General features: G+C 62.0%; 414 protein-coding genes, 2 tRNA genes, 10 pseudogenes and 2 riboswitches (2 of these 428 cut by a window edge). Of the genes and pseudogenes, 173 read left to right on the forward strand and 253 right to left on the reverse strand.

Annotated elements, in window-relative coordinates:
• The 11 genes from tatC to ACP146_RS12170 form a co-directional block, all read right to left on the reverse strand.
• Positions 1-591, reverse strand: partial view of a twin-arginine translocase subunit TatC gene (gene tatC / locus ACP146_RS12120; protein WP_422367014.1) — the 5' portion only. It extends 258 nt beyond the left edge of the window; only the first 591 of its 849 coding nucleotides appear in the window; it begins with the start codon at positions 589-591; the stop codon falls past the left edge of the window.
• Entirely contained in the window at positions 588-1,109 is a 522-nt protein-coding gene (gene tatB / locus ACP146_RS12125; protein WP_422367015.1) for a Sec-independent protein translocase protein TatB, read from the reverse strand. The genes tatC and tatB overlap by 4 nt, the downstream gene beginning before the upstream one ends.
• Before the next feature lie 51 nt (positions 1,110-1,160).
• On the reverse strand, positions 1,161-1,412 hold the full coding sequence (locus ACP146_RS12130; protein ID WP_422367016.1) for a twin-arginine translocase TatA/TatE family subunit: 252 nt from the start codon (positions 1,410-1,412) through the stop codon (positions 1,161-1,163).
• Between the two features lie 90 nt (positions 1,413-1,502).
• The gene (locus ACP146_RS12135; RefSeq protein ID WP_422367017.1) at positions 1,503-2,570 is read right to left on the reverse strand and encodes an ABC transporter ATP-binding protein; all 1,068 of its coding nucleotides are present in this window, start codon (positions 2,568-2,570) and stop codon (positions 1,503-1,505) included.
• A 146-nt stretch (positions 2,571-2,716) separates the two neighbouring features.
• Positions 2,717-3,622: an SMC-Scp complex subunit ScpB gene (gene scpB, locus ACP146_RS12140; RefSeq protein ID WP_422367018.1), complete on the reverse strand. Its 906-nt coding sequence runs from the start codon at positions 3,620-3,622 to the stop codon at positions 2,717-2,719.
• Positions 3,619-4,425, reverse strand: coding sequence for a segregation and condensation protein A (locus tag ACP146_RS12145; protein WP_422367019.1), 807 nt, complete (start codon positions 4,423-4,425; stop codon positions 3,619-3,621). The genes scpB and ACP146_RS12145 overlap by 4 nt, the downstream gene beginning before the upstream one ends.
• Positions 4,422-5,129: a site-2 protease family protein gene (locus ACP146_RS12150; protein WP_422367020.1), complete on the reverse strand. Its 708-nt coding sequence runs from the start codon at positions 5,127-5,129 to the stop codon at positions 4,422-4,424. Before ACP146_RS12150 ends, ACP146_RS12145 begins: the two co-directional genes overlap by 4 nt.
• Positions 5,130-5,137: 8 nt before the next feature.
• Positions 5,138-6,163, reverse strand: a complete 1,026-nt coding sequence (gene nagZ / locus ACP146_RS12155) for a beta-N-acetylhexosaminidase (RefSeq protein WP_422367021.1) — start codon at positions 6,161-6,163, stop codon at positions 5,138-5,140.
• Between the two features lie 45 nt (positions 6,164-6,208).
• Positions 6,209-7,291 (reverse strand): SPOR domain-containing protein, encoded by a 1,083-nt coding sequence (locus ACP146_RS12160; protein ID WP_422367022.1) that lies wholly within the window; start codon positions 7,289-7,291, stop codon positions 6,209-6,211.
• Positions 7,292-9,049 carry an arginine--tRNA ligase gene (argS, locus tag ACP146_RS12165; protein WP_422367023.1) on the reverse strand — a complete coding sequence of 586 codons (1,758 nt, stop codon included), beginning with the start codon at positions 9,047-9,049 and terminating at the stop codon, positions 7,292-7,294.
• The gene (locus tag ACP146_RS12170) at positions 9,049-10,233 is read right to left on the reverse strand and encodes a deoxyguanosinetriphosphate triphosphohydrolase (protein WP_422367024.1); all 1,185 of its coding nucleotides are present in this window, start codon (positions 10,231-10,233) and stop codon (positions 9,049-9,051) included. Before ACP146_RS12170 ends, argS begins: the two co-directional genes overlap by 1 nt.
• 186 nt (positions 10,234-10,419) lie before the next feature.
• On the opposite strand from ACP146_RS12170, the gene erpA reads away from it, so the two are divergent.
• From erpA to ACP146_RS12185, 3 genes are read left to right on the forward strand one after another with little or no spacing between them, the layout of a single operon-like run.
• On the forward strand, positions 10,420-10,770 hold the full coding sequence (gene erpA / locus ACP146_RS12175) for an iron-sulfur cluster insertion protein ErpA (RefSeq protein WP_422367025.1): 351 nt from the start codon (positions 10,420-10,422) through the stop codon (positions 10,768-10,770).
• Between the two features lie 33 nt (positions 10,771-10,803).
• Positions 10,804-11,583 carry an exodeoxyribonuclease III gene (gene xth, locus ACP146_RS12180; protein WP_422367026.1) on the forward strand — a complete coding sequence of 260 codons (780 nt, stop codon included), beginning with the start codon at positions 10,804-10,806 and terminating at the stop codon, positions 11,581-11,583.
• A 25-nt stretch (positions 11,584-11,608) separates the two neighbouring features.
• A complete protein-coding gene (locus ACP146_RS12185; protein WP_422367027.1) occupies positions 11,609-12,370 on the forward strand; it encodes a rhomboid family intramembrane serine protease in 762 nt (253 codons plus the stop codon).
• Between the two features lie 27 nt (positions 12,371-12,397).
• On the opposite strand, the gene ACP146_RS12190 is transcribed toward ACP146_RS12185, so the two are convergent.
• The 9 genes from ACP146_RS12190 to ACP146_RS12230 all read right to left on the reverse strand — a co-directional run bounded on the left by ACP146_RS12190 (position 12,398) and on the right by ACP146_RS12230 (position 23,942).
• Complete coding sequence (locus ACP146_RS12190) at positions 12,398-12,994, reverse strand: PilZ domain-containing protein (protein ID WP_422367028.1); 597 nt, start codon at positions 12,992-12,994, stop codon at positions 12,398-12,400.
• Between the two features lie 148 nt (positions 12,995-13,142).
• On the reverse strand, positions 13,143-14,666 hold the full coding sequence (locus ACP146_RS12195) for a M81 family metallopeptidase (protein WP_422367029.1): 1,524 nt from the start codon (positions 14,664-14,666) through the stop codon (positions 13,143-13,145).
• Between the two features lie 5 nt (positions 14,667-14,671).
• Positions 14,672-16,411: a dihydroxy-acid dehydratase gene (ilvD, locus tag ACP146_RS12200; protein ID WP_422367030.1), complete on the reverse strand. Its 1,740-nt coding sequence runs from the start codon at positions 16,409-16,411 to the stop codon at positions 14,672-14,674.
• Positions 16,412-16,570: 159 nt separating this feature from the next.
• The gene (locus ACP146_RS12205; protein WP_422367031.1) at positions 16,571-17,182 is read right to left on the reverse strand and encodes a biotin transporter BioY; all 612 of its coding nucleotides are present in this window, start codon (positions 17,180-17,182) and stop codon (positions 16,571-16,573) included.
• Between the two features lie 94 nt (positions 17,183-17,276).
• Positions 17,277-17,747: a DUF6314 family protein gene (locus ACP146_RS12210; protein ID WP_422367032.1), complete on the reverse strand. Its 471-nt coding sequence runs from the start codon at positions 17,745-17,747 to the stop codon at positions 17,277-17,279.
• The gene (locus ACP146_RS12215; protein ID WP_422367033.1) at positions 17,740-20,424 is read right to left on the reverse strand and encodes a valine--tRNA ligase; all 2,685 of its coding nucleotides are present in this window, start codon (positions 20,422-20,424) and stop codon (positions 17,740-17,742) included. Before ACP146_RS12215 ends, ACP146_RS12210 begins: the two co-directional genes overlap by 8 nt.
• A gap of 139 nt (positions 20,425-20,563) precedes the next feature.
• Complete coding sequence (locus ACP146_RS12220; protein WP_422367034.1) at positions 20,564-21,550, reverse strand: DUF2497 domain-containing protein; 987 nt, start codon at positions 21,548-21,550, stop codon at positions 20,564-20,566.
• Between the two features lie 106 nt (positions 21,551-21,656).
• Entirely contained in the window at positions 21,657-23,120 is a 1,464-nt protein-coding gene (locus ACP146_RS12225; RefSeq protein ID WP_422367035.1) for a TolC family outer membrane protein, read from the reverse strand.
• 165 nt (positions 23,121-23,285) lie between these two features.
• Positions 23,286-23,942: a protein-L-isoaspartate O-methyltransferase family protein gene (locus tag ACP146_RS12230; RefSeq protein ID WP_422367036.1), complete on the reverse strand. Its 657-nt coding sequence runs from the start codon at positions 23,940-23,942 to the stop codon at positions 23,286-23,288.
• Positions 23,943-24,203: 261 nt separating this feature from the next.
• On the opposite strand from ACP146_RS12230, the gene ACP146_RS12235 reads away from it, so the two are divergent.
• A tRNA-Cys gene (locus ACP146_RS12235) sits at positions 24,204-24,277 on the forward strand.
• A gap of 67 nt (positions 24,278-24,344) precedes the next feature.
• Here ACP146_RS12235 and ACP146_RS12240 read toward each other — a convergent pair.
• Positions 24,345-24,488 (reverse strand): hypothetical protein, encoded by a 144-nt coding sequence (locus ACP146_RS12240; protein WP_422367037.1) that lies wholly within the window; start codon positions 24,486-24,488, stop codon positions 24,345-24,347.
• Positions 24,489-24,687: 199 nt separating this feature from the next.
• Between ACP146_RS12240 and ACP146_RS12245 the strand changes: the two genes are divergently transcribed.
• The 3 genes from ACP146_RS12245 to ACP146_RS12255 all read left to right on the forward strand — a co-directional run bounded on the left by ACP146_RS12245 (position 24,688) and on the right by ACP146_RS12255 (position 25,913).
• On the forward strand, positions 24,688-24,921 hold the full coding sequence (locus ACP146_RS12245) for a hypothetical protein (protein ID WP_425032643.1): 234 nt from the start codon (positions 24,688-24,690) through the stop codon (positions 24,919-24,921).
• Positions 24,922-25,025: 104 nt separating this feature from the next.
• Positions 25,026-25,101, forward strand: a tRNA-Asn gene (locus ACP146_RS12250).
• Positions 25,102-25,421: 320 nt separating this feature from the next.
• On the forward strand, positions 25,422-25,913 hold the full coding sequence (locus ACP146_RS12255) for a PAS domain-containing protein (RefSeq protein WP_422367039.1): 492 nt from the start codon (positions 25,422-25,424) through the stop codon (positions 25,911-25,913).
• Positions 25,914-25,929: 16 nt separating this feature from the next.
• Here ACP146_RS12255 and ACP146_RS12260 read toward each other — a convergent pair whose 3' ends face one another.
• From ACP146_RS12260 to ACP146_RS12320, 13 genes are all read right to left on the reverse strand, one after another.
• Positions 25,930-27,114 (reverse strand): aminotransferase class V-fold PLP-dependent enzyme, encoded by a 1,185-nt coding sequence (locus tag ACP146_RS12260; RefSeq protein ID WP_422367040.1) that lies wholly within the window; start codon positions 27,112-27,114, stop codon positions 25,930-25,932.
• Positions 27,115-27,120: 6 nt separating this feature from the next.
• Positions 27,121-28,221, reverse strand: a complete 1,101-nt coding sequence (locus tag ACP146_RS12265; RefSeq protein ID WP_422367041.1) for a tryptophan 2,3-dioxygenase family protein — start codon at positions 28,219-28,221, stop codon at positions 27,121-27,123.
• 87 nt (positions 28,222-28,308) lie between these two features.
• Positions 28,309-29,385: a WD40/YVTN/BNR-like repeat-containing protein gene (locus ACP146_RS12270; protein ID WP_422367042.1), complete on the reverse strand. Its 1,077-nt coding sequence runs from the start codon at positions 29,383-29,385 to the stop codon at positions 28,309-28,311.
• A gap of 5 nt (positions 29,386-29,390) precedes the next feature.
• Positions 29,391-29,660, reverse strand: a complete 270-nt coding sequence (locus tag ACP146_RS12275; RefSeq protein WP_422367043.1) for a hypothetical protein — start codon at positions 29,658-29,660, stop codon at positions 29,391-29,393.
• Positions 29,661-29,734: 74 nt separating this feature from the next.
• Positions 29,735-30,607, reverse strand: a complete 873-nt coding sequence (gene rfbA, locus ACP146_RS12280; RefSeq protein WP_422367044.1) for a glucose-1-phosphate thymidylyltransferase RfbA — start codon at positions 30,605-30,607, stop codon at positions 29,735-29,737.
• 12 nt (positions 30,608-30,619) lie between these two features.
• Positions 30,620-31,534: a dTDP-4-dehydrorhamnose reductase gene (rfbD, locus tag ACP146_RS12285; protein ID WP_422367045.1), complete on the reverse strand. Its 915-nt coding sequence runs from the start codon at positions 31,532-31,534 to the stop codon at positions 30,620-30,622.
• A 2-nt stretch (positions 31,535-31,536) separates the two neighbouring features.
• Positions 31,537-32,607 (reverse strand): dTDP-glucose 4,6-dehydratase, encoded by a 1,071-nt coding sequence (gene rfbB / locus ACP146_RS12290; RefSeq protein WP_422367046.1) that lies wholly within the window; start codon positions 32,605-32,607, stop codon positions 31,537-31,539.
• Between the two features lie 77 nt (positions 32,608-32,684).
• Positions 32,685-33,254: a dTDP-4-dehydrorhamnose 3,5-epimerase gene (rfbC, locus tag ACP146_RS12295; protein ID WP_422367047.1), complete on the reverse strand. Its 570-nt coding sequence runs from the start codon at positions 33,252-33,254 to the stop codon at positions 32,685-32,687.
• 128 nt (positions 33,255-33,382) lie between these two features.
• Entirely contained in the window at positions 33,383-34,756 is a 1,374-nt protein-coding gene (locus ACP146_RS12300) for a TRAP transporter large permease (RefSeq protein ID WP_422367048.1), read from the reverse strand.
• Between the two features lie 58 nt (positions 34,757-34,814).
• Entirely contained in the window at positions 34,815-35,354 is a 540-nt protein-coding gene (locus ACP146_RS12305; RefSeq protein WP_422367049.1) for a TRAP transporter small permease subunit, read from the reverse strand.
• 142 nt (positions 35,355-35,496) lie between these two features.
• Entirely contained in the window at positions 35,497-36,513 is a 1,017-nt protein-coding gene (locus ACP146_RS12310; protein WP_422367050.1) for a TRAP transporter substrate-binding protein, read from the reverse strand.
• A gap of 160 nt (positions 36,514-36,673) precedes the next feature.
• A complete protein-coding gene (locus tag ACP146_RS12315; RefSeq protein ID WP_422367051.1) occupies positions 36,674-36,919 on the reverse strand; it encodes a hypothetical protein in 246 nt (81 codons plus the stop codon).
• A gap of 112 nt (positions 36,920-37,031) precedes the next feature.
• A complete protein-coding gene (locus ACP146_RS12320) occupies positions 37,032-39,218 on the reverse strand; it encodes a copper-transporting P-type ATPase (RefSeq protein WP_422367052.1) in 2,187 nt (728 codons plus the stop codon).
• A 269-nt stretch (positions 39,219-39,487) separates the two neighbouring features.
• Here ACP146_RS12320 and ggt (ACP146_RS12325) point away from each other — a divergent pair, with 269 nt between their 5' ends.
• The 4 genes from ggt (ACP146_RS12325) to ACP146_RS12340 all read left to right on the forward strand — a co-directional run bounded on the left by ggt (ACP146_RS12325) (position 39,488) and on the right by ACP146_RS12340 (position 43,654).
• Entirely contained in the window at positions 39,488-41,089 is a 1,602-nt protein-coding gene (gene ggt / locus ACP146_RS12325; RefSeq protein WP_422367053.1) for a gamma-glutamyltransferase, read from the forward strand.
• A gap of 49 nt (positions 41,090-41,138) precedes the next feature.
• Positions 41,139-41,849 carry a ribonuclease activity regulator RraA gene (locus ACP146_RS12330; protein ID WP_422367054.1) on the forward strand — a complete coding sequence of 237 codons (711 nt, stop codon included), beginning with the start codon at positions 41,139-41,141 and terminating at the stop codon, positions 41,847-41,849.
• Positions 41,850-41,905: 56 nt separating this feature from the next.
• Positions 41,906-42,433: a GNAT family N-acetyltransferase gene (locus ACP146_RS12335; protein ID WP_422367055.1), complete on the forward strand. Its 528-nt coding sequence runs from the start codon at positions 41,906-41,908 to the stop codon at positions 42,431-42,433.
• Positions 42,434-42,568: 135 nt separating this feature from the next.
• The gene (locus ACP146_RS12340) at positions 42,569-43,654 is read left to right on the forward strand and encodes an MFS transporter (RefSeq protein WP_422369647.1); all 1,086 of its coding nucleotides are present in this window, start codon (positions 42,569-42,571) and stop codon (positions 43,652-43,654) included.
• On the opposite strand, the gene ACP146_RS12345 is transcribed toward ACP146_RS12340, so the two are convergent.
• Genes ACP146_RS12345 through ACP146_RS12360 form a run of 4 tightly spaced genes read right to left on the reverse strand, consistent with a single transcriptional unit; the run spans position 43,651 to position 49,507 of the window.
• Positions 43,651-44,019: a hypothetical protein gene (locus ACP146_RS12345; RefSeq protein ID WP_425032649.1), complete on the reverse strand. Its 369-nt coding sequence runs from the start codon at positions 44,017-44,019 to the stop codon at positions 43,651-43,653. The genes ACP146_RS12340 and ACP146_RS12345 overlap by 4 nt on opposite strands.
• A gap of 26 nt (positions 44,020-44,045) precedes the next feature.
• On the reverse strand, positions 44,046-47,567 hold the full coding sequence (gene metH / locus ACP146_RS12350) for a methionine synthase (protein WP_422367057.1): 3,522 nt from the start codon (positions 47,565-47,567) through the stop codon (positions 44,046-44,048).
• Positions 47,564-48,520, reverse strand: a complete 957-nt coding sequence (gene metF, locus ACP146_RS12355; RefSeq protein ID WP_422367058.1) for a methylenetetrahydrofolate reductase [NAD(P)H] — start codon at positions 48,518-48,520, stop codon at positions 47,564-47,566. Before metF ends, metH begins: the two co-directional genes overlap by 4 nt.
• A gap of 33 nt (positions 48,521-48,553) precedes the next feature.
• Positions 48,554-49,507 carry an ArsR/SmtB family transcription factor gene (locus ACP146_RS12360; RefSeq protein ID WP_422367059.1) on the reverse strand — a complete coding sequence of 318 codons (954 nt, stop codon included), beginning with the start codon at positions 49,505-49,507 and terminating at the stop codon, positions 48,554-48,556.
• 214 nt (positions 49,508-49,721) lie between these two features.
• On the opposite strand from ACP146_RS12360, the gene ACP146_RS12365 reads away from it, so the two are divergent.
• Positions 49,722-50,687 (forward strand): patatin-like phospholipase family protein, encoded by a 966-nt coding sequence (locus tag ACP146_RS12365; RefSeq protein ID WP_422367060.1) that lies wholly within the window; start codon positions 49,722-49,724, stop codon positions 50,685-50,687.
• Positions 50,688-50,908: 221 nt separating this feature from the next.
• On the opposite strand, the gene ACP146_RS12370 is transcribed toward ACP146_RS12365, so the two are convergent.
• On the reverse strand, positions 50,909-51,277 hold the full coding sequence (locus tag ACP146_RS12370) for a hypothetical protein (protein WP_422367061.1): 369 nt from the start codon (positions 51,275-51,277) through the stop codon (positions 50,909-50,911).
• Positions 51,278-52,069: 792 nt separating this feature from the next.
• Between ACP146_RS12370 and ACP146_RS12375 the strand changes: the two genes are divergently transcribed.
• From ACP146_RS12375 to mdoH, 5 genes are all read left to right on the forward strand, one after another.
• Complete coding sequence (locus ACP146_RS12375) at positions 52,070-52,900, forward strand: DUF481 domain-containing protein (RefSeq protein WP_422367062.1); 831 nt, start codon at positions 52,070-52,072, stop codon at positions 52,898-52,900.
• A gap of 123 nt (positions 52,901-53,023) precedes the next feature.
• Positions 53,024-53,467, forward strand: a complete 444-nt coding sequence (locus ACP146_RS12380) for a PRC-barrel domain-containing protein (RefSeq protein WP_422367063.1) — start codon at positions 53,024-53,026, stop codon at positions 53,465-53,467.
• 339 nt (positions 53,468-53,806) lie between these two features.
• Positions 53,807-55,366 (forward strand): glucan biosynthesis protein, encoded by a 1,560-nt coding sequence (locus ACP146_RS12385; protein WP_425032653.1) that lies wholly within the window; start codon positions 53,807-53,809, stop codon positions 55,364-55,366.
• Positions 55,351-55,872 carry a hypothetical protein gene (locus ACP146_RS12390; protein WP_422367065.1) on the forward strand — a complete coding sequence of 174 codons (522 nt, stop codon included), beginning with the start codon at positions 55,351-55,353 and terminating at the stop codon, positions 55,870-55,872. Before ACP146_RS12385 ends, ACP146_RS12390 begins: the two co-directional genes overlap by 16 nt.
• Positions 55,873-55,884: 12 nt before the next feature.
• Positions 55,885-57,993, forward strand: a complete 2,109-nt coding sequence (gene mdoH / locus ACP146_RS12395) for a glucans biosynthesis glucosyltransferase MdoH (protein WP_422367066.1) — start codon at positions 55,885-55,887, stop codon at positions 57,991-57,993.
• A gap of 12 nt (positions 57,994-58,005) precedes the next feature.
• Here the strand turns inward: mdoH and ACP146_RS12400 are convergent, their stop codons facing one another.
• The 5 genes from ACP146_RS12400 to ACP146_RS12420 all read right to left on the reverse strand — a co-directional run bounded on the left by ACP146_RS12400 (position 58,006) and on the right by ACP146_RS12420 (position 64,570).
• Positions 58,006-58,749 carry a TIGR02186 family protein gene (locus ACP146_RS12400; protein ID WP_422367067.1) on the reverse strand — a complete coding sequence of 248 codons (744 nt, stop codon included), beginning with the start codon at positions 58,747-58,749 and terminating at the stop codon, positions 58,006-58,008.
• Position 58,750: 1 nt separating this feature from the next.
• A complete protein-coding gene (locus tag ACP146_RS12405; protein ID WP_422367068.1) occupies positions 58,751-59,674 on the reverse strand; it encodes a sulfite exporter TauE/SafE family protein in 924 nt (307 codons plus the stop codon).
• A gap of 131 nt (positions 59,675-59,805) precedes the next feature.
• The gene (locus ACP146_RS12410) at positions 59,806-60,756 is read right to left on the reverse strand and encodes a dimethyl sulfoxide reductase anchor subunit family protein (protein WP_422367069.1); all 951 of its coding nucleotides are present in this window, start codon (positions 60,754-60,756) and stop codon (positions 59,806-59,808) included.
• Between the two features lie 11 nt (positions 60,757-60,767).
• Complete coding sequence (locus tag ACP146_RS12415; protein WP_422367070.1) at positions 60,768-61,523, reverse strand: 4Fe-4S dicluster domain-containing protein; 756 nt, start codon at positions 61,521-61,523, stop codon at positions 60,768-60,770.
• Positions 61,520-64,570, reverse strand: a complete 3,051-nt coding sequence (locus ACP146_RS12420) for a molybdopterin oxidoreductase family protein (protein ID WP_422367071.1) — start codon at positions 64,568-64,570, stop codon at positions 61,520-61,522. The genes ACP146_RS12415 and ACP146_RS12420 overlap by 4 nt, the downstream gene beginning before the upstream one ends.
• A gap of 372 nt (positions 64,571-64,942) precedes the next feature.
• Here ACP146_RS12420 and ACP146_RS12425 point away from each other — a divergent pair, with 372 nt between their 5' ends.
• The gene (locus tag ACP146_RS12425) at positions 64,943-65,485 is read left to right on the forward strand and encodes a tetratricopeptide repeat protein (RefSeq protein ID WP_422367072.1); all 543 of its coding nucleotides are present in this window, start codon (positions 64,943-64,945) and stop codon (positions 65,483-65,485) included.
• Positions 65,486-65,618: 133 nt separating this feature from the next.
• Here ACP146_RS12425 and ACP146_RS12430 read toward each other — a convergent pair whose 3' ends face one another.
• The 15 genes from ACP146_RS12430 to ACP146_RS12500 all read right to left on the reverse strand — a co-directional run bounded on the left by ACP146_RS12430 (position 65,619) and on the right by ACP146_RS12500 (position 81,813).
• Positions 65,619-66,386, reverse strand: a complete 768-nt coding sequence (locus ACP146_RS12430; RefSeq protein WP_422367073.1) for an SDR family NAD(P)-dependent oxidoreductase — start codon at positions 66,384-66,386, stop codon at positions 65,619-65,621.
• Between the two features lie 62 nt (positions 66,387-66,448).
• Positions 66,449-67,222 carry an ATP-binding cassette domain-containing protein gene (locus tag ACP146_RS12435; RefSeq protein ID WP_422367074.1) on the reverse strand — a complete coding sequence of 258 codons (774 nt, stop codon included), beginning with the start codon at positions 67,220-67,222 and terminating at the stop codon, positions 66,449-66,451.
• A gap of 12 nt (positions 67,223-67,234) precedes the next feature.
• Positions 67,235-68,497 carry a sugar ABC transporter permease gene (locus ACP146_RS12440; RefSeq protein WP_422367075.1) on the reverse strand — a complete coding sequence of 421 codons (1,263 nt, stop codon included), beginning with the start codon at positions 68,495-68,497 and terminating at the stop codon, positions 67,235-67,237.
• 113 nt (positions 68,498-68,610) lie between these two features.
• A complete protein-coding gene (gene xylF, locus ACP146_RS12445; RefSeq protein ID WP_422367076.1) occupies positions 68,611-69,660 on the reverse strand; it encodes a D-xylose ABC transporter substrate-binding protein in 1,050 nt (349 codons plus the stop codon).
• Between the two features lie 195 nt (positions 69,661-69,855).
• Positions 69,856-71,481 carry a CRTAC1 family protein gene (locus ACP146_RS12450; RefSeq protein WP_422367077.1) on the reverse strand — a complete coding sequence of 542 codons (1,626 nt, stop codon included), beginning with the start codon at positions 71,479-71,481 and terminating at the stop codon, positions 69,856-69,858.
• A complete protein-coding gene (locus ACP146_RS12455; protein ID WP_422367078.1) occupies positions 71,481-72,185 on the reverse strand; it encodes a pentapeptide repeat-containing protein in 705 nt (234 codons plus the stop codon). The genes ACP146_RS12450 and ACP146_RS12455 overlap by 1 nt, the downstream gene beginning before the upstream one ends.
• Before the next feature lie 91 nt (positions 72,186-72,276).
• Positions 72,277-73,116 (reverse strand): amidohydrolase family protein, encoded by an 840-nt coding sequence (locus ACP146_RS12460; protein WP_422367079.1) that lies wholly within the window; start codon positions 73,114-73,116, stop codon positions 72,277-72,279.
• Positions 73,117-73,162: 46 nt separating this feature from the next.
• Positions 73,163-74,197 carry an aldo/keto reductase gene (locus tag ACP146_RS12465; protein ID WP_422367080.1) on the reverse strand — a complete coding sequence of 345 codons (1,035 nt, stop codon included), beginning with the start codon at positions 74,195-74,197 and terminating at the stop codon, positions 73,163-73,165.
• Positions 74,198-74,199: 2 nt separating this feature from the next.
• Positions 74,200-75,285 (reverse strand): ABC transporter ATP-binding protein, encoded by a 1,086-nt coding sequence (locus tag ACP146_RS12470; RefSeq protein WP_422367081.1) that lies wholly within the window; start codon positions 75,283-75,285, stop codon positions 74,200-74,202.
• Between the two features lie 90 nt (positions 75,286-75,375).
• Positions 75,376-76,830, reverse strand: coding sequence for an extracellular solute-binding protein (locus ACP146_RS12475; protein WP_422367082.1), 1,455 nt, complete (start codon positions 76,828-76,830; stop codon positions 75,376-75,378).
• Positions 76,831-76,942: 112 nt separating this feature from the next.
• The gene (locus ACP146_RS12480; RefSeq protein ID WP_422367083.1) at positions 76,943-77,950 is read right to left on the reverse strand and encodes a carbohydrate ABC transporter permease; all 1,008 of its coding nucleotides are present in this window, start codon (positions 77,948-77,950) and stop codon (positions 76,943-76,945) included.
• Entirely contained in the window at positions 77,947-78,816 is an 870-nt protein-coding gene (locus ACP146_RS12485) for a carbohydrate ABC transporter permease (protein ID WP_422367084.1), read from the reverse strand. Before ACP146_RS12485 ends, ACP146_RS12480 begins: the two co-directional genes overlap by 4 nt.
• A gap of 195 nt (positions 78,817-79,011) precedes the next feature.
• Positions 79,012-79,920 (reverse strand): SMP-30/gluconolactonase/LRE family protein, encoded by a 909-nt coding sequence (locus ACP146_RS12490; protein ID WP_422367085.1) that lies wholly within the window; start codon positions 79,918-79,920, stop codon positions 79,012-79,014.
• Positions 79,921-80,008: 88 nt separating this feature from the next.
• Positions 80,009-81,007, reverse strand: a complete 999-nt coding sequence (locus ACP146_RS12495; RefSeq protein ID WP_422367086.1) for a glycosyltransferase family 4 protein — start codon at positions 81,005-81,007, stop codon at positions 80,009-80,011.
• Positions 81,008-81,012: 5 nt separating this feature from the next.
• On the reverse strand, positions 81,013-81,813 hold the full coding sequence (locus tag ACP146_RS12500) for a UDP-2,3-diacylglucosamine diphosphatase (protein ID WP_422367087.1): 801 nt from the start codon (positions 81,811-81,813) through the stop codon (positions 81,013-81,015).
• A 309-nt stretch (positions 81,814-82,122) separates the two neighbouring features.
• Between ACP146_RS12500 and ACP146_RS12505 the strand changes: the two genes are divergently transcribed.
• The 6 genes from ACP146_RS12505 to ACP146_RS12530 all read left to right on the forward strand — a co-directional run bounded on the left by ACP146_RS12505 (position 82,123) and on the right by ACP146_RS12530 (position 86,762).
• Positions 82,123-82,887: a DUF1045 domain-containing protein gene (locus ACP146_RS12505; protein ID WP_422367088.1), complete on the forward strand. Its 765-nt coding sequence runs from the start codon at positions 82,123-82,125 to the stop codon at positions 82,885-82,887.
• Positions 82,884-83,453 (forward strand): phosphonate degradation HD-domain oxygenase, encoded by a 570-nt coding sequence (locus tag ACP146_RS12510; RefSeq protein WP_422367089.1) that lies wholly within the window; start codon positions 82,884-82,886, stop codon positions 83,451-83,453. Before ACP146_RS12505 ends, ACP146_RS12510 begins: the two co-directional genes overlap by 4 nt.
• Before the next feature lie 25 nt (positions 83,454-83,478).
• A complete protein-coding gene (gene phnN / locus ACP146_RS12515; RefSeq protein ID WP_422367090.1) occupies positions 83,479-84,033 on the forward strand; it encodes a phosphonate metabolism protein/1,5-bisphosphokinase (PRPP-forming) PhnN in 555 nt (184 codons plus the stop codon).
• A 132-nt stretch (positions 84,034-84,165) separates the two neighbouring features.
• A complete protein-coding gene (locus ACP146_RS12520) occupies positions 84,166-84,495 on the forward strand; it encodes a hypothetical protein (RefSeq protein ID WP_422367091.1) in 330 nt (109 codons plus the stop codon).
• 456 nt (positions 84,496-84,951) lie between these two features.
• Positions 84,952-85,650, forward strand: a complete 699-nt coding sequence (locus tag ACP146_RS12525) for a DUF1194 domain-containing protein (RefSeq protein WP_422367092.1) — start codon at positions 84,952-84,954, stop codon at positions 85,648-85,650.
• A 101-nt stretch (positions 85,651-85,751) separates the two neighbouring features.
• On the forward strand, positions 85,752-86,762 hold the full coding sequence (locus ACP146_RS12530) for a DUF808 domain-containing protein (protein WP_422367093.1): 1,011 nt from the start codon (positions 85,752-85,754) through the stop codon (positions 86,760-86,762).
• A gap of 10 nt (positions 86,763-86,772) precedes the next feature.
• Here ACP146_RS12530 and ACP146_RS12535 read toward each other — a convergent pair whose 3' ends face one another.
• From ACP146_RS12535 to ACP146_RS12545, 3 genes are all read right to left on the reverse strand, one after another.
• The gene (locus ACP146_RS12535; RefSeq protein WP_422367094.1) at positions 86,773-87,423 is read right to left on the reverse strand and encodes an SOUL family heme-binding protein; all 651 of its coding nucleotides are present in this window, start codon (positions 87,421-87,423) and stop codon (positions 86,773-86,775) included.
• Positions 87,424-87,526: 103 nt separating this feature from the next.
• Positions 87,527-88,876 (reverse strand): tetratricopeptide repeat protein, encoded by a 1,350-nt coding sequence (locus tag ACP146_RS12540; protein ID WP_422367095.1) that lies wholly within the window; start codon positions 88,874-88,876, stop codon positions 87,527-87,529.
• A gap of 178 nt (positions 88,877-89,054) precedes the next feature.
• The gene (locus ACP146_RS12545; protein WP_422367096.1) at positions 89,055-89,927 is read right to left on the reverse strand and encodes a DUF547 domain-containing protein; all 873 of its coding nucleotides are present in this window, start codon (positions 89,925-89,927) and stop codon (positions 89,055-89,057) included.
• 104 nt (positions 89,928-90,031) lie between these two features.
• Here ACP146_RS12545 and ACP146_RS12550 point away from each other — a divergent pair, with 104 nt between their 5' ends.
• Positions 90,032-91,597, forward strand: a complete 1,566-nt coding sequence (locus ACP146_RS12550) for a hypothetical protein (protein ID WP_422367097.1) — start codon at positions 90,032-90,034, stop codon at positions 91,595-91,597.
• Between the two features lie 17 nt (positions 91,598-91,614).
• On the opposite strand, the gene ACP146_RS12555 is transcribed toward ACP146_RS12550, so the two are convergent.
• The 13 genes from ACP146_RS12555 to otnK all read right to left on the reverse strand — a co-directional run bounded on the left by ACP146_RS12555 (position 91,615) and on the right by otnK (position 105,721).
• The gene (locus ACP146_RS12555) at positions 91,615-91,806 is read right to left on the reverse strand and encodes a hypothetical protein (protein ID WP_422367098.1); all 192 of its coding nucleotides are present in this window, start codon (positions 91,804-91,806) and stop codon (positions 91,615-91,617) included.
• A 47-nt stretch (positions 91,807-91,853) separates the two neighbouring features.
• Positions 91,854-93,191 carry an amidase gene (locus ACP146_RS12560; RefSeq protein ID WP_422369648.1) on the reverse strand — a complete coding sequence of 446 codons (1,338 nt, stop codon included), beginning with the start codon at positions 93,189-93,191 and terminating at the stop codon, positions 91,854-91,856.
• Between the two features lie 27 nt (positions 93,192-93,218).
• Positions 93,219-94,571: a TRAP transporter large permease gene (locus ACP146_RS12565; RefSeq protein WP_422367099.1), complete on the reverse strand. Its 1,353-nt coding sequence runs from the start codon at positions 94,569-94,571 to the stop codon at positions 93,219-93,221.
• On the reverse strand, positions 94,564-95,193 hold the full coding sequence (locus ACP146_RS12570; protein ID WP_422367100.1) for a TRAP transporter small permease subunit: 630 nt from the start codon (positions 95,191-95,193) through the stop codon (positions 94,564-94,566). Before ACP146_RS12570 ends, ACP146_RS12565 begins: the two co-directional genes overlap by 8 nt.
• Positions 95,194-95,305: 112 nt before the next feature.
• Positions 95,306-96,442: a TRAP transporter substrate-binding protein gene (locus ACP146_RS12575; protein WP_422367101.1), complete on the reverse strand. Its 1,137-nt coding sequence runs from the start codon at positions 96,440-96,442 to the stop codon at positions 95,306-95,308.
• A gap of 631 nt (positions 96,443-97,073) precedes the next feature.
• Positions 97,074-99,500: a GcvT family protein gene (locus tag ACP146_RS12580; protein WP_422367102.1), complete on the reverse strand. Its 2,427-nt coding sequence runs from the start codon at positions 99,498-99,500 to the stop codon at positions 97,074-97,076.
• Between the two features lie 159 nt (positions 99,501-99,659).
• A complete protein-coding gene (locus ACP146_RS12585; RefSeq protein WP_422367103.1) occupies positions 99,660-100,844 on the reverse strand; it encodes a sulfotransferase family protein in 1,185 nt (394 codons plus the stop codon).
• Between the two features lie 4 nt (positions 100,845-100,848).
• Positions 100,849-101,595 (reverse strand): hypothetical protein, encoded by a 747-nt coding sequence (locus ACP146_RS12590; protein ID WP_422367104.1) that lies wholly within the window; start codon positions 101,593-101,595, stop codon positions 100,849-100,851.
• A gap of 51 nt (positions 101,596-101,646) precedes the next feature.
• The gene (locus ACP146_RS12595) at positions 101,647-101,922 is read right to left on the reverse strand and encodes a hypothetical protein (RefSeq protein WP_422367105.1); all 276 of its coding nucleotides are present in this window, start codon (positions 101,920-101,922) and stop codon (positions 101,647-101,649) included.
• Positions 101,919-103,349 carry an arylsulfotransferase family protein gene (locus ACP146_RS12600; protein ID WP_422367106.1) on the reverse strand — a complete coding sequence of 477 codons (1,431 nt, stop codon included), beginning with the start codon at positions 103,347-103,349 and terminating at the stop codon, positions 101,919-101,921. Before ACP146_RS12600 ends, ACP146_RS12595 begins: the two co-directional genes overlap by 4 nt.
• 183 nt (positions 103,350-103,532) lie before the next feature.
• Positions 103,533-103,817, reverse strand: coding sequence for a putative quinol monooxygenase (locus tag ACP146_RS12605; protein WP_422367107.1), 285 nt, complete (start codon positions 103,815-103,817; stop codon positions 103,533-103,535).
• Between the two features lie 9 nt (positions 103,818-103,826).
• On the reverse strand, positions 103,827-104,462 hold the full coding sequence (otnC, locus tag ACP146_RS12610; protein WP_422367108.1) for a 3-oxo-tetronate 4-phosphate decarboxylase: 636 nt from the start codon (positions 104,460-104,462) through the stop codon (positions 103,827-103,829).
• Positions 104,459-105,721: a 3-oxo-tetronate kinase gene (gene otnK / locus ACP146_RS12615; protein ID WP_422367109.1), complete on the reverse strand. Its 1,263-nt coding sequence runs from the start codon at positions 105,719-105,721 to the stop codon at positions 104,459-104,461. Before otnK ends, otnC begins: the two co-directional genes overlap by 4 nt.
• Positions 105,722-105,999: 278 nt before the next feature.
• On the opposite strand from otnK, the gene ACP146_RS12620 reads away from it, so the two are divergent.
• From ACP146_RS12620 to ACP146_RS12630, 3 genes are read left to right on the forward strand one after another with little or no spacing between them, the layout of a single operon-like run.
• Positions 106,000-107,121, forward strand: a complete 1,122-nt coding sequence (locus ACP146_RS12620) for an isocitrate/isopropylmalate dehydrogenase family protein (RefSeq protein ID WP_422367110.1) — start codon at positions 106,000-106,002, stop codon at positions 107,119-107,121.
• A gap of 29 nt (positions 107,122-107,150) precedes the next feature.
• Positions 107,151-108,167: a Gfo/Idh/MocA family protein gene (locus tag ACP146_RS12625; protein ID WP_422367111.1), complete on the forward strand. Its 1,017-nt coding sequence runs from the start codon at positions 107,151-107,153 to the stop codon at positions 108,165-108,167.
• Between the two features lie 50 nt (positions 108,168-108,217).
• The gene (locus tag ACP146_RS12630; RefSeq protein ID WP_425032667.1) at positions 108,218-108,955 is read left to right on the forward strand and encodes a GntR family transcriptional regulator; all 738 of its coding nucleotides are present in this window, start codon (positions 108,218-108,220) and stop codon (positions 108,953-108,955) included.
• A gap of 21 nt (positions 108,956-108,976) precedes the next feature.
• On the opposite strand, the gene tdh is transcribed toward ACP146_RS12630, so the two are convergent.
• The 7 genes from tdh to ACP146_RS12665 all read right to left on the reverse strand — a co-directional run bounded on the left by tdh (position 108,977) and on the right by ACP146_RS12665 (position 116,241).
• Positions 108,977-110,011 (reverse strand): L-threonine 3-dehydrogenase, encoded by a 1,035-nt coding sequence (gene tdh, locus ACP146_RS12635; RefSeq protein ID WP_422367113.1) that lies wholly within the window; start codon positions 110,009-110,011, stop codon positions 108,977-108,979.
• A 28-nt stretch (positions 110,012-110,039) separates the two neighbouring features.
• On the reverse strand, positions 110,040-111,227 hold the full coding sequence (locus tag ACP146_RS12640) for a glycine C-acetyltransferase (RefSeq protein ID WP_422367114.1): 1,188 nt from the start codon (positions 111,225-111,227) through the stop codon (positions 110,040-110,042).
• A gap of 127 nt (positions 111,228-111,354) precedes the next feature.
• Entirely contained in the window at positions 111,355-111,948 is a 594-nt protein-coding gene (locus ACP146_RS12645; protein ID WP_422367115.1) for a helix-turn-helix domain-containing protein, read from the reverse strand.
• 27 nt (positions 111,949-111,975) lie between these two features.
• Entirely contained in the window at positions 111,976-113,091 is a 1,116-nt protein-coding gene (locus ACP146_RS12650; RefSeq protein ID WP_422369649.1) for a Gfo/Idh/MocA family protein, read from the reverse strand.
• Positions 113,092-113,174: 83 nt separating this feature from the next.
• Complete coding sequence (locus tag ACP146_RS12655) at positions 113,175-113,978, reverse strand: ATP-binding cassette domain-containing protein (RefSeq protein WP_422367116.1); 804 nt, start codon at positions 113,976-113,978, stop codon at positions 113,175-113,177.
• A 1-nt stretch (position 113,979) separates the two neighbouring features.
• A complete protein-coding gene (locus tag ACP146_RS12660) occupies positions 113,980-115,134 on the reverse strand; it encodes an ABC transporter permease (protein WP_422367117.1) in 1,155 nt (384 codons plus the stop codon).
• Positions 115,135-115,308: 174 nt separating this feature from the next.
• Positions 115,309-116,241, reverse strand: a complete 933-nt coding sequence (locus ACP146_RS12665) for a sugar ABC transporter substrate-binding protein (protein ID WP_422367118.1) — start codon at positions 116,239-116,241, stop codon at positions 115,309-115,311.
• 446 nt (positions 116,242-116,687) lie between these two features.
• Here ACP146_RS12665 and ACP146_RS12670 point away from each other — a divergent pair, with 446 nt between their 5' ends.
• Complete coding sequence (locus ACP146_RS12670; RefSeq protein ID WP_422367119.1) at positions 116,688-117,539, forward strand: MurR/RpiR family transcriptional regulator; 852 nt, start codon at positions 116,688-116,690, stop codon at positions 117,537-117,539.
• Here ACP146_RS12670 and iolG read toward each other — a convergent pair.
• Positions 117,536-118,528 (reverse strand): inositol 2-dehydrogenase, encoded by a 993-nt coding sequence (gene iolG / locus ACP146_RS12675; protein ID WP_422367120.1) that lies wholly within the window; start codon positions 118,526-118,528, stop codon positions 117,536-117,538. The genes ACP146_RS12670 and iolG overlap by 4 nt on opposite strands.
• 151 nt (positions 118,529-118,679) lie before the next feature.
• On the opposite strand from iolG, the gene ACP146_RS12680 reads away from it, so the two are divergent.
• The 5 genes from ACP146_RS12680 to iolB are packed head-to-tail and all read left to right on the forward strand — an operon-like array spanning position 118,680 to position 124,453.
• On the forward strand, positions 118,680-120,596 hold the full coding sequence (locus ACP146_RS12680; RefSeq protein WP_422367121.1) for a bifunctional 5-dehydro-2-deoxygluconokinase/5-dehydro-2-deoxyphosphogluconate aldolase: 1,917 nt from the start codon (positions 118,680-118,682) through the stop codon (positions 120,594-120,596).
• A gap of 56 nt (positions 120,597-120,652) precedes the next feature.
• The gene (gene iolD, locus ACP146_RS12685; protein WP_422367122.1) at positions 120,653-122,500 is read left to right on the forward strand and encodes a 3D-(3,5/4)-trihydroxycyclohexane-1,2-dione acylhydrolase (decyclizing); all 1,848 of its coding nucleotides are present in this window, start codon (positions 120,653-120,655) and stop codon (positions 122,498-122,500) included.
• A gap of 20 nt (positions 122,501-122,520) precedes the next feature.
• Positions 122,521-123,408, forward strand: coding sequence for a myo-inosose-2 dehydratase (gene iolE / locus ACP146_RS12690; RefSeq protein ID WP_422367123.1), 888 nt, complete (start codon positions 122,521-122,523; stop codon positions 123,406-123,408).
• A complete protein-coding gene (locus ACP146_RS12695; protein ID WP_422367124.1) occupies positions 123,408-123,611 on the forward strand; it encodes a hypothetical protein in 204 nt (67 codons plus the stop codon). The genes iolE and ACP146_RS12695 overlap by 1 nt, the downstream gene beginning before the upstream one ends.
• A gap of 38 nt (positions 123,612-123,649) precedes the next feature.
• Positions 123,650-124,453 (forward strand): 5-deoxy-glucuronate isomerase, encoded by an 804-nt coding sequence (gene iolB, locus ACP146_RS12700; protein WP_422367125.1) that lies wholly within the window; start codon positions 123,650-123,652, stop codon positions 124,451-124,453.
• Here the strand turns inward: iolB and ACP146_RS12705 are convergent.
• From ACP146_RS12705 to ACP146_RS12715, 3 genes are all read right to left on the reverse strand, one after another.
• Positions 124,413-126,131 carry a cation:proton antiporter gene (locus ACP146_RS12705; RefSeq protein ID WP_422367126.1) on the reverse strand — a complete coding sequence of 573 codons (1,719 nt, stop codon included), beginning with the start codon at positions 126,129-126,131 and terminating at the stop codon, positions 124,413-124,415. The two genes, iolB and ACP146_RS12705, sit on opposite strands and share 41 nt — an antisense overlap.
• The gene (locus tag ACP146_RS12710) at positions 126,131-128,935 is read right to left on the reverse strand and encodes a cation-transporting P-type ATPase (protein ID WP_422367127.1); all 2,805 of its coding nucleotides are present in this window, start codon (positions 128,933-128,935) and stop codon (positions 126,131-126,133) included. Before ACP146_RS12710 ends, ACP146_RS12705 begins: the two co-directional genes overlap by 1 nt.
• A gap of 72 nt (positions 128,936-129,007) precedes the next feature.
• Positions 129,008-129,205, reverse strand: a complete 198-nt coding sequence (locus ACP146_RS12715; RefSeq protein WP_422367128.1) for a helix-turn-helix domain-containing protein — start codon at positions 129,203-129,205, stop codon at positions 129,008-129,010.
• Between the two features lie 223 nt (positions 129,206-129,428).
• Here ACP146_RS12715 and ACP146_RS12720 point away from each other — a divergent pair, with 223 nt between their 5' ends.
• The 7 genes from ACP146_RS12720 to ACP146_RS12750 all read left to right on the forward strand — a co-directional run bounded on the left by ACP146_RS12720 (position 129,429) and on the right by ACP146_RS12750 (position 136,914).
• Positions 129,429-130,397 (forward strand): universal stress protein, encoded by a 969-nt coding sequence (locus ACP146_RS12720; RefSeq protein WP_422367129.1) that lies wholly within the window; start codon positions 129,429-129,431, stop codon positions 130,395-130,397.
• A gap of 163 nt (positions 130,398-130,560) precedes the next feature.
• Entirely contained in the window at positions 130,561-131,820 is a 1,260-nt protein-coding gene (locus ACP146_RS12725; protein WP_422367130.1) for a sarcosine oxidase subunit beta family protein, read from the forward strand.
• Between the two features lie 19 nt (positions 131,821-131,839).
• Entirely contained in the window at positions 131,840-132,148 is a 309-nt protein-coding gene (locus ACP146_RS12730; protein WP_422367131.1) for a sarcosine oxidase subunit delta, read from the forward strand.
• The gene (locus ACP146_RS12735; protein ID WP_422367132.1) at positions 132,145-135,153 is read left to right on the forward strand and encodes a sarcosine oxidase subunit alpha family protein; all 3,009 of its coding nucleotides are present in this window, start codon (positions 132,145-132,147) and stop codon (positions 135,151-135,153) included. The genes ACP146_RS12730 and ACP146_RS12735 overlap by 4 nt, the downstream gene beginning before the upstream one ends.
• Entirely contained in the window at positions 135,146-135,745 is a 600-nt protein-coding gene (locus ACP146_RS12740) for a sarcosine oxidase subunit gamma (RefSeq protein ID WP_422367133.1), read from the forward strand. The genes ACP146_RS12735 and ACP146_RS12740 overlap by 8 nt, the downstream gene beginning before the upstream one ends.
• Before the next feature lie 20 nt (positions 135,746-135,765).
• Positions 135,766-136,518: an SDR family NAD(P)-dependent oxidoreductase gene (locus ACP146_RS12745; RefSeq protein ID WP_422367134.1), complete on the forward strand. Its 753-nt coding sequence runs from the start codon at positions 135,766-135,768 to the stop codon at positions 136,516-136,518.
• A 24-nt stretch (positions 136,519-136,542) separates the two neighbouring features.
• On the forward strand, positions 136,543-136,914 hold the full coding sequence (locus ACP146_RS12750; RefSeq protein ID WP_422367135.1) for a glyoxalase superfamily protein: 372 nt from the start codon (positions 136,543-136,545) through the stop codon (positions 136,912-136,914).
• A 57-nt stretch (positions 136,915-136,971) separates the two neighbouring features.
• Here ACP146_RS12750 and pgi read toward each other — a convergent pair whose 3' ends face one another.
• Genes pgi through zwf form a run of 5 tightly spaced genes read right to left on the reverse strand, consistent with a single transcriptional unit; the run spans position 136,972 to position 143,310 of the window.
• Complete coding sequence (pgi, locus tag ACP146_RS12755) at positions 136,972-138,612, reverse strand: glucose-6-phosphate isomerase (RefSeq protein WP_422367136.1); 1,641 nt, start codon at positions 138,610-138,612, stop codon at positions 136,972-136,974.
• A 13-nt stretch (positions 138,613-138,625) separates the two neighbouring features.
• On the reverse strand, positions 138,626-139,264 hold the full coding sequence (gene eda, locus ACP146_RS12760) for a bifunctional 4-hydroxy-2-oxoglutarate aldolase/2-dehydro-3-deoxy-phosphogluconate aldolase (RefSeq protein WP_422367137.1): 639 nt from the start codon (positions 139,262-139,264) through the stop codon (positions 138,626-138,628).
• A complete protein-coding gene (gene edd, locus ACP146_RS12765; protein WP_422367138.1) occupies positions 139,261-141,090 on the reverse strand; it encodes a phosphogluconate dehydratase in 1,830 nt (609 codons plus the stop codon). Before edd ends, eda begins: the two co-directional genes overlap by 4 nt.
• Positions 141,091-141,127: 37 nt before the next feature.
• Positions 141,128-141,835, reverse strand: coding sequence for a 6-phosphogluconolactonase (gene pgl / locus ACP146_RS12770; RefSeq protein ID WP_422367139.1), 708 nt, complete (start codon positions 141,833-141,835; stop codon positions 141,128-141,130).
• Positions 141,832-143,310, reverse strand: coding sequence for a glucose-6-phosphate dehydrogenase (gene zwf, locus ACP146_RS12775; protein ID WP_422367140.1), 1,479 nt, complete (start codon positions 143,308-143,310; stop codon positions 141,832-141,834). Before zwf ends, pgl begins: the two co-directional genes overlap by 4 nt.
• A 256-nt stretch (positions 143,311-143,566) precedes the next feature.
• Here zwf and ACP146_RS12780 point away from each other — a divergent pair, with 256 nt between their 5' ends.
• From ACP146_RS12780 to ACP146_RS12790, 3 genes are all read left to right on the forward strand, one after another.
• Positions 143,567-144,727, forward strand: coding sequence for a PQQ-dependent sugar dehydrogenase (locus ACP146_RS12780; protein WP_422367141.1), 1,161 nt, complete (start codon positions 143,567-143,569; stop codon positions 144,725-144,727).
• Between the two features lie 192 nt (positions 144,728-144,919).
• Positions 144,920-146,185, forward strand: coding sequence for a hypothetical protein (locus tag ACP146_RS12785; protein WP_422367142.1), 1,266 nt, complete (start codon positions 144,920-144,922; stop codon positions 146,183-146,185).
• A gap of 140 nt (positions 146,186-146,325) precedes the next feature.
• Entirely contained in the window at positions 146,326-147,531 is a 1,206-nt protein-coding gene (locus ACP146_RS12790; RefSeq protein ID WP_422367143.1) for a multidrug effflux MFS transporter, read from the forward strand.
• Between the two features lie 6 nt (positions 147,532-147,537).
• Here ACP146_RS12790 and ACP146_RS12795 read toward each other — a convergent pair whose 3' ends face one another.
• Entirely contained in the window at positions 147,538-148,557 is a 1,020-nt protein-coding gene (locus tag ACP146_RS12795) for a histone deacetylase family protein (RefSeq protein WP_422367144.1), read from the reverse strand.
• Positions 148,558-148,698: 141 nt separating this feature from the next.
• On the opposite strand from ACP146_RS12795, the gene ACP146_RS12800 reads away from it, so the two are divergent.
• The 3 genes from ACP146_RS12800 (at position 148,699) to ACP146_RS12810 (ending at position 152,011) form a co-directional block, all read left to right on the forward strand.
• Positions 148,699-149,547, forward strand: a complete 849-nt coding sequence (locus ACP146_RS12800) for a GNAT family N-acetyltransferase (RefSeq protein WP_422367145.1) — start codon at positions 148,699-148,701, stop codon at positions 149,545-149,547.
• Between the two features lie 121 nt (positions 149,548-149,668).
• Complete coding sequence (locus ACP146_RS12805) at positions 149,669-150,862, forward strand: iron-containing alcohol dehydrogenase (RefSeq protein ID WP_422367146.1); 1,194 nt, start codon at positions 149,669-149,671, stop codon at positions 150,860-150,862.
• 39 nt (positions 150,863-150,901) lie between these two features.
• A complete protein-coding gene (locus tag ACP146_RS12810; protein ID WP_422367147.1) occupies positions 150,902-152,011 on the forward strand; it encodes a mandelate racemase/muconate lactonizing enzyme family protein in 1,110 nt (369 codons plus the stop codon).
• On the opposite strand, the gene ACP146_RS12815 is transcribed toward ACP146_RS12810, so the two are convergent.
• Positions 152,003-152,836, reverse strand: a complete 834-nt coding sequence (locus tag ACP146_RS12815) for an AraC family transcriptional regulator (protein WP_422367148.1) — start codon at positions 152,834-152,836, stop codon at positions 152,003-152,005. The genes ACP146_RS12810 and ACP146_RS12815 overlap by 9 nt on opposite strands.
• Before the next feature lie 70 nt (positions 152,837-152,906).
• Here ACP146_RS12815 and ACP146_RS12820 point away from each other — a divergent pair, with 70 nt between their 5' ends.
• The gene (locus ACP146_RS12820; RefSeq protein ID WP_422367149.1) at positions 152,907-153,215 is read left to right on the forward strand and encodes a DUF3349 domain-containing protein; all 309 of its coding nucleotides are present in this window, start codon (positions 152,907-152,909) and stop codon (positions 153,213-153,215) included.
• On the opposite strand, the gene ACP146_RS12825 is transcribed toward ACP146_RS12820, so the two are convergent.
• The 34 genes from ACP146_RS12825 to ACP146_RS12990 form a co-directional block, all read right to left on the reverse strand.
• Complete coding sequence (locus tag ACP146_RS12825; protein ID WP_422367150.1) at positions 153,212-153,970, reverse strand: SDR family NAD(P)-dependent oxidoreductase; 759 nt, start codon at positions 153,968-153,970, stop codon at positions 153,212-153,214. The genes ACP146_RS12820 and ACP146_RS12825 overlap by 4 nt on opposite strands.
• A gap of 13 nt (positions 153,971-153,983) precedes the next feature.
• Entirely contained in the window at positions 153,984-154,703 is a 720-nt protein-coding gene (locus ACP146_RS12830; RefSeq protein ID WP_422367151.1) for an alanyl-tRNA editing protein, read from the reverse strand.
• Between the two features lie 259 nt (positions 154,704-154,962).
• A complete protein-coding gene (gene fdhF / locus ACP146_RS12835; protein ID WP_422367152.1) occupies positions 154,963-157,746 on the reverse strand; it encodes a formate dehydrogenase subunit alpha in 2,784 nt (927 codons plus the stop codon).
• On the reverse strand, positions 157,743-159,446 hold the full coding sequence (locus ACP146_RS12840) for an NADH-ubiquinone oxidoreductase-F iron-sulfur binding region domain-containing protein (RefSeq protein ID WP_422367153.1): 1,704 nt from the start codon (positions 159,444-159,446) through the stop codon (positions 157,743-157,745). Before ACP146_RS12840 ends, fdhF begins: the two co-directional genes overlap by 4 nt.
• A gap of 241 nt (positions 159,447-159,687) precedes the next feature.
• Complete coding sequence (gene sucD, locus ACP146_RS12845) at positions 159,688-160,566, reverse strand: succinate--CoA ligase subunit alpha (RefSeq protein ID WP_422367154.1); 879 nt, start codon at positions 160,564-160,566, stop codon at positions 159,688-159,690.
• The gene (gene sucC / locus ACP146_RS12850; protein WP_422367155.1) at positions 160,566-161,741 is read right to left on the reverse strand and encodes an ADP-forming succinate--CoA ligase subunit beta; all 1,176 of its coding nucleotides are present in this window, start codon (positions 161,739-161,741) and stop codon (positions 160,566-160,568) included. Before sucC ends, sucD begins: the two co-directional genes overlap by 1 nt.
• A 175-nt stretch (positions 161,742-161,916) precedes the next feature.
• Complete coding sequence (locus ACP146_RS12855; protein ID WP_422367156.1) at positions 161,917-163,434, reverse strand: tripartite tricarboxylate transporter permease; 1,518 nt, start codon at positions 163,432-163,434, stop codon at positions 161,917-161,919.
• Positions 163,435-163,525: 91 nt separating this feature from the next.
• The gene (locus tag ACP146_RS12860; RefSeq protein ID WP_422367157.1) at positions 163,526-164,023 is read right to left on the reverse strand and encodes a tripartite tricarboxylate transporter TctB family protein; all 498 of its coding nucleotides are present in this window, start codon (positions 164,021-164,023) and stop codon (positions 163,526-163,528) included.
• A gap of 53 nt (positions 164,024-164,076) precedes the next feature.
• On the reverse strand, positions 164,077-165,042 hold the full coding sequence (locus ACP146_RS12865; protein WP_422367158.1) for a Bug family tripartite tricarboxylate transporter substrate binding protein: 966 nt from the start codon (positions 165,040-165,042) through the stop codon (positions 164,077-164,079).
• A 540-nt stretch (positions 165,043-165,582) separates the two neighbouring features.
• A protein-coding gene (locus tag ACP146_RS12870) for an IS5 family transposase (RefSeq protein ID WP_422365355.1) occupies positions 165,583-166,352 on the reverse strand; the annotation gives its coding sequence in 2 pieces (ribosomal slippage) (positions 165,583-166,031 and positions 166,031-166,352; 771 coding nt in all).
• Positions 166,353-166,431: 79 nt separating this feature from the next.
• Positions 166,432-167,292 carry a universal stress protein gene (locus tag ACP146_RS12875; protein WP_422367159.1) on the reverse strand — a complete coding sequence of 287 codons (861 nt, stop codon included), beginning with the start codon at positions 167,290-167,292 and terminating at the stop codon, positions 166,432-166,434.
• Positions 167,293-167,329: 37 nt separating this feature from the next.
• Positions 167,330-169,003: a formate--tetrahydrofolate ligase gene (locus ACP146_RS12880; protein ID WP_422367160.1), complete on the reverse strand. Its 1,674-nt coding sequence runs from the start codon at positions 169,001-169,003 to the stop codon at positions 167,330-167,332.
• A gap of 90 nt (positions 169,004-169,093) precedes the next feature.
• Positions 169,094-170,008, reverse strand: coding sequence for a methionyl-tRNA formyltransferase (locus tag ACP146_RS12885; protein ID WP_422367161.1), 915 nt, complete (start codon positions 170,006-170,008; stop codon positions 169,094-169,096).
• A 97-nt stretch (positions 170,009-170,105) separates the two neighbouring features.
• A complete protein-coding gene (frc, locus tag ACP146_RS12890; RefSeq protein WP_422367162.1) occupies positions 170,106-171,383 on the reverse strand; it encodes a formyl-CoA transferase in 1,278 nt (425 codons plus the stop codon).
• Between the two features lie 42 nt (positions 171,384-171,425).
• On the reverse strand, positions 171,426-173,180 hold the full coding sequence (gene oxc / locus ACP146_RS12895) for an oxalyl-CoA decarboxylase (protein WP_422367163.1): 1,755 nt from the start codon (positions 173,178-173,180) through the stop codon (positions 171,426-171,428).
• Positions 173,181-173,249: 69 nt separating this feature from the next.
• Positions 173,250-173,939, reverse strand: coding sequence for a GntR family transcriptional regulator (locus tag ACP146_RS12900; protein ID WP_422367164.1), 690 nt, complete (start codon positions 173,937-173,939; stop codon positions 173,250-173,252).
• Between the two features lie 191 nt (positions 173,940-174,130).
• Positions 174,131-175,120: a dihydroxyacetone kinase subunit DhaK gene (gene dhaK, locus ACP146_RS12905; protein ID WP_422367165.1), complete on the reverse strand. Its 990-nt coding sequence runs from the start codon at positions 175,118-175,120 to the stop codon at positions 174,131-174,133.
• Between the two features lie 34 nt (positions 175,121-175,154).
• A complete protein-coding gene (locus tag ACP146_RS12910) occupies positions 175,155-175,589 on the reverse strand; it encodes a hypothetical protein (RefSeq protein ID WP_422367166.1) in 435 nt (144 codons plus the stop codon).
• A complete protein-coding gene (gene ptsP, locus ACP146_RS12915) occupies positions 175,582-177,240 on the reverse strand; it encodes a phosphoenolpyruvate--protein phosphotransferase (protein ID WP_422367167.1) in 1,659 nt (552 codons plus the stop codon). The genes ACP146_RS12910 and ptsP overlap by 8 nt, the downstream gene beginning before the upstream one ends.
• Positions 177,224-177,520 (reverse strand): HPr family phosphocarrier protein, encoded by a 297-nt coding sequence (locus ACP146_RS12920; RefSeq protein ID WP_425032684.1) that lies wholly within the window; start codon positions 177,518-177,520, stop codon positions 177,224-177,226. The genes ptsP and ACP146_RS12920 overlap by 17 nt, the downstream gene beginning before the upstream one ends.
• A gap of 57 nt (positions 177,521-177,577) precedes the next feature.
• Positions 177,578-177,973, reverse strand: a complete 396-nt coding sequence (dhaM, locus tag ACP146_RS12925; protein ID WP_422367169.1) for a dihydroxyacetone kinase phosphoryl donor subunit DhaM — start codon at positions 177,971-177,973, stop codon at positions 177,578-177,580.
• Positions 177,974-177,978: 5 nt separating this feature from the next.
• Entirely contained in the window at positions 177,979-178,584 is a 606-nt protein-coding gene (dhaL, locus tag ACP146_RS12930) for a dihydroxyacetone kinase subunit DhaL (protein WP_422367170.1), read from the reverse strand.
• Positions 178,585-178,591: 7 nt separating this feature from the next.
• A complete protein-coding gene (locus ACP146_RS12935; RefSeq protein WP_422367171.1) occupies positions 178,592-179,614 on the reverse strand; it encodes an ABC transporter ATP-binding protein in 1,023 nt (340 codons plus the stop codon).
• Positions 179,607-180,704 carry an ABC transporter ATP-binding protein gene (locus tag ACP146_RS12940; protein ID WP_422367172.1) on the reverse strand — a complete coding sequence of 366 codons (1,098 nt, stop codon included), beginning with the start codon at positions 180,702-180,704 and terminating at the stop codon, positions 179,607-179,609. The genes ACP146_RS12935 and ACP146_RS12940 overlap by 8 nt, the downstream gene beginning before the upstream one ends.
• A gap of 9 nt (positions 180,705-180,713) precedes the next feature.
• Complete coding sequence (locus tag ACP146_RS12945; protein WP_422367173.1) at positions 180,714-180,926, reverse strand: hypothetical protein; 213 nt, start codon at positions 180,924-180,926, stop codon at positions 180,714-180,716.
• The gene (locus tag ACP146_RS12950; RefSeq protein ID WP_422367174.1) at positions 180,923-181,873 is read right to left on the reverse strand and encodes a carbohydrate ABC transporter permease; all 951 of its coding nucleotides are present in this window, start codon (positions 181,871-181,873) and stop codon (positions 180,923-180,925) included. The genes ACP146_RS12945 and ACP146_RS12950 overlap by 4 nt, the downstream gene beginning before the upstream one ends.
• Positions 181,870-182,838 (reverse strand): carbohydrate ABC transporter permease, encoded by a 969-nt coding sequence (locus ACP146_RS12955; RefSeq protein ID WP_422367175.1) that lies wholly within the window; start codon positions 182,836-182,838, stop codon positions 181,870-181,872. Before ACP146_RS12955 ends, ACP146_RS12950 begins: the two co-directional genes overlap by 4 nt.
• Before the next feature lie 125 nt (positions 182,839-182,963).
• Positions 182,964-184,289, reverse strand: a complete 1,326-nt coding sequence (locus ACP146_RS12960) for an ABC transporter substrate-binding protein (RefSeq protein WP_422367176.1) — start codon at positions 184,287-184,289, stop codon at positions 182,964-182,966.
• A gap of 246 nt (positions 184,290-184,535) precedes the next feature.
• Positions 184,536-185,708: a Gfo/Idh/MocA family protein gene (locus ACP146_RS12965; RefSeq protein ID WP_422367177.1), complete on the reverse strand. Its 1,173-nt coding sequence runs from the start codon at positions 185,706-185,708 to the stop codon at positions 184,536-184,538.
• Positions 185,709-185,722: 14 nt separating this feature from the next.
• Positions 185,723-186,778 (reverse strand): sugar phosphate isomerase/epimerase family protein, encoded by a 1,056-nt coding sequence (locus ACP146_RS12970; RefSeq protein ID WP_422367178.1) that lies wholly within the window; start codon positions 186,776-186,778, stop codon positions 185,723-185,725.
• Positions 186,779-186,854: 76 nt separating this feature from the next.
• The gene (locus tag ACP146_RS12975; RefSeq protein ID WP_422367179.1) at positions 186,855-187,880 is read right to left on the reverse strand and encodes a LacI family DNA-binding transcriptional regulator; all 1,026 of its coding nucleotides are present in this window, start codon (positions 187,878-187,880) and stop codon (positions 186,855-186,857) included.
• Positions 187,881-187,980: 100 nt separating this feature from the next.
• Positions 187,981-189,351: a glutamine synthetase family protein gene (locus tag ACP146_RS12980; RefSeq protein WP_422367180.1), complete on the reverse strand. Its 1,371-nt coding sequence runs from the start codon at positions 189,349-189,351 to the stop codon at positions 187,981-187,983.
• Between the two features lie 147 nt (positions 189,352-189,498).
• Complete coding sequence (xylB, locus tag ACP146_RS12985; RefSeq protein WP_422367181.1) at positions 189,499-191,028, reverse strand: xylulokinase; 1,530 nt, start codon at positions 191,026-191,028, stop codon at positions 189,499-189,501.
• A complete protein-coding gene (locus tag ACP146_RS12990; RefSeq protein ID WP_422367182.1) occupies positions 191,025-191,816 on the reverse strand; it encodes an SDR family oxidoreductase in 792 nt (263 codons plus the stop codon). The genes xylB and ACP146_RS12990 overlap by 4 nt, the downstream gene beginning before the upstream one ends.
• Before the next feature lie 170 nt (positions 191,817-191,986).
• Here ACP146_RS12990 and ACP146_RS12995 point away from each other — a divergent pair, with 170 nt between their 5' ends.
• On the forward strand, positions 191,987-193,315 hold the full coding sequence (locus ACP146_RS12995) for a glutamine synthetase family protein (protein ID WP_422367183.1): 1,329 nt from the start codon (positions 191,987-191,989) through the stop codon (positions 193,313-193,315).
• 35 nt (positions 193,316-193,350) lie between these two features.
• Here ACP146_RS12995 and ACP146_RS13000 read toward each other — a convergent pair whose 3' ends face one another.
• A complete protein-coding gene (locus ACP146_RS13000) occupies positions 193,351-193,992 on the reverse strand; it encodes a LysE family translocator (protein WP_422367184.1) in 642 nt (213 codons plus the stop codon).
• A 22-nt stretch (positions 193,993-194,014) separates the two neighbouring features.
• Positions 194,015-194,114, reverse strand: a riboswitch (ZMP/ZTP riboswitch).
• 156 nt (positions 194,115-194,270) lie between these two features.
• Here ACP146_RS13000 and ACP146_RS13005 point away from each other — a divergent pair.
• Positions 194,271-194,696, forward strand: a complete 426-nt coding sequence (locus tag ACP146_RS13005) for a response regulator (protein WP_425032691.1) — start codon at positions 194,271-194,273, stop codon at positions 194,694-194,696.
• A gap of 33 nt (positions 194,697-194,729) precedes the next feature.
• Here ACP146_RS13005 and ACP146_RS13010 read toward each other — a convergent pair whose 3' ends face one another.
• Positions 194,730-195,434 carry an SDR family oxidoreductase gene (locus ACP146_RS13010; RefSeq protein WP_422367186.1) on the reverse strand — a complete coding sequence of 235 codons (705 nt, stop codon included), beginning with the start codon at positions 195,432-195,434 and terminating at the stop codon, positions 194,730-194,732.
• Between the two features lie 128 nt (positions 195,435-195,562).
• Here ACP146_RS13010 and ACP146_RS13015 point away from each other — a divergent pair, with 128 nt between their 5' ends.
• Positions 195,563-196,441, forward strand: a complete 879-nt coding sequence (locus ACP146_RS13015) for a LysR substrate-binding domain-containing protein (protein WP_422367187.1) — start codon at positions 195,563-195,565, stop codon at positions 196,439-196,441.
• Here ACP146_RS13015 and ACP146_RS13020 read toward each other — a convergent pair whose 3' ends face one another.
• Both ACP146_RS13020 and ACP146_RS13025 read right to left on the reverse strand, forming a co-directional pair.
• Positions 196,442-196,912, reverse strand: coding sequence for an SRPBCC family protein (locus ACP146_RS13020; RefSeq protein ID WP_422367188.1), 471 nt, complete (start codon positions 196,910-196,912; stop codon positions 196,442-196,444).
• A 2-nt stretch (positions 196,913-196,914) separates the two neighbouring features.
• Positions 196,915-197,232 (reverse strand): ArsR/SmtB family transcription factor, encoded by a 318-nt coding sequence (locus ACP146_RS13025; protein WP_422367189.1) that lies wholly within the window; start codon positions 197,230-197,232, stop codon positions 196,915-196,917.
• Between the two features lie 140 nt (positions 197,233-197,372).
• Between ACP146_RS13025 and ACP146_RS13030 the strand changes: the two genes are divergently transcribed.
• Together ACP146_RS13030 and ACP146_RS13035 are read left to right on the forward strand one after the other, a co-directional pair.
• The gene (locus ACP146_RS13030; RefSeq protein ID WP_422367190.1) at positions 197,373-197,681 is read left to right on the forward strand and encodes a YciI family protein; all 309 of its coding nucleotides are present in this window, start codon (positions 197,373-197,375) and stop codon (positions 197,679-197,681) included.
• Between the two features lie 48 nt (positions 197,682-197,729).
• Complete coding sequence (locus tag ACP146_RS13035; RefSeq protein WP_422367191.1) at positions 197,730-198,356, forward strand: glutathione S-transferase family protein; 627 nt, start codon at positions 197,730-197,732, stop codon at positions 198,354-198,356.
• Positions 198,357-198,377: 21 nt separating this feature from the next.
• Here ACP146_RS13035 and ACP146_RS13040 read toward each other — a convergent pair whose 3' ends face one another.
• Both ACP146_RS13040 and ACP146_RS13045 read right to left on the reverse strand, forming a co-directional pair.
• On the reverse strand, positions 198,378-199,223 hold the full coding sequence (locus ACP146_RS13040) for a DeoR/GlpR family DNA-binding transcription regulator (RefSeq protein WP_422367192.1): 846 nt from the start codon (positions 199,221-199,223) through the stop codon (positions 198,378-198,380).
• Positions 199,220-199,912 (reverse strand): hypothetical protein, encoded by a 693-nt coding sequence (locus ACP146_RS13045; protein WP_422367193.1) that lies wholly within the window; start codon positions 199,910-199,912, stop codon positions 199,220-199,222. The genes ACP146_RS13040 and ACP146_RS13045 overlap by 4 nt, the downstream gene beginning before the upstream one ends.
• 261 nt (positions 199,913-200,173) lie before the next feature.
• Between ACP146_RS13045 and ACP146_RS13050 the strand changes: the two genes are divergently transcribed.
• From ACP146_RS13050 to ACP146_RS13075, 6 genes are all read left to right on the forward strand, one after another.
• Positions 200,174-201,316 carry an ABC transporter substrate-binding protein gene (locus ACP146_RS13050; RefSeq protein WP_422367194.1) on the forward strand — a complete coding sequence of 381 codons (1,143 nt, stop codon included), beginning with the start codon at positions 200,174-200,176 and terminating at the stop codon, positions 201,314-201,316.
• A gap of 103 nt (positions 201,317-201,419) precedes the next feature.
• Positions 201,420-202,478, forward strand: a complete 1,059-nt coding sequence (locus ACP146_RS13055) for an ABC transporter ATP-binding protein (RefSeq protein ID WP_422367195.1) — start codon at positions 201,420-201,422, stop codon at positions 202,476-202,478.
• Complete coding sequence (locus ACP146_RS13060; protein ID WP_422367196.1) at positions 202,475-203,392, forward strand: ABC transporter permease; 918 nt, start codon at positions 202,475-202,477, stop codon at positions 203,390-203,392. Before ACP146_RS13055 ends, ACP146_RS13060 begins: the two co-directional genes overlap by 4 nt.
• Positions 203,385-204,191, forward strand: a complete 807-nt coding sequence (locus ACP146_RS13065; RefSeq protein WP_422367197.1) for an ABC transporter permease — start codon at positions 203,385-203,387, stop codon at positions 204,189-204,191. The genes ACP146_RS13060 and ACP146_RS13065 overlap by 8 nt, the downstream gene beginning before the upstream one ends.
• Positions 204,192-204,194: 3 nt before the next feature.
• Complete coding sequence (locus tag ACP146_RS13070) at positions 204,195-205,226, forward strand: isopenicillin N synthase family dioxygenase (RefSeq protein WP_422367198.1); 1,032 nt, start codon at positions 204,195-204,197, stop codon at positions 205,224-205,226.
• 22 nt (positions 205,227-205,248) lie between these two features.
• On the forward strand, positions 205,249-205,983 hold the full coding sequence (locus ACP146_RS13075) for a gamma-glutamyl-gamma-aminobutyrate hydrolase family protein (RefSeq protein WP_422367199.1): 735 nt from the start codon (positions 205,249-205,251) through the stop codon (positions 205,981-205,983).
• Here ACP146_RS13075 and ACP146_RS13080 read toward each other — a convergent pair.
• The 6 genes from ACP146_RS13080 to ACP146_RS13105 form a co-directional block, all read right to left on the reverse strand.
• Positions 205,980-206,861, reverse strand: coding sequence for a polysaccharide deacetylase family protein (locus tag ACP146_RS13080; protein WP_422367200.1), 882 nt, complete (start codon positions 206,859-206,861; stop codon positions 205,980-205,982). The two genes, ACP146_RS13075 and ACP146_RS13080, sit on opposite strands and share 4 nt — an antisense overlap.
• A gap of 76 nt (positions 206,862-206,937) precedes the next feature.
• A complete protein-coding gene (locus ACP146_RS13085; protein ID WP_422367201.1) occupies positions 206,938-208,263 on the reverse strand; it encodes a TRAP transporter large permease in 1,326 nt (441 codons plus the stop codon).
• Entirely contained in the window at positions 208,260-208,787 is a 528-nt protein-coding gene (locus ACP146_RS13090; protein WP_422367202.1) for a TRAP transporter small permease subunit, read from the reverse strand. Before ACP146_RS13090 ends, ACP146_RS13085 begins: the two co-directional genes overlap by 4 nt.
• A 31-nt stretch (positions 208,788-208,818) precedes the next feature.
• A complete protein-coding gene (locus ACP146_RS13095) occupies positions 208,819-209,913 on the reverse strand; it encodes a TRAP transporter substrate-binding protein (RefSeq protein ID WP_422367203.1) in 1,095 nt (364 codons plus the stop codon).
• Between the two features lie 412 nt (positions 209,914-210,325).
• On the reverse strand, positions 210,326-211,321 hold the full coding sequence (locus tag ACP146_RS13100) for an HAD family hydrolase (protein WP_422367204.1): 996 nt from the start codon (positions 211,319-211,321) through the stop codon (positions 210,326-210,328).
• A 31-nt stretch (positions 211,322-211,352) separates the two neighbouring features.
• Positions 211,353-212,915 carry an arylsulfatase gene (locus ACP146_RS13105; protein WP_422367205.1) on the reverse strand — a complete coding sequence of 521 codons (1,563 nt, stop codon included), beginning with the start codon at positions 212,913-212,915 and terminating at the stop codon, positions 211,353-211,355.
• Between the two features lie 113 nt (positions 212,916-213,028).
• Between ACP146_RS13105 and ACP146_RS13110 the strand changes: the two genes are divergently transcribed.
• Positions 213,029-215,320, forward strand: coding sequence for a tetratricopeptide repeat protein (locus ACP146_RS13110; RefSeq protein WP_422367206.1), 2,292 nt, complete (start codon positions 213,029-213,031; stop codon positions 215,318-215,320).
• Between the two features lie 15 nt (positions 215,321-215,335).
• Here ACP146_RS13110 and ACP146_RS13115 read toward each other — a convergent pair whose 3' ends face one another.
• A complete protein-coding gene (locus ACP146_RS13115) occupies positions 215,336-216,349 on the reverse strand; it encodes a fumarylacetoacetate hydrolase family protein (RefSeq protein WP_422367207.1) in 1,014 nt (337 codons plus the stop codon).
• Between the two features lie 30 nt (positions 216,350-216,379).
• The gene (hmgA, locus tag ACP146_RS13120) at positions 216,380-217,675 is read right to left on the reverse strand and encodes a homogentisate 1,2-dioxygenase (protein ID WP_422367208.1); all 1,296 of its coding nucleotides are present in this window, start codon (positions 217,673-217,675) and stop codon (positions 216,380-216,382) included.
• A 150-nt stretch (positions 217,676-217,825) separates the two neighbouring features.
• Between hmgA and ACP146_RS13125 the strand changes: the two genes are divergently transcribed.
• From ACP146_RS13125 to ACP146_RS13140, 4 genes are all read left to right on the forward strand, one after another.
• Positions 217,826-218,335: a MarR family winged helix-turn-helix transcriptional regulator gene (locus tag ACP146_RS13125; protein WP_422367209.1), complete on the forward strand. Its 510-nt coding sequence runs from the start codon at positions 217,826-217,828 to the stop codon at positions 218,333-218,335.
• 123 nt (positions 218,336-218,458) lie between these two features.
• Positions 218,459-219,499: a TRAP transporter substrate-binding protein gene (locus ACP146_RS13130; RefSeq protein ID WP_422367210.1), complete on the forward strand. Its 1,041-nt coding sequence runs from the start codon at positions 218,459-218,461 to the stop codon at positions 219,497-219,499.
• 13 nt (positions 219,500-219,512) lie between these two features.
• Positions 219,513-220,013, forward strand: coding sequence for a TRAP transporter small permease (locus ACP146_RS13135; RefSeq protein ID WP_422367211.1), 501 nt, complete (start codon positions 219,513-219,515; stop codon positions 220,011-220,013).
• 3 nt (positions 220,014-220,016) lie between these two features.
• A complete protein-coding gene (locus ACP146_RS13140) occupies positions 220,017-221,333 on the forward strand; it encodes a TRAP transporter large permease (protein ID WP_422367212.1) in 1,317 nt (438 codons plus the stop codon).
• A gap of 2 nt (positions 221,334-221,335) precedes the next feature.
• Here ACP146_RS13140 and ACP146_RS13145 read toward each other — a convergent pair whose 3' ends face one another.
• The 7 genes from ACP146_RS13145 to ACP146_RS13175 form a co-directional block, all read right to left on the reverse strand.
• Positions 221,336-222,022, reverse strand: a complete 687-nt coding sequence (locus tag ACP146_RS13145) for an ABC transporter ATP-binding protein (RefSeq protein WP_422367213.1) — start codon at positions 222,020-222,022, stop codon at positions 221,336-221,338.
• Positions 222,016-222,768, reverse strand: a complete 753-nt coding sequence (locus tag ACP146_RS13150; RefSeq protein WP_422367214.1) for an ABC transporter ATP-binding protein — start codon at positions 222,766-222,768, stop codon at positions 222,016-222,018. The genes ACP146_RS13145 and ACP146_RS13150 overlap by 7 nt, the downstream gene beginning before the upstream one ends.
• Positions 222,761-223,726, reverse strand: a complete 966-nt coding sequence (locus tag ACP146_RS13155) for a branched-chain amino acid ABC transporter permease (RefSeq protein ID WP_422367215.1) — start codon at positions 223,724-223,726, stop codon at positions 222,761-222,763. Before ACP146_RS13155 ends, ACP146_RS13150 begins: the two co-directional genes overlap by 8 nt.
• Before the next feature lie 38 nt (positions 223,727-223,764).
• Entirely contained in the window at positions 223,765-224,685 is a 921-nt protein-coding gene (locus tag ACP146_RS13160; protein WP_422367216.1) for a branched-chain amino acid ABC transporter permease, read from the reverse strand.
• A gap of 83 nt (positions 224,686-224,768) precedes the next feature.
• Complete coding sequence (locus ACP146_RS13165; RefSeq protein ID WP_422367217.1) at positions 224,769-225,926, reverse strand: ABC transporter substrate-binding protein; 1,158 nt, start codon at positions 225,924-225,926, stop codon at positions 224,769-224,771.
• A 228-nt stretch (positions 225,927-226,154) separates the two neighbouring features.
• Positions 226,155-227,120: a 2-hydroxyacid dehydrogenase gene (locus ACP146_RS13170; RefSeq protein ID WP_422367218.1), complete on the reverse strand. Its 966-nt coding sequence runs from the start codon at positions 227,118-227,120 to the stop codon at positions 226,155-226,157.
• Between the two features lie 85 nt (positions 227,121-227,205).
• Positions 227,206-228,483, reverse strand: coding sequence for an NAD(P)/FAD-dependent oxidoreductase (locus ACP146_RS13175; RefSeq protein ID WP_422367219.1), 1,278 nt, complete (start codon positions 228,481-228,483; stop codon positions 227,206-227,208).
• Positions 228,484-228,629: 146 nt separating this feature from the next.
• On the opposite strand from ACP146_RS13175, the gene ACP146_RS13180 reads away from it, so the two are divergent.
• Positions 228,630-229,469, forward strand: coding sequence for a nitroreductase family protein (locus tag ACP146_RS13180; RefSeq protein WP_422367220.1), 840 nt, complete (start codon positions 228,630-228,632; stop codon positions 229,467-229,469).
• A 3-nt stretch (positions 229,470-229,472) separates the two neighbouring features.
• Here the strand turns inward: ACP146_RS13180 and ACP146_RS13185 are convergent, their stop codons facing one another.
• From ACP146_RS13185 to ACP146_RS13220, 8 genes are read right to left on the reverse strand one after another with little or no spacing between them, the layout of a single operon-like run.
• Complete coding sequence (locus ACP146_RS13185; protein WP_422367221.1) at positions 229,473-230,228, reverse strand: sulfite exporter TauE/SafE family protein; 756 nt, start codon at positions 230,226-230,228, stop codon at positions 229,473-229,475.
• 33 nt (positions 230,229-230,261) lie between these two features.
• A complete protein-coding gene (locus ACP146_RS13190) occupies positions 230,262-230,942 on the reverse strand; it encodes a fumarate hydratase C-terminal domain-containing protein (RefSeq protein WP_422367222.1) in 681 nt (226 codons plus the stop codon).
• Complete coding sequence (locus tag ACP146_RS13195; protein WP_422367223.1) at positions 230,903-231,868, reverse strand: fumarate hydratase; 966 nt, start codon at positions 231,866-231,868, stop codon at positions 230,903-230,905. Before ACP146_RS13195 ends, ACP146_RS13190 begins: the two co-directional genes overlap by 40 nt.
• 28 nt (positions 231,869-231,896) lie before the next feature.
• The gene (locus tag ACP146_RS13200; protein WP_422367224.1) at positions 231,897-233,645 is read right to left on the reverse strand and encodes an L-aspartate oxidase; all 1,749 of its coding nucleotides are present in this window, start codon (positions 233,643-233,645) and stop codon (positions 231,897-231,899) included.
• Positions 233,646-233,648: 3 nt separating this feature from the next.
• Positions 233,649-233,996 (reverse strand): succinate dehydrogenase, cytochrome b556 subunit, encoded by a 348-nt coding sequence (gene sdhC, locus ACP146_RS13205; protein WP_422367225.1) that lies wholly within the window; start codon positions 233,994-233,996, stop codon positions 233,649-233,651.
• A 3-nt stretch (positions 233,997-233,999) separates the two neighbouring features.
• On the reverse strand, positions 234,000-234,332 hold the full coding sequence (locus tag ACP146_RS13210; RefSeq protein WP_422367226.1) for a hypothetical protein: 333 nt from the start codon (positions 234,330-234,332) through the stop codon (positions 234,000-234,002).
• Positions 234,329-235,054, reverse strand: coding sequence for a succinate dehydrogenase/fumarate reductase iron-sulfur subunit (locus ACP146_RS13215; protein WP_422367227.1), 726 nt, complete (start codon positions 235,052-235,054; stop codon positions 234,329-234,331). The genes ACP146_RS13210 and ACP146_RS13215 overlap by 4 nt, the downstream gene beginning before the upstream one ends.
• Positions 235,051-236,667 (reverse strand): thiamine pyrophosphate-binding protein, encoded by a 1,617-nt coding sequence (locus ACP146_RS13220; protein ID WP_422367228.1) that lies wholly within the window; start codon positions 236,665-236,667, stop codon positions 235,051-235,053. The genes ACP146_RS13215 and ACP146_RS13220 overlap by 4 nt, the downstream gene beginning before the upstream one ends.
• A 126-nt stretch (positions 236,668-236,793) precedes the next feature.
• Here ACP146_RS13220 and ACP146_RS13225 point away from each other — a divergent pair, with 126 nt between their 5' ends.
• The 6 genes from ACP146_RS13225 (at position 236,794) to recQ (ending at position 244,235) form a co-directional block, all read left to right on the forward strand.
• Positions 236,794-237,675 carry a LysR family transcriptional regulator gene (locus ACP146_RS13225; protein WP_422367229.1) on the forward strand — a complete coding sequence of 294 codons (882 nt, stop codon included), beginning with the start codon at positions 236,794-236,796 and terminating at the stop codon, positions 237,673-237,675.
• A 266-nt stretch (positions 237,676-237,941) separates the two neighbouring features.
• Complete coding sequence (locus ACP146_RS13230) at positions 237,942-238,487, forward strand: heme NO-binding domain-containing protein (RefSeq protein WP_422367230.1); 546 nt, start codon at positions 237,942-237,944, stop codon at positions 238,485-238,487.
• 46 nt (positions 238,488-238,533) lie between these two features.
• Positions 238,534-239,865: a sensor histidine kinase gene (locus ACP146_RS13235; RefSeq protein ID WP_422367231.1), complete on the forward strand. Its 1,332-nt coding sequence runs from the start codon at positions 238,534-238,536 to the stop codon at positions 239,863-239,865.
• The gene (locus ACP146_RS13240; protein WP_422367232.1) at positions 239,866-241,074 is read left to right on the forward strand and encodes an HDOD domain-containing protein; all 1,209 of its coding nucleotides are present in this window, start codon (positions 239,866-239,868) and stop codon (positions 241,072-241,074) included.
• Positions 241,071-242,276 carry an HD domain-containing phosphohydrolase gene (locus ACP146_RS13245; RefSeq protein WP_422367233.1) on the forward strand — a complete coding sequence of 402 codons (1,206 nt, stop codon included), beginning with the start codon at positions 241,071-241,073 and terminating at the stop codon, positions 242,274-242,276. Before ACP146_RS13240 ends, ACP146_RS13245 begins: the two co-directional genes overlap by 4 nt.
• A 153-nt stretch (positions 242,277-242,429) precedes the next feature.
• Complete coding sequence (gene recQ / locus ACP146_RS13250) at positions 242,430-244,235, forward strand: DNA helicase RecQ (protein WP_422367234.1); 1,806 nt, start codon at positions 242,430-242,432, stop codon at positions 244,233-244,235.
• Here recQ and ureG read toward each other — a convergent pair.
• The 17 genes from ureG to ACP146_RS13335 all read right to left on the reverse strand — a co-directional run bounded on the left by ureG (position 244,232) and on the right by ACP146_RS13335 (position 259,579).
• Entirely contained in the window at positions 244,232-244,873 is a 642-nt protein-coding gene (gene ureG / locus ACP146_RS13255; RefSeq protein WP_422367235.1) for an urease accessory protein UreG, read from the reverse strand. The genes recQ and ureG overlap by 4 nt on opposite strands.
• Entirely contained in the window at positions 244,870-245,556 is a 687-nt protein-coding gene (locus ACP146_RS13260) for an urease accessory protein UreF (RefSeq protein WP_422367236.1), read from the reverse strand. Before ACP146_RS13260 ends, ureG begins: the two co-directional genes overlap by 4 nt.
• Positions 245,549-246,013 (reverse strand): urease accessory protein UreE, encoded by a 465-nt coding sequence (locus ACP146_RS13265; protein WP_422367237.1) that lies wholly within the window; start codon positions 246,011-246,013, stop codon positions 245,549-245,551. Before ACP146_RS13265 ends, ACP146_RS13260 begins: the two co-directional genes overlap by 8 nt.
• A gap of 9 nt (positions 246,014-246,022) precedes the next feature.
• Positions 246,023-247,732 carry an urease subunit alpha gene (gene ureC / locus ACP146_RS13270; protein ID WP_422367238.1) on the reverse strand — a complete coding sequence of 570 codons (1,710 nt, stop codon included), beginning with the start codon at positions 247,730-247,732 and terminating at the stop codon, positions 246,023-246,025.
• Positions 247,733-247,736: 4 nt separating this feature from the next.
• Positions 247,737-248,060, reverse strand: a complete 324-nt coding sequence (locus tag ACP146_RS13275; protein WP_422367239.1) for an urease subunit beta — start codon at positions 248,058-248,060, stop codon at positions 247,737-247,739.
• A gap of 14 nt (positions 248,061-248,074) precedes the next feature.
• Complete coding sequence (locus ACP146_RS13280; RefSeq protein ID WP_422367240.1) at positions 248,075-248,377, reverse strand: urease subunit gamma; 303 nt, start codon at positions 248,375-248,377, stop codon at positions 248,075-248,077.
• A 33-nt stretch (positions 248,378-248,410) separates the two neighbouring features.
• Positions 248,411-249,304: an urease accessory protein UreD gene (locus tag ACP146_RS13285; RefSeq protein WP_422367241.1), complete on the reverse strand. Its 894-nt coding sequence runs from the start codon at positions 249,302-249,304 to the stop codon at positions 248,411-248,413.
• The gene (urtE, locus tag ACP146_RS13290) at positions 249,279-249,974 is read right to left on the reverse strand and encodes an urea ABC transporter ATP-binding subunit UrtE (protein ID WP_422367242.1); all 696 of its coding nucleotides are present in this window, start codon (positions 249,972-249,974) and stop codon (positions 249,279-249,281) included. Before urtE ends, ACP146_RS13285 begins: the two co-directional genes overlap by 26 nt.
• Before the next feature lie 7 nt (positions 249,975-249,981).
• Entirely contained in the window at positions 249,982-250,803 is an 822-nt protein-coding gene (urtD, locus tag ACP146_RS13295) for an urea ABC transporter ATP-binding protein UrtD (RefSeq protein ID WP_422367243.1), read from the reverse strand.
• A complete protein-coding gene (gene urtC, locus ACP146_RS13300) occupies positions 250,800-251,936 on the reverse strand; it encodes an urea ABC transporter permease subunit UrtC (RefSeq protein WP_422369650.1) in 1,137 nt (378 codons plus the stop codon). The genes urtD and urtC overlap by 4 nt, the downstream gene beginning before the upstream one ends.
• A 9-nt stretch (positions 251,937-251,945) precedes the next feature.
• Positions 251,946-253,589, reverse strand: a complete 1,644-nt coding sequence (gene urtB, locus ACP146_RS13305; RefSeq protein ID WP_422367244.1) for an urea ABC transporter permease subunit UrtB — start codon at positions 253,587-253,589, stop codon at positions 251,946-251,948.
• Positions 253,590-253,662: 73 nt separating this feature from the next.
• The gene (gene urtA / locus ACP146_RS13310) at positions 253,663-254,946 is read right to left on the reverse strand and encodes an urea ABC transporter substrate-binding protein (protein ID WP_422367245.1); all 1,284 of its coding nucleotides are present in this window, start codon (positions 254,944-254,946) and stop codon (positions 253,663-253,665) included.
• A 215-nt stretch (positions 254,947-255,161) separates the two neighbouring features.
• Positions 255,162-255,620, reverse strand: a complete 459-nt coding sequence (locus tag ACP146_RS13315) for a hypothetical protein (RefSeq protein WP_425032707.1) — start codon at positions 255,618-255,620, stop codon at positions 255,162-255,164.
• A complete protein-coding gene (locus ACP146_RS13320; RefSeq protein WP_422367247.1) occupies positions 255,617-256,846 on the reverse strand; it encodes an agmatinase family protein in 1,230 nt (409 codons plus the stop codon). Before ACP146_RS13320 ends, ACP146_RS13315 begins: the two co-directional genes overlap by 4 nt.
• Positions 256,833-257,651, reverse strand: coding sequence for an ATP-binding cassette domain-containing protein (locus tag ACP146_RS13325; protein WP_422367248.1), 819 nt, complete (start codon positions 257,649-257,651; stop codon positions 256,833-256,835). Before ACP146_RS13325 ends, ACP146_RS13320 begins: the two co-directional genes overlap by 14 nt.
• The gene (locus tag ACP146_RS13330; protein ID WP_422367249.1) at positions 257,648-258,469 is read right to left on the reverse strand and encodes an ABC transporter permease; all 822 of its coding nucleotides are present in this window, start codon (positions 258,467-258,469) and stop codon (positions 257,648-257,650) included. The genes ACP146_RS13325 and ACP146_RS13330 overlap by 4 nt, the downstream gene beginning before the upstream one ends.
• Positions 258,470-258,499: 30 nt before the next feature.
• Positions 258,500-259,579 (reverse strand): putative urea ABC transporter substrate-binding protein, encoded by a 1,080-nt coding sequence (locus ACP146_RS13335; protein WP_422367250.1) that lies wholly within the window; start codon positions 259,577-259,579, stop codon positions 258,500-258,502.
• Between the two features lie 94 nt (positions 259,580-259,673).
• Positions 259,674-259,781, reverse strand: a riboswitch (guanidine-I (ykkC/yxkD leader).
• 273 nt (positions 259,782-260,054) lie between these two features.
• Between ACP146_RS13335 and ACP146_RS13340 the strand changes: the two genes are divergently transcribed.
• Both ACP146_RS13340 and ACP146_RS13345 read left to right on the forward strand, forming a co-directional pair.
• On the forward strand, positions 260,055-260,642 hold the full coding sequence (locus tag ACP146_RS13340; protein ID WP_422367251.1) for a peroxidase-related enzyme: 588 nt from the start codon (positions 260,055-260,057) through the stop codon (positions 260,640-260,642).
• Positions 260,635-261,747 (forward strand): hypothetical protein, encoded by a 1,113-nt coding sequence (locus ACP146_RS13345; protein ID WP_422367252.1) that lies wholly within the window; start codon positions 260,635-260,637, stop codon positions 261,745-261,747. The genes ACP146_RS13340 and ACP146_RS13345 overlap by 8 nt, the downstream gene beginning before the upstream one ends.
• Before the next feature lie 21 nt (positions 261,748-261,768).
• Here ACP146_RS13345 and ACP146_RS13350 read toward each other — a convergent pair whose 3' ends face one another.
• Positions 261,769-262,734, reverse strand: a complete 966-nt coding sequence (locus ACP146_RS13350; protein WP_422367253.1) for an isopenicillin N synthase family dioxygenase — start codon at positions 262,732-262,734, stop codon at positions 261,769-261,771.
• A 118-nt stretch (positions 262,735-262,852) separates the two neighbouring features.
• Between ACP146_RS13350 and ACP146_RS13355 the strand changes: the two genes are divergently transcribed.
• A complete protein-coding gene (locus ACP146_RS13355) occupies positions 262,853-263,782 on the forward strand; it encodes a substrate-binding domain-containing protein (protein ID WP_422367254.1) in 930 nt (309 codons plus the stop codon).
• Positions 263,783-263,798: 16 nt separating this feature from the next.
• Here the strand turns inward: ACP146_RS13355 and ACP146_RS13360 are convergent, their stop codons facing one another.
• The 9 genes from ACP146_RS13360 to hisD (ACP146_RS13400) form a co-directional block, all read right to left on the reverse strand.
• Complete coding sequence (locus ACP146_RS13360; RefSeq protein ID WP_422367255.1) at positions 263,799-264,569, reverse strand: molybdate ABC transporter substrate-binding protein; 771 nt, start codon at positions 264,567-264,569, stop codon at positions 263,799-263,801.
• Positions 264,570-264,738: 169 nt separating this feature from the next.
• Positions 264,739-265,569: a substrate-binding domain-containing protein gene (locus ACP146_RS13365; protein WP_422367256.1), complete on the reverse strand. Its 831-nt coding sequence runs from the start codon at positions 265,567-265,569 to the stop codon at positions 264,739-264,741.
• Between the two features lie 34 nt (positions 265,570-265,603).
• Entirely contained in the window at positions 265,604-266,350 is a 747-nt protein-coding gene (locus ACP146_RS13370) for an ATP-binding cassette domain-containing protein (RefSeq protein ID WP_422367257.1), read from the reverse strand.
• A complete protein-coding gene (locus tag ACP146_RS13375; RefSeq protein WP_422367258.1) occupies positions 266,343-267,050 on the reverse strand; it encodes an ABC transporter permease in 708 nt (235 codons plus the stop codon). Before ACP146_RS13375 ends, ACP146_RS13370 begins: the two co-directional genes overlap by 8 nt.
• A 218-nt stretch (positions 267,051-267,268) precedes the next feature.
• Positions 267,269-268,846, reverse strand: coding sequence for an ABC transporter permease (locus ACP146_RS13380; protein WP_422367259.1), 1,578 nt, complete (start codon positions 268,844-268,846; stop codon positions 267,269-267,271).
• Positions 268,843-269,883, reverse strand: a complete 1,041-nt coding sequence (locus ACP146_RS13385; RefSeq protein WP_422367260.1) for a quaternary amine ABC transporter ATP-binding protein — start codon at positions 269,881-269,883, stop codon at positions 268,843-268,845. Before ACP146_RS13385 ends, ACP146_RS13380 begins: the two co-directional genes overlap by 4 nt.
• A 67-nt stretch (positions 269,884-269,950) precedes the next feature.
• Positions 269,951-270,907, reverse strand: a complete 957-nt coding sequence (locus tag ACP146_RS13390) for a glycine betaine ABC transporter substrate-binding protein (RefSeq protein ID WP_422367261.1) — start codon at positions 270,905-270,907, stop codon at positions 269,951-269,953.
• Positions 270,908-271,064: 157 nt separating this feature from the next.
• On the reverse strand, positions 271,065-272,321 hold the full coding sequence (locus tag ACP146_RS13395) for a DegT/DnrJ/EryC1/StrS family aminotransferase (RefSeq protein WP_422367262.1): 1,257 nt from the start codon (positions 272,319-272,321) through the stop codon (positions 271,065-271,067).
• A complete protein-coding gene (gene hisD / locus ACP146_RS13400) occupies positions 272,318-273,634 on the reverse strand; it encodes a histidinol dehydrogenase (RefSeq protein WP_422367263.1) in 1,317 nt (438 codons plus the stop codon). Before hisD (ACP146_RS13400) ends, ACP146_RS13395 begins: the two co-directional genes overlap by 4 nt.
• Positions 273,635-273,902: 268 nt before the next feature.
• Between hisD (ACP146_RS13400) and ACP146_RS13405 the strand changes: the two genes are divergently transcribed.
• Positions 273,903-274,949, forward strand: coding sequence for a LacI family DNA-binding transcriptional regulator (locus ACP146_RS13405; RefSeq protein ID WP_422367264.1), 1,047 nt, complete (start codon positions 273,903-273,905; stop codon positions 274,947-274,949).
• Here the strand turns inward: ACP146_RS13405 and ACP146_RS13410 are convergent.
• Positions 274,930-277,350, reverse strand: coding sequence for a GcvT family protein (locus tag ACP146_RS13410; protein ID WP_422367265.1), 2,421 nt, complete (start codon positions 277,348-277,350; stop codon positions 274,930-274,932). The genes ACP146_RS13405 and ACP146_RS13410 overlap by 20 nt on opposite strands.
• Positions 277,351-277,577: 227 nt before the next feature.
• Here ACP146_RS13410 and ACP146_RS13415 point away from each other — a divergent pair, with 227 nt between their 5' ends.
• A complete protein-coding gene (locus ACP146_RS13415; RefSeq protein WP_422367266.1) occupies positions 277,578-279,137 on the forward strand; it encodes a trimethylamine methyltransferase family protein in 1,560 nt (519 codons plus the stop codon).
• Here the strand turns inward: ACP146_RS13415 and ACP146_RS13420 are convergent.
• Positions 279,097-280,134, reverse strand: coding sequence for a LysR family transcriptional regulator (locus ACP146_RS13420; protein ID WP_422367267.1), 1,038 nt, complete (start codon positions 280,132-280,134; stop codon positions 279,097-279,099). The two genes, ACP146_RS13415 and ACP146_RS13420, sit on opposite strands and share 41 nt — an antisense overlap.
• Positions 280,135-280,328: 194 nt before the next feature.
• Here ACP146_RS13420 and betC point away from each other — a divergent pair, with 194 nt between their 5' ends.
• Positions 280,329-281,843, forward strand: a complete 1,515-nt coding sequence (betC, locus tag ACP146_RS13425; RefSeq protein WP_422367268.1) for a choline-sulfatase — start codon at positions 280,329-280,331, stop codon at positions 281,841-281,843.
• A gap of 14 nt (positions 281,844-281,857) precedes the next feature.
• Here betC and ACP146_RS13430 read toward each other — a convergent pair whose 3' ends face one another.
• Positions 281,858-283,474: a Na/Pi cotransporter family protein gene (locus tag ACP146_RS13430; RefSeq protein ID WP_422367269.1), complete on the reverse strand. Its 1,617-nt coding sequence runs from the start codon at positions 283,472-283,474 to the stop codon at positions 281,858-281,860.
• Positions 283,475-283,689: 215 nt separating this feature from the next.
• Positions 283,690-284,655: a LysR family transcriptional regulator gene (locus ACP146_RS13435; RefSeq protein WP_422367270.1), complete on the reverse strand. Its 966-nt coding sequence runs from the start codon at positions 284,653-284,655 to the stop codon at positions 283,690-283,692.
• A 193-nt stretch (positions 284,656-284,848) separates the two neighbouring features.
• Between ACP146_RS13435 and ACP146_RS13440 the strand changes: the two genes are divergently transcribed.
• From ACP146_RS13440 to ACP146_RS13510, 15 genes are all read left to right on the forward strand, one after another.
• A complete protein-coding gene (locus ACP146_RS13440; protein WP_422367271.1) occupies positions 284,849-285,613 on the forward strand; it encodes an SDR family oxidoreductase in 765 nt (254 codons plus the stop codon).
• 226 nt (positions 285,614-285,839) lie between these two features.
• Positions 285,840-286,949, forward strand: a complete 1,110-nt coding sequence (locus tag ACP146_RS13445; RefSeq protein ID WP_422367272.1) for an ABC transporter ATP-binding protein — start codon at positions 285,840-285,842, stop codon at positions 286,947-286,949.
• A gap of 28 nt (positions 286,950-286,977) precedes the next feature.
• Positions 286,978-288,081: an ABC transporter substrate-binding protein gene (locus tag ACP146_RS13450; RefSeq protein WP_422367273.1), complete on the forward strand. Its 1,104-nt coding sequence runs from the start codon at positions 286,978-286,980 to the stop codon at positions 288,079-288,081.
• A gap of 71 nt (positions 288,082-288,152) precedes the next feature.
• Complete coding sequence (locus tag ACP146_RS13455) at positions 288,153-289,070, forward strand: ABC transporter permease (RefSeq protein WP_422367274.1); 918 nt, start codon at positions 288,153-288,155, stop codon at positions 289,068-289,070.
• The gene (locus ACP146_RS13460) at positions 289,067-289,867 is read left to right on the forward strand and encodes an ABC transporter permease (RefSeq protein WP_422367275.1); all 801 of its coding nucleotides are present in this window, start codon (positions 289,067-289,069) and stop codon (positions 289,865-289,867) included. Before ACP146_RS13455 ends, ACP146_RS13460 begins: the two co-directional genes overlap by 4 nt.
• Positions 289,868-289,883: 16 nt before the next feature.
• Positions 289,884-291,215, forward strand: a complete 1,332-nt coding sequence (gene hisD / locus ACP146_RS13465; protein WP_422367276.1) for a histidinol dehydrogenase — start codon at positions 289,884-289,886, stop codon at positions 291,213-291,215.
• Positions 291,216-291,350: 135 nt separating this feature from the next.
• Positions 291,351-292,415, forward strand: a complete 1,065-nt coding sequence (locus ACP146_RS13470; RefSeq protein WP_422367277.1) for a P1 family peptidase — start codon at positions 291,351-291,353, stop codon at positions 292,413-292,415.
• A 92-nt stretch (positions 292,416-292,507) separates the two neighbouring features.
• Positions 292,508-293,626 carry an ABC transporter ATP-binding protein gene (locus ACP146_RS13475; RefSeq protein WP_422367278.1) on the forward strand — a complete coding sequence of 373 codons (1,119 nt, stop codon included), beginning with the start codon at positions 292,508-292,510 and terminating at the stop codon, positions 293,624-293,626.
• Positions 293,623-294,519 (forward strand): ABC transporter permease, encoded by an 897-nt coding sequence (locus ACP146_RS13480; RefSeq protein ID WP_422367279.1) that lies wholly within the window; start codon positions 293,623-293,625, stop codon positions 294,517-294,519. The genes ACP146_RS13475 and ACP146_RS13480 overlap by 4 nt, the downstream gene beginning before the upstream one ends.
• Positions 294,516-295,373, forward strand: coding sequence for an ABC transporter permease (locus tag ACP146_RS13485; RefSeq protein ID WP_422367280.1), 858 nt, complete (start codon positions 294,516-294,518; stop codon positions 295,371-295,373). Before ACP146_RS13480 ends, ACP146_RS13485 begins: the two co-directional genes overlap by 4 nt.
• A gap of 50 nt (positions 295,374-295,423) precedes the next feature.
• Positions 295,424-296,455, forward strand: coding sequence for an extracellular solute-binding protein (locus tag ACP146_RS13490; protein WP_422367281.1), 1,032 nt, complete (start codon positions 295,424-295,426; stop codon positions 296,453-296,455).
• 74 nt (positions 296,456-296,529) lie between these two features.
• On the forward strand, positions 296,530-297,471 hold the full coding sequence (locus ACP146_RS13495) for a 3-keto-5-aminohexanoate cleavage protein (protein ID WP_422367282.1): 942 nt from the start codon (positions 296,530-296,532) through the stop codon (positions 297,469-297,471).
• Entirely contained in the window at positions 297,461-297,973 is a 513-nt protein-coding gene (locus ACP146_RS13500) for a GNAT family N-acetyltransferase (RefSeq protein WP_422367283.1), read from the forward strand. The genes ACP146_RS13495 and ACP146_RS13500 overlap by 11 nt, the downstream gene beginning before the upstream one ends.
• Positions 297,970-299,370: an aspartate aminotransferase family protein gene (locus ACP146_RS13505; RefSeq protein WP_422367284.1), complete on the forward strand. Its 1,401-nt coding sequence runs from the start codon at positions 297,970-297,972 to the stop codon at positions 299,368-299,370. Before ACP146_RS13500 ends, ACP146_RS13505 begins: the two co-directional genes overlap by 4 nt.
• On the forward strand, positions 299,367-300,407 hold the full coding sequence (locus ACP146_RS13510) for a histone deacetylase family protein (protein WP_422367285.1): 1,041 nt from the start codon (positions 299,367-299,369) through the stop codon (positions 300,405-300,407). Before ACP146_RS13505 ends, ACP146_RS13510 begins: the two co-directional genes overlap by 4 nt.
• A 148-nt stretch (positions 300,408-300,555) precedes the next feature.
• Here ACP146_RS13510 and ACP146_RS13515 read toward each other — a convergent pair whose 3' ends face one another.
• From ACP146_RS13515 to ACP146_RS13540, 6 genes are all read right to left on the reverse strand, one after another.
• Entirely contained in the window at positions 300,556-301,710 is a 1,155-nt protein-coding gene (locus ACP146_RS13515; protein ID WP_422367286.1) for a helix-turn-helix transcriptional regulator, read from the reverse strand.
• A gap of 446 nt (positions 301,711-302,156) precedes the next feature.
• The gene (locus ACP146_RS13520; protein WP_422367287.1) at positions 302,157-304,352 is read right to left on the reverse strand and encodes a HEAT repeat domain-containing protein; all 2,196 of its coding nucleotides are present in this window, start codon (positions 304,350-304,352) and stop codon (positions 302,157-302,159) included.
• Positions 304,353-304,378: 26 nt separating this feature from the next.
• A complete protein-coding gene (locus ACP146_RS13525; RefSeq protein WP_422367288.1) occupies positions 304,379-307,054 on the reverse strand; it encodes an arsenate reductase (azurin) large subunit in 2,676 nt (891 codons plus the stop codon).
• A 13-nt stretch (positions 307,055-307,067) separates the two neighbouring features.
• Entirely contained in the window at positions 307,068-307,652 is a 585-nt protein-coding gene (locus ACP146_RS13530) for an arsenate reductase (azurin) small subunit (protein WP_422367289.1), read from the reverse strand.
• Between the two features lie 15 nt (positions 307,653-307,667).
• Entirely contained in the window at positions 307,668-308,798 is a 1,131-nt protein-coding gene (locus ACP146_RS13535) for a cytochrome-c peroxidase (protein WP_422367290.1), read from the reverse strand.
• Positions 308,799-308,809: 11 nt separating this feature from the next.
• Positions 308,810-309,883: a cytochrome-c peroxidase gene (locus ACP146_RS13540; protein ID WP_422367291.1), complete on the reverse strand. Its 1,074-nt coding sequence runs from the start codon at positions 309,881-309,883 to the stop codon at positions 308,810-308,812.
• Between the two features lie 234 nt (positions 309,884-310,117).
• On the opposite strand from ACP146_RS13540, the gene ACP146_RS13545 reads away from it, so the two are divergent.
• On the forward strand, positions 310,118-310,852 hold the full coding sequence (locus tag ACP146_RS13545; protein ID WP_422367292.1) for a Crp/Fnr family transcriptional regulator: 735 nt from the start codon (positions 310,118-310,120) through the stop codon (positions 310,850-310,852).
• A 27-nt stretch (positions 310,853-310,879) separates the two neighbouring features.
• Here ACP146_RS13545 and mmsB read toward each other — a convergent pair whose 3' ends face one another.
• The 3 genes from mmsB to chvE form a co-directional block, all read right to left on the reverse strand.
• On the reverse strand, positions 310,880-312,076 hold the full coding sequence (gene mmsB / locus ACP146_RS13550; RefSeq protein ID WP_422367293.1) for a multiple monosaccharide ABC transporter permease: 1,197 nt from the start codon (positions 312,074-312,076) through the stop codon (positions 310,880-310,882).
• Between the two features lie 39 nt (positions 312,077-312,115).
• Positions 312,116-313,636, reverse strand: coding sequence for a multiple monosaccharide ABC transporter ATP-binding protein (mmsA, locus tag ACP146_RS13555; RefSeq protein ID WP_422367294.1), 1,521 nt, complete (start codon positions 313,634-313,636; stop codon positions 312,116-312,118).
• A gap of 87 nt (positions 313,637-313,723) precedes the next feature.
• Positions 313,724-314,797 carry a multiple monosaccharide ABC transporter substrate-binding protein gene (chvE, locus tag ACP146_RS13560; RefSeq protein ID WP_422367295.1) on the reverse strand — a complete coding sequence of 358 codons (1,074 nt, stop codon included), beginning with the start codon at positions 314,795-314,797 and terminating at the stop codon, positions 313,724-313,726.
• 179 nt (positions 314,798-314,976) lie between these two features.
• Between chvE and ACP146_RS13565 the strand changes: the two genes are divergently transcribed.
• Together ACP146_RS13565 and ACP146_RS13570 are read left to right on the forward strand one after the other, a co-directional pair.
• Positions 314,977-315,906, forward strand: coding sequence for a LysR family transcriptional regulator (locus tag ACP146_RS13565; RefSeq protein WP_422367296.1), 930 nt, complete (start codon positions 314,977-314,979; stop codon positions 315,904-315,906).
• Positions 315,907-316,146: 240 nt separating this feature from the next.
• A complete protein-coding gene (locus ACP146_RS13570; protein WP_422367297.1) occupies positions 316,147-316,938 on the forward strand; it encodes an Fpg/Nei family DNA glycosylase in 792 nt (263 codons plus the stop codon).
• Positions 316,939-317,049: 111 nt separating this feature from the next.
• Here the strand turns inward: ACP146_RS13570 and ACP146_RS13575 are convergent, their stop codons facing one another.
• Entirely contained in the window at positions 317,050-317,358 is a 309-nt protein-coding gene (locus tag ACP146_RS13575; protein ID WP_422367298.1) for a carboxymuconolactone decarboxylase family protein, read from the reverse strand.
• 10 nt (positions 317,359-317,368) lie between these two features.
• Positions 317,369-318,067 carry a helix-turn-helix domain-containing protein gene (locus ACP146_RS13580; protein ID WP_422367299.1) on the reverse strand — a complete coding sequence of 233 codons (699 nt, stop codon included), beginning with the start codon at positions 318,065-318,067 and terminating at the stop codon, positions 317,369-317,371.
• A 254-nt stretch (positions 318,068-318,321) separates the two neighbouring features.
• Here ACP146_RS13580 and ACP146_RS13585 point away from each other — a divergent pair, with 254 nt between their 5' ends.
• The 9 genes from ACP146_RS13585 (at position 318,322) to ACP146_RS13625 (ending at position 330,159) form a co-directional block, all read left to right on the forward strand.
• The gene (locus tag ACP146_RS13585) at positions 318,322-318,786 is read left to right on the forward strand and encodes a universal stress protein (RefSeq protein WP_167222755.1); all 465 of its coding nucleotides are present in this window, start codon (positions 318,322-318,324) and stop codon (positions 318,784-318,786) included.
• Positions 318,787-318,848: 62 nt separating this feature from the next.
• Entirely contained in the window at positions 318,849-320,501 is a 1,653-nt protein-coding gene (locus ACP146_RS13590) for an MFS transporter (RefSeq protein WP_422367300.1), read from the forward strand.
• A gap of 66 nt (positions 320,502-320,567) precedes the next feature.
• Positions 320,568-321,962, forward strand: a complete 1,395-nt coding sequence (locus ACP146_RS13595) for a NarK family nitrate/nitrite MFS transporter (RefSeq protein WP_422367301.1) — start codon at positions 320,568-320,570, stop codon at positions 321,960-321,962.
• Between the two features lie 64 nt (positions 321,963-322,026).
• Positions 322,027-325,767, forward strand: coding sequence for a nitrate reductase subunit alpha (locus ACP146_RS13600; protein WP_422367302.1), 3,741 nt, complete (start codon positions 322,027-322,029; stop codon positions 325,765-325,767).
• Positions 325,764-327,287, forward strand: coding sequence for a nitrate reductase subunit beta (gene narH / locus ACP146_RS13605; RefSeq protein ID WP_422367303.1), 1,524 nt, complete (start codon positions 325,764-325,766; stop codon positions 327,285-327,287). Before ACP146_RS13600 ends, narH begins: the two co-directional genes overlap by 4 nt.
• Positions 327,287-327,997, forward strand: coding sequence for a nitrate reductase molybdenum cofactor assembly chaperone (gene narJ / locus ACP146_RS13610; protein WP_422367304.1), 711 nt, complete (start codon positions 327,287-327,289; stop codon positions 327,995-327,997). Before narH ends, narJ begins: the two co-directional genes overlap by 1 nt.
• 14 nt (positions 327,998-328,011) lie before the next feature.
• Positions 328,012-328,785: a respiratory nitrate reductase subunit gamma gene (narI, locus tag ACP146_RS13615; RefSeq protein WP_422367305.1), complete on the forward strand. Its 774-nt coding sequence runs from the start codon at positions 328,012-328,014 to the stop codon at positions 328,783-328,785.
• A 5-nt stretch (positions 328,786-328,790) separates the two neighbouring features.
• A complete protein-coding gene (locus ACP146_RS13620) occupies positions 328,791-329,594 on the forward strand; it encodes a peptidylprolyl isomerase (protein WP_422367306.1) in 804 nt (267 codons plus the stop codon).
• A 10-nt stretch (positions 329,595-329,604) separates the two neighbouring features.
• Positions 329,605-330,159: a hemerythrin domain-containing protein gene (locus ACP146_RS13625; protein ID WP_422367307.1), complete on the forward strand. Its 555-nt coding sequence runs from the start codon at positions 329,605-329,607 to the stop codon at positions 330,157-330,159.
• An 18-nt stretch (positions 330,160-330,177) separates the two neighbouring features.
• On the opposite strand, the gene ACP146_RS13630 is transcribed toward ACP146_RS13625, so the two are convergent.
• Both ACP146_RS13630 and ACP146_RS13635 read right to left on the reverse strand, forming a co-directional pair.
• Positions 330,178-331,314 carry an NADH:flavin oxidoreductase/NADH oxidase gene (locus ACP146_RS13630; protein ID WP_422367308.1) on the reverse strand — a complete coding sequence of 379 codons (1,137 nt, stop codon included), beginning with the start codon at positions 331,312-331,314 and terminating at the stop codon, positions 330,178-330,180.
• A gap of 137 nt (positions 331,315-331,451) precedes the next feature.
• Positions 331,452-332,318, reverse strand: coding sequence for a LysR family transcriptional regulator (locus ACP146_RS13635; protein WP_422367309.1), 867 nt, complete (start codon positions 332,316-332,318; stop codon positions 331,452-331,454).
• Between the two features lie 162 nt (positions 332,319-332,480).
• Between ACP146_RS13635 and ACP146_RS13640 the strand changes: the two genes are divergently transcribed.
• Positions 332,481-333,035 (forward strand): putative quinol monooxygenase, encoded by a 555-nt coding sequence (locus ACP146_RS13640; protein WP_422367310.1) that lies wholly within the window; start codon positions 332,481-332,483, stop codon positions 333,033-333,035.
• Positions 333,036-333,080: 45 nt separating this feature from the next.
• Here the strand turns inward: ACP146_RS13640 and ACP146_RS13645 are convergent, their stop codons facing one another.
• A complete protein-coding gene (locus ACP146_RS13645; RefSeq protein WP_422367311.1) occupies positions 333,081-333,365 on the reverse strand; it encodes a hypothetical protein in 285 nt (94 codons plus the stop codon).
• A gap of 398 nt (positions 333,366-333,763) precedes the next feature.
• On the opposite strand from ACP146_RS13645, the gene ACP146_RS13650 reads away from it, so the two are divergent.
• A complete protein-coding gene (locus ACP146_RS13650) occupies positions 333,764-335,164 on the forward strand; it encodes a sigma-54 interaction domain-containing protein (protein WP_422367312.1) in 1,401 nt (466 codons plus the stop codon).
• A 146-nt stretch (positions 335,165-335,310) separates the two neighbouring features.
• The gene (locus tag ACP146_RS13655) at positions 335,311-336,621 is read left to right on the forward strand and encodes a transporter (RefSeq protein WP_422367313.1); all 1,311 of its coding nucleotides are present in this window, start codon (positions 335,311-335,313) and stop codon (positions 336,619-336,621) included.
• Between the two features lie 119 nt (positions 336,622-336,740).
• Here the strand turns inward: ACP146_RS13655 and ACP146_RS13660 are convergent, their stop codons facing one another.
• The 8 genes from ACP146_RS13660 to ACP146_RS13695 form a co-directional block, all read right to left on the reverse strand.
• Positions 336,741-337,412: a hypothetical protein gene (locus tag ACP146_RS13660; protein WP_422367314.1), complete on the reverse strand. Its 672-nt coding sequence runs from the start codon at positions 337,410-337,412 to the stop codon at positions 336,741-336,743.
• A 12-nt stretch (positions 337,413-337,424) separates the two neighbouring features.
• Positions 337,425-338,117: a C39 family peptidase gene (locus ACP146_RS13665; protein ID WP_422367315.1), complete on the reverse strand. Its 693-nt coding sequence runs from the start codon at positions 338,115-338,117 to the stop codon at positions 337,425-337,427.
• A 47-nt stretch (positions 338,118-338,164) separates the two neighbouring features.
• Complete coding sequence (locus tag ACP146_RS13670; protein WP_422367316.1) at positions 338,165-338,551, reverse strand: hypothetical protein; 387 nt, start codon at positions 338,549-338,551, stop codon at positions 338,165-338,167.
• Between the two features lie 110 nt (positions 338,552-338,661).
• Entirely contained in the window at positions 338,662-340,983 is a 2,322-nt protein-coding gene (locus ACP146_RS13675) for a hypothetical protein (RefSeq protein WP_422367317.1), read from the reverse strand.
• 529 nt (positions 340,984-341,512) lie between these two features.
• Positions 341,513-341,827 (reverse strand): hypothetical protein, encoded by a 315-nt coding sequence (locus tag ACP146_RS13680; protein WP_422367318.1) that lies wholly within the window; start codon positions 341,825-341,827, stop codon positions 341,513-341,515.
• Between the two features lie 286 nt (positions 341,828-342,113).
• Positions 342,114-342,854, reverse strand: a complete 741-nt coding sequence (locus ACP146_RS13685; RefSeq protein ID WP_422367319.1) for a response regulator — start codon at positions 342,852-342,854, stop codon at positions 342,114-342,116.
• 478 nt (positions 342,855-343,332) lie between these two features.
• Complete coding sequence (locus ACP146_RS13690; protein WP_422367320.1) at positions 343,333-343,611, reverse strand: Hpt domain-containing protein; 279 nt, start codon at positions 343,609-343,611, stop codon at positions 343,333-343,335.
• 26 nt (positions 343,612-343,637) lie between these two features.
• Positions 343,638-343,892: a hypothetical protein gene (locus ACP146_RS13695; RefSeq protein WP_422367321.1), complete on the reverse strand. Its 255-nt coding sequence runs from the start codon at positions 343,890-343,892 to the stop codon at positions 343,638-343,640.
• 674 nt (positions 343,893-344,566) lie between these two features.
• Between ACP146_RS13695 and ACP146_RS13700 the strand changes: the two genes are divergently transcribed.
• The 3 genes from ACP146_RS13700 to ACP146_RS13710 are packed head-to-tail and all read left to right on the forward strand — an operon-like array spanning position 344,567 to position 348,280.
• Positions 344,567-345,289 (forward strand): ABC transporter ATP-binding protein, encoded by a 723-nt coding sequence (locus ACP146_RS13700; RefSeq protein ID WP_422367322.1) that lies wholly within the window; start codon positions 344,567-344,569, stop codon positions 345,287-345,289.
• Positions 345,286-347,673: an ABC transporter permease gene (locus tag ACP146_RS13705; protein WP_422367323.1), complete on the forward strand. Its 2,388-nt coding sequence runs from the start codon at positions 345,286-345,288 to the stop codon at positions 347,671-347,673. Before ACP146_RS13700 ends, ACP146_RS13705 begins: the two co-directional genes overlap by 4 nt.
• Before the next feature lie 13 nt (positions 347,674-347,686).
• The gene (locus ACP146_RS13710) at positions 347,687-348,280 is read left to right on the forward strand and encodes a TetR/AcrR family transcriptional regulator (RefSeq protein ID WP_422367324.1); all 594 of its coding nucleotides are present in this window, start codon (positions 347,687-347,689) and stop codon (positions 348,278-348,280) included.
• Between the two features lie 7 nt (positions 348,281-348,287).
• On the opposite strand, the gene ACP146_RS13715 is transcribed toward ACP146_RS13710, so the two are convergent.
• Together ACP146_RS13715 and ACP146_RS13720 are read right to left on the reverse strand one after the other, a co-directional pair.
• Positions 348,288-348,578, reverse strand: coding sequence for a hypothetical protein (locus tag ACP146_RS13715; RefSeq protein WP_422367325.1), 291 nt, complete (start codon positions 348,576-348,578; stop codon positions 348,288-348,290).
• Between the two features lie 10 nt (positions 348,579-348,588).
• A complete protein-coding gene (locus tag ACP146_RS13720; RefSeq protein WP_422367326.1) occupies positions 348,589-348,846 on the reverse strand; it encodes a metal-sensing transcriptional repressor in 258 nt (85 codons plus the stop codon).
• Between the two features lie 71 nt (positions 348,847-348,917).
• Here ACP146_RS13720 and ACP146_RS13725 point away from each other — a divergent pair, with 71 nt between their 5' ends.
• From ACP146_RS13725 to ACP146_RS13740, 4 genes are all read left to right on the forward strand, one after another.
• Positions 348,918-349,388 (forward strand): hypothetical protein, encoded by a 471-nt coding sequence (locus tag ACP146_RS13725; RefSeq protein WP_422367327.1) that lies wholly within the window; start codon positions 348,918-348,920, stop codon positions 349,386-349,388.
• Positions 349,389-349,486: 98 nt separating this feature from the next.
• Positions 349,487-350,377, forward strand: a complete 891-nt coding sequence (locus ACP146_RS13730) for a methyltransferase domain-containing protein (RefSeq protein WP_422367328.1) — start codon at positions 349,487-349,489, stop codon at positions 350,375-350,377.
• A 91-nt stretch (positions 350,378-350,468) separates the two neighbouring features.
• Entirely contained in the window at positions 350,469-351,182 is a 714-nt protein-coding gene (locus tag ACP146_RS13735) for a hypothetical protein (protein ID WP_422367329.1), read from the forward strand.
• Between the two features lie 164 nt (positions 351,183-351,346).
• The gene (locus ACP146_RS13740; RefSeq protein ID WP_422367330.1) at positions 351,347-352,465 is read left to right on the forward strand and encodes an acyltransferase family protein; all 1,119 of its coding nucleotides are present in this window, start codon (positions 351,347-351,349) and stop codon (positions 352,463-352,465) included.
• Between the two features lie 55 nt (positions 352,466-352,520).
• Here the strand turns inward: ACP146_RS13740 and ACP146_RS13745 are convergent, their stop codons facing one another.
• On the reverse strand, positions 352,521-352,661 hold the full coding sequence (locus ACP146_RS13745) for a cytochrome b/b6 domain-containing protein (protein WP_422367331.1): 141 nt from the start codon (positions 352,659-352,661) through the stop codon (positions 352,521-352,523).
• Between the two features lie 9 nt (positions 352,662-352,670).
• Positions 352,671-352,955 carry a hypothetical protein gene (locus tag ACP146_RS13750; RefSeq protein WP_422367332.1) on the reverse strand — a complete coding sequence of 95 codons (285 nt, stop codon included), beginning with the start codon at positions 352,953-352,955 and terminating at the stop codon, positions 352,671-352,673.
• Positions 352,956-353,060: 105 nt separating this feature from the next.
• Between ACP146_RS13750 and ACP146_RS13755 the strand changes: the two genes are divergently transcribed.
• Complete coding sequence (locus ACP146_RS13755; RefSeq protein ID WP_422365542.1) at positions 353,061-354,008, forward strand: IS630 family transposase; 948 nt, start codon at positions 353,061-353,063, stop codon at positions 354,006-354,008.
• Positions 354,009-354,037: 29 nt separating this feature from the next.
• Here ACP146_RS13755 and ACP146_RS13760 read toward each other — a convergent pair whose 3' ends face one another.
• The 5 genes from ACP146_RS13760 to ACP146_RS13780 all read right to left on the reverse strand — a co-directional run bounded on the left by ACP146_RS13760 (position 354,038) and on the right by ACP146_RS13780 (position 359,048).
• Positions 354,038-354,811, reverse strand: a complete 774-nt coding sequence (locus ACP146_RS13760) for an alpha/beta fold hydrolase (RefSeq protein WP_422367333.1) — start codon at positions 354,809-354,811, stop codon at positions 354,038-354,040.
• Positions 354,812-354,838: 27 nt separating this feature from the next.
• Positions 354,839-356,212: a ribosome biogenesis GTPase Der gene (gene der, locus ACP146_RS13765; protein ID WP_422367334.1), complete on the reverse strand. Its 1,374-nt coding sequence runs from the start codon at positions 356,210-356,212 to the stop codon at positions 354,839-354,841.
• A 67-nt stretch (positions 356,213-356,279) separates the two neighbouring features.
• On the reverse strand, positions 356,280-357,611 hold the full coding sequence (locus tag ACP146_RS13770; protein WP_422367335.1) for a PQQ-binding-like beta-propeller repeat protein: 1,332 nt from the start codon (positions 357,609-357,611) through the stop codon (positions 356,280-356,282).
• A 7-nt stretch (positions 357,612-357,618) separates the two neighbouring features.
• Positions 357,619-358,263, reverse strand: coding sequence for a tetratricopeptide repeat protein (locus ACP146_RS13775; RefSeq protein WP_422367336.1), 645 nt, complete (start codon positions 358,261-358,263; stop codon positions 357,619-357,621).
• Positions 358,264-358,496: 233 nt separating this feature from the next.
• Entirely contained in the window at positions 358,497-359,048 is a 552-nt protein-coding gene (locus ACP146_RS13780) for a thioredoxin family protein (RefSeq protein ID WP_422367337.1), read from the reverse strand.
• A gap of 236 nt (positions 359,049-359,284) precedes the next feature.
• On the opposite strand from ACP146_RS13780, the gene ACP146_RS13785 reads away from it, so the two are divergent.
• The 3 genes from ACP146_RS13785 (at position 359,285) to ACP146_RS13795 (ending at position 360,831) form a co-directional block, all read left to right on the forward strand.
• Complete coding sequence (locus ACP146_RS13785; RefSeq protein ID WP_422367338.1) at positions 359,285-359,638, forward strand: hypothetical protein; 354 nt, start codon at positions 359,285-359,287, stop codon at positions 359,636-359,638.
• A 123-nt stretch (positions 359,639-359,761) separates the two neighbouring features.
• A complete protein-coding gene (locus tag ACP146_RS13790; RefSeq protein ID WP_422367339.1) occupies positions 359,762-360,091 on the forward strand; it encodes a DUF2794 domain-containing protein in 330 nt (109 codons plus the stop codon).
• Between the two features lie 371 nt (positions 360,092-360,462).
• Positions 360,463-360,831 carry a PilZ domain-containing protein gene (locus tag ACP146_RS13795; protein WP_422367340.1) on the forward strand — a complete coding sequence of 123 codons (369 nt, stop codon included), beginning with the start codon at positions 360,463-360,465 and terminating at the stop codon, positions 360,829-360,831.
• A gap of 26 nt (positions 360,832-360,857) precedes the next feature.
• On the opposite strand, the gene ACP146_RS13800 is transcribed toward ACP146_RS13795, so the two are convergent.
• The 5 genes from ACP146_RS13800 to ACP146_RS13820 are packed head-to-tail and all read right to left on the reverse strand — an operon-like array spanning position 360,858 to position 365,700.
• A complete protein-coding gene (locus ACP146_RS13800) occupies positions 360,858-362,300 on the reverse strand; it encodes an aldehyde dehydrogenase family protein (RefSeq protein WP_422367341.1) in 1,443 nt (480 codons plus the stop codon).
• Positions 362,301-362,310: 10 nt separating this feature from the next.
• A complete protein-coding gene (locus ACP146_RS13805) occupies positions 362,311-363,015 on the reverse strand; it encodes a glutathione S-transferase family protein (RefSeq protein WP_422367342.1) in 705 nt (234 codons plus the stop codon).
• Positions 363,016-363,028: 13 nt separating this feature from the next.
• Positions 363,029-363,769, reverse strand: coding sequence for an iIsoprene-epoxide--glutathione S-transferase (gene isoI / locus ACP146_RS13810; RefSeq protein ID WP_422367343.1), 741 nt, complete (start codon positions 363,767-363,769; stop codon positions 363,029-363,031).
• Positions 363,770-363,790: 21 nt separating this feature from the next.
• Positions 363,791-364,465, reverse strand: a complete 675-nt coding sequence (locus ACP146_RS13815) for an SDR family oxidoreductase (protein ID WP_422367344.1) — start codon at positions 364,463-364,465, stop codon at positions 363,791-363,793.
• Between the two features lie 11 nt (positions 364,466-364,476).
• A complete protein-coding gene (locus ACP146_RS13820; RefSeq protein ID WP_422367345.1) occupies positions 364,477-365,700 on the reverse strand; it encodes a CaiB/BaiF CoA transferase family protein in 1,224 nt (407 codons plus the stop codon).
• A gap of 103 nt (positions 365,701-365,803) precedes the next feature.
• Between ACP146_RS13820 and ACP146_RS13825 the strand changes: the two genes are divergently transcribed.
• Both ACP146_RS13825 and ACP146_RS13830 read left to right on the forward strand, forming a co-directional pair.
• Positions 365,804-366,709 carry a LysR substrate-binding domain-containing protein gene (locus ACP146_RS13825; RefSeq protein WP_422367346.1) on the forward strand — a complete coding sequence of 302 codons (906 nt, stop codon included), beginning with the start codon at positions 365,804-365,806 and terminating at the stop codon, positions 366,707-366,709.
• Positions 366,710-367,235: 526 nt separating this feature from the next.
• Positions 367,236-368,598: pseudogene (locus ACP146_RS13830) on the forward strand (IS1182 family transposase).
• Positions 368,599-369,285: 687 nt separating this feature from the next.
• Here ACP146_RS13830 and ACP146_RS13835 read toward each other — a convergent pair.
• Positions 369,286-370,203, reverse strand: a complete 918-nt coding sequence (locus ACP146_RS13835; RefSeq protein ID WP_422367347.1) for a LysR family transcriptional regulator — start codon at positions 370,201-370,203, stop codon at positions 369,286-369,288.
• Positions 370,204-370,315: 112 nt separating this feature from the next.
• Here ACP146_RS13835 and ACP146_RS13840 point away from each other — a divergent pair, with 112 nt between their 5' ends.
• From ACP146_RS13840 to ACP146_RS13875, 8 genes are all read left to right on the forward strand, one after another.
• Positions 370,316-372,367, forward strand: coding sequence for a hydantoinase/oxoprolinase family protein (locus tag ACP146_RS13840; protein WP_422367348.1), 2,052 nt, complete (start codon positions 370,316-370,318; stop codon positions 372,365-372,367).
• A complete protein-coding gene (locus ACP146_RS13845; protein ID WP_422367349.1) occupies positions 372,367-374,046 on the forward strand; it encodes a hydantoinase B/oxoprolinase family protein in 1,680 nt (559 codons plus the stop codon). Before ACP146_RS13840 ends, ACP146_RS13845 begins: the two co-directional genes overlap by 1 nt.
• An 80-nt stretch (positions 374,047-374,126) precedes the next feature.
• On the forward strand, positions 374,127-375,692 hold the full coding sequence (locus ACP146_RS13850) for an ABC transporter substrate-binding protein (RefSeq protein WP_422367350.1): 1,566 nt from the start codon (positions 374,127-374,129) through the stop codon (positions 375,690-375,692).
• 82 nt (positions 375,693-375,774) lie between these two features.
• Entirely contained in the window at positions 375,775-376,794 is a 1,020-nt protein-coding gene (locus ACP146_RS13855) for an ABC transporter permease (RefSeq protein ID WP_422367351.1), read from the forward strand.
• Positions 376,794-377,669, forward strand: coding sequence for an ABC transporter permease (locus tag ACP146_RS13860; RefSeq protein ID WP_422367352.1), 876 nt, complete (start codon positions 376,794-376,796; stop codon positions 377,667-377,669). The genes ACP146_RS13855 and ACP146_RS13860 overlap by 1 nt, the downstream gene beginning before the upstream one ends.
• On the forward strand, positions 377,666-378,655 hold the full coding sequence (locus ACP146_RS13865; RefSeq protein ID WP_422367353.1) for an ABC transporter ATP-binding protein: 990 nt from the start codon (positions 377,666-377,668) through the stop codon (positions 378,653-378,655). The genes ACP146_RS13860 and ACP146_RS13865 overlap by 4 nt, the downstream gene beginning before the upstream one ends.
• Positions 378,656-378,663: 8 nt before the next feature.
• Positions 378,664-379,509, forward strand: coding sequence for an ABC transporter ATP-binding protein (locus ACP146_RS13870; RefSeq protein ID WP_422369651.1), 846 nt, complete (start codon positions 378,664-378,666; stop codon positions 379,507-379,509).
• A 428-nt stretch (positions 379,510-379,937) separates the two neighbouring features.
• Positions 379,938-381,290 carry a transposase gene (locus tag ACP146_RS13875; RefSeq protein WP_422367354.1) on the forward strand — a complete coding sequence of 451 codons (1,353 nt, stop codon included), beginning with the start codon at positions 379,938-379,940 and terminating at the stop codon, positions 381,288-381,290.
• Between the two features lie 126 nt (positions 381,291-381,416).
• Here the strand turns inward: ACP146_RS13875 and ACP146_RS13880 are convergent, their stop codons facing one another.
• The 4 genes from ACP146_RS13880 to ACP146_RS13895 form a co-directional block, all read right to left on the reverse strand.
• The gene (locus ACP146_RS13880; protein WP_422367355.1) at positions 381,417-382,907 is read right to left on the reverse strand and encodes a tripartite tricarboxylate transporter permease; all 1,491 of its coding nucleotides are present in this window, start codon (positions 382,905-382,907) and stop codon (positions 381,417-381,419) included.
• A complete protein-coding gene (locus ACP146_RS13885) occupies positions 382,895-383,377 on the reverse strand; it encodes a tripartite tricarboxylate transporter TctB family protein (protein WP_422367356.1) in 483 nt (160 codons plus the stop codon). Before ACP146_RS13885 ends, ACP146_RS13880 begins: the two co-directional genes overlap by 13 nt.
• 148 nt (positions 383,378-383,525) lie before the next feature.
• Positions 383,526-384,752 (reverse strand): aminotransferase class I/II-fold pyridoxal phosphate-dependent enzyme, encoded by a 1,227-nt coding sequence (locus tag ACP146_RS13890; RefSeq protein WP_422367357.1) that lies wholly within the window; start codon positions 384,750-384,752, stop codon positions 383,526-383,528.
• Positions 384,749-385,489, reverse strand: coding sequence for a GntR family transcriptional regulator (locus ACP146_RS13895; RefSeq protein WP_422367358.1), 741 nt, complete (start codon positions 385,487-385,489; stop codon positions 384,749-384,751). The genes ACP146_RS13890 and ACP146_RS13895 overlap by 4 nt, the downstream gene beginning before the upstream one ends.
• A 282-nt stretch (positions 385,490-385,771) precedes the next feature.
• On the opposite strand from ACP146_RS13895, the gene ACP146_RS13900 reads away from it, so the two are divergent.
• The 5 genes from ACP146_RS13900 to ACP146_RS13920 all read left to right on the forward strand — a co-directional run bounded on the left by ACP146_RS13900 (position 385,772) and on the right by ACP146_RS13920 (position 391,977).
• Positions 385,772-386,905, forward strand: a complete 1,134-nt coding sequence (locus tag ACP146_RS13900) for a M24 family metallopeptidase (RefSeq protein WP_422367359.1) — start codon at positions 385,772-385,774, stop codon at positions 386,903-386,905.
• A 20-nt stretch (positions 386,906-386,925) separates the two neighbouring features.
• Positions 386,926-387,723 carry a D-glutamate cyclase family protein gene (locus ACP146_RS13905; protein ID WP_422367360.1) on the forward strand — a complete coding sequence of 266 codons (798 nt, stop codon included), beginning with the start codon at positions 386,926-386,928 and terminating at the stop codon, positions 387,721-387,723.
• Between the two features lie 31 nt (positions 387,724-387,754).
• Entirely contained in the window at positions 387,755-388,726 is a 972-nt protein-coding gene (locus tag ACP146_RS13910; RefSeq protein ID WP_422367361.1) for a Bug family tripartite tricarboxylate transporter substrate binding protein, read from the forward strand.
• Between the two features lie 209 nt (positions 388,727-388,935).
• Positions 388,936-390,525 (forward strand): gamma-glutamyltransferase, encoded by a 1,590-nt coding sequence (gene ggt, locus ACP146_RS13915; RefSeq protein WP_422367362.1) that lies wholly within the window; start codon positions 388,936-388,938, stop codon positions 390,523-390,525.
• 503 nt (positions 390,526-391,028) lie between these two features.
• Positions 391,029-391,977, forward strand: a protein-coding gene (locus ACP146_RS13920; protein WP_422365542.1) for an IS630 family transposase whose coding sequence is annotated in 2 segments (ribosomal slippage) — positions 391,029-391,364 and positions 391,366-391,977 — 948 coding nt in all. Because the reading frame shifts where the segments join, the coding sequence is not laid out codon by codon here.
• 296 nt (positions 391,978-392,273) lie between these two features.
• Here the strand turns inward: ACP146_RS13920 and ACP146_RS13925 are convergent.
• On the reverse strand, positions 392,274-393,122 hold the full coding sequence (locus ACP146_RS13925; RefSeq protein WP_422367363.1) for a fumarylacetoacetate hydrolase family protein: 849 nt from the start codon (positions 393,120-393,122) through the stop codon (positions 392,274-392,276).
• Positions 393,123-393,370: 248 nt separating this feature from the next.
• Positions 393,371-393,859, reverse strand: a complete 489-nt coding sequence (locus ACP146_RS13930; protein ID WP_422367365.1) for a GntR family transcriptional regulator — start codon at positions 393,857-393,859, stop codon at positions 393,371-393,373.
• A 146-nt stretch (positions 393,860-394,005) separates the two neighbouring features.
• On the opposite strand from ACP146_RS13930, the pseudogene ACP146_RS13935 reads away from it, so the two are divergent.
• From ACP146_RS13935 to ACP146_RS13985, 11 genes and pseudogenes are all read left to right on the forward strand, one after another.
• A pseudogene (locus ACP146_RS13935) lies at positions 394,006-394,646 on the forward strand (transposase); the annotation flags it as partial.
• 67 nt (positions 394,647-394,713) lie between these two features.
• Positions 394,714-395,722, forward strand: a pseudogene (locus ACP146_RS13940) (IS110 family transposase).
• A gap of 233 nt (positions 395,723-395,955) precedes the next feature.
• Positions 395,956-396,414: pseudogene (locus ACP146_RS13945) on the forward strand (integrase core domain-containing protein); the annotation flags it as partial.
• Between the two features lie 469 nt (positions 396,415-396,883).
• Positions 396,884-397,021, forward strand: a pseudogene (locus ACP146_RS13950) (LacI family DNA-binding transcriptional regulator); the annotation flags it as partial.
• A 45-nt stretch (positions 397,022-397,066) separates the two neighbouring features.
• Positions 397,067-397,936, forward strand: a complete 870-nt coding sequence (locus ACP146_RS13955) for a LacI family DNA-binding transcriptional regulator (protein ID WP_422369652.1) — start codon at positions 397,067-397,069, stop codon at positions 397,934-397,936.
• A gap of 394 nt (positions 397,937-398,330) precedes the next feature.
• The gene (locus ACP146_RS13960; protein ID WP_425032737.1) at positions 398,331-399,221 is read left to right on the forward strand and encodes an ABC transporter ATP-binding protein; all 891 of its coding nucleotides are present in this window, start codon (positions 398,331-398,333) and stop codon (positions 399,219-399,221) included.
• Entirely contained in the window at positions 399,218-400,252 is a 1,035-nt protein-coding gene (locus ACP146_RS13965) for an ABC transporter ATP-binding protein (protein ID WP_422367366.1), read from the forward strand. Before ACP146_RS13960 ends, ACP146_RS13965 begins: the two co-directional genes overlap by 4 nt.
• Before the next feature lie 2 nt (positions 400,253-400,254).
• Positions 400,255-401,151, forward strand: a complete 897-nt coding sequence (locus tag ACP146_RS13970; protein ID WP_422367367.1) for an ABC transporter permease — start codon at positions 400,255-400,257, stop codon at positions 401,149-401,151.
• A 106-nt stretch (positions 401,152-401,257) separates the two neighbouring features.
• Entirely contained in the window at positions 401,258-403,117 is a 1,860-nt protein-coding gene (locus ACP146_RS13975; RefSeq protein ID WP_422367368.1) for a CocE/NonD family hydrolase, read from the forward strand.
• A 23-nt stretch (positions 403,118-403,140) separates the two neighbouring features.
• Positions 403,141-404,802, forward strand: a complete 1,662-nt coding sequence (locus ACP146_RS13980; protein WP_422367369.1) for an ABC transporter substrate-binding protein — start codon at positions 403,141-403,143, stop codon at positions 404,800-404,802.
• 79 nt (positions 404,803-404,881) lie between these two features.
• Entirely contained in the window at positions 404,882-405,826 is a 945-nt protein-coding gene (locus tag ACP146_RS13985) for an ABC transporter permease (RefSeq protein WP_422367370.1), read from the forward strand.
• Positions 405,827-406,126: 300 nt separating this feature from the next.
• Here the strand turns inward: ACP146_RS13985 and ACP146_RS13990 are convergent.
• The 10 genes and pseudogenes from ACP146_RS13990 to ACP146_RS14035 form a co-directional block, all read right to left on the reverse strand.
• Positions 406,127-407,481 (reverse strand): annotated as a pseudogene (locus ACP146_RS13990) (transposase).
• 162 nt (positions 407,482-407,643) lie between these two features.
• Positions 407,644-408,480, reverse strand: a complete 837-nt coding sequence (locus ACP146_RS13995) for an alpha/beta hydrolase family protein (RefSeq protein ID WP_422367371.1) — start codon at positions 408,478-408,480, stop codon at positions 407,644-407,646.
• A 290-nt stretch (positions 408,481-408,770) separates the two neighbouring features.
• Positions 408,771-409,130, reverse strand: a complete 360-nt coding sequence (locus tag ACP146_RS14000; RefSeq protein ID WP_422367372.1) for a DUF4440 domain-containing protein — start codon at positions 409,128-409,130, stop codon at positions 408,771-408,773.
• Positions 409,131-409,364: 234 nt separating this feature from the next.
• Positions 409,365-410,717 carry a transposase gene (locus tag ACP146_RS14005; RefSeq protein WP_422367354.1) on the reverse strand — a complete coding sequence of 451 codons (1,353 nt, stop codon included), beginning with the start codon at positions 410,715-410,717 and terminating at the stop codon, positions 409,365-409,367.
• A 642-nt stretch (positions 410,718-411,359) separates the two neighbouring features.
• Positions 411,360-412,145: an IS110 family transposase gene (locus tag ACP146_RS14010; protein ID WP_422367373.1), complete on the reverse strand. Its 786-nt coding sequence runs from the start codon at positions 412,143-412,145 to the stop codon at positions 411,360-411,362.
• A gap of 709 nt (positions 412,146-412,854) precedes the next feature.
• On the reverse strand, positions 412,855-413,892 hold the full coding sequence (locus ACP146_RS14015; protein WP_422367374.1) for an alanine dehydrogenase: 1,038 nt from the start codon (positions 413,890-413,892) through the stop codon (positions 412,855-412,857).
• A 221-nt stretch (positions 413,893-414,113) separates the two neighbouring features.
• Positions 414,114-414,878 (reverse strand): enoyl-CoA hydratase/isomerase family protein, encoded by a 765-nt coding sequence (locus tag ACP146_RS14020; RefSeq protein WP_422367375.1) that lies wholly within the window; start codon positions 414,876-414,878, stop codon positions 414,114-414,116.
• Positions 414,879-414,890: 12 nt separating this feature from the next.
• Positions 414,891-416,075, reverse strand: coding sequence for a CaiB/BaiF CoA transferase family protein (locus ACP146_RS14025; RefSeq protein ID WP_422367376.1), 1,185 nt, complete (start codon positions 416,073-416,075; stop codon positions 414,891-414,893).
• Between the two features lie 9 nt (positions 416,076-416,084).
• Positions 416,085-416,810 (reverse strand): enoyl-CoA hydratase/isomerase family protein, encoded by a 726-nt coding sequence (locus ACP146_RS14030; RefSeq protein ID WP_422367377.1) that lies wholly within the window; start codon positions 416,808-416,810, stop codon positions 416,085-416,087.
• Positions 416,807-417,745 (reverse strand): hydroxymethylglutaryl-CoA lyase, encoded by a 939-nt coding sequence (locus tag ACP146_RS14035; protein ID WP_422367378.1) that lies wholly within the window; start codon positions 417,743-417,745, stop codon positions 416,807-416,809. Before ACP146_RS14035 ends, ACP146_RS14030 begins: the two co-directional genes overlap by 4 nt.
• Positions 417,746-418,095: 350 nt before the next feature.
• Here ACP146_RS14035 and ACP146_RS14040 point away from each other — a divergent pair, with 350 nt between their 5' ends.
• The 8 genes from ACP146_RS14040 to ACP146_RS14075 all read left to right on the forward strand — a co-directional run bounded on the left by ACP146_RS14040 (position 418,096) and on the right by ACP146_RS14075 (position 426,409).
• On the forward strand, positions 418,096-419,565 hold the full coding sequence (locus ACP146_RS14040; RefSeq protein ID WP_422367379.1) for an APC family permease: 1,470 nt from the start codon (positions 418,096-418,098) through the stop codon (positions 419,563-419,565).
• 84 nt (positions 419,566-419,649) lie between these two features.
• Positions 419,650-420,156 (forward strand): DUF3156 family protein, encoded by a 507-nt coding sequence (locus tag ACP146_RS14045; RefSeq protein WP_422367380.1) that lies wholly within the window; start codon positions 419,650-419,652, stop codon positions 420,154-420,156.
• A 25-nt stretch (positions 420,157-420,181) separates the two neighbouring features.
• Positions 420,182-421,033, forward strand: a complete 852-nt coding sequence (locus ACP146_RS14050; RefSeq protein ID WP_422367381.1) for a CoA transferase subunit A — start codon at positions 420,182-420,184, stop codon at positions 421,031-421,033.
• The gene (locus ACP146_RS14055) at positions 421,030-421,833 is read left to right on the forward strand and encodes a CoA-transferase subunit beta (protein WP_422367382.1); all 804 of its coding nucleotides are present in this window, start codon (positions 421,030-421,032) and stop codon (positions 421,831-421,833) included. The genes ACP146_RS14050 and ACP146_RS14055 overlap by 4 nt, the downstream gene beginning before the upstream one ends.
• Positions 421,826-423,031 carry a 3-oxoadipyl-CoA thiolase gene (pcaF, locus tag ACP146_RS14060; RefSeq protein ID WP_422367383.1) on the forward strand — a complete coding sequence of 402 codons (1,206 nt, stop codon included), beginning with the start codon at positions 421,826-421,828 and terminating at the stop codon, positions 423,029-423,031. The genes ACP146_RS14055 and pcaF overlap by 8 nt, the downstream gene beginning before the upstream one ends.
• A gap of 193 nt (positions 423,032-423,224) precedes the next feature.
• Positions 423,225-423,533 carry an NIPSNAP family protein gene (locus ACP146_RS14065; RefSeq protein ID WP_422367384.1) on the forward strand — a complete coding sequence of 103 codons (309 nt, stop codon included), beginning with the start codon at positions 423,225-423,227 and terminating at the stop codon, positions 423,531-423,533.
• Between the two features lie 249 nt (positions 423,534-423,782).
• Positions 423,783-425,429 carry an AMP-binding protein gene (locus ACP146_RS14070; RefSeq protein ID WP_422367385.1) on the forward strand — a complete coding sequence of 549 codons (1,647 nt, stop codon included), beginning with the start codon at positions 423,783-423,785 and terminating at the stop codon, positions 425,427-425,429.
• Positions 425,430-425,437: 8 nt separating this feature from the next.
• Complete coding sequence (locus ACP146_RS14075) at positions 425,438-426,409, forward strand: NAD(P)H-dependent flavin oxidoreductase (RefSeq protein WP_422367386.1); 972 nt, start codon at positions 425,438-425,440, stop codon at positions 426,407-426,409.
• Here the strand turns inward: ACP146_RS14075 and ACP146_RS14080 are convergent.
• Positions 426,356-426,682, reverse strand: a complete 327-nt coding sequence (locus tag ACP146_RS14080; protein ID WP_422367387.1) for a DUF3870 domain-containing protein — start codon at positions 426,680-426,682, stop codon at positions 426,356-426,358. The two genes, ACP146_RS14075 and ACP146_RS14080, sit on opposite strands and share 54 nt — an antisense overlap.
• A 114-nt stretch (positions 426,683-426,796) precedes the next feature.
• On the opposite strand from ACP146_RS14080, the gene ACP146_RS14085 reads away from it, so the two are divergent.
• From ACP146_RS14085 to ACP146_RS14150, 14 genes are all read left to right on the forward strand, one after another.
• Complete coding sequence (locus ACP146_RS14085) at positions 426,797-428,296, forward strand: aldehyde dehydrogenase family protein (RefSeq protein ID WP_422367388.1); 1,500 nt, start codon at positions 426,797-426,799, stop codon at positions 428,294-428,296.
• A 21-nt stretch (positions 428,297-428,317) separates the two neighbouring features.
• Positions 428,318-429,700 carry an aminotransferase gene (locus tag ACP146_RS14090; protein ID WP_422367389.1) on the forward strand — a complete coding sequence of 461 codons (1,383 nt, stop codon included), beginning with the start codon at positions 428,318-428,320 and terminating at the stop codon, positions 429,698-429,700.
• Positions 429,701-429,724: 24 nt separating this feature from the next.
• A complete protein-coding gene (locus tag ACP146_RS14095) occupies positions 429,725-430,408 on the forward strand; it encodes a dimethylsulfonioproprionate lyase family protein (protein WP_422367390.1) in 684 nt (227 codons plus the stop codon).
• Between the two features lie 7 nt (positions 430,409-430,415).
• The gene (locus tag ACP146_RS14100; protein ID WP_422367391.1) at positions 430,416-431,549 is read left to right on the forward strand and encodes an ABC transporter ATP-binding protein; all 1,134 of its coding nucleotides are present in this window, start codon (positions 430,416-430,418) and stop codon (positions 431,547-431,549) included.
• On the forward strand, positions 431,546-432,754 hold the full coding sequence (locus tag ACP146_RS14105; RefSeq protein WP_422367392.1) for an ABC transporter permease: 1,209 nt from the start codon (positions 431,546-431,548) through the stop codon (positions 432,752-432,754). The genes ACP146_RS14100 and ACP146_RS14105 overlap by 4 nt, the downstream gene beginning before the upstream one ends.
• A gap of 15 nt (positions 432,755-432,769) precedes the next feature.
• On the forward strand, positions 432,770-433,597 hold the full coding sequence (locus tag ACP146_RS14110) for an ABC transporter permease (protein ID WP_422367393.1): 828 nt from the start codon (positions 432,770-432,772) through the stop codon (positions 433,595-433,597).
• A 123-nt stretch (positions 433,598-433,720) separates the two neighbouring features.
• Positions 433,721-434,212 carry a phosphotransferase gene (locus ACP146_RS14115; protein WP_422367394.1) on the forward strand — a complete coding sequence of 164 codons (492 nt, stop codon included), beginning with the start codon at positions 433,721-433,723 and terminating at the stop codon, positions 434,210-434,212.
• 63 nt (positions 434,213-434,275) lie between these two features.
• Positions 434,276-435,033 (forward strand): IS5 family transposase gene (locus ACP146_RS14120; protein ID WP_422367395.1). Its coding sequence is split into 2 segments (ribosomal slippage): positions 434,276-434,599 and positions 434,602-435,033, totalling 756 coding nucleotides; the frame shifts between segments, so codons are not numbered across the junction.
• 48 nt (positions 435,034-435,081) lie between these two features.
• On the forward strand, positions 435,082-436,821 hold the full coding sequence (locus tag ACP146_RS14125) for an aminotransferase class III-fold pyridoxal phosphate-dependent enzyme (RefSeq protein WP_422369654.1): 1,740 nt from the start codon (positions 435,082-435,084) through the stop codon (positions 436,819-436,821).
• Positions 436,822-437,283: 462 nt separating this feature from the next.
• Positions 437,284-438,336, forward strand: coding sequence for an ABC transporter substrate-binding protein (locus tag ACP146_RS14130; protein ID WP_422367396.1), 1,053 nt, complete (start codon positions 437,284-437,286; stop codon positions 438,334-438,336).
• A gap of 101 nt (positions 438,337-438,437) precedes the next feature.
• A complete protein-coding gene (pcaG, locus tag ACP146_RS14135; RefSeq protein ID WP_422367397.1) occupies positions 438,438-439,040 on the forward strand; it encodes a protocatechuate 3,4-dioxygenase subunit alpha in 603 nt (200 codons plus the stop codon).
• 34 nt (positions 439,041-439,074) lie between these two features.
• On the forward strand, positions 439,075-439,776 hold the full coding sequence (locus ACP146_RS14140; RefSeq protein ID WP_422367398.1) for a protocatechuate 3,4-dioxygenase subunit beta: 702 nt from the start codon (positions 439,075-439,077) through the stop codon (positions 439,774-439,776).
• 186 nt (positions 439,777-439,962) lie between these two features.
• Entirely contained in the window at positions 439,963-440,550 is a 588-nt protein-coding gene (locus ACP146_RS14145) for a YceI family protein (protein ID WP_422367399.1), read from the forward strand.
• Positions 440,551-440,665: 115 nt separating this feature from the next.
• Positions 440,666-441,103, forward strand: coding sequence for a cytochrome b (locus ACP146_RS14150; protein WP_422367400.1), 438 nt, complete (start codon positions 440,666-440,668; stop codon positions 441,101-441,103).
• On the opposite strand, the gene ACP146_RS14155 is transcribed toward ACP146_RS14150, so the two are convergent.
• Positions 441,100-441,869, reverse strand: a protein-coding gene (locus ACP146_RS14155; RefSeq protein ID WP_422365355.1) for an IS5 family transposase whose coding sequence is annotated in 2 segments (ribosomal slippage) — positions 441,100-441,548 and positions 441,548-441,869 — 771 coding nt in all. Because the reading frame shifts where the segments join, the coding sequence is not laid out codon by codon here. The two genes, ACP146_RS14150 and ACP146_RS14155, sit on opposite strands and share 4 nt — an antisense overlap.
• A 360-nt stretch (positions 441,870-442,229) precedes the next feature.
• On the opposite strand from ACP146_RS14155, the pseudogene ACP146_RS14160 reads away from it, so the two are divergent.
• From ACP146_RS14160 to ACP146_RS14170, 3 pseudogenes are all read left to right on the forward strand, one after another.
• Positions 442,230-442,352 (forward strand): annotated as a pseudogene (locus ACP146_RS14160) (IS110 family transposase); the annotation flags it as partial.
• A 68-nt stretch (positions 442,353-442,420) separates the two neighbouring features.
• Positions 442,421-443,379: pseudogene (locus ACP146_RS14165) on the forward strand (IS630 family transposase).
• A pseudogene (locus ACP146_RS14170) lies at positions 443,380-443,847 on the forward strand (IS110 family transposase); the annotation flags it as partial.
• Positions 443,848-444,418: 571 nt separating this feature from the next.
• Here ACP146_RS14170 and ACP146_RS14175 read toward each other — a convergent pair.
• The 11 genes and pseudogenes from ACP146_RS14175 to ACP146_RS14225 all read right to left on the reverse strand — a co-directional run bounded on the left by ACP146_RS14175 (position 444,419) and on the right by ACP146_RS14225 (position 456,107).
• A complete protein-coding gene (locus tag ACP146_RS14175; protein ID WP_422367401.1) occupies positions 444,419-444,745 on the reverse strand; it encodes a hypothetical protein in 327 nt (108 codons plus the stop codon).
• Positions 444,742-446,328 carry a PepSY-associated TM helix domain-containing protein gene (locus ACP146_RS14180; RefSeq protein WP_422367402.1) on the reverse strand — a complete coding sequence of 529 codons (1,587 nt, stop codon included), beginning with the start codon at positions 446,326-446,328 and terminating at the stop codon, positions 444,742-444,744. Before ACP146_RS14180 ends, ACP146_RS14175 begins: the two co-directional genes overlap by 4 nt.
• A 63-nt stretch (positions 446,329-446,391) precedes the next feature.
• Positions 446,392-446,685 carry a hypothetical protein gene (locus ACP146_RS14185; RefSeq protein WP_422367403.1) on the reverse strand — a complete coding sequence of 98 codons (294 nt, stop codon included), beginning with the start codon at positions 446,683-446,685 and terminating at the stop codon, positions 446,392-446,394.
• Positions 446,686-446,721: 36 nt separating this feature from the next.
• Positions 446,722-449,193 (reverse strand): TonB-dependent receptor domain-containing protein, encoded by a 2,472-nt coding sequence (locus tag ACP146_RS14190; protein WP_422367404.1) that lies wholly within the window; start codon positions 449,191-449,193, stop codon positions 446,722-446,724.
• Positions 449,194-449,278: 85 nt separating this feature from the next.
• On the reverse strand, positions 449,279-450,328 hold the full coding sequence (locus ACP146_RS14195) for a FecR family protein (protein ID WP_422367405.1): 1,050 nt from the start codon (positions 450,326-450,328) through the stop codon (positions 449,279-449,281).
• A 91-nt stretch (positions 450,329-450,419) separates the two neighbouring features.
• Positions 450,420-450,938, reverse strand: coding sequence for an RNA polymerase sigma factor (locus ACP146_RS14200; protein WP_422367406.1), 519 nt, complete (start codon positions 450,936-450,938; stop codon positions 450,420-450,422).
• A gap of 220 nt (positions 450,939-451,158) precedes the next feature.
• The gene (locus ACP146_RS14205; protein WP_422367407.1) at positions 451,159-452,730 is read right to left on the reverse strand and encodes a TonB-dependent receptor; all 1,572 of its coding nucleotides are present in this window, start codon (positions 452,728-452,730) and stop codon (positions 451,159-451,161) included.
• 491 nt (positions 452,731-453,221) lie between these two features.
• A pseudogene (locus ACP146_RS14210) lies at positions 453,222-453,542 on the reverse strand (TonB-dependent siderophore receptor); the annotation flags it as partial.
• 146 nt (positions 453,543-453,688) lie between these two features.
• Positions 453,689-454,729: a FecR family protein gene (locus ACP146_RS14215; RefSeq protein ID WP_422367408.1), complete on the reverse strand. Its 1,041-nt coding sequence runs from the start codon at positions 454,727-454,729 to the stop codon at positions 453,689-453,691.
• Positions 454,730-454,880: 151 nt separating this feature from the next.
• Positions 454,881-455,411, reverse strand: coding sequence for a sigma-70 family RNA polymerase sigma factor (locus tag ACP146_RS14220; RefSeq protein ID WP_422367409.1), 531 nt, complete (start codon positions 455,409-455,411; stop codon positions 454,881-454,883).
• 393 nt (positions 455,412-455,804) lie between these two features.
• The gene (locus ACP146_RS14225; RefSeq protein WP_422367410.1) at positions 455,805-456,107 is read right to left on the reverse strand and encodes a hypothetical protein; all 303 of its coding nucleotides are present in this window, start codon (positions 456,105-456,107) and stop codon (positions 455,805-455,807) included.
• Positions 456,108-456,633: 526 nt separating this feature from the next.
• Between ACP146_RS14225 and ACP146_RS14230 the strand changes: the two genes are divergently transcribed.
• From ACP146_RS14230 to ACP146_RS14245, 4 genes are all read left to right on the forward strand, one after another.
• Positions 456,634-457,539, forward strand: coding sequence for an alpha/beta hydrolase (locus ACP146_RS14230; protein ID WP_422367411.1), 906 nt, complete (start codon positions 456,634-456,636; stop codon positions 457,537-457,539).
• A gap of 99 nt (positions 457,540-457,638) precedes the next feature.
• The gene (locus ACP146_RS14235; protein ID WP_422367412.1) at positions 457,639-458,502 is read left to right on the forward strand and encodes an IclR family transcriptional regulator; all 864 of its coding nucleotides are present in this window, start codon (positions 457,639-457,641) and stop codon (positions 458,500-458,502) included.
• Between the two features lie 182 nt (positions 458,503-458,684).
• Complete coding sequence (locus ACP146_RS14240) at positions 458,685-460,625, forward strand: ABC transporter substrate-binding protein (RefSeq protein ID WP_422367413.1); 1,941 nt, start codon at positions 458,685-458,687, stop codon at positions 460,623-460,625.
• A 106-nt stretch (positions 460,626-460,731) separates the two neighbouring features.
• Positions 460,732-461,373: the 5' portion of an ABC transporter permease gene (locus ACP146_RS14245; RefSeq protein ID WP_422367414.1), read on the forward strand. It continues 348 nt past the right edge of the window; only the first 642 of its 990 coding nucleotides appear in the window; the start codon lies at positions 460,732-460,734; the stop codon falls past the right edge of the window.

Below are 461,373 nucleotides of genomic sequence, written 5' to 3' on the forward strand. Positions count from 1 at the left end.
CCCCACCCGGGCCAGCAAGGTCATGATCACCGGCAACTGGAAACAGAGGCCGAAGGCGAAGATCAGCTTCATCATCAGCGAGAAGTATTCGGAGACCCGCTGCTCCAGCTCGATCGGGAGGTTGCCCCCACCGCCGGGTGTCTCAAAGGCGATGAAGAACTCCACGACGAAGGGAAAGATGATGAAGTAAACCAGCGAGCCGCCGACGAAGAACAGCACCGGCGTCGCCGCCAGGAAGGGCGCGAAGGCCGACTTCTCATGCTTGTAGAGGCCAGGCGCGACGAACAGCCAAAGCTGCATCAGAAAGATCGGACAGCAGATGAAGGCGGCAGCGAAGAACGCAACCTTCACGTAAGTGAAAAAGACCTCGGTGAGGTTGGTGAAGATCAGGCGCGGCGGCCGGTCGTCCTCACGGCCCTCCAGCAGGACATCAGCCAACGGCTGGGCAAGAAAGTCGAAGACCTGCTCGGCGAAGAAAAAACAAACCAGGAAGACCACAAGCAGCGAACCGACGCTCCAGAGCATTCGTTGCCGCAGCTCGATCAGGTGATCGAGCAAAGGCATCTTCTTTTCGTCGGTCACGGTGGTCATGCCGATTGCTTGCTGCCTTCTTTGGAACCCGGTGCAGTATCGGCGGAGGTATCAGCGGCAGACGATGCATCGGAAGATGTTTCAGCGTCGCTCGCCGCGGACGGCTGGCTGAGGGAATGCGGTGGCGCGATGTTGGCCGCCGGCTTGGTCATCACGGCAGCGGCCTTGTCGGCGCTGCTGCTCTCCACCGCATCATCACTGCCTGCGGAGGCTTGCTTGCGGGCTTCGCTTTCGATCTCCCGCACCTCGTCGGCAACATCACCTGTCGGGTCGATTGCGTTGCTGATGGTCTGTTCCAGATTCCCGCGTCGCGTTTCCTCCAGCATCTTCCTGGCGTCATCGAGTTCGGCTTCGCGGACCATATCGTCGATGCCGGACTGAAACTCGCGCGTCAGGGAGCGCGCCTTGCGCACCCACTGCGAGACGGTCTTCAAGGTTCCGGGAAGATCTTTCGGGCCGATGACGACAAGAGCGATCAAAGCGATCACCATCATCTCGGTCCAGCCGATATCAAACATGGCCGCCCGTCATTTCAGGGGCAAGACTTAGAACACCTTAAGGAGAACTCCTCAGCCGTTTGCAGCCTTGTCCTTTTCCTCGGAAGCCATGGCGGGGGCATCTTGATCGATAACCTTGGGATCGTCTCCCTCCGCGGCTTTGTCCTTGTCCTTGCCCTTTTGGTCTTCCTTCAGACCCTTCTTAAAAGCGTTGATGCCCTGTCCCATGTCGCGCATCAGCTTGGGGATCTTGCCGCCACCGCCGAAAAGGACAAGTACAACGACCAGCACGATGAGCCAGTGCCAGATACTAAAGGTTCCCATTCCGGGATCTCCTTGTTTTTTGTCATGAGGCCTCTTGAGGCGGACTATGGCAAAAAGGCCGCGACGCCGCAACGATCCTAGACAACAGGGTTAATCCGTCTCCCGCGGAAAAACAAAGGCTTGGGAGCGGTCCAGTTCCACCCGCAGGCGCTGGTTCTCCAATGGCAAAAACCGCCCGGGAACACGTGCATGGAAGTGTGTTTCCTGTTCGGGTACGTCAAGGGCGCGCAGATGGATGAGGCTGCTGCGCCCCATCAGCCGCGCGGCCATCACCTCAACGGCCTTTTCAGCACCGTTGGCGGCCTGTTCCGACGGGCTCAGATGCAGGGCTTCCGGGCGAATCAGGATCTCAACGGGTTCACCGTCGGGAAATCCCTTGGCATCGACCGGGCCAAAGGGTGTGGATACCTGTTCTGTGGCAACAACACCCTCCAAGCGATTGATTTCACCGAAAAAAGAAGCCACAAAAGAATCCACAGGCTCGTAGTAAAGTGCCGCCGGTGTGCCTTCCTGGACGATGCGCCCCGCCCGCATCAGGGCGATCCGGTCAGCCATGAACATGGCTTCCTCCGGGTCGTGGGTCACCATGAGGGTGGTGGTGTCGCTCTCCTTCAGTACATGCAGGGTCTCGTCCCGCACCTTTTGGCGCAGGCGCGCATCGAGGTTGGAAAAGGGCTCGTCGAGCAGCATCACCCGCGGCCGCGGCGCCAGGGCGCGGGCCAGGGCCACCCGCTGCTGCTGGCCGCCGGACAGCATGTGAGGATAGGAAGACGCCGCATCGCTCATGCCGACGCGGGCGAGCGCTTCCTCGGCGCGCGCCTGCTTTTCGCCCGACGAAAGGCCCCTGAGCCCGAACGCAACATTGCTGGCCACGGTCAGATGAGGAAACAGAGCGTAATCCTGGAAAACCAGCCCAACGGAGCGGTCTTCCGGAGGAACCTCGCGCCCTGCGCCGGCAACCGTTTCACCGGCAATCATCACCTTGCCGCGTTGCAGGGCCTCCAGCCCGGCGGCGACCCGCAGCGCCGTGGTCTTGCCACAACCGGAGGGACCCAACAGGCAAACGACCTCGCCCTTGGCCAGGGAGAGGCTGAGATCATCAACGGCGAGAATGCCGTCGAAAGCATGACTGACGTGATCCAGGACGAGGGCTTGCATTTTGATTCCGGCCAAACCTAAAGGGCTGACGCTTCAGGCTCTCTCCGCACCGCAGTTAGAGGCGGCAGGCCGATCCCGAATCGATCCCACGTCTGCCTTAAAGGCTCAGGCACGCTTCTGCAAGCGGTGACGGACGCCCACTGATCTCAGCCGTGGCCGCGTTGCGGCTCGTCTTCGGCGCGCTCGGGCGCCGCCGCATCCTCACCATCATGACCCTCGGCCTCGACTTCCTCTTCGTCGGCCGCTTCGGCCTCACCTTCGGAGTCCGTTTCCATGTTGTCGTCTTTTAGGCTGGTGTCGGCCTCAGCTTCAGGCGCTTCCTCCAGCGCGGGCGCTGCGGAGAGATCAACTTCATGGGGCAGCAGGTTTTCTCCGAAAGCCGGGTCCAGGGTTTCCTCTCCCTCATCGCCCAGCGCCGCCTCGCCGCCGTCATCCTCGTCGTCGTCTTCTTCGCCGACTTCCTCGGGCGCAACCTCGCCAACCGCCGGCAGCAGACCGCGGTCGCCCAAAGCCGTGATGGCCGGACGGTTATCGAGAAGACCGGCGGCCTTCAGTTCTTCGACTCCCGGCAGCGCTTCCAGGGATTCCAGACCGAAGTGATCGAGGAAGGACTCGCTGGTGCCCCAGGTCACCGGACGTCCCGGCGTCTTGCGCCGGCCTTTCGGCCTGATCCAACCAATCTCAAGAAGCGCATCCAGTGTGCCTTTGGAGAGTGCCACACCGCGGATCTCCTCGATCTCGCCGCGGGTCACCGGCTGATGGTAGGCGATCACCGCCAGGGTCTCTAAAGCGACACGGGAGAGCTTGCGCACCACCTTGTTTTCAAGCTCCATACGCGGCGCAAGATCTTCGGCCGTACGAAAGGCCCAGCGCCCGCCGCGTTTCACCAGGTTGACGCCCCGGTTTGCATAAAGCGCCTCCAGATCGGCGAGGATCGGGTCCAGCTCGGTTTCCTCCGGCAGGAAGCGCGCGAGCTGGGCCGGCGCCAGCGGCTCGGAAGATGCGAAAAGCAGGGCCTCGATCAGACGCAGGTTGTCGAAATCAGCGGTCATGAGGGCTCCTGTTGCTCTTCAGTCGCATTGCGCAGGTAAATCGGACCGAACATACCGTCCTGGCGGATCCGCAGCTTGCCGGCCTTGCACAGCTCCAGACTCGCCGCAAAGGTCGCCGCCAGGGCCGAACGGGTCATGAGAGAGTCGCGAAGGTCGGTCGGCAAAAAGGACGAAAGGGAACGCCAGCCCGGCACGCTGGTCCCGAACAGCGTTGAAAGCCGGGAAATCGCATCATCGACCGAATAGAGCTCGGTGGCACGGATTTGCAGGTTGGTGACCGTCGTTGCCCGGTCCTTGTTCCGGCCATAGGCCTTCAGCAGGTCGAAGAGGCTGGCCTCATACTGCGTCGTGGTTTTCGTCTTCAAACGCTCCGGCGTCCCGCGGGCAAAGATGTCGTTTCCGAGTTGCGGTAAAGTCATCAGCTTCTCGCCGGCATCGCGCATGGCCTGCAGACGCTGCATCTGAAACTTCAGCGCCGCCGCCATCTCAGCGCCGCTGGGCTCCTCGTCGCCGCCGGTTTCGGGCAGCAGAAGGCGCGATTTCAGGTAGGCGAGCCAGGCGGCCATGACCAGATAGTCGGCGGCCAGCTCCAACCGCAGCGCGCGCGCTTCACGCACGAACTCCAGATACTGCTCGGCAAGATCGAGGATGCGGATCTGGGTCAGATCCACCTTCTGATCGCGGGCCAGTTCCAGCAGCACGTCGATCGGCCCGGCATAACCGTCCAGTTCCAGCAGCAGGCGGTCGCGGGTGACGCTCCTGGCGCCCTCCACACCTTCGTCAAAGGGAATAACGTCGCTCATATCCGTATCGCCTCCGACAGGCCGGCCAAGCTGGAGAAGTAAGGAAGCAGCCAATTCGCGGGGGTCCGAATCAGCCAATCGAACAAGTCGATGTTGATGCCCAGCCGATGCCCAAGATAGGGCAGAAGGAAGAAGCCGCCCAGCAGGATAAAAATCCCGTAGCGCTCCAGCTTGGCGAGCGGCACAGCCAGCGAGATCGGCAGGATTCCGACCGCGATGCGTCCCCCATCCAGGGGCGGCAGCGGCAGCAGGTTGAGCACCGCAAGCACGACGTTGACGACGATGGATATCCGCAAGGTATGGGCCAGCCAGCCCGCCGCGGCATCCGGCAGCAAAGGCACGATGTTGAACAGCAGGGCCGAAAGTGCCGCCAGGATGAAATTCGCCATCGGCCCGGCGGCGGCCACGTAGACCATATCCCGCCTGGGCCGGCGCAAGCGGTGGGTCGCAACCGGCACCGGCTTGGCATAGCCGAACAGAAAGGGCGCCTTCATGATGATCAGCGCCAGCGGCAGCAGGACGGTCCCGATGGGATGGACATGCTTCAGAGGGTTCAGGGTGACCCGGCCAAGCTTGTAGGCGGTGTCGTCGCCGTAGGACCAGGCAATGAAACCATGCGCCGCCTCATGCAGCGTGATCGCCAGCAAGACCGGCAGCACCCAGACCGAGGCCGTATAGGCCAGAGCGGAGAGATCAAAATCCATGGATCTGACTAGCCGACATTCACGAGCTGCTCAAGCCGTCGCTGCAGCAGGTCGAAATCAGCCCCGGCGGGTTGCTGCAAGCGGGTCCTGGCCAAAGCAAAGCGCCGCATCGCCAGGGGTGTCATGGCCGGCGCCACCTCGGCAATCGCTATCATCTCCTCCGCCTTGCCGTTGCAGTGCAGCGCGATGTCACAACCGGCCTGCAGCGCCCGGGCGGCGCGCTGGGCGAGGCTGCCCTGCAGGGCCTCCATCGAAAGATCATCGGAAAGCAGCAAGCCCTGAAAGCCGATGCTGCCCCGGATCACCTCGGTGATCACCTTTGACGAGGTGGTGGCGGGCTGGTCCGGATCGAGATCGGTGAAAACCACATGGGCGGTCATTCCCCAGGGAGCATCCGCAAGGCTCTCGAAGGGCACAAAGTCGGAGGCGCAGAGTTCCGGCAAGGCCGTACCCACGACCGGCAGTTCCTTGTGGCTGTCGACCCGGGCCCGGCCATGGCCGGGCATGTGCTTGATCACCGGCATCACCCCTCGCGCCAGCAGGGTATCGCAAACGATCTTGCCAAGTCCGGCAACCAGCTTGGGGTCGCCCCCGAAGGAGCGGTTGCCGATGACATCGCTGGCGCCGGGAAACTGCAGGTCGAGCATGGGGATACAGTCGACATCGATCCCCACGTCGGACAACTCCATGGCCAGCAGTTCGGTGTTGATCCGCAGCGCCTCCGCCGCCCTTTCCCAATCGTGCGAAGCCAGGCGTCCGAACAGGCCCGGCGGCGGCGCCGCGCGCCACTGCGGCGGCTTCAGCCGCGCCACGCGACCGCCCTCCTGATCGATCAGGATCGGGGCATCCTCACGGCCGATGCTGGCACGCAGCGCAGAGGTCAGGGCGCGCAGCTGGTCCGGAGATTCACAGTTGCGGGCAAAAAGGATGAAGCCGAGCGGGTCGGCGCTGCGAAAAAACGACTCTTCAGCGGCCGACAGAACCGGGCCTTCACAGCCGAAAATCGCTGCCTTGGGATTTACGGAATCAGTCATTCTCACCCCGGCAATCGCCACACCCGACGCGGCTCCACCAAGCGCCTAGCGTTGTTTAACAAGACAGTCCTGATTCCTGCTTTTCAGACGGCCGCAAACCTCGGAAGCCGCCTCGCGGCTGGGGAACGGACCGGTCTGCACCCGATAGTAGGTGCTGCCTTGAACCTCGGCGGTATCGAGCGCCAAGGCGAGCGGACCGAGCAAGCTTGGATGGGCCGCCTGCAGGCGCGCCCACTCCCTGGTTGCCGCAGCTTCCGACCTGACCGAGGAAAGCTGCAGCACGATATCGCCCGGGCCGGCGCCCTGCCCCGACGATGGCTGCACCGCCGCCGTTTGAGAGGCGGCCGGCGCTGAGGCGCCGCCATCAGCGGTTTCCAGAGGGGCTTGCTCCAGAAGTCTGGCTATTTGGTCTTCCTGTGGCGCAGCCCCCGCCGCAGGCGGCGCGGGCTTCCGCTGCGGCAGAGCGATCCCGCTTTCCCCCGCCACCGGTTCGGCCTTGGCAGCCTCGGGATCTGCTGGAATCTCAGGAATGGCCGGAATTTCGGAGCTGTCAGGCAGCGCGGCCACGGCCTCCGGCGCCTCAGATGCGGATTGACCTTCCTGTGGAAGCGTTTCCGCCAGGGCTGGCTCAGGCGCGGTGGCGGGATCGGGCAACGGCTCCAGGGCCTGCGGTGTCTCCGGCGGCGGCAAAAGGCTTTCGACGCGCGGCGTCCCACCGGCCGGCTCGCCGTCGTTCAATACCAGCTTGTCCTGATGCGGCACTTCCATCCCGCCGGACTGCTCGGGCCGCGTCTTCTCCGGTTCGATCTCGGCGTGCACCACGGGCAGTTGGTCTTCGGCCATTTGTCCGGTTCCCCAGGAATAGGCGTACCAGACGATCGCTCCGAAGCTGACGAGTGCGGCCAGGGCAATGACCACCGGCACCACCTTGCGGCGGGCCTGCAGGTCGGCTTCCAGCTCGGCCGTATCCTCGCCAAAAGCACTGCGTTCGCGGTCCTGGGCGTAGACAATGCGACGCATGCCTTCCTCGCTGAACGCCGGGGCGCTTCCTGCACCGAGGGAATCAGCCGGCTCGTCGGGCCCCGCGCCCTCCCGGCCAACGCCATCCCGGCCTGCATTCATCGCCATTCAGCGCAACTCCTCCACAGGTTCGACACCAAACACCTCAAGCCCGGATGCAATCACGAACACCACCGCCTGCAGCAGGGCCAGCCGGGCTTTTGTGACCTCCGGTTCGTCGGGAAGCAGGAAGCGCAACAGGGCTGTGCTCTGCCCTCTGTTCCACTGCGCATGAAGCGCTGCGGCCACATCGTAAAGATAAAAGGCCACACGGTGCGGTTCATGCGCCTCCGCTGCCGCTTCCAACAGGCGAGGCCACTCCGCCAACTGTTTTATCAGCCCCAGCTCACCCGAGTCGGTCAAGAGATTGAGGTCGGCGCCCGCGAGAGACACAGGATCTAGATCGATGTCCGGAATCTCCTGCGCCGCCAGCCGCATCACAGAGCGACAGCGGGCGTGGGCCATTTGTACGTAAAACACAGGGTTTTCGAGCGATTTCTCAACTACTTTCTCAAGATCGAAATCGAGTGTCGCGTCGTTTTTGCGGGTCAGCATGATGAAGCGGACGACATCCTTGCCGACCTCGTCAATGACTTCACGCAGGGTGACGAAGGTGCCGGCCCGTTTCGACATCTTCACGACCTGCCCGGCGCGTTTCAGGGTGACCAACTGACAGAGCTTGATATCGAGATCGCCCTTTCCGTCGGTCAGCGCCTTCACACCGGCCTTCATGCGTTTCACGTAGCCGCCGTGATCGGCGCCGAAAACGTCGATCATGATCGGAAAGCCGCGACGGAACTTGTCCAGATGGTAGGCCATGTCGCCGGCGAAGTAGGTCCAGCTGCCGTCGGATTTCTTCAGCGCCCTGTCAACGTCGTCGCCGAACTGGGTCGCCTTGAAAAGCAGTTGGGGCCGTGGTTCCCAGTCCTCCGGCGGCGGCTTGCCCTTGGGCGGCTCCAGCACGCCGGTGTAGACAAGGCCGCGCTCCTCCAGGGTGGTGAGGACAGCCTCCACGCCGCCGGCCTGAACCAGCGCGTCCTCTGACGAAAAGACATCCTGATGCACACCGAGGGCCCCCAGGTCGCGGCGGATCAGATCCATCATCGACCCAATGGCAAAGTTCCGCAGCGCCGGCAGCCAGTCTGCTTCAGCAGCGTCGCGCCACTTGTCGCCATCGCGCTCGGCGAGGGCGCGGCCGGTTTCTTTCAGATAATCGCCGGGATAGAGACCCTCCGGTATCTCACCGATATCCTCACCCAGGGCCTCGCGGTACCGCAGATAGGCCGAGCGCGCCAGAACGTCCACCTGCCCCCCGGCATCGTTGATGTAGTACTCCCGCGTCACCTCAAAACCGACCTTGGCGAGCAGCGATGCCAGGGCATCGCCGACCACGGCGCCGCGCGCGTGGCCAACGGTGAGCGGGCCGGTCGGGTTGGTGGATACGTACTCCACGTTGACCGATTGCCCCTGGCCGAGCCGGCTTTCGCCGTAAGCGGTTCCGGCCTTCAGAATCTCGCGCAAGCGCGCGTACCAGAACTGATCTTGAAGGCGCAGGTTGATGAAGCCGGGGCCGGCCACCGAGGCCTCGATCACGTTGTCCAGGCCCGCCAGCCGCGCGACGAGAGTCTCGGCCAGATCGCGGGGCTTCATGCCGGCCGGCTTGGCCAACACCATCGCCGCATTGGTCGCCAGATCGCCATGCTCCGGGTCACGCGGCGGCTCCACGGTCACCCGGGCGAAATCAAGCCCCTCCGGCAGTTCGGCAGAGGCCGCCAAACCCTCAAGTTCACCGACAACAGAGTCGCGAAATTCTTTGAAAAGATTCATTATTTTCTTACTCGAAGATCGAAGTTCTTGGCATGCTCGTCAAGCGCATAGCGGTCCGTCATGCCGGCGATGTAGTCGGCCACGAGCCGTGCCCTGTCCTTGCCCTCGATGGCCTCGCCCGTTTCGCGCCATTCATCGGGCAGGCAGTCGGGGCGCTCCATGTACTGCGCGAAAAGGTCACGAACCACCCGCTTGGCCTTGGTGGTCATGCGGTTGACCTTGTAATGACGATACATGCGTTGGAACAGAAAGGCCCGCAGGGCGCGGTCGTTCTGCCGCATCTCCTCCGAAAAGGCAACCAGGGGACCGTCCAGACCGCGGACCTCCGCTACGCTGGTCGGCTTGTGCAGCGCGATGCGGCGGCGCGTCTCCTCCAGCAGATCCGTCACCATGACGTCGATCATCCGCCGGATCGTCTCGTGGATCAGGCGCGCCTCGTCCAGTTTGGGATAGCGGGCCGAGACATCGGCCAGCAAAGGACCGACCAGCGGCAATTCGCGAAGCTCCTCCAAGGGAAAGAGCCCAGCCCGCAGGCCGTCGTCGATGTCGTGGTTGTTGTAGGCAATGTCGTCCGAAAGGGCCGCCACCTGCGCCTCCGGCCCCGCGAAGCTGTCGACCTCCAGATCGCGAACTTCCCGGCAGTAGGCGGCGATGGTTTCCGGCACCTTGTCGTCGCGCGAGGCCGGGCCGATCAGCGGGCCGTTGTGTTTGACGATCCCCTCGAGGGTCTCCCAGGTCAGGTTCAAGCCGTCGAACTCGGCGTAGCGGCGCTCCAGCCGGGTCAGAATACGGAAGGTCTGCTCGTTGTGATCAAAACCGCCAAAAGGCTCCATGGCCTTGTTCAGGGCGTCCTCCCCGGCATGGCCGAAGCAGGTGTGGCCCAGGTCATGGGCCAAGGCCATGGCCTCCGCCAGATCCTCGTTCAGACCCAGCGACCGGCTGATCGAGCGGGCGATCTGGGCGACCTCGATGGAATGGGTCAGCCGGGTACGATAGTAGTCACCTTCATGATAAACAAAGACTTGCGTCTTATACTTCAGACGTCGAAAGGCGGCGGCGTGAACGATTCTGTCCCGGTCGCGCTGAAAACAGGAGCGGGTCGGGCTTTCCGGCTCGCCAAAGTCCCGGCCCCGGCTCTCGGCGGGCCTGGAGGCGATGAGGGCGGAAGGAATCGGCGCTGACATGGCGCGAACCTACGGCCTTGTGTTGCCCGTGGCAACGGCGGTTTTCCGCCACTTTCCGAGGCGCAGAGCGAGATGGCTGCGGCGCCGTTTGACAACGGGGCGAGAGTCCTTACATCTTGAGTAGAACTGGGCCCCCGGGCCCTTGGTTAACAGGCCTTAAGGTCCGAGAGGTTAGCGATGGGTTCGATGCCTTCAGGAGATGCCCCGGTACAGGAACTGGCCTTGTCGGCAAACGCCGCTAAGCGGGTCGCTTGGCTGATCGAGCAGGAAGGCGATGGCGATCTGATGCTGCGGGTGTCGGTATCCGGCGGCGGTTGCTCAGGTTTTCAGTACGGCTTTTCCTTCGACAAGGCGGTGAATGACGACGACCGCACCTTCGAGCGCGATGGTGTGACCGCTGTCATCGACGAGACTTCTCTGGAACTTCTGGCCGGCGCCGAGATCGACTTCGTCGAGGACCTTGGCGGCTCGTCGTTCCAGATTCGTAATCCCAACGCCACATCATCCTGTGGCTGCGGATCCTCCTTTGCCATCTAGATCCGGCCCCGACCTCTTCATGGGGCTTCGGCTGTGACCAGCATCGCCAGTTGGAACGTCAACTCTATCAAGGCGCGTCTGCCCAATGTGCTTGCCTGGCTGGAATCCGCCAGCCCCGACATTGCCCTGTTCCAGGAACTGAAAACCGTCGAAGACAACTTTCCGAGGCTGGAAATCGAAGCCTTGGGCTATCACTGCGCCGTGCTGGGCCAGAAGAGTTATAACGGCGTCGCCATCCTTTCGAAGCAGCCGCTGGAAGATGTCATGATGGGCCTGCCGGGCGATGCGGCAGACGAGCAGGCCCGTTATGTCGAGGCGACGACTTTCGGTCTGCGCGTGGCCACCATCTATCTGCCCAACGGCAACCCGGTCAAAACCGAAAAGTTCAGCTACAAGCTGGCCTGGATGGACAGGCTGAACGACCACGCCTATGACCTGCTGCAGAGCGAGCAGCCGGTCGTCCTCGGCGGCGATTACAACATCATCCCCCAGGATGAAGACGTCTACGACCCGCGCGCCTTCGCCGGCGACGCACTGGCGCAACCGGAAAGCCGGCAACGCTTCCGCGCCTTGCTGAACCAGGGTTATACGGAGGCCTTCCGGGCCCTGAACGATGCCCCGCATCTCTACAGCTTCTGGGACTATCAGGGCGGTGCCTGGCAGAACGATTACGGCCTGCGCATCGATCACTTCCTGCTCTCACCGCAAGCCGCGGACCGCCTGGAAAGCTGTGAGATCGATCGCGAGCCGCGCGGGAAGACCAAGGCCTCGGACCACACACCCGTCGTCTGCCGCCTACGCGACGCCGCCTGAGCCGGCTCGCCGAGGCCACCGCCCCGTGCCCTTCATTCCCCTGCATGACGACACCCCGCGCTATCTGATTGCCCGCCCCTGGACCGTCTGGTGCCTGATCCCCATCACAGCCCTCTGTTTCCTGATCCAGATGGTCAGCGGCAGCGAGGGCGGGCTGCGGCTCATCTACGGTTTGGGCGTCATCCCCGCGACGCTATCGGGTGAAGCGCAACTCGCTGACGAGCTTGTCCTCGTCGACCCGGTGGTCACCCTGCTGAGCCATCAGTTTCTGCACGGCGATTTCATGCATCTCTTCGGCAACATGCTTTTCCTCTGGGTCTTCGGCGACAATGTCGAAGACGCCATGGGGCATGTCCGCTTCCTGATCTTTTACCTGCTTTGCGGCGCCCTGGCCGGCCTTGCCCAACTGCTGGTCGACCCGGCCTCGACCACGCCGCTGATCGGCGCCAGCGGCGCCATCTCCGGCATCCTCGGCGCCTATCTCATCCTGCATCCCAAGGCAAAGGTGCTGGTGCCGGTGATTATCATTCCGCTCTACCTGCCAGCCTGGCTGTTGCTGATCTTCTGGTTCGGCTTTCAGTTCTTCGCCCTGGCGAACGGCGGCGACAGTAACGTGGCCTGGTGGGCGCACATCGGCGGTTTCATCGCCGGCGCGGCATTGATTCCCCTGTTTCGCTACAGGGCAGTGCCGCTCTTTGGTCTGGGTGATCCGCCAGGCGGCGTCACCCTGCGCCGCGGCGTCGGCTGGCAGCCCCGCAACGGCGGCCGACGCGGCCCCTGGGGGTGATCGTTTTGGAAATGGTCTGAGAGAAGGTTAGGCCGAAGCCTTGATCGCCGGCAGCAGTTCGCCGAGCACCTCGGCAACCTGATAAGGATCATCCTTGAACTGAAGCCCGAGCATCCGTCCGCTTGTCCAGACAATGGTCGCCAGCAGGCCATCGAAACGGTCGGCGCTCAGGACGACGCTGCCACTGAGACCAAGGTCTTCATTGATCGCAATCTTGGCGCCGCCGAGCGACATGTTCAGAATGGTGCAGTCGTGCTGCTTGCCGCCGGCCTCGAGCGCGCCCGGCCAGAGCACCGAACGCCGCAGGAAGCGCCGCCGCCCTTCCTCGTCGCCGAAGCGGTCCAGGAAGTCCTGAAAGATGGCATCCTGAACCTGCGGGTCGCCGGAGAACGTGACTTCCAGAATGTCACCCTCGCCAGCCGCGATGCTGCAGGCAAGCTGCCCGAAGTCGCGGATCGAGAGAAAAACCTGTTGGGAAACCGGCAAGCCGCCCTGCAGGCGAAGTTTCGCGCCGGTGCGGGACAACTGAATCAGCTCGCAGTCCAGAATGCCCTCGGCCGTGTGAATCCGCGCCGGTTGCATCAGGGTGATCTGCTGCTGCTCCAGTGACTGTTGACCTGTCATCGCATCGCTCGCTTGGACCGCTTGGGCCTTTTGCCCGCCGAGGCCTTTCCAAGCCTCATCCAGCGAACACTATGGCCGCCCTTCCGTTAACAACTGACAAAAGCCGGAATTCTCCGAAAAAGCCGGATTTTCCGGCGTTTCCTGCGCGTCAGCCCGCGGCGGGCGCCGCATCGGGGCTGAAGACCGGGCCATGGGGCATGATTCGCAGGCCCGGGCGCAGATTCCGGAAGGGCAGTTCCCTGTTGTCGAGGATGACCGGGCCGGGAGAAACCACCACCAGCACGGCCTCGGCAAGGGGCTGAAAGTCGGCGCGAAAGTGAACCGAAGACTTGAGGCCCAGGATCTTCTGTTCGGCCGGCTCGACGCCCAGATGGCGCAGCATGGCCTGATCGGCGAGCTGGATCTTGCTGGAGGCCACAGCCACCTTCACCCCCTCCAGTTCGAGCAACGCCGTGCGGCCGAGCTGCATGTGAGCGCCCATGTAAAAGGGCCCAGTGCCGGTGACCCGACCGTCGCCGAGACGCAGCACTTTGAACTTCGCCTGAAGGGAGTCGTCGCCCGGCACGCCGGAATGGCCGCCGAGATTGACGGTTACTTCAGCCCCCTCTCCCGCCTTATGGGCAGCCTCCGCTGCAGCCGGATCATAGAGGTTTGCCACCACCGCACCCTCGGCCCGCTCGGCAATCAGCGCACGCAGCAGGCCCGTCGTGTCGGAGTTGGCGCCGCCGCCGGCATTGTCCTGGGCATCCGCCAGCACCACCGGTTTGTCGGAAGCGGCAGCAATGCGCTTGGCTTCGCGCACGGCCTCCGTTGGTGACAGGGCTTCCAGCGCAAAGGCGGACTCGCGCTCAACCGCCACGCGGTAGAGGTTGTCAGCGGCCTCCTCGGCAGCTTCCTGCGAGGTGCCGTAAGCAACCAGCGACGCCCCGGCGCCGGGAAAGTCCGCCGGGCAGAATCCGCAGGCAAAGGAAACGCCGGTAACCCCGTCGCCCTGCGCCAGCAGCTTTACCTCACGGTAGATCTCCTTGGCCGGGCCATCGAAAGTGCAGCCGCTGGTCAGCGGAATCATGAACGGCAGTTGGCGAAAGGCTTTGAAGGCACCGCCCCGTCCCGCCATCAAGGCATCGAGATGAGCGGCCGATCGCTTGCCGGTCGCCGCCATGTCGACGTGCGGATAGGTGCGATAGATCTCCAGGCAATCGGCAAAAGCGACCATCTCCGGCGTCACGTTGGCATGAAGATCGAGACTCACCACAATCCGCAGATCAGGGCCGACCACCTCGCGGATGCGCCGCAGCATCTCGCCTTCGCCGTCGTCGACATGCTCGGCCACCATGGCGCCGTGCAGGTCGAGATAGAGACCGTCGAGATCCTTAAGGGCCGCGAGGTCCTCAATGATCTGCGCGACCACCTTCTCATAGGCGTCTTCGGTGACATGAGCGGAGGGCGTGGCCTGGGTCCAGACCAGCGGCAGCAACTCGTGCCCCTGGGCCTGTGCCGCTTCGACGAAGCCGGCAATGCCGATGTTGATCCCAGCCACCGCCTCGAAAAGGCCCGTACCACGGGTCAGCCCCGGCCAGGCCCCGGGCCGCAGGAAGTCCTCATAGGTCGCCTTCGAAGGGGCGAAGGTGTTGGTCTCGTGCTGAAACCCGCCGACCGCGATGCGCGCCATGACTGCTAGATATCCGCGAAGACGTGCTTCTCGGCCTTGGCGCCGGGGTGGGTGACGGCGCCACGATAGGCCGGGCCGACGGTGGCCGCATAGCGCCAGATCGCACCAGACTGGTAGTCGTGTTCGCGGGGCTGCCACTTGGTTTTGCGCGCCGCAAGCTCATCCTCGGAAAGATCGACGTCCAGCGTTCCGGCTTCGGCATCGATGGTGATGACATCGCCGTTCTGAAGCAGACCGATGGGTCCGCCGACAGCCGCTTCCGGCCCGACATGCCCGATACAGAAGCCGCGCGTCGCGCCGGAGAACCGCCCGTCGGTGATGAGCGCCACCTTGTCGCCCATGCCCTGACCATAGAGCGCGGCGGTGGTGGAGAGCATTTCCCGCATGCCGGGGCCGCCCTTGGGGCCTTCGTAGCGGATCACCAGCACCTCGCCTTCTTCGTACTCGCGGTTCTCGACCGCCTTGAAGCAATCCTCCTCGCAGTCGAAGACCCGGGCCGGGCCGGTGAATTTCTGATTGGTCATGCCGGCGACCTTCACGATGGCCCCTTCCGGCGCCAGATTGCCGCGCAGGCCGACCACGCCGCCGGTCGGCGTGATGGGGTCGCTGCAGGACCGCACGATATCCTGATCGGCAGGCACGGTTATATGCTCAAGCTGTTCGGCGATGGTCTTGCCGGTCACCGTGATGCAGTCGCCATGCAGGAAGCCGCCGTCCAGCAGCGCCCGCATGATCACTTCCACGCCGCCGATCTCGTAGAGGTCCTTGGCGACATAACGGCCGCCGGGCTTCAGGTCGGCGATATAGGGGGTCGAGCGGAAGATCTCCGCCACCTCGTGGAGGTCGAAATCGATACCGGCCTCATGGGCGATGGCCGGCAGGTGCAGGCCGGCGTTGGTCGAACCGCCGGAGCAGGCCACCACCCGTGCCGCATTCTCCAGCGACTTGCGGGTGACGAGGTCGCGCGGGCGGATACCCTGGGCCAGGGCATGCATTACCGCCCGGCCGGAGGCTTCCGCATAGGCATCACGGGATTCGTAAGGCGCCGGCGCCCCGGCGGAGCCAGGTACCGCAAGGCCGAGTGCCTCGGAAACGCAGGCCATGGTGTTGGCCGTGAACTGGCCGCCGCAGGACCCGGCCGATGGGCAGGCCACGCATTCGATCTGATGCAGTTCCTCATCAGACATATTGCCGCTCGAATGAGCGCCCACCGCTTCGAAGACATCCTGAACCGTTATGTCCTTGCCCTTGTGGCGGCCCGGCAGAATCGAACCGCCGTACATGAAGACCGAGGGCACGTTCAGGCGCACCATGGCCATCATCATGCCGGGCAGCGACTTGTCGCAACCGGCGAGACCGACCAAGGCATCGTAGCAGTGGCCGCGCATGGTCAATTCGACGGAATCGGCAATCAGATCGCGGCTGACCAGAGAGGACTTCATGCCCTGGTGGCCCATGGCGATGCCGTCGGTGACGGTGATCGTGCAGAATTCGCGCGGCGTGCCGGCAGCGGCCTTGACGCCGAGCTTCACCGCCTGGGCCTGACGCGACAGAGAAATGTTGCAAGGCGCGGCCTCGTTCCAGCAGGTCGCGACGCCGATGAAGGGCTGGGCGATTTCCTCTTCGGTCATGCCCATGGCGTAATAGTAAGAGCGGTGGGGGGCACTCTCCGGCCCGACGGAAACATAGCGGCTGGGCAGCTTTGCCTTGTCGAAGGTCGGATTGGCTTTGGAATCGAGCGGCATGGCCTTGGGCTCCCTCACTGATCGTGTTCTGTAATTGTCTGTTTCGGCGGAGAATAACGGCAGGCGCGCATCGCCACCATCGCGAATTGCGCATATCCCCATGCGTGAAGGGGCCGGCGAATGCCGACCCCTTCAGCAGCAGGTAATCCGAAGCTTCCGTTAGCGGAATTTGGCCAGCAGCTTCCAGGCCAGCGGCAGGCTGAGCGCGACCAACGCGATCTTCAGCAGATCGCCGGGGACAAACGGAATAAGGCCCCACTCCAGGATCGGCTTATCCCAGCCGAACAGGACACCCAGCCAGAACAGCCCCGGCAGATACATGAGGACGCTGCCGATCAGCATGGCAAGGCCGGCCGTGAAAACGTGGCGGTCCCAGCCGCGTTGGGCAAGGCCGCCGCAAGCCGCTGCCATCAGAACGTAGCCCAGCAGATAACCGCCGGTCGGGCCGGCCATGTAAAGCAGACCGATACCCTTTTCCGGCGTTCCGGCGAAGACGGGCAGACCTGCGGCCCCCTGGGCCAGGTAGAGCAGAACGGTCACCGCACCAAGGCGCCAGCCATAAGCCAAGCCGATGGCCATCACAGCAAAGGTCGTCATGGTGACGGGCACGGGGTAGAACGGCACCTGGATCTTGGCGCAAGCCCAAAGCAGCAAAGAGCCGACGACGGCCAGCAACGTAGACCGCAGAAGGCCGTTCATCTCGCCCAGCTTTCCGTGACGCGGCCAAAGCGTCGTTGCCAGGGTTCCCTGTTCCAATTGCAAAGCCGTCATCTTTACCTTTCCCCTTTCCTATCCTCATCATCCGGCCCGAAGGCCTTGTCACCCAGAGCTATACGCCTTCCACCCACTGCGCGCCAAGCTTCTCTTACCCCACCCGGCGATAGAGACCGTCGAGCAGCGTGTCCTTTCGCGGGCCTTTGACACGCCAAAGGACACGCAAAAGGTCGGCATTCAGAGCGCGAAACTCTCCCGCATAATCATCATCACCACAACGATGCCGACAGGTCCATATTCCCGCGGTCAGGTCCAGATCGTGGAAAAAGCGTCCGTCGGTGAAGGACACCGCCGCGCGGCCAGGTGTCGGAAAATCGTAGCGATAGGCTTGGTGCGCCGCGCCGCGATGATCGCCGAGCGAAAGCATGCCTTCTTCACGGTAGTCGAGGCCGCCATCCGCAGTCACGAAGCGGGCTTCGCCGATCAGCGCACCGGTCTCGTCGCGAATGCCGTCTTCCAGGCTTCGTTCAAGCTTCCACATTCCTTCAAGAAATGCCTTTAGATCACTGACCAAAAACAATTCTTCTGGACGATTCGCCTGACTTCGGGCCGCCTTAGGCACCGCCGAGGCGCTCCAGCGCCGACTGCAGCTTGTCCATGGCCTGCTGACCGTCCGCCAGCCGCGCACGTTGCTCCTCGACCACCTCCGCAGGGGCCTTGGCGAGGAACTGCTCGTTGGAGAGCTTTTTGTCGAGCTTGCCGATCTCGCCTTTCAGCTTGTCCATCTCCTTCTTCAGACGGGCCTGTTCCTGGGCCAGATCGATGACGTCAGCCAGGGGCAGAACCAGGGTCGATTCCTCCAGCACGTCCTGCACCGAGCCTTCGGGCACCGGTTGGTCGTAAGCGATGGTCTCCACCCGTGCCAGGGTCTTGATCAGGGTCTCGTGATCGCCGACCCGGGCCTTCGAGATCTCAGAAGCCTCGTTCACGATCAAGGCGATGCGCGCGCCCGGCGGCACGTTCATCTCCGAGCGCACGGCACGTATCTGGCCGATCATACGGACCACCCAGTTGAGAGCCGCATCGGCCTCTGCGTCGATCAGTCCTTGGTCGAAGTCAGGCCAGGATGCGGTGGTCATCAGATCCGCCCCGCCCTCCCCGGTCTGCTGCCAGAGTTCCTCGGTCAGGAAGGGCATGATCGGATGCAGCAGGAACAATGCCTTGTGCAGCACCCAGAGCGCCGTCGCCCGGGTTTCCGCCTTGGCCGCCTCGTCATCGCCCTGGAACAGCGGCTTGGCGAACTCCAGATACCAGTCGCAGTAGGTATGCCAGATGAATTGGTAGAGCGCCTGGGCCGCCTCGTTGAAACGATAGGCCTCGATTGCCCCGCTCACCTTGGGTTCGACCTGCGCAAGCTGACTGACGATCCAGCGGTTCACGCGCTGGCCGTTGGCGGCGGGATCGAAGTCCGGCCCATAGGCACAGTCGTTAATCTCGCAGAAGCGGGCCGCGTTCCAGATCTTGGTGCAGAAGTTGCGATAGCCCTCGATCCGGCTCTCGGCCAGCTTGATGTCCCGGCCCTGCGCCGCGAGCGCGGTCAGGGTGAAGCGCACGGCATCGGCGCCGAACTTTTCGATGAGGTCCAGGGGGTCCATGACATTGCCCTTGGACTTCGACATCTTCTGGCCCTTTTCATCCCGCACCAGGGCGTGGATGTAGACCGTATGAAAGGGCACCTCACCGTCCATGAATTCAAGGCCGCTCATCATCATCCGAGCCACCCAGAAGAAGATGATGTCGAAGCCGGTCACGAGCACATCGCCGGGGTAATAGCGCTTCAATGCCGCCGTTTCCTCGGGCCAGCCGAGCGTGGAAAACGGCCAGAGCGCCGAGGAGAACCAGGTGTCCAGAACATCCGTGTCCCGGGTCAGTTCCACCGACTTTCCGTAGTGCGCCGCAGCGGCCTCGGCGGCTTCGCCCTCGTCATGGGCAACGAAGACTTCGCCGTCGGGCCCGTACCAGGCAGGCACCTGGTGCCCCCACCAGAGCTGGCGGGAGATGCACCAGGGCTGAATGTTGCGCATCCATTCGTAGTAGGTCTTCTCCCACTGCTTGGGCACGAAGACCGTCCGCCCGGATTCCACAGCGGCGATCGCCGGCTTGGCGAGCGTCTCCGCATCGACGTACCACTGGTCGGTCAGGTAGGGCTCGATCGGCACGCCGGAGCGGTCGCCGTGCGGGACCATGTGCCGGTGATCGTCGATCTTCTCCAACAGACCGGCGGCTTCGATATCGGCAACGATCCGCTTGCGCGCCTCGAAACGGTCCAGGCCGCGGTAAGCCTCCGGCACAGAGTCGTTCATCCTGGCGTCGCGGTCGAAGACGTTGATCATCTCCAGGTCGTGGCGCTTGCCCACCTCGAAGTCGTTGAAGTCGTGCGCCGGGGTGATCTTCACCGCGCCCGAGCCCTGTTCCGGATCGGCATAGTCATCGGCCACGATGACGATCCGGCGGCCCACCAGCGGCAGGATCGCATGCTTGCCAACCAGATCCTGGTAGCGCTCGTCGTCCGGGTGCACAGCCACTGCTGTATCACCCAGCATGGTCTCCGGCCGGGTGGTCGCTACGGTGATGAAGCGGCCTTCCTCACCCTCGATCGGGTATTTGAAGTGCCAGAGGTGGCCGTTGATTTCCCGCTGCTCCACCTCGAGGTCGGAAATCGCCGTGTGAAAGCGCGGGTCCCAGTTCACCAGGCGCTTGTCGCGATAGATCAAACCCTTTTTGTGGAGGGTCACGAAGACCTTCAGCACCGCTTCGGACAGGCCTTCGTCCATGGTGAAGCGCTCGCGCGACCAGTCGCAGGAGGCACCCAGGCGGCGCAGTTGTTTCAGGATGGTGCCACCGGACTCCTCGCGCCAGGCCCAGACCCGCTCGATAAAGTCGTCACGGCCGATCTTGCTGGTATTGCCCGGGGCCAGGGGCATGCCGCGGTCAAGCTCGATCCCCTGTTCACCCAATTGGCGTTCGACCACCATCTGGGTGGCAATGCCGGCATGGTCGGTGCCCGGCTGCCAAAGGACGTCGCGCCCGCGCATCCGCTGAAAACGGACCAGGATGTCCTGCAGCGTGTTGTTCAGCGCATGTCCCATGTGAAGGCTGCCCGTCACGTTGGGCGGCGGAATCATGATGGTGAAAGGCTTTTTGCTCTCGTCGAACTGCGCGGCGAAGGCATCGGCCTCCTCCCAGCGCGCATATTGACGATCCTCGACCTCCTGCGGCCGATATGTCTTTTCCAGCATAGCTGGCGATCCTCTTGAAGTGTCGCCGGGCGCGCGCAATTCAGCGCCCGGGATGAATTTTCGGAATGTGGATATCAGATGGTAGGGGATTGCGCCATACGGCAGGCCCCATCAAAAACCGCCTGTTAGGCGGCCCGGCCTACTGATCCTCGGCGCGTCGTACCATCTTCTTGATCTCCTCACGGACGATCCGTTCTACCAGATCGGGGAGATTTTCGTCCAGCCAGCCTTTGAGTTCGGGCACCAGGGAGGCCCGCACAAGCTCCTCCAAGGTCCGGCCGCCGCCGATGGCGATACCGTCCGGCTGCTGGTTGGCCATGGCCGCCTTGGTGACAGCCGTCAATGAGGCGGTGGCGGCCGCGGCTGTGGCGGCGGAGACAACCTCGCTCTCGATACCGGGCGCCGCCAAGTCGGTTCCCGCTTCGCTGGGCTCGGCGGCTTCGGCCACAAGCTCCGCCTCTGGCTCTGCTTCAGCGGCGGGTTCGGGCTCCGGTTCCGGCTCGGCCGCGGCTGCCGCTTCTTCTTCGGCTTCAGGCGCGGGCTCGGCTTCCGCCTCCGGCTCTTGTTCCGGTTCGGCTTCGGGCTCAGGAACCGGTTCGGCCTCGGCTGCCGGCTCTTCTTCCGGTTCAGGCTGTGCTTCGGCTTCGGGTTCGGCATCCGCTTCCGGGGCCGCCTCTTCGGCAGCCGGCTCCGGCGCTTCGTCCTGCTCGGGCGCAGGCTCCGGATCGGGCTCCGCCTCGGCTTCCGGAGGCGTCTCCGCCCCCGATTCCGCGGCTTCTTTCTCTAGATCGACGATGCTGCCGTCCTCCGAAACCATCTTGGTCAGGTCAAGGATGTTGTCAGCACCCGACGGCGGTGGCCCCGACGGTGCAGCGGGTTCTACCGGCGGTTCGGGTTCAGCCGGCGCGGGTGCGGGCTCCGCCTCGGGCGCCGGATCGGGTTCCGATCCGGATTCGCTCTGCTGATCGGGGGTATCAGCCTCCGGCTTTTCCTCGGCAACGGCTTCCGCTTCGCCCTCGGCCTTCTTCTTCGCCGCGGCCTCTTCGTCCGGCTCGTCCTCAGAGATAATCCGCCGAATGGAGGCAAGAATTTCCTCCATTGTCGGTTCGTTTTGGTCTTCCGACATTCCTAAACCACTAAGTCCCCTGAGGCCCGGAAAGCCACGTTAACAGAACGGTCTTGTAACACTGCTTAAGGGGAAAGCGGAAATTTTCTGTTAACCATAAGACGGATTATTCGGGAGCGCCCGGCGCCGACAAGCCGAACCAGGAGTCCCGGACTTCACGATAATCGGTCTCCGGGTCGTAGATTTCAGCCGGAAGGCCCAAATCCCCGGCGGTCATACGGCCGACGGCCGTCAAAACCTCATAGCTTGCAACAACTTCGTCACGCTGAGCGCCGACCAGGTTTACCTGGGCATCGAGCAATTCCTGCTCCGCGTCCAGGACATCCAGGACCGTACGCGCCCCGACCGCATTTTCCTGGCGTACGCCCTCCAAGGCGATCTCGTTGGCCCGCACGGCCTCCTGGAAAGCCTGGATCTGCGCCTGCGCCGTCTGCAGGTTCTCCCAAGCAGAAATCGCATCCTCACGGGCCTGCCGCAGCGCCTCGCGGACCTGCAAGCGGCGCTGGCTGGCGATCTGCTTGGCCTCACGGACCCGACTCGATACCGAGCCCTGCTGGTAAAGCGGTATCCGTACCTGGGCAAGTACTTCGGCGCCACGGCTTTCGCTGTTGCGGGACGCGCTCTCGTGCTGATAGCTCAATTGCCCCTGCAAGTTCACCTCGGGCAGCAATTCGCCCTCGACCTCACGCACGTTTCGCAAGGCCGCCAGCTCGGTGAACTCAGACGCCAGAACCAGAGGATTCGCCTCCTCTGCCGCAGAAACGACCGAGGCCTGGTCCGGCGGCAGCGCGCCGGGTCCCGGTGGTTGTTCAAGGAGTTGCGGGAAAACGCCGATCACGTTCTCGAAGGCCGCCCGGCTGGTGGAAAGACTGCCTTGGGCCTGGATCCGGTCAGCGGTGGCGGAAGACAGGCGGCTTTCCGACTGCGCCACGTCGGTCCGGGTCACCTCGCCGACCTCGAAGCGGTCCTGGGTGGCCTCCAACTGACGGGCCAGGACCTGTTCGTTGTTCAGGTTTAATTCCAGAACCGACTGATCGCGCCAGACATCGGCGTAGACCGTGACGCCGTCAAGCAACACTGTCTGCTCGCTGTCGGCCAGAAACGCGCGCTGGGCCAGAACCTCGTTTTCCGCTCGCTCGGTGCCGGCGACGGTACGCCCGCCCCGATACAACGGCTGCGTAAGGGTCAGGTCGCCGGTCACCGGGCTGCGCCCGACGTTATCGCGCTCGGTCGGCTGCTCAAAACTGTCGGTACCTTGGCCGGCCGATCCCGTAGCCTCCACCAGCGGACGCCAGTTGGCCAAGGCCTGGGGCACCGCCTCGTTGATCGACCGCAACTCGGCACGGGCGGCCGCCAAGGTCGGATTTGACTGATAAGCCTGGATGAGCGCTTCTTCCAGGGTCTGCGCCTGCAGCCCGACGGGTGCCCAAATCAGCCCGGCCATCATGACCGCCGCAGCGGAGAACTCGGTCCTGCAGTTACGCTGCTGGGTGCGCTCAATGGTTTGCTTTCCAAGGATAAGCTTTCCTAGCGACAAACCATGCCGCCGGCCAACAGTCGGTGACCTCATGCGAGATTCTCTCCCTGCCTTGTTGCCGGGTGCCGGATCTGGCCGCCCGGTAGGATTGCATCGAAGGTGAGTCGTTTTGGGAATCGCAAAGCGTCCCAACCCACTAAGCCCACAAACATCAAGAACACTGTGCCGCAGCCCCCAGCAGGCAACAGGCTCCAGATGTCAGAATACGAAACCGACTTCTCTTTCAAAGCCCGGCAAAAGAGGTGTCGCGGCATCGAAGAGAATCCGTGCCGCGAAGATGTTACCGGAACGCTGGATCAGCGTCGCCCGCCCGATCCCCGCCTCGTCGATAACAACCGCTGCCAGGCGTCCGCCCTCGGCCAACTGCTCTTTGATGGCCGCCGGCACCTCGCTCACGGCGCCTTGCAGCAGAATGACGTTGTAAGGCGCCTGCTTGGCATAGCCGCCTTCCAAAGGGGCCTCGACAACAACGGCATTATCGAGATCCAGTGCGTTGAGCGTGCGGTTCGCTTGCTCCACCATGCCGCGGTCTTTGTCCAGCCCGACCACCGTCTCGGCCAATCCAGCCAGCACCGCTGTCGAATAACCTGTCGCACAACCGATATCCAGAACCATGTCGGACGGGCCCGGCGCAACGGCCTGAAGCAGCCGCGCCAACACCATCGGTTCCATGAGATAACGGCCCGGCGAGACTTCCAGGTCCTCGTCGACGTAGGCAATCCCCTGCAAGGCGTCTTCGACAAACTGTTCGCGCGGCATCGCTTCAAATGCCTCGATCACCCGCAAATCCGTAACCTTGTTGGTGCGGATCTGGCTCTCGACCATGTTCAGGCGTGCTGCTGCAAAATCAACCATGTCACCTTCCGCGCCCTGGCTGGGGCCGGCACCCGCGCAATCAGCATTCCTAAGCCCGAACGCTCTGCGAGAAGTGCAAACCCTCTGTGCTTCCTATCAGATGGACTTATAGGCGCGAAGGTCAAAGAAAACAACGAAACTGAACGCCAAAACGCTCCCCAGCAGCCGGACAAAAACCCTGGCCGAAACACCGGTCAAGACCGCCAGTTGCCAGCTTGACCCAGCCAGGGCCGGGCAGTATAGCTTCTGCCCGCCTGCCGCGGCCCGGTGGGAGAGTGGTTATCCAGAGGATTGCAAATCCTTGCACGCCGGTTCGATTCCGGCCCGGGCCTCCAGGCTGCGGCCAGCGCCGAAGCCCTCCGCAACCAGCTCTCCAATCTTCCGATACATCTGCCCTGGGGCTTACTGCGCCATAGCCAGAAGCAGGCTGTACCAGCCATAGCCGACAGCGCTGAAGAAGAAAGCGAAGGTTCCGAAAGCTGCCAGGCCGCTCGCCAGACGCTCCCAAAGCGGCGGCTCGATCTCGTTCATCCCGAAGTTGCTCATGCGCGGCTTCTCCCTGTCGCTTGATTGATTTCGGCGGCTGTCGCGGGTTTCCGCACCGGCCGCTCGCCAGACAGGGAATTTACTCAAGCGGCTGCAATCAATCAAGAACAAAACATGAACTTTTGCAGTTCTTTACCAAAAAGACAGGGATCGCCCTACACTCTTGGGACAGCGTTTGGGGGCAACAGCCGAAGATCATTTGCTTCTCGTCCGATGTCACAGCCATGTGGCGGAACCAAGGGGAGACTGGAAAATCAGGGAAGACATCCTCATCTGCCTGCCCGACAGGCTGCATCCGGTGAGTAAGATGTTTCTGGAGCGCTGGCTTTCGGGCGAGATGACGACAGCGGAATTCCTGCGCTGGTTCCATATGCCGAACTCTTCCTACCTGTCCGTCGCCGAATGCCTTCTTGCGGTGGTCGCCGGGGCGTGACAAAGCCCTGGAAATTGTGCTGTAAATTCTTTGCAGCCCAGACAGGGGTTTGATATAACCGCGCTTCGCTGATTCGGGGTGACTTGGTCAGCGGCCATTCCTGATCCGCGGTAGCTCAGTTGGTAGAGCAGGTGGCTGTTAACCACCTTGTCGCAGGTTCGAGTCCTGCCCGCGGAGCCAACATGACAGAGAGGGGCGCAGTGGCGACACTGCGCCCCTCTTTTCTGTCCTAGTTTCCGGAATTACCGGTCCCCGGAAACCCCACGACGGCGCTCCGGAAGAAATTCTTTGTGCAAAAACAATTCGCTCGCTGCGCCGAGAATTCCAGGCGCAAGGCATCGGCCCAAATACGATCCGTGCTATAGAAGCGGCTTGGGACGATTCTCTCTGACATGCCGTTTCACCAAGGAAGAGTGCCTTTACCGATGCTGTCTTTCCCGCGGTGGCAGGAAGCCGCTGTCAGAGCCAAAAACTATCTGGCCTCGGCTGAAGCCGCTCAGATGGCGGACACCTGGATCGCCGCCGGCAGCGGCAGCCGGCCCCCGCGACGCGAGAGCCTGAAGCCGGAAAACTTTCCCGCCCTGCTGCCCGACATCTGGTTGATGGATTACGAGAGGGAAAGCCGGCAACTCCGTTATCGGCTGGAGGGCGAGAACATCCGCGCCCGCTACGACGCCTCGCTGGTCGGCAGAACACTCGAGGAAACCGTGGCACCGGACGCCCTGGAGCGGGTTCGGCGCTACTTTCTGGCCTGTGTGGAAAGGCCCGCTATCTGCCTGGTGATCGGCAGGCTCTATCATGAATGGCGTCAGCCGGGTTATGGGGAGCGCATGCTGTTGCCCCTGATGGGGACAGACGGCACCCCTGACGGACTGATCGGTATCACGATCTGCAAGGAGACTTTCTCCGATCAGGCTCTCGCCGAAGAGCGCGCCAAGCGCCTCACCTGCATCCTGCCTTTGGACGGCGAAGAACCCTACGAGCAGAAGTGACGGTCGTCTCGGGCCGCTAGAGCCGGGTCAACCGATCAAGCAGCTTCTCAACATCATCGGCGTCCTGATAGATGCCAAAACCGAAGCGCAGCCGTCCGCCGCGCTGGTCGGTTATGACCTCTTCGGCCAATAGCCGGCTTTGCAAGGATGCCGCAACCGCCTCTCCAAGATCAAAGGTCAGAAACTGTCCGCAGGGCATAGCCCGCGGGTCGAGCAACAGCGTCTCCGCCGGCAGATGCGTCAGGCCGGCCCGCGTCACGCCCTCGATGAAGAGATGTTGGAGGGCGACTGAATGATCGCGGATCTCGGACGCCCCGAGATCCAGATCGTCCAGCATCGTCAGGACGGCCCGCAGGCGATAGATGCCCACCGGATCGAAGGTTGCACCCAGAAAGCGCCCGGCATCCCCGGCATAAGCCACGCCCGACCCTGCCGTCTGCTCCAGGGCGCCAAAAGCCGCATACCATCCGGTGTCGCGCGGCCGCGGCCCGTAGCCCTCGGGCGCATGGAGAAAACAGACCCCCTCGCCCGCCATGGCGTATTTGTAACCGCCGGAGAGATAGAACACGCGCGCCTCGACAGCCGAGAGATCGGTGGGCCGTGCCAGGAAACCGTGATAGCCGTCGATGACCACAAAGGAACCGCCCACCGGCAACCCGTGCACCAAGTCGTCGAGGGTTTCGATCGCAAAGCCGGAGTTGAAGAAGACCTGGCTGACGTAGATCAGATCGAAGTCCGTCACCCCCTGCGCCGCCTCTGCGGCTGCAAGGAAGCGCTCGGCGAAACTGCCGAAGGGTTCTACCGGCACCCGTGTCACGGCAACCAGCCCCTCCTCTTCCAGGCGGGCAATCTGGCGTGTGAAGCTGTGAAACTCGCCGTCGCTGGTGAGAATCCTCGGCGCGCGATCCGCCGGCAGGCAGGACAGAAGACGGCGCAGGAATTCGTGGGTGTTCGGCGCAAAAGCGATCGCCGCCGGCTGTGACAGGTTCAGCACCTTGGCGATCCGACGCTGAGCATCCGGCACCACCTCGCCGAAAACGTGATCCCATTTGCGGTCAGCCAGCCGTGCTGCATCCTCCCAGCAGGCGACCTGGGCATCAAAACTGACATCCGGCCAGAGGTGATGACTGTGGGCCGCGAAATGCAGACGGCCCGGCGCAGCCTGCAGCGCGCGGCTGAAGTATTCTTTGTAGCTCTTCATTCTCGGTCAGTCTTGCGATGTGGCATAGCCGTATCCCATGGCGCGACGCAGTTCATCCGGCAGGGGCGGAAGTTCCGAGCGTGGGATGAGAAAAGTCGAGAGCGCGAAGAGATCGCCGAAGACCCGATAACGACGCGCCGCCTCGCTCAGGTAGTCGTGGCCGGAGGAACCGCCGGTTCCCAGCTTCATGCCGATCATGCGCTGGGCCATCAGCGCATGGCGGTAACGCCAGGCCGTCATGGTTTCATCGATATCCATAAGCAGGCTCAAAAGGCGGAAGGGAAGCTGCAGCACCGGTTCATCGCGATAGAGGGTGACGAAAAGTGCCGCCTGCAGGGCGCCCAATGAAAAGCGCCAGGCCCCCTGCTCGACCAGCGCGGCGTGGCGCTGCTGGTCATAGATCGCCTCGAAACGGTCCTGTGCCGCCTCAAGACCGGCGAGGCCGGCCTCGCGCTCCTTCACACCGATGGCCGGGTTATCGCGCAGGATCGCCGCATCCCGCGCCAGCATCTGGCTGACCGCGCTGCGGTAGCTCTCCTGAAAACGATAACCGCCGATCTCGACAAAGGGGGTGCGCTCCAGCCAGGCCTCTATCCTGTCGCTCAGACTGGGCACCGCTTCCGCAGCCTGGACCTTCGCCCTGTCAGCTTCATTCAACCGGCTGTCATAGGGTTTTTCATCCGGTGTCACCCGATCGTCGCGCCGCAGGCCAAGACCAATCTCGATCAGGCGGAACTGCAAAGACTGGAACCCCGAAGACGGAAACAACAGGTCCCGGAACTCCAGGAAGTCCTGTGGCGTCATGGTCTCCAGCACGTCAAGCTGGCCAATGACCAGTTTCAGAATGCGCTCGATCCGCTGCAGGGCGGAGACCGCCTTGCCGATGTCCCGGTCGTCGACCGCGGCGCTGGCGAAAATGCGGTCGAGCAAAGCCATTTCGTGCAGGATCTGCTTGAACCAGAGCTCGTAGGCCTGGTGGACGATGATGAACAGCAACTCGTCATGGGCCGGACGGCCCTGCCGCTCGCTTTCCGGCATCTGGGCCGACAGCAGCCGGTCAAGCTGAAGATAGTCGGCGTAGTAGATCGGCTTCTTCTCTTCGCTCACGGCCCGCTCCCTGGGTAGTGCTGCGGCCCGGCCAGCGAAGCGCGATTCGCCGCCTTGATCAAGAGGGCTGCGATCAAGGGAGCTGCATCAGGGGCTGTCGGCAAAACAGACCTGAGCCACCGGCGGCAAGTGCGCCGACAACAGCGACCAGCTTTCCCCGGCGTCCTCACTGAGCCAGAGAGCGCCTGTGGTCGAGCCCATGACAAGTGACCTTCCGTGCGCGCCGACAGCCAGGGCGTGCCGATAGACCAGGTCATAGGCCTCTGCCTGCGGCAGGCCCCGCGACAGGGTCTCAAAGCTGGCCCCGCCGTCGCGGGTGCGGGTCACGACAAAGCGGCCGTCCACCGGCACCCGGCATTCGTCCTTCACCGCGGGTACGAACCAGGCGGTCTTGGGATCACTGGGATGAGCGGCGACCGCGAAGCCGAATCCTGAAGGCTTAACGTCATTGATTTGCACGAAGGAATGGCCGCCGTCCTCCGAGCGGAAGATGCCGCAGTGATGCTGGCACCAGACGGTGTCGGGTGCGTCCCGGCAGATCTCAAGGCGGTGCGGGTCCTGGATGCTGGGGTCGTCCTGGCGGTCCGGCGGCATGTAGTCCGCGGCCAGGCCCCTGCCACCCAAAGCCCAGGTGGCGCCGTCGTCTTCGCTGATCCAGACGCCGCCGCAAGAAATCCCGACGAGGACTCTGCCCCGATCGTCGACGATGACCGTGTGAATGCCCGGCTGATCGTAGCCGCCACCGAACCATTCGCTGCGCGAGGGCTGGTTCCAAAGAGATTCAACCAGCTCCCAGCTTTCCCCGCGATCATCGGAACGAAAGAGACCGCCGGGCAGCGTACCGGCCCAGAGGCGCTTCGGCTGATCCAGGCCACCGCGCGCCAAGGTCCAGATAAAGTTGAGGCTCGGCGCATCCTCCCCTTCCCCGGGCGGATAGGCCGGAACCGGCAGTTCCTGCCAGGTCTGGCCGAAGTCGTCGGAGCGGTGAAGCTTCGCGCCGAAGTGACCGAGATTCAGCGCTGCATAGATCGCACCGTCATGTTCGTCCTGCAGGATCGCAGACACCGGATCGCCAAGGAAGCCGATACAACGCGGCTGTGGATCACCGTCCATCCCAAGACGAAAAAGACCCTTGCGGGTTGCCGCCAGAATGAAATCGGCCATTGGCTCTACCCTCCCGAAAGTGCCTGAAACACAAAAACTTCCTCATCAGCGCCGACAGGATCGGTCAACCCTTTGCGGTCCTTGATCATGGCGTTGTCGACAAAGATGTTCACATGGCGGCGCAGCTGGCCCTGGTCGTCGACGATGTAGGAGCGCATCTGTGGACGCTGTTCAAAAACATCCGCCATAACCGCGGCAATACTGTCGCCCACCGCGTCCAAAGAAGAACAGTCGAGATGGCGCTGCAAGTTGGCGGTGAAAGTCACGCGCGGCATTGTTGGGCTCCCAGCAGCATAGCCTGCCCCGCCTGTTGGCGAATTTCAATCCTGACGCAAGATCAGCCCAAAGGTCAGCCCCTGCCCTCGGCGATGCGCAGCAGGTACTCACCGTAGTCGTTCTTGCGCAGCGGTTGGGCCAGATCCGCCAGGGCCTGGGCGGAGATGAAGCCCTTGCGGAAGGCGATTTCCTCGATACAGGCGATCTTCAGGCCTTGGCGATGCTCAATGGTCTGTACGAACTGCGCGGCGTCGATCAGGCTGTCGTGAGTGCCGGTGTCGAGCCAGGCGTAGCCACGCCCGAAAAGCTCGACCTGCAGCTCACCCGCTTCCAGATAGCGGCGGTTGAGGTCGGTGATCTCGAGTTCCCCACGCGCGGAAGGCTTCAAATCCGCGGCGATATCCACGACCTTCTGGTCATAAAAATAAAGGCCCGTCACCGCGAAGCGCGACTTCGGTTCCGCGGGTTTTTCCTCCAGGCTGACGGCCCGGCCGGTATCATCGAATTCGACCACGCCATAGCGTTCCGGGTCGGATACCTGATAGCCGAAGACGGTGGCGCCGCTGCGCTGCGCCGCGGCCCGCATCAGAATTTCCTGCAGGCCCTGACCATAGAAGATGTTGTCCCCCAGAATCAGGCAGCAGTTGTCGCCGCCGATGAAGTCCTTGCCGATCAGAAAGGCCTGCGCCAGCCCTTCCGGCTTCGGCTGCACGGCATAACCGATAGAAAGGCCCCACTGGCTGCCGTCGCCCAGAAGGCTCCGGAATAAGGTTTCGTCGTGGGGTGTCGTGATAATCAGAATCTCGGTGATGCCGGCCATCATCAGTACCGAAAGCGGATAGTAGATCATCGGCTTGTCATAGACCGGAAGAAGCTGCTTGCTGACCGCCAAAGTGACCGGATGCAGACGCGTCCCCGCACCGCCTGCCAGAATGAGTCCCTTCATCGTATCTTCCCCCTATGCCCGTCCGGCTGAAGCGACCTGTCTGCCGCCCTGCAGCTCCCGCAACACGTCCCTCAGCCCCTGGCGCCAATCGATGGGCTGTTGGCGGAAGCGGGCCTGAAAAGCCAGGCAATCGAGCGTCGAATCAGGCGGCCGCTTGGCGGCGGTCGGATAGTCCTCCGTCGCAATGGGATGGACTTTCGGCGCCGTCTCGCCGGTAAGTGCAGACTGCTCCGCAAAGATTGCCTGGGCAAAGTCGAACCATGTGGTTCTTTCGTTGCCGCAGCAGTGATAGGTGCCCCAGTCGTCATCAGATGAAGAGACCGCCACCGCCAAGACGGCCGTAGCCAGACCGAGAGCCGGTGTCGGACAGCCGAGTTGATCGGCGACGACCGAGACTTCACCGCGCTCGCGCCCCAGCCGCAGCATCGTCTTCACGAAGTTGGAGCCCTGGGCGCCGAACACCCAGGAAGTTCGTAAGATAACGTGGCGAGGACAGGCCTGTCGCACCGAGTCCTCGCCTGCAGCCTTGCTGCGCCCGTAGACCCCCAAAGGCGAAACCGGGTCTGTTTCCACGTAGGCCGACCCCTTGGTGCCGTCAAAAACATAGTCGGTCGACAGGTGCACCAGTGCGGCGCCGGTATCGCGGCAGGCCTCCGCGACGAAACCGGCACCGTCGCGGTTGACGGCAAGCGCCCGGCCCTCCTCCATCTCTGCACGGTCGACCGCCGTGAAGGCGGCCGTGTTAATCACCAGGGAATACCCTTGGTCGATGACGCTGCGCACCGCAAGGCGATGGGTGATGTCCACGGTCTCGCGGGTTGCCACGGTCATCGACAATCCCCGTGCCCGCGCCAGTTGCTCGACCTCGCGGCCCAACTGGCCGCCGCCGCCCAGCAGAAGAATCTTATCCTGCCTGCCCGCCGACACCCTCAGCCCGCCTTCTTGGGTGTGGCCAGGCCCAGGCGCTCACCCTGATAGCGGCGCTCCAGAATTCCCTGCCACCAGGCTTCGTGTTCGAGGTACCAGTCGACGGTCTTCGCGAGCCCGATCTCGAAGCTCTCCATTGGACGCCAGGCGAGCTCCGAGCGGATCTTGGAGGAGTCCACGGCATAGCGCAGGTCGTGCCCCGGCCGGTCGGTCACAAAGGTGATCAGATCGCGCCGTGAAGAGCCGTCGCCGCGGGGTTGGCGCGCATCGACCATATCGCAGATCCGCCCGACGACATCGATGTTGCGCTCCTCGCTGTCGCCGCCGACGTTGTAGGTCTCCCCCACCCGGCCCTGGGTCAACACGGCGATCAGAGCCCGCGCGTGATCTTCGACGTGCAGCCAGTCGCGCACGTTCTCTCCCTTGCCGTAGACCGGCAAGGCCTTGCCTTTCAAGGCGTTGATGATCATCAAAGGAATCAGCTTCTCGGGAAACTGATAGAGCCCGTAATTGTTGGAGCAGTTGCTGGTGACCGTCGGCAGGCCATAGGTTTTGTTCCAGGCGCGCACCAGATGATCGGATGACGCCTTGCTCGCCGAATAGGGCGAGTTGGGCTGATAAGGCGTTTCCTCGGTGAAATGGCCTTCTGCGCCCAGTGCTCCGAAGACTTCATCGGTGGAGATGTGGTGAAAGCGAAAGGCTGCCTTTTCCGCGCTTTCCAGTTCGCGCCAGTAGGCTGTCGCCGTCTCCAGCAGCCGGTAGCTGCCGACGACGTTGGTCTGGATAAAATCCCCGGCATTATCGATGGAACGGTCGACGTGGGATTCGGCCGCCAGATGCATAACAGCCGTCGGGCGGTGCCGCGCAAAAACGGCGTGCAGCGCCGCTGCATCGCAGATATCGACCTGCTCGAAAGCGTAATCCTCGGCTTCCGCCCAGTGCTCCAGCGCTTCGGGGGTCGCGGCATAGGTGAGCTTGTCGACGTTCACCACCTGAGCGGTTTTGGACGACAGAAGCTGGCGGATGACTGCAGAACCGATAAAACCGGCACCGCCGGTGACCAGGATTTTCATTTTACGCTCCCCAAGCCGAGACCGGAAGCCGGCACGGCTGGCTCAAAACACTTCGAACGACCTCTTAGAAAGGCCACCTAAGCCTTTCCTCCATAAACAAAATTCTTTGACAAATCACTTAGAGGCGGAAAGCGGCGGTCGCGGTCGGAAAGAACCGCCTTGGCAGGGTCCAGCGGCCAGTCGATGCCCAGGTCCGGATCATTCCAAAGCACCCCCTGCTCCGCCGCCGGCGCATAGTAGTCGGTCACCTTGTAAATCACCTCTGTATCCGGCTCCAAGGTGCAGAACCCGTGGGCAAAACCAATCGGAACGTAAATCTGATTCCAGTCGGCGGCGGAGATGACGGCGCTGACATGCTTGCCGTAATCGGGCGAGCCCGAACGCAGATCGACAGCCACGTCGAAAACCGCACCGCGGACGACCCGTAACAGCTTTGCCTGGGCATGGGGCGGCACCTGGAAATGAAGACCCCGCACCGTACCGGCCTCGGCCGAAAACGACTGATTGTCCTGGACAAAGTCGCCCTCGATACCAGCCTCGGCAAGCGCCTGCTTGTTGTAAGTCTCCGAGAAGAACCCCCGGTGATCGCCATGCTTGGCAGGCTTCAAAAGGCGTACCCCGGCAATGGCCAGGCTCGTTACATCCATGCGGTCGGGTTCCCTGGGCAGACACGCGGGCTAGGCCTCAGCCGAGGCGCCGCCCGATTCTTGCCGGGATGATAGCGCAATTGGCAAGCCCCTGCCTTATCGAGGCTAATCCGGCTCCGAAGGCCTCTTTAGCTGCGGAAAATCATGGTGATTTCCGGGAACAGCAAGACCAGGGCCAGCACAAAGAGCTGCAGGACGATAAAGGGCAGGAAACCGCGGAAAATCTCCGGCAGGGTGATGTGCGGCGGGGCCACGGATTTCAAGTAAAAGGCCGCCGGCCCGAAGGGCGGGCTGAGGAAACTGACCTGCATGTTCACGCAGAACAGGATGCCGAACCAGACCGCGACGAAGCTGGGCGCCGCAACCAGAGCGCCGGTGAGCCCCAGTTCATCGATCGGCAGCTTCAAGACGATGGGCAGGAAGACCGGCATGACCAAGAGCACAATGCCGACCCAATCCATCACCGCCCCCAACAGCAGGAAGATCAGCATCATCAGCAGCAGGATACCAAAAGTCGGGAACTCGGTCCCGATGATCAGGTTGGCGACATAGGTTGGCCCGCCGGCGATGGTGTAAGCACCCGCCAGGGCCGTTGCCCCGAAGGTGATCCAGAGAATGGTCCCGGTCGACTTCCAGGTCCGCATCAACGCTTCCTTGACCAGCGACCAGGAAAGCTCGCCGCGCAGCGTGATCAGAATCAGCACTGCAACCACCCCCATTCCGGCCGCCTCGGTAATGGCCGTAATCCCGCCATAGATCGAACCAAGAACCACAAAGACGATCAGCAAGGGCGCAATGAGGCCAGGCAAAGCGCGCAGCTTGTCGGCCATGGTGACATCGTCGCCGCCTTCCGGCAGGGGCGCCTGATCCGGGTATCTGCGGGTCCGGTAGATGATGTAGAGGATGTAACAGCCGCCGAGGATGAAGCCCGGCACAAAAGCCGCCTTGAAAAGGGCGTGAATTGAGGTTTCCGTCACCAGACCATAGATGATCAACACAATGGACGGCGGGATCATGGTCCCAAGACTGCCCGACGCACAGATGGTGCCGATGGCAAGATCCTGGTTATAGCCAAGCCGGAGCATATTCGGCAGCGCAATAAGACCCAGCAGCACGACTTCACCGCCGATGATGCCCGACATGGCGGCCATGATAATGGCCATAATCGCGGTGACGATGGCGATACCGCCGCGGGTTCGGCTCAGCCATATGTTAAGACTGTCGAACATCGCTTTGGCGATGCCCGATCTTTCCATCAGACAGGCCATAAAGATAAACAGAGGCACCGATATCAGCACATAGTCCGTCATCAGACCGTACATGCGCTGGGCCAGGATATTCAGCGGGCCCGTGCCGAAGGAGCGGAATAGAAGGTCCGGCCCGAATTTCATCAACAAGACGGCAACGGCCAGAAAACCCGACGCAAAGCCGAGCGGCATGCCAATCGCCAGCAGAACGAACAGTCCTATAAGCAGGATCAGTGAAATCGTTCCGATATCCATAAGACCTAGCCCCCTGCCGGCGCGCCCCGGCGCCGCACCCCACGATTGTTCTGCGTGTTCAATCTATGTGTTCTTCTTTCACTTCCTCTGCGAGGTCGTGAGCTTCTTTCTTCTTGTTCCAGTCGGCGATCAGGTTGGTCACCGACTGCATCGCGATTAACACCACTGCGATCAGGATCAGAGGTTTCATCGTCGCCGGAATGGGCGGATCCCAGGCGGTGCCGAAAGTTTCCCAGCGCAGCATCTTGACCCAAGCTTCGTTGAAACCGCCCCAAACGACCGCTCCGGCAAAGACGCAGATCAGCAGCACGGAGGTCACGTCAAAGACGCGCTGCCATCCGCGTGGGACCATGTCGTAGATGATGAAGATACGGATGTGGCCGCGCTGCTGCATAACATAGAGGCCGGCCAGCAGATAGACGCAACCAGCCAGCCACATCGACATCTCGTTGACCCAGAGGGTCGGCGCTTCGAAGACGTAGCGCATCACCACTTCGAAGAGCATGATGGCGACGATAATCGCGACGAGAAACATTGAAACCCGGCTGATCGCAATACTGATGCGATCCATCCAGTTTTCAACCTCATGCTCGACCATCACCCTGCTCCCCTTTTCCGCCTCGTACGTCCTGCCAGGCACCAACTACGTACGGAAAAATAACGACAAGCCCCTAAGAAAAGCCGGGCCCCCGACCGCTGGCTGCAGTCAGGGGCCCGATATCGAACGAGAACGCAGGCGGTTACTGCACCAAGCCCAGCGTCTTCAGGAAAGCAGTATGGCTGTCGACCAAAGCCCGCGCTTCGGGGGTTTTTTCAGCCCAACCCTGCCAGGCGTCCTGCGCTGCCTGGCGGAATGTGGCGCGATCCTCCGCCGACCAGTCGTGTAAAGTCACGCCCTTCTCGCGCAGCATTGCCGCGGCCTCGTTGTTTTTCACCTCGAAGGTCAGGGCCGTCTGGAAGGCTAGCTTCTGCATGGCAACATCAATAATGCGCTTGAGATCTTCGGGCAGAGCATCCCAGGCATCCTTGCGAATCGCCAGATGGTCCGAAGGCATGGAGTGGAAACCGGGATAGGTCGCGTGGCTCACGAGATCATAAAGGCCGAGGCCGACATTGTTGGCGAGGCCCGAAGCGTCCGCGCCATCAATGATTTTGGTCTCCAACGCGGTAAAGATCTCGGTGAAATCCATCACCACCGGCTTGGCGCCCAAGTTGGCGAAGATCTCGGTTTCCAGACCCGGCGGCGAGCGGAACTTCCAATCCTTCAAGTCTTCCGGCCCGGCGATCGGGCGGGATGAGGACATGGACTCCTGACCGTATACCCACCAGCCGATGAGCTGCATGTTGTATTCGTTGTAGAGTTCGTTGGCCGCATCTTCGCCACCACCGTGATAGAACCACGCGTACTGCTGCCAGGGCGTATCGTAGCCGCCCATGATGTCTCCAACGAACTGAAAGGCAGGATTCTTACCGGTCTGGTAGGCTCCACCCGTCATATCGCCATCAAGGATGCCACTCGCCGCCGCATCGAAGGTCTCTGTCGGCTTCACAACAGAAGCGGAAAAGAACATCTCGATATCCAGGCGACCGCCGGACATGGTTTCCACGTCATCGACGAACTCTTGGGCCAGCTTGCCCGAGACTGTCTCCGGCGCGTAGTGGGTTTGAATGCGCAGGGTGTAATCGGCGGCCATAGCCGTCGAAAGACCAAGCACGGAAGTGGCCGCCGTCACGGCGGCGAATTTCAGGAACTTCATTGAGTCCTCCCTTGTATTTATGGGCCTCGTTTTTGCTGCGCGTTTCGTCGCCGCGCCGTTTCCGGCACAAGTCTCCGCGCCTTCGCGAAGCAGCCTAAGCTATTCACAAGAGGGCGACAACGGTTCTGTTATCGATATCAGGATACGCGGACCGCGGCGGCTAGTCGGCAGAAAGCGGAAGGCGTGGCCGGTTGAGGGACATGATCTCTATGCCCTGCCCGACCAGATAGGCCTCCGCCGCCGCGCGAGCCGCGGCATGGGTGTCTTCGAAACCCTCGGCATAGAACTCGCCCTTGAGCGTCCAGGTGACGCGCCAGCGATACCCGCGCCTGCCGCGCGGCCCCTGAGGCCCCGGGTTTCCGAGCCAGGGTTCGACAACGAGGTTGTAGTTTTTGAGACCTTGCATCTCGACCACCCCGCCTTGAAACAACGCGGACAGCCACAATCAGGCGCTCCGTTCCGGCAGTATAGGCGATCCGCTTCGATCCGCTGAACGAAATCTGCGGATCATGGCCAACTCAGAGATGTTGGCGATACAATCTTAGCGCGTTGCCAATGACCGAGACCGACGAAAGGCTCATGGCCGCGGCGGCAACCATCGGGCTCAGCAACCAACCGGTAAGCGGATAAAAAAGGCCCGCAGCCAGGGGGACGCCAAGCCCATTGTAGAGAAAGGCGAAAACCAGGTTCTGGCGAATGTTGCCCAGGGTCGCCCGGCTCAGCCCGCGCGCCAGCAACAAGCGTTTCAAGTCACCCTTCAACAGGGTGATGCCGGCTGCCTCCATAGCGACGTCGGTGCCGCTGCCCATGGCGATGCCGATGTCCGCCTGGGCCAGCGCCGGGCCGTCGTTCACGCCGTCGCCAGCCATGGCGACCACCCGGCCCTGCCCCTGCAGTGACTTTACGATGTCCGCTTTGCCGGCCGGCAAAACGCCGGCAAAGACCTTTTCGATGTCCAGTGCGCCGGCCACAGCCTCTGCAACAGGCGCGGTATCTCCCGTCACCAGCACGATCTCCAGGCCGTCTTTGCGCAATCCCGCCACGGCTTCCGCCGTCGTCTGCTTCAAGGCATCGGCAACGACGATGAAGCCCGCAAGATGCCTGTCCTGAGCCACCCAAATTACAGTCTGTCCCTTGGCCTCAAAGGCGTCCGCTTCCTTCTTCAGGGCCGTCGCCTCGCAGCCCAGCTCGGCGAGCCAGGCGGCGGACCCGACATGCAGATCCAGCGCACCGAAGGTACCCTCTATGCCTTTGCCAGGCACCGCCTTGAAGTCGGTCACCGGCAGCAGGGACAGACCGTGCTCTTCCGCCGCCTCGACCACGGCAATCCCCAAAGGATGCTCGCTGTGATGCTCCAGGCTGGCGGCCAACTGAAGCAGATGGTTCTCGTTGCCGGACTGCAGCGGCTCTACCGCCACCACCGAGGGACGTCCTTGGGTCAGGGTCCCGGTCTTGTCGAGCAGCAGCGTATCGGCCTGGGCCAGACGTTCCAACGCCTCCGCCTCCTTCACCAGGACACCCAGCCCGGCCCCGCGCCCCACCGCCACCATGATCGACATCGGCGTAGCAAGCCCCAGGGCGCAGGGACAGGCGATGATCAGCACAGAGACGGCAGCCGCGACGGCGTAGCCGAAAGCCGGGGACGGCCCGAGAAGCATCCAGAGTGCAAAGCTCACCACGGCGGTGAAGACCACCAGAGGCACCAGGACGGCCGCCACCCGGTCGGCCTGGCGCTGAGCCGGCGCACGGCTGCGCTGCGCCTCGCCGACCAGATTGACGATCTGCGCCAACAGCGTATCCCGGCCGACCTTCTCGGTGCGGAAAACGAGACTGCCGCTGATGTTAACGGTGCCGCCGGTCACGCGGTCGCCGAAAGTCTTGTGCTGAGGCTGGGATTCGCCGGTCAGCATCGATTCATCGACGGCGCTTTCACCTTTCACGACGATGCCGTCGCTGGCGAGCTTCTCGCCCGGCCTTACTCTTACCAAATCTCCGGGCTGCAGATCCTCGACGGGAAGGTCCCGCTCCTTACCGGCCTCATCGAGAACCTTGGCGGTTTTCGGCGCAAGGTTCAGCAGAGCGCGCAAGGCGCTGCCGGTACGCTCCCGCGCCCGCAATTCCAGCACCTGCCCAAGCAGCACCAAGGTAATGATGACAGCGGCCGCTTCGTAGTAGACGGGCAGGCTGCCATCAGCACTCTTGAAAGCCGGTGGGAAAATGCCCGGCAGTACCGTCGCCGCAAGACTGAACAGGAAGGCCGCGCCGGTACCCAGCGCAATCAGGGTGAACATGTTCAGGTTACGCGTTCTCACCGACGACCAGCCGCGCGCAAAAAACGGCGCCCCCGCCCAAAGCACCACCGGTGCAGAGAGGGCGAGCTGAACCCAGCTCGACCAGAATGCCGGCAAAACAGTCCAGCCAAAGAGATGTTCGCCCATCACCAAAACAACGAGCGGCAGGCTGAAGACGGCGCCGACCCAGAACCGCCGGGTCATATCGATCAGCTCCACATTGGGGCCGTCGTCGAGACTGATTTCCTTGGGCTCCAGTGCCATGCCGCAGAGAGGGCAAGTTCCCGGGCCCCGCTGCTCCACTTCCAGATGCATCGGGCAGGTATGGATGGCGTCAGGTTGCGCCGCGCCGGATCTCTTCGACACCGCGGCGGCGGCATGACCGCAACAACCCGATTTGGTTTCCGCATTCATTCCAAGGCATCTTCCTGATGATTCGCTGCGGGCAGAGATGGGGCTTCCAGTCGCTGGAAGGTCAAGGATTCTGTTGGCTGCCCGCGGCATGCCCGTGCGAATTCCCCAGACAAGGCTTCCCAAGGGGCCCCCTGTCGGGCTAAATCAAAGCAATCGTCCCTTTATTGGTCTGAAACTGGTCTTTTGGCTATGCCATCTGCCGATAGTTCGGCAGCCCTGGATCGCCGGGCCGGCCCGGCCAGCCATGATTTAAGGAGTCTCGTAAGGTCATGCGCAATCTGGAACTTCCGGGCCGGTCGGTCGCCCGCTCAATGAACGGCATGGCCGCGACCTCTCATGCGCTGGCGACTCTGACCGCGATCAATGTGCTGCAGGACGGCGGCAATGCGATGGACGCAGCCGTTGCAGCCTGTGCCGTACAAGGTGTCGTGGAGCCCGAATCGACCGGTATCGGCGGTGACTGTTTCGTTCTCTACGCCCCGCGCGGCTCCGCCGATATCGTCGCCTTCAACGGCTCAGGACGGGCGCCCAAGGCCGCCACGGCCCAATGGTATGCCGAACAGGGCATCGACAAGCTTGAACGTTTTACCCCGCATTCCGTAACTGTGCCGGGCTCCATCGACGCCTGGGCTCAGCTTCTGCGCGACCACGGTACCCGGAGCCTCGGCGACATGCTGCAGCCCGCCATCCGTTTCGCCCGGGACGGCTATGTCATTACCGAGCGTGTGGCCACGGATTGGGAAGGTGAAATCGAAGCCTTGACCCACGACCCGGTTACCAGCGATATCTTCCTCCCGAACGGCAAGCCGCCGGCGCTGGGCAGCGTTCATCGGCAACCGCTTCTGGCTGCAAGCATGGAGACCATCGCCGAGCAAGGCCGCGACGCCTTCTATAAAGGTGCCATCGCCGAAGACCTGGTTGCCCACCTGCGCGAACTCGGCGGCCTTCACAGCCTGGAGGACTTCGCCGAAGCCGCCGGCGAGTACGTCGATCCGATCAAGTCAGCCTACAAAGGATACGACATCTACCAGTGTCCGCCCAACGGCCAGGGTGTGATTGCGCTGCTGCTGCTGAATATACTTTCCGGCTTCGATTTCTCGACGATGGAGGCGATGAGTGCCGAACGCCTGCATATAGAGATCGAAGCGATGCGCATCGCCTATCAGGAGCGCGATGCCCGCCTTGCCGACCCGGCCCAGGCCGAAGTTCCGGTGGAGCAGCTGCTCTCCGCCGACTACGCCGTGGAACTGCGTAGCCGCATTCAAATGGACCGCGCCTCCGTGCCGCCTGCGCCGGCCCCCATCGCCGCCCATGCGGACACGGTCTACCTCTCCGTGGTGGATAAGGACCGCAATGCGGTCAGCTTCATCAATTCCACCTTCAACTCCTTCGGCAGCGGCATCACCGGTCCGAAGAGCGGCATCGTGTTGCAGAACCGTGGCGGCGCCTTTTCGGTGGACCCGGACCATCCGAACTGCATCGCGCCCGGCAAGCGCCCGATGCACACCATCATCCCGGGAATGGTGGTCAAGGATGGTCGCGCCGTGATGCCCTTCGGCGTCATGGGTGGCCACTACCAGGCGGCCGGGCATGCGCGCTTCCTGACCAACCTTTTCGACTACGGCCTGGATGTTCAGCAGTCGATGGATATGCCGCGCCTCTTCGCGCTGCCGGGCGACGATGAAACCGAGGTCGAGGCCGAAAGCGGCATACCGCAGGATGTGATCGCGAAGCTGGAAGAGATGGGACACCGCTTCTGCGAGCCCTCGAAGCCCATTGGCGGCAGCCAGGCCATCTATATCGACTGGGAAGCCGGTGCCCTGGCCGGTGGCTCCGACCCGCGCAAGGACGGCTGCGCTCTCGGGTACTGATCCCAGAGTTATTGATTGTCGGCATTACTTGACCCGCAAGGAGCTGAACTTGGTTGCTTTGGACCCCGCCCTGCATGAGGCCTACAGCCAGATCACCACAGCGACGATCACCACGGTCCTGCTGAAAAAAGGCCTGCGGAACGTATGGATACGCGGTGCCAAGCCTTTTGCCGGCGAAACCAAGCGCCGGGTCGGCCGTGCCTTTACGCTGCGTTTCGTGCCCGCCCGTGAAGACCTGGCGACCCCCGCCTCCTGGTCGTCGCCCACCTCCACCCGGGCCGCCATTGAGGACATGCCCGAGGGCGTGATCACCGTGGTCGACTCCATGGGGGTCACCGATGCCGGGATCTTCGGAGACATTCTCTGCGCGCGGATGCACAAGCGCGGCGTCGAAGCGCTGATCACCGACGGCGTGCTCCGCGACCTGGAGGGGGTCGAGGCCAGCGGCCTGCCGGTCTGGTGTAACGGTGTTGCGGCACCCGCCTCCGTCGCCGGCCTTACCTTTGTCGGCTGGCAGCAGCCGATCGGCTGCGGCGGCGTTGCGGTCTTCCCGGACGATCTGATCGTCGCCGACAGGGACGGTGCGGTGGTGATACCGAAGGACCTGGTCAACGAAGTTGCGGAACTTGGCCTGGAACAGGAACGCCTCGAGGGTTGGATCATGCGGGAAGTCGGCAAGGGTGTTCCCCTGCCCGGCCTCTATCCGCCCAACGAGGAAACCCGCGCCCGCTATGCGGCGGAAACCGCTGAAAAGACCTGATCCAGGGGCTGCAAAAGGCACTTGCCAGGAAATTCGCGTTTTTCTAGCCTTTCCCGATGCTTGTGCTCGAACGATTCTTTCCGCCCTTTAAGTTGCGGCTCGGAAACCCCGGGGATGCGGAAGCGCTGCTGCAGGTCCATCAGCGGGCGATCCTTGTGCTCGGCCGGCGGATCTACAGCGATGCCCAGGTAGAAAGCTGGGCTTCCGGCAACACGGCTGAGCGCTATGTCAGCGCCATGCGCGAAGACGGCGAGATCTTCGAGGTCGCCGTGGCGCGGAAGGGACGTATTGTCGCCTTCTGCTCGCGTAAGGAGGCAGAGATTCGCAGCCTCTACGTCGATCCCGATTGGGCCCGCCACGGCATCGGCCGCCTGCTGCTGAAGCGCGCCGAAATGGCCATCACGGAAGCCGGCCATGGTTCCATCTCCATCGGCGCCAGTCTGGTCGGTCTGCCTTTTTACGAATCCCAGGGTTACCGGGTGCTGCGTCACCGGCATTGGAAAACGCGCGGCGGCCTGTTCATTCCGGCCGCGGAGATGGAAAAGAACGTTCACGCCTCCGCACACCGGCAGTCCGAAAACTAAGTCAGAACCCTTCATCGGCCTGCATCGAAGCAACGCTTCAGTCCTATCCGCCATTCTGGGAACAGGAGCCGAGGGATCTTTCACGCGACGCCCGCGATCGGCAGAGCCAGAGGCTCGATCACCGCGATCTTCTTCATCAACGGCACCCTGGTCGGCTGCTGGGCGTCCGGTATTCCTCAGATCAAGGAACGCCTCGGCCTCGACGAAGGTACCCTGGGGCTTGCGCTGCTGGCATTCGCCTTCGGGTCCATCGTCGCCATGCTGTTCGGCGGCCCGCGCATCGACCATTTCGGCAGCCGTCTGGTGTTGCTGATCAGCACCCTGGGTTTCAGTTTCAGTCTTCCCCTGGTGCTCCTTGCCCAATCGCTACCACAGCTTCTCGCCGCCGTGGTCGTCATCGGCTTTGCGAACGGCTTGATGGATGTCTCCATGAATGCCCAGGGCATCACCGTCGAGCGCCGCCGCGACCGGCCGATCATGTCTTCCCTGCACGCCTTCTTCAGCATCGGTGGCATGACCGGCGCGGCGGCAGCGGCACTGTCCTACGGCCTGGGCGGCGGGATTGAACACTACCTGCTCACAGTCTGTGTGCTGGTGATCCCCCCGGCCGTCTTCGCGCTTCACGGGCTGTTCCCCGACGCCCAGGCAGCCGGCCTGAAGGGCCGGATTTTGGCGCTGCCGCCCCGGTCTCTCTGGCTGATCGCCGCCTTTACCTGCATCGCCTTTGTCTGCGAGGGCGCAATGTTCGATTGGGGTGCCGTCTACCTGCGCGACGCTCTGGGCAGCGATGCCTCGACGGCGGCCTTGGGTTTCGGCACCTTCTCCGCCGCCATGGCCGCCGGCCGCCTGCTGGGCGACCGGGTGGTCGCGCGTACCAGCCGCGTCACCATTCTGCGCGGCAGCGCCGTAATCGCCTGCTTGGGCTACGTTCTGGCACTTGCCGGAGAAAGCATAGTGCTCACCTTTTTCGGCTATGCCCTGATCGGCCTCGGCGTCGCCAATATCGTGCCGGTGCTTTTTTCTCTTGCCGGGACGCGAAAGGAAATCGGCCATGGCAGCGGGATCGCCGCGGTGGCCACGGCCGGCTACAGCGGGTCCCTGCTCGGCCCCGCCTGGGTGGGGTTCCTGGCGGATCTCTTCAGCCTGCGTTGGGCGCTGGCGGTGACGGCGGTCTTCCTGGTACTTTTAGTCTGCTTCGGTCGGCTCGTACGAAAAGACTAGCCCTCCTGGACCGGGGTGCAGAGGCAGTCTTCCAGCCCTGTCAGGAAACCCTGGGCAATGGTGGTTTCCGGGTCCATTTCCCGCAGGATACGGCGTAGCACCGTGCTGCCCTCGGGGAAACGGCGCATCTGGGCGATGGTTTCCTTGGCCAGGCGCTCGCCGAGCGGCCAGTCGTCCTGATAGACGCCACTGTCTTCAGGCACATCCCAATAGTGCCAGGTCTCGGTCTCATCCAGGCTGACAGTCGGAAACTTCAGCCACTCCTCCTGCCACCAGTCGGCGGCCTTGGCGGCCTCAGCCACCGCGGTTTCGCTTTCCTGGCGGAAGTCATCGAGGTCCAGGACCTTCTTCGATGCAGCCATCATGTTTTTCCTCCCATTTGGGCGGTCGCTCAGACCGAAAAATACTTTGCCTGCGGATGGTGCAGGACGATTGCCGATGTGGATTGCTCCGGGTGCAGCTGGTGCTCGTCGGACATGACGATGCCGATCTCTTCCGCATTCAGCAGGGCCAAGAGCTGCTCCTGATCCTCCAGGTTGGGACAGGCCGGATAGCCGAAGGAATAGCGTGAGCCGCGATACCCCTGGCTCAGCATGGCGTCCATGTCCCTCGCGTCTTCATGACCGAAACCCAACTCGGCGCGGATGCGCTTGTGCAGGTATTCCGCTAGCGCCTCCGCCATTTCCACGCCAAAGCCGTGCAGATAGAGGTAATCCTGGTAGCGGTCATCCTGGAACCAGTCGCGCGCCACGTCCGAGGCGTTCTGTCCGACCGTCACCACCTGCAGGCCCAGAACATCACGCTCGCCGCTGGAGAGGTCGCGCAGGAAATCGGCGATGCAGAGTCCGCCACCACGAGCCTGGCGCGGCAGAGAGAAGCGAGCCACCTCACGCTCCAGATCATCAGGATCGAAGAGAATAACGTCATTCCCCTCGGCATTGGCCGGCCAATAGCCATAGACCGCCTGCGGCACCAGAATGTCCTGCTGTTTGGAAACATCGAGCATGCGCTTGAGGGTGGGCTTCAGTTCCTTGCGCGCCCAGATCATGTAATCCTCCAGGGAGCGTCCGTTCTTGCGAAAGCCCCATTGGAACTGAAACAGCATGCGGTCGTTCAAGAAGGGCACCAAGGCATCCAGAGGCACCCGGGCCAGGACGCGGGGCCCCCAGAACGGCGGCTCCGGAATCTCGACGCCTTCGGCCAATTCTTCCCGGCGCAGGCGGGTTTCCGCGAAGTCGACCGGGCGCTGGTCGGCCCGCGTCGCCTCGCCCAGCACGCGCTTGCTTTTACCGGGGCGGGCCGCGCCCTTGCTCTTGCGCTCGTCGACATGGGCGGCGAAGTTGCCGTTCACCACCTTGTCCATCAGCGACAGCCCATCGAAGGCATCACGCGCATAGGCGACCTGCCCGCTGGCATAAGCCGCCGCACAGTCCTGTTCCACATAGTTGCGGGTCAGGGCCGCGCCGCCCAGCATTACCGGTACGGCCACGTTGTCGCGGGTCATACGCTCCAGGTTTTCGCGCATCACCACCGTGGACTTCACCAACAAGCCCGACATGCCGACCGCATCGGCCCCGTGCTCGATCACCGCCGCCAGGATGTTGTCGATGGGCTGCTTGATGCCGAGATTGACGACCTTGTAGCCGTTGTTGGTGAGGATGATATCGACCAGGTTCTTGCCGATGTCATGCACATCACCCTTCACCGTAGCCAGAACGATGGTGCCCTTTTCCTGTCCCTCCACCTTTTCCATGTGAGGTTCCAGGAAGCGAACCGCGGCCTTCATGGTCTCCGCCGACTGCAGCACGAAAGGAAGCTGCATCTTGCCGGCGCCAAAGAGTTCGCCGACGACCTTCATGCCGGCGAGAAGGTGCGTATTGATGATATCCAGAGGCGGGTGCTTCTCCATCGCCTCGTTGAGGTCATCTTCGAGGCCCTGGCGGTCACCATCGACGATGCGGTCGCTGAGACGTGTCTCCACGTCCTCCGCACGGACCTTTTTCACGCTGGCGGCGGCTGTACGGCCCTCAAACAGGCTCATGAAAGCGTGCAGCGGATCATATCCGCCATCACCGGTATCGGGGCGGCGGCGGTCGAAGATCAGGTCTTCCGCCACCTGTACCTCTTCCTGGGGGATCTTGTGCAGCGGTACAATCTTGCTGACGTGGACGATGGCCGACGTCAGGCCGCGCTTGATGGCATGGTCCAGATATACCGAATTCAGCACGTGGCGCGCCGCCGCATTCAACCCGAAGGAAATATTGGACAGGCCGAGCAGGATCTGACAATCCGGCAGCTCCCGTGCGATCTCCTCAATGGCCTCCAGCGTCCAGAGACCGAGTTTTCGGTCATCTTCGTTGCCGGTGCAGATCGTGAAGGTCAGTGGATCGATGATCAGGTCGCTGGCCGGCAACCCATGCTTGACGCAGGCGAAGTCGTACAGCCGCTTGGCCACGGCCACTTTGTGATCGGCTTCCTTGGCCATCCCGCTTTCCTCGATGGTCAGCGCGATCACCGCGGCACCGAAGCGGCGGGCCATTTTCACCCGCTGCTCCGCCGGCTCCTCGCCATCCTCGAAGTTGATGGAATTGAGGATCGGTTTGCCGCCATAGAGCTTCATCGCCGTTTCGAGCACCGGCAATTCGGTGGAATCGAAAACCAGCGGCGCCGATACCGAGCCGCGCATGCGGCTCACCACCTCGGTCATCTCGGCGCCTTCGTCGCGGCCGACGAAGGCGGTGCAGACATCGACGGCGTGGGAGCCTTCCTTGGCCTGCTCCACGCCCATGGCGACACAGCCGTCCCAGTCACCGCTCTCCTGCAGTTCCCGGAACCGCTTGCTGCCGTTGGCATTGCAACGCTCGCCGATGGAGAGATAGGCGTTTTCCTGACGCAGCGGCATCTGGGCATAGAGGGAAGCAACCGAGGGCACCCAGAAGCTCTGGCGTTGCTTGGGCGCCGGCCGGCTGCCGACCCTGGAATCCTCGCCCGCCCGCTTGCTGAGCATGGCATCCAGCGCCGCAACGTGTTCCGTCGTGGTACCGCAGCAACCGCCGATGATGTTGAGGCCGTCTTCTTCCAGAAAGCGGTCAAGCCATCCGGCCAGCTCCTGCGGCTGCAGGGGATAGCGCGTTTGACCGTCGACCAACTCCGGCAGACCCGCATTGGGCTGGACGGAGATGAAGCCGGGCCAGTTTTCCGCCAGCCACTCCAGGTGGGGCGCCATCTCCTGCGGACCGGTCGCGCAATTGAGGCCGATGACCGGAACATCCAGAGCATGCAACACGGTCGCCGCTGCAGCCACATCGGCACCAACCAGCAGGGTCCCGGTGGTCTCTACCGTGACCTGCACCATGATCGGCAGATCCGCTGCGGCTGCAGCCCGGGCCAACTTGGCACCGTTTACCGCCGCCTTCACCTGCAGGGTGTCCTGGCAGGTTTCGATCAGAATTGCATCGACGCCGCCGGCAATGAGGCCGTCGCACTGGATCTTCAGCGCTTCTTCCAGTGAGTCGTAGTCAATGTGGCCTAATGTCGGCAATCTGGTCCCCGGTCCGACGGAACCGACCACGAAACGCTCCCGGCCATCGCCTGCAAAGAGCTCCGCAGCTTCCCGGGCGATCTCTGCGGCGCGCCAGTTGATCTCCTCGGCGCGGTCGGTCAGGCCGAACTCGCCCAAGGTAATAGGTGATCCTCCAAAGGTATTGGTCTCCACCATGTCCGCCCCGGCCTCGAAATAGCCGCGGTGTATCTCCCGCACCATGTCCGGGCGCGAAAGGTTCAGTACCTCGGTGCAGTTTTCCTGTCCCCAATAGTCATCGTCTATGGAGAGATCCATGGCCTGAACACGGCTGCCCATGGCGCCATCACAGAGCAGCACCTGCTGCGACAAAAGATCGAGAAACTTGCTCACTGGGCAGCCGCCATCGCAAAGGTTCGCCGGCTTTCCGCCCCTCGCGCCGCAAAGGCATCGCATAACAGCAACCGGCAAACGGCGGCGGTCAGATCAGCTCTGTTCAAGGTATAGAAATGGAATTCCTCAACGCCGCGCACCGCCAGGAAGCGGCAGAGGTCGGCAGCGACGGTTACGGCAACCGGGTCCCGCACCTCCCCCTGCTTTTCCAGGCCGTCAAAGAGTGGCGGCAGCCAGGCCGGAAGAGCCGACTTGCAGCTTGCGGCAATTTCCTGGGTTCGCTTGAAGTTCGCGATGGGGAGCACGCCGGGGATGATGGGTGCCGTAATCCCGGCCGCACGGGCGCGATCGACAAAGCGCAGGAAGTCTTCCGGATTGAAAAAGAACTGGGTGATTGCGCGGCTGGCGCCGGCATCCAGTTTCCGCTTCAGATTATCCAGATCGCTGTCGGCGCTCTGCGCTTCCGGGTGCACCTCCGGATAGGCGGCGACCGATATGTCAAAATCCGCCACCCGGCGCAGCCCGGCCACCAGGTCCGCGGCGAAGGCGTAGCCATTAGGGTGCGGCCGAAAGCCTGTACTGTCCTTCGGCGGATCGCCGCGCAAGGCGACGATGCGGCGAATGCCCGCGGCCCAGTACCGCTCCGCCAGGGCGTCGATCTCTGCCCGATCGGCACCGACGCAGGTCAGATGCGCAGCCGGGGCAAGGTCGGTCTCGTTCTGAATGCGCTCCACCGTCCGGATGGTCCGCTCCTGAGTCGTCCCGCCAGCCCCATAGGTGATAGAGACGAAAGTCGGATTCAGCCCTTCGAGCTCGCGCAGGGCCCGCCATAGCCGTTCTTCCGCCAGAGGCGACGCCGGCGGGAAGAACTCAAACGAGAAACGCGGTTGAACGGTGGTTCGCGGCATGAAGTTCACCTTGGGGTTCAGCGTAGGGGCAAAAGCCTCAGTCATGATTTCGCTTTCGAATTGCAGACCGGAGAAATCTCAAGCCGCGTTCTGTCGGCCTGCTTCGCCTTGCCGGCGGGCAGACCAAATCGAGATGGTCAGGGGGTCACCTTGCAGGTGTTGGCTCTCGTCCTGCTCCAAGCCGGCCTCGCTCAGCCAGCTCGCAATGCTGCTCTCTTCAAAGCCCAACCAGCGGTGCTCGTGCTCGTCGCGAAGCACGTCCTGTGCGTGGGCCTGAAAATCGACGATGAACAGGCGGCCGCCCGGCCTCAGTACCCGGGCTGCTTCTTCAATCGCCTGGGCAGGCCGCTCCGCATAGTGCAAAACCTGGTGAATGGTCACCGCATCGAAACTGCCGGCCGGCGCAGGAAGGTGATACATATCGCCCTTGCGGACCACGCAGTTGCGCAGACGGGCGCGTTCCAGCTTCGAACGCGCAATCATCAGCATGTCGGGGGAAAGGTCGATACCGATGGCCCGATCGACCTGTTCGGCCAGCACCTCCAGAATCCTGCCGGTGCCCGTGCCGACATCCAGCAGATCGCTCACCTTCTCCTGTGCGATCAGCCGACGGAGCTGCGCTTCCACTTCGTCGTCTTGGACGTAGAGCGCGCGCACCTCGTCCCAGCGGGCCGCAACACGATGAAAGTAATCTTCGGCGCGCTTCGCGCGCTCCGACATCACGCTTTCCAAGCGGCTGAGATCACGCACGACCGTCGGGTCGTCACTGGGCAGCGAGTCGACAAGGGTTTGAGCGAGGCCAGCCGTCGCACCGCGTTGGGAAAGCCGGTAGTAGACCCAGGTGCCTTCCCGGTTGCGGTCCAACAGACCCGCCTCCGTCAGCAGGCGCAGATGGCGCGAGATGCGGGGCTGGCTCTGGCCGAGGATCTGGACCAGGTCGCTTACCGTCAAATCGCCGTGGGCGCAGAGCACCAACAAGCGCAACCGGGTCGGTTCGGCGGCTGCCTTCATGGCGGCTAGTAGGTTTTCCACACGGCACCTCCGGTGCTGTCTGCTCTCCGAGGAAGATAGCACCATAAAGATATAAAGATATCGTTATGTCAAGGTTAAGTGCTTGATGTGAGGTGAGTACTAGCCATGAATTTCGTGGTAACGCCCCTGTCCTGCGATCTGCCGCCTCTGCGCCGGCGCTGTTTGACACGCTCGAATTATGATTCGCTTAAGTGGACTCCTTATATGATTAACCATGGCCCAGGTATCCGAACCCCAGTGGCGACCCAAGATCGGCCTTGCTCTCGGCAGCGGGGTTGCGCGCGGCTGGGCGCATCTCGGGGTGCTGCGGGCGCTCGCCCGCTATGGCATCGAACCGGACGTCATCGTCGGAACCTCCATCGGCGCGGTGGTCGGCGGCATCCATCTGGCCGGCAAGGCCGAAGCTCTGGAAGCATGGGCGAGGTCCCTCACCAAGGTTCGGATGATCTCCTACATCGACTTTCGCATGCGCAATGGCGGCATGCTCGGCGGCCGACATCTCATCGACGCCATGCGGCATGAACTGGGCGAGATGAAGATCGAGGATCTCGACCGGCCCTTCGTCGCTGTCGCAACCGACCTTGTGACCGGCCACGAAGTCTGGTTGAGAAGCGGTGATATGGTCGACGCCATGCGTACCTCCTTTTCGCTGCCCGGCATCTTCGAACCGATGCAACACGAACACCGTTGGCTCGTTGACGGTGCTCTGGTGAATCCGGTGCCGGTTTCCGTCTGCCGCGCCCTGGGGGCCCAGATGGTCATCGCCGTAAACCTTAACGCCGATATCATCGGCAAGGAGCGGCGCGCCGGTGCCGCCGTCCCTACGGTCGCCGGTTTCGATCTGTTGAGTGAAATTCAAAGTAGCGACGAGGTCCCGATTAAGTCGCGCATTGGTGCTCTGGCCAGCCGCATCTTTCGGCGTGAACCGAGTCAGCCAAGCATGTTCGGGGTGATGATTTCGGCTTTGGGTATCGTTCAGGACCGAATCTCCCGCTCGCGTCTCGCCGGCGAACCGCCGGACGTTCACATCACACCGCGGCTTGGAAACATCGGCCTCTTCGAATTCGATCGTGCGGATGAGATCATCGCCGAGGGGGAAGACTCGGTGGAGCGGGTGCTTCCGGATTTGCATGACGCCATCTCGATCTTCGGTCGGGAAAGACAAGACTCCGACGGTTAACGATTGAACGTCCAACCGAGCTGGGCAGGGTCATTTCAAACACCCCCTCCTCACGCCACTGCGGTGAGGTTTTCGGACGATGATTGGATCCGAAGACAACCGTCCGAAGGCGCAAAATAGAAAACGGCGACCGCCTCACTGAGCGATCGCCGTTCTCCACATAACGCTTACCGGCTAGGATTGCGAGGCGGCAGTCTACCGACTCGGCGCGAGGTGTAAGGTTATGATCTAGCTGATTTTTTCTTCGCTACTTTTCTCTTTGCAGCCTTCTTCTTAGCTGCCGGCCGCTTGGCGACTCTCTTTTTCGCGACCTTCTTTTTCGCTACCTTTTTCTTAGCGACTTTTCTCTTCGCTGGCCGCTTGGCGACCTTCTTTTTCGCTACCTTTTTCTTGGCGACTTTTCTCTTCGCCGCTGGCCGCTTGGCGGCCTTCTTTTTCGCTACTTTTTTCTTGGCTACTTTCTTCTTAGCCGTCTTGCGCGCAGTGGTCTTGCGCGCGGTTTTCTTTGCGCCTGCCTTCTTGGCAGTAGCACGCTTCGCCGGCGATTTCTTTTTCGCCGACTTCTTCTTTGCAGTCTTGGTAGTTGCCAATTGTCTAATCCCCTAACGTCAGAACGAATCCGGTGATGCCACCCCGCGCGCTGAATTGTGCCTGTTTGATCAATCAGTGACAAGAAAAGAGAAGCAGCACTAAAGCAATTGAATGCAAAAACTTTAACTCAGCACCATGACGTCATTCATTTGATCGAGCCGTTGCACTTGTCAAGGACCGTCGAAAAGCTCAAAGAGCGATCATCGAAGTAGCTTAATACAAGACGAATCGGATCACGCTGTCATAACAGTTTGTGTCTTAAGTCAGGGTAAGACGGATCGACTTAAGTCAGCTTGAGAAGCCTCTCCACGGCCTTCGATTCGCATCAGCAAACGGACATGGCGCTTCCTCGATATCCCGCAACAAGCTGATAGGCAGATCGAAGAAAGGGCACGCAGGTGCCCGCGCTGTGGATGCAGGGTTAACGCTTTTTCCTGTCTCAAGACTTGTGCATTCGACTCTTGGTGCAACCACAAAGATGGACGGCTGCCGATGATCCTGGCGCCGCCGGAGTCGCGCCACCACAGAGCAAACACAGCAACGCCGAGGCCGACGATACTATAGTCGCCTCCGTTATGCCCTTGTCTCCCAGGACCTTTTGCGCGTTCGTGGTGGCGTTCTCCTGTTCTACGTCTGGACCGACGTGGGCGTCTCAGGGGTGCCTGCCAACGGATCAACGAGCCGAAATCTCCGCGGCTGCAAACCAAGCCGAGAGCAGCACCTTTCACAGAGCACTCCGGCGTGCTGTTGCCGCCGACCCATCGTGTCGGCAGGAAGTCCTTCGCCACGCAATGCTGCAACAGCCGGCCTGGACGGCGGATCTTCTGATGACGGCGCTCTTTGACCCACCGCTGGATTCGCGGGACGCCAGCCCCCCGTCCCTCGCCCAATCGGCGGCGGCCGGCCCGGAGCGGCCCAATGCCGGTCAAGTTGAGGTTGGTCAGGGCGACGTTGGCCAGACCGACCCGCGCGAACCGAAAAGCCCCTGGTCCGGAACCCTGGACATCGGCGGCGTGGCCCGTAGCGGCAATACGACCAATCTGGGGGTCTCGGCAGGCATCGAGGTGATCTACGAAGCGGCCCCTTGGCGCCATGCCGGCGAGCTGTCGTTCGACTACCTTGAGGCCAGCGGCACGACCGAGGCCCAGGTCCTGGATGCCGAATACCAACTGCATTATGACCTGACCGAGAAGACCTTTGTTTACGGCCTTACACACTACGAAGACGACCGCTTCAGCGGCTTCGAGTATGAAATCACAGCCTCGGGCGGACTGGGAACCCGGCTGATTGAAAACGAGATACTCGAATGGACGGTGGCCGCGGGCCCGAGCCTTCGGGCCTTCCGCGAAGAAGACAGTGACCAGGTCGAAACGGCGCCGGGATTCAGGCTTAACAACGATGTCGCCTGGCAGATCTCCGAGACGGCAAAGCTGGCCAACGAAACGGAGGTCCGACTCGACAGCGAACGCAGCGAGGTTGAAAACGAGACCAGCCTCACTTTGCAGATTATTGAGAGTCTGGCCGGCAAGTTCTCATTCACAGCCAACTACCGCAGTCCTGTTCCCGAGGACACCGACGAACTGGACACGACAACCAAGGCGTCGCTGATTTACGGCTTCTGACCGGCTGCGGTCGCCATGGATCGCGGATGCAAACTGGTCCAAAAAACAGGGAATAATCTGCGGCCAGGGCTGTCTTGAGGAAAAGGCCCAGAGTCATGCGTCACCGATTTCGCGGGAGGTCCTGTGACCCAGCGCTGCCCATTTCTTCGCCAAGGCCTGCAGGCCGGCTTCGTCGTCGCCATGCTGGCCTTCGTTCAGCCCTCTGCGGGCTTCTCCCAGGAAGCACCGGCCGCACCGGTCTCCTCGGCGCAAGGCGCAGAGTCGTCCGATCTGCAAACCGCGCGCACGATCCAGGGCATGAGCCTCTGGGACCGCAAGAACGAGCTGCTGGGCGAGGTGAATGACGTTGTGCTGGATCGAAACACCTCAAAGCTGCGCCTCGTTGTTGTAACGCAGGGCGGTTTCCTCGGCATCGGGCAGAAGGATGTCGCCATCGAATGGCGGGAAATCGATTACGATCCGAGGGCTCGTCTGCTGCGAACGCGAAAACTCACGGCGGACGATCTTGAACAGCGAGAACCCTATGAAGCCGACCGCGGTGACATCTCAATCGACGATTGGCAGTAAACGGTCGATTTCACCACGTCAAAAACGGCCGCAATGCCACTTCCTTGACTCTTCCGAGTCGCTGTTGCCGCCGTTTATACCCGGTCTATCGATGCAGTCTGACCGCTAAGGTCGATATTTCAAAATCATAGCGAAGTAACTTTGAGTGGTGTCTTTCAACCCGTGGAATAAAACCAGGGGCTCCCGGTCTATATGCGGTAGAGCCTGGCGGTGTCCGGGATGGAAGGAGAAACCGCAGACAGAAAAGCCGGTAACAAGAGCGATCACGGTCTCCGCACCGCGCGACTTGGCATCGGCTGCAATGCGGACTTGCGGCATCATTCAGACCTGAGAGGAAGCGTGTCAACAGAACGGGTCGATCGACGGACTTTCCTTGGCGCCCTGGGAATGGGTGGCCTTGGCGTGACGCAACTTGGCTTGCCGCAGGCCTTGGCCGCCGGCCAGTGGGACCGGGCGATGCCGGACAGTCCCTTCAGCTTTACGGAACTCCGCACCAGGGCGGCTCAACTCGCCTCCCAACCCTACGAACCCGTGCCGGCTGTCGCCTTGCCGCAGAACCTTGGCGAGCTCTCACCAGCGGACTATCACGCCATACGCTTTCGTCCGGAGGCCACGATCTGGCGCGACGAGGGGCTGCCCTTTCAGATGCAGCTTTTTCATCGCGGATCGTATTTCCGCCAAGCGGTGCGCATCAACATTGTCGATACCCAGGGAATCGCAACGATCCCCTACTCGCCCACGCTGTTCGACTATTCGGGCAGCAGCGTGAGCGCCGCACCGGAAGATCTCGGCTTTGCCGGATTTCGCCTGCTGCATCCGCTGAACCGAAGCGACCGCTTTGATGAAACCGCCGTGTTCCTGGGCGCCAGCTATTTTCGTGTCCTGGGCGCCGGTCAGCATTTCGGTCTTTCCGCCCGCGGCCTGGCGATCGATACCGGTCTCCCGAAGAAAGAAGAGTTCCCCTATTTCAAAGAGTTCTGGATCGAGAAGCCTACACCGGATGCGCAGACCATTGAGATCTTCGCCCTGCTCGACAGTGTCAGTGTGACCGGCGCCTATCACTTCAGCCTCACCCCGGGCACCGAGTCGCAGATGCAGGTGCGCGCCAGCGTCTTCACCCGCCAGGCGGTCGAGAAGCTGGGCATCGCCCCCCTGACCTCCATGTTCCTCTACGGCGAAAACTCCATGCGCCCGATAGATGATCTGCGCCCGGAAATTCATGATTCCGATGGTCTCTTGATGGCTTCCAAAAGCGGTGAGTGGATCTGGCGGCCGTTGACCAACAGAAGCGAACTGCAGATCAGTTCCTTCCAGAATGAAAGCCCTCGCGGCTTCGGGCTGCTGCAGCGTGACCGTGATTCACGGCATTATCAGGATCTGGATTTCCGCTATGAACGGCGGCCCAGTGCCTGGATCGAACCCCAGGGCGACTGGGGCAAAGGCATTGTCCAGCTCATAGAAATTCCAAGCGATGCAGAGCGTTATGACAACATCGCGCTGCTCTGGGTACCGGAACGGGCTGTCGAGGCCGGCCAGGAGTGGCCCTTCGCCTATCGTTTGCGGTTCGCGAAGGGGTATCGCGACTTCCCCAGTAGCGGACGGGCCCTTGCAACACGCGAAGGCGCAGGCAGCGAGGCAGGCCGGCGCCGCTTTGCCTTGGAGTTCGGTGGCGGCCCACTGGCTGAACTGGAGGACGAGGGCGCAGTTGAGCTTGTTGTCAGTGCCTCCGACGGCCGAATCCTTGACGCGCAAATCCGACGAAACGAGGCGACAGGGACTTGGCTGGCTCTCTTTGAGCTGGATCCCGAAGAGCGGGAAGCCATCGAATTGCGGGCCTTCCTGAAAGACCACGACCACGCTCTGACCGAGACATGGAGTTATCTTTGGAAACGCAGCTGAAGCCAGCACACCCGAACGCACCGCAGACTGACGGTATCGAGATCCTGCGGGCGCGCCTCCTTGCCGGGCTCGATCGCTATCTGCGCGCTGCGGGCGTTCACGAAGATGCGCTTCGCCACCGGCTCGCCACCCGCATCAGCTCTCAATTGCAGGACCGGGGTCTGGATCTGGTGCGGATCGACTGGCGCGTGGTGATCGAGGCCGTCGATAGAGCCCTCTGCAGCGAATATCAAATCGCCGATCCCGGTGGCGAAGGTTTGAACTGCAAAGGCCGCCTTGCCCAGGCCTATTGTCAGCAGGAAACGGCAAGCCCAACGACCCTTGGAGCCCTTCTGGATCCGGCGGATGGCTGGGGCACACCGCTGCGCAATCCGAAAGCGATGCCGGACCAGGAACTGGCGCCCTGGCGCCCGAAACTCTCCTGGCTCGGGCAGTCGGCGGCCTGGCGGCCGACGCAGAGCGTCGTCGTGAGCCTGTGTTGCCTGGCCGTGGTCCTGGTGCCGTAAGAGCTGCTGCTCATGCCGCAAACTGCCCGTGAACCGAAACTGCCCCGTGAACCGACACTGCCCCGTGAACCGACACTGCGCAGAACCTTGCTGTTCTGCCTCGTGACCGCTTCAACCTTTGGCGCCGTCATGGTGTTGGGAACGATTCTGGCGGCCCAGGGGCTCTCTCTCCTCGAGCTTGGCATACTCGGTCTCTTCGGACTCCTCTTCGCCTGGATCACCACCTCGTTCTGGACCTCCTGCGCCGGCTTCGTATTGCACCTGTTTGGTCATCGCGGACAGCGCCTGCATGACCGCAGCAGGGCGGCAGGCATCGATCCAAAGCCATCCGGCGATGGGTCAAGAACGGCGCTTATCATGCCGATCTACAACGAAGATCCCACACGGGTGCGGGCCGGGCTCGAAGCGACGCTCCAGTCATTGCTGGAGTACAGCACCGCAGAGCACTTCGACCTCTTTATCCTGAGTGACAGCACCGATCCCGAAGTCTGGCTGGCGGAGGAACAGGCCTGGAGCCGCCTGAACCGGGAGTTCGCCGGGAAACTCTCCGTCTACTATCGCCACCGCCCGAAAAACCTGGCGCGGAAGAGCGGCAACATCGCGGAGTTTTGCGAGAGCTGGGGCTACCTTTACGACTACATGGTGGTTCTCGACGCCGACAGCATCATGTCCGGCCGCTGTCTGATGAAGCTGGTCCGTCGCATGGATCTGAACCCCCAGGTCGGCCTGATCCAGGTGCCTCCGGTTCCGGTGCTTCGAGAGTCCTTCTTCGCCCGCAGCCAGCAGTTCGCGGCCAGCGTCTTCGGGCCGATCTTCGCCAGCGGACTGAGCTTCTGGTTCGGCGGTGGATCGAACTACTGGGGCCATAACGCCATCATCCGGGTCGCCCCCTTTATGGCGCATTGCGGCCTGCCCAACCTGCCCGGCCGGGAGCCCTTCGGCGGCGAGATCCTGAGTCACGACTTCGTCGAGGCAGCCTTGCTGAGGCGTGCCGGATGGGAGGTCTGGCTGGCCGATGACCTCTCCGGCAGCTACGAAGAACCGCCGCCGACCCTGATCGACCATGCCAAACGCGACCGCCGCTGGTGCCAGGGCAACCTCCAACACCTGCGCGTCGTTTTCGCCGAGGGGCTACGGCCGCTCAGCCGTCTGCATCTCGGCATGGGCATCATGTCGTACCTCTCCTCGGTGTTCTGGTTCTTGCTGCTGGCGCTTTCGGGGCTGGAAGCACTGCGCCAGGCGGGGACCGAGCACAGCTACTTCATTGAAGGGGACCTTTTCCCGAACTGGCCGGTTTCCTATGCCTTCGAGGCAACCACCCTGCTGGCGATCACGCTGTCCATTCTCTATCTGCCGAAAATTCTCGGCTATTTGGCCCTGTTCCTCGACCGCCGACGCCTGCAGGCCCACGGCGGCCCCGTTAAGGCCGGGCTCAGCCTGCTGCTCGAAAGCCTGACGTCAATTCTGCTGGCGCCGATTCTGATGCTGTTTCAGGCAAGTTTCGTGGTCTCGATCCTCGCCGGGCGCTCTGTGCGCTGGGCGGCCCAGCAGCGCGACGACGGCGAAACCTCCTGGGCCGAGGCTGCGGCCGCTCATCTCGGCCACACCCTGATCGCCCTCCTGGCCGGCTGTTTGAGCTACATCTACGTGCCGGACTTCTTTTTCTGGCTCACACCGGTCCTGCTGGGCCCCATCCTGTCGATCCCGCTGTCACGCTTCACAAGCCGCGTGGATGTCGGACGACGTCTGCTGGATTGGGGTATCTTCCTCACCCCTTGTGAAAGCGATCCACCGCGGGTTCTTCGCGACCTCGCGAGACGCATCGCCGAAGCGAAGCCGGAGAGCGCCAGAACGTCGCTCTTTGAGCAGGCAATTGCCGATCCCTTTGTGAACGCCCTTCACCTGACGCTGCTGACGCGCGAGAGCAGGAGCCGAAGCGAAAGGCTTCATCTCGACGCGCTGATTGCCCGGTTCCAGGAAAAAGGCGCCGCCGGCCTCACCAGCGGCGAAAAGCGTGATCTGCTCTCCGACCCCGAGAGCATGAGCAGCCTTCATGCCCTCGCCTGGCGGGCAATCGACTCCGGCCCCTCGGTCCCCGACCCCCTTACGCAACGGGCCTAACCGAAGCTTCCTCTAGTTCTTGCGGAACACGAAGGCGGCGAGAGCACCGGCCGCAGCGGCCAGGAGAATCGCCAGAATCCCGTAAAGAGCCGAGTACTCGTGCGCGAAGTAGAACACATCGGCCCCGAGCCCGGCCTTGCTGACGATCAAGGGCGTGGTCTGGGCATGCTCGACCCGGCCCTCACGCATCATGAAGACCTCGATGTCATAGAATCCGGTGGGCACGTTCGCCGGAAAGAACAGCCGGGTCCGGAACAACTCGCCGCCGAGAAAGCTGATCCCCTCGCCCTCGGGCGTGAAGAGCCCCTGGCGCCGCTTGTTGCGGATCAGCCCGGCTCTGAATGTCTCCAGTTCCGCTGGCGACATAGAGCTTTCCTTGGCGCGCAGGCGCAGGTAATTGGCCCCCATGCTGTGCCGCGCGCGCACGGTCTCGCTGGCAATCTGCCTCAGTTCCGCACTGCTGCGAACGGCATAGAAGCTCGGAACCGAATCAAAGACCACCCGCTGATCGTTCACCCAGATCCCCGCATAGCGGCCCTTGCGCCAGACCGTCGTGTCCTCGGCCGGCCCCCGAACCACGACGACCACGTCGCTGTTGGATGCGACCGTCCCGAAAAGCAGCACATCCGTACCGGTAAAACCCGTCGTAATCTGGATCTGATGCTCGGAAAGGTCTGCGACCAAAGGATTCTGCGCCGAAGTCGGCATCGCCAAGGCCATGATGCCCAGGGAAAGCAGAACGGGACCGAGCCTCATCTCAGTGGCCCCCGACGTTGTCTGCGATGATGAAGAGGTCGTTCGGCGTCGCCACCAGATCAAAGAACAGTTTGCCGCAGACCCCGAGCACCAGGAGAGCCAGCAATCCCCGCAGTTGCTCGCCGCGCAGCCGGGTGCCGACCCGGGTGCCGATCTGCGCGCCGATGACCCCGCCGGTGAGCAGGATCAGCGCCAGCAGCGCATCGACCGTCTGGTTCTCCGTCGCCTGGAGAAACGTCACCGTGGCGGTCACGAAGATGATCTGGAACAGCGAGGTTCCCACCACCACCGAGGTCGGCATGCCCAGCAGATAGATCATCGCCGGCACCATGATGAAACCGCCGCCGACACCCATAATGGCCGCCAGAATGCCGACGACGAAACCGATCAGGATCGGCAGCAGGGCCGAGATATAGAGCTTGGACTTGCGGAACCGCATTTTGAACGGCAGGCCGTGCATCCAGTGGTGCTGATGCAGTTTGCGGCGAACGTCGGTTTGGCGGCGGCGGCGGAACAGCGCGCGGGTGCTTTCAACGAACATCAGGGTCCCGACGGCCCCCAGAAGCACCACGTAGCAAAGGGAAATGACCAGGTCGAGCTGACCAAGGCCACGCAACAAGGTAAACAACCAGACGCCGGAGACCGAACCCAAGGTACCGCCGAGCAGCAATACCCCGCCCATGCGGAAGTCGACGTTGCCGCGCCGCCAGTGGGCCAGCACGCCGGAGACCGAGGCCGCCATGATCTGATTCGCTTCCGTCGCCACCGCAACCGCCGGGGCGACGCCGATGAAGATCAGCAGCGGGGTCATCAGGAAGCCGCCGCCGACCCCGAAAAGGCCCGACAGGAACCCAACCCCGCCGCCCATGCCCAATAGCAGAAAGACATTCACAGAGATCTCTGCGATGGGCAGGTAGATGTTCATCAGAAAAAGTCGGCTTTCCAGAGGCCCCAACCCGGGGGCCGATCCAAGATGGTGCAGCTTATCGTCTGCTTATGGTGCATCGCAATGAAATCGTTCCAACAGGGCGCCGGGCCTGGGCCTCGAATCCCCGGCTACGCGCGGCTCTCCCCATAGTATAGAGAGACCACGTGCTTTGCCTCAGCGAAGAACAGCCAGCGCTCGACGGCCACCCCCAGAGCGAAGAAAGCCGCGCCGATCACAGCGGCTGCAGCGGCCAGGGAGCCCGGTAAAGCAAGGCCCACAAGGGTCGCAAGGAAAGGCAGGCCGAAACCGATCAGCACCACGAAGCGCCTGAGCTTTTCCGCGTGCTTTCTGGCGATGCGAAAGCCCATCTCCTGCATCAGATAGTTGCTTTCGCTGTGGGGGGCCTCCAGGAGCCTTACCTTGCCCAGATGCCCCAGGCCGGTGGCCGACTCGGCGGTCGATCCCCCCTCTTCCGTGCCCAGCTCACGCCAGTAAAGCACCTTGGCCGCCAAGGTCAGGACAAAGAGCAGCAGCACGACCCAGGGAAAGGTCTCGGCCAGCGGCAGCCGCCAGATCGACAGGAAGACCTGCAGCAACAATCCGCCGGAAAGGGCGGCCATGAGCAGATAGATCGGCAGGGTCCAGTTGTTGCGCCAGGCCCGGATGGTCTTCAGCGAGGTGTAGATCATCGCCGTACAGGCCACTGTGGCGATGCAGCTCAGTGCCGCAATGAGGCCGATCAGGCCGGCAAGCCCCTGATTGCTGCCGAGGAAGATCCAGGCCAAGGCGAAGAGACCTGCCGGCAGAAAGGTGAAGACGGCAGCCACGCCTTCCCGCGACAGCCAGGAAGAGCGCCACTGGCTGAGGGCCCGCCAGGCGCGCTCCGGATGACCCAAATGGAAGGTCGAAGACAGCAGGCCGAGGATCACCAGTCCGAAGGCGATACCGAAACCCAGAAGGCCGAGCCAGAACTCCGCCGGCAGCAGACCGAAGGCCCCGAGCAGGCCCATCCAGGCGAGCAGTCCGTAACCGGCACCCGATGCGGTGGTGAAGAGAATAACGGATTTTGCCGGATGCATGTCTCAGCCCCCTACCGCGTCAGCATGCGATCGACCCAGCGGGCCAGAAGGCCCGCCGATCCATCAGCGGTTTCCGCGGTGGCAACCAGAGGGGCGGCGCGTTCCACTTCGGCCGGGTTCGCTTTGGGACGCGGCGGCAGATAGCGGTTCACCGGCGCGCAGCCCTGTTCGGGCATCAATTCAAATCCCTCCCGGGCCGCTACCAGCAGGGAGACCTCGGATTCCGGATCGCCGAGATCGCCGAAATGCCGGGCCCCGGCGGGACAGGTCGAGACGCAGGCCGGCACGCGGCTGCGCTCCGGCAGGTTCTCGTTATAGATCTTGTCGACGCAGAGCGTGCATTTCTTCATCACTCCTGCGTCTTCGTCATACTCGCGGGCGCCATAGGGGCAGGCCCAGGAGCAGAGCTTGCAGCCGATGCAGGCCTCGGCATTGACCAGGACGATGCCGTCATCTTCCCGTTTGTAGGATGCGCCGGTCGGGCAGACCGTCACGCAGGGCGCGTCTTCGCAGTGCAGACAGGATTTCGGGAAATGGACGGTCCGGCTGCCGCCGTCGTCGCTCACCACCTCGAAGGTGTGGATGCGGTTGAACCAGACGCCGGTGGGATCGGCGCCGTAGGGATCCGTATCCGTCAGGGGCGCGGAATGGCCACTGGTGTTCCATTCCTTACAGTTCACCGCACAGGCATGACAGCCGACACAGATGTCGAGATCGATCACGAGCCCAAGTTTGACGGGCCCGCTCTGGGAGGGGAGAGAGGTCATACGCCACCCTCCGCCGGCGGCTCGACCTTCGGAGGCGTCTCCGCCAGGGTGGCCACCTTACCCTTTTGATTGCCGCGCCCGTCGGCCACGCCTGGAACGGTTCGGGCCACTTCGTGGCGGTTGCCGATCCATTCCTGCGCCGGCGCCTGCCGGTCTGCGCCCGGCGCGCCCTGGCCTTTCAGATCGGCGCCGTAGCGCAAGACCGCGGGCTGCTTCGGCCGCGCGGAAGGCGGCGTCTTTACCGGATCGAAGAAAGGCTCCGTTGCACCGTTCTCCGCCGGTTCACAGCGCTCAAGGCGCACCCGCAGGTCATACCAGGCCGCCTGACCGGTCACCGGATCGGAATTCGAGTAGCGCGTTCCGCCTTCCCGGGCCGGCAACAGTTCGGAGATAATATGGTTCAGCAGGAAGCCCTTATTGCTTTCAGGGGCGTCCTTATCCAGGGCCCAGGCACCGCGCCTTTTGCCAATAGCATTCCAGGTCCAGACCGTTTCCGGGTTCACACCGTACATGACGCGGACCTGACCCTTGACCCGGCCATGGTGGCTGATCACCCAGACCCAGTCGTCATCTTCAATACCGTGCTTCGCTGCGGTCTCCGGATGCACGAAGAGCCGGTTGCGGGCGGTAATCTGGCGCAGCCAGGCGTTTTGCGAACCCCAGGAGTGATACATGTGCATCGGGCGCTGGGTGATGGCGTGAAGGTCGTATCCTTCGTCGGCAACCGCCGCCTCTTCAAAGGGCGCATACCAGATCGGCAAGGGATCGAAGTAGGCCTCGATGCGCGCGCGCTGCGCTTCGGGCGGCTGGTTTTTACCGTGGCCGCGGGCCGCCAAGCGGAACTTCTGCAGGATCTCGCTATAGAGCTGCATGGTGATGGGCTCCTCGCTCGGAATCCATCCCATCTGCTTGGCGAAGGCCAGATAATCGCGGTTGGAGTGTTTGAAATAGAGCTGTGAAGGCTCCAGCTTGTGGGTCCAGAAGCAGCCGTTCTCGATGTAACGCTGCAGCTGATCCGGGTTGGGCGCACCTGTACCCTGTTGATCACCCTCAGCGCCGCGCCAACCCGCCAGGGGACCGATGCCCGGGCTGCGTTCGTGGTTGACGATATAGTCGGCGTAGCCGCCGGGATACTTAGCGCCGCCACCCTCTGCTGTCAGGCCCGGCAAGCCCAGCCGTGCGCCCAGATCGATGAGCACATCCTGAAAGGGGCGCACATCGCGATCCGGTTTACAGACCGGCTGACGGATGGCGTCGCCCGGTCCATGGGCCGAACTGATCGGCCGGTCCAGCAGCGAAATGCAATCCCAGCGCTCCAGATAGGTGGTGTCCGGAAGGATCAGATCGGCGTAGGGCACCATCTCTGAATAGTAGGCGTCGGAATAGATGATTTTGGGAATCTTGTAGTCGCCGGTCTCCGGATCCTTATCGGTCAGGTAACCCAGCGTCCCCTGAACGTTCATGGAGGAGTTCCACCCCATGTTCGCCATATACATCATCAGGACGTCGACGGGATAGGGGTCGCCCGCCCAGGCGTTGTGGATCACCATGTGCATCAGGCCATGGGCAGCCAGCGGGAAATCCCAGCTATAGGCCTTATCGAGGCGCAGCGGCTGGCCTTCGCCGTCCACCAGAAGGTCATCGGGGCCAAGCGGAAAACCGAGGGGCATACCGGCGATCGCGGTATTGGGTGCCACCGACTTGCCGGCGGGCAGCGGGCTTGGCGGAATCAGCTTCGGGAAAGGCGCCTTGTAACCGAAGCCGCCGGGGCAATCGATGGAGCCCAGCAACACCTGCAACAGGTGAATGGCGCGACAGGTATGAAAGCCGTTGGAGTGAGCGGAAATTCCCCGCATGGCATGCATGGAAACCGGGCGGCCCACCATGCGCTCATGACGCCGGCCGGCCCAGTCGGTCCAGGGTATATCCAGGACGATTTCTTTTTCAAAGGCCGCCTCCGCCAACTCGGCAGCGATACGTTTGATCGTCTCGACCGGCAGGCCGATCTGTTCGGCCACCGCCTCGGGTGCGTAGCCCGGTTCAAGATAGCGCTTGGCCAGCAGCTCAAAGGAAGGCACCGCCTGACGTCCGTCCGGCAAGGTGAAGCGGCCGACAACGGCGGCGCCGACGCCGATATCCTTTGCAGGCACCGCGGCCTGTTTCTGCGCATCCCAGCAAAGCGCCGCGCCCTCACTGTCACGGGCGAAGAGACCGTCGTCTTCCGCACCGGGATCGTCGATCACCAGCCAGGTCGCGTTGGTGTAGCGGCCGAGAAAATCCCAATCGATCTTCTCCGCTTTCAGCAACTCGTGAATGAGGGCCATGACAAACAGGCCGTCGGTGCCGGGCCGCAGGCCGATCCACTCATCGGCAATGGCTGAATAGCCGGTTTTCACCGGGTTCACCGAGACGAATTTCGCCTGGCCCAGCGTCTTCAGCTTGCCGAGCCCCGCTTTGATCGGGTTGGAATCATGATCTTCGGCAACACCAAAGAGCATGAAGTAACGGGTGTAGTCCCAGTCCGGTTCGCCGAACTCCCAGAACGATCCGCCGATGGTATAGAGGCCGGCCGCCGCCATGTTCACCGAGCAGAAGCCGCCGTGGGCGGCAAAGTTGGGGGTGCCGTACTGCGCCGCCCACCAGCCGGTCAGTGACTGGCTCTGATCGCGGCCGGTAAAGAAGGCGAACTTGCGCGGATCCCTGGCGCGGACTTCGCCCAGCCATTCCGTGGCCAGCCCAAGCGCCTCTTCCCACTCAATTTCCTTGAACTCGCCGGCGCCGCGCTCGCCCACCCGCAACAGCGGCTTGGACAGCCTGGCCGGCGAGTTGTGCTGCATGATACCGGCCGAGCCCTTGGCACAGAGAATACCCTTATTGACCGGATGGTCGGGATTGCCCTCGATGTAGCGGACCTTGTCGTCCTTCAGGTAGACATTGATGCCGCAGCGGCAGGCGCACATGTAGCAGGTGGTCTGTTTGACATCATCTGCAACTTCGGGAGAGGTATCGACATGCTCCTGCGGGGTTTCGAATGGGCTGGTGACCATTGATCTTGTTTGTCCCCTGATTGCATCGACACGGGCGCTGACCTGCGCCATCCGAAGGGGCCTTTTTCGTAGACGGCCACTGGCCCCATTCCATGGTGCCAATTTGCCGCGAGGCCGTGCTTTTTATGAAGCTGAGCCTCGCTTTTAACGCAGAACCCCCCTCAAGATAATAAGATTCCAGAGGTTTCAGGGCTCTGGCCCCATTGATTCTTCATCTCTGGACTGAAGTCTCAATTTCCGCCGCCGGCGCAGATTTCCCAGCGCTCTGCCTGAAACCCATTCGGCAACACCTGCGTAAGTAGGAACAAGCAGCACGGGGCGCCGTCGCAAAGCGGCATCAGGGCGCAGGACAAAGCCAGAAGAGGTAAAACCATGCAAGAAACCATTAAAGGCATCCGGGTATTCCGGATCGGCGGACTGATGCTCGCAGCCATCGTTGCCACCGGCCTCGCCGTTTCCAGCGCGCCGGTCTCGGCTGCCGGCAGTTGGGGCAGCAGCAGCAAGGAAAGCACGACGGCAGCGGACAAAGACTATGTCCTTGCCGAGAAGCGGATCCAGGACGGCGACTACCAGGGCGCCATTGACCTGCTTTCCAAGGTCGCCGAGCGCGAGCCCAAGAACGCGGATGTCTTCAACTACCTCGGCTACACCAACCGCAAGCTGGGCAACTACGAGGTGGCCCTGACCCATTATAAGCGGGCCCTAACGTTGGACCCCAAACACCGCGGCGCCCACGAGTATCTCGGCGAGCTTTACCTGACGACCGGAGAACTTGAAAAAGCGCAGCGCCAACTCGACGAACTCGACTCTCTCTGCTTCTTTGGTTGCGACGAATACCGCACGCTCAAGGCCAAGATTGCCGAGTACAAGAAGCAGCAAGCGGCTGCACCTGCAGCACGCAGCACATCAGACTAACCGCTTTCGAACAAGCTGAGGCGAGGGCCATCCCCCTCGCCTACAGGCGGGGTGGTTGGCGCTCGCAGTCGAGCGGCGCCTGCGGCGGCAACCACCCCATTCCCCAATTTAAAATCGCAGCAGTGGCAATCCGCTAAACCCAGCCGCCGTCTGCAACGTAACTCTGATTGGTGAAAGCCCCGGCATCATCGGAAGCGAAGAAAAGCACCGCCTTTGCGATGTCTTCCGGATACAGCTTTCGCTTCAAGCACTGGCTTTTCATCAGGTCTTCCTCCGCCTCCGGCGTCAGCCAGAGATCGATCTGGCGCTGGGTCATGATCCAGCCCGGCACCACACAGTTCACCCGGATGTTCTTCGGCCCGAGATCGCGCGCAAGGGCACGGGTGAGCCCGGCCACCGCCGACTTGGCCGTCGTGTAGCAGGGCATCCCCCCCTGCCCGATCATCCAAGACACCGAACCCACATTGACGATGGCCCCGCCGCCTGCCGCCTCCATGTCCGGATAGGTCGCCTGGGCGGCAAAGAACTGGTGCTTCAGGTTCACCGCGAAACGGTCGTCCCAGAATTCCGGTGTCACCTCGTCAATATCGTGGCGCTGGTCATTGGCTGCGTTGTTGATGAGAACCGTGATCGGGCCCAGCGCCGAGCGCACTTCGGCAATAGCGCCGCGCAGCGCCTCGATATCGCGAAGATCACAGGGCAGGAAGTGGGGCTTGTGATAGCCAGCATCGGTCATCGCAGCAACCAGCTCCCGGGAACTCTTCTCATCGACATCGACAAAACCCACCTTGGCATCCTGGCGACAGAAGTGCTCGACAATCGAAGCACCGATGCCGCTGCCCCCGCCGGAAACGAAAACGACGCGGTCTTTCAGACTGGGATAGGTCGCAGAGTCAGTCATCGGGTAACCCTATGAGATTGGCAGGATGCCGCCAGATGGCGATCGCCTGGTCTTTGAACGTGTCAGTGAAGAGAAGCCAGATCGTCGGCCGTCTCGTCTTCGGGCAACTTGCCGAGGATGATCATGCCGAGGACTTCATCCTTGGTAACCTTCGATGTCTGGCGTGTGCCCACCAGGCGGCCGTTCTTCATCACCGATACGCGGTCGGAGAGATCGAAAACGTCGTGGAGATCATGGCTAATGAGAAAAATACCGATCCCCTCCTTCTTCAACTGCTGAATAAGCTCGGCCACCATCGCCGTTTCCTGAGGCCCAAGAGCCGCCGTCGGCTCGTCCATAATCAGGATCTTGGCATTGAACAGAATGGCCCGGGCAATAGCGACCGACTGGCGTTGGCCGCCGGACATGTTCTTCACCGGATCCTTGATGTTCTTGAAGTTGGGGTTCAAGCGGTGCAGCACCGCACGAGCCTCATGCTCCATGGCATCGTCATCCAAGGTGCCAAAGGCCGTCATCAACTCGCGCCCAAGAAAGAGATTTGCCGGGGCGTCCAAATTGTCCGCCAGAGCCAGGGTCTGATAAATCGTTTCGATACCGAAGCTGCGGGCGTCGCGCGGAGTCTCAATAATCGCCCGTTCACCGTTCACATAGATCTCTCCGCCGTCACAAGGATAAGCGCCGGCCAGAGTTTTGATCAGGGTCGACTTTCCGGCACCGTTGTGACCGAGCAAACCGACAACTTCGCCGGGATAGAGGTCGACAGAAACATCATCCACGGCCTGGACGCCGCCGAAACGCTTGGAGATGTTCCGCATTTCCACCAGGGGTGTGGCCATGATCCCGCCCTCCTATCGACGGTTTCGGTTATAGACGACGTCGAACCAAACAGCGGCCACAAGGACCAGGCCGATGACAATCTGGCGCATGGCGCTGGATACCCCCAGCAGCACCATACCGTTGTCCAGGCTCTGCATAATGACGGCGCCCAAAATGGCACCGGGAATGGTACCGAGACCGCCGGCCAGCGACGTACCGCCGATGACCGCGGCGGCGATGACATTCAGCTCTGCCAGGGTACCCATGGAATTGGTGCCGGCATTCAGCCGCGCCGTCGTGATCACCGCGGCGATAGCACAGAGCATGCCCATCACAACGAAGATCATGATGGTCGTGCGCTTCACATTGATACCTGAAAGCGCCGCTGCCTCCGGGTTGCCGCCCATGGCAAAGACGTAGCGGCCAAACTTGGTGAAACGCGCCAGGAAGGTCATCACGATGACCACGGCGAGCATGATCAGCACCGGCACCGGAATGCCGCGGGGGATGTCGCTGCGCGGCTTGTTATAGGCATTCATGACGAGCACAAAACCGATGATGAGGGCGGCCCAGACCGCGATCATCGCCAGTTCCGCCCAGAGCGGCTTCATCGGAAACCCGAAGCGCGCCCGTTTCGCCCGGGCCTTCAGGAAGAAGAAGGCGACGGCCGCCACCGCCAACAGGCCCAGCGTCCAACTGGCCGTCGCCCCGATGGAACCGTCGATGCCCCCGCCCAGCAGCTGATAGGTTGGATCGAGAGGCGCCACGGTACGTCCGTCGGTAACGAGAAATGCCCCGCCACGGAACATCAGCAGGCCGCCGAGCGTCACGACAAAAGCCGGCACCCCGCCGAGAGCGATCCAGGCGCCCTGCCAGACCCCAACAACGGCACCAAGCAGAATGCCCAGCAGGATCGTCAAAGGCCAGTTCCAGGCGGCACCCAGCGGAAACACCTCAACCTGCAGGAAGGCGATGCACATGCCGAGAAAACCCAGCACCGAGCCGACGGAGAGATCGATATGACGGGCCACGATGACCAGAACCATACCGGTCGCCATGACCCCGACGACCGACGACTGAACCGCCAGATTGTACAGGTTCCGGGGAGTCAGGAAGATCCCGTTGGTCATGATGTTCAACACGATCCAGATGACCAGCAAGGCCCCCAGCATCGCCAGCAGGCGGCTGTCCAGGCCGGTGAGCCTGGAAAACTGATCCATCATGCTCAGACGAAGCGGGCTTTGCCCGGCTTCCGTATCGGCATCGCTTGCCATGGTCTTATCAAGGTCCGGCATCCCACCGCACTGCGCGCTGCAAGCGGTCCCGGAGCCGGCCTTCCTCCCCTTCCCGGCAAAGCGGCCGCGCCCCGCGTGGAGCCCGGCCGCTCGCCCAGTTTATCCAGACCTGATTACTTGCAGGCCGCCGGCGCCTTGGCTGCATCCACGCCCTGGCAGACCACGTCCTTGCCGACCCAGCCGGCATCGATGACCAGATTGAGATTGCCGGAGGTGATCGGGATCGGGTTCAGGAAGATGGCATCCATCGTCACGCCCTTCGGCCCGCCGCTCCACTTGGTCGCACCCTCAACCTTGTCGGCCATGGTGCCTGTGCTCAATTGCACGGCGATGGCGGCCGCGGCCTTGCCCAGTTCCCGCGCGTCCTTCCAGACGGAGACGGTCTGAAGTCCCTTGGCAACCCGGTTCAGGGCCGCATGGTCGCCATCCTGGCCGGAGACCGGCAGGCCCTCCATGCCCTGGGCGGTCAGCGCCGCAACCACACCGCCGGCGGTGCCGTCATTAGAGGCCACGACCGCATCGACCTTGTTGTCGTTGGCGGTGAGGATCTGCTCCATGTTCTTTTGCGCGTTCTCCGGCAGCCAGCCATCGGTGTACTGCTCGCCGACGATCTTGATATCGCCGGCCTTGATGGCCGCATCGAGAACCTCAAGCTGGCCGGAATGCAAGAAGTCCGCATTGGGGTCCGCGGAGGAGCCCTTGATGAAAACGTAGTTGCCCTTGGGCTGCGCCTTGAAGACCTCGCGCGCCTGAATGCGGCCAACCTCCTTGTTATCGAAGGTCAGGTAGAAGACATCCGGCACCTCAATGAGGCGGTCATAACCGACCACGGGAATGCCCTCTGCCGTCGCCTTGGCAATACCCGGCACGATGGCCGAGGCGTCCTGCGCCAGCACGATAAGCGCCGTGGCGCCGCGGGCGATCAGGCCCTCGATATCGGCAATCTGTTTCTCGTTGGAGGACTGCGCATCGGCGGAAATGTAGGTCGCGCCAAGGCGTTCCAACTCGGCCTTCATTGCCGCCTCGTCGGTTTTCCAACGTTCCTCCTGAAAGTTCGACCAGCTCACGCCGACAACCGTCTGCGCCATCGCCGCTGTTGCCGCAGAGGCAACGAGGCCCGCCGTCAGGATGCCGGCAGCCAAACCACGTACCACCCGTTTCATGTTTTCCTCCCTTGGAAACCGCCACGGACATTCCGCAGCCGTCGTTCGATTCAACGATTGTTCTTGCTTGAGATCATTTTTGACGTACGCACCCGGCCTGTCAATACGCTGTTTACCTCATAAAGCGATAAAATCATCAAGCAAAAATGATGGAATTACATCATTCCTCTGAGCGCCTTGGGGATGAGAAGGCGATCACTCGGAGACGGCGACGCGGTCCCCGCCCGAATCATCGCGGCTGACCTCAACGGAGGTCCCTGCTGACATCGCCAACCAGGGACCCCAGGTACCGCCGGGCCAACGCACCCGCAGTTCGGCTTCCTGAGCACCGCCGAGGCCGAAGTGCTGCCAGTCCATGCCGCCGCTGGCGTGGCCGCCGCCGACAAAAACCTCCCGGCGCTGCAGACCCTCGGGTGTGCGCAATTCAATCCAGGCGCCCACCGCGTCCCGATTGCCGCCGGGCTGCCGCGGTTTCACGCGCAGCCAGGACCCACTGTCACCGGACCGGTCGATGCCGAGATTGCGCCAGACCTGTACCGGTTGGTTGCGGTTGACCACGACCACGTCCAAGAGCCCGTCAGCATTGAGGTCCGCCACCGCGGCCCCGCGCCCCCGGGCACCGCTGTCCAGGCCGGACAAGCCCCCGGCCTCCACGAAACTGCCGTCCGGCAGGCCCAGCAGCAGATTGTTGGGATCCTCCATGGCAAAGTCGGCCATGGCATCGACGTTGCCTTTGGCAACGAAGAGGTCGGCTAGGCCGTCGTTGTTCACATCCTGGAATTCTGCATGCCAGGCGGTGGAGGGCTTGCTCTGATCACCCTGATAGGGCCGGTGCGCCGTCACTCCCCGGCCGAAAGCGATATCACTGTAGGCCGGTCCCGCGGCATCGGGGTCCAGGGTCCGCAGCTTGTTGTCGGCCATTGAGGTGAGGAAATAGTCCGGCAAACCGTCCCCGGTGACGTCGTGGCTTGCAATGCCCATCCCCCAGACCTGAAGTTGGGCCCAACCCTCTTCCCGGGTATAAGCGCGCGGCGAAGTACCGGGCGGCACATGCCAGAGCTGTTCCTCGCCGCCACGGTAGTATTGCCTGTCGTTGCTGACCCGCAGATCGGCCCGGCCGTCACCGTTCCAGTCGGTGAAAAGAATGGAAAGCGCACAGTTACCGGGCGCCAAGGCCAGGGGAGCGGCAAAGCCGCCGCCTGTTGCCGGCCTGTGGAGCTGGTTGTCGAAGCAGGTTCCCCAGGGCGCTCCCGGCTGATCAAGATCGATGTAGTTGCCGATGGCCAGGGTCGGCCAGTCCGCCCCCTCCTCCCAGATTGCAGCAAAGGCTGTGGTCCAGGCCGCACCGCCGTCGAAGCCCCAGGCCTCGTTGGCCCTTTCAAAACGGCAGTCGCCGAGCCCGCGAAACAGGACGTTCTCACCGAACCGCAGGACCGCCAGGTCCTGCAGGCCGTCACCGTCGATATCCAGGGCGTAGGCGCCCGTTACTGCGTCGAGCGCCAGGGCCGCGTCGTCTTGCGCCACAAACGCAAGTGGACCGCCGGCAGTCCCGGTGTTGCGATACAGCTTTGCCGGGGCCGCCCCGCCCGCGAGGTAAAGATCGGTCATTCCATCTGCGTCACAATCCAGGTGGGCCAGACCGCCGCCCACGACATAGCGGCGTTCGCCGCTGTAGGTCTGGATCAGACCGCTGCCGGCTGTTTCATCAGCGAACTTCGGCAAAGGGACCGACAGGCCCTGCCGGTCAAAGGGTTCACTTGGGACGGCAGCACAACTGCCGAGTATCAGGCCCAGCCCAAGGAACGCGATGGCCTTGCGCATCATTCCTCGGCGCAGGGCCAATGGGCCGGGCGCTCCATACCCTCCGGCAAGACGGTATCGTCGTCTCCGCAGGCGACGTCGAGTTGAAACTGCTCCAGACCTTTGGCTTGAGAGAGATCGGCGCCCTCGAAGCGGGTGAGATAGGTATAGGCGTCCTCGAAATTGCTGTCGATGAGGCTGGCACCCTTGAAGATCGCCCGCGCGATTTCGGCCCGCGATAAGTCAACCCTGTCGAGTTTGGCATCGACCAAAGAAGCGCGGCCCAGTTCGGCCTTGATCATGACCGCATCCGTGAAGTCGGCGCCGCTGAAGTCCGTGCGCGACATTTCCGCCTTGGTCATGTCGACACCGACCAGCTTGGCTTTGGTGAAATCCGCCCGGTCGCCCTGGGTCTTCACCATCTTGGCGCCGCTCAGGTCCGCACCCGCCAACCGGGCCTTGGCGAAGTCCGCCATACTGAGATCCGCATTGACGAACCTGGCGTCTTTGAGGTCGGTGCGTCCGAAGTCGGTGTTGAGAAAGACGCCTCGACTAAGGTCCTGACCGCTGAGGTTCAACCGGCGTTTCTCGCACTTGGTCCAATCTACCCCAACGCCCGGCGAGGTGTTGCAGGCGGCTTCCGCTGCCTGGGAACCAAGGAAACTGACGAGTGTGAACGCGGCGGCGTAGAACGAGACTTTGGAAAGCACAGCCAATCGGGTCATCCTGACAGCAAGTTCCTGTATTCGTTGCGATACGGCGATGGTAGCGAAGCGGCGGCGGCTTGAACAGCCAATGCAGTGCACAATACCGCGATCAGGTCAGCCGATAGGCGCTCACGGCATTGCCGCCGAGGACCTGCGCTCTTTCAGCGGGCGCCAGGTCCGTCAACAAGCGCCCGATCGCCGCCCACCATTCGCCGTAGTCCGCCGTCAAGGTCAGAACCGGCCAATCGCTGCCCCAGATCAGCCGACGGGCGCCAAAGACCGCCAGCAAATGATCGACATAGGGCCTCAATCCCTCCACGGACCAGCCCGGTCCCGCCTCCGTAATCAAGCCGGAGAGCTTGCAAAAGGCGTTGGTTTCCTGCGCCAGCAAAGCCATGTCTTCCGCCCAGCGCGCAAAGCCGCCGGCCGCGATTTCCGGCTTGGCGCCATGGCAGATAACGGCACGCATATCCGGATGGCGCTGCAACAAGGCCAGCAGATTGGGCAGATGAACCGGGCGCACCAGGCAATCGAAGGTCAGATCGAGCCTGGCAAGCGCTGCAAAGGCATCGTCCAGTGCCCGACCCAGCATCCAGTCAACATCCGCAATGTCATGGATCATGGGGCGCACGCCCTTGAAGGCCTGATGTGCAGCTAGTTTTTCCATGCTGCTGACGCCATCGGGCGCGTCCATGGCGACCCAGCCGACAACCCCGGCCACTTCGGGACAGGCATCGGCCTGACGCAGCAGGAACTCGCTTTCAACGACCGTAGCCGCCGCCTGCACCAACAAGACCTTGTCTATCCCTGCGGCACGGATGTGCGGACGCAGATCCTCCACGCCGAAATCGCGTTTGATCGGCGCCAGGCCTTCGGTGCCCGGGCCCATCATCCAGTCATAGTCGCCCCGTGCGAGTTGCCAGAAGTGAACGTGACTGTCGACGATCATGGGTCTACTGCCATGGGTCTACTGCCATGGATCTACTGCCATCGATCTACAGGGGCAGCGGCGCCTCTTGGCGCAGCAGCCCCTCGCCCTTCAGGTCGGTCCATAGCGCCGCGGGGATCGGATGATCGAAGGTCGCGAGGTTTCGCGCGATCTCATCGCCGTTGCGCGCGCCGGGAATAATGGCCGCAACCGAAGGGTGGCCAAGGGGAAACCGCAGGGCGGCGGAGGCCAGCGGCACATCGTGGGCGCGGCAGACCGCCTCTATCTGCCGAACCCTTTGCAGAATGTCTTCCGAGGCCGGCTCGTAGTTGTACATCGCGCCGGGGATCGGTCCGGTGGCGAGGATTCCACTGTTGTAGGGGCCGCCGAGGAAGATCCCGATGTCCTTTTCGGCGCAGAGCGGCAGGAAGCTGTTCAGTGCCTCCTGTTCCAGCAGGGTATAGCGCCCGGCGAGCAGGAAGCAGTCGAAATCACCCTCGTGGATCAGGCTCTCGGCCACCTCCCAGAGGTTCAGGCCCGCGCCGATCCCGGCAACGTCGCCGCTGCGCCGCAACTCATCGAGGGCCGCATAGCCGCCGCCTTTGGCACCGCCGAAGAGCGCTTTTCGATGCGCCGCCGTTTCCTCTGCAGATCCGATGGACTCTTCATCGATATCGTGGATCAGCAGCACGTCTATGCGGTGAAGGCCCATGCGTTGAAGCGAGTCTTCGAAGGAGCGCATCACGCCGTCGTAGCTGTAGTCGAAGACCGGTTTGAAGGGCAGAGCGCCTTTGAAAACGCCGGGCCATTCCTCGCCCGGATCATGGGGCTTGATCAGACGGCCGATCTTTGTCGAGAGCACGAAGGAGTCTCGAGGCTGGTTGCGGAAAAACTCGCCGACCCGCTGTTCGGCCAGGCCGTAGCCGTAAAAAGGCGCCGTATCGACGAACCGCAGCCCCGCATCCCAGGCCGCTTCAATGGTCTTTGCCGCCACCGCGTCGTCGATTTTCTCATAGAGATTGCCGAGCGGCGCCGTACCGAAGCCGATTTCGGTCACCTGCAGGCCGGTTTTTCCAAGACGCCGTTGCGGAAGGGCAGCCATGTCTACAGCGCCCGGCCGTCATCAGGATCGAAAACGTGCATCTTGGTCATGTCCAGGGAGATGGGAACCTGTTGGTCCGGGGCCGCCGGAAAGTGGGAGTCGACCTGGGCTGTATAACCCTGGCCCGCCGCCTCGCCGATCAACAGGGTGTGCGGCCCCAGCGGTTCGATGGCCCGGGCCGTCATGGTGATCACCGCCTCTCCCTCCGCGCCGCCGGCATTGTGCTCCGGCCGCAGACCAAAGGTCACCGGGCGGTCTTTATGGGCGCCGTAGCGATCCCAGCGCTCGCGGGGAATCCCCAGTTCGCTGCCGTCGTCCAGGCGCAGCGCCAGGCCCTCACCCTTCGCGATCACGGTCGCCGGTACGAAATTCATGGAGGGTGCGCCGATGAAAGCGGCCACAAAGGTATTCGCAGGACGCTCATAAAGCGTGATCGGGTCCGCCGCCTGTTCGATCCGGCCTTCGTTCATCACCACCACCCGGTCGGCCATGGTCATCGCCTCCACCTGGTCGTGGGTGACGTAGACCATGGTGCTGTTCAGGCGCCGGTGGAGGTTCTTGATCTCGGTGCGCATTTCGATGCGCAGTTTGGCGTCGAGGTTCGAGAGCGGCTCGTCGAAAAGAAACACATCGGGCTGGCGCACGATGGCGCGGCCGATGGCCACGCGCTGGCGCTGACCGCCCGAGAGCTGTTTCGGCCGCCGGTCCAGATAGGGCTCCAGGCCCAGGATGCGCGCCGCCTCGGCAATGCGGCCGGCAATTTCCTCCTTCGGCATGCGGCGCACCTTCATGCCGTAGCCGATGTTGTCGGCGACGGTCATGTGGGGATAGAGCGCGTAGTTCTGAAACACCATAGCGCAGTTGCGCAGGCCCGGGCGCAGGTCTGTCACCGCGCGCTCGCCGATCTTGATGACGCCGCCGGACGCCGCCTCCAGCCCCGCGATCATCCGCAGGGTCGTGGTCTTGCCGCAGCCGGAGGGACCGACCAGGACAACAAACTCGGTATCGGCGATCTCCAGGTCCAGAGCCGGAATCACCGTGACGTCGTCAAAGGCCTTGCTGACGCCCTGCAACTGCACATAGGCCATGTATTCAACTGTCCTCTTGAAACACTGAAATCAGACGGACCGAAAGGGCCCCCGCCCCGCAGGACAGGGGCCCTTCGTCATCTCAGCCGATTAAAGCGGAGGCAGACCCATCGAAGAACGATAGGCGGCCAACTGGTCCTCACGGCCGAACTCGTCGGTCAGCTTGTTCCATTCCTCAGCAATGGTATCCAACGCCTCTTTGGGCGAAACCTGGCCTGCCAAGGCTTTGGAGAGCTCGATCTCCAGCACCTCGGTGTAGCTGAAGTAGCCCGGCAGACGCATGTCGAGCGCGATGTTCGGCGCCTCCAGACTGCCGCGCTGGGCCGCCAGATACATCTTGGCCTCCTCCTCCGAGAAGGTCTTCAGCCAGCGATCCAGATTGGTGAAATGCGAGAAGCGATAGGGGTTGACGCCTGACCCACCAGTCACCGCCGCCTGACCCGAATTGTCGGGGTTCGAGGCCCATTCAACGTAGTGCCAGGAGGCATCGACGTTGTTCGCTGCTTGCGGCACCGCCGCCTGCCAGCCGCCATAGGCCATGAAGGGCGAGTAAACCGGCTCGTCGAAGCTGTCCCAGGCGTTCGTCTTATGGTTCCAGAGCTGTGTCGAGCCCGGCGTCAGTGCCGAGCCGACGGAACCGGCCACCTGGCTCTGGGCCTTGTCCGAGGCGATCGTACCAGTGTCGCCCCAGTCGAAGTTCATCGCCACCTGGCCGCCCGAAAAAGCGGTGCGGATGTCGCCGGAAGAGAAATTCAAAGCCCCCGGCGGCGCAAAGCCCACAGAGCGGATGTAATCCTCCAGAGCCTTCTGCCAACCTTCGTTGTTCACCTGCGCGTCCATGGTCTCAGGATCGAAGAACATGCTGCCCGGGTTGTTCGGGTTGTTGGTGTAGCTGGCCGCGTGGGTAAAGAAGAACCAGAACTGCTGGCCGCCGCGGCGGAAGGCCTCCGCCGTGCCCCAGAGATTCTCATCCGGCCGGGTGAAGAACTCGGCGATATCGTAGTACTGATCCCAGGTCGCCGGCGCCGCCAGATCGTAGCCGTACTTCGCCTTGAAGGCGGCCTGCTCCTCTGGATCGTTGAACAGGTCCAGGCGATAGGACAGGGTGTGAAGATCGCCGTCGATGGTCTGCGACAGATGCTTGCCGTTCCAGACCATCAGGCGGTCGCGGTAAACCGGTGCGATGTCGTCCCAGTCCGCCGTGCCGCGGATCTTCTCCGGCATTTCCGACAGATAAGGCGCAAAATCCGGCGTCCAGGCCGGCGCGAAAGTGATGACATCGAAAGAGGCTTCCCCGGCGACCATGGCGGTCAGGTACTTTGGATAGAGCTCACCGAAGGGAAACTCCACCACCTCAACCTTGCCGCAGGTCTGTTGTTCCCAGCTCTCACCCGCCGCCTGCATCGCCGAAGCAATGAAGGGGCCTGTCTGCGAGCCGACCTTCAGGGTAACCCCGGTAAAGTCCGGCGAGCAGGCAAGCGCCGCCCCGGACAGGCCAAGGGCCACCGTCAACCCGCTTGCCGTTGCACAAAGATATTTTCTCATTGGCGTTTCTCCCTCTTTTCTTGCTTGTTGTCTTTGATCGCGCCGCATCGGCGGCTTTGATCCTCTCTACCTTCCCTTTGTCTTATCCTTTTTTGTACTCCTGTCGCACCGCTCAACGGATCCCGCCGAGGGTCAAGCCCGAGCGCATCAGCTTAGCAAGCAGCATCGCCACGACAATCATCGGCGCGATTCCAAACATCGCGGCCACAGAAATCGCCCACCATTCGTCACCACGATACGAGTTTTGCCCCGCCAGCAAAATCGGCAAGGTCTGCCAGTTGGAGGTGGTGAGCAGCAGGGAGAACAGAAATTCGTTCCAAATGAAGGCCAGCGTGATCAGCGAGGTCGCGATCAGACCGGGCCGCGCCATGGGCACCACGATTTCAAAGAAAATCCGCATGCGCGGCACGTCGTCGACCAGGGCCGCCTCCTCGATCTCCACCGGCAGGGTCGCCAGGAAGTCGCGCATCAGCCAAACCACGATGGGGATCGAAAAGGCCGTGTAGCAGAGTACCATGCCCAGATAACTGTCGAGCAGCTTGAAACCTTCCTTGCCGATCTCCGAATACAGCAGGAACAGGGCAAAGGCCGTGACGATGGGCGGGAACATGCGCTGGGAGACAAACCAGAAGAGCACGTCCTTGTTGCCCAGAACCGGTCCGGGCAGTGGCAGGCGGTTAGCGATCAGACAAGCGGGCAAGGCCGCCAGGAAGGCCAAGCCCATGGCCTGCGCCCTGGAAAATCCGAAGGTTTCGTTGAACAGCAGGAAACCGCCGATTGCCACCGCCGCGAAGATCAGCCCGGACCCCAGCCTGATCCGGAATTCGAACCGCACCAGCGCATAGGCAGCCATGGTGCCGAAGGTGACCGACAGCGCCGTTGCCGAGACGGCAATCAGGGCTGAGTTAATGAAGGGATTGATGAAATCGCCCCGGATTCCCGAAAAGGCGTCGATGTAGGCCTGCAGGGTCGGCATGAAGTCGACGTAGGGAATATAGGTCGGCCCACCGTTCACCGCCGTCGGCGGCTTAAGCGAGGTGACAAAGGTCCAGTACAGCGGAAACAAAGTCACCAGGGCCCAGAACAGGCAGAGGCCGAACACCAGGGGACGCTTCATCATGCCCGCTTCTCCAGATGCGGGCGCAGCACCGCCAGATAGACAACACCGATGACGATAACGACGATCAGGAACAGGAACGACAGCGCCGAGGTGTAGCCGAGGTTGAACTTCTTGAAACCCTCCTGATAGGCGTAGAGCGTCAGGGTTTCGGTCGAAATGCCGGGACCGCCGCCGGTCAGCACGAAGACGGTATCGATGATCTTGAAACTCTCGATGATACGGATGAAGACCACCGCCGCCGAAATCGGCAACAACATGGGAAAGGTGATCCCCCAGAACTGCTGCCAGGGCGTCGCGTTTTCCAGCGAGGCAGCCTCATAGACATCCCGCGGCAGGCTCTGCAACCCCGCCAGCATCAGCAGGATAACAAAGGGCGTCCACTGCCAGACCTCCACCGTCACAATGGTGCCCAGCGCCCAGTTGGCATCCGTCAGAAACGGGAGATTCGGCAAGCCGAGCACGGTGAAGAAGTGATTCACCGGCCCGACCGTAGAGTGAAACAGCATGCGCCCGACCAAGGCCACGGCGATCGGCGCCATCAGCATCGGGAACAGGAAGACGACTCGAAACAGGCGCTCTCCAGGGACCCTGCTGAACAGCGCCAGGGCAACGGCAAAGCCGATCACGTATTGCACCAAGACCGAGGAGAAGACGATTCCGGAGGTCGTGGTGATCACCTGCCAGAAACGTTCTTCGCCCAAGAGCGCGGCATAGTTGTCGAAGCCGATGAAACGCGGCGGGCGCGGCGGCACCAGCCGCGCACTCTGAAAACTGACCGTCAGCGAGTAAATCAGCGGAAACAGCCCGATCAGGAGCACCACCAGAAATGCAGGCCAAATGAAAAGGTACTTGATCGGCTCGCGCAAACCCGGGCTCCCCTCCCGCTCGGGGGGCCTCGAAAAAGCACCCGCCCTCTGCCGTTCTTCAATCTTTGTTGCGGATCAGCCTATTGCAGGCCGCATCTCATCTCAACCTCCGAGCTATGCTGCAGGTGCAAACAAGGCTCATGCGCCAGGGAAATGCTGACTAACCGAGGGCCCGCGGGTGCTGAGATGGCCGCATTAGGGCCACTGAACCCCTTTGCGGTTCAAGGTGACGGCGTAAAGCGAGGTCGTGGCCGTGATGAAGAGGGTGTTCTTCTTGCGGGTCCCAAAAGTGACGTTGGAGACCTTCTCCGGCACGCGGATCTTGCCCAGCAGTTCGCCCTGGGGTGAGAAGCAATGGACGCCGTCCCCAGCGCTGGACCAGATGTTGCCGTCCTCGTCCAGACGGAAGCCGTCGAACAGGCCGTTGTCGCAGACGGCAAAGACCTCACCGCCGGAAAGGCTGTTGTCGGCGCCGACCTGCATGGCGCGGATATGACGCGGCCCGTCGGGATCGTGGGAAGCCCCGGTGTCGGCGATATAGAGGATCTTCTCGTCCGGTGAGAAAGCCAGGCCGTTGGGCTTGTCGAAATCGTCGGAGGCGATCCGTAATTCGCCGGACTTGGGATCGAGACAGTAGACATGATTGGCCCCGATCTCGCTGTCGGCCTTGTAGCCCTCGTAGTCCGAAAGGATGCCGTAGGGCGGATCTGTGAACCAGACCGTGCCGTCGGATTTCACCACCACGTCGTTGGGAGAATTCAGACGCTTGCCCTGATAGTTGTCGGCCAGCACCGTGACGCTGCCGTCCCATTCGGTCCGGGTAACCCGCCGCGCACCGTGTTCGCAACTCACCAGCCGCCCTTCCCGGTCGCGGGTATGGCCGTTGGAATAGTCGGAGGGCCGGCGGAATTCGGTTACGCCGCCGCCCAGGGTCCACTTCAGGATGCGGTTGTTGGGAATGTCGCTCCAAAGCAGGAAATCGCCGTCGCAGAAGTAAACCGGCCCCTCCGCCCAGAGCGTTCCGGTGTAGAGCTTCTCGACCTTGCAGTTGCCCAGCAGGTAGTCGTTGAAACGCCTGTCGCGTACGTCATAGTCCGGGTGCATCGGCCCCTCCTCCCAAAGTAACGGGCCTTCAACGCCCTTGTCCGTTGGCGAGTTTAACGCCTTGAGCCCATCGGGCCAAACGGGAAGGCTAGGCAACTGGCCGCAGATTGGCGCGGAACATCTCGGCACAGTTGGCCCAGGAGAAGGTGAGCGCATGCGCGCGGCAGTGGTCGCGGGGGATCTTGATGGCGTCGCGGGTGGCTGCGGCCAGATCCTCGCTGAGCACCCCGGCACCGGAGCCGTCGACCACGTCCAGGGGACCCGGCACTGGATAGGCCGCCACCGGCATGCCGCTGGCCAGGGCCTCCAGCATCACCAGGCCGAAGGTATCGGTGCGGCTGGGGAAGACAAAGACATCACCCGAGGCATAATGCGCCGCCAGCTCTTCGCCCTGCTTGGCGCCGGCGAAAACCACCTCGGGATATTCGGTCTCCAACTGGCTACGCTGCGGCCCGTCGCCGACCACAACCTTGCTGCCGTCGAGATCGAGATCCAGAAAGGCCTTGATGTTCTTCTCCACTGCCACCCGGCCGACGTACATGTAGACCGGTTTCGGCAAATCGATGGCCTTGGGGGCATCGGGGCGGAACAGCGTCGTATCGACACCGCGGGTCCAGTCGACGATCCCGGTGAAGCCCTTGGACTCCAGCTCGCGACGCATCGACTGGGTCGCCACCATGATCCCGCGGGACGGCTTGTGGAACCAGCGCATGAAGCGATAGCCCAGGTCCGGCGAAACCGGTATCCGCGCCGAGAGGTATTCCGGAAAGCGGGTGTGGTAGGAGGTGGTGAAGGGCAGCTTATGCTTCACACAGTAGTTCCTGACCGCCAGACCGATCGGCCCCTCCGTCGCGATGTGAATGGCATCGGGGCCGAACGACTCGATACGCCTTTTCAAACCGATGCCCGGCAGGATCGCCAGGCGGATCTCCGGGTAAGAGGGACAGGGAACAGTGCGGAACTGATCCGGCGCGATGACCTCGAAGACATGGCCCTCCGCCTCCAGTTCCTGACGCACGCGGCTCAAGGTCCGGACCACGCCGTTGATCTGAGGAAACCAAGCGTCGCTCGCCAGCAGAATACGCATCGGCGCTACGCCGTCGCCACCGACGCCGGCTCCAGCATCGGAAAGGCGCGCAGCTCCGCCCAGGGCAGGATCTCAAGGCGCCCGTCCATGTGTTCGACCAGCGCCGTGCAGCTCTCCACCCAGTCGCCGTCGTTCACATAGAGGATCCCGTCGATCATCCGCATCTCCGCCATATGGATATGGCCGCAGATGACGCCGTCCACGCCGTGTCGCTTGGCCTCGGCAACAACTGCTTCCTCAAAACTGCAGATGAACTGGACAGCGTTCTTCACCCGGTGCTTCAGATAGGCCGAGAGCGACCAGTAGCCGAAACCCAGCTTGCGCCTCAGGAAGTTGAACCAGGTGTTCACGTGCAGCATCGTCACATAGGCCCAATCGCCGAGCAGCGCCAGCCAACGCGCGTACTTCACGATGCCGTCGAATTCGTCGCCGTGGATGACCAGCATCCGCTTGCCGTCGGCTGTCTCGTGAATCACCTCTTTCATCACTTCGACACCACCGAAGTGCATGCCGAGATAGCCGCGCAGCACCTCGTCGTGATTGCCGGGAACATAGACCAGCCGCATGCCCTTGCGCACCTTGCGCAGCAGCTTCTGCACCACGTCGTTATGCGCCTGCGGCCAGTACCAGTTCTTTTTCAGGCGCCAGCCATCAAATATGTCGCCGACAAGGTAGAGCGTTTCGCAATCGGTGTTCTTCAAAAAGTCGAGCAGATAGTCCGCTTTGCATCCCCGCGTGCCCAGGTGAATGTCGGAGATGAAAACACTGCGATATCGTGAAGGTCCAAAAGGTGCCAGGCCATCCATCGGTATACTCCGCAGATCCCTTAAGACCACCAAAAGCGGTGGTGTTTCCGCGGCTTATATCAAGATCTTTTTAAATAACAAATCTCCATCACCAAAGTAGCTGCGAATATAACACCCACGTCATTACACTGTCATGGAAGATACATACTTCGTCAATTTCGAACCTTCCTTAACCTTATTGACCGGCGACTCGGGGACCTCGCAACCAGCCTTTCCCGTCATGAAACTGTAGTGTTTCCGATTCTGTACGGCGGACCAGACTCTGGCTAAAAGAGTGTATTGAGAAGCATCCGTCCCGATAGGAAGTCGATGAGCCAAGATCATCTTCCACGCTATGCCGTGTACTACGCCCTGCCGCGCCGCAACGCGCTTTGGGCGCTTGCGCAAGACTGGCTTGGTCGGGACTGCGAGACCGGCCGGCTCCGCACGCCACCCAAACTGGAAGGCTGGACTGCGGCGGAACTGGCGGCAGCAACCGAGAGTCCGCGGCACTACGGCTTCCATGCCACGTTGAAGGCCCCCTTTCACCTCTCCCCCGACTGCACCCTGCAGCAACTCCGTAGCAGCCTCAGCCGCTTTGCCTTGGACCAGCCGTCGTTTACAGCACCGCCTCTGAAAGTCTCCGCCATCGGTCCCTTCCTTGCGTTGACCTTCTCAGAGCCCGCCCCGGCAATGGAGACCCTCGCCGCGGAAGCCGTCAGAGACCTCGACGTTCTCAGAGCTCCCTTGAGCGAAGAGAGTGTTCAGCGCCGCCTTGCCAAGGGTTTGACGCCGCGCCAGGAAGCGTTGCTCCGCCGCTGGGGTTACCCCTACGTTTTCGAGGAATTTCGGTTTCATATGACCTTAACCGGCCCCTTGGCCGATCGACAAAAGCGAGAGAGACTGCAAGAAGCTCTGGCTGAATACCTGGCCTCTGCGCTTGATCAGCCCACACCGGTTCAGGAGATCAGCCTCTACAGCCAAGCCGATACACACTCGCCCTTCATGCTCGAAGAGCGGTTCAGCCTCGGCGTACGGGACCGCGAAGAAGCCGCGGACGCGGAAAGTTCAGACAGAGGACAGGCAGCACTATGAACGATTTAAACAAAAACGAAGGACAGCCGGTTCCCGCATTGCTGGATATTCTCGAGGACCTGGGCGGCGACCGCTATGGTGGAGAAGAGATAAGCCAGTTGGCGCACGCACTTCAGTGCGCCACCCTGGCCCAGGAAAGCGGCGCAGCCGAAAGCCTCGTGGTGGCGGCGCTGCTGCATGATATCGGCCATTTGGTGAACCCCAAAGATGAGGGTGCAGCGGCCGCCGGCATCGACGCCGCGCACGAGAAGGTCGGCGCCGCCTATCTGTCTCGCTGGTTCGGCGCCGCAGTGACGGCCCCGATTGCCATGCACGTGGATGCCAAGCGCTATCTCTGTCAGGCGGAGGAAGGGTACTTCCAGCGCCTTTCCGACGAGTCGATCAGGAGCCTGGCCGTACAGGGTGGCCCCTTTACCGCCGCCGAGGCCGACAGCTTTCTCGCAAGGCCCTACGCAGCAGATGCGATTGCCCTTCGCCGCTGGGACGAGGCCGCCAAGGACCCGGATAAGAAAACTCCGGCCCTCCAAGCGTTCGCACCGATGATCGAACGCTCGCTCTCGGCATAGCCCCATCCAAAGGCGAAGTATCGAAATGTCCAAAGGCCGCCTCGTGCTCGTCGTCGGCCCCAGCGGGGTCGGCAAGGACAGCATCATCAATGCCGCGAAAGCCGAGCTGGCCAGCCAGGTGGACTATGTTTTCCCGCGGCGAATCATCACGCGGCAGAGCGATCCGAACAGCGAGGATCACGACACGGTCGGGGCGGATGAGTTCGAGCGCCTATGCGCTCAAGGCGCATTCTTCCTGCACTGGCCGGCCCACGGCTTGCGCTACGCCCTGCCGGGAACGATTGCCACCCAGCTGAGCGAAGGCGCAACGGTGATCGCCAATGTCTCGCGCTCGGTCATTTCTGAAGCCCGGGCTAAACATTCCGATACCCTGGTGATCCGCATTACGGCCTCCCCCGAGGTCCTGGAACAGCGCCTGCTCAACCGGGGACGCGAGGACTTGGCGGCCGTGCGCCGACGCCTGACCCGCAGTGCTGAGCTGCCGCCGGGGGGGACCGTGCGCACGATTGTCAATGACGGCAGCCTGGAAGAGGCTGTCCAACAGTTCCTCGAGGACCTTGGCACTCGCGGGAACAGATAGAAAGCATTTGTTTTTTTATTAACCTTCCTGGTTTTTTCTGGCGCGTGAAACCGCCGTTCATCTGGGTCCGTAGGTCTTACCAGGAACCCAAGACACGCCCCGGCCCGGGGCGAAGACCAAGGAAGTCAGATCATGTTTGTCGCTCAAACACTCCTTTTCGGCATCATCGGCGCCGCGCTGTCGTCGGACCGCAACCAGCCGGCCAATTCCAACAGTCAGCCCGGCGGCAAGGACGGGCGGGGCGACGAGCCGGACACAGACCCGCGGGGCCGGCTGCTTGCCGCGCTCGCCGAGATGCTGCCCTCTACCCGGGACGAGTTGAGCCAGGTGACGGCTTTGGCGCCGGCAACGGTGGAATCCTACCTGACCGAGATGTCGGGCCGTTGCATCGTCATGTTCAATCCGTTGACCAAGCGCTACAGCCTGCCGAAGACCGCCCCCAACGGCACTCTTGCCGCCTGAGTCCCTTTCAGAAACCCATAGGCCAGAAGTCCATCGGCGCGACTGGAACAACTGAAACAAGTATAGGGCCGGACGGACATCCAACGGAAATGCCTGCCGCTTAGGGTGATGCCCAGCATCGGATCGAGCTGATGTCTCCTGCAACAGGCTTTCCCGAAATCACGGAAAGCCTTGGAGATCTGAGGCACAGGTCGCCATTTGACTTGCCTCACGACTGATCATGCTCTGCACAAGACCGGAATACAGTCGATAAGCACAAAATCCGGACCTACAGCTTTTTCGCCGCAAAACTACAGTAAAGCGCAAAATATTCTCAGGTTGAATTAACCAAACCTTTTCTTCTTGCGCATAAATTTCAACTGAGGAGCAGAATCCATGCTGTTCAGAACACTGATTGCTGTCTTATTTCTTCATTTCGCTGGGATTATTCATCCGGCCACAGCGGAAGAGGCCCCCTTGCCTCTCTCCACCGACTTCAACGTTGTCACCGCCATCGATGTTTCAGATTCAATAACCCGCCACGATGAATGGCTGCAGTACACAGGCCTTTCCCGCGGTGTGATGAACGCCGACTTTCTTTCCCTCGTCAGCGAGGGGCTGATGCAGCGGATCGGCTTCATGGCCTTCACATGGTCGAGTGACGGTCAGTTGCGCATCATCGTGCCCTGGACGGTGATTGCCAGCCCGCAGGACGCGGCGAAGGTGGCTGCGCAGTTACGCGCGGCGCCACGCATCGACCGCTCACACTACGAGAGCAACGATCAGGGCCCCGCTTCCCGTAGCGACCAAGCCGCTGCGCCGGGGGGCGGCATGACCGATATCGCCCAAGCGGTCGGCGCCGCCAGCCGGCTCGCCGAAGACGCCCCTTTTCAGGGGCGGCGGGCCGTCATCAACATTCTGAGCAACGGCGTCGACAACGCGGGCTTCGATCCCAGCCTGCAGCGGGATCAGGCCATTCGCCGGGGGGCGACGATCAACGGGGTCGTTTTCGGCGGGCGCCGCGACTTGCCGGCCTATTTCGAGCAGAACGTCATCGGGGGCCCGGGCGCCTTTCTGATGACCGTTCAAGACCCTGCCGATCTGCCCAAGGCGCTGGAAAAGAAGTTCTGGCGCGATCTGATTGCCGGTAACAGCCTGCCTTCCAACAACGGTTGACCCCACCCCGGCCCCCGGATACCAAGAAGACTGCGGTTCGGCAGACGGCTCGCCGAACGGCCTTCTATTTCACCCCTTAGAGCATCCGGGAACAGTTTGGGATGAGCGGACTTCTGGCCCTTCTCGACGACGTGGCCGCCCTGGCCCGGGCGGCGGCGGCGCAGGTCGACGATGTGGCCGCGCAGGCCACGAAGGTCAGTGTAAAAGTCGCCGGCGCCGTCATCGACGACGCTGCCAAAGCCGGCTCCAAGGCCGCAGGGGTCGTTATCGACGATGCCGCGGTAACGCCCAAATACGTTCACGGCCTGCCGGCGGCGCGGGAACTGCCCATCGTCCTGAAGATCGCGCGGGGGTCGATCTTCAACAAGCTTGTCATTCTTCTGCCTGCCGCCCTGCTGCTCAATGCCTTTGCGCCCTGGCTGCTTACGCCTTTGCTGATGCTGGGCGGCACTTATCTGTGTTTCGAAGGCGCCGAAAAGGTGTTGCACATCTTTGTTCCACACAGCGATCACGGACCCAAACCCGAAACCCTGGACGCCGCCCACCTGGAACAGGAAAGAGTGGCAGGTGCGATCAAGACTGACTTCATTCTTTCTGCCGAAATCATGACCATCGCCCTCGCCGAGATCGAAGCCGACAGTCTCTGGATCGAAGGTCTTGTCCTGGCCATGGTGGCCATCGGAATCACAGCCTTAGTCTACGGCAGCGTCGCGGTCCTGGTGAAAGCCGATGATGTCGGATTGAAGCTGAGCCAGGTCGGACGCCTGGCCGTCGTTCGCGCCCTCGGACGGGGCATCGTCAAAGGCATGCCGGGCTTCATGAAGCTGATTGCCGCAATAGGAACTGCAGCGATGCTCTGGGTCGGCGGCTCCATCGTCATTCATGGGCTTGAGGTGCTGGGCTGGGATGTCCTGGGGCATACTATTCACGCTGTCGCGCTTGCAGCAGCGCAGACGTTGGCGGTTGCCGGCGCCTTCGTCACCTGGCTCGTCACCGCAGCCTTGGACGGAGTTTTCGGCCTTGCCCTGGGTTTCGCGGTTATTCCCCTGGTGTCCTTTGTCCTGCTGCCTCTCGCCAGGCGCTTCAGCGACAAGATGAAGAAACCGGCTTAGAACGCGGAAGTCATCCGCGCTGTTCAGACCGCGCGACAACAACGGAGACCTCGTTTCGGCGCAGAAAGGGGATGGTCCAGGGCGGATCGTAAAACATGGCCACCGGCTCTGAGGCCGGGCGCCAGGCGCTACCTTCCAAAGCCGCCAAGAGTTCCCTTGTCTTTTCCTCGACAACCGCCTCACCCCCGAACCCGGTGAAACGCAAGACAGCCTGACTCTGGGCCGGCAGCGTCACAAGGCTGACCCTCGGATCGCTTGGCTTTGGTGCCGTATCGGCGTCGTACGCGCTCGGAAGAAAGAAGCGCATGCGTGTGCTTCCGTCCGCGCTGCGCGCCGATTCAACAGGCGCCGTCATGGCAATCTCCGCCGATGCCTCGGCGGTTTCGACGGGCGCCGTCATGGCGATCTCCGCCGCGGTCTCGTTGGCGCCGGAGATGTAATTGAACAACAGCCTGAAGGCGCTGTCCTCTTCACCCTCTGTATCTGCGCCTCCGACGGTCGCTTCAGCGGCAAGGCGCGCATCATAGCGCCTTAGCTCGACCGCTTCATCGAGCCGCTCGACGACTTCATAGCCCGGCTGTTCGTATCCGGAGCGAACACCGAAGGCGGAACAGCCGGCCAAAAAGAGGGAAACCAAGGATATTGCAACGATTTGACGCATACTCACTTTACGGCGTCACCGCTTTTTCGGATCACCCGGCTATGCTGCCGGCTGAGCCGCCCGGTTTGTCGGCGGCAAACCACGCCGGACGGCGAACGCCGCCCTAGACGACTGCCGCGCCGGAGATCTCCGCAAGGCGGCGGGCTGCATCTTCGCGGTAGCGCTGATTCAGCGGGCTGCTCGGCTTCAGCTCGACTCTCTCATTGGCCAACTCCCGCACGAGGGCGAGTTGCCCGTCGCGTTTTGCGGCCTCCAGCAAGGTAAGGTCAAAGATGTCCCGCTGCGCATGGCTGCCGCCAAAGCGGTTGAGGCGACTGCGCAAAGGCCGCAGAAGGTCGACACAGGTGGCGTAGTCATCACGGCCAAAAGCGCGCAGGGCGTTGCAGACCGGGTGCCCGATCTGGTTGGTCATCATCGCGTTGCTGGCATTGCCCGCCATGGCTTTGCTCTGTGCGGTCAGGATCGCTTCCGCCGCCTTATCCCGGCCGTCGGCCATAAAGGCCATCATGGCATGGGCATCGTTGAAGGCGTAAAAGCCGTCTTCAGCCAGGGGCTCCCAACAATCGGCCAGCTCTTTCCAACGGCCGCCGACATCGGCGCCCCGCAGGTGAAGGCGCCAAAGCAAAGCGCTGGCATCGAGAAGATCCAGCATAACCTGGGAACGGTCCTTGCGGATCGGCCCGTCATAGAGTGCCAGCACTTCGTCGATCTGATCCAGGTCCAGGTGATAGAGCGCCAAGTGCCACCAGTTGTGGATGGCAAAAAAGCTGTCGTCAGCCCAGTGCCGCTCCCGCCCGCGCATCCAGTCGATACCGTCGGCCTGGCGACCCTGCATCTCCATAACGTGGGCGACCGCGTGCTGGGCCCAGGCGTCCTGCGGGTTCAACTCAGTAGCCCGGCGGCCCACCTCCTCCGCGCGGCCGTAGTCACCGCACTCTTCAAGGCCGAAGGCATACATGCCAAGCAAGGCATGATAGCCCGGATCATCCGGGGACCATTCCGGAAGAACGCGCGCCACATGATCCCTCAGGCTTCTGGCGTCGCCGGTATAAAAATCGCTGAGATGAACGACCTGCAGAGCCAGAGCGTCACGGGGCGAGTCGATCAGAATGTCTTCCAGGGCCGTGATTGCCCGCTCCCAATTGCCATTCAAGAACTCGGCGATAGCGGCAAGGTGACGGCGTTCGCGTGCTGAGGTGTTCAAGACCTCAGCCGCTTCGAAACTGCTTCTTGCCTCCGTCATAGCCTCCACCTCTGTCGCCAGGGCGAAGAGATAGGCCCGCAGGCAGTGCGCCATGACAAAGGCCGGGCTGTCCGCTATCGCGGACTCAATGGTGGCCACCGGATCGCCCTGATAGCACTGAAACTGCGCCAAGGCCTTTTCGTAGAGTGTAATGGCGGTGTCCGAAGCGCCGCTGACCGGTTCTCCGCGCGCATCCACAGAGGTCATCATATCCTTCAATTCTCCCCAACGAGCTCGTCTGCGGCTCAGCGGCCGGTTACGCCGGCTGCAATCAAGGGTCTACTCCCCCTTCTGCGCCCGCCCAAGTGGGAATTCTCACACAGGATACATTTGAAACACGAGCTTGCGGAACCGCACGGCTTCAGCAGCGCAGATACGGCAAGGTCTTTCACTCCGTGGCTGGTACAGCGATGTCGTTGAGCGACCAGTCGTAGGCCGTATCCTCGATGGTGCCGATCTCCTGCAGCCGGGTCGCCAACGCCGGTTCGGCATAGCGCTGCAGATGAGCCAGAACCGACTTGGTGCTGCCCCCGAAATCCTCATGGAACCAATCATAGATCTTGGAGACTGTAACCCGTTCCCCGACGATGCTGACGCCGCGCGGATCATTGATGTAGCCGCGCGCCGCCGTATCGAGCTGGGCCTCCAGGCCGCCTCCGGTAAAGGCCGAGACCGCGAGATTGGGACATCCGATCGAAGCACAGTTGACGGCGTAGTGTATCCGCGGATCATCCCAGATCGGCCGCAGAATCCGATGTTCGATATCGTTGAGGGTCAGGGCTTCGCCCTCCACCGCCACAAGCTCCTTGTCCCAGGGCCCCTCGGAGAAGAAGCCGGGAGAAATGTCGATGTCGCGGATCGTTTCCACCGGATAGTGATCGACGATGACCTTCACGGTCACAGCGTTGTAGAGGTTGACCCAGAAGGCGAACTGCTGGTCCCGGGCGAATTCGCTGATCGGTACCGCAGCCAGATCCGTAACAATGGCGTCCAGAGACGCCGCCTGCCCGGCGGCGATTGCGCCGTAGTCCACCCGATGCACGCCATCGCTGCCTATGACCACATTGCGCTTGAGAAAAGCATCCCAGGCTGAAAAATCGATCTCATTCGGACTTGCAGGGCTGTGACGCTCCCACCGCGGCCAAAGATCGGATGAGGGCGCGAAAAGCCGCTCCGCCGAGGTAAAGCCGGCCAAGGGCAGGATCAACATCGAGAGACAGACAAAGCGCAGGCAGGCAAGGATAGGCTTGGAAGCGGGCATGGCAGACTCCGGTTACAGCGATCTTCCAGTAGGAAATTTGTACGCCGCGCCCGAAAGGAAACTCAAAGGACTGCGAGCGGCCCGTGAACGGCGGATTTCGTGCTATGCTGGCCTGTATGAGCTTTGTGGAGGGCATAGCGCGCGACGCCCTGGTGGGGGCACACCGCGATGTGGGGAAAGGCCGCCGTCTCTTCCTGTTGATTGCCGGGCTGATGGCCTTGGTTCATCTGTTGACGGTGCATCCCTATCTGCGAATCTCCACCGAAACCGCTGGCCTTGAAGCCTCGATCGCCCAGAAAACCGCCATTCTGGACGAGTTGGCGCCAGAATTGGAGCAACTGGCCCGCCTGCAAAAAAACAGCCGCGAAGCGCTCAAGAGCACTCTCGAGAGAGCCACCACAGCAATGATTAAGGACTTCAAAAGGCTGGGCGAGGACATCAAGGCCTTCCGCGACGGATCAGCCCTGCCTGACACCCAGTCCCCGGCCGGGCTGGGCGGCCAGATCGAAAACGCCGACGAGGCAACCCGGCAACGCTATGAAGAGCCGGCCGCGCCGCAATCGGCAGCGTCTTTCGATCAGTTCCAACAGATGCGCGCGCCAGAAGACTTCGACATCCCTCAGCAGATGGCCTTGGGCAGTCAGCGGCCCGGACCTGGCGTAAGCCGATCAAGCGAGCCGCCGCCGCAAGTCTACATTGACGCGACCCTTCATGACATTCTGTCCAGTACGGAGACGAACAGGCAGGACACAACGGCTCTAATGTCGGCCTATGCCGAGAGGATGATCGTGAATCCGGCCTACGAACGGGCGCATAACAACTGGGACCGAAACATCCGGCCGCCCTATCTGGCCGCTCTGGACAGCGCGGCTGCGGCGGCGCGCAAGGCTGCGTCGGCACTGCCGGAGAACAGTGAGGCTCTGGAATCAGCCGCTGTGGCCATGGAAAACGAAAGGACAGCGGTCGTAAATCTGGTCATCAGCCCGGATCAACGACTGGACGAGACCTTTGAATCAGACTGGTGGGGTACCACCGGCGGCAAAGCTGTCTTCGCTGACGCAGTTGTCAGTACGATTGCAAAACAACTGACCGGCGACGAACTGCTTGCCCAACCCTTCGCCGCCGTCGGCGAATCTTTGAACAGGCAGGAGGCTGTGCGAGCCTCTTTGCTCGAAAAGCGTGACGCCCTGGAACAGCAATTCACCGAGCAACGGAAGCAGTTAGCGGCACTGGCCGGCGCCTCCGCCGTCGTGCCCATCGACCTCAGAAGCTTCATCAGCCTTTTCCCCCTCGTCCTGGGGTTGGTGCTGGGCCTTGCCATGCTGCGGGTTGGACAAGCCAGGCGCGAGGCGGCCCAGGCCCTGGAGGATCTGTCTTCCATCGCATCCTCCGATGAACGCGACTCTCACCTCTGGCTCGGTCGACGCGTCCTCGGGGGGCGTAGCAACGCCGCCGCGCCCAGCATCGAAACCGGGCTCGTAACCGGTCTTGTGGTGATTTGGATTGTCTGGTCGGCCGTCTCGGTTCTCAACAGTCCGTTGGAACCACCGATCGGACCTGCAGTTTCCGCCCTCCTGGGAAGCGCCATCGTAGTGATTGCCGCCGCTTGGGACATCCGTGCCAGCCGAAAGCTGGCCGCAGCCGTCACCGCAGAGGCTGACCCCGGGTAAACACAGGCAGGCTGCGGCTATTCTTTCTTATGGACCGTGATCGCCTTGCCATGACCCGCGCCCTTCCAGAAGTCATAGAGCGCCATGGCTGTCACCACAACAACGACAATGATCAAGTCGATCTCCCGCACCCACCAGATGAGAATGCCTAAAAAGGCAACGAAGAGCGCCATCGACAGCAGAGCCAGCAGCTTATCAATCAGGGGCATTGCAAAGCCTCCATACAAAGGACGGCGATGAGGATGTTCATAAACAGTCAACCCTTCGCCTTGGCAAGTTCATCCATCAGCCAGCGCGCACTGCGCAGCAGGCGGGCATCGTCGCCACGCCCGGCGACCATCTGCACGCCAATGGGCAGGCCCGACGAGCCCTGCAACAGGGGCAGCGTGATGGCCGGGGTGCCGCAGAGGGTCCAGAGTGTGCAAAACGTCGGATCGCCGGTCGCATCGAGCCCCTCCGGCGCCTCGCCGACAGCCGAGGGGGTCAGGATGGCGTCGTAACGTTCGAAGATCTCGGCGAGACCTCCGTTGAGGACATCGATCCACTCCTCCGCCAGCGCATAGTCGACGGCCAGGACCCGCCGCCCCTCTTCAATGGCAGCGCGCATGACATCGCTGAGCTGATCTCTGCCTTTCTCATAATAAGGCGCGAGGTTCTTCGCAAAGCCGGCCATCATCAAGAGCCGCTGCAGGTCATGGGCACGGTCAAAAGCCGAGGGCAGCGGCACCTCATCGCAGGCATCGCCCAGGAAGTCGCTCAGTTCCGCAAGACCGTCCTTTGTGTCGGCGTCCGCCGCATCCCAGGTCGGCCCCTTCACCAGGGCGAAGGAGGGTTTCACCGGCGGTGCCGAACGGGCTGCCTCCAACAGACGCGGATGGGCCATCGGCCGCGTGGCACTATCGGCCGGGTCGTGGCCGGCGATGACATCGACCAGCAGGGCTGCATCCTCGACGCTCTGCGCAAAGACGCCGACGGTATCCAGCGGCGGCGACTGAGACAGCAGGCCTTTGCGCGAGATCGTCCCGTGGCTGGGCTTGTAGCCGACGACACCGCAAAAAGAGGCCGGGCGGATGACGGAGCCGTTGGTCTGGGTGCCGACCGCCAAGGGGACCTGCCCCGCCGCCACGGCGGCTGCCGAACCGCTGGAAGAACCGCCGGGTGTGCGGTTCGGGTCATGCGGGTTATGGGTCTTGCCCGGCGCATAGAAGGCCAGTTCGGTACTGACGGTCTTGCCCATGATGACCGCCCCTGCCCCGCGCAGCCGCGATACCAGAGTCGCGTCTTGGCGCGGGCGCCGCCCGGCATCAAGCGGCGTCCCGTTTTCGGTCGGCATATCGGCCGTATCGATGATGTCCTTCAGGCCGACGGGAACACCGTGCAGCGGGCCCAAGGGACGGCCGAGGCCGCGCTGATCATCGCGTTCCTGTGCCTGGCGCAGGGCGTACTCGGGGTCCAGATAGGCCCAGGCCCGCACCGCTTCACCTTCTGCGGCGATCCGGTCGAGATAGCCACGCACCAGATCGAGCGAGCGCAGGCTGCCGGCGGCGATCTCCGCCGCTTGCTCTGTCGCGCCGCTGCGCCGTTCCGCTGTCATCTGGTCCAAGTCCCGCTCTCCAGCCAGTTAACCGTAGAAGTACTCGGGCAGGAACAGGGCAACGCCCGGGAAGTTGTACATAATGACCATGGCCACCAGGATCATCGAAAGGAAAGGCAAGACGCCCTTGAAGATCGTCATGAGCTGGACATGCGGCGGGGCAACACCCTTCAGGTAATAGGCCGCCATCGCCATGGGCGGCGTCAGGAAAGAGGTCTGCAGGTTGAGCGCCACCAAGATGCCGAAGAACAACGGGTCGATTCCGAAGAATGGCAGCAGCGGCAAAAAGATGGGCACGAAGATGATGATGATCTCCGACCACTCCAGCGGCCAGCCCAGCAGGAAGATGATCAGTTGGGCCATCAGCAGAAATGCGAGGGGCGAAAGGTTCAGACCCAGCACGAACTCGCTAATCAACGTTTCTCCGCCGAGGTACGAGAATACGGAAGAGAACACCCAGGAGCCGACGAAGAGCCAGCAGACCATCGCCGAGGTCCGCACCGTCAGATAGACGGACTCACGCAGACGTTCCCAGGTCAGCGAGCGGTAAGCCGCGGCCAGGACCAGGCCGCCGAGAGCCCCGATCGACGCAGCCTCGGAGGGTGTCGCGAGCCCAAAGAGAATCGCGCCCAGCACCGACAGAATGAGAAAAGCCAGCGGGAAGAAGGAGGTCAGCAGCATCAGCACAACCTTGCCGATGCTGACGTCTTCAAATTCATCCTCGCGCGGCTTCGGTGCGAGCTTCGGATTCAAGACCGCCCGCCCGACTACGTAGAGCATGTAAAGGCCGGCCAGCATAAAGCCGGGAATGATGGCCCCCGCATAAAGCTTCACGATGGAAACATTCGAGGTCGCGGCATAGACGATGAGCATGATGCTGGGCGGGATCAGGATGCCCAGGCAGCCACCGGCACAGATGACGCCCGAAGCGAAGCTGGCGTCATAGCGGGCCTTCAGCATCGCCGGAAAAGCCAGCATGCCCATAAGCGTGACCACGGCACCGACAATACCGGTCGCCGTCGCAAACATGGCGCAGGTCGCCAGAGCGGCCACAGCCATGGAGCCCGGGATGCGGCGCGCCGAGATGTAGAGCGTATGGAACAGGCGATCGACGATGTTCGCCCGTTCCACTATGTAGCCCATAAAGAGAAATAGCGGCACCGCCGTTAGCACATCATTGGCCATGACCGAGTAGGTCTGGTTGACGAAGAGGTCGAAGATCCGGTTGTCGAAGATCGTGCGCATCCGCTCCGGGTCGTAATAGGCGTAGTAGCCGAAGCCCACGCCCATCGCCATCAGCGTGAAGGCAATCGGGAAGCCGAGAAGAATGACGATGATGAAGATGCCAAGCATCATCACCGCAACTTGAGGGTCAGTCATCGCGGCGCTCCAACGGCTTCACAATATCGATGGCTTCGGAAGAATGGTGCAGGATGTCCCGCTCATGCTCGCGCAGGAGCACGTCCTCCATCTCCTCCACGTCGTCTTCGCTGTGCTTCGGCCATTCGTTGGTGCGCATGCAGATGACGCAGCGAAAAACCTGGGCGATGCCCTGGATCAGCAACAAGATGCCAGCGGCGATGATGACGCTTTTGAACTGGAAAATCGGCACGTTGGCCGGGCTCATGACGCTCACCTCGGTGTAGCTCCATGATCGTGCCGCATATTTCCAGCCTGCCAGAATAAGCGCGATCACACCGGGGAAGAAGAAGATGAAATACAGAATGAACTCAATCAGTGCCTGGGTCTTGGGCTTCAGCAGGCGGTAGACGAAGTCACCACGCACATGGCCGTCGCGCGACAGGGTGTAGGCGCCCGCCATCATGAACAGAGTGCCGTACATCATATAGCTGACATCAAAGGCCCAGGATGTGGGGTCGCGCAGCACATAGCGCACGAAGACTTCGTAGCCCACGCCGAATGTCATGACGAGAATCAGCCAGGCAAAGGCCTTGCCGAACCACGCCGAAACCTTGTCGGCAAAGATGATGTAGCTTTCCATGGCGCGCCCCAGAAGTATTTCGGCCGGGAGGACTGCAGATCCGTTCTGCTTATGGTGAGGGCGGCACGCGAGAGTGCCGCCCTCTGGTCCTTAAGGGTAAAATCGACGTCTCTTAGAAATCGATCTTGCCGGGGAAGTAGTGCTGATAGGCCAGCTTGTAGTCGGCCGAGTTCATCAGGTCGTAGAAAGCGACCCGCTCCGCCCAGGCCTTCTGGCTGTCGACGACCTTCTTGAAGAAGGGATCTTCGACCAGACCTTCGAGCACCTTGTCCCAGGAGTCCAACTGGGCCTGCATAATCGAGGTGTCCGTGCGATAGACGTTCACACCGTCCTCGTTGATCAGCTTCTGCAGATCCTTGGAGTAGGTGTCCATGGCAAGCCCGTAGTTCGCCGTATTTGTGGCTTCAGCCGCGTATTCGAGGATCGCCTTCTGCTCGTCCGGCAACGAGTCGAAGCGCCGCTTGTTGAAGATGATCTCGAAGAATTCGGCGGCCTGATGGTAGGAGCCCATGTGATAGTGCTTCGAGACGTCCTGCGCACCGAACTGGCTGTCCGCCGTCGGGTTGTTGAACTCGAAAGCCTCGATCACGCCGCGCTCCAGGGCCGGCACGATTTCACCGCCCGGAAGCTGGGTCACCCTGAGGCCCATGCCCTGCATAATGTCGGTGGCCAAACCCACGGTGCGGTACTTCAGGCCTTGCATTTCGTCGGCGCTCTTCACATGACGCTTGAACCAGCCCAAGGGCTGGGTCGGCATTGGCATGGCAAAGAAACCAACCAGGTCGAGCTTCAGGATATCCTGCACCAGCTCCTGATACAGCTCCTTACCGCCCCCGTAGTGGATCCAGGCCAGGATCTGCGAGGCATTGGCCCCAAAGACCGGGCCGGTCCCGAATAGAGACGCCGACTTGTTCTTGCCGTACCAGTAGGCCGTTACCGTATGCGCCGCATCCAGAATGCCGTCATGACAGGCATCCTGAACCTGGAAGGCCTTCACGACTGCGCCGGCCGGCAGGTAGTCGATCTTCAGGCGGCCGCCCGACATCTTGTCGACGCGTTCTGTGTACTGCTTGGCCATATCGCTGAAGATCGAAGCGGCACCCCAGGAACCCTGCATCTTCAGGGTCACGGTTTGCGCCCTCGATACCTGCGGCATGGCAATCGCGCCGGCTGCGGCACCGGCGGCAACCGCCCCGCCGGTAAGCAGCTTGCGGCGTGAAACGTTCTTGGTCTTCGAACTTTTTTCCACGGAAATCCTCCCTGTTTTCAACAATTCAGAGGGGCAAATCACTTCGGCAGCGCCGCACCCCTCCGACTCGGTATGATCCAAAAATCGGCCGTTTCGTTCGTCTATGAGAATTCTTCGGCCCTTACAGCGTCACCTCACTCAGCGAAGTCGCAACTGGCTCATCACAACGATGCCGCCGCCCACTCTCAGGCAAAGCGCACCATTGGCTTGGGCGGGTCAAACCGCCGGAATCATAATGGAATGTCTGAAGCCGACAAGGCAACCGGTCAGCAATCATCGACCTGCCGAAATTCACGGCCAAGTCTCATTCCTCCCAAACGTTCCATCTCACGGGCGGCTTTCATGCCGTCTTCGCTTTGGCACCGCAGAGTGTCCCGGAGGGCGAACCAATTGCCCTGCCACAATGCGGAAACTACTTCCATTATGCACAAAACGGATAGTGGGTCACGAAAAATCTCGCTAAGTCAATGGTTTGCTTGCCAGACCAATTTCTCCAAACCAATCCGGCAGACGCGTATCATCGCGCGCAAACGACCGGATATCCCTTCGCCGAAGGCCATACTAGGCCAGATTCAAGGGACAAGTCCAAATCACGCTTGCGCGAAGCGGAAGGCAGATTGGCCTCAGCGGCCTAACCCAGCATGCGGGTTCGTTCAGGATCGAACAGCGGCTCGGGCTGCAGTTTCGCACCGCGGCGGTCGCCGAGAATCTCGATTTCGAAGGATCCGTTCTCGTGTTCCAGAGCGGCGGGAACATAAGCCAGAGCGACAGAGCGGTCTGCCGCGTGGGCGTAGCCACCGGAGGTCACCCAGCCGACAACCTCTCCGTTGTGCCAGACCGCTTCATCACCGCTGACGTCGGCACCGTCGGCATCCACAGTCAGGGTCACAAGACGCACCTTTGGGCCGTTTTCACGGTCCTGCAAAACTGCATCACGGCCAACGAAGGCGTTCTTGCGCAGATCAACGAAGCGGTCCAGGCCCGCCTCTGCGGGCGTGTAGATCGGCCGGTACTCACGCGCCCAAGTACCAAAGCCCTTTTCCAGGCGCAGGGAATCCAGCGCGCGCAGGCCGAACTGACGCAGGCCCAGGTCCGCGCCGGCGCTCTGAATCAGCTCGTAGAGATTGAGCTGATAGTCCGGCGACACCCATATCTCGTAACCCAGGTCGCCGGTGAAGGAGATGCGCCCGACCCAGGCCGGGATCATGCCCAGGTCCATGCGCCGGAAGGACATGAAGGGAAAGGCTTCGTTGGAGACATCTTCCGCGGTCAGCCGTGACAGCAGTTCGCGTGACTTCGGACCGGCGATGGAGAAGCCGACCAACTCGTTGCGCAAGGATCTCAGGGAAACATCCTGCTGCCGCCCCTCCCCCTGTAACTGCCGTTCGAACCAGCGCAGATGGTAGTCCTCTGCCGCACCGGACCCGAAGATGAAGAATTGCTCAGGGCCGGCCTTGGCAACGGTGAAATCGCCGATCAGCTTACCCTGGTGATTGAGCATCGGGGACAGCACGATGCGCCCTTCCCGCGGCATGCGGTTGGCCAGGATCTCGCCCAGCCAGCCCTCGGCGCCGGCGCCGGTCACCTCGTACTTGGCGAAACCCGAGGTCTCGACCAGGCCGACGGCCTCCCGCACCGCTTTGCATTCCGCCTTCACCGGCTCAAAGGCGTTCGAGCGGCGGTAGGTGGGTTCCTCGATCGGCTCGGCGCCCTCGGGCGCGAACCAGAGCGCGTACTCCAGGCCATAGCCGGCACCGAAAACCGCATTCTCCGCCTTCAGCCGGTCATAAACCGGGGTCGTGCGCAGCGGACGGGCTGCCGGCAGTTCCTCGTTCGGAAAGGTGATCTTGAAGCGCCGTCCGTAGTTTTCCCGCACCTTGGCGTTGGTATAGGCCATGGTGGCGAAGTCGCCGTAGCGCGCCACGTCCATGGCGAAGATATCCAGGCCCGGGTCGCCGTCGGTCATCCAGTTGGTGAGGGCCAGGCCGACGCCGCCGCCCTGGCTGAAGCCGGCCATCACGCCGCAGGCGACCCAGAAGTTCTTCAGGCCGCGCACCGGACCGACCAAAGGATTGCCGTCGGGCGCAAAGGTGAAGGGGCCGTTGATCACCTGCTTGATGCCGGCGTTCTCCAAAGCCGGAAAGTGATCGAAAGCGACCGCCAGGTTGTCGGAAATGCGGTCGAGGTCGGGCTGCAGCAACTCGTGGCCGAAGTCCCAGGGCGTCTGTTTTTCCGACCAGGGCACACCGCCTTGCTCGTAGGTGCCCATAACCAGCCCGCTGCGCTCCTGGCGCATGTAGATTTCGCCGCCGAAGTCGATGCAGTGCGGCAGCTCGGTCTCACGACTCGCCACCTCCGGCATCTCGTCGGTCACCAGATACTGGTGCTCCATCGCTAGAATCGGCAGCTCGAGCCCCACCATGCGGCCGACTTCCCGGGCCCAGAGCCCGCCGGCATTGACCACATGCTCGGCCTGGATGCTGCCCTTGTCGGTGATCACCTCCCAACCGCCGTCGTGCCGCGGCTGCAGATCGGTGACGCGGGTGAAACGCTCGATCTCCGCGCCGCCGATGCGTGCCGACTTGGCATAGGCATGGGTGACGCCTGAGGGATCGATGTGCCCCTCCAGCGGATCATAGAGCGCGCCGACAAACCGCTTTTCGTTCAACAGCGGGTGCAGAGCCTTGGCTTCGGCGACCGAGATGAATTCGCTGTGCAGGCCCAAAACCCGGGAGCGGCCCTGGGCGACCTTCAGGTAGTCGAGCCAGCTTTCTGAATCGGCCAGCATGAAACCGCCGGTCATGTGGACGCCGCAGGACTGACCGGAAATCTCCTCGATCTCCTTGTAGAGGTCGATGGTGTAGCGCTGCAGCTTGGCGACGTTGGGGTCCCCGTTCAGTGTGTGCATGCCGCCGGCGGCGTGCCAGGTGGACCCGGAGGTCAGCTCGTCGCGCTCCAGCAGGACCACATCCTTCCAGCCCGCCTTCGTCAGGTGATAGAGCACGCTGCAGCCGACAACGCCGCCACCGATGACGACGACCTGAGCATGAGATTTCATCTGCCTGTCCCTGTACCGAATATTTTTGATCGCAAGGCACAGCAGCCCGAGGGCCGGCAGAGCCTTCAGGTTTCACAGATAGCGGGCAAATCCGGGGGTTTCAGGCCCGCCAGCGACAGCCTATGACGCCGAGTGACCGATTACTGGCGAGACGGCGCTTTAGACGCCGACCGCATCGGCATAGCCGAAGCGCCGGGCGACATCGGCGGTATAGCGGTCGATCTGGAGAAGCTGTTTTTCGGTGAAATCCGGCCGGTAGTAGCTGGGCATCCGCATCAGCTCCGCCGCCTCGGCCACCAGATGGGCGGAATTCGGCAGGCGGCAATGGTCGCAAACCTCGCGAAGCACCTCGAAAGGCTTGCTGCAGAGGTCTTCGAAGCGGACGACCTTGACGGCTGCGGCCAGAGCCGGATTGGCGGCGAGGCGGTCCGCCAGAAAGCCGTGCAGGCTGGCCCAGTAACGCGCCCAGCCCTCGACCTCATCGCCTTTCTCCCAGGCCGCCAGGACTGCGGGCATGGCGCCGTCGCCGACGTTGACCGGGCGCCGGTCCAGGCCGAACTCGAAGTGACCGATGCGGCGCATATGATCGAGGGCCCGGGGGTGACGCCGCTCGCCTTCACAGAACAGGCGGTGCTGCTTTGCGAGAGAGGCAATCTGTCCGACCGGCGCGCGCAGCGGCAAAACAAAGCGGGCCTCGGGGAAAACCTTCAGAAGATACTCCAGGCGGGTGACGTTGTAGTTGGCTTTCGCCAGGTAGCGCGCGCGTCCACGCACCCGCAGCAGCTTGCGGATGTGATCGGCATAGAAGCCTTCGAAGTCCGGGTTGCCGGTTTCGCCGTCGAGCACGTTGCAGACCGCGGGGTCGTGCAAGTCTTTGAAAAACGCCATCCAGAGCACCTCCTCGAAGGCTTCCGGGCTGTCTGGCGAAACGGCTATCCCGTCCGCATGGCTGCGCTCCACGGCAATGTTCTGACGCTCAGGTACAAAGCCGAGGAAACGGTTCCAGAGAAACGGCGTGAAGAGAAAGGGGTAGTCCTTGTAGCGATGACAAGCCACCGTTGGATGCTTGGCCAGCACCTCCAGCAGAATGGTTGTGCCGGAGCGCGCCAGGCCGCTGACGAAGATCGGCTTGTCGATCGCGGTGTCGGCGATGTCATCGGCCCGCAGCCGCGTCTCCCCCTCACCCAATTTGATCCAAAGATCGCGATGACGATCCACGAAGCGGCCGAGATGATGTACCCAGGGCGTTACCCGAAAACCGGCGTACCGGTCCCCAGCATTCCTTTCATCGCCCTGCTGTTCATCGGCGTTACGGTTGCTGGCGCTCGAACTTCGGGGTGCCATGGCGCTAGACCAGCCGGAAAACGATCTTGATCGCCAAGGAAGCTGCGATCAGGGCGCAGAAGAAGACCACTTCCCAGCCGCGCAGCCAACCAGGGCCAAGGCTCAGGACCTCCTGGCGCGGCAGGGCGATCTCGATGCGCTCCAGGGTGCCGTCCGTCGGCAAATAACCGAGCGGATTGGCAATCAGGGAGTTCCACCACTGGCGTTTGTGCAGGCTGGTCACGGCGGCATCTATGTCCAACGTATCGACCACCCGCTCGGCAGCATCGACGACCTGGATACGGGGATGCTCGGCCACGGTGGTGCCAGCTGCCCTGTCTTCCGGCAGCCAACGCGCCTCCAGACCGCTGGGTTCGACCCGCAGCGGGACTTCCGAGACCGGCTGCGGCAGAAAGTAACCGTAGGCCCCGCTGAGCCAGACGATCATGAACAGCACCGGCAGAGAGGCCAAAACCGCCGGCCCCAGCACGAGGCCGAGCTGTGCCATTGAGCTTCGGAGCATGCGGCCGATCAGCGGCATCGCCTCACTTAAGCTGCCGTCGTGGCCATCCAGTGCCACCTTCGCCTCCTGCGCCGAGGCTTTAACCCGGCGCAAGCGTTCCTGAGGCGAGAGCAAAGCGTAGAGCGCCATGGAGATCGAGGCCCCGACAAGCCCCCAGACCGCAAGCCGGCCTGCGGCCGGCAGCAGCGGCACCAAGGCCTGATCGAGAGAGGTCAGCAGCGGAGACGTGAGATCAAAGAACCCGGTCATGGAACTACGGGAGGAATGCTTTTACTTCTGCCTTGCGGTTTCTCCGGATGGTCAATCAATCCGCGGTTCCCGCGCTTTCGCGACTCCCGTTTCCGGAGGACTTTCCGCGGCCTGGGCAACAGGTGCCTGACGATTGCGGCGCAGCAGACGCCGGAGCGGCCAGATCAGCAGGAAGAGAAGTGCGGCCGCAATGGCCGCGAAGACGCCCCAGAGCGCCCCCAGAAGAGAAAGCCCGGCGCCGGGCCCGATGTAAGCCGCAGCCGGCATCACCCAGGCGAAAACCAGCGCCAACCCGATGCCGGCAGCAGACAACCCGTTTCGCTTCATTGGAGACTCCCTTGTTGTTCACGTTGCATCAGGGTTTCAAGAAAATCCGGCTGCAGATCCTCCGCGGCGGTCCTTTGCCCCCAGGAGACGATGGGCAGGATCACCTCCTCGGTCCGTTCCGGATGCTGCGCCCTGATCGGGTTGATGAACTCCCAGACGATGCGGCCATCCTGCGTCACTTCAAAGAGACGCCCGCCGGTCGATTCGGTGATCAGGGTGTTCCCGTTGGGCAGCCGCTGCTGCGCCGCCCGGACATTGCTTTCGAAGGGTTGTTCGGCACTGCCGGCATAGCGCCAGACCTCCGCCGCGGTCATGGGGTCGATCTCGATCACCCGCGATCTTCCGCCCGGCCCGAAGTTGCCGACGTTGTCGAACAGCAGGATATTGCCGTTCGGCAGCACGTCCGGATCATGCTGACCCAGCCAGGTGCCGCGCAGGGCCCAGACGATCTTCTCCTGCTCCAGGTCGAGAACCGCGATGGTGTCGATATCGCGGAACGACAGCAACACCTGCCCCTCTTCCGCAAAGGGCAGCACCGCGGCATCGGCAGCATCGATGACATCGATGTTGTTGGTATGAATGAAATCGTGCTTGTTGAACCAGGTGACCCGGTCAAGCAGACGCGCATAGTCGGAGTTCACCAGCGCATCGAGGATCGACACCCGCTTTTCTTCTTCGCCGTCCGGCGACAGCACCACGACAAAATCGTCGAGACGCGGAACCGTCAACTGCGGGAAACCCTCAAAGGTCTTGTCCCGCATCTTGTGGATCAGCGTATAGACGCGTCCGTCCGCAGCCACATCCAGGTCGTGATGGGTCTGGCCGAGGTAGGACCAGATGACATTGGAGTCTCGGTCCAGCTTCACCATGCCATAGCCCCAGGGCGTGTCCCCGGTGGCGACAAAGAGCGCCAGCAGGTCGCCGTTCGGCAGCATCTTGGCCTTGCGCCAGTAAGTGAATTCATCGGGCTGCGGATCTTTCACCGGCGACTCTTCGGACCAGATAGCGCTATAGGGCAACTGCCAGGAATGAACGAGCATGCCGTCCATAGAGAACAACAAGGCCTCGCTGCCGTGGCCTGAGGTGTAAAGCGTGTAGCCTGGGAAAACCGCGCCGGCTTCATGGATCGTCACTCCCTCTTCCGGGCGCCGCTCCGGCGCCCAGAAATCCGAGGCCAGGGGATCGCGCGACTGTTCGATCTTCGCCAGCAGCGCCTCGCCGCCCCGATAGGCGTCGCTCAGGGGCTTCGCGGGGAAGACATTGCTCAGCATGACAAAGGCGCCGCCGAGAAAACTCAGGAACAGCAGCGCCAGCACGAAAGCCGGCAGGGCAATGCGGTCGATCAACGGCGGCGGACTGGGCTGCAGAGGGTTTGCCGTCCGCCCGGACTGCCTTTCTGTTGGATGCGCAGCGGTCTGCGAAGACAAGCCAATAGCCAAAGCGCCGGCCTTTCCTTCTCATGAGAGGAAAACGTCGTAGAGGCCCATCGGCCCAAAGGCGAGAGTCAAGATTTGGCCCGCCTGGGGAATGGACGCTCCGGCGGCCGGCTTTATTCCGGTTTCTGCGAACCGCGGCTTGTGTTCAAGATGTGGCGCGCTTCGCCTCTGGGCTTATGAGAGCAGCCAGGTCTCGACCGTCTTGCTGGCGACCATATCGGCCACCTTGCTGTCGAATGCGGCAAAGTGATCGCTTGCAAGATGCGCATCGAAGGCGGCCCGATCATCGTAGATCTCATAGAGAAAGACACGATCCGGGCGCTTGGGGTCGAAGCAGACATCAAAACGCCGGCAGGCCTCCTCAAGAGCAAGCGAGTTCTCGGCCTGCCGCTGGACGGCGTTTCGAAAGGCTTCTTCCGAGCCTGCCGAAATCTCAAAAACAACGGTGACGACGTACATCGGCTGGCCCTACCCAAATCGCTTGCGGAGCTCGGCGACCTGATCGGCCGTCAGATTGCGTATCGCCGCGCCCTGCAGCATCAGAAACAACTTTGCCGTCTCCTCAAGCTCCTCGGTGGCGTAGAGCGCAGTGTCGAGACTATTGCCGGCGACGACCGGCCCGTGGTTGGCCAGCAGCACCGCATGATGCTTGCCGGCCAGCTTGCCGACCGCCTTCGCCAGGGCTTCATCACCGGGCGGAAAGTAAGGCACCAGGGGCAGCCGCCCGACCCGCATGATGTAATAGGCCGTCATCGGCGGCAGGACGTCCTCGGGATCGATGCCGTCGAGACAACTGACCGCGACGGAGTGCGTCGAATGCAGATGAACCACGGCCCGCGCATCCTGACGCTCGCGGTACATGGCGATATGCAGAAACGTTTCCTTGGTCGGCTTGTCGCCGGAAACCCACGCCCCTTGCGCATCCAGACGCGAAAGCCGTTCCGGGTCGAGCGCCCCCAGGGAGGCGTTGGTCGGCGTCATCAGCCAGCCGCCGTCCTCGAGACGCTGACTGAGGTTGCCGGTGCTGCCGAAAGTCAGTCCGCGGTCATAGAGCGAGCGGCCGGTGGCGCAGATCGCATCGCGCAGTCGGCTCTCCTCGCTCATGACAACACATCCCAGGCTTTCACGAAGAAATCCGGCGTGCCGAAATTGCCGGACTTCAATGCCAGAGCCAGCGGCGGCGTTCCAGCGCTGCGGGTCCAAGGCACGCCCGGGTCGATTTCCGGCCCGATCTCCAGGGCCTGCAGCTTCAGGCCATTGACCACGGCGCCGGAGGTTTCGCCGCCTGCCACGATCAGGCGGCGCACGCCCTGCGCAACCAGACCTGCCGCAACTTCCGCCAAAGCGTCTTCGACCAGGACGCCGGCCTTATCGCGGCCCAGGGTTTCCTGCACCTGGCGGATACTGTCCGGCTCGGCTGTCGAGAAGATCATCAAGGGACGATCACGGTCCTGCTGCCGCGCCCAATCCAGCATGCCCGCAGGCGAAATTTTTCCCTGAGACAGTTCCAGGGGATCAATGCGGTAAGCCGGTATCCCGGCTTCTTGAGCCTGCGCCACCTGGCCGCGGGTGGCGGCAGAACAACTGCCGGCCAGGATCGCCGCCGGACCTTCAGGAGGGTCGAAACCGGCCAGAGGATCACCGCTCAGTAAGCCTTGGCGCCGGAAGTTGTCCGGCAATCCGATGGCGACGCCTGACCCGCCGGTAATCAGCGGCAAACCGGCAGCCGCTGTGCCGATGTCCCGCAGGTGCCGGTCGCTGATGGCGTCCACGATGGCGATCTCAACGCCCTCTTCGCCCGCACGGCCAAAAGCAGCCGCGATGGCCTCTGCCCCGGCTTCAACCGTTTCATAGGGGACCAGCCCCACCTTGCGCCGGGTCTGGCGGCTGAGCACCGAGACCAGATTGGGATCATGCATGGGTGTCAGCGGATGGTCTTTCAGCGGGCTGTCAGACAGCAGGCTGGCACCGACGAAGAGGTGGCCCTGATAGATGGTCCGCTGGGCGCCGGGAAAGGCCGGACAGGCCAGCGTGAAGCGGCAGCCCAGACGCTCCATCAACGCTTCCGCTACCGGGCCGATGTTTCCCTGGTCGGTGGAATCAAAAGTTGAGCAATACTTGAAAAAGAGCTGCCTGGCGCCGGCGGCCAGCAAGGCTTCTGCCGAGGCCAGAGATTCGGCCACCGCCTCTGCCGGCGGCGTGGTGCGCGACTTCAGTGCAACCACGACTGCATCGGCCTCCGGCAGATTGGCCGGATCCTGCGGCACGCCTACTACCTGAACCGTGCGCATACCGCCGCGCACCAACATGAGGGCCAGGTCCGTGGCCCCCGTCAAATCATCGGCAATACACCCGAGCAGCATCGTTCCCCCAAAATCACCGGTCGCCTGTCTTCTCTTGCGCGGCGAAACAGTTCACAAGCCGCTCCGTCCTGCACCCACCAGGCTGCCGCAGCCGTCCGAACGCAGCGCGCCGATTGATGCTGGTCAAAATGCATTCATTAATGTATGCATTCAAGTCTAATCGCTTGGTGGAGAGCGGAAAGTCGCCAGCCCCCGCGGCTTTGCGGGTGTTCATAGACTACCGGACAGCGCGCCTGACCGCACCACCTTTTGCCTGCAGAAGTCATCGGGAACCATGAATGGACAATCTTCCGAAGCTTGAAATCGCAGTCTTTGAGGGAGACGGGATCGGTACCGAGATCACCGAGCCCTGTCTCGATCTCCTGTTGGCGGCCAGTGAAAGCAGCGGCGGTTTCGAACTGGTCTTCAATCGGCTGCCCGCCGGCGCGGGCACCTACCAGCGGGAGGGCACGGCCCTGCCCGCTGAATCAATGGACGCCGCGCGAAAGGCCGATGCCATTCTGCTGGCGGCCATGGGGCTGCCGGACGTGCGCTATCCCGACGGCACCGAGGTGGCGCCGCAGTTGGATCTGCGCTTTGAGTTCGGACTCTATGCCGGGGTCCGCCCCGTACGCGGCTTGCCCGGCACGCCGGCGGTACTGGCTGACCCAAGGGCCGCGTCGCTGGATTTCGTGCTGATTCGCGAGTCGACGGAGGGTCTCTTCGCATCCCGCGGCAAAGGGGTGATCGACGGCGACCGCGAGGCACGGGATACCCAGGTGATCACCCGCCCGGTCAGCGAGCGGCTTTTCGATTTCGCCTTCGATCTTGCAAGAAAGCGCCGGACCGCCGGCAGCCCGGGCCGCGTGACCTGCGTCGACAAGGCGAATGTGTTCAAGTCCTTTGCCTTCTTTCGACAGATCTTCGACGAGCGTGCCGCGCTTAACGATGATCTGGAAGCCGAGCACGCCTACGTCGATGCGACCGCCCTCAACATGATCCGGCGACCCTGGGACTTCGATGTGCTGGTGACGGAGAACATGTTCGGCGACATCCTTTCGGACCTGGCCGCCGGGCTGATCGGTGGCATGGGTATGGCCCCTTCCGCCGACGTCGGCGAGGCGCATGCGGTGTTTCAGCCCTGTCACGGCAGCGCCCCGGATATCGCCGGCCAGGGCAAGGCAAACCCCACGGCCATGTTTCTTTCCGCGGCCATGATGCTGGAATGGCTGGCCGACAAGCATGAGGTCCCGGACTGTGCGCGCGCCGGGCTGGCGATCCGAAACGCTGTCGATCAGGCTTTCGGCGCGGGTGCTCTGCGGCCCTCCGATCTCGGCGGCGACGCGGGAACCCTGGCGGTTAGTGAAGCGGTGATGGCCGCCCTGCAAGATCCGCGGGTACCCACCGCTGCAGCAATTTGAGTCATGTCCGTTCGGAGCTTAAGGCACCCATGAGAGTAGGTACCGTCGGAACCGGTTACTTTAGCCAGTTTCAATACGAAGCCTGGCGCCGCATGACCGATGTCGACCTCGTGGCCCTCTGCAACAGAGGCGCCGAAGGCGCGCGCCGCACTGCGGAAGCCTACGGCGTTCCCGCAACCTATGACGATCTCGGGGAGATGCTGGCGGCGGAGAAGCTCGATCTTCTCGACATCATCACGCCGCCGGTGACGCACCTGGTGATGATCAGGACAGCCGCGTCTGCGGGGGTCCCGATCATCTGTCAGAAACCCTTCTGTCAGAACCTGACGGAAGCCGAAGAGGCCGTGGCGATCTGCGAGGAAGCGGGTGTGCTGCTGGTGGTGCACGAGAACTTCCGCTTTCAACCCTGGCACCAAAAGGCCAAGGCGTTGATCGATGCAGGCGCCCTCGGCGACATCTATCAGGCGAGCTTTCGGCTGCGCCCGGGCGACGGACAGGGCCCGGACGCCTATCTCGACCGCCAGCCCTACTTTCAGAAGATGGAACGCTTCCTGGTTCATGAGACGGCGATCCACCTGATCGATGTCTTCCGCTATCTTCTCGGCCCCGCCTCTTCCGTCTATGCGCGGCTCAACCGCCTCAACCCGGCGATTGCCGGAGAGGATGCGGGGATCATTCTGCTCGACTTCGAGAATGGTACCCGGGGCCTTTTCGACGGGAACCGCCTGGCGGACCACGCCGCGGAGAACCGCCGTCTCACCATGGGCGAGATGCTGGTGGAGGGATCCAAGGCAACCCTGCGGCTGAACGGCGACGGGGCTCTGTTCCTCCGCCCGCATGGCAGCAACAGCGAGCAGGAGGTCACCTATGACTGGGAAAACAAGGGTTTCGGCGGGGACTGCGTCTTCAAGCTGCAGCGCCATGTCGTCGACCACCTGCTGGGCCGGGGCCCGGTCATGAATCTGGCCCGCGACTATCTGGCCAACCTGCGGATTGAAGAGGCGGTCTATGAATCGCACATTCAGGGGCGCCGTCTAGCGGTCTAGGCCGGTCCCGCTGGCCCTTGGCCCTGCCTCTGGTCTAGAATTCCTGCTGTATGCAAGAACGACAGGTGGACTGCGTGACGCAAGCCAATCAGGTGATCAGAGCCGACAAGGCAGGTGCAGGCGATACGCCGAAGCTGTCGCAGTCGGAACGGGCCTATCAGGATCTGAAACGCCGGATCCTCGACAACGAAATGCCGGCGGGTTTTCAGGCGCTGGAACAAGAACTGGCCGAACTGCTCGGCATGAGCCGGACACCGGTGCGCGAAGCGCTGATCCGCCTAGCCGATGAGGGCATTGTAGAAATACGCCCACGCCATGGTATGCGGATCCTGCCGATCTCCGTGGCCGACATGCGCGAGATCTACGAAATCCTGACCGGTCTCGAATCGACCGCCGCCGAGGTCGTCGCCACCCGCGGCCTGAGCGGTGAAAAACTGGCAACGCTGCGCACCGCGGTCAGCGATATGGACGTCGCCCTCTCCAAGGACGACCTGAAGGGCTGGGCAAGCGCCGACGAACGCTTCCACAATCTGCTGGTCGAATACAGCGGCAACGAGCGGCTGCGCACCTGGGTGAACACTTGCCGCGATCAGGCTCACCGCGCCCGCATGGCGACGCTGCGCCTGCGCCCCAAACCCGTCGATTCAAACGAGGATCACGCCGCGGTGGTGGAAGCCATCGAACGCGGCGATGCCGAGGCGGCGCGGCGCATTCATCATCGCCACCGGGTGCGGGCCGGCGCCATGCTGGTGGAAATCCTGGAGCTGCACGGCATCACCCAGCTGTAGCTCAAGGGTAACGAAGCCCCCTCAGCCGCAGGCGGTCCAGTCGAGCACCACCTTGCCGCTCTCGCCGGAGCGCATGACGTCAAAGGCCTGCTGGAAGTCATTCAAGCCGAAACGATGGGTGATGATCGGTTCGATCTTCAAACCGGACTCCAGCATCGCGATCATCTTGTACCAGGTCTCGAACATCTCCCGCCCATAGATGGCCTTGATGGTGAGGGCCTTGAAGATGATCGGGCTCCAGTCAAATGGCCGCACCTCGGCGGGGATGCCCAGCATGGCGATCCGCCCGCCCATGATCATAGAGTCGACCATCTGGTCGAACGCCGCGGGCACGCCCGACATCTCGAAGCCGACATCGAAGCCCTCGCTCATCTTCAACTCGGCTCTGACGTCTTTGAGATCTTCCTTGGCAACATTCACCGTGCGGACATCACTCAACTGGGCCGCCAGAGAAAGGCGGTATTCGTTCACATCGGTCAGCACCACGTGGCGGGCACCGACGTGGCGGGCAACCGCCGCTGCCATGATGCCGATTGGCCCCGCGCCGGTAATCAGGACATCCTCGCCGACGAGATCAAAAGCCAGCGCCGTGTGCACTGCATTGCCCAGCGGGTCCAGGATCGCGCCGATCTCATCGGAGATGTCGTCGGGCAGCGGCACCACGTTGAAGGCCGGGATGACCAGATATTCCGCAAAGGCCCCCGGCAGGTTCACCCCGACGCCGCGGGTGTCCGGGTCCAGGTGATAGCGTCCCGCCCGTGCCATCCGGCTCTTGCCGCCGATGATGTGTCCTTCGCCGGTAACCCGCTGACCAAGCGCCAGGTGACGGACGTGGCTGCCGATTTCGGCGATCTCCCCGCAGTATTCGTGGCCGATGGTCAGCGGCACCGGCACGGTCTTGGCCGCCCAGGCATCCCAATTGTAGATGTGGACATCGGTGCCGCAGATCGCCGTCTTGCGGATCTTGATCAGCACATCGTCAGGCCCGACCTCGGGTTCCGGCTGCTCGCCCAGCCAGATCCCCGGCTCCGCCTTTTCCTTGATCAAAGCCTTCACGACTTGGTCCTTCCCGGATCAGCAGGCATCAGATGACCTCCAGTTCCCGGCCCACCGCCGTGAAAGCGTCGATGGCCTGATCGATCTGTTCCGGCGTGAGTGCGGCCGACATCTGGGTGCGGATCCGCGCCTGCCCTTTGGGCACCACGGGAAAGAAGAAACCGGTAACGTAGATCCCCTGCCTGTAGAGCCGCGCCGCCATTTCCTGGGCAACACCGGCATCGCCCAGCATCACGGGGATGATCGGATGCTCCCCTTCCAAGAGGCGAAATCCGGCAGCGGTCAGGCCGGCACGAAACCGCACGGCATTGTCGCGCAGGCGGGCCCGCAGATCATCACCCTGACGCACCAGTTCGATCGCCTTGCGGGCGGCGCCCACAATCGGCGGCGGCAGAGAGTTGGAGAACAGATAGGGCCGCGAGCGTTGCCGCAGCAGATCGACGATCGGCTGAGCCGCGGCAACATACCCCCCGGCCGAGCCGCCGAGCGCCTTGCCCAGGGTCCCGGTCAGGATATCGACTTCGACGCCGTGATGGGCCGGCGTGCCCCGGCCCTGCGGCCCCAGAACGCCGGTCGAATGGCAGTCATCGACCAGAACCAGGGCCTCATAACGGCCCGCAAGACTGCGAATGGCCGGCAGGTCGGCCAGGTAGCCGTCCATGGAGAAAACCCCATCGGTCGCAATCAGGATCCTTCGCGCCCCAGCCGCCCGCGCGTCTCGGAGTTGTTCCTCCAGCGCCGTCATATCGCCGTTTGCATAGCGGTAACGGCGCGCCTTGCAGAGCCGGATACCGTCGATGATCGACGCGTGATTGAGGGCATCAGAGATCACCGCATCTTCTTCGCCCAGCAGAGGCTCGAAGACACCACCGTTGGCATCGAAGCAGGCAGCGTAGAGGATCGCATCCTCATGACCCAGGAAGTCAGCAATCTCCCGCTCCAGAAGACGGTGCTGATCCTGGGTGCCGCAGATGAAACGCACCGAGGCCATGCCCAGACCGTAGTGGTCGAGAGCCTCTTTCGCCGCCTCGATCAGAGCCGGATGATCCGCCAGCCCCAGGTAGTTGTTGGCGCAGAGATTGAGCACAGTGCGGGCCGACCCGTCGTCGGCCACCTGGATCGCCGCCCCTTGGGGCGATGCAATCGGTCGCTCCAGCTTGTAAAGATGGGCCGCGCGGATGCTTTCAAGCTCCGCGCGAATGTCGTCCAGAACCATAACCCCGGCCTCACCGTCAGTATGCGATAGCGGAGCATATTCCGCTATTGCGGAATTATCAATCTGATTCCCCGAGCGGCTGCGATCAACCTGCTCCCGTCAACTTGCCCTGGTCAACTTGCCCCGGTCAACTTGCGAGGACGACCAACAGCGCTTTCGCTGGCTTTCCGTCGAGAGCGGAAATGCGATGACCGACATCGGCTCGGTAGCGCAGGGTGTCGCCCCCCTCACCCTCGTCTTCGCGCAGACCGGACTGCACAGCGATGCGGCCTTCCAGAATGGTAAGATGCTCCATACTGCCCGGCGCATGGGCGTCGCTCAGCAGGGCGCCGCCCGCCTCCAACTGCAGTTCGTACCATTCCACCGTGCCCGCCATGGCCGGCGGACTGAGGATTCTAAGGCGGCAACGCTCCCCGCGACTTTCGATTGTGGGGGTGCGGTCGGCCGCCAGGCGCTCGACATGACCGCTGGTTTCCGCGGCCGCCCTCTCGGTGCCGAGCAGGCCGGCGAAATCGACGCCAAGAGCCTGGGTGAGATTCCACAGCGTGGCCAGGGTCGGGTTGCTCTCGCCCCGTTCGATCTGCGAAAGCATCGAACGGGAAACGCCGGAGCGCTGCGCCAGATCATCCAGCGTCAGTTGCTGCTCCTTACGCACCGCGCGAAGCGTTTCCGCGACCTTGGAGACGATGCCTTCCGCATCTATGGCGCCCTGTCTCGACATTCCTCCACTATAGCGGAGAAATTTCCTCTAATCCAGAGAGACCCATTGCTTCTCTTCGTTGGAACGCAGGATGGCGTGCATCACCCGTTCCGTGTCCAGGGCGTCGGTGAAGTTCGGATGAAGCCGCTCGGCACCCGCCAGGCCGCGCAGCAGATGGGCCACTTCAATGGTCTTGATGTCGTTGAAGCCGAGACTGTGCCCCGGCGCCGGGATGAAGTTGCCATAGGGCGGATGCGCCGGGCCGCTGAGGATGGTCTTGAAACCTTGCTCGGCTTTGGGGCCTTCGGCCTGGTAGAGCTGCAACTCGTTCATACGCTCCTGATCGAAGGCAATCATTCCGGCGCTGCCGTGCAGTTCCCAGGCGAAACGGGACTTCCGCCCCCAGGCGATACGGCTGGACGCCAGACTGCCGGAGAAGCCGGCGTGGAACCGCACCAGGGCGGAGACGGTATCGTCGTTCTCGACCCTTCCGGTGGACCCCATCGTGCCTTCCAGCGGCCGCTGGTCGTGCATGATCGTGAGATCCGCGGCAACCGCGGAAATCGGCCCGCAAAGGTGCTGGGCCATGTTGATCAGATGACTGGCCATGTCTCCCAGGGCGCCGGAGCCGGCCTTCGCCTTTTGCATGCGCCAGCTAAAAGGCACGGCCGGATCGGCCAGATAATCTTCGTCAAAGCAGCCGCGGAAGTGCAGCAGGCGTCCGATCGCGCCTTGCTCGACCAGCCGCTTGGCATGGGAAACCGCCGGGTTCTTGGTGTAGTTGTAGCCGACCAGCGACTTGACGCCGGACTCCTTCACTACCGCCGCCATGTCCTCCGCTTCTTCCAGAGTCAGCGCCAGCGGCTTCTCACAGTAGACGTGTTTGCCGCTGCGGGCGGCGGCGATGGCCATAGCCGGATGCAGGGCATTGGGCGTTGTGATGGAAACAACATCCACCGCCGGATCGCTGATCAGCCGGCGCCAGTCATCGGTCCAACGTGCAAAGCCGAACTCCGCCGCCTTGGCAGCAGCCTGTTCGGCGCCGATATCGCAGAGCAGCTCAAGCCGCGGCCGCGGCGAAAACCCGAAAACAGTCGCCACGGCGGCATAGGCAATGGCATGGCACTTGCCCATATAGCCCGTGCCAATCAGGCCTACCCCCACAGAGTCCAAATACTTCGTCCTTCATCGGCCCAGTCTTGCCGGGCAGTCAACCAACGGCTGCTGTTGTAAAGGTCACCGGGGCGTCAGACGGTGCCGCCCAGCGATGCGGAAAGCTGCTGCAGTTCCTTGCCCCCCGCCATCAGATTCTGCAGCTCATCCATGGTGATCTCCTCCTTGGAGAAGTTGCCGAGCGTCTTACCCCGATTCAGCACGGTAAAGCGGTCACCGACAGCCATAGCATGACGCACGTTGTGCGTAATGAAAATTACACCAAGCCCTTTGTTGCGGACCTGATCGACATACTTCAGCACCATCGACGTCTGAGCGACGCCGAGGGCCGAGGTCGGCTCGTCGAGAATAAGCACTTTGGCGCCGAAATAGACCGCCCGGGCAATGGCGACACACTGGCGTTCGCCGCCCGACAGCGTTCCCACCGCCTGTTGCGGATCGCGCACGTCGATGCCGATCTTCTGCATCTCCTCGCGCGTCACACGATCCGCCTCGTCGAAATTGATGAAGCCGATGGGCCCCAGCTTCTTTACAGGCTCCCGGCCCATGAAGAAGTTCCGCGTGACCGACATCAGCGGGATCATCGCCAGGTCCTGGTAGACTGTGGCGATGCCGGCATCCAGGGCGTCGCGCGGCGAGTCGAAGTCCACTGCCTTACCTTCGACACGAAATTCGCCGTCGGTCGGTTTGTGGACGCCGGCCAGGGTCTTGATCAGCGTCGACTTGCCTGCCCCGTTGTCCCCCAGGAGGCAGAGCACCTGGCCGCGGTTGACCGCCATCGAAACGCCGGCCAGGGCAATAACGGAGCCGAAGTGCTTGACCACGTTGCGAACGTCGATCAGCGCGTCGGAATTGTTTGCAGATCCATTTTCAGCCATGTCACCGCTCCCCCGTCGCACGTTTGCGGATGAAGTTGTTGAACAGCACCGCCGTCAACAACATGCCGCCGAGGAACACCAGGTACCAATCCTGATCGATGGTGGTATAGGTCAGGCCGATCAGGACCATACCGAAGATGACCGCGCCAATAGCCGCGCCGATTGCGGAACCATAACCGCCGGTCAGCAGACAGCCGCCGATGACGGCGGCGATAATTGCCTCAAACTCTTTTTGAAAGCCGCGCCGCGCATCGGTCGAACCGGCATCGAGCACGGTCAGAATCGCAACCAGCGCCGCCGAGCAGGCTGTGAGCATGAAGAGGATAGTCTTCACCCGGTTCACCGCGACACCGGAGTTTCGTGCGGCATTGGAATCGCCGCCTGCGGCGAAAATCCAGTTGCCGAAGCGGGTCCGCACCAGAACCCAGGTGGCGACCGCGGCAAAAATCAGAAACCAGATGACCTCCACCGGCACGCCCTGAACTTTCGGCAGGCCGTTCTTAAAGGTGTCGACCCAGCCCATGGAAGCGAACCAGGCAAAGGGGCCTTCCAGCGCATCGCCGGAAAAGAGGCCGGCGAGCCAGGAATCGCCGACGGCCTCCTTCACGCCGCGCAGTTGGGTCGAGCCCCCGGTCGCCCACTTGAGACCCACGAGCGTCAGGCCACGCAGGATAAAGAGGAAGGCCAGCGTGACGATAAAGGAAGGAAGTCCGGTGCGCAGAACGATCTGCCCGTTCAACGCACCCATGGCCGCGGCGACGATAAAGGTAATGACGATGGCGCCGGGCAAAGGAATGCCCAGCACCACGAGGCAGGTACCGAAAATCAGACCGGCGAAGGCAACCATTGAGCCGACAGAGAGGTCGAACTCTCCTCCGACCATCAATAAGGCCGCGCCGATGGCGAGGATGCCGAGCTGGGCCGCCGGCGCCATGAAGTTCATGATGCCCGCCAGGGTGAACATGTTGGCATTGGCGGTGAGGAGGAAGAAAACCGTGACCAGTACCAGACCGGCGATCGCCCCCAGTTCAGGGCGCCGCATCAGGCGCGTCATCGCGGAGACTTCCCGAAGCCGTTCGTCTGCCGCTGCGCCGGTGTTTGCATCTGGGGGTTCAGTCGCGCTTTCGTCGCCGGCCGGCGCCGTCTTATCAACCATTGTCGTTCCTCCCAAAGGGGCTGCTTGCGGGCGTCAGCCGGATGGATGCCGGTCTTGATCTTGGCCGCATAAACGGCAAACAGCTTACTGTTTTCAGCCTAAAGCTGGGTTTCGGCTTTGCGCACCGGCCGGCCTCGCCATGAGGCGAAGCCGACCGAATGCGGCGTTACAGGGTCAGCGGATACCCTTGGCGGAAAGGTCGACAACCTGAGCCGCCTTGTCCTGGGTAATCAGGTTCGGACCAGAAGGCACATTACCGCCCGGAATAAGGCCGAACTTCGCGTGATTGGCCAGAAACACCACCGGCAGATAGCCCTGCAGGTACTGCTGCTGATCAATGGCGAAGGCCGCTTTACCGTCGGCGATTGCCTTCAAGAAATCGGAAGACAGATCGAAAGTGCCGATGTTCACGGAATCGCTCTTACCGACTTCCGCGGCTGCGGCCAGAGCCGGCTCGCCAGCCGTGCCGGCGCCCAAGGCCATCACGGTATCAACCGAATCATCTGAGTCCAACGCGGCCTTTACCTTCGCCTTGACCTCGGCGGGGTCTTGCGACACGGGCAGGACGACGACCTTGCCGCCGAAGCCGTCGGAGAAGCCCTGGCAGCGCTGGTCCAGCGCCACATTGCCGACTTCCTGGTTGATGCAGATGGCCGAAGAGCCACCGAGAGACGCCATCTTCTCACCCGCTGCCTTGCCGGCGTCGTATTCTTCCTGGCCGACGTGGAGTAGCGCGCCGAGCTTCTTGGACACGTCGGAACCGGAATTCATCGACACCACCGGAATGCCCGCGGCAACCGCTTTCTCGATCGACGGCCCAAGGGCGTCGGCATCGGGAATGGAGACGATAAGGCCGTCCGGCTCCTGATTCACGGCGGCATCGATCAACTGTGACATAACCACCATGTCGAAGGTTTCCGGTGCGCGGTAGTCGACCGTGACGGCCATGTCCTTGGCCGCGGCATCGACGCCGTTCTTGACCACCGACCAGAAGGGATCGTTGGCCTGGCCATGGCTGACGACGATGATGTTCACGTCCTGCGCCTGGGCCGCCGAAGCAGCCCCCAAAAAGGCGGCCGCTGCCGCCAGGCGATGTAGAGTCTTCATTCAATCCTCCCCTTTTTTAGGTTTTTCGTTGTGCGATTGGACTGCTGAGGTGTGGGGTCTGAAAACCATACCGCCAAAATCAACTTCCGGCGGTAGAAAAACACCCTCGGGAGACACCGAGTGCGATCCGGGAATCGGTCGATCTCCGCCGGCATGCTGCCGGATTGCTTGCTGTGATGCCTGTGGCTTGCCGCCATCATCCATCGGCGCATCTCGCCTTCCCGGGGCCGGAAACCGGGCTTCCGGCCCGGTTCCGCTCTGATTGTCTCAGATGTCTTGTGGACAGAATAAACCGACCGAAGCGATTTTTCTAGAATTTTCATTCTCCTTTTGGTTCTCTTGGATGGAACCTTCAGATCCGATGCCGTAAGACTGCGGCGCCACCATGCGCTCAACTGCGCTCGGCAAGTTCGCCCGGCAGGAGCCGTTTTCGCAAAGAGGTTGGTATGGCCAAAGCAGAGCCGATAGACGAATTGGGCACCCCGCCGCGGGACTTCGCGGGGCTGCGCAACCTGCTGATCGACCGGCACCAGACCTTGCCGAAACGGCTTTCGCAGGTCGCCCGCTTCGCGGTGGCTCATCCCGACGAGATGGCGTTCGGCACCGCCGCCAGTATTGCCGAGCAAGCCGATGTGCAACCCTCCACCCTCGTCCGTTTTGCCCAGACCATCGGTTATCAGGGCTTCTCCGATCTTCAGGAGATTTTCCGCTCGCGCCTGCGCGACCGTTGGCCGGACTACGAGGAACGCCTTCAGACCCTGGAACATCAGAGCCGGGAACGCGGCGGTGTGCCGGGACTGCTGGACGGTTTCGCCGAGGCCGGGGTGACATCTCTCATGCGACTGCGCGACAGCATTGACGCCACGCAACTGGAAAAGGCCGCCAAGCTGCTTGCGGCCGCCGATACCGTTTATCTTCTGGGACAGCGCCGGGCCTTCCCGATCGCCTCCTACATGGCCTATGCCCTGGGCAAGCTTGGGGTGCGGTGCATCCTGGTCGACAACGTCGGCACCCTGGGCCAGGAGCAAGCAGCCTTTGCAGGCTCCAAGGACGCCGTCATCTCCATCAGCTTCACGCCTTACACGCCAGCGACCATCGAGCTGACCAAACTCTGTGTTGCCGGGGGGGCGCCGCTGGTGGCAATCACGGACAGTCCATTCAGCCCGCTGACGGAACTGGCCAACGTCTGGTTCGAGGTCGTGGAAGCGGACTTTGCCGCCTTTCGTTCGCTCTCCGCCAGTTTCTGCCTGGCCATGGCGCTTTCGGTTTCCATTGCCGAGAAGCGGCGCGGCAGCTAGTCGCGTATTTGCACCGGCTGCCCGGATTCCCATGATTGCGTAGCCGCATCGGCGAGGACCTGCGCCCTTAATCCATCCTCTCCCGAGGGTGTCAGAGACCGTCCCAGCGCGACGCCTTCGATAAAGACGGCAAGCTCTGCCCGGTAAGCTTCGGCGTAGCGCTCCAGAAAAAAGTCGAGAGCGGGATCACGGGAATAGCCAGCCGCGGTTGCCGCCTCCACCGTCGTCGCGCGGCGATTGCCGGCCCGCAGCATGCCCTTCTCCCCATGCACCTCCACCCGCTGGTCGTAGCCATAGGCCGCGCGGCGGGAGTTGGAGATCTGAACGATCCGCCCCGACCCGGTTTTCAGCATGACGGCCGCAGTGTCGACGTCACCGGCCGCACCGATGGCAGGATCAACCAGGGAAGCGCCGAGAGCGAAGACTTCAACGGGTTCCTCTCCCAAAAGAAAGCGGGCCATATCGAAGTCGTGGATCATCATGTCGCGAAACAGACCACCTGAGCGTTCGATATAGGAGACAGGCGGCGGTGCCGGATCCCGCGACAGGATGGTCAGCAGTTCCGGCGACCCGACCTCGCCCTGATCCAGGCGTCTTTTAAGGTCAGCGAAACTGGGGTCAAAGCGGCGATTAAAGCCGATCATCAGGGGCTGCCCGGCAGTCGATACGACGTCGAGGCAGGCTTTGATCCTTGCCGCGTCAAGATCCACAGGCTTTTCACAGAAAACCGCCTTGCCCTGTCGCACCGCCTTCTCGATCAGATCAGCATGGGTATCCGTCGGCGTCGCCACCACAATCGCATCGATCCCCGCGTCCGCGAGGATCGCATCGATGCGCGCCACCCGGCTGCCGGTTTCCGCCGCCAAGGCCTCCGCCGCCTCGGGCAGCGCGTCGGCAACCGCCACCAATTCCGCATCCCGATGCGCAGCGATGTTACGCCCGTGAATCTGGCCTATCCGGCCTGCGCCCAGTAACCCGATCCGCAGCATGCGAAGAGCTCCCTCGTAACCATCAAATGGAATTGGAATTCCATATTGACCCATTAATAGATGTTATGTTTCATTCTTCCAAGCGCTCGTAAAGCGCGGCTCTCAATAAAAAACCGACCACAGGTCAGCTGAAACGGGAGACAGCCGAACCATGGGCAATGCTGCTGCGCTTGACCTCATTACCATCGGACGCTGCTCGGTGGATCTCTACGGTGAACAGGTCGGCGGACGGCTGGAAGACATGGGCAGCTTCGCCAAATACATCGGCGGTTGTCCAGCCAACATCGCGGTCGGCTCTGCCCGTCTCGGCCTGAAAGCAGGTTTTCTCAGCCGCGTCGGCGACGAGCATATGGGGCGCTTCGTCCGCGAGATACTCGTCGACGAGGGTGTCGACACCAGCCGCCTTAAGACCGACCCGGATCGCCTCACCGCACTGGTCATCCTCGGCATCCGCGATCAGGACACCTTCCCGCTGATCTTTTATCGTGAGAACTGCGCCGACATGGCGATCTGCGAGGAAGACATCGACCCGCACTACATCGCCTCGGCCAAGGCTGTGGTGGTAACCGGCACCCACTTCACGACGCCCGGTGTCGAAGCGGCCTCGCGCAAGGCAGCGCGCCTGGCACGGGAAGCCGGCCGCAAGGTGGTTTTCGATGTCGACTATCGCCCAGTGCTTTGGGGCCTCACGGGACACGGCCTGGGTGAAGAGCGCTTTGTCGAAAATGCCGATGTCTCCAAACACCTGCAGACCATTCTGCCGCTCTGCGACCTAATCGTCGGCACCGAAGAGGAACTGCACATCGCCGGCGGCACCACCGACACCCTGGCCGCGATCCGCAAGGTGCGCGAGTTGAGCGAAGCCACCATCGTCTGCAAGCGCGGTCCCATGGGCTGTGTGGTCTTTCCCGGCGTTATCCCGGACTCCCTGGAAGACGGTATCAAAGGCCCGGGCTTCCCGGTCGAAGTCTATAACGTGCTGGGTGCCGGCGATGCCTTCATGAGCGGTTTCCTGCGCGGCTGGCTGCGCGACGAGCCCTTGGAGACCTGCTGCAAGTATGCCAACGCCTGTGGCGCCTTTGCGGTCTCGCGCCACGGCTGCGCCCCAGCGGTCCCCTCCTGGACCGAGTTGACATGTTACCTGGCAAACGGCAGCGATCACCATGCACTGCGCGAGGACCCGGACCTCAACCGCATCCATTGGTCGACAACCCGGCGGCGGCACTATAACAAGTTGTGCATCTTCGCCTTTGATCACCGCAGCCAGTTCGAGGAACTGGCGAAGGACTGCGGCACGGATATCGCAAGAGTGGGCGCCTTCAAAACACTGGCCCTGGATGCGGCGCGCAAGGTCGCGGCAGGCCGGGAGGGTTTTGGGGTTCTCATCGACGACAGGTTGGGCCGCGATGCCCTGCATGCAGCCGCCGACGGCGACCTCTGGGTCGGCCGGCCGATCGAGCTTCCCGGCTCCCGCCCCCTCACCTTCGAGGAAGGCCCCGACCTCGGCGGCGCCCTGGCCGAGTGGCCCCTGACCAACTGCGTAAAGTGCCTGGTCTTCTACCATCCCGACGATCCGGAGGATCTGAGGCTGGCGCAGGAGAAGGAAGTGGTGCGCCTGTTCGACGCCTGCCGCAGGACCGGCCACGAATTGCTTCTTGAGATCATCGCCAGCCGTCATGGGCCGATCGACGAGGGTACACTGGCGAGAGCCATCACCCGCTTCTATGATCTGGGCGTTGCACCGGATTGGTGGAAGCTGGAGCCACTGACCGAAGATGCCGCCTGGCGGGCCGTCTGCGACACGATAGAGGCGCGTGATCCGCATTGCCGGGGTATTCTTCTGCTCGGCCTGGAACGCCCGCTGGAGGACCTGAACGCCGCCTTCGTTCTCGCCGCCCGCCATGCCCTGGTAAAGGGCTTTGCCGTCGGCCGCAGCATCTTCGCCGAACCGGCCCGCGCCTGGCTGAAGGGCGAGATCGACGATGCCGAAGCCACCGATCAGATGGCGCGGCGTTTCACCGAGCTGATCTCTGGCTGGGAGCAGGCGGCGGCAGTGAAAGCCGCCTAGGAACAGTTGGCTGAAACAAAAACCGTGACGCGTTACGTCGGATCGAGAGCAAAACCATGTCCACCCTCCGCTTGACCATGGCCCAGGCGCTGGTGCGCTATCTGGCGGCACAGAAGATCGATATCGATGGCGAGGCTTTGCCGTTCTTCGGCGGCGTCTGGGCGATCTTCGGCCACGGCAATGTCGCGGGTCTCGGCGAAGCCCTCTACGGCCTGCGCGACAGCCTGCCGACATACCGCGGTCACAACGAACAGGCCATGGCCCACGCCGCCATCGCCTATGCCAAGGCCAGCAACCGCCAGCGGGCGATGGCCTGCACCACCTCCATCGGCCCCGGCGCCACCAACATGGTCACCGCGGCGGCTGTCGCCCATGTGAACCGCCTGCCGCTGCTGCTACTCCCCGGCGATGTTTTCGCCAACCGCCGCCCGGACCCGGTGCTGCAGCAGATCGAAGACTTCCAGGACGCCACCGTCAGTGCCAACGACTGTTTCCGCCCGGTGTCGCGATTCTGGGACCGCATCACCCGTCCGGAGCAGATCCTGACCGCCCTGCCCCGCGCCATGGCCGTGCTGACCGACCCGGCAGACTGCGGCCCGGTGACCCTGGCGCTCTGCCAGGACGTTCAGGCCGAGGCCTACGATTACCCTGGGAGCTTCTTCGCCCAGAAAGTCCGGCACATCCGCCGGCCGAGACCGGACCAGCAGGAACTGACCCGGGCCGCCACTCTTCTCGCCGCTGCAAAAAAACCGATGATCATTGCCGGCGGCGGAGTCCACTACAGCCGCGCCGTCGACAGCCTGGAGTCCTTCGTCCATAAGCATCAGGTTCCCGTCGCCGAAACCCAGGCCGGCAAGAGCGCCCTTGCCTGGGATCACCCGCTGAACCTCGGCTCTCTCGGCGTGACCGGCACGTCCGCGGCCAATGAGGCGGCCGAAGAGGCCGACGTTGTTCTTGCCGTCGGCACCCGGCTACAAGACTTCACCACCGGTTCTCGCGCGTTGTTCAAGAACCCGAGCCGCCGGATCATCCAGTTGAACACCGCGGCTTTCGATGCCGGCAAACATCAGGCCGAGCCACTGGTGGCGGATGCCCGCGAAGGCCTCGACAGCCTTTCCGCCCAGCTCTCGCAATACAGCAGCCCGACAGCCTGGCAGGACAGCGCCCGGGCGCGCATCGGCGGCTGGAACCAGGCGGCGGAAGCCGTGCGCGCGCCAGAGGGCAGCGGTCTGCCGAGCGACGCCCAGGCGATCGGTGCGGTGAACCGCGCGGCGGACGCAGGAGCCATCGTCGTCGGCGCCGCCGGCGGCCTGCCCGGCGAATTGCACAAACTCTGGCGCAGCGGCGGGACCGGCGGCTACCACATGGAGTACGGCTATTCCTGCATGGGTTATGAAATCGCCGGCGGCATCGGCGTGAAACTGGCGCAGCCGGAGCGCGATGTGATCGTCATGCTGGGCGACGGCAGCTATCTGATGATGAACTCGGAGATCGCCACCGCGGCCATGCTGGGTATCTGGCTGACGATCGTGGTGCTCGACAACCGCGGCTTCGGCTGCATCAACCGCCTGCAGCGCGGTACCGGCGGCGAGTCTTTCAACAACCTGCTGCAACACGCCCGGCATGAGACCTTGCCGGACATCGACTTCCGTGCGCACGCCGAAAGCCTGGGGGCCAAAGCAGTGAAAGTCGATAGCCTTTCGGCTCTGGAAGCTGCCATTGCGGAGCCATTTCACGCCGCAGGGCCGCGGGTCATCGTGATCGACACCGATCCCTTGATCTCCACCGAAGCCGGCGGCACCTGGTGGGATGTGGCGGTGCCGGAGGTTTCCGAAAGCAGCACGGTTCGCGACGCGCATGACGCCTATGTGTCCGCCAAGGCCGCCCAGCGGCTGGCCGATTAACGAGCTCAAGAGCAACCGCGATGTCCGTAAAACTCGGCACCAATCCCATCGCCTGGTCGAACGACGACCTTGAGAGCCTGGGCGGCGAAACGCCTCTGGAAACCTGCTTGCGCGAAGCCAGCGCCGCCGGTTTCGTCGGCATCGAGATGGGCAACAAGTTCCCCCGCGACGCCGCCACTTTGGAGCCTCTGCTGGAAAACCACGACCTCTCGCTGGTCTCGGGCTGGTACTCCAGCCACCTGCTGACCCGCGACGTTGCGGCGGAGATCCAAGCGCTCGGCCCGCATCTTGCCCTGCTGAAGGCGATGGGTTGCGACCAACTGATTTTCGCCGAAACCAGCAACGCCATCCATGGCCGCCAGGAGATACCGCTTTCACAGAGTCCGGCAATTGAGGCCGCGGAAATGGAGGCCTTCGCCAAACGGGTCACCGCCGTGGCCGACCACGTCCGCGCCGAGGGGCTGCAACTGGCCTATCACCACCATGCCGGCACGGTGGTGGAGACCGGCGCCGAGATCGAAGCCTTTATGGCCGCGGCCGGTGAGTCGGTGGGACTGCTGCTCGACACCGGCCATGCAATCTTGGCCGGGGCCGATCCGGTCGCCCTTGCCCGCCGCTACGGATCGCGCATCACCCATGTGCATTGCAAGGATCTGCGCGCCGAGGTGCTGGATCAGGTCCGTGCCCAGAATATGAGCTTCCTCGACGCTGTGATCGCCGGAATTTTCACCGTGCCCGGCGACGGCTGTATCGACTTCCCCGCCGTGCTGGAGACCCTGCATAAGTGCGGGTATCAGGGCTGGTTGGTGGTGGAGGCCGAGCAGGACCCGGAGAAAGCCAACCCGGGCATCTATGCCGCCATGGGTCACAGCAACCTCGCCCGCTTCGCCGCGGAGGCCGGGCTCTGATGTTCGACACCTCGCATCCCTGGTTCGCCCCGCTTTACCGGCGGGTGCTGATCGTCGCCGTCTGCTTCCTCTGGCTGATTGTCGAGAGCATCGCCGACCAGCCGTTCTGGCAGATCATTTCCTTTGCCGTCCTGGCCTATGCCATCTGGGCCTTCCTTTATAAGTACGAACCGCCCAGCGATGGCAGCAACCACCAAGACTAACGCCTCACACTACAAGCCCTGACCAAGAGAGACCAGACATGCCCAATCTACTGGTGAAACCGCAAAGCCCCGATGCCGACGGCGAGGTCCTTTCCGTCTCGCCGGAGTCCGCCGGCTGGCGCCATGTCGGCTTCAAGGTCTTCAAGCTGAAACCCGGCCAGAGCCTGGAGCGGGAGACCGGCTCGGAAGAGGTCTGCCTGGTGCTGGTGACCGGCAAGGCGGATATCGAGACGGCCGGCCAGAGTTTTGCCGATCTGGGCGAGCGCATGTCGGTCTTCGAGGACAAGGCTCCCTATTCCGTCTATGTGCCCAACGGCGAGACTTACAAAGTGACGGCAAAAACCGAACTGGAACTGGCGGTCTGTTCCGCGCCCGGCAAGGGCGGTCATCCGGTGCGCCTCATCGCGCCGGAGGACGTCGGTTTCGAGGAACGCGGCAGCGGCACCAACCGCCGCCTGATCTACAACATTCTGCCGGAGACCGAGCCTGCCGACAGTCTCCTGGTCGTCGAGGTGATCACCCCCAACGGCAACTGGTCGAGCTATCCGCCGCACAAACACGACAGCGACAACATCCCCACGGAATCGAGCCTGGAGGAAACCTACTACCACCACCTCAACCCGCCCCAGGGCTTCGCCTTTCAGCGCGTCTACACCGATGACCGCAGCCTCGACGAAACCATGGCGGTGGAGGACGGCACCTGCGTGATGGTGCCGCGCGGCTACCACCCCGTCGATGCCCCGCACGGCTACGACCTCTACTACCTGAACGTCATGGCCGGCCCGATCCGCCAATGGCACTTCAAGAACGATCCGGCCCATGATTGGATTGTAAAGAAGTAGGCTCTGAGGGCAGGTCTTCACCGAGAATGAGCTGGGCGGCCTGATCGGCGGCGTCGCGGAAGGGCTGCAGGATCAGGTCGGCGCCACGGGTTGCCAGAGACTCGCCGTCCGCGCCGCGCTGGACCGTCACCGCGACACGGCCGGCAAAGCCGGCGGCCCGCAGCCCATCGATCATTCCCAGGCGCGCGTCCTCATGGGTGACGCCGGTTTCGTGTTCCGGGACCCCGGAAACCGCCCAACTTGCGCCCTTCAGGGGCAGGCTGGCGATGAACTCGGGGTCGGTGGCGTCGCCGTAGGCAACGTCCAGCCCCTGTTCGCGCCAGTCCTTCACCACGGCCGGGTTGAAGTCGACGCCAAGCACCTGAAGGCCGCGGTGACTGAGACGCTGCGCAATCGCGCCGCCGTAACGGCCGAGACCAAAGAGTATGACATCGTAGCGCCCGGAGGCCTCCCCCAGGTCGGCAACGGACTCGCGCGGCGTTTGGCTGCGTTCGAAGATGCCCAGAAAGGGCTCGAGCCAGGCAAAGAGGTGATGCGAATAGGTGATCATATAGGTCGAAAGCGAAATCGTGATCAGCCCGACCAGAGTGACCAGACCGAGGGTTTCCGCCCCGATATGGCCGAGCGAAACACCAACTGCCGCGAAGATCAGGGAAAACTCACTGATCTGCGCGACCGTTAGGCCGGCGAGGAAGCCGGTGCGCTTGCGGTACCCCATGGCCCCCATGATGATGAGGACAATCAGCGGGTTGCCGATAAGAACAAAGAGCGAGAAGACCAGTGCCGCCGGTATCTGCTCGTCCAGCAGAGAGAGATCGAGCCCCGCCCCCAGGGCAATGAAGAAGAAGAGCAGCAGAAAATCCCGCAGCGGCGCCAGCCGCGCCGCCAGTGCTTCGCGAAATTGGGTCGATGCCAGCGAGACGCCCGCGAGCAGCCCGCCGAGCTCCTTGCTGAAACCAAGATAGTCCCCGGCGGCGGCGAACAAGGCGGCCCAGCCGATCGCGAAGCAGACCATCAGTTCGGGTGCCTGGGCAAGGCGCTCCACCAGACGCTCCGCAGCAAAGCGGATGAAGAGACCGACCGCCAACAGCATGAGCGCACCATAGGCAAAAACAAGCGCCACATCCGTAAACGCCGAATCACTCTGGGCACCGGCGCCGATTCCCGACATCACGAGCATGGCCAGGACGACAACCAGATCCTGAACGATCAGGAAGCCGAGCGCCACGCGCCCATGGAGGGAGTCAATCTCCCGCTTGTCGGAGAGCAGCTTGACGATGATGATGGTGCTGGAGAAGGTCAGGGCGACGGCGACGTAGAGACTGGTCACGTAGCCCAACCCAAGCGCCAGGCCAAGCGCGAAACCGATGATCGAGGTGAATGCGACCTGTCCGAGACCCGTCGTGAGAGCCACCACACCCAGGGTCCGTACCAGCTTTACGTCGAGCTTGAGACCGACCAAAAACAGCAGCACCGCGATCCCCAACTCGGCCAGGAGATTGATCTGCTCGTCCGAGCGCGCGATGTCGAGCAGGGACGGTCCGGCAAGAATGCCGACGGCGATGAAACTGACAATCAGCGGCTGCTTCAGCAGTACACCGACCAGACCCACCGCCGCCGCCAGGACGAGAAGCGCGGCGACCTCGTAGAAAACAGAGACGGAAACGATTTCCAGCATCAAGTATCGCGCCGGCCCATCGGCGCCCTCCCAAGGGTTGCGCCCGGCCCGGCGCCGTTGGAACTGCCACGCCGGCCGGTCAGCCGCATGAGCAACTGCTTTTCGATCTCCAGAACCGTGAAGAGCGCGACGCCGACGCAAATGATCTCGACTCCATGGATGAAATCGACCGGGCGCGTGTCGAAGAAGGCTTCCATGAAAGGTGCATAGGTGAAAACGAGCTGCAGGGCCGTCACCACGGCAACGGCGACGAGCACCGCCCGCGTGCCCATGATGCCCTTCAGGGTCAAGGACGGCGCCCTCAGGTAGCGCACGCTGAACAGGTAGAAGACCTCCATGACGACCAGCGTATTGACCGCATAGGTGCGCGCCTCCTCCAGGCTGGCGCCATGGCTGCGCGTCCAAAGGAAGATCCCGAAGACCCCGGACACGAAGAGTGCCGAGACGAAGAAAATGCGCCACACGAGAAAGCCCGAGAGCATCGGCGCCCCGGCCGGCCGCGGCGGGCGTTTCATCACATCGGCCTCCGTCGGCTCGAAAGCCAAGGCAATGGCTAGGCCAACGGAGCTCACCATGTTGACCCAGAGGATCTGCAGGGGCGTGATCGGCAGGGTGTATCCCAGAAGAATAGCAATGATGATCGCGAAGGACTCGCCGCCGTTCACCGGCAACAGGAAGACAATCGCCTTCTTCAGATTGTCATAGACCGTTCGCCCTTCGCGCACCGCGGTGGCGATAGAAGCGAAATTATCGTCAGCCAAGACCATCTCCGCGGCTTCTTTGGCCGCTTCGGTACCGTTGCCGCCCATGGCCACGCCGACATCGGCGCGCTTGAGGGCCGGCGCATCGTTGACGCCGTCCCCCGTCATGGCAACGACCTGCCCGCCGGCCTGCAAGGCCTGCACCAGACGCAGTTTGTGCGCGGGACTGGTCCGCGCGAAGATGTCGACCTCGGCGGCCCGGCGCATCAGCGCCGTGTCGTCCAGGGAGTCCAGATCCGCGCCCGTCAACACATCGCGGTGGTTGGCGAGACCGAGCTGCCCGCCAATGGCGCGTGCCGTTTCTCCATGGTCGCCGGTGATCATCTTCACCTGAATACCGGCGGAGCGGCATTCGGCGACCGCCGCGACAGCCTCCTGCCTTGGCGGGTCGATCAGTCCAAACAGGCCCAGTAGGGTCATGTCCTTTTCAACATCGCCGAACCTGAGCTCACGGTGATCGGTGTCAACCGCTTTGGCGGCGACGGCCAGAACCCGCTGCCCCTGGGAAGCCATCTGGCTGATGCGGTCGTGCCAATACCCGGGATCAATCGGCGATTCGCCATCCGGCCCGCGTTGCCGTGTGCAGATCTCGATAACCTGTTCCGGCGCACCCTTCAGGTAAATCCAGCCCTGCCCCGCTTCGCCGTGGTGCAGCGTCGCCATGAAACGATGTTCTGCGTCGAAAGGAATCACATCGCTGCGCGGAAAAGACCGGGGTTCCAGGGCCGGGTCGAGACCGGCTTTGAGTCCGACCGTCAGCAGCGCACCCTCCATCGGATCGCCCTGCACTGTCCAGGCGCCGTCACGCTGCGTCAAGCTGGAGTCGTTGCACAGCAGCGCGCAACGGATGGCCGCCGAGAGCAGAGGGTGGTGTTCCGGCAGAATCTCGCGACCGTCGAGACTGAAGCCTCCGCGCGGCTCATAGCCGACGCCACCGACGTCGACGCTGTCGATGGTCGTGGCGATCCGGCACACCGTCATCTCGTTGCGCGTCATGGTACCGGTCTTGTCGGAGCAGATGATGGAAACCGAACCGAGGGTTTCGATCGCCGGCAGGCGGCGCACGATGGCGTTGCGCGATGCCATGCGCTGTACCCCGATGGCCAGAGTGACGGTCAGGATCGCCGGGAGCCCTTCGGGAATGGCCGCCACGGCGAGCCCGACGACGACCATGAACATCTCGACCGACGTGAAATCGCGAAGGGCCACGCCAAAAGCAAAAACGAGGCCCGCCATGGCGACCACCGCCACCGTCAGCCAACGGGCGAAAACGTTCATCTGACGCAGCAGCGGCGTGGACAGCCTTTCGACCTGGGTGAGCATGCCGCTGATGCGGCCGATCTCGGTACGCAGCCCGGTCTCGGCAACGACACCCGCAGCCTGACCGGCGACCACCAGGGTGCCGGCATAGGCCATGGAAGCGCGGTCGCCGAGGGGCGCCTCCTCGGGAACCGGCTGCAGCGCCTTGTCGACCGGAACCGACTCACCGGTCAGGGCCGCCTCCTGCAGTCTCAAACCCTTGACACGCGTCAGCCGGATGTCGGCCGGCACCTTGTCCCCCGGCTCCAGGATCACCAGATCGCCGGGCACCAGATCCTCGGCCGGGACCGTCATCCGCTGGCCCTGGCGCAAAACGGTCGCCGAAGGCGACAGCATCTGCCTGATGGCCTCCAGCGCCTTTGCTGCCTTGCCTTCCTGAACGAAACCGATGATCGCGTTGACGACCGCCACCGCCAATATGACCTGTGTGTCGACCCAATGGCCGAGCGCGGCGGTCAGCGCCGCGGCACCCAGGAGCACATAGATCAGCAGGTTATGGAACTGGGCGAGGAAGCGGCGCAGCGCGCTCGGACGCTTGGGTGCCGGCAAGCGGTTGGGGCCGTGTTCGGCGAGCCGCGCCTGCGCCTCTTCCGGCGTCAGACCGCTGGCCCGCCCTGCCCGGTCCGCCAGGACTTCCTCGGCGGTCAACGCGTGCCAGGACGGTGTCCCGCTCTGTTGGATCGCCGGTGCGGCCGGCAGTTTCTGCTGCTCGATAGCTGCCATGACGTCGCGCCTTCTCAAGTTCGCGATTCAGGGGCCGGCTTACCGAAGCCGGTCCCGACACTGTCAGCTCGATCAGTCTTTTTGATCCGGCTCGGGCTGCGTAGCGCGCGCGTTCACGAAGGCCTCAAGGTCCTTGGCGGCCACCCGGAAATCGCGGCCCAACCTCACGGCCCGCAGCTCACCCTCATGAATCCAGTTGCGGACAGTCGCTTCGCTGACTTTGAGAAGCTCCGCAATCTCGTGAGTGGTGAAGAACGGTCTGCTTAGCATCCTAAGCGCCTTATAGTTCAAACTGACGCATTTAAGCATCGTTGAATGCTATCTAAGCGTCTTTGACCCAAATCAATGCCATTAATCACTGTTGGGCACAAGCTTCCCAGAGTTACGACATCGCTCGTCGATGATCGAATAGGCCGAAGCCGACCAGCCCAGCGACGATCCTTTGGGTGACAAGAAACATCGGGAAACTGGTTCCAGCCGGGGAAAGCACTGAATGAAACGGTTCAAGAACATCCTCTATGTGGCCGATTCTTCTGGGATCGTCCCGCCAGCTTTTCATCATGCCGTTGCCTTGGCGGAGCGGAACGGGGCTCGCTTGACGGTGATCCTGGTGATGGAAAAGGTGCCCACCTATCTGAGCCGGCTGACGTCCCCATTGCTATGGCAAGCCCGCATTGAGCAGTTGCAGGCGTCGGTGGACCGGCTGACTGCCTGGGTGGCCGATCGGGTGGAGGTCGAGTCCAGAATCATTGAGGGAACGCCTTTTCTGGAGATCATTCGCGCGGTTCTGCGGAACCGCCACGACCTGGTCATCAAATCGACGGACAAAGACGTCGGCCCGGTTAGCTGGCTTTTCGGCTCTCTTGACATGCATCTGCTGCGCAAGTGCCCTTGCCCGGTATGGCTGATAAAGGCTGATGGACCGACGCCGATCCGGCGGGTGATGGCCTGTGTCGATTTCAGCGATCTCGATTCCGCAGGCAGTGATCCTGCCGAGCCTCTCAACCGCATGATCCTGGAGATGGGCGGATCGCTCGCCTCCTTCGAGCAAAGCGAGTTTCATGTTGTTCACGCCTGGGATGCCATCGGCGAAACGCTCATGAGAGGGGCGCGGGCCGGCGCCGACGAGGAAACGGTGGAGCGCTACGTCACCGACGTGCGCCAGCAGCACCGTCATTGGCTCAGCCGGCTCTTGGAGAAAGCAAGAAGCTGGCTCGGGTCGGAGGTCTACGATGCGGTCGAGCCCAAGACGCATCTGCCCAAAGGCCGGGCCGGCGAGATCATTTCAAGACTGGCGCAGGAGCTGGGCGTCGATGTTATCGTTATGGGAACCGTGGCCCGCACCGGCATTCCGGGCTTCGTCATCGGAAACACCGCCGAAAACGTACTCTACCAGATCGACTGTTCGGTGCTGGCCATCAAACCGCCGGGCTTCTTGACGCCGGTGACGCTGGACGAATGATCGGGGACGGCTTTGGCGTGGAAGAAGCAGGGCTGCTCAGTCCGCCACGGGCGCGGCTCTGCCTTGCAGAACCGGCGGCGTTGAAACGCCGATGGACGTTTTCTGGACTGTGGCTGTCGTATGGGCATAAATAGGGTGTTGAGAATCACCCTAAAGTCCTGCCATGGCTCGATATTCGATCTTTTCCCTGCTCAGCAACGCGCTGACCGGCAACCGCAACTGGGAGCGGGTCTGGCGTGCGCCGGAGCCTAAACCCGCCTATGACGTGATCATCGTAGGGGGCGGCGGACACGGCTTGGCGACGGCCTATTACCTGGCCAAGGAACACGGCATCACCAACGTGGCGGTGTTGGAAAAGGGCTGGCTGGGCAGCGGCAACATTGGGCGCAACACCACCATCGTGCGCTCCAACTACCTGTTGCCGCCGAATGCCCATTTTTACGAACATTCCATGAAGCTCTGGGAGGATCTCTCCCGGGACCTGAACTACAACGTGATGTTTTCTTCGCGCGGCGTGCTCAACCTGGCCCATACACCGGGCCAGATGGACAGCTACGCCCAGCGCGGCAATGCCATGCGGCTGCACGGCATCGATGCCGAACTGCTGGACCGTGACGAGGTCGCGAAGTTCGTGCCCGGGCTCGACGTATCGGCCCAGGCCCGCTTTCCCATCGCGGGCGGCTTGCTGCAACCGCGCGCCGGCACCGCCCGTCACGATGCGGTGGCCTGGGGCTATGCCTACGGCGCCGACAGCCGCGGCGTCGACATCATCGAGAACTGTGAAGTCACCGGCTTCCTGCGCGAAGGCGGCGCCATCACCGGCGTCGAAACCAGCCGCGGCACCATCCGCGCCGGCAAGGTTGGGGTCGCGGTGGCAGGCAACTCTTCCGTGGTTCTCGCCAAGGCCGGGCTCCGTGATCTGCCCATCGAAAGCCATGTGCTGCAGGCCTTCGTGTCGGAACCGCTGAAACCCCTGATCGACACCGTCGTCACCTTCGGCGCCGGGCATCTCTACATCTCCCAGTCCGACAAGGGCGGGCTGGTCTTCGGCGGCGATATCGACGGCTACAACTCCTATGCCCAGCGCGGCAACCTGCCAATCATCAAACACGTCGCCGCCGAGGCGGTGGCCATGTTCCCGAACCTGGCGCGCCTGCGTCTGGTGCGCCACTGGGGCGGCATCATGGATATGTCCATGGACGGCAGCCCGATCATCTGCAAGGGCCCGATCGAAGGCCTCTATATCAACGCCGGCTGGTGCTACGGCGGCTTCAAGGCAACGCCCGCTTCGGGCTGGTGCTTCGCTTCCACCATCGCCAACGACCAGGCCCATGCGCTGAACGCCGCCTTCACCCTTGAACGCTTCTGCCAGGGCCGCGTCATCGACGAGCGCGGCGCCGGCCCGCAACCCCGTCTGCACTGACGGGCGAAGGAAGACAATTATGCTGATCCCCTGCCCCCACTGCGGCCCGCGCGATGTCGGCGAATTCACCTACGGCGGTGACGCGACAAAGGAGCGTCCGGATCCCGGAAGCGCCGGCGCCGCCGAGTGGTGCGACTACGTCTTCCAGCGCGAGAATCCACGCGGCACGCACCTGGAGTACTGGCATCACGCCCAGGGCTGCCGGCTTTGGCTGAGGGTCCGCCGCGATACCGTCACCCACAAAATCGAGGCGGCGGAGATTGTCGGCCCCTGGGCCGCTGCGACGGTACGTGAGACCGGGAACGATGAGGGGCAGGACGTGGCATGAGCGGCTACCGCCTCACTTCCGGCGGCCACATCGACCGCAGCCGGCCTCTGACCTTCACGTTCGATGGCAAACGCTACCAGGGTTTCGCCGGCGACACCCTGGCCTCCGCCCTCCTGGCCAACGGTGTCGACATCCTGGGCCGCAGTTTCAAGTACCACCGTCCGCGCGGTCTCTTTTCGGCGGGTGTCGAAGAGCCCAACGCCATGGTGACCCTGCGCAGCGGTGCGCGGACCGAGCCGAATTGCAAGGCACCCGTGGTGGAACTCTTCGAGGGGTTGGAGGCCCGGAGCCAGAACCGTTGGCCGAGCCTGGGTTTCGACATCATGGCGGTGAACGGGTTGGCCGGGCCACTGTTCTCCGCCGGGTTCTACTACAAGACCTTCATGGGACCGACCCGCAAGGCCTGGATGCTCTATGAGCACTTCATCCGCAAGGCGGCAGGCATGGGTGCCGGTACTCAACTCGCGGACCCGGACCACTACGAAGAGACCAACGCCTTCTGCGATGTCCTGATCGCCGGAGGCGGTCCGGCTGGGCTCATGAGCGCTTTGGCGGCGGCACAAAGCGGTGCGCGGGTTGTCCTGGCCGACGACCAGATGGAGATGGGCGGCAGCCTGCGGAGCACGCCCCTGACGGTCGGCGAAACCGATGGCGATGCCTGGTGCCGCTCGGCTTTGGCGGTTCTCTCCATGCTGCCCAATGTGACCCTGCTGCCCCGCACCACGGTCTACGGCTACTACGACGACAATACCTTCGGTGCGGTGGAACGGGTTGCCGATCATCTTCCGGTTCCAGGCGAAGCGATGCCGCGCCAGCGCCATTGGACGATCCGCGCAACGCGTCTGGTGATCGCCGCCGGTGCCATAGAACGGCCGCTGGTCTTCGCCGGTAACGACAAGCCGGGGGTCATGCTGGCCGATGCAGTACGGGTCTATGCCGAACGCTATGGCGTCGCGGCGGGCCAAAGGGTCGCTCTCTTTGCCAACAACGACGGCGCCTATCGGACAGTCGAAGCTCTTGCACAAGCCGGAGTGACTGTCGTGGCCGTGATCGATCCGCGTCCGGACATCGGCGCCCGGGCCGAGGCCGCGGTGGAGGCTTCCGGCGCGGAACTTCTAACCGGCCAAGTCGTCACCTCTGCCAGAGGCGGGCGGCGGCTGACGGCCATAGAGGTTACGCCTTTCGATCCGGCGAGCGGCGTGCAGGATGCCCTGCCCCGCAGCATTGCGTTAGACTGCCTTGCGGTCAGTGGTGGCTGGACCCCGACCATCCACTTGGCCAGTCAGGCCAGCGGCCCGGCACGCTGGAACGAAGACCTCGCCGCCTTCCTGCCCGGCGATCCATTGCAGCCCTGGCAGGCGGTGGGGGCCTGTAACGGCGAGTTCCCCACCGCGGCCTGTCTGGCTGCCGGCATCCAGGCTGGAGCGGAAGCGGCCCGCGCCTGCGGCTTCACCCCCAGCCCGATTTCAGTCCCGGCAGTCGACGCCGAGATCGTCTGCGATTCCATCCTGCCGCTTTGGGATGCCAGGCCCACAGGTCATAAGGGGGCGGGCGGCAAAGGGAAGGCTTTCGTCGACCTGCAGCACGACGTAACGGCCTCGGATGTCAGCCTCGCTCACCGCGAGGGTTTCCGCTCCGTCGAACACCTGAAGCGCTATACGACGCTGGGCATGGCGACCGACCAGGGCAAGACCTCCAACATGGCGGGCCTGGCCCTTATGGCCCACGAGCGTGGCCTGACCATCCCGGAGGTCGGCACCACCCGATTTCGCCCGCCTTACACGCCGATCGCCCTGGGCGCCCTGGCCGGGCAGGCGCGCGGCGCTCACTTCCGACCGCTGCGGCGTACGCCGATGCACGACTGGCACCTGGCTGCAGGCGCCGACATGATGGAAGTCGGTCTTTGGCAGCGTCCGCGGGTTTACCGCCGTGATGGCGAGAGCGTCGAGCAGGCCTACATCCGTGAGGCGCGGCAAGTGCGTCAAAGCGTCGGCATCGTCGATGTCTCGACCCTCGGCAAGATCGACGTGCAGGGACCAGACGCCGCCGAGTTCCTCAACCGCGTTTACTCCAATGGCTTCCTGAAGCTGCCCGAAGGCAAGGCGCGTTACGGTCTCATGCTGCGCGAGGATGGTTTTCTCTGGGACGACGGGACCACCTGGCGCCTCGGCAAACACCGCTTCCTCATGACCACCACCACAGCCAACGCCGCAACGGTTCTGGCTCAACTCGAATTTCTGCTCGCTGCGGTCTGGCCTACGTTGAAGGTGGCCGTCACGTCGGTCAGCGAGCAGTGGGCGGCCATGGCCGTCTCCGGCCCGAAGACCCGCGACGTGCTGAGCGCTGTGCTCGACGACATCGACATGTCCAACGAGGCCTTTCCCTTTATGGGCGTACGCGAAGGTCATCTCGACGGGGTTCCGGTGCTGGTCGCCCGGCTCAGTTTCTCCGGCGAACTGGCCTACGAGGTCTATTGCGGCGCCCACTGTGGCGACGCGGTCTGGCGCAAGATCATGGCCGCCGGGGCAGCCTACGACATCGTCGCCTACGGCCTGGAAGCCCTGGGTACCCTGCGCATTGAAAAGGGCCATGTTGCCGGCCCCGAATTGGACGGGCGCACGACGGCGGAAGACCTTGGCCTCGGCGGCATGGCTTCGCGCAAGAAAGACTATATCGGCAGCGCCATGATGGACCGCGAGGGCCTGGTCGACGAAAACAGAATGAAGCTGGTCGGTCTGATCTCCCGCGACGGTCAGCCGGTGCGGTCAGGCTCTCACCTCGTCCTGGCGAACGGCGAGAGCCCGCCACGCAGCCTCGGCCATGTCACCTCCTCCACCTACAGCCCGGCGCTGGAGAAGTACATTGCCCTCGGCCTGCTGGAGGACGGGCCCAACCGGATCGGCGAAGCGCTGGTCGCCACTTACCCTTTGAAGGGCCACAATGTGGACGTCGAGGTGGTGTCCTCCCACTTCTTCGACCCGGAGGGGAGTCGCATGCATGTCTGACCTTCTCTCTCCGCTTAAAGGGCACAGCGAACCCCGGGTCGTCGCTTCGCAAGGAGATCCCGGCGTGGTGTTGATGGAGCGGCAGATTGTCAGTCTGGTGCAGGTCGCCGCCTGGCCCGACACGCTGGCTCAAGTGGAACAAGCCGTCGCCACCGTAACCCACTGCGCAATGCCGGAGCGCCCGAGCGGCTCGACGGCACGGGACGCCACAGCCATCATGGCCGTCGGTCCCGGACGCTACCTGATAGAGAGCGACGACCCCGGCTTGCCGACAAAACTGACAACGGCCATCGGAGCGGATCTTGGTGCCGTGACCGATCTCAGCCACGCCCGCAGCGCCGTTCGCATCAGCGGCCCGAAAGCCACCTGGGTGCTGTCCAAGGGTCTCGCCATCGATCTGCATCCCGAGGCCTTCCCTTCCCTGGATGTGGCCCAGTCGGCAATCCATGAGGTCGGTGTGTTGGCGCGCCGTCTTTCCGAAGACAGCTTTGACCTTTATGTCTTCCGCGGCTTCGCGTTATCCTTCTGGGAGTGGCTGACCGAAGCGGCGGCGGAAACCGGTTATCGCGTCGACCCGCCCGGCAGCGCCTGAATCAGATCAAAGGGACCCGCATGGGACGTCTGGAGGGAAAGCGCGCCATCATCACCGGTGGCGGCAACGGGATCGGCGCGGCGGCGGCACTGCGCTTCGCCGAGGAAGGCGCGAAGGTCGCCATTCTGGAAGTCAAGAAAGATGCCGGGGAACGCAGCGCCGCCGCCGTGGAAGCGGCGGGCGGCGAATGCCTCTTCCTGGAGTGCGACATCACCCAGCCCGATGCGCTTGAGGCAACCATCAACAAGGCTGTCACCCACTTCGGCGGGATGGAGATCCTCTACAACAACGCCGGCGGCGCGACGGCCCAGGACGGCAGTTTTCTGGATGTACCGCTGGATGAGTTCTGGCGCACCATCTCCGTGGATCTCTACGGCACGTTTCTGGCCAGCCGTTTTGCGGTACCGCACATCCGTGACGCCGGCGGCGGCTCGGTGATCAACACCTCCTCAATCCGCGCCATGAAAGGCACCCGCGGCGCTGATGCTTACACCTCGGCCAAAGGCGGGGTCATCACCCTGACCAAGGCCATGGCCCTGCAATGCGCGCCGATGAACATCCGCGTGAATGCCATCTCGCCCGGCGCGGTGTTGACGGAGCGGACCCGTGGCTTTGGCATGAAGGGCGACGACGACCGCGGCAACGCCGTCAGGCCGCTGCGCACCGGCCACCCGCCGGAAATCGCGGAGATGGCCCTCTTCCTGGCTTCCGACGAGGCCAGCCTCGTGAACGGCGCAATCATCCCCGTCGACAGCGGCGCTTGCGCGTTTTAGCCCGCAATAAAAGGAAGTGATGACTTGATCAGGCTTTCCAGTCCGATCCCGGTTCTAAGGATCTTCGATGAGGCGAAGGCCCGAGAATTCTATGTCGATTGGCTCGGCTTCACCGTCGATTGGGAGCATCGCTTCGGCGACAACTTTCCGATCTACCTGCAAATGTCCCGGGGCCACTGCGTCATTCATCTGTCGGAGCATCACGGCGATGCCACCCCTGGCGCTCACCTACGTGTCGACTGCGACGACATCGATGGTTTTGTCTCCGAGCTTAGCGCAAAGGACTACAAGTACGCCAAACCGGGGGAGCCGGAGGAGAAGCCCTGGGGAACGCGCGAGATCACCTTGACCGACCCCTTCAGCAACCGCCTCACTTTCTCCGGACCGTCGGCATAAGGAAGCGTACAACCGTCATGCTCGGGTCTGCCCAGAGGGTGACAGGGAAAAGAGGTTTCAGTCGCCCCGCAGCTTGGCGATTTCCGTCAGCAGGCCCAGGGTCGAGGCATCGCGGCCGGCAATGGCGGCTTCGCCTTTGATCATGGGCAGGATCTGGCCGGCCAACTGCTTGCCCAGTTCGACGCCCCACTGGTCGAAGGAATTGATGTCCCAGATGATGCCCTGAACGAAGACCTTGTGTTCGTAGAGGGCAATCAGGCGGCCGAGAGTCCGGGGATCGAGCTTGCGGTAGAGCAAGGTGTTGCTCGGCCGGTTGCCGGAGAAGACCTTGTGCGGGGTTAAAGCTTCGATTTCCGCCAGGCTCTTGCCGGAAGCGGCGAGTTCCGCCCGCGCCTCCTCCACAGTCTTGCCGCGCATCAGCGCCTCGCTCTGGGCCAGACAGTTGGCCAGCAGGATCGCATGATGGTCGCCCATCTGTTCCTGCGGCTCCGCCGCCACCAGAAAGTCGCAGGGAATGACGTCGCTGCCCTGGTGAATCAATTGATAGAAGGCATGCTGGCCGTTGGTGCCCGGCTCGCCCCAGACCACCGGGCCGGTGGCGGTGGCGACAGGCGCGCCGGAGAGCGTGACGCTCTTCCCATTCGATTCCATGTCGAGCTGCTGCAGATAGGCGGCAAAGCGCTCCAGGCGCTGGTCGTAAGCCAAGACCGCATGGGCACCGTAGTCCCAGAGGTTGCGGTACCAGATTCCCATCAGCGCCAGAATCACCGGCATGTTCTGCCGCAGGGGCGCGGAGCGGAAATGGTTATCCATCTCGTGCGCGCCTTGCAGAAACTCTTTGAAGCGTTCCGGACCGACGGCGATCATCACCGGCAGGCCGATGGCCGACCAGACCGAGTAACGGCCGCCGACCCAGTCCCAGAAACCGAAGGCCCGGGCCGGGTCGATGCCGAAAGCGGCGACGGCTTCGAGGTTGGTCGAAATCGCCGCAAAGTGGGCGCTCACCGCCGCCTCGCCCAGGGCCGACACCAGCCAGCCCCGCGCCGAATGCGCGTTGGTCATGGTCTCCTGGGTCGTGAAGGTCTTCGAGGCGACAAGGATCAGCGTCGACCTGGGATCGAGCCCCTTTAGCGTGTCATGCAGATGGGCGCCGTCGACGTTGGAGACGAAGTGACAGCGCAGACCGTCCTGAACGTATGGCGAGAGCGCGCGTGTCACCATGGCCGGTCCCAGGTCCGATCCGCCGATTCCGATGTTCACGATGTCTGTGAAACGCTCCCCACCGGCTCCAGTCATTGTGCCGGCGCGCACGCCTTCGGCAAAGGCCATCATCGCCTCCAGCACGCTGCGCACGTCCGGCATGACATCGCGGCCGTCGACGGTGACCGGTGAGTCCGAGCGGTTGCGCAAAGCCGTGTGCAGCACCGCCCGACCCTCGGTCACATTGATTTTCGCGCCGGTAAACATCCGCTCCCGCGCCGCCTCTAGCCCGGCGGCCTCCGCCAAGGCGATCAGCTTGTCCAGGGTCTCCGGCAGAATGCGGTTCTTCGAATAGTCGAGCAGAAGATCATCGAACCTCAGCGAAAAGCGCTCGAAACGCTCCGGATCTTCTGCAAAGAGATCACGCAAAGCGTGTTTCTCCAGCACCGCCTGATGCTCGAGAAGATCCTGAAAAACCGCCTGAACCGCCGCCGCCATATCTCTGTTTTCCCTAAGCTTTGATTCCCGCTGCGTCGCGGGCCAGATCCTCTATCTCATTCCAGGCGCCCGCCGCAACTTTGTCCGCCGGCGCCACCCAGGAGCCGCCGACACAGATGACATTGGGTAGAGCAAGATAGCGCCCGGCGGTATCCCGGCTGATCCCGCCGGTCGGACAGAAGCGGATCGCCGCCAACGGCGAGGCCAGCGACTTCAGATAGGCGGCACCGCCGGCCGGTTCAGCAGGGAAAAACTTCTGAAACGTATAGCCTTGCTCCAGCAGCGTCATGGCTTCGGACGCCGAGGCCGAGCCGGGCAGCAACGGCACCGGGCAGTCGGCAACGGCGGCAATCAGTCCCGGTGATGCACCGGGCGACACCATGAAGCGGCAACCCGCTGAAACGGCCTGGGAAACCTGATCGGCGGTCAATACCGTCCCTGCGCCGACCACAGCGCCCTCGACCTCCGCGGCAATGGCACGGATCGATTCCAGGGCCGCCGCGGTACGGAAAGTCACTTCGATGGCCTTCAGCCCACCGGCCACCAGGGCCCGCGCCAAGGGCACCGCGGTGGCTGCATCGTCAATCACCAGCACCGGGACCACCGGTGCCAGTTCGAGGACCTCTTGGATCCCCGCTTGCTTCTCACTCATACATCAGCTCCAAAAACATGGGCGCCGAGATCGGCCGGTCCGGCCGCCGCCCGGAAGGGGGCGAAGAGTTCGCGGCCCAGACCAAAATGACTCTCCGTCAGATCCTCAGTGACGGCCTCGCGGGCCTGCCAATCCTCGGCGGAAACACCCACCACCGTCAGGCTGCCGGCAACGGCATCGAGGCGCAGCATGTCGCCGTCGCGCAGCTTGGCGATGGGCCCGCCGACCGCAGCCTCCGGCGTCACATGAATGGCCGCCGGCACCTTGCCCGAAGCGCCGGACATTCGCCCGTCGGTTACCAGCGCAACCTTGAAGCCGCGGTCCTGCAGCACACCCAACGGCGGCGTCAGCTTGTGAAGCTCCGGCATGCCGATAGCCTGCGGTCCCTGAAAGCGGACCACGGCAATGAAGTCTTTTTCCAGTTCACCGGCCTTGAAAGCCGCCATGAGGTCATCCTGGGAATGAAAAATCACTGCCGGCGCTTCGATGACGTGACGTTCCGGTTTCACGGCGGAGATCTTGATCACCGCCTTGCCGAGATCGCCGTCCAGCATCTTCAGGCCGCCGTTGGCGGAAAAGGCCTTGGCGGCGGGCGCCAGTACTGTCTCGTCGTGGCTTTTCGCGGCGCCGGGCTGCCAGGTAACGGTCCCGTCTTCGCTCAGCTTCGGTTCCTGGCGATAAAGGTCGAGCCCCTGTCCCCAGACCGTTGTGACATCGCCATGCAGCAGCCCGGCATCGAGCAGTTCGGAGATCAGGAAGCCCATGCCGCCCGCCGCCTGGAAGTGATTCACATCGGCCAGGCCATTGGGATAGATCCGGCAGAGCAGCGGGACTACGTCCGAAAGGTCTGAAAGGTCATCCCATGTCAGTGTGATACCGGCCGCCGCCGCCATGGCCACCAGATGCATGGCGTGATTGGTGGAACCGCCGGTGGCATGCAGCCCGACGACGCCGTTCACCACAGCCCGCTCGTCGATCATCTCTCCGACCGGCGTATAGGCATTGCCGAGTGCGGTAATCGCCAAGGCGCGCTTGGTCGCCTCCACCGTCAAGGCATCGCGCAGCGGCGTGTTGGGATTGATGAAGGAAGCACCGGGCAGGTGCAGCCCCATGATCTCCATCAGCATCTGGTTGGAATTGGCGGTCCCGTAAAAGGTGCAGGTGCCGGGCCCGTGGTAGGACTTGGATTCCGCTTCCAGCAACTCGTCGCGGCCGATCTTGCCCTCGGCATAGAGCTGACGGATGCGTGCTTTCTCGTCGTTGGGCAGACCGGATGTCATCGGCCCCGCGGGCACGAAAATCGCCGGCAGATGCCCGAAAGAGAGGGCTGCGATCACCAGGCCCGGTACGATTTTGTCGCAGACACCCAGGAAGACCGCGGCATCGAACATGTTGTGGGAGAGGCCGACGGCCGCCGACATGGCGATGACGTCGCGGGAGAAAAGCGAAAGCTCCATACCGGGCTGGCCCTGAGTGACGCCGTCGCACATCGCCGGCACCCCAGCCGCCACCTGGGCGACGCCACCGGCATCGCGCGCCGCCTGTTTGATCTTCTCCGGAAAGACCTCGAAGGGCTGATGGGCGGAAAGCATATCGTTGTAGGCAGTGACGATGGCCAGGTTCGGCACCACGTCGCCTTTCAGGGCTGCCTTGTCCGAGAGGCCGCAGGCGGCGAAACCATGGGCCAGGTTGCCGCAGGAAAGAGTCGAACGCCGCGGTCCGCTTTCCCCCGCCCGCCGCAAACGGTCGAGATAGGCGGTCCTCTTTGCCCTACTGCGGACCCGCAGACGCTCGGTCACCTCGGCCACGCGGTCATGAAGGGTCATCGATCGTCTCCTCGTTTTGCTGGCAGTGTCATCAGGCTCAAGGACACCAATAGACCTGCAGCTTTGCATCGGGGTGACGAAGCACAGCGCGCACCGGCAAGGCTTCGACGTCACCCGGCTGCGACGCCTGTTCCAGCACCGCGGCCTTCTCCACCCCCTCAATATGAAGATAAACGGCCCTCGCCCCCGCGACCACGGGCAAAGTCAGGGTTATGCGCGGTTCCCCCGCCCCTGCGGCGCGCATCGGCAGCACCAGGGCCTCGCCCTCAGGGTTCAGAGCTTCGCCCAAACGGTCGCCGCCGGGAAAAAAGGACGCCGTATGTCCATCAGCCCCCATCCCCAGAACGGCGGCATCGAAAGGCTGCGGCAAGGCATCGATCCGCCCGCCGATTTCCGCGAGGCCGGCCTCCGGATCCCCGGCTTCATTGACAAGGCCGACAAAGCGCGCCGCGGCCGCCCGGCCCTGAAGCAGTCCGCGCCGGACGAAGCCTTCGTTGGAGCGCTCGTGGCTCGGGGGCACCCAGCGCTCATCGATCAGGGTGATCGTGACCTTTCCCCAGTCCAACGCCTTGGACGCCAAGACGGCGAAGAAACGGCCGGGGGTACGTCCGCCGGAAACCGCCAGCGTAGCCTGCCGCCGCAATTCGATCCCGCGGCGCAGATCGGCGGCGACAGCCTCGGCCAAACCCTCCGCCAAGGCGTCGCCATCCGGAAAGTCCCGCCTCTGCGGCGTCGCAGCCGTCACCGCGATTCCTCGTGCCAGGTACGGCCGTCCCGTTCGATCAGCGCGACCGAGGCGCTGGGGCCCCAGGTCCCGGCGGTGTAGGACTTCGGCGCCTCACCGCCGGCCTTCCAGGCTTCCAGGATAGGGTCGACCCACTGCCAGGCGGCATCGACCTCGTCACGGCGCATGAACAGGGTCGGATTGCCGCGGATGACATCCATCAGCAGGCGCTCGTAAGCGTCGGGATTGCGGCTGTCGAAGGCCTGGGCGAAGGACATGTCGAGCGGCACTTGCTTCAGGCGCATGCCGCCCGGCCCCGGGTCCTTGATCATCAGCCAGAGCTTCACGCCCTCGTCCGGCTGCAGGCGGATCACCAGGTGGTTGGCCGCAATGGACCCCGCGCCGCTGCCGAAGATCGAGTGCGGAATTGGGTGGAAAGCCACGACGATTTCCGAAACCCGATCCGCCAGACGTTTGCCGGTGCGCAGATAAAACGGCACCCCGGCCCAGCGCCAGTTGGCGATCTCGGCCTTCAGGGCAACGAAAGTCTCGGTCGCCGAGCTATCGCCATCGAGCTCGTCCTGATAGGCGGGAACCGCGCCGCCGGCGGAGGCGCCGGCGGCGTACTGGCCCCGCACGGTCATGCGCTCCATGTTGTCGCCGGTAATCGGCACCAAGGCCTTCAGGACCTTGAGTTTTTCATCGCGCACCGCGTCGGCATCCATCGACATCGGCGCTTCCATGGCCACCAGGCAAAGCAACTGAAGGATATGGTTCTGCACCATGTCGCGTAGCGCCCCGGCGGTGTCGTAATAACCCCCACGCCCCTCGACCCCGATGTTCTCCGCCACCGTGATCTGGACATGATCGATGTGGGCCGCATTCCACAGCGGCTCGAAAAGCGCATTTGCAAAGCGCAGCGCCATCAGGTTCTGCACCGTCTCCTTCCCCAGATAATGGTCGATGCGATAGATCTGATGTTCGTCGAAGACAGCGCCAACCGCCGCGTTGACCGCCTGTGCGGTTTCGAAGTCCTTGCCGATGGGCTTTTCGATCACGACCCGGGTTTCGGCATTCATCAGCCCGTGGCGGCCGATGTTGGCGCAGATCGGCCCGAAAAGCTCCGGATTGACCGCTAGGTAGAAGGCGCGCACGAATTCGCCGCCGCCGGAGAGCTTCTCTTTGAGTTCACCCCAGCCCGCCTCGCCGGTACCGTCAACGGCCGTGTAGCAGACCCGGTTGAGGAAATGCTCGACGGCCTCCGGCGTCCGGTCCTCGGCGGCGACAAAGCGTTCGATGGCATCGCGGGTGGCATTGCGAAAGGCCTCGGCGGACATGTCTCTGCGGGAAACGGCCAGAATGCGGCTCGGCCCGACGATCTGTCCGGCACAGTCGCGGTGGAACAACGCCGGCAGCAGCTTCCGGTAGGACAAGTCACCGGTGCCGCCGAAAACGATCAGCTCGAAGGGATCGACGGGAATGGTCTGTGCAGTCAATGCGGAATTCCGGGAACTGAGAGATGGAGGACTGAGCCGCCGGCTGCGGAAACTTCGACAGGGCTGTCAGGCATCACAGCGCCGCGGCACTAACTCAATCTTGTTGATGAAACGCGCCTTTCATACCCGATTGGACCCCTCCTTGCCAATGGTGGTTTTTGCGCCGCAACAAAACGCAGAGCGGATATTGATGAAAGGCCCCCGGGAAACCATCTCTTTTCCAACAGGTTGGACAAGAGGGAGCGGATAGAAGGTAATGCGACAAGCAACGGCAATTTCACCCAGAGCCCTGGCCCTTGCCCTTTCCGCCGGCCTGCTTTGTTCGTATGCGGCCTATTCCGTGAAACCCGCCTTCGGCGACGGCCATGTCACCAGCTCGGCCCAGGCTGACTTCCGTATCGTTACCTTGGCGGAGGGTCTGCAGAATCCCTGGGGCCTGGCGTTTCTCCCGGACGGTTCGATGCTGATCACTGAGCGCAGCGGCGACCTGCGCCTCTTCCAGAACGGCCGGCTCGAAGACCAGGCCATTGCCGGCGTGCCGGCGGTGGTGGCCCGCGGCCAGGGCGGTCTGCTTGATGTCGCCATTCATCCTGAGTTCGCCGAAAACCGCCTCGTCTATCTCTCCTACGCCGGACCGGGAGACGGCGGCGCCAGCACCGAAGTGGCACGCGGGAGGCTCGAGGGCATGGCGCTGGAGGATGTAGAGGTTCTTTTTCGCGCCGTACCAAAGTCCGGCGGCACCGGCCATTTCGGCTCGCGCCTTGTCTTTGCCAACGACGGCAAGCTCTTCATCAGCCTTGGCGACCGCCGCCAGATCCGCGAATCGCAAAACCTGGGCAATCATATCGGCACCATGATCCGCCTGAACGACGACGGTAGCGTGCCGGATGACAATCCCTTCGTCGGCCAGGCGGGCGCGCTGCCGGAAATCTTCTCCTACGGGCACCGCAACGTACAGGGCATGACCCTGCATCCGGAAAGCGGGGAGATCTGGGCCCACGAGCACGGCCCGCGCGGCGGCGATGAATTGAATCTGCTGAAAGCGGGTGCCAACTACGGCTGGCCGGTCATCACCTACGGCATCGATTACAGCGGCGCCATCATCTCCGACAAGACCGAGGCCGCCGGCATGGAACAGCCGGTCGTCTACTGGGACCCCTCCATCGCCCCCAGCGGCATGGCCATCTATGACGGCGACAAGTTTCCGCAGTGGCAGGGCGACATCTTCGTCGGCGCCCTCGCCCACCTCCACCTGCGTCGCCTGGAGATGGAGGGCGATCGGGTCGTCGACCAGGAATCCCTGCTGGTCGATCTGGGCGAACGCATCCGCGATGTCCGCTCCGGCCCTGACGGCTACCTCTACGTCCTTACCGACAGCGGCGACGGCCAATTGCTGCGCCTGGAGCCGGCAAGCTAGAGACCCGGGATTCAATCGGATAATATACTTCCATACCCCTTCAATAAACCCACATAAGATATTGATTTGAAATGTATAAAAAATAACTTCTATCCCCGATTGAACGCTTTACCCTGATGTAGCGACCAAGGAGCGTGGACGGTAGCCGCCGCCCCACCATTTTTCCTTGGACCAATCAGGGGAGTTTCCCAAATGTACCCGTTTAAAACTCTATGCTTTAGCGTCGGCGCTCTGGCAGCAGGCCTCGCCTTCTCAGGCCCGGTACTGGCACAAGCCCAGTATTCCGAGTATGTCGACAGTATTCAGCTCTCACGCGCCGAAGGTATTCATATCGACGTCGTGCTGCAGAACACCTCAGCCAACAAGGATTTGAACGCCGTCAACATTCAGCCCAAGAGCAACACGCTGGAGCTGGATCTGTTCGGCCATATTAAGTGCAGCAAGGACAAGAAAATCACATCCCATAAAGCCCGCGCCTATTTCGGCCCGGTGAATCTGGTGAACGATCAGATCAATGCCACCACCGCTCTCTACGAAGACGGCGCGGCTTTCCCTGGTTTCATCTTGTGGACGGGGAACCTTAATGGATGGGTGACTGAGGCCAACGAAGACATCCCCTTCTCCATCCCCCTCGCGCAGATCAAGCAAGGCTCCCCCGCAGTTCGCTTCGATCCGGTTGCGGAGCTGAATAAGAAGCTGCAAACGCATCTCGGCGAAGGTAAGAGCAAGGCATCTTTCTATCAGAAGGAGCAATTCTTCACTGTCCAGCGCCCGATCACGCTGGCGGGCTGGTGCAAAAGGTCTCCGGGTGTTGCTAAGGCCGGCTACAGGACCGTCATGATGGCGCTCACCATCCGTTACGAGGGCGACCCCGAAGTCAAGAATACACCGGTGCTGAGCCCGAAGATCGGCGGCCAGCAGCCCGGTCAGTTCCAGGTCGGGGATCAACCCTTCAAGATCACATCGATGACCTTCCAGCCCGACATGCCACACTACGTCGGGGGCTGCCCGGATGAAGCCACGATCCGGGTGGACTACATCGGTCAGGGCAGGGGCGAGATCCGCATCCGCGTGAACGATGGCGGTCAGACGATCTACGACTCGCCGAAGATCGCCTTCGATTCGAAAGACGGCAAACAGTCCCACGACTTCGAGATCGCGGTGCCGAAGCCGCCGCAGCACCAACTGAATCAGACCAAGCACCACAATCTGAAGGTCTATGTGCGTGGCAAGGGCGAAGATGAACAGTTCTGGCCGGCCCACTACCAGCAGATGGACGCGGCGCTGTGGAAACACCGCTGTACACCGGTGATGAACCCGGTTCTGGGCGGCGCCAACACCGGCCAGAAGGGCGGCTATCAGCAAGGCGGCAACCAAGCCAAACCGGCGGTTATTCCCAAGCTGAGGCTGAATACGATACCGGCCAAGCCGAGGCCTCAACGGGCACCCGTCAATTAGCCCAGATCAATGAGAAGCCCCGCCAAGCGCGGGGCTTTTTCGTTGTCCGGGGCGCGACTTCTCGCGTGGCAAGATCGCCCGAACCTGTCACTATTCCTCCTCGTTTCGCCGCTATCCTCAATAACCGCCATCGTCCCGGGATGCCCAAAAAGCCCCTGCGCACGGCAGAGTTCGTGGCGCTGTTTTCGCTGGTTACCGCCCTGACCGCGCTCAGCATCGACGCGATGCTGCCCGCCCTGCGCGCGGTGGGCGATGCCTTGGCGGTTGCTGATGCCAGAGACACCCAACTGATCGTCACGCTGTTTATCCTGGGCATGGTCTTCGGCGAGATCTTCTTCGGCCCGCTTTCGGACGCCTATGGCCGCAAGCGGGCGATCCTGATCGGCCTGCTGATCTACGGGCTGGGAACGGTGATCGCCATGCTGGCCGACTCGCTTGAGCAGGTGCTGATCGGGCGGATCATTCAGGGCATCGGCGCGGCCGGCCCCAAGATCGCCTCCCGCGCCCTGATCCGCGACCTCTACGAGGGCCGGGCCATGGCACGGATCATGTCCTTCATCTTCATGATCTTCATCCTCGTGCCCATGCTCGCCCCGGCCCTGGGCCAAGCGGTACTGCTGGTCGCCGACTGGCGCGCCGTCTTCATTCTGTTTCTTGTCCTGGCGGCGATTGTCGCTCTCTGGCTTAGCCTGCGGCAACCCGAGACGCTGCCACCGGAGCGGCGCATCCGCTTTTCCCTGGGGCCCATTCTGAGCAACGCCGCACTGATTTTTCGCCACGCCAAGGTCATGGCCTATACCTTCGCTGCCGGCCTGATGTTCGGGGCTCTGCTGCTTTACCTCAGCACATCACAGGCGATGTTTCTGGATCTCTACGGTGTTGGCGAACTCTTCGTCCTTTACTTCGCTATTCTCGCGTCAGGCCTCGGCCTCACTTCTTATCTGAACAGCCAACTTGTCATGCGCTATGGCATGCACCGACTCTCCGTCATCTCTCTGGTCAGCATGGTCGCCTGCGCCTCTGCGCTGCTGCTCGTCGCCATTCAATACGACGGCGTGCCACCCTTCCCGGCCTTCATGGCTCTCTGCTTCCTGATGTTCTCTTTCATCGGCCTGCTGTTCGGCAACGTAAATGCCATGGCCATGGAGTCCCTGGGCCGCGTCGCCGGACTGGGCGCTTCGATCATCGCCTCAGTCTCAAGCCTGGTGGCGGTGATCCTGGGCGTTGCCGTCGGGCGCTTCTACGACCAGACGGTCTTCCCTTTGACTCTCGGCTTCATTTTCGCCGGCTTGGTAGCGCTAGCCCTAATCCTCGCTGCAAAACGCAGCAACGCCGGCGAGATCTAAGCCGTCTCAGTCGAAAGCACCCAGGACCGCTGTCAGGTTCGGGCCCAACGCCGGAGAAAGATAGCCGCCCTCCTGCACCAGTACGGTCGGTAAACCCAGGCTGTCGATGGCAGCGCCGATGCGCGCGAAACCGCCGGTGGTAACCTTTAACCCATTAAAAGGGTCTTGCTCTGATGCATCGAGCCCCAGGGCCACGACCAGAACCTTCGGCTTAAAGGCCCGCAGGGCTTCCGCGGCGACTTCCAGCGCCGTCAGGAAGTCTTCATCGCCAGCACCAAGGGGCAACGGCAGATTGAGGTTTGCCCCCTCGCCCTCCCCGCCGCCACGCTCGCCCGCATGGCCCCAGAAAAACGGATAGAGATGGTTCGGATCGGCGTGCACCGAGACCGTCAGCACGTCCCCGCGCTGCCAGAAAATCCCCTGGGTCCCGTTGCCGTGGTGAACGTCCACGTCCAGGACGGCGACCGGCCCCATGTGTTTGCGGAGATACTGGGCGGCGATGGCGGTGTTGTTCAGGAAGCAGAAACCGCCGGCCATGTCGGCAAAGGCATGATGCCCCGGCGGCCGGCAAAGAGCGTAGGCGGCACGTTCGCCGCCTAGAACCGCATCGGCTGCGGTCAAAGCCACATCGGCAGCCGCCAGGGCCACCTCAAAGGTCTTGGGGCCGATCGGACAGGCCGTGTCCGCCATATGCCAACCGGCCTTTCCGACGATGCTTTCAGGGTAACCACCGGCTTCATGGCGGTTCGGATGGACGTTCGGGATCACCTCGGGGGAAGAGCCCGCGAAAGCCGCCCAGGCCGCCGGCGCCTCTTCCAGAAAACGCAGGTAATCCGCGCTGTGCACCGCCGCCACTGGATCACGCCCAAAGCGGCGGGGCATCAGGATCTCATGCCCGGCCACCTCCAGCGCCTTGTGCAGCCGGGTTGCGCGCTCCGGCACCTCGGTGCTGTCGCGGCGCTCGCCGCGGACCAGGAAAAACCTGGGGTGATGGTTCTCGTGCTGCGGATCGTAATAAGCCTTCATGAAACTGCCCCCTTTACCGCTGCCACCCCTTTGACTTGCGGTATTGTCCCCCTTGATGGCAAAGACTGTGTTCGCCCGGCCAACGACCCGTCAAGCCGAAACAGTACCGCCGCGTCATTGCGGGAAGCCCGAGGAAAAGCCATGCAGGACGACATTGAAATCCGGACGATGTCCCGCGCCGAGCTGGAAATCGCCATTGGCTGGGCCGCTGACGAGGGCTGGAATCCGGGCTTGGCCGACGGCGATTGCTTCCACGCAAGCGATCCCGAGGGCTTCCTCATGGCTTTCAAAGACGGCCGCCCGGCCGCTTCCATTTCGGTGGTCGCTTACGGGGCAGACTACGGCTTCCTGGGGTTCTATATCTGCAATCCGGCGGTTCGCGGCCAGGGGCTCGGTTACCGCCTCTGGCAGGCCGGGCTGCAACGCCTGGACGGACGCTGCGTCGGCCTGGACGGCGTCGTCGACCAGCAATCCAACTACAGGAAAGAGGGTTTCGTACTGGCGCACCGCAATGTGCGCTACGGCGGCACTGTCGCCTGCGAAGCGCCTGAGGACCCGCGGTTGCGGCCCATAGCGCCGGGGCAAATCGCAGCAATCCTGGCCTATGATCGTCCCTTCTTCCCGGGGCCCCGCGAGGCCTTCCTGAAGTGCTGGCTGAGAGCAGGCGAAAGCCGTCGAGGTTTCGTCGTGATCGACGAAGATGGTGTCGCCGGTTACGGGGTGCTGCGCCGCTGCCGTGAAGGCTACAAGATCGGTCCGCTCTTCGCGGAAAGTCCGGAGGACGCCGACCTGCTGTTCCGTGCACTCGCCGCCGGGGCCGGAAATACGCCGATCTATCTTGACCCGCCCGAGCCGAACCGGGAAGCGATCAGCCTGGCCGAACGCTACGGCCTGCAACCGGTGTTCGAGACCGCCCGGATGTACCGGGGCGCTGCCCCGGCACTGCCGCTGCAGCAGATCTTCGGCATCACCACTTTCGAGCTTGGTTGAAAGCCTGCCTGGCGCATCCGGGGTGACCTGTGAGCGCGGATTGACTTGCCGTCACCCGCAAGGTGCGGTAAGGCCGCAATCCGGTTTCTACCTTCTGTGACGACCTGATGAGCGTAAGCCTATGACCCTGTTGGCGCCGACCGCCGATCAAGCGAAAACGACCCCTTTCGCCCTCAACGCCGTGCCAGCGATTCATTTCGGCCCCGGCCGCAGTGAAAGTCTGGCGGAGGACGTGAAGGCCGTTTCCAACGGGCGGCGGGTGCTGCTGGTCGCCGACGCGGCATTGGTCGAGCTTGGCATGGTAGCCCCCCTGAGCGGCAGCCTGGAAACAGCCGGTGCGGTCACCGAACTCTTCGCCGATATCGCCGGAGAGCCCAAGGCCGCTCAGATCGATGCGGCGGCCGAAGCCGCCCGCAGGCTGCGGGCCGATGCCGTCATCTGTCTTGGCGGCGGCTCCGCCCTCGACATCGGCAAGCTCGCCGGCTGCATCGCCGCCGATGAACCCGATGCAATGACCTATGCCCTGGGCGCCCGCCCGCTGCCTGCAACGAGCCTGCCGAAAATCTGCATACCCACCACGGCGGGTACCGGATCGGAACTTTCAGCCACCAACATTTTCTCCAACGCCGAAGGCAAGAAAGTCTGGATCTGGGGTCAGGAAACCAAACCGGCGCGGGTGATCCTGGATCCCCTGCTGACCCTTTCCCTGCCGCCCCATCTGACGGCCTGGACCGGCCTGGATGCCTTCGTTCATGCCCTGGAGGCCTGCACCAACCGGCACAGTCATGCCGGCGCCGCACCGGTCTGCCACCAAGCCCTGGGTTTGATCGCGGGGGCGCTTGCCACCGCCGTCGAACAGCCCGGCGATGTCGAGGCCCGGGGCGCCATGCTGCTGGGCTCGGCCTATGCCGGGATCGGCATCGACAACTGCGGTACGGCGATCGCCCACAATATTTCCCATGCCCTGGCCGCCCTGGCGCCCATCCATCATGGGCTGGCCACCGCCCTGGCGCTGGAGTTGACCCTTGGCTGGTCGGTGGAAGGTGAAGCCGGGCCCGAACAAAGAGCCTTCACCGCCGCCGCGAAGGCCTGTGGACTGGCGGGCGCCGATGAGCTGCCCGGCTGGTTCTCGGCGCTGATGACCCGCTGCGGCGTTGAGCGCCGACTCCCCGATGCCTTTGCGGGTTTCACCGCTGAGGATCTCGCCGGGGAGATGCGCCGCGAGGAGAACCAGCCCATGCGGGCGGCAACAGCGCGGACAGTGGGCGAAGACGATATCGACAGCTTCGCCACCGCCACCTTGGCCCTCGCCTGAACAGCGATCCCAAAGCACAGAGTCCGAAAGCACAGAGACATGAGCCTCATCGAGAAGATCGACATTACCCACCACCGGCTGCCGCTGGACCCGCCTTTCGTCGCCTCCTGGGACGGCCGCCCGCGGCAACACTTCGACGTCACCGTGGTACGGGTCACCGACAGCGAAGGCCGCGTCGGTTTCGGTTCCGGCGACCTGATGCTGGGCCTTGAGGGACACGAGGATCTCTTCATCGGCCAGGACCCCCGGCATCTGGAGCGTCACTATGAGGTGCTGTCGCATATCCAGTTTCACTACGGCCGCTGCTGGCCGCTGGATCTGGCACTCTGGGACCTGACCGGCAAGATCATGGGGGAGCCGGTCTGGCGGCTTCTGGGCGGGCGTTCAGAGCGGGTCCGCGCCTATGCGTCCTCCGGCGTGTTGCGCGATCCCGGCGCCTTGGCGGAAACGGCCGAGCGTTTCGCCGAGGCCGGCTTTGCCGCCATGAAAATCCGCTTCCACCGCGGCGACTGGCGCGACGACATCAGGGCCCTGGAGGCGGTGCGCGAAAGGGTCGGCCAGCGGCTCGAACTGATGGTCGACTGCAACCAGGGCTGGCGCATGCCCTGGGATACCGAAGCGCCCTGGTCGCTGAAGGACGCGGTCACGGTGGCGCGGGAGTTGGAACGGCTGGGTGTCTTCTGGATGGAGGAGCCGCTGCACCGGTCCGACCGCGACGGGATGCGGCGCCTGCGCGACCGGGTCGACGTCCGCATCGCCGGCGGCGAGATGACCCGCGAGCTTTATGAGTTCCGGGACCTCATTGCCGAAGGCTGTCTGGACGTGGTGCAGCCGGACTGCGCCCTGGTTGGCGGCATCACGGGCCTGCGCCGCATCGCGGTCATGGCTCGCGAGTTCGGTCTGGTCTTCACCCCCCACACCTGGTCCAACGGCTTCGGCGTCGTGGCCAACACCCATCTCACTGCGGGCATCGGCGAGGCCCCCTTCATCGAGTTCCCTTACGATCCGCCGGAATGGAGCCTGGAGCGCCGCGATTACCTGATGGATCAGCCTTTCGATCACGAAAACGGCTGGCTGGTGCTGGGCGAGGAACCCGGCCTCGGCGTCGCCCTGGACGAAGACCGGCTGGCGGCAACGCGCCTAAGCTAAGGCCCTGGCGAACTGCCCCGGCGTCACGCCGTAAACCCGCTTGAAGTGGCGATTGAGCGCCGACTGGTCGTAGAAACCGACAGCCGCAGCGGTCTCGGCCAGCCCCTGGCCCTCCGTCAATAGACGGCGTGCCTGTTGGAGACGGATCTGGGTGAGGAACACATGGGGCGGCAAGCCCTTTTCCTTCTTGAAGCTGCGCACCAGATGAAAGGCGCTCATCTCTGCCAAATCGGCAAGCTGAGCCAGACTGACAGATTCGGCAAACTGTGCCTGAAGAAACTCCGCGACACGGTCGATGCGGCTGCCTTCGCTGCCAACGCGCCGGTCCTTGGGTCGCGGGCTGCCATGACGGCGATAGAGCCGGGACATCCCAGTAAGCAGCGTGGACTCACGGGCCAGAAGCGAGCCGTCGCTTTGGGACGCCGCATGCAGGTCGTGAAGCGTGGCAAAAAGCGTCGGATCGTGCAGCTTGTTGGTCACAAAGGCAGAGCCGGCGTCACCAGCCATCTCCAGGTCTTCGGCAACCCGGGTCAGCGCCTGCTGATCCAGATAGAAGGCGCGGTAGCGCCAGCGGCCGCTGCGCCCCAGGCGTCCGGCATGGGGCTCTCCGGGATTGAAGACCAGCACCGAGCCTTCTTCGGCCTGGTCTGAGATGCCTCTGGAGTCGAAGACGGCCCCGCCGCGCTCCGTCACGGCGATCACCAGTTCGTCATGTACATGCGGGGCAAACTCGTGATTGGTGAAATCGGCATGCATCAGCAACATCCCCGGAACAGCGGCATCGCCCCAGAGCTGGCAACGATTGTGTGGTATACCTCTTCCCATCGTGAGCAGTTTGACTCCAATTAAAAGTCAATGCCAATTCAAGCACCCTCACCAAGCCTGAAAGACAGCGATGAAGGACCTTAGTGACGTTCCAAACCACCTGCAATCAACCTACAAGATGCTTTTGAAAGCCTTTCCAGAGGGCCCATCCCAGGATGATTACTTGGCTTTGGTCGCAATCTTGGCAGCAGAAATGAGTCAAAGGACGGTCGCGGGAGTCGTCGAAGACCTCGGCTATTGCCGGCAAAATGCCGGATACAATGATGTTCTGACCGCGCTCTCCAAAAATCATCAACCTGATAGAGCGTCCGTAGAAAAGGTACGCAGACATCTAGACCCGCATGGTTATAAGGCTTGGCTTGCAGAATGCATGGATTAGGCCGCAAGAAAGCCGCCGTCGATACAAAGGTTGTGGCCAAACACAAAACTGGCCTCTTCCGATGCCAGCCAAAGCACCGCAGCGGCCACCTCTTCCGGCGTTCCCAACCGCTTCGCCGGCAGGGTTGCCGCCACCGCCGCCCGGTCGCCGACACCGGCAGCCATCATCATCGGGGTTTCCACCCTGCCCGGCGAGACGGCGTTGATGCGGATAGCCTGTTCAGCATACTCCATTGCCGCCGAGCGGGTGAGCGACAGCAGTGCCGCCTTGGAGGCGCAGTAGAGTGCCAGACCGGTGTTGGGATTGCGCACCCCACTGACCGATCCGTTGTTGACGATGACTCCACCGCCGCCTGCCAGCATGACCCCGATTTCCGCCTGCATGGCGAGAAAGACCGCCCGCAGATTGGTGTCGAAGACCCGGTCGTAGGTTTCCAGTGACTGTTCGGCCAAGGGCGCCCGGCGCTCTTGAAAACCGGCATTGTTGAAGGCGATGTCGAGGCCGCCCAGGCGCGCCGTCGCCTCTTCGATAAGGTTCTCGCTTGATTCGTCCTCGGTCAGATCCGCGGCAATAAAGGAAAGGCTGCCCGGCAGTCCGTCGCCGGCTGCAACGACCTCTGCACCACGTGTTTCACTGCGCCCGGAAAAGACGACTGTCGCGCCAGCCTCGGCGAAAGCCAGGGCCGTGGCCCGGCCGATCCCCGAGGTGCCGCCGGTTACCAGCACCCGCCTGTCCTGAAAACGCCCAAGGATCACAGCTCACCAGCTTTCATAGCTCTGCCAGCCCGATTTTCACCCGCCTGTTGTGACGGCCCTTGTTTTCGACCTTCAGGATACGCAGATGCCGCGACTCTCCGGTCGAAGCCAGATGGGTGCCGCCGCAGGCCTGGCGGTCGAGCCCGGCGATTTCGACAATTCGGACCGAGCCGTCCGACTGAGGCGGCGGCGTCACGGCCTTGGACCTGAGGGTGCCGCGCTCCTGCGCTGCTTCCGCCAGCGGCAGGTTTAAGGTTTTGATGGTGAGGTCCTGATCGACCACATCGTTCATCGACGCCGCCATATCCCGCAGCCGTTGATTGTCGGCGCCAGGCAGATCGAGGTCGATGCGCGCCGTCCCGTCGCCGGAGATGTTGGCGCCGGTCACCAGCGCACCGTCGAAGGCCTGAAAGGCCAGCGCATTGACGATGTGCAGGCCGGTGTGGAGTTGCTGCATCAGGAAGCGGAAGTCCGGATCGATCTGCGCCTCGACAGCGCCGCTCAATTCCAGCGGCTCCGAGAGAAGGTGCCAGAGCTTACCGCCCTGCTGTTCCAGGCCGGTCACCTGTACCGCACCATCCTGCCAGACAAGCCGGCCCTGGTCCGGCGGCTGTCCGCCGCCACCGGGGTAAAAAGCCGAACGATCGAGCACCACCGCACCGGGACGGCTGTCGGTCACCCCCGCTTCGAAAGTCAGCAGGTCCGGGGCGTCATGACAAAGGTAAGCAGCCATAGATCCTTCCAAGGCTTTGCCGGAAGAGACCAGCAAAACAGAAGGACCTCAGGCAGTATTGGCGAATCTTGCCGTGCTGCTCATAGCAAGAAACTCCATGCTGAGATGAATGCCGGTGGCCCATGCTTCGAGACGGGCCTGTCGGCCCTCCTCAGCATGAGGTCGTGCCTTGGCAGCAAATATCGACCTCATCCTGAGGTGCGGAGCAAAGCGAAGCCTCGAAGGATGTGCCGTGAGGTTCGACGGCACCGCTTGGCCCTTATTCCGCCGCGACGAAAGCCTCGATCTTCTCGACCTTGGCGGCGCAGAACTTGAACTCCGGGATCTTGCCGAAGGGATCGAGCTGCGGATTGGTCAGCATGTTCGCCGCCGCCTCGTTGAAGCAGAAGGGGATGAAGACCATCCCCTCCGGCACGTCGCGGTCGGCGCGCACGGTCAGGGCAATCTCGCCACGCCGCGTGCCGACCTTCACCATGTCGCCGGCCTGCAGGCCCATTATGGAAAGCTGGCGCGGGTTGAGGCTGGCCACCGCCTCCGGCTCCAGGCTGTCGAGCACCGAAGCCCGGCGGGTCATAGCGCCGGTATGCCAGTGTTCCAGCATGCGGCCCGTGGTCAGCACCAGGGGATAGTCGTCGTCCGGCAACTCGTCCGGCGGCACCAGCCCGGCGGGCACGATCTTCGCCCGGCCGTCGCCGGTCGGGAAACCCTCGGCAAAGAGAATCTCGTTGCCCGGCACGTCAGGACCGTCGACCGGATAGGTCACTGCGTCCTCGCTGACCAGGCGATTCCAGGAGATGTTCTGCAGCGAGGGCATGACCTCCACCATTTCGGTGAAGACATCCTTGGGGTGGCTGTAGGACCAGTCGAGACCCAGGCGTGTCGCTAACTCCTGGATCAACTCCCAGTCCTGGCGCGCCTCGCCCGGCGGTTCGGCGACGGGCCGCGCCAACTGAACCTCGCGGTTGGTATTGGTGAAGCTGCCCCATTTCTCGGCATGGGCCGAGGCCGGCAGGATGACATCGGCATGCCAGGCGGTCTCGGTCAGGAAGATATCCTGCACGACGAGGTGCTCCAGTTTCGCCAGGGCCTGACGCGCATGGGCCTGATCGGGATCGGACATGGCCGGGTTCTCACCCATGATGTACATGCCCCTGATCTGGCCGGCGATGACAGCGTCGACGATTTCGACGACCGTCAGACCGCGCTTGGGGTCCAACTCGGTGCCCCAGAATTCCTCATAACCCTTGCGGACATCTTCGGCCTCGACCGACCTGTAGTCCGGGAAGACCATGGGAATGAGCCCGGCGTCGGAGGCGCCCTGCACGTTGTTCTGGCCGCGCAGCGGATGCAGGCCGGTACCCGGCCGCCCGACCTGGCCAGTGATCATGGTCAATGCGATCAGGCAGCGCGCGTTGTCGGTGCCGTGGACGTGCTGGGAAATGCCCATGCCCCAGAAGATGATCGACCGCTCGGAGCGGGCATAGAGCCTTGCCACATCGCGGATCGTAGCCGCATCAATGCCGCAAACCTCCTCCATCGCCTCTGGTGAAAACTCCTGCACCATGGTTTTCAGTTCTTCGAAACCGCTGGTGTGGGCCTGGATATACTGCTGGTCGGTCAGCCCCTCTTCGATGATGGTGTAGATCATCGCGTTCAACAGCGCCACGTCACGGCCCGGCTTGAATTGCAGGTGCGCATAGGCATAGCGATTCATCTGCTGGCCGCGTGGATCCATGACCACGATCTTGGCGCCGCGCTTGGCGGCGTTCTTCAGGAAGGTTGCCGCCACCGGGTGGTTCTGGGTCGGCCGCGCCCCGATGATGATCATGCAGTCACTGTCTTTGGCCGCCGTGAAAGGCGCAGTCACCGCGCCGGAGCCGATGCCCTCCATTAGTGCCGCCACCGAGGAGGCATGGCAGAGGCGCGTGCAGTGATCAACGTTGTTGGTATGGAAGGCGGTGCGGATCAGCTTCTGGAAGAGATAGGCTTCCTCGTTGGAGCCCTTGGCGGAACCGAACCCGGCCAGCCCGGCTGGGCCGTTTTCCTCATAAACCTTCTTCAAACCACCGGCTGCGCGGTCGAGCGCCTCTTCCCAGGTCGCTTCGCGGAAGTGGGTCCAGGGATTAGTCGGATCGACCTGGTCGTCCCACTTCTTTGGGGCATCCTCGCGCCGGATCATCGGTTTGGTCAGACGGTGCGGCGAGTAGATGTAGTCCCAGCCGAAACGCCCTTTCACGCAGAGCCGGTTCTGGTTGGCCGGCCCGTTGCGTCCGTCGATGTAGAGGATCTTGTCGTCCTTCACATGCACCTTGGTCTGGCAGCCGACACCGCAGTAGGGACAGAGGGTGTCGACCGAGCGATCCTCGAAATGCACCCGGGTGCCGTTCTCGTCAAGCAGGCTGGCCTCCATCAGCGCGCCGGTCGGACAGGCCTGGACGCATTCCCCGCAGGCAACGCAGGTCGACTCGCCCATGGGATCGTCGAAGTCGAAAATCACCTTGGAGCCATGGCCCCGGAAAGCCATACCGATGACATCGTTCACCTGCACTTCGCGGCAGGCGCGGACACAGAGATTGCAGTTGATGCAGGCGTCCAGATTCACTGCCATGGCCGGATGACTGACGTCCGGCGCCCAGGTCTCCCGCGCCGGGAAGCGGCTTTCCGTCACGCCGATGTCCGATGCCCAGTTCCAAAACTTGCTGTCCGGGTCGTGGGAGGTCTCGCGCTTGGGCTGGTCGGCGACCAGCAGTTCGAAGACCAGGGCGCGGGCCTTTTCGGCGCGCTCGCTGGCCGAGGTCACCACCATGCCTTCGCGCGGCTCGCGGATGCAGGAGGCCGCCAACACCCGCTCGCCCTCGATCTCCACCATACAGGCGCGGCAGTTGCCGTCGGCGCGGTAGCCCGGCTCCGGGCTATAGCAAAGATGAGGCAGCTTGGTACCCTCGCGGGCGGCGGCCTGCCAGATCGTCTCGCCCGGCGCCGCTTCGATCTCCCGGCCATCGAGGGTGAAGCGCACGACATCCTGTTTCGGCAAGGCGGTCATTTCAGCTCCTCCGGAAAATACTTGAGGACAGAGGTCAAAGGATTGGGCGCGGCCTGACCCAGACCGCAGATGGAAGCATCGCGCATGACCTGGCAAAGCTCTTCCAACAGCGGCACGTCCCAGGACTTTTCGCCCATCAGCTTCACGGCTTTCTCAGTGCCGTTGCGGCAGGGCGTGCACTGGCCGCAGGACTCGTCCTCGAAGAACCGCATCAGGTTCAGGGCCGCCGCCTTCACGTCGTCCTTATCCGAGAGGATCACCACGGCGTGGGAGCCGACGAAGCAGCCGAACTTGTCCAGGGCCCCGAACTCCAGAGGCTGGTCGCCCATGGCCGCGGGCAGGATACCGCCGGAAGCCCCGCCGGGCAGATAAGCATGAAAGCTGTGACCCTCGGCCATGCCGTCGCAGAACTCATCGATCAACTCCTGCACCGTGATGCCGGCCGGGGCCAGTTTTACACCCGGCGACTTCACCCGCCCGGAAACAGAGTAGGAGCGCAGGCCCTTGCCGCCGTTGCGGCCCTCCGCCGCGAACCAGTCCGCACCCTTCTCGACGATGTCGCGCACCCAGTACATCGTCTCGACATTCTGGTTCAGGGTCGGTTTGCCAAAGAGGCCGACCTCGGCGATGTAGGGCGGGCGGTGCCGCGGCAGACCGCGCTTGCCTTCGATGGATTCCAGCATCGCCGACTCTTCGCCGCAGATGTAAGCCCCGGCGCCGCGCCGCAACTCGATCGGGCAATGCCTGGTCAGGCCCGCCGCCTCCAGCCTGGTGATCTCACGGCGGAGGACTTCGAGCACCGCCGGATACTCGTCGCGCATGTAGATGTAACAGCGCTCGCAGCCGACCGCCCAGGCGGCAACCAGGGTTCCTTCCAGGAAACGGTGCGGATCGCTTTCCAGGTAATGCCGGTCCTTGAAGGTGCCGGGTTCGCCCTCATCGCCATTGATGGTCATCAGCCGCGGGCCGGGGAAACCGCGCACGATCTCCCACTTCTTGCCGGTCGGGAAACCGGCCCCGCCGAGACCGCGCAGCCCTGAGTGGGACAAGGCCTCAACCAGGGACTCCGGGGTACGCTCGCCGGCCAGGCAGGACCGCAGCAAGGCGTAGCCGCCCGCGGCGGCGTAGGCGTCGAAATCGCTGTAGGCGGGAATCTCGGCATGATGGTCCTGGTCGACCGCCGCCGTCAGGTTCTCGACCGTCGCGTTGTCGACGTGGCGGTGGCCGACCTCGGCCACCGGGGCGCAGTGGCAGCGGCCCATGCAAGGCGCGGGCACAACGCGAACCTGATCGCCGACGGCTTTGGGCAGGTCTTTCAGGAGATCCTGGGCGCCCATCATCTCGCAGGTAATCGAGTCACAGACCCGGATCGTCAGCGGCGGCGGTGGCGCCTCGCCATCCAGCACGATGTCGAAATGGGCGTAGAAGGAGGCGACCTCGAAAACAGCCGCCATCGGCAGGTTCATCTCTTCCGAGAGCGCGCGCAGATGACGCGCCGCCAGATGGCCATACGCGTCCTGGATCAGATGCAGATGCTCGATCAGCAGATCAGGGCGTCGCGGCCGGTCGCCGAGCAACGCCTGGACCTCCGACAAGGCCTCCAGGTCGAGCTGCCGGCCTTTGGGGGTCAGGGGAGCTTTGCGCCGGCCTGAACCTGGATGAATCTGCCGCTCAAATGGGCGCGGCGTTCCCTCTGGCATCGATCTCGTCTCCGATCCTACAGCAACACGTCGGGGACCGTTGAAACGGCCTCTTTTGTCCAGGGGCGACAATAGACCCTCAGGCCCGATTTACTAAGGAGATTTGTAGCCTTACCGGCACCCAAAACTTGGCTATGACCGACGTTTTTGACGACTTTGAGACAGATCCGCAGGTCGCAGAGGGCGCGCAGAGGCAGCAGGGATTCCAATGCCTTCGCCCAGGGCGCTGCCATTGCCCCCCTCACGCTGCCCTGAGCGCCTGGCGGACCGTCTGGCCGATCTCGGCGGCCGAGGTGGCAACCGTGACCCCCGCAGCGCGCAGGGCCTCGATCTTCTCGGCCGCGCCCCCCTGACCGAAGACGTTCACCGTGCCGGCATGGCCCATGCGGCGTTCGGTCGGCGCGTGAACGCCTGCCACGTAGGCCACCACCGGTTTGCGGGACCGGTTGGCCTTCAGATAGGACGCCGCCTCTTCCTCATCGCTGCCGCCGATTTCCCCAAGAAGGACCACACAGTCCGTGTCCGGGTCCTGGAAAAAGAGTTCCAGGCAGTCAACGAAACCCAGGCCGTGCACCGGATCACCACCGATACCGATGGCCGTCGACTGTCCGAGGCGCTGGGCGGAGATCTGCTCAATCACCTCGGAGGTCAAGGACGCGGATCGCGAGGCGATGCCGACCTTCCCCGACCGTTCCAGATGGGCCGGCATGACCCCAATCTTGCAGCGCCCGGGGCTGAGGATGCCTTGCGAATTCGGCCCGATAAGGCGTGTTCCGGAACCCTCAAGGCGGTGTTTCACCCTGACCATGTCGAGCACGGGGATCCGTTCAGTCACGCAGACCACCAGCGGGAGTTCGGCATCTATGGCCTCGATGATCGCATCCGCCGCCGCGGCCGGCGGCACAAAGACCGCCGAAGCCGTCGCCCCGGTCGCCTCCACCGCCTCGGCAACCCTGTCGAAAACAGGCAAGCCCAAGTGCCTGCGCCCACCCTTGCCGGGCACGACACCGCCAACGACCTTGGTGCCGTAAGCGATGGCGCGCTCCATGTGGTAGCTGGCCTGTTTTCCGGTGAAGCCCTGGCAGATCACCTTGGTGTCGTTGTCGATGAGGATCGCCATTACGCCGCCTCCTTCCCGGCGGCAGCGGTCACCATGTCCGCCGCCTGCCCGACAGTGTCCGCAAAGCTGACCCGCACACCCTGAGCCTTCAGGATCTTGCGCGCCAACTCGCCGTTGGTGCCCGCCGCCCGAAGAATCAGCGGGACCCGCAACCCTTCCGACTTGCAGGCCGCCGCGATGCCTTCGGCAACGGTGTCGCAACGCAGGATTCCGCCGCCATAGATATTGACCAGAATCGCGGCAACCTTCGGGTTGCGCAGCAAGAGCCGGAATCCCTCGGCGACCTGGTTGCGGGTTGCCTCCGGCCGGATGTCCATGAAATCCGCCGGCTCGCCACCGCGCTGTTTCAGAAGATCCACCGTCGCCAGGGCCAGGCCGGCACCGTTCACCATCACCCCGATGTTGCCGTCCAGATGCACGTAGTTCAGCGCAAAACGCTGTGCTTCCAACTCCGTCGGATCGAGGTCCTCTTCATCGCGCAACACCGCCAGATCCTGATGACGGAACAAAGCGTTGTCATCCAGGATCATCTTCACGTCGAGCGCCGTCAGAGAGCCGTCGTTGGTGAGGGCCAGCGGATTGATTTCGATAAGACTGGCGTCGAGATCATGAAAAGCCTTGCAGACCGCTTTCATGATCTCCACCGCCTGAGCGCGCGCCGCACCGTCGAGCCCAAGCCGGGCAGCGAATTCCGCCGCCGTCCCTTCGGCGAGGTCCGTGGCCGGGTCGACCGTTAGCTGCAACATCGCTTCCGGGGCGGCTGCCATGCGGTCTTCTATGTCGCTGCCCCCGTGTTTTGCCGCGATCAGCGATACCCGCCCCAAGCTGCGGTCCACCAGCGCGGCGAGATAGATTTCGCGGGCGGCGCCGACCGCTTGTTCCACATAGACCTTGCGGACCAGCTTGCCCCGGGCGCCGGTTTGCGGCGTCACCAGCCGCTGCCCCAAGAGAGCTTCAGCGGCCGTACCGACAGCCTCGCTGCTGGAGGCCATGCGGACCCCGCCGGCGTCATGACGCCGCCCGGCATGGATCTGGGCTTTCACCGCCCAGCTGGCCCCGCCGAGAGCCTCGGCCGCCGCGACAGCTTGTTCCGCGGTCGACACCACCTTGCCCTTGGGACAAGGCACGCCAAAGCGGCTCAACAGCTCTTTTGCCTGGTATTCGTGAAGGTTCATGGTCCGCCCGCCCCTTTGTCGTTCTTATGGAAAAACAGGGCCTAAGGCCGCTCTCTAGCCTCAGTGCTTCAACGCTCAATCTTCTGGTATATGGTATACCAGAAGACAGCAAACGGCAATCTCTTTCTCTTGGCCCCTGCCCCAAATCCAAACCCCGGCCTGAAGAGCGCTGCCCTCAGGCTGCTCTGTCTGAACCGCCACGCACCCGGTCACGGATCAGCTTGAAGAGGGGCATCAGGATCAGAATGATCGCGATTACAGTGATCGTTCCGGAAATCGGCCGGGTCACGAAGATCGAGAAATCGCCATCGGAAATCATCAGCGATTGCCGCAGCTTCGGTTCGGCGATGGGCCCCAGGACGATAGCCAGGACCGCCGGCGCCAGCGGATAGTCCAGCTTGCGCAGAAGGTAGCCGACCACGCCGAAGACCAACATCAGCCAGACATCGAACAACCGCTGTGTGGCCGCATAGCCGCCGATCACGCTGAGCGCGAAGATGACCGGCGCCAGAATGGTGAAAGGCATCCGCAGCACCCAGAGAAACAGCGGGATCATGAAGACGTTTGCCAGAAGCGCAAAGAGGTTCGCGACATAGAGACTGGCGGTGAGGCCCCAGACCAACTCGGGCTCGTCGACGAACAGCGTCGGGCCCGGAGTGATGCCCCATATCACCATGGCCCCCAACAGGATCGCCGTTGTCGGCGAGCCCGGAATGCCCAGGGTGAGCATCGGCAGCATGGAACCGGTGGAGGCGGCGTTATTGGCCGCTTCCGGCGCGACCACGCCCGCCACCTCACCCTTGCCGAAGTTGTCGGCGTTCTTGCTCGTCATCTTGGCGACGCCATAGGCCATCAGCGCCCCCGGGGTTGCACCGGCAGCTGGCAGGATTCCGACAAAGTAACCGAGGAAAGAGGAAGACACGGCGATCTTCCAGGTGCCCAGGAGCTCCTTCACGTTCCCCAGCATCCGGTTCACGGTGATCACCGCTTTTGACATCGTGCTGTTGCCGCGGCTGACCTCGATGGTCCAGAGCATCTCCCCGATGCCGTAGATGCCGATTGCCAGGACCAGGAAGTTGATCTGGTTCAGGAAGCCGTCAAGGTTGAAGAGCAGCAGCCGCGGCTCACCGGTTATGAAGTCGAAACCGACGGTGCTGAGAACCAGGCCGATGGCGATGGAGAAAATGGTTTTCGGGATGTCATCGCCACTGAGACCGACGAAGGTGGCGAAAGCAAGCAGCATAAGGGCGAAGATTTCCGGATCGCCGAAACTGAGCGCGACCGAAGCCAGCGGCGGTGCGAAGCCGGTGAACAGGATGACCGACAGGGTGCCACCGAAAAAAGAAGCGACGGCGGCCGCCAGCAAGGCTTTGTCCGCAAGCCCCTTCAGGGCGAGGGGCCTGCCGTCGAAGGTGGTGGCGACGGCGGTCGAGGCGCCCGGAATGCCCAGCATGATGGAAGAGATAGCCCCGCCATACATGGCGCCGTAGTAGATCGCAGCCAGGAAAATGATCGCCGACGTCGGCGGCACGAGAAAGGTCATCGGGACCAGGATCGCCACGCCGTTCACGGAGCCCAGACCCGGCATGGCGCCGATGAACAGACCGACGACGACGCCCAGCACTACCAACCCGAGATTCAAGGGTTGGAAGGCAATCAGGAAACCATCGAACAGGTGTTGAAGAATCTCCACGGGGACTCGCTCTCTACCTCAAAGTTGGTGTCAGACCCTCATGCCCCGGCCCGAAGGCAGAAGCGGAAATCGCCCTCTTGCCCCTGCGGGCCTAGAGAAAAATGTCGTACAGCGGAAGGAAAAGCGGTTCGAGATAGCCTTTCGGCATGATCACCCTCAGAGCCACATCGAAGAAGAAAAACACCACGACCGGGGCGGAAAGCGCGATCGCCAGCGTTGTCGTCCAGCTATGGCGCCCCAGGAAACGTATGTAGTAGATCAGGAAAAGCGGCAGCGCCCCGAAAACGCCCAGAATGTGGATGAGCCCGATCATCACGGTGACGCCGCCACCGACCAGGGCAAAGCGCTTTACGGCATCCCGATCCATAAAGGGTTGATTGGACTGCGACGGCGGGCTGGAGCGGCGGAACCAGTTGATGACGATCCAGACGCAGGACGCCAGCATGATCGCCGCAAGCCAGAAAGGAAAGGCACCCCCACCCGGCCCTTCGCCGGGCAGCCAGCCGATGGGAAGTTCCGCGGACTTCCACATCAGGTAGATGGAAAAGGCCGCCAGCAAGATAGCCGTCGTGAGTTCTGCACGGCGCATGATGGCGGCCCTCCCCTATCCCAGGATGACTTTTGTGGAACCGATGGCGTTGCCTAGAGGGCGCCCATCCGCTCCAACATCTGGCGGTGGTTTTCCCGCTCTGCCATCCAATAGCTCTTCAGTTCTTCACCGGTCATGAAGGCGCCCTGCAGGGCCCGCTTGTTGCGGTAGTCCTGCCACTCCGGCGAGTCGAAGACCTTTTGGAAAAGCGCCTGATAATAGGCCGCGGCTTCGTCGCTCATGCCCGGCGCACCGACGACGGAACGCTGCATCAGGTAAACGAAATCCTTGCCCAGTTCCTTGAAGGTCGGCGCATCGGGGAAGATGTTGATGCGTTCGGTCGTGAAAGCCGCCAGCGGCACGGTGTCGCCGGCCTTATAGAAACCTTCCTGTTCGGAGGGATTGTTCACCGTGGAGTTGGCGTGCTGACCGGCCAGCTGCTTGGCCACAGCGCCACCGCCCTTGTAGGGCACGTACTTCATCTCCAGGCCGTAGGCCGCGTTGAGGAAGTCGGTGAGCAGTTGGTCTTCCTGCAGTTTGCCGGTCCCGGCCATGACCCAATCGCTGCCGGCGGCTTTTGCCTTGGCAACGAAATCATCAACGTTCTTGATGCCGGAGTCTTTGTGAACCCAAAGCAGGAAAGTGTCTTCCGCCATGCGGGCAATCGGCGTGAAGGTCGCAATATCGATCTTCAAGTTCGGCTGCCGCAGCGGTGTCGTGTAGAAGCTGTTCAAGGTCACCATGATGGTGTGATCGGGGTCGGACTTTGCCTTCCCGTTCAGATGAATCAAAGCTTCCGCACCGGAACCGCCAGGCTTGTTGATCGGTGTCAGGGGCTTGGACGCCCAACCGTTCTTCTCGATCACGGTCTGCAACAGACGCGCCATCTTGTCGGCGCCGCCGCCCTGGCCGGCCATGATCACGAACTCAACAGGCTTCTTTGGTTCCCAGGCCTGCGCCGCCGTGCTTACGAAAGTGGAAAGCGCGGCCCCAAGGCCCGCAACCACAGCACAACCCATGATCACTCTTCTTGAAACGTACATTGTCCTAACCTCCCGGTTTTTGGATAGGCCCTGAGGGTATTCCCCATTAAGTTGAAAACCCAGCACAAAGTCGGCTTGACAGCGTATCCCGTTATTTTTCTTGCATCTCCACAGCCTTTCGGACCTCAGCTATGGCATGTGGTATACAAAATACCGTCATAGCCAACCGAGGTCCACTATTCTTATCACCGAATTGAAATTTCGTTAAATGTGCCGCACTGCAACAATTGCAGATGTTTCTACTGGATTTCTACTCTCTTCGACTAAATCGTTATTTGACAGCCTCTTAGAAGGTTCTGTCAGGCCTACCACCGCATGCAATTTGAACGAGAGACGCAGCCTATTACGCAGACGCAAAAGAACGATTATAAATCAACCTGAAAGCTAAGGGTGAACATGCTTTAGCGGTATTGTTGCAAAATCATCGACTTAAGTATATGCAACTTGGGCGCGCAATACACAAAAGAGGGTGAAGCCGGGGGACTACCCGACCCTTTGGCCCGGCCCGATCCCCTGCTAGGTAGCGGACTCATAAGCTTCGCACCAGATTCTGACAGCGGCGATTTTGATGAAGGCGAGGAAGGCATGTGATGTCTTGTCGTATCGGGTTGCGATGCGCCGGAAGGATTTCTTGATACGGCCGATGAAGCGCTCGACCTTGTTGCGTTGACGATAGAGTTCCCGGTCGAATGGGATCGGTATCTTGCGGTCGGATTTGGAGGGGATCACCGCTTCCGCTCCCTTCTCCCAGATCAGGTTTCGAATGTGGTTGGCGTCGTATGCCTTGTCGGCCAGAACAGCCTGTCCGGGTTGCAAGTCCCCCAGCAGAAGCGGCGCCACCGGCCCGTCATGGGCCTGTCCCGGCGTCAGGTGGACCTTCAACGGTAGCCCCCATTCATTGACCAGAACGTGGATTTTTGTGGTCAGACCGCCACGTGAACGACCCATGCATCGTCGGGGATCGTTTTTTTGAGCGTGGCCCCGGCGTGATGCACGCGCACCGACGTGCCGTCGATCATCACCACATCGCCGTTGTGAGCATCCACCACCGCGTCCATGACCCGGTCCCAGACGCCGGCCCGGGTCCAGCGGCGGAAGCGGTTGTACACAGTGGTATAGGGGCCGTAGCGCCCGGGCAGGTCGCGCCACGGACAGCCGGTGCGCAACACGTAGAAGATGCCATTCAGAACCTGCCGGTCATCGCGCCGCTGCACACCCCTCACCTTGTTCGGCAGAATCGGTTGGATGAACCGCCATTCCAGCTCCGTAAGATCATAGCGTGACATGCTCTCCTCCGAACGCCAAACCAGACCATCACAGAATCACAAACCGCTGATCTTGAAAATAGATTTATGAGTGCACTACCTAGTGCATCAGCACGATCGGCATGTCCGCGTGGTCAACGACATGCTGGGTAACCCCGCCCATGACCAGTTCGCGCCGCCGACTCTGGCCATAGGCCCCCATCAGCAGGCAATCGGCGTCGATTTCTTTGGCGCCGGCCAGAAGGGCTTGGCCCACCGCTGATGGGGCCGCTTTGAAGCCGCGCAGGACGGCCTCGATGTCGTGGACGGCAAGGTAGTCTTTGGCCTCCTCGGCGGACACCGGCAGATTCTCGCCTTCCCTGGTCAAAAGCGTGACCGAATCGGCCTTGTTCAGCAACGGCAGGGCCGCAGTGACGGCACGGGCCGATTCGCCGCTGCCGTTCCAGGCAATTGCCACCCGCGCGCCTACGGAGGCGACTGGTTTCGGCGGACACATCAGAACCAGTTTGCCGGTTTCCATCAGGGCCGACTCCAGGGTATTGCGGCCGAGGTTCTGTTCGTGGTCCGGCTGCGCTACAGCGATCAGATCGGCCAACCGGCCCCGCAGTCCGATCACCTGGGCCTGCTTGCCGGTTTCCTCCCGCCAACTGGCCGAAACCCGGTCACGCGGCCAGGGACCGTCGTCCAGTTCGGGAATGTCCCGTTCGCGGCAGTACCGGTCGAAGAGTTCGCGGACCTTGTTTTCCTCTTCGTTCGCCAGGGTACCGGCGGAGGCGACGATCTCCTTGCGCAGGGTGGCCGGAACGAAGACGCCGAAGGGGATCAGGTCCTCGGGCCGCGGGCGACAGTGCAGCGCTTCTAAATGGGCATGGTGGCGGCGGGCAAGGCAGAGGGCGTGATCGAGCACGCCCTCGCCTTTGCCGTCACCACGCAGTGGAACCAGGATCGTACGAACGGTCATCGCAGATGCTCCTTTCGCCGATCCTGTTTCAGGGCCTCTAGAAGAGACCCTGAATCAGGCCGGCCTGATCGAGATGAATGGAATTGGCGGCGGGAACCCGCGGCAAACCGGGCATGGTCATGATCTCGCCGCAGATCGCCACGATGAAGCCGGCACCGGCGGACAGCCGCACTTCGCGCACCGGCACGGCGTGACCCGAAGGTGCCCCGCGCAGGTTCGGGTCAGTCGAGAAGCTGTATTGAGTCTTGGCCATGCAGACCGGCAGGTGACCGTAGCCGGCATCCTCCCACTGCTTCAACTGATCGCGCACCTTCTTGTCGGCGATCGCTTCGCTGGCGCCGTAGATCTGCTGTGCGATGGTGTTGATCTTCTCGAACAGCGGCAGTTCGTCGCTGTAGAGAGGCTTGAAGGCAGCCGCACCGCTGTCGATGAGCCCGACGACCTTGTTGGCCAGTTCCTCGGTCCCTTCCGAGCCCTTGCCCCAGTGTTCGCAGACCACGGCATCGACGCCGAGACCCTGGGTGAATTCCTGGATCGCCGCCAGCTCCGCCTCGCTGTCCTTGATGAAGCGGTTGATACCGACCACGGCCGGTACGCCGAATTTGGCGATGTTGGCGATGTGGCGGCCAAGGTTTTCCAGGCCTTTTTTCACCGCCTCGACGTTCTCGTCACCAAGTGAGTCCTTGGCCACGCCGCCGTGCATCTTCAGCGCCCGTACCGTCGCGACGATAACAACCGCTTCCGGCTTCAGCCCGGCCTTGCGGCATTTGATATCGAAGAACTTCTCGGCGCCCAGGTCGGCGCCAAAACCAGCCTCGGTCACCACATAGTCGGCCAGCTTCAGCGCCGACTTCGTGGCCGAGACCGAGTTACAGCCATGGGCGATGTTGGCGAAGGGACCGCCGTGAATGAAGGCGGGATTGTTCTCCAGCGTCTGCACGAAGTTCGGCATCAGCGCGTCCTTCAGCAGCACCGTCATCGGGCCCTCTGCCTTCAGGTTACGGGCATAGATCGGTTTGCGCTCGCGGGTATAGGCCACCACGATATCACCGAGGCGCTTCTGCAGGTCTTCCAGGCCATCCGCCAGGCAGAAGATCGCCATGACCTCCGAGGCCACGGTGATGTCGAATCCGGTCTGGCGCGGGAAACCGTTGGCGACCCCGCCCAGTGAGGTAACGGTGTCGCGCAGGGCCCGGTCGTTCATGTCGAGCACCCGGCGCCAGGAAACCCGGCGCTCGTCGATGCCCAGTTCGTTGCCCCAGTAGATATGGTTGTCGATCAGTGCCGAGAGCAGGTTGTGTGCCGAGGTGATGGCGTGGAAGTCGCCGGTAAAGTGAAGGTTGATGTCCTCCATCGGCACCACCTGAGCATAGCCGCCGCCGGCGGCGCCGCCCTTCATCCCGAAGCAAGGACCCAGCGAAGGCTCCCGCAGACAGATCATCGCCTTCTTGCCGATCCGATTGAGCCCGTCGCCCAGACCCACCGTCGTGGTGGTCTTGCCCTCGCCCGCCGGGGTCGGCGAGATCGCGGTGACCAGGATCAGCTTACCGTCCGGCTTGGACTTGACCGATTCAAGATAGTCGAAGCTGACCTTCGCCTTGCTCGGTCCATACTGCATAAGCGCGTCGGCCGGCATGTCGAGCTTGGCGCCGACCTCGGTGATCGGCTTCATGCTGGCTTCGCGGGCGATTTCGATATCGGACTTGGGCATCTTCTGGTTCTCTGCCTGTTATCTATTGATTGCTGTGTTTCCCGCCGTCCCGCAGTGACGCTGTGGAACGGAAACCCAAAGCCTCCCGGTTTAACCGCCGAGGGCCAACCCTTCAACCAAACCGGCCTTTGCCGCAAAATCGCCGGCGGAAATCTTCTTATCGTCATGGGGGCGAACCCGCTCGACCCGCACCGCGCCGCCCACAGCCGCGACCGTGAAGCTGTCGCCGTCAACGGCGATGACCCGGCCCGGATCGCCCTCGCCCTCAACCTTGCGGGAGTCGAAGATCTTCACTTCATTGCCGTTGAAGGTAGTCCAGGCGCCCGGCGCCGGATTGGTCCCGCGAATCAGGTTGTAGACCTCGTCCACCGGCTTCGACCAATCAATCTCCGCATCGGCCTTGCGGCACCAGCTTTCGTAGGTCTTCTTGCTGTGGTCCTGGTCGATTGCCGGCGCCTTGCCGTCGCGGACCAGGTCCACCGCCTCGACCATCGCATCCACACCCATGGGGAAGAGCTGGTTGAAATACAGCGTACCCAGGGTGTCGTCGGGACCGATTTCCACGGTCTTCTGCAGCAGGACCGGGCCTTCGTCGAGGCCTTCGTCCGGCCAGAAAATCGTCAAGCCGGTTTCCTTGCGGCCCATGATGATCGGCCAGTTGATCGAACTGGGGCCGCGGTGCAGCGGCAGCAAGGAAGGGTGATACTGGATCGTTCCCTTTTCGGGAATGTCGAGCACCGGCTGGGGCACGAAAAGCGTCACATAGGCCATGACGCAGAGGTCGGGCGAAAAGGAGCGCATCAAATCTTCGGCTTCCGGGGTCTTCCAGGACGCCGGCTGATGCAGCGGCAAGCCCTTTTCCAGCGCGAACTCCTTCAGGGGATCGGTCGGCCGCCCCTCCTTATCCGGCGCGCAGAAGACGCCAACGACGTTCTCCCCACGCTCCAAGAGTTTCTCGAGAACAGCCTTGCCGAAGGCCTCCTGGCCATGGACGACGATCCGCATTCCTGCACTTCCCCCGTGTTATGCCGGACCCCGAAAGGCCGGATTGATCAACCGTGATTCCCGCCGGACCTGCTGATCCGGCGGCGACATCAATCGTTCACTCTGCGGCGGCCTGCTCGGGCATGTCGCCCAGCGCGCCACTGCTCCAAGTCTCTTGGATTTCCTCCTCCGAAAGGCCCAGAACCTGTCCCAGGATCTCATCGGTATGCTCGCCCAGCAGAGGTGAACGGGTCACCTCCGAGGGTGAAGCCGACAGTTTCACCGGGTTGCCGACGGTCAGGTACTTGCCCCGTTCCGGGTGATCGACCTCGACGATGGTCCCGGTCTCCCGCAGGCTCGGCTCCTCCGCCAGTTCCTTCATGGAGAGGATCGGCCCGCAGGGAATGTTCAGCGGGTTGCAGGCCTCCATGACCTCGAACTTGGTCTTGGTCTTGGTCCAGTCTTCGATGGTGTCGAAGATCTGCGGGATCTTGTCGAGCCGCGCCTCCGGCTTTGCATAGCCGGGATCTTCCTTCCACTCCGGCTTGCCGATCAGATCGCAGATGTTGCCCCAGACAGCCGCCTGGGTGATGAAGTAAACATAGGCGTTGGGGTCGCTCTCCCAGCCCTTGCACTTCACGATCCAGCCGGGCTGGCCGCCGCCTGAGTCATTGCCGGCCCGCGGCGTGGCTTCGCCGAACCCGATGCCCTGACCGAACTGGCTGTATTCCTTCAAAGGTCCGTGTTCCAGGCGCTGCTGATCGCGGAGCTTCACCCGGCAGAGGTTCAGCACGCCGTCCTGCATGGCGGCCAGAACGCGCTGCCCCTTGCCGGACTTCTCGCGGTGATAGAGCGCCGTGACGATACCGAGCGCCAAGTGAAGGCCGGTACCGGAATCACCGATCTGCGCGCCCGTTACCGTCGGCGGACCGTCCAGGAAACCGGTCGTCGAGGCCGAACCGCCGGTGCACTGGGCCACGTTCTCATAGACCTTGCAGTCCTCATAGGGACCCGGACCGAAACCCTTCACCGAGGCATAGATCATCCGCGGATTGATCTTCTGCACCTGCTCCCAGCCGAAGCCCATGCGGTCGAGAGCACCGGGGGCGAAGTTCTCCACCAGCACATCGCAGGTCTCCACCAGCTTGGTCAGGATCTCCTTGCCCTTGTCGCTCTTGGTGTTGAGCGTGATGGAGCGCTTGTTGTGATTCAGCATGGTGAAGTAGAGGCTGTCGACATCCGGGATATCGCGCAGCTGGCCGCGGGTGGCATCGCCGACTCCGGGCCGCTCGACCTTGATCACGTCAGCGCCGAACCAGGCCAGCAGCTGCGTACAGGTGGGGCCTGACTGCACATGGGTGAAATCGAGAATGCGGACGCCTTCTAGAGCTTTCATTACGGGCTCCTGTTCCTGAGGAGTTGATACGCTGGCGCTGGATTACTTCTTGGAAACCACAGACTGCGGATTGAGATTGCCGATGCGGCCACTTTCGGTGCCGGCGTTTTCGTCGATGACGGCGTTCACCAGAGCCGGCCGCCCTGAGTCCATCGCTTCGTTCACGGCGCGCTGCAGCTCGTCGGGCGAGGTCACGTAGTAACCGGCGCCGCCGAAAGCCTCCATCATCTTGTCGTAGCGGGCATCCTTGACGAAGACAGTCGTCGCCGCGTCGGCGCCACCGGTCGGATTGACATCGGTGCCGCGATAGATCCCGCCGTTGTTGAACACGACCACACAGACCGGCAGGTTGTAGCGGCAGATCGTTTCGATCTCCATGCCGGAAAAACCGAAGGCGCTGTCGCCCTCGACGGCCAGCACCGGATGCCCTGTTTCCACCGCCGCCGCGATGGCCTGGCCCATGCCGATCCCCATGACGCCCCAGGTGCCGACATCCAGGCGCTTGCGGGGCTTGTGCATGTCGATGATACCGCGGGCGAAGTCGAGGGTGTTGGCGCCTTCGTTCACCAGAATGGCGTCGGGCCGTTCGGCGATGATGGTCTTCAGCACACCCAGCGCACCGTGAAAATCCATCGGCACGTTGTTGTTGCGCAGCCGCGGGGCCATCCGCTCAATATTGGCCTCTTTCTTCGCCGTCACCGCCTGGATCCAGTCCGCCGGCGGCGCGCTCCAGTCGCTGCCCATGCCATTCAGTAGCGCAGAGACGCAGGATCCGATATCGCCGACCAGGGGTGCGGCAATCTCGACGTTGCTGTCCATCTCCTTGGGCTCGATATCGATTTGAACGAACTTCTTGGGCGCCGTCCCCCAGGTCTTGCCCTTACCGTGGGAGAGTAGCCAGTTCAGGCGGGCGCCGATCATCAGGACGACATCGGCCTCCTTCAGCACCAGCGAACGGGCCGGGCCCGCCGACTGCGGATGGGTGTCCGGCAAAAGCCCCTTGGCCATGCTCATCGGCAGATAGGGAAAGCCGCTCTTTTCCACCAGCGCCCGGATTTCCTCGTCGGCCTGCGCATAGGCCGCGCCCTTGCCGAGAATGATCAGCGGGCGCTTGGCACCCTTCAGGACCTCCAGAGCCCGCTCCACCGCCTCCGGCGCCGGCAGCTGGCGCGGCGCGGCATCGATGACCTTGACGAGAGAGGCCGCACCGGCCGCCGCGTCCATGGTCTGGCCCAGCAGCTTTGCCGGCAGATCCAGATAGACGCCGCCGGGGCGCCCGGAAACCGCCGAGCGGATCGCCCGTGCGATGCCGATGCCGATGTCCTCGGCATGCAATACGCGGTAAGCGGCCTTGCACAACGGCTTGGCGATGGCGAGCTGGTCCATCTCCTCATAGTCGCCCTGCTGCAGATCGACGATCTCGCGCTCCGAGGAGCCGGAAATCAGTATCATCGGAAAGCAGTTTGTCGTGGCATGGGCGAGCGCCGTCAGGCCGTTCAGGAAACCGGGGGCCGAGACCGTCATGCAGACGCCCGGCTTCTTTGTAAGGTAGCCGGCGATAGCGGCGGCATAGCCCGCATGCTGTTCATGCCGGAACGACAGAACGCGCAAGCCCTCGGCCTGCATGTAGCGCCCCAGATCGGTGATCGGAATGCCCGGCACGTTATAGATCGTGTTGATGTCGTTGAGCTTCAGCGCGTCGATAACCAGATGGAAACCGTCCGTCAGCGCCTGCGGCGCGGTACCCTCGTCTGCGCTGTTGTCCTGAACCAGCGTGTCGATTGCCGGGTCGCTCATGCCTGTCTCCATCGTTCCTAGTGCTTACGGAAGTGCGCCGGTTGTCCACGGCGTCACTTGATATGGTTCTCAGTCGAGGTAGTCGACGTGCGCCTCGATGTGCGCCGCCAGATTCATCGTATGCTCGCGCGACAAGCGCTCCGCCAACTCGGTGTCCCGCGCCTCCAGCGCCTCAATGATATGCAGGTGGTCGATGATCGAGCGCTTCGCCCGGTCCTGCTCCGAAATGGTGCGCGCCCGGATGCCCTTCATATGAATGAAGAGCCGGTCGGCGGTTTCCTTCAGCAGGGCGCAGCCGCTCAGTTCCAGGATCGACTGGTGAAACTCGATGTTGCGGTCCGAGTATTCGTCGATGTGGGCCTGGACCTGCCCGTTCTCGAAGCTGGTGAAAAGCTTTCGCAGCGAGGCGATCGCCTCATCGGAGGCATTCAGGGTGATCAGGCGTGCCGCCATGCTCTCCAGCGCCGCCCAGACCGTGATCATTTCCAGGATTTCCTTGCGCGACTTGCGCACGATGAAAACGCCGCGCCGCGGGATCACGGTCACCAGCCCTTCCTGCTCGAGACGGGCCAGCGCCTCGCGGATCGGGGTTCGGCTGATCCCAAGCTGCTCGGAAAGTTGCCGTTCGTCGAGCTTTAGCTGCGCGTCGTCGGCATAGATGTTCATCGAGGTGATGCCCTCGCGCAGCGTCTCGTAGATATGCTCCTTCAGACTGAAGGTGCTCTCGATCGGCTTCACTTGGAGCTTGTTCGGCAGCATCGGAGGAGGATCGTTCGGTTGGTTTCAGGGGCAGAGCCGGCACCCGTCTCAGGCGTCTGGTTCTTGGTATACCATAGCCCAGGAACCACGGGGCGACAACAAGATTCCCCCGCTTTTCCGTCAGCCGGTTCCCCTTGATATCCTCATGCATCTTCTGAAAATGGGAAGACAGTACCCTGTTTTATTGGGGTTTATAGCCCCCAGCGGAGAGCCGGTGTGTGAACCGGCGCATCCCAGAGCGCAGCCAATTCGTCGTCCAGCATGGCGACGGTCAGGGAGCAGCCGGCCATCTCCAGAGAGGTCACATAGCTGCCGACCAGTTGGCGCGAAACGGTGATTCCGCGCCGGGTCAGCAGTTGCCGGGCGGCGTTGAACATCAGGTACAGCTCCATCAGAGGGGTGCCGCCGAAGCCGTTCAGCAGAACGAAAGCCTCGCCCTTGGCCTTGTCGCCCAGGTCGGAGGCGATCGCCTCCACCATCTCCTCGGCAATTTCGTTGGCCGAGGCCAGGGCGACGCGGCGGCGCCCGGGCTCGCCGTGGATACCCACGCCCATTTCCATCTCATTGTCGCTCAGTTCAAAGGTCGGCGTACCGGCGGCGGGCACGGTGCAACTGGTCAGTGCCACGCCCATCGAGCGGGTCACGGCATTGGCGCGGTCGCCCAGCGCCTTCAGCGCGGCGAGGTCGCGTCCCTCCTCCGCCGCCGCCCCCAGGATCTTCTCGACGAAAAGCGTACCGGCAACGCCGCGCCGCCCGGTGGAGAAGGTGGAGGTTTCGACCGCCACGTCGTCGTCGGTCAGCACCGTCATGACCTCGCCGCCGGCCATCTCCGCCGCCATTTCGAAGTTCATGACGTCGCCCTCGTAGTTCTTCACGATGAAGAGCGTCCCGGCGCCGCCGTCGACCGCTTCGGCGGCGGCCAGCATCTGATCGGGTGTTGGCGAGGTGAAGACCTGGCCCGGGCAGGCGGCATCCAGCATCCCCTGCCCCACGAAGCCCGCATGCAGCGGTTCATGACCGGAACCGCCGCCGGAAATCAAGGCCACCTTGCCTGGCTTCGGCGCGGCGCGGCGAACGAACTTGTGCTCGTCCCCCAGGGTCAGGATATCGCCATGGGCCGAAACAAAGCCGTCCAGGCTTTCGGTCAGGATGGTTTCCGTGGCATTGATCAGCTTCTTCATGGCTTCCTCCCTAAGGCGCGCCCGGCGGCGGTGCTCAGTTGTCCCTGTTCTCTTCGAATAGCTCCGCAACCTTTTGAACGAAGTCTTCGACGACTTTCTCCAGGGCCCGGTTACGGCTGTCGTGACCCAGATCGGGCAGTTGGATGCGCAGTTCCCGCCTCGGGGCCGCATCCTTGATCAACTCCAGGCGCCGCGGATGCGCCCGCCCATAGGCCGCCAGAAAGGCTTCACGCTCATCGACCGAGAAGTGGCAGATCTCGAAAATGATATCCAGGTGGCGCGCCGGGATGGGAACCGCGTATGCGGGATTTGAGATTTGCGAGATAAAGCTGCGGTTCTTTCCCAGGGCGGTGGCGAGCCGCTGGCGGGTGCCCGAGGGCCTTTTGTCCAACACCGCCTGCAACACCGCTTTGTAGGCGGCCACCGCATCGCCGCTGTCCTGCACCGATCCCTTGGGCGCCTTAGGCATGCGCGCCTGCCAGATCGGTCTCGGCAATGGCGGCCTTTGCGCGTCCCAAGGCCAAGGGCGCCACGGAGAGGCTGCGCAGGCCGCAGCGCAGGAGGCCGGGAATCTCGGAAGGCTCACCCCCCGCATCGCCACAGAGGCTGACATCGCGCTCCATGGCGGCAGCCCCCTCGATCAGCGCGCGGATCAGCTTCAGCACCGCCGGATGGGTGGAATCGTTGAGATCGGCGACGGCGGCGATATCTCGGCCCGCCGCGGTGACGTATTGGGTGAGATCGTTGGAGCCGATGGAGAAGAACGCCGCCTCGGCGAACAGCTCCGGCGCAATGGCGGCCGCCGGCACCTCCACCATCATCCCCAGCGGCGCTTCGCCGCAGGCAACGCCCTCGGCCCGCAATGCGGCCAGCGCTTCGGCATAGAGGCGTCTGGCCTGAGTCAGTTCTTCCGGTCGCGTCACCATGGGCAGCATGATCTTCAGGTTTCCCTGCAATGCGGCCCGCGCCAGGGCCCGAAGTTGCACCTTGAACACCTCCGGCCGTGCCAGCGAAAGACGCAAACCGCGCAGGCCGAGGAAGGGGTTGGACTCGTTGTCAGCAGTCAGGCCGGCAATCGGCTTGTCGCCGCCGGCATCCAGCGTACGGATGACGACCGGCTTGTCGCCGGCCCAGCGCAGAATGCGGCGATAGGCAAGATACTGCTGCTCCTCGTCCGGCAAACCGCCGGGACCGTGGAACAGAAACTCGCTGCGCACCAGCCCGATGCCGTCGCAATCCGCCGGATCAAGATCGTCGAGCTCGTCCGGATCGGCAACGTTGATCATGACGGCAATCGCCGTGCCGTCGCCGGTGACCGCCGGCTTGCCGCGATAACTTTCTTCAAGCCGGCGGTTGTCGCTGGCGGCTTTCCGACGTTGGCTGAAGGCTGCGCGCTCCTGGTCATCCGGATCGACAATCAATATGCCATCGTCGCCGTTCAGCAGAACTTCCCCCGTCTCCGGCAGATCCGCATCCCCGAGGCCGACCACCATGGGCACCCCCCTTGCCCGGGCGAGCATGGCGACGTGGCTGGAAGGGCTGCCCTGGCGCAGCGCCAGCCCCCCGCCCCGGCTCCAGTCGGTTTCCAGAAACCGGCTCGGGGTGATTTCATGGCCGGCGAGCACAGCCCCATCAGGAAGCGCCTGGACACCGGAAGCGCCCCTCAGGTTCCGCAGCACGCGGTCCCTCAGGTCCTTGAGATCGCTGCCGCGGGCCTGGAAGTATTCATCCTCCGCCGCCTCATAGTCGGCAACCTGGGCATCAAGGGCAGCCTGCCAAGCCGCCTCCGCAGCAATTCCCTCGCGGATCGACAACAAGGCGGGCTCAACCAGGGCATCGTCTTCCAGCATGGCAATCTGGAATTCGATGATCCCGGCCGTCTCCTCATCCAACTGATCCATCAAGCCCGCCAGATCCTGCGTGGCGGCGGTGATCGCGCCGCGCAAACGCTCAGCTTCCCCATCGGGGCTCTTGGATTCTGCAACCTGAGCCCCTGCGCCAGCAGAAGACACGTCATCAAGCAGCACCAACGTTCCGGCAGCCAGGCCCGGCGATGCGGGCCTGCCCCTGAATGACCTACCACGCAAGGAACGGGCTCCCGTCTCAGGCATTGGTGGCATCGGCCTTGCCTTCGTCGAAGTCGCGTTCGACCAAAGCCGTCAGCGCGGCCAGGGCCGCTGCGGCGTCCGCGCCCTCGGCACGGAAGAAAAGCGTTGTGTCCTTCGGCGCCTTGGCGGCCATGACCTTGACGATGCTCTTGGCGTCGATCCAGGGCCCCTCCGCCCCGGCGATGGCGAGTTCGATCTGTGCCGTGAAAGTCTTGGCGAGCTTGGTCAGCTTCACCGAGGGCCGGGCGTGAAGGCCAATCTCGTGGGTCATGAAAACTGAAGCTTGTTCCATCTTGTCCGCCGTCTTCGTCAAATCAACCAGTAACAGGCCCAAAACCGAAACCCGCCGTCATGCCGGCGAAAGCTCTTCCGCCGTTCGCCGGACAATGTCGAGCGATGCGCCGCCCGAGGCTTCCGTCGCGGCGATCACCGCGCCCTCGACAATCGGCGCGTTGCAGATCGCAATCCGCTGCTGCCGATCCTCCGGCTGCATCTCGATTGCCATCTCGCTATTGGTCTCCGCGCCGCCGAGGTCAACCAGAATGGCCACTCCGGCTTCGGACCAGGCCGCGTCGATGGCGCTCAGGATGCTTTCAACCGAAGTGCCCAGCCCGCCGTCAGTATCGCCGCCGCAAGAGGCGAGCGGCACCTCTTCACCCACCATCTGGCGCACCATGTCCGCCGTGCCTCGCGCCACATCAGGCGAGTGCGATACAATGACGATCCCCACATTTCTGCTTGCCATTCCTTCTAACCTTCCAGAATCTTAGAGGCCTTCGTTATCATCAAAGATGAAGAACGGGCGCCCGGGTCCATGTGCCCGATCGAGCGCTCGCCCAGAAAGGACGCCCGACCCCGCTCCGCCCGCATGGGGATGGTGGCCTTAGCTGCCTCGGCGGCCGCCACACAGAGCGCCTCGGAGGAGCTGGGATCGTTTTTCAACTGCTCCAAAGCCGGCGCCAGCACGTCGAGCATGGTCTTCTGACCGGGATGCGACTTGCCCCGCGCCATTACCGCCTGCAGGGCCGCATCGAAGGCCGCCACCGTGTCCGCGGCTTTCGGCTTCTCCGGCAGGCTCTTGCCCAGGGTCATGAAGAAGGTGCCGTAGAGCGGCCCAGAGGCACCGCCGACCTTCATCACCAGAGCCATGCCGATCGCTTTCAAGGCTTCGGGCAGGGTCTTTTGCGCCAGCGCATCGATATCAGCCAGAACCGCTTCGGCACCACGCTTCATGTTCACCCCGTGATCGCCGTCGCCGACCGCCTGATCGAGCGCCGTCAGTTCTTCCGCATGGTCGATCACGTCCTGCGCAACGGCCTCTATCAGGCTCCGGCGGCTTGCTGCGTCCTCTAGCATGGCTTCCTCACGTTTCGGCCCTCAGACGCTCCCCGGCGCCGTCGAAGTAGAGTGGATTGATCAATTCCAGGGAAACACCGTCCGCCACCGCCAGATCGGTGTCGGGCTCGACCAGCGTGGTGACCTTGCGGTCACCGACGGTGATGTGCAGATGGTTCTGGTCACCCAGGTGTTCAATCCACTGCACCTTGCCCTGAGCTGCGCTCTCCGCTGCCTTGCGAATGCGGATATGCTCGGTGCGCGCGCCGATGGTCGCGGTGCCCGCCGGCGCGGTGCCGGCGGGAATGAGGTCGCGGGGAATGAGATTGATTGCCGGCTGCCCCAGGCGCGTCGCGACATAGACATTGCGCGGGTCCTCGTAGATCTCGCGCGGTGCCCCAACCTGGATCAACCTTCCCTGATCGATCACACCGATACGGTTGGCCATGGTCATGGCCTCGATCTGGTCGTGGGTGACATAGAGCAGGGTCGCCCCCAGGTCTTTCTGGATGCGTTTCAGTTCGATGCGCATGTCGGCGCGCAGCTTGGCATCCAGAGACGACAGCGGCTCGTCCATCAGATAAATCTGCGGCGCCCGCACCAGGGCCCGGCCGATGGCCACGCGCTGCATCTCGCCGCCGGAAAGCTGGGTCGCCTTGTTCTGCAGCTTGTCGGGAATGCGCAGCATCTCGGCGATGGCGTTGACGCGTTCCTTGATCTCCGGTTCCGGCACCCGACGCGCCGGAGAGCGCAGCGGAAAGGCCAGGTTGTCGAAAACCGTCAGATGGGGATAGAGCGAATACTGCTGAAAGACGAAGCTGACGTCGCGCACCGTCGGCGAGGCCAAAGTGACGTCGTGGCCGCCGATTTCAATCCTGCCTTCATCAGCCTTTTCCAGGCCCGCAACCAGCCGCAGGGTCGTCGTCTTCCCCGCCCCGGTAGGCCCCAGCAGAACCACGAACTCGCCGTCCGCCACCGTAAGGTCCATCCGGTCAACGGCGGTGGTTTCATCGAAGCGCTTGGTGACGCCGCTCAGGCAAACCTCAGCCATGCGGGCCTCCGTCATAAAGGGCAGTCTGAATGGCCTGGCCGCTGGATGCATCAAAGAGCGAGAGACGCTCCGACATGAAACTGAGGCCGACGGTTTCCCCGGCCGATACCCGGGTGTCGGCCCGCAGCCGCGCCTTCACCATGCCCTGGCCGGTTTCCACGGTGACGATCTGGTTGGTGCCCAGGTACTCGGCCTCGAAGACCTCTCCGCGTAGACTGGAGTTTTCATCGAAGCGGATGTGCTCGGGACGCACCCCCAGGGCCAGGGCACCTTCGCCCCGGTCCTCGCGCAGTTCCGGCACCACAACCTCTGTCGCATCCATGCGCACGGCAGCCGCCCCCTTGGCGACGGCGCCGTGGAACCTCAGGAAGTTCATCGGCGGCGAACCGATGAACTCCGCCACGAACATGGTGGCCGGGCGGTCATAGATTTCCTGCGGCGCACCGAACTGCTCGACATAACCCTTGTTCATCACCGCGATCTTGTCGGCCATGGACATGGCTTCGAGCTGGTCGTGGGTGACATAGACCGTGGTCGCGTCGATCCGGTCATGCAGCAGGCGCAGTTCCTCGCACATCAGATCGCGGAACTCGGCATCCAGAGTGCCCAGCGGCTCGTCCATCAGAAAGGCCATGGGGCGGCGCACGATGGCGCGGCCCAGGGCGACGCGCTGGCGATCACCGCCGGCGAGGCCGGAGACCGATTTGTTCAGCAGGTGATCAATGCGCAGAAGTCGTGCCGTTTCTTCCACCCGCTCCCGGATCTCACGGCGCGACCGCCCGATGCACTTCAGCGGAAAGCCGATGTTCTGCCGAACATTCATGTGCGGATAGAGCGCAAAGAGCTGGAAGACGAAGGCGATGTCGCGCTGCGAGGCACGGTTGAAGGTTACCTCCTCGCCGCCCAGGTAGATGGCGCCGGAAGACGGCAGTTCCAGGCCTGCGATCATCCGCAGCGTCGTCGTTTTGCCACAGCCCGAGGGCCCAAGCATGACGAAGAAATCGCCGTCGTCGATGGTGAAGGTGGAATCGGCCACCGCCACGAAGTCGTCGAAGGTCTTGCGCAGGTTCTCAACCCGGATTTCAGCCATGATCCCGACTCACTCCGGAAAGTGGCTGACGATGATGAACATCACCGTGCCGGTCAGAATAGTCACGAAGGAATAGGTGAAGAGCGACAGCGCAAAAGGCTGCATCAGCATGAAGACGCCGACAGCAATGATCACCGTCGCCAGATTCTCCCAGGGGCCACGCCGCAGCCGCAAAAAGCGGTTGAGCAAGCTCGGTGTTTCAGGCTCTTGGTCCAAGCTCATTTCCTTACCGCTCCAAAGGTGATGCCGCGCAGCAGATGCTTCCTCAAGAGTATCGTGAAGGCCACGATGGGGATGAGGAACAACGTCGCCCCGGCCGCGACAGCCGGCCAATCCAGGCCGCCCTCGCCGATGATCGTCGGAATGAAAGGCGGCGCGGTCTGCGCGGTGCCGGATGTCAGCAGCAGCGCGAAGGCATACTCGTTCCAGGAAAAGATCAGGCAGAAGATCGCCGTCGCGGCGATGCCGGTCGCTGCCTGCGGCAACACGACTTTCCGGAAGGCCTGCAGGCGGGTGTAGCCGTCGATCAGCGCGGCCTCCTCATACTCCCGCGGGATTTCATCGATGAAACCCTTCAGCAGCCAGACCGCCAGGGAAATGTTCACCGCCGTATAGAGCAGGATCATGCCCAGATGGGTGTCGGAAAGCCCAAGGGTCCGGTACATCAGGAAGATTGGAATGGCCACGGCGATGGGCGGCATCATCCGCGTGCTGAGGATGAAGAACATCAGATCGTCCTTCAGCGGCACCTTGAAGCGCGAGAAGGCATAAGCCGCCAGGGTGCCCAGGAAGACCGAGAGAAAGGTCGAGCCGAAACCGATGATCACCGAGTTCATGAAGCGCTCGCCGAACTTGGACGGACCGGCGATCACCATGTTGCGCTCGCGCACCAGGGCCTCGACCCAGTTGTCCGGCGGCGGCAGGGTCGACATGTATTCCGGCGTCTGGCGGGAGCGCGTGGTGAAGAGGTTTACATAGCCCTCCAGCGACGGCTCGAAGATCACCTTCGGCGGGTAGGAGATCGAATCCTGCGGCGTCTTGAAGCCGGTCATGAAAATCCAGACCAGCGGAAGGATGGTGATCAGCGCATAGAGAATGACCAATGCGCTGGCAAAACGCCGCGTCCAGGGCTTGGCGTCGACAACCGAGTGGGCGGTGCTGGCGCTCATCGCTGTTTCACCTTGTTGAGGGCCTTCACATAGATGTTGGCCACGCCGAAGACGGTCACGAAGAGGATGATCGCGAAGGCCGAGGAATAGCCGGTGCGCCACTTCTCAAAGGCTTCGCGTTTCAGGTTGATCGAGGCCAGCTCAGTAATCGATCCAGGCCCACCGGAGGTCAACTCGACCACCAGATCGAACATCTTGAAATTCTCGATGACCCGGAACAGCACCGCCAGCATCAGGAAGGGCAATACCATCGGCAGGGTGATCGACCAGAACTGCCGCCACTTGGAGGCACGGTCGACCTCCGCCGCCTCATAGATGTAGTCCGGGATCGACCTGAGGCCGGCCAGGCAGATCAGCATGATGTAGGGCGTCCACATCCAGGTGTCGACGATGACGATGGCCCAGGGCGCCAGGTTCACGTCGCCCAGCATCTGAAACGATGAGGGCTCGATCCCGCCGAAGAAGGCAATGACGTAGTTGAAGAGGCCGATCTGCGGCTGATAAAGGAAGGTCCAGAAGTTGCCCACCACCGCCGGCGACAGCATCATCGGCAGCAGGATGATGGTGGTCCAGAAGCCGTGGCCTTTGAACTGTTTGTTGATGAGCCAGGCCAGCGCAAAACCAAGGATGACCTGGAGCGTCATGGTCCAGATCAGGAAGTGGGCGGTGACCTGCAGAGTCTGCCAGATATCGCCGTCGGTCAGCACCCGCTCATAGTTGCGCAGGCCGATGAACTCGTAGCCCCGCGCGGCGCGGTTGGCCTTGTAGTTGGTGAAGGATAGATAGACCGTCCAGATCAGCGGAAAGATGTTGATCGCCAGAAGCAGCACCAAGGTCGGGCCGATGAAAAGCCAGGCCACCGCCTTGTCGGAAAGTCCGCTGAAGCGTCTTGCCATTCCGGGCGGTGTTGCCCGGGCGGCGCGCTCGGCCACCTTTTCTATTCCGCGTGTCGTCGATTCAGCCATGGGATCCACTCAACACTGCCTCTGCCGAACAACAGCGGCCTGTTGGAAATGTTACGGACGTGTCGGGCTGGCTCCCCCGCCCCACAATGTGGGACAGGGGAAACCGAGCACCCGGGAAACGGAAGCTAGAGCTTGCCTTCGTCTTCGAAGACTTCGACCCAGTCTTCCTTCAGCTTGTCCATGGCTTCCTGCGCCGTGCCCTGATCGGCCACGACGTAGTCATGGAAACGCTTCTGCATGGCCAACATCAGCTCGGCATAGGCCGGCTCCTGCCAGAAGTCCTGGACGCCGGACATGGCCTTCAGGAAGTCGGCCGCAAAGGGCGCCGAAGCCTCGAAGCCTGGGTCCTGCACCACGGCGTTGTGCACCGCATAGCCCCCGAGCGACCACCACTTCTTTTGCACATCCGCACCGGCGAACCACTTGATGTACTCCAGGGCCTCTTCCTGCTTGTCGGAATAAGCGACGACGGAGATGCCCTGACCGCCGAGGGTCGAGGCTTCGACCTTCTGGCCCGGGTTTACGAAGAAACCGATGCGCTCACCGCCGACCACCGGGTCCTTGTAAAGACCAGGGAAGAAGGCGAACCAGTTCATCATCATCGCGACCTGGCCGGACTTGAAGGCGTCCAAGCCTTCCTGCATGTAGGAGTCTGTGTAGCCCGGAGGGGTGCAGCACTTGTAGAGATCCTTGTAGAAATCCAGCGCCTCGACCGCCGCCGCGGAGTTCACGAAGCCGTCCATGTCATAGGGCTTGTCGGGGTTCTGGTATTCGAAACCCCAGGAATAAAGCGCTGCGGTGGCGCCCATGGTGATGCCTTCCGACCCACGCTCTGTAAAGATGGCGGCACCGTAGACCTTTTTGCCGTCGATCTCGCGGCCCTGGAAGAACTCCGCGACTTCCTTCAACTCACTCCAGGTCGCCGGCGGCGCCAGATCACGGCCGTGCTTGGCCTTGAAGTCCGCCTGAAGCTCGGGACGGGAGAACCAATCCTTGCGATAAACCCAGCCCAAGGCGTCGCCCATGGCCGGCAGCGCCCAGTAGTTCGGGCTGCCCTTCGGCCAGGTCGAATAGGCATAGACCGTCGCCGGCAGGAAGTTCTCCATCGAGATATCTTCCTTGTCGAAGAACGCGTTCAGCTTCACATAGTGGCCGTTTTCGGCGGAACCGCCGATCCACTGTGAGTCGCCGATCAGGAGATCGCAGAGCTTACCGCCGGAGTTCAGCTCGTTCAGCATGCGGTCGGCAAAGTTCGGCCAGGGCACGAACTCGAACTTCATGTCGATGCCCGACTGCGCCGTAAAATCCTTGGACAGCTCCACGAGCGCGTTTGCCGGATCCCAGGCCGCCCAGCAGAGCGTCAACTCCTTCGACTGCGCCTCGTCAACCGGCCCGGCAAAAGCGAAAGCCGCAGCGGAAACCGCGGTCGCTAAGGCAAGAACCTTTTTCATTGTTATTCCTCCCTAGGGTTATGACGGCGGCGGTCAAGGGAACCGTCACCGCGTCCTTCAGCCACCGCGCCAATGGTCCGGTGCACCGAATTCCGTGAATCCACTTATCGATTCATGAAGGCTTGTTTGCCTCGTTTCCTCCCCGCCGGAGCTGCTTTGGCTCTCGGCATTTGTTTATTTATTGAGTTTAGTAAACTGCAATTCACTAAACATCGCAAGTTTTTTATGCGCGTCTCCCCGGCCTCGCTACAGCTTCACCCAGGTCGCCCCCTTGGCGGAGGAGCGCACCGCCGCTTCGATAAAGGCGACGCCGCTGAGCCCCTCTTCCACCGTCGGGAAGTAGACTTCGGCATCGGGCTTCTTGCCCTCGCGCGCCGCACGGATCGCCGCGGCCACTTCGCTGTAGAGATTGGCAAAGCCCTCCAGATAGCCCTCGGGGTGGCCGGGCGGGACACGGGTAACGCGGGCCGCCGCGGCATCGGCAGCGTTGCCGGCCCGGGTGATCAGCCGCCGCGCTTCACCATAGGGCGCATGCCAGAGTTCGTTGGGGTTCTCCTGGCTCCATTCCAGACCGCCCTTCTCGCCATAGACACGCAGGCGCAAGGCGTTCTCGTTTCCCGGCGCCACCTGACTGGCCCAGAGCATGCCCTTGGCGCCGCCCTTGTAGCGCAGCAGGATGTTCACGTTGTCATCAAGCTTCCGCCCCTTCACGAAGGCCGTGAGATCGGCGCAGAGCGATTCCAGGGTGAGCCCGGAGACGAAGCCCGCAAGCTGATGGGCATGGGTGCCGATATCGCCGATCGAACCGCCGGCTCCGGACTGCTTGGGGTCGGTGCGCCACTTTGCCTGCTTGTGCCCGCTGGCTTCCAGACGCTCGGTCAGCCAGTCCTGCGGATATTCCACCTGTACAACGCGCAGCTTCCCCAGATCGCCGGCTGCGACCATGGCACGGGCCTGACGCACCATGGGATAGCCCGAATAGTTGTGGGTCACCGCGAAGATGCGTTTGCTCTTCTTGGTCAATGCCACAAGCTCTTTGGCTTCCTTGGTGGTGTTGGTCAGCGGCTTGTCGCAGATGATATGGATACCGGCCTTCAGGAAGGCCTTGGCGACGGGAAAGTGCATATGGTTCGGGGTGACGATGGAGACAGCCTCTATGCCATCCGGGCGCGCCGATTCCTTGGCCGCCATTTCTTCGTAGGAGCCGTAGGCCCGATCTTTCGCGATCCCCAGCTCCAGCGCCGAGGCGACGGCCCGCTTCTTCTGGGAAGAAAGCGCCCCGGCCACCAGGCTGTAGTGATCGTCCATCCGCGCGGCCAGGCGATGCACCGCCCCGATGAAAGCGCCCTGGCCGCCGCCGACCATGCCGAGGCGGATACGCCCGCCGCTCAAGTCTTCGCCGCGTCCTTCGATTGCCATGCCTCTGCCCTCCTTCAGCCGATACCGAGCATGCGGCGGTTGGCGGCCTCGTCGGTGCCGCCGTCGGCAAAATCGTCGAAGGCCTTTTCGGTCACCCGGATGATGTGATCCTGAATGAAGACCGCACCTTCGCGGGCACCGTCTTCCGGATGCTTCAGGCAGCATTCCCATTCCAGCACCGCCCAGCCGTCGAAGCCGTGGCTCGTCAGCTTGGAGAAGATCCCGCTGAAATCGACATGGCCGTCGCCGAGGGAGCGGAACCGTCCGGCGCGGTCGACCCAGGACTGATAACCGCCATAGACACCCTGGCGGCCCGTCGGATTCAGTTCCGCGTCCTTCACATGGAAGATCTTGATCTTCTCGTGATAGATGTCGATGTGGTCGAGATAGTCGAGGGCCTGCAGCACGTAGTGGCTGGGGTCGTAGAGCATGTTGCAGCGCGGATGGTTGCCGACCCGCTCCAGGAACATCTCGAAAGTAACGCCGTCGTGCAGATCCTCGCCCGGATGGATCTCATAGCAGACATCGACCCCGGCGCTGTCGAAGGCATCGAGGATCGGCCGCCAGCGTTTGGCCAGTTCGTCAAACGCTGTCTCGACGAGACCAGCCGGGCGTTGCGGCCAGGGATAGAGGTAGGGCCAGGCCAGAGCGCCGGAGAAGGTCGCATGGGCGGTGAGGCCCAGGTTCTCCGAGGCCTTGGCGGCGCGCATCATCTGATCCACCGCCCAGGCCTGCCGCGCCTTCGGGTCACCACGCACCTCCGGCGCCGCAAAGCCGTCGAAGGCGTCGTCATAAGCCGGATGAACCGCCACCAACTGTCCTTGCAGATGGGTCGACAACTCCGTCAGCTCCAGACCATGAGCGGCCAGCGTGCCTTTCACTTCGTCGCAGTAGTCTTTGCTCTCCGAGGCCTTGGTCAGGTCGAAGATGCGGGCATCCCAGCTTGGGATCTGCACGCCTTTATAGCCGAGCCCTGAGACCCAGCCGGCGATCGAGTCAAGAGAGTTGAAGGGCGCCTCGTCACCGGCGAACTGCGCCAGAAAGATCGCCGGCCCTTTGATTGTCTTCATCATGCATCTCCTCTGTTTCAGCCGCCCTGTCGCCGTAGCGGTTTGCCCGGCTTTTGATCTATAGGGGCCTTGATCGCTAGGGAATGTTGTCGCGCAGAAAAACGTCGATCCGGATGCGTTCCTGGTCGGCGACGATTGGGGTCGCTTCGCAGGCGGAGAGCAGTACCCGCGCGGCGCTGCGCACCTCATGACCGGGATCCTGATTGACCACGGCGTCGATGGTGCCGCGCACCAGATGCTTTCGCGTGAAGGGCGTCAGGTCATGGGCCAGGAAAACGACATCGCCGCTCCGCTGTGTCGCCTCCAGGGCGGCAACGATACCGCGGTTGCCGGCGCCGACGTTGTAGATCCCCACCAGGTCCGGCGTCTCGGCCAGAAGCGCCGCGGTTACCGTCTCGACTTTCTCGAAGTCGTCGCGCCCCTCGCGCACCGGCAGCACTTCGAGCTGGGGAAACTCCCGCGCCATGACCTGTTCAAAACCGAACTGCCGCTCGACATGGTCGCGCAGCGCCAGAGACCCGGCAATGAGACCGACCTTGCCCTGGCGCGGGCCGACGAAACGGCCCAGCAGCATGGCGGCGGTACGGCCGGCAGCCGTGTTGTCGATCCCGACGTAGTGAACCCGTTTCGATCCCGGCGCGTCGGAGACAAGGGTCACGACCTTCACCCCGGCATCGACAAGGCCGTTGATGGCTTCGCGCACCGCCGGATGATCGAGCGCAACCACGGCCACGCCGTCGAAGTCCTCGCCCAGTTGCTCCAGTTCTTCCGCCAGGGCGACGCCGTCGAAAACGTCGACCTGGCGCACGGACACGCGGATGCGCTCGCCGATCAGGCGCTCGGCCGTCGCCTCGACCTCCGCCTGAAGGCTCTGCATGAAGGTGTTGGTGCCGGTGGGAAGGATGAAACAGAAGCGATAGTCGCGGGCCCGTGCCAGGCGTGCGGCCAGGCGGTCCGGCTGATAGGCCAGCTTGTCGGCGGCTGCCTCCACCCGCTTCACGGTTGCAGAGCGCACGCCGGAACGGCGATTGAGCACGCGGTCGACGGTCGCGACACTAACGCCCGCCTCGCGCGCCACGTCTTGTATTGTTATCCGCGCCAAGGGGTCTGTTCCTCCCTGATGCGGAACCATCGCACAGCCCGATGATGGGCGCAACTCAGATGATGATGCTATACCTTCTTGGGGATTTCTTGGAGCTTCCCTAGCTCCGCTCGAAGCCGCGTTTCAGCTCCCAATCGGTGACCCGGCGGTCATATTCCAACTGTTCCCACTTGGCGGTGTGAACGTAGTGGTCGACGACCGCATCGCCGAAGGCAGCCCGCAGCATCTTGGATTTTTCCAGGGCCTTGATGGCATCACGCAGGGTCTTGGGGATATCGCGCAGCTTCTTGCCGCCATAGGCATCACCGACAAAGGGGTCCGCCAGATCAAGCTTCTCCTCGATGCCGGCCAGCCCCGCCGCCAGCAAGGCCGAGAACGCCAGATAGGGATTGAGATCGCCGCCCCCGACCCGGCACTCGATACGGATCGCCTTGCTGCCGTCGCCGCAGAGACGGAAACCGGCGGTGCGGTTGTCGAGGCTCCAGACCGCCTTGGTCGGCGCGAAGGTCCCCGCCTGGAACCGCTTGTAGGAGTTGATGTAGGGCGCCAGGAAGTAGGTGATGTCGTCGGCATACTTCAGTTGCCCGGCGACGAACTGGCGCATCAGTTTCGACATCCCGTGCGGTGCCTTGGGATCGAAGAACAGCGGCTTCTTGCCGGCCTTGTCCCAGAGCGAGGCGTGGATGTGGCAGGAGTTGCCCGCCAGTTCATAGTGCCACTTGGCCATGAAGGTCAGCGCCTTGCCTTTCTGGAAGGCAATTTCCTTGCAGGCGTTCTTCAGGATCGCATGGTGATCGGCCATGGTCAGCGCCTCGTCGTAGCGCACGTTGACCTCCGCCTGGCCGGGCCCCCACTCGCCCTTGGAGTTCTCCACCGGAATACCGCAACCCTGCAGGCCTTTGCGGATGGCCCGCACCACATCCTCCTCCTTGGAGGTCTGGAAGATGTGATAATCCTCGATGTAGTAGCCCTCGGTCTTCATGTCCTGGTAGTGCTTTTGATGGGCGCTCTCGAAAGTCTCGTCGAAGAGATAGAACTCCAGCTCCGAGGCCAGGAAGGGCTTGTAGCCCTTGGCCGCCAGCCGCTCGACCTGCCCCTGCAGGATGGCCCGCGGTGAGTGCTCGACCGGCGTATGGCCGTGGTGGTTCAGAACGTCGCAGAGCACCAGGGCCGTGCCCTCCAGCCAGGGCGTGACCCGCAGGGTGGAAAGATCCGGCTTCATCACGAAGTCGCCGTAGCCCTGGGTCCAGTTCGCCGCCGCATAGCCCGGCACCGGTTCCATATCGATGTCGTTGGCCAGCAGATAGTTGCAGGCATGGGTCTCGTCCTCCGCCGTGTCGACGAAGAACTCGGCCTGAAACCGCTTGCCGACGAGGCGGCCCTGCATGTCGACCATGCAGACGAGGACCGTGTCGATGCTGCCCAGGGCGACGGCTTCTTTCAATTGGGCGAGGGTCAGTTTGCCTGGCATGGCTTGAACTCCGGATTTGGCTGGGCCGGCGGGAAGGAGGCTCCGCGCCGGAGGAATCGGTAAGGCCGCGAGCATAGAACCAGAAGCGGCCCCAGGTCGAGACGGCAGATATCGGGACGGCAGATATCGGGGCAGGGCCGCGGGCGGCTAGAAACCGTCATGAAGCTGATGGCTGATATCGGTGAGCCCGCGGCGCGCTTGGTCGTAAAGCGCAAAACGTTTGACGTAGGCCGCGTGGCGATCCGGGTCCGGCGTGTTTTCCTCCCGGATGCGCACGCAGCGCGCGATTGCTTCTTCCGGCGAGGCGAAGATCCCCGCCCCCACCGCCGCCACCAGGGCCGCGCCGAAGGAGGCGTCGCCGTTTGCCGGCACCTTGACCGTCAGCCCGGTCACGTCGGCGATGATCTGGCGCCAAGTGGCGCTGCGTGCGCCACCGCCGAGCAGGCGCATATCCCCGAAAGTCGCGCCGGAGAGGGTTTTGGCGGTCTGCAGCACGTCGTTCAGGGCAAAGGCAATGCCCTCGTAGCAGGCGCGGGCAAAGTGCGCCCGGCTGTGCGCCAAGGTAAGGCCGATGAAATCACCGCGCAGCTTGGGGTCCCAATGCGGCGCGCGTTCGCCCATCAGATAGGGATGAAAGATCAGCCCGTCGCAGCCCGGCGGAACTTCTGCGGCGAGGCGGTCCATCTCCGCGAAAGCCGTCTCCTCCGGCAGGTCGGAGAAAAAGGTGTCCCGGACCCAGCGATGGGCCGTGGCGCAGGCGTTGATGCCGGAGGCCATGTACCACTGGCCGGCCATGATATGCGGGTAGCAGGAAACCGGCGGATGCACTTCGGGCTTGCCGGTGGTCAGAAAGACCACACCGGCTGTGGCCAGCTTGATCGCCCCCTGCCCCGCTTCGATGGCTCCGGCGCCATAGAGTTCCACCGTCGTGTCATTGGATCCGACGACGACCGGCGTCCCCTCCTTCAGGCCCGTGGCCGCGGCTGCGGCGGCATGAACCGTTCCCGCAACGTCGCTGGGCTCGCGGACCGGCGGCAGGCGTTCCATGTCCCAACCGATCAAGGCACAGAGTTCCGGCGACCAGGCACGGCTTTCGGCATCCGACATCAGCGCCCCCAGGGCATCGGAATAGTCGGTGCACCAGTCCCCGGTGAGGCGGCTGCGCAGCCAGTCCTTCGAAACATAAAGCCTTGCCGTGCGCTCGACGGCCGCCGCTTCATGCTTTTGCAGCCAGGCGAGCTGGCAAAGCGTCCAGGTTGGGTTGGCGCGGTTCAGGCCCTTTTCGATGATCATGTCACCGGCCCGGGCATGAAGTTCTTCCGCCTCGGCGGCGCTGCGCTGGTCGTTCCACATGATGGCTGGGCGGATGACCTGCCCCGCGGCATCCTCCAGCACCGCGATGTGGGCACCGCCGGAGAGACCGACCGCAGCGATCTGTTCGGCAGAAATGCCGGCCTTTTGAATCACATTGGGCACCGCCGTGCAGAGCGCAGCCCACCAGCCCGCCGGGTCCTGTTCCGACCAGCCGGGTTGCGGGCTCGCGGTTGCAATCGGCGCCGCCGCCTCGCCCAAGGTCTCACCGGTCTCGTCGACAAGAGCAGCCTTCAGGCTGCCGGCACCGAGATCGATACCCAATGTGACGCGACCGGATGCCATACCAGGGGCGCTATCGCTCATGCCGGATCCTCGGCCGTTACGTAGGCGGCGGTGATGCCGCCGTCGACCAGCCAGCCCGCGCCGGTTACATAGCTCGCGGCCTCCGAACACAGGAAGCAGGCCACCGAGGCCACCTCCCCCGCCTCGCCGAAACGGCCGAGCGGCATGTGCACCCGGCGGCGCTCCAGCTTCTCCTCCGTATCGAACAATTCCGCCGTAAGCGGCGTGCCGATGGGGCCGGGCAACAGCGCATTGCAGCGGATGCCCTGGCGCCCGTACTGCACCGCGATCTCCCGCGTCATGGCCATGACGCCGCCTTTGGAGGCTGTATAGGCAAGCTGCGGCACGGCGGAGCCCATCATCGCCACCAGCGAAGACATGTTGAGGATCGCCCCTCCGCCGGCACGACGCAGCGCCGGAATACCGAAACGGCAACAGTGGAAAACGCCGGTCAGGTTGATGGCAATGGTGCGGTCCCAGACCGCCAATCCGGTATCTTCCGGCCCGCGGTCCTCCGACAGCATCACCCCGGCGTTGTTGAATAGCGCATCGACGCAGCCGAGCCCGGCCTCGGCGGCGGCCATCATCGCCTCAACGGACTCGGCCTGGGCCACGTCCACCTGAAGCGCCACCGCCTTGCCACCCCCGGCTGTAATGGCGGCCGCGCTTTCCTCCGCCGCCGCCAGATTCAGATCTGCCACCGCCACCGCCGCGCCTTCGCGGGCGAATAGCAGGGCTGCCTCCCGTCCAATGCCCGCGCCGCCACCGGTGATCAGGGCATGCCGTCCCGCCATCTGCTGTCCGCTCATCACCTTCCCCCCGGCTGCAAGCACCGTGATAAGGTCGCCGCTGATTCGGCGCCCTCGGTACCCAAAAAGCGAAGGTAGCTTGCGTCACTTGGCAACTGCAACATATTGTTGGCAAGTACCAACTTTGAAAAACAATCGAACAATGAACATGGGCTTCGAGGAGGCAGACGATGGCGGGGGATTCGGTGAAGGAAATGATGGCGGCGTTGAAGAAGATGAACGCCCGCTATGTGCGGTTTGAGCTTCCCGATCTCCACGGCACCAGCCGCACCAAGGTGATCCCCGTCGGCAAAGCGGAGGGCTATACCCGCAAGGGCCTGAACTTCTACGGCGGCACCATCGGCCTGGATACGGCCTCCGCCGTGATCGGCGGCTGCGGCGTCCATGAGGAGGTCAGCTACCGCGACCAGCAGCTTGTGCCCGACCCGGCGAGCCTGCGCCCTGTTCCCTGGCTGGAAGATACCGCCAAGGTGATCTGCGATGCCCGCTGGGCACCGGGGGAGCCCATCGCCGCCACCCCGCGGACGGTATTGGCGAGCCTGCTGCAACAGGCCCGCAAGATGGGCTACGACGTGATGTTCGGGCTGGAGTACGAGTTCTATCTGCTCGACCCGGAAACCAAAACCCCGCTCTTCGGCGGCGTCCATATCTTCAACGCCACGCGCAATCAATATGTGCCCTTCCTCGACGGCCTCCTGGACACGCTGCAGGCGGCGGGCATCGACGTCATCACCCACAACTGCGAATACTCGCCCTCTCAGTTCGAGATTAACTACGGCCCCGGCGTTGGGCTGGAGGGCGCCGACAAGGCCTTCACCTTCAAGAATGCGATCAAGGAACTGGCCCACCGCAACGGCTATCTGGCGACCTTCATGTCCAAGCCGGCGACAGACATGGCCGGCTGCGGCTGCCACGTCCATGTCAGCCTGATCGACCGCAAGACCGGCAAGAACGCGTTCCACAGCAAGGGCGCGAAGGAAGGGATGAACCCGCTGATCCGCCGGTTCGCATCGGGTCTGCTGACCCACGCCAAGGCCATGCAGCCGCTGATCGGCCCGACGCCGAACTGCTATCACCGCCTCAAGCCGCACACCTTCGCCCCCTCCAACATCTCCTGGGGCGTCGAGGACCGCACCGCCATGGTGCGGATGAAGGACGTCGGCGAAGACAACTGCCACATCGAGATGCGGGCCGCCTCCGGCATCTCCAACCCCTATCTCTCCGCCGCCGGAGTGCTGGCCGCCGGTCTGCTCGGCCTGAAGGAAAAAGGCGAACTGCCGATACCCTCCAAGGGTCCTTCGGAGGACGACCCCAAGCACCAGAAGCTCGCCGCCAGCCTGGAGGAATCCCTTGCCGCCCTGAAGAAGGACAAGGCCATGCAGGAAATGCTGGGCGCCGACTTTGTGAAGCTCTTCACCACGGTGAAGGAAGCGGAACTGGCCCGCTTCCGCAGCCATGTCACCGACTGGGAGCGCGACGAGTATCTGGAGCTTTACTGACTGGGAACGGGCCGCCGGATCTCAGGAGTGTTCCCTTAAGACGGCTGCCTCTTGAGTCCGTCAATGACGAGCCGCAGGCCCAAGGCCGCCATCACGCTGCCCGCCAGGCGGTCGATCCAAGCCTTGGATGCGAGGTAGATCGAACGCGGCCCACTGGCTGAAAACACCAGAGCCACTGTAGCGTACCAGCCGGCCTCAACGCAGAAGATCAGGGGCGGCAGCGTGACAAGCATCCAAAGCGGCGGCGCGGCCGGCAGGAGAGCTGCGAAGATACTGGCGTAGACGATGGCGGTCTTCGGGTTGCTGATCTGAATGAGCAAGGCGAGCCAAAAGGCACGCAGCAGCCCTCTTCTTCCTGCTCGCCCTGTTTCAGGCAGGACAAGCGGTTCCGACGCAGCGCGCCAGATGCGAACCCCTAGGTAAATCAGATAGGCACCCCCAGCGAATTTGAGGATCAGATAGAGCCACGCCACCTGCAGCAGGAGCGCCGTCAGGCCCAGCAGCGCCAGGCTGCCGAAGACGGCGCCGCCAACCCCCATGCCGAGGGCAGCGGCAAGCCCCTCCGACCGCGAGGCGGCAATCGAGATACGGGAAACAATTATGAAGCTCGGGCCTGGACTGGCGGCGCCGATCAGCAAGGCCAAAAGAATTCCGGTGAGTGCGGCGACGCTGGACATGGGCAAACTCCTTCACAGTGGATGGACTTGCCCAGGCGAACGGCGGATCCCCGGTCGACGAACGACCCGGGCCTGCGCTCCCCGATGGTGCTCCATTAACCTCGCCAGTCACGCAGAACCGGTCTTTTACCGGAGCGGTGCCGGATGGACAAGCGCCGGCCCGACCTGCGCCGATCTCAGAAGCGCAGCAAAAGTCAGCATTTCTGCGGCTTCCGCATGATCACGGAATATTAACGTATGGCCACTCTAATCTACCAACAGTAGAATTTGATTTCATAGTGAACGCAAAGATGAATCAAGCTGTCGACTGTCCCCTTCGGCTGCTGGTCATTGATGACCAGAAAACAATGCGATCCATTGTTAAGAGCATGCTGAATTCGATCGGCATCAAAGCATCGACGGCATTGCCCGGCGGCGAAGAAGCATTGGCGTTTCTGGCGGACCCCAACACGCGCTTTCCCGACGTCATCATCTGTGACCTGCATATGGAAAACATGGATGGTCTGGAGTTTTGCAATGCCGTACGGCGCAACCGGGCCTACGCCAATCGCGGCGTCCCGATCTTGATCCTGACCGGTGATCGGGATCCCCTTCTTCACGAAGTGTCCAAACAGGTCGGCGCCGTGACGGTTCTCACCAAGCCGGTCACGATAGAGTGCCTGAGGTCCGAGATCGAAGCGGCGGTCGGCTACCAGTTCGCCTGACATCACCAGTGGCAAGACCCTGCAGCCAGAGGCTCATACCGAATAGGTCAACCCGCCGTCGATGCGCAGGTTCTGGCCGGTCATATAGGCGGCATCCTCCGAGGCCAGATAGGCGATGAGAGAGGAGACCTCCCCCGCCTTGCCGTAACGGCCCATAGGGATCCGGGCGCGGCGGTCCTCGGTTTCCGGCAGGCTGTCGATGAAGCCGGGCAGCACATTGTTCATACGGATGTTGTCGGCGGCGTACTTGTCGGCAAACAGCTTGGTGAAGCTCGCCAGGGCGGCCCGGAAAACGCCGGAGGTCGGGAACAGCGGGTCCGGCTCGAACGCCGCGAAGGTGGAGATGTTGACGATGGCACCGCCGCCCTGGGCGGCCATGATCGGCGCCACGAGGCGGGCGGGCCTGATCACGTTCAGCAGATAGACTTCCATGCCGTTGTGCCAGTCCTCGTCACTGATTTCCAGCACCGGTCCCTTGGGCCCGTGGCCGGCGGAATTGACCAGCACGTCGATGCGCCCCCAGCGCGCCATCGCGGCATCCACCAGCTTCTGCAGATCCTCGACCGAGCGGTTCGAGCCCGTGACGCCGAGGCCCCCAAGTTCCTTCGCCAGGGCTTCGCCCTTACCCGAGGACGAGAGAATAGCGACCTCATAACCTTCCGACGCCAGTCGCCGCGCAGCGTCCGCCCCCATCCCGCTGCCGCCCGCGGTGATGATCGCTACTTTCGTGTCCGCCATGATTGTTTCTCCATCGTCCGGATCTGCAAAGGAATCTGCCGCAAAGATGCGCCTTCGCCCCGCCCTTGACCAATCATGTCTCGTCGCTCCAGACTGTAGAAATTCTACTGGCTTGAGAAAGCAATCCCTTGAGAACGCCCAACCTGAATGCCCTGCGCATGTTCGACGCGGCAGCGCGGCACCTGAACTTCCGGCAGGCGGCTGAGGAACTGAGCCTGACCCAGGGTGCTGTGGCACAGCAGGTTCGCCGGCTGGAGGCCGACTTGGGGCTTCAGCTTTTCCATCGCAAAGCCCGCGGCCTGGCGCTGACCGAAATCGGACGCGGCTATCACAGCCCGGTCCGCCGGGCGCTCGCGATCATCGACGAGGCAACGGCGAACCTGCGCCCGCAAGGCACCCGCATAACCCTCAGTGTGACTCCCTCCTTCGCAGCCAAATGGCTGGTGCCCCGGCTCGGCAACTTCGCGAAGGCGCATCCCGAAGTCGACCTGCAGACGGTGGCCAGCGAGCGGCTGGCGGACTTTCAATCCGACGGCGTCGACCTCGCGGTCCGCCTCGGACGCCCGCCCTTCGAAAAGAACATGGAGGCCACTCTGCTGGCGCCGCTCGATCTCTGCGCGATCTGCAGCCCGGACTATGCCGAGACCGTGGCGCCGCTGAAGCGCTTCGAGGACTTTGCCAAGCTGCGCCTCATCCAGGACAGCCACGCCTTCTGGGACGCCTTGTTCGACAAGACCGGCACCCGGGCGCGGTATCGCATGATGCAGTTCAACCAGACGGCCCTGGCGATGGATGCGGCGGCGAACGGACAGGGCATTGCTTTGGCGCCGCGCCTGCTTTTGGACGATGCGATCGCAAAAGGCATACTCGTCTCTCTGTGGCAGGACGAGAGCGCCGATCAGAGCAGCTACTACATCGTCCACCCCGTCAGCCGCAAAGCGAACGCCGCAAGAAACGCCGTGATCGACTGGATCCTTTCCGAGGCCGGCTGCGCCGCTCGGCGCTGACTACGAAGCCAGAATCTCGGCCAGGCAGGTAAAGGCCGACTGCCAGCCGCCGCCGATGCCGCGGCGGGCGTCTTCGCTTCTGACCGCCGAGTGCACGACACGGACGGTGGTCCCCTTGCCTGTCGGCGTGAAGGTAACCTCGACCCGTGAATAAGGCGTCGCCTCGCGCGCACCATCCGCCTGGACGACCACATGGGCCCAGGAAAACACCAACTTCTCGCCCGGTGCTATTTCCTGATACTCGCCTTCGAATCCCACCGACTTTTCGGCATCCTTGGTCCTGACAAAGCGCCAGGCGCCCCCGGGTCGCAGATCGATGGTCGCGGAGTGCAGCGAATTCAGCCCATGGCCGAACCATTTCATGACTGCCTCCGGATCGGTCCAGGCCGAAAACACCCTTTCCGGAGAGGCAGGGAAATACCCCTCGACGACGATGGGATCGTCGCCGGGCACAGACTTCAGGAAATCCATAGTCAGTCGTCCTCTTTCGCCAGGTGGCGCGCAAGATTGTCAAACTGCTGCATCCAAAAAGCCTGATAGTCGATCAACCAGTCGGTCGCCGCTTTCATGGGTTCGGCATTGAGGCGGCAATGACGGCTGCGGCCCCTCTTTTCGATCACCAGCAGGCCCGCATCGCTCAGCACGCGCACGTGCTTGGAGACCGCCGTCTGGCTCATGTTGAAGGGCTCGGCCAAATCAGAGAGCCGGGACTCCCCTTGCATCAGCCGCGCCAATATCTTTCGGCGCGCTTCATGACTGAGCGCGGCGAAGATCGTGTCGAGATTTTCCATGTCACAAACTCATCACTGAACCTGATGGTTGACAATATAGCGGAGGGCATTTAATAAACCAAGAGGTTCAGTATTGACGATCACCCGGAGACTCAAGCCGGGCGCTGATAAACCAAAGTCCATGAACAGGGGGACACGCGATGCCGCAGTTTATCTTTGCCTATCACGGTGGACAAAAGCCCGACTCGCCGGAGGAAGGCGCCAAGATGATGGCGCGCTGGCAAGCCTGGGTCGACGATCTGGGCGACGCCATGGTCAATCCCGGCAACCCTGTCGGCAAATCCAAAACCGTCAGCGCCGACGGCGTTGCAGATGACGGTGGTTCAAATCCCCTCGCCGGTTTCTCGGTGGTGGAGGCCGACAGCATCGATGCCGCCATAAACATGGCCAAGGCCTGCCCCTTCATTGAGATGGGCAGCATCGAAGTGGCCGAGATGATGGAGATGTAAGCACATCCCTCCTTCAGCGGGGCAACACCAGACATCGGAGAAAGCGCCATGACGGAACTCCACGAGTTTCCGCCGACACGATCGCAGCGCGCCAAGTGGGTGCTGGAAGAACTCGGTATCGACTACAAGAGTCACATCGTAAACCTGTCTGCGGGAGAGCAGAACAGCGAAGCCTATCGGGCGCTCCATCCGCTGGGCGTTGTTCCGGCCCTGACGACCGACAGCTATTCGATGTTCGAGTCCGTGGCGATCGTGCTGCAGCTGATCGACGAGCATCCGGAGAAAAACCTGGCGCCTGTGGTGGGCAGCCCGGCGCGTGCCCGCTACTATCAATGGTGCGTGTTCGCCGGCACGGAAATGGACCCGGCCCTCATGACCTATTTCGACAACGCGTTGCGTCCGCTCGAGGCAATGCGCCCGCCAGGGCGCCAGCACGATGCCGACTTCGCCGCCATCGGACGCGGCGAGTTCGAAGTCCGCGCGGCTGCACTCTCAAAAGAACTCGAAGGCCGCGACCATATGCTGGAATCCGGGTTCTCCGGCGCGGACATTCTGATCGGCCACAGTTGTTTCATGGCCAGCTATATGAAGCTGATCGCCGGTCATCCGGTTCTGGAAGCCTATTACGAACGGCTCCAGCAACGCCCGGCCTTTCAGCGCGCCTACAACATCTGAATACAGCGGGAAGAGAGGGCGTTAAGCGACCACGGTGGTGATGCCCGCCGCCTTCGCCGCTTCCGCCAGTTTTTCCGGCAGCGGCTTGTCGACCACGAGATCTGTGACCTCGCCAAGCGGCATGACGACCTCCAACAGGCGCACGTTGAACTTGGCGTTGTCCATCATGAAGATGCGCCGCTCGGCCCGCTTGAACATGGACCGCTTGATCCAGCAGGCATTGGAGTCCACATCGGTGACCCCGCCCTCGGTGATACCGCCGGCCGAGGTGAAGGCGACGTTGGCATGGAAGCGCGCCAGGAAATCACAGGTGTCCTGCCCGTAGACGCCCTTTTCATGGGCCGAATAGGCACCGGGACAGAGGATCACCCGCACGGCGGAAGAAGCCCCGACCTCTTCGGCGATCTCCAGACCGTTGGTAATCACTGTGGCCTCGAGCCCGGCGGCGGCGATGGCCTGGGCCAGGTGATGGGTGGTGGCGCCGGAATCGATCATCACCACATCCCCCGGCGCGATGGCCTGAATGGCGACGGCGGCGATGCGCTGGCGTTCGGCGACCATCGAAGCGGTGCGTTCGCGCACCGTCGGTTCCCGTCCCATGGGCGCCGCGGCGCCGCCATAGGTACGCTCCACCAACCCGCGCGACGAGAGGCTGTCGATATCGCGCCGAACTGTCTCGGTGGAAACGCCGAAGGCTTCGGCCAGGTGAGAGATGCGGACGGTAGGATTGGACTTCAGCTCGCCGATGATGCGGCGGTGGCGTTCCTCGCGGTCCAGGCGCTCGCCGTTCTTTGTACCGGCCCGGTCGTTGTCAGTTTTCACGACGGTCAGCGGTTTGCCCGTGGACGTCTTTCCGGAAGAACTCACGCCGCCGCCTCCAGAATGTCCTCCAACTGCGACGCCAGCGCCCCCTTACGCGGCGAGAAAGAGCCGTCGAAAGCGGCGGAGCCGATGGTGAAGGCATTGGCGCCGGCATCGGCCAGGGCGCGGATGCGGTCCGGCGAGTCGACGCTGCCGGCCACCACCAGGGTGCCCTGAGTGGCGCGCCGCGCCGCCTTCACCAGTTCCAAGGGATCGGCCTCGGTGGCGCGGTAGGCCAGAAGATCGACCCCCGAACAGCCGAGGGATTCGAACTTGCGGCAGTCGCTCTCAACATCGTTGGGGCTGCCGCCCAGCGCCGTCGGATGGCCGATGGGGCGCCCCGGGAAAGGCAGATAGCCGATGCCGCTGCCGTCCAGCACACCCAAAATGCCCGCCGCATCGGTGCCGCCCATGACACAGTCGACGCCGATCTCACGCGCCGCACGGGCTGAATTCAGGCAAGCCTCCGGCGTCGTCGATACAACCTCAAGATAGCTTGTGGCGCCGGCATCCTTGATCCGCCGATTCAGCTCGATCAGCGTTTCGAAGCTTACCCCGACATCCTTAAAACCCATGTGCTTCACGCCGGCGCCCGCCACGATGTCGAAGACATCCAGGCAGTCCTCCACGGTCTGATCCGCTCGAGTGAACATGAAAATGAAATCAATCGCCGGTCGCATTGTCACTCGCGTCATCCAGGGTTTTCTCACTTGGCGGTCTTTGCGCTCTTGGCGGCAAAAGCCCTGTTTCGGTTATGCCCTAACTTAGTGGTGAGTACAACAAATCATGTTGGAATTACCAAATTTTGCGTGGTACTTTCATCAAATGAGCCTTGGCTTGCGAACCTGACGGCTAAGCAATCGCCGGAAAGGTTATGCTGGTTTGGTTGGCCCTCTCCACAGCGGGGGCCACCTTGGGGACAGCCGGGGACGCAACAATAAACGGGGAGCGTGATCATGCAGTTCGACCGTCGCAGTTTGTTGAGGTACACCGCCGCCGCCGGCGCGCTCGGGCTCGCCGGGCCCATGGCGGGCACGGCCTTCGCCGCCCGCGAGAAGGAACTGAATATCCTCTGCTGGGAGGGTTACAATTCCGACGAGGTGCTCGACCCCTTCAGGCGCAGCACCGGCGCCTCCGTCAAGGCCGAGAGCGGCACCTCCGATCCCGACATGATCAACAAGCTGCGCGCCGGCGAGGTGAATGTCTGGGACGTGATCAATCTGAACCAGCCCTGGGCGCGCGATCAGATGTGGCCTGAAGGCTTGATCAAGCCGCTGCCGCAGGAGCGCTTCGATCCTTATTTCGCCAATATGATGGAGCCTTACGGCAAGGAGTACCCCTGGTGCTACTCCCCCGACGGCAAAGAGCTGCTCGGGATGGTGCAGCGCTTCGGCCCCTTCAACTTCGTCGTCAACACCGACAAGGTGAGCCGCGCCACGGCGGAGGACGAAGGCTTCAACCTCTTCAACGAAGCCTCCAACGCCGGACGCTACGGCATCCTCACCTACGACAACTGGAACATCTATCACATGTGCATCGGCGCCGGGCTCGACCCCTTCGTCGAGCACAGCGAAGCCGAGATTGCGGCTTTCGAGAAGGTGGCCCGAGCCTGGTTCAAGGGCGCCAAGCTGCTGACCGATGACCTGGTGGCGATGAACCTGGCGCTGATCAACGGCGAGATCGATTTCTATCTGACCGGCGGTACCTACACCGCCAGCCCGGCCCGCCTCGACGGCGCCACCAACATCCGCGGTATTACCCCGAAGAAGGGCCCGCTGGCCGGCGGCAAGGGCGGCATCACCTGGGTGGAGATCACCTCGGTGGTCAACAATCCCAACGGCTCGCCCCTGGCCCTCGACTTCCTTGAGTATGTCCAGGACCCGGACGTCTGTCATGCCGTCGCCTTTGCCGAGGGCACCTACAACCCGGTCACCCAGATGGCGAACCCCAAGGTCTTCGAGAAGTTCGATTCCGACGAGCTGGACGCCATCCAGTGGGACAGCCTGGAAGAGGAGCTGTCGAACACCGTCGACTACCAGATCAATCCGGACTACGAGGTCATGGATAAGATCTATAACGCGGCCAAGCGCGAGGCTTAGACAGCTTTGGCAGCGGGCGGCCCCGATATCCTCGAGAGGATCGTCGGGGCCTGCCCCGGCGCCGCAAGTCCCAGGATCTGCGGGCCGAAAATAGGGAGTTACTGTGGCCGATCCAATTCTGCGGTTATCACAACTGTCCAAACGCTTTGGACAGTTCGAAGCGGTGAAGGGGATCGATCTCGCCATCCAGGAGGGCGAGTTCTTCACCATTGTCGGCCCTTCGGGCTCCGGCAAGACCACGCTCATCCGCATGCTGGCCGGCCTGGAAGAACCCAGCGACGGGGAAATCCTGCTGCGCGGCGAGCGCATCAACGAAACCCCGGCGAACCGCCGGCCGACCTGTATGGTTTTCCAGTCCCTCGCCCTCTTCCCCCATCGCAGCGTTGGCCAGAACATTGAATTTCCGCTGAAGATGCGCGGCGTGCCGCCGGTGGAGCGCATGAACCGGGCGCTCGACCTGCTGCGCCTTTTGCGCCTGCCGGAGGACTATTACAAGAAGCAGGTGAGCCAGTGCTCCGGCGGCGAGCGCCAGCGCATCGCCCTCGCCCGCGCCCTCGCCTTCGACCCGGAAATTCTGTTCTTCGACGAACCGCTTTCGGCCATCGACTACCGCCTGCGCAAGACCCTGGAGAAAGAATTGAAGGACCTGCACCGGGAAACCGGCAAGACCTTCGTCTACATCACCCACAGCCTGGAAGAGGCCATGGTGATGTCGGACCGCATCGGCATCATGCGCCTCGGCGAACTGGTCCAGGTCGGCGCGCCGGATGAAATCTACTCGCGTCCTGCCAATCGCTTCGTCTCAGAGTTCATGGGCGAGGTCAATGTGCTGGAGGTAAAGCCCAACGGCGCCGGCCTGCACTGCCCGGTCCTGGGATCCACGTTGCAGGGTCCGGACGGCAAGGCGGACTTCGAAAGCGGCTACCTGGTGATTCGCCCGGAGTACCTGCGTTTCATCGCACCGGGCGAGACGGCGGAGAACACAGTAACCGGCGTCCTCTACAATGAATACGCGCTGGGCAGCCGTATCCAGTATCAGGTCCGCGTCGGCGAGCAGGTCTTCCTGGTCGAAAAACTGCGCGAGCAGCGCTACGGCGGCAAGCTGGACGATGAAGTCACCATCGGTTGGGAGGCACGCGACAGCGTGCTGGCAACCGAATGACAGCAACGACGGAGATCAGAGCCACAGAGACCGACAAGCCACGGCACCGCCGGGAGCGCCGCCTCCGCGTCAGCCCCGGCCTGCTGACCGCCCTGCCCGTTCTGATCTTCCTGGCCCTGGCTTTTGCGGCGCCGCTGCTGGCGGTCTTCGGCTACTCCTTCATGCCCGAGGGCACCTTCGACTTTACCTTCCCGCCGACCCTGGAGAACTACCTCGCGGTTTTCTCCGGCAGCTATTACATCTCCTTCGCCAAGTCTCTGGGACTGGCGCTGGTGACCGTCGTCCTGCTGATGGTGATCTGCTGGCCCATCGCTTACGGCATGGCCAAGCTCTTCGGACGCTGGGCCAACCTCATGACCCTGGCGATCATTATTCCGCTCTTCGTCTCGGAGAACATCCGTCTCTTCGGCTGGGTCCTGTTCCTCATCAAGGGCGGCGTCTTCCTGGGCGGCCTGAAGGCCTGGCTGGGCTTCGACGGCGAGAGCATTCTCTACGACGTGCCGGCCATCGTGCTGGGGCTGGTCTACGTCTACCTGCCATTCACGCTGTTTCCCATGGTGCTGGGCATCTCCATGGTCTCCCGCGAAGTGACTGAAGCGGCGTTCGACATGGGCGCCTCGCGCTGGCAGGTCTTCCGCGAGGTCGAACTGCCGCTGGCGACACCGGGCATCCTGATCGGCGGCCTGCTGACCTTCATTCTTTCCCTGGGCTCGCTGGCGGAATCGAAGATCCTGGGCGGACAGGCGGTGATCATGATCGCCGACGAAATCGAAACCGCCTTTACCTTCGGCCAGAACTGGCCCCTGGGCTCCGCCCTCTCGGTCATCCTGATCCTGTTCTCCGGCACCCTTGTTCTCACTCTGCTGAGCTGGGTCGACCTGGACCGCATTCTGGGGCGTGGCGGCAATGACTGAGGGGCGCAAGAAACGCATCACCCACAACCTGATCGCCGTCTGGTCGGGTTCGCTGATCCTGTTTCTTTACCTGCCGATCCTCACCGTGATGCTGGCATCCTTCTCGAAGCAGCGTTACTTCCGCTTCCCGGTCCCCGCCTTCGACGGCAAGTGGTACGAGCGCGCCTTTTCATCCCTGACGGTGCGCGATCTGGTTTCGACCTCGCTGTCCATCGCCGTCATCGTCGCGCTGGCTTCTGTTGTCCTGGGGTTCTTCGGAGCCCTAGCCTTTGCCCGCTTCGATTGGCGCGGCCGACGACTCTATCAGCGTCTGGTCCTGCTGCCGATCTTCTTCCCCCAGGCCGTGCTCGGCCTGGCCCTGCTCATCTGGTTTTCTTCCGTCGGGATCATTCCCGATTGGCGGACGGCGGTGATCGCGCACATGGTATGGATTGTGCCGATCGTGACTCTTGTCATCTCTATCCAGGCATACTCGTTTGACCCCGCTTTGGAGGAGGCCGCCTTTGATCTCGGCGCAAGCCGCTGGCAAACCCTGAAAGAGGTTACCTTGCCGGTGCTCTGGCCCGGTGTCGTCTCCGGCGCGCTTTTCGCCTTCCTGCTTTCCTGGGGGAACTTTCCCCTTTCCCTCTTCACAACCGGCGCCGACCAGACCGTGCCCGAATGGCTCTATGCCAAGATGGTGTCGGGCTATACGCCGCTGGTGCCGACGCTGGGGGCACTGACCACCACCAGCGCGGCCCTGGTCCTGATTCTCGGCTACGGCGGCTGGGTTCTAATGCGGCGCAGACAGGCGAGGTAAACCATGACCGACAACCCCAAACTCGACAGCAGCCTGCGCGGCGCGCGGGTCGCGCTGGAAGAGATCCCGGTCATCGACTTCGGCCCTTTCCTCACCGGCGATCTCGCAGCCCGCCAGGCCGTGGCGCGGGAGATCGGATCGGCCTGCCGCAACATCGGCTTTTTCTACCTCGCCAACCACGGCATCTCTCCGGCTTTGCGGGAGCGCACCTTTGCCGAGGCCAAGCGTTTCTTCGACCAGCCGCTGGCTGCGAAGATGGCTGTGGATATCGAGAAATCGCCCTGTCACCGCGGTTACTTCAAGATGGGCGGCGAGAACCTGGACCCGGAGAAACAAACCGAGGCCGGCGATCTGAAAGAGGGCATCAAGATCGGCCGCGATCTGGCCGCCGACCATGCCCTGGTGCGCACCGGCCTGCCGCTGCACGGCGCCAACCTCTGGCCCGAAGACCTGCCAGGCTGGCAGGGCGCCATGCAATCCTACTTCGACGCCCTGACCGGTCTGGGCCGTCAGATCATGCACGCCTTTGCCCTCTCGCTCGATCTCGACGAATGTCACTTCGACCGTGACCTGACCGACCCCATGGCGACCCTCGGCCCGCTGCACTATCCACCGCAGCAAGGCAGCATTACCGAAAAGCAGATCGGCGCCGGTGCGCATACCGACTTCGGCTGCCTGACCATTCTGGCGCAGGACATGAACGGCGGCCTGCAGGTCAAGAACGCCGCCGGCACCTGGATCGACGCGCCGCCCCTGGCCGATGCCTTCGTCATCAACATCGGCGACATGATGGCGCGCTGGACCAACGATCTCTTCGCCTCCACCCAGCACCGGGTGGTGAATGTTTCCGGCAAGGAGCGTTACTCCATCCCCTTCTTCTTCGATCCGAACTACATGGCCAGGGTCGAAGCGCTGCCGAGTTGCGTCGGCCCCGGCCGCCCGGCGAAGTTTAAGCCCACGACCTCCGGCCAGCACCTGCTGGACATGATCAACGCGACCTTCGACTATCACCGGGAGAAAGAAGAAACCGCATGATCATGCGCCGACCCGCAAGCTCATGAGACGCCCGCTGGTCGGCGTCACCGCCGACTTCCGCACCTATGATTCCGCGCCCTATCATGTCGTCGGCGACAAATACGCCCGTGCGGTCTGGGAGGTTTCGGGCTGTACGCCGGTTATTATTCCCGCCATGGCGGAAAGCCAGGACGCCAAGGATCTGCTGGAGCGCCTGGACGGCCTGATGTTCACCGGCAGCCCCTCCAACGTCCATCCGAGCCGCTACGGCCGGAGCGCCGACAAAAAAGCCGAGCCCTACGATGAAGCGCGGGATGCGATGACCTTTCCGATCATCGACGCGGCCCTGGAAACGGGCCTGCCCAGCCTCTTCGTCTGCCGAGGCTTTCAAGAGTTGAACGCCGCCCTCGGCGGAACACTGCACCCTGAGGTGCACAAGATCGCGGGCCGCATGGACCATCGCGCACCCAAGCATGATGACCCGGACGTGCGCTACGGTCCAAGCCACGGCATGACGTTTACCGCCGGTGGCCGCTTTGCGGAGATCGCCGGCACCACGGAGATCGAGGTAAACTCGATCCACAGTCAGGGCATCGACGTCGCGGCGCCAGGCCTGGAGATCGAGGGCCACGCCCCCGACGGCACGCCGGAGGCCGTCGTCGTCACCGGCGCCAAAGCCTTCGCCCTCGGCGTCCAATGGCATCCGGAATACAAAGCCCTGGAAAACGACTTCTCCACCCGCCTCTTCCAGGCCTTTGGCAAGGCGGTGAAGGGCTAAACCGCCAAATCGTTCTCGATTACATGGTCAGCGATGGCGCCGGGGGTCGTGAGCCAGACCTGTTCCCGCTCTGCGGCGATGTGTTGGAGCGCCCGGCGCAGGTGGCGCAACCGGTAAGGCTGACCGACAAGATAAGGGTGGAGCGCGATACCCATCACCAGCGGCTGCGCTTCGGCCTGCTGCAGCATTTCCTCGAAGTTGTCGACGATCAGATCGGTGAAGTCGGCCGGGCTCATACGGTGCAGCGGGATCGCCGGAATGTCGTTCACCTCCTGCGGATAGGGCAGCGCCAGAATACGGCCGCTGCGAGTCTCCAGCCAGATCGGTTGATCGTCACAGCACCAATCCAGAAGGTAGCGGTAACCGGCTTCCTGCAGCAGGTCGGGGGTGGTTCGGCTTTCGGATATCCAGGGCCCGAGCCAGCCGGCCGGCGCCTTGCCCTCGGCCACCGCCAGCGCCGCAGTCACCTCCGCAATCAGGTTACGCTCATCGGCCTCGTCGAAATCGCCCTGCCGTTCTGAATTGCTGCGCCCATGGGCGATGATCTCGTCGCCCCTCTCGCGAAAGGCCGCTACCACCTGCGGACAGTGATCGTAGATCGCGGCATTGACCAGAACGCCCGCCGGCAAGCCGAGGGTATCGAACATATCCAGCATGCGCCACACGCCGACACGGTTGCCGTAGTCGCGCCAGGCAAAATTCAGCACATCCGGCTCCGGTCCCGCCGGCGCCAGCTTCGCGCCGAGACCCTCTCCGAAAGCGAAGTGTTCCAGATTGAGTCCAATGTAGACCGCCAACCGCGTGCCGTTCGGCCAGTCGTAGACCGCTCTCTCGGTGATCGCGCTGTAGCCATAGCGCCCATGTGTCGGCAGCTTCACGGCATCCCCTCATCCTCACTATACAAGCTCCAGGGCTATCGCTCCCGGTCCTAAAAGTCCAGTCAAGGCCGCACGGCTACCATCCGATTGCCTGCGGCAGCCAGGTTGCCAATGGTGGCCAGGCAAAGAGGATCACCAGTGCGACAATCTGAATGCCAATGAAAGGGATCACCCCACGATAGATATCGCTTGTGGCCACCCCGGGGGGCGCCGCGCCTTTCAGGAAAAACAGCGCCCAGCCGAAAGGTGGCGTCAGGAAGGAGGTTTGCAGGTTCAAGGAGATCAGAATTGCCAGCCAGACCGGATCGACCCCCGCCGACATGAAAAACGGCAGAAACAGCGGCAGGGCGATATAGGAGATTTCGACCCACTCCAGGAAAAAGCCCAGTATGAACAGCAGGACCATCATGAAGATCACCGCCGTCGTGATGCCGCCGGGCAGGAAGGCGAACATGTCGGCGACCATGCCTTCGCCCCGCAACCCCCGAAAAGAGAGTGCGAAAACCTGTGCAGCAATCAGAATGAAAAAGATCATCGCCGAGATCCGGGTGGTCATCTGGCTGACCTCGCGGAGCATGGCGATGGTAAGACGGCCGTAGAGGGCGGCAATCAGGATCGAGATGAAGGCACCGACGGCCGCCGCCTCCGTCGGGGCCGCGAGCCCGCCGATGATCGAACCGAGGACCCCGAAGATCAGCAACAGCGGCGGAAACAGCACCCAGACTGCGCGCCGCAGAAGCGCCAGTCCCGGGAGCGCGCGGCGCTCCTCGACCGGCAGCGGCGGCGCACTTTCGGGATACAGATGGGCAAACCCCAGGATGTAGAGACAATACAGCGCGGCCAGCAGAAGCCCCGGCAGCATCGCCGCCGCAAAGAGCGTACCCACCGACTGCGCCGTTATGTCGGCCAGGAGGATGAGCACCAGACTGGGCGGGATGATCTGGCCGAGAGTGCCGGAGGCGCAGATCGTGCCGCAGGCGAGCCCTTTGTTGTAACCGCGTCGCAGCAGCACCGGCAGGGTCAACAGCGTCAGGGTCACCACCGTCGCCCCGACGATCCCGGTGGAGGCCCCCAGAAGCACGCCGACGATGACGATCGCCAGCGCCATACCGCCGCGCAAACGCCCGGCCAGCACCCCGACGACATCCAGCATCTGCTCGGCCACCCGCGAACGCTCCAGCATCACCCCCATGAAGATGAACAGCGGAATGGCGAGGAACTCGTATTTCGTCACCACGCCGTAAATGCGCGCCGGCAACAGGTTAAAGAGGGTCTCGCCGAACCCCAGCATGCCGAAGACAAACCCGGCCAGGGCGATGCCGATCCCAACCGGCATCCCAACGGTCAGCAGCACGAAGAAGCCAAGAATCATGCCGATGGCCAGCCACTCGTTCGGACTCATGACGGCGGCCTTTCTTCACCTTCGCCGCCGCGAAACAGCAGAACGCCGTGCCGCAATGCCATCGCCAGGGCCTGGACAATCAGAACGGCAAAGCCGACGGGGATCAGTGCTTTCAGGGCGTAGCGTGCGGGCAGCCCGCCGGGGTCGGGCGACATTTCGCCAACCCGCCAGGATTGACCGATGTAATTCTGCGAGAAGCGGATAATCAAGATCGCCACAACGATCAGCACCAGAGCGGAAATCAGATCCACCAAATGCTGCATCCTTGGGCTCATGCGCTCGTAGAGCATATCCACCCGCACATGGCCGCCATGACGCAGGGTATAGGTGATCCCGAAAAGGGCGATCACCGGCAGCAGGTGCCACTCAAGCTCCTGCAACCAGACCGTGCCCCAGGAAAAGAGGTAGCGGCTGGCCACGTTGAACGTGACCAGCAGCACCAGAATGAGGGTAACCCAGGCTGCGGCACGTCCGACGAAGTCGGTCACCGCTTCCAAAGCACCCGCAACACGCAACAACGACATAAGAAACAGACTTCTTGTTGCTAACCAGGAATCAGGCGCCGCGCAGTTGGCTGTGCCAGACTCCCTCGCTTAAGGAAGCCCATTTGTCGTGCTTCTCCTTGAAGTCGAAGTAGGACTTCATCACCTTGGCGAAAACCGGATCTCCGCCGGCGAGTTCCTCATAGACGCCGTCCATCTCCTTGCGCAGGGCTGCGACGACGTCGAGCGGCAGCGTGCGCGTTTCGGTTCCGGAAGCGACCATCTCGTCGAGCGCTATGCCGTTCACCGCCTCGGCATGGCTGTGCATGGCAAGGTTGGATGAGGCGCAGGCGTGGTAGACGATATCTTTCAAATCCTGGGGCAGGCTCTCCCAGGCCGTCTTGTTGATGGCAAACTCGGTCACCGTGCAGGGCTCGTGCCAGCCGGTCGTGTAGTAGTACTTCGCCGCCTTGTTGAGACCGAGCACCTGATCCTGGGCCGGGCCGACCCACTCCGCCGCATCGATCACGCCGCGCTCCAGTGCCGGAAAGATCTCTCCGCCTGGCAGCAGCCGGACATCGACACCCAACCGGGCATAGCCGCGCCCGGCCAGGCCCGGAATACGCATCTTGAGGCCATCAAGATCCGCGACCGAGTTGATTTCCTTGTTGAACCAGCCGGTCATCTGCACCCCGGTGTTGCCACAGGGAAAGGCCACCAGATTGAACGGCTCATAAACCTCATGCCACAGGTCGATGCCGCCGCCACTGTAGAACCAGGCGTTCTGCCCCTGCATCGACATACCGAAGGGAACAGCCCCAAAGAACTGAGCGGCCGGAACCTTGCCCGCACCGAAGTATGACACCCAGCCGTTACACTCGACGATGCCCTGAGAAGCGGCGTCGAAGCCTTCGAAAGCCGGTACCAATTCACCACCATGATAGATCTGGATGTCCAGTCTTCCGCCGGACATGGCACGAATGGTGTCGCAGAGCACCGACAGCGAGCCCGGCCCGGTGGAATACATGATCGCCCCCGGCGGAAAGGCCGTGGTCAGCTTCCATTCGTATTTTTCCTGAGCCCGGACAACCGCGGGCGCTGCAACTGTGGTGGCCGCCGCTGCTGCGGTCGCCACCGTCCCCTTTTTCAGAAACTCCCGACGCTTCATTGCGTGAGCACTCCTCTTGATCTGTCACCACCTCTGAGTCTTTTCGGACGCTCCCTTTTATTTGTGTATTTATAATTATTTTGTATTCAGAGGATACTGCAGCAACAAATCCTACGAACATCAAGTTATTATCGTTCGCTCTTAAATAATAATTGGATTCGATATTGAAATGAGCAAATGACCATACTTTCATCGTTATTCGATGAATTCATGAGCAAACGCCCGTGTTCTTTGGAAGCCCACCTACGAACCTTAAGGCGAAGATCGCCTCGGGGCTTCGCCCAGGGAAAGGCGGCGGGCACCAGAAGGCCCGATCACATCTCAACTTGGCGGTTTCGAAGCGTGGCGCAGGTCGACGACTGGCGGAGCGACAGGAAACCTTCTCCGAAATCTTCTAAGCGAGCGGCGACGCCTATGGACCCTGCTGAAGCTCGAAGGGATAGACGACCCGCCAGTCGCGCTCCATGTCCACGACGACCCAGCCGGCTTCCCCGGCCTGATCAAGAGCTTTGTCGAGCCGGCCGATGTGGCTGTCCCGATCATAGGCCCATTCCCGCTCGGCGTCGCTGTGGCGTACGATCAGGCCGAAACGCAGCCCGCCTCCGGTCGTGGCGTACTGCAACATCTCCAGATCGCCGTCAGAGTTGCCGAAAGCCGCCAGCGGACGCCGCCCTATGTGAAGACTGATGGCGACCGGCTTGCCGGCCTTGTCGTCGATGAAGTTCAGTTCCGGCAGCTTGCGGAGCGCAGTTCCGTCGGATGTTCGTGCGAATTCGGCCTTGATGCTTGAACCGATCACCTGTTCCGGCGGAATACCGTAAACCTCTTCCGCAAAAACACGGATGAAGTCGATCCCTCCCCCCGAGACAATGAAAGTCTTGAAGCCCTCGGCGCGCAGGTACCTCAGCAGTTCCAGCATCGGCTGGTAGACCATCTCGTCATAGCGACGGTTGCTCCGCGGATGACGCGCCGTCGCGAGCCAGTCCCGGACGCTGGCTTTGAATTCCTCGATCGTCAGGCCCGCATGGCTGGCCATGACCACCTCCATAAGCCCGCCCTTGCCGCTGGCCAGAACCCCCTCCACATCGCCCTCCATAGCGGCTTTCAGGATTGGACTGCCCATCCATTCGGGGTGCCGCGACGCCAGCGCCTTCACCCGGTCGATGGCATAGATGAGCTGGAAGTACATGGGCTGTTCCGACCACAGCGTCCCGTCGTTGTCGAAGACGGCGACCCGCTCGTTGAACGGCACATAGTCACGACTATCTGGCTCAGTCACCCGTTCGACAAAGGAAAGGATTGCTGACTTTGCCTCGCCGTGATTCCACGACGGCAAAGGGTCGGCGGTCGCGAGCCCTGGAAGCACAACCACGTTGACGATCAGGATCAGCCCGCCAAGACGAGTCATGAGCACCTCCAACTCTGAAGGCCGGTCGCCCTTAGCGCGAACCCACGCCCTGCTGCAGTTTCTCCATCACCTGATCGATGCTGAAGCTGGCGGCCTCCTGCCGCGGCGGAAACTCCTGGAAGGTCGACAGGAAGTTACCGACATAAGCCTGCGCCGGGACGATCAGGTAAACCCGGTCTATGAGCCAATCGTAGTAGGTGTTCGACGTCAACTGTGCCCGCTCGTAGGGATCTCGCCGCAGATTGAAGATCAGGGGCACGCGCAGCGGCACAAAGGGTTCCGCCCAAGCCTGCAGCGTCGCCTCCACCCGCTGCTCCATGAAGATGAGCTTCCAGTCCTCATAACGCAGCGCGGTCAAATCGCCGTCGTCGGAGAAGTAGAAGATCTCATTGCGCGGCGACTCCTCACTCTCGCCGGTCAGATAAGGCAGGAAGTTGTAGCCGTCCAGGTGGGTTTTATACCGCCGCCCGATGGCTTCCACCTCTCCATCGAGAAGCTGCTGCTTGATGTCGGGCACGCCGGCCGCCGCCAGCAAGGTCGGCAGCCAATCCATGTGGTGCATGATTTCATTGGACACCCGTCCCGGCTCGATACGCCCGGGCCAGCGCACAATAGCCGGAACCCGCCAGCCGCCTTCCCAGTTGGTGTTCTTTTCGCCGCGAAATGGTGTCATGGCAGCATCGGGCCAGGTGTTCATGTGCGGTCCATTATCAGTGGAGTAGAAGATAATGGTGTTGTCGGCGATCCCCAGTTCGTCGATCTTGTCCAGCAGCTGTCCGACATGGCGGTCGTGCTCGACCATGCCGTCGGCATATTCGTCCTGACCGGAAATACCGCGCAGTTCGTCCTTCACATGGGTGCGGAAGTGCATACGGGTGCCGTTCCACCAGAGAAAGAAGGGTGTGTCCGCCTCGGCCTGACGCTCCATGAAGTCAAGGGCACCGGCCACGGTTTCGTCGTCGACTGTTTCCATGCGTTTCCTGGTCAACGGGCCGGTGTCTTCGATATCTCCCCCGGCAAAAGACTTGATCACGCCGCGCGGGCCGAACCGTTCTTTGAAGCGCGGGTCCTTCGGATAATCCTCGTTTTCCGGCTCTTCTTCCGCATTGAGATGATAGAGGTTGCCGAAAAACTCGTCGAAGCCGTGATTGGTCGGCAGATGCCTGTTCTGATCGCCCAGATGGTTCTTGCCGAACTGCCCGGTGGCATAACCCTGCGCCTTTAGGAGACCGGCGATGGTCGGGTCCTCCACCTGCATGCCGAGTTCCGCACCGGGCAGGCCGACCTTGGAAAGCCCCGTCCGATAAACGCTTTGCCCTGTGATGAAGGAAGAACGCCCCGCCGTACAGGACTGTTCCCCGTAGTAGTCGGTGAACATCATGCCTTCGGCGGCAATACGATCGATGTTCGGCGTGCGATAGCCGACGACCCCGAAACCGTAGGCGCTGACGTTGGTGATGCCGATGTCGTCACCCCAGATGACAACGATGTTCGGTTTCTGGCTCTGGGCCTCGACCCCCGATGCAAGGCCGGCGATGAATAGAGCCGAGGCGGCGGCGAGGAAGACCGAAGAACGGCGGAGAGGAATCTGCATCAGCATCTCGTCACTCCTCACTTTTCGTTTTTGCTTACACGAAGCGTAGGACAATCCGCTCAATAAGGCTACAGTCATCAGGAGTGTTTTCTACCTAAAGAAGTGATCCTTTTGTGACGCGCCCATTAGAAAACCCTGAAAAAAAGCGCTGGCTGATTGCATTGCTGGCGGGCCCCTCCTTCATCATCTTCCCCTTATGGGCGTGGCTGGCGCTGCCACCTTCCCACAGCGCTGCACAGACCATTCCGCCTGCAGCGCAGGCCTCCGGCTATGTCACCACCGCCGTCTGCGCCGGTTGTCACGTCGAGCAACATGACGCGTGGAAAGGCTCGCACCACGACTGGGCACTGAAGGAGGCGGATGAAAAATCCGTGTTCGGCGACTTCGACAGCGCAAGCTTCGAACAGCAGGGCGAAGTCTGGCGGTTCACCCGGCGAAACGGCAAGTTCATCGCCCGGTCCCGCAATGATGGCGGCGCCTGGGTCGACCACGAGGTGCTCTACAGCATCGGCGTTGCCCCGTTGCAGCAGTATCTGGTCATGCTCGACGACGGCCGCCTGCAGGCGCTGACGATTGCCTGGGATGTCGAGGCCGAGCAGTGGTTTCACCTCTACCCCGGCCCGCGGATCGCAGAGGACGACGGCCTGCACTGGACCCGAACCTTCAACAACTGGAACAGCCGCTGCGCCGACTGTCACTCGACCGGTTACGTGAAGGGCCTGGATCCGCGTGGCGGTACCTTTGATAGTCGTTGGAGCGACCTGAATGTCGGCTGTGAATCCTGTCACGGTCCCGGCGAAGCCCATGTCGCCTGGGCGCAGAACCCAGACGACAAGGCCGGCCGGGGCTTCACCGTTGCACCCGGCAATGAAGTCGAGGTCTGCGCAGCCTGCCATTCCCGGCGCCAGGCCCTAGGTGCGGAAAGCCGGCCCGCGGGCGCCCCCTTCCTGGATCACTTCGTCCCGGCCCTATTGCGCGAAGGGCTGTATCACGCCGACGGCCAGATCCTCGACGAGGTCTACGTCTACGGCTCGTTCCTCCAGAGCCGCATGCATGACAAGGGCGTCACCTGCAGCAACTGCCACGCCCCCCACACGGCGAGGCTGAAGGCCGAGGGCAATGCGCTCTGCACCGCCTGCCACAGTCCCGCCGGCAACGATGCCTTCCCGAGCCTGAGGAAGGCGGTCTACGACTCTCCGGATCATCACTTCCATGAAACCGGCAGCGACGGCGCCGCCTGTGTGAACTGCCATATGGGCGAGCGCACCTACATGATTGTCGATCCGCGGCGGGACCACAGCTTTCGCGTGCCGCGGCCCGACCTATCTGTTGCCCTGGGCACTCCTAACACCTGTACCGCCTGCCACACGGACAAAGAGCCGGCCTGGGCAGCCGGCCAGTTGAAGCGCTGGTTTCCGGAAGGCCGAGGCGGCAGGCCACACTTCGCGGAGGCCATCGATGCCGGGCGGCGCGGCGGCGCAGGCGCCGAGGCCGCGCTGCTTTCTCTCGCGCTGAACAGCGAGCAGCCGGCAATCGTCCGGGCGACGGCCCTGGATCTGTTGCGCCGCTTCGGCCCCGCTTCCGCGGATGCCGTGGTTTCTCTATTGAGCGATCCCACACCTCTGCTGCGCCGCGGGGCCGCCCTGCTTCAGTCGAATGCAGCGGGAGATAAGAGAGTCGAGCGCCTTGTGCCGCTGCTTGCCGATCCGATCCGCGCGGTGCGGATTACCGCGGCTAGCCTTCTGGTCGACATCCCGCCTCTGGCTTTTCCCGCGCAGGCAGTGCTCCCTTACGATAAAGCCGTAGCAGAGTATCGCGCCAGCCTGCTGGCCAGCGCCGACTTGCCGGAAACCCAGATGAACCTGGCAGCGCTGGCACAGCGGACCGGGCACCCGCGGGCCGCTGAGGCGGCACTGAAACAGGCTCTCGCCCTGAACGGTCACTTTGAAGATGCCTGGTTGCGCCTCGGCGAACTGCAGCACAGCCGTTCCAGCAGCGCAGAGGCTGTCGAGACTTTCCGCCGGGGTCTGACCGCCCTTCCCGATTCTGGTCTCCTGCACAGATCTCTCGGCCTGTTGCGGATCGAACGCGGCGCTCTCAAAGAAGGAATCACAGCGCTGGAGCGCGCCGCCGACCTGCGCCCGGACGATGGCCGTCTGCGCTACAATCTCGCTCTGGCCCACGCCAGAGCGGGCCAGGCGGAGGCCGCCGAAAAGCGTGCTCGTGAAGCGCTTGCTATCGAACCCGAGAACCCTGAGTTCCTCTACAGCTTCGGCGTGCTGCTTATCGAACGGGGACGCATTAATGATGCGCGGGAGGTCGGACAACAACTGCTCCGCCTCCACCCGGACCGCCCCGAAGGCAGCGCGCTGATGGATGAAGTGGCGCGCCGCACCGCACCCTAGGAACACCGGAAAGCGCTAGACGGTTCCTTCGACCCGCTGATCGATGGCACCAAAGATGCTGCGGCCCGCCGTATCCAGCATTTCGATCTTGACGCGGTCGCCGGGCTGCAGGAACCCAGTCTTCGCTTCGCCGTCCAGGATGGTCTCCACCATGCGGACTTCGGCGATGCAGGAGTAGCCGCGGCCACCGTCGGTGACGGGCTTGCCCGGTCCGCCAGAAGCATCGCGGTTGGAGACGGTGCCGGAGCCGATGATGCTGCCGGCCGCCAGCGGGCGCGACTTGGCGGCATGGGCGATGAGCTGGGGAAAGTCGAAGGTCATATCCTCCCCCGCCTTGGCCTTTCCAAAAGGCTCGCCGTTCAAATGCACCAACAGGGGCAGGCTGAGTTTGGCGCCGTCCCAGGCCTCGCCCAGCTCGTCCGGCGTTACCGCCACCGGTGAGAAGGCCGAGGAGGGTTTGGCCTGGAAAAAGCCGAAACCCTTGGCCAGTTCGCCGGGGATCAGGCCCCGCAGGCTGACGTCGTTCACCAGCATGATGAGGCGGATGGCCTTCGCCGCTGCTTCCGGCCCGGCGCCTTGAGGCAGATCGCCGACGATCACGCCAACCTCCGCCTCCAGGTCCAGTCCCCAGGCCGGATCGACGAAGGGAATGGGATCGCAGGGCCCGAGAAAGGAGTCGGATCCGCCCTGATACATCAAGGGATCGGTCCAGAAGGATTCCGGCATCTCTGCGCCGCGCGCCTTGCGCACCAGTTCGACGTGGTTCACATAGGCCGAGCCGTCGGCCCACTGATAGGCGCGCGGCAAGGGTGAGTGGCAGGCCGCCGGATCGAAGGCGAAGCTCTCCGCCGCCTCACCGCGTTCCAACGCCTCGGCCTCCGCCTGCAGCCCCGGCAGCAGCGCCTCCCAATCGTCCAGCGCCGCCTGCAGTGTCGTTGCCGTCGCGGCCTTTGCCGCCCGGGTGAGATCCCGGGAGACGATCAAGAGGCGCCCATCGCGGCTGCTGTCCTTCAAACTCGCAAACTTCATGGTCTTTTCGATCCTAAACCTGAGGCCCGTTCAGGGCGTGCCATCGAAGTGCTTTTCCAGTCCCGACCAACAGTTCACGTAATCGCGGTCAAAGGTTTCCAGCTTGGCGGCGTAATCCGTTACCTGCTGTGGCAGGCAAGTTTCGAACATGAAGGCCAGGGTGCCGCTCTGCTTTTCCGGCGCCAAAGCTTCGCTGCTCGCCTGGGCGAAGGCGTTGTGGTCGGGGCCGTGCGGCAGCATGGCATTGTGGAGGCTCATGCCGCCGGGCTGGAACCCATCCGGTTTGGCATCGTAGACACCGTAGATCAGGCCCATGAACTCCGACATGACATTGCGGTGGTACCAGGGCGGACGGAAGGTGTCCTCGGCGACCATCCAGCGCTCCGGAAAGATCACGAAGTCCACATTGGCGGTGCCCGGCGTTTCGGAAGGTGCGGTCAGCACCGTAAAGATCGAGGGGTCCGGATGATCGTAAAGCACGGCATTCATCGGACAGAAACGTTTTAAATCATACTTGTAGGGCACGTAGTTGCCATGCCAGGCGACCACATCGAGGGGCGACTGGCCGATCGTACAGGTATGAAAGGCACCGCCCCACTTCACTGTCAGGCGCCCCTCTTCCTCCTTGTCCTCAAAGGCAGCCACCGGGCTTTCGAAGTCCCGCGGGTTGGCGAGACCGTTGGCCCCGATGGGCCCAAGATTGGGCAGGCTCAGACGCGCGCCGTAGTTCTCGCAGACATAGCCCCGCGCTGCGCCGTCAAGCAGTTCGACGCGAAACTTCACGCCGCGCGGCAGCACGCAGATCTCGCCCGGCTGGGTCTCAATGATGCCGAACTCCGTCGCAAAGCGCAGACCGCCCTGCTGCGGCACCACGAGCAGCTCGCCATCGGCATTGTAGAAGTACTCCCGCTCCATTGAACGGGTGGCCAGGAAGAGATGCGCCGCCATGCCACTCTGGGTCAGCGCGTCGCCGGCGGTGGTCATGCTCCGCATCCCGGTAACGAAGGTCAGCGCCTCGTCGGGGATCGGCGGCGGCCCCCAGCGCAGCGGGCCCAGTTCCATCTCACCGGGTGCGGAAGGCGCGCTTTGCCACTGCGGCAGGCCGATCCGCTCGAAGCGCCCCAGGTGTTTTACTGAGGGGCGGATGCGATAGAGCCAGGAGCGCGCGTTTTCGGCCCGCGGTGCAGTGAATGCGGTACCGCTCAGTTGCTCGGCATAAAGGCCGTAGGGGCAACGCTGCGGCGAGTTCCGCCCCACCGGCAAGGCTCCGGGCAGGGCTTCGCTCTGAAACTCATTGCCGAAGCCCGAGAGGTAGCTCAGCGCCATGAAACACTCCTTATTGTCCGCCTGGTCGCCCAAGCCGCAGATTTTGGGAATCCTTGCGATCCCCGGCCCCTTTGTGATAGTTGCAAACGTAACTATCAAGCAAGGCCTGCAAATCCCTGATGTTGCAGTGCCGATAAGGAAATCTGGGCTATGAAACTGAAACTCGAATCGTTTTTGCCATACCGGCTGAATCGTGCCGCCGCGGTTGCCAGCCGTCAATTCTCGGCAATCTACCGCAATGAATTCAGCCTTACGGTGCCGGAGTGGCGCACCCTGGCGACCCTGGGCCAGTTCGGCGCCGCAACGGCCAAGGAGATCGGCGAGCACTCGGCCATGCACAAGACCAAGGTCAGCCGGGCCGTCGCCTCTCTGCAACGCCGCCGCTGGCTGGTCCGCCGGACCGACGACCTGGACCGCCGCATCGAGCACCTGGCGCTTTCCGCCGCCGGTGAGGCTGCCTACCGAAAGCTGGCGCCGAAGATGCTGGCCTTCGAAGACGCGCTGTTCGACAAGCTCGACCCCGAAGAACTGGCTGCTCTGACCAAGGGACTGGCTGCCCTGGAGCGCGCACTGGGCGCTGATCGCGCATCGACGCTGACAGCGCAGCCGGACAGAGCCGCAGCGGCAGGACTGGACGCGCGGCCGCGGCGGGTCGCCTAGAGCTATCCCTGGCTGGTCCAGCTTGAAAGTTACATAATCAACTTTCAAGCTTGGACCCAAGAACAAGGCGTCTCCCCGGATGGGAAAAGCGCCGTAAAAACAACTGGGAAACTGGGGGGACCGATGACCGCATCGAGAATGTCCAAGACGCTGGCCTTTACGCTTTTCGCCGCTGCGGCAACGCTGTTTGCCGGGCCGTTGCCCGCCAAGGCGGAAACGACGCTGGCCCTGTCCTCCTGGCTGCCGCCCAAGCACCCCGTCGTCACCGGGGTCATGCGCCCCTGGGCCAAGCAAGTGGAACAGGCAACCGAAGGCCGCGTGAAGGTCCGGGTCCTCGCCAAGCCCCTCGGCCCGCCCCCCGCGCACTACGACATGGCAAAGGACGGCGTGGCGGACATCACCTACGGTCTGCACTCCTTCACCAAGGACGACCGCTTCCTGCGCTCGCGCATCGGCCAGTTCTCCTTCCTCGGGGACAACGCGACCGAAGCCTCGGCTGCTTACTGGCAGATCTATAACGGCGATCTGAAAGCGCAGGAAGAGCACGCGGGCGTGAAGCTGCTGGGCCTCTTCGTCCACGGGCCCGGGATGTTTCACAACAACCAGCGCAAGATCGCCGACCCGGGTGACTTCGACGGCCTGAAGATCCGCACCCCCGGCGGCTACATTGCCGGCCTCGCCGGGGATCTCGGAATCACCACCCAATTCATGGGCCCGGGCCAGGTTTTCGAGAAGCTCTCCCGCGGGGTCATCGACGGCGTTACCTTCCCGATCGAGGCGCTTAAGGCTTTCAAGCTGACCGACCACCTGAAGTATTCCATGCGGGTGCCGGGCGGCATTTACAACACCTCCTGGTTCCTGGTGATGAACGGGGCGAAGTGGGATGCGCTTTCCGATGCCGACAAGACCGCCATCGAAGGTGTCTCCGGCGCCGCTTTTGCTGCCCTGGCCGGCGGTGTCTGGGACAAGGCCGATGCCCGCGGCGCGGACTTCGTGGCCACCACCGGCGTCGAGGTCTACGACGCCTCGCCAGCGGTGATCGATGCCATCAAGGCCATCGCCATGAAGCGCGAAGCCGCCTGGGCCGAGAGCGTCGCGGCCCAGGGTTTCGACGGCAAGGCAGCCCTCGCCGCCTTTCGGGCCATGACGGGCGTCGCCTACTGAGGCGGCTTGAGCTTTGGCTTCTCCGGCAGACCCGGCGCCCAACGGCGGCGAAAACGAGAATCGCCTCACCCGGGCCCTCGGCCTGCTCTGCGGCCTCCTGCTGTTCGGACTGATTGCCCTTACCTGCACCGACGTAGTCACGCGATACTGGTTCAATGCGCCCATCAACGGCGCCTTCGAACTGACCGAACTGTTGCTGGCCGCCCTGATCTTCGCCGCCCTGCCCCTCACCACGGCGGCAAGCCAGCATGTCGAGGTCGATCTCCTGGCCGGCCTCGCAAGCAGGTCTGCGCGGCGGATTATGAACGGGCTCGCGGCGCTGATCTCCAGCGTGGTTCTGGCAGTGATCGCCTGGCGTCTGACGCTGCACGGACTGCGCCTCTTCGAGGACGGCAGCGTTACCAACTCCCTCACCCTGCCGCTGGCCCCGGTCGCCTGGCTGGCTGCGCTTTCCTGCGCGGCCTCCGCGGTGATCGCCCTACTGCGCGGATTCCGCCCCAGCGACGAGGCCTAGCGGGTGCTGGAATCCCTGCTCGGCTTTGCCGTCCTGCTGACGCTGATCTTTCTGCGCGTGCCCATCGCCTTTGCCATGGCACTGGTCGGCATGACCGGCTTTGCCCTGATGCGCGGCTGGCCGGCAAGCTGGTCGATGGTCGGTCAGGTCGCCTTCGACAGCGGGCTTTCCTACACCCTCTCAGTCGTGCCGCTGTTCATCCTGATGGGTAACCTGCTATCGCTTTCCGGCATCGCCCACGGCCTCTTCGCGGCGGCTGACCGTCTGCTGGGCCGGGCACCCGGCGGACTGGCCATGGCCTCCGTGCTCGCCTGCGGCGGCTTCTCCGCCGTCTCCGGCTCCTCCCTCGCCACGGCCGCCACCATGTCCAAGGTCGCCATGCCCTCCATGCGCCGCTACGGCTACGCCGACAGCCTGGCGGCGGGGTCGATCGCCGCCGGCGGCACGCTGGGCATCCTGATTCCGCCCAGCGTGATCCTGATCATCTACGGCCTGCTGACGGAATCCAACATCGGCAAGCTCTTCATCGCCGGCATCCTGCCGGGCCTCCTGGGCATCCTGCTCTATATCCTCGCCGTCTGGGCTACGGTCCGCCTGAAACCCGCATTGGCACCCAGGGCCACCGAACGGGAAGCCATGAGCCGCCGCGAACGCATGGGCGTTCTTGGCATGCTGGCGCTCTTCGCCTTTATCATGGGCGGCATCTACGGCGGGTTTTTCACGCCGACGGAGGCGGCGGGCATGGGCGCCGGGGCGGCGCTGCTGCTTTGCTTCGGGCTCGGCGGATTGACCCGCAAGGGGCTGTTCAAGGCGGTGCTGGAAAGCGCCCGCACCACGGCGATGATTTTTGCGATCATCATCGGTGCGGAGATCTTCACCAACTTCATCAACTTCGCCGGTCTGCCGGACGGGCTAGCGGCCTGGATCGCCGGGCTCGACGTCAACGCCTTCCTGGTGATCGCCGCCATCATCGTGATCTACCTGATCCTCGGCTGCGTGCTGGAAAGCCTCTCGATGATCCTGCTGACGGTACCGATCTTCTACCCGCTGATGTACGAGCTCGACTTCGGTATCGCGATGCTGGCCGACCCGGAAGCCGCCCTCATCTGGTTCGCCATCATCGTTGTGGTGGTGACCGAGATCAGCCTCATCACCCCGCCCGTCGGCCTCAACGTCTTCGTGCTGCGCGCGGTGCTGCGCGACGTGCCGCTGAAGACCGTCTTCACCGGGGTCACGCCCTTCTGGATGGTCGACATCCTGCGCCTCGCACTCATCGTTGCGATTCCCGGCCTGTCGCTTTGGCTGGTCGGCGCGATGTAGCCTCAGACGCCGAGATAGCGGTCCTGTAAAACGGCGTCGGCGGCCAGGTCGTCGGGGCGGCCCTGCCAGACCGTATGACCCTTTTCCAGGATCACACAGGCATCAGCGAGCGGCAGCAGGTCTTTCAGGTTCTTATCGACGATGAGGATAGACTGGCCGCGCTGCCTCACTGCCGCGATCGCCGCCCAGATTTCCTGGCGCACCACCGGCGCCAGACCCTCGGTCGCTTCGTCGAGGATCAAAAGCCGCGGATTGGTCATCAGGGCGCGGCCGATGGCCAGCATCTGCTGCTCGCCACCTGAAAGAGTGCGGGCCGACTGATCCCGACGTTCTTCAAGCTTTGGGAAGAGCGCCGCGACGGCCTTCATGTCCCAGCCCGCGCCTCGCGCCGTCGCCAACAGGTTCTCACCGACCGTCAGGTTCGGAAAGCAGCGCCGCCCCTCCGGTACCAGGCCGACCCCCAGCTGCGCCACCCGAAAGGCCGGCAGTCCCCTAATGTCCTTCCCAAGGAAAGACAGGCTGCCGCCCCGCGCCGGCATCAGTCCGCAGATGGTCCGGATGGTGGTCGTCTTGCCCATGCCGTTGCGGCCCAACAGAGCCACCATCGCACCCTCGGCCACCGACAGGTCGACCCCGAAGAGGGCCTGGGAGGGTCCGTAGAAGGACTCGATCCCGCGTGCCTCTAGCACAGCGCGTCTCCCAGGTAGGCTTCCCGCACAGCAGCGGACTGACGGATCTCATCAGCCGTCCCGGACGCAATGACGCGGCCGTAAACCAGGACCGATATGCGATCTGCCAGGGCGAAAACGGCATCCATGTCATGCTCGATCAACAGAATGCCTGCCTCGTTCTTCAGTTCCCGAAGAAAGGCCGTGAGGTTTCGCGTCCCCTCCGGGCCCAAACCCGCCATGGGTTCGTCAAGGAGCAGCAGTTTGGGCCGCAGCGCCAAAGCCAGGGCCATCTCCAGCAAGCGGCGCTCACCATGGGACAGCGTCGAGACCGGCAGCTCCGCCCGATCAGCAAGGCCGACCCGAGACAGCACGCCAAGCGCCTCCTCGCGCAGCGCCGCGTTTCCACGCAACGGCGCCCAGAAGCGAAAGGCACCGCCGTCGCGGGCCTGCAGCGCCAGCATCACGTTGGCGAGCGCGGAGGATCCCTGGGCAAGAGAAGAAACCTGAAAGCTGCGGCCCAGGCCCAGCTTCGCGCGCGCGGCTACGGATAAATGGGATGCGTTGCGCCCCAGCAGACGGACCTCCCCCAAATCCGGCTTCAGCCAGCCTGTCACCTGGGCGATCAAAGTGGACTTGCCGGCGCCGTTGGGGCCGATCAGGGCGTGGATCTCACCGGGAAAGAGTGTCAGATCGACCGCGTCACTGGCCTTTACCGCACCGAAGGCCTTGCTGAGTTTCTTCAGTTCCAGCAGCGGCTCAGTCATGCCGCGCCCTCCCCGCCAGCAAACCGATCAAGCCGCCGCGGGCAAAAAGCACCACACCCAGCAGGATCGCGCCGAGGAAGAGTTGCCAGCGGTCGGTCATCCCGCCGATCAGGCTTTCCAGCAGAATGAACAGCGCCGCCCCCGCCAGGGGACCGAACAACCGGCCCACACCACCGAGAATGACAAAGATCATGATCTCACCGGAGCGGTGCCAGGACAGCATGGAGGGGCCGACGAAGCCGTTCAGGTCGGCGAAGAGCGCGCCGGCAATACCGGTGATGACGCCGGATATGACGAAAGCGGTCAGTTTCACCGGAAAGGGCGCGATGCCCATCGTTGCCAGGCGCACCTCGTTCATCCGGGCACACTGCAATGCGACACCAAAAGGCGAAGCGACCAGCCGCGACGACACGAAAAGCGCCAGCAGCAACATCCCGTAGCAGACAAAGAAGAACGTCAGCGGGTCGTTGCTGTCCCCGAGCGGTAGCTGGTTGCGCAGATAGATCGCAAGGCCGTCCTCGCCGCCGTAAGTCGGGATCGAAATCGCGAGGTAGTAGATCATCTGGGCAAAGGCCAGGGTGATCATGATGAAGTAGACGCCGGAAGTGCGCAGCGAAATGACGCCAATCGCAAAGGCCACCACGGCAACCGCCAAGATCGTCAGCGGCCAGATGACCAGAAGCTGATCGGTGCCGCCGAGCATCAAAGGCCACGCGATAAAATCGCTGCTGTCGAAGGCGTGGAAGGCGGCAATGCCGGCGACATAACCACCGAGCCCGAAAAAAGCGGCGTGACCGAAGCTCACCATGCCGCCGTAGCCCAGCGCCAGATTCAAGCCGACCCCAGCCAGTGCCAGGATCGCCACCCGGGTAGCGAGGGAAATGTAAAAGGGTTCGTCGAGAGCAAAGGCGACCAACGGTGCCGCGAGCAGCAATCCGGCCAGGACGGCGTTCACCATCCCTTCCCGCGAGCTCACAGATGCAAGAAAGGCCGGCATCAGGCGTTCACCGGAAAGAGGCCCTTGGGCCGCCAGGCGAGGATCACCGCCATCAGCAGATAGATCGCCACCGAGGCCAGGGCCGAGCCGACGGCGGTGGCCTCCGAAGCCGGCAAGACAAGCTTGAAAGCCTGCGGCAGGAAGACCCGGCCCAGAGTGTCGGTGAGCCCGACCAGGACCGAGCCGATCAGGGCCCCCTTCACCGAACCGATGCCGCCGATGACGATCACCACGAAAGCGAGGATCAGAACCGGCTCGCCCATGCCGACCTGAACCGACTGCAACGCCCCCACCATGCCGCCGGCAAAGCCGGCCAGCGCCGCGCCGAGCGCGAAGACGGCGGTGTAGAGCGTGCGGATGTCGACGCCAAGGGCACCAATCATCTCGCGGTCGGACTCCCCCGCTCGGATACGCATACCCAAACGCGTCTTGGCGATCAGCAGGTAGAGACCAAGCGCCGTCGCCAGCCCCGCCAGTATGATGGCAAAGCGATAGACCGGATAGCCGCCGCCGCCCGGCAGCGGCAACGCGCCGGAGAGCAACGGCGGAATGTCAAGGTAGAGGGGCTGATCGCCGAACACCCAGCGCACCAGCTCCGAGAAGATCAGGATCAGGGCGAAGGTCGCCAGCACCTGGTCGAGGTGGTCGCGGTCATAGAGCCGCCGGATTACCAGGACCTCAATCAGCGCCCCCGCTGCCGCAGCGGCCAGGAAACCACCCCCAAGACCCAGCCAGAACGACCCGGTGATCTCAGCGATGTAAGAACAGAAGAAGGCCCCGAGCATGAAGAGCGAGCCATGGGCGAGATTGATCAGCCCCATGACGCCGAAAACCAGGGTCAGCCCGGCGGCCATGAGGAACAGCATTACGCCGAACTGCACGCCGTTCAACAGCTGTTCGATCAGGAAGGCGACGGACACGGTTAGATAATCACGTGTTGGAGGATCTCAAAGGAAAAGGGGGCCGCCCGAAGGCAGCCCCCAAACGGCAGCATTGTATGGTGCTACATCTTGCAGTCACCGACATAGGCGTTGGCATGGTCCTGCAGCCCGACGCCGACGATCTTGTTGGTCAGCACCTCGCCTTCCTTCACCACTTCGCGGACATAAATGTCCTGTACCGGGTGATGGTTGGCAGCGAACTTGAAGGGTCCACGCACCGAGGCGAAATCCGCGGCCTTCAGGGCTGAGCGGAAAGCGGCCTTGTCGCCTGCACCGCCGGCCTTGCCTTTTGCGGCCAGGATCAGGTTGGCTGCATCATAACCCTGGCTGGCATAGAGCGACGGCAGACGTCCGTACTCCGCCTGAAAGGCTTCGACGAAAGCTTTGTTGGCCGGGTTGTCGATGTCCTTGGACCACTGCGAGGTGTTCTTCACCCCCAGCGCTGCATCGCCGACGGCTTTCAGGATTCCCTGGTCGAAGGAAAAGGCCGGCCCGAAGACGGGGGTGTCGAGACCGGACTGGGCGAGCTGCTTCATGAAAGCGATGCCCATACCGCCGGGCAGGAAGAAGAAAATCGAGTCCGGCTTGGCTTCGCGGATCTGGGCGATCTCCGCCGCGTAGTCCGTCTGGCCGAGCTTGGTGTAGACTTCTCCGGCCAGATCGCCTTCGTAGAACCGCTTGAAGCCGGTCAGCGCGTCCTTACCGGCGGGATAGTTGGGCGCCAGGATGAAGGGCTTCTTGAAACCGTTGGCCTGGACGTAGCCGCCCATGGCCTCGTGCAGGTTGTCGTTCTGCCAGGCGACGTTGAAGTAGTTCTCGTGGCAGCCCTTGCCCGCCAGCGCCGAAGGCCCGGCATTGGGGCTGATGTAGAAGACGCCCTGCCGCACAGAGGCCGGTACCACGGCCATCGCCAGATTAGACCAGATGATGCCGGTCAGGATGTCCACCTTGTCGCGCTGGATGAACTTGTCGGCGATCTGCTTGGCCAGGTCTGGCTTGCGGGCGTCGTCCTCGACGATCACCTCGACGTCACCGGCGCCGGACTGCTTGACCGCCAGCAGGAACCCGTCGCGCACATCGATGCCCAGGCTCGACCCGCCGCCGGAAAGGGTGGTGATCATGCCGATTTTCAATTCTTCGGCCTGGGCCGTGCCCAGCGTCGCCAAAAGGGCGGCGCCGCAGGCGGCCCCCTTGGCCAGGTTCCGCAATCCCTTGTTCACTGTTCTTCCTCCTGTTCTCCCTTGTGACCCCTACGCGGGTCGCGCTTCCTAGCTGCCAAGGGCATCGCCGAGCCGACTGCCGCGCCCCAGAGCCGGCGCGGGTCTGTTCCGGTGATAGAGGAAGCCCCCTCCCCCTGGCTTGCCGGGCCTTCTGGCCCGTCTTGCTTATTCAAGGGTATAACGCTTTCGGCGCGGTTCCGCCATAGATCCGCTGCAGGTCAGGCGGTTCTAGGCGACCCGGTCGCCGGGTTCCCGTCCGGCAAAAAACGCGTCCAGGTTGTCCAGGGCACGGAACCCCATGGCATCCCTGGTGTCCCGGGTGCCCGAGCCGATGTGGGGCAGCATAAAGATGTTGTCGAGGGCCGCGAAAGCCGGATTGCCGCCGGGCTCGACTTGGAAGACGTCGAGGCCCGCCGCCGCCAGCCGGCCGGATTTCAGCGCCTCGATCAAAGCATTCTCGTCCACCAGAGCACCGCGGGCAGTATTCACGAAGATCGCCCCCTCGGGCAGCATCGCAAAGCGCTCCCGGTTCATCAGCCCCTTAGTCTCCGGCGTCGCCGGGCAATGCAGCGAGAGGAACTGGGAAACCGCCAGCAGGTCATCCAGATTCTCGTGAAAGACGGCGCCTGCTTCCAACTCCGGTGCCAGGCGCTTGCGGTTGTAGTAGTGCACCTCCATGTCGAAACCGCGGGCGCGGCGCGCCATCACCTGGCCGACCCGGCCCATGCCGACGATGCCCAGACGCTTGCCCGTCACCTCCTGGCCGACCATGAAGCTGGGGCTCCAGGAATTCCAGTTTCCGGCCCGCAGCATGCGATCGCCCTCCGGCGCCCGCCTTGCGGCACCGAGCAGCAAGAGGAAGGCAATCTCCGCCGTCGCGTTGGACAGAACGTCGGGCGTGTTGGTCACCACGATGCCCCGCGCCTTCAGGGCCGCAAGATCGCAGTGATCGACGCCGACAGAGTGATTGGCAATGATTTTCAGCCGCCCCGCCAAACGCGCCGTGACATCGGCAGAGAAGACTTCGGAGTGGCAGGGCAAAATGGCATCGACATCCCCGCTCATGGCGATGATGCCTTCCGCGTCGAAGGCTCTGTCCTCGGGGTTGAGAACCACGTCGTAGTCGCGCGCGGCGCGCGCCTCCGTCGCGTCGGAGAGCTTTCGGGAAATCCAAAGGCGGGGCTTGCTGCTCATAGGGTCAACTCTGTGGATTGGGGAGGATGAAGGCGGACGGCATCATAGCCTCGGAACGCTGGCCCTGCAGTCCGAAATTGAGAGTTCAGCGGTCACCGACAGCATGGGCCAGGGTCGCGCCCAGCTCATAGAACGTCTGCTTCGCCCCTGCCAAAGGTTCGCGATAGTGAGACAGCAGGCCGCTGGGCAGCGCCTCCTCGTCACCATGAAGCAGGTAGCGCGCCGCCGCTCTGCCGAAGACCGTACCCGGAGCGATGCCGCGGCCGCCGTATCCAAAGATCGAGATAGCGCGATCACCGAGCTTCACGGCTTTGGGCAGATGATCGCCGGTCATGGCGATGCGCCCGAACCAGGCGTGCTCCAACGCGGTCCCCTCCAGCTCGGGAAACAGGGCGGCGAGCTTGCGCGCCGCCCAGGCCCGATGCGTACCACCGCCAAGACTGTCCAGCGACCCCATGGCCCCGACCAGCAGACGCCCGGCCGCATCGAGACGGAAGGAGGACATGACGGTACCGGTATCCCAGCAGCCCTGGCGCTCCGGCAGGATCGACTTACGGAGGTTGTCGCTGAGGGGTCGGCTGGCGAGTTGGAAGTAGTGCATAGGCACATAGGCAGGCGCAGCGACCCCCGGCAGGGGACGGCCATAGGCATTGACCGCCACCAGCAAGGCCGGCGCGCGAACGCTGCCCTTGGGGGTCTCAACACACCACGCAGCCTGGTCTCGCGTCACCTGAAGGGCCGGTGTCCCCTCATGCAGAGCGGCACCCTGGGATACCGCTGCCCGCGCAAGCCCCCGGCAGTAGGCAAGCGGTTGTATGGTGCCGGCCCGGCGGTCCAGCAAAGCGCCGTGAAAGGCCGAGGATCCGGTGCGACGAGCCGTCTCGTCAGGGCTCAGCAGCTCAACCGGGGCGCCCTGTGCCTTGAATTGCCGCAGACGCTCCTGCAGTCCGCCCACCGCCGAGGCCGCATGGGCGCAATGCAGGGTGCCGTTGCGCACGGCTTCACAGTCTATGGCGTGACGCCCGATGAGCTCGAAGACAAGATCGGGGCCCGCAGCCAAAGCCTGATTGAGGCGCCGGCCAAGCACCGGACCCAGAACAGCTTCCACCTTTTCCGGCTCCAGCCAGAGCCCGGCGTTGACCAGGCCGACATTGCGACCAGAGCCGCCAAAGCCGATGGTCTCCGCCTCCAGAAGCCGCACAGATGCGCCCGCTTCTGCAAGATGCAGTGCAGCCGAGCAGCCGGTGAAACCGCCGCCGATGATGACAATGTCGGCCTCCACGGCATCGCCCAGGGGCGGCGCGTCAAGCGCCGCACCCGCCGTGCTGCGCCACAGGTTGCCATCGGACCGGCCGTCATTCATCGGGAAACCCACCTTAATAGAACCAAAACGCCTTACAGGGGATTTCATCGAATTCAGGGGACGATGACAAGCGGGCAATTGAGGGCTTTCACCGCCAAAGCCACAGCCCTACCCTGTAATGGGAGAGTCTTGCGTGGAGGGAATCGATGAATGTACAGCAGAACAGATCAGACTTGGGTGCGGCCCTTGCAGCGCGCTTCAGCGACGGAGCGGATCTCGACGTCGACATCGCCGGCGAGTCGGCAAGCCGGTTGATGCCGCTGGCCGGCCGCGGGTCTGTCCGGCAGTTCAAGGATACCCCGATATCACCCGATCTGCTGCGGTTGCTGAGCGCGCTTGCCCTGGCGGCGCCGACGAAAAGTGATCTCCAGCAACGCGATATTGTCATGGTGACGGACCCGGCGCTGCGCGAGTCGATCAATCTGCTGATCGATGACCAAAGCTGGATCGCCGAAGCGCCGGCGATGCTCGTGTTCTGCGGAAACAACCGGCGCCAGCGGCAAATCCACGAAATGCGGGGGCACCCTTTCGCCAATGACCACCTGGATGCTTTCTTCAACGCGGCTGTCGACGCCGGGATCACCCTGACGGCCTTTGTAATGGCCGCGGAGACTCTCGGCCTCGGCTGCTGTCCGGTCAGCGCGCTGCGCAATGAGTCGGAGAAAGTCAGCCACCTGCTCGGCCTGCCCGACCATGTCTTCCCGGTCGCCGGTCTGGCCGTCGGCTGGCCCGCGGCGAGAGCACCGATCAGTCCCCGCCTGCCGCTCGGCGTCACCTTTCATGAAAACCGCTTCAGCGAGGACGGCATCAAGGAAGCCATTGCGGCCTATGATCCATCGCGCCACTACGAAGCGCAGCGCTTCGTCGAGGACTATGGCGAAGACGCCGGCTACGGATGGTCGGAAGATAAAACGCGGCAGTACTCGAAACCCGAACGTGCCGACTTCGGCGCCTTCATCCGCAGCAAGGGGTTTCGCCTGGATTGAAGTCTAGAGCAGAACCCGCAGCATCATGTTGATGCCAAGGCAGAACAGAACCAGCAGCACCAGCTTACGGAAAGTCTCGGCCGGCAGGCGCCCGGCCAGCCTGTTGCCGATCCACATGCCAAGGCCGGCCGGCAGTGTGCAGGCCAGGGCGATGAGAACGCGGGGAAGGTTCATAAAGCCGATGACCCAGAAGGAGCCGGCAATCAAGACGCCCGAGAAGAGAAAGAAGAGACCGAGCGCGGAAATCATGACCCGCCGCTCCGCACCGATGCCGGTCAGGTAGGTCACAAAGACGGGTCCGTTGGTTGACGTCAGCGTGCCGATGACGCCCGCAGCGACGCCGGCGACCCCCTCGGCCAGAGGGCGGCGTGCCGCCGGAATCCGCAGGCGTGGATTGACGCCGCTGAAAAGGGCGAAAGCCGACACGAAGAGACCGAGGCAGAAGATCAGCGGTTCCTCATCAAGGCCGCTGAGCAAGACGGCGCCGATCGGAACGCCCACAACAATGCCGAACAGCATGAGCCGAAAGCGGGTCAGTGTCGCCCGCATCTCGCCAGCCTGGACGAACTGAATCAGATTCATCAAAGGAAAGACAATCACATTGATGGCCAGCGCGAAACCGGTGGGAATCACCAGGGGCAGCAAGGAAATCGTGACCAGCGGAAGCCCGAAACCGAGGCCGCCTTTGATCACGCCCCCGAGGAGGAAGATTCCCAGAACGGCGAGCCAGGTAACGAGGTCGAGAGAGTCACCCGACATGGCAAACCTGCCGGGCCGTCACAGGGGCGTATCTCACATAACCTCGTCTTCTCGGTCGTCGGTCTCGCCATAGCGGTGCAGCGCCGGGGGTTTCAGACCCTCGTAGAGCTTGGCGATCCCCTGGTTCACCTGATCGCCCTGCTGGGCGAAGAGCGAGTTTCCCGCAAGGTCGCTGTCGACGATGAAGGGGCCGAAATTCTCCACCTCGAACAACCAAAGCGCCTGGGCAATGCCCAGATCCTCCAGCCAGTGTACCGCCCGCACCTTCTTCACCCCGCGGCCAAGCAAGGCCCCTGTACCGTAGCCCACGGTCGTCAGATAAACCGCGCCGCGGGGGGCCAGAACGTCTTTGTAGTCATTGCGCGGCATGCCGCCCTTGCCGATCACGATCTTGGTGCCGGTCAGATCCAGCCAGTCGCCGATATACTTGGAAAAACGGAAACTGGCCGTCGCGGTCACACCGCCGACCACATAGCTGCCGTCGGCCTGGGGGGCCGCTGCGGGAGAGCAATGGAAGTTCACGTTGCTGGCCTCGGTCAGCCCCTCCGGCAACGTCCCTCCTTCGGCAAGAACACGATTGTAGACGCCTTCCCGCGCCGTATAGACAAGGCCGTTCAGAAACACGACGGAACCGAGTTCAAGGCCGGCAATGTCCTCCGGCTTTGCCGGCAGGTTCAGGCGGACCTGTTTAAGCTTGTGTCCCGGCTTGGCCATTCCACCGTCTCCCGGCGCATGTAAGGGGTGAACCATTGCGGATCGGTTCGATAGCTCACCGAACCGTCCGCCATCAGACGCGCCGTGGCGCGCCGCGACGACAGGCAGAAGGTGTGAACCGACACCGGCATGCCGCCGGTATGGGTGTAGCCCACCTCGATGTGGCAGTCGACCACCATGGAGGAGCCGACGAAACCCATGGCGCCCATGCCGATGTTGTTGCCCAACTCCTTCAGTTCCAGTTCCAGAGCCGCGATCTTGGGGTCGGGATTGCGGTCGCCGACGACCCGCAGGCAGGCAGCCTGTTTGCCGAGCACCATGCAGGTGTCTTTCGAGGCGCCAATCCCGACACCGACGATGGCCGGCTGGCAGGCGAGCCCCCGCTTGCCGAAGGCGATGAGGGTGTCGAGCAGGAAGCGCTTGATGCCGTCGATCCCGTCGCCGGGAAACAGCATGCGGTAGTCCGAGCCGAAGAGCCCGCCCTTGTGCACCGTTGTAACGTCGATCCAATCGGCCTCGGGCTCGAAACTCCACTCGATCTCCGGCGCGTTGATGCCGACATTGTTGTTGTGCTCGCTGCGCCACAGCGGATGCACCCGGTTGGGGCGCAGCGGCACGTCCTGGGTCGCCCGCGCTGTTGCCGAGCGCAGAGCCCGTTCGATACCGGTAAAGCCGCCGGTGAAACTGGCTTTGTCACCCACCTTCACATAGTAGCGCGGCAAGCCGGTGTCGGCGCACATGGGCCGACGGTCTTCGCTGGCAGCCTCCCAGTTCTCCACCATGGACTGCAGCACAAAGGCCGAGAGGTCGCCGCTTTCCACGTCGATCATGCCCTTGATGCCGCCCAGATAGTCCTCCGGAATGTCAATGGCGGCCTTTTTCATGATCTCATAGCCGGCGGCTTCGATGGCCGCTTGTTCGATCATGCTTTCCTCCTCCTTTTCCGCCGCCCGCTCAGGCGGTCGCTGCCGGTGGCACCCCGGCTTCGTCGTCGATGAGGGACTGACCGGGCTTCACCTTGTCGAAGGTAACCGGCACCATGGACGTCGCCAGCCCCTCATCGCGCAGGGCGATCCGGGTGAAGGCCGTGGTTTCCAGATCGCCGGTCTCGGGGAAGTCCTCCCGGAAGTGAGCGCCGCGGGAATCTTCGCGCGCCCCGGAAGCTGCAGCAATCACCGCCGAGACCGTGAGCAGGCTGTCCAGATTCAGCCAGTCATGCCAAGTGAGATTGAAAGCCCTGTCGCCGTCGGCAAGCCCGGTCGCCTGAAGTTCGGTATTCAAGGACATCAGAGAGTCATGGCCCTTCTCCAGGCTTTCGGCGCTGCGCAGTATGCCGACGTGGTCCCACATGTCCTGGGAAAGGCGGTCACGCAGCCCGTTCAGGTCACCGCCGGTCTGGGCAAAGGGTTTCTCGGCGCGGGCAATCCCGGCCTCGATCACCGTCTCATCCGGGTCGCGCCAGCCGGGCTGACCCTTTACGTAGGCGGCCATGGAGTCCCCGGCGATGCCGCCAAAGACGGTAGAGTTTGCGACACCGTTGCCGCCCAGACGGTTGGCGCCGTGGACGCCGCCGCAATCCTCCCCTGCCGCAAAGAGACCGGGCGAGGCTGTCGATCCGTCCGGCTCGAACTCGATCCCGCCCATCATGTAATGGGCCGTCGGCACCACCTCGACCCGGCCGCCCGCCAGATCGAAACCGCAGTCCGCACAGCGTTTCACCATGCCCGGAAAAAGATCGGTCACCCGCTCCTCCCCCAGATGCGCCATTTCGATGTAGACGCCGCCCATTGGGGTTGTGCGTCCGGCGCGCATCTCCGCATAGATAGCGCGGGAAACGATGTCGCGGGTCGCCCGTTCACCGGCCGGATGGTAGCCCGCCATGAAGCGCTCCCCGGCACCGTTCAGCAGATACCCGCCGGCACCGCGCAGCCCCTCCTCCAGCACCGTGCCAGTCATCCGGGTGTCGGGGCCGCCGAGCAGGCCCGTCGGATGGAACTGCACCATCTCCATGTCGCGCAGGTTCAGGCCGTAGCGCAGTGCCATCGCCAGCCCGTCGCAGCTCTTGTCGCCGGAGGGCGTGTGGTAGAGATACATGGTCGGCCCGGCGCCGGTCGCCAGCAGCACCGCCTTGCCCTGCACCAGCCGATAGGCGCCGTCGCGCATGTCGATCATCAGCACCCCGGCGATGCCGGAGCCGTCGCGCGCCGGGATCAGTTCGATGGCGCGATGCTCCTCCAGTCTGGCAGCGTCGAGCGCCCAGACCTGCTCCATCAGGCGGTTGATGATCTCGATCCCGGTCAGATCCCCCTTGTGCACCGTGCGGTCGAAGCTCTGTCCGGCGAAGGCCTTTTGGTGCAGAGATCCATCGGCGTTGCGGTCGAAGAAGCACCCAACCTCGTTCTCCAACTCGCGGATGCGCTCCACCGCCTTCACGCAGAGCGTCCAGGCGAGGTCCTGGCGTGGCAGCCACTTACCGCCGACGATGGTGTCCATGAAGTGGCGTTCGATGGAATCGCCCGGCGCCAAGGCGACGTTGTATCCGCCTTGAACCATGCGGGTACAACCGCTTTTCCCCAGCAACCCCTTGGCAGCGATGGTGACGTCGAGGTCCGGATTGGCCTGCTTGGCGTGGAGCGCGGCAAAGAGCCCCGCCCCGCCGCTGCCGAGGATCAAAATGTCCGTCTTGTGGCGTTCGATCATCATGACTCAGACGACCTGCGCATAGAAGGCCACGCCGGCAGCGACCGCAGCAAGGGTTCCCGGAAAGATCCAGCGCAGGCGCGGGTCGCTGCGAAGCGGCCAGCGCGTGAACTCCAACGCCAGAACCCGGATACCGAAGCAAAGATGCAGGGTCAGCAGGGTCACCAGGCCCCACTCCGCCACCTTCACCAGCGGCAACTCCGCAAAGACGAGAAAACTGTCGAGAGTCTCGGCACCCTCCAGAGCAAGCCCCAGGGCGAGAAAGTGAAACGGCAGAAAGACGGCCAGGGCCAGGCCCGACAGCCGATGACCGAGAAAAGCGAGATAGCTCTCGTGACTGCGCAGCGGCTGCATGATTCAGGCCACCACGGCAACGACGGCCCGCAGGCCGAGCACGGCGAGCAAAAGGCCGAAAGCCAGGGCAAGAAGGTTCACGAGACCCGTCCCCGCCGGCGTCCATTCCCGCAGGATGTTGCGCAGACCCAAGGGCGCATGAACAGCGGCGGCGAGAACGAAGAGGCCGTAGAACAGCGCCCAGCCCAGGCTGCCCTGGGTGCGGCCGAGAATCTCCGCCGCCGTCAGGCCATCGCGCACCGCGTAGAAAATCAGGCCGAGATGAATCAGCACCAGCGGCGCCAGAACCATGGCGCTGAGGCGCTGCAGGACAAAGAGGTGCCGCTCCATCGTCACGATACCTTCGGGGCGCCGAAAAACGCTGTACGCTTCAGACCGGCAATGGATTCCGATGGGCTCAGTCCGACCGGACAGTGACGGGTACAGTTGCCCTGGCTGTGGCAGGACGTGCAGCCGCCGGACGAGAAAGCGCGGTCCAGGGTGTCGTCCCGCGCCCCATGGCGGGCATCGTTCACCAGGGTCCAGGCCCGGTTCAGTGCCGCCGGCCCCAGATAGTCGGCATCCCAGGTCACCACGTCGCAGGCGCTGTAGCAGACGGCACAGTTGATGCACTCGATGGCGGCGGAAGCGGCCAGACGTGCCCGACCTTGCGGGTCGACGGCTTGTGGGGGATCTTCGCGGCTGGCGGTACCGAGATGACGGCCGCCGGCCTTCTGCCACTTCTCGAAGAAGGGTGTCAGATCGCAGGCGAGATCCTTTATCCGCGGCAGATTGCGCAGCGGCTCCAGCGTCAGGGTCCCCTCCTGGGCGATACTGCGGACATGGGTGCGGCAGGTCCAACGGGGCCTCCCGTTCACGGTCATGGCGCAGGACCCGCAGACCCCGACCCGGCAGGCAAAGCGATAAGCCAAAGCCGGCTCCTGGTGGCGCTGTACTTCAGTCACCACATCCAGGACCGTCTGGTTGGCCCGCGGCGGCACCCGATAGGTCTGGAAACACCCGTCGTCCCGCCCGCGCCAGATGCGCACCGTCAGTTCGTCTGAACCGCCTGTGGTCATGCCGGTACCTTAGCCGCGCGCGCCACCGTCGGTGCGGCCTGCGCTTCGATCGCGATGTCGATACAAACCGGCGCGCCGCAGGACAAAGCCTCGGCCAGAACCGCCGGCAGCGCGGCACCTTCGGTAACCTGAAAGCCCTGGCATCCCAGGGCCGCGGCAGTCTGGTCGTAGCGAGCCCCGGGACTGAGATCGCAGCCGATCAGACGGTCCTTGCCGAAGTCGCGCAACTGGATCACCTGCTCCGCATTCCAGCGCGCGTCGTTACCGACGATGGCGACAAAGTGCGTGGCTTCGCGCGCCGCGGTCTCGAACTCGCTCAAATGAAATCCCACGGTTCCGTCCCCCATCAGCGCAATCACCGGCGCCTCCGGCCGCGCCAGCTTGGCGCCGATGGCATAAGGCAGACAGCCGCCGATGGCGCCCGAAGGCCCGTTGATCAGCCGCGTCGAGGCCGATGTGGTGGCCTGAATCCACTGCCCGAACTCACCGCCGTCGCAGATCAGGATGGTGTCTCCGTGTTTGTCGATTTCGGCCTGCACCGCAGCACCTACTTGCTCGGCCAGGATACCGCCCCGTCCCTTCGCCTTGGTCCGGCTGGCCAGCGCTTCTGAGACATCGCGATGCCACCCGTTGCGCGCTCCTGCGCCCGAACCGACCGCTATCATCGTCTCTGCAGCGGGCAAGGTATCGGCCAAACCCGACAGCACCAGCCGCGATCCGAGCGCCGCCTTGGCACGGTCAATCACCGCCGCGTCGGGGTCCAGCATCATGACCTCGGCAGCCGAGGACTGCGCCTTGCCGGCGAAACCGGACATGAAGTCCACCGCCTTGCCGAGGTAGAGCAGGCCATCGGCTTCCGCCAGCAACTCTGCAAAGGCGCCGAGCGCGGGATCGCGCAGACCGCGCGGGCTCTCCAGGCCGATGGCCGGAACGTCCAAGGCGGCGCTCAGGCGCGCCAACCTGTCACCGCTGCGCGAAACGCTCAGCTGAGGACCGGCCAGCAGCAGTGGCCTTTCGTATCCGGCCAGCCGGTCCAGTACTTCCTGAATCGCCGCATCATCCGGCTGGCACGGGGTCGGTAAAAAGGCCTCCGCAGGAGGTTTATTCGTTGGCCCGGCGGAGGCTGTCAGCACATCAAAGGGCAAAGCCAGATGCACCGGTCCGGGACGGCCGGTCTGAGCCAGGTGAACGGCCCGCGCAAAGGCGTTTGACAGATCCTCGGCGGCGGTCACACGCTCGCTTGCTTTCACAAAAGGCCGCGCCGCGTCCACCTGGGGAAACTCCTGGAAAGCCCCCTGGCCGTCCAAGGCAACTGGTGAGTCCCCGGAGAGGAAGACCACCGGGCTTTCGGACATCGCCGCGGTGTAAAGCGCGCCCAGGGCGTTGCCGAAACCCGGCGCCGCAGTGACCAGGGCCACACCGACCTTGCCGGAGACCTGGGCGTAACCATCGGCCATGAAGACGGCCGCCGCCTCGTGGCGGGTGTGAACGATGCGGATGCCCGGATCGATGAGTGCATCGTAGAGCGGCATGATCTGATTGCCCGAAAGGGAAAAAACCACGTCGACACCGGCATCCGCCATCGCGCCGGCCAGATGATCCGCACCACGCATTACATTCCGCTCCGAAAGACTGCCGACCGCTGGGGTCGGTCTCGAAACAAGTCTAAACTTTAAAATTTCTCAATCAAGCGATATATATGTTTAGTTATTCAGGATTAATGGGCCAGCCTTGCCACCATGGACGTCAAGTCACTCTATACGCTGATCGCCGCGGCGGACTGCGGCAGCTTTGCCGAAGCGGGCGCTCAACTGGGCATCTCGCTCTCCGCGGTCAGCCTGCAATTGCGCGCCCTTGAGAAAGAAACCGGCCTCACCCTCTTCGACCGGCGCACCCGCCCGCCGCAATTGACCGAGGAGGGCCGCAGCTTCGTCGCCCGCGCCCGCGAGGTCGTGGTGCACTGGGAAGCGCTCAGCGAAAACCTCTCCCGCGACCCCGCACGCGGAACCCTCAGGGTCGGCGCCGTTCATACAGCCGTGGCCGCGACCCTGCCGGCGGCCCTGCACCGCCTGCAGGAAAGCCGCCCGGAACTTTCCGTAAGGCTCGCCACGGGACTTTCCCACGATCTGGAAGAGCAGTTGAGACGGCGGATTATCGACTGCGCGGTGGTAACCGAAGCCGAAACCGAGACCGAGGATCTGACCAGCCACCGCATCACCAGCGAACCTCTGGTTCTGATCGCCCATCGCTCGGTTAAGGGACGTGATATCGCCAAGATCCTGACCGCCGAGCCCTATGTTCGATTCAGCAAACATGCCCGCGTCGCCCGCCTGATCGAGAGGGAACTGCAGCGCCGCAAGATAGCGGTCTCATCCCGTATGGAAATCGACGCCTTGGACGCCGTGGTTTCGCTGGTGAGCAATCGGCTTGGGGTCTCCATCGTGCCCTTGAATGCCGGTGACGCGGCCTTTCCGGAAACCGTCCGCGTGCTGCCTCTCGGATCACCGCCCGTGCTGCGGCACCTCGCCGTCTCCCTGCGCAGCGACTCCGCCAAGGCCCATCTCGTTTCGCTGCTGATAGAAGAGCTGCGCGGCGCCTATTCCGCGAAGACCGCCGCTTAACCATCGCCTTCCCCAGCTTCTCAGCCCGTAACTCAAAACTCCCGGCCCGCTCATGAACGGTCGGGTTGATAAGACTTACAACTATTGAGAATTAACGTTTTGTGTAGTTTTGCCTTCCATAGTTTGCGCCAAAGTCGGCGAACTATGGGATTTATAGCCTAAAATCAGATTCGCTGGCCAGACCGGTGTGACGGCCGCTGCAGGAGGTGCCACGGCACCTCATCTAGGAAAAGTTGTTGGGCAAACGGCTCAGGAGGGCACTGCTCATGAAAGGCATTATCTTCACCGAGTTTCTGGAAATGCTGGACGAGAAGTTCGATCCGGAGCTCACCGAGCGGATTATCGAAAAGGCAAACCTGCCTTCCGGTGGCGCCTATACAACGACCGGAACTTACGATCATACGGAACTGGTTGCCCTGGTCGTAGAGCTCAGCAAGGAAACCGAGATCGGCATCACCGATCTGGTGCGCACCTACGGCTTCTACCTTTTCGGCCGTTTCGTACGCGGCTATCCCCGCTTCTTCTCAGGCATCAAAGACTCCTTCACCTTCATCGAGGGTGTCGAGGAAGTCGTGCATGCGGAGGTGCGCAAGCTCTACGCCGAGGCCAAGCCGCCGACGATATCCGCGTCGCGAAAAGGCGACAATCAGCTTGAGGTGATTTACGAGTCGGAACGCTGTCTGGGCGATGCGGCTCACGGCCTGATCCTCGGCTGTCTCGACTACTTCAAGGAAGAAGTCGAGGTCGAGCGCGAGAATGTCGACGACGATTCAGGCAAGAAGGTGCGGTTTCTCCTGACAAGGGCCGCTTAAAGCCATGGATGTGGAAGTTCTCAAGAAGCGGCTCGCCCGAGAGAAGATGGCTCGGCGGCAGGCTGAAAACCTGCTTGAATCGAAGAGTCGCGAACTCTTCCTTGCCAGTGAGCAGGCACAGAAATCGGCCCAACTGGTCAAAGCCCAGTCAAAGCAGCTTCAGGCGGTCTTGGACCATGCCATGACAGCGATCTTTCTTGTCGATGAAAACGAGAAGGTTGTGCGCGCAAACCGGCTGGCGGAACTGACCTTCGAGATGTCGAAGGAGGAGCTGTTGGATATGAGCTTCTTCGAGATCTTCGCTGACGAAGCGCGAGACAAAGCGCACGGTTTCGATGCCGTGGCTGAATTGGACCAGGAAGTCGATACTTCCAGCACCTCGATCGAATCAGTCGGCCGGCGAAAATGCGGCAGCACCTTCCCCATGGAACTCGCGATCACGCAGCTTGACCTGGACGACAAAAAGTTCACGGTCTGGATCTGCCGGGACATCTCCCATCGCAAGGAAGCAGAGAACGAGCGGGCCAAGCTGCAGCTTGAGCTCAGCCAGGCCCAGAAACTGGAATCCCTCGGCACCCTTGCGAGCGGCATTGCCCACGAGATCAATACGCCTGTTCAGTACGTCAGTGACAACGGCCACTTCCTGAAAGACGCCTTCACCGACCTGATAACTGTCCTGGATGCCCAAAAGGCCTTGCTGGAAGCCGCCGAGGCCGGTGGTGTCTTGGCGGAGCAGGTCGGCGCCGTAAAGAAGAGCGAAGAGGAAGCCGACATCTCTTTCCTGAGAGAAGAGGTTCCAGGCTCAATCGAGCAAACCCTGGATGGCGTCTCGCGGATCAGCAAGATCGTAACGGCGATCAAGGAATTCTCGCACCCGGGCGCCGCGGAAAAGTCGCTCATCGATATCAACAAGGCGATCGAGACGACGCTGACCGTCGCGCGTAACGAATGGAAATACATCGCCGAGGTCGAGACCGACTTCGACGAAAACCTTCCGCAGGTGCCCTGTCTGCCGGGTGAGTTCAATCAGGTTGTCCTGAACATGGTGATCAATGCCGCACATGCCATCGAGAGCGTGAAGAAAGACGATCTGGGCAAGATCACCATCAAGACCCTGACAGACGACGGCAAGGCGGAGATCCGCATCACCGATACCGGTTGCGGCATTTCCGAGGAGAACAAGAAACAGATTTTCGACCCCTTCTTCACCACCAAGGGGGTCGGCAAAGGCACAGGCCAGGGGCTTTCCATCGCCTATGCCAGTATCACCCAGAAACACGGCGGTACCATCGCGGTGGAATCGACCGTCGGCAGCGGCACCACCTTTATCATCCAACTTCCGCTCTCCGAGGCGGAGAGCATGAAGGAGGCGGTCTAGATGAAACCAGCCATCCTTTTCGTTGATGACGAAGCCAACATTCTGCAAGGACTGCGCCGCATGCTCCGTGGCATGCGCAGCGAATGGGATATGGACTTTGCCGAGGGCGGCGAGATCGCGCTCTCGAAACTGTCTGAAAAGACCTTCGATGTCGTCGTCACCGACATGAAAATGCCGGGAATGAATGGGGCCGAGCTCCTGGATCAGGTTTCGGCGCTCTATCCGCGGTCCATACGACTAATCCTCTCCGGCGAAGCCGATACCGAGGCGACCTTTCGCACCATCAAGACCAGTCACCAGTTCCTGCCGAAGCCATCCAACAGCGAGCGGCTGGCGGAGATCATCAAGGCAACCCTGCAGCGCCGCGACAGCCTTGGTAACGAGAAACTGCAGACGCTCGTTACCGCGGTGGGCTGCCTGCCTGTTTCGCAGGCCGCAGGCGAAGCGCTGAACGACCTGATCGAGCAGGAGTCCGCCTCTATCGACCAGGCGGCTGACATCTTCGCCCTCGACCCAGCGCTGACGGCCAAAGTGATACAGCTCGCAAATTCCGCCTACTTCGGCATCGGTGATCCCGTTGTCAGCCCCAAGGCAGCGGTCAACCTCCTTGGCTGGGATGTTCTAAGGGTTCTTCTTCTCAAGCACGCGCTTGGCACCGCCTATCCAGCCGGCGCCAACAAGGCGATCTATGAGAGCACCATGGCTCAGGCCCAGGATGTAAGCGAGCTCGCGGGCTGGATCGCCAGCCAGGAAGGGGCCGATCAGGCCGATGTCAACCGAGCCCAACTCACCGGGCTGCTCCAAGGACTCGGTCGTCTGGTGCTTTGTGCCGCGGGCGCGGAGGACTATGCGAAGGTCCCTGCCCTGGTAACTGCCGGCAAAACCATCGGCGAGGCGGAGTACGAGATTTTCGGTGAGTATCACTGGACGCTCGGTGCCTACCTGGCGCAGCTCTGGGCCCTGCCCCAGCCGGTGGTCGACGCCATCCGCTTTCTTCACCAACCCAGCGCCCTGGAAGAATCGGCACAAGGCTCGGTCGCGCTGCTGGCCGGCCACGCCGCCCTGGGCATAGCAACCGGCATGCGCAGCAGTGACCCAAAGGCCGTTGCGGCGTCCCTGATAGACCCGGATTTCCTGTCCAGTCAGAGCTGTGATTCGAAATTGGACAACTGGCTGGATGGCTGGGCAAACCGGGAAACTGCGGCATGACGGACAAGGTCCTCTTTGTCGACGACGATCCACAGATCCTCAGCGCCTTCAAGCGGGGCCTGCGCAAGCGTTTCGACCTGAAGACCGCCGAAGGCGGCGCTGCCGGGCTTGAAACTCTTAGTGAGGACGGCCCCTTCTCCGTCGTTGTCAGCGATCAGCAGATGCCGGAGATGGACGGGATCTCCTTTCTCCGCAAGGTGAAACAGAAGTCCCCACTGACGGTCCGCATGATGCTGACGGGCAATGCCGACCAGAAGACGGCTATGGACGCCGTCAACGAAGGGCACATCTTTCGCTTCCTGACCAAGCCCTGCGAACCCGACGAGCTTGCGACCGCCGTCGAGGCGGCCCAGCAACACTACCGTTTGGTGTCGGCCGAACGCGAACTGCTTGAGAAAACCCTGGCGGGCAGCGTCAAGGTTCTGGTCGACGTTCTCTCTCTGAACGATCCTGATTCGTTCAAGGAAACCGCGCGCTTGCGGCGCTGGGGCCTCAAGCTGGCCAAGGCCGTCGGGCTGGAGGGCACCTGGGCCTTGAACATGGCCACGATGCTGCACGGCATCGGCCGCATCACACTGCCTGCGGAAATCTCGCAGAAGCTGCGTGACGGCAGTGAACTGAGCAAAGTCGAAGCCGAGATGCTGGCGCAGACGCCCGAAACCGCCCGCGATCTGATCAAAAACATCCCGCGGCTGGAGGGCGTTGCCGAGGCGGTCTACTATCAGGCTGCCGGTTACGACGGCAGCGGCTTTCCCGGCAGCGGAAAGAAGGGCGATGCCCTTCCCATCGAAGCCCGCATCCTGCGTATCCTCATCGATCTGGCCAAGGCTTCTTCGCGCGACGAACCGGGACCGGAGATTTTCGATCGCCTGGCTAAGAATGGCGGGGCCTACGATCCCGAAATCCTGAAGGCTGCCAAAACCGTCCTGACCCCCAAGGCCGATGAAGCCGCAAAGACACGCCCCGAACCGGAGGTGCTGAAGCTACAGCTCCACCAAATCACAACCGACCACAAGCTGGTCGAAGATGTCGTCACTGAATCCGATGTTCTGGTTCTGGCCAGCGGTCACCGCATGTCACGCGCTATGATCCAAAAAATCCGGCAATATCATAAGCTTCGGCCAATCAAACAACCCCTCTCCGTCGTCGAAGTCATCGACGAGGAAGAGACAGAGAACGAAAAAGAAGCGCCCGCCGAATAGATTCTCTGCAAAGGCAGTTGTCGCCTCCGGCGCCCGGTGGCATGAACGATGGATCATGTTCAGGTCCCTGCGCCGAGTCGCCCAGTCTTCCCCTCCCCTTAGCCGGTTTTTCGGACTTTCTGCCCATAGCATTGCGATGGTATGCGGCAGAGCATGAGCGACCCCAAGAGCAAGATTCTGAAGGAAGTCTTCGGCTTCGACAGTTTTAGGCCGGGCCAGGCCGAAATCATGGACAGCCTGCTGGCCGGACGTTCGGCCCTGGCCGTCATGCCCACCGGCGCCGGCAAGTCGCTCTGCTTCCAGGTTCCGGCGCTGGTGCGCGGCGGCCTTACCATCGTGGTCTCCCCTTTGGTCGCGCTGATGCAGGACCAAGTCGCGGCCCTGCGGCTGGCAGGCGTCGCAGCGGAGACGATCAATTCGGCCCGCTCGCGCGACGACAACGTGGCTGCCTGGCGACGTGTCGCCGCCGGCGAAACCCGCCTGCTGTATCTCGCCCCCGAACGCCTGATGACAGAGCGCATGCTGGCGGCTCTCAGCCGTCTGGATGTCCGGCTGATTGCGGTGGATGAGGCGCACTGTATCTCGCAGTGGGGGCCCGCCTTCCGGCCGGAATATGAAGATCTGGCCCGCCTGCGGGAGATCTTTCCGGATGTCCCCATCGCGGCCCTGACCGCCACCGCCGACGGCAGCACCCGCAAAGACATCCTCGACAAGCTGTTCGGCGGGCGGGCGGAGGACTTCGTACTCGGCTTCGACCGGCCCAACCTGCAGCTCGGCGTCGAGGTGAAGCGAAGCTGGAAAAACCAATTGCTCAGCTTTCTGCAGCGCCACGAGGGTGCCAGCGGGATCGTCTATTGCCTGTCGCGCCGCAAGACCGAGGAAGCGGCCGCCTTCCTGGTGGAGAACGGAGTCACGGCCCTCGCCTATCACGCCGGCATGGACAAGCAGCTGCGCGATGCCAACCAGAACCGCTTTATGACCGATGACGGTATCGTCATGGTGGCGACCATCGCTTTCGGCATGGGCATCGACAAACCGGACGTGCGATTCGTCTTTCACTGCGACCTGCCCGCATCGGTCGAAGCCTATTATCAGGAGATCGGGCGTGCCGGGCGCGACGGTCTGCCGGCCGAAGTGCAGATGCTCTACGGCCTCGACGATATCCGCATGCGCCGCGTTTTCATCGAACAGGAGGAAAGCGGCGACGACCGCCGGCGCCGCGAACACCAGCGCCTCGACGCCCTGATCGGCTACTGCGAGTCGCCGAGCTGCCGGCGGCGCTTGCTGCTCGAATACTTCGGCGAAACCATGGAGGACTGCGGCAACTGCGACATCTGCCGCAACCCCGTCGAGCTCAGCGACGGCACCGCGGAGGGCCAGAAGATCCTGGCAGTCATCCACCAGACCGGCCAGCGCTTTGGCGTCGGCCACATCGTCGATATCCTGCGCGGCACCACCACCGAAAAAGTGACCAAGGCCGGGCACGACCGACTGCCGGGCTTCGGCGCTGGCGCCGAAGGCAAGAAGGAGGCCTGGCGTTCCTTCATCCGCCAGCTCGTCGCGGCAGGCTTTCTGCGTCTTGATATCGCAGGCTACGGCGGCCTGGGAATCACCGCGAAAGGCCAGGCCCTGCTGCGTGGTGAACAGCCATTCCATTACCGGCCCGACCGCATGCCGGCCCGTGCCGGCCGCAAAACCCGCAGCCGCGCCTTGCCTTCCGACACCGAGATGACGGCAGACCAGTCGGCGCTTCTCCACCGCCTGAAGGAATTGCGGTTGCGTCTCGCCAAGGAGCGCGGCGTGCCGGCCTATGTCATCTTCCCCGACCGGGCGCTGATCGACATGGCGCAGCGCCAGCCGCAGAGCCATGATGAGTTTGCGGCGGTCAACGGTGTCGGCGCCGCAAAGCTGCGCGACTTCGCCGACGTCTTCCTGGGCGAAATCGCCAATGCGGGTTAAGCGACCGAGCTCTCGGCTTCCGCGTCCAGACCACCGAGTTTCTCTATAAAGGCGGCGATCTCGTCCACGCCCTGGCCCGCTTTCACCTGGGCGAAAACGAAGGGGCGCTCGCCGCGCATCTTCTTTGCATCACGGTCCATCACCTCCAGACTGGCGCCGACCAGAGGCGCGAGATCGGTCTTGTTGATGACCAGCAGGTCGGAGCGGGTGATGCCGGGGCCGCCCTTGCGGGGGATCTTGTCGCCGGCCGAGACGTCGATGACGTAGATCGTGATGTCCGCCAGCTCCGGACTGAAGGTTGCGGCCAGGTTATCGCCGCCGGATTCGATCAGCACCAGATCGAGAGCCGGAAAACGCTGACGCATGTCGGCTACGGCAGCCAGGTTGATCGAGGCATCTTCGCGGATCGCCGTGTGAGGACAGCCGCCTGTCTCCACCCCCATGATCCGTTCCGGCGGCAGCGCACCGGAGCGCGTGAGGAACTCCGCGTCTTCGCGCGTGTAGATGTCGTTGGTGATAGCGGCGACATCATAGCGCGGCGCCAAGGTCTTGCAGAGCGCATCCATCAGCGCCGTCTTGCCGGAGCCGACGGGCCCGCCGATGCCGACCCTCAGGGGGCCTGTCGAAGAAGCGGTCATGATCTGAACAACCTCGTGTATTGGGTTTCGTGTTTCATGGCAGCGAAATCGGCCAGTACAGCCGAGCCACCGAGATCTTCCAGGGAGGCCTCCAGCGCGGCCTCGACCGTTTGGGCGATCGCCGGCTCCAGCGCCGCGGTGACGCGTTGTCCGTCGCTCTGTCCCAGGGGGATGAGCCGCACGCCGGCGGAGACCAGGTTGGCAGCAAAGCCGTGGAGGTAGGCATGTAGAGCGGCCCTCAGAGGCAGCCCATGACCAGCAGCGGCGACACCGACAACGACCGGGTAGGCTATGGGTCCCGCCCAGGCCGAGGCGAGGTCATCCAACGCCTGACAAGGCCAGGCGTCCGCCGTCGCCATCGCAAAGGCCCGGCCTTGCGCCGTCGTTTCAAGCTGCCGCTCGGCGGTCGCAACAAAAGCCGCGGCCAGTTCGGCGATTGCCGCCAGCGCCGCTGTGTCATCGGTCGCCTCAAAGGCATGACGGAAGAGGATGGCGTCATTGCGCCCGGAGCCGAGAGTCAGCAGGTCGGTCAGCCAAAGCTCCAGCCCCGCGGCATCGGTAACCCCGCCCTGCTCCACCACCTGCTCCAAACCATGGGAATAGCTGAAAGCGCCCACGGGATAGGACGGCGAGAGCCAGGTTATCAAGCGGTAAAGCCCGGCCTCGTTCAGGTTTTCAGTCATGGTGTTCATGCCCCTGAACACGGCCGTGACCGTAAGCGCCGCCTTCCGGATCAAAAGGCGCCTCAATCAACTCCGTTCGGGCGCCCAGCTTCGTCAGCATCTCAAGGATGACATGATCCTCTCGAATTCTGAGGCAGTCGCCCAGCAACTGGGTCGGCAGATGACGGTTGCCGAGATGCCAGGCAATGCGGACCAGATCGACATCGGCGCCGGCCCGCACTTCAATGAGGCGTTCGGGCGCCGCCACCACCGCGACGATACCGCCCTCCTCCAAAACCAGGCCGTCGCCATGGGACAACGGTACGGTCTTCGGCAGATCGAGCAGGAACTCCACACCGGTCTCACCGCGCATCGCGATACGCCGCCGGTGCCGGGCATCAAAGTCCAGCACCACGGAATCGCAGGCCTCAGCCAGAGGCCAGCTTCCCGACGATTTGACAGAAGTCGCCCGCAACATCGCCGCAGACTAAAACAGGAAGTAGCGCTGCGCCATGGGCAGCTCTGCCGCCGGCTCGCAGGTCAGAAGCGCGCCGTCGGCGCGCACCTCATAGGTCTCCGGATCGACAGCGACCTCAGGCGTGTAGTCGTTCAGCACCATCTGCTTCTTGGTGACTTTGCGGATCCCTGAAACCGGGAGCACGCTGCGGTCGAGACCGAGCCGCCCGCCGACATCGGCCGCCGCCGCTGCCTGGGAAACGAACGTCACGGCACTGGCAGTCATGGCCTTGCCGAAGCCACCGAACATCGGGCGATAGTGGACCGGCTGGGGTGTCGGGATCGAGGCATTGGGATCGCCCATGGCCGCGGCGGCGATGGTGCCGCACTTCAGAACCAGGTCGGGCTTCACGCCGAAGAACATCGGCTTCCAGAGCACCAGATCCGCCAGCTTGCCGACTTCGACGGAGCCGACTGACTCGGCGATACCATGGGTCAGGGCGGGATTGATGGTGTACTTGGCGATATAGCGTTTGACCCGGAAGTTGTCGTTGTCGTTCTTTTCTTCCGGCAGGGCGCCGCGCTGCTTCTTCATCTTGTCGGCAGTTTGCCAGGTGCGGATGATCACCTCCCCGACCCGGCCCATGGCCTGGCTGTCGGAGGCGATCATCGAAAACGCGCCGAGGTCGTGGAGAATGTCTTCCGCCGCAATCGTCTCCCGCCGGATGCGGCTTTCCGCAAAGGCGAGATCCTCGGGGATCTTCGGGTCCAGGTGATGACAGACCATCAGCATGTCGAGGTGCTCATCCACCGTATTCACCGTGAAGGGCCGCGTCGGGTTGGTCGACGACGGCAGCACGTTCAGCTCACCGCAGACCTTGATGATATCGGGCGCATGGCCGCCCCCCGCCCCCTCGGTATGAAAGGCGTGGATCGTGCGCCCCTTGAACGCGGCAATGGTGTTCTCGACAAAGCCGGACTCGTTCAGGGTATCGGTATGGATCGCGACACCGATATCCATTTCATCGGCGACGGAAAGACAGGTATCGATGGCCGAGGGCGTGGTGCCCCAATCCTCGTGCAGCTTAAGCGCACAGGCGCCGGCCTCTATCTGTTCGATCAAGGCATCGGGCTTGGAGGCATTGCCCTTGCCGAAGAAGCCGAGATTCATCGGAAAACCCTCAGCCGCCTGCAACATGCGCTCCATATGCCAGGGGCCGGGTGTCGCTGTGGTGGCATTGGTGCCCTCCGCCGGGCCGGTGCCGCCGCCCATCATGGTGGTAACACCGGAATAGAGGGCGTCTTCCATCTGCTGCGGGCAGATCCAGTGGATGTGCGCGTCGATACCCCCGGCGGTGAGGATGCGGCCCTCGCCGGCGATGGCCTCCGTCCCCGGCCCGATGACGATATCGACACCCGGCTGGACGTCGGGATTGCCGGCCTTGCCGATGGCCGCGATGCGCCCGTCTTTCAAACCCACATCGGCCTTGATGATGCCCCAATGATCAACGATCAGGGCATTGGTGATGACCGTATCGACCGCCCCCTGGGCGCGGCTCGCCTGGGCTTGGCCCATACCGTCGCGAATCACCTTTCCACCGCCGAACTTTACTTCTTCCCCGTAGGTTGTCCGATCTTCTTCAACTTGAATGACAAGTTCGGTATCGGCCAGCCGGACACGATCCCCCGTTGTCGGGCCAAACATGGCCGCATAGGCCGCGCGGTCGATCTTCTGCGGCATGGCTCTAGCCCTCCAGGTCGTCTGTGAGAGGGCCGTTGATCCGGGCGTTGAAGCCGTGGATCTCCCGGGCACCGGCATAGGGGATCAGCATCACCTCGCGGCTTTGGCCGGGCTCGAAGCGCACCGCCGTGCCGGCGGCAATGTCGAGCCTGTAGCCCAGCGCTTTGTCACGGTCGAAGATCAAAGCCGTGTTGGTTTCATAGAAATGATAGTGGGAGCCGACCTGCACCGGGCGGTCGCCGCTGTTGGCAACCAGAAGGGTGATCGTCTCACGGCCCTCGTTCAGCAGGATGTCGCCGTCGGCGACCATGATTTCTCCGGGGATCATCGTTGCGGCTCTCCCTAGCGGATCGGCTGATGGACGGTGACCAGCTTGGTCCCGTCTGGAAAGGTCGCTTCGACCTGGATCTCGTGGATCATCTCGGCGATGCCGTCCATGACCTGATCGCGGGAGATCACGGTCCCACCGTCGCGCATCAGCTCGGCGACCGTACGGCCGTCGCGCGCGCCCTCCACCACATAATCGGAAATCAGGGCGATGGCTTCCGGGTAGTTCAGCTTGCAGCCGCGCCCCAGCCGGTTGCGCGCCACCATGGCAGCGACGGAGACAAGCAGCTTGTCTTTTTCCCGTGGTGTCAGGTTCACCCTCTCCTCCTTCTTGCTTTGCTTCTTACTTGTCTAGAGATGCCAAAGACGGGGCAGTGCTGGCGGCAAACCGGCCAAATGAGCACGTGCCGCCGCCCAGAAGGCGCCATAGGCCTGACGGACCGCCCTTGCCTCTCCCAGAAAACGCCCAGCGATCACGCCGTTGACGGCAGTCAGCGCCTGTTGAGACCCAGGAGAGTCTTCGGGCAGCAGAGCACGCAAAGGCTCCAGCTGCGCCGTAGCATTCTCGGCATGGAAAATCGCGCTGGCGAAGGCCGTCATACCGCCGAGGCAGGCAACAGAGGCCAGCGGCCGTCGAAAGTCGCCCTCCATATGCAGGGCATCGGCCCAGATGAGCCGTTCTCCGGCGCGCAGCTGCCATGCATCACGGATCAAGCCTTGGCTGAGCGTTTCGCCGGAGGCACTGCGGCCAAAGACCAGAAACTCGCCGGCCAGCACCCGGCTGCCGGGTTCGACCGTCAGCGTGGTTTCGCGCCGCAGGCGGGCACCGTCGAAAAGGATCGTTTCCTGGGGCAGCCATTCCAGCCAAGCCCCTGCCGCCGCGCTCAGGCTTACGTTGATAGAGCTGTCGGCGCCGGTCGAGCGATAGACCTTCTCCGCCGCCTGTGGATAGACACGCAGTTGGGCATCAGCACCCGCCGTAACAGCGATCTCTAAACTATCACCGCCAACGATTCCGCCGGAGGTCGTGATGAGGCTGGCTTCGAAAATGTCGCCGCGCGCCGGCTGCGGCAGGCGCAGCGAGAGCGGATCGCGCTGATGCAGATCGACCAGCCGCGTCACACCCGCTTCGGCCCGCACCGACAGTGCGGCTTCTCCGCGTACGGCGGCACGACGCAGCGGAACAACCGCTGCGGAAGCCTGATTTGCCGGTATAACCTCAGACGGCGATGTAGCGACGGACATCGGCCTCGACCATTTCATCTCCCCGACCGGATAAAACGATCTCGCCCCGGTCCAAGACAGCATAGCTGTCCGCCAGGTCTCTGGCGAAGTCGAAATACTGCTCGACCAGAACGATGGCCATATCACCCCTGGCGGCCAGCAGGCGGATGACCCGCTCGATATCCTTGATGATGGAGGGCTGGATGCCCTCTGTCGGCTCGTCCAGCACCAAAAGCCGGGGCCGCAGCACCAAGGCACGGGCGATGGCAAGCTGCTGCTGCTGGCCGCCGGAGAGGTCGCCGCCGCGCCGCCGCAACATGTCTTTCAGCACCGGGAACAGCTCGAAAATTTCCGCTTCAATCCGCCGGGCGGCACGAGGCAAAGCCGCAAAGCCGCTGCGCAGGTTTTCCTCCACCGACAAGAGGGGAAAAATCTCCCGCCCCTGGGGCACGAAAGCGATGCCACGCCGTGCCCGCTGATGCGGTGCCAGCCCCTCCAGCAGCTGGTCTTCCCAGCGGATCGAGCCGGCTTTCACAGCCTGCTGTCCGGCGATGGCCCGCAGCAGCGAGGTTTTGCCAACCCCGTTACGGCCAAGGACACAGGTCACTTGCCCCTTCTCCGCGCTGAGACTGACTTTCTTGAGCGCCTGGCTGGCGCCGTAGAAGAGATCGATGTCCTGAACCTGAAGCATCTTTTCCTCAGCGCCCAAGATAGACTTCGATAACGTCACGGTTGCTCTGCAAGCTGTCGAGCGAGCCTTCGGCCAAAACCGAGCCCTCGTGCAATACCGTGACATGACAATCCAGCGCGCGGATGAACTCCATGTCATGCTCGACCACGACAACGGAGTGCGACTGTGCGATCTCCTGCAGCATGACCGCCGTCTTTTCCGTTTCGGCATCGGTCATCCCCGCCGCAGGCTCGTCCACGAGCAACAGCTCGGGGTCCTGCATCAGCAACATGCCGATCTCCAGCCACTGCTTTTGTCCGTGCGAAAGGTTGCCGGCCAAGGCGTCGCGGAAGTCCTTCAGGACGATGCGTTCCAGCACCGCATCGATCCGCTCAAGCTGCGCCTTGCTCGGACGGGCGAAGAGACCGGTGAAAACGCCACGGTCGCCCTTTAGAGCGAGTTCAAGGTTGTCAAAGACACTCTGGCTTTCGAAGACCGTCGGTTTCTGGAATTTTCGGCCAATCCCCAGGTTTGCGATGGCAGCTTCGTCCAACCTGGTGAGATCGATGGAACCATTGAAAAAGACCTCCCCGCTGTCGGGCCGGGTCTTGCCGGTAATCACGTCCATCATGGTCGTCTTGCCGGCGCCGTTTGGGCCGATGATCGCGCGCAGTTCGCCGGAGACCACATAGAGGCTGAGATTGTTCAGCGCCTTGAAGCCGTCGAAGCTGACCGACACGCCGTCGACATAGAGGATGGTATCGGCAGCGGCATGGACCGGCCTTGATGGGGTCTGGTGGACAGGTTCTGCGGCCTCTGTCGTTGTGATTTGTGAGAGAGCTTCGCTCATCCCGCCGTTTTCCCCGGTAGAACTTCGCGCAGGAAAGCGGCCCGCAGGCGGTCTTGCAGGCCCGGCAGAGAGCCGATGATGCCCCTTGGCAGAAAGACCGTGACGGCGACAAAAAGGCCGCCGAGGAAAAACAGCCAGATCTCCGGCGCCGCCCCGGTCAGATAGGTCTTGGCGTAGTTCACCAGAAGCGCGCCCAGGATCGCGCCGTGCAGATAGCCGCGTCCGCCGACCGCCACCCAGATCACGATCTCGATGGAATTGGCGGGCGAGAACTCGCTTGGATTGATGATGCCGACCTGAGGCACGTAGAGGGCCCCGGCGAGCCCCGCCAGCATGGCCGAAAGGACGAAAACGAAGAGCTTGTAGAATTCCACCCGGTAGCCGAGGAAGCGCACCCGGCTCTCGGCATCACGGATCGCCACCAGCACCCGCCCCACCTTCGAGCAGACAATCCATCGGCAAAGCAGGTAAGCCAGGGCCAGCATGACGGCGGAAGCCGCAAAGAGCCCGGCACGAGTACCGTCGGCCTGCAAGTTGAAGCCCAGCAGTTCCTTAAAGTCGGTCAGACCGTTATTGCCGCCGAAGCCCATGTCGTTGCGGAAGAAGGCCAGCAACAGGGCGAAGGTCATGGCCTGGGTGATGATGGAGAGATAGACCCCGGTGACGCGCGAGCGGAAAGCCAGCCAGCCGAAGACGAGGGCCAACAGGCCCGGCACCAGGATCACCATCAGCAAGGCAAAGGGAAAGGACTCGAAGCCGTACCAGTACCAGGGTAACTCCTTCCAGTTCAGGAAGACCATGAAGTCCGGCAAATCGGGATTCCCATAGACCCCGCGGTCACCGATCTGGCGCATCAGATGCATGCCCATGGCATAGCCGCCGAGTGCAAAGAAAGCACCGTGACCCAGGCTCAGGATCCCGCAGTAGCCCCAGATAAGATCGACGGAAAGCGCCAGCAGAGCAAAACAGAGATACTTGCCCAGGAGGCTCACGAGATAGGTCGGCACATGAAAAACCGAGTCCGACGGCACCGCCAGATTCAGCAGCGGCACCAGAACGGCGACACAGAGCAGCAGTCCCAGGGTGATCTTGCTGCCCAGTGGCGACAACAGACGGCCGTGGTCGTTCGACAGCAGCACGGGCTAGTTCTCCACCGCGCGTCCGCGCAGCGCGAAGAGGCCGCGCGGGCGCTTTTGGATGAAGAGAATGATCACCACGAGCACCAGGATCTTACCCAGCACCGCGCCGGCATAGGGCTCCAGGAACTTGTTCACCAACCCGAGCGAGAAGGCTCCTACGAGGGTGCCCCAGAGATTGCCCACGCCCCCGAAGACGACAACCATGAAGCTGTCGATGATGTAGCCCTGACCCAGGTTGGGGCTGACGTTGTCGATCTGGCTGAGGGCGACGCCGGCCATGCCCGCGATGCCGGAGCCCAAACCGAAGGTCATGGCATCAACCCAACCGGTGCGGATACCCATGGAAGAGGCCATGGGGCGGTTCTGGGTCACCGCGCGCATTTGCAGGCCGTAGCCGCTGAAGCGGATCAGCGCCATGAGCAGCGCGAAGACAAGCAAGGCAAAAAGAATGATCCAAAGCCGGTTGTAGGTCAGGGTGAGGCCGCCCGCCACCTCCCAGGCGCCGCTCATCCAGGCGGGATTGCCGACCTCGCGGTTGGTGGGGCCGAAGATACTGCGCACCACCTGCTGAAGAATGAGGCTGAGGCCCCAGGTGGCCAGCAAGGTCTCCAGGGGCCGGCCATAGAGAAAGCGGATGACGCCGCGCTCGATCCCGATACCCACCAGGCCGGTCACCAGAAAGGCTGCGGGTATGGCAACCAACAGCGAGTAGTCGAAGGCGCCGGGAAAGGAAGCGCGAAACACCTCCTGCACCACAAAGGTGGTATAGGCGCCGATCATCACCATTTCACCGTGGGCCATGTTGATGACCCCCATCACCCCGAAGGTGATGGCCAGGCCAATGGCGGCCAGCAGCAGGACCGAACCCAGGCTGATGCCCTGAAAGATGTTCTCGATGAAGCCGTTGAAGGCGAGTTTTGATTCGATGGTTTTCAAGGTCTCGGCGGCGGCGGCGCGGAGATCGCTGTCGGGCTCTGCCGGCCGCCCTTCCCCGTCGATGATCAGCAGCCCCGATACGATGGCCCGCACCTCCTGATCAACGAAAGCCGCCAGTGCCTCAATGGCGGCAAGTCGCGTCGCCTTGTCGTCGGACGTTGCCAACTCTGTCGCCGCCAAGGCGCGTGCCAGGCGGCTGGCCACCTTGGGATCGCTCTCGCGCGCCAAGGCAGCCTGCAATGGCCCAAGCATGTCCGACTGTGCCGATCTGAATACCGCATCGGCTGCCTGGATCCGCGCCACCGGGTCAGGGCTGCCCAGCGTCAGGGCGCCGAGCGCCGCTTTGACCGCCTGCCGCAGCCGGTTGTTGATTCTCACCTTGCGCAGCTTGCGTTTGCCGACTTCGCCCAGCGCCTCGCCGGTCATCGCATCGAAAATGCGGTAACCGCCCGCACTATCCTCGGCGACGACCATTCGGTCGTCTTCCTTCACCTGAAAGAGGCGGCCGGCCAAAAAGGCCTGGAGGATCGGCACCGCCCGTTCATGCCCGCCGGCAGCCAGGCTTTCCACCGCCGCGGCCTTGGTGGCGTTCGACTTCTCTGTCAGCGCCTGGAGGTCCTGCGCAAGCTCGGCTGACGCAGCCGAGGGAATCAGCAAGACGATCAGTACTGCGAAAGCCCTTAGCCTGAACAGCTTGGACAAGGCCGGCATCAATCGGAGTTCCCCAAGAAAGAAGATGAGCGGCGGGTCCCGCGAAAGGACCCGCCGCCGTGCCGAAGTAAGGCTAGTTCGTCACGTACTTCGGTGCTTCGCAGTTGCCGCAGACCCAGGGATAGGTCCAGTCGGCAGTCAGCTTGGCGCTTTCCGGGATGAAGTCGCTCCAGGCGTCGCCGACCACTTCCTTCTCGGTCGACCAGACGGTCTCGATCATGCCGTCGTCCTGGATTTCACCGATCAGCACAGGCTTGGAGAGGTGATGGTTCGCGTTCATCACCGCCGTGCCGCCGGTCAGGTTCGGTACCGTCTGGCCGTACATGGCCTGACGCACGGCATCCACGTCGGTGCTGCCCGCCTGCTTCACCGCCTGGGCCCACATCTTAAAGCCGATGTAGGTGGCTTCCATCGGGTCGTTGGTGACACGATCCTCATTGCCGATGAAGGCATGCCACTGCTCGATGAAACTGTCGTTCACGTCCGACTCGACGCTCATGAAGTAATTCCAGGCGGCGAGATGGCCGACCAGCGGCTCGGTATCCAGGCCCGCCAATTCTTCTTCACCGACGGAAAAAGCAACCACAGGAATCTCCTCGGCATTGATGCCCTGATTCCCCAACTCTTTGTAAAACGGCACGTTAGCGTCGCCGTTGATGGTGGAGACCACCGCCGTCTTCTTGCCCTGAGAGGCGAACTCCTTCACCTCCGACACGATGGTCTGCCAGTCGGAATGGCCGAAGGGCGTGTAGTTCTCCATGATGTCGGCATCCGTAATGCCCTTGTCGTTCAGGAAAGCCCGAAGGATCTTGTTGGTCGTGCGCGGGTAGACATAATCAGTACCCAGCAAGACGAAGCGCTCGGCCCCGCCGCCGTCTTCACTCATCAGGTATTCGACCGCCGGGATCGCCTGCTGATTCGGCGCCGCGCCGGTGTAGAAGACGTTGCGGGAGCTTTCCTCGCCCTCGTACTGCACGGGATAGAACAGCAGGCCGTTCAGTTCCTCGAAAACCGGCAGCACCGACTTGCGGGATACCGAGGTCCAGCAGCCGAAGACCGCCGCCACCTGCTCGCCCTCAAGCAGCTCCCGCGCCTTCTCGGCGAAAAGCGGCCAGTCGGAAGCTGGATCGACCACCACTGCCTCGACCTGTTTGCCGAGCAGGCCGCCGTTCTTGTTCAGATCGTCAACCATCATCAGGACCGTATCCTTCAGCGTGGTTTCAGAGATCGCCATGGTGCCCGAGAGCGAATGGAGCACGCCGATCTTGATGACATCGTCGGCCGCCTGGGCCGCCCCGGCGGCGAGCGCGCCGGCCATGGCCAAGGCGCTTGCTGCCCCCCTGATTACGGATTTCATTGTTCTGACTCCGCTGGAAGTTGATGTTGCACCGCAAAATATTGCTGAATTGAGACAATTAGTGTCAATACAAAATCATCTTGTTTATTTGCCATCTAATGTATTTATTTTCCATTACAAAATATTACAAAGAAAAATTATTCACAGAGACGATGTATTTCCCTGCGTTTATTGAATTCTGGTTTTATAGGCGACGCTGTCAGTGGGCGCGCCGGTCAATCCCCACCCTGCTCCCTTTCATTCAGCAGCTTGATCATCTCCGAGAGATCCACGTCACGCCGTTCCCGCAGCGAGACATAGACGAAAACCATGGTCGCTCTTTCGCGGATCATGTTTGCCGGGAACGGCAGGTAGACCAGCTCCTCGGCGCTGAAGGCCGGGGACGCCGTCGCGACCTGATAGGCGTAGCGCAGTTCCACATCGACCAGCCGCAGTGCCGATCCGTCCGCGGCATGCAGGTGCTGCGGAATACGCGCCATGCGCAGGAAGCTCGCCTTGTCTTCTGCCCCGTCGAAGCCGTCCATCAGCGCATCGGCGAGCAGCGCATTGTCATCACGTTGCGCACCCGGCTGCCCTGCCTTCTGCCCGTCGTGCAGATGGGAATGCAGGTGCTCGTGATCCGGTGGATGATTGTGGCCCGTTGCGGGTTCCGCCTGCGCCGCCCTAGCCATCATGCCGCCTCCCCGGAAAAGTCCACCGGCTTATCGATGATGCCGCGATGCGCGCCCATCTTGCCGTGTGACACCAGCGTGCCGAGCACGTCGACCATCACCCGCGTGGCGAAGAGCGAGGTGATGTCCGAGGTGTCGTAAGGGGGTGAAACCTCGACCACCTCCATCCCGCAGATCCCTTCTGCGGCCACCTTGCTCACCAGGCTGAGGGCTTCGCGCGGCAGAAAGCCGCCCGGCTCCGGCCAGCCGGTTCCGGGCACGAAGCCGCAGTCGACGGAGTCGATGTCGAAACTCAGATAGACCGCATCGGCATCTTTCCAGGCCGTCTCCAAGGCAATCTCGGCCACTTTGTCGAGACCCAGTTCCTCCACATCCGACATGGTGATGATGGTGGTGTCGCGCTTTCGCGCCTCGACAACCGCCTCGCGCGGCACCTGCCAGCCGCCGATGCCGATCTGCACCAGGTTGGTCGCGGGCACGTTCTCCAGGTTGGTCGCATGGAACCAGGGCGTCGTATGCATCCGTTCATCCAGGTCTTTTTCCTGGATGTCGGCATGGCGGTCGAAGTGAATGATGCCAATCCGCTTGGAGGTGCACTGGGCGATCCCGCGCACCGTGGCAAAGCCGATGGAGTGGTCGCCCCCCATGATGATCGGCAGCGCACCGGAGGAGAACACATGGCCGACGGCGCGGGAGATCTGATCGAAGGTCTTTTCGATGTTGGCGGGAATGGTGAACACGTCACCGACATCGCAGAGTGTCATCTGCTCGCGCAGATCGACACCCATTTCGTAATTGTAAGGCGTATAGAGGGCCGAAATCCGCCGGATACCCTGCGGCCCAAAACGGGTGCCAGGGCGATAGGTCGTACCGCCGTCGAAGGGAACGCCCAGGGCGGCGGCATCGTAGGCGCCGACCTTGGCGACATCCTCGATATAGGGTGCTTTCAGGAAGGTATTGATCCCCGCGTAGTGCGGCAGTTCCCCGCGCGCGAAGGTGGAGATACCCCGGTCATCGATGCTGTCGGCAGCGGCCAGGCCCACTTTGACCGCCCACTGCCGTTCCTTCTGCCAGCCGTCCTCCGGCAGTTCGGCCTCCTTCTGTGCTGCGCGCCAGCCCTGGAGCTGCATCTTGTCGAAGTCGGGGTGGTGGTGTCGGCGGCCCTCCGCCTTGGACGTCATGGTTCCCGCTACGGCGGTGGTCCGCCGGCTGGGATCAGTGCAGAACATCTTTTGGTCCTTCGCTCCCGAAGTCAGGTTTTTGGAATGGTTGATCGTCCGAAGCCGCCTCGACCAACTCGGGCGGCAACCCGTGGCTGTCTTCGAGCGGCAGGTCGTAGGTGATGGTCGCCCCATAGGCTTCCGGCGCATGGGGGTCCCAACGCAGCTTGTCGAAGACCAGGAGGCGCGTACCCAGCTTGAAGCCTTCCTTCAAATCGTGGGTCACCATGAAGATGGTCATCTTTTCCGCCTGCCAGAGCGACAGGATGATTTCGTGCATACGCGCGCGGGTGCCCGGATCCAGGGCGCCGAAAGGCTCATCGAGCAAGAGGACCTTCGGCCGCGGCATCAGAGCCTGGGCGATGGCCAGGCGCTGCTGCATGCCGCCGGAAAGCGTCTTGGGATAGGCGTCGCGGGCATGGGAAAGGCCCACCCGTTCCAGCAAGTCTTCAGCCTGCGCCACGGCGGCGCGCCGCCGTGCACCGAAAAGCCGCCCACAGAACTTCGAGGCGCGCAGCTCCAAAGGCAGGATGAGGTTCTCCATCACCGTCAGATGAGGAAAGACGGAGTAGCGCTGAAAGACCACGCCGCGGTCGGCATCCGGTTCGCTGCCGAGAGGGGCGCCATCCAGCTCGATCACACCGCGGGTCGGTCTTTCCTCGCTCAAGAGCAATCGCAGGAAAGTGGACTTACCGCAGCCGCTGGCCCCGACAATGGTGCAGAACGCCTGCGCCTCGATCTCCAGGTTGATGCGTTCCAACACTGTTTGGCGCCCATAGACCTGGCTCAAGCCCCTGACCGAGATCAGGCTCATGGTTCCTGCCCCTCCGGGGACCAAGCGAAAGCGCGCTGCGCCATACGCTGCAAGAGGTAGTCGAGTAGGAAAGCCAGCAGCGTGATCCAAAGGACGTAGGGAAGGATGACATCCATGGCGAGGTAGCGCCGCACCAGGAAGATCCGGTAGCCAAGCCCCTCCGTCGCGGCAATGGCCTCGCTGGAGATCAGGAAAAGCCAGGCCGGCCCCAGGGAAAGGCGCAGGGCGCTGACCAATCGCGGCAGGGTTTGAGGCAAGACGACGCGGGTGACGATCTGCCAGGTCGTCGCCCCGAGGGTCTGGGCCTTGATGAGTTGCTCGCGCGGCAATCCTGTAACCGCCATGGCCATACAGCGCACCATAAACGGCGCGATACCGACAACGATCAGCGTGACCTTGGCGACCTCGCCAAGACCGAAGACGATGAAGAGAACGGGAAGAACAGCCAGCGGCGGCACCATGGAAAGCGCCGCGACCAGAGGCGCGAAGGCGGCGCGTACCATCGGCAAAAGACCGATGGCGATCCCCGCCAGCAGGCCGGTCGCCGTCGCGATCGCCAGTGCAATACCCAGGCGCAGCAGGCTGGCGGCGGTGTCCGCCCATAGGAGATAGGTCCCTCTGCGTGGATCCGGCTGAAAGGCGAGACGATCGATGGCGGCACCGAAACTCTCGAGCGAGGGCAGCAGCTTGTCCGCCGGGTTCGCCGTCAGGCGCGCATCGGAGGCCATGAGGTAAACCGCAATCAGCAGCAGGAACGGCAAGGCCCCAAGCAGGACTTTCCCTGCCGCCCCCGGATGCTGGTTGATCGCCCTCCCCATCGCGGGCCGCCCGATCTTGCTTCGGCCGGCCTAAAGCGCGCCCTCCGCCGCCAGGCTCATAAAGCTGTCATCGAAGCGGAATTTGACGTTGGCCTGATCGCCCAGGGTCGTGCCTGAGGGGAAGGTCATCCCGACGTAGTCCGGGCTCGGGGCCCCTTCGCCCAGGATGCCGTGCTTGAAGAGGAAATTGCGAACCACATCCATGGTCTTCACGAGGTCCTCGCTCTTGGCGAAGGCGATGGCTTCCGCCGGCTCGTAGAACATCTTGGTGGTCGCCAACTGCGCTTCGTAACCGGCCAAGTCGGTGCCGGACTTCTCACCCATGAAGGTCCGCGCCGCTTTACCGGCCTCGTCATCGGCGGACATGATCGCCATGGTCTCGTACCAGGCGCCGACCAGAGCCTTGCCGAAGTCGGGGTTGTCGTTCAGCACCTCTGTGTTCACCACCATCAGATCGATGATCTCGCCTGGGATATCGGCGGAGGTGTAGAGCACCTTTGCGCCAGGTTCCGCAGCGATCTCACTCAACAACGGGTTCCAGGTGACGACGGCCTCCACATCGGCCGTCTTGAAGGCCGCAACCATGTCGGCGTCGGAGGTGTTGACGACGGTCAACTCACGTTCCGCCATCTTTACGCTGTCCAGCGCCCGGGCCAGCAGATAGTGCGAAACCGAAAGCTCCACCAGATTGACGTTCTTGTCCTTCAGCGCGGCAATGTCCCCGCCACCTTTGACCACCAGGCCATCATTACCGTTGGAAAAGTCACCGATGATCAGGGCCGTGGAATCGAGTCCGCCGCCGGCCGGGATGCTGAGCGCATCCATGTTGGTCATCACGGTGCCGTCGAAGGCACCGGTGGTGAACTGGTTGATCGACTCGATGTAGTCGTTGATCTGGACCACCTCGATCTCGATACCGTACTTGTCGGCCCACTTGTTCACGATGCCCATCTCGTCGGCGTAGGCCCAGGGCATCCAGCCGACATAGATAGACCAGGCGATACGGAAACTCTCCTTCTTCTCCGCCTGCGCCGTCTGCGGCGTCACCACAGTCGCCAAGGCGGCAAACAGCAGCCCCACCATCGTTGCTCTGGAAATAAGTCGCGGCATCCCAAGCCTCCTGTCCGATCTCGTTTCACCGTTCCGAGGTCGACAGCAGAGAACACTGGAGACTGCTGAAGACGGCCTCAGACCTCTTGCAGTGATCTCCCGGGATTTTGGCCCGCCGTGGCTCCGGCTGATGTTCCGGAGTGCATCTCTCGGACCAGTCACCGTCACATCCGCGACAGCCGGAACCCTAGACGCCCTGCACAGCCGATATCAGCAAGGCCTGTGCCAACTGTGCATTTGGGCGTTCAAACAAGCAGAGCCGCAGAATTACGCGGAAGCCCTGTCTGCTGTACACAAACATTTGTAATATAACGACTATTCAATTCTGCTTAGGAAGCAGGCAAAGGCGGTCTCACGCCTAATAATCGGGCAGAAGTGACTCGCCCCTTTTTCAGGGCTGTTGCCGTTCGGCGTTAAATGCTACGGCGAAGTCTGGCTTCTCACACATTCTCTCTGCGAAAGGACCCGGTAAGCGATGTCAGCCTGGATCAAGATGCTCTCGGACGAAGAGGCCGATAAAGACCTGCGAGAGGTTCTGGCTTTGGCGCGGACGCCGCACGGCACCGTCGACAACGTGATGCGGGTTCATTCCCTGCGCCCGGCCAGCATGCGCGGCCATGTGGTGCTCTATCGCGCAGCCCTGCACGACGATACGAACACGCTGCCGATGTGGTTCCAGGAAACCATCGCCAGCTATGTCTCGATGCTGAACGACTGCCCCTATTCCCTGGCCAACCACTGGGCCAACGCCCGGCACCTCATCGGCGACGAAGCGCGCGCCGACGCCATCGAGGCAGCCCTGAAAGCCGATACGCCGGAGAGAAGCTTTGACGGCGGCGAGTTGTCCGCCCTCCGCTATGCAAGAAAACTGACCCTGACGCCCGGCGCGATGAGAGAGTCCGATGTCTCGGCCATGCGCGAAGCTGGCCTGGATGACGGCCAGATCCTGGAGGTCAATCAGATCGTCGGCTACTTCAACTACGCCAACCGGCTGCTCAATGGGTTGGGCGTAACCACCGAAGGTGACGTTGTGGGCTACTACGCGAAAGACGGCGATGCCTGACAGCCGCCAAAACGACACAGCCCAAAGCGCCTCGGCAGGGCCGCTGCGGCTGCTCAACGATTGCCTGAAGGTCGAAACGGGACAGAGCCTTCTGGTCGTCGGTGAATCGGCGCTGGCCGGTTACTACGACGAAGGGGCTGCGGAGCGTGTGGCTGCAGAGGCAAGCGGTCTTGGCCTTGATGTCACACGCCTGACAGTCGCCCCGGGTCTGAACACGAAGAAAGACCAGGAGGCGTTACTTGCCGCGATCAAGGGCTATGACCATGTCGTCTTCTTCGCGCGGGCCGGGGATCAGATCCGTTTCAGCAGCGACCTGGCCGGGCAGTCCATTGCCATGAGCTATGCCCTGGACCTGGGAATGCTGGAATCGGACTTCGCGGCCGCTAGCTATAACGGCCTTTGCCGTCTGCGCGATACGATCGACGCTTTCATCGCCGAGGCGTCCGAGATCAGGGTCACCTGCCCGCGCGGCAGCGACTATGCCGGCGCTCCGGTCAAGCAGACCGATCGTGCGGCCGGGCCTGCCGAAGTGACGGTCCGGCGGTTCCCGATGCTGATCGTCAAGCCCGTAACGGCGGCAGGCTTTCGCGGCCGGGTCGCGCTGAGCCGCTTCCTGGCCGGCACCGGATCGCGGTTCTATCAGCCTTACGCACTGCCCCTCGAAGCTGATGTCTTCGCCCTGGTCGAGGACAACCGCGTCGTGGAGTTTGAAGGGCCAAAGAACGTGGTGTCGCAGATCAGGGCGCATTACCGCGACATTGCCGAACGTTATGATCTCGACCCCTGGTTCCTGCACTCCTGGCACGCCGGCATCCACCCGGCCAGCGACTACACCCAAGCTGCGGCAGCCCACTATGAAAGATGGTCCGGCGGCGCCTTCGGCAATCCGCGCATTCTTCATTTTCATACCTGCGGTGACTATGCACCGGGAGAGATTTCCTGGACTCTGGTCGATGCGACGGTCTCGGTCGACGGCATCGCCGTCTGGCAGGCCGGGCGGCTCCATCCAGAGCGCGTGCCGGGAGCGCCCGAGATTCTCGCCGATGAACCGGCCCTGGCGGCGCTCTATGCACAACCGTGCCGTGGGATCGGCATCACAGATTGACCGGATCGCACCTGTGACCGTTCACCCCGCCGCCTTGCGGTGGGCGAAGGCCTTGGCGAAACGCCAGGTCAGGTAGTCACCGCAGGTCGTCGCTTCGTAGTCTGTCTCGACATCCGCACCGAAGACCTGGCGGGGGTCGATCACGGTCTGCGGTTCCGGGTCGTAGGCCAGCACCAGAGACAGGCGTTCCCGTCCTGAGGTATTGACCACACGGTGGGGCGTCGAACGGTAGGCGTCATTGGTCCAGCGGGCGAGGAGATCGCCAACATTGACGATCAGGCTGCCCGGGATCGGCGGCGCGGCGACCCAGCGGCCCCGGACGTCCTGCACCTCCAATCCGCCGACATCGTCCTGCGCCAAGACGGTCAATACGCCGAAGTCCGTGTGGGGCGCCACCCCGAAACGATCGCCGTCGGCCGGCTGGGGTGGATAATAAACGAAGGAGGCGCGGCTCATGGGTTGGGCCGTTGTCTTCAGAAAAAAGTCGGCCGGTTTGCCGAGCCCCAAGGCGAAGCCCTGCATCAGGGTGTGGGCAACGGCGTGTGCGGCCTCGAAGTAGGCCATGGCTTTCGGCCGCAGAGCGGGCTGGAAGTCCGGCCAGAGGTTGGCGCCCCGCAGCGAATGATCGTCCGGCACCGCCCCGTCCGCTGCTTCATAGCCCCAGAGGAAGCTCTCCTTCAGGTCCGGTTTGGCGTCATCCTGCATCTTGGCACCGCCCTGCCCCAGCCAGCCCCGATGGCTGGCGCTGATGCGCAGTTGCCCTTTCTGTTCCTCCGGAGCACGAAAGAAAGCCAAGGCTTCGCTTCGGGCTTCGGCCAGGACCGCCTCGGGGATCCCGTGATTGCTGATGTAGATGAAACCGACCTCGCGGCTGGCGCGATGCAGGGCATCGGCCACGGTCTGCGCCCCATCGCCCGCCCGCAAAGGGGCGATATCGACCACGGGAATGGCCGCCCGATCAAGCGCCTGTCCGGCCTCAAGGGTCATTTGAGCCTCGGTTTCTCAGAGTTGGGACACCTCTTGTCTTTAGCATCAGCGGCTTCTTCGTTCAAATTGGCCGCACCACGCCCTTCCCTTGGGCGCGGTATCGGTCTAATCCTGTGGGATGAGCGAACTTGAGAACTCACCGGCATTTTTGACCACCAAAGAGGTGGCGGCGCTGCTGCGCGTCAAGGAACGCAAGGTTTATGACATGGCTGCAGAGGGGGAAATCCCCTGCCGCCGCCTGACCGGCAAGCTGCTGTTCCCCCGGCAGGAGCTGGAATCCTGGCTTTCCGGTGCCCCAGCGCCCGCCACCACTGCAGCCGCCACTGGCGACGGCCCCACAAGCGGCACCTGGTCCGTTGCCCGCGCCGACATCATTGCCGGCAGCCACGACCCGCTGCTCGACTGGGCGATCCGTGAATCGGGGTCGGGCCTCGCCAGCTTCTTCGACGGCTCTCTCGACGGCCTGACACGTGTTGCAGCCGGCAAGGCCGCTGCCGCCGGCGTCCATATCTTCGAAACCGGGCACGATGGCTGGAACCGCGATCATGTCGCAGCCGAGCTTGCCGAGCGCCCCGTCGTCCTGGTCGAGTGGGCGAAGCGCCAGCGCGGCCTCATCGTCGCAGCAGGATCGGAGCGGGAGATCACGGAAATCGGGGACCTGCGCGGGCGCCGTCTGGTTCAACGCCAGCCCACGGCCGGAACCGCCGTGCTGCTGCAACACCTCCTGGAAACCGCCGGGGTCGAGCGTGGCGCAGTCACCCTGCTGCCGGAACTGGCGCGCACGGAACCCGATGCCGCTGCGGCGGTCGCGGCCGGGCAAGCCGACGCCGCGCTCGGACTGCAATCGATGGCCCGGCAATTCGGCCTGCCCTTTGTCGCGACCATCGAGGAGCGCTTTGATCTGATTATTGACCGGCGCAGTTGGTTTGAGCCGCCTTTGCAGAAGCTTTTTGCCTTCAGCCGCACCGCGGCCTTTGCCGAAAAAGCCGAAGCACTGGGCGGCTACGACATTGCCGGGCTCGGCGAGGTGCACTGGAATGGGCCCTGAAGCCTCGTCGACAGCTCTAGTCGGCTGACGGCAGCGCGCCGCTTTCGAACCCATAATCCGCCAGGATCTTCTGACCCTCGGGCGATAGAATGTGCAGAGCAAGGCGCCAAGCGGACTCCGGCGCTCCCTCCAGCACTACAAGGCCATAGTCTGCGCCGACGGAAAGAGCCGCCGGCGGCGCCACGATCTGCAGCCCCGGCACCTCGCGCTGCGCCAAAACGGCATTGGTGCAATAGGTCAGAAACAGATCGGCCTGTCCCGACTCCATGACCCAGGCATAGGCGTTGCGACCTTCCGGCGGCTTGGCGCTGTCCGCACCGCCGGTTAGTTGACGGGCTTTGCCTTCAAGCCTCACCCGGGCGCCGGCGCGCAACCCCTCTGCCTTGGCGAAAAGCGCCCAGGCATAGTCGCCGGAGGGATCTGCTTTGGGCGTGGAGGTGCCGAGACGCAGTTGGGGATCGAGCATCACATCGAGCAGGGTGGCTGACGTGACGGAGACTTCTGGCTGCGCCAGCGCACAGAGCCGATTGCGGGCAAAGAGCGCCACCGGGCCACCGCGCCCGGCCTGTTCCAGGGTTCTGGGGTGTTTCATGTTGGCAGAGGCAAAAACGTGCGCCGCCTCGCCCTTTTCAATGCGTTGTCGCAGTAGACCGGAAGGCGCAAAGGTCGCCGCCACAGTCTCTCCATACTCTGCCCTGTAGTTCTCAACAACATCGCCCAAAGCGGCCTTGAGGCTGCCGGCCGCGTGGAGCCTCAATGTCTGCTGCGTCTCGGCCAATGCTGGCATGCTAAAGGATAACAGCGCCGTCACGGCGCCAACGGCGGCCAGTCTGTGCAAGAGAAGTCCTCTCCGGAAAAGAAAACAGAGGAGTAAGTGGGGCGGCCAGCGAACACCGGTTTATCACTGGTGTTCGCTCTGCGCGCCAACCGACGCTTCGCAGCGCACCCTGAGAAGCTTAGCTCATCCGGGCGTTGGGGAAGAAAAGCTGCTGGCCGTCACGGGTGTAGTCGGCGATGGCGGACTGGCCCTCGTCGGACAGGATCCAGTCGATGAACTGCTGGCCGAGATCCGCCTTCACGTTTTCACACTTGTCAGGATTGACCAGAATCACCCCGTACTGATTGAACATCCGCTCGTCACCTTCGACAGCGATCTTGTAGTCACCCTTGTTGCCAAAGGCGATCCAGGTCGCCCGGTCGGTCATCGCATAGGCACCCATGCCGACCGCCGTGTTCAAGGTGGCGCCCATGCCCGAGCCGGTCTCCCGGTACCAACCACCGCTGTCACCACTGGGATCGACACCGGCCGCCTTCCAGAGAGCCAGTTCTTTTTTGTGGGTACCGGAATCATCGCCACGCGAGGCAAAAGCAGCCGCACTTTCCTTGATCTTCGCCAGCGCCGCCGTTACGTCCTTGCCACCCACAACACCCGCTGGATCGTCAGCCGGCCCGACGATAACGAAGTCATTGTACATCACGTCGGCGCGGCTGACGCCATAGCCTTCGCTGACGAACTTCTGCTCAGCGGGTTTGGCATGGACCAGCAATACGTCGCCGTCGCAGTTCTGCGCATTCTTGATCGCCTGCCCCGTTCCCACAGCCACCACACGCACCTCGATACCGGACTTCTCCTGGAACTGCGGAAGCAGGTGATCGTAGAGACCGGAGTTCTGGGTCGAGGTCGTCGATTGGACGATAATGAAATCCTCCGCCGCCAGAGCGGCCCCTTGCAGGAAGGCGGTGGCGGTGAAGATCGGGACGGCAAACTTCAGAGCTTTGGCGAGCATTTCGGGTTCTACCTTCTTGGCTGACTATGGGGAATCAAAGCAGCAGGTCACCGGCCAGGTAAGCCCTGGCTTCTGCGGATTTCGGCGCCTGAAAAAAAAGTGCTGCCGGCGCGGCCTCGAGCAGACGGCCTTTGTGCAGGAAGCAGATGTCATCGGCGAGGCGCTGGGCCTGACCCGCCTCGTGCGTCACCAGGATTACGCGCACGCCATCGGCTGCGGCCCGCATGACCAGGGCCTCAATGGCCGCCGTCGCTTGCGGGTCCAGGCTCGCCGTGGGCTCATCCAGCAGCAGATACTTCGGACTGGCGGCCAGGGCGCGCACCATGGCCACCCGCTGCTGTTCGCCACCGGAAAGCACCCGCGCCGGCCTATCCGCCAAGGCCTCAAGCTGGCCCAGAGCCAACAACTCGGCCACACGCGCGGGTCTTTCCCGCCGCGCCATGCCGAAGGTCTTCAGGGCATGGTCGAGATTGGCCCTGACAGAGCGGCGCAGCAGCACCGGTTTTTGAAAGACCAGGGCAATCTGCTGCGGCAAAGGCCTGCCTTTGGCAAAATGGATGGTGCCGGCAGTCGGTGCGATCAGTCCGGCGATGAGCCGCAGGGTAAGACTTTTGCCTGCTCCGTTCGGGCCCATGAAGGCAGTAACACCGCTCGGACCGAGATCGAGGCTCAGGCCGTCGATCACTGCCTTGCCGCCTCGCTCGAGTACAAGACCGTCGAGACGGATTGCCGGCGACGGCGCGTTTTCCTCACCGAAGTCTATGGCCAGGACCTCAGGCATAAGCCATCTGCTCCGCCGTTCGGCGCAACCCCATCAGGCCCGCATTGATCAGAATCGAGAGGCATACCAGGATGATCCCAAGCCCGAGCGCCAAAGCCAACTCTCCCTTGGAGGTTTCCAGCGCAATCGCCGTTGTCATCACCCGGGTCACGTGATTGATGTTGCCGCCGACGATCATCACCGCCCCCACCTCGGCCAGGGCGCGCCCCAGGCCCGCCAGCGCCGCTGTCAGCAGCGAATAACGCGCGTCCCACAACAGTGTCGCCACGGTGCCGATGCGGCTGGTCCCCAGAGAGCGCAGCAGCTCGTCATACTCGCTGTTCAGATCTTCGATGACCTGTCGCGTCAGCGCGGCGACGATGGGCGTCACCAGAATGGTCTGGGCAATGATCATCGCCGTCGGCGTGTAAAGCAGTTGCAGTACGCCAAGCGGCCCGGCCGAGGACAGCAGCAGATAAACCGCCAGCCCCACCACCACCGGCGGCAGGCCCATCAGAGCGCTGACCAACACCACCAACACCATGCGGCCGGGAAAGCGCCCGACGGCCAGCAAGGCACCAAGCGGCAGACCGATGACACAGGCAATGGCCACGGCGGAGAACGTCACCCGCAGCGACAGCCCGATGATCTCGGCAAGCGCCGCATCGAAGCCGACAATCAAAGAAAAGGCCTCCGCAAAAGCGGCCCCAAAATCCTGCATTGCCCCGTCTCTGTCCCCTGATCTGCCGAATCTATGTGTTATTATGCATTTTATGTCTTTTTCTACGATACAGGCAAGCCTGCTGCGCGCGGAGAGCCGCATGAGCCGATCCGAAAAGGCGGAGACAGGCGGGTTTCAGGGATGATCTCAGAGGAGCGGACAGCAAAACACGGCGCCAACCCGGCAGGGTCGGACGCCGTGTTTTGGGACAGATAAACCTACTTCTGGTCGGCGCGGCGGAAGGCGCCCTGGACGATGCGGTCGATGACCATGGCGCAGAACAGGATGGCGAAGCCGCCCAGAAGACCCGGCCCCTTAGCCGCGTATTGCAGCGCTTCCAGGATCACCTTGCCGAGTCCGCCACCGCCGATCAGCGAGATGATCACGACCATGGAGAGGCACATCAGAATGGTCTGATTCACTCCGGCCATGATCGACGGCAGCGCCAGAGGAAACTCCACGTCCTTCAGCAGCTGCCAACGGGTCGCACCGAAGGCGACCGCCGCCTCTTTTATGCTGTCCGGCACGCCACGCATGCCGAGCGCCGTCAGGCGGATCACCGGCGGCATGCCGAAGATGATGGTTGCCAAAATCCCCGGCGGATTGCCGGTGCCGAAGAAGGCGATGATGGGAATCAAATAGACAAAGGCCGGCAAGGTCTGCATCAGGTCCAATACCGGTTCGGCGCCCCGGTAGGCGCGCGCCGACTTTCCGAACCAGATCCCCAAGGGAATGCCGATCGTCACGCAGATCAGCACCGCAGCGCCCACCAGCGCTACCGTCTCCATGGAAATCTCCCAATAGCCCAGCAGCGCCACATAGGCGAGCGCAGCGGCGGTAAAGATCGCCACGCGCGGCCCCGCCGCCCGCCAGGCGACGACGCAAATCACCACCATAACCACCGGCCAGGGCGTCCCGATCAAGGCCAGGGTCAACGTGTCGAGCACCGCACGCACGCCAGCGGTGATGCTGTCGAAGGCGCCGGAACCGGCGGTGGCCGCCGCATCGATCTGACGGTCCATCCAATTGGCAACACCAGTGTAGATGGTCTGGCTATCAGTGGACAGAACAAGCTGACTGACTTCGCGCTCCGGGAAGCCGCTCAGCATTTCGATCGGGCTCGCAGAAGTGAACTTGTAGACAGTCAGAGGCGCAATCGCCAGGACCAGCAAAATGCCGAGAATCAGACGCTGTGTCTTGACCCCTGAGTCGACATGGGACGGGTCGATGCGCCAGCGCGAATACTGCTTCTCGTAGATGACATTGCTGTAGAAACCTTCGACGAGCTTGATCACCAGCAAGAGGGCCAAGCCGATCATAAGGATGCTGAAAGCCTCAGCATTGGCTGCTTCGGCAGCCTGTTGGTTCCGCTCGACAGCGCGCGCCATGTTGCCGGCCAGCGTCTCGAAACGGCTGGGGTCTTCGCCGGCCAAGCGGGCAGCCTCGGCGCGCTCGGTGAATTCGGCGGCACGTTCGGTCTGCCGCGCGGCGCGCTCAAGAAACTCCGCGCCCGGATTGCCCCAGGCACCGCGGCCGATCTGCACCCAGGCGATCACCTCCAGGATCAGGAAACCCCAGAAGGACCCCCAGACACCGCGCATCGCCGCCCAGATCGGACCCAGAAGCATTGCCGCCAGATTGAAGCTCGTGGGGACCACACCCGTGGCTTCATGAATCTTGTGGAACGCCTCCGCATAGTATTCGCCATTGCTACCCGCAAAGCGGGAAATGGATGCATCGAGTTCGGCGCGGTCGACTTCAATCTGCGAGGCCGCCGTAACGGTCGTATCGGTCATTCCTTACCTCCCTGGATGCCACGCAGCAGTCGCGGCTTGGTCACGACGCCGACATCACGGCCGTCTTCAGTGATGACCACCGGCTGATCGGTGCCGACGGAGAGATCGATGAGTTGATCGAGATCCGATTCCGAAGAGGCCCGCGGCGCTGAGTCGAGCGCACCGTTGAATTTCTCCAAAGGCTCCATAATGGAATGGGCCTTGACCAGCTTGAGCTTCGAGATGCCCTGGACAAACTCCCGGACATAGTCGTCCGCAGGGTTGGTGACGATGTCTTCCGGCGTCCCGATTTGCACGATCCGCCCATCCTTCATGATGGCGATGCGGTGGCCGATGCGGATCGCCTCGTCCAGGTCATGGGTGATGAAAAGCGTTGTCTTCTGAAGCTGGGCGACCAGCGCCTTGAACTGGTCCTGAAGCTGCAGTCGAATCAAAGGATCGAGCGCGGAAAAGGGCTCGTCCATGAGCAGAATTTCAGGGTCGGAGGCCAGGGCGCGGGCAATGCCGACGCGCTGCTGCATACCGCCCGACAATTCCTTGGGCAGGCGGTCCTCGTAACCCTGGAGGTCCACCAGGGACAACGTATGATCCGAGACCGCCCAGCGCTTGGACTTGGAAACCCCGCGGATTTCCAGCGGATAGGCAACGTTGTCGCGCACCGAGCGGTGCGGCATCAGCGCCATGTGCTGAAACACCATGCCGATTTGCTTGGCACGAACCGCCCGCAGTTCCTTTTCGCCCATGTGGGCGATGTCGCGGCCGAGAATCTCGATCCGCCCGGCGGTCGGTTCGATCAAACGATTGACGTGGCGTACCAGGGTCGACTTGCCCGATCCGGACAGACCCATGATGCAGAAAATCTCGCCGCGCGGCACCGCGAAGCTGGCGTCAGCGACGCCGACCACACAGCCGAAGCGTTCCAGAACCTCAGGCTTTCCAATGCCCTCGTTCTTGACCGCCGTCATCGCCTCGCTGACGGCGCCCGGTGGCCCGAAGATCTTCCAAACGTCCTCAATTTTGACAGCAGCCTCGGTCACGGTATACCCCCCATCCGTGTCGAAAGGTGCCGGCCGCCGCAGAACGGCGGCCGGCGCGGACCGAAGGCTACTGGAGCCAGGACAGAACGGTGTCCTCGTTGGCGGCTACCCACTTCTTCGCGAACTCGGCTGGATCTTCTTTATTGATCACCAGCGCATAGCTCATCTCGGTAAGGGCTTCGCCTTCCAGCTTCATGTTGGAGAACAGTTTCGCCACCTCGGGATGCTTCTCCTCCAACTCCTTGGAGTAGTGGAGATGAAGCTTGGCGCCGTTCCAGGCGGAGCCGGCTTCCGACTTCGCGAGCCAATCCGGATCGTCGGTCGGCTGCACGACCTTCCAAGTCGCAGCGTTGTGCGGCGGCTCTTCCAGCGCGGTCAGTTCATGAACCAGGAAGATGTAGTGCGGCGTGTAGCAGAAACCGATCCAGGGCTTCTTCTCCTTCACCGCGGCATCCAGATTGGCGAAGGCCAGCGTCTCGTCGATCTCCAGCAACTCAAGCGTCTCGGCATAGCCGTAAGACTTCGCGCGAACACGTTCGACGATGGTGGAGGCCCAGCCCGGCGCACCGATCCAGATCTCACCGCGGCCGTCACCATCGCTGTCGAACAAGGCCGCCTTCTCCGGGTCGGTCAGGTCCTCGATCGTGGTGACGCCGTATTCCTCGGCAACGAAATCCGGAACGCACATGCCCTGTTCGGCCGAGATGCCGTTGGGGTTCATGGCAACCGAGCCGGAATCCTTGACGAACTTGTCGTGCAGGTTCTGCTGGTTGGGCAGCCAGACCTCCGGATGCGCGTGCATCGAGCCCTTGTCCATGGCTTCGAAAACCACGGGGTTGGTGCCGTTTTGCAGCTCGACCTCAAGGCCGAGATTATCCTCGATCACGACCTTCAGAACATTGGCCGTCGCATTGACCGAGGGCCAGTTGGGCACGCCGATCACGACGTCCGCGGCCTGTGCCGCACCGGCAAAAGTCAGGATGGCGGCCACCCCGACGCTGGAAAGTGCTTTGTTCAACTTCATAGCCTCATACTCCTGCTGTAGTTTTGTTATTGTCAGACCCGCCGGTCATCTCCGCCCGGGCCGTCCCCCATTCACTTGCCAACTCTGACGAACCGACTTCCCGGTCTGTCCGCCTTTCTTTCCCGGCTTCCCGGCCGGAATTCCTCAAACGCCCATCCTAAGCGCACTGCCTGACGGCGGCCTTGGCTTTCGCCATGGCCTCACGCAGCACTGCCGCGATGGTTTTGCAGTCGTCCTCGTCCAGCCACAACGGTAAACGCATGTCGCAAAGCCGATGCAGAACCCGGTCCGCATTGTCGAGCGCATTGCCCGCCGCCGCGCCCAGGTAGCGCCAGTGATCGTGGCGGCTGGTAAAGCCCACGGGATCCGGTGCTCCGAACCATTTGATATGAACGCCGTGTGCGGCAGCCTCGGCAGCGAAAACGGCAATCTCGTCATCGCCGAGGTCACTGCCGGTGACCGAGAACTGAAGAGAACTCGGGGCGAACTGCTCTTTCTCGGGGCGCCGGGGCAGCGTGATACCGTCGATATCGGCCATGTTCTCGGCCAGAACCTCGTAAATCTGCCGCCAACGCGCATTGCGTTCGTCGAGCAGCGGCAGTTGAGTTCGCAACAGGGCCGCGACCAAGCCGGACATGCGCATTGAGCAGTTCGGCGTGGTGTAGTGATGGCGCTCAAAGACTTCCAACGGCGGGCGCGCACGATGCTGGGCATAGAGCATGTAGCTGCCGGAGAGCAGGATGGCGCGTGCCGCCAGATCCTCATCGTCCGTCACGATAAGGCCGCCCTCGCCGGAATTGATATGTTTGAAAGTCTGGGTGCTAAAGCAGCCGGCCCTGCCGAAACTGCCGGTCAGGCGGCCGTCCCAGCCGGCCCCCATGGTATGGGCGCAGTCCTCTATCAAAACCAGGTTGTGACGCGCGCAGATCGCCATCACGGCATCCATATCGGGAATGTGGCCGCGCATGTACGACAGCATGAAGTAGCGGGCGCCGCTCTCTGCCGCCTTTCTGTCGAGATCGTCAAGATCGACCACGAAACGATCGTCGATGTCGACCAGCACGGCCTCGGCCCCGGCATGGGCGATAGATCCCGGCACCGGGGCCAGGGTAAAGGCATTGACCAGAACCTTGTCACCCGGCTCGACGCCCGCGGCCTTCAAGGCGACGAACAGGGCGCAGCCACCGGAGTTCAGACCAACACAGTACTTGCTGCCCATGTAGCCGGCGAATTCCTGCTCCAGCAGAGCCGCTTCCGGAATGCTGTTGCGGTCTTCGCCGTAGCGGAACAGGCGTCCGTCGCGCAGCAGCTTCACAGCCGCTTCAATGCCCGCCTCCGGGATCGGATCCGGAGCACTCAGGTCGCCACGGAAAACCGTGCCTCCCGTCTCCGATTGCCGATCCTGAGAAGTCATTGCGCCTTTGCCTCCGGCTCCAGTTGGAAACTTTCGTCGGGGAAGTATTTGGCCAACCTGACGTCGCCGGTCATGGCATGGCCTTCCATTCCCTCCAGACGGGAAATCCGGCTGGCGACCTGGGCAACACCGCGGGAAGCGCCGCGGGTCATGCGCTGATAGGTCAGCACTTTCACGAATTTCTGCGCATTCAAACCGCCGGAGTAGCGCCCGGCCCCCTTGGTGGGGAGAATATGATTGGGTCCGGAGCACTTGTCGCCGAAGGCCACCGTCGTCTCCTCACCGAGAAACAGTGAACCATAATTCTTGAGGGAGCGCAGCCACCAGTCCAGATCTTCCGCCTGTACCTGCAGATGCTCCGGCGCGTAGCGGTCGCAGACGGCGCAGGCTTCCTCCCGGGTGTCGGTCAGGATGACTTCGCCGAAGTCCCGCCAGGCCGCCTCCGCCGACTGACCCGAGAGGCCGGGAAGAGCGTCGATGATTCCGGGCATCAGCTCGATCACCTCCTCACCAAGCCGGCGGCTGGTGGTGACCAGCCAGACGGGGGAGTCAGGTCCGTGTTCGGCCTGACCGGCGAGGTCAGCCGCGACAATCGCTGCATCGGCGCTGTCGTCGGCCACGACCATCGATTCAGTCGGACCGGCGATCACATCAATGCCGACGCGGCCGAAGAGCATGCGTTTGGCCTCAGCGACGAAACTGTTGCCCGGCCCGACGATGATGTCGGCCGGAAACCCGGTGAAGTGTCCATAAGCCAGTGCCGCAACACCTTGCACCCCGCCGAGTGCGAGAACATGGTCGGCACCGGAAAGCTTCATAGCATAGAGGATTGCCGGGTGGATACGTTCGTCGCCCTTTGCCGGCGAGGTGGCCACCACGTTCTCGACCCCGGCCGTTTTGGCGGTGCAAACGCTCATGATGGCCGAAGCGGCATGGGCATAGCGCCCGCCGGGCACATAACACCCGGCGGTGGTCACGGGAATAAGCCGCTGACCGGTCATCAGGCCGTCCAGCAGCTCGACCTCGAACTCCTGCTGGGAGTCCCGCTGGCGTTGGGCAAAATCGCGCACCCGGGCGTGAGCGTACCGCAGATCATCTTTGATGGATTCGGGAAGCTGAGCCTCCGCATCGCGGAACCAATCGTCCGGCACCAGGATGTCACCGTCCCAGCTATCCAGCTTCTTCGCGTATTCCCTGCTTTTGGCCTCTCCGCCCGCATCAAGTTCGGCCAGCATCTCCGCAACGATTTCCGTTGCCTTGGAGCCGATCGCCTCGACACCGCCGGGGGCCCTTTTCAGGTAAACCTCTCCCATCGCCTATCTAATCCCGTTCCAAGCCGCAGAACACTGCAACCTGCGTCACAGCCTCCATGAAAGCGCTTTCAAATAACGCCCTTTTCATGAAAAGATCACATAGTTTAGCATAGAGTCAACCGGCAAGGTTGTTATGCCGGTTAGCCATTGGAATATAATAAAATTACCCATTAGCATCACAGCAGAAACTATTGAAATCAGGCGCTTGATAGCCAACTTCCGGCCAGTCCGGCAGCAACGGCAGAACGAAAATGGAAGGGCTTTCAAATTGAGCCGCAGAGAGACCACAACCTTGGATGACGTGGCCCAGGCCGCAGGCGTCTCCCCGGCGACGGTTTCGCGCTGCATAAACCAACCCCAGTCGGTACGCGCGGAAAAGCGCGTGCGCATCGAAAGAGCCATCGAGCAACTGGGTTATGTTCCCAATGGGTCCGCCCGCGCCCTGGCATCGCGGCGCTCGCGCATGATCGGCGCCATCCTGCCTTCCCTCGACAACATGCTCTTCGGCGGCCCGCTGGAGACCTTTCAGAAAGAGATCGGCAGCGCCGGCTACACCGTCGCCGTGGCCTGCTCGGAATACGATCAGCAACACGAGCGCACCCACATCCGCAACTTTCTGGAAAGCCCAGTCGATGCACTGCTGCTGGTCGGCGGACATCGCGACCCCAACATCTACCGGCAAATCGAGCGCCAGGGCGTTCCCTATGTCCTGACCTGGGTATCCAGCGGCGACCGCGAAGAACACTGCGTTGGCTTCGATAACTCTGCGGCAGCCGGTCATCTCGTCGACTATCTGGTGTCCCTTGGGCACCGGCGCTTCGGCATGATCTCCGGCTTCATCGAGCAGAACGACCGGGCCGGCGCCCGCCTTGCCGGTGTCCGAAAAGCCCTTGCCAAACACGACCTCTCGTTGGAACCGGACCATCTGCTGCAGCGCCCCTTCGAGGCGGATGCCGGGCGGGACGCCTTCCACATTCTGATGTCGGCAGTGGAACCGCCGACGGTCGTGGTCTGCGGCTCCGAGCCCCATGCCTATGGTGCGCTCTTTGAGGCTCGGGACATGGGGATTGCCGTCCCTGACGACGTATCCATCACCGGCTTCGACGACATATGGCTGTCGAGCCAGACGAGCCCGCCGCTGACCACGGTCCGCACACCACGCGAAGAGATGGGCCGGCAGGCCGCCCATCACCTTCTGGCCCAGCTGCGCGGCGAGCGGGTGGTCGCCCCCCGCCCCTTGGAAACCACGCTCGTGGTGCGCAAGTCGACGGGTCAGCCGCGGCCGACACCAGGGCTCAACCGCGGACACGTTTGAACGCGGGATCATAGCGGCAGATTTCACCGACCCGCGCCGGCACCCTCTCCCCCAAGATCTCGACATCAAGCCGGCTACCCTGCCAAGCAAGGGGCGGATCGACAAATGCCAGAGCGATATTTTCTTCGAGGCGATGCCCCCAACCGGCCGAGGTGACACTGCCGACCACCTTTCCGTCGGAAAGAACAGAATCGCCCGGCTGAGCCGGTGATACAGCTGTATCGATGGTCATCGAGGCGAAGCAACGGCGGGGGCCCGCAGCGGCCATGCGCTCAAGGGCGGCTTTTCCGATGAAGTCCTTGTCCTGAAGCACAAAACGGTCCAGTGCGGATTCCAGCGGATTGTATTCGGTGATCAGATCCGCTTTCCAATGACGAAACCCTTTTTCCAGACGCATGGACTCCGTGGCGTAGAGCCCAAAGGGCTTCATGCCATGTGCTTTGCCCGCCTCCCAAAGACGCGCAAAGACGACAGAGAGCTTTTCGTTTGGAACATGCAGTTCCCAGGCACACTCTCCGGAAAAGGAAACCGACATGGCCATCACCTCGTCCGCACCGATGGCGACCGGGCGCACCGACAACCAGGGAAAGCCCTGCGGCGACCAGTCCGTTCCCGGCGCCGCGCCCCTAAGCACATCGCGGCTGCGCGGACCGGCGACAACCAGAATGGTGAAATCATCCGTCAGATTCGTAATGCGGATCGAGCCGTCTGAAGGCAGCCGTTCGCGCAGCCAGTCAAGGTCGTGGTATTCGGCAGCGGCCGCGGAGCCGTACCAGACCCGGCCGGACCCCAGTCGGGCGATGGTCGCCTCGGCTTTGATATTGCCCTGTTCGTTCAGCAGATAGGTCAGCGACACCTTGCCGCTTCGCGCCGGCAGCCGCGAACAGACGATACCGTCGAGCCAGTCATCCAAACCCTCGCCCATGATTTCATAGCGATTGAATCCTGAGACCTCCATGATGCCAACGGCATTCTGAACCGCTCTCACTTCCTCGGCGACGACATCAAAGGTGTTGTTGAAGCGAAAGGAGTGCCGCTCTTCGAAATCCGGATTTGGTTTGAAGTAGAGTGCCCGTTCCCAGCCGTTCACCACACCGAAGGCAGCCCCCAGTTCCTCCAGGGCGGAATAGAGCGGCGTGGTCTTCATCTTTCGCCCCGCCGGCCGGTACTCGTGCGGCATGTGAAAGCGGAACTCGTTCTGATAATCCTCCACTGCCTTCACAGCGGTGTAGTCCACCGTGGCATGGCGCGTGAAACGCCGAGGATCGAGCGGCCAGGTGTCGTAGCAGGCCTCGCCCTGCACCATCATCTGCGCCAGCAGCCAGCCGTGGCCGCCGCCCTCGCCCAGGCCGGCGCGCAGACCAGTGATGCACCAGGCATTGCGCTTGCCCGGTATCTTGCCGACCAGCGGCAAACCGTCCGGCGTGTAGGTGATCGGTCCGTTGATGACGGAGTGGATACCAGCCGCCGTCAGACAGGGCAGACGCCTGAAGGTTCCCTCCATGGTATCGATGCAGCGGTCCAGGTCATCCGGACAGAGCGCATTGGTGAAATTCGGATCGATGCCGTCCAACCCCCAGGTCTTGCAGCCCTGCTCGTAGAAACCGACCAGCAGGCCCTGTTTCTCCTGACGGGAATAGAAGTCGTCGGTCGGGCAGCGCAGCAGCGGCACGCGGAAGTCCAGCGCCGCGATCTCCGGGATCGGCTCGGTCAGCAGGTATTGATGCTCCATCGAGGCGACCGGGAGTTCGACGTCCATCATCGCGCCGATCTCGTTGCAGCGGTATCCGCCGGCGTTGACGACCATCTCGCAACGGATGTCACCTTTGTCGGTATGGACAATCCACTCGCCGTTCGCTTGCTGAGTGAGATCCGTTACCGGGGTGTGGCGATAGACCTCGGCGCCGGCCTTGCGCGCGCGCCGCGCCAGCGCCTGGCAGAGCTGGGCCGGATCGATATCACCGTCGAGCGGGTCCCAAAGCGCGCCCAGAAGGCTGTCGGTGGTGATCAGCGGATGGCGGCGCTTGCACTCCGCCGGGTCGAGAAGCTCGAAGTCGACCCCCATCCCCTTGGCCAAGGAGATAAAGTGACGATAGCCGTCAAGGTGGTCCTGGGTGGCAGCCAAGCGCAAGCCGCCGGTGGCGTGGTGGTAGTTGATCGGATAGTCCGGGTCATCGGCCAGTTCCTTGTAGAGCCGGATCGAATGGCTCTTCAGCCCGATCATGACCTGGTTGGCGCCGAAGTTGGTGACCTGGGCCGCAGAGTGCCAGGTGGTGCCCGACGTCAGTTCGTCACGCTCCACCAAAACCACGTCCTGCCAGCCTTCTTGCGTGAGGTGATAGAGCGCGCTGCAGCCGCCGATACCGCCGCCGATCACCACGACCCGGGCCTGCGTTTTCATGGTCTCAAGCACTCCCAAAAAGGCCCGATCCAGCCGAACTTCCTTCAACTTCTTCTCAACATGCGCGACGGAAGAGGCTGAATTAACTGGAAAATCGCTCGTTAAGGAAAATCATGGCGGCCGCTTCGATTTTCCTTAACGTCCAGGCTGAGGACCTGCGATCGAGTGCCAATTCAGGCAGACTGAATGACGGCGCCTCAACAACCGGCGCGCAGGAGAACCAGGCCATGACCTCTGAAGAAACCAGGATCGGTCGGCGCGGTCGCGGGAGAGCCGCCCGTGTCGCCGCGCGCTCTGCGCCGGAGGCGGAGGTCGACCCTTGCCCGCCCGGCCAGCCCGGCGGCAGCTACCGGCCCTTGTCCGACGCCGATCTGAAAGCGATCTGCGATGAGGCCTTTCGGGTGCTGGCGGAAATCGGCATGGGCGACGTGCCCGCTGTTGTTCGGCAAAGGGCCCTTGACGCCGGCGCAGAACTGAACGCTACGGATCGGCTCTGTTTTCCCCGCACCATGGTCGAAGACATCATCGACGGAGCCGCCAAACGTTTCGTCTATCACGGGCGCGACCCGCGCCATGACTTCGAGATCGGCGGAGATAGAGTCTACTTCGGTACCGGTGGCGCCGCGGTCCAGACGCTCGACCGCGAAACCGGTCTCTACCGGCCCTCAACCCTTGAGGATCTTTACGACTTCACCCGCCTGATCGACACCCTGGCCAACGTGAGCTGGTTCACACGCTGTTGCGTGGCGACCGACATTCCCGACAATTTCGATCTGGACGTGAACACCGCCTACGCACTGCTGGCCGGGACCACCAAGCCCGTCGGCACCTCCTTCACCCTGCCGGACTATGTGGCACCGGTCATCGAGATGTTCGACATGGCGCTGGGCGGCAGCGGCCGTTTCTGCAAGCGCCCTTTCTGCAAGGCCCATATCAGCCCGGTCATCTCACCCCTCCGCTACGGCGAGGATGCCGTCGGCGTTACCCTGGAGTGCATCCGCCTCGGCGTTCCCATCAACGTTATCGTCGCCGCCATGTCCGGCGCCACCGCGCCGGCCACACCCGCCGGCTTTCTGGTGCAGTCGACCGCCGAAACCCTGGCGGCGCTTATCCTGGTGAACCTCTTCGCCCCCGGCTATCCGATGATCTTTTCCAACTGGCCCCTGGTCATTGATCTGAGAACAGGTGCGTTCTGCGGCGGCGGTGGCGAGATCTCTGTTATGAACGCCGCCTCCGGCCAGATCAGCCGCCACCTCGGCCTGCCCTGCGGAGTCGCCTGCTCGATGTCCGATGCCAAGGCCGTAGACGCGCAAATGGGCATGGAAAAGGCGCTTTCCGCCCTCGCCGCCGGGCTTGGCGGCGCCAACATGATCTATGAGTCATCCGGCATGATGGCGAGCCTGCTGGGTGTTTCTTTCGAAGCTTTTGTCGCGGACGATGAAATGCTGAGCCATGTACATCGCGCCATCCGCGGCATCGAGGTCACGGAGGAAACCCTGGGCTTCGAAACCATCCGCGAGGCCGTCGCCGGCGAAGGGCACTTCCTCGGCGCCGCGCAGACCATGGCCGCGATGCAGCGCGATTATTTCTACCCGAGCCTCGCCGACCGCAGCGAACCCGCGACCTGGGCAGAGGCTGGCGCCAGCGATCTAATGGCACGCGCCAGGACTCGCTGTGACGACATTCTCTCAACCCACTACCCGGTCTATATTGCGCCGGAAGCCGACGCTGTGATCCGCGAGCGTTTCAACATCCTGCTGCCGCGGGAGCGGATGCAGCGGCAGTGACCGGTTCGGACAGAACCTCGAAGAGGTTCGACGGCATTTCCGGGAACTCGCGGAGACCGGAGGCTACCGACTCTTCAAGCAGTTGCCGGCTCAGCGCCGCGACCCTCGCCGGCAGTTCTCCCAGCTCGCCGCGTCGCGTCACAAGATAGACCGAGCGCGAGAGACGGGTGAAAGGCGACGGCAAGACCTCTACTTCGGCCGCAAAACGTGCGGAATCGAGGATGTTCAGGGGCGTTCCAAGGGTCCAGCCGCCGACCATGGCGACCATGGCGAGGATCGAGCGGGATGCCTCGAAAGAAAAGCGGCGCTCCGCAGAGAAACGATGGCGGCGCAGATGCTGCTCCACCAAGCGCCCGATCGGCATCTTCTCATTGTGATGCACAAAGGGCTTTTGCTGCAGTTGCGGTAAAGGGGCAGTGTCCTTGTCGAGCACGCCCTTCGCAACGACCAAAGCAAAGGTCTCCGTCAGCAAGGGCAAGACATCGTAGCTGGACGGATCTTCCGGCGGCAGGCCGGTGATTGCGAGATCCGCTTCCCGGCGCACGAAGAGGTCGGTGATGAAGTCGGAGCGACCGGACACGGCACTGAAAGCGGTCGTCGGATGAGCACCATGAAGAGCATTGATCAGGCGGGGTGTGATGGAGGCATCGAAGTCGTCGATGACCGCAAAGCGCAGCTGCGGCAGAGAGGACAGATTGAGTTCCATCATCTGCGCCTGGGCTTCGGCCACGGCCATCAGGACCTTGCGGGCGTGGCTCAGCAGCAGCGCCCCTGCCGGGGTCGGACGGATCGGACGCTCCGAGCGGTCCAGCAGGCGGGTACGGGCAAAACCCTCCAGGTTGGCGATCTGCTGGGACACCGCGGCGGCGCTGGCACCCAGCCGCTCCGCCGCCTTGGCCATGGAACCCGTTTCGTCCACGGCCACCAGCACCCGCAGCGCTCTCAGGGAGACGTCAAGAGGGGCTTCCGGGTTCATCGCCATCCGATCATCATTCATGTTCAGGTTAACTTATGCCCTTCATAAACTCAGCTTAATCATAGATCACCCCTCGCCCCTGGAGCCAGAGGTCTCTCTGAAGCCAGAACAGGCCGCTGGGCAAAGGGTCGAAAAGGGCTTGGGCACCCACAATGCGGCTGGTAGGTGGAGAAACCCGCGTTGCAGCGGTCCAAGTTCAAGAGGGAAAGCGCGAGATGAGCCGGCAGCCCAACATCCTGATCCTGATGGTCGACCAGTTGACCGGAACGCTCTGTCCGGACGGGCCGGCGGATTTCCTGCATACGCCCAGTCTTAAGGCCCTGGCCGCCCGGGCGCTGCGCTTCACGAACTGCTACACACCGAGCCCGCTCTGCCTGCCGGCCCGGGCCTCATTCATGACCGGGCTGCTGCCGTCGCGGACCGGGGTCTATGACAACGCCGCGGAGTTTCCCGCCAGTCTGCCGACCTTCGCCCACTACCTGCGGCGCGCCGGCTATCGCACGGTGCTGAGCGGCAAGATGCATTTCGTCGGGCCCGACCAACTGCACGGCTTCGAGGAGCGCCTCACCACCGACATCTATCCGGCCGATTTCGGCTGGACCCCCGACTACCGCAAAGCAGGTGAGCGGATCGACTGGTGGTACCACAACCTTGGCTCGGTCACCGGCGCGGGCGTAGCCGAGATCACCAATCAGCTCGAATTCGACGACGAGGTTGCTTTCCACGGAGAGGCTGAGATTCATCGCCTGGCCAGAGGCGGCGATCCCCGCCCCTGGTGTCTCACCGTCAGCTTCACCCACCCCCACGACCCCTATGTCGCGCGGCAGGAATTCTGGGACCTCTACGAGGATTGCCCGGCCCTGATGCCTGATGTGCCGGCGCTGTCCTTTGAGGCGCAGGATCCGCACAGCAAACGGATACTGGAGGCCAACGACTTTCGGCGCTTCGATATCACGCCGGCACAGATCGCCCGCGCGCGCCGCGCCTACTTTGCCAACATCTCCTATCTCGACCACAAGATCGGACGCCTGCTCGATACCCTGCAGCGCTGCGGCATGAGCGATGACACGGTGGTGCTATTCTGCGCCGATCACGGCGACATGCTGGGCGAGCGCGGCCTGTGGTTCAAGATGAGCTTCTTTGACGGCTCCGCCCGGGTGCCCTTGATGATCGCCGGACCGGGCTTCGAAGCCGGCCGGACAGACACGCCCGTTTCGGCACTCGACATCGCCCCCACCTTGATCGACCTGGCCGGGGTTCCGGCAGACACGATTACTGCCGGACTGGACGGCGAGTCTCTGTTGCCGCTGACGCAGGGGATAACCCGCCAGTCACCGGTGCTGATGGAGTATGCCGCGGAGGCGTCCTACGCCCCAATGGTTTCGATCCGTGAAGGCCGCTTCAAGTTCAATCACTGTGAGTTGGACCCGCCACAGCTCTTTGACCTCGACGCAGATCCCCAGGAACTGACCAACCTGGCGGAAGATCCAACTCAGGCGCAACGGGTTGCGGCCTTCATGGATCAGGTCCGCCAGCGTTGGGACATGCAGCGCTTCGATACCGAGGTGCGCGAAAGTCAGGCGCGCCGCTGGATTGTCTACGAGGCTCTGCGCCAGGGACGCTACCGGCCGTGGGACCACCAGCCGGACCCGAAGGCTGCGGAGCGCTTCATGCGTAACCACATGGACTTGAACGTCGTCGAGGAAGAAGCCCGCTATCCGAAGACATAGCCGCGCTGGCCCTGTCAGTGGGCCGGACGGGGCTCCAGAATCGGATAGGCCGCGGTCGAGAGATGAGAATTGATCCGGCGAAAGTCCCGCAGAATGTCCAGGTGCAGAACCGAGGTATTCATCGATTCCACCCGGCCTTCGTTGAGCCGCTTGAAGTGCTGCCGGTTGGAGCGGTCCACCCGCTCCCGGTAACGACGCTTCTCGATGAGCAGTTGCTCGGCCAGTTCTCCGTCCTCGGTCAGAAACACATCCAGCGCCAGCCTGAAGTTACTGACCAGGCCTTCATGAAGATCGAGTATCTCGGCCCAGCCTTCCGGTGAAAACTCGGTCTCCGCAAGCTTGCGGCTGCGCGCCAGGTCCATCAGGTTGTGATCGACGATGTCGCCGATGTGCTCGAGATTGGTGCTGAACTCGAAGATCGCACTCGCCCGGGCGGCCTGTTCGGTGGTCAAGCGCTCCCGCATAATCGAGGCGACGAAGAGGATGACCTCCCGGTGCAGGGAATCGACGATCTCGTCGCGCTCCCGAATCAAAGGAACCAGCCGCTTGTCGCGAAAGGCCTCGATGGTGTCGTTCAGCATCTGGTGTACCGTCTCGGCCGCCCGCAGCACTTCGCGCGAGCAAGCGGCGAGGGCTCTGTCCGGCCGCTCCAGGTCCGCTTCCTGAAGATAGATCGGCACGCCCAGGTCGACTTGATCCGTGACCGGGGCCGCCGGCTGCATCCGGGCGATCCTTTTGCAGATCGTTTCGACAAAGGGCAGAAACAGCAACGCCAGGGCAGCGTTGAACAGCAGGTGGAAAAACACCACGAGGTTATCAGCCGCCAGCCCCGTCGCCGCAGCCAGGTTCGTCAGCTGAACCACGAAGGGAGCAACCGCTATGGCGCAGAGGACTCGCAGAGCGAGGTTCCCCAGTGGGATGACTCGCCCTTCCCAATCCTCACTCCAACTCGCGATCAAGGCCGGGGTACCGGAAGCCAGGTTGACCCCAACGACCAGTGCGAAACCCGCTTCGATGCCGATCAAACCTTCGGCGGCAAAGCTGGCGACCAGCAGAACGGTGGCCAGGCTCGAATAAGTCGCCAGTGTCAGCAAGGCACCGACCAGGACGGCCAGAGCAAGGTCTTCGCCCAAGGCAGCGAGGATCAGCGAGACGGTCTCCGAAGACTTCAATTCCTGCGTCGCGCCGGAGATGAGCGAGAGAGCCAGAAGTACGAAACCGAGACCGAGAGCAAAGCGGCCAAGGTTCCGGTGGGTCTTGCCGGAGGTGACCATAAAGACCACGACGCCGACCATGATGAGTGGCGGCGAAAGCGCCGCAACATTCTGCGAAAGGACCACCGCCGCGACCGCCGAGCCGACATCGGCACCCAGCGCTGCTGCAAGACCGAGTGCCGCCAAGAGCCTGCCCCGCGACGCAAAGCTCGATACCATGGTGACGACGGCAGTCCCGGACTGTAGGGCCGCGGCCGTCACAACGCCGAAGCCCAAGGCGGACAGGCGGTTGCCCGCAATCTTCTTCAGCGCGCGTTCGAGTTGGGTAGGGAAAGCCCGCTCAAGAGCCGTTCTTACGGTGCGAACGCCCCAGACGAGAAGCGCAACAGCGCCGAGAAGTGCCAGCAGCGTTTCCATCACCCAGCCTCGCAGTTACCACCATAGACTTCGCGAACTCCAGGCACAGCGATGCTCAAACCACCTCTCACTCTCTTGTCCGATGCGAATCCTAAAGCGCCTCCTAATACTAAGGGAGCTATTGGAGGCAGCCAAGGCGTTCGTTTTGCCGGTAGATCGGGCCCGAAGAGGTGACTGCCCGCACAGCATACCCAGACAACACCCGACTTCGGCGCTCAATCCGATTGCGGAAACGAGCGCTCCGACGGGTCCACGCTTTCGATGTAGTCGCGGATCATGGTCAAAAGAATCTGCTCACCTCTGTCCAAGCGGGTGCGGTCGTTGGTGACCAGATGCACATCGACGGCCGGCAGATCGACATACGGCGGAAGCTGCCATAGGCGACCGTCGCGAACATCCCGCTCCATGGCATGGACCGGCAATGAGCCGATGCCCATTCCGGCCATGATCATTCGGCGCACCTCTTCCAGGTTAGAGGAGACACCTGTCGGTTCCTCGCCCAACTGGTGGCTGCGCCGCAGATCGGCCACCGGGTGCAGCGCATCCGACAACTGATCGGTCTTGAAGGAAACATAGGTGCTGTCGCGCATCTCATCCATAGTCACGTCCCTGCGCCCAAAAAGCGGATGACTCGACCCGCAGAAGAATCCGAACTGCTCGCGAAACAGGACCGATGTGTTCAGGCGGCGTTGCTGGTGCGAAAGCAGGCAGATGCCGAAAGAGCAGAGTCCGTTCCGCACGGTGCGGATCACCTCGACACTCGGCATCACATCCAGAGTGAAAGTGACCGCCGGGTAGCGCCGGTGGAAGCGCCCCAGGAGTTCATCGAAAGGCGGAAAGACGACATAGCTCACGGTCGCAATCCGGATCGCGCCGGCAACATCCTGATCGGCATCGCTGAGCAAGCCGCCGAGTTGACCCAGGGTGTCCAGAACCTTTCGGCTCTCCCGATAGAGAACGGCACCGTGCTCGGTCAGGGCGAAGCGGCCGCCGCCGCGCTCGACCAGGCGCCGGCCGACTTGGTCTTCCAACCGCTTCAAGGCGCTGCTGATGGTGGGCTGGGTGCGCATCAGCCGGTTTGCGCCCCGCGTGATACTGCCCTCATCGACAATGACCACAAAGGTGCGTAGCAAATTCCAATCAAGGTCTCCGAAAGCGTCGCGCGCCAGATAGTCCGTCATACCGTCTGCCCGTGAAATAGATTCTATCAATACTGTTATTGTCTCACAGAGATACAGAGAATGTCTATCGCCGGCCGGCCAAGCGGCTGCGCAGCGGCCGGAGGTGGGGTACGATCCGCAACTTGGGGATCGCTTCGAGTCCCCGCCTTCAGACGTCAAGCGGGGCCGGATCTGGTGCAACAGGGGGAAAAAGGTGAATCGGTTTAATCTTGATGGGGCTCTGGCGCTGGTCACCGGCGCCAGCCGCGGCATCGGCAAAGCGATCGCAATCGGATTTGCAGAGGCGGGCGCGGATCTGGTCATAACCGCGCGCTCTGCCGCTGCACTCACCGACACCGCAGCGGCGGTACGGGCATCGGGACGGCGGTGCCACGTCTTCACAGCCGATGTCGCGGAGGTCGCGAGTATTGAGAGTCTCTTCGCCGAAATGGACGCCGCCGGGTTACGTGCAAGCCTGCTTTTGAACAACGCGGGAATGGAAGAGGTGCGTCCCTCCGTGGAGGTCGACGAAGTCCTCTGGGATCGCATCCTGGACACCAACCTGAAAGGTGCCTTCTTTGTCGCCCGGCAGTTTGCCGCGAGGCTGCTGGAACACGGGCAACCGGGTACGATCATCAACACCTGTTCCCTCGCCTCCGCCGTCGGTGTTCCGACCGCCGTGCCCTACACCGCCTCAAAGTCCGGCATGCTCGGCATGACGCGTGCCCTCAGCAGCGAATGGTCGCCGAGCGGCATCCGTGTGAATGGTATCGGCCCAGGTTATTTCCGCACCGAGTTGACGGAGGTGTTCTACGAGGATGCGGCGTGGCGCAGCGCCATGTTGGCGAAAATCCCCATGAAACGATTCGGCGAACTGGAGGACCTGATCGGCACGGCGATCTATCTCGCCTCTCCGGCTTCCACATACGTGACCGGGCAGCTTGTCTTCGTCGACGGCGGTTACCTCGCTTCCATCTGACCTGTCAAACTCAAGACTTTGCTGAAATATCGGCCGCATGCCTCCCGAGCGGGATAGCCGGGCGGTCTACACAACTCTACGCGGCAAAACTGTTGCTTCGACCGTTCGCCTGACAACGACCAACAGTCAGGACAGATCAAGTTGTATATACAACGCTTGACAGGCAGAGAGGTGCCTGCAACGGTTTTGGTTCTTGCGAAAATTCTGTGTTCCGGAAGGCAGGGAAGTGGCCGCACCAGCCTGCATGGTCGAGATTTGCGACGTCTCGAAATCCTTTGGGGATTTCCGCGCGGTCGACGACGCTTCGCTGGCGCTGCCCAAGGGAGAGTTCCTGACCATCCTCGGCCCAAGCGGTTGCGGCAAGACCACCCTGCTGCGCATGATCGCCGGCTTCAGCAAGCCGGACGCCGGCAAGATCCTGATCAACGGCGGGGAAGTCGAAAATGTCCCGCCCCATAAGCGCTCGATCGGCATGGTGTTCCAGCGCCTGGCGCTCTTTCCGCATATGACCGCCGCCCAGAACGTCGCCTATCCCTTGAAGATGCGCGGTTTCGACCCGAAGACCATTCCCGATCGCGTCAGCGAGTATCTGAAGCTGGTTCGATTGCAGGGTTATGAAGAACGCCGGCCGCATCAGTTGAGCGGTGGCCAGCAACAGCGGGTCGCCATCGCCAGGGCGTTGTCCTTCAGCCCGGACCTGCTGTTGCTGGACGAGCCGCTGTCGGCGCTCGACAAGAAACTGCGCGAGGAAATGCAGCTCGAATTCCGGCGCATTCAACAAGAGTTGGGCGTCACCACCATCAACGTCACCCATGACCAGCGTGAAGCGCTGGTGATGTCCGACAAGATCATCGTGATGAACGCCGGACGCATTCAACAGTCCGACAGCCCGGAGGCGGTGTATCGCGCGCCGTCCAACCGTTTCGTCGCCAACTTTGTCGGGCTTACCGCGCTCTTCGGCGGCGCGATCGAAAGGGTCGATGACGAGGGGGTGGTCGTACGCGTCGGCGAGCTGGCTTTGCGGGCAAGGGCCGGTGAAGCGCTGCCCCCCGGCGCCTCTGTCGACTGCGCCATTCGGGCGGAGCAGATTCGGATTCTGGCCGACGACGAAGAGAACGATGCCGGCCGCTTTGACAACACGGTCACCGGCAAGGTCGATCAGCGCATCTTCGAGGGGGATCGCATGGTCTACCAAGTCACGGTTCCCAAGCTGGCCGATGCTACGCTCTTCGTCTTCGACCATGACCCCACCCACCACGCCGAGCGCGGCCAGTCAGGCGCTTTGAAGCTGGCCTGGAACGCAAGGGACATGCTGACTTTTCCAACCAACCCATAAAAACGCCGTCATAAACAAGGAGGCTTCGATGTCAGATAAAAACACCCCCTTCGGTTTCGACCGCCGCCGCTTTCTGCAGGGATCGGCGCTCGCCGCTGGCGCCCTGGCCCTGCCACAGTTCGCCCTCGCCCATGGGCACACCAAAAAACCGAGCGAGCTGATCGTGCGGGCCTGGGGCGGCGCCTGGGGGGAATCACTGAAGGCCGGCGTCGCCGACCCCTTCACCGCTGCCACGGGCATTCCCGTGCGCCTGGACTTCACCGAGGACAACGAAATCAAGCCGAAGATCTGGGCCGCCGTCGACCAGGGCCGGGTGCCCCCAATCCATGTGAACTGGGACACCACCACGAACGCCACCATCTCGGCCCTGCGCGGTGCCACCGTCGACCTTGGCGATCTGAAAGGTCTGGACGGGCTGCTGTCCATCGCCAAGCCGACCGGCATCGACGGTTGGCCCCTGGTGAACACCTATTCCTATGTCTATGTCTGCGCCTACCGGCCAGAGGCTTTCCCGGACGGACCGCCCAAGTCCTGGCGGGTGATGCTCGATCCGAAATTCAAGGGCCGCGTCGCGCTCTATGACGACGGGATCGGCTTCAATCCCATCGCCGTCATTGCCGGCGGCGGCACGGCGGCCGACATCCCGAGCAACATGGAACCGGCTTATGCCTTCTACCGCGACCTGAAGAAGAACGAGCCCTTGCTGGGCGAAGATGCGGACTTCACCACTTGGTTCCAGAATGGTGAAATCGACATCGCCTGCACCATCTCGGTGAACGCCCGGGCGGCAAAGCAAAAGGGCATCAACGTCGAATGGACGGTGCCGCAGGAAGGCTGCAAGGTCGACACCGACGGCCTGTGGATTCCCAAGGGCCTGCCAGAGAATGAAGAGTATTGGTCCAAGCGCTTCATTGAGTTCGCCGTCACCCGCGAAGCGCAGGAGAAATGGTGTTCCCTGCTCGGCCTGCCGCCGGTGTTCCCCGGCCTTGAGCCGCCGGCCGATCTTGCCGGCGATCCTTCCTATCCGACCGCGCCGGCGGATTTCGAAAAGCTCGTCAGCGTCCCCTCGCCTATTCTGGTCGAGAACCAGCCGATCTGGTTCGCCAAGTTCAGCGAGATCATGCAAGGCTGATCCGCTCAGGGACCGGCCCCGGGATCCAGGTTCCGGGGCCGTCTCGTCTCCGCCTCGATGGATCCATATCCGTGACACTCGCGATCCTGCAGCGCACAGACCGCTTCGTTTCCGTCGTCTGGCCCAGCGGCCTGCACGGCATGAACGGCTATCTGTTTTTGCTGCCCGCTGTCGCTCTGGTCTTCATCCTGGTGATCGCTCTCGGCTACATGCTGGAGTTCAGCCTGCACGAGTTGGATCTCTCGACCTATCGGCTGAAAGAGGCTTATAGCCTGACGAACTACCAGACGATCCTGGACCGGCCGGTTTATCTGCGGGTCCTCTGGCGTTCTCTGCTCGCCGCCCTCATCGTCACGGTGATCACCGTCTTTCTGGCCTTTCCCTATGCCTACCTGATGGTGCGGACATCTTCTGCGGCAACCCGCAAGTTTCTTCTGGTCGCGCTGTTCCTGCCGTTCTTCATCGGCCAGGTGGTTCGGGCTTATGGCTGGCTCATCATCCTCGGCAAGCAGGGCCTTCTGAACAGTGTCCTGACCGGCCTCGGCCTGCCCGCGCTGGACCTGATCTACAACTACCCGGCGGTCATCCTGGGGCTTGTTCAGTACATGCTGCCCTTTGCGGTCCTTCTGCTCACCCCCGCCGTCGCCGCCATCAGCGAAGACGTGGAACTGGCGTCCGAAAGCCTCGGCGCCAACTGGCTGCAAACCTTTCGTCATGTGGTGATCCCCATGGCAACGCCCGGCCTTGTGGGCTCTTCCGTGGTGGTCTTCACCCTTACCCTGACGGACTTTGCGATGCCGGAGATTCTGGGCGGCGGCACCTCCGACTTCATCGCCAACGCCATCTACGACAGCTACTTCCAGATCTCGAACATCGGCCTGGGCGCGGCGCTGGCGATTCTGCTGACCCTGATCGGCAGCGCCCTGGTGGCGCTCATGTTTATGATCGCGGGAACCGGGACCCTGGCGGTGACGGAGGCCGAGGAATGAGCGGTCCCCGCAGCAAAGCAATCGCCCTCTGGGGGCTGGTGGCCTTCAGTCTCATCCTCCTCAGCTTTCCAACCGTCATCATCATTGGTGCGTCCTTCACGGCCGGCGAGATCATTCAGTTCCCGCCCGAGGGGTTTTCACTGCGCTGGTACGAAAAGCTGTGGCAGCTCGACAGCTTCCAGGACGCCCTCCTGCGAACCTTCTATGTTTCCTTCATCTGCACACTGATCTCCCTGCCGGTCGGCACTCTGGCGGCCTTGGCGACCGTGCGCTACCGCATCCGCTTCCGCCGGACCCTGCAGGTCTATCTACTGCTGCCCTTTACCATCCCGCTGGTGGTGTCGGGCCTGGGCATGCTGATCGTCTTCGGTGAGGTTCGCATCCTGGGCCAGCTTTGGCCGGTCGGCCTGGCCCTCTGCATCATCAATCTGCCGTTCATGATCTGGGCGGTCAGCGCCTCGGTAAACGGTTTGGACAGCGAGTTGGAGAATGCCGCCGCCAACTGCGGCGCCGCGCCGGTGCAGATCTTTTTCACCGTGACTTTGCCGGCGGTGATGCCCGGTGTCATCACCGGTGCGCTCTTGATGTTCATACTGGCCTTCAACGAGTTTCTGGTCAGCCTCTTCCTTGTCGACTCACGGATCGTCACCTTGCCGGTGCAGATCTATAACTCGATCCGTTCCGTCATCACGCCCGACCTGGCGGCCGTGTCTGTGGTCTATATCCTGATCGCCGTCATCGCGGTCTGGGTGCTCGACCGGCTCGTCGGTTTGGAAATCTTCCTTCGCTCAAAATAGGTTCGGAGACCGGACTGTGCCCAAAGACGTGAACCTTCATATCCTGTCGGAGCTGACAGCCGAAAAGCGCCATCTTCTGCTGCAAAGGACTGAGGCCGACCTCGGGCCCTTTATCGAGAAGGTCCAGCCCATTATCGAGCGGGTGCGCAGCGACGGCGATGCTGCACTGTCCCACTTCGCCAGGGAGTTGGACAAAAGCCCGGTAGAGCCCGACGCCATCGCGGCAACGCCCGAGGATTTCGACCAGGCCTTCGAGGCGCTGGACCGGGAGATGATCGAGGTGCTGACCTTCGCCAGCGACAACGTACGGCGCTTTCATGAAGCGCAGATGCCGGAGGAGATGTGGTTCAAGGAGATGCATCCCGGCGTCTTCGCCGGCGACCGCATCGTGCCCATCGACAGCGTTGCCTGCTATGTGCCGCGCGGCAAGGGCTCCTTCCCCAGCGTGGTCATGATGACGGCGATCCCCGCGGTGGTCGCGCAGGTTCCGGAGGCGGTGATCATCACCCCGCCGGGCCTGGACGGAAAGATCGACGCCGCGACTTTGGTGGCCGCCCGCCTGGCCGGCATCGAAAGAGTGTACAAGTGCGGCGGCGCCCAGGCTGTGGCCGCCGTCGCCTACGGGACGGAAACCGTGCCGCGCTGCCTGAAGATCGTTGGCCCCGGAAGCCCCTGGGTGGTGGCGGCCAAGCGGGTCCTGGCCGACCGCATCGATCCGGGCATTCCCGCCGGACCCAGCGAGGCGATCATCCTGGCCGATGAGACAGCGAACGGGCGGGTTTGTGCACTCGACCTGCTGATCGAAGCCGAGCACGGCTCCGACAGTTCGGCCTACCTCGTCACCAACTCCCGCAAGGTCGCCGAGGCGGCGCGGGCGGCGGTGCCGGATTTCTGGCGGGAAATGAGTGACCAGCGGGTCGGTTTCTCCGCCGACGTCCTTTGCGGAGAACGCGGCGGTATCGTGCTGACCGACAGCATGGACGACGCCATCGACTTCGTGAACGACTACGCGCCCGAGCATCTGGAGATCCAGGCCAAAGACCCACACCAATATCTCGGAATGATCCGCAACGCCGGGGAGATCCTCATGGGTGAGCATACGGCCGTCTCTCTCGGCAACTTTGTCCTCGGCCCTAACGCCGTGCTGCCGACCAATGCCGCCGCCCGCACCCGCTCACCGCTCAGCGTCTTCGACTTCACAAAGCGAATCTCCATCGGTCATGTCACCAAGAAGGGCTATGACCAGTTGGCGCCCTACGCCTTCAAGTTCGCGCGCTACGAAGGCTTTGACGCCCATGGCAACGCCCTGTCGGAGATGCGGACCAAGGCCTTCAATTCGTCCAGCTAGAACGGAACCTCACAAACCTGCTGCCCGGGGCGGTTCAGCGGTGAGAATAACCATTGGATATTTCAATGGAGCCGCCAGCGCCGGGAGATGATATGAACCCGCATCCAGGATGCGGGCGCGAGGAAGGCTGAATTCATGAAGCGGATGCGACTTAGAGATTTCGGATTGGCCATCGGCCATCTGCCGACCGGCCCGCTGAACGCCATAACCGATGTCGCCGGTGTGCTCGTCGGGCATGAAACCATCATTCGCGACGACCCCGAAGTCGTGCGATCCGGCGTCACCGTGGTGGTGCCTGAAAACGGTGAGATCTGGCGGCGGCATCTCTTCGCCGGCGCCCATGTGCTGAACGGCAACGGCGAGATGACCGGACTCGCTTTTCTCGAGGAGTTCGGCCTGATGTGCGGTCCTATCGCCATCACCGGAACCCATTCCATCGGCGCGGCACATGAGGGCCTGGTCAGTTATGAGCTGGAGGGAGGCTTCGACGTCGACTTCTGCCTGCCACTTGTGGCCGAGACTTTCGACGGCTGGCTGAGCGAGCCTCTGGCACTGGCGGTGCGGCCGGAGCATGTCCATGCCGCGCTGCGGGCCGCAGCCGGCGGAGCAGTGGCAGAGGGCAACATCGGCGGCGGCACCGGCATGAACGCTCACGAGTTCAAGGCCGGGATCGGGACCGCATCGCGGCAGACCGAGGTTGTGGGCGAAACCTGGACGGTTGGGGTGCTGGTGCAGGCCAATTATGGCCGCCGCCACCAGCTTCGCCTTGACGGCCACGCGATCGGTCAAGCGATTCCCATCGAAGAGGTGCCGCCGCCCTGGCCCAAGCCGCGCGATGACGGCTCGATCATTGCCGTCGTCGCCACTGACGCTCCCCTTCTGCCGCATCAATGCAAAAGGCTGGCGCAGAGAGCGGGCATGGGGGTCGCCCGGGCCGGCGGTATCGCAGCCCCGGCGAGCGGTGATATCTTCCTGGCCTTCTCCACCGGCAACGCCCATTCCGTTGCAGCCCACGACCACCTGCACAGCGCGCGCTTCCTGCCGGACATGGCCCTTGCCGGGATCTTCGAAGCGGTGATCGAGGCAACGGAGGAAAGCATCTGGAACGCTCTCTGCACCGCCGAGACCATGACCGGGCGGCAGGGCAGAATTTCCCACGCCATACCGCTGGACCGGCTGACCACGGTCATGAAGGCATAGATTTTATCAATGTTCTCTATTCTTAGAATAGATTAGGCGATAGGCGAAATCCCCTTCTAAGATCCCCTTTTCGGCCATCCTTGGGGACGATTATGGGTGATCGTGAGGGTGCCCCCAGCGTTGGGCTCGCTGTCAGGAACATAACCAAAGTCTTTGGTGCCGCCGGTGCCGCGGCGGTGCATGCCGTCGATGATCTGAGCCTGGACATCCATCGCAACGAGTTCTTCACCCTGCTCGGACCCTCGGGTTGCGGCAAGACCACACTGCTTCGGATGATTGCCGGCCTGGAACAACCGACCTCCGGTGCGGTGTTGCTGGACGATGAGCCGCTACAGGGGCTGCCGCCCTTTCGCCGGCCGGTCAACACCGTGTTCCAGAGTTATGCCCTCTTTCCGCACATGTCGGTTGGCGAGAACATTGCCTTCGGTATGCAGATGCGCCGCCTGGAGGCGGCGACGGTCGCCCGAAAGGTCGAGGAGGTGCTTGCGCTGGTGAGGCTTGAGGGCCTGAGCGACCGCCGCCCCTCACAGCTTTCCGGCGGCCAGCAGCAGCGGGTAGCTCTGGCCCGCGCCCTTGCCAATCAACCGAAAGTCCTGTTGCTCGACGAACCGCTGTCGGCCCTCGACCTGAAGCTCCGCAAGCAAATGCGCCTGGAGCTGAAGCGTCTGCAGAAAGCAACCGGGATCATCTTTGTCTTCGTCACCCATGACCAGGATGAGGCACTGATTATGTCGGACCGCCTGGCGGTGTTGTCTGCGGGCCGCATCCTGCAGGTCGGTACACCGGAAGACATCTACAAGAGGCCGCGCAGCCGCTTCGTCGCCGACTTCATCGGCGACAGCAACATTATCCTGGGCCAACCGAAGGCCCCCGATAGGCTTGCGCTCGGCGAAGCGGCACATCTTCACCTCGCCGAACCCCTGCGCCCCGAACATGCGGGCGCGGCGGAGCTTCCCGTGGCGATCCGCCCGGAGAGTTGCCGCCTGGTGAACGGCGCCGCCTTGGAAGACAACGCCAACGTGTTTCCGGCCCGGGTGCGGGAAATCGAATACCTCGGCGCCGATACCTGTGTTGTGCTGGATGTTGCCCCCCTCCGCGCGCCGATTACGGTGCGTCTGCGCAACGTAGAAGCAGAAGACACGGTTCCGCGTGAAGGTGACGCAGTCCGGGTCAGCCTGCCGGCCGCGGCGCTTCGGGTTCTGGACCTGTGACCGATCCGGCCAGACTGTCCCCACGTGCGCGCCACGCAACCCTGGCGCCGGCACTCCTCGCCATCGGCGTATTCCTGGTGCTGCCGCTGCTGCTGGTGCCGGTCGCTTCATTCATGGAGGCCAATCCCTGGGGCGGCGTGCGCCCAGCGTTTTCTGTAGACGCCTACATTCAGGTACTCTTCGAAGAGGACTTCACCGGCGAACTGGTCTTCAACGACGCCTACCCGCGTATCGTCCTGCGCTCCATCCTGCTGGCTGCCGTGACCACCTTGCTTTGCCTGCTGGCCGGCTTTCCCGTCGCCTATGTCATCGCCATGCAACCCAAGGCGCGCCAGGGCATCCTGTTGTTGCTGGTAACGGTGCCTTTTTGGACCAACCTGCTGATCCGCACCTACTCCTGGATCATGATCCTGCGGGACGAAGGCCTTATCAACAACAGTCTGGAAGCGGTTGGTATCATCGATACACCGCTGCGCCTGCTCTACACCAACGGCGCTATTGCCATCGGGCTGGTGTACACCTTCCTGCCCTTCATGGTGCTGCCGATCTACGCCGCGATCGAGCGCATCGACCGCAGTCTCATTGAGGCCGCACATGATCTCTACGCCAACCGGCGGGCGATGCTGCGGCGTGTCGTCCTGCCCCTGGCCAAGCCCGGAATCGCAGCAGGGGCTGTCCTTGTCTTCGTGCCCGCTCTGGGCTCCTTCGTCGCGCCGGCCTTGCTGGGCGGCGGGAAGCACCTGATGATCGGCAGCCTGGTTCAGGCCCAGTTCGGCGCCTCGCGAAACTGGCCTTTCGGCGCGGCGATCTCCCTAATCCTCCTGGCGGCGGTCTTGGCGGTTCTGCTTTGGCAGGCCAGGCGGCAGAGCCGCGGCGAGGAGCTGCAGCTATGAGCGAGCTCGCCGGCAACCCGATATCACCGCCCGCCCCGAAAGGCATTCGCAAGCCCAAGGCGGCCTTCTCGGTCGGCAGAATTCCGGGTTTCGCGGCCGCGACCTTGGCCTTCTTCCTGTTTCTCTACGCGCCGATCCTGCTGCTGGTCGTCTTCTCCTTCAATGGCAGCAATTCCGCAACCATCTGGTCGCACTTCAGTCTTGACTGGTACGCCAAGGTCGCTGCCAACAGCGACATCCAACGGGCAACACTGAACACGCTGATTGTCGCCGGCATCGCGTCGGTCCTGGCCACCGCTTTGGCGACGCTGGCGGCCTTGGCCATGGCCAGGGGCGGCCGTTTCCGGGGCAGCCAAATCGCCCTCGGCACACTGCTGCTGCCGCTGATCGTACCGGAGATCGTTATCGCCATTGCCATGTTGATCTTCTTCACCGCGATCGGGATGAATCTGGGATTGGGGAACATCATCATTGCCCATACAGTCTTCTGCATCCCCTTTGCCTACTTGCCGATCCGGGCCCGCCTGGACAGTCTGAGCCCGGTCTACGAGGAAGCGGCCCAGGACCTCTATGCCGACGGCTGGCGGACCTTCCGTCACGTGACCTTTCCCCTGCTGGCACCTGGCATCCTCTCCGGGTTGATGCTCGCCTTCATCACTTCGGTCGACGACTTCATCATTTCCCTGATGGTCGGCAGCGCCGGCTCCACGACGCTGCCGATCTATATCTACAGCCTGATCCGGATCGGCATCACACCACAGATCAATGCGATCTCAACCCTGGTGCTGCTGATCTCCTTCATCTTTGTAAGCCTGTCATGGCTCATTGCGCGGCGTTCGGAGAAGACGCCATGATCCCTACAACCAAAAAACAATTCAAAACCACTGAACAGCGGAGGTTCGATATGCGTAATCTGTTGAGAATGGCCGGCATGGCCGCACCGATCGCCCTGGCCGCTTCGGCGGCCAGCGCGGAAGGCGTTTTGAATTTCGCCAACTGGGCGGAGTACACCTCACCGGAGCTGATCGAGAAATTCGAGAAAGAGACCGGCATCAAGGTGGTGCTGGACACTTACGATTCCAGCGAAACCCTGCTGGCCAAGCTTCAGGCCGGCGGCGCCGACTATGACGTCGTGGTTCCGGGCAACAATTTTGTCGCGGGCATGATTTCCGAAGGCTTGATCCAAAACGTCGATGTCAGATCGCTACCGGGTTTCGCAAACCTTGAAGGCCGCTGGCAGTCACCGCCCTGGGATCCGACAAACGAGTACTCCATTCCCTGGCTTTGGGGCACCACCGGCTTCACCGTCGATACCTCCGCCTATGGCGGTGACATTCACACCTATGAAGTCCTTTTCAACCCGCCGCCGGAGCTGCAGGGCGAGATCGGCATGTTCAACTCCGCCGACGAGGTGGTGAAGATGGTCCATGCCTACCTCGGCAACGACCTCTGCACGGAAGATCCGGCTCATTTCCAGGCGGCCTTCGATGTCCTCAAGGCGCAAAAACAGCACGTGAAGATGTACCAGTCCGAAGGGCTTCGCGAACGTATGCTCTCCGGTGAGGTCAAGGCCCACTCAAACTGGAACGGCAGCTCCCTGAAGCTGCGGGCCCAAGACGCGAAGTTCGCTTACGCCTACCCTAAAGAAGGTGTACTGACCTGGATGGACGTGATGGTTGTGCCCAGCGGGGCCAAGAACAAGGATAACGCTCTCAAGTTCCTGGCTTTCATGCTTCAGCCGGAGAACGTGGCAATCCAGTCCAACTTTGCCCGTTATTCCAACGCGGTGGCAGGCAGCGATGCTTACATGGCCGCCGAGTTGAAAACAGCGCCGGAGATTGTCGCACCATCCGACCGCACCTTCATTTTCGTGCCCGCCTGCTCGGAAAAGTCGATCAAACTGCAGGATCAGGTCTGGACCCGGTTGCTCAAGTAGGTGCAGCCTGACACGGTTCCTCCGGGTTCCTGCCCCGGAGGAACCGTTCGAAGCACGTAACACGAGGTTTCAGAGTGGCGGATCAGACAAACGGCAAAGTCATCATTACCTGCGCGGTGACCGGATCAATTCACACCCCGAGCATGTCGCCGCATCTGCCGGTGACCCCGTCTGAAATCGCCGAGCAGGCAATCATGGCGGCGGAGGCCGGGGCGGCGATCCTGCATCTCCATGCCCGCGAACCGGAAACCGGCCTGCCGACCGCAGACCCCGATGTCTTCATGGGCTTTCTGCCGCGCATCAAGCAATCAACGGACGCCGTTCTCAACATCACCACCGGCGGCGGCGCCAACATGAGGTTGGATGACCGCCTGGCAGCGCCTCTGCGCGCCAAGCCCGAGATGTGCTCACTCAACATGGGGTCGATGAATTTCGGCATCTTTCCGCTCGCCAAACGGCACAATAACTGGCAGCACGACTGGGAAGAGGGTTTTCTCGAGTCAACGCGAGACTTCGTCTTCAAGAATACCTTTGCCGACATCGAAACCGTTCTCGATAAACTTGGAAACGGGGCCGGCACCCGGTTTGAGTTCGAGTGTTACGACACCGGCCATCTGCAAACCCTCGCCTACTACCTGGACAAGGGCAGTATCCGTGCGCCGGTGTTCGTACAATTCGTTCTCGGTGTGCTCGGCGGGATCGATGCTCACCCCGACCAGCTTCTTCATCTGAAGCATACCGCCGACCGTCTGCTCGGGTCCGACTACCGCTTCTCGGTTCTGGCGGCCGGGCGTCACCAGATGCCGCTTGGCACCATGGGCGTGATCCTCGGCGGAAATGTCAGGGTCGGCCTGGAAGACAGTCTGACCATCGGCCGCGGCCGGCTTGCAGAGAGCAATGCGGCCCAGGTCTCCAAGATCCGAAGAGTCGTCGAAGAACTGGGCTTTGGAATCGCCACGCCTGACGAAGCGCGCTCAGCGCTCGCACTCAAAGGGGGAGACCAGGTTGGCTTCTAGTACAAATCCATCAATCGACGCCATTTCGATCCGTCTGGCCGAAGCCAACGATGCGGCGATCATTCGTGATCTGCTCGCCGATCTGGTTCGCACCCTGAAGGATGGCGAAACCTGCGGCAGCAGCCTGGAAGACATCCTGCGCCACGGCTTTCGTGATCCGCCCCGCTTCGAAGCATTGATTGCCGAAGCGGACGGGTCAGCCGTCGGCATGACCCTGTTTTTCTACAATTACTCGACCTGGCGTGGCTGTCTTGGTGTCTACGTGCAGGATCTCCACGTCATCGAGGATTTCCGTGGCAGGGGACTTGGCCGCAAGCTGCTCGCTGCAGCAGCGCAGCGGGGCCGCGAGTTCGGCTGCAACCACCTGCGGCTTTCAGTTGACCCTGACAACACCCCGGCAGCAGCCTTCTATCGCCATGTCGGCCTGGAAGTACGGAAGGACGAAGCTATCTGCCAGGTTTCTGAGGCCGCCTTCGAGAGACTGGCCGGAGAAGCGCCGTGACCGACAATGCTGCTATCCAGAGCTTCTACGCCGCCTCCCCAGCGGTGGACCTGCCCCATATCGAACGGGCCGAAGGCCCCTATCTCTGGGATCGCAGCGGGCGTCGCTATGTCGATGCGGCCAGCGGACCGGTGGTCACCAACATCGGACACGGTAACCCGCATGTGGTCGAAGCCATCGCCCGGCAGGCCGCCACCTGTACCTTCGCTTCGCGCACCGCCTTTGTCAGCGACGCCAATCAAGCCCTGGGCGAGCGCTTGGCCAAGCTCTGCGGGCCCGGCCACGACCGCGCCTTTTTCACCTCCGGCGGATCGGAAGCCATAGAAGCAAGCCTGAAGTTCGCCCGCCAGGTCGCCTGGGTCAGGGGCGAACGGAAGCGCTGGAAGGTGATCTCGCGCAACCCCTCCTACCACGGCTCCACGCTGGGCGCGCTCTCGGTCACCGGTGACGAAGAGATCGACGACCTCTTCGGCCCGATGATGCGGCAGATGCCGAAGGTGGCGACCCCCTTCACATATCGGATCCCTGAAGGCTATACGCCGCAGGGCTGGCAGGAAGCTGCGGCAGCGGACCTTGAACAAACCATCCTGCGCGAAGGTCCGGAGACCTGCCTGGCTTTCATCCTGGAGCCGATTGGCGGCCTCGCGACCGGTGCCCTGGTTGCTTCGGAGGCCTACTACAACGCCGTTCGAAGGATATGCTCGCGCCACGGCCTGTTGCTGATCTACGACGAAGTGATGAGCGGCGCCGGGCGCAGCGGCGCCTTTCTTTCAGCGCATCACTGGCGTGACGCGAAACCGGACCTTGTGGTCCTCGCCAAGGGCTTGGGCGCCGGCTACACGCCGCTTGGCGCGATGATGGCGCCCCGCGACTTGGTTGAACTGGTGGCTGCAGCCGGCGGCTTCCTGCACGGCCATACTTACGTCGCCAACCCACTGACCTGCGCCACGGGTCTTGCGGTACTCGATGAAGTGGAACGCCAAAGCCTCATCCAAAACGCGGCCCGTTTGGGCCCCAAGTTGTCGGAGATCCTCAGGCAGATCATGGCGCACTCCCCTATCGTCGGTGATGTCCGGGGCCTGGGGCTGCTTATGGCCATCGAAGTCGTCGCGGACCAATGCACCAAGCGGCCTTTCCCGCTGGAAGTGGAGATCACCAAGCGCATTGCGCGCTTGGCGATGAAGCACGGACTCATCATCTATGCGCGCCGCACCAGTCACGGGAAGTTCGGCGAGTGGGTCATGATCGGCCCACCATTGAATGCCGACGAAGAGCTCCTCGGCGAGATCGGCAGCAAACTCCAGGCCTGTCTGACCGACTGCGTCGACGAGTTGTTGAACGAAGGTATCCTGACAGGCGGTATTCAAGCCGGAGCAGAGCTGCGTCACAGCATATGAAGGCCGTCTTCGACCCGCTTCAGAAACGCTACCACGCGCGCCGCTTTGTCTCGAACGGCGCTTGGCAGCCGAGCCGTGAAACACCCGAGCGTGCCGACATCCTGCTCAGCGCGCTAGAAGACCTGGGCTTTCCTGTAGAAACGCCGCCGGACAGCGGTCAAGCAGCAATTGAGGCCGTTCACGATCCGCGCTACCTCACCTTTCTGCAGACCATCGTGGCGCGCTGGCAGCGCATCCCCGAGGCGCCGGAGGAAGTGGTGCCGAACCTCCATCCGGTTTTCCGGCAGGGTGAGACCATCCCCGGCTATCCAGCCTCTGCTGTCGGTCAGGTAGGCTACCATGTCATGGACGGCGCCGCCCCGATTACCGGTGACACCTGGATCAGCGCCTATGCCAGCGCACAGTCCGCAATCCATGCCGCCAATCTCGTTCTGCAGGGGGAAGAAGCGGCCTATGCACTCTGCCGGCCACCCGGTCATCATGCCTCTGCGGACCTGGCCGGCGGCTTTTGCTTTTTGAACAACACAGCCATCGCCGCCGAGCGGCTGCGCAGCGGCTTCGAACGCGTTGCGATCCTCGACGTAGACGTGCACCACGGCAACGGCACGCAGCAGATTTTCTACACTCGCGACGACGTTCTTACCGTATCCATCCATGCGGACCCTTTACGCTTCTATCCCTTCTTTTGGGGTTACCAAGACGAGGGTGGCGCCAATGCAGGCAGGCGCTTCAACTTCAACATCCCACTCCCACGCGGGACGTCGGACAAGGATTATCTGCGGGCGCTGGATACCGCACTCGACCGCATCGCCGACTTCGACCCTGACGCCTTGGTTCTGGCGCTCGGGCTGGACGCCCACGAAGATGATCCCTTTCGCGGTTTGGCGCTGACAACACAGGGGTTCGGCAGAGCTGCCGGGCACATTGCCGCCTTGGAGCACCCGACAGTCATCGTCCAGGAAGGAGGCTATGTCAGCGACGCGCTGGGTGCCAACCTGCGGTCGGCGCTGGAAGGCTTCATGAAATCTTCAGGCTGACGCGAGAGCGTCCAGCACTGCTCACCGCTGCCGAAGTCGCAGGTCGGGCCCTGCGAGAAACTGCAGAAGGGTAAGTCCGGCATCCAGGCTCCGGGTTCTTCGCTCTGCCGGCAACGCTGCCGGACAGCCGAGGCACCCCGGAAGCACCCTAGCGGTAAGCATCAATGGTTGAAACCAACTCCAGCCTGCTGGTAATCCCAAGCTTGGCGTAAATGCGCTTGCGGTGAGTCTTCACCGTGTTGAGGCTGATGGACAGGGCTGTTGCAATCTCCCGCTCGCTGCGCGCGCTCGCCAACAACCCTGCGACACGCGCCTCGGTTCGCGTGAGGCTCAGTGCCGACGCCACGATCTCCGAAACGACCGGACGTTGCGAATCCGGATCGTCGATCGTCATCAGTGCTGTCGCCGCGACCGGCGTACGCCACAACACGTCGAAGGCAAAGGGCGTCACCTCCGCTACGTATGGCATTGGTGCGGAAGACCTGTGCATTACAACGAAGGTCGGCCCCTTGGGTGCCGTCTTCGGACCTTCACCGAGCTGAAAGGAAAGTGCGGCACGCAGTTGCCTTTGTGCTTCCGGTCTCTGCGGAACCAGACGGCCGTGGCGGGCGGTCAAGCCATCGCCAAGAGCGCAGATCGCCTCCGCCTTCGTATTCATCTGGCAGATCCTGGCGTCACGGTCGACGAGAAAGGCCGCACGTCCGTTGCGGCCCAGCGCCTCCAGAGCGGCAGCCAGTGTTGCGCCCATCTGTGTTACCTGGCGCTGAATGCGAAGGGCTCGGGCGATATGCCCCCCCAGAGCATGAACGAGAGCGAGTTCCTGCTCGTCGAAAGGGTCAGCCTTGTGGCCCCGGTTTATGACCACCCTGAGCTGGACATCAGCATTGATCCGTGACGTGAAACGACCCAGGTGGAAGCAGTCTATATGCCGGCAGAGAACTTGATAGTATTCGCTGTGGGCGAATTCGACCACATCGCAGACATCATGCATGCGTAGCACCGAAGGTGTTAGCGCGAGCCCGACTTTTGCGCGGAAAGGGTCAAGGCGGTGATAGTGTGTGTAGTAAAGCTGTTGGCCATCCCAGGCCGACATGCTGGTATGAAAGGTTTCCGGGATCGGGGCAACGTTCAAGGGGTCGCAGCGGACCTGCGCCATGTTGTAGCGCTCAACGGCCACAGCGGTACAAGAGGCATCGAATGTGGAAGCCACCCGCCGAAGCGCGTCATGCCAATCCAATTCACCCGTCGTTGCGCGATACACATGGTCCAGCGCCCCATCAAAACTTTCAGGATCAAGTGACACGTAGCGGAAGCCTCCCCATTCTTCGTGAAGCGCAGTCCGCTCACCGCCTCTCGCCCCGATTGAGGGAAAGCTCTGAGATCTCGGTCGTAGACTCTGTTGGATCTTTCAGCGTGCCATCCAGCATTCCGCACCCATGCCCATTACACTACTGGGCTTCGATACGACTCTGCCGGAGCACCCAACTGCACCACAACAACCGCTCTACCGACTCTGTCGGACCGCTCGTTACACGCGAGCTGTTTTGGCGCGCTTTGTATGCAGTTAAATTCAAAAGTCCAGTGTCATGTGTTGATCCTGAACAGATTTCAGCCGCGGACAGGACAGAACATGTCCAGAAAATCTCGGCCGATCATTGCAGGGATCGCATGCCTCAAGCAGCCGGACCACAGCCAAAAGAGAGAAGTAGCGCCAACCCTGGGTTGGTGCGGGAAGACTTGCGAGCGCACTCAGGTTGATGCGAAAGCTTCCAGAACAACCTGCCGCTGGCGAAGTTCCAGATCGGGACCCGCAAGCATTTCCAAAAGGATTCGTTCGGCATCCGGGCTTTTCTTGCAGGCCTCGGTCAAGCTGTCCTGACGCATGTACAAGGCGCAAACTCCAAGCCCTTCACGCAGGGCCTCGGGATTTCCGGCGTGACGCAAGCAAGCCATTGCGGCTTTCCGAACCAGGGCGGAATCATCCTGAAAAGCGCCGATAACAATTTCCGGCTTCGAGGAGCCAACAGCTTCGAGGGCCGTCGCACGAACCAAGGCGTCCGGGTCGTCGAGAAGCGCTGACAGCAGATCTGCCGCTTTGTCGGACCGGCTGGCAACCGCCCGCGCCGCATGCCCCCGGATGACCGGATCCGGGTCACCGAGCCCCTTTTCAGCCGCCGCGACCAGAGCCGAAGAAAGCGGCTGTGTCTGGGCCCGCTGAGCCAGCGCGGCAAAAGCCGCCTCCCGAAGCGGCCCTTCTTTGACGTCAAACAGATTCGCAAGCGCCAACTCAATCGGCTCCCCGGGACAGTCGGCTGCCACCTTGACGGCAATCAGCCGCAGGTCGAAGCCGATATCGTCCGGTCCGTCCACAGCGACCCGGCGGCGAGCCTTTCCTCGCTGCTTGGATGCGGGCGACCTTGCCTCCTCTTCCGAACCATGAGGCCTGGCGGCCAGATGCGGTACTGCGGAAAGCGTCGACTGCGGAAAGTTGCCTTCGACCACGTTGTCCGCAGCGCCGTCGGCCTCCTCGGTTGGAACGATATCACCCTCACGCGTGATGGTGATACGGCGTCCGCTCCCCTCGCCCTCGGTCTTTGGGGCGCCGAGCGCTGTCTCCTGCGCTTCAGTCGACTGCGGCAACCGGGTCTCGGGGTCCAGCAGCCGGCCCGACATGGCATCCGCCAGCCCTGTGGCGGCCCGAGCGGCCAGATCAGCATCGTCGCAGTTTGCCAATCCGGCCAATGAACCAAGGGCGGCAGCCCGAACCTGTCGAACAGGGTCCGTCGCCGCATTGCGCAAAGTGTCGATCACCTTGCTGCCCACGGTTTTGGCCAAAGCCTGAAGGGCGGCGGCCCTCACCGTCACCGGCCGGTCACCGTCCTCTGCCAAGGAACACAGAAACGGTTCGGCTTCTGCCCCACCAAGCCGTGGCAGAGCCTCAACCGCAGCCGCCGCCAGCACCGGGCCGGCCGTTTCGGCCCAGGCCTGCACATTGGCAAGCAGATCACCGCCCCGGACGGTTTCAACGCCACCTCTCTGGCCGGAAACCATCGCCGACAGCGCAATTGCCCTGGCTTCTTCGTCTTCATCGCCGAGTGCGCTGCGCGCGATGTCGATGCGCCGCGGCGCCAGGGCCCGCAGCGTTGCCCGCCGCACCCCTGCATCCGGATCTCTCAAAGCCAGACGGGCCACCGAAGCGCTGTCCGGGTCGAGGCAATCGATGGCCAGACAGCGCACCTCCGGACTGGCGTCTTCAATCAGTACATTCTCAAGCGGCGCCAGGGCGCCGTCGACAGCTTTTGAAAGTGCCGCAAAAGCACGCTGGCGCACCTTTGCATTGCGGTCGCGCAACAGGCCGAATAGTGCCGCGACGCCGCCTTCGGGAATCTTCGAAAGGGCACCGAAAACTTCCGGGTCCAGTTCCTGTCCCATCTCGTCCGAGCGCGCCTCCAAAAGCGTGTCGATCGCCTCGCCAACCCCCATGTCGCCCAGGGCCCGGATCACCGCCAGTTGCACGTCGAGCCAGTCGTCCCACATGCCGGCCTCGTCTTCCCAGGCGACATCATGACTGCAGCGGTCCTTGGCAAGAGCGCAGAACAGGGGCACGGAGGCACTGTCGGCCAGCCGGCCCAGCGCCTCCACCGCAAAGACCTTTACCTCCTTCACCGGATCGCCCATAAGCGAGCGCCGGATCGCCTGGGCATCCTGCGGACGGGCACAAGCAACCAGTGCCGCCATGGCATCGACCCGGAGATCCGGATCTTCGTCCATCAGCGCTTCGACCAAGGCCGGCGCCGCCCTTGCGTCTGCCGTAGCACCCAGCGCCCGCGCCGCCGCACACCGCAGGAGCTCGTCATCATCGCGCAGATAAGGCGAGACTGCGGCGACGCGGTCCGGCGGTGAGCCGGCAAAGCCGCCGGGCGGCAGGTCTGCGGCATTCATCATGGCGGTGCTCCTCCTGCCCCTGCCCCCTAGGCGATGTCGCGGCGGGCGAAAGACATCGAACGGTATTGGCGCTTGTAGGGGCTTTCCCCAATCCGCTGCACCTGGCCGACGCCCATCTTGTAGTTGTAGTTGCCGCTGATCCAGTCGACGACGCGGCCGGCAAGGGCGTTGGCAGGTTGGCTGGTATGGAGGAAATCCATATAGCCGACCCCCTTCTTCACCGCCGGCGTGACGATGGCGACGGCGGTCACCGAGGCCTTGGTCAGTTCAATGTGGCCGTTCTTCAGAAGAGAGGCAAAGTCGAAGTCATCACCCTCCACCCCGACGATCGTGTCCTTCTGTACCGGGATGCGGTCGGAGAAGAGCAACACATAGTCGCCGGACTCGACGCCGTAGGCCGCAGCGTCGTCGGGATGCAGCTCGATCCAGTTTTCCGGCCAGCGCTGAACGATGTAGGGCCGGCGGCGGTCGTCATAGCCGGACTGCCAGCGTTCATTGATGCGCCCGGAGGTCATCCAGATTTCGCCCTCCCGCGGCTTCAACCACTCCCAATAGCTTGAGAACAGGCTCCAGGGGGCCTTCTGCAGGTTGCACTTGCCGGTCTGGGTGTTGAAGTGGGTGAGCTTCTTGTTGAAGACGGTGCCGCCCTGCGGCCCGTCCTCCGGCAGCACCCGATTGACGTCGTGGAGACGCTTTGTTTCCTCCAAAGACCCATCGGCCAGCATCAGCACCGGACCCTGAATGCCGTTAGTGCCGAACTCACCAAGCTTCTGGTGCAGGGTCTTGCCCTCGCGGTGGGCGGCAACCTTCACCATGTGGAAGTCCTTGCGCGAACCGCGGGAGAAGCGCGAACCCTCCTCCAGGACCTCGTTGGAGTCCTTCCAGTCGAAACCCTCGAAGCCCATTTTCTTCGAGAGCTGGGCAATGATCCACCAGTCCGGTTTCGCCTCGCCCGGCGCGTCGTAGAACTTCGGATAGAGACGGATACGCCGCTCGCCGTTGGCCCGGGTGAAGGTATCCTCACCCCAGCCCGAAGCCGGGAAAACGATGTCGGCATAGCGGGCGCCGATGGGATCGACCAGGTAGATATCCTGATCCCAGACCACCATACCACCGGAGTCGACCCGCTTCTTCAGGGTTTCGATGATCTCCGCCTTGTCGAAGCTCTGCACCTGATGCGGATTACGGGTGGTCAGCTCGTCGAACTTGGCCTGTAGCGACTGTGACCCGCACATGGCCTGAACCCAGGTCGTACCGATGACGTGGGCCAGCCGGGTGTGGCCGGACATCAGGTAACGGTCGGTATCCATGGCCCGGCGCCGCCGTCCCGGCAGTTTCTCCGGGCTCTTGTTGCGCGGATAGGACCCGCCGCGCAGGCCACCGCGCTGGTGTCCACCGGCCCGGCCGATCACCTGGCCCGGGCGTCCGCCACAGCCGGTGATGATACCAAGCGAAGAAATCGCGTTGGTGTTGCCGGTGTTATTGGACCAGTAGAAGCCCTTCTCGATCATGATCGAGGTCTTAGGCCGCGATCCATCCTCCCGCGGCTTCGCCATCCACTCGGCAGCAGTGTAGATCTTCTGCACGTCGATCTGGGCGATCTCTGCCGCCTTCTCAGGAACCGAATAGTCCTGGGCCAGCAGCCACTCCTTCCAGTCCTCGAAACCGTCGGTCTGAAACTTGCCCCAGGTGGTGCGCCACTGCCAGGGCGTGTTGCGCGTCCCCTGCCCGAAGCCCGAAGAACTTTCCCACTTGGAATTTACCCATTTCTGAATCCATTCCTTGTCTTCCCAGCCGTTCTCCACGATCACCCGGGCAATCGCCAGCACCACCGGCAGGTCGGTGCCCGGCTGAATGTCGATCAGCATACCGCCGTTCTTCTCGGCATAGGCGACACCGGCCGTACGCCGGGGAATCAGGAAAATCGCCTTCTGGCCATTCTGGATTCCCGGCATGATCCAATCGGTGAACAGGATAGTTTTCGACTCATAAGGGTCCGTACCGCACATCAGCAGCGTATCGGCGTCGCGCCAGTCTTCGTAACTCGGCCCGAAATTGTCGAAGCCGGCATCACGGAAGCCGGGAGTCGAGGTCACGTCCGAGGGCGTGTCGTGGAAGGTGAAGTTCGCGGTTCGCACGTTGCGCAGCGCGTACTTCGTGATGGCGTAGGTATTCTCCATGTAGCCGTAGGAGAAGGTCTTCACGCCGTAGGCGTTGGTGCCGTGGCGATCCAACACGTAGCGGCCGATCTCAGCGGCGATGTCCAGGGCAAAGTCCCAGGTCACCGGCATCAGCACGCCGAACATCCTGACCATCGGCGACTTCAGGCGGTCGCGGGTCGGCGTCTGCGGGTTATAGACCTTCTGAGCGATGGCGCCGCCCCGGATCGAGGAGTTGCCCGCCGGATTGACGAACTCGGTATCCTTATCCGGGATGATCACCACATGGTGCGGTTCGCCGTTATGCAGCACGATGTTGTGCTGAGTCGGTGCGACCCACGCACCCAAAGGGGAGACAGGGAAATCCTCGCCGAAAGCGTTCTGATCGGCGGCCGGGCCGCCCACTTTGCCGCCGCGCACCGGCCAGCGGTAAACCTTGTAGCCGCAGGCGACGATGCAGTAATCGCAGGCCGTCGAAATGACGTCGGCATCGGGCGGCGGCAGCGGAACGGACTCTTCGGGGACGTAGTACGGGGTGGACATGAAAAACCTCTCCTTATCCCTGAAGATTATCGAAACGGCCGTAGATCAGACCGAACATGCCGACGGCATAGATGTCGTCGCCGTCCAGCTCCAACAGCACCTGCGGTAACGACTGATAGGCCTGGCCGGAAATGAAGATGCCGTGGCGGGTCAGATCGAAAGTCGTGAGGTGCAGGGGGCAAGGGCCCAGCGCCTTGTCCGCCGCCTGGTAAGTGCCCTGAAGCGGGCCGCCCTGGTGGGTGCAGGTGTAGTTAAAAGCCACCACATCCTTGTCAGGGCCGAGGCCGCCGCCGGCCTCCTGCCCCAGTTTCACCAGGATCGATTCGGCATAGGCCCCCTCGTCGGGGTATTCGAAGTCGAAGGGTTCATCGACAGCAAGCGACGACAGCTTGGTGATGAACTTGCGTGGGTAGGTGGCCACGACGGCGGGGCTCTGTCCCTGCGCCAGGCCGGGAATGCCCACCATCACCACAGCGGTCGCGATGCCGCCGGTCAGCAGGAAGGACCGCCGATTCATCAGGCAAGGCCGTGTGCCGGCCTTCTCGGCTTCGCCGTTGGCGCCGTTAACGGCAGCGGCGATACGGGGGTCGATTGTCATGATCTCCGGCTCCTCTTAATTCTGGGCGGCCGCAGGAAGCGGCTGCATGACCGGAAGTTCCGGCTCGTCCATCAGGATTTCCTCGCCCGAGAGGCTCTCGAGGAAGGCGACCAAATCATCGACCTCGCTGTCACTGAGACCCAGCGGTTGCATCAGCGGGCTCTTGGTGGCCGCGAACTCGTTCTCCCCGCCGCCTTCATTGTAGAACACCACGACGTCACGCAGCGTCTCCAACATGCCGTTGTGCATGTAGGGGAAGGTGTATTTCGTGTAGCGCAGGCTGGGCGTGCGGAACTTGCCCTTATGGCGTTTGTCCTTGCTGCGGAAATAGAGGCCCGGATCGTCCTTGGTGTTGCGATAGAGTTCCTCGGTCGAGCCTTTGGCATAGAGCTCAAAGCGGAAGGTAATCTGAGCGAGTTCGTCTTCCTCCCAGCCCGCATAAGGCGGAACACCGAGGTTGTAGTACTGCTCGTCGCTCAGCAGCGGCCCGTTGTGGCAGGCAATGCAGTTGGCCTTGCCGGCGAAGAGATCAAGCCCGCGCTTCTGCTGCTCGCTGAGCGCCGAATCGTCACCCCGCATATAGTTGTCGAAGGGCGTGTCGGTCTGCACGAGCGTGCGCTGGAAGGCCGCGATCGCCATATAGGCATGGCGGATGTTCGGCCAGTCGTCGCCGAAGACCTCGGCAAACATCTCCCGATACTCAGGCACGAAAGCGAGCCGCGCCTCCATCATGTCGTCCTCGCCGTTGCCGGCGACACCGCCACGGGCGGCGGAGCGCGCCTGGGCCTCAAGCGACTTGGACGCGCCGGCCCAGAAGAGCTTCGAGTAGTAGGCGGAGTTGATAATCGTCTGGCTGTTACGCCAGTGGGTCGTGCCGGGGTAACCGAAGCTGATGCGGTCCTGCACCGCCCAGCCGGCATCCGGCAGGTGGCAAGCAGAGCACGGCATCGCCGCATTGCCCGACAAAAGTGGATCGAAGAACAGCATCTTGCCGAGTTCGACTTTCGCGTCCGACATCGGATTATCGGCAGGGATCGGCGGCGGACCCAAGGCCGCCAGGCCGTCGGGACGCGGGCTCTGAGCCGAGGCCGGTGCAGCCAGCAAGGCAACGAAGGCGACGGCGGGAATGATCTTTTTTGCGTTCATGGTCGCCTCCTTCAATTGATCGTGTCGCGCCAGTTTTCGATCAGCACGTATTCATAATCGTCGGCGCGCCAGACATAGGCGTCGGTGTCGAAGCTGTCGCCGCTGAGCGCCTTCAGGAACTCGATGAGATCCGACTTCTCGTTGGCGGAGAGCCCCAGCGGGCGAACCCGCGGATCCTTCAGGGGGTCATCGCCGCCCCCGGCGTTATAGAAATCCACCACCTCTTCCAGGGTGGCGAAGATGCCGTTGTGCATGTAGGGCGCCGTCCAGGTGAGCTCCCGCAAAGTCGGGGTCAGAAAGCTGCGCTTGCTGCGCCAGTCGCGGGTGCGGATATAGGCCCCGAGGTCCTGGCGCAGGTTCATGTAGTTTTCGATACCCATGAACTTCGCATAGGTGACAAAGGCCGAGTGCCGCTCCGGGCTCGCCCAGATGTCGGCGTTGCCGGGCACGCTGGTGTTGTGGGCAAGGTCGTCGGTGAAACGCGGACCGCTGTGGCAGGCGGCGCAACCGGCCTTGCCGGCGAACAGATCCTGACCTCTTTGAGCGGCCGGCGAGAGTGAACCGTCGTCGATCGGCGCACCGCGCGAAACGATGGTCTGCATGAAAGCCTGCAAGGCATTGCGCGCGCCACCGTTGGAGGGCTCGCTCATCCCCGCGGCCTTGAACATCTCGACATAGACCGGATCCTGCTTCATGCGCTCCTGCATGATCCGCATGTCCATGTTCATCAGATAGGTTTCGGTGATCATCTCACGCGCGACGTCATTCAGATTGGTACCCAGTCGCCCGTCGTGCATCCAGGCTGCGCGGTAGCCGACGTTGGCCAAAGTCGGTGAGTTACGGAAATGCCCGGCGCCGGTGTAGGCGGAGGACAGCGCCTCGCCGTCGGTAAAGGCTTTATCCGGCTGGTGGCAGCTCGCACAAGCCAAGGTGGCATCGCCAGAGAGTCTTGTATCGTAAAACATACGCTTGCCGAGTTCGGCCAGCGCGGGTTTCACCTCCATTGGCTTGATCGGCCCGGCTTCCTGCGCCGCGGCTGGAACGCCGGTAAGCACAAGAAGGGCAAGGGTGAGAAGCAATCTCATCAACTATCTCCCAATCCGACAGCCCGGCACCTTCACGGCACCGGTATTGGAAGCAGTTAATAAAGATCGCGCGGGCAGTGGTCCTTGATTGCAATCAATCTGTTCATGGCAATTTTGCTACAGTTTCAGACAACCGATGAGTCACCCTGCTGCACCGCACCATTATTTGATACAGATCAACGAAACGGACAGACCCCCTCACTATCAAGACGCCAGATGTAGGGGAGACAGGGAATGGATTCTTTTCAGCCGGCCGTCATTGCGCCGCAGCCATACCTACCGGACTACGGACCCTGGAACAGCCTGGCAGATACAAGCGTGCACGACCTGCTCGAAGCGGCCAGCCTATGGTTGCTGGAGCGCGGCGATCAGATCGATGCCTCTCTTGGCATCGTCGTGTCCGGTACGTTGGCGGTGGAGCGTGAACTGTCGGACGGCCGCCGCGTTCTCGCCAGCCTCTTCCACGAGGGCGACCTTGTCGATCTGCGGCGCACGGAGCGCATGCGGCAAGGCGCGCTGATTGCCTTGAAATCCTCGGAGTTCCTGCACCTGGATGAAACACGTGTCGACGACCGTGCCGCCACCAATCCGGAACTCGCCAAGGCCTTCATCGCCCAATTGGCCGATCATTTCGCGCGCATGCAGGATCATGCCACCGACTTGGCATCCAAGACGCCCTTGGAACGCATGGCCTCCGTTTTGTTTGAGTTCAAACGCTGGCCTGAAACGACGCCTGCCGAACGCAGCCGGGACATCGTGCGGATACCGATCTCGCGTATCGACATCGCCGACTATATCGGCGTGAAACCGGAAACCGTAAGTCGCGCCATCCGGGAACTCGAAAGAGAGAAGCTGATCGGTATTCCCCATCAGGACCAGATACTCCTGGCCGATATCCCTTCGATGCGCGGCATCGCCAACGGCGGCCGCCCGCGCCGCTCCAACGGACGGCAAAACGCACAGGGCTGAGCGGGCGCCAGACAGGCTCGCTGTCCTCTATCCCTGCTTGTTCTTGTTGTAGACGTCGAAGATGACAGCGGCGAGCAGCACCAGGCCCTTGATGACCTGTTGGTAGTCGATGCCAATGCCCATGATCGACATGCCGTTGTTCATCACGCCCATGATGAAGGCACCAACGACGGCGCCGACGATCTTGCCGACGCCACCTGACATCGACGCGCCGCCGATGAAGACAGCGGCGATGACATCCAGTTCGAAGGCGACACCGGCCTTGGGTGTCGCGGTATTGAGACGGGCAGCAAAGATGAGCCCGGCGAGCGCCGCCAGCATGCCCATGTTGACGAAGGTAAGGAAGGTGAGCCGCTCCGTCTTCACGCCGGAGAGTTTTGCCGCCTTGCGGTTGCCGCCCAGGGCATAGATGCGCCGGCCGATGACGGTGGACTCGGTCAGGAAGGCATAGATGACAATCAGGACGCCCATGGTGATGAGCACGTTCGGCAGGCCGCGGAAGGTGGCGAGCTTGTAGGCCACAAAGACGATCGCACCGGCAACTAACAGGTTGCGGATCGCAAAAAAGCTAAGCGGCTCGCCCTCAATGCCGTACTGCGCGTTCCGCCGGCGGTTCCGCAATCCCATCCAAACGAGGGTGCTGGCGATCATCACACCGGCAACAATGGCGGTGATGTTCGGCCGCTTGACGCCAAAGAGATCCGGGATGAAGCCTGTGGACAGCGCCTGAAACTCCCGCGGGAAAGGACCCACGGACTGACCTTCAAGAAGCCACAGCGTGGCACCTCGGAAAACCAGCATCCCGGCGAGAGTCACGATGAACGAGGGAATGTTCCAATAGGCGACCCAATACCCCTGAGCCGCACCGATGACGATACCGATGAACAGGCAGAACGGAACCGCCGCATAGATGGACCAGCCCTGATCCACCATCAGGATTGCCGCCAGCGCACCGATGAAGCCAACGACGGAACCGACCGAGAGATCGATATGGCCGGCAACGATGACCAGCAGCATGCCGAGCGCCATGATGATGATGTAGCTGTTCTGGAGAAACAGGTTGGTGATGTTGACCGGCCGCAGAAGCGTACCGTCGGTCATGATCTGGAAGAAAACCATGATCGCAACCAACGCCAGTATCATGCCGTACTCGCGCAGATGACTGGCAAGGTAAGATCCGATACCGCGCCCTTCGCCAGACGCTTGTTTTTCTACTGCCGCCATAGCGCCAATTCCCGACCCCTAGTCCTATTCCTGGTGATCCTACTTCCTGACGATGTACGACATGATGCGTTCCTGGCTCGCTTCCGCGGCGGCCAGTTCGCCCACCAGCGCCCCCTCGTTCATGACATAAATCCGGTCGCACATACCAAGCAATTCCGGCATTTCAGAGGAGATCATCAGGATCCCCCGCCCCTCCCCGGCCAGCCGGTTTATGATCCCGTAGATCTCGAATTTCGCTCCGACGTCGATGCCGCGAGTCGGTTCGTCCAGGATCAGAACCTGCGGATCGGCAAAGAGCCACTTTGACAGCACAACCTTCTGCTGATTGCCGCCGGAGAGGTTCACCACAAGCTGCTGGACGCTGGGCGTGCGGATGTTCATTGCGCCGCGGTACCGCTCTGCGATCTTTTGCTCTTCAGCTTCGTTTAGCACGCCGTTCATGGAGACGGCAGGCAGGTTGGCCAGAGAAACGTTACGCTGAATGGTCTCGTCCAGCAGCAAGCCCAGCGCCTTGCGGTCTTCGGTAACGTAGGCGAGCCCCGCGGCAATCGCCCGGTCGACCGTGGAAACATCGACCGGCTCTCCGCCAAGTGTCGCCGCGCCGGAGATGTTGCGTCCGTAACTCCTGCCGAAGATGCTCATGGCCAGCTCGGTCCGGCCGGAACCCATAAGCCCGGCAATACCGACAACCTCTCCCCGGCCGATGCTTAAACGGGCTTCCTTGATAACCTGCCTCTCCGTCTGCTCCGGATGCCAGACGTTCCAGTCGGATATCTCGAAGAGCGTTTCACCGATCCTGCGTTCGCGTTCGGGATAGCGGTGCGCCATGTCGCGCCCGACCATATCCATGATGATGCGCTCTTCGCTGATCTCGTTGTCTTTGGCCGAGAGGGTGGAAACGATCGCGCCGTCGCGGATGACCGTGATGGTATCTGCAACCCGTTCAACCTCGTTCAGCTTGTGACTGATCAGAATAGAGGTGATACCCAGGGCTTTCAGTTCAAGAAGAAGGTCGAGTAACTTTTGACTGTCGTTCTCCTGCAAGGCGGCTGTCGGCTCATCCAAAATCAGGAGTTTCACATCCTTCGAGAGCGCCTTGGCAATCTCGACCAGTTGCTGTTTGCCGACACCCAGTTTGCCGACATGCGTGGTCGGCACTTCCGAGAGGCCGACCTTGACCAGTAGTTCCTTGGTGCGCTGAAACGCTTCGGGCCAATTGATGATGCCGTGGCGCGCGACCTCGTTGCCGAGAAAGAGGTTCTCGGCGATGGAGAGAAGCGGCACCAGGGCAAGTTCCTGATGAATGATGATGATGCCGGACTTCTCGCTGTCGGGAATACCGCCGAACTTCGCAAGTCCGCCGTTGTAGTGGATCTCGCCGTCATAGCTGCCGTGGGGATAGACCCCCGAGAGGATCTTCATCAGCGTTGACTTGCCGGCGCCGTTCTCACCGACAAGGGCGTGGATCTCGCCCTGCTCAACCGACAAGGAGACGTTGTCCAGGGCCTTGACACCTGGAAAAGTCTTCGTGATCTGACGCATTTCCAGAACGGGAGGCATGACCGCTCGTCACTTACATTACGCTGACGGAAAAAACGATGGCCCGCCTGCGAAGCGCAGTGCGAGCCATCGTTTCAAGGAACGGCCTTACTTAACCTGATCGAGCTTGTAGTAACCGCTTCCGATCAGGACAGATTCCCAGTTCGACACATCGACGGAGACAGGCTCAAGCAGATAGGAAGGCACAATCTTCATGCCGTTGTCATAGGTCTCGGTGTCGTTGATCTCCGGCTCACCCCCCTCAAGCAGGGCATCCACCATGCCGACGGTAACACGCGCCAACTCGCGGGTGTCCTTGAACACCGTTGAGTATTGCTCGCCGGCCAAGATGGACTTGACCGAGGGGACCTCGGCATCCTGACCGGTAACGATCGGCATCTGCTGATCACCGGAGCCGTAGCCAACGCCCTTCAGAGACGAGAGGATGCCGATCGACAGGCCGTCATAAGGGCTGAGGGCGCCATGAATCGGTTTGTCGGTATAGTTGGCCGACAACAGGTTATCCATGCGGGCTTGGGCGACGGCGCCATCCCAGCGCAGAGTGCCTACCTTGTCCATGCCCATCTGTCCCGACTGAACGACGACCTCGCCGCTATCGATCAGCGGCTGAAGCACGGACATGGCGCCGTTGTAGAAGAAGAAGGCGTTGTTGTCGTCCGGCGAGCCGCCGAAGAGTTCCACATTGTAGGGGCCATCGCCAAAACGCGCCTTCAGGCCGTTGACCAGGCTCGTGGCTTGCTGGACCCCGACCTTGAAATTGTCAAAGGTCGCGTAGTAGTCGACGTTCTCGCTGTCGCGGATCAGCCGGTCATAGGCGATGATCTTGATGTCGGCGGCGGCGGCATTTTCCAGCGCATTCGACAGTGTCGTTCCGTCGATGGCCGCGATCACCAGCACGTCCACGCCCTTGGTGATCATGTTTTCGATCTGTGCGAGCTGGTTGGGTATGTCGTCTTCTGCGTACTGCAGGTCGGTGGCATAGCCGGCGGCTTCGAACTGTTCCACCATCGAGTTGCCGTCCGAAATCCAGCGCGCAGACGATTTTGTCGGCATCGCGATGCCGACGGTCCCTTTGTCGGCTGCATAGACCGGTACATTGCCAAACATGACGACGGTCGCCAGAGCCGCCAGGGCCACCAAGGGCCGTGTGATGAATTTCATTTTTCCTCCCATGATCGCTGCCGCGATTCTTTCATTGTTGTCCTCCGTGGATTGACCAGATCAACCCCGCCGGAACGGACCCAGAGTAGAAAAGTGCGGCCAAAATATATATCAGTCAAATTATTATACATGATAGCGATATATCATTATTAGTATACCAGAAATGAGGGTGGGAGATCATGGCCGAAGACCTTATGCGCCGGGGGCTGAAGCTCTCACACATGCGCTTGCTGGCCTCTCTGGCGGAGACCCAGCGCATCAGTTCATCAGCCGAAAGCCTGGGCATTACCCAGCCGGCCGCATCGCGGATTGTCGGCGAGCTTGAGACGCTGACAGGCACCAAGCTGTACAACCGCACCGGCCGGGGCGTGCGCCTGACGGAGGCGGGCCTGCTCTTCGCCTATCGCTGTTCGCGCATCCTCAAGGAGATCGAAGATGCCGAGCGAGACCTGGCGGAAATCGGACAAGGCGTATCAGGGCGGGTGACCATAGGCTCGGTGGCGGGCCCGGCGGTCGAGTTCGTACTGCCGACGATCAAGCAGATGCGCATCCACAATCCCGGCATCCGCATCGAAATGGATGTGTCGGCCAGCGATGTGCTCGCCGCCAAGCTGCTTGAGGGCCAGTTGGACTTCGCGCTCTGCCGCCTGCCCGTCGGGTTTGATGCAGGCATGTTCCATGAGATCCCTCAGAGCGCGGAAAGCGTGAGCATCGTCGCGCGATTCGGCCATCCACTCTCAAGCAGCCCGCAGCCGGTAGACTCGGAGCTGCCGAAACAGGACTGGGTGCTGCCGCCGCTCGGAACCCTTCTGCGCACCACCGTGGAAGGGGCGCTGAGGCAAAGCGGCTTTGCCCTGCCGGAGCGTGTGCTAACGACCTCATCCTTCATGTTCACCGTAGCGATGCTGCACGGTACCGACGCCGTCGCGCCCGTTGCCACAGCCGTCGCCCAGAGTTTTGCGGGCACGAGGTCTCTGTCGATCGTGCCGACGGATTTGGTTTTTGAGGTCGAGCCCTATTCGCTGATCACCAGGGCGGGACAATCGCTGACCCCGGTCGCGGAAGCGGCCTTCAACGCTGTCCGGCACTCCATGAACAAAGAGGCGTAGCGCACACCAAAGCGCCAGAAAGCAATGATTTGCGGATAAGCGCCGGTTCGCCTGCCGCCCATGCTGCAGCCTGGCGTTGGCGTTACAGGCTTGGTTTGGTCTCTGCGGATTGACTTGGGTCCATAACGAAATACATCTCCCAAGCGCACCGGACGCGGGGGCTCCCTCAGTTTAGTCCCAACACATCTTACGGAGCTAACCGCGGCTGGCGCCGCCAGCATTTTCACAGTTTGAGTTGTCATGCCTGAAGGTCATACCATCCACCGCGCGGCACGAGATCATCGCCGCATTCTGGCCGATCAGAAGCTGGCCGTATCGTCTCCTCAGGGGCGGTTTGCCGAAGGCGCAGCCCGCCTAAACGGCCGGCGCTGCCGAGCGGTCGAGGCCTACGGCAAGCATCTGCTTTATCATTTCGAAGGCGGGGATACCCTTCACATCCATCTTGGCCTCTTCGGGCGAATCCGCAAACACAAACTGCCACTTGCCGAGCCGCGCGGCGCTGTCCGGGTGCGGCTCGTCGGGCCCGCCCACGCCGTCGATATCAACGGGCCGACGATCTGCCGGGTCCTCGATGGGCCGGAAAGGCTGACATTGATTCAGCGCATCGGGCCGGATGTGCTGCGCGCCGATGCAGACCCCGAACGCGCCTTCACAAAAATCATGCGAAGCCGGGCGCCCATCGGGCGGCTGATCATGGATCAATCAGTCATGGCCGGAATCGGCAACATCTATCGTTCTGAGGTTTTGTGGCGCCAGGGCATTCATCCGCAGACCCCGGGACGGATGATCGGTCGGGCTGCTTTCGATCGGATATGGACCGATGCCAAGGCTTTGCTGACTATCGGGGTGAAGCGCAATGCCATCATCACGGTAGACGGCGCCATTCCTTCGAAAAGCCGCTACCGGGAACGCGTGAACATCTTCGCCAAAAGCCAATGCCCGGCCTGCCGTGGCGCGATACGGCGCTTCGAGATCGACGGACGCCGCGCCTTCGTTTGCGACGCCTGCCAGCCGCTTTCCGGAAATGAATAGGTTATGGGATACCCGGCCAGTCCGATGGTCTGCGTCAGCCGGGACGCCAGCATGTATACGCGCTTCTCGTCAAAACACGCGGCGACGGCATCGGCGCGGGAACCGCATCACTCAATCAATGTCCTCAATCCAGGTTTTGGCGGCAACCGCGCGGGCCAGACCGCAGGATCCGATCGACAGAAGGGCCACCTGCGTCACCGCGGCGTCTTCAATGCCCTCGGCTTTGGCACGGCGCGTGTGGGAATGCACCGCCCCCTCGGACCCGATGCCGATCGCAAGCGCCAGTTTGACCAGCCGCCTCTCCCGGTCCGACAACGGACCGGCCTCAGCCGTGGCCTTGCCGAGAGCGGAATAGGCCTCCCAGATTTCGGGAAAGGCTCTGACAAGTTCACCGGCGGCGCCGGGTATTTTATCTGACATCGGAGTTCCTTCAGGTTGAATAGTCGTCGATCAAGGGACTCGGCTTTGCGAAGCGCTCGAGATCCTGCTGGTCGGAGATGCGTACCTTTACGCCCTCAACCACCACCCCATAGGCTTGAAGGCCTTTAAAGGCGCGGCTGAGGTTTTCCGGAGTCATGCCGAGGAATGACGCAAGCCGGCGTTTTTCTATCGCGAGGTCGAATTCAGCGGCGCCGTCCGCACGCATCTGCTGGCGCAGGAGATAGTTGGCAAGCCGTTCCAGAGAGGTGCGCAGCTTGAGGTCCTTGGTGCTTTTGATGACGGAGCGATAACACTGCGCAAGCTCGGTGACGATGGCCTGGGCGAAGACAGGATCGATGTCGAAGATTGCGCGCACATCCTCGCTGGGCACCAGAACGATGCGGCTTTTCTCCAGCGTGCGGGCCGACATCAAATAGGGTGCGTCCTTGATCGTGGCCGCAAGAATGAATGTCGAGATTGGGCGTACGGTCGCCATGCTCGTCTCCCGCCTGTTCCAGGTGGAAAACAGATCGACCGATCCGCTCAATACGATGTGCAGAAAATCGCTGGGGTCGCCCTCGTTGATCAGCTCTATCTGGGGTGGAAAATTTTGGACATAGGAGCCTCGCATCAGGGTCAGGAAGTGATCCTCCTGCATCCCCTGGAACAGGTCCAGTTGGCGAACTTCGGGGAAGTGCGACCTCGGCATTCTCAGTTATACCACCCATTTCTCTCTTGACATTTATCAAGCCTAAAATCGTCAAATGTCAACCTAAGATGTTCTCCCCGGCTTCCGCAGGCTTGATCATCAACCGTGCCGGACACCACATTCTTCTGTAACCTATTTATTTTAAACAGAAAAACCCATCACTTGATCCTGATCAAATCGGCGGGAGCACAATTGTAGGCCTCTGACGTCAAGCGCTGGTCGACATACCGCGCAAAGACCGAAGGAGGACAGTGATGGATGTAATGCTCGCCTATGATCATTCGCGCAATGCGCGGATCGCGCTTGAGGCCGTGAAGGAGATGTTCGGCGCGATCAGGCCCAACATTACGTTGATCTCCGTCATCGAGGATCCAGGTAGCACCACCTCCGGCGCCGACGACATGTTCAACGAGCAATATGCCGAACAGAAGGCGGGCGTCGATGCCGCCGCCGCCGAACTGCTGGCAGCCGGTTTCCCCTCCAAGGTTATCGTGGCCGAAGGCGACGCCCGCAAAATGATCCTGCGCGCCTGCGAGGAACGCCAGCCTAACCTGCTCGTTATGGCGCGTCACAGCCACAAGCCCGACGGCAACTTTATCACCCGGCGCCTGGATGCGCTGGTGGAAGAGTTCGACCACATGACCTTCGGGTCGGTTTCCGCCTTTCTGGCCCGGCGCGTGCAGTGCCCGCTGCTGATCATTCCCACCGGAACCGGCTGATCCCGGCGCTTTGCCTCCAGAAAAAACGTTTCGACATTCTCTAGCCTGACCGAGGCCCACCCATGCAAGTCTCTGACGTCTTCCGGTTCAAGAACCGTGAAATCCGGGCGCTCCACCTGACTTGGATCGCCTTCTTCATTACCTTCTATGTCTGGTTCAACATGGCGCCGCTGGCATCGTCGATCCTGAATTCGGTCGACTGGCTGACCAAGGACGACTTGCGCCTCTTCGCCATTGCCAACGTGGCCCTCACCATTCCCGCCCGAATCCTCGTCGGCATGGCGCTCGACAAGTGGGGACCGCGGCGGGTTTTCTCGGTCCTGATGGTTACGATGGCCATCCCGACCTTCGTCTTCGCTTTCGGCGATACCCGCGAGCAGCTCTTCATTTCGCGTCTGGTGATGTCGTCGGTCGGCGCTTCCTTCGTCGTCGGCATCCACATGACCGCGCTCTGGTTCAGGCCGCGCGACATCGGCTTCGCCGAGGGTTTCTATGCAGGTTGGGGCAACTTCGGCTCCGCTGCAGCGGCTTTGACCATCCCCACCGTGGCTTTGACGATTTACGGCGGCGACGACGGCTGGCGCTACGCGATCGCCACTTCGGGCGCGATCATGGCGATCTACGGCGTCTTCTATTGGTTCGCGATCACCGACGGGCCCACGAAGGACACCCATAAGAAGCCGCGCCAGGCAACGGCACTGGAGGTTTCCACCTATCGCGACCTGGGCCTGCTGGTCCTCTTCACCATCCCCTTGATCGGTATCCTCTCGATCCTCGTCTGGCGGATCCAGGGCATCGGCTACATCGATACGATGACGGCGTCGATCTGCTACACGGCGATCGTGATCGTCGTGATCTACCAGGTCTGGCAGGTCTTGCGTGTCAACCTGCCGGTGTTGAAGAAGGGCGTACCAAAGGATGACCGCTATCCCTTCTCGTCCGTCGCGGCCCTTAACACCACCTACTTCGCCAACTTCGGCGCCGAACTTGCGGTGGTGTCGATGCTGCCTCTGTTCTTCCAGGAAACATGGGGTCTCACGCCGGTCACGGCGGGCATCATCGCGTCGTCCTTTGCCTTCGTGAACCTCTTTGCACGGCCGATGGGCGGGCTCGTTTCAGACCGCTTCGGCAACCGCCGCTTCGTGATGCTGTCTTATATGTTCGGCATCGGCGCCGGCTTCGTGCTCATGGGGCTTCTGAACTCGACCTGGCCGCTGATTGTCGCCATCGCGATCACCATCGCCTGCTCGTTCTTCGTTCAGGGCGCAGAAGGCGCGACCTTCGGGATCATCCCTTCGATCAAACGGCGCGTGACCGGCCAGATCGCCGGCATGGCGGGTGCCTACGGCAACGTCGGCGCGGTCTTCTACCTCTTCATCTTCATGTACGTCACACCGTCGCAGTTCTTCTTCATCATCGCCACGGGCGCGTTCATCAGCTGGGCTGTCTGCTTCATCTGGCTGCGCGAACCGCAAGGCGGATTCGGTGATGAATACGTGATTTCGTCCGTCGACGAAGCGATCGCCGATGAGGCCCGCCTGCGCCGCGAGACCGAGGCGGACCTGGCCGTGATCTTCGCGGGCAGTGAAAAAGTCGCCTTGGCAGACAAGGGAACCGGCCTGACCGTAACCGCGCGGTTCAAGGATCTTGATGACTTACGAACGGCGCTCGCGCGCCTTGGTAACGGCTCCGCGAAATCAGCACCGGCCGAATGATATGCCGCAGGCCCGCCACGCGGGCCGCCCAACTTGACCCTACGCCAAATCGGGAGGAACCAACCCATGGCGACAACAGACCACCCCAAAACGCCACAAGGTCGCGTCCTGACCGACTGGCGGCCCGAAGATCCGGAGTTCTGGAGTGCACAGGGCCGCGCCATCGCCACGCGTAATCTCTGGATTTCGATCCCCAACCTTCTGCTGGCCTTTTCGGTCTGGATGGTGTGGTCGGTGGTCGTAGCGCGGCTTCCGGCGATCGGCTTCGACTACACAACCGGTCAGCTTTTCTGGCTGGCTGCACTGCCCGGCCTCTCCGGCGCGACGCTCAGAATCTTCTACACTTTCATGATTCCGATCTTCGGCGGCCGGCGGTGGACGGCGCTTTCCACCGCCTCTCTGCTGTTGCCGGCACTGGGGATCGGCTTTTCCGTACAGAACCCGGATACGCCCTACATTCTGTTCGTCGCCCTGGCACTCATGTGCGGCTTCGGTGGCGGTAACTTCGCCTCTTCCATGGCCAACATCGCTTACTTCTATCCCAAGAAGACCAAGGGCCATGCCTTGGCGCTGAACGCAGGCCTCGGCAATCTCGGCGTCTCGGTGATGCAGTTCGTCGTACCGATGGTGATCACGGCAGGTGTCTTCGGTGCCATCGGGGGCGAAGCCCAGACGCTGTCCGACGGCAGTCAGCTCTGGATCCAGAATGCCGGCTTCATCTGGGTGCCGTTCCTTGCCATCTCGGCTGTTGCGGCCTGGTTCGGCATGAACGACATCGCCGATGCCAAGGCATCGCTCGGCGACCAGCTGACGATCCTCAAGCGCAAGCACAACTGGATTATGTGCATCCTCTACACCGGCACCTTCGGTTCCTTCATCGGCTACTCCGCCGGCTTCCCGCTGCTGATGAAGACGCAGTTCCCGGAGGTGAATGTCCTGTCCTATGCCTTCCTCGGCCCGCTCGTCGGCGCGCTCAGCCGTGCGGCGACAGGATGGGTGTCGGACAAGTTCGGCGGCGGACGGGTGACCTTCTGGGTCTTCCTGGGCATGATCGTCGCCGTTTGGGGCGTGCTTCAGTTCCTGCCGCAGAATGGTACGGCGGGTCACTTCTGGGGCTTCTTCGCCTGCTTCATGGCGCTGTTCTTCCTGACCGGCGTGGGCAATGCCTCGACCTTCCAGATGATCCCGTCGATCATGAAGAAGGAAATCGCGCGCCTGATCCCGACCGGAGACCCGGCGGTGAACCAGAAGACGGCGGAGCGTGAAAGCGCTGCAATCATCGCCTTCACCAGCGCCATCGCCGCCTACGGTGCCTTCTTCATTCCAAAGGCCTACGGCACTTCCATCGACATGACCGGCGCCCCGCACGGCGCGCTTTGGGCCTTCCTCGGCTTCTACGTGATCTGCGTTGGGATCACGTGGTTCTTCTACAGCCGCAAGAACGCCCCGGTTTCCTGCTGAAGCTTTGACTATCCCTGCGCCGGCTCAGATGCCGGCGCAGGCCCCACGCTGAGGAGACAGAGATATGAGCCATCTGCTCGACAGATTGAACTTCCTCCAGTCCAAGGAACTGGAACAGTTCTCGGACGGGCACGGCCAGGTCACACGCGAAGACCGCGCCTGGGAAGATACCTATAGAAACCGCTGGCGCCACGACAAGATCGTGCGGTCGACCCACGGCGTGAACTGCACCGGGTCTTGTTCCTGGAAGATCTACGTGAAGTCCGGGATCGTCACCTGGGAAACCCAGCAGACCGACTATCCCCGCACCCGCCACGATCTGCCGAACCACGAGCCGCGCGGTTGCGCGCGGGGGGCGTCTTACAGCTGGTATCTCTACTCCGCCAACCGGGTGAAGAACCCGCTGGTCCGCGGCAAGCTTCTGAAGCTGTGGCGCCGGATGCGCGAGACGATGAGCCCGGTCGAAGCCTGGACGGCGCTGCAGCAGGACCCGATCCTGCGGGCCTCCTACGTCGAAACCCGCGGCAAGGGCGGTTTCGTCCGCGCCAGCTGGGACGAGGCGACCGAGATCATCGCGATCGCCAATGCCTATACGGCCAAGACCTACGGCCCCGACCGGATCTTCGGCTTCTCGCCGATCCCGGCCATGTCGATGGTCAGCTATGCCGCCGGCAGCCGCTATCTCAGCCTCCTCGGCGGCACCTGCATGAGCTTCTACGACTGGTACTGCGACCTGCCGCCGGCCAGCCCGATGACCTGGGGCGAGCAGACCGACGTGCCGGAATCGGCCGACTGGTATAACGCCGGCTACCTTCTGGTTTGGGGTTCGAACGTACCGCAGACGCGCACGCCGGATGCGCATTTCTACACCGAGGCACGCTATCGCGGCACCAAGTCCGCCGTCATTTGCCCGGACTATTCGGAGGCCGCCAAGTTCGGCGATGTCTGGCTCAACGTCAAACAGGGCACCGACGCTGCGCTGGCCATGGCCTTCGGCCACGTCATCCTGCGTGAATTCCACCTCGACCGGCAGACCGCCTACTTCGCGGACTACTGCCGCAAGTACTCCGACATGCCGATGCTGGTGCAGCTGGAGGAAAAGGACGGCAAGCTCATCCCGGGCCGGTTCCTGCGCGCCGACAGCCTCGACGGCAAACTCGGCGAAACGAATAATCCGGAATGGAAGACCATCGCCATTGACGAGGCCAGCAACCACCTGGTCGCGCCGAACGGTTCGGTCGGCTATCGCTGGGGCGAACAGGGCGAATGGAACCTTGAGGAGCGCGCCGGCCTGGCGGAGGTACGCCTGAAGATGACGCTGGCCGATGGCGGCGATCACGACGAAGTCGTGGGGGTCGATTTCCCATACTTTGGCGGCGCAGCCACGGCCGAATTTGCCACCGACGCCAATCACCCGGAGGTGCTGACCCGCAACATCCCCGCCCGCCGTGTGAAAACCGCCCAAGGCGATGTTCTGGTCGCCACGGTATTCGATCTTTTCTGCGCCAACTACGGCCTCGACCGCGGCCTTGGCGGCGACTGGGTGACGGACGACTTCATGTCCGATGTTCCAGGCACGCCGGCCTGGGCAGAGAAGATCACCGGGGTCGATGCCGAGAAGATCATCCATGTAGCGCGCGAGTTTGCGTCGAACGCCGAGAAAACCAACGGCAAGTCCATGGTGATCATCGGCGCGGCGATGAACCACTGGTACCACATGGACATGAACTACCGCGGCGTCATCAACATGCTGGTGATGTGCGGCTGCGTGGGTCAGTCGGGTGGCGGCTGGGCGCACTATGTGGGGCAGGAAAAGCTGCGCCCGCAGACCGGCTGGGCGCCCCTCGCCTTCGCGCTCGACTGGGGCCGTCCGCCGCGGCACATGAATTCCACCTCGGCCTGGTATGCGCACAGCAATCAGTGGCGCTACGAAACTCTGACGGCGAACGAAATCATCAGCCCCACCGCGCCCGATGGCGACTGGGATGCCTCGCTGATCGACTACAACATCCGCGCCGAGCGGATGGGCTGGCTGCCCTCCGCACCGCAACTGAAAACCAACCCCCTGGAGGTCGCCAAGGCGGCCAAGGCGGCGGGCAAGGAGATTCCCGCCTACGTGGCCGAGCAGCTCAAATCAGGCGCCCTGGAAATGTCCTGCGAGGACCCCGATGCGCCAGAGAACTGGCCCCGCAATCTCTTCGTCTGGCGGTCCAACCTGCTGGGTTCCTCCGGCAAGGGACACGAGTACTTCCTCAAGCACCTCCTGGGCACCGATCACGGGGTTCTGGGCAACGACCTGGGCGAAGAGGGGCAGCAGCTGCCGAAGGAGGCGAAGTGGCATGACGAGGCGCCGCGCGGCAAGCTCGACCTGCTCGTCTGCATCGACTTCCGGATGAGCACGACGGCGGTCTATTCCGACATCGTGCTGCCGACGGCGAGCTGGTACGAGAAAAACGATCTCAATACCAGCGACATGCACCCCTTCATCCACCCGCTGCAGGCCGCCGTGGACCCGGCCTACGAATCGAAGTCGGACTGGGAGATCTTCAAGGCGATCGCCAAGAAGTTCCAGGAGCTGGCGCCTGAAATCCTGGGACAGGAGACCGACATCGTCGCGCTGCCCATCCTGCATGACACCCCGGGCGAGATTGCCCAGGATCAGGTGCGGGATTGGAAGAAGGGCGAATGCGACCTGATCCCCGGCAAGACGGCGCCCGCCTATGTCGCGGTGGAGCGCGACTACACCGCAATCCACGACCGTTTTGTCGCCCTTGGCCCCCTCATGGACAAGATCGGTAACGGTGGCAAAGGCATCGCCTGGGATACCAAGAAAGAGGTCCAGCACCTGCGCGATCTTAATGGCGAGTGGCAGGACGGCCCCGCCAAGGGCTGCCCGAAGATCGTGACCGATGTCGACGCCACTGAAGTCATCCTGATGCTGGCGCCAGAGACCAACGGCGAGGTCGCAGTCAAAGCCTGGGATGCATTGGGCAAGGCCACGGGCCGCGGGCACACCCATCTGGCCGAGCCCAAGGAAGACGAGAAGATCCGCTTCCATGACATTGCCGCCCAACCGCGCAAGATCATCTCCTCGCCCACCTGGTCGGGCCTCGAGAGCGAGAAGGTCTGCTACAACGCCGGCTACACCAACGTCCATGAACTGATCCCCTGGCGCACGCTGACGGGCCGTCAGCAGCTCTACCAGGATCACCTCTGGATGCGCGCTTTCGGTGAGGGCTTCATGTCCTACCGCCCGCCGGTGGATCTCAAGACCATCACCAAGGCATTGAATGAGGATGCCCGTGACGGCACGCCGCACCTGGTTCTGAATTTCATCACGCCGCACCAGAAATGGGGCATCCATTCGACCTATTCGGACAACCTGCTGATGCTCACGCTGAACAGGGGCGGACCGGTGGTCTGGATCTCCGAATCCGACGCCAAGCGCGCCGGGATCGAGGACAACGACTGGGTCGAGGCCTACAACGTGAACGGCGCCCTCACCGCCCGCGTCGTCGTTTCCCAGCGTATGAGGGACGGCACCATCTTCATGTATCACGCCCAGGAGAAGATCGTGAACACGCCGGGGTCTGAGAAAACCGGCCTCAGGGGCGGCATCCACAACTCGGTGACGCGTGCGACCCTCAAACCCACCCACATGGTCGGCGGCTACGCTCAACAGAGCTACGGCTTCAACTACTACGGCACCGTGGGATCGAACCGGGACGAGTTCGTCGTTGTCAGAAAGATGCGCAAGGTCGATTGGCTCGATCAGCCCGCCAGCCAGAAGGAGACCGCGAAATGAGAGTACGTGCACAAGTCGGCATGGTGCTGAACCTCGACAAATGCATCGGGTGCCACACCTGCTCGGTCACCTGCAAGAATGTCTGGACGAGCCGTGACGGCGTCGAATACGCCTGGTTCAACAACGTCGAGACCAAACCCGGTACCGGCTACCCAACCGACTGGGAGAACCAGGCGCGTTGGAACGGCGGCTGGGAGCGCACGAAGTCCGGTAAACTGCAGCCCAAGCAGGGGGCAAAGTGGCGGATCCTGGCGAACATCTTCGCCAACCCCGACCTTCCCGAGATCGACGACTACTACGAGCCCTTCGATTTCGACTACGATCATCTGAAGTCAGCGCCGGAGATGGCCGCCTTCCCCACAGCGCGGCCGCGCTCCAAGATCACCGGGGAACGCATCGAGAAGATCGAAAAGGGTCCGAACTGGGAAGAGATCCTGGGTGGCGAGTTCTCCAAGCGCAGCCAGGACTACAACTTCGACGGCGTTCAGAAAGAGATCTACGGGGAATACGAGAATACATTCATGATGTATCTCCCCCGGCTTTGCGAACACTGCCTGAACCCGGCCTGCGCCGCGTCCTGTCCCTCCGGCGCGATCTATAAGCGCGAAGAGGACGGCATCGTCCTGATCGACCAGGAGAAATGCCGTGGCTGGCGCATGTGTGTCAGTGGCTGCCCCTACAAGAAGGTCTACTACAACTGGTCGACAGGCAAATCCGAAAAATGCACGCTGTGTTATCCTCGGATCGAGTCCGGCAACCCGACGGTCTGCTCGGAAACCTGTGTCGGCCGCATCCGCTATCTGGGCGTGATGCTCTACGACGCCGATAAGATCGAGGCTGCGGCAAACGCAGAAAAGACGACAGATCTCTATGATGCGCAGTTGGACGTCTTCCTTGATCCGAACGACCCCGCGGTGGTCGAGGCCGCCAAGGCCGACGGTATCCCGGAAGACTGGATCAAGGCGGCGCAGGAAAGCCCGATCTGGAAAATGGCGATGGAATGGAAGGTGGCCTTCCCCCTGCATCCAGAGTACCGGACATTGCCGATGGTCTGGTACATCCCGCCGCTCAGCCCCATCCAGAACGCCGCGCAAGCGGGCTCGATCGGCATGGACGGCGCAATGCCCGACGTGCGCAGCCTGCGCATACCGGTGAAGTATCTCGCCAACATGCTGACGGCGGGCGACGAGGAACCGGTGGTGCAGGCGCTTGAGCGCATGCTCGCCATGCGTTCCTACATGCGCTCGAAGACTGTCGATGGCGTGATTGACGAAGGCATCGCATCTCGCGTCGGACTGAGCGGCCGGATCATCGAGGACATGTACAAGATCATGGCAATCGCCGATTACGAGGATCGCTTCGTGATCCCCACCACGCACCGTGAGGAGGTCGAGGACGCCTACGACCTGCGCGGCGGTTGCGGCTTCACCGACTCCAACGGCTGCTCGGGCGGGATCAGTAAGGGCAATCTCTTCGGCGGTAAGAAACGCTCGCTCAAGATGCCGAAGGAGGTGGCGTGATGGACCGCACGGTAAAAGCCCTCTCGTTGATCCTCAGCTATCCGACGCGGGACTTGCAGGCAGCCATGCCGGAGATCGGTGGCGTTCTCGCCGCCGACACCCGGCTCACCGCCGCAGCCCGCCGGGCACTGCGACCGCTGGTCGAGGATCTGGCCCGACGCGACATCTACGATCTTGAAGAACAGTTCGTTCTTCTTTTCGACCGGTCGCGCAGCCTGTCGCTCAATCTCTTCGAGCATCTTCACGGCGAAAGCCGCGACCGGGGCGGCGCTATGGTCAGCCTGGTGGAAAGCTACCGCGCCGCCGGTTTCGAGCCGGCGACCTCGGAACTGCCCGATCACCTGCCGGTGCTTCTGGAGTTTCTGTCCACAAGGCCCGCATCCGAGATGCAGGAGACCCTGGCGAATGCGGCGCACATCTTCGAGGCACTGAACGCCCGGCTGGTCCGGCGCGAGAGTCCCTACAGTGCCGTGTTCGCCGCCCTGTTGCAGCTTTCCGGCGCATCCGCTGACAGCGAGGCCGTGGCCGAGCTTTTGGAGCAACCCGAAGACGACCCCGCCGACCTCGCCGCACTCGATGCGGTCTGGGAAGAAAGCCAGGTCACCTTCGGCCCCGACCCGAACGCCGGCTGTCCGCAGGTGCACGAGATGCTTGCGCGCATGGACGAACCCATCACCCCCAATTCGGCCCAACACAGCGCGGCCGAGTGACGGAGGACTGAGACATGAGTATCGATTTCTTCATCTTCGGCATCATGCCCTACGTCGCGCTGACCGTCCTGGTCATCGGCTCCATCGCACGATACGAGCGCGATCCCTTTACCTGGAAATCTTCGTCGAGCCAGTTGTTGCGTCGCAAACAGCTGATGTGGGGCTCTGTCCTGTTCCACGTCGGCATCATCGTCGTGTTCTTCGGCCATCTTGTCGGTCTCTTCACGCCGATCTGGGTTCTCGATGCAATCGGCATTAGTTACGGTTTCAAGCAGCTCATGGCCATCGTCGTCGGCGGCATCGCCGGGGTCGCGGCGCTGATCGGCGCCAGCATGCTTTTGCACCGCCGCCTCTCCGATCCGCGCATTCGTAAAACCTCCAGCTTCGCCGATATCGGCATCCTCTCCTTGATCTGGCTGCAGCTCGTGGTTGGCCTCGGCACGATCTTCTTGTCGATGAAACATCTCGACGGCGGCGAGATGGTGCGGTTCATGACCTGGGCGCAAAGCGTAATGGGCCTGCAGCTCAACGCCTGGCTTGAAGTGGCCAATGTGCATGCCCTGTTCAAGTTCCATATCTTCCTCGGCCTGCTGATCGTAATTCTGTTCCCCTTCACCCGGCTGGTGCACATGCTGTCGGTGCCTGTGCGTTATCTCTGGCGGCCGGGCTACCAAGTGGTGCGGTCGCGGCGCCAGACAGCGCTGTCAGGTCGTCGCGATGCTTCCGCATCGGCGTCAAGACATGCTGCGCGGTCTTCCGCCGGCGGCATCGCCAAACCAGCGGAGTAAGGACCATGGGTAAATCACTGTTTCCCGATCTCGTGGTGAACGGCGAAGTCATCCCGCAGGCGAAGTTGGACGCCGAGACCCAGAACCACCTGGCCCCCAAGGGTAAACCGCTGGTCGCGAGGCAAAAGGCCGCCAATGCCCTTGCCGTGCGGGCCCTGCTGCTGCAGGAAGCGCGGCGGCGCGGGTTGCGGGCGGCCCCCCGCGAAGTGGCGCCGGGGCGCTTTGAGACCCGGGAGGAGGCCCTGATCCGGGGCCTCCTCGACCGGGCGATCCCGAGAAGCGCAGCGACCCCTGCGCAGATCCGCAGCGAATGGGCACGCGACCCCTCGCGCTTCAGAAGTCCACCGCTCTGGGAAGTCTCGCACATTCTCTGCGCCTGCGATCCCCGCGACAGTAGCGCCCGAGACACCGCCCAAGCGCGAGCGATGGCATTGACCAAAGAGGCCCTGGCCGATCCAAGGGGCTTTGCCGCCCTGGCGGGCCGCGCAAGCGACTGTGGGTCGAAGAAAGACGGCGGTGTGCTCGGTCAACTCGGCCCCGGCGATACGGTGCCGGAGTTCGAGGCCGCGCTGAACGGCCTTTCGGAGGGAGAGATTACGCCTACGCCGATCCTCAGCCGCCATGGCTGGCACATCATTCGGATGGATGCCAAGGCGCCCGGCCGAACGCTGCCTTTTGAGGCAGTCAAGGATCAGATCGCCACCGCCCTGGAAAGGTCGGCCTGGGATCGGGCAGCTCGGACCTTCGTCTCTGAACTTGTTGATTCCGCCGAGATTTCGGGCGCAACACCCGGGTCTGTCGGGCATTAAAGAGCATGATATGAACAGCAAGACCGTCCCTCGACAACGTGGAGGCTGCCTAGCACCGACTGACCTGAACCTGATCAGAAGACCGCTTGAGTTCATTGCCGAGGACCATTTGCGCGAACGCCTCATCTGCGCCGCCCTGGACAGGATTGCCGATAGCCCCCTTCCCGACCGCGGCGACCTGGAAATGGTGCTGAGCTTTCTGGAGCTGGAATTCAGCCTCCACCACGCCGACGAGGAAGACGGACTCTTCCCCTTAATGCTGAAACGCTGCGAGCCGGAAGACGAGATCGACAGAACGATCCTCCGGCTTCAAGCCGCGCACCGCGAAGCCGCCCTATCCAAGCCGGAAATCCTGGTGCTGTTGCGGGCTCTCCTGCACAGCGGCGACTCGCCTGACATCGAGGCGCGGGATTTACTGCGCGCGTTCGCCGCCAGCGAGCGTCAGCACCTCATCGTCGAGAACGCGATCATTCTGCCGATTGCGCGGGTGCGTCTGACGAAGGATGACCTGACGGCGCTAACCAGCGGCATGCAGTGCCGGCGCGGTTTGGATCAAACATCTTAAGCCAAGCAAAGGTGAGCCTTACCGAACCCCGAGTTTGCTCAACAGGCGGTCGCGCTTCATCAGCCACCAGCCCGACTCGATCGGCCACATGCCGTGGTTTTCATCGGCCTCCAGCTCCTTGGCTGTATGGAGTGGCCAGTTCGGGTCGGCAAGAAGCTCTCTTGCCAAGGCAATCATATCGGCCTTGCCGGCGCTGACGAGATCCTCGCAGACATTTGCATCCCAGAGGAAACCGACAGCCATGGTTGCCATCTCGGCGTCCGCCCGGATCCGCTCGGCAAAGGGCACCTGAAAGCCCTGTTCGATGACCATTCGGCGCGGCCGGTCCTTGCCGCCGATGCCGCCCGATGAGCAGTCAATCATGTCCACTCCCGCTGCTTTGAGCGCTTTTGCGGTCTCGACCGTATCTTCCACCTCTATACCGCCGTCGAGCCAATCGGTCGCTGACAGGCGAAACGCCAGTGGATAAGCCTCTGGCCAGTTCGCCCGAATGGACTTCGCCACTTCAACGGCAAACCGGCGGCGGTTTTCACCGTTGCCGCCCCAGCGGTCCCGGCGCTGATTGGCGATTGGGGACAGGAACTGGTGCACCAGAAATCCGTGTGCCGCATAGACCTCGATGATCTTGAAACCCGCCTCATGGGCACGCCTGGCGGATTCGCCAAACGCGGCGACAACCCGCTCGATATCGGTCTCCGACATCTCCATCGGTGCCGGCCAGCCCTCCGCATAGGGAATGGGCGAAGGCGCGATCGCCGTCCACGGCACCTCGTTCCGCTCGGCAAGGTCTTCATGATCGACAGGCGTCTCGCCATGCCAGGGCCGCCTCTCAGAGGCCTTGCGGCCGGCATGGCCAAGCTGGATGCCGGGAATCGCGCCTTCCTGGCCGATAAACTCGGTGATCGACTTCAGGTCGTCTATCTGCGCGTCCTGCCAGAGCCCGAGATCGCCATGCGTTCTTCTGCCTTCTGCTTCGACAGCCGTTGCTTCGGCGTAGACCAGCCCCGCCCCGCCAATGGCGAAACGGCCAAGGTGCACCGCGTGCCAGCTGTTGGCATGGCCGTTCTTTGCCCGGTACTGGCTCATGGGTGAAACGGCAATGCGATTCTTGAAGGTGATGCCGCGCAGAGTGAAGGGAGAAAACAGAATGGCCATTGATGATCGAATCCTTATCGCAAGACGCTGTCACCGATGTACCAGGATTGTCACCCAAGACTGAAGTAACAGATTGGTGGGTTACGACATTTGATGCGCGGCGCACCGATGTCGGCTCCTGAGCAGCAGGGCTTGGGCTAGGTTCGCGCAATCTCACGGATCAGATCGCTTGTTTCTGGTCTCGACGTTTGGTGTCGATATCGAAGTGCGGCAACCTTGCGAGATACTTCAAGGCCTTCGATTGGTATCGACACCAGGCCTTTGTCTGCGGGAATTGCCGTGACCGGCAGGACCACGGCCCCTGATCCTCGCCGAGCAAGTTCGATCAACCAATCGACGCGATTTGACCGATAGGCCGCGTAGAGTTCGTGACCATGTTCGGCACATGTACCGTGCAACACGTCGCGCATTTCGCAATTCAGCCGGTCGAGCATGTCTGTATTAGAAAGGTCCGAAAGAGAGACAGCAGACAACTTCGATAACGGATGTGCGTTTGCCACGACCACTTTGTAGTCTTCACTATAGAGCGAATCTATTCGATAGAGATCCTCACTGACCTTTTCGGCGGTGATCACGACATCAAATTCACCGTCCCTCAATCCGGCCAGCAATGCAGAAGCAGATGCAACGATCAACTCGATCTCGGCTTGTGGCAATTGCGCACGAATACGCTCCATTGCGGCCGAAATTCTGTTGTGACCAATCGTTTCGCCGACACCCACAGAGATTGGAACCCGCTCCAATCGCATGTGCCGAACCGCCTCTGCCTTGGCCTCCCGCGTTTCATCGCAAACCTTTCTGAGCCTTGGTTGCATGAGCTTGCCGAGAGCTGTTAGCCGACATCCTGCCCGATCCCGCACAAACAGGGCACCGCCGAGTTCGTCCTCCAGCTTCTTGATGGCAGTCGTCAAAGAGGGTTGGGAGACATTGGAGGCGCTGGCTGCGTGGGTGAAGTTGCGATGTTCGCAGACCGCTAAAAAATACCTGATCTGGTTCATCTCCATCGTCATCTCCTCAGTCGGTCTTATTGGCACTGCCCATCAAAGCAAGTTCCATAGTCCATGCCTATCAAAGAATAGACGCTCGGAATTGGAGTCTTGTCCGTCTGCCATGGGAAAAAAGCGCATCGAAATCAGACACGACGAAACTCAAATCAGGAGACGAGCATGAAAAAGCAATTCCTTCAGACACTGGCCGCACTGACCCTCATGACAACATCCGCAACCGCCCAGGAAAACGCAATCGAGGAAAACGCAATGGACAACAGAACCGCCAGCTACATCGCCATGCCCGCCGCAGAGGGACAAACCGAAGCCTTCGCTGAATTTCTGGCTGGGGCAGCACCGATCGTGAAGGAGACCGAACCGGGAACGGCACTATGGTTCGCACTGCAGGCGGACGATACGCTTGCAATCTTTGACGTTTTCAAGGATGAAGAAGCACGCGATGCGCACTTCTCGGGCGCTGTTGCAGCTGCACTTCATCAGAATGCTGACGCGTTGGTTGACGGGGGGTGGCACGCAGGCGTTGTCGCCAATATCAGCAGTTCAGACGTGTTGTCGGTGAAGGCGCCCATCGATCTCTATTCTGCGACGACCGCAACCTACATCAAACTCAAAGCGGCACCGGGGAAAGGCCCAGAGTTGGCGGCTTTGCTGACCGCAGCCGGTCCGATCGTCACTGACACCGAACCCAAAACCCTGTTCTGGGTAGCGCTGTAAATCGACGAAAACAACTTTGCGATCTTTGACATCTTTGCTGACAACTCAGGTCGCGAAGCTCATTTCGCGGGTCAAGTCGCCGGGCTGCTGAACGAAAGAGCTTCGGAACTGGTCGTTGGCGGTTGGGGCGACGGCGTTGTCGCAAACGTCAACAACTTCGATATCCTCGCCATTAAGTAAGGAGCAAATCACTCGATTAAGCAGCGCCCGGTATTTTTGTATCGGGCGCCTTGCTGTTTGATATCGGATGCTCACCTTAAAGCCGCCGTTCGAGCAACTGCAACGAAGGTTCACTTCGTCCGCCGCTTTGCTCGCAGCTACAACCTTCATGGGCACAGGCCCAGATACTGCCTCTGCAGCCTGAGACGCAAAAAAGCCATCCTGGGGTGGCTTCTTTCGTTTTCGTTTCGGTTGCGTGATTTGACGCTGCGCAGACTGCACGCCGGCTTTTCGCCGGTTCTGCTGCGGATCAGGTGGCACCGCAGGCCGCCCCAACCGGCGCCCACCTCATCCCGAGCAACACCTGCCGACCATGGCATGCAGTTCGGCGTCGGCGCAGCCTGATAAAACCCTAAGGCGATACAACTGTTTGATCTTTCCTATTAATCCGCCGGGGTTATGCCTTTAGTTTAGGTAGCTCTGACTTTTGGTCCCCCTCGCCGAAATCATAGTGCTTATGCGCTCTGGCCCGCCCAAGAGGCTCAACGTTAGACTTCTCTTGAGATCCGGTGGAAAGGATTCGCTTCACCGGACCAGCAACGCCGAGGCGGCCCGCAGAAGGCCGATGCGATACGAAGCGGCAGATTGGGACATGTTCTTGGCCTAAGCAATCGGGAGGGGGGCACGGGAATGACGTTGGAAAAGCCGGGACGGTCTCGATGACCGACCGCGAACTCACTCTCGATGAAGTCCTGAGCCGCAATCCCAACGCTTTGGCTGATCTCTTGGTCAAGTTGGGCAACAATGACGCTGGCCTCGCCGCGCTGGTGCGTGGCCTGGAGGCGGCATCCTACCCCAACCCCAATGGCTCCGAGTATCGGCGCCCGGCTCTACCGGTCGCAGGAACAGTACACCCGACCAGCGAACCCTTCATGGTCGGCGAAAGCGCCGCCATGAAAACGGTCTTCGATACCATTCGCCGGTTTGCAAGAACCGCCGCACCGGTGCTGATCCAGGGCGAAAGCGGGACCGGCAAGGAGCTGGCGGCACAAGCGATTCACGAACGCTCAGCCTACGCCGGGGGGGCATTCGTCGCCATCAACTGCGGCGGGCTGCCGGCATCCCTCATCGCTTCGGAGCTCTTCGGTCATGAAAAGGGTGCCTTTACCGGCGCCAGTCAACGCAAGATCGGCAAGCTGGAGGCGGCCAATGGCGGCACCTTGTTCCTGGACGAGATTGGCGACATGCCGCTGGAACTGCAGCCCCATCTCCTCCGCTTCCTTCAGGAGCAAACCATAGAGAGGGTCGGCAGCAACAAGCCGATTCAAATTGACTGCCGGATTGTCGCCGCGACGAACCGTGACTTGAAAAAGCTGATCAATCGCGAGCAGTTTCGTGAAGACCTGTTCCATCGGCTGAACTGCCTGGCTCTGACCCTGCCGCCGCTGTGCGAGCGCGGCGATGATATTGCGTTATTGGCTGGTTTTTTCGCGAAGATCTTCGCAGGTGAGATCGGCAGCGGCGAACGCTTGGTCTCCGACGCCGCTTTGGTGGCCATGCAAGGCTATCATTGGCCAGGCAATATCCGCGAGTTGATCAGCAAGATCCGCCGCGCCGTCGTCATGACCGACAGCAAATGGCTCAGCGCTGAAGACCTGGGGTTGGCCATGCCGGCTGCCCGCGAGGTATCAAACCCTTCCGCCGCCGGTCAATCGCATAAGGCAATCGAGATCGGCCTCCCTTCAGCGGCCGACATGTTGGACCGCCAGCATCAACCCTGTGCCAAGATGCGTACGACCTTGGAGGAAGCCAAGGCGCGAATCGAGGAAAAGCTGGTTCGCGACGCCCTGGGCAAGAACGCGCACAACATCACCGTATCGGCCCGTGATCTCGGCGTTTCCCGGGTGACGCTCTATCGATTGATTGAGAAGTACCGCATCCGGTCCGGGCCGGTTTCATCATCTCATTGAATCCAATGCAAGAACTGGCGATCCGCTGATGATGCGTTACCCCGCTGTTGGATACAGCTTTCTCGGTTTCCCGGCGTATTGCGCCTTGAATTTCACACGCTCTATGATTGACAATGACTGATGACCTAGGGGGAGTCGGAAATATCATGGTCATGCAACCCAAATACGCCCGAACAGTGATCGGTGGTGGGGCCGGGTTGTGCCTGACGCTGCTTAGCTCGACAGCTCTGGCCCAACAAAGCCCGCCGCAGCCCGGGCCCATGACCGTCGAGCAGCTGTTTGAGCTGATACAGGTTCAACGCAAGCAGATCGAAGCCCAGCAACAGCGCATCGAGCAGTTGGAATACTCCATCCGCGGGATCGCCGGCACCGGGCAACCCGGCGGCGGTTCCAACTTCAGCCAGGTAAACTACAGCGGACAACCGGGTCAGGGCGCCCAACAGGGCCAGCAACCGCAGCAGAACCAGCCCAATCAGCAGGCCCAGGGCACACCGGAGCAACCGGTCGGCGAAGAGGACCGCGACGCGCAGCGCAGACGGATCGACGTCTCTGGCGTGCAGGACATCGGCGGGGTTCTGACCCGCAAGAACCATTTGGTCTTCGAACCCTCCATCGAATATGAGAATACCAGCAGCACCCGTTTCTTTTTCGACGGCGTCGAGATCATCGAAACCGTGCTGGTCGGCGATATCGAGGTCTCCGATGCCGACCGCCAGTCGATAACTGCCGCGGGCACATTTCGTTACGGCTTGACCAGCCGCTCCGAAATCGAAATCAAAGTCCCCTTCGTCTATCGCAACGACGACGTGACCCAGGAAGTTATCGGCGGCTCAAGCGGCGCAACGACCAGTAGTCTCGATGCCGCCAACATCGGCGATGTGGAAGTAAGCGGGCGCTATCAACTGAATTCCGGCCGTGACGATTGGCCGATCTTCATTGCCAACGCGCGAATCAAGTCAAACAGCGGGCGGGGGCCCTTTGACGTCAGCCGCGACGACGACGGGATCGAGACGGAGCTGTCGACCGGCTCGGGTTTCTGGGCGATTCAACCGGGCTTGACGATGATCTACCCGACCGACCCGGCAGTTTTCTTCGCCAATATCAGCTATACGCACAGCTTTGGCGAGGATGTCGATGAAACGATCGGCGATTCGGAAATCGGCGACGTGCAGCCGGGCGACGTGATCGGTTTCGGTTTTGGAATGGGCTTTTCTCTCAATGAAAAGGCTTCTTTCAGTGTCGGTTACGCCCACGACTTCGTTTTCGAGACGGAGCAGGAAATCGACGGCGTCACTTTCGATTCCGAGAGTTTCGAGGTCGGGCGCCTGAGCCTCGGCTTTTCCTATGCCCTGACGAATGATTTCAACATCAATCTGAATACCCAGATCGGCGTCACCGACGACGCTCCCGACGTGGTGTTGACGTTGCGCACCCCCCTCACCTTCGATCTCAATTAGAGGGCTTTGCGCCGCGAGCACAGAAAAACGGGGGCTAAACGCCCCCGTTTCTCCATTCCTACGCCTTTGAAATCTATCTAACGAATTGGGTTTCGCAGACCAGCCGATGCCTGACTCATCTAGCGCGACAGGCTGCGGATGATCGACTGCTGGGTTTCCATCGGCATCCGCCGACCGTTGCCGAGCGCGCGGCCGCCTTTGTGCACATGACGCAGGCCGATGATGTCGATCGCCAGCGTCGAAATGTTTTCGATCTGGACCCCATCTTGGGTGTTCAGGATGGTTGCAGAGATCCCGTCCGGACCCGCCGCATGAATAATATCTGTAAGCCCGCCATCACTTCCGGCAACCGAAATAGAGTTGAGGTTGGGAACGACACCGTTCCCACTGACGATATCGTTGAGGGAAAGTACGGAAGTGAGCTGGGGGATGCCGTTGACAAAGGTGCGGAATTCGAACCCGAAATCGACCTGCAACCCACCGGCGGTAATGAAGCCGCCACGCTGTTCTTCAAGGATCTCCTTCTCAACGACCTCATGCGGTGCGATCGCATGACCGCTCGCCATCGCCACTAGGACGTTACGCGGATTTTCACAAGACGATCCCGCACCGATGGCCCCGCTCTCGGAAGCGCAATCCCGATCCCACTGCGCAGTCTGCGTGACCATCCCCGTGCTTGAGCAAGCGGTGGTCAGAAAGGCGAGAGCCGCCACTGCCGCCAAAGACCTTGGAAAAGACCCTGAGCCCATCAGGAGTCTTGCGAGATATGAAGATGCTATGGGTGTCGACATCTGGCGCCTCCCTTAGCGTGTACCTGCCCCTGGCAGGTAGATTGTAATGTTGGCCAAGCTGCTCTGGCTAACCGCGGACCCGAAAGGTGCCTGCGGATGGGCGCCCCAGTCATCCACCAGATTGAAGTTGGCTTTGGCCACCTCGACCTGGGTGCGGACGACGAAGACGATATCGTTAGCCAGAAGTTTCTGAAAATCCGCACGCTTATAGCGCTGGATACCACGCGAGGGATCGCCCACCAGGACATGATGCGGCGTCACCCCCTTGATCACCACGAAGTGTTTGTAACCACGCAAATCAAGCAGAACGATCGCCGGCACGCCAACTTCCTGGAGCTTGTCGAGCGACACCCGGAACCCGTCGGCGGTATAGCCGCGGGCATCGAGAAACTGCTTCATGTCGAGCAGAGAGAACCCCTGTGCCATGATCTTCTGACGGTCACCGACAGCAAACATCGCCTCGAAGACTTCCACTTCCTCTGTCGGCCGGTCGTAGTGATACGACAACAAGGTGGCGACGGCCGCCGAGCCGCAGGAGAAATCGCGTTCCTGCCGAACAACCGTCTCCCACTTACGCTCCTTGATACTCTTGACCTTCAGATTGAAGGCCATGCCGCCGGCGGAGACAAAACGCGTCTCGCCCGCATCCGCCGGCGATTCACTCAGCCCAAGCAAGCCAACCAGTAGAACCGTGCTTGCGAGCACAGCCCCGCCCCGCCGGCCAATCGCCCGAAAAAACATCGACGACGTTGTCATGGCGCGGCCACCGTGCTGTCGATAACCGTGACGGCAATCACGTTCTGATGTTGCATGGCGACATTGCTGCCGGTGTTCATGACGTTCAACGACATGACCTGATTGGCAAAAGTATGGCTGCCGAGGGTGATTTCGCCACCAGGGCCAACCTCTCCGATATCTGGGAAATTAACGTATTGGTACTGGGCGCCAACTGCCGTCGCCAGGGCTGATTCATCAAGCTCGAAGGCCTTGCCCCGTTCAGCCGACAGAGCTTGGTCGTCGACACTGCCCCAGTTGGAGAAAGCATCCTCCGCCAATACGGGCGCGGTCCCCGCAGCGCCGAAAACAACCGCAGTGATGAGTAAGGCAGGAAAACTGAAAAGTCTGATCTTGATCGTCATAGCAACGCCTCCCGAGCATCGCGTTTCCACTGTACTCTCTCCCACCGGTGTCCGGTGGGGCCGAGGCCCCACCGGTCCGGCGTACCTGCTGAACAGGTTTCAGCTTTGGCTTAGCTGCCGCCGCTGAAGGAGATAGCTATGGTGTTCGCACCCTGCTGAGCCGAGTTGATGCCAGAATTGATGTTGTTCTGGCTCATGACCTGGTTCTGGAAGGTGTTGTTGCCGAAGTTGTTGTTCAGCGCATTCACCGCACCACCGCCGATGCCGGCGTTGCTGTCGCCGGTCACCATGGCCGTATTGGTGACGGTCTGGCTGAGCGCGGAGGTGCTGACCGCCGAGTTCAGATCCAGGCCGCCCGGACCACCGAGGTCGAGGGACATGGCGACGGTGTTCGCGCCCTGCTGAGCCGAGTTGATGCCAGAATTGATGTTGTTCTGGTTCATCACCTGATTCTCGAAGGTGTTGCTACCGAAATGGTTGCTCAGGGCGCCGTTGTTGGGGCTGCCGTGCGGGTTACCGCCGACACCACCACTGTCTTCACCGGTAGCCTTGGCGGTATTGGTCAAGGGATCATTCTTCTTGCCCTGGGTCAGATCCGCAGAGGCTTCCGAGATGTTTTCATCAACCGCACTTGCGCTGTCGGCAATCGCCAGAGCAGTGGTGTTGCCACCCTGCTGCGCCGAATTGATGCCGGCATTGATGTTGTTCTGGTTGATGACCTGGTTCTCGAAGGTGTTGTCGCCGAACTTGTTGTTCAGGTTGTTCGGGCCCGGGTTACCGCCAATACCGAGGCCGGTATCGTCGTCACTGCCGGAGAAGCTGTTGTCTTCGGCTGTGTTGGAACCCGTCTGAAGACCGGTTGAATTCGCGTAGGCGAAGTTCAGATCGGTTTCCGAAGGCGATGCATCGATGGCCATGGCAGAGGTGTTCATGCCCTGCTGGCCGTTATTGATGCCGGCGTTGATGTTGTTCTGGTTGATGACTTGGTTCTGGAACGTCTCTTCGCCGAACTTGTTGAACAAGGAATTCGTCGGCTCCGGATTACCGTCATTGTCGAACCCGCCGACGCCGTCGTTGTCAAGGTCATCGGTTTTGGCTGTATTGTCGAAGTCCTGCGTTTGATTGGAATCCGAAATCGCGATGTTCCAGTCCTGAACACTCTCGTTGAAGAAACGAGTCCGCTCATCGGTGTCCACCGCGAGAGCCAGGGTATTGGCACCCTGTTGGGCGGAGTTGATGCCGGAGTTGATGTTGTTCTGGTTGATCGCCTGATCTTGGAAAGTCTCGTTCCCAAAGTCGTTATGCAGGGATCGTTCTACATCGCCGCCAATACCACCGTCTTCCTCGTTGTCAGCTTCGCCGCTGTTATTGGCGGTGTTCTTGACTTTCTGGGTGCCCTTTGAGCGGGACGCCGCAAGGTTCAACTCATATTCCTCAACCTCGATGCCGTCCTGATCATCGACGGTCGGGCCGATATCCAGGGCATCGGCAAATGCGTTCACCGCCTCGCCGAGGTTTTCCTGCGTGTTGTTATTCAGGTCCAGAACGCCGAAGGACGGCAGGTTGTCGACATCACCGACACTTGCAGCGATCGATACCGTGTTGGCGCCCTGCTGTGCGGAGTTGATGCCGGCGTTGATGTTGTTCTGGTTGATCACCTGGTTATCAAAGGTCTGGTTGCCGAAGTCGTTGCGCAGCGAATCATCGACTTCACCGGCGATGGCATCGTTGTCTTGATTGGTTGTGATACCTGCGTCGCTGGAAAGCGCGTCGTTCTCAACATCCTGGTCCAGGTAATTGCCCGAAAGAGCGACGTTGGCGGAGAATTTCGCCTTTGCGCCGTCAAGGTCAACCGAGATAGCAGCCGCATTGGCGCCCTGCTGGGCCGAGTTGATACCGGAATTGATGTTGTTCTGATTGATCGCCTGATTTTCGAAGGTCTCACTGCCGAACTCGTTGTTCAGCGAGTCCCGCGCCTGGCCTGCAATACCGTCATCGTCTTCGCCACTTACTTCATCATCGGCATTGACGAAGGCGTTGTTCTCTACCTTCTGATCGGCAATGGTGCCGGCCTTGGCAAAGTTCACATCAGGGTCCGAGGTATCGGATAGACGGACGCCATCGCCATCAATGGCGATCGCAGCGGCGTTGCCACCCTGTTGGGCGGAGTTGATGCCGGAGTTGATGTTGTTCTGGTTCAGCACCTCATCCTTGAAGGTCTGGTTGCCGAAGTCGTTGTTCAGCGAGTTCTCGGCGCCGCCGCCGATGCCATCATTGTCATCATTGGTTGGACCAACTTCGCCGTCATTGACGACGGTCGAGTTGAGCGTGTTAAGGCTCACCGCCTCATTCACGTCGCCGGCCAAAGCGGTGCCGCCCAGCCCCGCGACCAGTGCGAAGACGGAGGCCCCCGCGATCAGAGACTTTCTCATTGTTTTCTCCTCTTGATGCGTTATCCGGTTCATAGCCTCCTGCCTGGAAGCGCCTTAACCCGAAGGCCTCCCCCGACAGACCTGCACCCCTTGGATACCCCTCGGGCTCGACCTCTACGGGACCTTCCGGCCGGGGATCCACAAGACACGCGCACCCCCGTCGCAATACACAGCAACCGCCGTGCCACAACGGCGACACAGGTCTAAATCATTGTATTTCATAATTTTATGGTGATTTTCTGCGCCGCGTTCTGATGATCGAACCGCTTTTCGGACCGGCCTCGCGTTACAGCTTGTACAGCGGCTATACGGTCTGTATCGGCCGCGTAACAGATTCAGGCTCTCAGAGACCGTGTGGCGGCGATACTGCGCGTCGAGAGTCGGCGAATACCCCTTTTTTGCCGTGCCTTCAGGCCGTCGGCAAGCCAGCCGCCACGCAGAGCTTCAGTGTTACATCCGTGTTACAGGTGTTAAGAGAAATGACGCCGCCTCGACGCGAACCATGGTCGCGGCAACGCCCGGCCCGGCTTCAGCGGCCACCGGTTGTAGAGATGTTGCTGCGGCTCTGGCCCGCCTGCGTCGGCTGGGGCGCACCCGGTTTGATCGGCTTGAGTTCATCCCAGAGAATGACGCCGTGCTCCCGCGGCCCTCCCGGGTGCACCAGCCCTTGCTCCGCAAGGCCTCGGGCCTTTAGCAGTTCGAGTTCCCGATCGCTCACCGCCGGTGTCTCGTCATCGAGAAACGCCATCAGGGCCAGCTTATCTTGCGCCAGTCCGATCGTTGCCGCCGGGACAAATACGACGGCGCTGCCTGCCAGCATCAGGCCCAGAATCCTCAGAACCATTTTTTCCCCCGCCCAAACTGGCATACCCGCAACCATCGCGGCGCGGCCATGCCCCAGTGCCCGGAAGAATGCAAAGCAAGCGGCATGCCATTGCAGGCAAGACCGGGCAGTCAGCCCGTCATCTGCTGTCTCAGGAACCGGGAAAGAACTGACGGAGCCTCATTTCCTGACCGACCGCTTAGCGCGAATCAACATGGGGGTGCGGGTCAGGGATTTCGGCGGCGGGTGCCCGCCGCTCAGAACAGGCGTGCGGGCCCGGTCCGGGGACCCGGCCCTGCAGGAACCGTTATGCCTGGCCCGGGAAGGGATAGATCTTGGCTTCTTTCCCAGTGGCGTCGGTGGTCAGAGGCGCAGCGGCCGGGCGGCTTGCTAAGTCCGGCTCTAGCACCTGCGCAGCCACTAAGGCAGCCTGCACGCGATTGGCAACGCCGAGCTTGCGAAACACCGTCCGAAGCTGGGCCTTTACAGTGCCTTCGGCAATGCCCAGTTCTCGGGCAATGATCTTGTTCGGCTTACCCTCGGCAAGACGCTCGAAGATCATGCGCTGGCGTCGGCTTAGGGCCGGCAGCGGCTCGCAAGGTCCACGTGGAGCGGCCGGATCGACGGCTTCCACCTGCTCCTCGCCGCGCGCCATCAGCGCCTCGACCGGCGCATAGGTACCGCCGACGAGAATAAGATCCAAGGCGCGTTGCAGGACCGCCAGGCTATCGCTCTTCGGGATGTATCCCCGGGCGCCTTGTTGCATTGCCCGGCAGGCATCCGCAGGATCGTCTGATGCCGAGATCATGACCAAGGGGATACTCGGCCTGATGGCAACCAAGCCGGCAATACAGTCGGCGCCCCCCATCCCGGGCATCCGCAGATCACAAATCACCAGTTCAAGCCCCGGCTCGGCCTCCAAAATGGCTACCAGGTTTTCCCTGTCCGCCGCTTCGAGCACCTGTGTCTCAGGCCCAAAAGTGTCCTTCAGGGCGCTGCGAAGGCCATCCCTGAAAAGCGCATGGTCGTCTGCCAGAGCAATCTTCATCGGTCTTCTCTCCCATCGACCGTGACGATTCAAACTTAGCGGAGCCCAATTGCAGTGTCGTTACGATCACACCAGAAGAGGTGTCAGATCATTTCAGAGGCAGTTAAGGACAGTAAATCTGCCTTCGCCGGCATGTCTCTTCTCGAGACAATAATACGATGAATCGCAAACTACCTGTTGTCTGCAGCACCAAAAAAGGCTGCCGAAGCTGTCCTAGCGGGTATCACTCCCAGGGACTTATTAAACGTCCGGAGCATACCACGAATATTTGTGCCTACTGGCTGATTACTACCCTGAATAGTAAGATTTAGCATTCAAACCCCGAATAAGGACAATAGCGGTTTGGATGAACGGAGTACAGGACCATTCGCCCTGATTACCCACTGTGCGCTAAGATGTGATTACAAACGGGTTTTGAAGTCAGAAGAATGGCCTGCTGCCGTCTCGCAAGACCACTGCGTGATACGGCAAACGGCAATCAGCAGAGTCCCTTCAACCGGGCCACCCAATGTCGCACGAGGCCGGTTGCGCTTGCCCGATGCCAGTCTCCGGATTTAATAATCCGCTCAAATTCGCGCGCTAGGTCGGTAGCCTGAGGCACGCCGAAGGGGCGCCCGGTTCCCTTGATGTCATGGAGGTGTGCCGCAACGGCGGCGGAGGCATCCTCGAAATCCAGACTTCCATCCTGTAGTCCGGCGGCCAGGGCCTCCATCGCATTCAGCCTTTGCGCGAGATCCGCCCGGAATGCGGCGAGCATGGCCGCGGACTTTTCCTCGCCCCCGCTCAAGGCAAAACCAGGGCCGGTAAAGATGCGTCACCAGCGTCGTGGCGCAGCCGCCGGCCAGCATACAAAGATGCACCGCCTTCCGCCGGCATGTCCGCAGTATCGATGTGGGCCCAAGTACGCGCCGCCGCATCACTCTCGGAGATGCGGTCGTGGCACCACCGCACCACCTCCGCTAAGCGCCGGCTGCCAGCGACGATGTCCGTCGCCCGCTCAACAGCGATCAGGCTCTCTCCAGGGGTCAGCGAATCCACCGTCTCGTCACTCCAGTCACTTGCCGCGCAAGTACTCGGGCCAGAACACTGCCACAGCCGGGAAGACCTGTATAATGATCATGACGCTGAGGAAGTCCAGGGTTGGGCGCCGCGAGGCTGTCAAATCTGTCCGCTTAAGCTCTCTTTTCGCCGGAGTTCGCCCTTCGGGCTAAAAAGGCTCCAGAGGAGCTTTTTCTATACGCTCTCAGCCTTCAAGTTATTCGCGCGCCCGTTGGTCGCAGCTATGACCTTCATGGGCGCAGGTTCAAATCCGGCCATCTCATCCAGAAACCAGCAAGGCCCCGTCTTTGAGACGGGGCCTTGCTGGATTGGTTGCGGGGGCACGCAACCAACGATGTCAGCAGTTCCTGTTTCAGGCTACGGCTTGAGCTTCAGCCTGCATTTTCCAACATTTCGTTGTCGATGCAATCAAGTGCTGGTGGCCGAAGAACTCCCGGCGGATTTTCCAGCTACCATTATGCGCAACCGGTCTTTCAAGTCGATCCGCTTGGTGGCCATTTCCGGCAAACGATCGGTCACCGTACCGTCTCCAAACGCTTAGCTCCTGTAAACGCAGCGCCCTGAGATAGGGACTTGCGTTCATCTCCTGTCTTCCGCTAACTAATATAAGCGATCAACCGCTTATGTTGAAGCAAAATCCATGGAGGCCAGATGTGTCCGATCCCGCGTTGATAGACCTTCGAGACGTTTCAAAGCGCTATAAGCGGCCTGACGGTCCCTCGTTCGATGCCCTGAAGGACGTGACCTGCACGATCCCAGCAAGCAGCATGACCGCGATCGTCGGTCGCTCGGGCAGCGGCAAATCCACACTGCTCCACCTGATCGCCGGTCTCGATCATCCCAGCAACGGTTCGGTGGACGTGTCGGGCGTTTCGCTTGGGGCCTTAAGCGAAGACCGGCTGGCGAAGTGGCGGGGTATGCAAGTCGGCGTCGTCTTCCAGTTCTTTCAACTCCTCCCCACCCTGACGATCCTGGAGAACATCCTGCTCGCCATGGATTTCGTCGGAGCTGTCCCGGCGCGGGACCGCCGGAGCCGCGCGCTCGCCTTGCTCGATCGCGTCGGCATCGCCGACCAGGCGGGCAAACTGCCCGGCACGCTGTCGGGCGGCCAGCAGCAACGCGCCGCCATCGCGCGGGCCATCGCCAACGACCCGAAGCTCCTTGTCGCGGACGAGCCGACCGGCAATCTGGATACGGACTCCGCCGCCACGGTCATGGGTCTTCTGACCTCGCTGGCCGACGACGGGCGCGCCGTCATCGTCGTCACCCACGATGACGGTGTTGCGGCGCGCGCTGACCGCCTGATCCGCTTGTCTGACGGCATGATCGTCCAAGATACGGCCGGGGAACATTCGGCAAAGGCGGCTGTCCAATGAGCCCGCGTGTCCGGAAGGTCGTCAGCGATTTGACCGAACAGCCGGGGCGCGCGCTCCTCGTCTTCCTCGCCATCGCGCTCGGCGCGGCGGCGCTCACCGTTGCCCTCGGGGCTCGGTCGGTTCTGCTGCGCGAGATTCCTGCAAGCTTCGCCACGGCAGAGCCGCCCGCCGTCGTCGTCTGGCTTGAGGATGTGGACAGTCAGGTTCTCGAAGGCGTGCGGGCGCTGCCGGACGTTGTGGACGCCGATGCAAGGCGACTGGTGCGCACACGGGTCGAAGTTGCGCCGGGCGACTGGCGCACATTGCTCTTGTTCGGCGTACGGGACTTTTCCGATCTGCGCGTCTCGGCATTTGAGTCGCTGGAAGGTGGGTGGCCCCCGGAGCGCGGCGCTGTCCTCGTCGAGCGATCCGGGCTCCCGGTGCTGGGTGCTGTTACGGACGTTGGCCCGAACACCAGCGTTGGCGACGCGCTCACCGTGCGGGTTCCAGGCGGCGCATTGGCGTCCCTGCCGATCAGTGGCATCGTACACGATCCCGCCCTTGCGCCCGGCTGGCAGGACAATGCGGCTTACGCCTACGCAAGCCGCGCAACCCTGTCTGACCTCGGCCTCGGCGCTCATCAGGACGAACTGCGCATCACCGTGGACGGCGACCGGTCGATGGCTGGCCGCGTGGCCGACAATACGGCGGACTGGCTGGCCGAGGCGGGGTACGACGTCCTGCGCGTCGAGGTTCCGCCGCGCCGCCATCCGCATACCGATCACATGACGACGATGCTGCTGCTCCTGAGCGTGTTCAGCGCGCTGGCGCTTGTGCTGAGCGGCGCGCTTGCGGCGAGCGTTATTGCCGCCTTCCTGGCCCGACAGGCCCGCCAGATCGGCGTGATGAAGACGATAGGCGCGCGATCATCGGATATCGCCACGATCTATCTCGCCATGATCGCCGTTCTGGCCGTGCCGGCCATCGCCATCGGCCTCGGCGCCGGTTTGCTCGGCGCCCGGTCGTTTTCGACTTATGCCGCACAGCAGCTCAACCTTGATGTGGCCAGCTTTGCGGTGGGGACACCGATATTGCTGGCGATCATCTGTATCGGCCTGGCCCTGCCGCTTATCGCCGCCGCGATCCCAATCGCCCGCGCCGCGCGCATGCCTGTCCAGAAGGCCTTGCAGGACCCCGGCATCACGGCGCCCAGGACACGCGGGCGTTCCAAGACACGCCTGGGCCGTTTGCTCAGTGGTCTGGGGCGACCCACCGTGCTGGCCGTGCGCAACAGCTTTCGCCGCCCGGCGCGGCTTTGGGTGACGCTGTTCGCCCTGGCGCTGGGCGGCGCGGCGCTCATGACGGCCGCCAATGTCTATGTCAGCCTGATCGCCGCCGTCGACCGGTCGCTGGACCGCCGGGGTGATGACATCGATGCCCGGCTGTTGAGGCCCGTCGACGCTACGGTCCTTCTCGCCGACATAAGCGTCCTGCCGGGCGTCTCCCATGCAGAAGCCTGGGGCGGCGCTCTGGTTGCGCTGAACACGCAAGGGGGCGCCGACCGGAGCCGCGGGCGATACGGTCTTTTGGCGCCGCCAGCCGACACCGCTTTGCTTGATGTGCCGATCGTCGAAGGACGTTGGCCGCAGGCTGCGCAAATCGGGGAACTGGTCGTCAACCGCAACCTTCAGGCCATAGAACCCGCGCTGGTCATCGGGGCCGACGTGCAACTCGCGCTTGGTCCGCGTTCTGTAAATGGGCGCATCGTCGGCGTCATCGAAGAGGTCGCCGAGCCGTCGCTTTACACGAACCCGCCCACCTTCGCCGAACTGGCGGGCGCCGACGGCCTTGCTGGCGTCATCCGGGTCGCAGCCGATCCCGGTACGGAAGACCGCCTTGCCAGCCAGATTGAGGAGGTGATCGTGGACGCAGGCTCTATGCCGGCGCTCCTGTTCACGCGCCCGGCCTTGCGGCAGGCCATGGTCGACCACTTCGCGATCCTGCTGGCGTTACTCTCGACGGCAGCGCTCGCGGCAATCATCGTGGGTGGATTGGGCCTTGCCGCGTCGATGGGGTTGAACGTCCTTGAACGGACGCGGGAGATCGGCGTCATCCGCGCCGTGGGCGCGCGCCCGGCGGCCGTGCGCACGCTCATCCTCACCGAAGGCTACGCCATCGCGCTCGCCAGCGTTCTTCTTGCCGGCGTGCTTTCGGTCCCCTTATCGATGGCCGTCGCCTATAGTGTGGGGAATCACGGTCTTCATCTGACCTTGCCGCTGGTGTTTTCGCCGATAGGTGTTCTGGCGTGGACCGTACTGGTTGCTGTGTTGACGCTGATCGCCTGTATGGGACCGGCGCGACGCGCTATGAGGACGCCGGTTTGTGACGCCATCGCCTATGAATGAGGCTGAAGGATAAATGGGACGCGCACGCACAGTCGAAGACGAGGACATTCTCAAAGCGGCCCGCCTGGCGTTTGTCGATCGCGGTCAGCTCGCCACGACGCGCGAGATCGCTGAGGCGGCCGGCATCTCGCAGGCCGTGCTCTATCAGCGCTTCGGCTCCAAGGACGATCTCTTCTTCACCGCCATGGCGCCACCGCCGCCGGATCTTGACAACCTGCTTGGCGACCTGCCGCGCGAGCCCGAGGAAACGGAAGCCTATCTCGCCGATGTCGCCGAGCGTCTGTATCGGTACTTTGAAACGGTGGCGCCGCTCTTCGTTCAACTGGCAACCCACACGGCGTTCCATTCGGATCACCTGGCCGACGCACACGGGCCGATGATGGAGTCCGGCTTGGTCGGCGCCCTCAGCACACGGCTTGGCGACCTCGCCGAAAAGGGCTTCATCCGCAGCGGCGATGGAAGCGCCATGGCTGGGCTACTGATTTCGGTCGTGCACGGAGAGGCTTTGTCCGCCGCTCTGCTCAAGACGCCGCCAGATGAGAAACGCCGACGCGAAACGATCAAGCTCATCTGGCGCGGTTTGAAACCGACCGACATGCCCGAATAGCATCACTCTACCTAAACACCGCGCACAATCTCTCGGTCCGCTGGCCAGTGTGGATGCAGATCATCGATGGCATAGGCGTGGCTGTGGCGCGCACCATCGACCCCGCGCCGAAGGCGGCGAGCGTCAAGGCCAGGGCCTCATCGCAAAGGCCAAGGTCCTGACGGACCAGCAGCGCCGAGGCGACGCCGGCCCGGATCAGGTTGAGGGTGACGAGCAGAGTGCGCCGGGGCACCCGATCGGCGAAGGCCTGCGCCACGAACAGGGTGCGGTAGGTGCGGTTGAACAGGACACTGAGCATCGTGGGACACTCACAAATACTTCGAAATGGCCTTCAGCTCCTCGCGGTCGGTGTCCGCGTCGAGGCAATGGTCGATGTGATCGTGGATCAGCTCGCGTTTCGCACTGGCGATCGCTTTTTCGACCGCCTCGAGCTGCTGCGCGACGTCCAGACAGGAGCGCCCGCCCTCTATCATCGCAATAACGCTATGAAGATGGCCATCATATCGCCTCAAACGCGTGACAATAGCAGGATGGGTCGCATGCCGACCCTTGTCTTCATCTGTCATCAAGACTTGCTTAACTTCCCCGGGGGGATAAGACGGTCTCACGTGCGCGCATATCCAAGAGACTGACAAGCTTGGCCAGACAACCCGTCCACTTCAGGACAAAGCCTGCATTGCGCCTCCTGGTCGCGCTGACGACCGCCCTCGCACTGATCCTTGCCCCGCTTGTCCTCACTGTGACTCATGGCCCTTCGGCTCATGCGGCAGTAGTCGCTTTTGAGATTGATGGGCACAACCATGCACACAGCGATGCGTTAAGCCACACCCATAGCAATGCCAGCCATGACAGTCTCTCAACGCAACCGCAGATGACTGCCGATCACGGTCACAGCCACGGCGAGATCGCCGACCTGTTCTGGCAGTTACACGGACATGGCCACAACGTGATCGACCATGATCACAGCCATGCTTTTATTGAACCAGCGGTGGGTCAGAGGGACATTCCCAAGTCCATCGATCAAGCCGCTCCGCCAACCGATATGCGTGGCGCCACGAAAGCGCCGCCAACACTGCCTCCACGCATCGCTCCCATCCGGCTCGCCTAGACCAGCCTGCCGCGTCCCATGAGACACGGCTTGCCCTGGCGAACCGTCTGAGCAGGGCGCCCTGGCGCCATCATCACAATGCTTCGGAGACAGTCTCGATGTTCATCAGAGCAGCGCGCGCGCGGCGCGAAATCCTGCGCATGTTCACTTTCCAGTCAATCCATCCGGCACCAGAAACCCGGCGCGCCATCAAACTGGCCGTAGATCGCGATCTGCAAGCCCGGATCTTGCCCCCAAACACCCCAGTTCCGCCACGCCGGCGCATATTGCGCTATCTCAAAGCCGTGCAGGCGGCAACCGGTTCATGGCGCACGGCACTCCTATCCCTACCGCACGGCGGTGCCTGGACATCGAGCGGAGGGTCCTTCCGCCTGGCCGATATGATCGGCATCGACATGTACGATCTTTGCGACACTGCCCTAACGCGACAAGGCAGGCTAACCTATCTAGAAGTCGGTGCCGGCTGGGCCGGGTTTGCGCGCAACGACCAAAGAGTCGATATCGACGGCGTGGCGGGCCTCGCCAAGCGCTATCACAGCAACCTGGGCGATCATGTCGCACTGCACTTCACCAACATCACCCGATGGCACGGGACGTCCGGTCTACCGACCGGCGTTAGCGAACACCCCTTCATCACGGCAGCATGCCTTGGGGCGCTTGAAGCGCGCGGTGTTCCACCCAACAGCGTCGATGTGCTTTATTCCCAAGCGGCCGCTTATTTCGAGCCCGACCAAGCACGGTTCCTCCAGACGGTGGCGCGTCTGCTGCGCGATGACGGCGTGCTGCTCTACAATTTCCAAGATGAAATGTCGGACGTGGTTCTGAGCACTGCGGACCGGCTTGGTCTTGTGTGCGATGCTCATGTTCATGTCGGCGGTATGAACGGCGAGATCGCTCTGTTCCGCAAGCAGGACGCTGCGGACATAGTGGCTACCCCTCAGCAAGACCGGCCCACCGACAGTCAAGCTTGGCTGACTGCCGCAGAGTAACAAGCAACCAGCAAAGTCAGGGGCCGGGCCGATGTGCCCTGCCCTTCTCGCATACGGAAAGAAACATCCAAGACATTGAAGAGATAGACAGATGAACAGACGAGAATTTGCGTTTTTCGGGCTTACAAGCCTATCTGGCCTTGCCATCGGCCCGGCCCACTCCGAGACGGCGGCGAGTGCGCTGTTGCACCAGGTAACTTCCAACCTCGCACAGAGACATGCCGAAAATTTGGCGATCCCTCTGAGCTGGGTGGCGCGGCAATTTTCAGGCCACGATCCGGTTGCACAAAGGGTCGCCGCCTTTCACCTCATCCAGCATGTACCGTATCGGCTGACCCGCTGGACGGGCGATCCGGACAGCCTGTTTCAGGGTTGGCGCGGCGATTGCCGCCACAAGGCGTTCGCCCAGATGCGGCTTTTCTCAGCGCTTGGCATGCCCGTGTGCCATGCCAAAGTGCGCTTCGACTGGGCGGATCTGCCCATACCAAGTTCCATTCTTGCTGAATTGCCGCAGACGCTTGGCGTTCACGACACCGTCGAACTGGTGCTGGACGGACAGCGAATGATTGTCGACCCGACCTGGGATCCGACGCTGGCGGCAGCGGGTTTTCCCGTGCTAGCGGCGTGGGACGGTCGCTCGCCCACACCCTTGGTGACACGCGGAGAAATCACCATCGCCTATCCCGACAGACTGCCCGACGGCGTCGGCATCTACGACCATCTCGGCGTTCCATGGCCAAACCGCGAACGCACACAAGCGTTCAACCGGGCCTTCAATGCCTGGCTCAACACTTTGCGGACGTAGCGGACATGAAATCATGGGCATGCCAAGAGCACATGATCACACATTGACAAACAATGCCGCGCCAGCCGCTTGTCAGCTTGCGCGGCAGTCTTGAAAAGACAGAGCATCACTGGCTGGATCCATAAACGGTTGGTTTAGACACCTGTTTACCCTGGGGGCGTAGCATGAGAGCCATCCCAACAAGCAAGGTCACCATGTTCATCCACGCACACGAAGGCCAGGCCAACAATTTCCATCTGCTGCGGCACGCCGCCGCCTTTTGCGTGGTGCTGACCCACAGCTACTCGATCGTGACTGGACAATACCAGTCCGAGCCTCTGGTGTCGTGGACAGGTAGCTCGATCGGGCACTATGCAGTAGACGTGTTCTTCCTGCTCAGCGGCTTCCTGGTCACCCAAAGCCTGATACGCAACGACGATCTGCTCCGCTTTGCAGTAGGACGCATCGTGCGCATCTTCCCCGCACTGATCGTCACCGTGCTGTTCACCGCGCTCATTCTGGGTCCGCTTGTATCGACGGTCTCCATAGGAACCTACTATACCGACCCGGCCGTGTGGCAGTACATCGCCGGCAGCGGTTCCACCTTACAGACCGATGTGCGGCTACCTGGTGTGTTCACAAATCTGCCTGAGACCAACGAGGTCAATATACCGCTCTGGACGCTCAAATACGAACTGGCGGCTTATCTGCTGCTCGGCCTTCTCGTCGCTATCAGCCGCCTTCGGATCGGGTATGTGCTGTACGGCATCATGCTGTTGCTGCTGGCCGCCTATGTGTGGGGCCGATTTCAGCAGCCCTGGCCTGTGTCGGAAGGTGCCGTCAACAATCTGCTGCATTTGCTGCCGGCCTTCTTCATCGGCTCGGCGGCCTTTCTGTTGCGCGGGCATATCCCGCTAGGACCTGCGCTGACCATATTTTTGGGCGGCGTGGCCTTTCTGTTGCGAGACACCGTCGCTTACGAAATTGCCGAAAAGCTGGTTTTCGCCAGCGTCGTTCTGTGGCTGGCGTTCCTGCCGTCGAAGATCAGTGAGGCGTTCGCCCGCCGGGGCGACTATTCCTATGGCCTCTACATCCTGGCCTTTCCGATCCAGCAGACGGTCTTCATGCTTCATCCAGGCATGGCACCATTGGTCCTGTTTGCCATTTCAACGCTGATCACCTTATCCATCGCGGCGCTGTCCTGGCATCTGATCGAGAAGCCCTGCATGGGTTTGCGCGACCGTCTGACCGAAACCGTCCGGTCATTGGGCATGGTTCGAAGCTTGGCCGGCAGGCGGAGGTGAAGAGCTTAAGCCAGCTTGTCCCCTTCGCCTTCGGCGCTTGTTGAGAGCGGCTCAATCAGTCCGCCGGGCGGATCATCCGCCACATCACTTCGCTCTTGAGCACGATACGGTGGAAGACAACAGCCAGGATGTGCAGCGCGATGAGCGCCAGAAGGACCCGCTTGAGGATGTCGTGCACCTGTCCGGCGGGCGCCACGTCGCCGAACTATGCCGCAAGGCCGGTCACCGCCATCGCAGCCAGCACGACATAGAAGGCCCAATGTGTCACATGGCTGAGAGTCTTCAGCAGGCCGGGTTCGTTGTCGGGTGGTAGCGAAGTCCGGCGCTGCAGGCGCAGAACCACGCGCCAGACAACGAAGGCCAGAATTAACCCTCCGCCGACCACATGGGCCATGATCAGCGGATCGAAGGCGTAGTCTCGACCGACGCGGATCGCGTCCCAGGCGCCGGAGATGGCATCCTTGAAGATGTATTGCGCCGCAACCAGCACGGCAACAGCCTAGAGCGTTTCACGCATTGATTGAATCGGAATGTGGGTTCCCAGGGGCGCGGATTTGTGATTCAAGCTTTCTACTGGAGTAGGAGGCCAGCATGCATGACGCGACCCTATTCGAATGACCTTCGTGAGCGCGCGATAGCGGCCCTGCAAGCAGGCGAGAGCTGTCGTGTGGTTGCCAAGAGGTTCGGTGTGGCAGTGTCTTCAGTGGTGAAGTGGCATCAGCGCTATCGGGCGACGGGTAGCGTTGCGCCAGGCAAGGTTGGCGGTCACCGTCGTCGGCTTCTGGAGCCGCATCGGGCGTTCATCGTGGAACGGATCGAGCAGACCCCGCACCTGACCCTGCACGGCTTGAAGGACGAGTTGGCCGCGCGCGGGGTCAAGGTCTCCCACAATGCGGTCTGGCTGTTCCTGCGCCGCGAGGGATTGCGCTTCAAAAAAACGCTGTTCGCTCTTGAGCAGACGCGCGTCGACATCGCCCGGCGGCGATGGCGCTGGAAGTCCTGGCAGAGCCGGCTCGATCCCCAGCGCCTCGTCTTCATCGATGAGACCTGGATCAAGACCAATATGGCGCCGCTGCGCGGTTGGGGACCAAAGGGCAAGCGCCTGCGCGGCTTTGCCCCGCAAGGCCGTTGGCGCACCATGACCTTCCTGGCGGCCCTCAGGTGCGATGGCCTGACCGCTCCTTGCGTCTTCGACGGCCCGATCAACGGCCAGGCATTTCGCGCCTACGTCGACCAGCTACTCCTGCCCACCTTGAGGCCCGGCGACATCGTCGTGATGGACAACCTCGGCAGCCACAAATCCAAGGCCGTCCGAGCCGCCATAAAGGCCGCCGGCGCACGGCTCTGGTTCCTGCCACCCTACTCGCCCGACCTCAACCCCATCGAGCAGGCCTTCGCCAAAATCAAACACTGGATGCGCCTTGCCCAACGCCGAAGCACCGATGACACCTGGCGCCACCTCGGCCAGCTCCTCGCAACCATCCAGGCACAGGAATGCGCCAACTACTTCCAAAACGCTGGATATGCTTCCGTCAAAACGTGAAACGCTCTAGACCAAAGCCTGTTCAGGCTTCACGGCCCCCCCACAACCTCGTCGAGAAACGCCAGAACGGTGTCATTGAACGCCTGCGGCGCTTCGAAGTAGGTCGAGTGACCGGCATTCGGTATCCGCACCAAGCGGGCGCCGGGGATGAGACCGGCGACCTCTTCGATCACCGGCGGCGGGAACAGGCGATCTTCAGGGCTGGTGAGCAACAGTGTCGGAACCGCGTAGTCCCTCAGCTCTTCCCGGCGCACGGTTCGCGCCCGGGTCAGGCGCAGAACCGGCCTGGGGAAATTGCTGTTCAGGGCCGAGATCTGCCGGCAGAGATGAGCGCCCGCCGGATCGTTTCCGATAAAAGTCTCACCAAGCTGTCCAGTGCCAGGCTTTATGGCGCCCGACGCAAGGTATTCGATCGCCGCATTGGCCAGCGGGGTGTCGAGGCCACCGGGCGTGTTGCAGAGAACCAAGGCGGAAATGCGCGCCGGATAAGCGACAGTGGCCTTCAGGCCGCCCCAGCCGCCCATGGACTGACAGACCAGGCTTGCCCGGTCGATCGCCTCGGCATCCAGGATCGCCATGATGTCATCGTGGAAGTGATCGCAAGTGAAGTGCGCCGCATCACAGCGCGAACGCCCGAAGCCGCGGTGGTCGAAGACGATGACGCGGTAGCGGCTGGCGAAGACCGGCACCTGCTGCCACCAGCTCAGCGTGTTGCCGCCGCGACCATGGGCGAAGAGCACGGCCGGCCCCGAACCATAGGACTCGTAGTGGAGAGTGGCACCCTTGGTTTCGACCGTCGCCATACCGCTCCCAAACCTCGCCCGAGCCGCCTAGCTTTTCTTCTTCTTTTTGTCCGCGTAGGGGTTGTCGCCCTTGCGGATATTGATGCGGATCGGCGTGCCCGGCAGATCGAAGCTCTCGCGCAGCCCGTTTTCCAGGTAGCGCAGGTAGGAGGTCGGCAGTTCCTGGGGCTTGGAGCAGAAAATCGCGAAGGTCGGCGGGCGTGACTTGGCCTGGGTCATGTATTTCAGTCGCACGCGCCGCCCGGCGCTGGCCGGCGGCGGATGGGCTGCCGTCATCGCATCGAGCCAACGGTTGAGATCGGAGGTTCCAATGCGCCGGTTCCAAACCTCGTAGGCGCCGAAGACCGCCGCCATCAGACGTTCGATGTTATGGCCTTGGAGGGCCGAGAGTGTGACCAGCGGAATACCGCGCACCTGCGGCAGCGAACGTTCCATACGGTCGCGGATCGCCGCCAGCGCGGCATCGCGGTCGCGGCAGGCATCCCATTTGTTGACGCCGATCACCAGGGCGCGGCCTTCGTCCACCACCATGCGGGCAATGGTCAGGTCCTGCTTCTCCAGGCCCTCCTCCACGTCCAGCAGCAGGACGACCACCTGGGCGAAACGCACGGCGCGCAAGGTATCGCTGATCGACAGCTTCTCGATCTTCTCGGTGACCCGGGCCTTGCGGCGCAGCCCGGCAGTGTCGACAAGCCGGACAGGCCGGTCGTCGAACGACCAGTCGACGGCAATCGAATCCCGGGTGATCCCGGCTTCCGGGCCGGTCAGCAGACGCTCCTCCCCCAGCAGCTTGTTCACCAGCGTGGACTTGCCGACGTTGGGCCGGCCGACGATCGCGAGTTGCAGCGGACCTGCGTTCTTGTCGCCTTCCCCCTCATCTTCATCCGGCGGGAACGCGTCTTCGGTTTTGGGCACCACCGCATAGATGGCATCGAAGAGATCGCTCATGCCCAGGCCATGTTCGGCGGAAATCGGAATCGGATCGCCGAGCCCCAGCGCATAGGCCTCGCCCAGGCCGGCCTCGATCTCCCGCCCCTCGCACTTGTTGGCGATCAGCGCCACCGGTTTGTCAGCCCGGCGCAGCCAGTTGGCGAAATGCTCGTCCAAAGGGGTCAGGCCGGCGCGGGCGTCCACCACCAGCAAGGCGAGATCGGCATCGTCCAGGGCCCGTTCGGTCTGGGCCCGCATGCGCCCCTCCAGGCTGGCGTCAAAGCGCTCTTCAAGCCCGGCAGTGTCGATAACCCTGAAGTCGAAGCCGAAGAGATTGGCCTCCCCCTCCCGCCGGTCGCGGGTCACACCGGGGGTATCGTCGACCAGAGCAATCTTCTGCCCGACCAAACGGTTGAAAAGGGTCGACTTTCCCACATTCGGGCGGCCCAGGATGGCGACGGTGATGCTCATGGCCTTGGCATAGGGTCTCGGCGGCGTTCTGGCAAGTTCGCCGTCACCCGCCAAGACGCCAAAGAAGTTAACGCAGGGCGATCAACTGGCCGCCATGGGTCATGAGGAACAGGCTGTTGTTGGCCACCACCGGCGCGACGGCGGCGCCGTCGCCCAGATCGAAGAAGCCGAGCGGTTTGCCGTCATAAGGAGAGACCGAGAGCACTTCGCCGTGGGAGCCGGCAACCACCAGGCGGTCGCCCGCCAGCACTGGACCAGTCCAGCGGATCGGCTCGTCCGGGTCGTCGGGATCGACAAAACGCGGCAAGGGCTGAACCCAGCGGATACGCCCGTCGCGGCGGCGCAGGCAGACAAGCTGCGAGTCCTTGGTCAGCACATAGATGAACTCTCCGGCGGGCCAGGGCATCTCGATACCGCCGAGATCCGCCTGCCAGGCCCGCACGCCCTGACGCAGGTCCACAGCCAGCATACGCCCGGCGTTGCTCACCGCCAGCACCAGTTCCCGGTCAATCACCGGCAGGCCGCGGATCTGGGCGATATCCGCCAAAGGATCGATCTGGCGGGCGGCGCTGAGGTTCTCAGACCAGAGAATGCGGCCGCTTTCCGCCAGCATGGCCAGCACCTCGCCCGAGGAATAGGGAACGATCACCGTGTTGCCGGCAACCGCCGGGCTGGCTGAGCCCAGGAGCCCGGCCGACTCCTGCACCCCGACATGGTTCCAAAGCCGCTCACCGCTGTCCGCATCGACGGCAATCATCTGATTGTCGAAGGTCACCGTGAAAACCCGGCCGTCGGCGTAGACCGGGGCGGAGCGCATCGGCGCCGGGACCTTGTGCTCCCACATGACCTCTCCGCTGGCGGCGTTCAGCGCGAAGATCTTGGCAAAGCCGGTGGAGACGAAGATCTTGCCGTCGCCAAAGGCGATACCGCCGCCGAAAAAGCCGTCGTCCTCGTCGTCGTCTTCGAGATCGACCCGCCATATGCGTTGACCGCTGCCGGCGGAAAAGGCCGAAACCAGGGAGCGCGCATCCATGGTGTAGACCTTGTCACCGACCACCAGAGGCTGGGCCAGGATCTGCGCCACGTCGCCCGAGCCCTCGCCGACGTCGGCACTCCAGACGCGGCGGGGATTGGCGCTGAGCGACAGGTGATACATCGCGTGGGCCGCCGAACCGCCGGGCTGCGCCCAATCCGTATTCACATAAGGTTCAGGAAGACGCACCGCCACGTCCGCGATGGTCGGGTCCGGGCGCAGTCCTCGCTCAATGGCAAGAATGGCAATGCGCTGGCCGGGCAGCGGGGGATCTTCGGACTCGCCGAAGAAATCGTCGAAACTGCAGGCCCCCAGGGCAAACAACAGCATCAGCGGCAAAACCGCACGAAAGCGAGATAAGGCCATCAGAAAATCATCCAGGCAGGGTGGACAGCAATTCGGCAGCACGCGCCCGGCTGCCCGAGGGTGCGTTGGGATCATCGGTAATCTGGCTGAGATGCTGACGGGCCTCCTCCTCATCGCCCTCCCTCAAGGCCAGGGCCGCGAGCAACTCCAAAGCCGTAAAGCGGTAGGGTGCCTCAGGGGCCGCCAGCGGCTGCAGCCGGCCGCGAAGATCAGCCGGATCGCCGTCGTCCAGCTCGCGCATCACCGCATAGAGGCTGCCCAGAGCCGTGATCGCGGATACCGTCGAGCCCTCGGCTGCCAGTTCCCCCCAGATCTGCTCCGCCGCCGCCAGGTCACCGGCTTCCGCGGCGAGCCGCGCTTCGGTCAGCGCCGCTAGAAGAGGATAGCCGTTGCCGCCCGGATCGCTGAGCGCCCGCAACGCGCGGCGGCCGTCGTCCTCGTTTCCTTGTTCGATCATCTCCAGGGCGGCGGCATAGCTGTCGGACTGCTCACCGCGCAGCTTCTCGTCGTAAGCCCGCCAGCCCTGATAGCCGGCGGTGCCGATCACAACCACCGCGGCGATCGCATAGACATAGAGGCTGTTGCGCTTCCACCAGTCGGTCGCTTTGTCCCGCCGAAGGTCTTCTTCGACTTCCTTGAAGATATCGGCCACTCAAAACTCCCTACTACGCTTTCCCAGGCGAACGCTTTCCCGAAACCCGACGGCGCCCGCTTGGCAACCCCGGCGTGGCGGGCGGGCGACCCAGGGCCGGGTTGATCGATGTTGCATCCCTATGACGGCGCTTCGTTGATAAAGCGCCGGAGGCAAAGCATCAACCTCCTATTGGCCCGCTGACGTTTCACCAAGTACCTCTTTCGGGGCAGTCGCCGCCGTGAGGGGAAAGATCAGGCCGCCTTCCACTTGATGCTGCACCCCATCGAGGCGACTTGCTCCACCGGCCCTTTGCCGCTTTCCGCCACGCCACGCATGGCCTCCAGCAGTTCGCGCCGGGCATTGGGCACCGGGGTCGTCTTGGACTCGTCCAGGCGGCCGCGGTACTGGAGTTCCAAGTCCGCATTGAATCCGAAGAAATCGGGGGTGCAGATCGCCTCATAGGCCCGGGCGGTTTCCTGTGTCGGGTCAACGAGATAGGGGAAATCGATCCCATGCTCCGCCGCGAAGGCCTTCATGTTCTCAAAGGAGTCTTCAGGATAGGCCGAGGCGTCGTTGGCATTGATCCCGGCCAAGCCCACGCCCATCGCCTTCAGAGCCCTGGCATCCTCGGCCAGCCGCTCGGCGATCGAACGGACGTAGGGGCAATGATTGCACATGAAGACGATGACCGTGCCGTTGGGGCCGGCCACATCCTTAAGGCTGTATGTCCGCCCATCTATCCCCTGCAGGGAGAAGTCGACCGCCTTCCATCCAAATTCACAGATCGGTGGCACCGCCGCCATGGGCAAATCCTCCATAAGCTCATTTGTTTACAATGCTCTAGACCGCCGTTTTGCCAGATTCTCACAGCCCCCGCACGTTAACATTTTTTTCAGCGCGCCAGGAGACACTGAAACCTGAGGATTTGGGCCGGAATTCGGACCAAATCCGGTATCCGACTTGGTTCGGGCAGCGGTGAAGGATCGCCGGCCGGAATGCACCCGGGCAAGGATGCCAAGCTGCACCAGGAGCTCAAGGTATGAGACGCAAACCGCTATTCGCTCTCACTGTCCCGCTGATGGCCTTTGGCCTCGGCGCCTGCGACCCGGCCACACAGGCGATGATGGTCGGTGCCAGTCTTGTCAGCTTTGTGCATACCGACAAAACCCTCGGCGACCATATGGCGACCTGGGCCTTCGACAGCGACTGCTCCATCCTTTACGCGGCAGACGGCAAGCCCTATTGCCAGAAGTTCGAAACGGAGGAGGAACGGCGGGCCGCCGAAGCGGAGGCCGCCCTGCAGGCCCAGACCCATTGTTACCGGACCCTCGGCAGCATTACCTGCTACCGGGAGCCCGACAGCATGGCGAGCAGCCAAGCCAAGGTGCGCTGAGCCCGTCAGCGGCCGGCCGCGTAAGTGCTGCGCCGCACAAAGTTCCCCCCTGGACGACAGCGCAAATTTCAGGAAGACTGTTTTCGTTGAGGAAATATGACGCCTGGGAGATGAACCGCGTCCATGAGCCAGCTGTACCGCTTCAGCGAATACCGCAAGGCGTCCAGGCGCGTCTTCTTCAATCGAACCGAACTCAACCAGCTTTTATCGCTTTACAGTCGCCACGTCGCCAATGGGGACTGGCGCGACTACGCCATCGACCAGGTCGGCGGCGCGGCGATCTTCTCGGTCTTCCGGCATACCCATGACGCGCCACTTTTTTCCATCGCCAAGCAGGGCAACGCCAAAAACCCGGAGTTCGTTGTGTTTTCCGGCCGGGAGAAACTGAAGCGCGCCAAGTCCTTAGGAGAAGCCCTTAAGGTCTTTAAGGGCAAACTTAAAGTCGTTTCCTAAGAGCCGCTGCCCTACACCCTGAAAAGGCTGCGCTTCCCCGTGGTTTTAGCGGCAGAGAAACTTCAGAAAAACTCTATAAAATACTGATATTGAACAATAAAATGACCGTTGTCGCATGCCGCGAAAACTGTCGGTTCTCTTAACCTAATAACTTAAGGGCGGGGCAATCTCTTCGTGGGACCATGAGACAATTCCTGAGCTTTCCCCAATCGGCTTGAGGAAGAGTATCTGTCTCGATCGGGCCAGCGGTGGATTCCCCCAACTGCCGCTGGCCCACCTCATTTTGCATGAGGCCTTATTCTGCATGGGGGAATACATCAGGTATCGGGCTTGCCCAACGCCGCCTGGGTTGACCAACAAGAGTAAAAGCCATGCCGCAAGACCATGACGTCGGAGTACCGCGTGAAGCGGTGACCGTCACTACAGAGGACCAAGACGACCGCCGCCGCTTTATCCGCGCGGCCACCGTCCTGAAAGCCCGCCTGCTGACCAAAGCCGGCTCAATGGACGGCACCGTGCTCGATGCCTCCCTGAACGGCGTGAAGGTCTGGACCGCGGGCAACATACCCGTGGGCAGCCCGATCACGCTGGTGCTGGCCGGCTCCGTCTATTTCGGCGGCGAGGTGGTCTGGCGCCGCGGCGAAACCCTTGGCGTCTGCTTCCACGACGATCCGGAAAAGGTCGCCACCATCATGGCCGCCCTGCTCCCCCAGCGCTGCCTCCAGGTCGGCCACGCCTGACCCAGGGGCCAAAAAGCAGGGGAAGCTCAGGACCGCTTCACGTTGAGCACGAAGATGTCGGTGTATTCCTCAAGGCCGCGAAGTCCGCATTCCACACCGATGCCGGAGTGTTTCACACCGCCGAAGGGAATCTCCGGACCCATCGAGGGGTGCTGATTGACCCAGACCGATCCGGCCTGGAGCCGCAGGGCAACCCCCGTCGCGGCCTCGACATCCTCGCCCCAGACCGAGGCGCCAAGCCCGTGCCGGTCCGCATTGGCGCGCGCGATGGCGTCCTCGAGATCTCCGTAGCGGGAGAGTGCGATGACCGGCCCGAATTGCTCCTCGGCATTGACAGGGTTGTCGTCGGTAACGTCTGCCAGAACAGTCAGGGGGTAGAAATAGCCCTCCTGAGGCACGGATCCCTCATGGATCACGCGGGCCCCAGCGGCCGTTGCGCGTTTCACCAGGTCGCCGACCTTCGCCAGTTGCATCGGGTTTTGCAACGGACCCATCTCCGCGCCCTCCCTATCCCACGGCCCAACGCGGACATTGGCGGCAAGCTCAACGAAAGCGGCGCAGACGGCGTCGTAGAGTGAGTCCGGGACATAGATCCGCTTTGCCGCCGCGCAGACCTGGCCACAATTCGAGAACGCGGACCAGAACAAGCCTTCAGCCGCATCCGAGACACTGAAGTCCGGCATAACGATCGCCGCGTCGTTGCCGCCAAGCTCCAGCGTCAGGCGCTTAAGCGTCGCTGAAGCGTTGGCCATAATCGCCTGCCCAGTGGCGATCGACCCGGTGAAACTGATCTTGCCGATTCCCTGATGGCTGGTGATCCAGGGGCCCAACCTGTCGTCACCGGTCAGGACGGTAACGAGCCCCTTGGGGAAGATACCATCGGCAAGTTGCGCCAGACGGAGTGTTGACAGGGGCGTCGTCGGCGCCGGTTTCACGATGACGGCATTGCCTGTCAGAACCGCCGGCGCGATCTTCCAGGCCGCCAGCAAGACGGGATAGTTCCAAGCGGTGATTGCCCCTACAACGCCGATGGGACGCCTTTCGGCGCGGACATACTGTGCGTCCGTGTCCCGAAGCACCTCCGGCTTCAGTTCGAGATCGGCAAATCCCTTCATGAAGAACCCCGCGCCCATGACCTCCGCCTGGGATTTGGCCAGCGGCTTTCCCTGTTCGCGCGATAGCAGGTGCGCCAACACATCGATGTCTCCGGTCACCGCATCGGCAAACGCGCGCACTCTTTCGGCCCGCTCCGACCAGGCCCGCACCGCCCAGGGCAACTGAACAGCGGCCGCAGCGCGCACCGCTGCATCCAGACCATCGGATTCAGTGACGGGTGCCGAACCAAAACTCTGCGCGGTCGCCGGATCGACGACATCCATACGGCTGGCAACAGTGTGTGGCGCACCGCCAATTCTCAGCTCCGGTGCGTAGTGGGCTTCCTCAAACGGCGCACTCTGTCCATCGGGCATCACTTGTTCCTTACTGACCGGTTGGAGATACGCCGCCGAACAACGCCGCCCTTGCCTTCTCGTCGGTATAGGCTTGACCCGCCCCTTGACCATGGAGCAACTCTGCGGCTGGCTTCACCTTCGCCGACGGCCGGGCGGCGATTGCATCGGACCAGCGCTTCACATTCGGATAGTTCGAGATATCGATACCCTGCCCCTTGGCGACACGGGTCCAGGGAAACAGCGCGATATCGGCAATGGAGAAGGCATCCGAAATCCATGCCTTACCGGTGAGCTGCCGTTCCAGGGTCTCATAACATCGGCGCGCTTCGCCGACATAGCGCTCCACAGCGTAGGGTATCTCCACACCATTGGCCGCCGCATGGGAGAAGAAATGGGCCGCCTGACCCAGCATCGGACCCTGCTGCGCCACCTGCCAGAACAGCCAGGACAAAACGGCCTGGCGTTCTTTCCCCTCGGGAAGCAGCCGGCCGGATTTCTCGGCCAGGTACAACAGGATAGCCCCGCTTTCAAACACAGCGAACGACCCGCCATCGGCCTCATGGTCGACGATGACCGGGACCTTGCCGGCAGGGCTGATGGCGCGAAACGCCCTCTGATGCTGATCGCCGGCAGCGATGTCGACCCACCTGACGTCGTAGGACAGTTCCATCTCCTCAAGCGCTATCAGAACCTTACGGGCGTTCGGGGATCTGTAGTAGTAAAGGTCGATCATCGCCGTGCTGGCCCTAGTAGGACACGTAGGGGACGGCCAGATCGAACCGTTCGCGCATGCGCGCAATGTAGTCGGTTAGATTCTTCTTGCCCGCGATGTAGTCTTTGCCCTTCCAGTCGAACGGCGCCTCAATGGTATGGGTCAGGATCGAATAGACGGTAGCGTCTATCCAGCGTGGCTGATCGCCCATGAAGAACGGTTTTTCACCGAGAAAATCAGACAAGGCATCAGCATCGACTTTGAGGGTTTCATAGACTTCCTGATCGGACTTCAGGCCCATGCCCTGTTTGTCGAACTGGCTCCTGATGTGGGCGCGGAACGCATCGAGCCCGGCCAGAACGTCCTCGGGAATAGGGGTCGTGCCTTGCACGATGATGGGCTTGTACACCTCCCAGCCTTCATCCTTTCGCCATCGCGGCTGAATAACGCCGCACCAGTAAGTGTGTTCGTCGATCATCCGGTTCCAGGCGATCATCATCGCCTGCTCAACCGCCGTCACTCCTTCGCTGAAGGGATCGCCGTACTTGCGCTGAAGATAGTGGATGATCTCCGTTGAATCCGGAACGACCGTTCCGTCGTCATCTTTGATGTAGGGCAGCTTGGTGCGCGGCGCATCCTGAGCCAGTGTCGCCAGGGGTTGTGCGACCATCTCGAAATCATGGTCGGCCATCTTAAGATAGTTGTAGAGTTTGCTGACATAGGGGCTGATGTCGGCCACCGTCCAGCCGGGCATGTATCCGTATACCTGGATCATCTGTTTCCTCCTCCCTATTTTTCACCACGGCAGAAACTCACCGTTGGCGTGCTGGAACCGCCCGGATTTTTCCGGTGTCAGTCCATCCATGTTGCGGATCAAACCTGCCGCCGCGTTTTCCGGCGTGTCCCAGGATAAGTCTCCGCGCATGTCCTTTGTCAGGTCGGTTGCGACCATACCGGGGTGCAGCATCAGGACACTGAAGCCCCTGTCCTTCAGATCGTGATGCAGGTTCAACCCCACCATGTTGGCGCCGCACTTTGAAATCCTGTAGGCGTACATCCCGCCTGAGCCGTTATCGGTCAGCGAACCGACGCGGCTCGACACGATGCCCAGCTTGGCGCCGGGCGCGAGATAGGGAATGACCGCCTGGGCAACCCTGAGCGGCCCGACCGTGTTGATCTCAAACTGTCGGCGCACATCGTCGAAATCGAGCGCGCCCAGTTCATCCAGGCCCAGAACACCGGCCACATGAATCACCACGTCAATCGCGGGCCGTTCACGCAAGGCGGCCATCAGTTTGTCTATGGCAGCCGAAGACGTCACGTCCATGTAAGGGATTGTCACCACGTTGGCCCCGGCCAAAGGATCGCCACCAAGACAGGCGGCAATCACATGATCGTCCCGCTCCGCAAGCTGATCCACGATCGCGCGCCCTATTCCGCGGTCGGCGCCAACAACAAGGTACGTTCCCATTCTCTCTACCCTCAATCAGCCGCCGCCGGTTGACGGCGCTTGTCTCGCTCAGCGCCGATGACGCCGGCATCTTGCAGGCTCGCAATTTCTGCGGCGCTCCTGCCCAGTTCTTCCAGGATCTCGGTGGTATGCTCCCCCAGTTCGGGAGCGCCCATTCTGTGCTCGGCGGGGCTGGCGGCGAAACACGCCGCATTGCGCGCCTGGCGCAGCCTGCCCGCAGCCGGATGATCCGTCTCAAACAGGATTTCGTTGTTCACCACCTGGGGATGGCTCACCACCTCAGCACGGGTCAGCGCCGGGGCGCAGGGCACCCCATGGGCCTCCAGAACGGCGAGGTTCTCTGCCGTCGTCTGCGCCTTAAGGCAGTCCTGGATGACACGCAGACGCTCATCGACGTTCCGGTCGCGCAGAACCGGCGTCGCAAAGCGGGGGTCTTCGGCCAGTTCGGACCGCTTCATCGCCGCGCAAAAGCCTCTCCATTCCTTGTCGGACATGGTTGAAACCGTCATGTATCCGTCGGCGGTCTCATAGATGAGGTCGATGAAGCTCGCAGCCGTCTGATTCGAGACCGCACCGTCGGGATAAGTCTGCGCTCCGAAATCCGAGGCCCAGAGAAAGGACAGGACCGCATCGAGCATCGAGAGACGGACATGCTGCCCCTGCCCGGTTCGGGCTTTATGAAACAGGGCAGCCGTCATCGCCTGGCACGCGGCCATCGCACTGAACTTGTCAGGCAGAACAGTCCGCACGAGGCGCGGGCGCTCCGCATCTGATCCAGCCTGGACGGTGGTCAGGCCGGACACCGCCTGGATGACCGGGTCGTATACCGGCTTATCCTTCCAGGGCCCCGTCTCGCCGAAGCCGGACAGCGACATGTAGATGATGTCGGGATTTATCTTGCAGATAGCGTCGTAGCCGACGCCCAGGCGTTCGACCACGCCAGGGCGAAAATTCTGGATCATCACATCCGCATTGCGCACCAGATCGTGCACAATGCCAACACCATCCGGGGCTTTCAGGTTTACGGTGATAGAGCGCTTGTTGCGATTGATGTTGAGGAACATGGACGACATGCCGCCGCGCTGATTGCCGAGCGAGCGAACATGATCGCCCTTGGCCGGCGGCTCGACCTTGATCACGTCGGCACCCTGATCCGCCATGATCGTCGTCGCCCAGGGGCCCGACAACATGCTGGTCAGATCGACCACTTTGACCCCTGCCATAGGTCCCGGCACCGTCTTTCCTCCCGTGCTTTGCTTTTCTTCCTGGGAGGTTATTGTCTGGCCAAATCGAAATATATATCCTATTCACGAACTTTAAGTTTGGTATTATCAAACAATGCGCCTTGCCAATCTTCCCCGTATGGCGGCCTTCGAGGCCGTCGCCCGCCATCTGTCCTTCACCAAGGCAGCCGCTGAACTGCACCTGACCAAGGGTACGGTAAGCCAACACGTCTCGAACCTTGAAGAGGAACTGGGCCTGCGGTTGCTGAACCGCTCCTCGCGGCGAATCAGCCTCACGGAAGCGGGAGAGGATCTCCTGCCCTTCTGCGCACAGGCCGCAGAGGCGGCGGCCGCCCTGACGGATCGGTCGGCGCAGGAGACCTCCGGTCTTGTCGGCAAGGTGTCGATCACAACATCCCATACGCTGGCCATTCAGTACCTCAGCGAGGCGATCACCCGTTTTCAGCATCTCCACCCTGGGATCAGGGCTGAGCTGTCGATTCGGGAACGCTTCGTGGATCTTCACGAGGAAGGGGTCGACCTCGCTCTCCGGGTTGGCCCCGTGCAACCACAGGATCTCATCGCCAAGCGGATCTGCACTTTTTCGATGATCGTCTGTGCGCCGCCCGAGCTGCGTGACGCCCTTCCCGCCGACCCGAAGCCGGAAGACCTGCGCGACCGAGACTGGGTGCTCATCAGCACCACCAATCCCCGCCCCGAGATTACCCTCAGCCACAAGGACGGCACCCGCCGCCGCCTCGCCGTCACGCCGACGTTCGAGACCAACAGCGGGCTCTGTGCCTTGTCGATGGTGACCGGCGGCGCAGGCGTCGGCCTGCTGCCCAGCTTCGCGGTAAAGGCCGACTTGGCAAGCGGGCGGCTCGTCAACCTTCTGCCGGACTGGACCGAACGGGAGGGGCCCATTTCGCTGGTCTGGTCACCCCTGGCGCGCCGAAAACGCCGCGTCACCGCTCTGATCGAGTTCCTTGAATCCGACTTTCAAAGCTGGCTTCAAGGGTGATCGGCCCGCCACCGATCTCCGGATCGCAGGCTCCCTACTCCCACTCGATTGTTTCCTGACGCCTTATGAATTTGATCTGTATAGGTTTTTTTGATGCGTCAATTTGCACATACCGTCATAAAACGGCGCTCTTGAAAATAAACGATAAATGGAGCGTGCGTCGCGGCGTCAATCTTTCCGGTCTGATTATCAACTCGTACTCAATTCCAAGCTTAAAAGAAAGTTCGCTGGCATTACCCAATCAGCTTACTGAGGATCAAATCGGAGGCCCGCAACCACCGAGACCGACACTCGGTTGCAACAACGGTTTGACTAAGGTCCTTGGGCGCCAGTGGCCCCTTCCCTCTCTCAGGCGGCGTCCGCCACAGGAATGAATTCTTTATCGTCCGCTGTACACCCCAAACCAGACTTGAACTGAAGATGCGGTGACTTCTGCATTGTGCCGATTCTGTTGATTTAATCGGGCTTGAACGCGGCCTGGAGCCATGATTCCGTCTTCCTAGGGTTTTGCGAGGAGGACGGGGTGATGATGGGGACGCAGGCGGCGCCGGATCGGCTGTTCTACGACTTTTGCCTCGATGATCATGTTCCGGCTGACCACCTGCTGCGTCATATCGATCGCTTCCTTGATCTCGCCAGCGTGCGGCGTGAGCTGGCCGGCCACTACAGCACCATCGGCCGGCCCTCGGTCGATCCCGAGCTGATGATCCGCATGCTGATCGTGGGCTACTGCTTTGCCATCCGCTCGGAGCGCCGGCTGTGCGAGGAGGTCCACCTGAACCTGGCCTATCGGTGGTTCTGCGGGTTGGGCCTGGACGGCAAGGTGCCCGATCACTCGACCTTCTCGCGCAATCGCCACAGCCGCTTCCGGGACAGCAATATTCTGCGCCACCTCTTTGAGAGCGTCGTGCGCCGGTGCATGGCCGAGGGGCTGGTCGGCGGCGAGGGTTTCGCGGTGGATGCCAGCCTGATCCAGGCCGACGCCAACAAGCAGCGCTCGGTGCGCGGAGACAAGTGGCGCCTCGAGGAGATCCCGGCCGACGCCGGTCAGGCGGTCAGGGATTACCTGGCCCACCTTGATGATGCCGCCTTCGGGGCAGCCACCACGGTGACGCCGAAGTTCGTCTCGCCCTCCGATCCGGCGGCACAGTGGACCGGCGCCCAGCGTGGGCCGGCCTTCTTCGCCTATGCCACCAATTTATCTTATCGACACGCAGAACGCGGTAATCGTCGATGTCGAGGCCACACGGGCGATCCGTCAGGCGGAGGTCGGGGCTGCGCGCACCATGCTCGACCGGACACGGGAGCGCTTCGGTCTGCATCCCAAGCGGCTCGCCGGCGACAGCGCCTATGGGGCCGCGCCCATGCTGGCCTGGCTGGTCAAGGACCGGGGCATCACCCCGCACATCCCAGTATTCGACAAATCAAAGCGCGAGGACGGCACGCTCTCCAGAGCCGACTTCACCTGGGACGCCGGGCGTGGCCTCTATGTCTGCCCGAGAGGCAAGACGCTCAAGACCACCGGCAAGGTTCACGACAGCCGCACACTGCTTTACAGGTCCAGCAAGTACGACTGCGATCCCTGTCCGCTCAAAGACCGATGCTGTCCCAAGAGCCCGCATCGCAAGATCCCGCGCGATATCCATGAGGATGCCCGCGACGTCGCCAGGGGGCTCTATGACACACCCGCCTTCGACCAGTCGCGCCGAGAGCGCAAGCGGGTCGAGATGCTGTTCGCCCATCTCAAGCGCATCCTCAAGCTGGGCCGGCTGTAGCTGCGCGGACCTTGTGGCGCGCACGACGAGTTCCTGCTCGCCGCCACCGCCCAGAACCTGAGAAAGCTCGCCAAGCTCAGACCGGAGCCGCCGCCATTCGCTAAGCTGGCATGAATGACGTGAGGATCTGATCCACCAGCAAAGGACCGGAACGCCCCCGTCCCAAGAAATCCGGCCAGAAGGCCGGCACCCGATGTCGGCTACTGTCAAAAGCGGACACCGAAACCCCGCCACGAGCAGACTAAATCAACAAAATCTGCACCAAGCGGACTCAGTCGCAAAGACAGTGCGGTTCCGCATTGACCGGGTAAGAGGGCGTGGTCTGGACGGGCACATGGGAACGCCCGGAGACGGCTGAACTTCTGACAGCGACTTCGGATTTTTGACTGCAGTCCTGGTTTCCAGTTCGCAAAGTATACTCAGCTTGTTAAGACCGTTTGCGTGGACTGGAATCTCCACGGTCAAGCTATGGCGGCGATTCTTCCGCTCTTATCTGATAGTCACTCCGCACCGATACCCTGATGCGCCGGAAGATCTCCGCAACCGTCTTGTCCTTCACCAGCAGAACCTCCGCTTCAAGCAGGAGGTTCGTGACTCGCTTTAAAGAGATCCGCTCCCTTAGCATCCCTTCAACCCTCCTTGGTAAAGACCCGGCTGCCTCAAACCCACAACTCCATAACCGGACTTGGTTGAGTGGGCTTGGTCAAAGTGCAAGCGCCTTTCTAAACCCGCCGAACAACCATCACTACGCGAACGTGGACTCTACGGCGGTCGAGGTCGCTCTCATGCATCGGAAGCTGGTCAGCCGGTTTTTCCGGCTTCGATCGGAATCGCCGGACCCTCGGCGAACCTCTGGCGTAGCAATTGAAGAAACAGCGAGATATTTGCGTTGGTTCGCGGACCGGGCATCGAGACGGCTTCGATGGTGATGCGCATCTCAGGCATAAAGGAGATGAGATCCACTCCGTCCAAGACCACGTTCTCCAGGGCATGTGCGTCCACGAGGCCGATGCCCGCGCCAGCCTGGACCAGGGAAACTGTGCTAGCGGATGTGGTTACTTCGATAGCCGTTGCGAATGGAATGTTGGAGCGCGCGAATGCGCTTGCGATCAGAGCACCGGGCATGGTTGCTCGGCTCACAGCGATTAGTGAGTAGTTGCGCAGGTCACGTGGCGCGACCGTCCGCATCTGGGCAAGGGGATGGCCGCCTGGCACGATGGCGACGATGCGGTTGGCGCCGATGGGCGCCTTATCGAGATTGCTTTCGGTTAGCGGACCATGGACCAACCCGATGTCCGCTTCCCCCCGCTGAACGCGCTCAAGCACCAAGGGTGTCGGCAAGACCGCCAGGCCAATCGCCACGCGCGGATGCGTCCGCCGGAAGCTCGCGATTGTCTCTGACAATCGCCTGCTTGCCAGGGTAGGGATGGCGGCAATCGTCAGGTTGCCCGTGCCACTGTCGCGCATGTCACGCGCCCTGTTGCGGATTCCATGCAGGCTGCCAAACAACCGCTCGACATCCGGCATGAGAGCCTGAAGCTCCGGCGTAGCGACGAGGCGCCCTTTCTCCCGCCGAAATAGCTCAAAGCCGAGCCGTTCCTCAGCATAACGCAGCGCCCGGCTGACCGCAGGCTGCGAGACGCCTAGACAGGCTCCCGCTTCCCGCATGGACCGGCTGCGTGCAACAGCCCAGATGATCTCAAAATCGCGCAGGCGCATGTGATAACTTCCGGTTATCAGCCCTGCCTGTCAATCGATTTGACCGATCCCACGAGCCTCTACAGACTTCTTCATCGCTGAGCAAACTTATATTAAGCAGGGGCAATACCGAATGCGCGCAGGAGTGGAAATCGGCGGCACCTTCACAGATATCGTCTTGATCAGCGACGACGATTGCCTCATCACGCACAAGGTGCCGTCCACTCCGGAAGATCCGAGTCGTGCCGCGGTCACCGGCCTTGTCGAGTTGGTCAAGAAGGCGGGCACCGGGCTCGATGCCATCACCGAGCTTTTCCATGGCTCTACAGTCGCGACCAACACGCTGATCGAGCGCAATGGCGCGCACTGCGCCCTGGTCTCCACCGCCGGCTTCGAGGATGTCTTGCTGATCGGACGGCAGGACAAGACGCGCGTCTATGACATGTTCTATCGCAAACAGCGCCCCCTTCTGGGGCGCGAACGTATTTTCGGTCTTTCGGAGCGGCTGTCGGGGCAAGGTGAGATCGTCATGCCGCTTTCACCGCAGGCAATTGACAAGACGATCGACGAAATTCTAGATCTTGGTGACGTCGAGTCCGTGGCCGTCTGCCTGCTGCACGCTTATCGCAACCCTGTACACGAGCAGGCATTCCGCGAGCGCTGGCAAATGCGGTCGCCGGGAATACCGATATCTTTGTCTTGTGAGGTTGCGCCGGAGTTTCGAGAGTACGAGCGCGCTAGCACAACCCTGATCGCCGCCTATGTAAAGAAACGGGTCGCGACCTACGTGGAACGCCTGGAGCGTCGCCTCTCAGAGCATGGCTTCGTCGGGCGCCTCCTCATTATGCTTTCCAATGGCGGAGTGGTGCCCGTCGAGCAGGTAGTTGCTAACCCGGCCAAGACCTTCCTCTCTGGTCCCGCCGCTGGCGTAACCGGTGCCGGTCATGTAGCCAAGCTTGTCGACGCGCCCGACCTCTTAACGCTCGATATCGGCGGCACCAGTTGCGATGCGTGCGTCATCGAGAATGGGGTGCCGCAGAACACGCAGCGCGGCTTCGCAGAATACAAGATTGATGGTATACCCCTCAGCTTGATGATGCTCGAAATCGCGACGCTGGGCGCGGGCGGCGGAAGCATTGCCTGGGTCGACGGCGGCGGGCTACTGAAAGTGGGGCCGCAGAGCGCTGGTGCCGTTCCGGGTCCAGCCTGTTACGGGCGCGGTGGAGAACATTTCACTGTGTCGGACGCCCTGTTGCTCCTTGGCATGATCGACCCGGACCAGTTTATCGGCGGTCAGATGCATCTCGACGTCACTGCGGCCGAACGGGCGGCGGTACCACTCTGCGAGCAACTCGGTATTGAGCCGGTCCTGCTTGCGGAGAGCGTTCGGCGGATTACCGTGGCCGGCATAGCGACCGCGCTGCGCCTAGTCACGGTAAAGCGCGGCTTCGATCCCCGTGACTTCTCTCTTCTCGCTTATGGTGGTGCCGGGCCGGTCCTGGCCGCGGCGATTGCAGAGGAGATGGGCATTGGGCGCGTGGTGGTTCCTGTAGCGCCGGGTCTCTTTTCGGCATTCGGGCTTTCCGTCAGCGACACCAAGATGGATTATGTACGTTCTATGCCCGGGACCCGCGCGGAGAACGGATCTGCTGCTGCCGTTGCCGACGCCTTCAGCTCGATGCGTGGCCAGGCGTTGGAGGATTTCGTGCGCTTCAACGTTCAGCTCGAGTCGGTCCAGTTCACGTCGTCCGTCGACGCACGCTATGTGGGGCAGGGCTATGAGCTTTCGGTCGGCTACGATCCGTGGGCACCGGAGGCCGAAGGGCTTACCCCCCTTGTGCACGGCTTTCACGATGCCCATGCGCAGCGCTACGGTCATGGCTTTCCTAGCCAAGCAGTCGAGATCGTCGGCTGCCGTCTAGTAGCGTCATCCGCACGCACTGCAAGAGCGTTGGCCAAGGTTCCCAATGAGGGATCCACTCCTGCGAAGACTGCGCAGATGTACATAGACGGCATGAGCGTGGAGGTCCAGCGCCTGCCTAGGGAAGGGCTCGTCGTCGCCGAGCCGCTGACAGGTCCAGCCATGGTGATAGAGACGTCCAGCGCGACCATAGTCCCGCCTGGCTGGACTGCGGAGGTTTTAGCGAGCGGAGAGCTGTTGATTCGAAAGAAGGCGGGTAACTGATGAGAAAACAGGAGCGCGGGGTCGACATCGACCCAGTCACACTTAACATTGTCGGGGACGGTTTTCTCTCGATTGCTCTGGAAATGGGGACCGTTCTGCTGACATCGGCCTATTCCTCGATTGTTCGTGAGGCCAAGGACACTTCCACTTCTCTGCACGATCCATTGGGTCGGATCGTCTCGCAAGCACCCATGATCCCAACGCACATGAACTCCATGGCACTGGCCTTCGCGCACATTCGAAGCCAGTACGACCTGATGGCGCTCGGTCCCGATGACGCCTTCGTCATGAACAACCCATACGAGATGGGTCAGCATCTCAACGATATCATCCTCTTCGTGCCAGCGTTCCACGAAGACCACTTGATCGGTTTCGCCGGCACGGTCGTCCACCATGTTGACATTGGCGGTGGGGCACCTGCCTCCAACGCCTATGCTACGGAGCTGTACCAAGAGGGCCTCATTCTCCCAGCGGTGAAGGTGTCCATCGAGAGGGATCTGAAAGATGGCGTCCTGTCGCGGATTATCGGCGCCAATGTACGCGCACCGGACAGGGTAGTGGGCGATTTCCACGCTCAGCTCTTCGCGGCATTGCGCGGAGTGTCGCTCCTTCGCCGAATGGTCGAACGCTATGGTCGCCAGAAGGTGCTGAACTGCATGGAGACCGTGCAGGACCATTCGGAGAGACTCATGCGCGCCGGCCTGAGTGCAATTCCTGATGGTGTCTACGAGGGTGAGGACTTCACGGACTCCCAGGATCGAGAAAAGCCGCCGGTCCGCGTCCACGCGCGGGTAAGCGTTCAGGGAGACGATGTGGAGGTGGATCTCAGCGGCAGCGATGATGAGGTGCGCTACCCAATCAATGCGCCAGTCGCCTCTGTCCACTCCTCGGTGTTTTCATACTTCGTCAGCATGACGGGCGAGAGCGCACCGGTGAACGATGGAAGTTATAGACCAATTCGGATCGTTACCCGCCCGGGTTCCGTCTGCAATCCATTCTTTCCGGCACCAGTGCGCTCCCGCATGGCAGTGTGCTACCGCGTTATGACTGCGTTGAAACGTGCGTTCGGCACAGCGTTACCAGAACGCATTGCGGCTTGCGGCGCTGATGCTACCAACTCCATAGCCTTTGGCTATCGACGGGCGGGAGGCTACGACGTCTATCACGAGGTCTTCGGCGGCGGCAACGGCGCCTCAGCTCGCAGCGATGGAGAGGACTGTCTGGCGCAAGGGCTTTCGAATACAGCCAACACGCCGATCGAATCGTTGGAGACCGAGTTCGACTTCGTGCGCGTGAAGGCCTATGGCTTCGCACCGGGCTCGCCAGGACACGGCCGCTATCGCGGCGGCCACGGTGTGCGCAAGGTCTACGAGGTGCTGAGGGACGACGTGACCTTGTCGACCGCCGGGGATCGCCACAGTACCCGGCCCTGGGGCCTGGCCGGCGGAGAGGAGGGCTCGCACAGCCGTTACTCGATCCAGCGTAACGGAGAATGCATCCCAATCGGAGCCCTTACAACCTGCTCGCTGCACCGCGGAGACCTTGTGATTTGTGAGACCTCTGGTGGCGGTGGCTGGGGCGATCCGCATGAGCGGCCACGTTCCGAGGTGCTCGAGGACTTGGCCGCAGAACGACTGACACCGGCTGAGGCACGGCGGATTTACGGTCTGGCCGAGTAGAGCCCAGCCGAAGTGGGACGTGCAGGATGAGAAGAGGCAATGAATAGCGTCTGAAACAAGCCACTTGGAAGGATGGGATAATGACACGGGATCAATCGAGATTTGGGCATGCGGTCGCCATGGTGATACTGGCAATGGCTCCGACGGCCGCATCGGCGGAGGACCTAATCGTTGCCGCGGTGTCCGGACCGCGCGGCGTCGACGGCGACGTCTGGAAGCCCGGTTCCATCGAAACAGTGGTTAACGTGTACGAGAGCTTAGTGCGCTATGGCTATAGGGCGGAGAACGGCACGCAGGTCATAGACTCGTCAGTGATAGAGCCGCACCTAGCTGAGAGCTGGACCGAGTCGGAGGACGGCACGGAGTATGTGTTCACGCTGCGTCAAGGTGTGAAGAGCTACTACGGAAATGAACTCACCGCCGACGACATTGTCTTCGGGTGGGAGAAGAGCAAGTCGCAAGGGCGTACCGGTAACTTTATCAGCACGGCCTCCCGCATAGAAACAGTGGAGGCCCTTTCCCCCTATAAGGTAAAGTACACCCTCATCCAACCGAACAACCTATTTCTGCGTGCGCTCTCGCACTACACGCCGATGCTCATTGACTCGACAGAGGCCAAGAAGCATGCCACCCCGGACGATCCCTACGCTACGAAGTGGTTCGACAGCAATACCGCGGGTTTCGGCGCCTACCATCTGATGAACAATCGAGCGGGCGAAGGTGCGATTTTTATTGCGAATCCGAACTACTTCGGAGAGAAGCCATACTTCGACCGCGTGATCTACCGGGAGATTCCATCAGCAGCGACACGTACCAGTCTTCTGATCGCTGGAGAGGTTCATATTGCCGAACAGCTGAACCAGCAGCAGCTTGCCATGGTTCACGCCACCGAGGGCACCAAGGTCATGAGCCATCCCGGCAGCGGCAGTGCCACAGTGAGGATGAACCCGCATATCCCGCCATTCGATGACCTGCGGCTGCGTCGAGCCATTCTCTATGCGGTCGACTACGAGGCGATTGATCAGGCCGTATTTGGCGGGGTGGGTGAGCGCTCCCAGTCGATCCTACCACCGTCGGTGCCGGGCTATATCAAGGCCCTATACTACGTGCACGATGCGGAGCGGGCAAAGGAGCTTCTGACTGAAGCTGGTTATCCCGACGGCATCGATATCGATCTCCACTATACCAGCGTGTTCTGGTGGGAGGAGCCGCTGGTTCTCCAACTACGCAGTCAGCTAGCCGAAGTCGGCATCCGCGTCACGCCGGTCAAGTTGCCGAACACGGAGTTTTCCGCCCGTGGCGCGATTGGTCGACGCGACCTGCCCTTCGCCACACACCTGACCAACGTGTTCGTGCTCGATCCCGGCTACGCCCTGTTCCTCAGCGCCCATAGCAAGGGCTCGTCAAACCGCAATGACTACTCATTCCCCGAGTTCGATGCACTGATCGAGACGGCTATTGTCGAGCGCGACCAGAAGAAGGCTATGGAGGCCGTGGCAGAGGCGCAGCGCCGCCATGCAGAGGATGCCACTTGGATTGATACATTCTTCCCAGGCACACATGTCGCCATGCGCGCTTGTGTTAAGAATTGGGTTTGGTACCCCACCAATCGGCTTGTTTGGCGGCAGTTAAGCTGCGAGAAATGAGTGCGTCGCTGGCCGCACCGCTCTGGCGGTTGCGGCCAGCTTCCTTCAGGGATTAAACCCGCAGCTTTTTCTTGGATCGTGAATGGCCATGCCTCCCCTCGCACGCATGATTCTCCGGCGCGTCGTCGTCGGAGTCCCCGCGATTTTAGGTGTGCTGGTTGTCACATTTCTCTTGGTCCGGCTGTCGGGTGAATCCCCGGCGACCTATCTGGCCGGCCCGCACGCCACGCAGGCGGAGGTTCAGGAGGTCAGTGAGAAGCTTGGCCTGGGCCGTAGCATCGGCGAGCAACTCTGGATATATCTGGGTGACGTGGCGCGGGGCGATCTCGGCGAATCTTGGCTCAGTGACCGGCCCGTGCTCGATGAATTAGCCGAACGCCTGCCGGTGACGCTGGAATTAGTTCTGCTGGCTATGCTGCTCGGGGGCATATCTGGCGTCCTGCTCGGATTGAAGGCTGCCTTCTCCGCGGGCGGCCGCCTAGACCGGATCATTAATATCGTTGCAATTACCACATTCTCGGTGCCTGTCTACGTCGTCGGGCTGCTTGCGATTCTGGTTGTGTTTTATTGGCTCGGCTGGGCGCCAGCGCCGATGGGGCGCCTCAGCCTCTCAGTGTTTCCGCCTCCCGTCGTGACCGGGAGTTATTTCATCGACGGGTTGCTTGCGGGCGACCTGGAGGTTGTTCGCTCGGCGGGCTATCAGCTCTGGCTGCCCACCTTATGCTTCTCGCTGATTGTCGCCGGGCCAACGGTCAAGCAGACGCGCGCTATTCTCCTCGAGGTCCTCGGCAGCGATTACGTGCGGTATGCGAGGGCCTGCGGCCTTCCACGGCGCGACATCAACCGTATTGCGATCCGCAACAGCCTTGTTCCCGTCGCCACCTTTCTCGCGTTTGAACTGAGCTATCTCTTCGCGGCATCGTCGCTGATCGAGTTGATCTTTGCTTGGGGTGGAATCGGCCAGTATGGACTGACGGCCATCTTGCAGGGAGACTTCACCGCCGTGCAGGGGTACGTCCTGTTTCTCGCCGCCTTTTCGCTTCTGGTCTATTTCCTGGCTGACCTATTTGTGTTTGTCGTCGAACCGCGAAGCCGTAGCTAATGACCGCCACCACTTCCATGCTTGGCCTGCCTTGGCGAAGCCTGCCGGTTATCGTGCGGGCGCATCAGGGAATTGCGTTCGGTGGCACGGTCATTCTCCTTTTCGCTCTGTTCATGCTGTTCGCGCCGGTTCTGGCTCCCTATGACCCGACGCACGCCATGCCGACGGCCGTGCTTCGGCCGCCAGACGCCCGCTTTCTCTTGGGCACCGACAGCAACGGGATGGACATCCTGAGCCGGTTGATCTACGGCAGCCGTTATGCGTTCGCGGTGGCTGTCCCGTCCCTGCTGGTCATGCTTGTCGTCGGGGTTCCGGTGGGCCTGCTTGCGGGCTACGTCGGCGGGTGGGCCGACGAGGTTCTGATTCGCACGACAGACGTGCTGCGTGCCTTTCCGACGATCATCTTTGCGCTGGCGGTGGTTGCGGCGGTCGGCCCGAGCCTGGCGACTCTCGTGTTGGTGATCGGGCTGCTCGATGCTCCGCTGTTTGCCCGGCTGGTGCGGGCCGAGGCGCTTGCGCTTCGCCAGGGCACATTGGTCGAATCCGCTGTCGTCGCCGGAAATGCACCGTGGCGTATTCTTTTCGTTCACCTGTTGCCCAACTGTATACAGGGCACCAGCGCTCTGGCAGCCTTGCGAATGGGTTGGGCAATTCGCATCAGCGCGACGCTGTCGTTCGTCGGAGTGGGTATCCAGCCCCCGACTCCGGAATGGGGTGTTATGATCCGGCTCGGGGCCGAGCACATCGTAACCGGCAAGTGGTGGGTGGTGCTGTTCCCTTCGCTCGCTCTCGTGCTGCTCGTGCTCGCGTTCAACGCAATAGGCGACGGGCTGGGGCGGGCGCTCGACCCCCGGCAGGAGAATAGATCACGATGACCCTGCTTACCGTCAAAGGTCTGCACACGCATTTCGTGAATCGACGACTTGACGGTTCACAGGCTGTCGCAAAGGCACTCAATGGCGTGTCCTTCAGTCTCGAGCGTGGCGAGGTGCTTGGCATCGTGGGTGAAAGCGGTGCAGGCAAATCGTTGACTGCACTGTCTATCCTCGGCTTGGTGCGCCCCCCAGGGCGCGTCGTGGCCGGCAGCGCATGCTTCGACGGAAAAGAGTTGATCGGTCTGGCCGATCCGGACCTGTCCCAGCTGCGTGGACGCCAAGTCGGCATGGTTGTGCAGAACTCAAAGGTCTCCCTCGACCCTCTCACCCGTGTCGGAGACCAGATCGCACGCTTAGCGGTGGCGCATCGCGGTCTTCCTTGGAGGGTCGCTAGAATCGAGGCAGTCAGGATGCTAGAGGCGGTGGGCATCCCTGCCGCAGCCGAAAGAGCCCTCGCTTGGCCGCATGAATTGTCAGGCGGTATGGCCCAGCGGGTTATGATCGCCATGGCGTTGATCAATGCACCGAAGTTGCTGATTGCGGACGAACCAACCACCGGGCTCGATCTTACGGTTCAGGCACAGGTTCTCGACCTGATTGCGGGTGAGGTGCGCTCGCGCGACCTCGCCTGTCTCTTGATCACGCACGACCTGGGCGTGGTAGCGAATTATTGCCAGACGGTCATCGTCATGTTTGCCGGTGCGGTGGTAGAGGGTGGTCCGGTCCAGACGGTGTTCCGTCGCCCCGCCCACCCCTATACGCGCACCTTGCTCGCTGCCGCTCGTGGCACTGTCGACCATTCCAATGACATCGGCCGGCGGACGCCACCCGACTTATTTGCTCTGCCCGAAGGCTGCCTCTACGCCGAGCGCTGTCCACTTGTGACGAACATCTGCCGCCGCCCGCCACCGGCGGTCCTCCAGGGCGCGGGACAGGAGGCGACCTGTCATCTGGCGTACCGAGACGAGGCAAAGCAGACCTCATGAGCGAGCTAATGGACGGGTCCGACGCTCAGGCAGAGCCGTTGCTCAGAGTGGACGGCCTCACAGTCGTCTTCGGGGGTGGCCGGCAGGGCGGGGGTCTGACAGCCGTGGACGGCGCATCGTTTACGATAGGTAGAAGCGAAACGATGGCGCTGGTCGGGGAGAGCGGGTCGGGTAAATCGACCATCGCCCGCGCTATCCTCGGTCTCATCCGTCCGACCTCGGGCGATATTGTGTTCAAAGGTCATCGCCTGACGCGGCTTCGCGGACGGGCGTTGCGCGCCCTGCGCCCACAGCTTCAGATGGTCTTTCAAGATCCTTGGGCGGCGTTGAATGCTCGGATGTCCGTCGCTCGACTAATCGAGGAACCGTTGCTGTTCGCGTCGAAGCAAAGCGCCCGAGTGCGGCGCGAACGGGTTCGCGAGTTGGTGAATGTCGTGGAACTCGACGAGTCCCTGCTTGAGCGTCATCCACCGCAGCTTTCGGGCGGACAGTTGCAGCGAGTCTGCATCGCCCGGGCAATCGCCTCGCGGCCTGATCTCCTGGTGCTCGATGAGCCGACGAGTTCACTCGATCTTTCCGTGCGGGCCAGCATTATTGACCTCCTGAGGCGCCTGCAGGCCGATACCGGTATGGCAATGCTATTCATCAGTCACGACATAGGAACAGTGCGTACGATCAGTAGCCGCTCGCTCGTCCTTCACCACGGACGCGTGATGGAGGTCGGGCCGACCGGTGAGGTGCTGGCAGCGCCCAGCCACCCCTACACAAAGAAGCTGATGGAGGCGTTCCTGCCGGTTGACCCGGATCGTCCGCGGCGAGACGTACTGGCCGCTGCGCACAATCGCCTAGGCTGACAGTATAGCCGCGGCGGTGTGCGACTGGCGGCTTCCCGATGCCGAATGGAGCCAGCCGAATGGCAGTTCCGCCGATCGGTGATGTGAGTTAACCGGCGCCCCCGATCCGGCGTGCGAGCTGGAACTTTTGCGAATAGGAAGCAAAGAAGGTGCGAATGGCCACCCAGGCGACTCTTGATGAAGTACGATGAGGACCCAATCAGTTTGCGCTCGATCGTTGCATTCACAGGTTGGGGATCCTGAGCGAGATCGACAGCAACTAGTCGGCGCACATGAACGGAAGACAGCTCATGGCAGATTTTGTTGATTTAGTCTGCTCGTGGCGGGGTTTCGGTGTCCGCTTCTGACCGATTCTGTTGAAAAAGTCTGATGTTGCGGCGGGCCGGTATCGTTGATTCATTGCAGCATTCGAAGCTGGAGTGAATGCGATGATGGGTTCGCGGCAAATTGACCAGGGTGCATTGTTCTACGAGTTCTCGCTCGAGGATCATGTGCCGGCGGACCACATGTTGCGATCGATCGACCGCTTCGTGGATCTCAGCATGGTGCGGCAGCATCTGGCCCCCTTCTACAGCCCGACCGGTCGACCGTCGGTCGATCCCGAGCTGCTGATCCGAATGCTGATCGTTGGCTATTGCCAGGGCATCCGCTCGGAACGCCGGCTGTGCGAGGAGGTTCATCTGAACCTGGCTTACCGGTGGTTCTGTCGGCTCGGTCTTGAGGGCGAGGTACCCGATCATTCGACCTTCTCAAAGAACCGTCATGGCCGGTTCCGCGACAGCGACCTCCTGCGTCACGTCTTTGAGACGGTGGTGCAGCGCTGCCTCGACGAGGGGCTGGTGGGCGGCGAGGGTTTCGCGGTCGATGCCAGTCTGATCAAGGCCGATGCCAGTCGCCAGGAGGGCATCGAAGGCGCCAAGGGCCTGCCGCCGAAGAAATCGAGCCGGGCAATCGATGAATATCTGGCCGTGCTGGACGACGCGGCGTTCGGGGCCGCGACCAAAGTGACGCCAAAGTTCCTCTCGCCGGCCGATCCAGCCGCGCGCTGGACCGGCGCACACGACGGCCAAGCCTTCTTTGCCTACTGCAGCAACTACCTGATCGATCTCGATCACGGTGTCATCGTCGATGTGGAGGCCTCGACTGCGGTTCGTCAGGCCGAGGTCAAGGCAGCCAAGACCATGATGGAGCGGACCGAAGCGCGTTTCGATCTCTACCCGCAAAGGCTCGCCGGCAATACGGGCTATGGCTCCGCCGAGATGCTCGGCTGGCTGGTGCATGAGCGCGGCATCGAGCCGCACGTGCCGGTGTTCGACAAGTCCAAACGCCGCGACGGAAGCTTCTCACGCGAGGACTTCACCTACGATCACCAGGGTGATGTCTATTTCTGCCCGACCGGCAAGATGCTGACCAGCAAGGGCACGATCGTGAACGACAACCAGCTCATGTATCGCGCCAGCAAATACGACTGCGAGGTCTGCAGCCTCAAGCCGCGCTGCTGCCCTAAGGAACCGGCACGAAAAGTGCCACGCTCCATCCACGAAGGCGCTCGCGACATGGCCCGAGACATCGCCTTAACCGACGCCTATCGAACCTCGCGGCGGCAGCGCAAGAAAGTCGAGATGTTGTTTGCCCACCTCAAGCGCATCTTGGGTCTCGGCCGCCTGCGATTACGGGGCCCCTGTGGGGCTCACGATGAATTCCTCCTCGCAGCCACCGCTCAGAACCTCAGGAAGCTAGCAAAGCTGATCCAAATGCCGCAGCCAGACCCAGCCGCTTAACAGGCAAACCCGGCAGAAAGATCAAACGGTCTCAGCTCGACAGGCACGCCCACCAGTTTTTCAACAGAATCGACCCATTGAGTAAGTCAGCTTGTGTACTCCAACGCTCATTCCCTTTCAGGCTGATCAGGTCTCTGCCTGTCGAATTCGACGGATGTATTGTATCAGCCACGACACGATAACTAGCACTGCCATTAGAAAAAACGTCACCGAGATCGGCCGGCTGAACACTTCTGAAAGATTTCCCCTAGTCATCTCCAGCGTCTGAATGAGGTTTCGCTCCATCATCGGTCCGATCACCAACGTCAGGATAAGGGGTATTATGGGAAAATCATTCTTGTGCAGGAAATACCCTACCACACCCGAGACAATGAGAATGTAGATGCCAATGACGCTTGAATAAATGGCATAGGACCCGATCATCATAAGGATGATGACCAGGGCGTAGAGCAACCCGCTCGGCACGCGAAGGACCGAAACCCAGATTGAGATCAGTGGAATGCTCCAGAACATCAAGAGCATATTGCCGACGATAAAACTCGCTACCACGCCCCAGACGACATCCGGATGATCCCGTATCAGCAGTGGCCCCGGCGTGATGCCGTGGACCAGAAAGCCGCCCATGATGATTGCGACTGTCGGCGTGGTCGGGATGCCAAGTGCTAACAATGGGATGATCGCGGCGGTCCCATGGCCATTGTTCGCCGCCTCCGGTCCGGCGACACCGCTTACGGCGCCCTTTCCAAATTCAGTACGATCGGTGCCGAACGTCTTTTCAGAACTGAATGCGATGAACGCTGAAACGCTTGGCATCATTCCGGGAATGAGCCCGAGAAAGAATCCGATTCCACTTCCCCTGACGATTGCGAGCCCAGATCTCTTGAACTCGGCCCAGCTCGGCAACAACCTGCCCACCTTGCCTACTCTTTCCTGTACGACCCGCTGCTCGCAGGCAATCAGTATGCTGGTAAAACCGAACACCCCCATCACCACCGGGACAAAGGAGATGCCGTCGAAGAGCTCGGGCACCGAACCGGTAAACCGCGGCAGGCCCATGGTCGGATCCAAACCCACGGTCCCAAGGAACAGGCCGAGCAGCCCCATCAGGGTTGCCTTCAAGAGTGAGCTGCCCGCCAGCACCAGCAGCATCGTCATCGCGAAAACCAACAGCATGAACTGCTCCGGCGGCCCGAAGCGCAACGCCGCCGAACTCAAGAATGGGGCGGCGAAGATCAGCCCTGCCGTCGAGACAATGCCCCCCGAGAAGGAGGCCACGGCAGCTATCGTGATAGCGACGCCGGCCCTCCCCGACTTGGCCATCGGGTGCCCTTCAATGCATGTGATGGCACTGCTGGCCTCGCCGGGGACATTGAGGAGCACGCTGGTGATGGTGCCGCCGAACATGCTTCCATAGTACACCGCTGCCAGCATGATGATCCCGCCGGTCGGATCCAGCGAAAAGGTGACGGGAAGGAGCACCGCGGCCGCGGCAGCGGGCCCCAATCCGGGAAGAACGCCAACCAACATTCCAATACCGGTGCCGAGCAACGCATACCAGATGTTGGTAATCGTGAGGGCATTCCAAAGATTGGTAAGAATTCCACTCACAGGGTCCATGCGAAACCACCCAGGTATGCGCTGACAATGCGATTGGATGCCGGGAGATAGACGCCCAGCAAGTACCAGAAGATGAACTCCATGGCCGCGCCGCCGCAGACTGCGACGATCATAACGATCATCCTGTTGCCCTTGTGCAAAACAAGCCCGAGCGTTGCGAGCGCAGCTAATGACGTCAGACCGACGCCCAGATGCGGAAGAATGACCGCATAAGCAGCGGAGACGACAATGATTGTCACGCTTGTGCTTGCAACGGAGAACGTGGATGCCGGCCTTTCGGCCTTGGCTTTGTCAGAGTCTCTTTTCAGTAAGAGCGGAACCGAGAACAAAACAAACAGTATCGAAATGACAAGCGGAAAGGTTCCCGGGGCCGGGCCAATGTCCGAGTACACGCCATAATCAACGGACATGAAGCCGGTGATCGATCCAAGAATTATGAAGCCCAAACCATAGAGACGGTCTGAAAGCATCAACAGGTCCTTCCTACTGCTCCACTATTGACCTCTCCCGGCCGGCCAATGAACTCGCATTTCGATCGAGCCGCTGCGCTGCCGGAGGAAACGTGCGATAGCTTCGCGGCCTATCAAGTGCGGCGTAGTCGATGCTGGAGACGCAGCCTCAGGACTGGAACGACCGCAATGTGGACACGATCCGGTCGAGCGCGTTGGCGAAGATTTTCTCATCCTGCGCAAAACAGATACGGAAATGCCCGCGCCCGCGCTCACCCGACTGGTATCCGGGATTCACAATCACCCCTGCCACATCCTGCAAGCGTAGGGCGATTTCCTGATCTGAGGCCCCTATGCCGATCAGCTTCGGAAATATGTAGGACGTAGCATGAGAGGCGCTGGCGCGGATGAAGTTCGTGTCCTTGAAGGCGTCAACGGCCATATCGCGCAACAACTGATACTCCTTCACGCGTCTGGCCACAAACTCCTGATCGTCCCGAATCCAATGAAGCAGCGTATGCTGCGCGTAGGCCGGCGCTCGAAGAGCAGAGACGCTCTGGACGTCCTCCATTCTGTCGACGATGTCACCTGGGGCGACGGCAACGCCCAGCCTATATCCGCTCATTGATTCGGTTTTCGACGGCCCGAGAAGGCTGATGGTACGCGCCTTTATGCCCTCCATCGCTGCGAGATGAAAGTAGTTCCGGCCCTCATAGACCAGCCGCGAATAGAGCTCGTCGGCAATGACAAGGACATCGTACCGCATGGCAAGCTCGGCAATCTGCTGCAGGGTTGCTTCGCTATGCACCGTTCCGGTCGGGTTGTTCGGGTTCGAGAAGAGAAACACCTTTGGCTTCTGGCGAAATGCGGCCTCCATCTCGTCCGGGTCGAAGGTGTGTCGACCATCCACTTCCCACCGCAACGGCAATTTTATGCACTCTGCGCCGAAATAGCGGATCAGGCGTTCGTTCGTCAGGTAGTCCGGATCGGCGATTATTGCCTTGTCACCTTCCTCAAGAACGGCGGCGAGCGCCGTATAGAGCGCGGCCTGCGTGCCCGGCGTTAGAATGAGTTCGCGTTTCGGATCGACGGGAATCCCCATCAAGCCGCCAACGCTGGCACCGACCGTCGATCGAACATGTTCTTCGCCGCGATAGGCCGTATAGCTACGGCCGCCGCTTGTCGCGGCCTCCACATAGCTCTTGATGGCCCAGGGCGGTGCCGGGAACCGCTTCGTATCGGCGTAGGTCAGGTCAAGCAGACCAGTGTGCCGTCCGGCGTTTCGCTCCAACTCACGCTCTGCCGCGCGCAGCGACATCCCTATGGACGGCAGGCGCTCCGGCAATGCCAGGCGTTCGATCCGATTGGGAACTCTTTGCTCTATACTTACTGTCATTTGGTGCTCCGGCTTACTTCAGGAAGCTGCTCTCCAGGCGCGTGTTCCTGGTCACGTACAATCGATATCAGCACGCGGAATCCATCGGCGATGTGGCGTTCAGTAATTTCGCGCACCTTCTCCGTTTCACCCTTTTCCGCAGCCCGCAGGATCTTCCAGTGCTCCAGGATAGACTTGTGCGCGCCGTGCTTGCTGCTGGCGAAGAACCGGATGTAACGGTCGCTGGTATCGCGCAGACGCTCAACAGAAGCGCAGGACTGTTCATACCCGGATGCCCGGTAGAGCGTACTGTGGAACTGCCGGTCCAATCGCACATAGCCTTCCACATCGTCGCGTTCGACCGCCTGCTCCTGCGCTTCGGTGAGCGCGGATAGCGACTCAATTTCCGCCGCGCTCAGCTTGCGGGCCCCTACCTCGGCAAGCATTCCCTCAAGCGCGCGCCGGCTTGCGTAGAGGTCCTCGAGCAAAGTCGCGGAGAGTGGCGCGACGATAGCACTGCGATGCGGACTGCTGATGACGAGACCTTCCGCTACTAGCCTTTCGATCGCCTGCCTCAGCGGCATGCGGCTGATTTCAAGCGTGGACGCCAGCGATTCCTGGTCGATACGGCGCCCGGGCTCCAGGCGTCCACTCAGTATCCATTGGCGCAGCAACTGGTAGGCAGACTCGCTCTTTGTCATGCCTTTTGCGGCGGGGACTCCGTCGGAAGCGGGGTTCGGGGTTTCAACTGTGCTCAATGCTTTGGCTTTCCAGCGTCATATTTGATCCAAAAACCTCTATTTGGATCACATTTTCTTTTACCTCTGGATCACCTGCGCTGTCAATGAGCGTTCATTGGCATCTCTATGTTATTAATAATACAAATCTTTCAATAATTTGACTGATCGTAGCCATGAAACGTTAAGTTCGGAGGTCAGATGTTGACATAATTTCTGGATCTAATAATGTACTCTACCAGAAATTGGGATCCAAAAATGCCTGATACCTGTACTCGCCCCCCGCCCCCCAACAAGAGCGAAATGACATTCGACCTGGGCGAATATGAGCCGCGCCTCGCCGCGGTCCGCCAGCGTATGGCCCAATCAGGGATCGACACCCTGCTGGTGCATACCTTCGCCAATATCTTCTACTTGATAGGCCATCAGACTACCGGAATGGCCAACTACCATTGCCTTGTCGTTCCGGCCGCCAGCGCCCCTTGCCTCGTGGTTCGGAGGCTGGAAGCGCCGCTGGCCGATGCATGCAGCTGGATCGACGACTTCGAGATCTGGGAAGATCACGAAGACCCAATCACGATAACGATCGAGGCGCTGCGTACGCGCGGGCTCGACCGCGGCACAATCGGTGTCGAACTGAGCTCGACCGCCGTTTCCGCGCAATTTGTCGAACGGACGCAGTCCGAGGTTCCATCCTCGACTATCAAGGATGCCAGCGGACTGGTGGGGGGCGTAAGGCGCATAAAGAGCGAGGCAGAGATCGAATGCATCCGCCAAGCCGCTGTCATCACTAGCAAGGGAGTCCGCGCGGCGCTAATTGCCATCATGCCTGGCGCTACCGAAAACGAGGTGGCCGCCGCAGCCGTGTCCACCATGTACCGGGCCGGGAGTGAGTTCATGTCGCGGGAACCCACTGTTTCATCCGGTCCGCGCTCCGGCATTGCGCATACGAGCTTCAAACGGCGGGTTCTTGAGACGGGCGACTCCGTTCTTCTCGAAATGAGTGGCTGCTTCAACCGGTACAATGCTCCGCTCATGCGCGTGGCATCTATAGGCGAGCCGTCTGATCGCATGAAGAAGCTGTCCGACGCCTGCCTGACCGGCCTGGAGGACGCAATCGCAACGGTGAAGCCTGGTGCGACAGCCGGCGATGTCGAACGCGCAGTGAGCGACGCCTATCGCGCGGCAGGTCTGTCTGCAGGCAAGCGTGCCGGCTATTCCGTGGGTATAGGGTTTCCGGTGACATGGATGGAGGCGGACATCATTGCTCTCAAGCGTGATGATCCCACGGTCCTCAAGCCCGGCATGGTTTTCCACATCGTTCCCGCGCTGCGGGAAGCGCGCAAGTTCTCAGTCGGCTGCTCGGAAACCGTGCTGGTGACAGAGAGAGGATCCGAAGTCCTGACGACGCTCGATCGAAGAGTGTTCGTGCTGTAATGCCTGGCCGAGACAACCAAATGTCCGAGGAGCAAAGGGCGGCACTTACGCCGCAGGAAGCGCGCGCATACTTCCGTGAAGGAGTTTGGCAGCGATCAACGCGCGGCTTCGCCGATGGCTATCTTCAATGTGGCGTGGTTTTCCTCAGGTCCACCGATGCGGCTGACTTTCTCGCCTTCTGCTGCAAGAACAACAGCGCATTGCCCTTCCTCGACGCCTTGCCGGCGGGCTCTGCCACTCCGGGCAGATTTGCGCCCGACGCCGACCTGCGCACTGACGTTCCCCTCTACCACATCTACAAAGACGGAGAGCTTGCGGACGAGGTTACCGACTTAAGCCGGTACTGGCGGGGCGATATGGTCTCCTTCCTCCTGGGCTGCAGTATCACCTTCGATGCAGCCCTGAAGGCCAATGGCATTCCGAACCGCCAACTCTCAGAAACTGGCGAGCCCACTATGTTCGTCACCGGGATCGAGTGTGTGCCAGCGGGCCGCTTTGAGGGTCCTCTTGTCGTCAGCATGCGGCCAATGCTCCCTTCGCAAACCATCAGGGCCATACAGGTTACCTCAAGGTTTCCGCATACCCATGGCGCCCCCATTCATTTCGGCAATCCGGCGGCAATCGGCATTGCCGACATCTCGCAGCCTGATGTCGGTAGGCCGGTGCGAATCCTGGAGGACGAAGTTCCAGTCTTCTGGCCCTGCATAGGGACGATCTGGTCTGTCGTAAGCAGGACCAAGCCGGAGCTGATTATCACGCATGCGCCAGGCTGCATGTTTATCGCAGACAAGATTGGGGAAAGCATGTCCATCTTGTGAAGCCCAGGTAACACTGAACAGGGAGAGTTCAATGCGTATCACCTCACTACCGCTGTCATCTTTGGTGCTCGGAATTGGCGCCATACTCGCATCGCCAGCGATCGCCCAGGACTATCCTTCCAGCGATAGAACGCTGACCATCAACGTTCCCTGGAGTGCCGGCGGCGGAACAGACGCGGTCGCCCGTTTGCTCCAGCCGGGGCTCGAAAAGGAGCTGGGCATTTCCGTCGAGGTGATTAATCAGCCGGGCGGCGGCTCCCAGGCCGGGCTGTCGCGATGCGTCAATGAAAGGCCAGATGGCTACACGCTTTGTGCCAGCAACCTTCCCAGCACCAATATGACGTATCTCATCTCCGACCGCGGGGCACCCTACACGCGCGACAGCTTCAAGCCGGTGGCGACTATCGCCTTCGAGTTCGGGAGCGTGATCGTTGAGAAGGACAGCCCGTATAAGACCATCGAAGACGTTGTGGAGGACGCCCATGCGAGACCCGGCGAGATCCGGGTCGGAAACGCCGGCCGCTACACCAATGCCCACATTGATCTTCTCGCTTTCCAAAGAGCGACCAAGGCAGAGTTCGCACCGGTCTTCTTCAACGGCGGCGCGCCAGCTATCACGGCCCTTCTGGGAGGCCATGTCGATGTCGTGACATCGACACCCTCCAACTTCATGGGCCAAGTGCAATCCGGCGACATCAGGGTCCTCGGCCTGATGTCCGATGAGGAGAGTTCACTGCTGCCGGGCGTACCAACAGTTGCATCATTCGGATATGACGCGGTTGGCTTCACCACCCGCACGTTCTCGACACCGTCCGGGGTCTCCGACGAGATCGTTGCCAAGCTGTCCGAGGCGATTCTGGCAGCTGCGGCGACCGACACCTTCAAGGAGGCGCTGGCCCGCCTGGGTGCGGATGCAAGAGCAATGGATGCCCAGGCGACCGCTGCTCTCTGGAACAAAGTAGACAACGACATCAAAGAGCATCTGGCGAGTATGCAGGAGTAGGAGTTTCAAGCCGCCGCGTGGCGAGCGTACGCAGGAACCCGGTGCGGTAGCATTGCCGCTCGACTACCCTTGCCTGCCGTACTCTCGCCGCGCCGGCCGGGTTGCCTTTCAGAAACGTTCTCCAAGCAAATGCAGATCCCGGTCCTTCCCTGCAGGGGGTGGGACCGGATCGAGTTTAGTGCTTGTCCGGTTTGCCAAGGATTTCGGTGATGACCTTCGACGCACATTTATCTCGCCCGACGATCTATGCTGCCCAGGGGATGGTCAGTTCAGGGTATCCGCTGGCCAGCCGCACCGCGGTCCGAACACTCGAAGACGGTGGCAATGCGATGGATGCCGCCATCGCCGCCTCGGCCGTACTGAGTGTCGTGGATCCCGCAGCCAGCGGCATCGGAGGGGACGTCTTTCTCACCTACTTCGACAGCGTAACCGGACGCGTCGATTCATTGAGCGGAAGCGGCTGTGCCGCAAGAGCCGCTGAAGCCGGGCTTTTTGCCGGCGGCATTCCTCCTACCGGTCCACTTGCTCCGACGGTTCCCGGGATCGTGCGCGGATGGGAGAATGCGCTGGAGCGCCACGGAACGCGCAGTCTGGCGCAGCTCCTAGCCCCCGCTATCCGCTATGCGCGCGACGGCTTCCCGGTCTCCGCCCGTGTCGCCGGCGCCTTCGTGCGCAAGGAGCCGCTTCTGGCTCAGTGCGCGGAGGTGGTGGACTGCTACACGCGCGACGGCAAGTGGCCGGTCGCTGGGCAGAGACTGCAGCTGCCGGCGACGGCCGACACGCTGGAGACGATCGGGCGCGAAGGTGCGGATAGCTTCTACATTGGCAGCATCGCCGAACGCATGGTGGCGGGTATCGAGAACGACGGCGGTCTTCTGGACCTGCAGGATTTCGCCGGTCACGACTCGCCTTTCGAAGAGCCGATAAGCATCGACTATCGCGGGTATCAGGTTGCCACACCGCCACCGCCGAGCATGGGTGCCATCCTGCTGGCACAACTCGGTCTGCTAGAGAGATTGGCGCCACGACCCGGCAAGTGGGATACGGCGCAATGGCAGCATTTGCTCATCGAGACAAAGAAGGCCTCCTTCGCGGATTTGGGCGCGTATCTGACTGACCCTAAAGTCGCGCCCGTTCCTCCGGCCCAGTACCTGGCGCCGGCTTACCTGGAGCGACGTGTATCGTCAGTATCGAGAACTCATGCTGCACTCCATGACCCGGGAGCAATGGACTCCCGGCTCGGCCACACGGTATGTCTTGCTGTGGCCGACAAGGCCGGCAACGTCGTCTCCTGGATTCAAAGCGTCTTCAACGAGTTCGGCTCATGCTGGATGGCCCCGAGTACAGGATTCGTCCTCAACAACCGCATGTATGGATTCTCCGCGGACCCGGAGCATGTGAACGCAGTGGCTCCCGGGAAGCGCACGGCCAATACGCTACACTGCCCTCTCTTGTTGAAAGATGGCAAGCCGGTGTTGGCGTTGGCCACGCCGGGGGACTATGGGCAGACGCAGTCAAATCTGCAGATGATCACAGGCTACGTGGATCATGGCTTCGAGGTCCAACGTATGGTCGACGCGCCACGTTGGCGTAGCATGGAGGGACTCGCGGTCTCGATCGAAAGCCGCTTTCCGGAGAAAGTGATCTCCGATCTTCGCGCGCTCGGCCACGAGATGCAGGTGGAAGCGCCGTGGACAGACCTGATGGGCGGCGCCGTCGCCATTCAAATCGATCATGAGAACGGCTTCCTCGCTGGAGCGGGAGATCCCCGGCGCGAATGCTACGCGATCGGCTACTGACTTCCGCGAGCTTGCGCCGTTGAACGTCAAGAACGAAGGGAGCAACGGTGGGCTGACACAGAAGACGGCCGAGGGTTGGCGCGCCTACTCGTACTCTACCTTCGCGCACTTCGAGCAACTGACGGAAACGCTCGACGAAGAGGGTGCGAGTCTTCGAGAGTAGGCTGGCGGGACCTTAGCTTCTTGCGCGCCCAACGGCCAACCCGGGAAGGTCGGCTGCTCAGGTGTGATGTCGATCTGACGGTAGGGAGCGAGCTTAGCTCAGCTCGACACAAAGGTCGGCTCATGGCTAAAGACCGCCGTGCCGGAGTTGCCCCACTGAGGTCTGAGTAGCGGCGCAATGCGGACAATCGGGGGACAAAAAAAGATCGCTCTACGCCGCTAAGCGGACCCTGTTACGTCAGTGCCTAGAGCGTTTCACGCATTGATTGAATCGGAATGTGGGTTCCCAGGGGCGCGGATTTGTGATTCAAGCTTTCTACTGGAGTAGGAGGCCAGCATGCATGACGCGACCCTATTCGAATGACCTTCGTGAGCGCGCGATAGCGGCCCTGCAAGCAGGCGAGAGCTGTCGTGTGGTTGCCAAGAGGTTCGGTGTGGCAGTGTCTTCAGTGGTGAAGTGGCATCAGCGCTATCGGGCGACGGGTAGCGTTGCGCCAGGCAAGGTTGGCGGTCACCGTCGTCGGCTTCTGGAGCCGCATCGGGCGTTCATCGTGGAACGGATCGAGCAGACCCCGCACCTGACCCTGCACGGCTTGAAGGACGAGTTGGCCGCGCGCGGGGTCAAGGTCTCCCACAATGCGGTCTGGCTGTTCCTGCGCCGCGAGGGATTGCGCTTCAAAAAAAACGCTGTTCGCTCTTGAGCAGACGCGCGTCGACATCGCCCGGCGGCGATGGCGCTGGAAGTCCTGGCAGAGCCGGCTCGATCCCCAGCGCCTCGTCTTCATCGATGAGACCTGGATCAAGACCAATATGGCGCCGCTGCGCGGTTGGGGACCAAAGGGCAAGCGCCTGCGCGGCTTTGCCCCGCAAGGCCGTTGGCGCACCATGACCTTCCTGGCGGCCCTCAGGTGCGATGGCCTGACCGCTCCTTGCGTCTTCGACGGCCCGATCAACGGCCAGGCATTTCGCGCCTACGTCGACCAGCTACTCCTGCCCACCTTGAGGCCCGGCGACATCGTCGTGATGGACAACCTCGGCAGCCACAAATCCAAGGCCGTCCGAGCCGCCATAAAGGCCGCCGGCGCACGGCTCTGGTTCCTGCCACCCTACTCGCCCGACCTCAACCCCATCGAGCAGGCCTTCGCCAAAATCAAACACTGGATGCGCCTTGCCCAACGCCGAAGCACCGATGACACCTGGCGCCACCTCGGCCAGCTCCTCGCAACCATCCAGGCACAGGAATGCGCCAACTACTTCCAAAACGCTGGATATGCTTCCGTCAAAACGTGAAACGCTCTAGACGGGGATAACTGACCCTTACCGGACCATTGGAAGCTCTCATTGTGTAGTCTTCCTCTGACCCTGTGCACACGGGTCTGCCCTACGCTGCGTTGGGCTTCGGGGCAGATCGCCCCCTACGGCAAGTTCGCAGCAGTCAAAGTTAATGAGTGGTGCAGCTCCGCAGGGTAAGAGCAGTATTATGCAGCCGCCACATTGCAGAAAATGATGCGCTTGCTATTCACCAGAAGACCGTCTTAAAAACCAAACCGACACATCTGGTCTTATTGGAGACCAGTCGAAGGTTTCTATTCTCTTACGACACGATTGCGAAGTATGCCGATACCAGAGATCTCTACTTCGACAACGTCACCCTCTCGCATGAAGACTTGAGGATCGTGTCGGAATCCAACGCCGCCTGTCGTTCCGGTTGCAACGACATCGCCAGGTTCGAGTTCTGTAAATGTTGTAATGTACTCTGTTAGAGTTGGAACATCAAACAAGAGATTATCGGTCGTTGCCCGCTGCATCTCCTTACCATTGAGGCGGGTTATCAAGGTCAAGCGGGTAGGGTCCGGTATCTCATCAGGCGCGACAAGCCAAGGACCGAAAGCGCCAGAGTGATAAAAGTTATTGCCGTGGGTAAACTGGCTTGTATGTCTCTGCCAATCGCGCACGCTTCCATCATTGTAGCAGGAATAGCCGGCAATAACTTCGAGAGCATTGCTTGCTTTCACATGCCGGCAACGTTTGCCGATTACAACGGCAAGCTCACCTTCGAAGTCAAACATATGCGAGGCAGCGGGGAGAATAATCTCGCCGTCGTGGCCGACATGACTGTTTGCGAAGCGGGTGAAGAGCATGGGATAGGTGGGCGTCTTCTGCTTCGTCTCTATAATGTGAGATAGGTAATTCAATCCAACGCAGAATACCTTCTTTGCATCTGGGACGACGGGAGCCAATTCTACTTCATCTATTGTCAGGGTCGGTTGCATTCCTTGCAATTCTTCCCGAAGCGCATCGAGAGCGCTCGCGCGAAGAGCCGTCTGTAGCGTCGAGAATTGTTTATCTTTTTCTTGTTGGACATCAACGATTCCGCGCTCGGTCACCACGCCGAAAGAGTCGCGGCCGTTGTATCGATAACTTGCAAGCCGCATAATCAGGGATCCTGGTTAGTGTTGCTAGATGGTTTGTCGCCTTTGGGCTCTATGGGGTTGCTGCCGTCAGAATTTATGTATCTCAGTACAACTTGCCTTAGCGACTGAATGCGCTGACGGGCAAGATCGCCGGCGAGTTTCCTGTCATGTTGCGCCAGCGCATCGATCATTGCGTGATGTTCCTCTAGCGATGTAACCGCTCTTTCAGTGCGCTCTATCGTGCACATATTGGTCAGCTTCATGTAGTTTTATTGCCGCATTATTCTCTGAACGATGGTGTTTTGCGACGCCTCAATGATACGCATGTGAAACAGGGCATTTGCTTCGGAGTATTCACGAGGCGCCTGCTCAATACGATCACTCGAGAATGGCTTGAAGATAGAGTGAAGCTCTTTGATGTCTTTGCGTGTGATTCGTTCCGCCGCGCATTCCGCCGCTAAGCCCTCAAGCTGTTCGCGCACCTGTAGCCAATCGAGATACTCAGCCATCGACACAGGCGTCATGATGATGCCCTTGTACGGAATGATCTCGATCATCCCTTCCTGCACTAGCCGGTTCAGAGCTTCCCTAACGGGCGTTCGGCTTACGCCGAGCATGCGAGCGATCTCGGGCTCCTGAAGGTGCGCCGGCATGGTGCTCTCAGCCGACAACTTGATGATTTGCTTGCGCAATACTTGGTAGACTTCCTCACGAAGGTTTGGCCGCTTAGGAATCCATGAGTCAGCAAGGTCGAGCATCCGTTTCACCTCAATGATAGATCGGGACTTCTTGTCACTTGATCGCCGTCGACACCGGTTAGGCGTGACCTTACCCCCTTAACCAGATCCAGCTGCTGGGTTAGAGAACTGAGGCAGTTGGATCCTTCCAAAGGAGGGGCAAAGGGATGCCGAGGAAGCGTTTTTCTGTAGAGCAGATCATCAATCACCTGTGCGAGGCGGAGGTTCTGCTGGTGCAGGGCAAGACGGTTGGGGAGATCTGTCGGCGCATCGGGGTATCGGAGCAGAGTTACTATCGTTGGCGCCGGGAGTACGGCGGCCTGAAGGTGGAGCAGGCGCGCCGGCTGAAGGAGCTGGAGCAGGAGAATGCCCGGCTCAAGCGGGCAGTCGCCGATCTGACGCTGGACAAGCTGATCCTGAAGGAGGCGGCTGAGGGAAACTGGTAAGCCCCGAGCGCCGCCTGTGCTGCGTCCAACATGTCCGGGAGGTTCACCGGGTTTCCGAGCGCCGGGCCTGGCGGGTTCTGGGGCAATCCCGCACCAGCCAGCGCTACCGGGCGATCACCGCCGCCGATGAGCAGCCGCTGACGGCCGCGATCGTCCGCCTGGCAAGCCAGTACGGGCGCTACGGCTACCGGAGGATCACTGCGCTGCTGCGGGACGAAGGCTGGCATGTGAACCACAAGCGGGTACAGCGCATCTGGCGGCGTGAGGGGCTTAAGGTTCCCCAGAAGCAGCCCAAGCGGGGCCGGTTATGGCTGAATGACGGATCGTGCATCCGGCTCAGGCCGAGCTGGCAGAACCATGTCTGATGGTATGGAGGCGCCGCCTCGGCGGTTGCATTTACATTGGCCATATTCAATCAAGGAGGTTGCAATGAGCCATACTGTCATCGTCGGCGTCGATATCGCCAAACATGTCTTCCATGTACACGGAGCAGATGAGACCGGACGCCAAGTGTTCAGCCGTCGACTGCGCCGCTCCCAGGTCGCAGCATTCTTCGCAAACTTGCCGCCTTGCCTCATCGGCATGGAAGCCGGTCGCGCGGCCCATCATTGGGCCAGAACAATTGGGCGTTCCGACACGATGTTCGACTAATGCCGCCGCGATATGTGAAGCCCTATGTCAAAGCCAATAAAACTGACGCACTCGACGCAGAAGCGATCGCCGAAGCGGTCACGCGTCCAACCATGCGCTTCGTCGCGGTCAAATCAGAAGACCAGCAGGCGGCGCTGATGCTGCACCGATTGCGCCAGCGGTTCGTGCGCATGAGAACAGCGCAGTCAAACTAGGCGCGGGGCTTCATGGCGGAGTTCGGCCGTCCGGTTCCTCAAGGTGTTCATTCGGTTCTGCAGCATATTGAGATCACGATTGCCGGCGAAGATGTTCCAGGTGATTTGAAAGAGGCGCTGCGGGAGATAGCCGACTATGTCCGGCAGCTCTCCGAGAGGATCGACCGTTTGGAAGGGCGCATTCGCAGAGCGCAGCAAGATGATGAGGTCGCTTCGCGGCTGATCGAAATACCTGGCGTCGGACCACTAACGGCGAGCGCCTTCGCCGCCAGCGTCGAAGATGCAGGTTCATTTCAAAGTGCGAGGCGCTTTGCTTCATGGCTCGGCCTCACCCCGCGTCAGCATTCAAGCGGCGGTAAGGAGAAGCTTCTCGGTATCTCAAACGCGGCGACGTTTATCTTCGGACGCTGCTCATCCATGGCGCGCGATCGCTGTTGCGATCAAACGCATCGTGCCCGCCAGCGCTGCGGGTCTGGATCTCTCGTCTGAAAGAGCGGCGACACGCCAACGTCGCGACGGTCGCGCTCGCCAACAAAATGGCCCGCATGATCTGGGCCGTAATGTCAAAAGGCGAACGATATCAAATGATCTAAGAGCTCCCGCCTACGATTGCTCAAGCTGAAGATTGTCATGGCGAAACGGTCGGACCGTGGCTTGTTCACTCCGGGTAACCCACCGAGCCTTTAATGCTCGAACGTCTGATTGGGGAACCGGCTCGCGAATGTCCATGATGGCCAGGGATCTCTCGATCCCGACAACAGGCCGGATACATGACTGCAATCGATCCATTCGCTGATGGATAATCGATGCTTGACAAAGGCGCCTCCATACATGGGCCTACGAATTCGTCCAGGCCAGAACCCATGATGGGAGAACCTTTCGGATGCTGACCGTGATCGACGAGTTCACGCGCGAGTGCCTGGCCATCGAAGTCTCAAGGCGCCTCAGGTCGGAGGATGTGCTGCATATCCTCACCAACCTCATAGTCCGGAACGGCACACCCGAGCACATTCGATCCGACAATGGTGCAGAGTTCACGGCCAAAGCGGTGCGCAGTTGGCTCCAGCGGGTCGATGTGAAGACGCTCTACATCGAGCCCGGCAGTCCATGGGAGAACGGCTACAACGAGTCATTCAATGGCAAGATTCGGGACGAACTACTCACCGGCGAGATCTTCTACAATCTCAAGGAGGCCCAGGTGCTGATCGAGCGATGGCGGAGGCACTACAACACCGTCAGGCCTCATAGCGCGCTGGGCTACAAAGCACCCGCACCTGAAGCGCTCAGCCGCCGCGGCGGATCTGCCCTCCGCAGCCCAGGGGCTCCGGGCAGATCGCCGCTTACAGCCAGTCCTGGGGCATGTCACAATAACAGAGCTTGTCGAACTGCCTTCGGCCACCGCCATTTCATCCTTCAATGTACGTCGATTCACAAACTCCACACCCGAACCCAGTTTGGACGGGAAGGCTAGGGTGCCTGCGCGACTTGAGTCAGCATAAGAGCAACAGGCCGGGTCGCGAAAGGCAGATCTGATTCGCCAGCTATGGGCTGTGAAGCCGGAGTGATCCTGGAGCGGGCTCGTGAATCATGCACTAATCCCAATAGATTCTGCTTGACATGCATGTCCAATGGGAAAGCATTTCATGCTACCGTCGAGGTGAGGATTTGTTGCTAATTTCGATTTTCGGCGGTAAGTGCATCTTCTAACTAGCCGGCCACAGTGCCTTACCATCCATACGAACTGGTACTTTTTCGTGAAAGCTACGACAGTCCTGGACATTGCCCGCGCGGCCGGTGTGTCTGTCGCCACTGTCTCTCGCGTCTTGAGCGGAGTGCCTACTGTAACGGAGGCAAACCGGGCGCGCGTTTTAGCCGCCGTCGAGAAGGTTGGGTTTTCGCCGAATCGGGCTGCGCAGACGTTGCGCCGGGGCAAAGGTATGACCGTCGCCCTATTGGTTGGCGATATCGAACAAGGAACATCTGCCGCATTGGCGAAGCATCTCCAAGGCACTCTCGAAGCTGAAGGGATGGATCTGCTTCTCTACAACCTCAATCATGATCCGGAACGCTTGCTGGGCTTTCTGAAGCGGGCCCCCACTATGGGGCTCGCTGGATTGGTGATTTCCACACTCGACGAGTGGCCGAGCAAAGCAGCCGCGCCCATGATTCGCGCACTCCAGCGGCTGAATGTGACGGTGATCTCTGTTTCTCAACGTCTCGCATGCCGGGGAACTGCCTCGATTGTCCTTGAGGAGCGCGAGGCCTGCGCCAGGTCTGTGAGCGCGATGATACGCGCCGGCAGCTCTCCCATTGCTTTTCTTGGTCGCATCAAGGGGTCAGCTGTTGGCCAAGAGCGCTTTCAGGGATACTGTGATGCGCTCAAGGAAGCGGGTAAGCCAGTGCGCAAAGCACTCGTTTGGGACGCCTCCTACCGCTACGAGGCCGGATTCAGAGCGCTCAAGCAGGCAATAACGTCAAAGCTGTCATTTCATGGCGTCCAGGCCACCAGTGATGAGCTTGCGTTGGGCGCCATGGCGGCCATTCAAGAAGAAGGTCTTGCGATCCCCAAGCACATTGCCGTGGTGGGCTTTGGCGATCTCGAACTGAGCCGCCACACCCGTCCCGCACTCAGTTCCGTCAGCACGGATAGCGAGGAGATTGCGAAGCGGGTGGCGGCAGTGCTTCAGGATCCCCCTAAAGCGACCCGCACGCCCTCTGTCTGCGTGATCCCACGCGAACTCGTGCTGCGTGACTCGGTCAGGCCGATCCGCAAAAAGAGGCACGCTTCGCGCGCCGGCGACACTTAGCCGGTTTCGTCGAGCTTCGCTCCTTGACACGACAAGAAAACTCCCATTAGATTAAAAGAAAACGTTTTCTTCCGTGAAATCGCTGCTTTGACGGGGAGCAAACAATTCAGACTGGCAACAGCCAAGGTGGCCGCTGGAGAGGCTGCGCGCCTCCGGAAGCGGTTCGTATCAACCTATCCTGTGTGCCGCGAAGAGCGGCGCGCTTCCGACCAGCGGTGCTACGCGCTTGAATGCCATGACCCCTCCCCCGGCCAAACGTCCCGGGCCCAACGTTGAGGCCGGCCCCTTGCTTAGCGTCACGGACTTGCGTGTTCACTTCAGAACGCGCCGGGGCCTCGCTAAGGCAGTCGACGGCGTCTCCTTCGACATTCACAAGGGGGAGACCCTGGCGGTCGTGGGCGAGTCAGGGTCCGGCAAGTCTGTCACCAGCATGGCCCTGATGCGGCTGATACAGCCGCCCGGCCGGATCGTTGGCGGCAGTGTTTTGTTTGACGGCGAAGATCTGCTTGCTAGATCGGAAGCGCAGATGCGTGAAATCCGCGGCAACAACATTGCAATGATTTTTCAAGAGCCGATGACCAGTCTGAATCCGGTGTTTACGATTGGCGACCAGATCGCGGAGTCTACGATGCTCCACAAAGGGTTGTCGCGCCGGGCTGCGATGGCTTCTGCAAAAGAGATGCTCGATCTGGTTGGCATTCCCGAACCGGGCTTGCGGCTTAAGTGCTATCCGCATGAGTTTTCTGGGGGAATGCGCCAACGCGTAATGATCGCAATAGCGCTTTCCTGCGGCCCGAAACTGTTGATCGCCGATGAGCCGACGACTGCGCTCGACGTCACGATCGAAGCGCAGACCCTAGACCTCATGCGCAAGCTGCAACGGGAAATAGGTATGGGCATCCTGTTCATCACCCATGACCTGGGCGTGGTGGCGGAGGTCGCCGACAGAGTAGTCGTGATGTATGCCGGACGAGCCGTCGAACACGGCCTGGTTGGGGACATTTTCAGGCGGCCGCGCATGCCCTATACCTCGGGTCTCTTGGACTCGATCCCTCGGGTCGATCCCAAGGCGGCGGAGCGGGCCCAACTGACTGGCATCCCCGGCAATGTACCGAACCCCGACGCCTTGCCGAGCGGATGCGCCTTTCACCCGCGCTGCGCCTTCGCCGAGGCGCGCTGCACCGAGGCCGTTCCCGGCTTGCGCCCGGTCGGGGACGATCATGCTGCGCGCTGCATCCGTACCGAAGAGCTGGACCTATCGCGAGACCACGGAAGGTCCCGATGAATTCGCTGCAGTCCGCTCCCCACCGCGGCTCGCCGCAGGCGCCCCATGGAGCGTCCCCCGGCCAGGCGCGTCTGGAGGTGAGAAACCTCCAGACGCGGTTTCCGGTGCTTGGCGGCGTGATGAAGCGGCCTGTGGGCTGGGTGCATGCCGTTGACAATGTCTCCTTCACGCTGAAGCGCGGCGAGACCCTGGGACTCGTGGGCGAATCCGGGTCCGGCAAAACGACGGTCGGCCGCAGCATCCTGCGTCTTGTCGAGCCGACGGGAGGTTCGGTCCACTACGACGGCACGGACATCCTGGCGTTGCCGCCGGAGGAAATGCGGCGCTATCGCAAGCGTATGCAGATTGTATTTCAGGATCCCAACGCGAGCCTCAATCCGCGGATGCGTGTCCGGGAACTGATTGGTGAGGCCTTGGAGATCCACAGGATCATGCCGCGGAGCCCCGCCCGCGATGCGCGCATTCATGAACTCCTCGACAGGGTCGGGCTGCCGCGTACCGCGGCTGACCGCTATCCGCATGAGTTCTCCGGAGGGCAGCGGCAGCGTATTGCCATCGCCCGCGCGCTCGCAGTGGAGCCCGAATTCATCGTCGCGGATGAGCCGGTTTCCGCCTTGGATGTTTCCATCCAGGCGCAGGTGATAAATCTGCTCGAGGGCCTCAAGAAGGATCTGGGCCTGACCCTTCTTTTCATCTCTCACGATCTCCGCCTGGTCGAGTACTTCTCCGACACCGTCGCGGTCATGTATTTGGGGCGCATCGTAGAAATGGCGCCGGCGCGTGAACTGTACGTCAATCCGGTTCACCCCTATACGGAAGCGCTTCTTTCCGCGATTCCAGTTCCCGACCCTACCCTTCAGCGCAATCGGAAAATCCTCATCGGAGACATCCCGAGTCCGATGCACCCGCCTTCGGGCTGCTCGTTCAGAACACGCTGCCCGATCGCCAGTGAAACCTGCGCATCGATCGTTCCTACGCTCGACCCCGTTACGGAAGGCCATGTGAAAGCATGTCTACGCCGCCCAGATTAGATATGAACCGCTCGAATGCCGAAGCGCTGGCCCCGGAGCAGGTGCCGGCCAAAGCCGGCATTCCGCCGCGCTTTTCCGTTCATCCGTTCTTTCGCAGCAAGGTGGCGCTTACGGGTATCTTCATTGTCCTCGTGCTCTGCGCAATGGCTCTGTTCGCGCCCGTCTTTGCCCCCTTTGATCCCAACGGGGTTTCCCCGGCAGATCGCCTGATGGCGCCCTCGATGACCCATTTCTTTGGCACCGACCATCTCGGGCGCGACGTCTACAGCCGCGTGGTCTACGGCGCTCGGACGTCGATCACGGTCAGCCTGCTGGTGGTGGCCGTCACCGCCCTGGCGGGGGGCTTTCTGGGCCTCATCGCGGGCTACTACCGGCGCCTCGATGTCGCGATCATGAGCTGCATGGATGGCCTGATGGCTTTCCCGGGGATTCTGCTCGCGATCGCGCTGGTCGCAAGCCTCGGACCCTCCCCCCTGAATGTCGTGATTGCCTTGTCCATCGTTTACACGCCACGTGTGGCCCGCACGGTCCGGGCGTCGACTCTGATGGTCCGTGAGCAGGTCTTTGTCGAAAGCGCGCGTGCGCTCGGGGCATACGACTCCCGCATTCTCGCCCGGCACATTTTTCCGAACTGCCTGGGGGCGATGAATGTGCAGGTAACCTTCATCTTCGCTTACGCGATCCTCGCCGAAGCGGCATTGAGCTTCCTTGGGGTCGGGGCGCCGCCGCCGACGCCGAGTTGGGGGAACATACTTAGCGAAGGTCGGCGCTTTCTGCCGATCGCGCCCTGGATGACGATCTACCCGGGCTTCGCGATCATGGTAGCCGTCCTTGCGCTCAACCTTCTGGGTGACGAGTTGCGCGATCTCATCGACCCCCGCTTGCGCGCAACCCTGTGAGGGAAATCGTGTTCAGGCCTCTTGACTATGAATGAAGCGCCGCAGATCGCGCCCTGTGTGATCACGTGGTTGGTTTGAGTCCCGTGGAACGAAGTGGAAATGCATCATGATTGATTATCTTGAGTACGTGTGTAAGTCGAACGTGATGGTGCCCATGCGCGATGGCGTGAAGCTGGCAACAGATATCTACCTGCCGGCGAAAGCGAAGGAATTCGTGGGCGGCCGGTTTCCGGCCATCCTGGTGCGCACCCCCTACGACAAGACGCGCCTTGGCGATCATGCGTCCATTGTACGCCTGCGGGAATACGCATTGCACGGATACGTCGTTGTCGCCCAGGATTGCCGCGGCCGCCATCGTTCGGAGGGAGAGTTCTATCCCTTCGTCAACGAGACAAATGACGGCCATGACACATTGGAGTGGATTGGTGAGCAGCCCTGGTTCAACGGCAAGGCTGGGACAATCGGCACCTCCTACAATGCCCAGACCCAGTCGAGCCTTGCCACCACGGCAGCGCCGTTCTTGACTTCGCAGTACGTCAGCGAAGGCTACAGCAACTACCACAACACCCGTACGCGGACGAATGGTGCTTTCAACCTGCATCGTTTCGAGTGGTTCTTGCGCATGGCCGTCGAGAGCCACGAGGCAAACGCCGACCCGTCCCTGAAAGCCGCCATCCAGGACATGCGGGAAAACCTGTATGAGGTTCTGCGCGACAGCTTCCCGATCCGGCGCGGCCAGACACCCTTGGCGCGCGTCCCCTCTTATGAGCGCGCCCTGTTCGATTTCATGACGCGCGGCACCAAGTCGGAGTACTGGAACGACCCGGGCCTGAATCTCGAGCCGCATTTCGATGCCTACAAGGACGTGCCGATCACGTGGCTTGGCGGATGGTACGATGGCTACAGCCTGGATACGATCCGCAACTACGAAGCCATGGTGGCGCGCAAGAAGTCACCACAATACCTGATCATGGGCCCCTGGGCGCATGGGATGGCGGCCGAGGCCAAGACCTTCGCGGGGCAGGTGTCATTCGGCGAGCATGCCGGCTTTGCCTCATTCGAGGAGCGCCTCGCCTGGCTCGACCATACCCTGAAAGGCCTGGATAACGGTGTGGCGGAGCGTGCGCCGGTGCGCCTCTTCGTGATGGGCGGGGGCAGCGGCCGGATATTGAGCGGGCCGCGCTACGATCACCTCATCCCCGGCACCATCGACCACGGCGGCTACTGGCGGGATGAAAACGAGTGGCCCTTGGCGCGCACGGTCAAGACCCCCCACTACTTCCATGCTTCCGGGGAACTGTCGGCGGATCTGCCCGGCGACGACAGGCCGGCGACGACGTACGACTTCGATCCGGCAACACCGGTCCCCTCGCTTGCCGGACCGGGCAAGGGCTGGACCGAGTCCGGCGGCCCCTTCCTCCGGGCGGGCATCTCCTTCCATCAACGCGACCATCGCCGCAACCAGCATGGCCTCAACGGTCTGCCGGCGTCGACGCGCAAAGACATCGTGGTGTTTCAGACACCACCCCTAAGCGAAGATGTCGAGCTTACTGGCGTCATAGAAGTAAACCTTTACATCTCTTCGAGCGCGGTCGATACCGACTTCACCGCAATGTTGATCGATCAATACCCAAGTACTATGGATTATCCGGAGGGCTATGCATTGAATCTATGCTTCTCAATGCAGCGATGCCGCTTTAGAGAAAGCTATAATGACGAAGTATTCATGGAACCTGGAAAAGTATATCCAGTGAATTTTGTTATTCCACCGACGAGTAATCTATTCAAGAAGGGCCACACTATAAGGATCGATATTTCCAGCAGCAACTGGCCTGAGTGGGAGGTGAACCCGAACACCGGCGATCCTCTCGGGATGCATCGGCGCACGATAAAGGCAACCAACAGCATCTATCACTGTGAGAAGTATCCGTCTCACGTTGTGCTTCCCGTCATCTCGCAAGAATGACCAAAGGAACGGAGGGCTTCAATATGAACGTAAGCTTCAAAATCCAGCGCAGATCCCGCCGAGGGGGGCTGGGCGCAGTTTATGTGGCGTGCATGATGGCTGCGGCGCCGCTATTTCCTGCAGAGCAGGCTCTGGCGCAGTCGTCCAACATCAAGGCCTTGGCGGAAGCCGTCGGCGCGCCGTCATCGGATGCGCGAGGGCCGGCGGAAGGCGCCCCTCGATTCGAGGGCACTTTGAATGTCGCGACGGACCGCGAGCATCCCCATTTCGACCCGCATCTGACGACCACCAACCACGTAATCGAGATTTCCAATCACGTCACCGAGGCGCTGTTCACGCTGGGTGCAAAGGGGACGCCGGAACCAAGTCTGGCTGAGTCCTACGAGGTGTCCGAGGACGGGAAAATCTATACCATTAAGATCCGTTCCGGCGTCAAAATGCACAACGGCGATGTGCTCGCGTCGTCGGACGTGGTCGCCTCACTCAACCGGTATCTGACCTATGGAACCTATGGCCGGCGAGAGGTCGCCGCCAACGTGGCGTCCGTTGACGCCGTCGACGATCTTACCGTCAAGATCACCCTCAACGAGCGTTTTCCCTTCATTCTGTACCAGCTGAGCGCACCGATCGGCGGCGGGCCGTTCATCTACCCCAAGGAGCTGATCGAAGAAGTCGAAGGCAGCCCGATCACGCAGCCGATTGGCACCGGCCCCTACCGCTTTGTTTCTTATCGAAAGAACGTGTCGGTCGTACTGGAGCGCTTCGAGGACTATGTTGGCCGGGAAGAAGCGCCTTCGGGCTTTGCGGGCGGCCGTGTTGCCTATTTTGACCGCATTGTCGAGCATTACGTTGCCGACGAGGCGGTCCGCGTCGCGGGGCTGCAAACCGGTGAATACCAGATCGCAGTCAATATCACACCCGACCTGTATGAACTCTACAAGGACGACCCTGCGATCCGTCCGCGTGTCGTTCTTGCCACCTGGCCATGCTTCAACTTCAACAAGCAAAGCGGTCCGATGACCGATCAGCGCGTGCGCGAGGCCTTCCGGCTGGCTATCGATGTGTCGCAGATCGCACCGGCTTTGGGGCCGGACGAGTTCGTCTCCATGGATCCCGCGCTGGTGTTCCAGGGCAGCCCCTGGTTCTCGGAGGTGGGTGACGAGATCTATCGCAGCCAGGACATGGCCCGGGCGCAGGCCTTGCTGCAGGAATCGGATTATGACGGCCTGCCGATCCGCATTCTTGTGAACCCCAGCCGTCCGCATATCTACACGCCGGCGGTAATCGCTCAGCCGATGCTCGAGGAAGCTGGCTTCTCGGTCGAACTGGTTCCGGTCGACTCAGCCACCTACAGCGAGTTCCGTTCGGATCCGAACCGGATGGATGTTTTCTCTTGCGCATACTCTCCGCGTCAGGACCCTACCCTTATGGTGGCACTCGGTGCCCGCCATCCCGGCTGGTGGGATACCGAGGAGAAGACCCGGCTGATCACGGAAATGCAAACGACAGACGATATGGAGGTGCGCTATGCGGCATGGGAGGAACTGCAGCGCCACTTCTATGAGTATGTTCCCCTGATGAAGATCGCCAACTTGGCGCAGCTGCATCTGGAGTCCGCTGACTACAGTGGAGCTTGGTACGAGGTGGCACAGCGCTACTACCTGAATACCTGGTCCAACGAGTGAAACCGGCGGCCGGTGCGCGGTTCTCCGCGGTATTGCGCACCGGCCGCAGCATGCCCCCGGACGTCAAAGGCGAGCCAACGTGTCTAGCTACATATTGCGGCGACTGATCAATGCCTTTCCCACGTTTCTGATCGTGGGGTTGGTTGCGTTCTCCCTGGTGCATCTGGCGCCTGGCGACCCGGCCAGCTATGTACTGGGGGAAGACGCACCGGAAGAGGCTCTCAATGCAATGCGGGAGCAAATGGGGCTGACCGAGCCGCTACCGGTACAGTTCCTTACCTGGCTTGCCAACGCTGTCACCGGCGACTTCGGCAAGTCACTGATAACCGGCGTTCCGGTCCATCAGCTCATTTTCGACAGCCTCGAGCCCACGGTCATGCTGGTCACCTTCAGCATGCTGGTAGCGGTCGGAATTGGGATGCCGCTTGGTGTGTTGAGCGCAAAATACAGAAACTCTCCGCTCGACAAAGGTCTTCTGGTCTTCAGTCTACTTGGGGTATCGATGCCGAACTTCTGGCTCGGTCTGAATCTGATACTTCTGCTGGCGGTCTATCTTGAGCTGCTTCCGGTCGCCGGCTATGCGGAATTGAGCAATGGCCTCGATGTGACTCTGACCTACTTGTTGATGCCCGCGATCACACTAGGACTGAGTCAGTCGGCAATCATCCTTCGAATTACACGAACCTCCATGTTGGAGGTTCTGGGTGAAGACTACATCAGAACATCACGCGCGAAAGGCCTTGCCGAACGTGTGGTTCTGCTAAAGCACGCATTGTTCAATGCGATGATCCCGGTCCTGACAATCACGGGGACCATTTTCGCTGTTCTTCTAGGGGGCGCGATCGTCGTCGAAGTAGTGTTCAACATACCTGGCCTCGGACGGCTTACGATTAGTGCGGTACAAAATCGTGACTATCCCATGATACAGGGAGTCTTGGTGTTCATTACTCTCATGAACATCGTCGTTCATTTGGGGATTGACGTGTTGTACTCTATAATCGATCCTCGCATCCATTTCCGCTGAAAGCGGTGACTCGTCCTATAGGGCGTTGGCAACGCGAATGGTGGGTATCAAATAAGCCCGTACCAAGTTTGATGGAGCGTTGTGGGTCCGTTGGTGAAGACGCCCGGTGCGCGTGCCGAATGTCTTCATTCTTAGTGGAAAACGTCGCCTTCTGGCAGATTTTGTTGATTTAGTCTGCTCGTGGCGGGGTTTCGGTGTCCGCTTTTGACAGTAGCCGACATCGGGTGCCGGCCTTCTGGCCGATTTTCTTGGGACGGGGGCGTTCCGGTCCTTTGCTGGTGGATCAGATCCTCACGTCATTCATGCCAGCTTAGCGAATGGCGGCGGCTCCGGTCTGAGCTTGGCGAGCTTTCTCAGGTTCTGGGCGGTGGCGGCGAGCAGGAACTCGTCGTGCGCGCCACAAGGTCCGCGCAGCCACAGCCGGCCCAGCTTGAGGATGCGCTTGAGATGGGCGAACAGCATCTCGACCCGCTTGCGCTCTCGGCGCGACTGGTCGAAGGCGGGTGTGTCATAGAGCCCCTTGGCGACGTCGCGGGCATCCTCTGGATATCGCGCGGGATCTTGCGATGCCGGCTCTTGGGACAGCATCGGTCTTTGAGCGGACAGGGATCGCAGTCGTATTTGCTGGCGCGATACATGAGCTGGTTGTCGTTCACGATCGTGCCCTTGCTGGTCAGCATCTTGCCGGTCGGGCAGAAATAGACATCACCCTGGTGATCGTAGGTGAAGTCCTCGCGTGAGAAGCTTCCGTCGCGGCGTTTGGACTTGTCGAACACCGGCACGTGCGGCTCGATGCCGCGCTCATGCACCAGCCAGCCGAGCATCTCGGCGGAGCCATAGCCCGTATTGCCGGCGAGCCTTTGCGGGTAGAGATCGAAACGCGCTTCGGTCCGCTCCATCATGGTCTTGGCTGCCTTGACCTCGGCCTGACGAACCGCAGTCGAGGCCTCCACATCGACGATGACACCGTGATCGAGATCGATCAGGTAGTTGCTGCAGTAGGCAAAGAAGGCTTGGCCGTCGTGTGCGCCGGTCCAGCGCGCGGCTGGATCGGCCGGCGAGAGGAACTTTGGCGTCACTTTGGTCGCGGCCCCGAACGCCGCGTCGTCCAGCACGGCCAGATATTCATCGATTGCCCGGCTCGATTTCTTCGGCGGCAGGCCCTTGGCGCCTTCGATGCCCTCCTGGCGACTGGCATCGGCCTTGATCAGACTGGCATCGACCGCGAAACCCTCGCCGCCCACCAGCCCCTCGTCGAGGCAGCGCTGCACCACCGTCTCAAAGACGTGACGCAGGAGGTCGCTGTCGCGGAACCGGCCATGACGGTTCTTTGAGAAGGTCGAATGATCGGGTACCTCGCCCTCAAGACCGAGCCGACAGAACCACCGGTAAGCCAGGTTCAGATGAACCTCCTCGCACAGCCGGCGTTCCGAGCGGATGCCCTGGCAATAGCCAACGATCAGCATTCGGATCAGCAGCTCGGGATCGACCGACGGTCGACCGGTCGGGCTGTAGAAGGGGGCCAGATGCTGCCGCACCATGCTGAGATCCACGAAGCGGTCGATCGATCGCAACATGTGGTCCGCCGGCACATGATCCTCGAGCGAGAACTCGTAGAACAATGCACCCTGGTCAATTTGCCGCGAACCCATCATCGCATTCACTCCAGCTTCGAATGCTGCAATGAATCAACGATACCGGCCCGCCGCAACATCAGACTTTTTCAACAGAATCGGTCGGCATGCGTCGATTGTCCTGTCGTGGAAGGGCTCAACCAATAACCAGATCTGGCTTGCAACAACCCTGTACCGCGTGTCTCAGCTTCCCAATGCCGATTCCAGGAACGGATGTATTTCCTGATATTGCATCGGGATCGGAATCTGATGGGGCACTCCAGGGAAAATCCGTTCGCGAACAAGCACATTGTTTGCTCTTAGTTTTGCAGCAAGCCGTCGCGCCTGATTGACGGTAACATCCGAGTCTTGACCGCCGTGGAGAATGAGGGTTGCGGCCTTGATTTTCCCCGCATGGCGCAAGGCGGATCGCTCTGCAAAAGCCTGCTCTGTCGTCCCTGCCTCCGTTTCTATGTTCTGATCCAGGCGCGGCCGGCCGGTTGGGTAGCGCTCGCCGAGATCGTAGACGCCGGCAACCAGAATCAACGCCCGAAGGCGCGCATCCCGTGTCGCGACCATTGCCGAGGTGGCCGCGCCACGGCTGACCCCATAAAGGGCAATACGGTTGCGATCAACCGATGGCAGATCCCACAGATAGGTAATGGCTCTTCCCACGGCGGCTTGCGTTCGCGGCCCGACAAAATCAGGGGGTCCGGAAGACCCGCCATAACCCGGCATGGATACGGCCGCCGCAACATAGCCACGCTCGGCCATATCTGCGAGGCGTCCCTCATCGATGGTTGCAAGCCGAGGCCTGTCTTCGAGACTCGCGAAGACACGGGCACCGGGGCGGCCCCCAATTTGATGGCCGTGGACGAACAGGATCGCTGGCCAGGGTCCGTCACCCTTTGGCGTGGCGATGAACAACTCCACCTGGGCCTGCTCATCGCCTGTGCTTTGAAGAACAAGGCGTTCTTGACCGACGGCAGGGTATGAAAAAAGACCAGCGACGGAAACGACCGTAGCCAGAAAGCGTCTCATATGCTGCATCCTCAATACTGGAAAACCAGAACAATTCACGCTCTATCGACCGGCATTGAAAAGTTGACGCAAGCCACAGCCTCAGTGCCACTATCGCAGAGGTGACGACCTGTGGGAATGCGCAGCAGTGGTGCTGAACGCCGCACTCAAGTCGGTGACAGTGGATCGGCCCAACCCGACGACCGCGGCGAGGCCTTCTTTGGGACAAGTGAAGCGGAATATGCCCTGCCTGGCCGAAGTCGGAGATACCCGAGACTTTTTCAACAGAATCGGCCGCAAGTCGTCACCGTTTATTCGAGCGCTGAACGCGTTCCCTGATGGAACGCCATCTTCCAATGCTTCCCATTGGACCGCCAAATTGAGCTTCGAAGGGTAGCCGTCTCGCGAATCCGGTAGGTGACAAGCATGATCGAAGGTGAGAGTTCCCGAGCATTGAACTCCGTGATCGTACGTGGGCCGTCAAATCCCGGAGCCTGCTGCAGCGCCTCGATCATTGTCGGCTTGTCGTATATACGGCCGGAACTTCCGAACTCAATGAAGTCATCCGCCAAAAGGCTGTCAACCTCGCGTGGTGAGCGTCGAACAAGAGGGTCCATCAGGCGGACTTCCAAGGCGCGCAGCTCTTCGGCGATTTTCGTTTCCGCGATCATTTTGCTAGACTAACACATATTAATCTGGCCATGGGCGCATTACCAACGCCAAGTTGATCTTCATATGATGTGCTATCATGGAAGTGAGTAAGCCAATTGAAGCGACTGCAGTTGGCCGCGTATGGCCCTTTGGTATCGCCACACTGAGTGATCGCCTATGGCCGATTCTGTTGAAAAACTGGTGGGCGTGCCTGTCGAGCTGAGACCGTTTGATCTTTCTGCCGGGTTTGCCTGTTAAGCGGCTGGGTCTGGCTGCGGCATTTGGATCAGCTTTGCTAGCTTCCTGAGGTTCTGAGCGGTGGCTGCGAGGAGGAATTCATCGTGAGCCCCACAGGGGCCCCGTAATCGCAGGCGGCCGAGACCCAAGATGCGCTTGAGGTGGGCAAACAACATCTCGACTTTCTTGCGCTGCCGCCGCGAGGTTCGATAGGCGTCGGTTAAGGCGATGTCTCGGGCCATGTCGCGAGCGCCTTCGTGGATGGAGCGTGGCACTTTTCGTGCCGGTTCCTTAGGGCAGCAGCGCGGCTTGAGGCTGCAGACCTCGCAGTCGTATTTGCTGGCGCGATACATGAGCTGGTTGTCGTTCACGATCGTGCCCTTGCTGGTCAGCATCTTGCCGGTCGGGCAGAAATAGACATCACCCTGGTGATCGTAGGTGAAGTCCTCGCGTGAGAAGCTTCCGTCGCGGCGTTTGGACTTGTCGAACACCGGCACGTGCGGCTCGATGCCGCGCTCATGCACCAGCCAGCCGAGCATCTCGGCGGAGCCATAGCCCGTATTGCCGGCGAGCCTTTGCGGGTAGAGATCGAAACGCGCTTCGGTCCGCTCCATCATGGTCTTGGCTGCCTTGACCTCGGCCTGACGAACCGCAGTCGAGGCCTCCACATCGACGATGACACCGTGATCGAGATCGATCAGGTAGTTGCTGCAGTAGGCAAAGAAGGCTTGGCCGTCGTGTGCGCCGGTCCAGCGCGCGGCTGGATCGGCCGGCGAGAGGAACTTTGGCGTCACTTTGGTCGCGGCCCCGAACGCCGCGTCGTCCAGCACGGCCAGATATTCATCGATTGCCCGGCTCGATTTCTTCGGCGGCAGGCCCTTGGCGCCTTCGATGCCCTCCTGGCGACTGGCATCGGCCTTGATCAGACTGGCATCGACCGCGAAACCCTCGCCGCCCACCAGCCCCTCGTCGAGGCAGCGCTGCACCACCGTCTCAAAGACGTGACGCAGGAGGTCGCTGTCGCGGAACCGGCCATGACGGTTCTTTGAGAAGGTCGAATGATCGGGTACCTCGCCCTCAAGACCGAGCCGACAGAACCACCGGTAAGCCAGGTTCAGATGAACCTCCTCGCACAGCCGGCGTTCCGAGCGGATGCCCTGGCAATAGCCAACGATCAGCATTCGGATCAGCAGCTCGGGATCGACCGACGGTCGACCGGTCGGGCTGTAGAAGGGGGCCAGATGCTGCCGCACCATGCTGAGATCCACGAAGCGGTCGATCGATCGCAACATGTGGTCCGCCGGCACGTGATCCTCGAGCGAGAACTCGTAGAACAATGCACCCTGGTCAATTTGCCGCGAACCCATCATCGCATTCACTCCAGCTTCGAATGCTGCAATGAATCAACGATACCGGCCCGCCGCAACATCAGACTTTTTCAACAGAATCGGTCGGCATGCGTCGATTGTCCTGTCGTGGAAGGGCTCAACCAATAACCAGATCTGGCTTGCAACAACCCTGTACCGCGTGTCTCAGCTTCCCAATGCCGATTCCAGGAACGGATGTATTTCCTGATATTGCATCGGGATCGGAATCTGATGGGGCACTCCAGGGAAAATCCGTTCGCGAACAAGCACATTGTTTGATATTGTAAGGTCTTGCGCGGCCGTACGTGAGTTGCCGTCGTCGTACGCAGTTGTTGAGCCCCTGATACTCTGGCTGGAGTTGTGTCGTTGGTTGCGAGGGGCACCGGTGGAAGAACCGCAAAACCGGGGCCCCGATTTGAACCTACCAACGCATCGCAGGTTGTAGATAGCCCCACCTGGGTTTGGATTAATCATTGGTATGTATAAGACTTTAGAGATCTATAGACTTTCGCCGTAGACCACGATGATCACGATGTTAAGTACAGTATCGTGGATTCTGATGCCATTTTTGCGGGGTGGTTGCGGACCTCCCACCAATAATCAAGAGCCCAAACGGGTCGGTAGCCCCGTTTTGATGTGAGCTGGTCAAGCGGCGGCGGCGGACATGGCCGCATAGTCGGGGTCGAAGCGTGTCCGGCGTTGAAGCAGCGTGCAGGCGACGGCGAGCAACCGGTCGCCGATGGTGCGCAAGGCCCGGCCATGGCTGTGACCGCGCCGGCGCAATTCACCATAGCGACGGCGGCTGACGACATCGCGTTGGCTGGCGACACGCGCCCAGTGATAGAGGGCATTGGCCAAGCGTCGATTGCAAGCATAACGCCGGGCCACAAGGCAGCGCTTGCCGCTGCGCAGGGTCACCGGCGCCACACCTGCCAAGGTCCGCAAGGCGTGATAGTCTCGCCGGCATAGGGGCTGCCAAGCCTCGGCGAGCAGCGTGGCGATGACGATCCTTCCGGTTCCCGGCATCGAGCGTAGGATGGTCACGTCGCGCTGCCCGGCCCCCTGCCCCGGCTCGCTCTCCTCAGCAGCGAGTCTATCGCAGAGCGTCTCCAGGTGCCGATGGGCAGATTTGACCTGCCGCTTGACCAGTTTGAGGCGCTCGGCCAGGACATGCGCGTCCCGGCGGTCGTCCTTGGCGCCGGCAACGCTGAAGCGGTCGCGAAAGCGGTCAAGCTGCTTAGGATTGATCGCGTAGACCTGAAACCCACGCTCCAAGAGCGCTTCCACCACCGGGCCATGCGGCACCTCGATGGCAACCGCGATCGAACCCGGCGCGGCGGCGGTCCTGGCCGTCAGCCAGTCGCAGGCCTCCGCAAGTCCGGCGCCACCGTGGCTTACCGAGCGCTCACCTACCGACTGCCCGCCCTGCATCGAGAAGACAGACCTGATGGCTCTCCGACGCCCAGTCGATACCCACAAACCATCCAACCTCATCACCTGCCATGGCCGAGACCTCCCTTGTTGTCCGGACCACCGCGACGCCGATCAATCCCTGTACTGGCGCTCCAAGGCGCAACCTCCCACCGGACATCCGTCGCGGCCGTCCCGCCGGGGCACCAGTCCGCAACAGGTGCTCGCAGGCACTGGGGGCCTTGGGTTGCTCCCGGCAGGCCGGCCCGGTCCAGCTAGTCTACATCCAAGACCAGCTCACCAACTTCCAAATGGTACGAGGGCCCGCAACCAACGATATCAGCAGGGCCTTTTCCAAGCTGCGGCATAGTGATCCACTTCGATCCATGTATAACTCAAACCGATGTCGAAAAGTTCATTTTTCCACCACTCCGCGTTCCTTTGCCCAAAGGAAACAGTGTGCCCGTCTACCGGAGCATTTTCAGCCAAAGACATTCCAACAAAGCCTCTTCAAGCGTCACACAAGAATAGAGACGCCACCACCGCCCTGTGTGCCTTAGCCACATGACGTCAAAGCAGGTCTCATCAAACTCGAGCAAGCCGCCCCGCTGACTGGCCAATTCGATGGCTGTCCTATTGGCTGGCTCGAGTGGGGCCGGGTCCATTTATGATCGTCGCACCAGTCCGCGAATGTGGCTCTTGCCCCAGCCATCGAGGAAAAGAATGCCTGTCAGTTTAGGACACCGACAGGCGGCACAAAGTGGTAGCCGAGCTGTTCCGCAACGGCGCGATAGGTGACCCGGCCCTCCCAGACGTTCAGTCCCGTGAGCAGATGTGAGTTATCCAACAAACCTTGCCGCCAGCCCTTGTCGGCAATCGCAACGCAATAGTGAACGACCCCATCGAAAACAAAGGTCGGGTTGGCGTGAGTCGTTACCCTCGAAATCTCGAAACAGCCACCCTGGTCGATCGCGACGTCAACGATCACGGCCCTGTCCTGCATCATCGACAGCATGTCTCGTGTAACCAGTTTTGGCGCCGCCGCCCCAGGAATGAGAACAGCGCCGATCACCAGGTCGGCCTCGGCGACCAGTCTCTCGAGCGCGGTCTTGGTCGAATAGATGACTTTCGCCGAAGCTTCGAAATGGTTCTCCAGGCGCTCTAGGACGGCTGGATTTCGGTCAAGTATTGTGACGTCCGCATGGTTGCCGACTGCCATTTGAGCTGCGTTGAAACCGACGATCCCGCCGCCGATGATCACGATCTTGGCTGGCTCGACGCCGGGGACGCCACCGAGAAGCACACCACGCCCACCATACGCCTTTTCAAGTGCGGCGGCGCCGGCCTGTACGGACATACGCCCCGCGACCTGACTCATGGGCTTCAACAAAGGCAGTCCGCCTGAATCGTCTGTAACCGTTTCATAGGCGATGCAGATGGCACCTGACTCAACAAGATCCTTTGTTTGATCGGGGGCGAGGTGCAGGTAGGTGTAGAGTATCTGACCTTCGCGAAGTTTTGCGCGCTCGGTCGCTTGAGGCTCCTTGACCTTAACAACCATCTCCGCCCGCCCGAAGACCTCGTCGGCCGTGTCAACGATCTTTGCGCCGGCGGAAAGATAATCGTTGTCAGTGGCGCCGATCCCGAATCCGGCCGAAGTTTCGACCATCACGCTGTGGCCATGGGCTGTTAGCTCAGACGCGCTCTCCGGTGTCGGACCAACACGATATTCGTGGTTCTTAATCTCCTTGGGAACACCGACTAGCATCGTTTTTTCCTTCTTCTATCGCACCTTCGTGCGAATCACTGTCATCTCCGATTCTCATTCATGCCGTGGGCTACTGGACCTTCGGTACAATAGACACGCGCCCTGTTCGATACTTTCCGGCCAAGCGGGCTAGATCATCGGTGGCTCGACCGTTGGAAAGGTCAACTCTGCCCGGTGTCTGTCGTGGCCTTCGATTGACAGCTCTAGAAGTGCCACCGCTTCTACTCCTGGCGTTCGCCCGGCTGAAACCTTTGCAGTCCATCAGTCCACTCCGTATCCGCCAGACATCGGTCGATGGCGAGTCGCTCCACGGCGATTCCGCGGGTTAGGTCCGTCGTTCCGCCGATGTCGACGGATCGCTTGACAAGGCTGATCGCGAGAGTAGGAGCGTTGGCAATTGCCGTTGCGATCTCTGCCACCCCCGCCTCTATGCTTTCTGAGTCGAAAAGCCGCTGTACTAGGCCAATATCGAGCGCCTCCAGCGCCTCGAGCTTACGGCCGGTGAAGAGAAGCTCTTTCGTGCTAGCCGTTCCAATTCTGCGAGGAAGACGCTGAGTCGCGCCAACCGTCCCCCAGAGGGTCTCAGGGAAACGGAAACTTGCGGCTTCCGACGCATAGATGAAATCGCACGCCATCGCAATCTCCCCTCCTGACCCCACAAGTGCCCCGTCAACCAGCGCGATATGCGGCTTCTCCGAAACTTCGATGGACTCGTAAGCCCGAAAGGCACGACGCCGCCGTTCCCGGACCCATGCAGCGTCTTTGCCTTTGCGCTCCTTTAGATCTGCGCCAGCACAAAAGACGGGGCCCCGTCCGGTGATCACGACGACACGGACCTCTTCATCCCTAGCCAGCCTCTGCTCAAAGTCATAGAGATCATCACAGAGCTGAAGGTTGACGGCATTGCGTGCTTCGGGTCGGTTCAGTTCGACGAAAGCGACGCCTTCTCGGCATTCGACAACAAGCGTTTCGAAGGCATAGTCCATGGTCGAGTCCTCTCAAACGACGCCTTTGGCGGTGAGGTCGCGCACCCTGTCCGCGTCGTAGCCAAGTAGCCCCGACAAAATGGATTGGCTTTGCTGGCCGAGGGTTGGTGGGGGCGATATCGCTGGGTTGTCAAAACCTTCCAGAAGAAGAGGATTGCGCAAAGCCGGAAAGGGTCCCACTTCGGGGTATTCGAAGCTGCCGATCATATTCCGCGCCTTGGTGTTTTCATCTTCGAGGATTTGATCCACCGAGTTGACCGGGCCGACCGGCACGCGCCGGGCCTCAAGGCCTTTGATGACATCTTTCCGTGGGCGTTTTGAAATGGCTGCCTTGAGGCTCGCGGAAACGAGTTTTCGATTTCGAACGCGGCCACTGTTCGTCGCCAAATCGTCCCGGGTGGCCAGGTCTTCAAGACCGAAAAACTCGCAAAGCGGCAGCCAGTGCTGATCTGATGCTGAGATCTGCAGCCACTCTCCGTCGGCGCACTGGAAAGCAGCGGAGGGCACGCGACCAGGATGCTCCGTTCCTTCGCGCTTTGGCGCCTCTCCCAGCGCGAAGAATCGAGCGGCTGCAATCGTTAGCAAGCTCACCTGGATGTCCATCATCGATACATCGATTCGACAGCCCCTGCCGGAAACCCCACGCCCAACGAGGCCGGTAAGTGCGGCTATGGCCAGCCATAAACCCGAGGTCAGATCGGCAACAGGCAAGCCTGCCTTGGCCGGTCCGCCATCCTTCTCGCCGGTCAGTGACATCATCCCGCCCATCGCCTGGAAGACGGTGTCGTAGCCGACCTTGTGAGAGTTCGGGCCGAACTGGCCAAAACCCGTGTTTGAGACATAGATAAGGCGAGGGTTCACCTCTTTGAGGCGGTCATAGTCCAATCCGAGCTTCGCCATCTGCCCGACCGGAAAGTTCTCAAGCAAGACGTCCGCTTTTGCCGCGATGTCGCGTGCGATCTCTTTGCCATCCTCTGACTTCAGATCGAGAGTGATGGATTCCTTTCCGCGATTGAAGGCGAAGAAGTAGCCGCTGTCTTTCTTCAACCTTGGTTCCCAGGACCGCGTCTCGTCGCCGATGCCCGGTCGCTCGATCTTGACGACGCGGGCTCCGAAATCGGCCAGAATCTGCGCGGACATCGGACCGGCGAGAACGCGACTGAAATCGGCGACGAGTACTCCCTCGAGTGGTTTCATCCCAGCCTCCTAACCCCGGAAGCCGCGCATGATTACATTGACGTCGCGGCCCGCGCGCATCGCTTCGGGATAGGTGGCTTCGGAAACACGGTAGAAAAGCTCTTTGGTTGTCTGCATGGCCAAGGGATGCACGTCTGCAATCGAATACGCCATGTCCATGGCGACAGTCATGAGCGCCTCGTCTTCGACTACCCGATTCACTATCCCGAGCTCCAAAGCCTCGGTGGCAGTCAGCAGCCGCCTCAGCGCGAGAAGCTCGAAGGCCTGCTTGCGTCCGACGGCACGCGAAAGCCCAGTCATAACCAGCGCAGCGACAATGTTATGTTTGAGTTCCGGATAGCCGAACTTGAGGGACGCGCCGGCGACGGCCAGATCGGCGCCGGCGACCAGCCCCGCGCCGCCCCCGACCGCTGGACCCTGCGCCGCGGCAATAATCGGTTTGCGGATTTCCGGCAGAAGGGATTGCAATCGAAAAGTCAGTTCCGCTCTTTTCCGTACGGTTTCTGGGTTGTCCGTGGTGAGATGTGAGAACTCTTTGAGATCCGCACCGGCACAGAAACCGCGACCGGCGCCAGCCAGCACTATGACATGGACGCTGTCGTGCCGGTCGGCGGCGACCAAAGCATCAACGAGCTGCTGAGTGAGCTCCGTGTTGAGAGCGTTCAGCTTGTCCGGGCGATTCAACTCGAGGATCGTGATGGACCCATCCTTCCTTATCGCAAGCGGCTCGGTCATCCGGTTTCTCCTCTGATCAAGGGAGAGAGGCCTGTTCGAAGTGTCTTGCCATTCAGTTGCCGGCCAAGGGTACCCTCGCAGAACTGCGCAACATCCAACAGACCATCCAAGTCAACGCTGGTCTGCACACCCATCGCCTCGAACAAATTGATCAAGTCCTCTGTGGCCACGTTTCCCGTGTGGCCACCGCCGTATTTGATCTTGGCGGGATGGCCTCCGGCGCCGCCAAAGGAGGAGTCGAACCAGCGGCAGCCGGCGCCGTAGGCGGCGACGCAGTTCGCGAGACCGGTTCCGCGGGAATCATGGAAGTGGGCAATAAGCGTAACGTCGGGAGCGGCCTTGCCAATTCGCTCGAACAGCGCGTCAACCGACCATGGCGTTGCCAAGCCGGTGGTGTCGCCCAGGCTTACATGCTGGATCCCAAGCTCGGCAAAGCGGATGCAGTCGTCTACGACGACACCAGGTTCGACAGCGCCTTCGAACGGGCAGCCGAAGGTCACCGAGAGCGAACCAATCAGGCGGTAGCGTGATCCGGCGGCACTTACCATTTCTGCTATGCGCTGCCACTGCTCGTCCTTCGTCGCACGAAGGTTCTTTTGACTGTGTGACTCGGTCGCTGATGCCAAAAGGCTGATTTCGTTGACGCCTTTTCCCGCATCATGATCCGCGTTGGCCCGCTCTACGGCCCTTAGATTGGCGCAAGTCGCCTTGTAGTGGGCGTCGTCGCGTCGGGTGATTTTTGCGAGGACCTCCGAAGCATCGGAGAACTGCGGGACGACCTTGGGATTGGAATAGGATGTCGCCTCAATGCGCGGCAAACCAAGGCGGCTGAAACGATCGATCAAGGCGACCTTGGTTTCTGTTGAGACAATGTCAGGTTCGTTTTGAAGGCCGTCTCTTGCGAAGCATTCGCTAACAACGATTCTCTCTGACATGGTTCACTTCCAAAACAAAAAGCGCCGACCACCACCTGCCCAATTGGCATGTGTGCGGTCGGCGCCGGTTTGACTCGATCTGGGCGCCCCTCCTTGAGGGAGCGGCGTCTCGATGCCCCTTGCACCTGAAGCGTTGAAGTATTTGAAACGACGCTTCGGAGTCAAGCACGTTTAGAAATCTCTTGACTATCGCGTTCGTTCTGTTCCAATCGTGCGCAGGATTAGGAGAATCCCGCGCACGGGTGGCGACCGTGCGAGAAGGGATTCGAACCGGTTCTCGCGTGAGCCCTGTCTCGGGGTCTCAAGCGAGGGCTTTTTTTTTGCCAAGTCAGAAGGGTCGGGAGGTAGCGATGTCTATCAGGGCTGCTCAAGAAATTCTGCTACAACAAGAAACTCACCTACAACATGGAGTCATAGGCTTTCCCACTGCGCTTGCAACAGCCATCGGGCTGATAATCGCGGGCCCCGTTCTTTTGACGGCCACGACAGGGTTCGGCATCGGTGGCGGAGTCTTCGCGGCGGCCATCGTGATCGCCTACCTGCTGATGTTGGCACAACTCACCAGCTTTTCTGAAGCGGCCGCGATGATACCCACAGCGGGATCCGTCTACGACTACATCGGGTGCGGCCTTGGACGCTTCTGGTCCATTACAGGAACTCTGGCTGCCTACCTCATCGTGCATGTCTTTGCCGGCACAGCGGAAGTCGCTGTGGCCGGGGCTTTCGCGACCGTCAACTTCGGCTTCCTTTCGGGACTGGCAGAGTCCGGATCTTGGGTCATTGGCGTCGCGCTCGTGCTCCTATTCGGCTTCGTGAACATCCTTGGCATTGAGGTCTACGGCAAAGCCGAGATTTTCATGACCGCGTTCATGTGGGGCACCTTGATGATCTTCGGTATCGTAGGCGTTTTGATGCCACCGGCCGTTGAAATCGAAGGATTCTTTGGCGCATCCCTCGTCGGTTCGGACTTCGCGACGATACTGTCGCTGGTCGGACTTGCCATGTTCCTGTTCGTGGGTTGCGAGTTCGTCACGCCCCTAGCCGCAGAACTGAAAAATGCGGCCCGCAACATCCCTCGGTCTATGTACATCGGCACCTCAATGGTTGCCGTATCTATGTTCATCTATGGTGCAGCCATCAAGCGGCAAGTCGGTGAGGTCCCTGTCGAGGAAGGCGCCACCGTAATGCTCTTGGAAACGCCGCTCGCAATTCCGGTGTTTGCCGGGCAGGTGCTGGGCACGTTCGGACAGCTTTGGTTGGGTATCGCTGTGTTGCTGGCCTCGGCGGCGACAATCAATACGCTGCTGGCCGGTGTTCCGCGAATTCTCTATGGAATGGCGGTGGACGGTGCTCTGCCGAAGGCTTTTGCTTACCTCCATCCGCGGTTCAAAACGCCAATCGTCGGAATCGTGGTGACGGTCGCGATTCCGGCCGTTTACGCAATTGTTATCGACGGGAATGTGGATAGCATTCTCAAGTTGATCTTGGCTGCTGTCTGCGCTTGGCTCTTTGCCTACATCCTCGTCAATCTGTCGATCATTCAACTTCGCCGACGGCGCCCGGATTTGGACCGCCCCTATCGCGTACCCTTTTATGCGTTCCCACAGATCATGGCGACGCTCGGAATGTTGGTGGCCATCTGGTTTATTGCGCCTCCAGGGATCGAGCGAGCTGAGGTTTACATTCCCTTCGGAATTCTCCTCGCGCTGACCGCCGGATACGCTCTCTTTTGGCTTTCCGCTGTCAAGAAGACCAAGCCCTTCCAGCCTGTCGAGCCGGAAGAACTCGACGAGTTCAGAGAAATCAAGGGCCTGTCATAGAGCGTTGGTGCGGTGATGCAGCGAGGGGCCCTTCTATCAAGAGGACTACCCGGCAACTACCGTGCCGGGCACCTCCTGACCCTGTTGTCGCAACGAGACTTCAACGGCTTTGCGATTGAGCGCACGGCTCCGAGCACCGGCGTGATCTCGGAACCCGCAGGTACGCTCCACTTTACTGTCCGAGAGCGGGTCAAGAAGGACTTTCTGTGCCACACGGCCATCGCGGTGTTTGAGTTGCGCGTTGGCGAAGTCGACAAGCCTTGGGGGCGAATCAAGATACGCCATAAAGGCGCGATGCGGCGGACCGGAATTGGCGTAACGATAGAGCAAGATGACTTTGCAGTGGCGGATACGGCGGAGCGCATATTGTCGGACGCCGCCGTCACAAAGGCCCTGCTACCATTGGATTTCGTGAAGTTCCAAATCGATGTGTCGTCTGGGGGTTGGCGGGCGGAGATGGAGCACTTCGGCGGCTCAGAAGTCTGTATGATGTTACCGCCATCACGCCGCTATGTGCCTTTGGGACGCGAGCAACGAGGGCATCTGATAGCCGCTTTTTGGGCCCTGTTCTGCGCTATGGCACGTCATTGACCAGAGCTCGGGATCGCCGCCTCAGATGACCGAATTCGTTACACTTGAGAGCGCCATCGGAAAGCATCTTCGCGATGGATATTGCGCTGCCTTCGAAGGCTTTACGCATCTCATCCCGCATGCCGCCGCCCACGAAGCCATACGGCAGGGCCGAAAGGACCTGACCCTTGTTCGGATGACCCCGGATGTCATCTACGACCAAATGATCGGCATGGGCTTGGCGCGGAAGCTGGTTTTTTCATTCGCCGGCAATCCGGGTGTCGGCTTGTTGCGGCGCCTCCGGGATGCCGTGGAACAGCAGTGGCCACACGCTATCGAGATCGAGGAGCATTCCCACGCCGCCATGGCAAACGCCTATGAGGCTGGGGCTGCGGGGCTGCCTTGTGCGGTGTTCCGCGGTTACATCGGGGCGGAGTTGAAGAGGGTGAACCCGAGTATCAAGGCGGTAACTTGCCCGTTCACGGGTGAGGAGCTTGCTGCGGTGCCTGCGATCAAGCCTGACGTCGGTATCATCCATGCTCAAAAGGCCAACAGGCGAGGTGATGTCCTCGTCGAAGGGATCGTCGGCGCACAAAAGGAAGTCGTCCTGGCATCACAGCGCGCCGTGGTCACAGTCGAGGAAGTGGTTGAGACCTTCGACGATGTCCATCCAAATGCCTGCATACTGCCAAACTGGGTTGTCGATGCGGTCGCAGTCGTTCCTGGCGGTGCCCATCCTTCCTACGTTCACGGTTACTACAAGCGAGACAATGGAGCGTATCTCGCCTGGGACCCCATCGCGGCGGACCGTGACCTCTTTCTGAAGTGGATGGAGGATCACGTGTTGAACGCGACAGCCGAAGATTTCGCCGAACGCGTAGGAAGCCTGCGGGCATGACGAACTTCACACCGAACGAAGTAATGACCATCGCTGCCGCCCGCGCACTACGTAACGAGGACGTGTGCTTTGTCGGAATCGGCGCACCCTCCGCGGCCTGTAACCTGGCGCGTCTAACCCATGCACCTGACATAACCCTGATCTATGAGTCCGGGACCATTGGCACCAAGCCCGACGTGCTTCCGCTGTCGATCGGCGACGGGGAACTCTGTGAGACCGCCGTAACAACAGTCCCGGTAGCGGAGATGTTCCGCTATTGGCTACAAGGAGGCCGCATCACGATTGGATTCCTGGGGGCGGCCCAAATCGACAAATTCGGTAACATCAATACCACTGTGGTGGGCGACTATGATCAGCCAAAGGTCCGCTTACCCGGTGGCGGCGGTGCCCCGGAAATTGCTGCCTCCTGCGGCGAGATTCTGATCACATTGAAGCAGGTAAAGCGGAGTTTTGTCGAAAAAATAGACTTCGTCACCTCACTCGGCCACGGCCCTAATGGCGAGGGCCGGGAGAAATTTGGCCTGACGACAAAGGGACCCTCACGGCTCTTCACCGATATGGCGATATGGAAACCGGATCGGAAGACCAGGGAGTTCGCCGTCACATCGATCCACCCGGGTGTCACACGGCAGGAGATCGAGGACACGGTGGGCTGGCCTGTGCGCTTCGCAGAGGACGTCGCAGAAACACCACCACCGACCGAGTTGGAGCTCACAGTTCTTCGCGACCTCAAGGCCAGAACTGACGCCGTTCACAAGGGCGAGATGAAGCAGTCCAAGAGGAACTCGAGAGATGGCTGACGCCCTTGTTTGCGACTATGTCCGCACACCCTTCGGCCGGTTTGGCGGATCACTAGCTTCCGTGCGGGCGGACGATCTAGGCGCCGTCCCGTTGAGAGCTCTTGCTGCACGCCATCCAGACCTGGAATGGGCCGACCTCGATGAGGTGATCTTCGGTTGTGCCAATCAGGCGGGGGAAGACAACCGCAACGTTGCCAGAATGAGCGCCCTGCTTGCCGGTCTTCCCGAAAGTGTACCCGGAACAACGATTAACCGGCTTTGTGGGTCCGGCATGGACGCGATCATATCGGGAGCGAGGAAGATCAAGTCCGGCGAAGCCGAATTCCTCATTGCAGGCGGCGTTGAGAGCATGTCCCGAGCGCCTTTCGTTGTTCCCAAAGCAGAGAGGCCATTCTCCCGGTCAGCCTCCATCGAAGACACGACCATCGGATGGCGCTTCATCAATCCTGTTATGAAGAAGTTGTACGGCGTCGACTCGATGCCAGAAACGGCAGAGAACGTTGCGCTGGAGTTTGGCATCGGCCGTACCGACCAGGACGCAATGGCATACCGCTCCCAACAACGCGCGGCGGGAGCGGCAGCGAGTGGGCGCCTGCGGCGAGAGATCACCCCGGTCGAGGTACTGAAGAAAAGGGGTGAAACTACGACGGTTGAATCCGATGAACACCTGCGGCCCGATACGACGGTCGAGAAACTGGCAGCGCTTCCAGCGCCATTTCGCGCCGACGGCACTGTAACGGCGGGTAATGCCAGTGGCGTAAACGACGGCGCGGCAGCGCTGATGCTCGCATCCGAGGCCGCCGCGTCAAGGCACGGCCTGACGCCTATTGCCCGGGTCATTGGGGGGGCAACCGCCGGCGTGGCGCCGCGGATCATGGGCATAGGGCCGGTTCCCGCAACTGAGAAGCTCTGCACCCGGCTTCGCATGGAGCCAGGTGATTTCCACGTCGTTGAACTCAATGAGGCCTTTGCATCGCAGAGCCTTGCCTGTCTAAGGACTCTTGGGCTTCCCGACGATGCGGAGCATGTCAATCCAAACGGCGGGGCGATTGCCCTTGGCCACCCGCTCGGCGCATCTGGCGCGCGTATCACGGGAACGGCGGCGCTCGAGATCTCTGGCAACAAAGGTGCAAGAGCGCTTGCGGCGATGTGCATAGGCGTCGGCCAGGGCATCGCCATCGCTCTCGAAGCTGTGTAGGCGGGAATTGAATGAAGCGGAAAACGACTCCGACAAGCTCACTGCTATCGAACCTGTCCGGATACCCCGAGACCGGAAGCAATACAGTTTAGAGTTTCTCATGTGTTTGATGCAGCCTCGTTTTCCCTGCGCTGTCGGGTCCCGCCTTCTGCGACAAGTAAGATGAGGTAAATCGAGTTTGGCCCTTTATGAGATGCGCACCTACGTTCTCTACGTGGGAAAGCTTGACGAGGCGGTGAGACACTACCAGGAGTTTGGCTGGCCGACCCTCGAACATGGCGGGTTCGATAGCAAGCTCGTGGGTTACTTCATCTCGGATGCAGGCGGGCTCAACAAGGTGATCCATCTCTGGAAGTTCGACGACGATGCCGACCGTCGCCATCACTGGAGGCGGGTCGATCAGGGCCAAGGATTTGCGGAGTTTGCGGCGAGGCTCCGCCCACTCGTCCTTACGCAGGAGAATCAACTTCTTTTGGACGCTCCCTGGGGACCGCACCCCTAGTGCAGGACCGGGTCAAGCTGGTTCGCTTGGGGTGGCGAGGGATTTGCGTCAAAGAGCTTCAACGTCTTGTGCTGTTTTCCGTCGTCGAGCTTGACTCTGTGAAGTGTTCGGTGTGTCATTGATCCGCTAGGAGTTTTCCGAGCGCTCGCTTCCGTATGGTGCGAGCGCAACGGAGGAAATCGAACCGGCGAGAGGTAGACAGGCGATTACGCCGTCTACCTCTCGCCGGTTTTTTTGGGGATCGATTGTGTGAACGCCGTACTCGCTTCTTTCGAACAGGTCAGAAATTCCTTCCCAGAGATCCCCGAGACGATCGTCGAGGCCTTGGATCGAACCGCCGCGCGCTATGCGACCGAGGAGGCAGTTGTCGAGGGCGGCTCCCGTGTGACGTTTGGAAAGCTGAAGAAGCAGGCCGACCAGGTGGCGAGCGCTCTTGCCGCAAAGGGGTTCAAAGAAGGTGACCACATCGGCGTTTGCGTCGGCAACGGCGTGGAGTGGATCGAGCTGTTTGCCGGAATCGTTCGTTTGGGTGCCGTATGTGTGCCGATCAACACGCGCCTGAAGCCCGACGAGATTGCATATCAGCTCAAGCAGGCCGACGTCGCGGCGCTCTTCATCACCGAAAGGCTTCTGTCCATCGACTTTATCGAAGTCCTCCGGTTGATCTGTCCGGAAGTGGACACCTCGCTTCCTTCGCCGAAGCTCCCGAGATTGCGGCAAGTTATCGTCCTTGGAAACTCGGCTCCGAACGCCTGTCAGACTCTTGATGACTTCTTCTCGGACGGCGGACAAGACGAGATGCCGCCTCCGCCCGAGCCTGATGATCCGGCGCTCATCCAATACACCTCCGGCACCACCAGCTTTCCAAAGGGTGTGGTTCTGACACACCGAAACATGGTGACTGATGCATATTTCGCGGGTCAGTGCATAGGTGTGCAGGCTGGGGACCGCTACCTGAGCGCACGCCCGTTCTTTCACGTGGCCGGCTCTACCCTATCGGTTGTACTGAGCCTGGTGACCGGCGCCACGCTCGTAACTATGAAGCGATTCATCGCTGACGAGGCACTGCGTTTGCTGGAAGACGAGCGGTGCACGCTTACCTCCGGAAACGACACGATGTACCTGATGTTGCTGAACAGTCCCGACTTCGCCCCCGGGTGTTATCGGCTGCGTGGCGGCTGGGCCGCGGTGTCACCCAGCATTATGCGGCGAATCACGGGCGAGTTCGACGCCGGTGAAACAGTCGTCGCCTATGGGCTTTCGGAAGCGTCTCCGAACGTTGCGATGTCGGATCATCAAGACCCTTTGGAGGACCGAGTCGCCGGTTGGATGAACGTTCATCCAGGACTTCAGGTTCGGATTACAGACCCGGAAAACGGTGTCCAATGTGCGATCGACGAAGAAGGGGAGATACAGGTACAGGGATGGTGCGTCATGCAAGGTTACTACAACGACCCTGAGGCCACAGCCAAAACGATGACCGCGGACGGGTTCTTAAGAACGGGCGACAAGGGCACTATGCGCAAGGATCTCAAGTTGAGGTTTGTGGGTCGCCTCAAGGAGATCATTCGGGTCGGCGGCGAAAACGTGGCGCCGTCCGATATCGAGGACGCCTTAGTCGAACACCCCAAGATCCAACAAGCGCAAGTTTTCGCGTTGCCAGATCCACGATTGATCGAGGTTCCCGGCGCCTATGTTCTCCTCCGGCAAGGCGAAACCCTGACCGAGGACGATGTCGCCGAATGGGCCAAATGCCGTCTCGCGAACTTCAAGATCCCCAAGTACATCGCTATCGTGGAGAGCTTCGAGTCAATCGGCATGACCGCGAGTTCCAAGATTCCCAAACGTCTTTTGGCCGAGCACGCGAAGAAACTCTTTGGTCTGGAGGACAGCTAGCTAGGATCATGGGCAATCGCTTCACCGAGAGATTTGGCGTTTCGCATCCGATCGTCCAAGCGGGCATGAGTTGGGCCTCGTCGAACGTGGCCTTGCCGGCTGCGGTTTCGAATGCGGGCGGCCTCGGAGTCCTCGCCGCCGGCCCGATGTTCGTCGACGACTTTCGGGAGGCCCTGCGCGGCTTGAAGTCAGAGACCAGCGCGCCTTTTGCCGTCAACGTGCCGCTCTACCGTCCACAAGCGGATGAAATTCTGGATATTGTGCTGGAAGAGAACGCGCCGATCCTGATCGCGTCTCAAGGCGGGCCCGGCAAGTATCTCAAGCGGATTCAGAGTGCCAGCGTCAAATGTATTCACGTCGTTGCCTCGGAGCGTCATGCGAAAAAAGCGATGGAGGCCGGCGTCGATGGCTTGATCGTCGTGGGTGCGGAAGCAGGAGGCCACCCGCCGCCGGCTCAGGTGTCGACCTTTGTCCTCGTCCGCGCAGTCGCGCTGGCAGCGCCCGACGTGCCTCTGATTGCAGGTGGCGGCATCGTCGACGGCGCTGGCATCGTCGCCGCACTCGCGCTCGGGGCCGATGCCGTGCAACTGGGTACGCGCTATCTGGCAACCAGGGAATCTCGGGTGCATGAAGCCTACAAGCAGGCCGTTCTGCACGCCGGGGTCGAAGACACAACATTGGTGGGCAAGGCCTTCGGGCCTATTCGAATGCTGAAGAACACCTTCTCGGAGCGCTACCTGGAAGCTGAAGCGGCAGGCGCCGACCAGGAAGTATTGCTCTCTATTTTCAAAGAAAGCTCCTTGAAGCTAGCCGCCCTGGATGGCGATCCGGACAATGGAAAACCGGAAGCAGGGCAGAGCGCCGGCCTGATCAAGGATCTGCCAAGCGCCGAGGAGCTCACCGGGCGCTTGATTGACGAATATTCGCTAGCCCTTGCCAGACTGTCGGAACTCAGCGTATCGCTGAAAGGCGGCTTGTAATGCTACCTGCAAAGCGTTCTTCGATGGGGTGTTGTAATGGAGTTCGATAGCATTTTGCAGGCCTTCCAGTCCGTCGGTCAGCCGATAGCCAACGACTCTTCGCTTGAAGAAGTTCCTAGCGAGTTCGGTGATGAACGTTCCATCGGCATCCACGATTTCGTGGGTGAAGCAATCGACCTCCAAGACAACGCCGATCCAGGTCAGCATCTCGGACAAGCCGGTCCCCTTCGGCGCTTGAGCGTACCCACTGACCAGAATCGTCTTGTTTGCCAAGCGAATGTCCCTCCAGGAAACACGAAGGCCGGATGCGATGACCAGCCAATCACGACCCAATATTTCACAACGACCCTCTAGAACTGTCAACAGACGGCAAGGTCGAGCAAAGCCATGAACATCTCGGTAAACCCTCTAGTCACGAAGCACTCCAACCTCAACTCGGCCCTGAGGATGACCATTGGTGGCGCGCAGGTAGACGCGCGAGACGGCAGCACCATGCCCGTGATCGATCCGAGCACCGGCAGACAAGTGGCCACCATTCCGGAGGGTAAGGCGGCAGATGCCGACCGTGCAGTAAAGGCAGCGCGCGAGCGCTTTCAGTCGCCGGAATGGCGAAAGATGAAGCCGGTCGCCCGCCAACGGCTCTTGCTGAAATTCGCCGACTTGATTGAAGCCCATGCCGATGAATTGGCTGAGCTGGAATCAATCGATGCAGGAAAGCCGCTTGCCATAGCCCGCAACTCGGATCTAGCGAGTGTTATCGACGTTTTTCGGTACTTTGCCGGTTGGGCCACCAAGCTGACAGGTGAGACACTCGATGTATCCGTGCCGCGAATGCCAGATGGCGAATTCTTCGCCTACACGAAGAAGGAGCCAGTCGGGGTCGTGGTTGGTATCACGCCCTGGAACTTCCCGATCTCCATGGCCTCCTGGAAGCTCGCACCGGCGCTCGCGGCCGGCTGTACGGTCATCCTCAAGCCGGCGGAGGACACCTCCCTGACGGCCCTTCGGCTAGGCGAGTTGGCCCTCGAAGCGGGATACCCAGACGGCGCTGTCAACATCGTCACCGGACGCGGTCACGAAATCGGGGCGGCTTTGGTCGCGCACCCCGGTGTCGACAAGGTTTCCTTCACCGGGTCGGTGGCAACCGGGCAGGCCATAGGTCGCTCCGCGCTAGACAAGATGACACGCACAACCCTTGAGCTCGGTGGCAAGTCGCCGGTGATCGTCATGCCGGATGCCAATCTGGACTGGGCCGTGACCGGTGCTGCCATGGCGATCTTCTTCAACCAAGGTCAAACCTGCACGGCGGGATCGAGGCTCTATGTCCATAGAACGATCTACGATGAGTTTGTTGAGAGAGTCGTCGAGGCGGCGAAGCAGCTGAAGATCGGCCCGGCGTTCGAGGACGGGGTCTTTTTCGGGCCGGTCATCTCCGAGGCGCATGCGGAGAAGGTCATGAGCTACGTCGATACTGGCCGCTCCGAGGGCGTTCATCTGACTCTTACTGGCGAGCGTTTGGATCGCCCTGGCTACTTCCTCTCGCCAACGGTCATGACGGGGACACGCGAATCCATGCGCGTGGTCCAGGAAGAAATCTTCGGCCCGGTCCTGGCAGCGGCCCCATTCGATACCGAAGAGGAGGCAATCGAGCTCGCCAACGGTACCCCCTTCGGTCTCGCTGCAAGCATTTGGACAGAAAACCTAAGCGCAGCTCACCAACTGGCCGCCCAGGTCCAGTCCGGCATCGTCTGGGTCAATTGCCACAACCTCTTCGATCCGAACTTGCCTTTTGGTGGCGTGAAGCTTTCCGGGCTCGGAAAAGACCTCGGCCGCTCAGCCGTCGAAAGTTGCTTGGAGCAAAAATCGGTCATGATTCGGCTGCAATAGGATGACGAGGAAGACAACCTGATGAACGGAACAGGCAACTCCCAAGCCGCGCTTGATATCGCCTATCAAGTGCACCCTCAGACCAACTTGCGTCTGCACGACACACGCGGGCCGATGATCATCGAACGCGCCGAAGGTGCCTTTGTCTATGATGACGGCGGCCAGCGGTATCTCGATGCCATGTCCGGGCTGTGGTGCGTCTCTTTGGGATACAGCGATCAAGCTCTCAAAGACGCTGTGAAGGCGCAAATCGACGAGCTGCCCTACTTTCAGCTCTTCGCTCACCGTTCCAATAATCCCTCGATCGACCTCGCGGCGCTTCTGATCGAAAAAGCGCCCGTGCCGATGTCGAAGGTCATCTTCCAGTGCTCCGGTTCGGAGGCGAATGATACGGCAGTCAAGCTGGCTTGGTACTACTGGAACTCTCGCGGAAAACCTGAGAAGAAGAAGATTCTTGCCCTAAACCGAGCCTACCACGGGACCGGAATTTCTTCCGGAAGCCTAACGGGACTGGTGAACATCCACAGTCAATTCGATCTGCCGTTACCTGGCTTCCTACACACGCGCTGCCCACATCACTACAGAGAAGGCCTCGAAGGTGAAAGCGAAGAAGACTTCGTTGCAAGGCTTGCCCAGGAACTCGAACAGCTAATCGTAGAGGAAGGTCCCGACACGGTAGCCGCTTTTTTCGCCGAACCGGTCATGGGAACGGGCGGCGTTGTTGTCCCGCCCGAAGGTTATTTCGCGGCAGTTCAGAAGGTCTTGCAAAGACATGAGATCCTCCTGATTGCGGACGAGGTGATCTGTGGGTTCGGGCGAACCGGCGAGTATTGGGGCAGCACGAAATTCGGCATTCGTCCCGACATGCTGACCTGTGCGAAGTCCTTGTCGTCCGCTTACCTCCCAGTCTCGGCCGTTATGGTGTCCGAAAGCATATTCGAAGCGATGGTCGAACAGTCGGATCGAGTCGGGGTCTTCGGTCATGGATACACCTACGGGGGCCATCCGGTTTGTGCGGCAGCTGCGATTGCTGCGATCACGCGCTACGAGGAGCTGGATGTCGTTCACAAGGCGCGGGCGATGGGCCAATTGTTGCAAGACGGCCTGCGTCAGTTTGTCGACCATCCGCTCGTCGGCGAGGTTCGCGGCGTGGGCATGATGGCCGGGATCGAGTTGGTGCAAGACAAGGCGACGAAGGCTGCATTCGATCCCAAGCGCCTCGTTGGCGGCGCCTGTTCCGCCTTTATCCAAGACCGTGGCGTCATTTCACGGAATCTCATCGACACCATGGCTTTTTCGCCGCCGCTGATCGTCTCCGAATCGGAAATCGACATGATCCTAGAAGCCGTCGCTGGCGGGCTCGACGACACGCTCGCCTGGGCCAAGAAGGAAGGCCTGAAGTGACGGGCAGGATGAGGAGCCTCGATTATGCAACAAGCGATTCAAGAGTGGGCGACGGCTGTAGGAACATTCATTGATGCCTATTGCAAGCTCTTGGATCAGGCCGAAGAGACATCAAACGCCGAGATTGAGGCGGAAAGGAGAGTGTTCCGCGACTTGCTTCTTGGGATCGAACGGGATGTCAGGCCCGAAACTCCCACCGGTCTCCCGGTTTGCCGCTTTGCAGATGCCGTTCTGCAGGAAGCGCCTAGCGAGACTTCCTTGCAAACGGATCTCAACGAATCATGCCGACAGGTCATCGCGAACGCTAGGTGGGTCAACAAGTACGAGCCGAACGCGGAACACGCGGACCTGTTCGAGAACTTTGCCTTTTGCGACTTCGTAGGGCCGGACTCCTCGCAGGTGTCTCACGACGTAACGCTGGGCTTTGTCCTCTTGGGTCCCGATACCAGCTATCCGTTCCATGAGCATCCGGCTCGAGAGCTCTACTACGTAGCCAGTGGAAAGGCCGGTTGGGCCACCGATTTCGAAGACTTTACCCTTCGGGAGCCGGGCACTTTCCTTCTGCACTTAGAAAGCCAGCCCCACGCCATGCGGACTTATGGCGAACCCTTGCTCGCTGTATCGGCATGGCGGGGAGAGGTTCGGGGAGGATCCCGCTTCAGCCAGAAAGTGCCCCGACAGAACGTCAACCTCAAACATCATATCTAGGTCAGCCATGAAGACGTCACCCGGTCCAATCATCCAGTTCAAAGGAATCAACAAGACTTACGATGGTGCGGTGAACATACTGAAAGGCCTGCATCTCGACATAGATAGGGGGGAATTTGTCACCTTGCTGGGCCCTTCGGGGTCGGGCAAGACCACGCTCCTGATGATACTCGCGGGCTTTGAAGTGCCGACCGGCGGCGAGGTGTTGCTTGACGGGCAAATTCTCAATCACGTGCCAGCCTACAAGCGCGACATGGGGGTCGTTTTCCAGAACTACGCGCTCTTTCCACATATGACCGTGCGCAAGAATGTGGGCTACCCGCTGGTACAGAGAGGCGTGTCCAAGGAGGAAATCGCAAAGCGGGTCGACGGCGCACTGTCGATGATCCACATGAGCGAGTTCAGCGAGCGGCTCCCCGCTCAACTTTCCGGGGGTCAGCAGCAGCGAGTGGCCCTTGCCAGGGCGCTTGTGTACCGGCCACAGGTCGTCCTCATGGATGAGCCACTGGGCGCCCTCGATAAGAAATTGCGGGAGCACATGCAGATTGAAATCAAGCATCTGCACGGCTCCCTCGGCATGACGGTAGTTTATGTGACGCACGACCAGTCCGAAGCTTTAACGATGTCGGATCGCATTGCGGTCTTCAAGGATGGGGTGATCCTGCAGATCGGATCACCGCATGAGATCTACGAGCAACCGAACTGCTCTTTCGTCGCAAACTTCATAGGCGAGACCAACAACTTTTCCGGTTCGGTCCGATCCACCAACGGCAATCACTGCGATGTTGAGCTGCATTGCGGCGGCTTAGTCCGCGGGGTGAACGTTTGTGGTGCCGGCGTTGGCGACGAAGTCAATCTAGCGGTCAGGCCTGAACGTATTCAGATCGACCGTACCGACGATTGTTCCCTTGGCTCGGTTAGGGCCGTTGTGGAAGGAACGATCTATCACGGCGACCATCTTCGCTACGAACTCGGCATCGCTGGCACCGAAGGCGCAATGGCAAAGGCCGCCATTGAATCGAGCGAATCTTTGGCACGTGGAACCGAGGTGAACGTTCGATGGAGCGAGCAACACGGGCGTGTACTGGACAGGATTTTGCTTTCGGGCGATCGGCCAGATCCGGAGATGAGTCACCAATGAACGCAGATCTCAAGGCTGAGCTCCGCCTGGCGGAAAGAGGACGGCAGCTCCGAGCGTTTGCACTCGTAGCCCCTTTGCTGACCTTTCTTGTCGTGATCTTCGTTTTGCCGATCGGCTTCACAATGTTCTTTGCCGTGGCCAGCCCGGAGGTAAGAAACGTTCTTCCCCGTACGGCCGGTGCGATCGCCGATTGGGATGGGAGCGACCTGCCCGATGAGGCGACCTTCGAAGCGCTTGTACAGGACCTTCAGAACGGTGCCGCCGCCAAAACAGTCGCCGGGCTCGGCACGCGGTTGAACTACGAGATTTCCGGTTATCGCAGTCTGATCATGCGTTCGTCGCGACGCGCAAAAAACATGGATGCCCCCTACAAGGATGCACTGATCGAGCGAGACCCCCGCTGGGGTGAACTTGAATATTGGCGGGCGATGAAGACCGCAATTGGCCCACTGACACCCCGATACCTGCTTCAGGTCTTGGATCTGGAACGCAGTTGGGACGGCTCGATCACTCGGGTATCCGCCGAGAGGGCGGTTTACGTGAACTACCTGGTTCGGACGTTCTGGATCAGCGTTTCCGTCACGGTCCTCTGTATTTTCATTGGCTACCCAATTGCCGTTGTTGCTGCGCACTCGAGCCAAGCCATAGGTCGGTTGGTTCTGGCGGCTGTGCTGCTGCCGTTCTGGATTTCGGTGCTCGTAAGGACGGCAGCGTGGGTCGTGGTTCTGCAGAAAGAAGGCGTTATCAACAGCGCGATGATTCACCTGGGAATAATTGATGAGCCGGTTCAACTCATTTTCAATCGGCTGGGCGTCTACGTCGCAATGGTTCACGTTTTGCTGCCGTTTCTGGTGCTCCCGCTTTACAGCGTCATGAAGAACATACCCATGCTCCATATGCGGGCAGCGGAGTCCTTGGGTGCGAAACCGATCTCGGCCTTTCTGACAGTCTATCTCCCCCAGTCATTGCCAGGACTGAGTGCGGGAACCTTGCTCGTGTTCATTCTTTCACTCGGGTACTACATCACGCCAGCGCTCGTTGGCGGACCGGGTGATCAGATGCTGAGCTATCTGGTGACCGAGTTCGCGCTGGAAATCGGCAACTGGGGTATGGCCGGTGCGGCTGCGTTCCTTCTCCTCGTTTCCACCCTAGTGGCATACGCCGTCTTCAGGAAGTTGTTGGGCGCGCGCGGTTTCATGGCGTAGAGAGGAGAGTTTTAGATGATGGTCTCGGGCGGTTATCTGACACCAGCGCAGCGCGCGGCCCGACTGGCCCTGCGCCTATTCGTCGCCCTTGCCTGCGCTTTCTTGATCCTGCCGATCGTTGCGATCATTCCGATCTCGTTCAGTTCGGGCAGCTTTCTCAGCTATCCGCTACCTGGCCTATCCTGGCAGTGGTACGAGAACGTGCTGCGCCCGACGCCATGGTTGGAGTCCACCTGGAACAGCTTGATCATTGCGGTGGGCGCAACGACGCTGGCGACTGTTTTGGGAACTCTCGCCGCCTACGGCTTGACCTCGGCGAAGTTTCCCGGCCATGCACTTGTCGTCGGCCTCATCATATCACCACTCATTGTACCGTTGATCATCATCGCCCTGGGCGTCTATTTTTTCTTTGCTCGCGTCGGCCTGTTGGGAACTTTCGCTGGCCTCATTCTGGCACATACCGCGCTCGGCGTACCTTTCGTCGTGATCTCGGTGATGGCGTCACTCGCCGGTTTCGACCGCCGTTTGGTCCGGGCGTCGGAAAGCCTTGGTGCAAGACCGACAACGACATTCCGTGTCATAACCCTACCTCTCATCGCCCCAGGTGTTGTGTCCGGCGCGCTCTTTGCGTTTATCACCTCTTTCGATGAGATCGTGGTCGCCCTCTTCATTGCCTCCCCGGCGCAATTCACTCTTCCACGCCAACTTTTCGCCGGCCTGCGGGATCAGTTGGACCCCTCGATCGTGGCAATTGCGACGCTCCTGATTCTGTTTACAGCCGGCCTTCTGGGATTGTTTGAAGTTCTGCGTCGTCGAACGGCTCGGATCGTGGGAAAGACCTGATTGAGGGGCTGAGAATCACCACGAGGACCAGAACCTTTGGTTGAGCAAACATCACTTGTTCGAGAGTTGAGTTGTGCGGTACCAGACACGACTCTGGAACAGGCGCAGGATATTGCTCGACACTTGTTCGACGTCGAAGGAGAGGCGCATCTCCTTCCTGGCGAGCGGGAACGAAACTTTCGCCTTTATGCCGCTGAAGACAGCTACTTTCTGAAGGTCGCGCCGGCGGGCACCGACAAGCCTTCACTGGAGATGCAGGCGGCGGCTCTCGCCCACCTCGCCGCAATAGCGCCAGAGCTGCCCGTGCCGCGGGTCATAAGGTCCGGTAAGACTGCCGTGGTCATGCTCGACGATGGGTTGCTCGTGTTCATGACCAGCTGGTTGCCCGGGGTTCTCATGCTTGAGACCAAGAAGACACCTGGGCTCCAGAGGGAGGTCGCAGCGCTGGCAGCATATGTCGGGAAGGGCCTCCGAGGCTTCTTTCACCCCTCTGCCGGGCGAAGGCTGATCTGGGACTTGAGCCGGGCGGGCGAACTTCAATCGCTGCTGGCTCACACGACGCACCAGGACCGAGCAAAGCTGGCCGGCGCCGCCCTAGGGTCGGTACTCAATTAGGGATTCCCCTACGTCTGCAGTTGTGATTCTTTGATCCAGGTTTCCCAAGGCAGGGAGGATTGGATGGCACGGCTTTACTGGCTTTCGGACGAGGAATGGGCTCGGATCGAGCCTTATCTGCCGCGCGGTCGGCGCGGGGCTCATCGGGTGGATGACCGTCGGGTGATTTCCGGTATCGTCCATATGCTCAAGGTCGGAGCGCGCTGGCGCGACTGTCCGTCGGAATACGACCCCTACACGACGATCTACAACCGCTTCAATCGCTGGAGCAAGCAAGGGGTTTGGGAGGATATTTTCTACGCCCTGACGGGTAAAAGTGTTGTCGTATCGACCACAGCGGTCGATTCCACCCACATCAAGGCGCACCGCTCGGCGGCGGGGGCAAAAGGGGGGACTTCGAGCACGCAATCGGTCGATCGCGCGGCGGACGGACGACTAAAATTCATGCCATAACCGATGCACTGGGGCGCCCTATTGCCCTCTCGATCACGCCCGGACAGACCCATGATCTGGTCGGCGCGGCCATGCTTCTCGAGCGCATACCAACCCCTAAACGGCTCCTGGCCGATCGCGCCTATGACGCCGCAAAGCTGCGGGACTGGTTGATCGAACGAGGCTGCCAGCCGGTCATCCCTCCAAACCCAACCCGCAAGCATCCTCAATCGTACGACAAAGTCGCCTACCGAGACCGCAACCGCGTGGAGCGGATGTTCTGTCGGCTCAAGGATTTCAGAAGGATAGCAACCCGCTACGACAAGCGCGCCGATATCTTCCTCGCCGCCATCTGTCTGGCCGCATCTATCACTTGGTGGCTCAATTGAGTCTCGACCCTAGAGCGATTCGCCGCCCGATGCGGAATCCGCAGTGCCCTGCGCGCGCAGGTGATCCACAACGACTTCAACCAGAACAACCTGCTGGTCGATCCAGCGGATCAAGCCACGATCACCGGGCTTCTGGACTTCGGCGACATGATTTTTGCCCCGCTAATCAACGACCTGGCAATCGCAATCTCGCATCACCTCTACGGCGAACCCGATGTGCTTGAGGAGATGGCCAACATGACCGATGCTTACCACCAAGTCGTGCCCCTGGATGAGTCAAAAGTTGATTGTCTGCCAGACCTTATTGCGGCTCGGCTTGCATCGCGCGAGATCATCGTGAATTGGCGGGTCGCCCAGCGAGGCGACACCGGTAGCTACGATGCCAAGGTCTCGGAGATGACCTGGGAGGCGCTGTCTTGCGTAATGGACATAGATGCTAAGGCCGCGACACGGCGGCTGCACGATGCCTGCGGCTACCCGAGTAAGATCCAGGTCGCGACGCCGGCGGAAACGCTGCTTGAGCGTCGCAAGCGCATCTTGGGTCCGACTGCGAAACAGTTCTACGAGCGCAGTTTCCATCCCGTGCGCGCTCAGGGCGTCTGGGTGTATGACGAATCCGGCAAGCGCTATCTCGACGCTTACAACAACGTTCCCCATGTCGGTCACTGCCACCCCCACGTAACTGCCGCGATCACACGACAAACGAATCGGTTAAACACCAACACTCGCTATTTGGACGAGACCATCCTGAACTACACCGAGCGCTTGACGGCGACAACGCCCGGCGGTTTGGACACAGTCGTGCTTGTTTGCACGGGTACTGAGGCCAACGATCTGGCTTGGCAGGTGGCTCAAGCCTGGTCCGGTGGATCCGGCGCGATCACGACGGACTCGGCCTTTCATGGGAACTCCACGTTCGTCGGTCGCTTGGACACCTACACACTATCGGTCGAGCGCAGGGAAAAGTGGATTGCAACCGTAGGCGCACCGAGGTTCCCTGGACGTATCGTCGCCAATCAGAAGCACGCACCAGTCACGGAGTTCGCTCGCGAGTTCGACGCGGCGATCGATGCTCTGCGCTCCTACGGTCATGAGCCCGCTGCTTTCTATATGTGTCCGCTATTTGCAAGCGACGGCCTCTTTTCGCCGCCCAACGGCTACATGGCCGAGGCGATCGAGAGAGTCCGACGTTCGGACGCCTTGATCGTGTGCGACGAAGTGCAGTCAAGCTTCGGGCGCACCGGCGACGATATGTGGGGCTATCAGGCGCTGGGCATTACCCCGGATATCGTGACCTTGGGGAAGCCCATCGGCAATGGTCACCCTCTCGGTGCGTTAGTGACGCGGCGGGAGATCATGGAACGCTTCGCCCAGTCCGAGCGTTACTTCAACACTTTCGGAGGGAATCCGGTCGCCTGTGCCGCCGGGCTTGCGGTGCTCGACGTGCTCGAGCGTGAAGACCTGCTTAGCAACGCACGCGTCGTCGGAGCCTATCTGAGATCGGGCCTGGAGAGTCTTGCGACGGTCAGCCCATTGGTCAGCGATGTTCGTGGCCGAGGGCTGTTTCTGGGCGTCGACCTAGCCGTCGATGGCCACCCGGCACCAAAAGTCGCTCGGCAAGTCATCGAGGAGATGCACCACCGCGGCGTCCTGATCGGGATCACGGGCGCGGGACGCAACCTACTCAAGGTGCGGCCGCCGATGTGCGTGAGCAAGACGAACGCAGATCAGATCGTCGAAACGCTCGGAGCGGTTCTCCAGAGCGACGCCGTCAAGTCGGCACAATAGAACACGGAAGCAGAGAGCCTTCGTACTTGCCACCCAGAGGTGACTTGCTGACCTGGCAGGACTTGATTAGGGAGGAACGCGGCGGGTTCTGCTGCCGCAAGGTCCGCTAGCTTTCGGCAACGCTGCTCACGCCGTGCACTCGGCAAGCAACGCCGTGCCGCGTCAAGAGCGCCGTACGAGAACCGCAATTTTTGCTGGTGTTTTTTTATGAATCGTCTTGAGGGCTGGAGGCCGTTTTGGTAACATCATTTTGCTAGGAAATTCGCGGAGACTCAGCGGCAAAGTCGAGTCTCGGAGCCGAATTGGACCGGCGCAAACCTTCACAGGTTGGCGCCGGTTTTTGTTTGTTTTGATACCGAGTGCCACAGCGTTGAGACACTGGCAAGGGGATGTAACCCACAAAGGTCGCCCCTTGGAATCCGGTCTGCAAGGGCAACTCTGAATGAGAAGACGGAGGAAAACATGAGGGATTGTGTCCTGGGTCTGACGATTGGAATTTCATTGGCATTTGCCGGCCTGAATGCCGCCTCAGCAAGGGATTTCACGGTTACCGCTTGGGGCGGGGCGGTGCAGGATGCCAAGCGAGACATCTTCTTCACGCCCTTTGCAAAAGCCGAAGGCGTCAAGGTGTTGGACGATGTTTATGCCGGTGGTTGGGCGCCATTCAAGGCTATGCAGGACACCGGTGTCGTCCCGTGGGACATCGTGCAAGTGGAAACGGCCGAACTCGTTCGCGGTTGCGAGGAGGGCGTGTTCGCACCGGTCGACTGGACGAAAGTGGGAAACAAAGGCGATTTCATCCCATCGGCTGTGTCGGAGTGCGGCGTCGGAACAACGGTTTGGTCCATCGTCGTTGCCTACAACGCCGACTTGGTCTCCGAACAGCCAGCGACGGTCGGGGATTTTTGGGATTTGCAGCGCTGGCCAGGCAAGCGCGGCATGCGGCGCGGCCCCAAAGTCAATCTTGAGCTCGCACTGATGGCCGACGGCGTTTCGCCGGCAGATGTTTACAAGGAGCTTTCCACCAAGGAAGGCCTTGAACGTGCCTTTGCAAAGCTCGACGAGATCAAACCTGAAGTCCAGTGGTGGAAGTCAGGCGCCCAAGCGCCGGAATGGCTGATCTCAGGCGATGTGGTGATGAGTCTTGCCTACAATGGGCGGGTTGCAAAGGCTCTGGAAGAAGGGAAGGACCTGAAGATCATCTGGGAGAACACACTCTACGACGCTGACGCTTGGGCGATCCCGACTGGTTCTCCTTACATCGACTTGGCGCACAGGTTCATCAGGTTCGCGTCCGATCCCGCGCGGCAGGCCAAATTCACAAACTCCTTTGCCTACGGACCGACAACTGTTGAGTCTATGAAAATGGTCGATCCAGCTCGCCTGCCGTTGCTGCCGGCCGGCGCCAATCTTGACAGCGGACTGCACATTGGCAGCGAAGAGGCGCGCGAATTCTGGGCCGATAATCTCGAGGAACTGAATGAGCGTTGGAACACCTGGACCAGTTCCGAGTAGCGCGGACTGCGCGTGCCAAGACCATGGAGTGATTGGGTAAGCGACTAATATCGCCTCGTTTTCGAGATCTGGAAGGTGCCTAGCTTGAGGAGAAGTCCGGGATGGAGAACAAACTGACGATCAATCCAGAGGCTACTCTGGGCCCGTTCTACCCGGAAACCTACGTGCCGGCGGATGCCAATGACTTGACCCGCGTCCGCTACGGCCAGCCCCGTGCCACGGGCCAGCTGGCCTACATCGAAGGAATGGTCAGAGATTCCGAGGGGGTCGGCCGACCTCGAATTCTCATTGAGGTGTGGCAAGCAAACGCGGCGGGACGGTATCGCCACCCAAAGGACCAAAGTGACTTGGCACTTGATCCCAACTTCGACGGCTGGGGTCGCTTTCTCACCCGTGACGACGGCTCCTACGATTTCCGTACGGTCATCCCCGGAGCCCACGCTGCAGCGGATGGGACTGTGCAGGCACCTCATTTGAAGGTTTCTCTCTTCGGCACCGGGTTCGACCGCCTCCAGACTGCCATTTTCTTTCCAGGTACGGAGGAGTTGGGGGACGATCCGATCATGAAACGGATAGGCGACCGCTCGGCACTTCTCGTAGCGAAGGAAGTCGAAACGTTAACCAATGCCCCTGAGAGCGTGCGGTGTTTTCGATTCGATTTCACTGTGCGTGGCGAGAACGAAACGCCGTTCTTTCTCGACTGACAGACACGAGCTCTGCCGAACAGGACAACCGGAAATGACCTACCCGATCATCACCACCGACGAGAGGCGTGTGCCACTGGTCCTCGAGGGCGATACCGACAGTATCTGCCTGACACCCCTTCAGCCTCTGGTCGACGTTGGTTTGGGCGAAGATCCTCTGGCCCGCCCCTTGTTTCCACGTCCGTTCCTTCGCGAAGGCGAGAACGACATCACACGAATTGCTCCGGGGCGCCTACGTGCGGACGGTGAAGTCATCGGAGTTACAGGTCAGATCTTGGACGACGAGGGTCGGCCACTGCGCCATACGCTGGTTGAAATGTGGAACGCCAACACGCATGGCCGCTACACTCATGTCCATTGCCCGGAATCAACCGGCCCTCTCGACCCGAACTTTCACGGCTGCGGGAGAACTCTGACTGATGGAGAGGGCCGTTATCAGTTCATCACCATAAAACCTGGCCCTTACCTTGCTGAGTCGGAGATCGATTGGTGGCGACCTTCGCATCTGCATTTCTCAGTTTTTGGCGGTGGCACGCGTCTAGTCACGCAAATGCTGTTTCCCGACGATGCCATGATTCAGAAAGACCTCATTTGGCTCCACGTGCTGGACGAAGCCCGGCGGACACGCATGATCGCTGAGACCTGCGAGAATTATACCAATGAGAGCGACGTCAGGTGCTTCACGTTCAACATTGTTGTACGTGGCCCGCTTCAGTCGGTCATGGAAGACGGCTGACAGAACCCTGTTGTGAGCCGTGCCTACAGGAGTTTGCAACAGGGCAGGTCATTGGAACGACTCTGAAGGGGTGCATGCCGAAAGGCAGGGAAAAGCGAACCCTTTCTGAAGGTGCGCTGATCGTCAGTTCGACGACTGATGCAAAGACGCCCGGTGTGTTTGGGAAATCTCGCAAAGGATGCCTCGATGAGTATTTTCTTGTTCAAGACAGGTGCTCCCGCACTCCTAGCGGCCGGTTTGTTGGCCGCTTCGACGGCGCCTGTGGCGGCGGCAGACTACAAGATCGGCCCAGCTCACTCCTTCGTGGAGTTCAAAACGCTGCATCTCGGCTTCAGTTGGCTGCATGGCCGGTTCAACACGGTCGAGGGGAGTTTGAAGTTCGATCCATCGGCCGGACCGGAGACACAAGAAATCGAAGTGATCATCGATACTGCCTCTGTCGACACCAACCATGCCGAGCGCGACAAGCATCTGCGTAGCTCGGACTTCCTCAATGTGGAGGAGTATCCGACCGCCACCTTCAAGAGCACCGGCTATGATGGCGATGAGGATGGTGGCACCTTGACCGGTGAACTCACTCTGCACGGAGTCACAAAGCCCATCTCTTTCGAAATCAAGAAGATTGGTGAGGGCGACGATCCCTGGGGCGGATACCGGGCCGGCTTCGAAGGAAGCTACACACTCACCCGCAGCGACTTTGGGATGGACTACGACCTTGGGCCTGGTGCGCTCGAGGTCGAGCTCGGCATCTATGTCGAGGCGATCCGTCAGTAGCGGCGGGAGGCGGCTCATGCTGCGCAACACGCCGGGTCGCTATGGAGTCGTGACCAAGACCCTCCACTGGCTGATCGCCCTGGGCGTCATCGGGGTGATATGGCTGGGCTGATGGATGGTCGGTCTTAGCTACTACGACAGCTGGTACAACCGGGGCCTAGAGTTGCACCGTGCAATCGGCATGGTGCTGTTGGGGCTCGCGTTCCTATTCGGATGCTGGAAGCTCCTCTCGCCCTCTCCAATGCTTCAGAGTGAGCTTAGTCCCTGGGAAAAGCTTGGGGCCAAAACTGCTCACATCATTCTGCTTCTGGCCATGTTTGCAATCCCTGTCACAGGCTATGTGATTTCGACGTCGGCCGGACAGGGCTTCTCGACCTTCGGTCTTTTCGAGTTTCCCGCGCTGCTAACAACTTCTGAGAACACCCGAGATCTCGCCACTGCTGCCCATTACTACCTTGCCTATGGGCTTATCGTCGTTGTCGCGGTCCATGCTGGTGCCGCATTGAAGCATCAGTTTGTCGACAAACACGGCACTCTGATGCGCATGCATTAGGTAGCGGACTCATAAGCTTCGCACCAGATTCTGACAGCGGCGATTTTGATGAAGGCGAGGAAGGCATGTGATGTCTTGTCGTATCGGGTTGCGATGCGCCGGAAGGATTTCTTGATACGGCCGATGAAGCGCTCGACCTTGTTGCGTTGACGATAGAGTTCCCGGTCGAATGGGATCGGTATCTTGCGGTCGGATTTGGAGGGGATCACCGCTTCCGCTCCCTTCTCCCAGATCAGGTTTCGAATGTGGTTGGCGTCGTATGCCTTGTCGGCCAGAACAGCCTGTCCGGGTTGCAAGTCCCCCAGCAGAAGCGGCGCCACCGGCCCGTCATGGGCCTGTCCCGGCGTCAGGTGGACCTTCAACGGTAGCCCCCATTCATTGACCAGAACGTGGATTTTTGTGGTCAGACCGCCACGTGAACGACCCATGCATCGTCGGGGATCGTTTTTTTGAGCGTGGCCCCGGCGTGATGCACGCGCACCGACGTGCCGTCGATCATCACCACATCGCCGTTGTGAGCATCCACCACCGCGTCCATGACCCGGTCCCAGACGCCGGCCCGGGTCCAGCGGCGGAAGCGGTTGTACACAGTGGTATAGGGGCCGTAGCGCCCGGGCAGGTCGCGCCACGGACAGCCGGTGCGCAACACGTAGAAGATGCCATTCAGAACCTGCCGGTCATCGCGCCGCTGCACACCCCTCACCTTGTTCGGCAGAATCGGTTGGATGAACCGCCATTCCAGCTCCGTAAGATCATAGCGTGACATGCTCTCCTCCGAACGCCAAACCAGACCATCACAGAATCACAAACCGCTGATCTTGAAAATAGATTTATGAGTGCACTACCTAGGCCATAGCACGCCGCGACGGCGATCTTGAATCCCTCGTTGCATCAGAGCGGCCGCGCCTGAACAGCGTGGTCGTTCAGGTGTGGACGCGCAAACTACGATCTAGCACGCCGCAATTCGATTCCAGATGCTTCCGTATGGCTTCCGGACACAGAAAAACGGCTTAGCGAGGTTTCACTAAGCCGTTGTTGTAGTTGATGGTGTGGACGGCCCCCTCGATTGGCGTCTGGGCGCCATAATGGAGCTGTCATCGACTTCATTACGAGGAGGCCATCCATCATGACGATTAGCACGGTCGGTCTTGACCTGGCAAAGAACGTCTTTCAGGTGCACGCCGTTGACCACAATGAAAGAGTTGTGGTTCGCAAACAACTGCGCCGCAACAAGGTGCTAAAGCGTTTTGCGTTTGAAGTGAATCGGGGGATTCCCAAAGGGGCGGAAATGTGATTCACCATGTTTGGAGGTGGATCATGGGCAAGCCCTATTCTCTGGATCTTCGCAAGCGGATCGTCAGCTACGTGGAAGAAGGCCACTCGGCGCGTGCAGCCGCAGGAGTGTTCGGTGTCTCTGCCAGCACGGCGGTGCGCCTTGCGGCAGCCCAGCGGCGCGATGCAACCTTGCGCCCAAGGCGCAGGGGCGTGCGCCGGGGACAGCGGGCAAGCTGGCGGCGCATATGGACTTTCTGATCGGGCAGGTGAAATCCGTGCCGGACATCGCGCTGCAGGAACTGGCCGAGGCGCTGAAAGAGGCCCGGGGCGTCGAGGTCCAGCTCTCCTCGATCCACCGTGCTCTCGTGCGGGCCGGCTATTCATAAAAAAAAAGGCTGGTGGCGCTGGAGCGTAACCGCCCCGATGTGCGCGCCGCCCGCCATCTCTGGACCAGCCAGCGCCAGGCGCGCATGCGCAGCCAGCCCCATCGGCTGGTCTTCCTCGACGAGACTTCGGTCAAGACCAACCTGACGCGCCTGCGCGGCCGCGCGCCCCTCGGCGAGCGCCTCTACGGAGCCGCCCCCTTCGGCAAGTGGCGCACCCAGACCTTCATCGCCGGCCTGACCAGCGAGGAACTGATCGCCCCCTGGGTGATCGAGGGGGCCATGAACCGACCTGCCTTCGAGACCTACGTCGAGACACAGTTGGCCCAGCTGCTCAATCCCGGCACCGTCGTCATCCTCGACAACCTCTCCACCCACAAAAGCCCGCGCGCCGCCGAAACCCTGAAGCAGGCCAAGTCCTGGTTCCTCTTACTGCCGCCCTACAGCCCCGATCTCAATCCCATCGAGCAGGCCTTCTCAAAGCTCAAGGCCCACCTCCGGCGCATCGGCGCGAGAACCTACGACGATCTCATCGCCGCCATCGGCGATGTCTGTGCCCTCTACGCCCCCACAGAGTGCCGCAACTTCTTCAAGGCTGCAGGATATGCATCAGATTAAAGGCAAAACGCTTTAGCCTTTTTCACCGAGTTCCCGCCCTGCCTGGTTGGCATGGAAGCCAGCGGCTCTGCCCACCATTGGGCGCGCGAACTCAGGCTGTTGGGACACGAGGTGCGCCTGATGCCGCCGCACTATGTGAAACCCTATGTCAAACGCGGCAAGAATGACGCGGCCGACGCGGAGGCCATCTGCGAGGCGGTGAGCCGGCCTTCGATGCGCTTTGTCCCGGTCAAGGGCACGGACCAGCAAGGCGTCTTGATGCTGCACCGGACCAGAAGCCTGTTGGTCCGCCAACGCACCATGCTGGCCAATGCTCTACGCTCTCACCTGTCGGAGTTCGGCATTGTGGTGGCCAAGGGCATCGAGAACATCGCCAAGTTGGCGACCATCGTCGAGACCGCGGGGAAAGACCACCTGCCGATGGCCGCCGTGGAAGCTCTCAGCGTGATCGTCGGCCAACTGCGCGAATGGCTCTCCGACGCTCAGTCGATACCCACAAACCATCCAACCTCATCACCTGCCATGGCCGAGACCTCCCTTGTTGTCCGGACCACCGCGACGCCGATCAATCCCTGTACTGGCGCTCCAAGGCGCAACCTCCCACCGGACATCCGTCGCGGCCGTCCCGCCGGGGCACCAGTCCGCAACAGGTGCTCGCAGGCACTGGGGGCCTTGGGTTGCTCCCGGCAGGCCGGCCCGGTCCAGCTAGTCTACATCCAAGACCAGCTCACCAACTTCCAAATGGTACGAGGGCCCGCAACCAACGAAACCGACAATTACTTGCTGCAGCGGTTTGACTGAATCACCGGATTAGAATGGCGCTCTTGGCGGCAGCTACCAAATGAACAAGTTGCACGTGTGCCAGTCACCTCTATGGTTCTTGAACTGTTTTCGACTCGAACCAACTCGACCCGACGCCACGCAAGCGCGTGCTGGCGCGGCTTGTCTGGCGTATCTCACCTCAAGGCCTGTCACGTGTCGGCGCGCGTAGCAAAGGCTGAGGAAAAACGGCCGTGCGACCGTCGGATTGTGCAGCACGTTAAACAGAGTTGATGTTCATGTCCGGCCGTTTGCCCGCCGTCCCGCCCCGCTTCCTGACTTCCGCAACCCTCGATACGGGCGCCCTTGCCGCGATGAGCCAACCGAGCACGGTTGCGGCGCCCAGCCACATCACGAAAGCCGCGCCCTCCCCCGCCGCCAGGAGCGCCGCACCCGGTAGGAAAACAAGGACCCAGGCCAATCCCGCGAAGCGGCGGCCACGCGGCTGCAGCCCGAAGGCCCGCCGGCGTTTCGGATCGCTGGCAGTAAGATAAGAAAGTCCCGGAAGCGTGGCGGCCACCGCTACGAGGGTAAGAATCGCCGTCATTCGGCAGCGACCCGATTCGCGCTCTGCGGCCTCTTTACCGGCCGTAGGCGCAGCCCGGTAGCGCCCAGGACAATGCCGACGCCGGCCAGGAGCAGCACGAGGTCGAAGACGACTATTGCGGCATTGCCATCGCTCAGCAGGCTTACCCAGCCGGCCCCGCCCATGGCCATGCGCAACAGCGGTAGCGCTATCAGCGAGGTGCCGAGCACCAGCCCATAGAGCCGCGCCAGGGCTCGGGAGTCACGAACCGCCAAGCCGGCAACAACTGCCAGAGCGCAGCCGATCAGGAAGCCGGCGGGGGTCCAGAACAGGGTGCTTGCGGCCGGCAGACTGAGGAAGAAGCCGATCCCACTGCCCGCCATGGCAATCGGCAGGCCATAGCCGAATACCGGAACGGCGCGGGCCAGGCGGCGCCACAACAGGTCCTCCGCGCGCCGCTGCAGCCAGAGCTGCAGCCCGGTGAGAGTGACATAGCAGCCGACCAGACCCAAGGCGAACCAGACCGTTCGCGACAGCAGGCCGGCGAAGGTCCCGAAGTGCAGCGGTGGGATGAGGCCGAAGACCGCGCTGCCCAGCGAAGGCTTGGTGCCGAGGGCCGGCTTCGATCCCAGATGAACACCGGTCGCCCCTTCGAAAACCTGCTGTTCAGCGATGAGGTCGCCCTCGGCCGGCAGGTGAAAGACCGTCACCGTGGCATCGGCCCGCCCCCAGTGATGCACCGAAAACCCACGCGGTACGGAGCCGGCGGCCTCGGCAGCGGCAGCGAGCATGGCATCCAGATCGGCCGTGGGCGCCGGCGTCGGATCCTCGGCCTCGCGCAGGCCCACCAGCCGCTCGAAAAACGCCATGCGGTCACCGCCGAAAGCCACCGTGCTGATGGTCGGCAGGCCGAGCGCGATGGCGAAGCTGAGGAAGGCGCCGGTAAAGGCCAGAACGAAGGCAAAGGGCAGCGCCCAGCTGCCCACCAGGTTGTGCCGGTCGCGCGCCGTCAGCAGCCGGCTCGAGAGACGCGGCGCAAGGAACAGGTCCTTGATCACATGACGGTGCATCAGGATCCCGGAGATGGCCGAGGCCAGCATCAGCAGGCCCAGCACACCGGTCGCGTAGAGCCCCCAGGGATCCGGCAGATGCAGGTTGACGTGCAATTCCACCAGGAACTCGTCCAGGGCGCCCCAGGGATCTGCGCCGAAGACCTCCGACGAAAAGCCCTCGCGCCGCGTCAGAACCTCATGGGTGACCGGGTGCAGCTCAAACAGGATGCCCTTTTCATCGATCTCGTCCTCGTCGTTTTGCGCATGCGTATGCAGGAAAGCGACGACGTGTCCGGCGGAGTTATGAAAGACGCTGATGTCTTCGTGGTAGTCGCCCGGCACCTGCGCGGCCAGGGTCCGCAGCGTGCCGTCAATCGGACGCGTGAAGGGTTCCTGGGCCTTCATGCCGCTGGCCGACCAGGAGCCGATTTCGAAGGCGAAAACGGCCACCGCGCCGGTCAGCAGAACGACATAGAGCAGCAGGCCCAGGATCGCGCCGGACCAGCCGTGGATCGCCACCAGCCGCTTGGTCCGCCGCTGTGACAAAGCCATGATGCCGCCTCCTCTTCTGTCGACTCGCCTTTCTTTGGCGCCGCCTTCGGCACCACGGCTGGATCAGGAGCCGCCCCAGACAGCCCAAGCGGCAGCCGCGCCGTTGATCAGCAGCAGTCCCATAAGTAAGACGCTTGCGCGGCGTAGATTTTCAGCGAGACAGGCATAAAAAAAGCCGGCTGCCCAGATTGCCGGGAAGAAGATCAGCGGGAAGACCAGATGGTCGATCCCGGCCCGGCCTTCCGGAAACCACAGCGGCATCGCGGCCATGACCACAAAGGCCACCGCCAGGGCGACCGGCCCGGCCAGGATCCAGCGGAGGACGCCCGGTCGATTTCCAAGCCCTACCAACGCCATTCGCAAATCCTCCATTGGTGTCAGATATCATGCACACTAGAACGAGACCCGCAGCCCCACGCCGACTTCGCGCGGCGTGCCGACGAAACCACCGCGGCCAAGAGCACCCCCCTCAAACTGTTCTATCACGTAGAACTCGTCAAAAGCATTGTTGACGAAGGCATAGGCCTCAAAGTTCTCGTAGGCGTAACTAACCTGGAGGTCGACGACGGTATAGTCGCCGGCCAGAAATTCCCGGTCATTGTCCACACCGCTGAAGTACTCACCGACGTAGCGCAACCGACCACCAATCGTAAGGTTGTCAATCACTTCATAGTCGGCACCAAGCGACACATTGACGTTGGGCGCAAGCGAGAACTGATTGCCTTCGAGGTTGGGGTCGGCAGAGGCGGAGAAATCCGTGATCTCGGTATTCAGCAGACCAAGACCGCCGACGATGCGGAGGCTATCGGTCACCTGGAAATCGGCGCTGAGTTCGAGGCCATAGCTGACGGCTTCATCTGCGTTTGCGGCCTCAGTGACAGCGATCCCTACAGGCGTGAAGCCGACGAGTGTGAAGAGCTGGAAGTCACTGAAGAGCGAATAGAAGGCGTTGGCATTGAGAGACAGGCGATCATCGAGCAGAAAAGCACGCGTGAAGACTTCGAAGTTCCAGACGGTCTCCTCGTCGAAAGTATCCTGCGAACCGTCCAGGAACGAAACCGTCGTGCCGCCGGGATTGAATCCGCGCACAGCTTGAACCCCGACTCGCAGATCTTCTGTCACATCGTAGCCGATGGCGACCTTCGGCAGGAAAGCCTCGAAAGTCTCGTCGAAGTCGACTGTGAAAGGTCCGAGAAACCCATCGCGATCCTGCCTGTCGCGCTGATAGCGCAGACCTACAGTCACGTCCAGCCGGTCCGTCACGGCGTAAGTAAGCTCGCCGAACAGCCCCAGGCTAGTCTGCGCGTCGTCAAACTCCCCCTCTCCAAGAAAGGCGGACAGGTCGATGGATTCGTCCGACGTGGTGTGCTGATAATAGACTCCGAACAACCCGTTAAGGTCGAGGTCTGCGATGCCCCAACTCACGGTCGTTTCATTGACTGTGTCAATCGCATCGATGTCCGCTGTTCCCGAGCCTTCGACGGCTGAGCGTTCAATATGGTAGTCAGTCAAGGACAGGCGGTTGCTGATTTCCAGATTGTCGGACAAGCCGTAACTTATATCGTGGATACCGTTGTTGGTCGTCGTGCGGTACGAAGCAGGATCGACGAACCGTGAATCGAGATTCTCAAAAGGTACCCTGACCTGCTCTCCCTGGGGCCCTTCGGTTTCGGTGCGGCTGACTGTGAGTTTAGTGGACAGTTCCGGTAACCGGGCCGGCTCCCATAGTAGCTTTCCGCGTGCGACGATATTTTCAAATTCGTTGGGATTGAAATCAAAGTCTCCCGATCGCCGAAAATCGACGAAAGAGTCCCGCGTCTGGACGTCGAAAGTGATGCGAGCCGCAAGCTCGTCTGCGACGATCGGGCCGGACACGGCGCCGGAGACCCTGCGCCGATCATCCGTGCCGATCTCGGCTTGTGCTTTCACTTCCGGAACAAAGGTCGGGTCGGCGGTTACCACGTAGGTCGCGCCGGCGATCGAATTCACACCCTGCGCGGTCGTCTGGGGCCCCCGGAAAACCTCCACACGCTCCACGTCATAGACAGACGTCGCACCGAAGATGTACTCGTTGTAGCTGACTGGACGCCCGTCAACGGTCGTTGTCACGCGAGGGCGCGCGCCACCGAGGAATCCGTCAGCCCCCTCGAGAATACCTGTTGAGTCGATGCCGCGAATCGCCGGTCCCTTGTTCGAGTTGCCCGCTGGTATGACATTCGGAATGACGTCGAGGATATCCTCGACGTTGTTGAAGGCCGGCGTCCGTTCGATCTCCTTGCCCGTCACCACCGCGACGGAGCTGGGCGTGTCGAAGACCGTGCGTTCGATCCGTTCACCGGTGACGATCAGCGGATCAAGGCGGACCGGCCCGCTTTCCTCCTCGACCACCGCGCGCTCCAGGGTCACGGTCGCGGCATCGACGAAGCGCCAGGTCAGGTCCGTGCCGGCGAGGAGTTGGCGCAACGCCGCCTCCGCCATGAAACTGCCGACGACGGCCGGGGCCTGCCTGCCGGCAGTCGCCGCTGATTCTACGGTCACCTGCAGGCCCGCCTGGCGGCCAAAGGCAAGCAGGGCGGTCGGCAGCGGCTGACCGGGAATGTCGAAGCGGATGAGCGGTGCGGCCTGGGACGGTGAAGACTGAGCGACGATCAACGACGGCTGCAGGTCCGATCGTCCGGCCTCAATGGCCCTTGCCGGCGTCTGCGGTCCACTCTCCTGCGCGAAGGCCGGCAGAGTCGCCGCCACCAAACCAATCGCCAGCGTCAGCGGGCGCAGCAATGCGGCGCCCCCGCCGCACGCCGCCGCGCGCGCCAATCCCCTCTGTTCCATCCATTCCCCCAGCGGCCTGCAAGCTGCGAATGCCATTCATTCGCATTTCTCTAACCATGACGAGGGGGCCGAGATTTTTTTTCACGGGAGCGGTTTTTGTCGCCGGTGATCGCCCGGCGCGCTACCGCAGGACGCGCAAAAGGGGCGTGATTTCATGAACTTGCCCCCCCGTCGGCTGAACCAGTGCACGCAAGGCGCCGTCCGGGTTGCTGAGGTCGTAGAGGCCGTTGATCCGCCGGGCGGCCAAGCGATCATCGGCAATGACGATCCAACCGGCGTGATAGCGGCTCAGGGTCTCCACAACCTCCGCGACGCTGGCATCGACGACCAGGAGCGTTCCCTGACGCCAGGCCGCCACGTCGCCCGGCGGCCTGTGCCCCAGCTCAGCAGTCTGCGTCGCGCGATCGAAACGGAGGGTCCGGCCGAGGCCCAGGGGCTCGTCAACCGGCGGCCCGGCGCCTTGCATTGTCACGCCGACCGTACCGCTCGCCACTTCCACGGAAATCGATTCGCCCGACAGTTCGACGCCGAAGGTGGTGCCGATCACCCGGGCTTCCAGCTCTCCGGCGGCCACGACGAAAGGGCGGCCGGCGTCCGTCACCACATCGAAAAAAGCATCGCCGGCCAGCAGCGCAACGGTCCGCCGGTCGGTGGTGAAGCGTAGGTCGATCGCGCTCTCGGGCGCGAGATGCACGACGCTGCCGTCTTCCAGCGTGATCGCGCGGACTTCGGCCGTCGCCGTGACATGATCAGCCTGCAGACGCAAGAGGAAGGAGGGTACGAAGACCAGTGCCAGACACGCGGCCGCGGCTGCGGCAATGGCGGCGACGGCCCACCTGCGCCGCCTTCCCCTGGGGGATTTTCCACCACTGGGGGATTTTCCACTGCGCGCCGCCGCTGGTCGCGGCGCCGGTCCCGGTGCTGGTTTCTCAGCGGCCTCTTGGATCGGCACAGCTCCCGATTCCCAGACGCCGGCGGTCGCCGGAGGCACCTCTCCCATCATCTGCCAAGCCTTGCGCGCCTGCTCCCAGGCACGGCGATGGTCAGGAGCGGCTGCAACCCAGGCCTCGACCTCACGCCGGAGGTCGGGGTCGTCGGGCGCCTCCCGCAGGCGCAGGAGCCAGTCCATCGCCTCTTCCAAGCGGGGGGCGGAAGGCTCTCGGTCGGTCATCTCCTGCCTCATGGTTTCCGGCTCATGGTATTCCTGGTTAGCGACCGCCGATTCTCTCACATCCTTAAGACGAAACGCCCCGGCGTTTCTTTCACTCCTCCGGCCCGTCCCCGAACTGCAGGGCGATCTTGACCAGAGCGCCCCGAACCAGGCGGTGCGCCGTCGGAACGGAGGTGTTCAGCCGCGCCGCGATCTCGCTGAGGGTGTAGCCGTCGAAGCGGTGCATCTCAACGGCCAGCCGCGCTTCGGGCGAGAGCTCTGCGAGCGCCGCTGCAATGCGGTCCAGATCTCGGCGATACAGCATTTCCTGCTCCGGCGTTCTGGGCAGGTCTGGCAGCATCCACCAGGCCGGTTCCTCGGTCTGGCGGCGCTCCTCGCGCGTGCGCTGCCGGATCCAGTCGATCGCCAGATTGCGCACGATCCGATAGAGATAGGCGGCCGGGCGCTCGACCGGGGGCCTGTCCTTGGCGGCGGCGAAGCGCAGGAAGGCCTCCTGCACCAGTTCCTCAGCCTGCGCGCGGCTGCCGACGATGCCGCTGGCATAGTCGATCAGCGCGGCGCGGTGCGTCGCGAAAAGGCCCAGTGCCGTGCTGTGCTGGCCCAGCGTCAAGTCTCCCGCGCTGATCGCCGCGCGCCGGGCAGAGCGCAGCCGACATCGTGCGAGCAATCAGGTCCAGTTGAGAACCACTCGCATGTGCTTTTAGAGATTCCACGGGCATCGCGCAACGTGTCTCCACCCAGGCAGCGCCTAGGCGGCAGGTTCCGGTGACTGGATTCCGGGGTGCGGAGGCATGCCCCTCCGCGACCCAAAGGCCGGAAGGAACGCGAAGCTAGAAGCTCAGACTGAGCCCAAGACCGACCGTTCGTTCCTCGCTGAGCGTCGCTTCCTGTCCGGCATTCTGCTTGTAAACCACATAGTCGTCATCAAGCAGATTACTGACGAAGCCGTAGACGGCGACGCCGTCGAGCACTTCATAGCGCGCGGAGAGATCGAGAACGGTGAAGCCGCTGACCTCATTCTCCACGGTGTTGTCATCGTCGCTGAAATAGGCACTGCTGTGACGAATCTGGGCCGAGACGGTCCAGCCATCGACCGGGCGAAAGTCGGCGCCGATAAAGGCCGTGACATCCGGTGCGTAAGAGAATTCGAGTTCCTCTGACACACCCGGTGCTGTCAACTGGTCGAATTCCGTGTCCAGAAGACCGAGACTGCCAAAGACCGTCAACCACTCCGTCGCTTCGAAGTCGGCGGAGACTTCGAGGCCTTTGGTTGTCGCATCGGCGTTGCCGATAACGAACTGTGGATCGCCGGTCGGCGTGAACCCATCGACGACCGCATTCTGAAATCCGTCGAAATCGGAGAAGAAAAGGTTGACGGCGAGGTTCAGCCGGTCGTCCAGAAGCCTGCTCCGCGCGTAGAGCTCGTAGTTCCAGACCGTCTCCTCGTCGAAGCGAACCGTCTCGAAGGTATTGAAGTTCAGTGTGATGCCGCCTGGATTGAAACCACGGGCCACGGTAAAGCCGACGCGGGTGTTGTCGGTGAGCGCATAGGAAATATCTGCCTTCGGCAGGATGGCATCGAAGGTCTCGTCAAAGTCGACGTCAAGGAATCCGGCCTGCCCATTGCGCTCCTGACTGTCGCGCTGATAGCGCAGGCCGCCGGTCACCTCGAGGCGATCCGTCACGCTGTAGGTCAGTTCCGCAAAAACCCCGAGGCTCGTCTGCTCGTCCTCGATGGCCGCTCCCGGCCCGAACACCACTGGAAACTCGTCCTGATCCTTCCGCGAAACGTAGAGGCCTGTGAGGCCGGAGAGCCGCGTATCCGCCAAATCGAAGCGCAGCAGCGTTTCGTTGGTGAGCTGGTTACCGTCCAGGCTTGTCGTGAAGAACCCCGGGGCCGGCTGGTCCGGTCTGCGGATTTTGGTTTCGAAATCGGCGTAGGTCAGACGATTGCTGATCTCGAGCCCACTGCCGAAGTCGTAGCTCAGATCGAAATTGCCGGAAATGGTCTCGACGTCCGTGCGGGGACCGATCGTGAAATCCCGCGCAATTCGGTCTTCGAACGGCGGAACCACCAACTCGTTGGAGGGTCTGCGCACATCGGTGTAAGAGGCGGTCAGTTGCGTGCTGAGACCCGGCAGCGCCTCCGGCTCAAACAGCAGCTTTCCGCGGAAGACCATCTGTTCGATCCGCTCGGGATCGTCGAAGATATCGTCGGACGCGATGCTCTCGCCGAAGTCCAGGTCGACCTCGTCGCGGATCGCATCGGCGGTCAGACGAAAGGCGAGTTGGTCCTCGACGATCGGGCCGGACGCAAAACCCGCAAGGCGCCGCCCGCCACCATTGTCCACCTCGGCACGGAAGCCGTATTCGGGCTCGAAGGTCGGGTCTTTGGTCTGCACGAAGATGGCGCCGGCGATCGAATTGACGCCCTGGGTCGTCGTCTGCGGACCGCTGTAGACCTCGACCTGGTCGATGTCATAGATCGACGTGCCGCCTTGCGCGTACTCTTCAAACGTGAGCGGGCGGCCGTCAACGACGGTGGTGGCGCGCGGTCGGGCGCCCCGCCGACGGCCTGGGTGGCACCCCGGAGCGGTCCGGTACTGTTGACGCCCCGGATCACCACGCCCTGATCCGGAAGTCCGGTGTTCGTGATGTTCGGGGTCCGCACCAACAGGTCGTCGACCTCGCGCGCGCTTGGCAGGCTCTCGGTCCGCTCCTCGGTGAAAACCGTCAGTGAACTGGAAGTCTCGAAGGGCGTCCTGATAACACGCTGGCCCTCGACCCGGATCGGATCGAGCCGAATCGGCCCTCTCTCCTCTTGAAGGACGGCGCGCTCCAGGGTCACGGTCGCGGCATCGACGAAACGCCCGGTCAGGCCCGTCCCGGCCAGCAGTTGCTGCAAGGCAGCCTCGACCGTTCGGCTGCCGCTGACGCCTTGCGTGCGCAGGGCCTGAACGAGGTTGCCATCGGTCGAAACCTGAAGGCCAGCCTGCTCGCCGAAGAGCGGCAGCGCCGTCGCCAGCGGTTGTGCCGGGATGTCGAAGCTGTACTGCTGTCCGGCCTGGGCCAGCAGCGCGCCCTGATCGGCCGCCACGGCCGGCGCGATGGCGGACGCCGCAAAGGCGAGCAGGCCCAGTGCCGCAGCAACACACGACGCAGCGCTTCGCGCGGGTCCACCTGCGTGCCCTTCCCCGTTTAAAACAATCCCCATGAGCCTGCCGGTCCCCCCCTTGCTTGCCCTGCGACACGGAGGGGACGGCACTTGCGAATGCAACGCGCTCGCAATCCCCTCGCTATGGAGACGACGACGCAGCGTCCGCGTTCAAAAAAGTGCCGGCCGGTCCGGACGGCGGCCAGCTAGCGGCGGGAAACCACGAGAATCCAGGGCGAGACCTCGCGCAGGGTCGCACCCTGCGTGCGGGCCATGGCGCGGAGAGCCGCCCTGGGGTCCGAAAGCGTATAGATTCCGGTGAGAGGTTGGCGGGCGAGATCCGCGTCCGCAATGACGATCCAACCGTCGAAGTAGCGATCGAGCACCGCGGCCAGTTCGGCGAAGGACTGGTTCTGCGCCACCAGTTTCCCTCTGCGCCAGGCCGCGATCAGGGAAGGGTCGGTCCGGCCTGCCGTCGCGCCGCCGTCCGGCGCCATTCTGAGCACATCGCCCGCCGACAGCCTGCTGGCCCGGGTGGTCAAATCCTGCACCGCGGCCAGAGCGCGCACCCGGACCGCCCCCTCCTCAACAGCGATCGTCGCGCCGGTCTCGCTGAGACTGACACCGAAACGGGTGCCCAGGACGGCGGTTTCGGCAGCACCGGCCCGCACGCGGAAAGGGCGGTCCCTGTCGGCGGCCACCTCGAAAAAGGCTTCACCGCGCAGCAGTTCGATCCGCCGGGCCGACGGCTCGAAGGTCAACGCGACGGCGCTTTCTGGCGCCAGGCGGATACGGCTGCCGTCCTGCAGGTCGACGACCTTGATCTCGCCGGTGGCGCTGCTGTGGTCGGCCCGCAGGAACAGAAGTATCTCCGGCATCAGAACGAGGGCCAGACAGGCCGCCAGGGCCACTCCCGCCACGGCGGGTAGCCGCCGTCGGATCCAGGATCTTCGGCGGCCTTCCGGCTCCCGGACATGCCTGCCTGCCTGCACCGCCCGGATAGCGGCCTGCCTTTGCGGGCCGTCCGGCGCGCGTGCGCCGGCGGGACGCACCCAGTCCTCCGCATGGGCCGGCACGGTCATGGACATCAGCCGCCAAACCTGCAGCGTCTCGTCCCAGTCGCGCCGGTTGTCTTCGCTGGCCGACAACCAGGCATCGTGCCCGCGGCGCAGCGCCTCGTCATCCGGCGCGTCGTTCATGGCGACGATCCACTCGCTGGCGGTCTGCGGCATCTGTTTCGTCGTCATCACCCGATCCGTCCGACAGGGCGCGTTGCTTCGCACAGCGATCGCGGCCCTTCAACTTTGGCGCGCAACGCAGCAGCCTCTACCCTATGCCACGAACAAGGCTTCCGGATCTTCAAAAAAACCACGAGGGTGGAGGAGCCTTGCAAAAACACTACGACCTCCGCGCCAGTCTTTGCTTGCAGTGGTCGAGCGCATCGACCACCAGGGCATGGGCGGTACCGACCGACACCCCGAGGTGGGCGGCGATGTCGACGATGCGGTAGCCGCCGAAGCGGTGCATTTCCAGCGCGAGGCGCGATCTGTCCGGCAGTTCCGCCAAGGCTTCCTGAAGGACTCTAAGCTGGTCGCGCGCGATGGCTTGGGCTTCGGGGCCGGGACGGTCCTCCGCGATGTCACCGGCTGTCGCTGCGCCCCCCGGCATCGCATGGCCCCGCTCACGGCTCAGGCGTCGCCGGACATCAATCGCCAGATTGCGGACGATGTGAAACAGATAGGAGAGCGGTTCGTCCAGCGGCTCGTCCGAACTGCGCGTCCGCTCCGCCCTTTGCAATCTCAAGTAAGCATCCTGAACAACATCTTCGGCCAAGCTTCTTTCGCCCACGATGCTGCTGGCATAGTTTACCAAGGCAGCACGATGGCTGGTGAAGACCGCAAGGGCCGTGCTGTCGGGTTGCCGCGTCACGTCTCCCCCTCCGACCGATGCCGCAACGATCGCAGGGTGGAAAGCACCGGGCATCGCAGGAACCGACGGATCTAGTTAAGAACCGTTCGCATTTAGTTTTAGGGACCTCCCTGCCTCACTGCAATATGCCTTGTCCAAAACCGAAGTAGATGCATGCAGAACGCCGGATAACGTGAACCTGCGGGCTAAAGTCGTTGATGCTGGTCAAGTGACAAGGCGGGCTCTTACCCCTCCTTGGTTCATGTTTGATTTGATTGGATGATTTTGGCTGAAATTGGTTGCGGGGGCTCGCAACCAACGGAAATTGCGTTGCTGTTTGGAACCATGACAGCACCGATTAAGTGCGGCTGCGGAGCCACCGATCTCGTTGATCACGAGGTGCGCGTGGCCGTGTTATGCCAAGTCGCCGATGACCGTGGCCCGTAAATGCAGCGTCTCCGCACTGCCCGCCTCATCCAGTCGACTGTCCGGAGGCGCCGTTCCTGGGGCCGTCGGATCGATCACATCCTGACGGGCCGAAAAATCAATCAACAGAAAGTCATCGTTCTCGATATCGGCCGCGGCAATAACAATCGGGGGCTCACCAGCGAAGCCGTCCTGCGGCACGGAGATCGACGGCCGCTGCATCTCGGCAGATGTTCCTTTCGACCAAGGTGCAGTTCTGCTCTGGTCGAAACCCTCGTTTTCCCGGTTCATCGATTGGCTCCACTCTTCCATTAAGTACCGCCCTGCACCGGCCACGGATCTCACGGCCGCCGCGCAATGCGCGCGGGGGAAAACCGCCGCCGGCCGACGGCCCGAAAGGCAATTGCGTGCCGGAACAACTTTCCTTCGACTCTATGAAGAGTCGAGAAAGCTAAATGAGACAACTTTAGGTTTATGTGCGAGTCTGCTGTCCGCAAACACGGGGCGATATGAACATAGGGAGGTATGCTGTCCCGCAACCCCGCAGATCGAGTCACTGGGCTGATGGTTTCCTCGAGCCGCGCAACTGATGGCCGCTTTCGGAAGCTACCGAGGGCGCAGAAGCCCGGTCGCCATGGCAGGCAAGGCTTGGTCCAGACAGGCCAGAACCTTATCGTCGGTGAAAATCCAACTTCGTTGAGGGCCGATAGGATCGACGCCGCAACGCGAAGTTCTTGTCACGCGGCGAAAAACATCTCTACCTTGAACCGGTAAACCAAAGTCATCTCTGTAATCTTCTCGAAAGCCTTTCAATCGTATGCAGCGCAAGACCAGTGACCCCATAGAAAAGCTCGTCTTCGTGACCACAGAGGACGGTCTCGAGCTTGAGGGTTTGCTGATCACACCCCAGTCGGCTGGCAGGACGGGCCCTTTGATAATCTGGGTCCATGGCATGCACAGGCGCTTCAGCCAGCGCGAGTTCGTCGAAATCGGCCGACAGTTGGCGCGCCTCGGCCGCCCCTTCCTAACGGTCAACACGCGCGGACACGACCTGGGTGCCTGGTTCCGCACACCGACAGGCTTCGTTCTTGGCGGCACGGCTTGGGAGCAATTCATCGACAGCCCCTTTGACATCGCGGCCTGGACGGAACTGGCCCGGAAAGAGGGTTACAAAAACTACATCCTGGTCGGCGCCGGTTACGGCGCGCCAAAGGTGGTTTTCTATCAGGTCCAACGGCAGGACAGACAGTTGGTCGGCTGTGTTTTCGCCTCCTCGGGCACGATCGTGCGAGACAAGATCACCGATCTGGCGCCCGCCGAAACCACTGCTCTGGCCAAGAGTATGATCGCCGAGGGCCGGGGTCAGGAACTCATGGCCATGGGTGCGGTAAGCGACTCATTCGGCAGCACCGTGAGCGCCCAGGTCTATGCGGACCGGGCACACATCCACCGAGAATTCTATGGCGAAGGCAGTGACAGGCCGCCAGCGCTGGCCCAGATCCGCCAAGCCATCTTTGTCCTCTATGGCAGCAAGGCGGAGCGACGCGATCGACCGCTGCCTGCCTTCATCGAAACCATCCGGCGTACCGCCGTCCAGTCGCCGAGTGTGCAGGCAAAGATCATCGACGGCGCCACCAACACATTCCTGGGCTACGAGGCCGTCGTGGCGCGCGAGATCTCAGGCTGGATCGACCAAGCCTTGACCCTGCAGGCGAGCGCCTGATCCCACTCCGGTTCGCAAAGATTTATCACTGATTGAAAAATTCCAGAGGCTCCTGCATTCTGGTAGCGGATAAACCGTTGCAAACCAATTTGGATCAGCATGGCAGAGCTCAAGCGTGGCCGGACCAAGACCCGAACGAATATGGAGGTCACCCGGACCCTGGACAGGGGATTGCGTATCCTGGAGGTCATCGCCGACGAAGCCTCCCTATCGCTTTCAGAGATTTCCAGGCGCCTGGATCTGACGCCGGCGACGACATCGCGGTTATTGGAAACCCTACGCAGCCGGGATTACGTTCATCAGGACGAGCAAACCGGCCTCTATGACATCGGCCCGCGGGCTTTCCAGGTGGGGTCGGCCTTCACCCAACGCCTCAGGCTGCACCAGGTCGCCGAACCAGTTCTCATCCGTCTCGCGGAAACCCTGGGAGACACGGTGTCGTTGGCGGTTCGCGAGAAGAACGAGGTCATCTTCGTCGATCAGCGCGAAGGCCGCGGGATGATTCGTATGGCTTCACGCCTCGGCGTCCGGGCTCCCCTGCATTGTACGGCGGCTGGCAAGGTGATGACGGCCTGGCTTTGGGAGTCCGCCTTACAGGAAGCATTTGGCGAGGAGCCATTTCAGTCCTTCACCCCGCGGACGATTACCGCGCGCTCAGCTCTTTTGGCTGACCTGGACCGTGTTCGCAGGATAGGCTATGCGCTGGATCTGGAAGAGTATGAACAACAGATCTGTTGCCTGGCAGCGCCTGTCCGCGGCCGGGACGGCCATGTGGTCGGTGCGGTTTCCGGTTCCCGCGTTGCCTCGCGCTTCCCGTTGGGCGACCCATCATCAATCGCAGAGACGATTGTGGCCGCTGCAGAGGATCTGTCCCGCCGACTGGGCTGGGCCGCGAGCGCTCAAGCCCCGGTCCGCCGCCTGGCCGACAACGACCAGCACACCGTCGAAATCTTCGACGACTAAGCCCACCCGCCAGATACGTTCGGGGCCGATTCACGCCGGCCTCGCTGCCTTTTCTTATATTTTTCATTAGATGAAAAAGATTTTTGCTCATTGACAAATTGTAAAGCCAATCCCACAGTGAAAGGCATAAGGCAAGAGCAGTGGACAGCTGCCGGCTGGAACCAAAGGGAGGAACAATCGCGATGTACGAAATGTCGCTGCGCAAACGCGCCCTTCGGACAACGATCGCCGCTTTTGCGGGTCTCACCGTCGCGGCGGCCGCTACTGTTGGACTGGCAGACACTTATGCCGAGGCACCGCAACTGAGCAAAAGGGTCGCGGCAGGGGAACTGCCGCCAGTAGTGGAACGCCTGCCGAAGAACCCGCGTATTCTTGAGCCTTTAGACAGTGTCGGTGTTTATGGCGGCGTTTGGCGTACAGGGTCGAAGCCCAGTGCGCCGACGTGGAATCTTCGCACGGTCGGCTATGACCACATGTTTCATTGGTCGGCGGACTGGACCGGCGTCGTGCCCAACATCGCCGCGTCTTTCGACGTCAGCGCAGATGCCAGGGTCTACACAATTACGCTGCGCGAAGGCATGAGGTGGTCGGACGGCGATCCTTTTGATACCGACGACATCCTTTTCGCCTACGAACAGGTTTTCAGCCACCCCGATCTGGCCGAATTTCCCGGCTATCTGCGCAGCGGTAAGGAGAACCCGGCCGTCATCGAGAAAGTGGATACGCAAACCTTTACGGTCAGCTTCGAAAAACCGAATGCGAGCTTTCTGGAAGGTATGGCTCAGGTCACCACGCAGATTGGCGGCGATGCTCTGACCAAGTACCCCGCACACTACATGCGCCAGTTTCACCCGGCCTTCAATAAAGACGATCTCGACGCCCTTGTGGAGGAGGCCGGCACCAGTTCTTGGGCGGACCTGTTCAGCCTGAAGGCGGATACCTGGCTCAACCCAGAAAAACCGACTTTGAATGCATGGGTCGTCCGGGTGCCTTATGGAAGCGGCAATCAGGTAGTGGCCGAACGGAACCCTTACTACTGGAAAGTGGATACACAGAGTCAGCAATTGCCTTACATCGACCGGGTTGTTTTTGAGATCGTCCAGGACCCCGAGGTGTTGCTACTGAAAGCCTTGGCCGGCGAGATCGACATGATCGCGACGATGATCAACACGGTGGCCAACAAGGCGGTCCTCTTCGACGGCCGTGAAAAGGGTGACTTCGACTTCTTCGAGCTGATTCCCTCCGACTCCAATCTCGCAACTTATTCCTTCAATCAGGTGCACAAGGATCCGGTGCTAAGAGAGGTCTTGGCAAACAAGGATTTCCGGGCGGGTCTCAGTCATGCCATTAACCGCCAGGAAATCATCGATCTGGTCTTCATCGGTCAGGGTACGCCGATGCAAACCGGCGTGCTGCCAAGCTACGAGCCGCTCTATAACGAGCAGCTCGCCAAGCAGTTCCTTGACTACGACGTCGACAAGGCAAACGCCCTGCTTGACAAGGCCGGTTTCGCGCAGCGCGATGACGACGGCTGGCGGCTCGGTCCCGACGGCCAGCCCATCGAATTCGCCATCCTGACCCGCGCGGACAAAAAGTTCATGGCCGATTCAAGCCTGATGGTGGTCGAGCACTGGAAGAAGGTCGGCATCAACGCAAGGGTCGATATAGTCGAGCGCTCTCTCGTGCGGTCGCGTAAGAACGCCAACGAGCACGACGTCATCATCGAGGACTTTCCCGGTGGCGCTCGCGATGCCTTTCTGCGGCCTACGCCCTGGGTACCGATGCATCACAACGCCGCCTATGGCATTCCCTGGTACGACTGGCATCGTGGCCGCGAGGGCGGGACGGAACCACCGGCCCATGTGAAACGCCAGTTGGAGCTTTGGGATCAGGTGAACGCGCTTGCCGAACCGGCCGAACGCGAGGCGGCGATGCGGGAAATCCTGCAGATCGCCGCAGACAGCTTTTACACCATCGGCATCGTTGTACCGAAAGCCGACTATGGCATCGTGTCGAACCGGATGAAGAACGTACCGAAGCAAATGCACGGATCCTATTGGTTCGCACCGCCGGGCCCCACTGACCCACCGACCTACTATTTCGTCGATGGAAAGAACGGCTGACACGTGATGAAGACATGGAAAGGCGGCCCGCTTCGGGATAGGGCCGCCTTTTCCCGTGTTCTGGGCAGATGATGGACTGGACATTCAACAGGGATAGCCCACGGCAATGCTCTCCAACTACGTGATCAGGCGTTTGGTTTTCATGATCCCGACGTTGCTGGCGATCTCGATCGTGTCATTCGGAATCGTTCAGCTTCCGCCCGGCGATTTTCTCGATACCTACATCTCGACCCTGGAAGCCGACGGCGGCGACATCAGCGGTATCGAGATCGAAAACCTGAAAAAGCGCTATCGCCTCGACGAACCCGTCGTGGTGCAGTATTGGCAGTGGATCACCGGCATCGTTTTCGCTGGTGATTTCGGTTGGTCATTTCAGTACCAGCGTCCGGTTTCCGAGGTGCTTTGGGATCGGGTCGGGCTGACCTTCGCCATCTCCCTGGCCTCGCTGGTCTTCGTTTACGTCGTCGCCTTTCCCATCGGCGTCTACTCCGCCGTGAAAAAGTACTCGATCGGCGATTACGCCTTCACCTTTCTGGGGTTCCTGGGTCTGGCGATACCGAACTTCCTGCTGGCCTTGATCCTGATGTATGGCAACCTGACTCTCTTTGGCCAAAGCGTCGGCGGGCTGTTCTCGCCGGAATTCGCTGAGGCGCCCTGGAGCTGGGCGAGATTCTGGGATCTGATCGCTCATATCTGGATACCGGTCATCATCATCGGCACCGCCAGCACGGCTGGACTGATCCGGATC

This window comes from Pelagibius sp. (genome assembly GCF_965249265.1).
In the GTDB taxonomy this organism is placed as follows: domain Bacteria; phylum Pseudomonadota; class Alphaproteobacteria; order Kiloniellales; family Kiloniellaceae; genus Pelagibius.

What these genes read in the sequence shown, in the direction of transcription:
- tatB (WP_422367015.1), bottom strand. Translation starts at nt 1,109, where the DNA reads ATGTTTGATATCGGCTGGACCGAGATGATGGTGATCGCTTTGATCGCT.
- ACP146_RS12130 (WP_422367016.1), bottom strand. Translation starts at nt 1,412, where the DNA reads ATGGGAACCTTTAGTATCTGGCACTGGCTCATCGTGCTGGTCGTTGTA.
- ACP146_RS12135 (WP_422367017.1), bottom strand. Translation starts at nt 2,570, where the DNA reads ATGCAAGCCCTCGTCCTGGATCACGTCAGTCATGCTTTCGACGGCATT.
- scpB (WP_422367018.1), bottom strand. Translation starts at nt 3,622, where the DNA reads ATGACCGCTGATTTCGACAACCTGCGTCTGATCGAGGCCCTGCTTTTC.
- ACP146_RS12145 (WP_422367019.1), bottom strand. Translation starts at nt 4,425, where the DNA reads ATGAGCGACGTTATTCCCTTTGACGAAGGTGTGGAGGGCGCCAGGAGC.
- ACP146_RS12150 (WP_422367020.1), bottom strand. Translation starts at nt 5,129, where the DNA reads ATGGATTTTGATCTCTCCGCTCTGGCCTATACGGCCTCGGTCTGGGTG.
- nagZ (WP_422367021.1), bottom strand. Translation starts at nt 6,163, where the DNA reads ATGACTGATTCCGTAAATCCCAAGGCAGCGATTTTCGGCTGTGAAGGC.
- ACP146_RS12160 (WP_422367022.1), bottom strand. Translation starts at nt 7,291, where the DNA reads ATGGCGATGAATGCAGGCCGGGATGGCGTTGGCCGGGAGGGCGCGGGG.
- argS (WP_422367023.1), bottom strand. Translation starts at nt 9,049, where the DNA reads ATGAATCTTTTCAAAGAATTTCGCGACTCTGTTGTCGGTGAACTTGAG.
- ACP146_RS12170 (WP_422367024.1), bottom strand. Translation starts at nt 10,233, where the DNA reads ATGTCAGCGCCGATTCCTTCCGCCCTCATCGCCTCCAGGCCCGCCGAG.
- erpA (WP_422367025.1), top strand. Translation starts at nt 10,420, where the DNA reads ATGCCTTCAGGAGATGCCCCGGTACAGGAACTGGCCTTGTCGGCAAAC.
- ACP146_RS12190 (WP_422367028.1), bottom strand. Translation starts at nt 12,994, where the DNA reads ATGACAGGTCAACAGTCACTGGAGCAGCAGCAGATCACCCTGATGCAA.
- ACP146_RS12195 (WP_422367029.1), bottom strand. Translation starts at nt 14,666, where the DNA reads ATGGCGCGCATCGCGGTCGGCGGGTTTCAGCACGAGACCAACACCTTC.
- ilvD (WP_422367030.1), bottom strand. Translation starts at nt 16,411, where the DNA reads ATGCCGCTCGATTCCAAAGCCAATCCGACCTTCGACAAGGCAAAGCTG.
- ACP146_RS12205 (WP_422367031.1), bottom strand. Translation starts at nt 17,182, where the DNA reads ATGACGGCTTTGCAATTGGAACAGGGAACCCTGGCAACGACGCTTTGG.
- ACP146_RS12215 (WP_422367033.1), bottom strand. Translation starts at nt 20,424, where the DNA reads ATGCTGGAAAAGACATATCGGCCGCAGGAGGTCGAGGATCGTCAATAT.
- ACP146_RS12220 (WP_422367034.1), bottom strand. Translation starts at nt 21,550, where the DNA reads ATGTCGGAAGACCAAAACGAACCGACAATGGAGGAAATTCTTGCCTCC.
- ACP146_RS12225 (WP_422367035.1), bottom strand. Translation starts at nt 23,120, where the DNA reads ATGAGGTCACCGACTGTTGGCCGGCGGCATGGTTTGTCGCTAGGAAAG.
- ACP146_RS12230 (WP_422367036.1), bottom strand. Translation starts at nt 23,942, where the DNA reads ATGGTTGATTTTGCAGCAGCACGCCTGAACATGGTCGAGAGCCAGATC.
- ACP146_RS12240 (WP_422367037.1), bottom strand. Translation starts at nt 24,488, where the DNA reads ATGAGCAACTTCGGGATGAACGAGATCGAGCCGCCGCTTTGGGAGCGT.
- ACP146_RS12255 (WP_422367039.1), top strand. Translation starts at nt 25,422, where the DNA reads ATGGCGGACACCTGGATCGCCGCCGGCAGCGGCAGCCGGCCCCCGCGA.
- ACP146_RS12260 (WP_422367040.1), bottom strand. Translation starts at nt 27,114, where the DNA reads ATGAAGAGCTACAAAGAATACTTCAGCCGCGCGCTGCAGGCTGCGCCG.
- ACP146_RS12270 (WP_422367042.1), bottom strand. Translation starts at nt 29,385, where the DNA reads ATGGCCGATTTCATTCTGGCGGCAACCCGCAAGGGTCTTTTTCGTCTT.
- ACP146_RS12275 (WP_422367043.1), bottom strand. Translation starts at nt 29,660, where the DNA reads ATGCCGCGCGTGACTTTCACCGCCAACTTGCAGCGCCATCTCGACTGT.
- rfbA (WP_422367044.1), bottom strand. Translation starts at nt 30,607, where the DNA reads ATGAAGGGACTCATTCTGGCAGGCGGTGCGGGGACGCGTCTGCATCCG.
- rfbB (WP_422367046.1), bottom strand. Translation starts at nt 32,607, where the DNA reads ATGAAAATCCTGGTCACCGGCGGTGCCGGTTTTATCGGTTCTGCAGTC.
- rfbC (WP_422367047.1), bottom strand. Translation starts at nt 33,254, where the DNA reads ATGGATGTAACGAGCCTGGCCATTGCCGGGGTACGCCTTTTGAAGCCT.
- ACP146_RS12300 (WP_422367048.1), bottom strand. Translation starts at nt 34,756, where the DNA reads ATGGATATCGGAACGATTTCACTGATCCTGCTTATAGGACTGTTCGTT.
- ACP146_RS12305 (WP_422367049.1), bottom strand. Translation starts at nt 35,354, where the DNA reads ATGGTCGAGCATGAGGTTGAAAACTGGATGGATCGCATCAGTATTGCG.
- ACP146_RS12310 (WP_422367050.1), bottom strand. Translation starts at nt 36,513, where the DNA reads ATGAAGTTCCTGAAATTCGCCGCCGTGACGGCGGCCACTTCCGTGCTT.
- ACP146_RS12315 (WP_422367051.1), bottom strand. Translation starts at nt 36,919, where the DNA reads ATGCAAGGTCTCAAAAACTACAACCTCGTTGTCGAACCCTGGCTCGGA.
- ACP146_RS12320 (WP_422367052.1), bottom strand. Translation starts at nt 39,218, where the DNA reads ATGAATGCGGAAACCAAATCGGGTTGTTGCGGTCATGCCGCCGCCGCG.
- ggt (WP_422367053.1), top strand. Translation starts at nt 39,488, where the DNA reads ATGCGCAATCTGGAACTTCCGGGCCGGTCGGTCGCCCGCTCAATGAAC.
- ACP146_RS12335 (WP_422367055.1), top strand. Translation starts at nt 41,906, where the DNA reads ATGCTTGTGCTCGAACGATTCTTTCCGCCCTTTAAGTTGCGGCTCGGA.
- ACP146_RS12345 (WP_425032649.1), bottom strand. Translation starts at nt 44,019, where the DNA reads ATGATGGCTGCATCGAAGAAGGTCCTGGACCTCGATGACTTCCGCCAG.
- metF (WP_422367058.1), bottom strand. Translation starts at nt 48,520, where the DNA reads ATGACTGAGGCTTTTGCCCCTACGCTGAACCCCAAGGTGAACTTCATG.
- ACP146_RS12365 (WP_422367060.1), top strand. Translation starts at nt 49,722, where the DNA reads ATGGCCCAGGTATCCGAACCCCAGTGGCGACCCAAGATCGGCCTTGCT.
- ACP146_RS12375 (WP_422367062.1), top strand. Translation starts at nt 52,070, where the DNA reads ATGCTGCAACAGCCGGCCTGGACGGCGGATCTTCTGATGACGGCGCTC.
- mdoH (WP_422367066.1), top strand. Translation starts at nt 55,885, where the DNA reads ATGCCGCAAACTGCCCGTGAACCGAAACTGCCCCGTGAACCGACACTG.
- ACP146_RS12400 (WP_422367067.1), bottom strand. Translation starts at nt 58,749, where the DNA reads ATGAGGCTCGGTCCCGTTCTGCTTTCCCTGGGCATCATGGCCTTGGCG.
- ACP146_RS12405 (WP_422367068.1), bottom strand. Translation starts at nt 59,674, where the DNA reads ATGAACATCTACCTGCCCATCGCAGAGATCTCTGTGAATGTCTTTCTG.
- ACP146_RS12410 (WP_422367069.1), bottom strand. Translation starts at nt 60,756, where the DNA reads ATGCATCCGGCAAAATCCGTTATTCTCTTCACCACCGCATCGGGTGCC.
- ACP146_RS12415 (WP_422367070.1), bottom strand. Translation starts at nt 61,523, where the DNA reads ATGACCTCTCTCCCCTCCCAGAGCGGGCCCGTCAAACTTGGGCTCGTG.
- ACP146_RS12420 (WP_422367071.1), bottom strand. Translation starts at nt 64,570, where the DNA reads ATGGTCACCAGCCCATTCGAAACCCCGCAGGAGCATGTCGATACCTCT.
- ACP146_RS12425 (WP_422367072.1), top strand. Translation starts at nt 64,943, where the DNA reads ATGCAAGAAACCATTAAAGGCATCCGGGTATTCCGGATCGGCGGACTG.
- ACP146_RS12430 (WP_422367073.1), bottom strand. Translation starts at nt 66,386, where the DNA reads ATGACTGACTCTGCGACCTATCCCAGTCTGAAAGACCGCGTCGTTTTC.
- ACP146_RS12435 (WP_422367074.1), bottom strand. Translation starts at nt 67,222, where the DNA reads ATGGCCACACCCCTGGTGGAAATGCGGAACATCTCCAAGCGTTTCGGC.
- ACP146_RS12440 (WP_422367075.1), bottom strand. Translation starts at nt 68,497, where the DNA reads ATGCCGGACCTTGATAAGACCATGGCAAGCGATGCCGATACGGAAGCC.
- xylF (WP_422367076.1), bottom strand. Translation starts at nt 69,660, where the DNA reads ATGAAACGGGTGGTACGTGGTTTGGCTGCCGGCATCCTGACGGCGGGC.
- ACP146_RS12450 (WP_422367077.1), bottom strand. Translation starts at nt 71,481, where the DNA reads ATGCGCAAGGCCATCGCGTTCCTTGGGCTGGGCCTGATACTCGGCAGT.
- ACP146_RS12455 (WP_422367078.1), bottom strand. Translation starts at nt 72,185, where the DNA reads ATGACCCGATTGGCTGTGCTTTCCAAAGTCTCGTTCTACGCCGCCGCG.
- ACP146_RS12460 (WP_422367079.1), bottom strand. Translation starts at nt 73,116, where the DNA reads ATGATCGTCGACAGTCACGTTCACTTCTGGCAACTCGCACGGGGCGAC.
- ACP146_RS12465 (WP_422367080.1), bottom strand. Translation starts at nt 74,197, where the DNA reads ATGGCTGCCCTTCCGCAACGGCGTCTTGGAAAAACCGGCCTGCAGGTG.
- ACP146_RS12470 (WP_422367081.1), bottom strand. Translation starts at nt 75,285, where the DNA reads ATGGCCTATGTGCAGTTGCAGGGCGTCAGCAAGGCCTTTGACGACGTC.
- ACP146_RS12475 (WP_422367082.1), bottom strand. Translation starts at nt 76,830, where the DNA reads ATGAGAAAATATCTTTGTGCAACGGCAAGCGGGTTGACGGTGGCCCTT.
- ACP146_RS12480 (WP_422367083.1), bottom strand. Translation starts at nt 77,950, where the DNA reads ATGATGAAGCGTCCCCTGGTGTTCGGCCTCTGCCTGTTCTGGGCCCTG.
- ACP146_RS12490 (WP_422367085.1), bottom strand. Translation starts at nt 79,920, where the DNA reads ATGCACCCGGACTATGACGTACGCGACAGGCGTTTCAACGACTACCTG.
- ACP146_RS12495 (WP_422367086.1), bottom strand. Translation starts at nt 81,007, where the DNA reads ATGCGTATTCTGCTGGCGAGCGACGCTTGGTTTCCTCAGATCAACGGC.
- ACP146_RS12500 (WP_422367087.1), bottom strand. Translation starts at nt 81,813, where the DNA reads ATGGATGGCCTGGCACCTTTTGGACCTTCACGATATCGCAGTGTTTTC.
- ACP146_RS12505 (WP_422367088.1), top strand. Translation starts at nt 82,123, where the DNA reads ATGAGCCAAGATCATCTTCCACGCTATGCCGTGTACTACGCCCTGCCG.
- ACP146_RS12510 (WP_422367089.1), top strand. Translation starts at nt 82,884, where the DNA reads ATGAACGATTTAAACAAAAACGAAGGACAGCCGGTTCCCGCATTGCTG.
- phnN (WP_422367090.1), top strand. Translation starts at nt 83,479, where the DNA reads ATGTCCAAAGGCCGCCTCGTGCTCGTCGTCGGCCCCAGCGGGGTCGGC.
- ACP146_RS12520 (WP_422367091.1), top strand. Translation starts at nt 84,166, where the DNA reads ATGTTTGTCGCTCAAACACTCCTTTTCGGCATCATCGGCGCCGCGCTG.
- ACP146_RS12530 (WP_422367093.1), top strand. Translation starts at nt 85,752, where the DNA reads ATGAGCGGACTTCTGGCCCTTCTCGACGACGTGGCCGCCCTGGCCCGG.
- ACP146_RS12535 (WP_422367094.1), bottom strand. Translation starts at nt 87,423, where the DNA reads ATGCGTCAAATCGTTGCAATATCCTTGGTTTCCCTCTTTTTGGCCGGC.
- ACP146_RS12540 (WP_422367095.1), bottom strand. Translation starts at nt 88,876, where the DNA reads ATGATGACCTCTGTGGATGCGCGCGGAGAACCGGTCAGCGGCGCTTCG.
- ACP146_RS12545 (WP_422367096.1), bottom strand. Translation starts at nt 89,927, where the DNA reads ATGCCCGCTTCCAAGCCTATCCTTGCCTGCCTGCGCTTTGTCTGTCTC.
- ACP146_RS12550 (WP_422367097.1), top strand. Translation starts at nt 90,032, where the DNA reads ATGCTGGCCTGTATGAGCTTTGTGGAGGGCATAGCGCGCGACGCCCTG.
- ACP146_RS12555 (WP_422367098.1), bottom strand. Translation starts at nt 91,806, where the DNA reads ATGCCCCTGATTGATAAGCTGCTGGCTCTGCTGTCGATGGCGCTCTTC.
- ACP146_RS12560 (WP_422369648.1), bottom strand. Translation starts at nt 93,191, where the DNA reads ATGACAGCGGAACGGCGCAGCGGCGCGACAGAGCAAGCGGCGGAGATC.
- ACP146_RS12565 (WP_422367099.1), bottom strand. Translation starts at nt 94,571, where the DNA reads ATGACTGACCCTCAAGTTGCGGTGATGATGCTTGGCATCTTCATCATC.
- ACP146_RS12570 (WP_422367100.1), bottom strand. Translation starts at nt 95,193, where the DNA reads ATGGAAAGCTACATCATCTTTGCCGACAAGGTTTCGGCGTGGTTCGGC.
- ACP146_RS12580 (WP_422367102.1), bottom strand. Translation starts at nt 99,500, where the DNA reads ATGAAATCTCATGCTCAGGTCGTCGTCATCGGTGGCGGCGTTGTCGGC.
- ACP146_RS12585 (WP_422367103.1), bottom strand. Translation starts at nt 100,844, where the DNA reads ATGGCACCCCGAAGTTCGAGCGCCAGCAACCGTAACGCCGATGAACAG.
- ACP146_RS12590 (WP_422367104.1), bottom strand. Translation starts at nt 101,595, where the DNA reads ATGACCGGGTTCTTTGATCTCACGTCTCCGCTGCTGACCTCTCTCGAT.
- ACP146_RS12595 (WP_422367105.1), bottom strand. Translation starts at nt 101,922, where the DNA reads ATGAAGCGAAACGGGTTGTCTGCTGCCGGCATCGGGTTGGCGCTGGTT.
- ACP146_RS12605 (WP_422367107.1), bottom strand. Translation starts at nt 103,817, where the DNA reads ATGTACGTCGTCACCGTTGTTTTTGAGATTTCGGCAGGCTCGGAAGAA.
- otnC (WP_422367108.1), bottom strand. Translation starts at nt 104,462, where the DNA reads ATGAGCGAGGAGAGCCGACTGCGCGATGCGATCTGCGCCACCGGCCGC.
- otnK (WP_422367109.1), bottom strand. Translation starts at nt 105,721, where the DNA reads ATGCTGCTCGGGTGTATTGCCGATGATTTGACGGGGGCCACGGACCTG.
- ACP146_RS12620 (WP_422367110.1), top strand. Translation starts at nt 106,000, where the DNA reads ATGGACAATCTTCCGAAGCTTGAAATCGCAGTCTTTGAGGGAGACGGG.
- ACP146_RS12625 (WP_422367111.1), top strand. Translation starts at nt 107,151, where the DNA reads ATGAGAGTAGGTACCGTCGGAACCGGTTACTTTAGCCAGTTTCAATAC.
- ACP146_RS12630 (WP_425032667.1), top strand. Translation starts at nt 108,218, where the DNA reads ATGCAAGAACGACAGGTGGACTGCGTGACGCAAGCCAATCAGGTGATC.
- ACP146_RS12640 (WP_422367114.1), bottom strand. Translation starts at nt 111,227, where the DNA reads ATGGTTCTGGACGACATTCGCGCGGAGCTTGAAAGCATCCGCGCGGCC.
- ACP146_RS12645 (WP_422367115.1), bottom strand. Translation starts at nt 111,948, where the DNA reads ATGTCGAGACAGGGCGCCATAGATGCGGAAGGCATCGTCTCCAAGGTC.
- ACP146_RS12655 (WP_422367116.1), bottom strand. Translation starts at nt 113,978, where the DNA reads ATGGCTGAAAATGGATCTGCAAACAATTCCGACGCGCTGATCGACGTT.
- ACP146_RS12660 (WP_422367117.1), bottom strand. Translation starts at nt 115,134, where the DNA reads ATGGTTGATAAGACGGCGCCGGCCGGCGACGAAAGCGCGACTGAACCC.
- ACP146_RS12665 (WP_422367118.1), bottom strand. Translation starts at nt 116,241, where the DNA reads ATGAAGACTCTACATCGCCTGGCGGCAGCGGCCGCCTTTTTGGGGGCT.
- ACP146_RS12670 (WP_422367119.1), top strand. Translation starts at nt 116,688, where the DNA reads ATGGCCAAAGCAGAGCCGATAGACGAATTGGGCACCCCGCCGCGGGAC.
- iolG (WP_422367120.1), bottom strand. Translation starts at nt 118,528, where the DNA reads ATGCTGCGGATCGGGTTACTGGGCGCAGGCCGGATAGGCCAGATTCAC.
- ACP146_RS12680 (WP_422367121.1), top strand. Translation starts at nt 118,680, where the DNA reads ATGGGCAATGCTGCTGCGCTTGACCTCATTACCATCGGACGCTGCTCG.
- iolD (WP_422367122.1), top strand. Translation starts at nt 120,653, where the DNA reads ATGTCCACCCTCCGCTTGACCATGGCCCAGGCGCTGGTGCGCTATCTG.
- iolE (WP_422367123.1), top strand. Translation starts at nt 122,521, where the DNA reads ATGTCCGTAAAACTCGGCACCAATCCCATCGCCTGGTCGAACGACGAC.
- ACP146_RS12695 (WP_422367124.1), top strand. Translation starts at nt 123,408, where the DNA reads ATGTTCGACACCTCGCATCCCTGGTTCGCCCCGCTTTACCGGCGGGTG.
- iolB (WP_422367125.1), top strand. Translation starts at nt 123,650, where the DNA reads ATGCCCAATCTACTGGTGAAACCGCAAAGCCCCGATGCCGACGGCGAG.
- ACP146_RS12705 (WP_422367126.1), bottom strand. Translation starts at nt 126,131, where the DNA reads ATGCTGGAAATCGTTTCCGTCTCTGTTTTCTACGAGGTCGCCGCGCTT.
- ACP146_RS12710 (WP_422367127.1), bottom strand. Translation starts at nt 128,935, where the DNA reads ATGGCAGCTATCGAGCAGCAGAAACTGCCGGCCGCACCGGCGATCCAA.
- ACP146_RS12715 (WP_422367128.1), bottom strand. Translation starts at nt 129,205, where the DNA reads ATGCTAAGCAGACCGTTCTTCACCACTCACGAGATTGCGGAGCTTCTC.
- ACP146_RS12720 (WP_422367129.1), top strand. Translation starts at nt 129,429, where the DNA reads ATGAAACGGTTCAAGAACATCCTCTATGTGGCCGATTCTTCTGGGATC.
- ACP146_RS12725 (WP_422367130.1), top strand. Translation starts at nt 130,561, where the DNA reads ATGGCTCGATATTCGATCTTTTCCCTGCTCAGCAACGCGCTGACCGGC.
- ACP146_RS12730 (WP_422367131.1), top strand. Translation starts at nt 131,840, where the DNA reads ATGCTGATCCCCTGCCCCCACTGCGGCCCGCGCGATGTCGGCGAATTC.
- ACP146_RS12735 (WP_422367132.1), top strand. Translation starts at nt 132,145, where the DNA reads ATGAGCGGCTACCGCCTCACTTCCGGCGGCCACATCGACCGCAGCCGG.
- ACP146_RS12740 (WP_422367133.1), top strand. Translation starts at nt 135,146, where the DNA reads ATGTCTGACCTTCTCTCTCCGCTTAAAGGGCACAGCGAACCCCGGGTC.
- ACP146_RS12745 (WP_422367134.1), top strand. Translation starts at nt 135,766, where the DNA reads ATGGGACGTCTGGAGGGAAAGCGCGCCATCATCACCGGTGGCGGCAAC.
- pgi (WP_422367136.1), bottom strand. Translation starts at nt 138,612, where the DNA reads ATGGCGGCGGCGGTTCAGGCGGTTTTTCAGGATCTTCTCGAGCATCAG.
- eda (WP_422367137.1), bottom strand. Translation starts at nt 139,264, where the DNA reads ATGAGTGAGAAGCAAGCGGGGATCCAAGAGGTCCTCGAACTGGCACCG.
- edd (WP_422367138.1), bottom strand. Translation starts at nt 141,090, where the DNA reads ATGACCCTTCATGACCGCGTGGCCGAGGTGACCGAGCGTCTGCGGGTC.
- ACP146_RS12780 (WP_422367141.1), top strand. Translation starts at nt 143,567, where the DNA reads ATGCGACAAGCAACGGCAATTTCACCCAGAGCCCTGGCCCTTGCCCTT.
- ACP146_RS12785 (WP_422367142.1), top strand. Translation starts at nt 144,920, where the DNA reads ATGTACCCGTTTAAAACTCTATGCTTTAGCGTCGGCGCTCTGGCAGCA.
- ACP146_RS12790 (WP_422367143.1), top strand. Translation starts at nt 146,326, where the DNA reads ATGCCCAAAAAGCCCCTGCGCACGGCAGAGTTCGTGGCGCTGTTTTCG.
- ACP146_RS12795 (WP_422367144.1), bottom strand. Translation starts at nt 148,557, where the DNA reads ATGAAGGCTTATTACGATCCGCAGCACGAGAACCATCACCCCAGGTTT.
- ACP146_RS12800 (WP_422367145.1), top strand. Translation starts at nt 148,699, where the DNA reads ATGCAGGACGACATTGAAATCCGGACGATGTCCCGCGCCGAGCTGGAA.
- ACP146_RS12805 (WP_422367146.1), top strand. Translation starts at nt 149,669, where the DNA reads ATGACCCTGTTGGCGCCGACCGCCGATCAAGCGAAAACGACCCCTTTC.
- ACP146_RS12810 (WP_422367147.1), top strand. Translation starts at nt 150,902, where the DNA reads ATGAGCCTCATCGAGAAGATCGACATTACCCACCACCGGCTGCCGCTG.
- ACP146_RS12815 (WP_422367148.1), bottom strand. Translation starts at nt 152,836, where the DNA reads ATGGGAAGAGGTATACCACACAATCGTTGCCAGCTCTGGGGCGATGCC.
- ACP146_RS12820 (WP_422367149.1), top strand. Translation starts at nt 152,907, where the DNA reads ATGAAGGACCTTAGTGACGTTCCAAACCACCTGCAATCAACCTACAAG.
- ACP146_RS12830 (WP_422367151.1), bottom strand. Translation starts at nt 154,703, where the DNA reads ATGGCTGCTTACCTTTGTCATGACGCCCCGGACCTGCTGACTTTCGAA.
- fdhF (WP_422367152.1), bottom strand. Translation starts at nt 157,746, where the DNA reads ATGACCGCCTTGCCGAAACAGGATGTCGTGCGCTTCACCCTCGATGGC.
- ACP146_RS12840 (WP_422367153.1), bottom strand. Translation starts at nt 159,446, where the DNA reads ATGCCAGAGGGAACGCCGCGCCCATTTGAGCGGCAGATTCATCCAGGT.
- sucD (WP_422367154.1), bottom strand. Translation starts at nt 160,566, where the DNA reads ATGGCGATCCTCATCGACAACGACACCAAGGTGATCTGCCAGGGCTTC.
- sucC (WP_422367155.1), bottom strand. Translation starts at nt 161,741, where the DNA reads ATGAACCTTCACGAATACCAGGCAAAAGAGCTGTTGAGCCGCTTTGGC.
- ACP146_RS12860 (WP_422367157.1), bottom strand. Translation starts at nt 164,023, where the DNA reads ATGCGCCGTGCAGAACTCACGACGGCTATCTTGCTGGCGGCCTTTTCC.
- ACP146_RS12865 (WP_422367158.1), bottom strand. Translation starts at nt 165,042, where the DNA reads ATGGGTTGTGCTGTGGTTGCGGGCCTTGGGGCCGCGCTTTCCACTTTC.
- ACP146_RS12875 (WP_422367159.1), bottom strand. Translation starts at nt 167,292, where the DNA reads ATGACCGTTCGTACGATCCTGGTTCCACTGCGTGGTGACGGCAAAGGC.
- ACP146_RS12880 (WP_422367160.1), bottom strand. Translation starts at nt 169,003, where the DNA reads ATGCCCAAGTCCGATATCGAAATCGCCCGCGAAGCCAGCATGAAGCCG.
- ACP146_RS12885 (WP_422367161.1), bottom strand. Translation starts at nt 170,008, where the DNA reads ATGCGGATCGTCGTCCATGGCCAGGAGGCCTTCGGCAAGGCTGTTCTC.
- frc (WP_422367162.1), bottom strand. Translation starts at nt 171,383, where the DNA reads ATGAAAGCTCTAGAAGGCGTCCGCATTCTCGATTTCACCCATGTGCAG.
- oxc (WP_422367163.1), bottom strand. Translation starts at nt 173,180, where the DNA reads ATGAGCGACCCGGCAATCGACACGCTGGTTCAGGACAACAGCGCAGAC.
- ACP146_RS12900 (WP_422367164.1), bottom strand. Translation starts at nt 173,939, where the DNA reads ATGCTGCCGAACAAGCTCCAAGTGAAGCCGATCGAGAGCACCTTCAGT.
- dhaK (WP_422367165.1), bottom strand. Translation starts at nt 175,120, where the DNA reads ATGAAGAAGCTGATCAATGCCACGGAAACCATCCTGACCGAAAGCCTG.
- ACP146_RS12910 (WP_422367166.1), bottom strand. Translation starts at nt 175,589, where the DNA reads ATGCCTAAGGCGCCCAAGGGATCGGTGCAGGACAGCGGCGATGCGGTG.
- ptsP (WP_422367167.1), bottom strand. Translation starts at nt 177,240, where the DNA reads ATGCCACCAATGCCTGAGACGGGAGCCCGTTCCTTGCGTGGTAGGTCA.
- ACP146_RS12920 (WP_425032684.1), bottom strand. Translation starts at nt 177,520, where the DNA reads ATGGAACAAGCTTCAGTTTTCATGACCCACGAGATTGGCCTTCACGCC.
- dhaM (WP_422367169.1), bottom strand. Translation starts at nt 177,973, where the DNA reads ATGGCAAGCAGAAATGTGGGGATCGTCATTGTATCGCACTCGCCTGAT.
- dhaL (WP_422367170.1), bottom strand. Translation starts at nt 178,584, where the DNA reads ATGCTAGAGGACGCAGCAAGCCGCCGGAGCCTGATAGAGGCCGTTGCG.
- ACP146_RS12935 (WP_422367171.1), bottom strand. Translation starts at nt 179,614, where the DNA reads ATGGCTGAGGTTTGCCTGAGCGGCGTCACCAAGCGCTTCGATGAAACC.
- ACP146_RS12940 (WP_422367172.1), bottom strand. Translation starts at nt 180,704, where the DNA reads ATGGCTGAAATCCGGGTTGAGAACCTGCGCAAGACCTTCGACGACTTC.
- ACP146_RS12945 (WP_422367173.1), bottom strand. Translation starts at nt 180,926, where the DNA reads ATGAGCTTGGACCAAGAGCCTGAAACACCGAGCTTGCTCAACCGCTTT.
- ACP146_RS12950 (WP_422367174.1), bottom strand. Translation starts at nt 181,873, where the DNA reads ATGAGCGCCAGCACCGCCCACTCGGTTGTCGACGCCAAGCCCTGGACG.
- ACP146_RS12955 (WP_422367175.1), bottom strand. Translation starts at nt 182,838, where the DNA reads ATGGCTGAATCGACGACACGCGGAATAGAAAAGGTGGCCGAGCGCGCC.
- ACP146_RS12960 (WP_422367176.1), bottom strand. Translation starts at nt 184,289, where the DNA reads ATGAAAAAGGTTCTTGCCTTAGCGACCGCGGTTTCCGCTGCGGCTTTC.
- ACP146_RS12965 (WP_422367177.1), bottom strand. Translation starts at nt 185,708, where the DNA reads ATGGCAATCGAAGGACGCGGCGAAGACTTGAGCGGCGGGCGTATCCGC.
- ACP146_RS12970 (WP_422367178.1), bottom strand. Translation starts at nt 186,778, where the DNA reads ATGAAGACAATCAAAGGGCCGGCGATCTTTCTGGCGCAGTTCGCCGGT.
- ACP146_RS12980 (WP_422367180.1), bottom strand. Translation starts at nt 189,351, where the DNA reads ATGCCAGGCAAACTGACCCTCGCCCAATTGAAAGAAGCCGTCGCCCTG.
- xylB (WP_422367181.1), bottom strand. Translation starts at nt 191,028, where the DNA reads ATGAGCGATAGCGCCCCTGGTATGGCATCCGGTCGCGTCACATTGGGT.
- ACP146_RS12990 (WP_422367182.1), bottom strand. Translation starts at nt 191,816, where the DNA reads ATGAGCGGACAGCAGATGGCGGGACGGCATGCCCTGATCACCGGTGGC.
- ACP146_RS12995 (WP_422367183.1), top strand. Translation starts at nt 191,987, where the DNA reads ATGGCGGGGGATTCGGTGAAGGAAATGATGGCGGCGTTGAAGAAGATG.
- ACP146_RS13000 (WP_422367184.1), bottom strand. Translation starts at nt 193,992, where the DNA reads ATGTCCAGCGTCGCCGCACTCACCGGAATTCTTTTGGCCTTGCTGATC.
- ACP146_RS13010 (WP_422367186.1), bottom strand. Translation starts at nt 195,434, where the DNA reads ATGGCGGACACGAAAGTAGCGATCATCACCGCGGGCGGCAGCGGGATG.
- ACP146_RS13020 (WP_422367188.1), bottom strand. Translation starts at nt 196,912, where the DNA reads ATGGATTTCCTGAAGTCTGTGCCCGGCGACGATCCCATCGTCGTCGAG.
- ACP146_RS13025 (WP_422367189.1), bottom strand. Translation starts at nt 197,232, where the DNA reads ATGGAAAATCTCGACACGATCTTCGCCGCGCTCAGTCATGAAGCGCGC.
- ACP146_RS13030 (WP_422367190.1), top strand. Translation starts at nt 197,373, where the DNA reads ATGCCGCAGTTTATCTTTGCCTATCACGGTGGACAAAAGCCCGACTCG.
- ACP146_RS13035 (WP_422367191.1), top strand. Translation starts at nt 197,730, where the DNA reads ATGACGGAACTCCACGAGTTTCCGCCGACACGATCGCAGCGCGCCAAG.
- ACP146_RS13045 (WP_422367193.1), bottom strand. Translation starts at nt 199,912, where the DNA reads ATGACGCGAGTGACAATGCGACCGGCGATTGATTTCATTTTCATGTTC.
- ACP146_RS13050 (WP_422367194.1), top strand. Translation starts at nt 200,174, where the DNA reads ATGCAGTTCGACCGTCGCAGTTTGTTGAGGTACACCGCCGCCGCCGGC.
- ACP146_RS13060 (WP_422367196.1), top strand. Translation starts at nt 202,475, where the DNA reads ATGACAGCAACGACGGAGATCAGAGCCACAGAGACCGACAAGCCACGG.
- ACP146_RS13065 (WP_422367197.1), top strand. Translation starts at nt 203,385, where the DNA reads ATGACTGAGGGGCGCAAGAAACGCATCACCCACAACCTGATCGCCGTC.
- ACP146_RS13070 (WP_422367198.1), top strand. Translation starts at nt 204,195, where the DNA reads ATGACCGACAACCCCAAACTCGACAGCAGCCTGCGCGGCGCGCGGGTC.
- ACP146_RS13075 (WP_422367199.1), top strand. Translation starts at nt 205,249, where the DNA reads ATGAGACGCCCGCTGGTCGGCGTCACCGCCGACTTCCGCACCTATGAT.
- ACP146_RS13085 (WP_422367201.1), bottom strand. Translation starts at nt 208,263, where the DNA reads ATGAGTCCGAACGAGTGGCTGGCCATCGGCATGATTCTTGGCTTCTTC.
- ACP146_RS13090 (WP_422367202.1), bottom strand. Translation starts at nt 208,787, where the DNA reads ATGTCGTTGTTGCGTGTTGCGGGTGCTTTGGAAGCGGTGACCGACTTC.
- ACP146_RS13095 (WP_422367203.1), bottom strand. Translation starts at nt 209,913, where the DNA reads ATGAAGCGTCGGGAGTTTCTGAAAAAGGGGACGGTGGCGACCGCAGCA.
- ACP146_RS13100 (WP_422367204.1), bottom strand. Translation starts at nt 211,321, where the DNA reads ATGACTCGTCTTGGCGGGCTGATCCTGATCGTCAACGTGGTTGTGCTT.
- ACP146_RS13105 (WP_422367205.1), bottom strand. Translation starts at nt 212,915, where the DNA reads ATGCAGATTCCTCTCCGCCGTTCTTCGGTCTTCCTCGCCGCCGCCTCG.
- ACP146_RS13115 (WP_422367207.1), bottom strand. Translation starts at nt 216,349, where the DNA reads ATGAAGTTTGCGAGTTTGAAGGACAGCAGCCGCGATGGGCGCCTCTTG.
- hmgA (WP_422367208.1), bottom strand. Translation starts at nt 217,675, where the DNA reads ATGGCGCTGAGCTACCTCTCGGGCTTCGGCAATGAGTTTCAGAGCGAA.
- ACP146_RS13125 (WP_422367209.1), top strand. Translation starts at nt 217,826, where the DNA reads ATGAAACTGAAACTCGAATCGTTTTTGCCATACCGGCTGAATCGTGCC.
- ACP146_RS13130 (WP_422367210.1), top strand. Translation starts at nt 218,459, where the DNA reads ATGACCGCATCGAGAATGTCCAAGACGCTGGCCTTTACGCTTTTCGCC.
- ACP146_RS13150 (WP_422367214.1), bottom strand. Translation starts at nt 222,768, where the DNA reads ATGACTGAGCCGCTGCTGGAACTGAAGAAACTCAGCAAGGCCTTCGGT.
- ACP146_RS13155 (WP_422367215.1), bottom strand. Translation starts at nt 223,726, where the DNA reads ATGGTGAACGCCGTCCTGGCCGGATTGCTGCTCGCGGCACCGTTGGTC.
- ACP146_RS13170 (WP_422367218.1), bottom strand. Translation starts at nt 227,120, where the DNA reads ATGAGCAGCAAGCCCCGCCTTTGGATTTCCCGAAAGCTCTCCGACGCG.
- ACP146_RS13175 (WP_422367219.1), bottom strand. Translation starts at nt 228,483, where the DNA reads ATGAATGACGGCCGGTCCGATGGCAACCTGTGGCGCAGCACGGCGGGT.
- ACP146_RS13180 (WP_422367220.1), top strand. Translation starts at nt 228,630, where the DNA reads ATGAATGTACAGCAGAACAGATCAGACTTGGGTGCGGCCCTTGCAGCG.
- ACP146_RS13185 (WP_422367221.1), bottom strand. Translation starts at nt 230,228, where the DNA reads ATGTCGGGTGACTCTCTCGACCTCGTTACCTGGCTCGCCGTTCTGGGA.
- ACP146_RS13190 (WP_422367222.1), bottom strand. Translation starts at nt 230,942, where the DNA reads ATGGCCAAGCCGGGACACAAGCTTAAACAGGTCCGCCTGAACCTGCCG.
- ACP146_RS13195 (WP_422367223.1), bottom strand. Translation starts at nt 231,868, where the DNA reads ATGATCGAACAAGCGGCCATCGAAGCCGCCGGCTATGAGATCATGAAA.
- ACP146_RS13200 (WP_422367224.1), bottom strand. Translation starts at nt 233,645, where the DNA reads ATGATGATCGAACGCCACAAGACGGACATTTTGATCCTCGGCAGCGGC.
- sdhC (WP_422367225.1), bottom strand. Translation starts at nt 233,996, where the DNA reads ATGCAGCCGCTGCGCAGTCACGAGAGCTATCTCGCTTTTCTCGGTCAT.
- ACP146_RS13215 (WP_422367227.1), bottom strand. Translation starts at nt 235,054, where the DNA reads ATGACCACAGGCGGTTCAGACGAACTGACGGTGCGCATCTGGCGCGGG.
- ACP146_RS13220 (WP_422367228.1), bottom strand. Translation starts at nt 236,667, where the DNA reads ATGCGTGGTGCGGATCATCTGGCCGGCGCGATGGCGGATGCCGGTGTC.
- ACP146_RS13225 (WP_422367229.1), top strand. Translation starts at nt 236,794, where the DNA reads ATGGACGTCAAGTCACTCTATACGCTGATCGCCGCGGCGGACTGCGGC.
- ACP146_RS13230 (WP_422367230.1), top strand. Translation starts at nt 237,942, where the DNA reads ATGAAAGGCATTATCTTCACCGAGTTTCTGGAAATGCTGGACGAGAAG.
- ACP146_RS13235 (WP_422367231.1), top strand. Translation starts at nt 238,534, where the DNA reads ATGGCTCGGCGGCAGGCTGAAAACCTGCTTGAATCGAAGAGTCGCGAA.
- ACP146_RS13240 (WP_422367232.1), top strand. Translation starts at nt 239,866, where the DNA reads ATGAAACCAGCCATCCTTTTCGTTGATGACGAAGCCAACATTCTGCAA.
- ACP146_RS13245 (WP_422367233.1), top strand. Translation starts at nt 241,071, where the DNA reads ATGACGGACAAGGTCCTCTTTGTCGACGACGATCCACAGATCCTCAGC.
- recQ (WP_422367234.1), top strand. Translation starts at nt 242,430, where the DNA reads ATGAGCGACCCCAAGAGCAAGATTCTGAAGGAAGTCTTCGGCTTCGAC.
- ureG (WP_422367235.1), bottom strand. Translation starts at nt 244,873, where the DNA reads ATGACCGCTTCTTCGACAGGCCCCCTGAGGGTCGGCATCGGCGGGCCC.
- ACP146_RS13260 (WP_422367236.1), bottom strand. Translation starts at nt 245,556, where the DNA reads ATGACTGAAAACCTGAACGAGGCCGGGCTTTACCGCTTGATAACCTGG.
- ACP146_RS13265 (WP_422367237.1), bottom strand. Translation starts at nt 246,013, where the DNA reads ATGTTGCGGGCGACTTCTGTCAAATCGTCGGGAAGCTGGCCTCTGGCT.
- ureC (WP_422367238.1), bottom strand. Translation starts at nt 247,732, where the DNA reads ATGCCGCAGAAGATCGACCGCGCGGCCTATGCGGCCATGTTTGGCCCG.
- ACP146_RS13275 (WP_422367239.1), bottom strand. Translation starts at nt 248,060, where the DNA reads ATGATCCCCGGAGAAATCATGGTCGCCGACGGCGACATCCTGCTGAAC.
- ACP146_RS13285 (WP_422367241.1), bottom strand. Translation starts at nt 249,304, where the DNA reads ATGTCCGTCGCTACATCGCCGTCTGAGGTTATACCGGCAAATCAGGCT.
- urtE (WP_422367242.1), bottom strand. Translation starts at nt 249,974, where the DNA reads ATGCTTCAGGTTCAGGACATCGATCTCTTCTACGGCGCCAGCCAGGCG.
- urtD (WP_422367243.1), bottom strand. Translation starts at nt 250,803, where the DNA reads ATGAGCGAAGCTCTCTCACAAATCACAACGACAGAGGCCGCAGAACCT.
- urtB (WP_422367244.1), bottom strand. Translation starts at nt 253,589, where the DNA reads ATGCCGGCCTTGTCCAAGCTGTTCAGGCTAAGGGCTTTCGCAGTACTG.
- urtA (WP_422367245.1), bottom strand. Translation starts at nt 254,946, where the DNA reads ATGAAATCCGTAATCAGGGGGGCAGCAAGCGCCTTGGCCATGGCCGGC.
- ACP146_RS13315 (WP_425032707.1), bottom strand. Translation starts at nt 255,620, where the DNA reads ATGATGGCTAGGGCGGCGCAGGCGGAACCCGCAACGGGCCACAATCAT.
- ACP146_RS13320 (WP_422367247.1), bottom strand. Translation starts at nt 256,846, where the DNA reads ATGTTCTGCACTGATCCCAGCCGGCGGACCACCGCCGTAGCGGGAACC.
- ACP146_RS13325 (WP_422367248.1), bottom strand. Translation starts at nt 257,651, where the DNA reads ATGAGCCTGATCTCGGTCAGGGGCTTGAGCCAGGTCTATGGGCGCCAA.
- ACP146_RS13330 (WP_422367249.1), bottom strand. Translation starts at nt 258,469, where the DNA reads ATGGGGAGGGCGATCAACCAGCATCCGGGGGCGGCAGGGAAAGTCCTG.
- ACP146_RS13335 (WP_422367250.1), bottom strand. Translation starts at nt 259,579, where the DNA reads ATGCCGCGACTTATTTCCAGAGCAACGATGGTGGGGCTGCTGTTTGCC.
- ACP146_RS13340 (WP_422367251.1), top strand. Translation starts at nt 260,055, where the DNA reads ATGTCAGCCTGGATCAAGATGCTCTCGGACGAAGAGGCCGATAAAGAC.
- ACP146_RS13345 (WP_422367252.1), top strand. Translation starts at nt 260,635, where the DNA reads ATGCCTGACAGCCGCCAAAACGACACAGCCCAAAGCGCCTCGGCAGGG.
- ACP146_RS13350 (WP_422367253.1), bottom strand. Translation starts at nt 262,734, where the DNA reads ATGACCCTTGAGGCCGGACAGGCGCTTGATCGGGCGGCCATTCCCGTG.
- ACP146_RS13355 (WP_422367254.1), top strand. Translation starts at nt 262,853, where the DNA reads ATGAGCGAACTTGAGAACTCACCGGCATTTTTGACCACCAAAGAGGTG.
- ACP146_RS13360 (WP_422367255.1), bottom strand. Translation starts at nt 264,569, where the DNA reads ATGCCAGCATTGGCCGAGACGCAGCAGACATTGAGGCTCCACGCGGCC.
- ACP146_RS13365 (WP_422367256.1), bottom strand. Translation starts at nt 265,569, where the DNA reads ATGCTCGCCAAAGCTCTGAAGTTTGCCGTCCCGATCTTCACCGCCACC.
- ACP146_RS13370 (WP_422367257.1), bottom strand. Translation starts at nt 266,350, where the DNA reads ATGCCTGAGGTCCTGGCCATAGACTTCGGTGAGGAAAACGCGCCGTCG.
- ACP146_RS13375 (WP_422367258.1), bottom strand. Translation starts at nt 267,050, where the DNA reads ATGCAGGATTTTGGGGCCGCTTTTGCGGAGGCCTTTTCTTTGATTGTC.
- ACP146_RS13380 (WP_422367259.1), bottom strand. Translation starts at nt 268,846, where the DNA reads ATGACCGATACGACCGTTACGGCGGCCTCGCAGATTGAAGTCGACCGC.
- ACP146_RS13390 (WP_422367261.1), bottom strand. Translation starts at nt 270,907, where the DNA reads ATGAAGTTGAACAAAGCACTTTCCAGCGTCGGGGTGGCCGCCATCCTG.
- ACP146_RS13395 (WP_422367262.1), bottom strand. Translation starts at nt 272,321, where the DNA reads ATGACTTCTCAGGATCGGCAATCGGAGACGGGAGGCACGGTTTTCCGT.
- hisD (WP_422367263.1), bottom strand. Translation starts at nt 273,634, where the DNA reads ATGGGAGAGGTTTACCTGAAAAGGGCCCCCGGCGGTGTCGAGGCGATC.
- ACP146_RS13410 (WP_422367265.1), bottom strand. Translation starts at nt 277,350, where the DNA reads ATGAAAACGCAGGCCCGGGTCGTGGTGATCGGCGGCGGTATCGGCGGC.
- ACP146_RS13415 (WP_422367266.1), top strand. Translation starts at nt 277,578, where the DNA reads ATGACCTCTGAAGAAACCAGGATCGGTCGGCGCGGTCGCGGGAGAGCC.
- ACP146_RS13420 (WP_422367267.1), bottom strand. Translation starts at nt 280,134, where the DNA reads ATGAATGATGATCGGATGGCGATGAACCCGGAAGCCCCTCTTGACGTC.
- betC (WP_422367268.1), top strand. Translation starts at nt 280,329, where the DNA reads ATGAGCCGGCAGCCCAACATCCTGATCCTGATGGTCGACCAGTTGACC.
- ACP146_RS13430 (WP_422367269.1), bottom strand. Translation starts at nt 283,474, where the DNA reads ATGGAAACGCTGCTGGCACTTCTCGGCGCTGTTGCGCTTCTCGTCTGG.
- ACP146_RS13435 (WP_422367270.1), bottom strand. Translation starts at nt 284,655, where the DNA reads ATGACGGACTATCTGGCGCGCGACGCTTTCGGAGACCTTGATTGGAAT.
- ACP146_RS13450 (WP_422367273.1), top strand. Translation starts at nt 286,978, where the DNA reads ATGTCAGATAAAAACACCCCCTTCGGTTTCGACCGCCGCCGCTTTCTG.
- ACP146_RS13460 (WP_422367275.1), top strand. Translation starts at nt 289,067, where the DNA reads ATGAGCGGTCCCCGCAGCAAAGCAATCGCCCTCTGGGGGCTGGTGGCC.
- ACP146_RS13470 (WP_422367277.1), top strand. Translation starts at nt 291,351, where the DNA reads ATGAAGCGGATGCGACTTAGAGATTTCGGATTGGCCATCGGCCATCTG.
- ACP146_RS13475 (WP_422367278.1), top strand. Translation starts at nt 292,508, where the DNA reads ATGGGTGATCGTGAGGGTGCCCCCAGCGTTGGGCTCGCTGTCAGGAAC.
- ACP146_RS13485 (WP_422367280.1), top strand. Translation starts at nt 294,516, where the DNA reads ATGAGCGAGCTCGCCGGCAACCCGATATCACCGCCCGCCCCGAAAGGC.
- ACP146_RS13490 (WP_422367281.1), top strand. Translation starts at nt 295,424, where the DNA reads ATGCGTAATCTGTTGAGAATGGCCGGCATGGCCGCACCGATCGCCCTG.
- ACP146_RS13510 (WP_422367285.1), top strand. Translation starts at nt 299,367, where the DNA reads ATGAAGGCCGTCTTCGACCCGCTTCAGAAACGCTACCACGCGCGCCGC.
- ACP146_RS13520 (WP_422367287.1), bottom strand. Translation starts at nt 304,352, where the DNA reads ATGATGAATGCCGCAGACCTGCCGCCCGGCGGCTTTGCCGGCTCACCG.
- ACP146_RS13525 (WP_422367288.1), bottom strand. Translation starts at nt 307,054, where the DNA reads ATGTCCACCCCGTACTACGTCCCCGAAGAGTCCGTTCCGCTGCCGCCG.
- ACP146_RS13530 (WP_422367289.1), bottom strand. Translation starts at nt 307,652, where the DNA reads ATGACAATCGACCCCCGTATCGCCGCTGCCGTTAACGGCGCCAACGGC.
- ACP146_RS13535 (WP_422367290.1), bottom strand. Translation starts at nt 308,798, where the DNA reads ATGAACGCAAAAAAGATCATTCCCGCCGTCGCCTTCGTTGCCTTGCTG.
- ACP146_RS13540 (WP_422367291.1), bottom strand. Translation starts at nt 309,883, where the DNA reads ATGAGATTGCTTCTCACCCTTGCCCTTCTTGTGCTTACCGGCGTTCCA.
- ACP146_RS13545 (WP_422367292.1), top strand. Translation starts at nt 310,118, where the DNA reads ATGGATTCTTTTCAGCCGGCCGTCATTGCGCCGCAGCCATACCTACCG.
- mmsB (WP_422367293.1), bottom strand. Translation starts at nt 312,076, where the DNA reads ATGGCGGCAGTAGAAAAACAAGCGTCTGGCGAAGGGCGCGGTATCGGA.
- mmsA (WP_422367294.1), bottom strand. Translation starts at nt 313,636, where the DNA reads ATGCCTCCCGTTCTGGAAATGCGTCAGATCACGAAGACTTTTCCAGGT.
- chvE (WP_422367295.1), bottom strand. Translation starts at nt 314,797, where the DNA reads ATGAAATTCATCACACGGCCCTTGGTGGCCCTGGCGGCTCTGGCGACC.
- ACP146_RS13565 (WP_422367296.1), top strand. Translation starts at nt 314,977, where the DNA reads ATGGCCGAAGACCTTATGCGCCGGGGGCTGAAGCTCTCACACATGCGC.
- ACP146_RS13570 (WP_422367297.1), top strand. Translation starts at nt 316,147, where the DNA reads ATGCCTGAAGGTCATACCATCCACCGCGCGGCACGAGATCATCGCCGC.
- ACP146_RS13575 (WP_422367298.1), bottom strand. Translation starts at nt 317,358, where the DNA reads ATGTCAGATAAAATACCCGGCGCCGCCGGTGAACTTGTCAGAGCCTTT.
- ACP146_RS13580 (WP_422367299.1), bottom strand. Translation starts at nt 318,067, where the DNA reads ATGCCGAGGTCGCACTTCCCCGAAGTTCGCCAACTGGACCTGTTCCAG.
- ACP146_RS13585 (WP_167222755.1), top strand. Translation starts at nt 318,322, where the DNA reads ATGGATGTAATGCTCGCCTATGATCATTCGCGCAATGCGCGGATCGCG.
- ACP146_RS13590 (WP_422367300.1), top strand. Translation starts at nt 318,849, where the DNA reads ATGCAAGTCTCTGACGTCTTCCGGTTCAAGAACCGTGAAATCCGGGCG.
- ACP146_RS13595 (WP_422367301.1), top strand. Translation starts at nt 320,568, where the DNA reads ATGGCGACAACAGACCACCCCAAAACGCCACAAGGTCGCGTCCTGACC.
- ACP146_RS13600 (WP_422367302.1), top strand. Translation starts at nt 322,027, where the DNA reads ATGAGCCATCTGCTCGACAGATTGAACTTCCTCCAGTCCAAGGAACTG.
- narH (WP_422367303.1), top strand. Translation starts at nt 325,764, where the DNA reads ATGAGAGTACGTGCACAAGTCGGCATGGTGCTGAACCTCGACAAATGC.
- narJ (WP_422367304.1), top strand. Translation starts at nt 327,287, where the DNA reads ATGGACCGCACGGTAAAAGCCCTCTCGTTGATCCTCAGCTATCCGACG.
- narI (WP_422367305.1), top strand. Translation starts at nt 328,012, where the DNA reads ATGAGTATCGATTTCTTCATCTTCGGCATCATGCCCTACGTCGCGCTG.
- ACP146_RS13620 (WP_422367306.1), top strand. Translation starts at nt 328,791, where the DNA reads ATGGGTAAATCACTGTTTCCCGATCTCGTGGTGAACGGCGAAGTCATC.
- ACP146_RS13625 (WP_422367307.1), top strand. Translation starts at nt 329,605, where the DNA reads ATGAACAGCAAGACCGTCCCTCGACAACGTGGAGGCTGCCTAGCACCG.
- ACP146_RS13630 (WP_422367308.1), bottom strand. Translation starts at nt 331,314, where the DNA reads ATGGCCATTCTGTTTTCTCCCTTCACTCTGCGCGGCATCACCTTCAAG.
- ACP146_RS13635 (WP_422367309.1), bottom strand. Translation starts at nt 332,318, where the DNA reads ATGGAGATGAACCAGATCAGGTATTTTTTAGCGGTCTGCGAACATCGC.
- ACP146_RS13640 (WP_422367310.1), top strand. Translation starts at nt 332,481, where the DNA reads ATGAAAAAGCAATTCCTTCAGACACTGGCCGCACTGACCCTCATGACA.
- ACP146_RS13645 (WP_422367311.1), bottom strand. Translation starts at nt 333,365, where the DNA reads ATGAAGGTTGTAGCTGCGAGCAAAGCGGCGGACGAAGTGAACCTTCGT.
- ACP146_RS13655 (WP_422367313.1), top strand. Translation starts at nt 335,311, where the DNA reads ATGGTCATGCAACCCAAATACGCCCGAACAGTGATCGGTGGTGGGGCC.
- ACP146_RS13660 (WP_422367314.1), bottom strand. Translation starts at nt 337,412, where the DNA reads ATGTCGACACCCATAGCATCTTCATATCTCGCAAGACTCCTGATGGGC.
- ACP146_RS13670 (WP_422367316.1), bottom strand. Translation starts at nt 338,551, where the DNA reads ATGACGATCAAGATCAGACTTTTCAGTTTTCCTGCCTTACTCATCACT.
- ACP146_RS13675 (WP_422367317.1), bottom strand. Translation starts at nt 340,983, where the DNA reads ATGAGAAAGTCTCTGATCGCGGGGGCCTCCGTCTTCGCACTGGTCGCG.
- ACP146_RS13680 (WP_422367318.1), bottom strand. Translation starts at nt 341,827, where the DNA reads ATGGTTCTGAGGATTCTGGGCCTGATGCTGGCAGGCAGCGCCGTCGTA.
- ACP146_RS13685 (WP_422367319.1), bottom strand. Translation starts at nt 342,854, where the DNA reads ATGAAGATTGCTCTGGCAGACGACCATGCGCTTTTCAGGGATGGCCTT.
- ACP146_RS13690 (WP_422367320.1), bottom strand. Translation starts at nt 343,611, where the DNA reads ATGCTCGCCGCATTCCGGGCGGATCTCGCGCAAAGGCTGAATGCGATG.
- ACP146_RS13705 (WP_422367323.1), top strand. Translation starts at nt 345,286, where the DNA reads ATGAGCCCGCGTGTCCGGAAGGTCGTCAGCGATTTGACCGAACAGCCG.
- ACP146_RS13710 (WP_422367324.1), top strand. Translation starts at nt 347,687, where the DNA reads ATGGGACGCGCACGCACAGTCGAAGACGAGGACATTCTCAAAGCGGCC.
- ACP146_RS13715 (WP_422367325.1), bottom strand. Translation starts at nt 348,578, where the DNA reads ATGCTCAGTGTCCTGTTCAACCGCACCTACCGCACCCTGTTCGTGGCG.
- ACP146_RS13720 (WP_422367326.1), bottom strand. Translation starts at nt 348,846, where the DNA reads ATGACAGATGAAGACAAGGGTCGGCATGCGACCCATCCTGCTATTGTC.
- ACP146_RS13730 (WP_422367328.1), top strand. Translation starts at nt 349,487, where the DNA reads ATGTTCATCAGAGCAGCGCGCGCGCGGCGCGAAATCCTGCGCATGTTC.
- ACP146_RS13735 (WP_422367329.1), top strand. Translation starts at nt 350,469, where the DNA reads ATGAACAGACGAGAATTTGCGTTTTTCGGGCTTACAAGCCTATCTGGC.
- ACP146_RS13740 (WP_422367330.1), top strand. Translation starts at nt 351,347, where the DNA reads ATGAGAGCCATCCCAACAAGCAAGGTCACCATGTTCATCCACGCACAC.
- ACP146_RS13755 (WP_422365542.1), top strand. Translation starts at nt 353,061, where the DNA reads ATGACGCGACCCTATTCGAATGACCTTCGTGAGCGCGCGATAGCGGCC.
- ACP146_RS13760 (WP_422367333.1), bottom strand. Translation starts at nt 354,811, where the DNA reads ATGGCGACGGTCGAAACCAAGGGTGCCACTCTCCACTACGAGTCCTAT.
- der (WP_422367334.1), bottom strand. Translation starts at nt 356,212, where the DNA reads ATGAGCATCACCGTCGCCATCCTGGGCCGCCCGAATGTGGGAAAGTCG.
- ACP146_RS13770 (WP_422367335.1), bottom strand. Translation starts at nt 357,611, where the DNA reads ATGGCCTTATCTCGCTTTCGTGCGGTTTTGCCGCTGATGCTGTTGTTT.
- ACP146_RS13780 (WP_422367337.1), bottom strand. Translation starts at nt 359,048, where the DNA reads ATGGCGGCGGTGCCACCGATCTGTGAATTTGGATGGAAGGCGGTCGAC.
- ACP146_RS13785 (WP_422367338.1), top strand. Translation starts at nt 359,285, where the DNA reads ATGAGACGCAAACCGCTATTCGCTCTCACTGTCCCGCTGATGGCCTTT.
- ACP146_RS13790 (WP_422367339.1), top strand. Translation starts at nt 359,762, where the DNA reads ATGAGCCAGCTGTACCGCTTCAGCGAATACCGCAAGGCGTCCAGGCGC.
- ACP146_RS13795 (WP_422367340.1), top strand. Translation starts at nt 360,463, where the DNA reads ATGCCGCAAGACCATGACGTCGGAGTACCGCGTGAAGCGGTGACCGTC.
- ACP146_RS13800 (WP_422367341.1), bottom strand. Translation starts at nt 362,300, where the DNA reads ATGCCCGATGGACAGAGTGCGCCGTTTGAGGAAGCCCACTACGCACCG.
- ACP146_RS13805 (WP_422367342.1), bottom strand. Translation starts at nt 363,015, where the DNA reads ATGATCGACCTTTACTACTACAGATCCCCGAACGCCCGTAAGGTTCTG.
- isoI (WP_422367343.1), bottom strand. Translation starts at nt 363,769, where the DNA reads ATGATCCAGGTATACGGATACATGCCCGGCTGGACGGTGGCCGACATC.
- ACP146_RS13815 (WP_422367344.1), bottom strand. Translation starts at nt 364,465, where the DNA reads ATGGGAACGTACCTTGTTGTTGGCGCCGACCGCGGAATAGGGCGCGCG.
- ACP146_RS13825 (WP_422367346.1), top strand. Translation starts at nt 365,804, where the DNA reads ATGCGCCTTGCCAATCTTCCCCGTATGGCGGCCTTCGAGGCCGTCGCC.
- ACP146_RS13835 (WP_422367347.1), bottom strand. Translation starts at nt 370,203, where the DNA reads ATGCGCCTGCGCGATTTTGAGATCATCTGGGCTGTTGCACGCAGCCGG.
- ACP146_RS13840 (WP_422367348.1), top strand. Translation starts at nt 370,316, where the DNA reads ATGCGCGCAGGAGTGGAAATCGGCGGCACCTTCACAGATATCGTCTTG.
- ACP146_RS13845 (WP_422367349.1), top strand. Translation starts at nt 372,367, where the DNA reads ATGAGAAAACAGGAGCGCGGGGTCGACATCGACCCAGTCACACTTAAC.
- ACP146_RS13850 (WP_422367350.1), top strand. Translation starts at nt 374,127, where the DNA reads ATGACACGGGATCAATCGAGATTTGGGCATGCGGTCGCCATGGTGATA.
- ACP146_RS13855 (WP_422367351.1), top strand. Translation starts at nt 375,775, where the DNA reads ATGGCCATGCCTCCCCTCGCACGCATGATTCTCCGGCGCGTCGTCGTC.
- ACP146_RS13860 (WP_422367352.1), top strand. Translation starts at nt 376,794, where the DNA reads ATGACCGCCACCACTTCCATGCTTGGCCTGCCTTGGCGAAGCCTGCCG.
- ACP146_RS13865 (WP_422367353.1), top strand. Translation starts at nt 377,666, where the DNA reads ATGACCCTGCTTACCGTCAAAGGTCTGCACACGCATTTCGTGAATCGA.
- ACP146_RS13870 (WP_422369651.1), top strand. Translation starts at nt 378,664, where the DNA reads ATGGACGGGTCCGACGCTCAGGCAGAGCCGTTGCTCAGAGTGGACGGC.
- ACP146_RS13875 (WP_422367354.1), top strand. Translation starts at nt 379,938, where the DNA reads ATGATGGGTTCGCGGCAAATTGACCAGGGTGCATTGTTCTACGAGTTC.
- ACP146_RS13880 (WP_422367355.1), bottom strand. Translation starts at nt 382,907, where the DNA reads ATGGACCCTGTGAGTGGAATTCTTACCAATCTTTGGAATGCCCTCACG.
- ACP146_RS13885 (WP_422367356.1), bottom strand. Translation starts at nt 383,377, where the DNA reads ATGCTTTCAGACCGTCTCTATGGTTTGGGCTTCATAATTCTTGGATCG.
- ACP146_RS13890 (WP_422367357.1), bottom strand. Translation starts at nt 384,752, where the DNA reads ATGACAGTAAGTATAGAGCAAAGAGTTCCCAATCGGATCGAACGCCTG.
- ACP146_RS13900 (WP_422367359.1), top strand. Translation starts at nt 385,772, where the DNA reads ATGACATTCGACCTGGGCGAATATGAGCCGCGCCTCGCCGCGGTCCGC.
- ACP146_RS13905 (WP_422367360.1), top strand. Translation starts at nt 386,926, where the DNA reads ATGTCCGAGGAGCAAAGGGCGGCACTTACGCCGCAGGAAGCGCGCGCA.
- ACP146_RS13910 (WP_422367361.1), top strand. Translation starts at nt 387,755, where the DNA reads ATGCGTATCACCTCACTACCGCTGTCATCTTTGGTGCTCGGAATTGGC.
- ggt (WP_422367362.1), top strand. Translation starts at nt 388,936, where the DNA reads ATGACCTTCGACGCACATTTATCTCGCCCGACGATCTATGCTGCCCAG.
- ACP146_RS13925 (WP_422367363.1), bottom strand. Translation starts at nt 393,122, where the DNA reads ATGCGGCTTGCAAGTTATCGATACAACGGCCGCGACTCTTTCGGCGTG.
- ACP146_RS13930 (WP_422367365.1), bottom strand. Translation starts at nt 393,859, where the DNA reads ATGCTCGACCTTGCTGACTCATGGATTCCTAAGCGGCCAAACCTTCGT.
- ACP146_RS13955 (WP_422369652.1), top strand. Translation starts at nt 397,067, where the DNA reads ATGACCGTCGCCCTATTGGTTGGCGATATCGAACAAGGAACATCTGCC.
- ACP146_RS13965 (WP_422367366.1), top strand. Translation starts at nt 399,218, where the DNA reads ATGAATTCGCTGCAGTCCGCTCCCCACCGCGGCTCGCCGCAGGCGCCC.
- ACP146_RS13970 (WP_422367367.1), top strand. Translation starts at nt 400,255, where the DNA reads ATGAACCGCTCGAATGCCGAAGCGCTGGCCCCGGAGCAGGTGCCGGCC.
- ACP146_RS13975 (WP_422367368.1), top strand. Translation starts at nt 401,258, where the DNA reads ATGATTGATTATCTTGAGTACGTGTGTAAGTCGAACGTGATGGTGCCC.
- ACP146_RS13980 (WP_422367369.1), top strand. Translation starts at nt 403,141, where the DNA reads ATGAACGTAAGCTTCAAAATCCAGCGCAGATCCCGCCGAGGGGGGCTG.
- ACP146_RS13995 (WP_422367371.1), bottom strand. Translation starts at nt 408,480, where the DNA reads ATGAGACGCTTTCTGGCTACGGTCGTTTCCGTCGCTGGTCTTTTTTCA.
- ACP146_RS14000 (WP_422367372.1), bottom strand. Translation starts at nt 409,130, where the DNA reads ATGATCGCGGAAACGAAAATCGCCGAAGAGCTGCGCGCCTTGGAAGTC.
- ACP146_RS14005 (WP_422367354.1), bottom strand. Translation starts at nt 410,717, where the DNA reads ATGATGGGTTCGCGGCAAATTGACCAGGGTGCATTGTTCTACGAGTTC.
- ACP146_RS14010 (WP_422367373.1), bottom strand. Translation starts at nt 412,145, where the DNA reads ATGCAGGGCGGGCAGTCGGTAGGTGAGCGCTCGGTAAGCCACGGTGGC.
- ACP146_RS14015 (WP_422367374.1), bottom strand. Translation starts at nt 413,892, where the DNA reads ATGCTAGTCGGTGTTCCCAAGGAGATTAAGAACCACGAATATCGTGTT.
- ACP146_RS14020 (WP_422367375.1), bottom strand. Translation starts at nt 414,878, where the DNA reads ATGGACTATGCCTTCGAAACGCTTGTTGTCGAATGCCGAGAAGGCGTC.
- ACP146_RS14025 (WP_422367376.1), bottom strand. Translation starts at nt 416,075, where the DNA reads ATGAAACCACTCGAGGGAGTACTCGTCGCCGATTTCAGTCGCGTTCTC.
- ACP146_RS14030 (WP_422367377.1), bottom strand. Translation starts at nt 416,810, where the DNA reads ATGACCGAGCCGCTTGCGATAAGGAAGGATGGGTCCATCACGATCCTC.
- ACP146_RS14035 (WP_422367378.1), bottom strand. Translation starts at nt 417,745, where the DNA reads ATGTCAGAGAGAATCGTTGTTAGCGAATGCTTCGCAAGAGACGGCCTT.
- ACP146_RS14040 (WP_422367379.1), top strand. Translation starts at nt 418,096, where the DNA reads ATGTCTATCAGGGCTGCTCAAGAAATTCTGCTACAACAAGAAACTCAC.
- ACP146_RS14050 (WP_422367381.1), top strand. Translation starts at nt 420,182, where the DNA reads ATGACCGAATTCGTTACACTTGAGAGCGCCATCGGAAAGCATCTTCGC.
- ACP146_RS14055 (WP_422367382.1), top strand. Translation starts at nt 421,030, where the DNA reads ATGACGAACTTCACACCGAACGAAGTAATGACCATCGCTGCCGCCCGC.
- pcaF (WP_422367383.1), top strand. Translation starts at nt 421,826, where the DNA reads ATGGCTGACGCCCTTGTTTGCGACTATGTCCGCACACCCTTCGGCCGG.
- ACP146_RS14065 (WP_422367384.1), top strand. Translation starts at nt 423,225, where the DNA reads ATGCGCACCTACGTTCTCTACGTGGGAAAGCTTGACGAGGCGGTGAGA.
- ACP146_RS14075 (WP_422367386.1), top strand. Translation starts at nt 425,438, where the DNA reads ATGGGCAATCGCTTCACCGAGAGATTTGGCGTTTCGCATCCGATCGTC.
- ACP146_RS14085 (WP_422367388.1), top strand. Translation starts at nt 426,797, where the DNA reads ATGAACATCTCGGTAAACCCTCTAGTCACGAAGCACTCCAACCTCAAC.
- ACP146_RS14090 (WP_422367389.1), top strand. Translation starts at nt 428,318, where the DNA reads ATGAACGGAACAGGCAACTCCCAAGCCGCGCTTGATATCGCCTATCAA.
- ACP146_RS14095 (WP_422367390.1), top strand. Translation starts at nt 429,725, where the DNA reads ATGCAACAAGCGATTCAAGAGTGGGCGACGGCTGTAGGAACATTCATT.
- ACP146_RS14100 (WP_422367391.1), top strand. Translation starts at nt 430,416, where the DNA reads ATGAAGACGTCACCCGGTCCAATCATCCAGTTCAAAGGAATCAACAAG.
- ACP146_RS14105 (WP_422367392.1), top strand. Translation starts at nt 431,546, where the DNA reads ATGAACGCAGATCTCAAGGCTGAGCTCCGCCTGGCGGAAAGAGGACGG.
- ACP146_RS14110 (WP_422367393.1), top strand. Translation starts at nt 432,770, where the DNA reads ATGATGGTCTCGGGCGGTTATCTGACACCAGCGCAGCGCGCGGCCCGA.
- ACP146_RS14130 (WP_422367396.1), top strand. Translation starts at nt 437,284, where the DNA reads ATGAGGGATTGTGTCCTGGGTCTGACGATTGGAATTTCATTGGCATTT.
- pcaG (WP_422367397.1), top strand. Translation starts at nt 438,438, where the DNA reads ATGGAGAACAAACTGACGATCAATCCAGAGGCTACTCTGGGCCCGTTC.
- ACP146_RS14140 (WP_422367398.1), top strand. Translation starts at nt 439,075, where the DNA reads ATGACCTACCCGATCATCACCACCGACGAGAGGCGTGTGCCACTGGTC.
- ACP146_RS14145 (WP_422367399.1), top strand. Translation starts at nt 439,963, where the DNA reads ATGAGTATTTTCTTGTTCAAGACAGGTGCTCCCGCACTCCTAGCGGCC.
- ACP146_RS14150 (WP_422367400.1), top strand. Translation starts at nt 440,666, where the DNA reads ATGGTCGGTCTTAGCTACTACGACAGCTGGTACAACCGGGGCCTAGAG.
- ACP146_RS14175 (WP_422367401.1), bottom strand. Translation starts at nt 444,745, where the DNA reads ATGACGGCGATTCTTACCCTCGTAGCGGTGGCCGCCACGCTTCCGGGA.
- ACP146_RS14180 (WP_422367402.1), bottom strand. Translation starts at nt 446,328, where the DNA reads ATGGCTTTGTCACAGCGGCGGACCAAGCGGCTGGTGGCGATCCACGGC.
- ACP146_RS14185 (WP_422367403.1), bottom strand. Translation starts at nt 446,685, where the DNA reads ATGGCGTTGGTAGGGCTTGGAAATCGACCGGGCGTCCTCCGCTGGATC.
- ACP146_RS14190 (WP_422367404.1), bottom strand. Translation starts at nt 449,193, where the DNA reads ATGGCATTCGCAGCTTGCAGGCCGCTGGGGGAATGGATGGAACAGAGG.
- ACP146_RS14195 (WP_422367405.1), bottom strand. Translation starts at nt 450,328, where the DNA reads ATGACCGACCGAGAGCCTTCCGCCCCCCGCTTGGAAGAGGCGATGGAC.
- ACP146_RS14215 (WP_422367408.1), bottom strand. Translation starts at nt 454,729, where the DNA reads ATGACGACGAAACAGATGCCGCAGACCGCCAGCGAGTGGATCGTCGCC.
- ACP146_RS14225 (WP_422367410.1), bottom strand. Translation starts at nt 456,107, where the DNA reads ATGAACCGGGAAAACGAGGGTTTCGACCAGAGCAGAACTGCACCTTGG.
- ACP146_RS14230 (WP_422367411.1), top strand. Translation starts at nt 456,634, where the DNA reads ATGCAGCGCAAGACCAGTGACCCCATAGAAAAGCTCGTCTTCGTGACC.
- ACP146_RS14235 (WP_422367412.1), top strand. Translation starts at nt 457,639, where the DNA reads ATGGCAGAGCTCAAGCGTGGCCGGACCAAGACCCGAACGAATATGGAG.
- ACP146_RS14240 (WP_422367413.1), top strand. Translation starts at nt 458,685, where the DNA reads ATGTACGAAATGTCGCTGCGCAAACGCGCCCTTCGGACAACGATCGCC.